Annotated in this window: 418 protein-coding genes, 5 tRNA genes, 1 other RNA gene, 7 pseudogenes and 3 riboswitches (2 of these 434 only partly in view); of the genes and pseudogenes, 168 read left to right on the top strand and 263 right to left on the bottom strand. The window is 58.5% G+C overall.

Going from position 1 to position 461,373, the window contains the following annotated elements; all coding sequences use genetic code 11:
- Both sthA and BLQ41_RS15330 read right to left on the bottom strand, forming a co-directional pair.
- A protein-coding gene (sthA, locus tag BLQ41_RS15335; protein WP_007907752.1) for a Si-specific NAD(P)(+) transhydrogenase crosses the window boundary here: on the bottom strand, nt 1-204 show its beginning. Its footprint begins 1,191 nt before the window's first position; 204 of the gene's 1,395 nt are visible here — the first part of the coding sequence; the start codon lies at nt 202-204; the stop codon falls past the left edge of the window.
- Between the two features lie 206 nt (nt 205-410).
- Nucleotides 411-1,397, bottom strand: a complete 987-nt coding sequence (locus tag BLQ41_RS15330) for an FAD:protein FMN transferase (RefSeq protein ID WP_090182116.1) — start codon at nt 1,395-1,397, stop codon at nt 411-413.
- Between the two features lie 329 nt (nt 1,398-1,726).
- Between BLQ41_RS15330 and tcuC the strand changes: the two genes are divergently transcribed.
- Nucleotides 1,727-3,028: an MFS transporter gene (tcuC, locus tag BLQ41_RS15325; protein ID WP_090182114.1), complete on the top strand. Its 1,302-nt coding sequence runs from the start codon at nt 1,727-1,729 to the stop codon at nt 3,026-3,028.
- A gap of 192 nt (nt 3,029-3,220) precedes the next feature.
- Here the strand turns inward: tcuC and BLQ41_RS15320 are convergent, their stop codons facing one another.
- Nucleotides 3,221-4,684, bottom strand: coding sequence for a glyceraldehyde-3-phosphate dehydrogenase (locus tag BLQ41_RS15320; RefSeq protein ID WP_090182113.1), 1,464 nt, complete (start codon nt 4,682-4,684; stop codon nt 3,221-3,223).
- A 362-nt stretch (nt 4,685-5,046) separates the two neighbouring features.
- Between BLQ41_RS15320 and mfd the strand changes: the two genes are divergently transcribed.
- The 3 genes from mfd to BLQ41_RS15305 are packed head-to-tail and all read left to right on the top strand — an operon-like array spanning nt 5,047 to nt 11,790.
- On the top strand, nt 5,047-8,496 hold the full coding sequence (gene mfd / locus BLQ41_RS15315; protein ID WP_090182111.1) for a transcription-repair coupling factor: 3,450 nt from the start codon (nt 5,047-5,049) through the stop codon (nt 8,494-8,496).
- A gap of 10 nt (nt 8,497-8,506) precedes the next feature.
- On the top strand, nt 8,507-9,085 hold the full coding sequence (locus tag BLQ41_RS15310) for a CsiV family protein (RefSeq protein ID WP_090182109.1): 579 nt from the start codon (nt 8,507-8,509) through the stop codon (nt 9,083-9,085).
- An 11-nt stretch (nt 9,086-9,096) separates the two neighbouring features.
- Nucleotides 9,097-11,790, top strand: coding sequence for a DEAD/DEAH box helicase (locus BLQ41_RS15305; RefSeq protein ID WP_090182107.1), 2,694 nt, complete (start codon nt 9,097-9,099; stop codon nt 11,788-11,790).
- 114 nt (nt 11,791-11,904) lie between these two features.
- On the opposite strand, the gene BLQ41_RS15300 is transcribed toward BLQ41_RS15305, so the two are convergent.
- The 3 genes from BLQ41_RS15300 to BLQ41_RS15290 form a co-directional block, all read right to left on the bottom strand.
- Nucleotides 11,905-12,642 carry an S-methyl-5'-thioinosine phosphorylase gene (locus tag BLQ41_RS15300; RefSeq protein ID WP_090182106.1) on the bottom strand — a complete coding sequence of 246 codons (738 nt, stop codon included), beginning with the start codon at nt 12,640-12,642 and terminating at the stop codon, nt 11,905-11,907.
- A 12-nt stretch (nt 12,643-12,654) separates the two neighbouring features.
- On the bottom strand, nt 12,655-13,653 hold the full coding sequence (gene nagZ / locus BLQ41_RS15295) for a beta-N-acetylhexosaminidase (protein ID WP_197678951.1): 999 nt from the start codon (nt 13,651-13,653) through the stop codon (nt 12,655-12,657).
- A gap of 170 nt (nt 13,654-13,823) precedes the next feature.
- Nucleotides 13,824-14,531 (bottom strand): TetR/AcrR family transcriptional regulator, encoded by a 708-nt coding sequence (locus BLQ41_RS15290; protein ID WP_090182102.1) that lies wholly within the window; start codon nt 14,529-14,531, stop codon nt 13,824-13,826.
- A 229-nt stretch (nt 14,532-14,760) separates the two neighbouring features.
- Here BLQ41_RS15290 and lexA point away from each other — a divergent pair, with 229 nt between their 5' ends.
- Nucleotides 14,761-15,369 (top strand): transcriptional repressor LexA, encoded by a 609-nt coding sequence (gene lexA, locus BLQ41_RS15285; protein ID WP_090182100.1) that lies wholly within the window; start codon nt 14,761-14,763, stop codon nt 15,367-15,369.
- A 10-nt stretch (nt 15,370-15,379) separates the two neighbouring features.
- On the top strand, nt 15,380-15,853 hold the full coding sequence (gene sulA / locus BLQ41_RS15280) for an SOS-induced cell division inhibitor SulA (RefSeq protein WP_090182099.1): 474 nt from the start codon (nt 15,380-15,382) through the stop codon (nt 15,851-15,853).
- 90 nt (nt 15,854-15,943) lie between these two features.
- Here the strand turns inward: sulA and BLQ41_RS15275 are convergent, their stop codons facing one another.
- The 7 genes from BLQ41_RS15275 to BLQ41_RS15245 all read right to left on the bottom strand — a co-directional run bounded on the left by BLQ41_RS15275 (nt 15,944) and on the right by BLQ41_RS15245 (nt 24,394).
- Nucleotides 15,944-16,177, bottom strand: coding sequence for a hypothetical protein (locus BLQ41_RS15275; protein WP_090188568.1), 234 nt, complete (start codon nt 16,175-16,177; stop codon nt 15,944-15,946).
- A gap of 139 nt (nt 16,178-16,316) precedes the next feature.
- Nucleotides 16,317-16,841, bottom strand: coding sequence for a DUF6586 family protein (locus BLQ41_RS15270; RefSeq protein WP_090182097.1), 525 nt, complete (start codon nt 16,839-16,841; stop codon nt 16,317-16,319).
- Nucleotides 16,842-16,983: 142 nt separating this feature from the next.
- A complete protein-coding gene (gene topA, locus BLQ41_RS15265; protein WP_090182096.1) occupies nt 16,984-19,611 on the bottom strand; it encodes a type I DNA topoisomerase in 2,628 nt (875 codons plus the stop codon).
- Nucleotides 19,612-19,725: 114 nt separating this feature from the next.
- The gene (locus tag BLQ41_RS15260) at nt 19,726-19,962 is read right to left on the bottom strand and encodes a DUF1653 domain-containing protein (RefSeq protein ID WP_090182094.1); all 237 of its coding nucleotides are present in this window, start codon (nt 19,960-19,962) and stop codon (nt 19,726-19,728) included.
- Nucleotides 19,963-20,062: 100 nt separating this feature from the next.
- Nucleotides 20,063-21,238, bottom strand: coding sequence for an acetyl-CoA C-acyltransferase FadA (gene fadA, locus BLQ41_RS15255; protein ID WP_090182092.1), 1,176 nt, complete (start codon nt 21,236-21,238; stop codon nt 20,063-20,065).
- Between the two features lie 32 nt (nt 21,239-21,270).
- Entirely contained in the window at nt 21,271-23,418 is a 2,148-nt protein-coding gene (fadB, locus tag BLQ41_RS15250; protein ID WP_090182091.1) for a fatty acid oxidation complex subunit alpha FadB, read from the bottom strand.
- A gap of 538 nt (nt 23,419-23,956) precedes the next feature.
- The gene (locus BLQ41_RS15245) at nt 23,957-24,394 is read right to left on the bottom strand and encodes a hypothetical protein (RefSeq protein WP_090182090.1); all 438 of its coding nucleotides are present in this window, start codon (nt 24,392-24,394) and stop codon (nt 23,957-23,959) included.
- 104 nt (nt 24,395-24,498) lie between these two features.
- Between BLQ41_RS15245 and BLQ41_RS15240 the strand changes: the two genes are divergently transcribed.
- On the top strand, nt 24,499-24,936 hold the full coding sequence (locus BLQ41_RS15240; protein WP_090182088.1) for a universal stress protein: 438 nt from the start codon (nt 24,499-24,501) through the stop codon (nt 24,934-24,936).
- A 103-nt stretch (nt 24,937-25,039) separates the two neighbouring features.
- On the opposite strand, the gene BLQ41_RS15235 is transcribed toward BLQ41_RS15240, so the two are convergent.
- Nucleotides 25,040-26,959, bottom strand: coding sequence for an ATP-binding cassette domain-containing protein (locus BLQ41_RS15235; RefSeq protein WP_090182087.1), 1,920 nt, complete (start codon nt 26,957-26,959; stop codon nt 25,040-25,042).
- Nucleotides 26,960-27,173: 214 nt separating this feature from the next.
- Between BLQ41_RS15235 and BLQ41_RS15225 the strand changes: the two genes are divergently transcribed.
- A complete protein-coding gene (locus BLQ41_RS15225) occupies nt 27,174-29,102 on the top strand; it encodes a transglycosylase SLT domain-containing protein (RefSeq protein ID WP_090182083.1) in 1,929 nt (642 codons plus the stop codon).
- Between the two features lie 130 nt (nt 29,103-29,232).
- Here BLQ41_RS15225 and BLQ41_RS15220 read toward each other — a convergent pair whose 3' ends face one another.
- Nucleotides 29,233-31,032, bottom strand: coding sequence for an ABC transporter transmembrane domain-containing protein (locus BLQ41_RS15220; protein ID WP_167360487.1), 1,800 nt, complete (start codon nt 31,030-31,032; stop codon nt 29,233-29,235).
- Nucleotides 31,033-31,270: 238 nt separating this feature from the next.
- Between BLQ41_RS15220 and BLQ41_RS15215 the strand changes: the two genes are divergently transcribed.
- Entirely contained in the window at nt 31,271-31,450 is a 180-nt protein-coding gene (locus tag BLQ41_RS15215; RefSeq protein ID WP_090182080.1) for a PA1571 family protein, read from the top strand.
- A 185-nt stretch (nt 31,451-31,635) separates the two neighbouring features.
- Here BLQ41_RS15215 and pdxB read toward each other — a convergent pair whose 3' ends face one another.
- Entirely contained in the window at nt 31,636-32,778 is a 1,143-nt protein-coding gene (gene pdxB / locus BLQ41_RS15210; protein WP_090182079.1) for a 4-phosphoerythronate dehydrogenase PdxB, read from the bottom strand.
- A 175-nt stretch (nt 32,779-32,953) separates the two neighbouring features.
- On the opposite strand from pdxB, the gene BLQ41_RS15205 reads away from it, so the two are divergent.
- Complete coding sequence (locus BLQ41_RS15205) at nt 32,954-34,363, top strand: MATE family efflux transporter (RefSeq protein ID WP_090182077.1); 1,410 nt, start codon at nt 32,954-32,956, stop codon at nt 34,361-34,363.
- On the opposite strand, the gene tusA is transcribed toward BLQ41_RS15205, so the two are convergent.
- On the bottom strand, nt 34,360-34,611 hold the full coding sequence (tusA, locus tag BLQ41_RS15200) for a sulfurtransferase TusA (protein WP_007945068.1): 252 nt from the start codon (nt 34,609-34,611) through the stop codon (nt 34,360-34,362). The two genes, BLQ41_RS15205 and tusA, sit on opposite strands and share 4 nt — an antisense overlap.
- Before the next feature lie 194 nt (nt 34,612-34,805).
- A complete protein-coding gene (gene rlmM, locus BLQ41_RS15195) occupies nt 34,806-35,879 on the bottom strand; it encodes a 23S rRNA (cytidine(2498)-2'-O)-methyltransferase RlmM (protein ID WP_090182076.1) in 1,074 nt (357 codons plus the stop codon).
- A 222-nt stretch (nt 35,880-36,101) separates the two neighbouring features.
- On the opposite strand from rlmM, the gene acnA reads away from it, so the two are divergent.
- From acnA to BLQ41_RS15175, 5 genes are all read left to right on the top strand, one after another.
- Entirely contained in the window at nt 36,102-38,843 is a 2,742-nt protein-coding gene (gene acnA / locus BLQ41_RS15190) for an aconitate hydratase AcnA (RefSeq protein ID WP_090182074.1), read from the top strand.
- Between the two features lie 164 nt (nt 38,844-39,007).
- On the top strand, nt 39,008-39,799 hold the full coding sequence (locus BLQ41_RS15185; protein ID WP_090182072.1) for a CPBP family intramembrane glutamic endopeptidase: 792 nt from the start codon (nt 39,008-39,010) through the stop codon (nt 39,797-39,799).
- Between the two features lie 103 nt (nt 39,800-39,902).
- The gene (locus BLQ41_RS15180) at nt 39,903-41,468 is read left to right on the top strand and encodes a methyl-accepting chemotaxis protein (RefSeq protein WP_090182071.1); all 1,566 of its coding nucleotides are present in this window, start codon (nt 39,903-39,905) and stop codon (nt 41,466-41,468) included.
- 86 nt (nt 41,469-41,554) lie between these two features.
- Nucleotides 41,555-41,824: a hypothetical protein gene (locus BLQ41_RS30500; protein WP_157695021.1), complete on the top strand. Its 270-nt coding sequence runs from the start codon at nt 41,555-41,557 to the stop codon at nt 41,822-41,824.
- Between the two features lie 6 nt (nt 41,825-41,830).
- Nucleotides 41,831-42,250 carry a type II toxin-antitoxin system YafO family toxin gene (locus tag BLQ41_RS15175; protein WP_090182069.1) on the top strand — a complete coding sequence of 140 codons (420 nt, stop codon included), beginning with the start codon at nt 41,831-41,833 and terminating at the stop codon, nt 42,248-42,250.
- Between the two features lie 117 nt (nt 42,251-42,367).
- Here BLQ41_RS15175 and BLQ41_RS15170 read toward each other — a convergent pair whose 3' ends face one another.
- A complete protein-coding gene (locus BLQ41_RS15170; protein ID WP_090182068.1) occupies nt 42,368-42,727 on the bottom strand; it encodes a DUF6124 family protein in 360 nt (119 codons plus the stop codon).
- A gap of 1,415 nt (nt 42,728-44,142) precedes the next feature.
- Complete coding sequence (locus BLQ41_RS15165; protein ID WP_090188565.1) at nt 44,143-44,820, bottom strand: alpha/beta family hydrolase; 678 nt, start codon at nt 44,818-44,820, stop codon at nt 44,143-44,145.
- Between the two features lie 85 nt (nt 44,821-44,905).
- Between BLQ41_RS15165 and ccoN (BLQ41_RS15160) the strand changes: the two genes are divergently transcribed.
- From ccoN (BLQ41_RS15160) to ccoP (BLQ41_RS15125), 8 genes are all read left to right on the top strand, one after another.
- The gene (gene ccoN, locus BLQ41_RS15160; protein WP_090182066.1) at nt 44,906-46,330 is read left to right on the top strand and encodes a cytochrome-c oxidase, cbb3-type subunit I; all 1,425 of its coding nucleotides are present in this window, start codon (nt 44,906-44,908) and stop codon (nt 46,328-46,330) included.
- A gap of 10 nt (nt 46,331-46,340) precedes the next feature.
- Entirely contained in the window at nt 46,341-46,949 is a 609-nt protein-coding gene (gene ccoO / locus BLQ41_RS15155; protein WP_090182064.1) for a cytochrome-c oxidase, cbb3-type subunit II, read from the top strand.
- Nucleotides 46,950-46,952: 3 nt separating this feature from the next.
- Nucleotides 46,953-47,153, top strand: coding sequence for a cbb3-type cytochrome oxidase subunit 3 (locus BLQ41_RS15150; RefSeq protein WP_090182062.1), 201 nt, complete (start codon nt 46,953-46,955; stop codon nt 47,151-47,153).
- Entirely contained in the window at nt 47,150-48,103 is a 954-nt protein-coding gene (gene ccoP / locus BLQ41_RS15145) for a cytochrome-c oxidase, cbb3-type subunit III (RefSeq protein ID WP_090182061.1), read from the top strand. Before BLQ41_RS15150 ends, ccoP (BLQ41_RS15145) begins: the two co-directional genes overlap by 4 nt.
- Nucleotides 48,104-48,586: 483 nt before the next feature.
- Nucleotides 48,587-50,029, top strand: coding sequence for a cytochrome-c oxidase, cbb3-type subunit I (gene ccoN / locus BLQ41_RS15140; RefSeq protein ID WP_090182059.1), 1,443 nt, complete (start codon nt 48,587-48,589; stop codon nt 50,027-50,029).
- The gene (ccoO, locus tag BLQ41_RS15135) at nt 50,029-50,637 is read left to right on the top strand and encodes a cytochrome-c oxidase, cbb3-type subunit II (RefSeq protein WP_054054085.1); all 609 of its coding nucleotides are present in this window, start codon (nt 50,029-50,031) and stop codon (nt 50,635-50,637) included. The genes ccoN (BLQ41_RS15140) and ccoO (BLQ41_RS15135) overlap by 1 nt, the downstream gene beginning before the upstream one ends.
- A 5-nt stretch (nt 50,638-50,642) precedes the next feature.
- Nucleotides 50,643-50,828 carry a CcoQ/FixQ family Cbb3-type cytochrome c oxidase assembly chaperone gene (locus BLQ41_RS15130; RefSeq protein WP_003175465.1) on the top strand — a complete coding sequence of 62 codons (186 nt, stop codon included), beginning with the start codon at nt 50,643-50,645 and terminating at the stop codon, nt 50,826-50,828.
- Complete coding sequence (gene ccoP / locus BLQ41_RS15125) at nt 50,825-51,808, top strand: cytochrome-c oxidase, cbb3-type subunit III (RefSeq protein WP_090182057.1); 984 nt, start codon at nt 50,825-50,827, stop codon at nt 51,806-51,808. Before BLQ41_RS15130 ends, ccoP (BLQ41_RS15125) begins: the two co-directional genes overlap by 4 nt.
- Before the next feature lie 55 nt (nt 51,809-51,863).
- On the opposite strand, the gene BLQ41_RS15120 is transcribed toward ccoP (BLQ41_RS15125), so the two are convergent.
- The gene (locus tag BLQ41_RS15120; RefSeq protein ID WP_090182055.1) at nt 51,864-52,865 is read right to left on the bottom strand and encodes a metallophosphoesterase family protein; all 1,002 of its coding nucleotides are present in this window, start codon (nt 52,863-52,865) and stop codon (nt 51,864-51,866) included.
- 480 nt (nt 52,866-53,345) lie between these two features.
- Between BLQ41_RS15120 and ccoG the strand changes: the two genes are divergently transcribed.
- From ccoG to BLQ41_RS15080, 8 genes are all read left to right on the top strand, one after another.
- Entirely contained in the window at nt 53,346-54,761 is a 1,416-nt protein-coding gene (gene ccoG, locus BLQ41_RS15115; protein ID WP_090182054.1) for a cytochrome c oxidase accessory protein CcoG, read from the top strand.
- Between the two features lie 11 nt (nt 54,762-54,772).
- A complete protein-coding gene (locus BLQ41_RS15110; RefSeq protein ID WP_090182052.1) occupies nt 54,773-55,315 on the top strand; it encodes a FixH family protein in 543 nt (180 codons plus the stop codon).
- A 166-nt stretch (nt 55,316-55,481) separates the two neighbouring features.
- Nucleotides 55,482-57,932 (top strand): heavy metal translocating P-type ATPase, encoded by a 2,451-nt coding sequence (locus tag BLQ41_RS15105; protein ID WP_090182050.1) that lies wholly within the window; start codon nt 55,482-55,484, stop codon nt 57,930-57,932.
- 22 nt (nt 57,933-57,954) lie between these two features.
- Entirely contained in the window at nt 57,955-58,173 is a 219-nt protein-coding gene (ccoS, locus tag BLQ41_RS15100; protein WP_090182048.1) for a cbb3-type cytochrome oxidase assembly protein CcoS, read from the top strand.
- Nucleotides 58,166-58,849 (top strand): sulfite exporter TauE/SafE family protein, encoded by a 684-nt coding sequence (locus tag BLQ41_RS15095; RefSeq protein WP_090182047.1) that lies wholly within the window; start codon nt 58,166-58,168, stop codon nt 58,847-58,849. Before ccoS ends, BLQ41_RS15095 begins: the two co-directional genes overlap by 8 nt.
- A 202-nt stretch (nt 58,850-59,051) precedes the next feature.
- Complete coding sequence (gene hemN, locus BLQ41_RS15090; RefSeq protein WP_090188562.1) at nt 59,052-60,434, top strand: oxygen-independent coproporphyrinogen III oxidase; 1,383 nt, start codon at nt 59,052-59,054, stop codon at nt 60,432-60,434.
- A gap of 139 nt (nt 60,435-60,573) precedes the next feature.
- Nucleotides 60,574-61,308, top strand: coding sequence for a fumarate/nitrate reduction transcriptional regulator Fnr (gene fnr, locus BLQ41_RS15085; protein WP_090182045.1), 735 nt, complete (start codon nt 60,574-60,576; stop codon nt 61,306-61,308).
- Between the two features lie 79 nt (nt 61,309-61,387).
- A complete protein-coding gene (locus BLQ41_RS15080) occupies nt 61,388-61,936 on the top strand; it encodes an adenine phosphoribosyltransferase (protein ID WP_090182043.1) in 549 nt (182 codons plus the stop codon).
- 134 nt (nt 61,937-62,070) lie between these two features.
- Here BLQ41_RS15080 and BLQ41_RS15075 read toward each other — a convergent pair whose 3' ends face one another.
- The 5 genes from BLQ41_RS15075 to dnaX form a co-directional block, all read right to left on the bottom strand.
- The gene (locus tag BLQ41_RS15075) at nt 62,071-63,219 is read right to left on the bottom strand and encodes an acyl-CoA dehydrogenase family protein (RefSeq protein WP_090182041.1); all 1,149 of its coding nucleotides are present in this window, start codon (nt 63,217-63,219) and stop codon (nt 62,071-62,073) included.
- A gap of 182 nt (nt 63,220-63,401) precedes the next feature.
- Complete coding sequence (gene recR, locus BLQ41_RS15070) at nt 63,402-64,004, bottom strand: recombination mediator RecR (protein ID WP_090182040.1); 603 nt, start codon at nt 64,002-64,004, stop codon at nt 63,402-63,404.
- A gap of 65 nt (nt 64,005-64,069) precedes the next feature.
- Nucleotides 64,070-65,104, bottom strand: coding sequence for an NADP-dependent oxidoreductase (locus BLQ41_RS15065; RefSeq protein WP_090182038.1), 1,035 nt, complete (start codon nt 65,102-65,104; stop codon nt 64,070-64,072).
- A gap of 261 nt (nt 65,105-65,365) precedes the next feature.
- On the bottom strand, nt 65,366-65,704 hold the full coding sequence (locus BLQ41_RS15060; protein ID WP_007933349.1) for a YbaB/EbfC family nucleoid-associated protein: 339 nt from the start codon (nt 65,702-65,704) through the stop codon (nt 65,366-65,368).
- A gap of 67 nt (nt 65,705-65,771) precedes the next feature.
- Complete coding sequence (gene dnaX, locus BLQ41_RS15055; RefSeq protein WP_090182036.1) at nt 65,772-67,853, bottom strand: DNA polymerase III subunit gamma/tau; 2,082 nt, start codon at nt 67,851-67,853, stop codon at nt 65,772-65,774.
- Nucleotides 67,854-67,996: 143 nt separating this feature from the next.
- On the opposite strand from dnaX, the gene BLQ41_RS15050 reads away from it, so the two are divergent.
- Complete coding sequence (locus tag BLQ41_RS15050) at nt 67,997-68,731, top strand: substrate-binding periplasmic protein (protein ID WP_090182035.1); 735 nt, start codon at nt 67,997-67,999, stop codon at nt 68,729-68,731.
- A 72-nt stretch (nt 68,732-68,803) separates the two neighbouring features.
- Here the strand turns inward: BLQ41_RS15050 and BLQ41_RS15045 are convergent, their stop codons facing one another.
- Nucleotides 68,804-70,504, bottom strand: a complete 1,701-nt coding sequence (locus BLQ41_RS15045; RefSeq protein ID WP_090182033.1) for a putative bifunctional diguanylate cyclase/phosphodiesterase — start codon at nt 70,502-70,504, stop codon at nt 68,804-68,806.
- A 301-nt stretch (nt 70,505-70,805) separates the two neighbouring features.
- Between BLQ41_RS15045 and BLQ41_RS15040 the strand changes: the two genes are divergently transcribed.
- Nucleotides 70,806-71,120, top strand: a complete 315-nt coding sequence (locus tag BLQ41_RS15040) for a helix-turn-helix domain-containing protein (protein WP_090182031.1) — start codon at nt 70,806-70,808, stop codon at nt 71,118-71,120.
- 187 nt (nt 71,121-71,307) lie between these two features.
- On the opposite strand, the gene ffs is transcribed toward BLQ41_RS15040, so the two are convergent.
- The 6 genes from ffs to BLQ41_RS15010 form a co-directional block, all read right to left on the bottom strand.
- An RNA gene (ffs, locus tag BLQ41_RS15035) (signal recognition particle sRNA small type) lies at nt 71,308-71,404 on the bottom strand.
- A gap of 150 nt (nt 71,405-71,554) precedes the next feature.
- Nucleotides 71,555-72,721 carry a zinc-binding metallopeptidase family protein gene (locus tag BLQ41_RS15030; RefSeq protein ID WP_090182029.1) on the bottom strand — a complete coding sequence of 389 codons (1,167 nt, stop codon included), beginning with the start codon at nt 72,719-72,721 and terminating at the stop codon, nt 71,555-71,557.
- Nucleotides 72,722-72,898: 177 nt separating this feature from the next.
- Nucleotides 72,899-75,256, bottom strand: a complete 2,358-nt coding sequence (ligA, locus tag BLQ41_RS15025; protein WP_090182027.1) for an NAD-dependent DNA ligase LigA — start codon at nt 75,254-75,256, stop codon at nt 72,899-72,901.
- A 158-nt stretch (nt 75,257-75,414) separates the two neighbouring features.
- Complete coding sequence (gene zipA / locus BLQ41_RS15020; RefSeq protein WP_090182026.1) at nt 75,415-76,269, bottom strand: cell division protein ZipA; 855 nt, start codon at nt 76,267-76,269, stop codon at nt 75,415-75,417.
- 315 nt (nt 76,270-76,584) lie between these two features.
- Nucleotides 76,585-80,073 (bottom strand): chromosome segregation protein SMC, encoded by a 3,489-nt coding sequence (gene smc / locus BLQ41_RS15015; RefSeq protein WP_090182025.1) that lies wholly within the window; start codon nt 80,071-80,073, stop codon nt 76,585-76,587.
- A 2-nt stretch (nt 80,074-80,075) separates the two neighbouring features.
- Nucleotides 80,076-80,735, bottom strand: coding sequence for a GntR family transcriptional regulator (locus BLQ41_RS15010; RefSeq protein WP_090182024.1), 660 nt, complete (start codon nt 80,733-80,735; stop codon nt 80,076-80,078).
- Nucleotides 80,736-81,001: 266 nt separating this feature from the next.
- Here BLQ41_RS15010 and xdhA point away from each other — a divergent pair, with 266 nt between their 5' ends.
- From xdhA to guaD, 4 genes are all read left to right on the top strand, one after another.
- Entirely contained in the window at nt 81,002-82,456 is a 1,455-nt protein-coding gene (gene xdhA, locus BLQ41_RS15005) for a xanthine dehydrogenase small subunit (RefSeq protein WP_090182022.1), read from the top strand.
- The gene (gene xdhB / locus BLQ41_RS15000) at nt 82,449-84,848 is read left to right on the top strand and encodes a xanthine dehydrogenase molybdopterin binding subunit (protein WP_090182020.1); all 2,400 of its coding nucleotides are present in this window, start codon (nt 82,449-82,451) and stop codon (nt 84,846-84,848) included. The genes xdhA and xdhB overlap by 8 nt, the downstream gene beginning before the upstream one ends.
- Nucleotides 84,849-84,990: 142 nt before the next feature.
- Entirely contained in the window at nt 84,991-85,836 is an 846-nt protein-coding gene (gene xdhC / locus BLQ41_RS14995) for a xanthine dehydrogenase accessory protein XdhC (protein WP_090182019.1), read from the top strand.
- Nucleotides 85,837-85,844: 8 nt separating this feature from the next.
- The gene (guaD, locus tag BLQ41_RS14990; RefSeq protein ID WP_090182017.1) at nt 85,845-87,149 is read left to right on the top strand and encodes a guanine deaminase; all 1,305 of its coding nucleotides are present in this window, start codon (nt 85,845-85,847) and stop codon (nt 87,147-87,149) included.
- 169 nt (nt 87,150-87,318) lie between these two features.
- On the opposite strand, the gene BLQ41_RS14985 is transcribed toward guaD, so the two are convergent.
- Entirely contained in the window at nt 87,319-88,083 is a 765-nt protein-coding gene (locus BLQ41_RS14985) for a GntR family transcriptional regulator (RefSeq protein ID WP_090182016.1), read from the bottom strand.
- Between the two features lie 374 nt (nt 88,084-88,457).
- On the opposite strand from BLQ41_RS14985, the gene BLQ41_RS14980 reads away from it, so the two are divergent.
- The gene (locus tag BLQ41_RS14980; RefSeq protein ID WP_090182014.1) at nt 88,458-89,648 is read left to right on the top strand and encodes a benzoate/H(+) symporter BenE family transporter; all 1,191 of its coding nucleotides are present in this window, start codon (nt 88,458-88,460) and stop codon (nt 89,646-89,648) included.
- Nucleotides 89,649-89,889: 241 nt separating this feature from the next.
- On the opposite strand, the gene BLQ41_RS14975 is transcribed toward BLQ41_RS14980, so the two are convergent.
- On the bottom strand, nt 89,890-90,192 hold the full coding sequence (locus tag BLQ41_RS14975) for a 50S ribosome-binding protein YggL (RefSeq protein ID WP_090182012.1): 303 nt from the start codon (nt 90,190-90,192) through the stop codon (nt 89,890-89,892).
- A 58-nt stretch (nt 90,193-90,250) separates the two neighbouring features.
- Between BLQ41_RS14975 and BLQ41_RS14970 the strand changes: the two genes are divergently transcribed.
- Genes BLQ41_RS14970 through BLQ41_RS14955 form a run of 4 tightly spaced genes read left to right on the top strand, consistent with a single transcriptional unit; the run spans nt 90,251 to nt 96,686 of the window.
- Nucleotides 90,251-92,560 carry a hypothetical protein gene (locus BLQ41_RS14970; RefSeq protein WP_157695020.1) on the top strand — a complete coding sequence of 770 codons (2,310 nt, stop codon included), beginning with the start codon at nt 90,251-90,253 and terminating at the stop codon, nt 92,558-92,560.
- Nucleotides 92,550-94,658 (top strand): hypothetical protein, encoded by a 2,109-nt coding sequence (locus BLQ41_RS30495; RefSeq protein WP_157695019.1) that lies wholly within the window; start codon nt 92,550-92,552, stop codon nt 94,656-94,658. The genes BLQ41_RS14970 and BLQ41_RS30495 overlap by 11 nt, the downstream gene beginning before the upstream one ends.
- A gap of 1 nt (nt 94,659) precedes the next feature.
- Nucleotides 94,660-95,268, top strand: coding sequence for a hypothetical protein (locus BLQ41_RS14960; RefSeq protein WP_090182008.1), 609 nt, complete (start codon nt 94,660-94,662; stop codon nt 95,266-95,268).
- A complete protein-coding gene (locus BLQ41_RS14955) occupies nt 95,265-96,686 on the top strand; it encodes a tyrosine-type recombinase/integrase (RefSeq protein WP_090182007.1) in 1,422 nt (473 codons plus the stop codon). Before BLQ41_RS14960 ends, BLQ41_RS14955 begins: the two co-directional genes overlap by 4 nt.
- Nucleotides 96,687-96,832: 146 nt before the next feature.
- Here the strand turns inward: BLQ41_RS14955 and BLQ41_RS14950 are convergent, their stop codons facing one another.
- On the bottom strand, nt 96,833-98,023 hold the full coding sequence (locus BLQ41_RS14950) for a tetratricopeptide repeat protein (RefSeq protein WP_090182005.1): 1,191 nt from the start codon (nt 98,021-98,023) through the stop codon (nt 96,833-96,835).
- A gap of 241 nt (nt 98,024-98,264) precedes the next feature.
- On the opposite strand from BLQ41_RS14950, the gene BLQ41_RS14945 reads away from it, so the two are divergent.
- From BLQ41_RS14945 to BLQ41_RS14910, 8 genes and pseudogenes are all read left to right on the top strand, one after another.
- The gene (locus BLQ41_RS14945; protein WP_090182003.1) at nt 98,265-98,414 is read left to right on the top strand and encodes a TIGR02391 family protein; all 150 of its coding nucleotides are present in this window, start codon (nt 98,265-98,267) and stop codon (nt 98,412-98,414) included.
- Between the two features lie 168 nt (nt 98,415-98,582).
- Complete coding sequence (locus tag BLQ41_RS14940; RefSeq protein ID WP_090182001.1) at nt 98,583-99,047, top strand: hypothetical protein; 465 nt, start codon at nt 98,583-98,585, stop codon at nt 99,045-99,047.
- 88 nt (nt 99,048-99,135) lie between these two features.
- Nucleotides 99,136-99,327: an MbcA/ParS/Xre antitoxin family protein gene (locus BLQ41_RS14935; RefSeq protein WP_090181999.1), complete on the top strand. Its 192-nt coding sequence runs from the start codon at nt 99,136-99,138 to the stop codon at nt 99,325-99,327.
- A 35-nt stretch (nt 99,328-99,362) separates the two neighbouring features.
- Nucleotides 99,363-99,557 (top strand): hypothetical protein, encoded by a 195-nt coding sequence (locus BLQ41_RS14930; RefSeq protein WP_090181998.1) that lies wholly within the window; start codon nt 99,363-99,365, stop codon nt 99,555-99,557.
- Between the two features lie 165 nt (nt 99,558-99,722).
- A pseudogene (locus BLQ41_RS14925) lies at nt 99,723-99,977 on the top strand (LysR substrate-binding domain-containing protein); the annotation flags it as partial.
- Between the two features lie 291 nt (nt 99,978-100,268).
- Complete coding sequence (locus BLQ41_RS14920; RefSeq protein WP_090181996.1) at nt 100,269-101,756, top strand: SulP family inorganic anion transporter; 1,488 nt, start codon at nt 100,269-100,271, stop codon at nt 101,754-101,756.
- 11 nt (nt 101,757-101,767) lie between these two features.
- On the top strand, nt 101,768-102,619 hold the full coding sequence (locus BLQ41_RS14915; RefSeq protein ID WP_090181994.1) for a universal stress protein: 852 nt from the start codon (nt 101,768-101,770) through the stop codon (nt 102,617-102,619).
- A 473-nt stretch (nt 102,620-103,092) separates the two neighbouring features.
- Nucleotides 103,093-103,638 carry a hypothetical protein gene (locus BLQ41_RS14910; protein WP_090181992.1) on the top strand — a complete coding sequence of 182 codons (546 nt, stop codon included), beginning with the start codon at nt 103,093-103,095 and terminating at the stop codon, nt 103,636-103,638.
- Between the two features lie 57 nt (nt 103,639-103,695).
- Here the strand turns inward: BLQ41_RS14910 and BLQ41_RS14905 are convergent, their stop codons facing one another.
- From BLQ41_RS14905 to crcB, 9 genes are all read right to left on the bottom strand, one after another.
- On the bottom strand, nt 103,696-103,920 hold the full coding sequence (locus tag BLQ41_RS14905) for a hypothetical protein (RefSeq protein WP_231997105.1): 225 nt from the start codon (nt 103,918-103,920) through the stop codon (nt 103,696-103,698).
- A 158-nt stretch (nt 103,921-104,078) separates the two neighbouring features.
- Complete coding sequence (locus BLQ41_RS14900) at nt 104,079-104,894, bottom strand: class II glutamine amidotransferase (protein ID WP_090181991.1); 816 nt, start codon at nt 104,892-104,894, stop codon at nt 104,079-104,081.
- A 405-nt stretch (nt 104,895-105,299) separates the two neighbouring features.
- Nucleotides 105,300-106,496 carry a Na+/H+ antiporter NhaA gene (gene nhaA / locus BLQ41_RS14895; protein ID WP_090181989.1) on the bottom strand — a complete coding sequence of 399 codons (1,197 nt, stop codon included), beginning with the start codon at nt 106,494-106,496 and terminating at the stop codon, nt 105,300-105,302.
- 202 nt (nt 106,497-106,698) lie between these two features.
- On the bottom strand, nt 106,699-106,950 hold the full coding sequence (locus BLQ41_RS30880) for an EamA family transporter (RefSeq protein ID WP_231997104.1): 252 nt from the start codon (nt 106,948-106,950) through the stop codon (nt 106,699-106,701).
- Between the two features lie 284 nt (nt 106,951-107,234).
- On the bottom strand, nt 107,235-107,765 hold the full coding sequence (ppa, locus tag BLQ41_RS14885; protein WP_090181988.1) for an inorganic diphosphatase: 531 nt from the start codon (nt 107,763-107,765) through the stop codon (nt 107,235-107,237).
- 357 nt (nt 107,766-108,122) lie between these two features.
- Nucleotides 108,123-109,406, bottom strand: coding sequence for a phosphopyruvate hydratase (gene eno, locus BLQ41_RS14875; RefSeq protein ID WP_090181984.1), 1,284 nt, complete (start codon nt 109,404-109,406; stop codon nt 108,123-108,125).
- Nucleotides 109,403-110,281 carry a chloride channel protein gene (locus BLQ41_RS14870; RefSeq protein ID WP_231997103.1) on the bottom strand — a complete coding sequence of 293 codons (879 nt, stop codon included), beginning with the start codon at nt 110,279-110,281 and terminating at the stop codon, nt 109,403-109,405. The genes eno and BLQ41_RS14870 overlap by 4 nt, the downstream gene beginning before the upstream one ends.
- A gap of 79 nt (nt 110,282-110,360) precedes the next feature.
- Nucleotides 110,361-110,433, bottom strand: a riboswitch (Fluoride riboswitch).
- 96 nt (nt 110,434-110,529) lie between these two features.
- A complete protein-coding gene (locus tag BLQ41_RS14865) occupies nt 110,530-110,853 on the bottom strand; it encodes a DUF190 domain-containing protein (protein ID WP_090181982.1) in 324 nt (107 codons plus the stop codon).
- A gap of 10 nt (nt 110,854-110,863) precedes the next feature.
- Nucleotides 110,864-111,247, bottom strand: coding sequence for a fluoride efflux transporter CrcB (gene crcB, locus BLQ41_RS14860; RefSeq protein WP_090181980.1), 384 nt, complete (start codon nt 111,245-111,247; stop codon nt 110,864-110,866).
- Between the two features lie 138 nt (nt 111,248-111,385).
- A riboswitch (Fluoride riboswitch) is annotated at nt 111,386-111,447 on the bottom strand.
- A gap of 274 nt (nt 111,448-111,721) precedes the next feature.
- On the opposite strand from crcB, the gene chrA reads away from it, so the two are divergent.
- Nucleotides 111,722-112,927: a chromate efflux transporter gene (gene chrA, locus BLQ41_RS14855; protein WP_090188559.1), complete on the top strand. Its 1,206-nt coding sequence runs from the start codon at nt 111,722-111,724 to the stop codon at nt 112,925-112,927.
- 31 nt (nt 112,928-112,958) lie between these two features.
- On the opposite strand, the gene BLQ41_RS14850 is transcribed toward chrA, so the two are convergent.
- The gene (locus tag BLQ41_RS14850) at nt 112,959-113,495 is read right to left on the bottom strand and encodes an aspartate carbamoyltransferase (protein ID WP_090181978.1); all 537 of its coding nucleotides are present in this window, start codon (nt 113,493-113,495) and stop codon (nt 112,959-112,961) included.
- Between the two features lie 71 nt (nt 113,496-113,566).
- On the opposite strand from BLQ41_RS14850, the gene BLQ41_RS14845 reads away from it, so the two are divergent.
- From BLQ41_RS14845 to BLQ41_RS14825, 5 genes are all read left to right on the top strand, one after another.
- Nucleotides 113,567-114,199 carry a Crp/Fnr family transcriptional regulator gene (locus BLQ41_RS14845; protein ID WP_090181976.1) on the top strand — a complete coding sequence of 211 codons (633 nt, stop codon included), beginning with the start codon at nt 113,567-113,569 and terminating at the stop codon, nt 114,197-114,199.
- A gap of 139 nt (nt 114,200-114,338) precedes the next feature.
- Nucleotides 114,339-115,418 carry an ArsO family NAD(P)H-dependent flavin-containing monooxygenase gene (locus BLQ41_RS14840; RefSeq protein WP_090181975.1) on the top strand — a complete coding sequence of 360 codons (1,080 nt, stop codon included), beginning with the start codon at nt 114,339-114,341 and terminating at the stop codon, nt 115,416-115,418.
- Nucleotides 115,419-115,445: 27 nt separating this feature from the next.
- On the top strand, nt 115,446-116,483 hold the full coding sequence (locus BLQ41_RS14835) for a permease (protein WP_090181974.1): 1,038 nt from the start codon (nt 115,446-115,448) through the stop codon (nt 116,481-116,483).
- Between the two features lie 19 nt (nt 116,484-116,502).
- Nucleotides 116,503-116,739 (top strand): thioredoxin family protein, encoded by a 237-nt coding sequence (locus tag BLQ41_RS14830; protein ID WP_090181972.1) that lies wholly within the window; start codon nt 116,503-116,505, stop codon nt 116,737-116,739.
- A gap of 127 nt (nt 116,740-116,866) precedes the next feature.
- Entirely contained in the window at nt 116,867-118,219 is a 1,353-nt protein-coding gene (locus BLQ41_RS14825) for an ATP-grasp domain-containing protein (protein WP_231997102.1), read from the top strand.
- A 50-nt stretch (nt 118,220-118,269) separates the two neighbouring features.
- On the opposite strand, the gene BLQ41_RS14820 is transcribed toward BLQ41_RS14825, so the two are convergent.
- The 9 genes from BLQ41_RS14820 to BLQ41_RS14780 form a co-directional block, all read right to left on the bottom strand.
- Nucleotides 118,270-119,169: a cation diffusion facilitator family transporter gene (locus BLQ41_RS14820; protein ID WP_090181971.1), complete on the bottom strand. Its 900-nt coding sequence runs from the start codon at nt 119,167-119,169 to the stop codon at nt 118,270-118,272.
- A gap of 160 nt (nt 119,170-119,329) precedes the next feature.
- Nucleotides 119,330-120,550, bottom strand: coding sequence for an organoarsenical effux MFS transporter ArsJ (gene arsJ, locus BLQ41_RS14815; RefSeq protein WP_090181969.1), 1,221 nt, complete (start codon nt 120,548-120,550; stop codon nt 119,330-119,332).
- A gap of 12 nt (nt 120,551-120,562) precedes the next feature.
- Complete coding sequence (locus BLQ41_RS14810) at nt 120,563-121,567, bottom strand: ArsJ-associated glyceraldehyde-3-phosphate dehydrogenase (RefSeq protein ID WP_090181968.1); 1,005 nt, start codon at nt 121,565-121,567, stop codon at nt 120,563-120,565.
- A gap of 23 nt (nt 121,568-121,590) precedes the next feature.
- The gene (locus BLQ41_RS14805) at nt 121,591-122,103 is read right to left on the bottom strand and encodes a cyclin-dependent kinase inhibitor 3 family protein (protein ID WP_090181966.1); all 513 of its coding nucleotides are present in this window, start codon (nt 122,101-122,103) and stop codon (nt 121,591-121,593) included.
- A gap of 12 nt (nt 122,104-122,115) precedes the next feature.
- A complete protein-coding gene (gene arsH, locus BLQ41_RS14800; protein WP_090181965.1) occupies nt 122,116-122,832 on the bottom strand; it encodes an arsenical resistance protein ArsH in 717 nt (238 codons plus the stop codon).
- Nucleotides 122,833-122,836: 4 nt separating this feature from the next.
- Nucleotides 122,837-123,898 carry an ACR3 family arsenite efflux transporter gene (gene arsB, locus BLQ41_RS14795; protein ID WP_090181963.1) on the bottom strand — a complete coding sequence of 354 codons (1,062 nt, stop codon included), beginning with the start codon at nt 123,896-123,898 and terminating at the stop codon, nt 122,837-122,839.
- A 16-nt stretch (nt 123,899-123,914) separates the two neighbouring features.
- Complete coding sequence (locus BLQ41_RS14790; RefSeq protein ID WP_090181962.1) at nt 123,915-124,385, bottom strand: arsenate reductase ArsC; 471 nt, start codon at nt 124,383-124,385, stop codon at nt 123,915-123,917.
- A 45-nt stretch (nt 124,386-124,430) separates the two neighbouring features.
- Nucleotides 124,431-124,787 (bottom strand): metalloregulator ArsR/SmtB family transcription factor, encoded by a 357-nt coding sequence (locus BLQ41_RS14785; protein WP_028621210.1) that lies wholly within the window; start codon nt 124,785-124,787, stop codon nt 124,431-124,433.
- Nucleotides 124,788-124,794: 7 nt separating this feature from the next.
- Nucleotides 124,795-125,208 (bottom strand): arsenate reductase ArsC, encoded by a 414-nt coding sequence (locus tag BLQ41_RS14780; protein WP_090181960.1) that lies wholly within the window; start codon nt 125,206-125,208, stop codon nt 124,795-124,797.
- A gap of 265 nt (nt 125,209-125,473) precedes the next feature.
- On the opposite strand from BLQ41_RS14780, the gene BLQ41_RS14775 reads away from it, so the two are divergent.
- The 5 genes from BLQ41_RS14775 (at nt 125,474) to BLQ41_RS14755 (ending at nt 130,489) form a co-directional block, all read left to right on the top strand.
- A complete protein-coding gene (locus BLQ41_RS14775) occupies nt 125,474-125,740 on the top strand; it encodes a hypothetical protein (protein WP_090181959.1) in 267 nt (88 codons plus the stop codon).
- Between the two features lie 96 nt (nt 125,741-125,836).
- Complete coding sequence (locus BLQ41_RS14770; protein WP_090181957.1) at nt 125,837-126,184, top strand: ArsR/SmtB family transcription factor; 348 nt, start codon at nt 125,837-125,839, stop codon at nt 126,182-126,184.
- Between the two features lie 37 nt (nt 126,185-126,221).
- Complete coding sequence (locus BLQ41_RS14765) at nt 126,222-127,307, top strand: flavin-containing monooxygenase (protein ID WP_090181956.1); 1,086 nt, start codon at nt 126,222-126,224, stop codon at nt 127,305-127,307.
- A gap of 165 nt (nt 127,308-127,472) precedes the next feature.
- Nucleotides 127,473-127,991, top strand: coding sequence for an arsenate reductase (azurin) small subunit (locus tag BLQ41_RS14760; protein WP_090181954.1), 519 nt, complete (start codon nt 127,473-127,475; stop codon nt 127,989-127,991).
- A gap of 14 nt (nt 127,992-128,005) precedes the next feature.
- Nucleotides 128,006-130,489, top strand: a complete 2,484-nt coding sequence (locus BLQ41_RS14755) for an arsenate reductase (azurin) large subunit (RefSeq protein ID WP_090181953.1) — start codon at nt 128,006-128,008, stop codon at nt 130,487-130,489.
- 153 nt (nt 130,490-130,642) lie between these two features.
- Here BLQ41_RS14755 and BLQ41_RS14750 read toward each other — a convergent pair whose 3' ends face one another.
- From BLQ41_RS14750 to BLQ41_RS14740, 3 genes are read right to left on the bottom strand one after another with little or no spacing between them, the layout of a single operon-like run.
- The gene (locus tag BLQ41_RS14750) at nt 130,643-131,986 is read right to left on the bottom strand and encodes an FAD-dependent oxidoreductase (RefSeq protein ID WP_090181951.1); all 1,344 of its coding nucleotides are present in this window, start codon (nt 131,984-131,986) and stop codon (nt 130,643-130,645) included.
- Nucleotides 131,987-132,001: 15 nt separating this feature from the next.
- Nucleotides 132,002-132,505, bottom strand: coding sequence for an arsinothricin resistance N-acetyltransferase ArsN1 family A (locus BLQ41_RS14745; protein WP_090181950.1), 504 nt, complete (start codon nt 132,503-132,505; stop codon nt 132,002-132,004).
- Nucleotides 132,506-132,562: 57 nt separating this feature from the next.
- Nucleotides 132,563-133,060, bottom strand: coding sequence for a MarR family winged helix-turn-helix transcriptional regulator (locus BLQ41_RS14740; protein ID WP_090188554.1), 498 nt, complete (start codon nt 133,058-133,060; stop codon nt 132,563-132,565).
- A gap of 138 nt (nt 133,061-133,198) precedes the next feature.
- Here BLQ41_RS14740 and BLQ41_RS14735 point away from each other — a divergent pair, with 138 nt between their 5' ends.
- Nucleotides 133,199-134,395, top strand: a complete 1,197-nt coding sequence (locus BLQ41_RS14735; RefSeq protein ID WP_231997101.1) for an MFS transporter — start codon at nt 133,199-133,201, stop codon at nt 134,393-134,395.
- Between the two features lie 141 nt (nt 134,396-134,536).
- Here the strand turns inward: BLQ41_RS14735 and BLQ41_RS14730 are convergent, their stop codons facing one another.
- Nucleotides 134,537-134,965 (bottom strand): hypothetical protein, encoded by a 429-nt coding sequence (locus BLQ41_RS14730; protein ID WP_231997100.1) that lies wholly within the window; start codon nt 134,963-134,965, stop codon nt 134,537-134,539.
- A gap of 636 nt (nt 134,966-135,601) precedes the next feature.
- Here BLQ41_RS14730 and BLQ41_RS14725 point away from each other — a divergent pair.
- Nucleotides 135,602-136,088, top strand: a pseudogene (locus BLQ41_RS14725) (DUF6130 family protein).
- A gap of 83 nt (nt 136,089-136,171) precedes the next feature.
- On the opposite strand, the gene BLQ41_RS14720 reads toward BLQ41_RS14725, so the two are convergent.
- Nucleotides 136,172-138,703, bottom strand: coding sequence for an arylsulfatase (locus tag BLQ41_RS14720; protein WP_090181947.1), 2,532 nt, complete (start codon nt 138,701-138,703; stop codon nt 136,172-136,174).
- Nucleotide 138,704: 1 nt separating this feature from the next.
- On the opposite strand from BLQ41_RS14720, the gene BLQ41_RS14715 reads away from it, so the two are divergent.
- From BLQ41_RS14715 to BLQ41_RS14700, 3 genes are all read left to right on the top strand, one after another.
- Complete coding sequence (locus BLQ41_RS14715) at nt 138,705-139,007, top strand: hypothetical protein (RefSeq protein WP_090181945.1); 303 nt, start codon at nt 138,705-138,707, stop codon at nt 139,005-139,007.
- Nucleotides 139,008-139,022: 15 nt separating this feature from the next.
- A complete protein-coding gene (locus BLQ41_RS14710; RefSeq protein ID WP_090181944.1) occupies nt 139,023-140,138 on the top strand; it encodes a formylglycine-generating enzyme family protein in 1,116 nt (371 codons plus the stop codon).
- A 252-nt stretch (nt 140,139-140,390) separates the two neighbouring features.
- Nucleotides 140,391-140,813, top strand: a complete 423-nt coding sequence (locus BLQ41_RS14700) for a hypothetical protein (protein ID WP_090181940.1) — start codon at nt 140,391-140,393, stop codon at nt 140,811-140,813.
- Between the two features lie 199 nt (nt 140,814-141,012).
- On the opposite strand, the gene BLQ41_RS30490 is transcribed toward BLQ41_RS14700, so the two are convergent.
- The 4 genes and pseudogenes from BLQ41_RS30490 to BLQ41_RS14685 form a co-directional block, all read right to left on the bottom strand.
- Nucleotides 141,013-141,192 (bottom strand): type II toxin-antitoxin system PrlF family antitoxin, encoded by a 180-nt coding sequence (locus BLQ41_RS30490; RefSeq protein WP_197678929.1) that lies wholly within the window; start codon nt 141,190-141,192, stop codon nt 141,013-141,015.
- Between the two features lie 43 nt (nt 141,193-141,235).
- The gene (locus BLQ41_RS14695; RefSeq protein ID WP_090181937.1) at nt 141,236-141,631 is read right to left on the bottom strand and encodes an antitoxin Xre/MbcA/ParS toxin-binding domain-containing protein; all 396 of its coding nucleotides are present in this window, start codon (nt 141,629-141,631) and stop codon (nt 141,236-141,238) included.
- Nucleotides 141,628-142,905: a serine--tRNA ligase gene (gene serS, locus BLQ41_RS14690; protein WP_090181935.1), complete on the bottom strand. Its 1,278-nt coding sequence runs from the start codon at nt 142,903-142,905 to the stop codon at nt 141,628-141,630. The genes BLQ41_RS14695 and serS overlap by 4 nt, the downstream gene beginning before the upstream one ends.
- A gap of 406 nt (nt 142,906-143,311) precedes the next feature.
- Nucleotides 143,312-143,836 (bottom strand): annotated as a pseudogene (locus BLQ41_RS14685) (metallophosphoesterase family protein); the annotation flags it as partial.
- A gap of 302 nt (nt 143,837-144,138) precedes the next feature.
- On the opposite strand from BLQ41_RS14685, the gene BLQ41_RS14680 reads away from it, so the two are divergent.
- Both BLQ41_RS14680 and BLQ41_RS14675 read left to right on the top strand, forming a co-directional pair.
- Nucleotides 144,139-144,600 (top strand): helix-turn-helix domain-containing protein, encoded by a 462-nt coding sequence (locus tag BLQ41_RS14680; RefSeq protein WP_090181933.1) that lies wholly within the window; start codon nt 144,139-144,141, stop codon nt 144,598-144,600.
- An 11-nt stretch (nt 144,601-144,611) separates the two neighbouring features.
- Complete coding sequence (locus BLQ41_RS14675) at nt 144,612-145,760, top strand: hypothetical protein (RefSeq protein ID WP_231997099.1); 1,149 nt, start codon at nt 144,612-144,614, stop codon at nt 145,758-145,760.
- Between the two features lie 189 nt (nt 145,761-145,949).
- Here BLQ41_RS14675 and BLQ41_RS14670 read toward each other — a convergent pair whose 3' ends face one another.
- Genes BLQ41_RS14670 through BLQ41_RS14655 form a run of 4 tightly spaced genes read right to left on the bottom strand, consistent with a single transcriptional unit; the run spans nt 145,950 to nt 149,608 of the window.
- Entirely contained in the window at nt 145,950-147,767 is a 1,818-nt protein-coding gene (locus tag BLQ41_RS14670) for an ATP-binding protein (RefSeq protein WP_090181931.1), read from the bottom strand.
- A complete protein-coding gene (locus BLQ41_RS14665; RefSeq protein WP_090181928.1) occupies nt 147,767-148,201 on the bottom strand; it encodes an ABC-three component system middle component 2 in 435 nt (144 codons plus the stop codon). The genes BLQ41_RS14670 and BLQ41_RS14665 overlap by 1 nt, the downstream gene beginning before the upstream one ends.
- A complete protein-coding gene (locus BLQ41_RS14660) occupies nt 148,202-149,272 on the bottom strand; it encodes an ABC-three component system protein (RefSeq protein ID WP_090181926.1) in 1,071 nt (356 codons plus the stop codon).
- A 54-nt stretch (nt 149,273-149,326) separates the two neighbouring features.
- The gene (locus tag BLQ41_RS14655) at nt 149,327-149,608 is read right to left on the bottom strand and encodes a hypothetical protein (protein WP_090181924.1); all 282 of its coding nucleotides are present in this window, start codon (nt 149,606-149,608) and stop codon (nt 149,327-149,329) included.
- Between the two features lie 960 nt (nt 149,609-150,568).
- On the opposite strand from BLQ41_RS14655, the gene BLQ41_RS14650 reads away from it, so the two are divergent.
- The 3 genes and pseudogenes from BLQ41_RS14650 (at nt 150,569) to dacB (ending at nt 154,519) form a co-directional block, all read left to right on the top strand.
- On the top strand, nt 150,569-150,913 hold the full coding sequence (locus BLQ41_RS14650) for a YggL family protein (protein ID WP_090181922.1): 345 nt from the start codon (nt 150,569-150,571) through the stop codon (nt 150,911-150,913).
- 135 nt (nt 150,914-151,048) lie between these two features.
- A pseudogene (locus tag BLQ41_RS14645) lies at nt 151,049-152,254 on the top strand (ISL3 family transposase).
- Between the two features lie 804 nt (nt 152,255-153,058).
- Nucleotides 153,059-154,519: a D-alanyl-D-alanine carboxypeptidase/D-alanyl-D-alanine endopeptidase gene (gene dacB / locus BLQ41_RS14640; RefSeq protein WP_090181920.1), complete on the top strand. Its 1,461-nt coding sequence runs from the start codon at nt 153,059-153,061 to the stop codon at nt 154,517-154,519.
- Nucleotides 154,520-154,651: 132 nt separating this feature from the next.
- On the opposite strand, the gene BLQ41_RS14635 is transcribed toward dacB, so the two are convergent.
- Both BLQ41_RS14635 and rlmKL read right to left on the bottom strand, forming a co-directional pair.
- Nucleotides 154,652-157,042: a sensor domain-containing diguanylate cyclase gene (locus BLQ41_RS14635; RefSeq protein WP_090181918.1), complete on the bottom strand. Its 2,391-nt coding sequence runs from the start codon at nt 157,040-157,042 to the stop codon at nt 154,652-154,654.
- A 142-nt stretch (nt 157,043-157,184) separates the two neighbouring features.
- The gene (gene rlmKL / locus BLQ41_RS14630) at nt 157,185-159,455 is read right to left on the bottom strand and encodes a bifunctional 23S rRNA (guanine(2069)-N(7))-methyltransferase RlmK/23S rRNA (guanine(2445)-N(2))-methyltransferase RlmL (protein WP_090181917.1); all 2,271 of its coding nucleotides are present in this window, start codon (nt 159,453-159,455) and stop codon (nt 157,185-157,187) included.
- A 530-nt stretch (nt 159,456-159,985) separates the two neighbouring features.
- On the opposite strand from rlmKL, the gene rmf reads away from it, so the two are divergent.
- Nucleotides 159,986-160,201, top strand: coding sequence for a ribosome modulation factor (rmf, locus tag BLQ41_RS14625; RefSeq protein ID WP_003223300.1), 216 nt, complete (start codon nt 159,986-159,988; stop codon nt 160,199-160,201).
- A 151-nt stretch (nt 160,202-160,352) separates the two neighbouring features.
- Here the strand turns inward: rmf and BLQ41_RS14620 are convergent, their stop codons facing one another.
- Nucleotides 160,353-161,372 (bottom strand): quinone-dependent dihydroorotate dehydrogenase, encoded by a 1,020-nt coding sequence (locus BLQ41_RS14620; RefSeq protein WP_090188549.1) that lies wholly within the window; start codon nt 161,370-161,372, stop codon nt 160,353-160,355.
- A 231-nt stretch (nt 161,373-161,603) separates the two neighbouring features.
- Between BLQ41_RS14620 and BLQ41_RS14615 the strand changes: the two genes are divergently transcribed.
- The 8 genes from BLQ41_RS14615 (at nt 161,604) to cobA (ending at nt 173,311) form a co-directional block, all read left to right on the top strand.
- On the top strand, nt 161,604-162,815 hold the full coding sequence (locus BLQ41_RS14615; protein ID WP_090181915.1) for a CmpA/NrtA family ABC transporter substrate-binding protein: 1,212 nt from the start codon (nt 161,604-161,606) through the stop codon (nt 162,813-162,815).
- Nucleotides 162,816-162,830: 15 nt separating this feature from the next.
- Nucleotides 162,831-163,406: an ANTAR domain-containing response regulator gene (locus BLQ41_RS14610; RefSeq protein WP_090181914.1), complete on the top strand. Its 576-nt coding sequence runs from the start codon at nt 162,831-162,833 to the stop codon at nt 163,404-163,406.
- A gap of 362 nt (nt 163,407-163,768) precedes the next feature.
- Nucleotides 163,769-164,980 carry a nitrate/nitrite transporter gene (locus tag BLQ41_RS14605; protein ID WP_090181912.1) on the top strand — a complete coding sequence of 404 codons (1,212 nt, stop codon included), beginning with the start codon at nt 163,769-163,771 and terminating at the stop codon, nt 164,978-164,980.
- A 7-nt stretch (nt 164,981-164,987) separates the two neighbouring features.
- The gene (locus BLQ41_RS14600; protein ID WP_090181911.1) at nt 164,988-166,658 is read left to right on the top strand and encodes a bifunctional protein-serine/threonine kinase/phosphatase; all 1,671 of its coding nucleotides are present in this window, start codon (nt 164,988-164,990) and stop codon (nt 166,656-166,658) included.
- Nucleotides 166,659-167,051: 393 nt separating this feature from the next.
- Nucleotides 167,052-169,505 carry a nitrite reductase large subunit NirB gene (nirB, locus tag BLQ41_RS14595; RefSeq protein ID WP_090181909.1) on the top strand — a complete coding sequence of 818 codons (2,454 nt, stop codon included), beginning with the start codon at nt 167,052-167,054 and terminating at the stop codon, nt 169,503-169,505.
- The gene (nirD, locus tag BLQ41_RS14590; RefSeq protein WP_090181907.1) at nt 169,502-169,819 is read left to right on the top strand and encodes a nitrite reductase small subunit NirD; all 318 of its coding nucleotides are present in this window, start codon (nt 169,502-169,504) and stop codon (nt 169,817-169,819) included. Before nirB ends, nirD begins: the two co-directional genes overlap by 4 nt.
- Nucleotides 169,819-172,536 (top strand): nitrate reductase, encoded by a 2,718-nt coding sequence (locus BLQ41_RS14585; RefSeq protein WP_090181906.1) that lies wholly within the window; start codon nt 169,819-169,821, stop codon nt 172,534-172,536. Before nirD ends, BLQ41_RS14585 begins: the two co-directional genes overlap by 1 nt.
- 10 nt (nt 172,537-172,546) lie before the next feature.
- Entirely contained in the window at nt 172,547-173,311 is a 765-nt protein-coding gene (gene cobA, locus BLQ41_RS14580) for a uroporphyrinogen-III C-methyltransferase (RefSeq protein WP_090181904.1), read from the top strand.
- 77 nt (nt 173,312-173,388) lie between these two features.
- Here cobA and BLQ41_RS14575 read toward each other — a convergent pair whose 3' ends face one another.
- The 8 genes from BLQ41_RS14575 to ppsA form a co-directional block, all read right to left on the bottom strand.
- Nucleotides 173,389-174,438 (bottom strand): OmpA family protein, encoded by a 1,050-nt coding sequence (locus BLQ41_RS14575; protein WP_090181902.1) that lies wholly within the window; start codon nt 174,436-174,438, stop codon nt 173,389-173,391.
- 107 nt (nt 174,439-174,545) lie between these two features.
- Nucleotides 174,546-175,136: an RNA polymerase sigma factor SigX gene (sigX, locus tag BLQ41_RS14570; RefSeq protein ID WP_008146300.1), complete on the bottom strand. Its 591-nt coding sequence runs from the start codon at nt 175,134-175,136 to the stop codon at nt 174,546-174,548.
- An 87-nt stretch (nt 175,137-175,223) separates the two neighbouring features.
- A complete protein-coding gene (locus tag BLQ41_RS14565; protein WP_008048604.1) occupies nt 175,224-176,048 on the bottom strand; it encodes a mechanosensitive ion channel family protein in 825 nt (274 codons plus the stop codon).
- A gap of 2 nt (nt 176,049-176,050) precedes the next feature.
- Complete coding sequence (locus BLQ41_RS14560; RefSeq protein WP_090181900.1) at nt 176,051-176,299, bottom strand: CrfX protein; 249 nt, start codon at nt 176,297-176,299, stop codon at nt 176,051-176,053.
- 63 nt (nt 176,300-176,362) lie between these two features.
- On the bottom strand, nt 176,363-177,358 hold the full coding sequence (locus tag BLQ41_RS14555; RefSeq protein WP_090181899.1) for a zinc transporter ZntB: 996 nt from the start codon (nt 177,356-177,358) through the stop codon (nt 176,363-176,365).
- Between the two features lie 23 nt (nt 177,359-177,381).
- On the bottom strand, nt 177,382-177,873 hold the full coding sequence (gene rraA, locus BLQ41_RS14550; protein WP_090181897.1) for a ribonuclease E activity regulator RraA: 492 nt from the start codon (nt 177,871-177,873) through the stop codon (nt 177,382-177,384).
- A 121-nt stretch (nt 177,874-177,994) separates the two neighbouring features.
- Nucleotides 177,995-178,984 (bottom strand): alpha/beta fold hydrolase, encoded by a 990-nt coding sequence (locus tag BLQ41_RS14545; RefSeq protein WP_090181895.1) that lies wholly within the window; start codon nt 178,982-178,984, stop codon nt 177,995-177,997.
- 138 nt (nt 178,985-179,122) lie between these two features.
- The gene (ppsA, locus tag BLQ41_RS14540; protein ID WP_090181893.1) at nt 179,123-181,498 is read right to left on the bottom strand and encodes a phosphoenolpyruvate synthase; all 2,376 of its coding nucleotides are present in this window, start codon (nt 181,496-181,498) and stop codon (nt 179,123-179,125) included.
- A 174-nt stretch (nt 181,499-181,672) separates the two neighbouring features.
- Here ppsA and ppsR point away from each other — a divergent pair, with 174 nt between their 5' ends.
- A complete protein-coding gene (gene ppsR, locus BLQ41_RS14535; RefSeq protein WP_090181892.1) occupies nt 181,673-182,491 on the top strand; it encodes a posphoenolpyruvate synthetase regulatory kinase/phosphorylase PpsR in 819 nt (272 codons plus the stop codon).
- A gap of 124 nt (nt 182,492-182,615) precedes the next feature.
- Here ppsR and BLQ41_RS14530 read toward each other — a convergent pair whose 3' ends face one another.
- A complete protein-coding gene (locus tag BLQ41_RS14530; protein WP_090188546.1) occupies nt 182,616-184,025 on the bottom strand; it encodes an aminotransferase-like domain-containing protein in 1,410 nt (469 codons plus the stop codon).
- Between the two features lie 136 nt (nt 184,026-184,161).
- Between BLQ41_RS14530 and BLQ41_RS14525 the strand changes: the two genes are divergently transcribed.
- Nucleotides 184,162-185,049, top strand: a complete 888-nt coding sequence (locus BLQ41_RS14525) for a DMT family transporter (protein ID WP_167360539.1) — start codon at nt 184,162-184,164, stop codon at nt 185,047-185,049.
- Nucleotides 185,050-185,157: 108 nt separating this feature from the next.
- On the opposite strand, the gene prpD is transcribed toward BLQ41_RS14525, so the two are convergent.
- The 6 genes from prpD to BLQ41_RS14495 all read right to left on the bottom strand — a co-directional run bounded on the left by prpD (nt 185,158) and on the right by BLQ41_RS14495 (nt 193,813).
- A complete protein-coding gene (prpD, locus tag BLQ41_RS14520) occupies nt 185,158-186,642 on the bottom strand; it encodes a 2-methylcitrate dehydratase (protein ID WP_090181888.1) in 1,485 nt (494 codons plus the stop codon).
- 212 nt (nt 186,643-186,854) lie between these two features.
- Complete coding sequence (prpF, locus tag BLQ41_RS14515) at nt 186,855-188,045, bottom strand: 2-methylaconitate cis-trans isomerase PrpF (RefSeq protein ID WP_090181887.1); 1,191 nt, start codon at nt 188,043-188,045, stop codon at nt 186,855-186,857.
- A gap of 56 nt (nt 188,046-188,101) precedes the next feature.
- Entirely contained in the window at nt 188,102-190,699 is a 2,598-nt protein-coding gene (gene acnD, locus BLQ41_RS14510) for a Fe/S-dependent 2-methylisocitrate dehydratase AcnD (protein WP_090181885.1), read from the bottom strand.
- Between the two features lie 203 nt (nt 190,700-190,902).
- The gene (prpC, locus tag BLQ41_RS14505; RefSeq protein WP_090181884.1) at nt 190,903-192,030 is read right to left on the bottom strand and encodes a bifunctional 2-methylcitrate synthase/citrate synthase; all 1,128 of its coding nucleotides are present in this window, start codon (nt 192,028-192,030) and stop codon (nt 190,903-190,905) included.
- A gap of 176 nt (nt 192,031-192,206) precedes the next feature.
- Nucleotides 192,207-193,097, bottom strand: a complete 891-nt coding sequence (gene prpB, locus BLQ41_RS14500) for a methylisocitrate lyase (RefSeq protein WP_008146328.1) — start codon at nt 193,095-193,097, stop codon at nt 192,207-192,209.
- Nucleotides 193,094-193,813: a GntR family transcriptional regulator gene (locus BLQ41_RS14495; RefSeq protein ID WP_197678949.1), complete on the bottom strand. Its 720-nt coding sequence runs from the start codon at nt 193,811-193,813 to the stop codon at nt 193,094-193,096. The genes prpB and BLQ41_RS14495 overlap by 4 nt, the downstream gene beginning before the upstream one ends.
- A gap of 301 nt (nt 193,814-194,114) precedes the next feature.
- Between BLQ41_RS14495 and rloA the strand changes: the two genes are divergently transcribed.
- From rloA to pabB, 4 genes are all read left to right on the top strand, one after another.
- The gene (rloA, locus tag BLQ41_RS14490) at nt 194,115-194,651 is read left to right on the top strand and encodes a retropepsin-like aspartic peptidase RloA (protein WP_046047911.1); all 537 of its coding nucleotides are present in this window, start codon (nt 194,115-194,117) and stop codon (nt 194,649-194,651) included.
- 5 nt (nt 194,652-194,656) lie between these two features.
- Complete coding sequence (rloB, locus tag BLQ41_RS14485; RefSeq protein ID WP_090181881.1) at nt 194,657-196,189, top strand: osmotic stress tolerance membrane protein RloB; 1,533 nt, start codon at nt 194,657-194,659, stop codon at nt 196,187-196,189.
- The gene (locus BLQ41_RS14480; RefSeq protein WP_090181879.1) at nt 196,189-197,175 is read left to right on the top strand and encodes an alpha-L-glutamate ligase-like protein; all 987 of its coding nucleotides are present in this window, start codon (nt 196,189-196,191) and stop codon (nt 197,173-197,175) included. Before rloB ends, BLQ41_RS14480 begins: the two co-directional genes overlap by 1 nt.
- Before the next feature lie 190 nt (nt 197,176-197,365).
- Nucleotides 197,366-198,703: an aminodeoxychorismate synthase component I gene (pabB, locus tag BLQ41_RS14475; protein ID WP_090181877.1), complete on the top strand. Its 1,338-nt coding sequence runs from the start codon at nt 197,366-197,368 to the stop codon at nt 198,701-198,703.
- A 142-nt stretch (nt 198,704-198,845) separates the two neighbouring features.
- Here the strand turns inward: pabB and thrH are convergent, their stop codons facing one another.
- Nucleotides 198,846-199,463: a bifunctional phosphoserine phosphatase/homoserine phosphotransferase ThrH gene (gene thrH / locus BLQ41_RS14470; protein WP_090181876.1), complete on the bottom strand. Its 618-nt coding sequence runs from the start codon at nt 199,461-199,463 to the stop codon at nt 198,846-198,848.
- Nucleotides 199,464-199,636: 173 nt separating this feature from the next.
- Between thrH and BLQ41_RS14465 the strand changes: the two genes are divergently transcribed.
- The 3 genes from BLQ41_RS14465 (at nt 199,637) to BLQ41_RS14455 (ending at nt 203,184) form a co-directional block, all read left to right on the top strand.
- Complete coding sequence (locus tag BLQ41_RS14465) at nt 199,637-200,377, top strand: phosphoadenylyl-sulfate reductase (RefSeq protein ID WP_008042297.1); 741 nt, start codon at nt 199,637-199,639, stop codon at nt 200,375-200,377.
- Nucleotides 200,378-200,862: 485 nt separating this feature from the next.
- A complete protein-coding gene (locus BLQ41_RS14460; RefSeq protein ID WP_090181874.1) occupies nt 200,863-202,398 on the top strand; it encodes an NCS1 family nucleobase:cation symporter-1 in 1,536 nt (511 codons plus the stop codon).
- A gap of 57 nt (nt 202,399-202,455) precedes the next feature.
- On the top strand, nt 202,456-203,184 hold the full coding sequence (locus BLQ41_RS14455) for an aspartate/glutamate racemase family protein (RefSeq protein ID WP_090181872.1): 729 nt from the start codon (nt 202,456-202,458) through the stop codon (nt 203,182-203,184).
- Nucleotides 203,185-203,208: 24 nt separating this feature from the next.
- On the opposite strand, the gene BLQ41_RS14450 is transcribed toward BLQ41_RS14455, so the two are convergent.
- Nucleotides 203,209-204,132, bottom strand: a complete 924-nt coding sequence (locus BLQ41_RS14450; RefSeq protein ID WP_090181870.1) for a LysR family transcriptional regulator — start codon at nt 204,130-204,132, stop codon at nt 203,209-203,211.
- A 126-nt stretch (nt 204,133-204,258) separates the two neighbouring features.
- On the opposite strand from BLQ41_RS14450, the gene BLQ41_RS14445 reads away from it, so the two are divergent.
- A complete protein-coding gene (locus tag BLQ41_RS14445) occupies nt 204,259-205,005 on the top strand; it encodes a 3-oxoacyl-ACP reductase family protein (RefSeq protein ID WP_090181868.1) in 747 nt (248 codons plus the stop codon).
- 60 nt (nt 205,006-205,065) lie between these two features.
- On the opposite strand, the gene BLQ41_RS14440 is transcribed toward BLQ41_RS14445, so the two are convergent.
- Nucleotides 205,066-205,761, bottom strand: coding sequence for an HAD-IA family hydrolase (locus tag BLQ41_RS14440; protein WP_090181867.1), 696 nt, complete (start codon nt 205,759-205,761; stop codon nt 205,066-205,068).
- 252 nt (nt 205,762-206,013) lie between these two features.
- Between BLQ41_RS14440 and BLQ41_RS31210 the strand changes: the two genes are divergently transcribed.
- Nucleotides 206,014-210,873 (top strand): RHS repeat-associated core domain-containing protein, encoded by a 4,860-nt coding sequence (locus tag BLQ41_RS31210; protein ID WP_090181865.1) that lies wholly within the window; start codon nt 206,014-206,016, stop codon nt 210,871-210,873.
- A 2-nt stretch (nt 210,874-210,875) separates the two neighbouring features.
- Complete coding sequence (locus tag BLQ41_RS14430) at nt 210,876-211,271, top strand: hypothetical protein (protein ID WP_090181864.1); 396 nt, start codon at nt 210,876-210,878, stop codon at nt 211,269-211,271.
- A 134-nt stretch (nt 211,272-211,405) separates the two neighbouring features.
- Here BLQ41_RS14430 and BLQ41_RS14425 read toward each other — a convergent pair whose 3' ends face one another.
- The 8 genes from BLQ41_RS14425 to BLQ41_RS14390 form a co-directional block, all read right to left on the bottom strand.
- Nucleotides 211,406-211,618: a hypothetical protein gene (locus tag BLQ41_RS14425; RefSeq protein ID WP_090181862.1), complete on the bottom strand. Its 213-nt coding sequence runs from the start codon at nt 211,616-211,618 to the stop codon at nt 211,406-211,408.
- Nucleotides 211,619-211,723: 105 nt separating this feature from the next.
- Nucleotides 211,724-211,912 carry a hypothetical protein gene (locus BLQ41_RS14420; RefSeq protein WP_090181860.1) on the bottom strand — a complete coding sequence of 63 codons (189 nt, stop codon included), beginning with the start codon at nt 211,910-211,912 and terminating at the stop codon, nt 211,724-211,726.
- 127 nt (nt 211,913-212,039) lie between these two features.
- On the bottom strand, nt 212,040-212,468 hold the full coding sequence (locus tag BLQ41_RS14415; protein ID WP_090181859.1) for a hypothetical protein: 429 nt from the start codon (nt 212,466-212,468) through the stop codon (nt 212,040-212,042).
- Nucleotides 212,469-212,660: 192 nt separating this feature from the next.
- Complete coding sequence (locus BLQ41_RS14410) at nt 212,661-213,026, bottom strand: bacteriocin (protein WP_090181857.1); 366 nt, start codon at nt 213,024-213,026, stop codon at nt 212,661-212,663.
- 334 nt (nt 213,027-213,360) lie between these two features.
- On the bottom strand, nt 213,361-213,549 hold the full coding sequence (locus BLQ41_RS30860) for a hypothetical protein (RefSeq protein WP_090181855.1): 189 nt from the start codon (nt 213,547-213,549) through the stop codon (nt 213,361-213,363).
- Between the two features lie 187 nt (nt 213,550-213,736).
- On the bottom strand, nt 213,737-214,057 hold the full coding sequence (locus tag BLQ41_RS14400) for a YbjQ family protein (RefSeq protein WP_090181853.1): 321 nt from the start codon (nt 214,055-214,057) through the stop codon (nt 213,737-213,739).
- Between the two features lie 149 nt (nt 214,058-214,206).
- Entirely contained in the window at nt 214,207-214,389 is a 183-nt protein-coding gene (locus BLQ41_RS14395; RefSeq protein ID WP_090188544.1) for a hypothetical protein, read from the bottom strand.
- 332 nt (nt 214,390-214,721) lie between these two features.
- Nucleotides 214,722-214,811 (bottom strand) — tRNA-Ser (locus tag BLQ41_RS14390).
- Between the two features lie 308 nt (nt 214,812-215,119).
- Here BLQ41_RS14390 and BLQ41_RS14385 point away from each other — a divergent pair.
- The 3 genes from BLQ41_RS14385 (at nt 215,120) to BLQ41_RS14375 (ending at nt 217,880) form a co-directional block, all read left to right on the top strand.
- Nucleotides 215,120-215,809, top strand: coding sequence for a crotonase/enoyl-CoA hydratase family protein (locus tag BLQ41_RS14385; protein WP_090181851.1), 690 nt, complete (start codon nt 215,120-215,122; stop codon nt 215,807-215,809).
- A 213-nt stretch (nt 215,810-216,022) separates the two neighbouring features.
- On the top strand, nt 216,023-216,745 hold the full coding sequence (locus BLQ41_RS14380; protein WP_090181849.1) for a lysophospholipid acyltransferase family protein: 723 nt from the start codon (nt 216,023-216,025) through the stop codon (nt 216,743-216,745).
- Nucleotides 216,746-216,908: 163 nt separating this feature from the next.
- Nucleotides 216,909-217,880, top strand: coding sequence for a magnesium and cobalt transport protein CorA (locus tag BLQ41_RS14375; RefSeq protein ID WP_090181848.1), 972 nt, complete (start codon nt 216,909-216,911; stop codon nt 217,878-217,880).
- Between the two features lie 92 nt (nt 217,881-217,972).
- Here the strand turns inward: BLQ41_RS14375 and BLQ41_RS14370 are convergent, their stop codons facing one another.
- From BLQ41_RS14370 to BLQ41_RS14360, 3 genes are all read right to left on the bottom strand, one after another.
- The gene (locus tag BLQ41_RS14370; RefSeq protein ID WP_090181846.1) at nt 217,973-218,695 is read right to left on the bottom strand and encodes an amidotransferase; all 723 of its coding nucleotides are present in this window, start codon (nt 218,693-218,695) and stop codon (nt 217,973-217,975) included.
- 95 nt (nt 218,696-218,790) lie between these two features.
- Nucleotides 218,791-220,935 (bottom strand): 3-hydroxyacyl-CoA dehydrogenase NAD-binding domain-containing protein, encoded by a 2,145-nt coding sequence (locus BLQ41_RS14365; RefSeq protein WP_090181843.1) that lies wholly within the window; start codon nt 220,933-220,935, stop codon nt 218,791-218,793.
- Nucleotides 220,936-220,960: 25 nt separating this feature from the next.
- Nucleotides 220,961-222,166, bottom strand: coding sequence for an acetyl-CoA C-acetyltransferase (locus tag BLQ41_RS14360; RefSeq protein ID WP_090181841.1), 1,206 nt, complete (start codon nt 222,164-222,166; stop codon nt 220,961-220,963).
- Between the two features lie 590 nt (nt 222,167-222,756).
- Here BLQ41_RS14360 and BLQ41_RS14355 point away from each other — a divergent pair.
- Nucleotides 222,757-223,579: pseudogene (locus BLQ41_RS14355) on the top strand (c-type cytochrome).
- A 122-nt stretch (nt 223,580-223,701) separates the two neighbouring features.
- Here the strand turns inward: BLQ41_RS14355 and BLQ41_RS14350 are convergent.
- The 10 genes from BLQ41_RS14350 to BLQ41_RS14300 all read right to left on the bottom strand — a co-directional run bounded on the left by BLQ41_RS14350 (nt 223,702) and on the right by BLQ41_RS14300 (nt 232,785).
- Nucleotides 223,702-224,517, bottom strand: coding sequence for a transglutaminase family protein (locus tag BLQ41_RS14350; RefSeq protein ID WP_090181837.1), 816 nt, complete (start codon nt 224,515-224,517; stop codon nt 223,702-223,704).
- On the bottom strand, nt 224,514-225,464 hold the full coding sequence (locus BLQ41_RS14345) for an alpha-E domain-containing protein (protein WP_033055742.1): 951 nt from the start codon (nt 225,462-225,464) through the stop codon (nt 224,514-224,516). Before BLQ41_RS14345 ends, BLQ41_RS14350 begins: the two co-directional genes overlap by 4 nt.
- Before the next feature lie 12 nt (nt 225,465-225,476).
- Nucleotides 225,477-226,886 carry a circularly permuted type 2 ATP-grasp protein gene (locus BLQ41_RS14340; RefSeq protein WP_090181836.1) on the bottom strand — a complete coding sequence of 470 codons (1,410 nt, stop codon included), beginning with the start codon at nt 226,884-226,886 and terminating at the stop codon, nt 225,477-225,479.
- A 496-nt stretch (nt 226,887-227,382) separates the two neighbouring features.
- The gene (locus BLQ41_RS14330; RefSeq protein WP_090181832.1) at nt 227,383-227,724 is read right to left on the bottom strand and encodes a ribonuclease E inhibitor RraB; all 342 of its coding nucleotides are present in this window, start codon (nt 227,722-227,724) and stop codon (nt 227,383-227,385) included.
- 218 nt (nt 227,725-227,942) lie between these two features.
- The gene (locus tag BLQ41_RS14325; protein WP_090181829.1) at nt 227,943-228,176 is read right to left on the bottom strand and encodes a hypothetical protein; all 234 of its coding nucleotides are present in this window, start codon (nt 228,174-228,176) and stop codon (nt 227,943-227,945) included.
- Between the two features lie 155 nt (nt 228,177-228,331).
- Nucleotides 228,332-229,207: a polyamine aminopropyltransferase gene (gene speE, locus BLQ41_RS14320; RefSeq protein ID WP_090181826.1), complete on the bottom strand. Its 876-nt coding sequence runs from the start codon at nt 229,205-229,207 to the stop codon at nt 228,332-228,334.
- 262 nt (nt 229,208-229,469) lie between these two features.
- On the bottom strand, nt 229,470-229,661 hold the full coding sequence (locus BLQ41_RS14315; RefSeq protein ID WP_090181824.1) for a PLDc N-terminal domain-containing protein: 192 nt from the start codon (nt 229,659-229,661) through the stop codon (nt 229,470-229,472).
- 63 nt (nt 229,662-229,724) lie between these two features.
- A complete protein-coding gene (locus tag BLQ41_RS14310; RefSeq protein ID WP_090181823.1) occupies nt 229,725-230,255 on the bottom strand; it encodes a hypothetical protein in 531 nt (176 codons plus the stop codon).
- A gap of 73 nt (nt 230,256-230,328) precedes the next feature.
- Nucleotides 230,329-230,847 carry an ankyrin repeat domain-containing protein gene (locus BLQ41_RS14305; RefSeq protein ID WP_090181821.1) on the bottom strand — a complete coding sequence of 173 codons (519 nt, stop codon included), beginning with the start codon at nt 230,845-230,847 and terminating at the stop codon, nt 230,329-230,331.
- Between the two features lie 111 nt (nt 230,848-230,958).
- Nucleotides 230,959-232,785, bottom strand: a complete 1,827-nt coding sequence (locus tag BLQ41_RS14300) for a long-chain-acyl-CoA synthetase (protein ID WP_090181819.1) — start codon at nt 232,783-232,785, stop codon at nt 230,959-230,961.
- A 343-nt stretch (nt 232,786-233,128) separates the two neighbouring features.
- Here BLQ41_RS14300 and BLQ41_RS14295 point away from each other — a divergent pair, with 343 nt between their 5' ends.
- Nucleotides 233,129-233,407, top strand: a complete 279-nt coding sequence (locus tag BLQ41_RS14295; protein ID WP_090181818.1) for a DUF3509 domain-containing protein — start codon at nt 233,129-233,131, stop codon at nt 233,405-233,407.
- Between the two features lie 204 nt (nt 233,408-233,611).
- On the opposite strand, the gene mtnC is transcribed toward BLQ41_RS14295, so the two are convergent.
- The 5 genes from mtnC to aroC are packed head-to-tail and all read right to left on the bottom strand — an operon-like array spanning nt 233,612 to nt 237,759.
- Nucleotides 233,612-234,295, bottom strand: a complete 684-nt coding sequence (mtnC, locus tag BLQ41_RS14290) for an acireductone synthase (protein ID WP_090181817.1) — start codon at nt 234,293-234,295, stop codon at nt 233,612-233,614.
- A gap of 4 nt (nt 234,296-234,299) precedes the next feature.
- Complete coding sequence (locus tag BLQ41_RS14285; RefSeq protein ID WP_090181815.1) at nt 234,300-234,845, bottom strand: 1,2-dihydroxy-3-keto-5-methylthiopentene dioxygenase; 546 nt, start codon at nt 234,843-234,845, stop codon at nt 234,300-234,302.
- A 20-nt stretch (nt 234,846-234,865) separates the two neighbouring features.
- A complete protein-coding gene (locus BLQ41_RS14280; protein ID WP_090181814.1) occupies nt 234,866-235,492 on the bottom strand; it encodes a methylthioribulose 1-phosphate dehydratase in 627 nt (208 codons plus the stop codon).
- Complete coding sequence (locus BLQ41_RS14275; protein WP_167360486.1) at nt 235,489-236,655, bottom strand: MFS transporter; 1,167 nt, start codon at nt 236,653-236,655, stop codon at nt 235,489-235,491. The genes BLQ41_RS14280 and BLQ41_RS14275 overlap by 4 nt, the downstream gene beginning before the upstream one ends.
- A gap of 12 nt (nt 236,656-236,667) precedes the next feature.
- Complete coding sequence (gene aroC, locus BLQ41_RS14270) at nt 236,668-237,759, bottom strand: chorismate synthase (protein WP_090181812.1); 1,092 nt, start codon at nt 237,757-237,759, stop codon at nt 236,668-236,670.
- Nucleotides 237,760-237,888: 129 nt separating this feature from the next.
- Here aroC and BLQ41_RS14265 point away from each other — a divergent pair, with 129 nt between their 5' ends.
- Nucleotides 237,889-238,842: an alpha/beta hydrolase gene (locus tag BLQ41_RS14265; RefSeq protein WP_090181810.1), complete on the top strand. Its 954-nt coding sequence runs from the start codon at nt 237,889-237,891 to the stop codon at nt 238,840-238,842.
- A 96-nt stretch (nt 238,843-238,938) separates the two neighbouring features.
- Nucleotides 238,939-239,730 carry a hypothetical protein gene (locus BLQ41_RS14260; protein ID WP_090181808.1) on the top strand — a complete coding sequence of 264 codons (792 nt, stop codon included), beginning with the start codon at nt 238,939-238,941 and terminating at the stop codon, nt 239,728-239,730.
- A gap of 89 nt (nt 239,731-239,819) precedes the next feature.
- Here the strand turns inward: BLQ41_RS14260 and prmB are convergent, their stop codons facing one another.
- Entirely contained in the window at nt 239,820-240,728 is a 909-nt protein-coding gene (gene prmB, locus BLQ41_RS14255; RefSeq protein WP_090181807.1) for a 50S ribosomal protein L3 N(5)-glutamine methyltransferase, read from the bottom strand.
- Nucleotides 240,729-240,967: 239 nt separating this feature from the next.
- Between prmB and BLQ41_RS14250 the strand changes: the two genes are divergently transcribed.
- From BLQ41_RS14250 to BLQ41_RS14230, 5 genes are all read left to right on the top strand, one after another.
- Nucleotides 240,968-241,558, top strand: a complete 591-nt coding sequence (locus BLQ41_RS14250; protein WP_090181805.1) for a cysteine hydrolase family protein — start codon at nt 240,968-240,970, stop codon at nt 241,556-241,558.
- A gap of 130 nt (nt 241,559-241,688) precedes the next feature.
- The gene (locus BLQ41_RS14245) at nt 241,689-242,009 is read left to right on the top strand and encodes a hypothetical protein (RefSeq protein WP_090181803.1); all 321 of its coding nucleotides are present in this window, start codon (nt 241,689-241,691) and stop codon (nt 242,007-242,009) included.
- An 85-nt stretch (nt 242,010-242,094) separates the two neighbouring features.
- Nucleotides 242,095-242,652: a Smr/MutS family protein gene (locus BLQ41_RS14240; RefSeq protein WP_090181801.1), complete on the top strand. Its 558-nt coding sequence runs from the start codon at nt 242,095-242,097 to the stop codon at nt 242,650-242,652.
- Nucleotides 242,653-242,729: 77 nt separating this feature from the next.
- A complete protein-coding gene (gene folE / locus BLQ41_RS14235) occupies nt 242,730-243,275 on the top strand; it encodes a GTP cyclohydrolase I FolE (protein ID WP_003204506.1) in 546 nt (181 codons plus the stop codon).
- A 101-nt stretch (nt 243,276-243,376) separates the two neighbouring features.
- On the top strand, nt 243,377-243,748 hold the full coding sequence (locus BLQ41_RS14230; protein WP_090181799.1) for a glutathione S-transferase N-terminal domain-containing protein: 372 nt from the start codon (nt 243,377-243,379) through the stop codon (nt 243,746-243,748).
- A 197-nt stretch (nt 243,749-243,945) separates the two neighbouring features.
- Here BLQ41_RS14230 and BLQ41_RS14225 read toward each other — a convergent pair whose 3' ends face one another.
- Nucleotides 243,946-245,112: an aminotransferase-like domain-containing protein gene (locus tag BLQ41_RS14225; protein WP_090181798.1), complete on the bottom strand. Its 1,167-nt coding sequence runs from the start codon at nt 245,110-245,112 to the stop codon at nt 243,946-243,948.
- A gap of 82 nt (nt 245,113-245,194) precedes the next feature.
- Here BLQ41_RS14225 and BLQ41_RS14220 point away from each other — a divergent pair, with 82 nt between their 5' ends.
- From BLQ41_RS14220 to BLQ41_RS14210, 3 genes are all read left to right on the top strand, one after another.
- Nucleotides 245,195-245,641: a MarR family winged helix-turn-helix transcriptional regulator gene (locus tag BLQ41_RS14220; RefSeq protein WP_090181796.1), complete on the top strand. Its 447-nt coding sequence runs from the start codon at nt 245,195-245,197 to the stop codon at nt 245,639-245,641.
- Between the two features lie 250 nt (nt 245,642-245,891).
- A complete protein-coding gene (locus BLQ41_RS14215) occupies nt 245,892-247,241 on the top strand; it encodes an NCS2 family permease (RefSeq protein ID WP_090181795.1) in 1,350 nt (449 codons plus the stop codon).
- 78 nt (nt 247,242-247,319) lie between these two features.
- The gene (locus BLQ41_RS14210) at nt 247,320-247,946 is read left to right on the top strand and encodes a LysE family translocator (protein ID WP_090181793.1); all 627 of its coding nucleotides are present in this window, start codon (nt 247,320-247,322) and stop codon (nt 247,944-247,946) included.
- Nucleotides 247,947-248,143: 197 nt separating this feature from the next.
- On the opposite strand, the gene uraH is transcribed toward BLQ41_RS14210, so the two are convergent.
- Nucleotides 248,144-248,497, bottom strand: coding sequence for a hydroxyisourate hydrolase (gene uraH, locus BLQ41_RS14205; protein ID WP_090181792.1), 354 nt, complete (start codon nt 248,495-248,497; stop codon nt 248,144-248,146).
- Nucleotides 248,498-248,931: 434 nt separating this feature from the next.
- Between uraH and puuE the strand changes: the two genes are divergently transcribed.
- The 8 genes from puuE to BLQ41_RS14160 all read left to right on the top strand — a co-directional run bounded on the left by puuE (nt 248,932) and on the right by BLQ41_RS14160 (nt 256,350).
- Entirely contained in the window at nt 248,932-249,858 is a 927-nt protein-coding gene (gene puuE, locus BLQ41_RS14195) for an allantoinase PuuE (protein ID WP_090181789.1), read from the top strand.
- On the top strand, nt 249,855-250,370 hold the full coding sequence (gene uraD / locus BLQ41_RS14190) for a 2-oxo-4-hydroxy-4-carboxy-5-ureidoimidazoline decarboxylase (protein ID WP_090181787.1): 516 nt from the start codon (nt 249,855-249,857) through the stop codon (nt 250,368-250,370). The genes puuE and uraD overlap by 4 nt, the downstream gene beginning before the upstream one ends.
- A 90-nt stretch (nt 250,371-250,460) precedes the next feature.
- Nucleotides 250,461-251,456, top strand: a complete 996-nt coding sequence (alc, locus tag BLQ41_RS14185) for an allantoicase (RefSeq protein WP_090181786.1) — start codon at nt 250,461-250,463, stop codon at nt 251,454-251,456.
- Nucleotides 251,457-251,608: 152 nt separating this feature from the next.
- Nucleotides 251,609-252,112: an ureidoglycolate lyase gene (locus BLQ41_RS14180; RefSeq protein WP_090181784.1), complete on the top strand. Its 504-nt coding sequence runs from the start codon at nt 251,609-251,611 to the stop codon at nt 252,110-252,112.
- A 50-nt stretch (nt 252,113-252,162) separates the two neighbouring features.
- Nucleotides 252,163-253,464 (top strand): urate hydroxylase PuuD, encoded by a 1,302-nt coding sequence (locus tag BLQ41_RS14175; protein ID WP_090181782.1) that lies wholly within the window; start codon nt 252,163-252,165, stop codon nt 253,462-253,464.
- A 137-nt stretch (nt 253,465-253,601) separates the two neighbouring features.
- Nucleotides 253,602-254,960 (top strand): nucleobase:cation symporter-2 family protein, encoded by a 1,359-nt coding sequence (locus BLQ41_RS14170; protein ID WP_090181781.1) that lies wholly within the window; start codon nt 253,602-253,604, stop codon nt 254,958-254,960.
- A gap of 94 nt (nt 254,961-255,054) precedes the next feature.
- On the top strand, nt 255,055-255,189 hold the full coding sequence (locus BLQ41_RS31130; protein ID WP_269458087.1) for a hypothetical protein: 135 nt from the start codon (nt 255,055-255,057) through the stop codon (nt 255,187-255,189).
- Between the two features lie 375 nt (nt 255,190-255,564).
- On the top strand, nt 255,565-256,350 hold the full coding sequence (locus BLQ41_RS14160) for an outer membrane protein OmpK (RefSeq protein ID WP_090181777.1): 786 nt from the start codon (nt 255,565-255,567) through the stop codon (nt 256,348-256,350).
- Between the two features lie 129 nt (nt 256,351-256,479).
- Here BLQ41_RS14160 and BLQ41_RS14155 read toward each other — a convergent pair whose 3' ends face one another.
- A complete protein-coding gene (locus BLQ41_RS14155) occupies nt 256,480-257,652 on the bottom strand; it encodes a patatin-like phospholipase family protein (protein ID WP_090181776.1) in 1,173 nt (390 codons plus the stop codon).
- A gap of 35 nt (nt 257,653-257,687) precedes the next feature.
- Entirely contained in the window at nt 257,688-258,620 is a 933-nt protein-coding gene (locus tag BLQ41_RS14150) for a lipid A biosynthesis lauroyl acyltransferase (RefSeq protein WP_090181774.1), read from the bottom strand.
- Between the two features lie 118 nt (nt 258,621-258,738).
- Between BLQ41_RS14150 and minC the strand changes: the two genes are divergently transcribed.
- From minC to BLQ41_RS14120, 7 genes are all read left to right on the top strand, one after another.
- Nucleotides 258,739-259,476, top strand: a complete 738-nt coding sequence (gene minC / locus BLQ41_RS14145; RefSeq protein ID WP_090188538.1) for a septum site-determining protein MinC — start codon at nt 258,739-258,741, stop codon at nt 259,474-259,476.
- A 191-nt stretch (nt 259,477-259,667) separates the two neighbouring features.
- On the top strand, nt 259,668-260,480 hold the full coding sequence (gene minD, locus BLQ41_RS14140) for a septum site-determining protein MinD (protein ID WP_090181772.1): 813 nt from the start codon (nt 259,668-259,670) through the stop codon (nt 260,478-260,480).
- Nucleotides 260,480-260,734, top strand: coding sequence for a cell division topological specificity factor MinE (minE, locus tag BLQ41_RS14135; RefSeq protein ID WP_007898843.1), 255 nt, complete (start codon nt 260,480-260,482; stop codon nt 260,732-260,734). The genes minD and minE overlap by 1 nt, the downstream gene beginning before the upstream one ends.
- 90 nt (nt 260,735-260,824) lie before the next feature.
- Nucleotides 260,825-261,460 carry an RluA family pseudouridine synthase gene (locus BLQ41_RS14130; RefSeq protein WP_090181770.1) on the top strand — a complete coding sequence of 212 codons (636 nt, stop codon included), beginning with the start codon at nt 260,825-260,827 and terminating at the stop codon, nt 261,458-261,460.
- A 112-nt stretch (nt 261,461-261,572) separates the two neighbouring features.
- The gene (locus BLQ41_RS14125; RefSeq protein ID WP_090181768.1) at nt 261,573-262,862 is read left to right on the top strand and encodes a M18 family aminopeptidase; all 1,290 of its coding nucleotides are present in this window, start codon (nt 261,573-261,575) and stop codon (nt 262,860-262,862) included.
- Nucleotides 262,863-263,019: 157 nt separating this feature from the next.
- On the top strand, nt 263,020-263,196 hold the full coding sequence (locus BLQ41_RS30680; protein ID WP_167360485.1) for a hypothetical protein: 177 nt from the start codon (nt 263,020-263,022) through the stop codon (nt 263,194-263,196).
- A 77-nt stretch (nt 263,197-263,273) separates the two neighbouring features.
- On the top strand, nt 263,274-265,439 hold the full coding sequence (locus BLQ41_RS14120) for a mechanosensitive ion channel family protein (protein ID WP_090181766.1): 2,166 nt from the start codon (nt 263,274-263,276) through the stop codon (nt 265,437-265,439).
- Between the two features lie 142 nt (nt 265,440-265,581).
- On the opposite strand, the gene BLQ41_RS14115 is transcribed toward BLQ41_RS14120, so the two are convergent.
- On the bottom strand, nt 265,582-266,295 hold the full coding sequence (locus BLQ41_RS14115; protein WP_090181765.1) for a UTRA domain-containing protein: 714 nt from the start codon (nt 266,293-266,295) through the stop codon (nt 265,582-265,584).
- Between the two features lie 349 nt (nt 266,296-266,644).
- Between BLQ41_RS14115 and BLQ41_RS14110 the strand changes: the two genes are divergently transcribed.
- The 6 genes from BLQ41_RS14110 (at nt 266,645) to BLQ41_RS14085 (ending at nt 272,076) form a co-directional block, all read left to right on the top strand.
- The gene (locus BLQ41_RS14110) at nt 266,645-267,709 is read left to right on the top strand and encodes an ABC transporter substrate-binding protein (protein ID WP_090181763.1); all 1,065 of its coding nucleotides are present in this window, start codon (nt 266,645-266,647) and stop codon (nt 267,707-267,709) included.
- A 176-nt stretch (nt 267,710-267,885) separates the two neighbouring features.
- The gene (locus BLQ41_RS14105) at nt 267,886-268,692 is read left to right on the top strand and encodes an alkaline phosphatase family protein (RefSeq protein WP_090181761.1); all 807 of its coding nucleotides are present in this window, start codon (nt 267,886-267,888) and stop codon (nt 268,690-268,692) included.
- A 5-nt stretch (nt 268,693-268,697) separates the two neighbouring features.
- The gene (locus BLQ41_RS14100; RefSeq protein WP_167360538.1) at nt 268,698-269,534 is read left to right on the top strand and encodes an ABC transporter permease; all 837 of its coding nucleotides are present in this window, start codon (nt 268,698-268,700) and stop codon (nt 269,532-269,534) included.
- A complete protein-coding gene (locus tag BLQ41_RS14095) occupies nt 269,521-270,321 on the top strand; it encodes an ABC transporter permease (RefSeq protein WP_090181754.1) in 801 nt (266 codons plus the stop codon). The genes BLQ41_RS14100 and BLQ41_RS14095 overlap by 14 nt, the downstream gene beginning before the upstream one ends.
- Nucleotides 270,318-271,307 carry an ABC transporter ATP-binding protein gene (locus tag BLQ41_RS14090; protein WP_090181752.1) on the top strand — a complete coding sequence of 330 codons (990 nt, stop codon included), beginning with the start codon at nt 270,318-270,320 and terminating at the stop codon, nt 271,305-271,307. The genes BLQ41_RS14095 and BLQ41_RS14090 overlap by 4 nt, the downstream gene beginning before the upstream one ends.
- A 115-nt stretch (nt 271,308-271,422) precedes the next feature.
- On the top strand, nt 271,423-272,076 hold the full coding sequence (locus tag BLQ41_RS14085; RefSeq protein ID WP_090181750.1) for an HAD family hydrolase: 654 nt from the start codon (nt 271,423-271,425) through the stop codon (nt 272,074-272,076).
- Between the two features lie 141 nt (nt 272,077-272,217).
- On the opposite strand, the gene BLQ41_RS14080 is transcribed toward BLQ41_RS14085, so the two are convergent.
- A complete protein-coding gene (locus tag BLQ41_RS14080) occupies nt 272,218-273,180 on the bottom strand; it encodes a zinc-binding dehydrogenase (protein WP_090181749.1) in 963 nt (320 codons plus the stop codon).
- A 139-nt stretch (nt 273,181-273,319) separates the two neighbouring features.
- Here BLQ41_RS14080 and BLQ41_RS14075 point away from each other — a divergent pair, with 139 nt between their 5' ends.
- Both BLQ41_RS14075 and BLQ41_RS14070 read left to right on the top strand, forming a co-directional pair.
- Nucleotides 273,320-275,401, top strand: a complete 2,082-nt coding sequence (locus BLQ41_RS14075; protein ID WP_167360484.1) for a carboxy terminal-processing peptidase — start codon at nt 273,320-273,322, stop codon at nt 275,399-275,401.
- A 137-nt stretch (nt 275,402-275,538) separates the two neighbouring features.
- Complete coding sequence (locus tag BLQ41_RS14070; protein ID WP_090181744.1) at nt 275,539-277,329, top strand: bifunctional diguanylate cyclase/phosphodiesterase; 1,791 nt, start codon at nt 275,539-275,541, stop codon at nt 277,327-277,329.
- Between the two features lie 72 nt (nt 277,330-277,401).
- On the opposite strand, the gene BLQ41_RS14065 is transcribed toward BLQ41_RS14070, so the two are convergent.
- The 6 genes from BLQ41_RS14065 to BLQ41_RS14040 form a co-directional block, all read right to left on the bottom strand.
- Nucleotides 277,402-277,725 carry a hypothetical protein gene (locus BLQ41_RS14065; protein WP_090181742.1) on the bottom strand — a complete coding sequence of 108 codons (324 nt, stop codon included), beginning with the start codon at nt 277,723-277,725 and terminating at the stop codon, nt 277,402-277,404.
- A gap of 441 nt (nt 277,726-278,166) precedes the next feature.
- Nucleotides 278,167-278,574: an SEL1-like repeat protein gene (locus BLQ41_RS14060; RefSeq protein WP_090181741.1), complete on the bottom strand. Its 408-nt coding sequence runs from the start codon at nt 278,572-278,574 to the stop codon at nt 278,167-278,169.
- The gene (locus BLQ41_RS14055; RefSeq protein WP_003223109.1) at nt 278,575-278,946 is read right to left on the bottom strand and encodes a hypothetical protein; all 372 of its coding nucleotides are present in this window, start codon (nt 278,944-278,946) and stop codon (nt 278,575-278,577) included.
- Nucleotides 278,943-279,284 (bottom strand): helix-turn-helix domain-containing protein, encoded by a 342-nt coding sequence (locus BLQ41_RS14050; RefSeq protein ID WP_090181739.1) that lies wholly within the window; start codon nt 279,282-279,284, stop codon nt 278,943-278,945. Before BLQ41_RS14050 ends, BLQ41_RS14055 begins: the two co-directional genes overlap by 4 nt.
- A 114-nt stretch (nt 279,285-279,398) precedes the next feature.
- On the bottom strand, nt 279,399-279,854 hold the full coding sequence (locus BLQ41_RS14045; RefSeq protein ID WP_090181738.1) for a YkvA family protein: 456 nt from the start codon (nt 279,852-279,854) through the stop codon (nt 279,399-279,401).
- Between the two features lie 293 nt (nt 279,855-280,147).
- Nucleotides 280,148-280,861 (bottom strand): FKBP-type peptidyl-prolyl cis-trans isomerase, encoded by a 714-nt coding sequence (locus tag BLQ41_RS14040; RefSeq protein ID WP_090181737.1) that lies wholly within the window; start codon nt 280,859-280,861, stop codon nt 280,148-280,150.
- 267 nt (nt 280,862-281,128) lie between these two features.
- Between BLQ41_RS14040 and BLQ41_RS14035 the strand changes: the two genes are divergently transcribed.
- Nucleotides 281,129-282,937, top strand: a complete 1,809-nt coding sequence (locus BLQ41_RS14035) for a di-heme-cytochrome C peroxidase (protein WP_090181735.1) — start codon at nt 281,129-281,131, stop codon at nt 282,935-282,937.
- A complete protein-coding gene (locus BLQ41_RS14030; RefSeq protein ID WP_090181733.1) occupies nt 282,934-284,067 on the top strand; it encodes a catalase family protein in 1,134 nt (377 codons plus the stop codon). The genes BLQ41_RS14035 and BLQ41_RS14030 overlap by 4 nt, the downstream gene beginning before the upstream one ends.
- 86 nt (nt 284,068-284,153) lie before the next feature.
- Here the strand turns inward: BLQ41_RS14030 and BLQ41_RS14025 are convergent.
- From BLQ41_RS14025 to BLQ41_RS14010, 4 genes are all read right to left on the bottom strand, one after another.
- A tRNA-Asp gene (locus tag BLQ41_RS14025) sits at nt 284,154-284,230 on the bottom strand.
- 18 nt (nt 284,231-284,248) lie between these two features.
- Nucleotides 284,249-284,324: transfer RNA gene (locus tag BLQ41_RS14020), tRNA-Val, on the bottom strand.
- 189 nt (nt 284,325-284,513) lie between these two features.
- Nucleotides 284,514-284,590, bottom strand: a tRNA-Asp gene (locus BLQ41_RS14015).
- A gap of 19 nt (nt 284,591-284,609) precedes the next feature.
- A tRNA-Val gene (locus BLQ41_RS14010) sits at nt 284,610-284,685 on the bottom strand.
- Between the two features lie 161 nt (nt 284,686-284,846).
- Between BLQ41_RS14010 and rdgC the strand changes: the two genes are divergently transcribed.
- The 3 genes from rdgC (at nt 284,847) to sugE (ending at nt 287,332) form a co-directional block, all read left to right on the top strand.
- Entirely contained in the window at nt 284,847-285,767 is a 921-nt protein-coding gene (gene rdgC, locus BLQ41_RS14005; protein WP_045061665.1) for a recombination-associated protein RdgC, read from the top strand.
- A gap of 164 nt (nt 285,768-285,931) precedes the next feature.
- A complete protein-coding gene (locus BLQ41_RS14000) occupies nt 285,932-286,897 on the top strand; it encodes a bile acid:sodium symporter family protein (RefSeq protein WP_090181731.1) in 966 nt (321 codons plus the stop codon).
- Nucleotides 286,898-287,017: 120 nt separating this feature from the next.
- The gene (gene sugE, locus BLQ41_RS13995; protein WP_090181729.1) at nt 287,018-287,332 is read left to right on the top strand and encodes a quaternary ammonium compound efflux SMR transporter SugE; all 315 of its coding nucleotides are present in this window, start codon (nt 287,018-287,020) and stop codon (nt 287,330-287,332) included.
- A gap of 126 nt (nt 287,333-287,458) precedes the next feature.
- On the opposite strand, the gene BLQ41_RS13990 is transcribed toward sugE, so the two are convergent.
- From BLQ41_RS13990 to BLQ41_RS13975, 4 genes are all read right to left on the bottom strand, one after another.
- Nucleotides 287,459-289,333 (bottom strand): MFS transporter, encoded by a 1,875-nt coding sequence (locus tag BLQ41_RS13990; protein WP_090181727.1) that lies wholly within the window; start codon nt 289,331-289,333, stop codon nt 287,459-287,461.
- Between the two features lie 98 nt (nt 289,334-289,431).
- Entirely contained in the window at nt 289,432-290,583 is a 1,152-nt protein-coding gene (locus BLQ41_RS13985) for a TDT family transporter (RefSeq protein WP_090181724.1), read from the bottom strand.
- 104 nt (nt 290,584-290,687) lie between these two features.
- Nucleotides 290,688-290,999 carry a cupin domain-containing protein gene (locus BLQ41_RS13980; protein WP_090181722.1) on the bottom strand — a complete coding sequence of 104 codons (312 nt, stop codon included), beginning with the start codon at nt 290,997-290,999 and terminating at the stop codon, nt 290,688-290,690.
- A gap of 35 nt (nt 291,000-291,034) precedes the next feature.
- Complete coding sequence (locus BLQ41_RS13975) at nt 291,035-291,934, bottom strand: LysR family transcriptional regulator (RefSeq protein ID WP_090181721.1); 900 nt, start codon at nt 291,932-291,934, stop codon at nt 291,035-291,037.
- Nucleotides 291,935-292,093: 159 nt separating this feature from the next.
- Between BLQ41_RS13975 and BLQ41_RS13970 the strand changes: the two genes are divergently transcribed.
- A complete protein-coding gene (locus tag BLQ41_RS13970; protein WP_090181719.1) occupies nt 292,094-292,843 on the top strand; it encodes an SDR family NAD(P)-dependent oxidoreductase in 750 nt (249 codons plus the stop codon).
- Between the two features lie 44 nt (nt 292,844-292,887).
- Here the strand turns inward: BLQ41_RS13970 and BLQ41_RS13965 are convergent, their stop codons facing one another.
- The gene (locus BLQ41_RS13965; protein WP_090181717.1) at nt 292,888-294,084 is read right to left on the bottom strand and encodes an MFS transporter; all 1,197 of its coding nucleotides are present in this window, start codon (nt 294,082-294,084) and stop codon (nt 292,888-292,890) included.
- Between the two features lie 91 nt (nt 294,085-294,175).
- Between BLQ41_RS13965 and BLQ41_RS13960 the strand changes: the two genes are divergently transcribed.
- Together BLQ41_RS13960 and BLQ41_RS13955 are read left to right on the top strand one after the other, a co-directional pair.
- Nucleotides 294,176-294,715, top strand: a complete 540-nt coding sequence (locus BLQ41_RS13960; RefSeq protein ID WP_090181716.1) for a TetR/AcrR family transcriptional regulator — start codon at nt 294,176-294,178, stop codon at nt 294,713-294,715.
- A gap of 247 nt (nt 294,716-294,962) precedes the next feature.
- On the top strand, nt 294,963-298,430 hold the full coding sequence (locus BLQ41_RS13955) for a hybrid sensor histidine kinase/response regulator (RefSeq protein ID WP_090181714.1): 3,468 nt from the start codon (nt 294,963-294,965) through the stop codon (nt 298,428-298,430).
- A gap of 56 nt (nt 298,431-298,486) precedes the next feature.
- Here BLQ41_RS13955 and rmuC read toward each other — a convergent pair whose 3' ends face one another.
- Both rmuC and BLQ41_RS13945 read right to left on the bottom strand, forming a co-directional pair.
- The gene (gene rmuC, locus BLQ41_RS13950; RefSeq protein ID WP_167360537.1) at nt 298,487-299,851 is read right to left on the bottom strand and encodes a DNA recombination protein RmuC; all 1,365 of its coding nucleotides are present in this window, start codon (nt 299,849-299,851) and stop codon (nt 298,487-298,489) included.
- A gap of 175 nt (nt 299,852-300,026) precedes the next feature.
- A complete protein-coding gene (locus BLQ41_RS13945; RefSeq protein ID WP_090181711.1) occupies nt 300,027-300,350 on the bottom strand; it encodes an SEL1-like repeat protein in 324 nt (107 codons plus the stop codon).
- A gap of 943 nt (nt 300,351-301,293) precedes the next feature.
- On the opposite strand from BLQ41_RS13945, the gene BLQ41_RS13935 reads away from it, so the two are divergent.
- From BLQ41_RS13935 to BLQ41_RS13925, 3 genes are all read left to right on the top strand, one after another.
- Nucleotides 301,294-301,518: a hypothetical protein gene (locus BLQ41_RS13935; protein WP_008031832.1), complete on the top strand. Its 225-nt coding sequence runs from the start codon at nt 301,294-301,296 to the stop codon at nt 301,516-301,518.
- Nucleotides 301,519-301,794: 276 nt separating this feature from the next.
- The gene (locus tag BLQ41_RS13930; RefSeq protein WP_090181709.1) at nt 301,795-302,277 is read left to right on the top strand and encodes a hypothetical protein; all 483 of its coding nucleotides are present in this window, start codon (nt 301,795-301,797) and stop codon (nt 302,275-302,277) included.
- 146 nt (nt 302,278-302,423) lie between these two features.
- Complete coding sequence (locus BLQ41_RS13925; protein WP_090181707.1) at nt 302,424-303,695, top strand: OmpP1/FadL family transporter; 1,272 nt, start codon at nt 302,424-302,426, stop codon at nt 303,693-303,695.
- Between the two features lie 89 nt (nt 303,696-303,784).
- On the opposite strand, the gene BLQ41_RS13920 is transcribed toward BLQ41_RS13925, so the two are convergent.
- The 14 genes from BLQ41_RS13920 to cobO form a co-directional block, all read right to left on the bottom strand.
- Nucleotides 303,785-304,336, bottom strand: a complete 552-nt coding sequence (locus BLQ41_RS13920) for a glutathione peroxidase (RefSeq protein WP_090181705.1) — start codon at nt 304,334-304,336, stop codon at nt 303,785-303,787.
- Between the two features lie 55 nt (nt 304,337-304,391).
- Nucleotides 304,392-304,514, bottom strand: coding sequence for a hypothetical protein (locus tag BLQ41_RS31125; RefSeq protein ID WP_261985254.1), 123 nt, complete (start codon nt 304,512-304,514; stop codon nt 304,392-304,394).
- Nucleotides 304,511-305,719: an MFS transporter gene (locus tag BLQ41_RS13915; RefSeq protein ID WP_090181703.1), complete on the bottom strand. Its 1,209-nt coding sequence runs from the start codon at nt 305,717-305,719 to the stop codon at nt 304,511-304,513. The genes BLQ41_RS31125 and BLQ41_RS13915 overlap by 4 nt, the downstream gene beginning before the upstream one ends.
- Before the next feature lie 53 nt (nt 305,720-305,772).
- On the bottom strand, nt 305,773-306,177 hold the full coding sequence (locus BLQ41_RS13910) for a MarR family winged helix-turn-helix transcriptional regulator (protein ID WP_090181701.1): 405 nt from the start codon (nt 306,175-306,177) through the stop codon (nt 305,773-305,775).
- Nucleotides 306,178-306,295: 118 nt separating this feature from the next.
- The gene (locus BLQ41_RS13905; protein ID WP_090181699.1) at nt 306,296-307,027 is read right to left on the bottom strand and encodes an adenosylcobinamide-GDP ribazoletransferase; all 732 of its coding nucleotides are present in this window, start codon (nt 307,025-307,027) and stop codon (nt 306,296-306,298) included.
- Between the two features lie 2 nt (nt 307,028-307,029).
- Nucleotides 307,030-307,605 carry an alpha-ribazole phosphatase family protein gene (gene cobC / locus BLQ41_RS13900; RefSeq protein ID WP_090181697.1) on the bottom strand — a complete coding sequence of 192 codons (576 nt, stop codon included), beginning with the start codon at nt 307,603-307,605 and terminating at the stop codon, nt 307,030-307,032.
- Nucleotides 307,602-308,657 carry a nicotinate-nucleotide--dimethylbenzimidazole phosphoribosyltransferase gene (cobT, locus tag BLQ41_RS13895; protein ID WP_090181695.1) on the bottom strand — a complete coding sequence of 352 codons (1,056 nt, stop codon included), beginning with the start codon at nt 308,655-308,657 and terminating at the stop codon, nt 307,602-307,604. The genes cobC and cobT overlap by 4 nt, the downstream gene beginning before the upstream one ends.
- Entirely contained in the window at nt 308,654-309,175 is a 522-nt protein-coding gene (gene cobU / locus BLQ41_RS13890; RefSeq protein ID WP_090181693.1) for a bifunctional adenosylcobinamide kinase/adenosylcobinamide-phosphate guanylyltransferase, read from the bottom strand. The genes cobT and cobU overlap by 4 nt, the downstream gene beginning before the upstream one ends.
- A 147-nt stretch (nt 309,176-309,322) precedes the next feature.
- Nucleotides 309,323-310,774, bottom strand: coding sequence for a cobyric acid synthase (locus BLQ41_RS13885; RefSeq protein WP_090181692.1), 1,452 nt, complete (start codon nt 310,772-310,774; stop codon nt 309,323-309,325).
- Entirely contained in the window at nt 310,771-311,763 is a 993-nt protein-coding gene (cobD, locus tag BLQ41_RS13880) for a threonine-phosphate decarboxylase CobD (protein ID WP_090181689.1), read from the bottom strand. Before cobD ends, BLQ41_RS13885 begins: the two co-directional genes overlap by 4 nt.
- Nucleotides 311,756-312,664, bottom strand: coding sequence for an adenosylcobinamide-phosphate synthase CbiB (cbiB, locus tag BLQ41_RS13875; protein ID WP_090181687.1), 909 nt, complete (start codon nt 312,662-312,664; stop codon nt 311,756-311,758). The genes cobD and cbiB overlap by 8 nt, the downstream gene beginning before the upstream one ends.
- The gene (bluB, locus tag BLQ41_RS13870) at nt 312,661-313,311 is read right to left on the bottom strand and encodes a 5,6-dimethylbenzimidazole synthase (RefSeq protein WP_090181685.1); all 651 of its coding nucleotides are present in this window, start codon (nt 313,309-313,311) and stop codon (nt 312,661-312,663) included. The genes cbiB and bluB overlap by 4 nt, the downstream gene beginning before the upstream one ends.
- Nucleotides 313,308-314,708, bottom strand: coding sequence for a cobyrinate a,c-diamide synthase (locus BLQ41_RS13865; protein ID WP_090181684.1), 1,401 nt, complete (start codon nt 314,706-314,708; stop codon nt 313,308-313,310). Before BLQ41_RS13865 ends, bluB begins: the two co-directional genes overlap by 4 nt.
- A 10-nt stretch (nt 314,709-314,718) precedes the next feature.
- A complete protein-coding gene (gene cobO, locus BLQ41_RS13860; protein ID WP_090181682.1) occupies nt 314,719-315,330 on the bottom strand; it encodes a cob(I)yrinic acid a,c-diamide adenosyltransferase in 612 nt (203 codons plus the stop codon).
- A gap of 81 nt (nt 315,331-315,411) precedes the next feature.
- Nucleotides 315,412-315,642, bottom strand: a riboswitch (cobalamin riboswitch).
- A 154-nt stretch (nt 315,643-315,796) separates the two neighbouring features.
- Here cobO and BLQ41_RS13855 point away from each other — a divergent pair.
- Together BLQ41_RS13855 and BLQ41_RS13850 are read left to right on the top strand one after the other, a co-directional pair.
- Complete coding sequence (locus tag BLQ41_RS13855; protein WP_090181680.1) at nt 315,797-316,381, top strand: hypothetical protein; 585 nt, start codon at nt 315,797-315,799, stop codon at nt 316,379-316,381.
- A 67-nt stretch (nt 316,382-316,448) separates the two neighbouring features.
- Nucleotides 316,449-317,762 carry a PQQ-dependent sugar dehydrogenase gene (locus BLQ41_RS13850; protein WP_090181678.1) on the top strand — a complete coding sequence of 438 codons (1,314 nt, stop codon included), beginning with the start codon at nt 316,449-316,451 and terminating at the stop codon, nt 317,760-317,762.
- 116 nt (nt 317,763-317,878) lie between these two features.
- Here BLQ41_RS13850 and BLQ41_RS13845 read toward each other — a convergent pair whose 3' ends face one another.
- The 6 genes from BLQ41_RS13845 to BLQ41_RS13820 all read right to left on the bottom strand — a co-directional run bounded on the left by BLQ41_RS13845 (nt 317,879) and on the right by BLQ41_RS13820 (nt 323,278).
- Nucleotides 317,879-318,532 carry an O-methyltransferase gene (locus BLQ41_RS13845; RefSeq protein ID WP_090181676.1) on the bottom strand — a complete coding sequence of 218 codons (654 nt, stop codon included), beginning with the start codon at nt 318,530-318,532 and terminating at the stop codon, nt 317,879-317,881.
- Nucleotides 318,533-318,554: 22 nt separating this feature from the next.
- A complete protein-coding gene (locus BLQ41_RS13840) occupies nt 318,555-319,091 on the bottom strand; it encodes a C40 family peptidase (protein WP_090181674.1) in 537 nt (178 codons plus the stop codon).
- 222 nt (nt 319,092-319,313) lie between these two features.
- Nucleotides 319,314-319,955, bottom strand: a complete 642-nt coding sequence (locus BLQ41_RS13835; protein WP_090181672.1) for a C40 family peptidase — start codon at nt 319,953-319,955, stop codon at nt 319,314-319,316.
- Between the two features lie 214 nt (nt 319,956-320,169).
- Nucleotides 320,170-320,874 (bottom strand): DnaA regulatory inactivator Hda, encoded by a 705-nt coding sequence (gene hda, locus BLQ41_RS13830; protein WP_010456804.1) that lies wholly within the window; start codon nt 320,872-320,874, stop codon nt 320,170-320,172.
- Nucleotides 320,875-321,104: 230 nt separating this feature from the next.
- Nucleotides 321,105-322,178 carry an AI-2E family transporter gene (locus BLQ41_RS13825; RefSeq protein ID WP_090181670.1) on the bottom strand — a complete coding sequence of 358 codons (1,074 nt, stop codon included), beginning with the start codon at nt 322,176-322,178 and terminating at the stop codon, nt 321,105-321,107.
- Between the two features lie 38 nt (nt 322,179-322,216).
- Nucleotides 322,217-323,278, bottom strand: a complete 1,062-nt coding sequence (locus BLQ41_RS13820) for a DUF2066 domain-containing protein (protein WP_090181668.1) — start codon at nt 323,276-323,278, stop codon at nt 322,217-322,219.
- 383 nt (nt 323,279-323,661) lie between these two features.
- Between BLQ41_RS13820 and purM the strand changes: the two genes are divergently transcribed.
- Genes purM through BLQ41_RS13805 form a run of 3 tightly spaced genes read left to right on the top strand, consistent with a single transcriptional unit; the run spans nt 323,662 to nt 326,092 of the window.
- Nucleotides 323,662-324,720, top strand: a complete 1,059-nt coding sequence (gene purM, locus BLQ41_RS13815; protein ID WP_010456810.1) for a phosphoribosylformylglycinamidine cyclo-ligase — start codon at nt 323,662-323,664, stop codon at nt 324,718-324,720.
- Nucleotides 324,720-325,370, top strand: a complete 651-nt coding sequence (gene purN, locus BLQ41_RS13810; RefSeq protein ID WP_090181666.1) for a phosphoribosylglycinamide formyltransferase — start codon at nt 324,720-324,722, stop codon at nt 325,368-325,370. Before purM ends, purN begins: the two co-directional genes overlap by 1 nt.
- Before the next feature lie 8 nt (nt 325,371-325,378).
- Complete coding sequence (locus tag BLQ41_RS13805; RefSeq protein WP_090181663.1) at nt 325,379-326,092, top strand: DUF3108 domain-containing protein; 714 nt, start codon at nt 325,379-325,381, stop codon at nt 326,090-326,092.
- A gap of 63 nt (nt 326,093-326,155) precedes the next feature.
- On the opposite strand, the gene BLQ41_RS13800 is transcribed toward BLQ41_RS13805, so the two are convergent.
- Both BLQ41_RS13800 and BLQ41_RS13795 read right to left on the bottom strand, forming a co-directional pair.
- Nucleotides 326,156-327,334, bottom strand: coding sequence for a cystathionine gamma-synthase (locus BLQ41_RS13800; RefSeq protein ID WP_090181661.1), 1,179 nt, complete (start codon nt 327,332-327,334; stop codon nt 326,156-326,158).
- The gene (locus BLQ41_RS13795; protein ID WP_090181659.1) at nt 327,331-328,707 is read right to left on the bottom strand and encodes a pyridoxal-phosphate dependent enzyme; all 1,377 of its coding nucleotides are present in this window, start codon (nt 328,705-328,707) and stop codon (nt 327,331-327,333) included. The genes BLQ41_RS13800 and BLQ41_RS13795 overlap by 4 nt, the downstream gene beginning before the upstream one ends.
- A gap of 251 nt (nt 328,708-328,958) precedes the next feature.
- Here BLQ41_RS13795 and BLQ41_RS13790 point away from each other — a divergent pair, with 251 nt between their 5' ends.
- Nucleotides 328,959-329,375, top strand: coding sequence for an OsmC family protein (locus tag BLQ41_RS13790; RefSeq protein WP_090181657.1), 417 nt, complete (start codon nt 328,959-328,961; stop codon nt 329,373-329,375).
- A gap of 61 nt (nt 329,376-329,436) precedes the next feature.
- Nucleotides 329,437-330,312, top strand: coding sequence for a pirin family protein (locus BLQ41_RS13785; protein WP_090181655.1), 876 nt, complete (start codon nt 329,437-329,439; stop codon nt 330,310-330,312).
- 118 nt (nt 330,313-330,430) lie between these two features.
- Here BLQ41_RS13785 and BLQ41_RS13780 read toward each other — a convergent pair whose 3' ends face one another.
- The 4 genes from BLQ41_RS13780 to BLQ41_RS13765 form a co-directional block, all read right to left on the bottom strand.
- On the bottom strand, nt 330,431-331,159 hold the full coding sequence (locus BLQ41_RS13780; protein WP_090181653.1) for a dienelactone hydrolase family protein: 729 nt from the start codon (nt 331,157-331,159) through the stop codon (nt 330,431-330,433).
- A gap of 67 nt (nt 331,160-331,226) precedes the next feature.
- Nucleotides 331,227-333,131 carry a molecular chaperone HtpG gene (htpG, locus tag BLQ41_RS13775; protein WP_090188535.1) on the bottom strand — a complete coding sequence of 635 codons (1,905 nt, stop codon included), beginning with the start codon at nt 333,129-333,131 and terminating at the stop codon, nt 331,227-331,229.
- Nucleotides 333,132-333,212: 81 nt separating this feature from the next.
- Nucleotides 333,213-333,665: a PaaI family thioesterase gene (locus BLQ41_RS13770; RefSeq protein WP_090181651.1), complete on the bottom strand. Its 453-nt coding sequence runs from the start codon at nt 333,663-333,665 to the stop codon at nt 333,213-333,215.
- The gene (locus BLQ41_RS13765; RefSeq protein WP_090181649.1) at nt 333,662-334,138 is read right to left on the bottom strand and encodes a PaaI family thioesterase; all 477 of its coding nucleotides are present in this window, start codon (nt 334,136-334,138) and stop codon (nt 333,662-333,664) included. The genes BLQ41_RS13770 and BLQ41_RS13765 overlap by 4 nt, the downstream gene beginning before the upstream one ends.
- Nucleotides 334,139-334,297: 159 nt before the next feature.
- Between BLQ41_RS13765 and BLQ41_RS13760 the strand changes: the two genes are divergently transcribed.
- Entirely contained in the window at nt 334,298-334,531 is a 234-nt protein-coding gene (locus BLQ41_RS13760; protein ID WP_090181648.1) for a hypothetical protein, read from the top strand.
- Between the two features lie 67 nt (nt 334,532-334,598).
- Here the strand turns inward: BLQ41_RS13760 and BLQ41_RS13755 are convergent, their stop codons facing one another.
- The 12 genes from BLQ41_RS13755 to sdhC form a co-directional block, all read right to left on the bottom strand.
- Nucleotides 334,599-335,000 (bottom strand): MAPEG family protein, encoded by a 402-nt coding sequence (locus BLQ41_RS13755; RefSeq protein ID WP_090181646.1) that lies wholly within the window; start codon nt 334,998-335,000, stop codon nt 334,599-334,601.
- Nucleotides 335,000-335,737, bottom strand: a complete 738-nt coding sequence (locus tag BLQ41_RS13750) for a DUF599 domain-containing protein (RefSeq protein ID WP_090181643.1) — start codon at nt 335,735-335,737, stop codon at nt 335,000-335,002. Before BLQ41_RS13750 ends, BLQ41_RS13755 begins: the two co-directional genes overlap by 1 nt.
- Before the next feature lie 203 nt (nt 335,738-335,940).
- On the bottom strand, nt 335,941-337,254 hold the full coding sequence (brnQ, locus tag BLQ41_RS13745) for a branched-chain amino acid transport system II carrier protein (RefSeq protein WP_090181641.1): 1,314 nt from the start codon (nt 337,252-337,254) through the stop codon (nt 335,941-335,943).
- Between the two features lie 382 nt (nt 337,255-337,636).
- Entirely contained in the window at nt 337,637-338,518 is an 882-nt protein-coding gene (gene sucD, locus BLQ41_RS13740) for a succinate--CoA ligase subunit alpha (RefSeq protein WP_090181640.1), read from the bottom strand.
- Nucleotides 338,518-339,684, bottom strand: coding sequence for an ADP-forming succinate--CoA ligase subunit beta (sucC, locus tag BLQ41_RS13735; RefSeq protein ID WP_007898980.1), 1,167 nt, complete (start codon nt 339,682-339,684; stop codon nt 338,518-338,520). Before sucC ends, sucD begins: the two co-directional genes overlap by 1 nt.
- 179 nt (nt 339,685-339,863) lie before the next feature.
- Nucleotides 339,864-341,300 carry a dihydrolipoyl dehydrogenase gene (lpdA, locus tag BLQ41_RS13730; RefSeq protein ID WP_090181638.1) on the bottom strand — a complete coding sequence of 479 codons (1,437 nt, stop codon included), beginning with the start codon at nt 341,298-341,300 and terminating at the stop codon, nt 339,864-339,866.
- Between the two features lie 98 nt (nt 341,301-341,398).
- Nucleotides 341,399-342,619 carry a 2-oxoglutarate dehydrogenase complex dihydrolipoyllysine-residue succinyltransferase gene (odhB, locus tag BLQ41_RS13725; protein WP_090181636.1) on the bottom strand — a complete coding sequence of 407 codons (1,221 nt, stop codon included), beginning with the start codon at nt 342,617-342,619 and terminating at the stop codon, nt 341,399-341,401.
- A gap of 42 nt (nt 342,620-342,661) precedes the next feature.
- Nucleotides 342,662-345,493, bottom strand: a complete 2,832-nt coding sequence (locus BLQ41_RS13720; RefSeq protein ID WP_090181634.1) for a 2-oxoglutarate dehydrogenase E1 component — start codon at nt 345,491-345,493, stop codon at nt 342,662-342,664.
- Nucleotides 345,494-345,752: 259 nt separating this feature from the next.
- On the bottom strand, nt 345,753-346,457 hold the full coding sequence (locus BLQ41_RS13715; protein ID WP_010456852.1) for a succinate dehydrogenase iron-sulfur subunit: 705 nt from the start codon (nt 346,455-346,457) through the stop codon (nt 345,753-345,755).
- Between the two features lie 11 nt (nt 346,458-346,468).
- Nucleotides 346,469-348,244 carry a succinate dehydrogenase flavoprotein subunit gene (gene sdhA / locus BLQ41_RS13710; protein WP_090181632.1) on the bottom strand — a complete coding sequence of 592 codons (1,776 nt, stop codon included), beginning with the start codon at nt 348,242-348,244 and terminating at the stop codon, nt 346,469-346,471.
- Nucleotides 348,245-348,247: 3 nt separating this feature from the next.
- Entirely contained in the window at nt 348,248-348,616 is a 369-nt protein-coding gene (gene sdhD / locus BLQ41_RS13705) for a succinate dehydrogenase, hydrophobic membrane anchor protein (RefSeq protein ID WP_027922414.1), read from the bottom strand.
- Nucleotides 348,610-348,984 (bottom strand): succinate dehydrogenase, cytochrome b556 subunit, encoded by a 375-nt coding sequence (gene sdhC, locus BLQ41_RS13700; protein ID WP_027922413.1) that lies wholly within the window; start codon nt 348,982-348,984, stop codon nt 348,610-348,612. Before sdhC ends, sdhD begins: the two co-directional genes overlap by 7 nt.
- Nucleotides 348,985-349,347: 363 nt before the next feature.
- Between sdhC and gltA the strand changes: the two genes are divergently transcribed.
- A complete protein-coding gene (gene gltA / locus BLQ41_RS13695) occupies nt 349,348-350,637 on the top strand; it encodes a citrate synthase (protein ID WP_003222994.1) in 1,290 nt (429 codons plus the stop codon).
- 992 nt (nt 350,638-351,629) lie between these two features.
- Here the strand turns inward: gltA and BLQ41_RS13690 are convergent.
- The 3 genes from BLQ41_RS13690 to BLQ41_RS13680 form a co-directional block, all read right to left on the bottom strand.
- Nucleotides 351,630-353,288: a cation acetate symporter gene (locus tag BLQ41_RS13690; protein WP_090181630.1), complete on the bottom strand. Its 1,659-nt coding sequence runs from the start codon at nt 353,286-353,288 to the stop codon at nt 351,630-351,632.
- Complete coding sequence (locus BLQ41_RS13685) at nt 353,285-353,596, bottom strand: DUF485 domain-containing protein (protein ID WP_017337238.1); 312 nt, start codon at nt 353,594-353,596, stop codon at nt 353,285-353,287. Before BLQ41_RS13685 ends, BLQ41_RS13690 begins: the two co-directional genes overlap by 4 nt.
- 227 nt (nt 353,597-353,823) lie before the next feature.
- On the bottom strand, nt 353,824-354,675 hold the full coding sequence (locus tag BLQ41_RS13680; RefSeq protein WP_090181628.1) for a glycine betaine ABC transporter substrate-binding protein: 852 nt from the start codon (nt 354,673-354,675) through the stop codon (nt 353,824-353,826).
- A gap of 286 nt (nt 354,676-354,961) precedes the next feature.
- Here BLQ41_RS13680 and BLQ41_RS13670 point away from each other — a divergent pair, with 286 nt between their 5' ends.
- Complete coding sequence (locus BLQ41_RS13670; protein WP_090181627.1) at nt 354,962-356,557, top strand: glycoside hydrolase family 17 protein; 1,596 nt, start codon at nt 354,962-354,964, stop codon at nt 356,555-356,557.
- Between the two features lie 122 nt (nt 356,558-356,679).
- Here the strand turns inward: BLQ41_RS13670 and BLQ41_RS13665 are convergent, their stop codons facing one another.
- Nucleotides 356,680-359,391 (bottom strand): RHS repeat-associated core domain-containing protein, encoded by a 2,712-nt coding sequence (locus BLQ41_RS13665; protein ID WP_090181626.1) that lies wholly within the window; start codon nt 359,389-359,391, stop codon nt 356,680-356,682.
- 106 nt (nt 359,392-359,497) lie between these two features.
- Entirely contained in the window at nt 359,498-359,866 is a 369-nt protein-coding gene (locus BLQ41_RS13660) for a hypothetical protein (protein WP_090181624.1), read from the bottom strand.
- A 224-nt stretch (nt 359,867-360,090) separates the two neighbouring features.
- Between BLQ41_RS13660 and BLQ41_RS13655 the strand changes: the two genes are divergently transcribed.
- Both BLQ41_RS13655 and BLQ41_RS13650 read left to right on the top strand, forming a co-directional pair.
- Nucleotides 360,091-361,389: a serine/threonine protein kinase gene (locus BLQ41_RS13655; protein ID WP_090181623.1), complete on the top strand. Its 1,299-nt coding sequence runs from the start codon at nt 360,091-360,093 to the stop codon at nt 361,387-361,389.
- Nucleotides 361,382-362,170: an MlaA family lipoprotein gene (locus BLQ41_RS13650; RefSeq protein WP_090181622.1), complete on the top strand. Its 789-nt coding sequence runs from the start codon at nt 361,382-361,384 to the stop codon at nt 362,168-362,170. Before BLQ41_RS13655 ends, BLQ41_RS13650 begins: the two co-directional genes overlap by 8 nt.
- Before the next feature lie 92 nt (nt 362,171-362,262).
- Here BLQ41_RS13650 and BLQ41_RS13645 read toward each other — a convergent pair whose 3' ends face one another.
- A complete protein-coding gene (locus BLQ41_RS13645; protein ID WP_090181620.1) occupies nt 362,263-363,177 on the bottom strand; it encodes a DUF808 domain-containing protein in 915 nt (304 codons plus the stop codon).
- Between the two features lie 134 nt (nt 363,178-363,311).
- On the opposite strand from BLQ41_RS13645, the gene BLQ41_RS13640 reads away from it, so the two are divergent.
- A complete protein-coding gene (locus tag BLQ41_RS13640; protein WP_090181619.1) occupies nt 363,312-363,917 on the top strand; it encodes a TetR/AcrR family transcriptional regulator in 606 nt (201 codons plus the stop codon).
- 124 nt (nt 363,918-364,041) lie between these two features.
- On the opposite strand, the gene BLQ41_RS13635 is transcribed toward BLQ41_RS13640, so the two are convergent.
- Together BLQ41_RS13635 and BLQ41_RS13630 are read right to left on the bottom strand one after the other, a co-directional pair.
- Entirely contained in the window at nt 364,042-364,506 is a 465-nt protein-coding gene (locus BLQ41_RS13635; protein WP_090181617.1) for an REP-associated tyrosine transposase, read from the bottom strand.
- A gap of 195 nt (nt 364,507-364,701) precedes the next feature.
- A complete protein-coding gene (locus BLQ41_RS13630) occupies nt 364,702-365,142 on the bottom strand; it encodes a GlcG/HbpS family heme-binding protein (protein WP_090181615.1) in 441 nt (146 codons plus the stop codon).
- A gap of 267 nt (nt 365,143-365,409) precedes the next feature.
- Between BLQ41_RS13630 and gcl the strand changes: the two genes are divergently transcribed.
- The 8 genes from gcl to BLQ41_RS13590 all read left to right on the top strand — a co-directional run bounded on the left by gcl (nt 365,410) and on the right by BLQ41_RS13590 (nt 374,905).
- A complete protein-coding gene (gene gcl, locus BLQ41_RS13625; protein ID WP_090181614.1) occupies nt 365,410-367,185 on the top strand; it encodes a glyoxylate carboligase in 1,776 nt (591 codons plus the stop codon).
- Nucleotides 367,186-367,255: 70 nt separating this feature from the next.
- Nucleotides 367,256-368,038, top strand: coding sequence for a hydroxypyruvate isomerase (hyi, locus tag BLQ41_RS13620; protein ID WP_090181611.1), 783 nt, complete (start codon nt 367,256-367,258; stop codon nt 368,036-368,038).
- Nucleotides 368,039-368,184: 146 nt separating this feature from the next.
- Entirely contained in the window at nt 368,185-369,078 is an 894-nt protein-coding gene (locus BLQ41_RS13615) for a 2-hydroxy-3-oxopropionate reductase (RefSeq protein ID WP_090181609.1), read from the top strand.
- A gap of 150 nt (nt 369,079-369,228) precedes the next feature.
- Nucleotides 369,229-370,509: a glycerate kinase type-2 family protein gene (locus BLQ41_RS13610; protein ID WP_090181607.1), complete on the top strand. Its 1,281-nt coding sequence runs from the start codon at nt 369,229-369,231 to the stop codon at nt 370,507-370,509.
- Complete coding sequence (pyk, locus tag BLQ41_RS13605) at nt 370,499-371,914, top strand: pyruvate kinase (protein ID WP_090181605.1); 1,416 nt, start codon at nt 370,499-370,501, stop codon at nt 371,912-371,914. Before BLQ41_RS13610 ends, pyk begins: the two co-directional genes overlap by 11 nt.
- Nucleotides 371,915-372,052: 138 nt before the next feature.
- Entirely contained in the window at nt 372,053-372,967 is a 915-nt protein-coding gene (locus tag BLQ41_RS13600) for an urea transporter (RefSeq protein ID WP_090181603.1), read from the top strand.
- Nucleotides 372,968-372,988: 21 nt separating this feature from the next.
- On the top strand, nt 372,989-373,813 hold the full coding sequence (locus tag BLQ41_RS13595; protein ID WP_090181601.1) for an ion transporter: 825 nt from the start codon (nt 372,989-372,991) through the stop codon (nt 373,811-373,813).
- Nucleotides 373,814-373,906: 93 nt separating this feature from the next.
- Complete coding sequence (locus BLQ41_RS13590) at nt 373,907-374,905, top strand: sulfate ABC transporter substrate-binding protein (protein ID WP_090181599.1); 999 nt, start codon at nt 373,907-373,909, stop codon at nt 374,903-374,905.
- Between the two features lie 157 nt (nt 374,906-375,062).
- Here the strand turns inward: BLQ41_RS13590 and BLQ41_RS13585 are convergent.
- Nucleotides 375,063-375,693, bottom strand: a pseudogene (locus tag BLQ41_RS13585) (hypothetical protein).
- 234 nt (nt 375,694-375,927) lie between these two features.
- On the opposite strand from BLQ41_RS13585, the gene BLQ41_RS13580 reads away from it, so the two are divergent.
- The 4 genes and pseudogenes from BLQ41_RS13580 to BLQ41_RS13565 all read left to right on the top strand — a co-directional run bounded on the left by BLQ41_RS13580 (nt 375,928) and on the right by BLQ41_RS13565 (nt 379,188).
- The gene (locus tag BLQ41_RS13580; protein WP_090181597.1) at nt 375,928-377,133 is read left to right on the top strand and encodes an MFS transporter; all 1,206 of its coding nucleotides are present in this window, start codon (nt 375,928-375,930) and stop codon (nt 377,131-377,133) included.
- A 169-nt stretch (nt 377,134-377,302) separates the two neighbouring features.
- A complete protein-coding gene (locus BLQ41_RS13575) occupies nt 377,303-378,022 on the top strand; it encodes an SDR family oxidoreductase (protein ID WP_090181595.1) in 720 nt (239 codons plus the stop codon).
- A gap of 126 nt (nt 378,023-378,148) precedes the next feature.
- Nucleotides 378,149-378,616 carry a helix-turn-helix domain-containing protein gene (locus BLQ41_RS13570; protein WP_090181594.1) on the top strand — a complete coding sequence of 156 codons (468 nt, stop codon included), beginning with the start codon at nt 378,149-378,151 and terminating at the stop codon, nt 378,614-378,616.
- A pseudogene (locus BLQ41_RS13565) lies at nt 378,613-379,188 on the top strand (PIN domain-containing protein). Before BLQ41_RS13570 ends, BLQ41_RS13565 begins: the two are co-directional and overlap by 4 nt.
- A gap of 54 nt (nt 379,189-379,242) precedes the next feature.
- Here the strand turns inward: BLQ41_RS13565 and BLQ41_RS13560 are convergent.
- The 10 genes from BLQ41_RS13560 to ccmA all read right to left on the bottom strand — a co-directional run bounded on the left by BLQ41_RS13560 (nt 379,243) and on the right by ccmA (nt 386,629).
- Nucleotides 379,243-379,647, bottom strand: coding sequence for a hypothetical protein (locus BLQ41_RS13560; protein WP_090181593.1), 405 nt, complete (start codon nt 379,645-379,647; stop codon nt 379,243-379,245).
- 31 nt (nt 379,648-379,678) lie between these two features.
- Nucleotides 379,679-380,881, bottom strand: a complete 1,203-nt coding sequence (gene ccmI / locus BLQ41_RS13555; RefSeq protein ID WP_090181591.1) for a c-type cytochrome biogenesis protein CcmI — start codon at nt 380,879-380,881, stop codon at nt 379,679-379,681.
- Complete coding sequence (locus BLQ41_RS13550; RefSeq protein ID WP_090181589.1) at nt 380,878-381,348, bottom strand: cytochrome c-type biogenesis protein; 471 nt, start codon at nt 381,346-381,348, stop codon at nt 380,878-380,880. Before BLQ41_RS13550 ends, ccmI begins: the two co-directional genes overlap by 4 nt.
- A complete protein-coding gene (locus BLQ41_RS13545; protein ID WP_090181588.1) occupies nt 381,345-381,881 on the bottom strand; it encodes a DsbE family thiol:disulfide interchange protein in 537 nt (178 codons plus the stop codon). The genes BLQ41_RS13550 and BLQ41_RS13545 overlap by 4 nt, the downstream gene beginning before the upstream one ends.
- Nucleotides 381,878-383,866, bottom strand: a complete 1,989-nt coding sequence (locus BLQ41_RS13540; RefSeq protein WP_090181586.1) for a heme lyase CcmF/NrfE family subunit — start codon at nt 383,864-383,866, stop codon at nt 381,878-381,880. Before BLQ41_RS13540 ends, BLQ41_RS13545 begins: the two co-directional genes overlap by 4 nt.
- 3 nt (nt 383,867-383,869) lie before the next feature.
- Nucleotides 383,870-384,325, bottom strand: coding sequence for a cytochrome c maturation protein CcmE (gene ccmE, locus BLQ41_RS13535; RefSeq protein WP_008026817.1), 456 nt, complete (start codon nt 384,323-384,325; stop codon nt 383,870-383,872).
- Nucleotides 384,322-384,498 carry a heme exporter protein CcmD gene (ccmD, locus tag BLQ41_RS13530; protein WP_027922383.1) on the bottom strand — a complete coding sequence of 59 codons (177 nt, stop codon included), beginning with the start codon at nt 384,496-384,498 and terminating at the stop codon, nt 384,322-384,324. The genes ccmE and ccmD overlap by 4 nt, the downstream gene beginning before the upstream one ends.
- The gene (locus tag BLQ41_RS13525) at nt 384,495-385,250 is read right to left on the bottom strand and encodes a heme ABC transporter permease (RefSeq protein ID WP_090181584.1); all 756 of its coding nucleotides are present in this window, start codon (nt 385,248-385,250) and stop codon (nt 384,495-384,497) included. Before BLQ41_RS13525 ends, ccmD begins: the two co-directional genes overlap by 4 nt.
- A gap of 78 nt (nt 385,251-385,328) precedes the next feature.
- Nucleotides 385,329-385,997 carry a heme exporter protein CcmB gene (gene ccmB, locus BLQ41_RS13520; protein WP_090188533.1) on the bottom strand — a complete coding sequence of 223 codons (669 nt, stop codon included), beginning with the start codon at nt 385,995-385,997 and terminating at the stop codon, nt 385,329-385,331.
- Nucleotides 385,994-386,629: a cytochrome c biogenesis heme-transporting ATPase CcmA gene (gene ccmA / locus BLQ41_RS13515; RefSeq protein ID WP_090181582.1), complete on the bottom strand. Its 636-nt coding sequence runs from the start codon at nt 386,627-386,629 to the stop codon at nt 385,994-385,996. Before ccmA ends, ccmB begins: the two co-directional genes overlap by 4 nt.
- A gap of 197 nt (nt 386,630-386,826) precedes the next feature.
- Here ccmA and fliK point away from each other — a divergent pair, with 197 nt between their 5' ends.
- Nucleotides 386,827-388,401, top strand: a complete 1,575-nt coding sequence (gene fliK, locus BLQ41_RS13510) for a flagellar hook-length control protein FliK (RefSeq protein ID WP_090181581.1) — start codon at nt 386,827-386,829, stop codon at nt 388,399-388,401.
- Nucleotides 388,398-388,727 (top strand): EscU/YscU/HrcU family type III secretion system export apparatus switch protein, encoded by a 330-nt coding sequence (locus BLQ41_RS13505; protein ID WP_090181579.1) that lies wholly within the window; start codon nt 388,398-388,400, stop codon nt 388,725-388,727. The genes fliK and BLQ41_RS13505 overlap by 4 nt, the downstream gene beginning before the upstream one ends.
- 116 nt (nt 388,728-388,843) lie before the next feature.
- Here the strand turns inward: BLQ41_RS13505 and BLQ41_RS13500 are convergent, their stop codons facing one another.
- The 67 genes from BLQ41_RS13500 to BLQ41_RS13170 all read right to left on the bottom strand — a co-directional run.
- Nucleotides 388,844-389,236: a DUF2802 domain-containing protein gene (locus tag BLQ41_RS13500; protein WP_090181577.1), complete on the bottom strand. Its 393-nt coding sequence runs from the start codon at nt 389,234-389,236 to the stop codon at nt 388,844-388,846.
- On the bottom strand, nt 389,237-389,722 hold the full coding sequence (locus BLQ41_RS13495; protein WP_008155806.1) for a chemotaxis protein CheW: 486 nt from the start codon (nt 389,720-389,722) through the stop codon (nt 389,237-389,239).
- Between the two features lie 89 nt (nt 389,723-389,811).
- Entirely contained in the window at nt 389,812-390,696 is an 885-nt protein-coding gene (locus tag BLQ41_RS13490; RefSeq protein WP_090181575.1) for a CheW domain-containing protein, read from the bottom strand.
- A 1-nt stretch (nt 390,697) separates the two neighbouring features.
- Nucleotides 390,698-391,486 carry a ParA family protein gene (locus tag BLQ41_RS13485; RefSeq protein ID WP_090181574.1) on the bottom strand — a complete coding sequence of 263 codons (789 nt, stop codon included), beginning with the start codon at nt 391,484-391,486 and terminating at the stop codon, nt 390,698-390,700.
- Between the two features lie 43 nt (nt 391,487-391,529).
- Complete coding sequence (gene motD / locus BLQ41_RS13480) at nt 391,530-392,420, bottom strand: flagellar motor protein MotD (RefSeq protein ID WP_090181573.1); 891 nt, start codon at nt 392,418-392,420, stop codon at nt 391,530-391,532.
- Nucleotides 392,421-392,435: 15 nt separating this feature from the next.
- Complete coding sequence (locus BLQ41_RS13475; RefSeq protein ID WP_090181572.1) at nt 392,436-393,176, bottom strand: flagellar motor protein; 741 nt, start codon at nt 393,174-393,176, stop codon at nt 392,436-392,438.
- Nucleotides 393,176-394,321 (bottom strand): protein-glutamate methylesterase/protein-glutamine glutaminase, encoded by a 1,146-nt coding sequence (locus BLQ41_RS13470; RefSeq protein ID WP_090181570.1) that lies wholly within the window; start codon nt 394,319-394,321, stop codon nt 393,176-393,178. Before BLQ41_RS13470 ends, BLQ41_RS13475 begins: the two co-directional genes overlap by 1 nt.
- A 49-nt stretch (nt 394,322-394,370) precedes the next feature.
- Complete coding sequence (locus tag BLQ41_RS13465; protein ID WP_090181568.1) at nt 394,371-396,602, bottom strand: chemotaxis protein CheA; 2,232 nt, start codon at nt 396,600-396,602, stop codon at nt 394,371-394,373.
- Nucleotides 396,603-396,656: 54 nt separating this feature from the next.
- On the bottom strand, nt 396,657-397,445 hold the full coding sequence (locus BLQ41_RS13460; RefSeq protein WP_090181566.1) for a protein phosphatase CheZ: 789 nt from the start codon (nt 397,443-397,445) through the stop codon (nt 396,657-396,659).
- 23 nt (nt 397,446-397,468) lie between these two features.
- Entirely contained in the window at nt 397,469-397,840 is a 372-nt protein-coding gene (locus BLQ41_RS13455) for a chemotaxis response regulator CheY (protein ID WP_024012118.1), read from the bottom strand.
- Nucleotides 397,841-398,006: 166 nt separating this feature from the next.
- Nucleotides 398,007-398,747, bottom strand: a complete 741-nt coding sequence (gene fliA / locus BLQ41_RS13450) for an RNA polymerase sigma factor FliA (RefSeq protein ID WP_007894214.1) — start codon at nt 398,745-398,747, stop codon at nt 398,007-398,009.
- Nucleotides 398,744-399,574, bottom strand: coding sequence for a flagellar synthesis regulator FleN (gene fleN, locus BLQ41_RS13445; RefSeq protein ID WP_090181564.1), 831 nt, complete (start codon nt 399,572-399,574; stop codon nt 398,744-398,746). Before fleN ends, fliA begins: the two co-directional genes overlap by 4 nt.
- Nucleotides 399,575-399,690: 116 nt before the next feature.
- Nucleotides 399,691-401,025, bottom strand: coding sequence for a flagellar biosynthesis protein FlhF (gene flhF, locus BLQ41_RS13440; protein WP_090181562.1), 1,335 nt, complete (start codon nt 401,023-401,025; stop codon nt 399,691-399,693).
- An 11-nt stretch (nt 401,026-401,036) separates the two neighbouring features.
- On the bottom strand, nt 401,037-403,166 hold the full coding sequence (flhA, locus tag BLQ41_RS13435; protein ID WP_090181561.1) for a flagellar biosynthesis protein FlhA: 2,130 nt from the start codon (nt 403,164-403,166) through the stop codon (nt 401,037-401,039).
- Between the two features lie 247 nt (nt 403,167-403,413).
- A complete protein-coding gene (gene flhB / locus BLQ41_RS13430; protein ID WP_090181559.1) occupies nt 403,414-404,553 on the bottom strand; it encodes a flagellar biosynthesis protein FlhB in 1,140 nt (379 codons plus the stop codon).
- Nucleotides 404,554-404,556: 3 nt separating this feature from the next.
- A complete protein-coding gene (gene fliR / locus BLQ41_RS13425; protein WP_090181557.1) occupies nt 404,557-405,342 on the bottom strand; it encodes a flagellar biosynthetic protein FliR in 786 nt (261 codons plus the stop codon).
- A gap of 3 nt (nt 405,343-405,345) precedes the next feature.
- Nucleotides 405,346-405,615: a flagellar biosynthesis protein FliQ gene (gene fliQ / locus BLQ41_RS13420; RefSeq protein ID WP_090181555.1), complete on the bottom strand. Its 270-nt coding sequence runs from the start codon at nt 405,613-405,615 to the stop codon at nt 405,346-405,348.
- Nucleotides 405,612-406,370 carry a flagellar type III secretion system pore protein FliP gene (gene fliP / locus BLQ41_RS13415; RefSeq protein ID WP_027922366.1) on the bottom strand — a complete coding sequence of 253 codons (759 nt, stop codon included), beginning with the start codon at nt 406,368-406,370 and terminating at the stop codon, nt 405,612-405,614. Before fliP ends, fliQ begins: the two co-directional genes overlap by 4 nt.
- On the bottom strand, nt 406,370-406,831 hold the full coding sequence (gene fliO / locus BLQ41_RS13410) for a flagellar biosynthetic protein FliO (protein WP_090181553.1): 462 nt from the start codon (nt 406,829-406,831) through the stop codon (nt 406,370-406,372). The genes fliP and fliO overlap by 1 nt, the downstream gene beginning before the upstream one ends.
- Nucleotides 406,832-407,290, bottom strand: coding sequence for a flagellar motor switch protein FliN (fliN, locus tag BLQ41_RS13405; RefSeq protein WP_090188530.1), 459 nt, complete (start codon nt 407,288-407,290; stop codon nt 406,832-406,834).
- A 65-nt stretch (nt 407,291-407,355) separates the two neighbouring features.
- Nucleotides 407,356-408,324, bottom strand: a complete 969-nt coding sequence (gene fliM / locus BLQ41_RS13400) for a flagellar motor switch protein FliM (protein WP_090181552.1) — start codon at nt 408,322-408,324, stop codon at nt 407,356-407,358.
- A 9-nt stretch (nt 408,325-408,333) separates the two neighbouring features.
- The gene (gene fliL, locus BLQ41_RS13395; RefSeq protein WP_090181550.1) at nt 408,334-408,831 is read right to left on the bottom strand and encodes a flagellar basal body-associated protein FliL; all 498 of its coding nucleotides are present in this window, start codon (nt 408,829-408,831) and stop codon (nt 408,334-408,336) included.
- Nucleotides 408,832-408,993: 162 nt separating this feature from the next.
- Nucleotides 408,994-410,358, bottom strand: coding sequence for a flagellar hook-length control protein FliK (locus tag BLQ41_RS13390; RefSeq protein ID WP_090181548.1), 1,365 nt, complete (start codon nt 410,356-410,358; stop codon nt 408,994-408,996).
- Nucleotides 410,359-410,463: 105 nt separating this feature from the next.
- Nucleotides 410,464-410,811, bottom strand: a complete 348-nt coding sequence (locus BLQ41_RS13385; protein WP_090181546.1) for an Hpt domain-containing protein — start codon at nt 410,809-410,811, stop codon at nt 410,464-410,466.
- A 30-nt stretch (nt 410,812-410,841) separates the two neighbouring features.
- Nucleotides 410,842-412,548 (bottom strand): ATP-binding SpoIIE family protein phosphatase, encoded by a 1,707-nt coding sequence (locus tag BLQ41_RS13380; protein WP_090188528.1) that lies wholly within the window; start codon nt 412,546-412,548, stop codon nt 410,842-410,844.
- 5 nt (nt 412,549-412,553) lie between these two features.
- A complete protein-coding gene (locus tag BLQ41_RS13375; RefSeq protein WP_090181544.1) occupies nt 412,554-412,859 on the bottom strand; it encodes an STAS domain-containing protein in 306 nt (101 codons plus the stop codon).
- Nucleotides 412,860-412,936: 77 nt separating this feature from the next.
- Nucleotides 412,937-413,386 (bottom strand): flagellar export protein FliJ, encoded by a 450-nt coding sequence (fliJ, locus tag BLQ41_RS13370; RefSeq protein ID WP_090181542.1) that lies wholly within the window; start codon nt 413,384-413,386, stop codon nt 412,937-412,939.
- Nucleotides 413,387-413,392: 6 nt separating this feature from the next.
- Nucleotides 413,393-414,751 (bottom strand): flagellar protein export ATPase FliI, encoded by a 1,359-nt coding sequence (fliI, locus tag BLQ41_RS13365; RefSeq protein ID WP_090181541.1) that lies wholly within the window; start codon nt 414,749-414,751, stop codon nt 413,393-413,395.
- Complete coding sequence (fliH, locus tag BLQ41_RS13360) at nt 414,741-415,550, bottom strand: flagellar assembly protein FliH (protein WP_090181540.1); 810 nt, start codon at nt 415,548-415,550, stop codon at nt 414,741-414,743. Before fliH ends, fliI begins: the two co-directional genes overlap by 11 nt.
- Nucleotides 415,551-415,557: 7 nt before the next feature.
- Nucleotides 415,558-416,577, bottom strand: a complete 1,020-nt coding sequence (fliG, locus tag BLQ41_RS13355) for a flagellar motor switch protein FliG (RefSeq protein ID WP_007894195.1) — start codon at nt 416,575-416,577, stop codon at nt 415,558-415,560.
- On the bottom strand, nt 416,570-418,357 hold the full coding sequence (fliF, locus tag BLQ41_RS13350) for a flagellar basal-body MS-ring/collar protein FliF (RefSeq protein ID WP_090181538.1): 1,788 nt from the start codon (nt 418,355-418,357) through the stop codon (nt 416,570-416,572). The genes fliG and fliF overlap by 8 nt, the downstream gene beginning before the upstream one ends.
- A 14-nt stretch (nt 418,358-418,371) precedes the next feature.
- Nucleotides 418,372-418,701 carry a flagellar hook-basal body complex protein FliE gene (gene fliE, locus BLQ41_RS13345; protein ID WP_090181537.1) on the bottom strand — a complete coding sequence of 110 codons (330 nt, stop codon included), beginning with the start codon at nt 418,699-418,701 and terminating at the stop codon, nt 418,372-418,374.
- Between the two features lie 145 nt (nt 418,702-418,846).
- Nucleotides 418,847-420,232, bottom strand: a complete 1,386-nt coding sequence (gene fleR, locus BLQ41_RS13340; RefSeq protein ID WP_090181535.1) for a sigma-54-dependent response regulator transcription factor FleR — start codon at nt 420,230-420,232, stop codon at nt 418,847-418,849.
- Nucleotides 420,233-420,237: 5 nt separating this feature from the next.
- Complete coding sequence (locus BLQ41_RS13335) at nt 420,238-421,443, bottom strand: sensor histidine kinase (RefSeq protein WP_167360536.1); 1,206 nt, start codon at nt 421,441-421,443, stop codon at nt 420,238-420,240.
- 128 nt (nt 421,444-421,571) lie between these two features.
- Nucleotides 421,572-423,047 (bottom strand): sigma-54 dependent transcriptional regulator, encoded by a 1,476-nt coding sequence (locus tag BLQ41_RS13330; protein ID WP_090181532.1) that lies wholly within the window; start codon nt 423,045-423,047, stop codon nt 421,572-421,574.
- Nucleotides 423,048-423,216: 169 nt separating this feature from the next.
- The gene (locus tag BLQ41_RS13325; protein WP_090181530.1) at nt 423,217-423,513 is read right to left on the bottom strand and encodes a flagellar protein FliT; all 297 of its coding nucleotides are present in this window, start codon (nt 423,511-423,513) and stop codon (nt 423,217-423,219) included.
- Between the two features lie 10 nt (nt 423,514-423,523).
- Nucleotides 423,524-423,919 (bottom strand): flagellar export chaperone FliS, encoded by a 396-nt coding sequence (gene fliS, locus BLQ41_RS13320; protein WP_090181528.1) that lies wholly within the window; start codon nt 423,917-423,919, stop codon nt 423,524-423,526.
- Between the two features lie 131 nt (nt 423,920-424,050).
- Nucleotides 424,051-425,472: a flagellar filament capping protein FliD gene (fliD, locus tag BLQ41_RS13315; RefSeq protein ID WP_090181526.1), complete on the bottom strand. Its 1,422-nt coding sequence runs from the start codon at nt 425,470-425,472 to the stop codon at nt 424,051-424,053.
- An 82-nt stretch (nt 425,473-425,554) separates the two neighbouring features.
- Nucleotides 425,555-425,917, bottom strand: a complete 363-nt coding sequence (locus BLQ41_RS13310) for a flagellar protein FlaG (protein ID WP_090181525.1) — start codon at nt 425,915-425,917, stop codon at nt 425,555-425,557.
- Nucleotides 425,918-425,989: 72 nt separating this feature from the next.
- Nucleotides 425,990-426,841 carry a flagellin domain-containing protein gene (locus tag BLQ41_RS13305; protein ID WP_090181524.1) on the bottom strand — a complete coding sequence of 284 codons (852 nt, stop codon included), beginning with the start codon at nt 426,839-426,841 and terminating at the stop codon, nt 425,990-425,992.
- Nucleotides 426,842-427,087: 246 nt separating this feature from the next.
- On the bottom strand, nt 427,088-427,354 hold the full coding sequence (locus tag BLQ41_RS13300; protein ID WP_090181522.1) for a hypothetical protein: 267 nt from the start codon (nt 427,352-427,354) through the stop codon (nt 427,088-427,090).
- Nucleotides 427,351-428,643: a motility associated factor glycosyltransferase family protein gene (locus BLQ41_RS13295; RefSeq protein WP_090181520.1), complete on the bottom strand. Its 1,293-nt coding sequence runs from the start codon at nt 428,641-428,643 to the stop codon at nt 427,351-427,353. The genes BLQ41_RS13300 and BLQ41_RS13295 overlap by 4 nt, the downstream gene beginning before the upstream one ends.
- Before the next feature lie 86 nt (nt 428,644-428,729).
- On the bottom strand, nt 428,730-429,656 hold the full coding sequence (locus BLQ41_RS13290) for a ketoacyl-ACP synthase III (protein WP_090181518.1): 927 nt from the start codon (nt 429,654-429,656) through the stop codon (nt 428,730-428,732).
- A 229-nt stretch (nt 429,657-429,885) separates the two neighbouring features.
- A complete protein-coding gene (gene pseI / locus BLQ41_RS13285) occupies nt 429,886-430,938 on the bottom strand; it encodes a pseudaminic acid synthase (protein WP_090181517.1) in 1,053 nt (350 codons plus the stop codon).
- A complete protein-coding gene (gene pseG, locus BLQ41_RS13280; RefSeq protein ID WP_090181515.1) occupies nt 430,931-432,436 on the bottom strand; it encodes a UDP-2,4-diacetamido-2,4,6-trideoxy-beta-L-altropyranose hydrolase in 1,506 nt (501 codons plus the stop codon). Before pseG ends, pseI begins: the two co-directional genes overlap by 8 nt.
- Nucleotides 432,433-433,140 (bottom strand): pseudaminic acid cytidylyltransferase, encoded by a 708-nt coding sequence (pseF, locus tag BLQ41_RS13275; RefSeq protein WP_090181514.1) that lies wholly within the window; start codon nt 433,138-433,140, stop codon nt 432,433-432,435. Before pseF ends, pseG begins: the two co-directional genes overlap by 4 nt.
- Nucleotides 433,137-433,757, bottom strand: a complete 621-nt coding sequence (locus tag BLQ41_RS13270; RefSeq protein WP_090181512.1) for a pseudaminic acid biosynthesis-associated methylase — start codon at nt 433,755-433,757, stop codon at nt 433,137-433,139. Before BLQ41_RS13270 ends, pseF begins: the two co-directional genes overlap by 4 nt.
- Before the next feature lie 59 nt (nt 433,758-433,816).
- Complete coding sequence (gene pseC / locus BLQ41_RS13265; RefSeq protein WP_090181509.1) at nt 433,817-434,974, bottom strand: UDP-4-amino-4,6-dideoxy-N-acetyl-beta-L-altrosamine transaminase; 1,158 nt, start codon at nt 434,972-434,974, stop codon at nt 433,817-433,819.
- Nucleotides 434,971-435,972, bottom strand: a complete 1,002-nt coding sequence (pseB, locus tag BLQ41_RS13260; protein ID WP_090181507.1) for a UDP-N-acetylglucosamine 4,6-dehydratase (inverting) — start codon at nt 435,970-435,972, stop codon at nt 434,971-434,973. The genes pseC and pseB overlap by 4 nt, the downstream gene beginning before the upstream one ends.
- Nucleotides 435,973-436,002: 30 nt before the next feature.
- Nucleotides 436,003-438,921, bottom strand: coding sequence for a TIGR00180 family glycosyltransferase (locus BLQ41_RS13255; protein ID WP_090181505.1), 2,919 nt, complete (start codon nt 438,919-438,921; stop codon nt 436,003-436,005).
- A 55-nt stretch (nt 438,922-438,976) separates the two neighbouring features.
- Nucleotides 438,977-439,714, bottom strand: a complete 738-nt coding sequence (locus tag BLQ41_RS13250) for a cephalosporin hydroxylase family protein (protein WP_090181503.1) — start codon at nt 439,712-439,714, stop codon at nt 438,977-438,979.
- A 17-nt stretch (nt 439,715-439,731) separates the two neighbouring features.
- Nucleotides 439,732-440,802 carry a class I SAM-dependent methyltransferase gene (locus BLQ41_RS13245; protein WP_090181501.1) on the bottom strand — a complete coding sequence of 357 codons (1,071 nt, stop codon included), beginning with the start codon at nt 440,800-440,802 and terminating at the stop codon, nt 439,732-439,734.
- On the bottom strand, nt 440,792-441,649 hold the full coding sequence (locus tag BLQ41_RS13240; RefSeq protein WP_090181499.1) for an NAD-dependent epimerase/dehydratase family protein: 858 nt from the start codon (nt 441,647-441,649) through the stop codon (nt 440,792-440,794). Before BLQ41_RS13240 ends, BLQ41_RS13245 begins: the two co-directional genes overlap by 11 nt.
- A complete protein-coding gene (locus BLQ41_RS13235) occupies nt 441,646-442,872 on the bottom strand; it encodes a class I SAM-dependent methyltransferase (protein WP_090181497.1) in 1,227 nt (408 codons plus the stop codon). Before BLQ41_RS13235 ends, BLQ41_RS13240 begins: the two co-directional genes overlap by 4 nt.
- A complete protein-coding gene (locus tag BLQ41_RS13230; protein ID WP_090181495.1) occupies nt 442,869-443,429 on the bottom strand; it encodes a dTDP-4-dehydrorhamnose 3,5-epimerase family protein in 561 nt (186 codons plus the stop codon). The genes BLQ41_RS13235 and BLQ41_RS13230 overlap by 4 nt, the downstream gene beginning before the upstream one ends.
- Entirely contained in the window at nt 443,426-444,508 is a 1,083-nt protein-coding gene (gene rfbG / locus BLQ41_RS13225) for a CDP-glucose 4,6-dehydratase (RefSeq protein ID WP_090181493.1), read from the bottom strand. The genes BLQ41_RS13230 and rfbG overlap by 4 nt, the downstream gene beginning before the upstream one ends.
- Nucleotides 444,490-445,263 (bottom strand): glucose-1-phosphate cytidylyltransferase, encoded by a 774-nt coding sequence (rfbF, locus tag BLQ41_RS13220; protein WP_090181490.1) that lies wholly within the window; start codon nt 445,261-445,263, stop codon nt 444,490-444,492. Before rfbF ends, rfbG begins: the two co-directional genes overlap by 19 nt.
- A gap of 334 nt (nt 445,264-445,597) precedes the next feature.
- The gene (locus BLQ41_RS13215) at nt 445,598-448,192 is read right to left on the bottom strand and encodes a beta strand repeat-containing protein (RefSeq protein WP_090181489.1); all 2,595 of its coding nucleotides are present in this window, start codon (nt 448,190-448,192) and stop codon (nt 445,598-445,600) included.
- 166 nt (nt 448,193-448,358) lie between these two features.
- Entirely contained in the window at nt 448,359-451,955 is a 3,597-nt protein-coding gene (locus BLQ41_RS13210; protein WP_090181487.1) for a glycosyltransferase, read from the bottom strand.
- A 116-nt stretch (nt 451,956-452,071) separates the two neighbouring features.
- Nucleotides 452,072-453,649: a flagellar hook-associated protein 3 gene (locus tag BLQ41_RS13205; RefSeq protein WP_090181485.1), complete on the bottom strand. Its 1,578-nt coding sequence runs from the start codon at nt 453,647-453,649 to the stop codon at nt 452,072-452,074.
- A 13-nt stretch (nt 453,650-453,662) separates the two neighbouring features.
- Nucleotides 453,663-455,702, bottom strand: coding sequence for a flagellar hook-associated protein FlgK (gene flgK, locus BLQ41_RS13200; RefSeq protein WP_090181483.1), 2,040 nt, complete (start codon nt 455,700-455,702; stop codon nt 453,663-453,665).
- Between the two features lie 23 nt (nt 455,703-455,725).
- On the bottom strand, nt 455,726-457,018 hold the full coding sequence (gene flgJ / locus BLQ41_RS13195) for a flagellar assembly peptidoglycan hydrolase FlgJ (protein ID WP_090181482.1): 1,293 nt from the start codon (nt 457,016-457,018) through the stop codon (nt 455,726-455,728).
- Between the two features lie 11 nt (nt 457,019-457,029).
- Entirely contained in the window at nt 457,030-458,118 is a 1,089-nt protein-coding gene (locus BLQ41_RS13190) for a flagellar basal body P-ring protein FlgI (RefSeq protein ID WP_167360535.1), read from the bottom strand.
- 27 nt (nt 458,119-458,145) lie between these two features.
- On the bottom strand, nt 458,146-458,841 hold the full coding sequence (gene flgH / locus BLQ41_RS13185; protein ID WP_090181477.1) for a flagellar basal body L-ring protein FlgH: 696 nt from the start codon (nt 458,839-458,841) through the stop codon (nt 458,146-458,148).
- Between the two features lie 51 nt (nt 458,842-458,892).
- Nucleotides 458,893-459,678, bottom strand: coding sequence for a flagellar basal-body rod protein FlgG (gene flgG, locus BLQ41_RS13180; protein WP_090181476.1), 786 nt, complete (start codon nt 459,676-459,678; stop codon nt 458,893-458,895).
- A gap of 46 nt (nt 459,679-459,724) precedes the next feature.
- Nucleotides 459,725-460,465 (bottom strand): flagellar basal body rod protein FlgF, encoded by a 741-nt coding sequence (locus BLQ41_RS13175; protein WP_090181474.1) that lies wholly within the window; start codon nt 460,463-460,465, stop codon nt 459,725-459,727.
- 321 nt (nt 460,466-460,786) lie between these two features.
- Nucleotides 460,787-461,373: the 3' end of a sigma-54-dependent transcriptional regulator gene (locus BLQ41_RS13170; protein WP_090181473.1), read on the bottom strand. It continues 976 nt past the right edge of the window; only the last 587 of its 1,563 coding nucleotides appear in the window; the start codon falls outside the window, past its right edge — the gene reads right to left on this strand; its stop codon occupies nt 460,787-460,789.

The following is a 461,373-nucleotide window of genomic DNA, read 5'->3' as shown; positions in this document are numbered from 1 at the left end:
GTTGGTGTTGAACTGCATGATCTGCCGGACCGAGTGACGCAGTGCCTTTGACGGAATGGTGCCCAAGTGGGTGCAGTTACCGCCGACCTGGCGACGGCTATCGACCATCGCCACCTTGCGCCCTGCTTTAGCGGCGTTCATTGCCGCGCCTTCTCCCGCCGGGCCGGAACCCAGCACCACCACGTCGTAGTTGTAGACAGCCATGCGTACTCCTCAGAACAGGCCGCGGCGCCCTCGGCACCTGCGGCTAAATCACGCCATCTGCGGCGTGAAGGAACAATTTGGGGCCAATGCAGAACCCGGACACAGTCTATAGAAGCGTCAACGCCGGGCACATTAACCCTTGGTCGCGTCGTAGGCTAGTTTTGCCTGCACTACAACGCCAGTCTTCAATGCGCGAATCGCCGTGATCATTCGGTTTTGCCGGCACTGAGCCGCTCAAAAGCCTGATTGGCTCGTGTGACAAAACCTGTATCGGCACGAATCACAAAAAATGCGCCGATATCGTGTTTTTCTGCGTAGTCCCAGCCCCGTTCGGGGCCGAGAATCAGCAACAGCGTCGATAAGCCATCGGCCATCAACGCGGAAGGATTAATCACCGTGACGGATGCCAGGGTGTGCGAGACCGGCGCGCCGGTGCGAGCATCGAAGGTGTGGGAATAGCGCCGGCCATCCTGCTGAAAATAATTGCGGTAGTCGCCGGAGGTGGACAAACCGTAGCCGTCGACTGCGATGATTTTTTGCGCGACCTGCTGATCGTCACGGGGCTCTTCCAGCGCGATCTTCCAGGGCGAGCCATCGAGCTTCTTGCCCGACGCCTTGAGCTCCCCGGTGGCTTCGGCGAGGTAATCGTGGATGCCCATCGCTTCCAGTTTTGCGGCAATCGTGTCGACGGCGTAACCGGCGGCGATGCTGTTGAAGTCGACTTCGACGGCGGCGTCCTTGCACAGTTGATCGCGGTCGATGCGCAGGTGCTGATAACCGACTCGCTGCCTGACATCGGCCAGCGCCTGGACGGTGGGGACTTTTTCCTCACGAGCCTGCGGGCCGAAACCCCAGAGATTGAGCAGCGGCTCCACCGTCAGGTCGTAGGCGCCTTCGCTTTGTTCCGAGAGTTGCTCACCGACGCGGATCAGTTTGAGGACCGGCGCAGGCATTTTCTGACAGCGATTGGCGGGCAAATCGTTGAAGCGTTCGATGTCGGAATCGCTGCGGTAGGTCGACAGTTGCTGATCGACCTCGGCGAGGATTTTTTCGACTTGAGCCTGGACTGCGTTCGGAGCAGGAAGACCGGCGTGACGTACGTATTTGATCGAATAGGTACTGCCCATGGTCGGGCCACCGAAGCTTTCCATGGAATCGCCGCTGCCGCAGCCAGATAACGCGGTGATCGACATTAAGCATCCGCACAGCCGCCATTTCGACAAATCCTGCATCCCCCTGAAGATTTCCCTGGCACACCGCCAGGGCCAGCCATTATGCGACAGAAAGGCTCGTTCACATTTGGTCTGCGTCGTTCACAAGCTGTAATTCACTCCAGTCCTCAATTCATACCGGCTAATGGCTATATCGTTTAAGCAGCAACCTAACTAGTTGTTGCCTATCCATCTTCATACACATATCGTTACAAAGTTGTTCGCCGAAGGAGACCTGCCTTCATGGCGGCGGCGAGGACGCGTCTAGACCAGGGATTTACAACAAGACAACTAAAAGTGAGTACGTACACATGTCCTCGAATACGGGCAAAGGCAAAGCGATATTTCGCGTTGTCAGCGGTAACTTTCTCGAAATGTTCGACTTTATGGTCTACGGCTTCTACGCCACGGCCATCGCCAAGACTTTCTTCCCTGCCGACAGCGCCTTCGCTTCCCTGATGTTGTCACTGGCCACCTTTGGTGCCGGCTTCCTGATGCGTCCGTTGGGGGCGATATTTCTCGGCGCCTACATTGACCGTCATGGCCGTCGCAAAGGACTGATCATCACCCTGGCATTGATGGCTGCCGGTACGGTGTTGATTGCCTGCGTGCCAGGTTATGCCACGCTGGGTGTCGCGGCGCCGCTGATCGTGCTGTTTGGTCGATTGCTGCAAGGCTTCTCGGCCGGCGTGGAGTTGGGCGGCGTGTCGGTGTACCTCGCTGAAATCTCCACCCCGGGCCGCAAAGGCTTCTTCGTCAGTTGGCAGTCTGCCAGCCAACAAGCCGCCGTGGTGTTCGCCGGTCTGCTGGGTGTGGGTTTGAACCACTGGCTGAGTCCGGAACAAATGGGTGACTGGGGCTGGCGCGTGCCATTCCTGATCGGCTGCATGATCGTGCCGGTGATCTTCGTGATTCGCCGCTCGTTGGAAGAAACCCCGGAGTTCCAGGCGCGCAAACATCGCCCTACCCTGCGGGACATCATGCGTTCGATCAGCCAGAACTTCGGCATCGTTATCGCAGGCATGGCGCTGGTGGTGATGACCACCGTGTCGTTCTACCTGATCACCGCCTATACGCCGACTTTCGGCAAAGCCGAGCTGCATTTGTCGGATCTGGATGCGTTGCTGGTAACGGTGTGCATCGGGCTGTCGAACTTCTTCTGGCTGCCGGTGATGGGCGCGCTGTCCGACAAGATTGGCCGTAAACCGCTGCTGTTGGCGGCGACAATCCTGGCAATTCTCACGGCTTACCCTGCCCTGTCGTGGCTGGTGGCGAACCCGAGTTTCAGCCATTTGCTGATCGTCGAGTTGTGGCTGTCGTTCCTGTATGGCTCGTACAACGGCGCCATGGTGGTGGCCCTGACCGAAATCATGCCGGTGGAAGTTCGTACGACCGGTTTCTCATTGGCCTACAGCCTGGCGACCGCGACCTTTGGTGGTTTTACACCGGCAGCATGTACCTATCTGATCCATGTGCTGGACAACAAGGCAGCGCCGGGGATCTGGCTCAGTGGCGCAGCGGTGTTGGGCTTGATTGCCACGCTGGTGTTGTTCCGCGGCAATCGGCATGAGTTGCGGACCGCGCAGGCAGCGGTGGTCGGCGGCACTCGATAGATCGCCATCGCGGGCAAGCCCGCTCCCACAGGGTTCGGTTCGCGAATGCTATCGAGTGAACACCATTGAACCTGTGGGAGCGGGCTTGCCCGCGAAGAGCCCCGCCCAGGTAACACACCTGCAACTGACAAACCGCACAAACAAAAACGCCCCGACCTAGGTCGGGGCGTTTTCATGTGCAGCTATTGAAGCTTAGCGCGGGAACGCTGGCGGGTTTACACCGGCCATGTCTTCCATCACGCGAACCACCTGGCAGCTGTAACCGAATTCGTTGTCGTACCAAACGTACAGAACAACGCGGTTGTCTTGGGTGATGGTCGCTTCAGCGTCCACAACGCCTGCGTGGCGCGAGCCAACGAAGTCGGTGGAAACCACTTCCTGCGAGTTGACGTAGTCGATTTGCTTATGCAGATCGGAGTGCAACGCCATGTAGCGCAGGTAATCGTTCATCTCTTCACGGGTGGCGGCTTTCTCAAGGTTCAGGTTGAGAATGGCCATCGACACGTTTGGCGTCGGAACGCGGATCGCGTTACCGGTCAGCTTGCCAGCCAGCTCAGGCAATGCCTTGGCAGCAGCGGTGGCAGCACCGGTCTCGGTGATTACCATGTTCAGCGCGGCGCTACGACCACGGCGATCGCCTTTGTGGAAGTTGTCGATCAGGTTCTGGTCGTTGGTGTACGAGTGAACGGTTTCGACGTGGCCATTGATGATGCCGAACTTGTCGTTGACAGCCTTCAGTATCGGCACGATGGCGTTGGTGGTGCAGGAAGCGGCCGAAACGATCTTGTCATCAGCGGTGATTTCACCGTGGTTGATGCCGTGAACGATGTTCTTCAGCTTGCCTTTGCCAGGCGCAGTCAGCACGACGCGGTCGATACCCGGGCAGGACAGATGCTGGCCCAGGCCCTCGGCGTCACGCCATACGCCGGTGTTGTCCACCAGCAATGCGTCTTTGATGCCGTACTGGGTGTAATCCACCTCAGTCGGGTTTTTCGCGTAGATCACCTGGATCAGGTTGCCGTTGGCGGTGATGGTGTTGTTGGCTTCATCAATGGTGATGGTGCCATCGAACGGGCCATGAACCGAATCACGACGCAGCAGGCTTGCACGCTTGACCAGATCGTTCTCGGCGCCCTTGCGGACAACGATGGCGCGCAGACGCAGGCCGTCGCCACCACCGGTTTTCTCGATCAGGATGCGCGCCAGCAGACGGCCGATACGACCGAAGCCGTAGAGAACCACGTCAGTACCTTTGCGAGGGGCAACGTTCTGCTGGCCAACCACGTCAGCCAGTTCTTCACGGACGAACTGCTCGGCAGTACGGCCATTGCCTTCGGCCTTGAACTTGACCGCAAGCTTGCCCAGGTCGACCGAAGCGGCGCCGAGCTTGAGCTCGCTCATCGCTTTGAGCAGTGGGAATGTTTCGTGGACGGACAGTTCGCTGTCATCGGACTGGCGGTGACGAGCAAAGCGGTGAGCTTTGAGAATCGCAATGACTGAACGGTTGATCAGGCTGCGGCCATAGATCGAGCTCACCACGTTGTTATTGCGGTAGAGCTGACCGATAAGCGGAATCATCGCTTCTGCGAGTGCTTCACGGTCGATCCATTCACCAAGACACTGGTCGGGCTTCTGAGTCACGGGAACCTTCCACATGTAGGGGCAGAAAAAAGGGGCTACATTATGCCGCCGAGTGCCTCCCGTAGCAATGCGCGCCTGTCGTGCGATCCGTAACAAATTTCTGTTCAAAAAAATCACGCATCGCTAAAGCCCAGTAAATACGCGGCTTTCAGCGCAGTCAATTTTTTGGAGATACCGCTGTCTTATCCGTAACCCTCCGTAACACTCGGTCGATTTGCCACTACATAATCATCAATTTTCAGTAAAAACCGGCCGGATTTTGTCTTTACCACTACATTTCGCCAAACCTGCGTAATAGACACACTAGCAACTGACAGGCGGCACCCGGGGCCGCTACAATTACCGACTTTGTCGCAACGCTTGGAGCTCAACCTTCCGTGCCCGTTCTGCGTCTACCGCTTCTCCCTGCTGCGGCAGGTAAACAGCACTGGGGCAACTTGCCCGGTGCCGCCCTGAGCCTGGCCATCGCCGAGGCCGCTAGCGCTGCCAAGCGCTTTACCCTGCTTCTGACCGCCGATAGCCAAAGTGCCGAACGGCTGGAGCAGGAGCTGAGTTTCTTCGCCCCGGATTTGCCGGTGCTGCACTTCCCGGACTGGGAAACCCTGCCCTACGATTTGTTTTCGCCACACCAGGACATCATTTCCCAGCGTATCGCCGCCCTTTACCGATTGCCGGAACTGAGCCACGGCGTGCTGGTGGTGCCGATCACCACGGCCCTGCATCGCCTGGCGCCGACCAAATTCCTGCTCGGCAGCAGCCTCGTTCTGGATGTCGGCCAGAAGCTCGATGTCGAGCAAATGCGTACCCGACTGGAAGCCAGCGGCTATCGCTATGTCGATACAGTTTACGAACACGGTGAATTCACCGTACGCGGCTCGCTGATCGATCTGTTCCCGATGGGCAGCAAACTGCCCTTCCGGATTGATCTGTTCGACGATGAAATCGAGACGCTTCGGACATTCGATCCGGAAAACCAGCGCTCCATCGACAAAGTGGACACCGTTCGCCTGCTGCCCGCGCGGGAATTCCCGCTGCAGAAAGATGCGGTCACGCGCTTCAAGGCACGCTTTCGTGAACGCTTCGATGTCGACTTCCGCCGCTGCCCGATCTTTCAGGACTTAAGCAGCGGGATCACCCCGGCCGGTATCGAGTATTACCTGCCGCTGTTTTTCGATGACACCTCGACGCTGTTCGATTACCTGCCTCAGGACACACAAGTGTTCTCCTTGCCGGGCATCGAGCAGGCGGCGGAGAACTTCTGGAACGACGTGCGCAATCGCTACGAAGAGCGCCGCGTCGATCCGTCCCGTCCTTTATTGCCACCGGCCGAGCTGTTCCTGCCAGTGGAAGATTGCTTTGCCCGCCTGAAAAACTGGCCACGGGTGGTGGCCAGTCAACAGGACGTGGAAACCGGAGTCGGCCGCGAACGCTTCCCCGCGCGCGAATTGCCGAACCTGGCCATCGAAGCCAAGGCCACCCAGCCATTGGCGGCGCTGGCCGGTTTCCTCGACGAGTTCCCCGGACGCGTGCTGTTCACCGCCGAGTCCGCGGGTCGTCGCGAAGTGCTGCTGGAATTGCTCGAACGCCTGAAGCTACGACCGAAGACCGTCGACAGCTGGCCAGACTTCGTCGCGAGCAAGGAGCGCCTGGCAATCACCATTGCGCCGCTCGACGAAGGCCTGTTGCTGGACGATCCGGCCCTGGCGCTGGTCGCCGAAAGCCCGCTGTTCGGGCAGCGCGTGATGCAACGCCGTCGCCGCGAAAAACGCGCCGACGCCAACAATGATGCGGTCATCAAGAACCTCACCGAGCTGCGCGAAGGCGCACCGGTGGTTCATATCGATCACGGCGTCGGTCGTTACCTGGGACTTGCGACCCTCGAAATAGACAATCAGGCGGCCGAGTTCCTGACTCTGCAATACGCCGAAGGCGCCAAGCTGTACGTGCCGGTGGCCAACCTGCACCTGATCGCGCGTTACACCGGCAGCGACGATGCCCTGGCCCCACTGCATAGACTTGGCTCCGAAACCTGGCAGAAAGCCAAGCGCAAAGCCGCCGAACAGGTGCGTGATGTGGCCGCCGAGTTGCTCGACATCTATGCCCGTCGCGCCGCTCGCGAAGGTTATGCCTTCGAAGACCCGAAAGCCGATTACGCGACGTTCAGCGCTGGCTTCCCGTTCGAAGAAACGCCAGATCAACAAACCACCATCGATGCCGTACGCGCCGACATGCTCGCGCCGAAGCCGATGGATCGACTGGTCTGCGGCGACGTCGGTTTCGGCAAGACCGAAGTGGCGATGCGCGCCGCGTTCATCGCCGTGCATGGCGGTCGCCAGGTGGCGATCCTGGTGCCGACCACCCTGCTCGCCCAGCAGCATTACAACAGCTTCCGCGATCGCTTCGCCGACTGGCCAGTGACCGTGGAAGTCATGAGCCGCTTCAAGTCGGCCAAGGAAGTGAATGCGGCGGTCGCAGACCTTGCCGAAGGCAAGATCGACATCGTCATCGGCACGCACAAGCTGCTGCAGGACGACGTGAAAATCAAAAACCTGGGGCTGGTGATCATCGACGAAGAACACCGTTTTGGTGTCCGTCAAAAAGAACAGCTCAAAGCCCTGCGCAGCGAAGTCGATATCCTGACCCTGACCGCCACGCCGATTCCGCGCACGCTGAACATGGCGGTGTCAGGCATGCGTGACCTGTCGATCATCGCCACGCCACCGGCCCGTCGCCTCTCGGTGCGCACCTTCGTCATGGAACAGAACAAGAGCACGGTCAAAGAAGCCCTGCTGCGTGAGCTGTTGCGTGGCGGCCAGGTCTATTACCTGCACAACGACGTGAAGACCATCGAGAAATGCGCCGCCGACCTCGCCGAGCTGGTGCCGGAAGCACGGATCGGCATCGGCCACGGACAGATGCGCGAGCGTGATCTCGAACAGGTGATGAGCGACTTCTATCACAAGCGCTTCAACGTGCTCATCGCCTCGACCATCATCGAGACCGGTATCGACGTGCCGAGCGCCAACACCATCATCATCGAGCGCGCCGACAAGTTCGGCCTGGCGCAGTTGCACCAGTTGCGCGGCCGGGTCGGTCGCAGCCACCACCAGGCTTACGCGTATCTACTGACACCGCCGCGCCAGCAAATCACCCCGGATGCGGAAAAACGTCTGGAAGCGATCGCCAACACCCAGGACCTCGGCGCGGGCTTCGTCCTGGCGACCAACGACCTGGAAATCCGCGGCGCGGGCGAACTGCTGGGCGACGGTCAGAGCGGTCAGATCCAGGCCGTCGGTTTCACGCTGTACATGGAGATGCTTGAGCGCGCGGTGAAGTCGATCCGCAAGGGCGAGCAACCGAATCTCGATCAACCGCTAGGCGGTGGCCCCGAAGTCAACCTGCGAGTCCCGGCGTTGATTCCCGAAGCCTATTTGCCCGACGTGCATGCCCGATTGATTCTCTACAAACGCATCGCCTCGGCCACTGACGAGGAAGGCCTCAAGGACCTGCAGGTGGAGATGATCGATCGTTTCGGCCTGTTGCCAGAGCCCACCAAGAACCTGATGCGCATCACGGCGCTGAAACTGCAGGCCGAACTGCTGGGCATCAAGAAAGTCGACGGCGGCCCGCAAGGTGGTCGAATCGAGTTTGCGGCGCAAACACCGGTTGATCCGCTGACGCTGATCAAACTGATTCAGGGCCAGCCCAAACGCTACAAATTCGAAGGCGCCACGATGTTTAAATTCATGGTCCCGATGGAAAGCCCGCAAGAGCGCTTTAATACTGTAGAGGCGCTGCTTGAATGCCTCATCCCGAAAACTGCTTGAAGGACGCCGCATGCGCCTGTTTCGTTTACTGACCTTGCTGACAACGTTGTTGATAACGTCGTTCGCCTCGACGGCGTTTGCCGATGACCTGTATCAGATTGAAATGATTCTGATCCGGCAAAACGCCGTGCCCGCCATTGTCAGCAAAGCCGCACCGGAAGACTGGGCGGCCGGCGCCCAACGCATCAGCCCCGACAGCTTGCGCACGCCAAGCCTCAACAGCGAAGTGGCAAAACTCACCGCCAGCACGGATTACACGGTGTTGCTGCACAAGGCCTGGCAACAGACCCTGGGCGAAGAAGCCACTAAAGTTGCGATCACCGACGGCAAGGAACAGTTCGGCCAGTTCCCGATCGAAGGCACCCTGACCCTGAAACTGGGGCGTTTCACCGACGTCGACGCCGACTTCTGGGTCAACCGGATTGACGCCAACGGCCTGGTCACTGCCAGCGAACGCATGAAGCAGAACAGTCACACCAAGAACGGCCAGCTGAATTTCCTCGACAACGGCCACCTGGCCCTGCTGATCAAAATCACCTCGCTGACCGTCCCTGCGCCTCGGCCAGTCCCCGATGAAATTCCGGACTGATTGAAGTCCTTATGGCCCCGACCCTGAGCAAACCCCTGGCACCTTCCTGGGTCAGCCGATTCAAGGAACAAAGCCTGGAGCGCGGCCGCCGCTACGCGCTGGAGAATCGCGTCAGGATCGTCGAGGCCGGCGACTCAACGATCCTCGCTGCGTGCGAAGGCTCTGGCGGTAACGTCTACCGTCAGACCATTCGCCTACGCGAGTCAGCCAAATCCACGCTGCTGATGGTCGATGCGACGTGTACGTGCCCGGTGCACAGCAACTGCAAACATTGCGCGGCGGTGTTGCTGAAAGTTCAGGAAACCTTGGCCTACCCCGCCGCCGCACAAGATGCCGATCTGCTGGAAAAACTTCAGGCGGTGCTGGAAAACCGTAGCCCCAAGGCGCCGCCACAAGTGCTGGTGGATAACGTGCAACCGGTGCCGCGCCTGTGGCTGGCGAGCATCGAGTTCAGTGCCTTCGAACCGCGCAACGGCAAAATGCAGCGCTACATCCAGCATCGCGCGGCGCTGTCATTCAACTATCTGGATGAATACGTCAGCGGGCAGAAGAATGCCGACATCCTGATCCGTCAGGAAACCCAGACACTACGGATAAAGCGCCACCCCGAAGTCGAACAGACCTACAGGGAACAGCTGCGAATCCTCGGTTTCAAAGTCGCCACTCGGCAAAGCAAAGCCTTGCCGGAAAGTGCCGGCGAACTCTATGAGATGGTCAACGACAGTGCCTGGCTGACCTTCACCCTCAATGAGCTGCCGAAGCTGCGCACCCAAGGCTGGGAGCTGCAGATCGACGAGGATTTCGGTTTCGACCTGACGGCGGTAGAAGATTGGTACGCCACCGTCGAACAGGCGCCGGACCGCGACTGGTTTGATCTGGAGCTGGGGATCATCGTCAACGGCGAGCGACTGAGCCTGCTGCCGATCCTGCTGAACCTGATGCGCTCCCACACCGAAATCCTCAACCCGGAACGCCTCGCCCGCCGTCGTGATGACGAGCTGATTTTGGTGAACATCCCCAATCGCCCGAATTCCGAGCACGGCCCCTTGCAGGTCGCCCTGCCCTTCGGTCGATTGAAACCGGTGCTGGCGACTCTCGGCGAGTTTTATCTGCAGGAACCCGGCGAAACCACATTGCGCCTGAGCAAGGCCGATGCGATACGCCTGAATCCACTGGAAGGCATGCCGCTGCTATGGGAAGGCGGCGAGCAGATCCGCACCTTCGCCCAGCGCCTGCGCGACATCAAAGACTACACCGCTGCCGCGCCGGAAGGCTTGAATGCGACCTTGCGTCCGTATCAGCTCGAAGGCCTGAGCTGGATGCAGTCGTTGCGGCAACTGGAAGTCGGCGGAATTCTCGCGGACGACATGGGCCTGGGCAAAACCCTGCAAACCCTGGCGCACATTCTCAGCGAGAAGATCGCCGGACGCCTCGACCGGCCGTGCATGGTGGTGATGCCCACCAGTCTGATCCCGAACTGGCTGGATGAAGCGGCGCACTTTACGCCGCAGCTCAACGTGCTGGCGCTGTACGGTGCCAGTCGCAAAAAGCATTTCGATAAGCTGGCCGATTACGACCTGATCCTGACCACCTACGCATTGCTGCCCAAAGACATCGAACGCCTGGCCGCGCAGCCGCTACACGTACTGGTTCTGGACGAAGCGCAATACATCAAAAACCCCAACAGCAAGGCCGCCCAAGCAGCCCGCGAGTTGAACGCGCGCCAGCGCCTGTGCCTGAGTGGCACGCCGCTGGAAAACCACTTGGGCGAACTGTGGTCGCTGTTTCACTTCCTCTTGCCTGGCTGGCTCGGCGACGTCAAAAGCTTCAACCGCGATTACCGCGTGCCGATCGAAAAGCGTGCCAGCGAAATCAGGCTTCAGCATTTGAACGGCCGGATCAAACCGTTCCTGTTGCGCAGGACCAAGGAACAAGTCGCAACGGAATTGCCGCCCAAGACCGAAATCATCCATTGGGTCGAACTCAATGAAGCGCAGCGCGATGTGTACGAAACCATGCGCCTGGCGATGGACAAGAAAGTCCGCGACGAGATCACCCGCAAAGGCGTGGCGCGCAGTCAGATCATCATTCTTGAGGCGCTGCTGAAGCTGCGTCAGGTGTGCTGCGACTTGCGCCTGGTCAACGATGCCGTATTGCCCACTCGCGGCAGCACGTCGGGCAAGCTCGACAGCTTGATGGAAATGCTTGAAGAACTGTTTGAGGAAGGTCGGCGGATTCTGCTGTTTTCGCAGTTCACCTCGATGCTGGCGCTCATCGAAGTGGAGCTGACTAAACGCGGCGTTGAATATGCACTGCTGACTGGACAGACCCGAGACCGGCGGGCGCCAGTGAAAGACTTCCAGAGCGGCAAGCGTCAGATCTTTCTGATCAGTTTGAAGGCCGGTGGTGTTGGCTTGAACCTGACCGAAGCGGATACGGTGATTCACTACGACCCGTGGTGGAACCCGGCGACGGAAAACCAGGCGACTGACCGGGCGTATCGCATCGGTCAGGAGAAGCCGGTATTCGTCTACAAGATGATTGCCCGCGGGACGGTGGAAGAGAAGATCCAGCACCTGCAAAAGGAAAAATCCGACCTGGCGGCCGGCGTGCTGGACGGACGCCAGACCGGGGACTGGAAGTTGCAGAGCGATGATATTGAAGCGTTGTTTGCGCCGTTGCCGGACAAACTCGAAAAGCGCTGAGGTGTGCGTTGCCAGTTACATTTCCATCGCGAGCAGGCTCGCTTCCACAGGCTAAGCGCTGAACCTGTGGGAGCGAGCCTGCTCGCGATTGGGTCGACTCGATCTAATGGCTAGTCAGCCCTTAAGCACCCGCGCCAACGTCGACTTCACCTTGCCCATCCCGTCATGCAACGCCTGCTCGATCTCGGCCATGGTGATCACCGCCGAGGACTTGCCCGCTGCCGGGTTTACCACCAGCGCCAGACAGGCGTAATCCAGTTCAAGTTCTCGCGCCAACGCCGCTTCCGGCATCCCGGTCATGCCGACGATGTCGCAGCCGTCACGCTCCAGTTTCGTGATTTCAGCAACGGTTTCCAGGCGAGGACCTTGAGTGCAGGCATACACGCCTTGATCGCTGTAGCCCACGCCTTCAGCCGCCAGCGCCGCAATCAATTGCTGACGCAGTGATTCGCTGTAGGGGTAGCTGAAATCGATGTGAGTGACGTGTTCCAGGTTATCGGCGAAATAGGTGTGTTCGCGGCCGCTGGTGTAGTCGATCAGTTGGTGCGGCACGCAGAAGTGGCCGGTGCCCATCGCCGCGTGAATCCCGCCTACGGCATTGACTGCCAGGATCGCTTCGGCGCCAGCCTGCTTCAGTGCCCAGAGATTGGCGCGGTAGTTCACCTGATGCGGCGGGAACCGGTGCGGGTGACCGTGACGCGCGAGGAACAGCACTTCCTTGCCCGCGTACTCACCGATCTGCACCTCAGCCGAAGGGGCTCCATAAGGGGTGTCCACCGCCAGTGACTGACGAATGTTCAGGCCTTCGAGCTGAGTCAGGCCGGTGCCACCGATAATCGCGTAAACCGTCATAACAAAAAGTCCTTAATCAATCAGTTGAGCTTCTTTGAGCGCGCCAACAGCGGCGAGCCAGCGCGGGTCCTGACGGTATTCGGTGCCGGCGAACGACTGCCCGCGCATCCGCGCAATACGCGGCGACGGCTTGACCTTCATGCGCTGGGCGGCGCTCAGCGCCAACTCTGCGGCAGCACGGTCATTGCAGACCAAGCCCATGTCGCAACCGGCAGTCAGCGCAGCTTCGATTCGGCTGGCCGCATCGCCGACCACGTGGGCGCCAGCCATGGAAAGATCATCACTGAAGATAACCCCGTCGAACTGCAACTCGCCACGCAGGATGTCCTGCAACCAGCGCCGGGAGAAACCGGCAGGCTGGGAATCGACCTGTGGATAAATCACATGGGCCGGCATAACGGCAGCCAACTGCTTGCTCAGTCGAGCAAACGGCACCAGGTCTTTGCTGCGAATCTCGTCGAGGCTGCGCTCGTCGGTCGGAATGGCGACGTGGGAGTCCGCCTCGGCCCAGCCGTGACCCGGGAAGTGCTTGCCGGTGGCGGCCATGCCGGCGCTGTTCATCCCGCGGATGAAGGCACCGGCCAGAAGCGCGGCGCGCTCCGGGTCACCTTCAAAGGAACGGGTGCCGACAACGGCGCTGCGCTGATAATCCAGGTCGAGCACCGGGGCGAAGCTCAAGTCCAGACCAACGGCCAATACTTCGGTCGCCATGATCCAGCCACATTGCTCGGCCAGGTATTCGGCGTTCGGGTTGTCGGCGATGGCACGCATGGCCGGCAGCCGGACGAAGCCCTGACGCAGACGCTGAACCCGCCCGCCCTCCTGGTCTACCGCCAACAGCAGATCGGGGCGAATGGCGCGGATCGCGGCGCTCAACTCGCGCACCTGGCGCGGGTGCTCTATGTTGCGCGCAAAAATGATCAGGCCACCCACTTCGGGATGACGCAACAATTGGCGATCTTCGGCCGTCAGCCAGGTACCGGCGACGTCCACCATCAACGAGCCTTGCAGGCCAGCAGTCATAGAGATTCCTTGAAAACGATGAATCCGGCTCGCACGGGTTCGCCGCCGTGGGCGGTGCCCGGCAGGACGGCGATATCAATCGGGAGCGGGTTCAGAACGAGAGTCGGCATGGGCGGCTAGCTTAGCGGATGTCAGCTGCCCCGCCCACCCGTGTGCGGTTAAACCTTGGCGGCAACCGGGGCTGATTTGCTGCGCGGGCGCAACTGCGCAGTGGCCATCGCCGAATCGGTGACGCCGGTTTCGGCGCGCATGCCAGCGGCCAGGAACGGCACCATCAGGCGCATGACCTGCTCGATGGAGGTGTTGACGCCGAAATCGGTTTCGGCAATCGCACGCAACGCCTTGATCCCCGACATGCTGAATGCAGCGGCACCGAGCATGAAGTGCACGCGCCAGAACAACTCGATCGGAGGGATACGGGGTGCAGCTTCGTTGACCAGCATCATGTAGCGGCGGAACACCTTGCCGTACATGTCTTCCAGATAGCGCCGCAAGTGGCCCTGGCTCTGACTGAAGGCCAGGCCCAGTAACCGCATGAAGATAGACAGATCGTTGCCACTGCGTGGCTGCACGACGAGCGCCTGCTCGACAAGAATTTCGAGCAACTCTTCAAGCGTCGGCTTGTTTTCAGGCTTGGCCTGACGGCGTTCGAGCTCTTTATCGAGGCTCAGGCAGAACGGGCCGAGAAAACGCGAGAAGACGGCCTGAATTAGCGCCTTTTTCGATCCGAAGTGATAATTCACCGCCGCCAGATTGACACCGGCCTTGCTGGTGATCAGACGCAAAGAGGTTTCCGCGAAACCTTTTTCCGCGAACAACTGCTCGGCAGCATCAAGAATGCGTTCAACGGTTTCCGACTGGGCCATGGCTACTCCGCCTGACAAACACTTGTTTGAAACATACGTTTCAGCCTGTGCGTTGTCAAGCCTGCCGGTTCGTTTTGGGAATGGTCGGTCAGCTATTTAACCATACATCGTCGACGCTTTAATAAGCCGCCTGATTGACCGTCCAGCGGCCAGTAAAAAAAGGGGCATTGCCAAGACCGATCCACTGTATATAATCCCAGTCACTGTATAAAAAGACAGAGCGATCAATATGCTAAAGCTGACGCCACGCCAAGCAGAGATTCTGGCCTTCATCAAACGCTGCCTAGAAGACAACGGTTACCCGCCGACACGTGCGGAAATCGCTCAGGAATTGGGTTTCAAATCGCCCAACGCGGCGGAAGAACACCTGAAGGCACTGGCCCGAAAAGGTGCTATCGAGATGACCCCGGGCGCCTCCCGCGGCATTCGCATCCCTGGCTTCGAAGCCAAGGCCGACGAGTCCACACTGCCGATCATTGGCCGAGTGGCCGCCGGTGCGCCGATCCTGGCCCAGCAACACATCGAAGAGTCCTGCAACATCAACCCTGCCTTCTTCCATCCGCGTGCCGACTATCTGCTGCGCGTTCATGGCATGAGCATGAAAGACGTCGGCATTTTCGACGGCGACTTGCTGGCCGTCCACACCACCCGTGAAGCCCGCAACGGCCAGATCGTCGTGGCACGGATCGGTGATGAAGTGACCGTCAAGCGTTTCAAGCGCGATGGCAGCAAAGTCTGGTTACTTGCCGAAAACCCTGAATTCGCCCCTATCGAAGTGAACCTGAAAGATCAGGAACTGGTGATCGAAGGCTTGAGTGTTGGCGTCATTCGCCGCTAAAGGAGGCTCTATGCAGTTCCCACACACACCACAACAAGCCCAACTGCCGTTGTTCGAGGCATTTCTGGCACAGCCATTGGCACCGATCCTGAAAGACGTGGTCGAGGCGCCTTGGGGCGCAGAACCCGAAGTCTTCAGCGAGCTGTCATTGCGTGGTGCGGCGGGGAACTGCCTGAATCTTCTGGCGCCCATTCTTCGGGAGCTGAGTCAGGATCAGGACGCACGCTGGCTGACATTGATTGCTCCGCCCGCCAGCCTGACTCAAGTGTGGCTGCGCGAAGCTGGCCTCAACCGCGAACGCATCCTGTTGCTGCAACCACGCGGCACTCAGAGTGCCCAGCAGCTGACTTGCGAAGCCTTGCGCCTGGGCCGCAGTCACACGGTTGTCAGCTGGCTTAACCCGCTGAACACAAACTCACGGCAACAACTGATCAGCGCAGCCCGTATCGGGGATGCTCAAAGCCTGAATATTCGACTGGGTTAACGTGCAACAAAGCGCCATTAATAGCGCAGGGCTTCTCAACGGACAGAGAAGCCGGACTGGAGCGGTATCAGCAGAAAGCGACGAACGGGATCAATGAAGGACCCGCGAGCTCTCATCCGTATTGAATTCACCTTCAACCAGGCGCCCTGCCATCTGCACGCCGACGCTCAACATCGCCTTGGCGACTTCCACGTGCTGGCCTTGCAAGAACACTTTGGCATCCTCGGAGAAATCCAAAGTAACCAGAGAACCTTCGTCCTCGGCCCTGCGCAGCTCGATTCGGCCGTCTGGTAACTCGACAATTTCTAGAAAGGACGTTGGCATAAAGGTCTGTTCTCCACGAAAGGCGGGGATTATATAGGCATCGGCCAGGCTTCGCTCAGTAACTTGACCAGATGTCATCACGAAGCAACATCTACCAGCGCTCATCCCTGAGCAGACGACACATCGGGTCATCCTTCCCTTAACACTCGTTCAAACCTTCGCGAAACCGAATCGCCAACCCTTTCAGGTTCTGACGCCAGCTCTCCAGCTCTTCCCGACTCAGCTCCTCTGGCGCCTCTTCATCATCCAGGTTAACCGCCAGGATGAGGGGTTGCGTCACATCGCCTTTAGGCTTGTGCGGAGCGCGAGGTGGTTGAAACAACGCTGCGTGGGCCGCCAACAGTTTGGCCAGCCAGGTTTCAGGGTTTTGCGCCAACTCGACCATCTCGGCCATTTCGGGAATGGCGATGGTGTCCAGCACCTCGCGAGTCAGCAGTAACTCGGCCCGAGGCGCGTTGGCCTGAGGCAGGCGATAGAAGCCGGCGATTTCATGACACAAGCCCAGCAGCGCACCGTACAGGTGGAACAGCGCCGATTCACGTCCTGCCTGAATCAACGCCAGGGAGTTCATTGCCCGCCCCTCTTCGGCTTTGGCCAGCGCTTCCAGCGACAAGCCGGCGAAATAAATCTTCTGGTTGGTGCGGGTATAGAGTTCGTGGGCCATGACGGCAGTCTCCACAACGAAATAATTGCTTCACGCAGGTCAGACAGTGTCGTGGATCACCTCCGCCTCCCGCAAGCACAAAACAAAAAGGCCGCATGAAAACCCGAGGGTTTGCATGCGGCCTTTTGCATACAGCGTCTGTTTAAGCCTTGGCTGCCGGACGCTTGTCTTCAACGGTCCACTTACCGCCGTCGTAATACGCCTTCCAGCCAGTCGGCTTACCGTCGACTTCAGTCTGCACGTATTGCTCTTTGGTCTTGCGGCTGTAACGGATCACGGCAGGCAGGCCGTCCGGATCCTTTTTCGGTGCTTCGCAGAGGAAATGATACTTCGGATCGATCTCATCCTTGTGCGGCACAATTTCCATGACCAGCGGAGCACGCGTCTCGCGGTTTTTCGGGAATTGGCTGGCGGCCAGGAACAGACCAGAAGCACCGTCACGCAAGATGTAGGTGTCGTTGACCTTCTCGCATTTCAGCTCAGGCATCTTCACCGGGTCCATCTTCGGCGGCGCCGCGTCACCGCTTTTCAGCAGTTTGCGGGTGTTCTTGCACGTTGCGTTGGTGCAACCGAAGAACTTGCCGAAACGGCCAGTCTTGAGCTGCATCTCACTGCCGCACTTGTCACATTCCAGGCTCGGACCTTCATAGCCCTTGATGCGGTAGTTGCCCTCTTCGACTTCGTAGCCGTCGCAATCCGGATTGTTACCACAGATGTGCAGCTTGCGCTTTTCATCCAGAAGGTAAGCATCCATCGCAGTGCTGCAAATCGGGCAACGGTGTTTGCCGCGCAGGACCAGCGATTCCGATTCACCCTCGTCGTCCGCAGCAATTTCATCGCCTGGCACCAGGTTGACGGTGGCCTTGCAGCGTTCTTTCGGCGGCAGGCTGTAGCCCGAGCAACCCAGGAACACGCCAGTGGACGCTGTACGAATCTGCATTGGACGACCGCACACCACACACGGAATGTCAGTCATTACCGGTTGGTTGGCGCGCATGCCGCCTTCGGCGCTCTCGGCTACTTCGAGCTTCTTCTTGAAGTCGCCGTAGAACTCGTCGAGCACGTTTTTCCAGTCGCGTTCGCCTTGGGCCACGTCATCGAGGTTCTCTTCCATGCCGGCGGTGAAGCCGTAGTCCATGAGATTGGAGAAACTCTCGGCCAGACGTTCAGTGACGATATCGCCCATCTTTTCCGAGTAGAAACGACGGTTGTGCAGCGCGACGTAGCCACGGTCCTGGATGGTCGAAATGATCGCTGCGTAGGTCGAAGGACGACCGATGCCGCGTTTTTCCATTTCTTTGACCAGGCTCGCTTCCGAGTAACGCGCCGGCGGCTTGGTGAAGTGCTGGGTCGGATCAAGCTTGATCAGCTTCATCGCGTCGCCCTGGGCCATGTCCGGCAGCACGTCGTCATCGCCTGGCTTGGCGATTTGCGGCATGACGCGGGTGTAACCGTCGAACTTCAGGATACGGCCCTTGGCGCGCAGCTCGAAATCACCGGCGCCGACAGTAACAGTGGTCGACAGGTATTGAGCCGGCAGCATCTGGCAAGCGAGGAACTGGCGCCAGATCAGCTCGTAGAGCCGCTCTGCGTCACGCTCCATGCCCGACAGCTTGCTTGGCTCGGTATTGGCGTCGGACGGACGAATCGCTTCGTGAGCCTCTTGTGCGCCTTCCTTGCTGCTGTAGACGTTCGGGGTTTCCGGCAGGTACTTCTTGCCGAACTCGCCTTCGATATAAGTGCGCGCCATCGTCACGGCATCGGCCGAGAGGTTGGTGGAGTCGGTACGCATATAAGTGATGTAGCCCGCTTCGTACAAACGCTGGGCCATCATCATGGTTTTCTTCACGCCGAAGCCCAGGCGGTTACTCGCCGCCTGTTGCAGGGTGGACGTGATGAACGGTGCCGACGGCTTGCTGCTGGTCGGTTTGTCTTCGCGCTTGACGATGCTATAGCTGGAAGCCTTGAGCTTCTCCAGCGCCGCCATGGCCTGGGCTTCGTTGAGCGGCTTGAAGGCCTCGCCTTTCTCGCGAGCTACGTCAAAGCGCACGGTCGCGCCCTTGGCGGTGCCCAGGTCGGCGTGGACTTCCCAGTACTCTTCCGGGTTGAACGCGCGAATTTCACGCTCACGCTCAACGACCAGCTTCACCGCCACCGACTGCACACGACCGGCAGACAGGCCACGGGCAACTTTGGCCCACAGCAGCGGAGAAACCATGTAACCCACGACACGGTCGAGGAAACGACGTGCTTGTTGTGCGTTTACACGATCGATGTCCAGCTCGCCCGGTTTGGAGAAGGCTTCCTGGATCGCTTTCTTGGTGATTTCGTTGAACACCACGCGCTTGTAGCGGCTGTCGTCACCACCGATGGCTTCGCGCAGGTGCCAGGCAATGGCTTCCCCCTCGCGATCCAAGTCGGTTGCGAGATAGATGGTGTCAGCATCCTTGGCGAGCCGGCGCAGCTCTTCGATGACCTTTTCCTTGCCCGGGAGGATCTCGTACTTGGCTTTCCAGCCATGATCGGGATCGACACCCATGCGCGAGACCAGCTGCTTGCGCGCTTTCTCTTTCGGCGTGAGCACCGGACCTTCACCCGCGGCGGCCTTGCCGCGCTTGGCGGCTGGCTCTTTGCTGGCGCTAGCCGAACCGCTGGTGGGCAGGTCTCGGATATGGCCGATACTCGACTTCACCACGTATTGGTTACCCAGATACTTGTTGATGGTCTTGGCCTTAGCCGGGGATTCCACAATGACCAGCGATTTGCCCATGGATCAGAAAATTCCTGAATTCTAGAAGTGAAAGGCGGTTGGCGCCTGACGCGGCACCGCTATATATAGTGGCTACAAGGTGAGGTCAAGCGCAGGGTTTTGCGCGCACTCAGCTTATGGCTTCGAAAAAAGGCTCGGTTCGGCTTGCACCAAAGCAAAGCGTGGCACCTGTTCGCCGTCAACTTCGACCGACTCCAGGAACATGTTCAAGGGACGCACCCAAAAGCCGTAATCGCCATACAGGGCTTGATAGAAGACCACTTCTTCTTCGGTTTCCGAGTGCCGCGCAATGCTGAATACGCGGTACTGTGGACCTTTGTAATGCTGGTAGAGCCCAGGTTGTATCGGCATGGCTTGGCCCTCACTCAAATCTTTTAAAAATAAAAACAAAAAATAAATTCAGAAAAACAAAAACCGGGGCACTTGGCCCCGGCTTCCGTCAACGGAACGCTTAAACGCGTTCGAAGACGGTGGAGATGCCTTGGCCGAGACCAATGCACATGGTGGCTACCCCGAAGGTGCCGCCATTTTGCTTCATCACGTTCAGCAGAGTGCCGGAGATACGAGCACCGGAGCAACCGAACGGGTGACCCAAGGCGATTGCGCCGCCGTGCAGGTTAACCTTCTCGTTCATCTTGTCGAGCACTTTCAGATCTTTCAGCACTGGCAAGGCCTGTGCAGCGAAAGCTTCGTTGAGCTCGAAGAAGTCGATATCGTTAATACCAAGGCCCGCACGCTTCAAGGCTTTTTGGGTGGCCGGTACTGGACCATAGCCCATGATTGCCGGGTCCACACCTGCCACTGCCATCGAGCGGATCACCGCCATAGGCTGGATGCCCAGGTCTTGTGCACGCTGCGCCGACATCACGATCATGCACGAAGCACCGTCGGTGATCTGCGACGAAGTACCTGCTGTCACGGTGCCGCCCTTCGGGTTGAAAGCAGGCTTGAGAGCCGCCAGGCTTTCCAGGGTGGTTTCCGGACGAATGGTTTCGTCGTAGTCGAACAGTTTCAGGAAACCGTTCTCGTCATAGCCCTGCATCGGGATGATTTCGTCTTTGAACTTGCCTTCCACAGTCGCCTTGTGAGCGAGCTGGTGGGAACGCACGCCGAAAGCATCCTGTTGTTCGCGAGTGATGCCGTGCATTTTACCCAGCATTTCAGCGGTCAGGCCCATCATGCCCGAAGCTTTTGCCGCGTACAGCGACATGTGCGGGTTCGGATCGACACCGTGCATCATGCTCACGTGGCCCATGTGCTCGACGCCGCCGACCACGAACACGTCACCGTTGCCGGTCATGATCGCTTGTGCGGCAGTGTGCAGAGCGCTCATCGACGAACCACACAGACGGCTGACGGTCTGGCCGGCGGCAGTGTGCGGGATCTGAGTCATCAGGGACGCCATGCGGGCGATGTTCCAGCCCTGCTCCAGGGTCTGGTTTACGCAGCCCCAGATGACGTCTTCGACTTCATTCGGGTCGACCTTGACGTTGCGTTCCAGCAATTTGCTGATCAAGTGCGCCGACATGTCTTCGGCGCGGGTGTTGCGGTGCATGCCGCCCTTGGAGCGGCCCATCGGAGTACGACCGAAGTCGACAATCACGACGTCTCTTGGATTCAAGCTCATAAAATTTCACTCTCGCTCAAAAGTTGGGACGCTTAACCGAAGAACCGTTGGCCGGTTTTGGCCATTTCACGCAGTTTTGCGGTCGGGTGGTACAGCGCGCCCAAATCAGCGTACTGGTCAGCCAGGGCAACGAACTCGGCAACACCGATCGAATCGATGTAGCGCAGCGCACCGCCACGGAATGGAGGGAAACCAATACCGTAGACCAGACCCATGTCGGCTTCGGCAGCAGTTTCGACGATGCCGTCTTCCAGGCAACGCACGGTTTCCAGGCACAACGGGATCATCATCCAGTTGATGATGTCTTCGTCGGTGACTTCGCGCTGCTCGTAAACGATTGGCTTGAGCACTTCCAGCACCGACGGATCGGCCACCTTCTTCTGCTTGCCTTTCTTGTCGGTCTCGTAGGCGTAGAAGCCTTTGCCATTCTTCTGGCCCAGGCGCTTGGCTTCGTAGAGGACGTCGATAGCCGAACGGCGATCGTCTTTCATGCGGTCCGGGAAGCCTTCAGCCATAACGTCACGACCGTGGTGACCGGTGTCGATGCCGACCACGTCCATCAGGTAGGCCGGGCCCATTGGCCAGCCGAATTTTTCCATGACCTTGTCGATACGGACGAAGTCCACACCAGCGCTGACCAGCTTGGCGAAACCGCCGAAGTACGGGAACAGCACGCGGTTGACCAGGAAGCCCGGGCAGTCGTTGACGACGATCGGGTTCTTGCCCATTTTCTTGGCGTAGGCAACGGTGGTGGCAACCGCCAGCTCACTGGACTTCTCGCCACGAATCACTTCAACCAGCGGCATCATGTGCACCGGGTTGAAGAAGTGCATGCCGACGAAGTTTTCCGGACGCTTGAGGGCCTTGGCCAGCAAGGTGATGGAAATGGTCGAGGTGTTGGACGCGAGGATGGTGTCCTCTTTGACCTTGTCTTCGACTTCAGCCAGCACGGCTTGTTTGACCTTTGGATTCTCGACGACCGCTTCGACAACCAGATCCACGTGACCGAAATCACCGTAGGACAGGGTCGGACGAATGCCGTTGAGCACTTCAGCCATTTTCGCCGGGGTCATGCGACCTTTATCAACGCGACCCACCAGCAGCTTGGCGGCTTCAGCCAGACCTTGCTCGATGCCGTGCTCGTTGATGTCTTTCATCAGGATCGGCGTGCCTTTGGACGCCGACTGATAAGCGATACCGCCACCCATGATGCCAGCGCCCAATACGGCAGCCTGCTTCACGTCCTTGGCGATTTCGTCGTAGGCCTTGGCCTTTTTCTTCAGCTCCTGATCGTTCAGGAACAGACCGATCAAGCTCTGCGCGGCAGAGGTCTTGGCCAGTTTGACGAAACCGGCCGCTTCGACTTCCAGCGCCTTGTCACGACCGAAGTTCGCGGCTTTCTGGATGGTCTTGATCGCTTCAACCGGCGCCGGGTAGTTCGGGCCAGCTTGACCAGCCACGAAACCTTTGGCGGTTTCGAAAGCCATCATTTGCTCGATGGCGTTCAGCTTGAGCTTTTCCAGCTTCGGCTGACGCTTGGCCTTGTAGTCGAACTCGCCGGAGATGGCGCGCTTGATCAGTTCAAGAGCCGCTTCCTGCAGTTTCTCAGGAGCAACCACCGCATCGACGGCGCTGACTTTCAGTGCGTCTTCAGGACGGTTTTCCTTGCCGGAGGCAATCCACTCGATGGCGTTGTCGGCACCGATCAGGCGCGGCAGACGCACGGTACCGCCGAAACCAGGGTAGATGCCCAGCTTCACTTCCGGCAGACCGATCTTGGCCTTGGTCGACATGACGCGGTAGTCCGCCGCCAGGCACATTTCCAGACCGCCGCCTAGGGCGATACCGTTGATCGCGGCGACAGTCGGGACGTTGAGGTCTTCGAAATCGCTGAAAATCTTGTTGGCTTCCAGATTGCCAGCAACAAGCTCGGCATCAGGCAGCTTGAAGTTCTCGACAAATTCGGTGATGTCGGCGCCGACGATGAAGACGTCCTTGCCACTGCTGACGATCACACCCTTGATCGAAGCATCTGCCTTGATGGTGTCTACGGCCTGACGCAGTTCGTTCAGGGTTAGACGGTTGAACTTGTTGACGGACTCACCCTTGAGGTCGAATTTCAATTCGACGATGCCACTTTCAAGAGCCTTAACCGTGATGGCTTTACCTTCGTAAATCATCAACTGATCTCCACGATATGGAAGCTGAACAGTACACGTCGGACGCAGGCGAATGGCTTGGCAGGACGTTTAACGTCGATGCTACGCCAATCCACCCGGCACACCCGCCAACGCGATAGTCGGGATTCTGTAGGAGCATTCTGAAAACAAACGCTCAATTCATACGCCCGTTTGATTTGGGTACGCCACCTTCACGGAATTTCCGACAATTGTCAATCGCCCAAAATACGGGTTGAAACGCGACTTTGCGGTCACTTCCGTACTGCGAAGATCTTCAACACGCGGATGCATGTGTAGCCATTCATAGAATCAATAGTTAGAAAAGTCGCCCTAATTCGCTGCAGCCTTTGTTTAACAAGCTACGCTGGCGGGAACCTGAGGAAAAAAAATCAACGCCGCTGGCGAATGCCCGCCGTAAAATCAGCGACATAAAGAATTACCGGCCTGCCTGGCCAACCCCAGCCCGATGATGATGTCGGGCTTTTTATTGCCTGTCTGTCGGAGGTTTCGCGCCATTGCAGCGCGAAATGTCCACGGGTCATGCCAGCGCTTTCAGCACCGCATCAATGTCCTGCAATACTGTCGCTTCTCCTTTCTCGCCCCAATACAAGGTAATCATTTGCTTGTCCGCCTCGACCTTGTAGACATTGGCTGGCAATTTTTCGAAATGATTGAGCAGCGCTTGATCCTCGCAGACCTCCTGCCACTGATTTACCCACACGCCCGGCGACTTTTGCCAGTAACTCCAGCATGCGGGCTGGTTGCCGCGACGCGGTCGGTGGTACTGGGCACAAGGGCTCGGCGGCTCCTGACTCAGCCAGTGCGGCCACTCTTGCGGCGCCAGTTGCATGGACAGCCCGATGCGCCGCGCCTCCATCCGCAATGCCATTCGTCCACTCTGCCCGCGAGACGGGCGCAACCATGCCAACGGGCTCAGTACCACCAGCAGGATTGACACCACTATCCAGACCGTCATATCTGTACTCCCGATTCTTGATGGGCGCTTTGAGTCACTTTGGAACCAATGCGCTTGAAACCAGCCATACTTACCAATATTGCAATCCTCAGGAGGAGCACCTCATGCCCTACACCCACATTCTGGTCGCTGTAGACCTAACCGAAGAGTGCGACCCTGTCATCCACCGTGCTCGCGAGCTGTCGGTGAGCAGCGGTGCGAAATTATCCCTGGTTCACATCGTCGAACCCATGGCCATGGCCTTTGGCGGCGATGTCCCCATGGACCTGTCACAACTGCAACAACAACAGTTTGATCAGGCCAAGGAGCGCCTGGACCGGTTGATCGTGAAATACCCTGAACTCTCCAAGGAATACAGCCACCTGACCTACGGCCAGCCACGCCAGGAGATCCACCATCTGGCCAAGGAACAAACCTGTGACCTGATCGTGGTGGGCAGCCATGGCCGACACGGCCTGGCACTGCTGCTGGGCTCGACCGCCAATGACGTGCTTCACGGTGCGCCTTGCGATGTGCTCGCGGTGCGCCTGATCAAAAGCTAACCGCTCGCTCCCACAGGGCATCTACCGCAACCTGTAGATCGCAATCCATACAAAAAGCCCGGCGTTCATCACTGAACGCCGGGCTTTTTTATCGCAGGGTCAATCAGGCATCCAGCTCGGCCCAACGCTCGACCATCACGTCCAGTTCAGCCTGCAACTGTTCCAGCTGAGCGATCACCGCTGCTGTTTCCGTGGCCGGACGCTGATAGAAAGCCGTATCTGCCATCTGAGCTTCAACGGTAGCGATCTGCTTTTCCATGACTTCAATCTGGCCCGGCAGCATTTCCAGCTCACGCTGCAATTTGTAGCTGAGCTTTTTCTTAGCCACCGGTGCTTCGACCGCAGCTGCCACCGGCGCTGCTTCGGCAGTCACGACCGCGGAGGTCAGGTCAGCCTTGCCGGATTTGCTCTCGGTCACGCCCAACAGACGCGGCGAACCGCCCTGACGCAACCAGTCCTGATAACCACCGACGTATTCGCGAACCTTGCCTTCACCTTCGAAGACCAGGGTACTGGTCACCACGTTGTCGAGGAATGCCCGGTCGTGGCTGACCATCAGCACGGTGCCGTTGAAGGTCAGCAAGACCTCTTCCAGCAGTTCGAGGGTTTCCACGTCGAGGTCGTTGGTCGGTTCGTCGAGGACCAGCAGGTTGGCCGGCTTGCTGAACAGTTTCGCCAGCAGTAGACGCGCACGCTCACCACCCGACAGCGCCTTGACCGGCGTGCGGGCACGCTGCGGGCTGAACAGGAAGTCGCCAAGGTAGCTCAGCACGTGACGGCTCTGACCATCGATATCGATGAAGTCGCGACCTTCGGCGACGTTGTCGATCACGGTCTTTTCCAGGTCCAGCTGATGGCGCAACTGGTCGAAGTAGGCCACGTCGATGCGCGTCCCCTCTTCCACTGTGCCGCTGGTCGGTTGCAGACCGCTGAGCATCAGCTTCAGCAGTGTGGTCTTGCCGGTACCGTTGGCGCCGAGCAGACCGATACGGTCGCCGCGCGTCAGGACCATCGAGAAGTCCTTGATCAGGAACGGGCCACCCGGGTGAGCGAAGCTCACGTTCTCAAGGACCATCACCTGCTTGCCGGATTTGTCAGCGGTGTCCAACTGAATGTTGGCCTTGCCGGTACGTTCACGACGCTCGCTACGCTCGACGCGCAGGGCTTTCAAGGCACGTACGCGGCCTTCGTTACGGGTGCGGCGCGCCTTGATGCCCTGGCGGATCCAGACTTCTTCCTGGGCCAGTTTCTTGTCGAACAGCGCGTTGGCGGTTTCTTCCGCCGCCAGCGAGGCTTCTTTGTGCACGAGGAAACTGGCGTAGTCGCCGTTCCAGTCGATCAGGCCGCCGCGATCCAGTTCCAGAATGCGGGTGGCAAGGTTCTGCAGGAATGAACGGTCGTGCGTGATGAACAGCACGGCGCCCTGGAAATCCTTTAGCGCTTCTTCGAGCCAGGCAATCGCACCGATATCCAGGTGGTTGGTCGGTTCGTCGAGCAGCAGCAGGTCCGGTTCGGAAACCAGGGCCTGAGCCAACAGGACGCGACGACGCCAGCCGCCAGACAATTGGGCGAGGGTTTTGTCGGCTGGCAATTGCAGACGGCTCAAGGTGCTGTCGACCAGTTGCTGCAGACGCCAGCCATCACGGGCTTCGAGGTCGTGCTGGACATGCATCAGCTTGTCCAGGTCGGCATCGGTGACGATGTTCTGGCTCAGGTGGTGATACTGCGCGAGCAGCTCGCCGACACCGTCCAGGCCTTCGGCAACCACGTCGAACACGGTCCGCTCGTCGGCTACCGGCAATTCCTGCGGCAATTCGCCAATCTTGAGGCCAGGCGCACGCCAAACGGAGCCCTCATCGGGCTTCTGGTCGCCCTTGACGAGCTTCATCATGCTGGACTTGCCAGTGCCGTTGCGGCCGATGATGCACACCCGCTCTCCACGGGCGATCTGCCAGGACACCTTGTCCAACAACGGCATAGCGCCGAAAGCAAGGGACACATCGCTGAATTTGAGCAGGGTCATGAGCTTCTCCAAAAACCGGGCGCGTATTCTACCTGACTTGAGGCTTCAGAAGGCCGGCAATTTCACCTTCGTATCACTCTGCATGACAATTGTTGCGAACTTGTGCCGCAAGGCCGGCAAAGCTTTCGCCCATTGCTGGCAAAAGGCTAAGCTACAGATTATCCAGTGCGACTTACGTCAGCACTTGTCATGATTTTCTCTGCCCGGACGTCTCATGCGCAGTCGCCTTTTCAGTCTTTTATCTTGTTTGATTCTCTCTGCCGCTGCCGTTCAGACCGCCCAGGCGGTGGACCTGTCTACCCAACGACAATATTACGATGAGGCCAAGCGTGCCCTGGCCAAGGGCGATACCGGCCCTTATTTCCGCTACAGCCAGGCCCTCAGCGATTATCCGCTGGAACCGTACCTGGCTTACGATGAACTGACCGCTCGGCTGAAAACCGCCAGTAATGCCGAGATCGAAAAATTCCTCGCCGAACACGGCGACCTGCCGCAGGCCAACTGGATGAAACTGCGCTGGTTGCGCTGGCTGGCCGAGCGCGGTGACTGGGCGACCTTCGTCAAGTACTACGATCCCAAGCTCAACTTCACGGAGCTGGACTGCCTGAACGCGCAATATCAGATCGGTCACAACCAGAAAACCGAAGGCTACGCCAACGCGAATAAACTCTGGCTGACCGGCAAATCCCAGCCCGCTGCCTGCGATGCACTGTTTGGGCAATGGGCCGCCGAAGGCCAGTTGACCGAACAGAAACGCTGGGAGCGCGCCAAGCTTGCCGCCCAGGCGCGCAACTATCCGTTGGCCAACAGTCTGGTCAGCGGCCTGACCACCCTGGCCCCTCGAGGCCGCCTTCTGGTTGATGTGGCGCAAAAACCCGAGCTGCTCAACCAGCCTTCGCGCTTCACCCCGGCCGACGAGCCGATGTCTGACGTGGTCAGCCTCGGCCTGCGCCGCCTGGCCCGCCAGGATCCCGACAAGGCGATGGACTTGCTCGATGGCTATGCCAGCAGCATGCACTTCTCCCGTGATGAGAAAGTGGCCATCGCCCGTGAAATCGGCTTGACCCTCGCCCGTCGGTTCGACCCGCGTGCGCTGGACGTCATGACCAAATACGATCCCGAGCTGCGCGACAACACCGTGTCGGAATGGCGCCTGCGTCTGTTGCTGCGTCTGGCCCGCTGGGACGATGCGTATCAACTGACCCGCCGCTTGCCTCAGGATCTGGCGATCACCAATCGCTGGCGCTACTGGCAGGCTCGCAGCCTGGAACTGGCGCAGCCGCAGAACCCGGAAGCGCAAACGCTCTACAAGAATCTTGCTCGTGAGCGCGACTTCTACGGCTTCCTTGCCGCCGACCGTTCGCAGTCTCCGTATTCGCTGGCGAACAAGCCGCTGGTGCTGAGCCAGGCATTGATGAACAAGGTGCGCAACACCCCAGGCGTTCGTCGCGCCCTGGAGTTCCACGCTCGCGGGCAGATCGTCGATGGGCGCCGTGAGTGGTATCACGTCAGCCGACACTTCAATCGAGATGAAATGGTCGCCCAGGCAAAACTGGCCTACGACCTGAAATGGTATTTCCCGGCGATCCGCACCATCAGCCAGGCGCAATACTGGGACGATCTGGACATCCGCTTCCCGATGGCCCACCGCGAAACCATGGTGCGTGAAGCCAAGGTCCGCGGCCTGCACTCGAGCTGGGTGTTTGCCATCACTCGCCAGGAAAGCGCCTTCATGGACGACGCCCGCTCCGGCGTCGGCGCCAGCGGCCTGATGCAACTGATGCCGGGCACCGCCAAGGAAACCGCGCGCAAATTCAGCATCCCCCTGGCCTCGCCGCAACAAGTGCTCGACCCGGACAAAAACATCCAGCTCGGCGCCGCCTACCTGAGCCAGGTTCACAGTCAGTTCAACGGCAACCGCGTCCTCGCCTCCGCCGCCTACAACGCCGGCCCTGGCCGCGTTCGTCAGTGGTTGCGTGGCGCCGATCACCTGAGCTTCGACGTGTGGGTGGAGAGCATCCCGTTCGACGAAACCCGCCAGTACGTGCAAAACGTGTTGTCGTACTCGGTGATCTACGGCCAGAAACTCAACTCGCCACAACCACTGGTGGATTGGCACGAGCGGTATTTTGACGATCAATAACCGGGTTTTGTAGGATCCATGTAGGAGCTGTCGAGAGAAACGAGGCTGCGATCTTTTGATCTTTTGATCTTTTTCGGCACCGCTGAAGATCAAGATCAAAAGATCGCAGCCTCGTTTCTCTCGACAGCTCCTACAAGGGCAGGCCGAGTTCGGCCTTGCCATCGCTGAACTGCAACGCCGCCAGCCGCGCATACAGCGCATTGCTCGCAATCAGTTCCTGATGCGTTCCCACCGCCACCAGTTTTCCCTGGTCCATCACCGCGATCCGGTCGGCGTTTTTCACCGTAGCCAAACGATGGGCGATGACCAGTGTGGTGCGGTTTTTCATCAGGCTCGGCAGGGCTTGCTGGATCAGGTGTTCGCTCTGCGCGTCGAGGGCACTGGTGGCTTCGTCCAGCAGCAGGATGGGGGCATCCACCAGCAGCGCCCGGGCGATGGCCAGGCGCTGACGCTGACCGCCGGACAATCCGAGACCGCCGTCCCCCAGATGAGTCTGGTAACCATTGGGCATTTGCTCGATGAACTCATGGGCGTAGGCGATTTTTGCGGCTTCCTGGACCTGGGCCAGAGTCGCCGTCGGATTACCGTAGCGGATGTTCTCTTCGATACTGCCGAAAAACAGCGCCGGGTTTTGCGAGACCAGGGCGAAACAGCGGCGCAGATCGAGGGGATCGAGTTGGGTCAGCGGCACACCATCCAAAAGAATCTGCCCTGACGCCGGATCGTAGAAACGCAGCAGCAGGTCATACACCGTTGACTTGCCGGCACCGGAGGGACCGACCAAGGCGAGGGTTTCCCCGGCATTGATGGTCAGGCTCAAGCCATCGACGGCATAGCTCTGCGGTCGCGAAGGATAGGAAAAACGCACGTCTTGCAGCGCCAGATTGCCTTTCACCCGATCAGGCAGGGTCACCAAGCCAGTGGTTGGCGGCTGGATGATGTTTTCCGAACGCAGCAACTCGGCAATACGTTCCGCCGCCCCTGCCGCGCGCTGCAGCTCGCCGATCACTTCGCTCAACGTGCCGAAGGCGCTGCCGACAATCAGGCTGTAGAAGACAAATGCCGCCAGCTCACCCGCCGAGATGCGCCCGGCGATCACGTCCATGCCGCCGACCCAAAGCATCACGCCGACGGCGCCCAGCACCAGCACGATCACCAGCGTAATCAGCCAGGCCCGCTGGAAGATGCGTTTGCGAGCGGTGTTGAACGCCTCTTCAACGGTCACGGCGAATCGTTGCTCGTCCTGGACCTGGTGGTTGTAGGCTTGCACGGTTTTGATCTGGCCAAGGGTTTCGGAAACATAGCTGCCGATGTCGGCAATCCGGTCCTGACTCAAACGCGACAAACTGCGCACCCGGCGGCCGAAGATCAGGATCGGCGCGATCACCAGGGGCAACGCCACCACCACGATGCTGGTGAGTTTGGGGTTGGTGATGAACAGCAAGACGATCCCGCCGATCACCATCAGCAAATTGCGCAGAAACAGCGACAACGAAGAGCCGATTACCGATTGCAGTAACGTCGTGTCGGCAGTCAGGCGCGACTGAATTTCGGAGCTGCGATTGTCTTCGTAAAAACCGGGATGCAGATAAACCAGGTGATTGAACACTTGCCGGCGGATGTCCGCGACAACGCGCTCGCCGATCCAGGACACCAGATAAAACCGCGCAAAGGTGCCGATCGCCAGCCCCACCACCAACACCATGAACAGGCCGATGGACTGGTTGAGCAGGTGCGGCGACTGGGTCATGAAACCCTGATCCACCAACAACCGAATCCCCTGCCCCATGGACAAGGTGATGCCGGCGGTGACGATCAATGCGAGCAAAGCACCGAAGGCTTGCCAGCGATAGGGTGCCAGAAAACCCAGGGTAAGGCGCAGCGCGCGGCGGTGACGGGCAGAGAGCATCGAGGTTTTCCAGGTACGCATTGGATGGCTCAGCCTACACCGCTCAACGTGGGCTGAAACGCTGTAAATCACAATGAGTCACTTTAATTATGTCCGCAGAGACTAGGCGCTAGACGCTATTGGTCTAAAGTGCGGCTGGCAACGTTCGGGAATTTCTGGTGGAGTGGGGTTGCCGATCTGGAAAGACCGTAGGGAGTTGTCACAGCCCGGTCACCTGGCGGTTTTAAAGTAGGCACACAACCTGAAGAGGAGACAGGCCATGTCCTTGCAACACAGCAGCGAAGACAAGATTCAAGTGATCCGCACACAGCCCGACCAGTCTTTGGGTTGCTCGATTATTGATGAGAATGGGCGCGAAGTACCGATCACTGAAGACATGATCCAGGACGCTTGCCGCGAACTGGAAAAGCGATTGGTCAAGCCTGCCGAACAAGAGTGATATAGCCACCGTCTTCTTGACCCGGCACTGATGGCCGGGTTTTTTATGGGCGCTTTTCCTGAAATTGCGGCGCGGCCATCGCGAGCAGGCTCGCTCCCACAAGAGATCTCCAGCGAATACAGCTTTTGCATACGACAAAATCAATGTGGGAGCGAGCCTGCTCGCGATGGCGCCAACCCGACTCTTCAGACAGTCAAGGCACCCAAAGCCGACACAATCTTCAGCAACTCAGGCGAATCCCCCTCGATCCGTACCTTGAGCCCATCGATCTCGCGCCGCTGCGGGTAATGCTTGCGCAACGCATCAAACGCCGCACGCTGTTCGCTCACATTGCCGACAAGGCTACGACGGAAGTCCGCATCATCGCGGCGCGGGTCGTACACGCCGCGGCACAGCATCGCCAGCGCCCAGGCCGGATCGCTTTCGGCGCTCAGGGTGACCTGCGACAACCACGGCGCCGGCAGCAAATCGTTCAAGCTGACCTGCGGCGCTTGCCCGATAAATTCGCAATAGGCCTGGTAGATCTGCGCCGTCCCGCGCTGTTTGCCGTCAAGGCTGTAACCGGCAATGTGCGGCGTCGCTAAAACACAGAGCTCGGCCAGCGCCACATCGACTTCGGGTTCGCCTTCCCAAACGTCGAGCACCGCTTGCAGGTCTTCACGCTGCATCAACACCTGGCGCAGGGCGGCGTTGTCCACCACCGGGCCTCGACTGGCATTGATCAGCCAGGCGCCGGATTTGAGCTGGTTCAGGCGGTTTCTGTCGAACAGATGCCAGGTCGACTGGGCGCCGTGTTTTTTCAAAGGGGTGTGCAGGCTGATGACGTCGCATTGTTCGATGATGTGTTCGAGACTGACGTAATCGCCGCCTTCAGCGGCTTGCCTTGGTGGATCGCACACCAGCACGTTCCAGCCCAGGCCGCGCAGTACCTTGACCAGGCGACCACCGACTTCACCGGCACCGACCACACCGTAAGTGCGCTGGTTCAGGTCGACGCCCTCGATCTCGGCCAGGGTCAACAGACTGCCGAGCACGTAGTCGACCACGCCGCGGGCATTGCAGCCGGGTGCGCTGGACCAAGTGATACCGGCCTGCTGAAAGTAGTCCAGGTCCAAGTGATCGGTACCAATGGTGCAGGTGCCGACAAAACGCACCTTGCTGCCTTCGAGCAACGCGCGGTTGACGTTGGTCACCGAACGCACCAGCAGCACATCGGCCTGCTCGACCGTGGCGCGGTCGATGGAGCGTCCCGGCACTCGGCGGATTTCACCGAAACGTTCGAAGAAGGCATCGAGCAGCGGGATATTTTCGTCGGCAACAATCAGCATGGCAGGCTCCTTTGGGGGATCGGCAGTTTAGGCGTAGATGAAGGTGATGGGCCACCCAGGATGCATAAACATCCGCAAACCGCTTACAAATCCCTAACACAGGACTTTTCCTGACCGCTGCGTCAACGCGTAGAATGCGCCGCCTCGCGCCTCAAAATCTTTGGACGTTTCGCCCTTGAATTCCGTAACTGACCGCCCCGCCGCTACTTCCCTCACCCGTCCGGCCCGGGTTCGCCTGGAGCTCAAAACCCTGCTCGCGCTCGCGCTGCCGATCATGATCGCGCAGCTGGCAACCACCGCCATGGGCTTCGTCGATGCGGTGATGGCCGGTCGGGTCGGACCGCGCGACCTGGCGGCGGTGGCGCTCGGCAACTCGATCTGGGTGCCGGTGTTCCTGTTGATGACCGGCACGCTGCTGGCCACTACCCCGAAAGTCGCCCAGCGTTTCGGCGCCGGCACCCACAGCGAGATCGGTCCGATCGTGCGTCAGGCGCTGTGGCTGGCATTGGTCGTGGGCCTGATCGCGACGACCATGCTGTTCAGCGCCGAACCGATCCTGCACATGATGAAGGTCGATCCGGAGCTGATCGGCCCGTGCATGCAGTACCTGCACGGCATCGCCAGCGGCCTGCCTGCCGTTGCCATCTACCATGTGTTGCGCTGCTTCAGTGACGGTCTGGGCCGCACACGCCCGGCGATGGTCCTTGGCCTGTGCGGCCTGGCGCTGAACATTCCGCTGAACTACATCTTCATCTACGGCCACTTCGGTGTGCCCGCCATGGGCGGTGTCGGCTGTGGCTGGGCCACGGCGATCGTGATGTGGGTGATGGCGCTGGGGATGGCCGGCTGGGAGCGCTGGGCACCGGCCTACCAGTCAAGTCAGTTGTTCAGCCGTTTCGACTGGCCGCAATGGTCGGTGATCAAACGCCTGCTGGGCATCGGCTTGCCCATCGGCATTGCGGTGTTCGCCGAGTCGAGCATTTTCGCGGTGATCGCCCTGCTGATCGGCAGCCTCGGCGCCACAGTGGTTGCCGGACATCAGATCGCGCTGAACTTCAGCTCGCTGGTGTTCATGATCCCCTACTCCCTGGGCATGGCGGTGACGGTTCGGGTCGGCCAGGCACTCGGGCGCCAGGAGCCGCGCGAGGCGCGCTTCGCCGCCGGGGTCGGCATGGGCACGGCGCTGGCTTACGCCTGTATTTCGGCGAGCATGATGCTGTTGCTGCGCGAACACATCGCAACGATCTACACCGCCGACCCGACGGTGATTCGCGTGGCATCGATGCTGATTGTGTATTCGGCGCTGTTCCAGTTTTCCGACGCGATCCAGGTGACCGCGGCCGGGGCGTTGCGCGGTTATCAGGACACGCGGGTGACGATGATCCTGACCCTGTTCGCCTATTGGGGGATCGGTTTGCCGGTGGGTTACGCCCTGGGCCTGACCGACTGGTTCGGCACACCGAGCGGCCCGAGCGGGCTGTGGCAGGGTTTGATCGTGGGCTTGAGCTGCGCGGCGCTGATGCTGTCGATCCGCCTCACGCGTAGCGCACGCAAGCGGATCCGCATCAGCTCTTCGGCGGGTTAAGCGAGTTTCTTGCGGATCCAGTACAGGTAGGTGCCCGCCTCTTCGTGCTGCGCGACCAGTTCGTGGTCGAGAAACACGCAGAATTTGGGAATGTCGCGACGGGTCGAGGGATCGGTCGCGATTACCTTGAGCAGGCCGCCAGGCACCAGGTCACGGATGTGCTGGTGCAGCATCATCACCGGTTCCGGGCAGTTGAGGCCGGTGGCGTCGAGGGTGCCGTCTACCGGCGTATCAAGCATTTCACTCATGATTAACTCCTGAAACTGGCCGGCATTGTCGCGCATTGCCGGGGGTTCGGTCATCTTTTGCGTTACGCGTTGATCGTTCCCACGCTCCGCGTGGGAATGCCGCCGGGGACGCTCTGCGTTCCGCCTTTGGATGTGACGCAGAGCGTCACGGGATGCATTCCCACGCGGAGCGTGGGAACGATCAGTGCACAACTTCAGCGGGACTTGGGTTTCTTTGTGTCGAGTCGGCGCAAATGGCAGGTCACTTCTTCGCGGTCGTGATAGAGCTGCTTGCAGCCGATCTCGACGCGAATGCCACGGGCCTTGAAGCCATCGGCAATCCGCTCCAGCAAACGCTTCACTTCGGCGTAACGCTGTTTCATTGGCAACTTGAGATTGACCACCGCTTCGCGGCAATGCCCCTCGCCAATCCACTCTTCGAGCATCGCGGCGTTGCGCGCCGGCTTCTCGACGATGTCGCAGACCATCCAGTCCACCGGCTGCTTGGGCTTGAAGGTGAAACCGTCGGCCATCAAGTGTTGCACCAGGCCGGTGTCCATCAGGCTTTCGGCCATCGGCCCGTTGTCGATGGCGGTCACCAGCATGCCACGATTGACCAGCTGCCAGGTCCAACCGCCCGGCGCGGCGCCGAGGTCGACGCCGGTCATGTCGCTGTGCAAGCGCTCATCCCACTGATCGCGTGGGATGAAGTGGTGCCAGGCCTCTTCCAGTTTCAGCGTCGAACGGCTCGGCGCTTCACGCGGGAACTTCAGGCGTGGAATGCCCATCGGCCACATCGCCGAGTTGTTCGACTCGGCCAGGCCCATGAATACTTCGCGGCCACTTTTGAACGTCAGCAGCAAACGCGGCTTGTGGGCGTCTTCGACCAACTTGCCCGCCGCCATCAGCGCCTTGCGCAGGTGACCTTCGAATTTCTTGCAGAAGTTTGAAAGCTCTTTGCCATCATTGGTGTCGACCATTTCCAGCCACAGGCTCCCGCACAGCGGGAAATCGGCCATGTGCGCGAGGATCACGCTGATGCGGTCGGTTTCCGGCAGGTCGATGAAGATCCCGCGCGCCCATTGGCGTGGAAAGATCAGCTCGGCGAACCGTTGGCCGCGCATCAGGCGCTCGGCGCCGTCTTCTTCGGTGCAGATGAACTCGGCGCAGGCGCTGGCGGTCTTGGCCTTGGCATAACCGGCCACGTTCAGCCGTGCGGCGTGTTCGGAGATCTCGGAACAGACTTCGCCTTCGAAGCCCGGCCGGCAATGCATAAAGAGGGTGTTCATTCTTACTCCTGGGCAGATGGCGAGGAATTCAGCCACTGCGCGATGCCCAGACTTGCGTTGAAGCAAAGCCTGTCACGAAAACCGGCGCATGATAGCCGAGATCGGAACCTTGGACTTGTCCATAGAGTCCAGTTATTAGCTTTAACGTCCAAACAGGGCTAGGTTGAAAGCTCTGTCCGTCCCCTCAGTCCGTAGCCCTACGGACTCAAAGGAGTGATCGCAATGCCGTCCCTCGATAGCCTTAAATCCCTTAAAACCCTGCAAGTCGACGACAAGACCTACCATTATTTCAGTCTGCCCGACGCTGCCAAGAGCCTCGGTGATCTCGACAAATTACCGATGTCGTTGAAAGTGCTGTTGGAAAACCTGCTGCGCTGGGAGGACGAAAAAACCGTCACCGGCGCCGACCTGCGGGCGATTGCCGCCTGGCTCAAGGAGCGACGCTCCGATCGCGAAATCCAGTACCGCCCCGCGCGAGTGCTGATGCAGGACTTTACCGGCGTGCCCGCCGTGGTCGACCTGGCCGCCATGCGCGCCGCCATGGCCAAGGCCGGCGGCGATCCGCAGCGGATCAACCCGTTGTCGCCGGTCGACCTGGTGATCGACCACTCGGTGATGGTCGACAAGTTCGCCAGCGCCAGCGCCTTCGAGCAGAACGTCGACATCGAAATGCAGCGCAACGGTGAACGTTACGCCTTCCTACGCTGGGGCCAGAGCGCTTTCGACAACTTCAGCGTGGTGCCGCCGGGCACCGGCATTTGCCACCAGGTGAACCTTGAATACCTGGGCCGGACCGTCTGGACCAAGGAAGAGGACGGCCGCACCTATGCCTTCCCCGACACCTTGGTCGGCACCGATTCCCATACCACCATGATCAACGGCCTCGGCGTGCTCGGCTGGGGCGTCGGCGGGATCGAAGCGGAAGCGGCGATGCTCGGGCAACCGGTGTCGATGCTGATTCCGGAAGTGATCGGCTTCAAACTCACCGGCAAGCTCAAGGAAGGCATCACCGCCACCGACCTGGTGTTGACCGTCACGCAGATGCTGCGCAAGAAAGGCGTGGTCGGCAAATTCGTCGAATTCTACGGTGACGGCCTCGCCGACCTGCCGCTGGCCGACCGCGCGACCATCGCCAACATGGCTCCGGAATACGGCGCCACCTGCGGCTTCTTCCCGGTGGACGACATCACTCTGGAATACTTGCGCCTGTCGGGTCGCCCACTGGAAACCGTGAAACTGGTCGAGGCCTACAGCAAAGCACAGGGCCTGTGGCGGTTGCCGGGCCAGGAGCCGGTGTTCACCGACACCCTGGCGCTGGACATGGCCAGCGTCGAAGCCAGTCTCGCCGGGCCAAAACGCCCACAAGACCGCGTCTCGCTGCCGAATGTCGCGCAGGCGTTCAGCGACTTTATCGAGCTGCAATTCAAACCCACCAGCAAGGAAGTCGGTCGCCTCGAAAGTGAAGGCGGTGGTGGCGTTGCGGTGGGCAATGCCGATATGGCCGGTGAAGCCGACTACGAATACGACGGCCAGGTCTACCGGCTGAAGAACGGCGCGGTGGTGATCGCGGCGATCACCTCGTGCACTAACACGTCCAACCCGAGCGTGATGATGGCCGCTGGCCTGGTGGCCAAGAAAGCCGTGGAGAAAGGCCTCAAGCGCAAACCGTGGGTCAAGAGTTCGCTGGCCCCAGGCTCCAAAGTGGTCACCGACTACTACAAGGCTGCAGGCCTCACTCAATACCTGGATGAGCTGGGTTTTGCCCTGGTCGGCTACGGCTGCACCACCTGCATCGGCAACTCCGGGCCTTTGCCGGAGCCGATTGAAAAAGCCATTCAGGCTGCCGACCTGACCGTTGCCTCGGTGCTGTCGGGCAATCGCAACTTCGAAGGGCGCGTGCACCCGCTGGTGAAAACCAACTGGCTGGCCTCCCCACCGCTGGTCGTTGCCTACGCGCTGGCCGGCACGGTACGCATCGATATCAGCAGCGAGCCTTTGGGCACTGACAAGGATGGCAACCTGGTTTACCTGCGGGACATCTGGCCGAGCACCAAGGAAATCGCCGACGCGGTGAATCAGGTCAACACCGCCATGTTCCACAAGGAATACGCCGAAGTGTTTGCCGGTGACGAGCAGTGGCAGGCCATTGAAGTGCCGCAAGCAGCGACCTATGTCTGGCAGGACGATTCGACCTACATCCAGCATCCACCGTTCTTCGATGACATCGGCGGGCCACCACCGGTGGTCAAGGATGTCGCTGCGGCGAAGATTCTCGCGCTGCTTGGCGATTCGGTGACCACCGACCACATTTCCCCCGCGGGCAACATCAAGGCTGACAGTCCCGCCGGCCATTACCTGCGCGAAAAAGGCGTGGAGCCGCGGGACTTCAACTCCTACGGCTCGCGTCGCGGCAACCACGAAGTGATGATGCGCGGCACTTTCGCCAACATCCGTATACGCAACGAAATGCTCGGCGGCGAAGAAGGCGGCAACACGATCTACATCCCCACCGGGGAAAGGATGCCGATTTACGATGCCGCCATGCGCTATCAAGCGTCGGGCACGCCGCTGGTGGTGATTGCCGGTCAGGAATACGGCACGGGTTCAAGCCGCGACTGGGCCGCCAAGGGCACCAATCTGCTGGGCGTGAAAGCGGTCATTGCCGAAAGCTTCGAGCGCATCCACCGTTCCAACCTGGTGGGCATGGGCGTGCTGCCGCTGCAGTTCAAGCTGGATCAGAACCGCAAGAGCCTCAACCTCACCGGCAAGGAAACCCTGGATATCCTGGGTTTGACCGGCGTCGAGCTGACGCCGCGAATGAACCTGACCCTGGTGATCACCCGCGAAGATGGCCAGCGCGAGAAAGTCGAGGTGCTGTGCCGGATCGATACCCTCAATGAAGTGGAGTACTTCAAGTCGGGAGGGATTTTGCATTACGTGTTACGGCAGTTGATTGCGTCGTGATCCACCGCTGACAAAGACACCGCCTTCGGGCGGTGTTTTTTGTTGTGGGGATATTTCGTCTCTATAATCGCCGCGCTGTTGTGCGCCGGTCACCCCATCCCCCTGAACAACACCTCCCACGGGGAAACGCGGTGCCCGCAAATTTCTGGACTCAAGGACTTGTAATGATTGCCCTGCCATGGATGTATCTGGCCCTCCTCTCCCTCGGCTACGCTCTTGCACTGACCTACGGCCACCTCACCTGGCTCGCCGGCATTTCCTTTGCTTTGCTGCTGATCGCCGGTTTCGCCGTTCGCCAACGACAGGTTGTCGTCGCGCGCTACCTGGGCCACGGGGTGTTCATTGTCCTGGCCCTTTCACTGGCGACCCACTGGCTGCCGGGTTTCTACAACGGTCGCGCCATCGCCCCGCAACGCTTCACCGATGATGCCGTGCAGTTCGCCATGTACCTGAATCTGGACAAACCCCTGATCGGTTTCTGGCTACTGCTGGCTTGCCCGTGGATTGTCGGCGCTCGCTCGCTGCGCCTGTCCCTCGGTGCCATTGCACTCGCCCTGCCCATTAGCGCCGTGCTCGCTCTGGGTGGTGCGCTATTGCTGGGCGTAATCCATTGGGCACCGAAATGGCCGGACCAAGCCGGATTGTGGGTGCTGAACAACCTGTTGCTGGTGACGCTGGTGGAGGAAGCGTTGTTTCGCGGTTATATCCAGGGCAGCCTGAGCCGGTTTTTGAAAGACCGGCCCTACGGCGAACACCTGGCGTTACTGCTGGCCTCGTTGTTGTTCGGCCTGGTGCATGCAGGTGCGGGCGCGCAATGGGTGCTCCTGGCGAGCCTGGCAGGTGTCGGCTATGGTCTGGCCTACCGTTTTGGCGGTTTGGGCGCGGCCATCGCCACCCATTTCGGCCTGAACGTGCTGCATTTCGCACTGTTCACGTACCCGATGCTCGCTGGCTGATGCAATGGCTGTTTTGCGACGCGCTGCTGATTATCGAAAAATAATTTCAATAAATACCTGACACCGCCGACAACCTCTCAAAGCCTTGCGGATTGAAAAAGCCATGCGTAATAACCAGCCCACCACACAACGCGAACGGACCTTCCCGGCTCAGCAACGGTTGATATCCACCACCGATGCCAAGGGCGTGATCACCTACTGCAACGACGCCTTCGTCGAAATCAGCGGGTTTTCTCGTGAGGAGCTGATCCGCGCGCCGCACAACCTGGTTCGTCACCCCGACGTCCCGGCGGCGGTGTTCGCGCACATGTGGGCCACACTGAAACAAGGCTTGCCATGGATGGGCATTGTCAAGAATCGCTGCAAGAGCGGGGATCATTACTGGGTTAACGCCTACGTGACGCCCGTTTTCGAAGGCAATCAGGTGATCGGTTACGAGTCGGTGCGGATCAAACCCACCGCCGAACAGATCCGCCGTGCCGAAGCGCTCTACCAACGCATCAACCAGGGCAAGTCGCCGATTCCTTCAAGGGACAAATGGCTGCCGGTGCTTCAGGACTGGCTGCCGTTCATTCTGGTCAGCCAGCTGAGCTTCATGATCGGTGCCACGCTGACGTCGCAATGGGGCTTTGCCCTGGCCGCCGGCCTCTCCGTGCCGTTGGGGCTGATGGGCTTGAGCTGGCAACAGCGCGGCCTCAAGCGTCTGCTGGTCCTGGCCGGGCAAACCACTTCCGACCCGCTGATCGCGCAGATGTACACCGACAGCCGCGGTGCTCAAGCGCGCCTGGAGATGTCGATCCTCAGCCAGGAAGCACGCCTGAAAACCTGCCTGACCCGTCTGCAGGACACCGCCGAGCACCTCACCGAGCAAGCGAAGCAATCCGACGCCCTGGCGCATAACAGCTCCACAGGCCTGGAACGTCAACGCGTTGAAACCGAGCAAGTGGCCACTGCCGTCAACCAGATGGCCGCCACCACTCAAGAAGTTGCCAGCCATGTGCAGCGCACCGCCGATGCGACTCAGGAAGCCAATCGCCTGACCGGTCGCGGTCGCGACATTGCCGGGGAAACCCGCGACGCCATTCAGCGCTTGTCGGTGGTGGTCGGCGAAACCGGCCAGACCGTGACCCAACTGGCCAAGGACAGCGACGAAATCGGCGGCGTGGTCGATGTGATCAAGGGCATCGCCGACCAGACCAACCTGCTGGCCTTGAACGCCGCCATCGAAGCAGCCCGTGCCGGCGAGATGGGCCGTGGTTTTGCGGTGGTGGCCGACGAAGTGCGCCAACTGGCGCAACGCACCAGCGAATCCACCGGGCAGATCCATGCCCTGATCGCCAAGCTGCAACAGACCGCCAGCACCGCAGTACAAACCATGGAAGCCGGGCATCGCCAGGCTGAAGAAGGCGTGGCGCGGGTACTGGAAGCGGATCAGGCGCTGGTGGGAATCAGTGAAGCGGTGGCCAACATCACCGACATGACCACGCAGATTGCCGCAGCGACCGAAGAGCAAAGTGCGGTGGCCGAAGAAATCAGCCGCAACATCAGCAACATCTCGCACCTGGCTGACCAGACCTCGGAACAGGCGCAGAACTCGGCGTTGTTGAGTGAAGAGCTGACCAAAACCGCGAATACCCAGTATTCGTTGGTGGAGCGGTTTAACCGCTGATTGTTCTGGCAATACAAAAAACCCGGATAGCGAGAGCTTCCGGGTTTTTTATTGTCGCTCACCGCGTGACTACACATAGGGGCGCCATGCCCTACAACCACGCCAGAATCCGCCGACTGGTGCACTTTTTGGGTCGGCTCTATCGTTTGCCGGTAGAAACCCAATCCCTTAAGCTGGTCAGTATGAATACATCTCCTTTGGAGGCTCCGATGGCCACCACCAGAAAGATCGACAAGCCGGTCAAAAAAGTCGTTCGCGATGAACTGACTTTTCTTGATGTAAGGCAAGCCGCGCGTGATGGGCAGAAAGCGTTCGATAAATATGTGATCACTGGCAAGCTACCCATAACAAAGTAGCCATAGATGCCAGCCGTCCAAATCTCTGCGCTTTTTGAACAAATCAGCAACTGGAAAAACTTCGCCGCTCATTTTTATAACTACAAAGTGTGCGGTGAACTGCCCGCTATTTTCGGGCGAGACGAACGACTCGACCTCACCGACATGCACCACATCCACTTGGCCAGCACTCAAGCGATCCAGGCACGATGGGCAAAAATAGACCGCCAGTATTATCGAACCGCCCTGGTTGACGATCCTGACAACGACTTCTGGCTTATCTACGCCTATGACGCTTTCCGGGATGTATACCTTTTGCTGACGATCACTGGTCCGGATGCCCATAACCGGAGTGAGTGGGGTTCATTCCTGCGCACGGTGCATTGCGAGATTGTTGAGCCATGGGTCGTGGGAAAAGTCATCTATCCCGACCTCGATGACTTTTGATCAACTGGCTGGCCAGCTCTCGGAACACGCATTGAATGGGTGACAACAAAAAACCGGATAGTGAGAGCTATCCGGTTATTTTGTTTCTTATTTGGCGCTATTCACGGCTATCCGCTACTACTGCGGCAAACGAAGCCTGTCCAGCAGTCGATTGACCAGCAGCTCGTTCAACATGATCAGCTGTTGCAGCGCCAGCAGCGGTTTGCGCTCCGGGCCTCTCACCGAGTTGGCGATATTGCCGGCCATGGCATTGGCCGACGACAGCGATTCACTGGCTTCGACGAGCAGCGTTTCGTCATCCAGCGTGGGGTCGACCTGGTAGATGGGGCGGGTCTTGGGTGGGAAGTACTTCGGGATTTCGGGGCAGAGATAATAGTCGAGTGCGCGGTCGGCGGCTTCTTTTGTCTTTTGAGACTCGAGCGCTGGGTCGTGAGAAATCGGATCGTTGTCCGGTGGGTTTGGTGTGGCTTTGAACATAGGTGTAACTCCTATTGCAGACTTCAAGGAGCCATCACCCACGCTACCAAACGATGGGTGGCGGCCATACGCGGGTTGGTAGACCGGCTGCAATAGGAACCCGGCGCTCACGAATGAGCCCCACGCATGACCACCATAATACCGAGCCCCAAGAAAAGGGACTGCATACGGTGTTGCCATACAGCTATTACAGACGGGCTACCAAACCCGATCACTGTTTTCCAGTGACAAGGAAACGATATATCCCCCTCCAAGCTGCGTAAGCCGGCGGATTCTGGCGTACGCGTAGGCAACGACGCAAGGTGTTGTAGCCCTTATGGCGTAACGGTTCGTGTACTTTAAACGCGCTCACAGAATTACGTTTATGCACAGAAAGCGACCGGATATTTCCCTGCCCCTTTGATGTGATCTGGTAGACCGCTTTAGTCGGATCGCCGCCCGGAGCAAGCCAGCTCCCACATTTTTGATTTGAGTGCATTCAGGTAGAGTTTGGTTGGTTGGCTGGCAGGCCAGCTCCCACAGTTGGGTTGAGTGCATTCAATTAGAAATTGGTTGGCTGGCAAGCCGCCATCGCTGGCAAGCCAGCTCCCACATTTTTGATTTGAGTGCATTCAGTTAGAGATTGGTTGGCTGGCCGGCCGCCATCGCTGGCAGGCCAGCTCCCACAGTTTTGAATTGAGTGCATTCAGCTAGAGATTGGTTGGCTGGCCGGCCGCCATCGCTGGCAGGCCAGCTCCCACAGTTTTGAATTGAGTGCATTCAGCTAGAGTTTGGTTGGCTGGCCGGCCGCCATCGCTGGCAGGCCAGCTCCCACAGTTTTGATTGGAGTGCATTCAGTTAGAGATTGGTCGGCTGGCCGGCCGCCATCGCGAGCTGGCTCACTCCTACAGTTGGGCCCGGTACACCAGCAAGAGATTGGTCGGCTCGTAGTCCGCCATCGCTGGCAGGCCAGCTCCCACAGTTTTGATTGGAGTGCATTCAGTTAGAGAATGGTCGTCTGTCAGGCCGCCATCGCCAGCAGGCCAGCTCCCACAGAAGAGCAAGAGCAGAACGCGTACCGCTTCTGCTCCTCACCACTCAACAGGATGAGCGTTAGCTCGGCTGCAGCTCTTGATCTTGATCCACGGGCGACATCGGAAGGCTGAGTGGAGGGATTCATCCGGGGGTGGGAGCGCAGCGACCGTTCGACGAAGTCGAACACATCGAGAGGAGGTGCAGCGAAGCAAACCGGAGGCGATGCCCCCGGATGGACCCCGGAGCGAAGGAACCCCGAGCCTCAGCGAGCGGGCCGAACGTAGGAGCAAGCGTTTTTTTGCTTACTTTTTTTAGGCGCTTGTAAAAAAAGTGAGTCGCCGTAAGGGCGAAACCCTAAGTGGCCGTTACCGCAGCAACGGATATGCCCCCCACCCCAAATCTCACCGAAGAAACTCGGCCACCTTCTGCGCGGCACTGGCCAAATGCTGCTCATGCGTAAACCCGGAAACCTTGAGCGGCTTCAAATCATGATCCCCCGCCCCCAACCAAAACACCTCAATCCCCGGCGATAACGAATACCCCTCAACCGCCTCCCGATTACCCAAAGCATCCCGCTCCCCCTGCACAATCAACGTCCGAGTCTGCAAACAAGCCAAATGTTCGACCCGAGGCTTCTCCGGCTTCCCCACCGCATAAAACGGATAACCCAGGCACACCAGCGCATCCGCCCCAAGTTCATCAGCCAACAGACTGGCCATCCGCCCGCCCATGGACTTGCCGCCAATGGCCAGACGCCCAGTGACATGGCGTCGCACCACGGCATACACCTCACGCCAGCATTCCAGCAGTTTTGGCGCCGGATTCGGAGGACGCTTGCCACCATCGACACGCCTTTGCGCCATGTAGGGAAACTCGAAGCGCACTACGTTGACGCCTTGAGCCGCAAGGCGTGCAGCCATATCGTTCATCCAGGCACTGTCCATCGGCGCACCGGCTCCGTGAGCGAGAATCAGTGTCGCCGATGCCGGCGCTGACGCGGCATTCCACAACCATCCATGATCCCGCACACATTGCGCCCATTGATCCCCGTCAATACTGGCCTTGTGCTCTTTGTCCATGCTTGCCTCGCTTTTAGTCTGCCTATAACTCCAGGCGAAGCGGCGCTGCTGGCGCTCACTTCGGCTGAACCGTGGATGGGGAACCATGAACACTTCTATCAGTACCGCCTACAACTACAAGGTGGTCCGCCAATTCGCCATTATGACGGTGGTGTGGGGCATCGTCGGCATGGGTCTCGGGGTTTTTCTCGCGGCTCAATTGGTCTGGCCCGAACTCAACTTCAATCTACCGTGGACCAGTTTCGGGCGGTTGCGCCCATTGCACACCAACGCGGTGATCTTCGCTTTCGGCGGTTGCGCCCTGTTCGCCAGCTCGTTTTATTCGGTGCAACGCACCTGCCAGACTCAATTGTTCGCGCCGAAAATCGCCGCGTTCTGCTTCTGGGGCTGGCAACTGGTGATCCTGCTGGCAGCCATCAGCCTGCCGCTGGGTTACACCAGTTCCAAGGAATACGCCGAGCTGGAATGGCCGATCGACATTCTGATCACCATCGTCTGGGTCGCTTACGCCATCGTGTTCTTCGGCACGCTGGCCAAGCGCAAGACCAAGCACATCTACGTCGGCAACTGGTTCTTCGGTGCGTTCATCATCACCGTGGCGATCCTGCACATCGTCAACAACCTCGAATTGCCGGTGAGTTTCACCAAGTCCTACTCGGTGTACGCCGGTGCGACCGATGCGATGGTCCAGTGGTGGTACGGGCACAACGCCGTGGGCTTTTTCCTCACCGCCGGTTTCCTGGGGATGATGTATTACTTCGTGCCCAAACAGGCCGAGCGCCCGGTGTATTCCTATCGCTTGTCCATCGTGCACTTCTGGGCGCTGATCACCCTGTACATCTGGGCCGGTCCGCACCACCTGCACTATACCGCACTGCCGGACTGGGCGCAGTCGCTGGGCATGGTGATGTCGCTGATCCTGCTGGCGCCAAGCTGGGGCGGGATGATCAACGGCATGATGACGCTCTCGGGCGCCTGGCATAAGTTGCGCAGCGACCCGATCCTGCGCTTCCTCGTGGTCTCGCTGGCGTTCTACGGCATGTCGACCTTCGAAGGGCCGATGATGGCGATCAAGACGGTCAACGCCCTCTCCCACTACACCGACTGGACCATCGGCCACGTTCATGCCGGTGCGCTCGGCTGGGTGGCGATGATCTCCATCGGTGCGCTGTATCACATGATCCCGAAAATCTTCGGTCGCGCGCAGATGCACAGCATCGGCCTGATCAATGCGCACTTCTGGCTCGCGACCATCGGCACCGTGCTGTACATCGCCTCGATGTGGGTCAACGGCATCGCCCAGGGCCTGATGTGGCGCGCCGTCAACGAGGACGGCACGCTGACCTACTCCTTCGTCGAAACCCTGGTGGCCAGCCACCCAGGCTTCGTCGTGCGACTGGTCGGCGGTGCGATCTTCCTCAGTGGCATGTTCCTGATGGCTTACAACACCTGGCGCACCGTACGGGCCTCGCAGCCTGCCGAAGTCGCCGCTGCCGCGCAGATGGCCTGAGGAGTCCGCCATGAAACACGAAACAATCGAGAAAAACGTCGGCCTGCTGATGTTGCTGATGGTCCTGGCCGTGAGCATCGGCGGTCTGACCCAGATCGTCCCGCTGTTCTTTCAGGACGTGACCAACAAACCGGTGGAAGGCATGAAGCCCTACACCGCGCTGCAACTGGAAGGACGTGACATCTACATCCGCGAAGGCTGCGTCGGTTGCCACTCGCAGATGATCCGGCCGTTCCGCGCCGAGACCGAACGCTACGGCCACTACTCGGTGGCTGGCGAGAGCGTCTGGGATCACCCGTTCCTGTGGGGTTCGAAACGCACCGGGCCGGACCTTGCACGGGTCGGCGGCCGTTACTCCGAAGACTGGCACCGCGCGCACTTGTACAACCCGCGCAACGTCGTGCCGGAATCGAAGATGCCGGCCTATCCGTGGCTGGTGGCCAATCAACTCGACAGCAGCCACACCGAAACCAAGATCAAGACCATGCGCACCCTGGGCGTGCCCTACACCGACGACGACATCGCCGGTGCAACGGCCTCACTCAAGGGCAAGACCGAAATGGACGCACTGGTCGCCTACCTGCAAGTGCTCGGCACTGCCATCAAGAGCAAGAGGTGAACCATGGTCCTTGAAATGAGCAGTGGAATGATTCGCGGCCTGGGCACGGTCGTGGTGTTCGTGGCCTTCGTCGGCCTGTCGTTGTGGGTGTTCAACAGCAAGCGCAGCCCGGCATTCGCCGAAGCGCGCCTGCTGCCATTCGCCGACGAACCACAACCCGATAGCCCTCAAGAACCCGCAACAACAAGGAGTACCCGGCCATGACCACCTTCTGGAGTACGTGGATCTGCGTACTGACCATCGGCAGCCTGATCGGCCTGACCTGGCTGCTGATCGGCACCCGCAAGGGCGAAACCAAGGGCAGCGTCGACCAGACCATGGGCCATAGCTTCGACGGCATCGAGGAGTATGACAATCCGCTGCCGCAGTGGTGGTTCATGCTGTTCGCCGGCACGCTGGTGTTTGCCGTGGGCTATCTGATCCTCTATCCCGGCCTGGGCAACTGGAAAGGCGTCCTGCCGGGTTACGAGGACGGCTGGACCGGCGTCCACGAATGGGAAAAGGAAATGAACAAGGCTGACGCGAAGTTCGGGCCGATCTTCGCCAAATTCGCTGCCATGCCGGTGGAAGAAGTGGCCAAGGACCCGCAAGCGCTGAAAATGGGCGGTCGCCTGTTCGCCTCCAACTGCTCGGTCTGCCACGGCTCGGATGCCAAGGGCGCTTTCGGCTTCCCGAACCTGACCGACGCCGACTGGCGCTGGGGCGGTGCTGCCGACACCATCAAGACCACCATCATGGGCGGTCGCATGGCGGCGATGCCGGCCTGGGGTGAAATCCTCGGTGAAACCGGCGTAAAAAACGTCGCCGCCTATGTGCGTCACGAACTGGCCGGCCTGCCATTGCCAGCCGACAGTGGTGCCGACGTACAAGCCGGACAGCAACTGTTCAGCACCACCTGCGTAGCCTGTCATGGGGCAAACGGCCAAGGCACTGAAGCCATGGGGGCGCCGAATCTGACGCACCCGGCCGGATTTATCTACGGTTCAAGCCTGGCGCAACTGCAACAAACCATTCGTCATGGCCGCCAGGGCCACATGCCGGCGCAGAACGAATTGCTCGGCAACGACAAGGTGCAACTGCTGGCTGCGTATGTTTACAGCCTGTCTCACGGTCTGAGCACCGAGCGCTTGCAAGCCGAAGGCAAACGCGAATAAATCTCGACCGCTCTACTGCCGCATTCTCCCGGATGCGGCAGTTCCCTGCCTTTTTGCGACCAAGTGTCGCACCCCTCCTTGGGTCCCTCCTTTCGGTTCACCAGATTCGGGTCTAAGCTTCTGCGATGCGGACTGGCATGAGCCGGTTCCAGGTCGACCCAACCCGATGCGTTCGACGAATTCGTTCGATGACAGGCCGCAAAGGCTGGTAGATACCGGCTGTCGTGCCAATCGCCGTCTGTCACCCGATCGTTGCGTTTGAACACACCCCGTTACAACTGACCTGACCCCCTCACCCATTTGGTTCGCTGCGACATTTTGTCCGGGGGCAATTTTGTCCTTACGCGGCGCATGGAAAGGCCGCAGAATCAGCTTTTGAAAGCATTGATCCAGGTCATGGCGCGTTGCAATGACCCCCTGCTTTCTCCATACTTGCGACCGATTTTTACTCCTAATAAAACACCCAAACCGTGGAACCTTAGAATGAGCACAGCAATCAGTCCGACTGCTTATAACTATAAGGTAGTCCGCCAGTTCGCCATCATGACGGTGGTCTGGGGGATCCTTGGCATGGGGCTTGGTGTCTTCATCGCCTCACAGCTCGTATGGCCGGAATTGAACTTCGGTCTGCCGTGGACGACTTTTGGACGCTTACGCCCGTTGCACACCAACCTGGTGATTTTCGCCTTCGGTGGTTGTGCACTGTTTGCCACTTCTTATTACGTCGTGCAGCGAACCTGCCAAACGCGACTGATTTCCGACAGTCTCGCCGCCTTCCACTTCTGGGGATGGCAAGCGGTGATCATCGGCGCCATCGTTACCTTGCCGCTGGGTTACACCACCACCAAGGAATACGCTGAGCTGGAATGGCCACTGGCTATTCTGCTGGCCATTGTCTGGGTCGTTTACGGTCTGGTGTTCTTCGGGACCATCGTCAAGCGCAAAACCAAGCACATCTATGTGGGTAACTGGTTCTACGGCGCGTTCATCGTCGTGACCGCGATGCTGCACATCGTCAACCACATGTCGCTGCCGGTCAGCCTGTTCAAGTCCTACTCCGCCTATGCGGGTGCGACGGACGCGATGATCCAGTGGTGGTACGGCCATAACGCGGTCGGTTTCTTCCTGACCACCGGCTTCCTGGGGATGATGTACTACTTCGTTCCGAAGCAGGCCGAGCGTCCGATCTACTCCTATCGCCTGTCGATCGTGCACTTCTGGGCGCTGATCACCCTGTACATCTGGGCCGGTCCGCACCACTTGCACTACACCGCACTGCCGGACTGGGCTCAGTCCCTGGGCATGGCGATGTCGATCATTCTGCTGGCTCCGAGCTGGGGCGGCATGATCAACGGCATGATGACCCTGTCGGGCGCCTGGCATAAGCTGCGCACCGACCCGATCCTGCGGTTCCTGGTGGTATCGCTGGCGTTCTACGGCATGTCGACCTTCGAAGGCCCGATGATGGCCATCAAGACCGTGAACTCGCTGTCGCACTATACCGACTGGACCATCGGCCACGTACACGCCGGCGCTCTCGGCTGGGTAGCGATGATCTCGATCGGCGCGATCTACCACATGATCCCGAAACTGTTCGGTCGTGCGCAGATGCACAGCATCGGCCTGATCAACACCCACTTCTGGCTCGCAACCATCGGTACCGTTCTGTACATCGCTTCGATGTGGGTCAACGGCATCACCCAGGGCCTGATGTGGCGTGCAATCAACGACGACGGCACCCTCACCTACTCGTTCGTCGAAGCGCTGCAAGCCAGCCACCCTGGCTACATCGTTCGCGCCCTGGGCGGTGCGTTCTTCGCCAGCGGCATGCTGTTCATGGCCTACAACGTATGGCGTACCGTACGTGCCTCGAACCCGGCAGAAGCCAAAGCCGCTGAACAGATTGCTGTAGTTGGAGCTCACTGATGAAGCATGAAGCAGTCGAGAAGAACATTGGCCTGCTGGCCTTCTTCATGGTTATCGCCGTCAGCATCGGCGGCCTGACCCAGATCGTTCCGCTGTTTTTCCAGGACGTCACCAACAAGCCGGTCGAAGGCATGAAGCCTCGCCCTGCGCTTGAAGTCGAAGGACGCGACGTCTTCATCGCCAACGGTTGTGTCGGCTGCCACTCGCAGATGATCCGCCCGTTCCGTGCTGAAACCGAACGTTACGGCCACTACTCGGTCGCCGGTGAAAGCGTCTGGGACCACCCGTTCCTGTGGGGTTCCAAGCGTACCGGTCCGGACCTGGCCCGCGTCGGCGGTCGTTACTCCGATGACTGGCAGCGTGCGCACTTGTACAACCCGCGCAACGTAGTGCCTGAGTCGAAAATGCCGGCCTACCCGTTCCTCGTGGAAAACAAGCTCGACGGCAAAGACACCGCCAAGAAACTGGAAGTCTTGCGCACGCTCGGCGTCCCTTACACCGACGAAGACATCGCCGGCGCCAAGGATGCTGTGAAGGGCAAAACCGAAATGGACGCGCTGGTGGCCTATCTGCAAGGCCTGGGCACCATCATCAAAAGCAAACGGTGATTTAGATGGATATCGGGATGATTCGTGGCCTGGGCACCGTTGTTGTGATGGTGGCCTTCATCGGTCTGGCGTTGTGGGTATTCAGCCCCAAGCGCAAGTCGGAGTTTGAAGACGCGACCTTGCTGCCTTTCGCGGATGATCCCGAAGCCATCAAGCACGTCGAGCAAGCTTCTAGGAGTAACAAAGAATGACTACGTTCTGGAGTCTGTACGTCACAGTCCTCAGTCTCGGCACCATCTTCGCCCTGACCTGGCTGCTGCTGTCTACCCGCAAGGGCCAGCGCGCCGAGCAGACGGAAGAAACGGTTGGCCACTCCTTCGACGGGATCGAGGAGTACGACAACCCACTGCCAAAATGGTGGTTCATGCTGTTCGTGGGCACCATCATCTTCGCCCTGGGCTACCTGGTGCTGTACCCGGGCCTGGGCAACTGGAAAGGCCTGCTGCCAGGTTACAACTATCTGGATAACGAGAAGCAGACCGCGTTCGCCAACGGCCAGACCGGCTGGACCGGCGTTCACGAGTGGGAAAAGGAAATGGCCAAGTCGGACGCCAGGTTCGGTCCGATCTTCGCCAAGTTCGCTTCCATGCCAATCGAAGAAGTGGCCAAGGACCCGCAAGCCCTGAAGATGGGTGGCCGTCTGTTCGCCTCCAACTGCTCGGTCTGCCACGGCTCCGACGCCAAGGGCGCTTATGGCTTCCCGAACCTGACCGACGCCGACTGGCGCTGGGGCGGCGAGCCGCAAACCATCAAGACCACCATCATGGGTGGCCGTCACGCGGTCATGCCAGCGTGGGCTGACGTGATCGGCGAGCAAGGCGTTGCGGACGTTGCTTCGTTCGTGCTGACCAACCTCGATGGCCGCAAGCTGCCGGAAGGCACCAAGGCTGACCCGGTTGCCGGCCAGAAGCTGTTCGCCGCCAACTGCGCGGTGTGCCACGGTCCGGAAGGCAAAGGTACGCCAGCGATGGGCGCGCCTAACCTGACCCACCCGGCAGCGTTCATCTACGGTTCGAGCTTCGCTCAACTGCAGCAGACCATCCGTTACGGCCGTCAGGGCCAGATGCCTGCGCAAGAACTGCTGCAAGGCAACGACAAGGTTCACCTGCTGGCCGCTTACGTCTACAGCCTCTCTCACGGTGAGAAAGCGCCGGCGGAAGACGCTCAGTAAGGCAAATGCTTGATGCAACAAAAAGGGCCCCGCCAGTGATCTGACGGGGCCTTTTTTATGGGCGACTGGCCCAGATCGATTTCACCGGTACCGTATCCAGCAGCTTTCGGTTCTGCCACTGGTTGTTCGTCACAAAGTTGATGTGCAATTGCTTGCGATCATCCGAGAAGCTGGCAATCAGGTAGGTTTGTTGGGAACTGGCGCCGCTGAGGTACATTGGCACACCATTCATATCGTAGGCATCGCCACCATTTTGATGGTAATGGCCGGCAAAAATGGCAGTGACCTCATACTTCCTGATCATTTGGTGGAAACGCCTCACCTGCTCACTGCTCCCCATCATTTCCTCTGGCTTGTGCATGTTGATAATGATGGCGTAGCCCTGAATCCGAGCGTGTCTCAAATCGATTTCAAGCCAATCCAGGGTACTGGTGATATCGAACGTCGTCGGGTTTAACGCATGAGAAACTCTGGTCGCATAGGTCGGCTCATTATTGAGTTGCACCATATGGACGTCACCGATGTTCTTGGAATAGGCGAGGCTCCCCGTATACTGCCGACTAATGAAACTGCCCGTAATGTTCAGATCAAAACTATCAACCTTGCCCTCATGGTGTTCTTTAAACTCCACGATACTGCCGGCCGCGCAACTATTGCTAAAGCAATCATCCACGTTATTCTCATAATCGTGATTACCCAACCCATACAGATAATCGTCCTTGAAGTATTTTTTCAATGCCGAGTTCATGTAAGAGCGCTGCCAGCCGTGACCGAAAGCGGTGATATCGCCGTTGATCATCAGCGGCACATGGGATTGCGCATTGTTTTTCCGAAAGTCGGCAATACTCGCAAACTGGGTTTCTACCAGCCATTTTGAACGGCTATTGAAATCCGCTTCTGACTCAGGCTCTCTGCGGTCGAGCTTATCGGTCCACGGGTATTGAGTATCCGAAGCGAAGATCATGTGACGTGGAGCACCCTCCACTGAATAGGCCAAAGGCATCGTAGACAACAGGCACAAGCCCAACACAAACTGCGTAACTTTTTTGGCAATCATGAAATTCCGTTTCCATTAGTATTAAATAAAGTGCAATTAAAACCGCACGCAACCAACTTAATGAAAACGAACAAAAACCTCAAACAACCAATCGAAACCAATTAAATAAATATATTTCCACCACCCCAACTAATACAAAAGAACAACGCCCCCAACTTACACCTGATTTGCTTTTTGCATTTGATATTCAGAGTGCGGCGAGCCCCACCAGGAAGCCGCTTTGGCAATCCCTTTGGTGATCGGCATGCCGGGCGGCCACGAATCGCGTCACCTCCCAATCTGAATCCTGAAAAACCGTCCATAATTCATAAGTCAATTGATTCAAGTCATTACACTGTCAGTTGATTTCTACCAACGTGACCAAAGGTCGCACCCTTGAGGTAGAGCTACAGGCGTATCATTGCGCCACTGCTACACCCCTTTTGACCGCGGTCGGCATGCACTGACCGAGGCATTTTTCCACTGCCGTGGGATGCAATGATGAGCAATCAGATTCCGGTACACGACGTCACACCGCCTGCCAAAAACGCGAACAACAGCGTCGACCTCTACGCCTCCCGAGAAAAGATCTACACCCGCGCCTTCACCGGCCTGTTCCGCAATTTGCGAATGATGGGTGGGGCCTTTTTGTTCCTGTTGTATTTCGGCACGGTCTGGCTGAACTGGGGCGGCCATCAAGCCGTGTGGTGGAACCTGCCGGAGCGTAAATTCTTCATCTTTGGCGCCACCTTCTGGCCTCAGGACTTCATCCTGCTTTCCGGCATCTTGATTGTCAGCGCCTTTGGCCTGTTCTTCATTACCGTGTACGCCGGCCGGGTCTGGTGCGGCTATACCTGTCCGCAAAGCGTCTGGACGTGGATTTTCATGTGGTGCGAAAAGGTCACCGAAGGCGACCGCAACCAGCGTATCAAACTCGACAAGGCGCCGATGAGCGCCAACAAATTCCTGCGCAAACTCAGCAAACACTCGATGTGGCTGTTGATCGGCTTCGTGACCGGCATGACCTTCGTCGGTTACTTCTCGCCCATTCGCGAACTGACCATCGATTTCTTCACCGGCGAAGCGGATGGCTGGTCGTATTTCTGGGTCGCGTTCTTCACCCTCGCCACCTACGGCAACGCCGGCTGGTTGCGCGAGCAAGTGTGCATTTACATGTGCCCGTATGCGCGCTTCCAGAGTGTGATGTTCGACAAGGACACGCTGATCGTCTCCTACGATCCGCGTCGCGGTGAAAGCCGTGGCCCGCGCAAGAAAGGCATCGACTACAAGGCCCAAGGCCTGGGCGACTGCATCGATTGCACCATGTGCGTGCAGGTTTGCCCGACCGGGATCGACATCCGCGATGGCCTGCAGATCGAATGCATTGGCTGCGCCGCGTGCATCGATGCCTGCGACAGCATCATGGACAAAATGGACTACCCCCGTGGTTTGATCAGCTACACCACCGAACACAACCTCTCCGGGCAAAAAACCCATAAACTGCGCCCGCGCCTGATCGGCTATGCCGTGGTGCTGCTGACCATGATGGGCTTGCTGGCCGGCGCGTTCTTCATGCGTTCGCTGGTCGGTTTCGACGTCAGCAAGGACCGCGTGCTGTACCGCGAGAACGCCGAAGGCAGGATCGAAAACGTCTACAGCCTGAAGATCATGAACAAAGACCAGCGTGACCACACCTACGTGCTGGAAGCCTCTGGTTTGCCGGACCTGAAGCTGCAAGGCAAGCGTGAAATCAAAGTCGCCGCCGGAGAGATTTTCAGTCAGCCCGTGGAATTGTCCATGGCACCGGAGAAACTGCCGTCGAGCACCAACGAGGTCAAATTCACCCTCAAGGATGCCGACGACAACAGTGTCCACGTTGAAGCCAAGAGCCGATTCATCGGCCCACAAATTCGTTGAGAGAAGTGATCATGCCCGCAGCAAATGCCGCAAGCCCTTGGTACAAGCATCTTTGGCCATGGATCATCATCGCCATTCTGGCGTGTTCCGTGACGCTGACCTTGTCCATGGTGACCATCGCGGTGAACAACCCCGACAATCTGGTCAATGACAACTACTACGAGGCCGGCAAAGGCATTAACCGCTCCCTGGACCGCGAGCTGCTGGCCCAGACCCTGTTGCTGCGTGCCAGCGTGCATCTGGACGACGTGACCGGCGAAGTCGACTTGCGCCTGAGCGGTAACAGTCAACCCCAAACCCTTCAACTGAACCTGATCTCACCGACCCAACCGGAGAAGGATCGCAAGATCACCCTCGCCCGCAGCGAAACCGAACAAGGCCGCTACATCGGCCAGCTGAGTGACAAGATTGAAGGCCGTCGCTTTGTCGAATTGCTGGGTGTGCAGGACGACAAGACCTGGCGTCTGTTCGAGGAAGAACAGGTCAGCCATGACAAGGACCTGATGCTCGGCGATGAGCCGCTGCAAGGCGCCGAAGACCTGAAAAAACCGTAAACCGCAGCACCTGTGACACCTGTAGGAGCTGTCGAGTGAAACGAGGCTGCGAACTTTTGATCTTGTTTTTAAAAATCAAAGTCAAAAGATCGCAGCCTCGTTTCACTCGACAGCTCCTACAGGTTGTGCAGGGATGAGGCCGTCCCGGACGATATAGAATCACCCCATGACCACCCAACTTTCCTGCTACCACTGCGCCCTGCCCGTCCCGGCCGGCAGCCGCTTCACCGCCGCAGTCCTCGGTGAAACCCGCGAGTTCTGCTGCCCGGGGTGCCAGGCCGTGGCTGAAGCCATCGTCGCCGGTGGCCTGGAAAGCTATTACCAGCATCGCAGCGAATCCTCCGCCAACCCCGAAGCCTTGCCCGTGCAGTTGGTGGATGAACTGGCGCTGTACGACCGCGCCGACGTGCAGCAACCGTTCGTGCGCCACGACGGCGAACTCGCCGAAACCACCTTGCTGATGGAAGGCATCAGTTGCGCCGCCTGCGGCTGGCTGATCGAGAAACACCTGCGTGGCTTGCCGGCGGTAGTCGAGGCGCGGTTGAACCTGTCCAATCATCGCCTGCATGTACGCTGGGCTGATGCCCAATTGCCATTGAGCCAAGTGCTCAGCGAATTGCGCCACATCGGCTACGCCGCCCACCCCTATCAAGCCGACCGCGCCAGCGAACAACTGGCCGCCGAAAATCGCCTGGCCCTGCGCCAACTCGGCGTGGCCGGCCTGTTGTGGTTCCAGGCGATGATGGCGACCATGGCGACATGGCCCGAATTCAACATCGACTTGAGCCCCGAGCTGCACACCATCCTGCGCTGGGTTGCGCTATTCCTGACCACACCGATCGTGTTCTACAGCTGCGCGCCTTTTTTCAAAGGCGCCCTGCGCGACCTCCGCACCCGCCACCTGACCATGGATGTTTCGGTGTCACTGGCGATCGGCAGCGCCTACATCGCCGGGATCTGGACCTCGATCAGCGGTGTCGGCGAGTTGTATTTCGATGCGGTGGGCATGTTCGCGCTGTTCCTGCTGGCCGGCCGTTACCTGGAACGTCGCGCCCGGGAACGCACCGCCGCCGCCACCGCGCAACTGGTAAACCTGTTGCCTGCCTCGTGCCTGCGCTTGAGTGCTGACGGCCAGAGCGAACGAATCCTGCTCAGCGAATTGCGCGTCGGCGATCAGGTGCTGGTTCACCCCGGCGCAATTCTGCCGGCGGACGGCAAGATCCTCGATGGCCAGTCAAGCATCGACGAATCGCTGCTGACCGGCGAATACCTGCCGCAACCGCGAACGCTCGGCGATGCCGTCACCGCCGGTACGCTCAATGTCGAAGGCGCACTGACGGTACAAGTCCTCGCGCTCGGCCAGGACACGCGATTGTCGGCCATCGTCCGCCTGCTGGACCGCGCCCAGGCCGAGAAGCCGCGCCTGGCGGAAATCGCCGACCGTGCCGCGCAATGGTTTTTGCTGCTGACCCTGATTGCCGTCGTGGCCATCGGCTTGCTCTGGTGGGAACTGGATTCATCCCGCGCCTTCTGGATTGTCCTGGCGATGCTGGTTGCCACGTGCCCGTGCGCCTTGTCGCTGGCCACACCGACCGCCCTCACCGCCGCCACCGGCACACTGCATAAACTCGGTTTACTGCTGACGCGCGGTCATGTGCTCGAAGGCCTGAACCAGATCGACACGGTAATTTTCGACAAGACCGGCACGCTGACTGAAGGACGCCTGGCGTTGCGCTCGATCCGCCCGCTCGGCGACCTCGGCAGCGATCAATGCCTGAGCCTGGCCGCCGCGCTGGAAAACCGCTCCGAACACCCGATTGCCCGCGCCTTTGGCCGGGCGCCACAGGCCGCCGAAGAAGTCCACAGCACACCGGGGCTGGGCCTTGAAGGGTTGGTCGGCGCGCAACGCTTGCGCATCGGTCAACCGGGTTTCGTCTGTGAGCTCAGTGGCGCGTGCGTGCCGTCGATGCCGCAGGAAGCGGGCCAATGGCTGCTGCTCGGCGACAGCCAGGGACCGCTGGCCTGGTTTGTGCTCGACGACCGCCTGCGCGTCGATGCGCAAACGCTGGTGGACGCCTGCAAGGCCCGTGGCTGGCGCACGCTGCTGCTGTCGGGCGACACCTCGCCGATGGTCGCCAGCGTCGCCGCCGAACTGGGCATCGACGAAGCCCGGGGCGGCTTGCGTCCGGATGACAAATTGCAGGTTCTGCAACAGCTGCACAAGGAAGGCCGCAAGGTGTTGATGCTCGGTGACGGCGTCAATGACGTGCCGGTGCTGGCCGCCGCCGATATCAGCGTGGCGATGGGCTCGGCCACCGACCTGGCGAAAACCAGTGCCGATGCGGTCCTGCTCTCGAACCGCCTCGAGGCGTTGGTGCAAGCCTTCAGCCTGGCCCGGCGCACCCGCCGGGTAATCATCGAGAACCTGTTGTGGGCCGGGCTGTACAATGGCCTCATGTTGCCGTTCGCCGCCCTCGGCTGGATCACGCCGATATGGGCCGCGGTCGGCATGTCCATCAGTTCGTTGACCGTGGTGCTCAATGCCCTGCGCCTGACTCGCCTGCCGAGCGCGCCTGCCAGCCGTACCACGCCAGAAACCCGTCCGCTGCCGGCTTGAGCCGGGCGGGCATGGAGTCCAGATGCCAGCTCTCTACGTGATGATCCCGGCCGCGCTGCTGATCGTGGCCATCGCCGTTTACATCTTCTTCTGGGCGGTCGACAGCGGTCAGTACGACGACCTCGACGGCCCCGCCCACAGCATTCTGTTCGACGACCAGGACCCGAACCACAAGGCTGGGGTCGAGGAAGCCAGCGGTCATCCGGTCAAACCGGACGACAAGGCCCCTCCGCATGCTTGAGTTGGCGCCGCTGTTAGTGTCTGCGGTGATTCTCGGCCTGCTCGGTGGCGGGCACTGCCTGGGAATGTGCGGCGGCTTGATGGGCGCGCTGACCCTGGCGATTCCCAAGGAACAACGCAGCCGCCGCTTTCGGCTGCTGCTGGCCTATAACCTGGGACGAATTCTCAGCTATGCCACCGCAGGACTCTTGATCGGCCTGGCAGGCTGGGCCGTGGCCAACAGCCCGGCGGCCATGTTCATGCGGGTAATCGCCGGCTTGCTGCTGATCGCCATGGGCTTGTACCTCGCAGGATGGTGGAGCGGCCTGACCCGCATCGAAAGCCTCGGTCGCGGCCTGTGGCGGCATATCCAGCCGGTCGCCAACAAATTGCTGCCCGTGTCGAGCCTGCCCCGCGCTTTGCTGCTGGGCGCGCTGTGGGGCTGGCTGCCGTGCGGACTGGTTTACAGCACCTTGCTGTGGTCGGCGAGTCAGGGCAATGCGCTGGACAGTGCGCTGTTGATGCTGGCCTTCGGCCTGGGCACCTGGCCGGTGCTACTCGCCACAGGCCTGGCGGCTGAACGGGTCACGGCGTTGTTGCGCAAACGCAGTGTGCGCATGACGGGCGGGTTGCTGGTGATCCTGTTCGGCCTGTGGACCTTGCCGGGGCCGCATCAGCATTGGTTGATGGGCCATTAGATCGGCGCCACGCCCATCGCGGGCAAGCCCGCTCCCACAGATTTTTGTGAACACCCACAATCCAATGTGGGAGCGGGCTTGCCCGCGATGGGGCCCGCAGAGACAACACAAATCCTGACCTTTGATGCAAATCAAGATGCCCCACCGCCCCGCGCCCTAGACTCGCTGACACTGCCAGCCTATCCGGGGGAACGCCCGCATGATGCTCGACGCCATTCGTTGGGATACTGATCTGATCCGCCGTTACGACCTGGCGGGACCGCGCTACACCTCTTATCCGACCGCCATGCAATTCGACGGGCAGGTCGGCACCTTTGACCTGTTTCACGCCCTGCGTGACAGCCGCAAGGCGCTGCGCCCGTTGTCGCTGTATGTGCATGTGCCGTTCTGCGCGAACATTTGCTACTACTGCGCCTGCAACAAAGTCATCACCAAGGACCGCGGCCGCGCCCTGCCTTACTTGCAGCGCCTGGAGCAGGAAATCCAGCTGATCGCCTGCCACCTCGACCCCACGCAAAAGGTCGAGCAACTGCACTTCGGCGGCGGCACCCCGACCTTTCTCAGCCACGATGAACTGCGCCAATTGATGGCCCAGTTACGCAAACACTTCAACTTGCTGGACGACGACTCCGGCGACTACGGCATCGAGATCGACCCACGCGAAGCCGACTGGTCGACCATGGGCCTGCTCCGCGAGCTGGGCTTCAACCGGGTCAGCATTGGCCTGCAAGACCTCGACCCGGCAGTGCAACGGGCAGTGAATCGCTTGCAAAGCCTGGAAGAAACCCGCGCGGTGATCGATGCCGCCCGAACCCTGCAATTTCGCTCGATCAACATTGACCTGATCTACGGCTTGCCGAAACAGACCCCGGAGAACTTCGCGCGCACCGTCGACGAAGTCATCGCGCTGCAACCGGACCGTCTCTCGGTGTTCAACTACGCGCACCTGCCGGAACGCTTCTTGCCGCAACGGCGGATCAACAGTAACGAGCTGCCGACACCGGCGCAGAAACTGGAAATGCTCCAGCGCACCATCGAACAGCTCACCGCCGCCGGTTACCGCTACATCGGCATGGACCACTTTGCGTTACCCGACGATGAGTTGGCGATTGCCCAGGAAGAATCGACCCTGCAGCGCAATTTCCAGGGCTACACCACCCACGGCCATTGCGATCTGATCGGGCTGGGCGTCTCGGCCATCAGTCAGATCGGCGACCTTTACTGCCAGAACAATAGTGACCTGAGCCAGTACCAGAACGCCCTCGCCAGCGCTCAACTGGCGACCAGCCGTGGCCTGGTGTGCAACGCCGATGATCGCGTGCGGCGGGCAGTGATTCAGCAGCTGATCTGCACGTTCAACCTAGAGTTTTCGGCGATAGAGCAGGCTTTCAATATCGATTTTCGTGGCTACTTCGGGGAGCTGTGGCCGCAGCTCCAGACCATGGCCGATGACGGTTTGATTACACTCGACAACGAGCGGATCACGGTACTGCCCGCCGGGCGTCTTCTGGTGCGGTCGGTGTGCATGGTGTTCGACGCCTATCTGCAACAGCACAATAACCAGCGTTTTTCCCGGGTGATCTAGCGCTCCATGGGGTCAGCAGTCATCAGGCCGGCATTGAGTGCCGTCATCGACAAGCGACAAAACGGCGCAGGCTGGCTTGAACGTCCTCCCGTGAGTTACCCTTACGGCTTATGTGTGTTTTCTCACAAGGATTGAAGAAATGTCCGAGCCAGTAAAATTGCGTGCTCACAGTCAGGCCCATTGCAAGGACTGCAGTCTGGCCCCGCTTTGTCTGCCGCTTTCTTTGAATCTAGAGGACATGGATGCGCTGGACGAAATCGTAAAACGTGGCCGACCGCTGAAAAAAGGCGAATTCCTGTTCCGTCAGGGCGACACGTTCGATTCCGTTTATGCCGTTCGCTCCGGTGCCCTCAAGACCTTCAGCCTGAGCGATGGCGGTGAAGAACAGCTCACCGGTTTCCACCTGCCGAGCGAACTGGTCGGCCTGTCGGGCATGGACACCGAAAAGCACCCGGTGTCGGCGCAAGCCCTGGAAACCACGTCAGTGTGCGAAATCCCTTTCGAACGTCTCGATGAATTGGCCCTGCAACTGCCGCAACTGCGCCGGCAACTGATGCGTGTGATGAGCCGCGAGATTCGTGACGATCAACAGATGATGTTACTGCTGTCGAAGAAAACCGCCGACGAGCGCATCGCTACGTTCCTGGTCAACCTCTCGGCACGTTTCCGCGCCCGGGGCTTCTCGGCCAACCAGTTCCGCTTGAGCATGTCGCGCAACGAGATCGGTAATTACCTGGGCCTGGCCGTGGAGACCGTATCCCGCGTGTTCACGCGCTTCCAGCAGAACGAACTGATCGCCGCCGAAGGCAAGGAAATCCATATCCTCGACCCGATCCAGCTTTGTGCGCTGGCCGGTGGCTCGCTCGAAGGCTGACGGTAACGAATGCGGCTGAGCGAAACGGTTCAGCCGCCGTTATACTGCGACGTTTGCAGCCTGCCAGGATTCTTCGACTATGGCCTTCGACGCCTTCGACATCAAATCCCTCATCCGCCCGGTGATCGACTTCCCGAAGCCGGGGGTGATCTTTCGCGACATCACACCTTTGTTCCAGTCCCCTACGGCCCTGCGCGTGGTGATGGACAGCTTCGCCCACCGTTATGTCGAGGCGGACTTCACGCATATCGGCGCGATGGATGCTCGCGGATTTTTGATCGGTTCGGTGCTGGCCTATCAACTGAACAAGCCGCTGGTGCTGTTTCGCAAGCAGGGCAAACTGCCGGCCGACGTGCTGGCTGAAGGTTATGCCACCGAATACGGCGAAGCGTTCCTCGAAGTGCATGCCGACAGCTTGTGTGAAGGTGATTCGGTGGTGATGTTCGATGACCTGATCGCCACCGGTGGCACGCTGATCGCCGCGACGAACCTGATTCGACGCATGGGCGCACGGGTTCATGAAGCGGCGGCGATTATCGATTTGCCGGAGCTGGGTGGGTCGAAGCGGCTGCAAGAGATGGGGATACCGACGTTCTGCCTGACGCAGTTTGCGTTGAGCGAGAAGTAAGGCTGCGTTATCACTAACGCCTTCGCGGGCAAGCCCGCTCCCACAGTGATTTACGCCGTACACAAGATGTGTGTCTGACGATAATCCTGTGGGAGTGGGCTTGCCCGCGATAGCGTCAGCCGCCACACCAAGGATTAGAGCCCCATCTGCTTGCTGATGATCTCGTTCATCACTTCCCTCGTCCCGCCGCCAATCGACAAAATCCGGTTATCCCGGTACAGCCGCTCTACCAGGCTCTCGCGCATATAACCCAGGCCCCCGAGGATCTGCACCGCATCCGTGGTAATCCGGTCAGCCGTGTCGGTCGCAAAGTTCTTGGCCATCGAAATCTCCTTGATCACGCTCTGCCCCGCCGCCATTTTCGCCGCCTGACGATAAGTGAACTCCCGCGACACCTCCAATGCCGTGGCCATTTCCGCGAGGCGGTGTTTAAGCACCTGGAACTTGCCGATTGGCTTACCAAACGCTTCGCGCTGACGCGCCCATTTCAGGCTTTCTTCCAGGGCCAACTGCGCGGTCATGTTGGCCATGAGCGCCAGTGCCAGGCGTTCGCTCTGGAAGTTGCCCATGATGCAGGCGAACCCCATGTTCTCGGCACCGATCAGATGGCCCGCCGGCACCCGGCAATCATTGAAGAACAGTTCGGCGGTGTCCGATGCCCACCACCCCATCTTCTTCAAATGGCGACCGACCGTGAAACCGGGCGTGCCCTTTTCGATCAGCAGCAGGCTGATGCCACCGAAACCCGGCTCACCCGTACGCACCGCAACCGTGTAGAAATCGGCGCGGACACCGCTGGTGATAAAGGTTTTGCTGCCGCTGACCCGATAGAAATCGCCATCACGCACGGCACGGGTTTGCAGGTTGGCGACGTCGGAGCCGCCGCTGGGTTCGGTGACTGCCAGGGCGCTGATTTTCTCACCGGACAGAACCCGAGGCACCACGCGGTCGCGGACTTCGGGTCTGGCCCACTTGAGGATGGGTGGCAAGCCGATGTCCAGTGAACCGAGGCCCGCCACCAGACCACCAGAGCCACAACGCATCAACTCTTCACTGGCCGCGATCTTGGCGAACAGGTCGCCTTCGTGACTGCCGCCCAGGGATTCGGGGTACCCGATCCCCAAAATGCCTGCCGCACCGGCCTTGAGGTAGAGCTCGCGGGGAAAGCTTTCAGCTTCTTCCCACTGGTCGATGTCCGGAAGGATCTCGCGCTCGACGAAACGTCTGACGCTGTCGCGGACCAATTGGTGGCTGGGGTCGAAGTATTCCTCAAAGGCAGGCATCGGCAAGCTCCACTGAAGGTTCAGCGAAGTTAACCGAGCGCTTGCTTGGTTTTCAAGAGGATTGTGTGAATCAGGTAGACCGAGTTGTCCGCATCGCGGGCAAGCCCGCTCCCACAGGGATTTCGCATGCACTGTAAATCCAGTGTGGGAACGAGCTTGCTCGCGATAGCGTCAGCTGAACACTAAAGAGCAATCGGCTTGCGCCCGGCAAACGAATGCGCCAACGTCCCGCCATCCACCAACTCCAGCTCGCCGCCCAACGGCACGCCATGGGCGATGCGCGAGGCAATCAAACCTTTGTTGCTCAGCAACTGCGCGATGTAATGCGCCGTCGCCTCACCTTCCACGGTCGGGTTGGTGGCGAGGATGACTTCGGTGAACGTGCCCGCTTCTTCGATGCGCGTCAGCAGTTGCGGAATACCGATGGCCTCAGGTCCCAGACCATCAAGTGGCGACAGATGGCCCTTGAGCACAAAGTAGCGACCACGGAAACCGGTCTGCTCCACCGCGTAGACATCCATCGGTCCTTCCACCACGCACAGCAAGGTGTCGTCGCGACGGTTGTCTGCGCATTGCGGGCAGAGGTCATCTTCGGTCAGCGTGCGGCACAGTCGGCAATGGCCCACCCCTTCCATGGCCTGGCTCAAGGCCTGGGCCAATCGCGAACCACCGCTGCGATCACGCTCAAGCAGTTGCAGCGCCATGCGCTGGGCGGTTTTCTGACCCACACCCGGCAAAATTCGCAGGGCGTCGATCAGTTGGCGAATCAAAGGGCTGAAGCTCATGGGGAAACGTCCGACATAACAACGAGACGCGGTTTATACCCGCGCCTCTCTTTAGCGTCAAATACTCAGTCTTGCGCGACCCGCACCACTAGTTTGCCGAAGTTGCGTCCCTCCAGCAGTCCGATGAACGCTTGCGGTGCCTGCTCGAGGCCATCGACCACGTCTTCGCGGAATTTCACCTTGCCATCACGCACCCACGGTGCCATCGCACTGACGAATTCCGGCTGACGATCGCCGTAGTCGTCGAACACGATGAAGCCTTGAATACGCACGCGTTTGGTCAAAATCGTTCGTTGCAATTGCGGCATGCGGTCCGGTCCGGTCGGTGCTTCGTGGGCGTTGTAGGAAGCGATAAGGCCACAAAGCGGAATCCGGGCCTTGGCATTGAGCAGCGGCACTACTGCATCGAATACTTTGCCGCCCACGTTTTCGTAATAAATATCGATGCCTTCGGGGCACGCCTGGGCCAGTTCTTCGGCGAAGTTCGGGCTCTTGTGGTCGATGCAGGCGTCAAAGCCCAATTCCTCGACCACATAACGGCACTTGTCCGCGCCACCCGCCACGCCAACCACACGCAGCCCTTTGATCTTGGCCACCTGGCCGACCACCGAGCCTACTGCACCCGACGCTGCCGCAACCACTAGGGTTTCACCGGCTTTCGGCTGACCGATGTCCATCAGGCCCATATACGCCGTCATGCCCGGCATGCCCAACACCCCCAGGGCCATCGACGGGCTCGGCAGCCCGGAGGGCACGGGAATGATGTTGCGACCGTCGCTGATGCTGTGGCTCTGCCAGCCAGTGGAGCCGACCACCAAGTCACCTTCCTGAAATTTCGGATTCAGCGAGCGCTCGACGCGGCTGACAGCCCCACCGGTCATCACTTCGCCGATTTGTACCGGAGCGGCGTAGGACGGTGCGTCACTCATACGACCGCGCATGTAGGGATCCAGCGACAAGTACAGAGTCTTGAGCAAGACCTGACCGTCGGCCAGGTCCGGCAGCGCTTCGCGCTCCAGGCGGAAATTTTCCGGCGTCGGTGCGCCTACTGGCCGGGACGCCAGGACGATGCGTTGGTTGAGGGTCAGTGGGTCAGACATGGCAGCGTCTCCTTGAATGTTGAATTCGATGGTATAGGGAGCAGACCGTTGTGGCGGTGGCGGGTTCGATGTTTCGTCAGTTGCACCGAGGCGACTTCATCGCGAGCAGGCTCGCTCCCACATTGGAACGCGCTCACCTGTGGGAGCGAGCCTGCTCGCGAAAGCGCCCTTATGTGCACTACATCTTCAACAGCCAGAAACAAAAATGCCAGGCGCGATGCCTGGCATTTTTTTGTAGCTCATCCGACGCGCCTTGGCGAATCAGAATGGCAGTTTCATGCCCGGCGGCAGTTGCATGCCTGCGGTCATGCTGCCCATTTTGTCCTGGCTGTTGGCTTCGATCTTGCGCACGGCGTCGTTGACGGCGGCGGCGAACACGGCCTCCAGCATCTCCTTGTCGTCTTCGCTCAGGCCTTCGACCAGGCTTGGGTCGATGGTCACGCGCTTGACGTCGTGACGACCGGTCATCACCACGGTGACCATGTCGCCGCCGGCTTTACCGGTGACTTCAGCGTTGGCCAGTTCTTCCTGCATCTTGGCCATTTTTTCCTGCATCTGCTGCGCCTGCTTCATCAGGCCGGCCATGCCACCTTTCATCATGGGAATCACCTCAAAAGTACTTGGATTAAAACAGCGCCCGGCCCTTGAGGCCGAACGCCTTCAGTTATTAGCCCTGACTGACCAGGGCTTCGACAGGTTCAATAGTATCGTTGCGGACCACCGCACCGAACTGCTGCATCATTTGCTGGATGAACGGATCACCGTGGATCGATTCCTCCGCCTCGCGCTGACGGTTCGCACGGCGACGGGACGCGGCCTGGGCCGGCGTCTCCTGCTCGGGCTTGATCAGCTCCATGGTCAGGGTCAGCGTGCGCCCGTGAAACTGATTCAACGCGTCGTTGAGTCGGCGTTGCTGGGTCGCGTTGAACAAGGCGCTGTGGGCCGGATCCAGGTGCATCAGCCAGTGGTCGCCCTCGACTGAAATCAACGTGCAGTTGGCGGCGATGCTGCCCGTCATGCCGGAGATCGGCAATTTCGGGAACAGCTCCAGCCATTGCAGGGCCAGACCGGTGGCCGGCATGGCCGCGGGTTCGGGCTCAGGCTCTGGCGCCGGTTCAGCGGAGTGTTCGCTGGCCAGCTCATCAAGGTAACTGTAGGCCGAATCCAGGTCTGGCTCGATGTAATCCTCGTCCAGCGGCGGCTCGTCGTCCAGATCAATGCCCGGCGTGGCGGCATCGACTTCGGCTACCGACGGCTCCGGTATCGGCGCAGCGGCCCATTCCGGCGCGTCCGGCACCACGCTGTCAGGCGTCGGCAACGGCATCGGCGGCAAATCAGGTTGCTCGCCGGCCGTTTCCAGAACCGGCTCGACGGCCGGTTGCTGGACGACTTCAGGCTCTACCGGATCGTTCCACGGCAGGTCGACAACCGCTACGGGCTCAACGACGGGTTCAGGCACGACCACGGGTGCAACAGGCTCGGGTTCAGGCACCGGGGCTGGGACTGGAGCAACAACCGCAGCAACGGGCGCAGGCGAGACCGGTGCAACTGCCGCAGGGACTACCGGCGCAACAACAGGCGCGGCAGCCACTGAATTTGCGGAATCAACTGTGGCTTGGCTGATCCCCACTGGCTTTAGCGGTTGCCTCGGCGCATCCGCGGTGTCTGCCGGTCTGAACGCGAGCATGCGCAGCAGGACCATTTCGAAGCCACCACGCGGGTCTGGCGCCAGCGGCAGGTCGCGGCGGCCGATCAGGCCCATTTGGTAATAGAACTGCACGTCTTCGGCCGGCAGTGCCTGAGCGAGTGCCAGCACCCGATCGCGGTCGCCGTGGCCGTTGTCGACACCTTCAGGCAAGGCCTGGGCGATGGCAACGCGGTGCAGCACGTTGAGAATTTCCGAGAGCACACCGTTCCAGTCCGGGCCTTGTTCGGCCAGGTGCCGGACGGCTTCTAGCAACGCCTTGGCGTCGCCTTCGATCAACGAATGCAGAACATCGTAGACCTGACCGTGATCGAGGGTGCCCAGCATCGCCCGCACGTCAGCGGCCATGACCTTGCCTTCACCGAAGGCGATGGCCTGGTCGGTCAGGCTCATGGCGTCGCGCATCGAACCGTCGGCGGCGCGCCCCAGCAGCCAGAGCGCGTCATCCTCGAACGGCACGTTCTCGGCACTCAACACATGGGTCAAATGCTCGACCACGCGTTCCGGGGTCATGTTTTTCAGGGAGAACTGCAAACACCGCGAAAGAATGGTTGCAGGAAGTTTCTGCGGGTCGGTCGTCGCCAGGATGAACTTGACGTAGGGCGGCGGCTCTTCAAGTGTTTTCAACAGCGCATTGAAGGAATGGCTGGAGAGCATGTGCACTTCGTCGATCAGGTAGACCTTGAAGCGCCCACGGCTCGGCGCGTATTGCACATTGTCGAGCAGCTCGCGGGTGTCCTCGACCTTGGTCCGGCTCGCGGCGTCGATCTCGATCAGGTCGACGAAGCGGCCTTCATCGATTTCGCGGCACACCGAGCACTCGCCGCAGGGTGTCGAAGTGATACCTGTTTCACAGTTCAGGCATTTGGCAATGATGCGCGCGATGGTGGTCTTGCCGACCCCGCGCGTACCGGTAAACAGGTAGGCGTGATGCAGCCGCTGGCTGTCCAAGGCATTGATCAGAGCCTTGAGCACATGGGTCTGGCCGACCATTTCGCGGAACGAGCGCGGACGCCATTTACGTGCAAGAACCTGATAACTCATCGAAAACCGTCGCCACGAAGGAACACAAGCGGCTAATGCTAGCGGAGCAAGGCCAAAATTGCATCCGGCGCGCTCGTCTAATCTGGCTAAGATGCACTTTGGGGGCTTTTATCCTCTCAGGTTTTCGTCGTACCGGAGCGTTTATGCGTTTTGCCTTGGGGGCACTGCTGTGGATAAGTCTGAACGTAGCCGCCGCCGAGGCGCCGTTGCGTTTTGTAATACCCGACAGCTGGGCAATGCCGATGGTCCAGCTGGACCACGGTCGTCCGACCCAGGGCATTCTGTATGACATGATGCTCAGCCTCGCGACCCAGGTCGGCGTCCCGGCCGAATTTCATGTCCTGCCCCGGACACGTGTGCAAAACGCCATGGAACACGGCGAAGTCGATGTCCGCTGCTATGCCGCGCAGTCCTGGCAGCCCAGTCAGTCCGGCGATTATATCTGGAGCATTCCGCTCTGGACTCAGCCCGACGTGCTGATCACCCGGCAGACCCCACCGAGCGCCGTAATCGCGGCGAATCTGCCGCGGCAATCCATCGGCACGGTGCTTGGCTACAGCTACCCGACCCTGCAACCGCTGTTCGACGCAGACCAATTGCAGCGCGAGGACGCGCGCAATCAGGAACAAGTGCTGGAAAAACTCCACGCCGGACGCTATCGCTATGCCGTGAGCAATCAATGGACGCTGGACTGGTTCAATCAGCGGTTGTTGCCCGAGCAGCAACTCAAACGCGTGGCGGTGCTGCAGGAGCAGCGTGTCGGCTGTTATGTGCGCAACGACCCCAAGGTGCCGGTGCAGCGGATCCTGCGCACATTGCTGCGGATGAAAATGTCGGGGGAGATTGATGACATCATCCGGCTTTATATAGGCGGCTAGCTCGGCGCGCCTTGAGCAATGCCTCTGAACGACACTGAACCCCATGCGGGGCTCAGCTTCAGTGACAACGCTTCAGACCGCCTGATTCAGCACTTGCCATCGCGCGGGCGCAACGAACTTCGCGACCCAATCCGGCACATCGGCGGGTGGCATTGGCCGGGCAATGAAATAGCCTTGTGCAACGTCACACCCCAGCCGCAGCAGCAGCTCACCGTGCTCAATACTTTGCAGCCCTTCAGCAATCACCTGCCGGCCAAACGCCCGTGCCAGACCGATCACCGCCGTGGTCAGGGCCAGGTCGTCGCGATCCTCAAGAATGTCGCGCACAAACGATTTATCGATCTTGATGGTTTGGGTGCGCAAGCGCTTGAGGTAGCTCAGCGACGAATATCCAGTGCCAAAATCACCCAGTGAAAACTGCACACCGAGTGCCTGGCAGGCCTGCAAACAGGCGCTGACATGCTGGATGTTCTCGATCGCAACCGACTCGACGATTTCCAGGTCCAGCATCTGCGGAGCTACGTCAGCATGCCGGGCGAGTACGTGCCGGAGCCGATCGACAAAGTCCGCACGCTGAAAATGCCGCGCCGCGATATTGATGCTGATCGGCCAGCACTGCCCCGCCTGCTGCCATCGGTGGAGCTGCGACAGCACCTGATCCATCACCCATTCGCCGATGTCGATGATCAGGTCCGTCTCTTCCACCAACGGCAAAAAATCCCGGGCCGGCACCATGCCGTGCTGGGGATGCTGCCAGCGCAACAACGCCTCGAACCCTACCACCACACCCAGACGCATATTGACCTTGGGTTGAAAATGCAGGCACAGCTCATCGGCGGCCAGCGCCTGGCGCACCTGCTCGACTGTCTGGTGAGTGGCCTTGACCTCCAGATCCCTGGACACATCGAACAGATGAAAACGGTTGCGACCGCGCTGCTTGGCCACGTACATGGCCTGATCGGCGTGACGCAACAAAGTCTCGGCATCTTCGTTATCGAGTGGGAATAGCGTAACGCCGATGCTGGCGTACACATTGATGTCCTTGCCATGCAGCGTGTACGGCGCCGAGATCGCCCCCAGCACCCGGTTCAGCGCCGCACGCAACTCCGGCAGATCACGCACGTAGCGCAGCACCAACACGAACTCGTCACCGGCCAACCGCGCCACCACATCTTCGCCACGCACAATCTGGCGCAGACGCTTGGCCACTTCCACCAGCAATTGATCGCCACTGGCGTGACCGTAGCCGTCGTTGACTGCCTTGAACCCATCGAGGTCGAGCATGCACACGGCCAACGGGATGTTTTCCTGTCGGGAAAACTCCAGCGCCTGGTCCAGCAGGTCCGAAAGAAACGCGCGATTGGGCAGTCCGGTCAGCACGTCGTGCCCGACCCGCCATTGCAGGGTATGCAGCAACTGACGTTTTTCGCTGACGTCGAAACGAATCGACAGGTATCGCTCAATGCGCCCCGTGGCATCGTCGAGTACCGGCACCATGGTACTGTCGACCCAGTACAGGCTGCCGTCCTTTGCCCGATTGCAGATCTCGCCCTTCCAGACATTGCCCAGCGCGATGGTGCGCCACATAGTCGCGAAGAAGTCGGTGCCGTGCAGACCGGAGTTGAGAAGGCGGTGATTCTGACCGATCAATTCTTCACGGCTATAGCCGGATACGGCGCAAAACTGATCGTTGACGTAGGTGATCCGGCCGCTCAGGTCCGTCTCGGAAAATATGGCGGCGGCATCCACGGCCCTGCGGTATTTCTCATCCATGAATCAGGCTCGCTGTCACTAGCGGTGGGACTGCGCAGACACGTTATAACTCCATGATCAGCACTTGATGGCCCGCAGAACCTTGATCAGCCAGGCTCAAAGACCTCATGCAAAGCTGACAAGGAAGCGCAATACCGGCCGTTTCACATTGCCGATTTTCTGGAAACAGGTCACCAAATGCCGCTTAATGGCGGCGATTCTACGAAATGCATCACATTTTGCAAAGCAAGGTGATGGATCATGCAGTTGTCTAATGCAAAAATCTATCGTTAAGTTCTTGATTCTAAATGGGAATTGAGCGATGCACATTTCAAGTTTGGGTCCGGCCATCCGACGTTACCGCAAGGGCGCGGGGCTTACTCAGGCTGAACTCGGCGAAAAAACCGGTTTTGACCCCAAAACCATCAGCCGCTTTGAAACCGGAACCTACACCCCCAGCGTTGAAGCCTTGTTCCGGCTTGCTGATGCGCTGGACGTAAAGCTCAAAGTCTTTTTTGCCGATTCAGGCGATGAAGATGAACAGCGGGCGTATTTGTTCGGCGTCATACACAAAGCAACCCCCAAGGATCTGGGAAAGCTGATCGCAGCGGTTGACCAGGCCTTGTCCAAGCCTTAGCGGCAAAAAAGTGCCGCTCATGAAAAAGGAGGCTGCCGTGTCTGATATGACAGGCTGGCCTCCTTTGTGTGCTCATATGGAAAATCGGAAACGACGAAAAACCGCACCGAACAAGGTCCGTGGCAGCAAAGAAGTATTTTTTTAAAAGATAACGCGAGAGAAGGCTCGCGGTGCGTTATGGAGGCAACCCCACCAGCCACACCCCGGCACACAATGTTCCCGCTGTGGCTGCTTCCTTCCGGATCTGACCAGGTTCACGGGTAATCGTTGCGGGGGGACCGATGGGGTCACCATAACGACGCTCACCTGACGGCGAGCCGCGCCATTGTACCTGTCTGAGAAGAACTTACAACCGTTCGAGCGGATTAAAAAATCTGTGCTGCTTCAAGGACATGCAATACCTGCGCAACATCTCTGATTGAAGCCGCGTACAGCTACAGATCCTGCAACACCTCATCCACCCTGCCGCCCTCTTCCTGGATCACCAGGTGAATGAAGTGCAGCTTGGCAATCACCGCTGGCGGCAGGACAAATGGATAGAAATCCGGCTGCCCCATGCTGCGCGACAGCTCGTTGAGCATGCCAGCCAGTTCGATCCACGCGTTGACGAACGACAGGAACGCCGCGCCGCCGGGATGCTGTGGATCGTAGAGGACGCTGGACGGAAACGGCTGGTAATCGAAGTCCATTTCCCGCGCGCTCATGCCAAACCCCAGCGCCGTATCCACCGCGTCCATCATGTGCAGGTAGTGAGCCCAGGTTTCGGCCCAGTCTTCCCACGGATGCATGGTGGCGTAGGCGCTGACGGCATGTTGCTGCCAGTCGAGCGGCGCACCTTGCTGATAATGCCTTTCGAGGGCCTCGGCGTAGCTCGCCCGCTCATCGCCGAACAAGCCGCGGAACGGTTCCAGCCAGTGGCTGTTGGCGATCAGCCGGTCCCAGTAATAATGCCCGACCTCATGCCGAAAATGCCCCAGCAGCGTGCGATAGGGCTCGTGCATTTGCACGCGGACCTGCTCACGGTGAGCGTCGTCGGCTTCCTTGATATCGAGAGTGATCAGGCCGTTGGCGTGACCGGTGGTCGGCGCGTTGCCTTCAAGATCGACACCGATGAAATCGAACGCCAGGCCGGTGTCTTCGTCGAGGGTTTTGGGGATTACCTGCAAACCAAGACTGATCAACTGCGCGACCAGACGACGCTTGGCGGTTTCCACCTTGCGCCAGCGCTCATGGTTTTCGGCAATCGACAGATCAGGGATGGTCCGATTCAGGCTACAGGCGATGCACAACGCATCGTGATCATTGGCCGGCAGCAGCCAGTTGCACGCTGCCGGGGAATCGAGGTTGGCACAGCGACGGAACACTCCCACCTCGGGATCGGCATCGAGCAACCATGTATCGGCTTGCAAGCCTGGTTGCAGCGAGGACAAACGACTCTGCTCCGGCTGATAACCCAACGCTGCCGAACAGGCCAGGCACTGACTGTTGCGAAAGAACAGCGACTGGCCGCAGCGGCAGTGCCAGATTTTGCTGTTACGCGAACTTTCGCCGATGAAAGGCGCGGCAATGCGTGTACTGAGCTGTTCGAAGAAGCGGTACATGACGATCTCTCCCTGGGGCTTGCCAAGACTAGATCATTCACGCGCCATGATCGTTCCGATGTTTTGCGTTGGGAAAATCAAAAGATCGCAGCCTCGTTTCACTCGACAGCTCCTACAAAGAGCACGCATTCCAATGTAGGAGCTGTCGAGTGAAACGAGGCTGCGATCTTGGCGAGCTTAAACGTTGATGCCGTGCGTCTTCAGAAACGCGACAAACGCCTCTTCATCCAGAACCTTCAACCCCAGCTCATTGGCCTTGGCCAGCTTGGAGCCAGCCCCCGGCCCGGCCACCACGCAATGGGTCTTGGCCGATACCGAACCGGCCACTTTGGCACCCAGGCTCTCGAGCTTGTCCTTGGCGATGTCGCGACTCATCAACTCCAGCGAACCGGTCAGCACCCAGGTCTGCCCGGCCAGCGGCAGTCCTTCGACAACTTTTTTCTCGCTCTGCCAGTGCATGCCGAACTCGCGCAGCTGTTTTTCAGCGGCTTCAGCGAGCTGACGATTTTGCGCCACCGCAAAAAACTCGCGAACCGAATTCGCCTGCTTCTCGGGCAACGCCTGACGCATGTCCAGCCAATCCGCGTTGAAAACACCTTCGAGCGAACCAAACCTGTCGGCCAACTTCTGCGCCCCACCCGGTCCGACCGAAGGAATGTTCAACTTGTCGAGGAAGCCGCCCAGCGTAGTGCTCGCGGCAAACTCGGCGCCCAGCTCACCCTGATCCTGAATCTGCAGGCCATGCTTGAGCAGATCGGCAATCACCTGGCGGTTATGCGCGTCTTCAAAGAAACTGTGAATCTCGTGCGCCACTTCCAGGCCGACATCCGGCAAATACGTGAGCACCTGCGGCAATGCCTGCTGAACCCGCTCCAGCGAACCGAGAGAGCGCGCCAGCACCTTGGCCGTCTCTTCGCCGACATCGGGAATCCCGAGGGCGTAGATAAACCGTGCAAGGCTCGGGCGCTTGCTGTCTTCGATAGCGCTGAGCAGGTTCTTGCTCGACAGCTCGGCAAAGCCTTCCAGGTCGACAATCTGCTCAAACGTCAGGGCATACAGATCGGCCGGCGAATTCACCAGGCCTTCATCGACCAACTGCTCGACGCTCTTCTCGCCCAGGCCTTCGATGTCCATCGCACGGCGCGACACGAAGTGAATGATCGCCTGCTTGAGTTGTGCTCCACAGGCCAGTCGACCGACGCAGCGATAGACCGCGCCTTCGCTGACGGTCTCGCGACCCTTGCTGCGCTTGACCAGTTGCGTGCGCTCGACGTGCGAGCCGCAGACCGGACATTCTTGCGGAATCTGTACCGGCCGCGCGGTTTCCGGGCGACGTTCCATGACTACTTGCACCACTTGCGGGATCACGTCGCCCGCACGGCGGATGATCACGGTGTCGCCGATCATCAAGCCCAGACGCGCCACTTCATCCATGTTGTGCAACGTTGCATTGGCCACGGTGACACCGGCCACTTTCACCGGCTTCAAGCGCGCCACCGGCGTCACGGCACCGGTGCGGCCAACCTGGAACTCCACATCGAGCAGCTCGGTAAGCTCTTCCATCGCCGGGAATTTGTGCGCGATGGCCCAGCGCGGTTCGCGAGCACGGAAACCCAGTTCACGCTGGGAGGCGATGCTGTTGACCTTGAACACCACGCCGTCGATTTCATACGCCAGCCCGTTACGGCGCTCGCCGATGTCGCGGTAGTAATCCAGGCATTCATCGATACCGTGGGCCAGTTTCAACTCACGACTGATCGGCAGGCCCCATGCCTGAAGCTGTTTGAGATTACCAATGTGCGTGTCGGCAATGTCCGCCGAAATCTGGCCGATGCCGTAGCAGCAGAACTCCAGAGGACGATTGGCGGTGATCTTCGAATCCAGCTGCCGCAAGCTGCCCGCCGCGGCGTTGCGCGGGTTGGCGAAGGTCTTGCCGCCGACCTCCAGTTGCGTGGCATTCAGGCGTTCGAAACCGGCCTTGGACATGAACACTTCGCCGCGCACTTCGAGGGTCGCGGGCCAGCCGGTGCCTTGCAGCTTGAGGGGAATATTGCGCACGGTGCGCACATTGACGCTGATGTCTTCGCCGGTAGTGCCATCGCCGCGCGTGGCGCCGCGAACCAGCACACCGTCCTGATACAACAGGCTGACCGCCAAGCCATCGAGCTTCGGTTCGCAGCTGTATTCCACCGCCGCGCCACCACCAAACAAGTCGCCGGCCGGCAGATCCAGGCCTTCCGTCACGCGGCGATCGAATTCGCGCATGTCGGTTTCTTCAAAGGCGTTGCCGAGGCTGAGCATCGGCACTTCGTGACGCACTTGCGTGAACGCCGACAGCGCCGCGCTGCCCACACGCTGGGTCGGCGAGTCGCTGGTGATCAGTTCGGGATGTGCCGCTTCAAGGGCCTTGAGTTCGTGGAACAACCGATCGTATTCGGCGTCCGGAATACTCGGCTCATCCAGCACGTGATAGCGATAGTTGTGCTGATCAAGCTCGGCACGCAGCTCTAGAATGCGGGTTTTGGCGGCGGTCATGGGTGTTCTCTCATAAAGCAAAAGAGCAGCCGTGGCTGCTCAATCTCATCTCATCAAGATCAAGAGATCGCAGCCTCGTTTCACTCGACAGCTCCTACATTGGAATGCGTTCATCCTGTAGGAGCTGTCGAGTGAAACGAGGCTGCGATCTTTTGCCTTTATCGTTTCTGGGTCAGAGCGCGGCGTTCGAATTCAACGATACGCTGACGGTAGTGTTCGATGGTCTGGGCGGTCAGCACGCTGCGCTGATCGTCCTTGAGTTCACCGTTCAGCTCCTGGGACAGCTTGCGTGCAGCGGCAACCATCACGTCGAAAGCCTGTTTCGGATGACGCGGACCTGGCAGACCGAGGAAAAAGCTCACCGCAGGCGTGCTGAAATGGTCGATGTCGTCCAGATCGAACACGCCCGGCTTGACCGCATTGGCCATGGAGAACAGGACTTCGCCATTGCCGGCCATGCTTTCGTGGCGGTGGAAAATATCCATTTCGCCGAAACGCAGACCGCTTTCCAGAATGTTCTGCAACAACGCCGGGCCCTTGAAGCCTGCCGCATCACGGCAGATGACGCTGATCACCAGCACTTCTTCGGCTTGCGGTTGTTCCTTGTCGCTGACCGAAGGCGCGGATTTGCTGTCATCCGGGAAGTCATCGTCACGGCTGCTGAAGCTCGGGCCGCCATCGAGGTCCAGGCTGAGGTTCATGTCACCCTGCGACGGCTCGCCATGGCCACGCTTGCCGCGCTTGGAACCCGATTCGCGGGGTTCCCGGGCCGGCATGCTTACCGACGGCAGATCATGCTCGTCCAGCTGCGGTTCTTTATGCGTATCCAGCACACGAGGCGGGCCCAACAGCTCGGCGCTGGTGTCCTCGTCCGGCAGGTTGGACAAACTTCGGTCAAGACGGAATTTCAGTTTTCCCTTGCCGCCGCGCATGCGACGCCAGCCATCGAAAAGAATACCGGCAATGACAATAATGCCGATGACGATCAGCCACTCGCGCAGACCGATTTCCATTTAATCCCGTGCCTCTATAAAAAATGCTGAAAAATAAGGGGTTTACAACTCGTAAACCGCTTTAAAACGTGGCGCCAACTCTATGTTCTGACAGGCGTTTTGCCCACGTATACGAAAAATTGACATTAAACTAGCACGACCAAAGGTAACTTTACACCGTCTGTCAAAATCGCTGCGCAAATTGTGTCGATTTGCCATCTTCATTCAACAACCCGCACAGACGCATGGCATGCGCAGCTCAAGCTAAAAGTCGCAAGCTTCAAGCCTCAAGTCACTCCTCTTGAAGCTTGAGGCTTTTGGCTTCTAACTGCGCCGCTAGGCGTCCACCATCGCCATTGCCTCTTCGACATCCACTGCCACCAGACGCGAGCAACCCGGTTCGTGCATCGTCACCCCCATCAGTTGATCGGCCATTTCCATGGCGATCTTGTTGTGGGTGATGTAGATGAATTGCACCGTTTCCGACATCTCTTTAACCAACCGTGCGTAGCGTCCCACGTTAGCGTCGTCCAGTGGTGCGTCAACTTCATCAAGCATGCAGAACGGCGCCGGATTCAACTTGAAGATGGCAAACACCAGGGCCAATGCCGTCAGGGCTTTTTCGCCACCGGAGAGCAAATGGATGGTGCTGTTCTTCTTTCCTGGCGGCTGCGCCATGATCGTTACCCCTGTATCGAGTAGATCTTCGCCCGTCAGTTCCAAATACGCGCGTCCTCCACCGAAAACTTTCGGGAAAAGAGCCTGTAAACCGCCATTGATCTGATCAAAGGTATCTTTGAAGCGGTTGCGGGTTTCCTTGTCGATCTTGCGGATCACGTTCTCGAGGGTGTCCAGTGCTTCCACCAGATCGTCGTTCTGCGCGTCCAGATAACGTTTGCGCTCGGATTGTTGCGTGTATTCGTCGATGGCCGCCAGGTTGATCGCACCGAGGCGCTGAATGCGTGCGGCAATGCGTTCAAGTTCTTCCTCGGCGTCCGTCTCGTTGGCCTCGGTCGTCAGCGTGGCGAGTACACCGTGAAGGTCGTAGCCGTCTTCCAGCAATTGATCTTCGAGGGTCTTGCGGCGCACGGTCAGGGCTTGCCATTCCATGCGCTGGGTTTCCATCTGCCCCCGAATCAACTGCGACTGCTGTTCGGCCTGGTGACGGCGTTTCTCGGCGTCGCGCAGCTCGCGGTCGGCGTCTTCCAGCGCGATTTGCGCGGTCTTGAGTTCTTCGTCAACGGTCATGCGCTTGTCGAGCAACTCTTCGAGTTTCAAGCGCAACTCTTCCAGTGGTGCCTCGCCCTCCTCCAGATTGAGACTCAGTTGTTCGCGCTTTTCGGTCAGGCGCTCGGACTGCATTTCCAGTCGCTCCAACGCCTGGCGCGTGGAGTCGTGTTGCGCCTTGAGCGAGCCCAGACGCACAGCCAATTGATGAGCGTGATCCTTGTGCTGCCGGGCTTCCTGACGCACGCGATCAAGTCGCTCGCGCAGGCTGTCGCGCTGGGCCAGCAGCAACTCGCGTTGCTCGGTGTCCAGCGCCATGGCATCGAGGGCTTCCTGCAATTGCAGGCGCGCTTCACCGATGTTTTCGTGTTCCAGCGCGCGCTGCTCGGCCAGTTCGGTGAGCTCTTCGTCCAACCGTGTGCGGCGCAAGGTCAGTTGTTCGGCCTTGGCTTTGCCGGCGGATAACTGAGCCTTCAGCTCGCCCTGCTGACGCGCTTCGTCTTGCAGCAGACGACGCAAATGCTCACGACCGTTTTCCTGCTGACGTTGTTGCGCCCGCAGGTTTTGCAATTTCGTTTCGAGGGTCTCGACCGTGGCTTCGCGCTCTTCGCGCTCTTGGGTCAGACGCTGGATTTCCTGGCCACGGGCGAGCACGCCGCTTTCCGCTTCACTGGCCCGGCGCACGCGTAAAAAGTGCCGGCCGACCCAGTAGCCATCGCGGCTGATCAGGCTCTCACCGGCGGCCAATTGACCGCGCAAGGCCAAGGCCTGCTCAAGGGTGTCGACCGGTTTGACCTGGCCCAACCAGGGCGACAGATCAACAGATGCTTCAACTTTATCGAGCAGGCTGCCCGGCACCCGCACGCCATCACTGGCCGGGCTGAGCAAGCGCAAATCGCCTTGGGCAAAACCGGCCAGATCGAAGTCGCCGAAATCGTCCACCAGCACCGCTTGCAGGTCGGCGCCCAGCACGGTTTCCACCGCCAGCTCCCAACCCGCTTCGACTTTCAGGCCCTCGGCCAGGCGCGGACGGTCGGCCAAGTGCTGATCGCGCAGCCATTCAGCGGTGCCGGTGCCCGGATCGAGTGCCGCTTGCTGCAACGCTTCAAGCGATGCGAGACGACCGTTGAGGCGTTGCAAATCGCCCTGGGCCTGTTGCTGGTTTTGCAGGGCAAGCTGCAATTCCTGCCGCAGTTGCTCAAGACGTTCGACCTGCGCTTCTTCGCTGGCCTGCAAATCTTCCAGCGTGGCCTCGGACGCGGCCAACTGCTCGCTGAGCTCCATGATCGCCGCGTCTTCCGGGTCCGCCGAGAGCAACGCACGCTCTTCGCCAAGGCGCTTCTGCCGGTCGGCCAAACGCTCCATGCTGGTTTCCAGCTGCTGGATGCGTGATTGCTGCACTTCAGACTGGCGACGCGGTTCGGCGGCGGTGAGGTTGAACGTATCCCACTGCTCCTGCCAGGCGTGCATGGTGGTTTCGGATTCTTCCAGCGCGGCGGCGGCTTCTTCGGCGGCGGCGCTGGTGACTTCCTGCTCGGGGGTGAGCATGTCCAGCTCTTCGCCGAGGGTCAGCAGCAAGGTGCGGTCATGGCCCAAGTGGGATTCGGTTTCCAGACGCGCGCGCTCGGCTTCTTTGAGATCGTCCTGCAACTGCCGCAAACGCTGCTGGCCGTGCTGGATGCTCTGTTCGACCCGAGCGATATCGCCACCGACCGAATAGAAACGCCCCTGCACCAGATTGAAGCGCTCGGACAGGTCATGGTGCCCGTCGCGCAAGCGCTCGATGGCCGCATCGGCGTTGCGTTGCTCGGCGACCAACGCTTCGAACGTGACTTCCTGATTACCGATGATCGCTTCGCGCTGGCCGACCTGTTCGTTCAATGCCTGCCAGCGCAGGGCCGACAGCTGGGCCTTGAGCTGACGCTCCTCGCCCTTGTATTCCTGATACTTCCTGGCGGCCTCGGCCTGGCGGTGCAAGCGTTCGAGCTGGCGTTCAAGTTCTTCACGCAGGTCGGTCAGGCGGGCCAGGTTTTCGTGGGTGCGACGGATACGGTTTTCAGTCTCGCGCCGACGCTCCTTGTATTTGGAGATGCCCGCGGCTTCTTCAATAAAGTTGCGCAGGTCTTCGGGCTTCGACTCGATCAGCTTGGAGATCATCCCCTGCTCGATAATCGAATAGCTGCGCGGGCCCAGGCCGGTGCCGAGGAAGATATCGGTGATATCGCGACGCCGGCATTTGGTGCCGTTGAGGTAGTAGGTGGTCTGACTGTCGCGGGTCACTTTGCGGCGAATGGAAATTTCCGCATAGGCGGCGTATTCGCCGAGCAACGTGCCGTCGGAGTTATCGAACACCAGCTCGATGCTGGCCTGACTCACCGGTTTTCGGCTGGTCGAACCATTGAAGATGACGTCGGTCATCGACTCGCCACGCAAGTTCTTGGCCGAGCTCTCGCCCATCACCCAACGTACGGCGTCGATGATGTTCGACTTGCCGCAGCCATTGGGCCCGACGACGGCCGCCATGTTGCTGGGGAAGTTCACCGTGGTCGGGTCGACGAAGGATTTGAACCCCGCCAGCTTGATGCACTTTAGCCGCACGCTTAAGCGTCCGTCAGGGCGGAAACCACCAGATCGCAGCTGCGCTGGGCATACGCCGTCAGCACTTCGCGAATCTGCGCAAAGTCCCGGGCCAGCACTGCCGCCAGCAGGCGTTCGAACAGCTCAAGAAATTCGCTCATCGACGCTTTGCGCTGGTCCAGGGCGAGAAAATACGCGCGGCTCATGGCCGGCTGCAGATTCTCGACGGTTTCCTGCAAATAAGGGTTGTTGGCAAACGGATACGCAGCACGCATCACGTTGAAGCTGTCGTCAACGAAGGTGCGGATGTCCTGTCGCTCATAGCTGGCGGCCAGGCGCTGCTGGATCTGGACGAACGGCGCCATGTCGGCCTGGACTTTCCAGCCGCTGGCCACGGCATTGCCGAGCAGAATGTAAAGTTCGCTCATCAGCGTGCACAGGCTTTGGACCTTGTGGGCCGTGAGCTCGGTGACATGTGCGCCCCGTCGCGGCAGGATCGCGATCAAGTGGCGGCGTTCGAGGATCAGCAAAGCCTCACGGACTGATCCGCGGCTGACATTGAGGGCCTGCGTGACCTTCTGTTCCTGGATGCGCTCTCCCGGCTTCATTTCGCCGCGAATGATGCGTTCGGCGAGGTGGTGGGCGATTTGCTCGGCGAGGCTGTCCGGCGCCTTGAACGTCATGGGTGTCCTTCAAATTCTTCGATCTGTACAAGCGGCGCAGTGTAGCGCACATGAAGGGTCATGGCGGAGTGCCCACTCAGCGGTTTTTGGCACGAATCACGCAAAAGGCAAGCTATCCCGCGAGGGTCAATAATGAAGGAACGAGTCGTTGATCGACAAAATGCTATTTCCTGACCTTTAAGTCAGAAAATCATTGACCGCAAAGTCAGACCTGATAAATTCGGTTCAAGTCGGTTAACAACAATAATGAGTCTGCGAGGCCTTCCGTGATCCAGTTTTTACTTAACCAGGAACTCCGTAGCGAGCACGCCCTGGACCCAAACCTGACCGTGCTCAATTATCTGCGCGACCATGTGGGCAAGCCCGGCACCAAAGAAGGCTGCGCCAGCGGTGACTGTGGTGCCTGCACCGTGGTGGTCGGCGAGCTGCAAACGGATGACGATGGGCGCGAACACATTCGCTATCGCAGCCTCAACTCGTGCCTGACGTTCGTGTCGTCATTGCACGGCAAACAATTGATCAGCGTCGAAGACCTCAAGCACCAGGGCGAGCTGCACAGCGTGCAGAAAGCCATGGTCGAGTGTCACGGCTCGCAATGCGGCTTCTGCACCCCGGGCTTCGTGATGTCGCTGTTCGCGCTGCAAAAGAACAGCGATCAACCCGACTCGCACAAGGCACACGAAGCACTGGCCGGCAACCTCTGCCGCTGCACCGGCTATAGGCCGATCCTGCAAGCCGCCGAGCAATCCTGCTGCGCCAAACAGCCAGACCAGTTCGATGCCCGTGAAGCCGAGACCATCGCGCGCCTGAAGGCCATCGCCCCCACCGACATCGGCGAACTCAACAGCGGCGACAAGCGTTGCCTGGTGCCGCTGACCGTGGCCGATCTGGCTGACCTCTACGACGCTTATCCACAGGCGCGCCTGCTGGCCGGCGGGACGGATCTGGCGCTGGAAGTCACTCAGTTCCACCGCACGCTGCCGGTGATAATTTACGTGGGCAATGTCGCCGAAATGAAGCGCATCGAGCGTTTCGACGACCGCCTGGAAATCGGCGCCGCGACCGCCCTCTCCGATTGCTACGACGCCTTGAAAGCCGAATACCCGGACTTCGGCGAACTGCTGCAACGCTTCGCGTCCTTGCAGATCCGCAACCAGGGCACCCTCGGCGGCAACATCGGCAACGCCTCGCCCATCGGTGATTCGCCACCGCTGCTGATCGCCCTCGGCGCGCAGATCGTTTTGTGCAAAGGCGAAACCCGCCGCACGATGGCGCTGGAAGACTACTTCATCGATTACCGGGTCACCGCGCGCCAGGAAAGCGAGTTCATCGAAAAGATCATCGTGCCGCGTGCCAGCGCCGAACAATTGTTCCGCGCCTACAAAGTATCCAAACGTCTGGACGATGACATTTCCGCCGTCTGCGCCGCGTTCAACCTGCGCATCGACAACGGCGTGGTCGCTGACGCCCGTGTCGCCTTCGGCGGCATGGCCGCGATTCCGAAACGCGCCAGTAACTGCGAAGCCGTGTTGCTCGGCTCGCCGTTCAACAACGCCACCGTCGAACGCGCCTGCGCAGCACTGGCCGAAGATTTCACGCCGCTCTCTGACTTCCGCGCCAGCAAGGAATACCGCCTGCTCAGCGCGCAGAACCTGCTGCGTAAATACTTCATCGAACTGCAAACACCGCACATCGAGACTCGGGTGACCGCTTATGTCTAATCATCACGCTGTAGAGAAGACCCAAGCCGAACTGGCTGAACTGTTCGCCAAGGACCTGACCACCGGCGTCGGTCGCAGCGTCAAGCACGACAGCGCCGCCAAGCACGTGTCCGGTGAAGCGCAGTACATCGACGACCGCCTGGAGTTTCCGAACCAGCTGCACGTTTACGCACGCCTGTCGGACCGCGCCCACGCGAAAATCATCAGCATCGACACCAAGCCCTGCTACGCCTTTGAAGGTGTGCGTATTGCCATCACCCACGAAGACGTACCGGGCCTGAAAGACATCGGCCCGTTGTTGCCGGGCGATCCATTGCTGGCCATCGATACGGTGCAATTCGTCGGGCAGCCCGTGGTGGCCGTCGCCGCCAAAGACCTGGAAACCGCACGCAAAGCCGCGATGGCCGCGATCATCGAATACGAAGATCTCGAGCCAGTGCTGGACGTGGTTGAAGCCCTGCGCAAACGCCATTTCGTGCTCGACAGCCACACCCATCAGCGCGGCGACTCGGCCGGCGCCTTGGCAACCGCCGAACATCGCATCCAGGGCACGCTGCACATCGGCGGCCAGGAACACTTCTACCTCGAAACCCAGATCTCTTCGGTGATGCCGACCGAAGACGGCGGCATGATCGTTTACTGCTCGACCCAGAACCCCACCGAAGTGCAAAAACTCGTGGCCGAAGTGCTCGACGTGTCGATGAACAAAATCGTCGTCGACATGCGCCGCATGGGCGGTGGTTTCGGCGGCAAGGAAACCCAGGCGGCGAGCCCGGCATGCCTGTGCGCGGTGATTGCGCACCTGACGGGGCAGCCGACCAAAATGCGTCTGCCGCGGGTCGAAGACATGCTGATGACCGGCAAGCGTCACCCGTTCTACGTCGAGTACGATGTGGGCTTTGACAGCACCGGCCGCCTGCACGGCATCGCCCTGGAACTGGCCGGCAACTGCGGTTGCTCGCCCGACCTGTCGGCATCGATTGTCGACCGTGCGATGTTCCACGCCGACAACTCGTACTACCTGGGCGATGCGACCATCAACGGTCACCGCTGCAAGACCAACACCGCGTCGAACACGGCGTATCGTGGTTTCGGCGGCCCGCAAGGCATGGTCGCAATTGAAGAGGTGATGGACGCCATCGCCCGTCATCTTGGCCTCGACCCGCTGGCCGTGCGCAAGGCCAACTACTACGGCAAGACCGAGCGCAACGTCACCCATTACTACCAGACCGTCGAGCACAACATGCTCGAGGAAATGACCGCCGAACTGGAAGAAAGCAGCCAGTACCTTGAGCGCCGCGAAGCGATCCGTCGCTACAACGCCAACAGCCCGATCCTGAAAAAAGGCCTGGCGCTGACCCCGGTCAAATTTGGTATTTCCTTCACCGCCAGCTTCCTCAACCAGGCCGGCGCGCTGATCCACGTCTACACCGACGGCAGCATCCACCTGAACCATGGCGGCACCGAAATGGGCCAGGGTTTGAACACCAAAGTCGCGCAAGTTGTGGCCGAGGTGTTCCAGGTGGAAATGGACCGCGTGCAGATCACTGCGACCAACACCGACAAGGTGCCGAACACCTCGCCGACCGCAGCTTCCAGCGGCGCCGACCTGAACGGTAAAGCGGCACAGAACGCCGCCGAGATCATCAAGAAACGTCTGGTCGAATTTGCTGCACGGCAATACAAGGTCAGCGAAGAAGACGTCGAATTCCACAACGGTCACGTGCGGATTCGCGATCACATCCTGACGTTTGAAGCGCTGATCCAGCAGGCGTATTTCGCTCAGGTGTCGCTGTCGAGCACCGGGTTTTACAAGACCCCGAAAATCTTCTACGACCGTAGCCAGGCGCGGGGTCGGCCGTTCTACTACTACGCCTTCGGCGCGGCCTGTTGCGAGGTGATCGTCGACACCCTGACCGGCGAATACAAGATGCTGCGTACCGACATCCTCCACGACGTCGGCGCCTCGCTGAACCCGGCCATCGACATCGGTCAGGTCGAGGGCGGTTTCATTCAGGGCATGGGCTGGCTGACCATGGAAGAGCTGGTCTGGAATGCCAAGGGCAAATTGATGACCAACGGCCCGGCCAGCTACAAGATCCCGGCGGTGGCCGACATGCCGCTGGACCTGCGGGTGAAGCTGGTGGAAAACCGCAAGAACCCGGAAGACACGGTGTTCCATTCCAAGGCTGTGGGTGAGCCGCCGTTCATGCTTGGCATCGCCTCGTGGTGTGCGATCAAGGACGCCGTGGCGAGCTTGGGCGACTACAGGCATCAACCGAAGATCGACGCGCCGGCGACGCCGGAGCGGGTGTTGTGGGGTTGTGAGCAGATGCGGCAGTTGAAGGCGGCGAAGGCTGTCGAGACTGAAGTTGAGTTGGCTTCGCTCTAAGACCTAGGCGCGGCCAATCGCTAGCAGGCTAGCTCCCACAGGATTCGTAGTGAATCCAAAATGTGCGGACACCACAAAACAATGTGGGAGCTAGCCTGCTAGCGATGAGGCCCGAACAGACAACAGAGATGTTGAGGTGAATATGTACAACTGGATCGACGCCCTCGCCGACCTGCAATCCCGGGGTGAACCCTGTGTGTTGGTGACCATCATCGAAGAGCTCGGCTCGACGCCGCGCAATGCCGGCTCGAAGATAGTCATCAGCGCCACCCAGACCTTCGACACCATCGGTGGCGGGCACCTGGAATACAAAGCCATGCAAATCGCCCGCGAGATGCTCGCCAGCGGCAAGCAGGACACCCATCTGGAGCGCTTCAGCCTCGGCGCCAGCCTTGGCCAGTGCTGCGGCGGCGTGACCGTTTTGCTGTTCGAACCCATGGGTCAGGTCCAGGCGCAGATCGCCGTATTCGGCGCCGGCCATGTCGGCCGCGCCTTGGTGCCACTGCTCGCCAGCCTGCCCTGCCGGGTGCGCTGGATCGATTCCCGGGAAGACGAATTCCCTGAACACATCCCTTACGGCGTTCGCAAGATTGTCAGCGAAGAACCGGTGGACGAAGTCGACGACCTGCCCGCCGGCAGCTACTGCATCGTCATGACCCACAACCACCAGCTCGACCTCGAACTCACCGCCGCGATCCTCAAGCGCAACGACTTCGCCTACTTCGGCCTGATCGGTTCGAAGACCAAACGGGTGAAGTTCGAGCATCGCCTGCGCGAGCGCGGTTTTGACAGCAGCGTGTTGCAACGCATGCGCTGCCCGATGGGCATCGGCGAAGTCAAAGGCAAGTTGCCTGTGGAAATCGCCATCTCCATCGCCGGCGAAATCATCGCCACCTATAACGCGGATTTCGGCCAGCACACTGCCAGCGCCGGATCATCAATTGCCAAACTGCTGCCTGCTTCACGCCGCAGCCAAGCCACACGTTGAGAAACCACATGCCTTTCACTCGTAAAGCCTACCGCGCCGCCATTCTGCACAGCATCGCCGACCCCGCCGAAGTGGGCATCGAAGCCTCCTATGAGTATTTCGAAGACGGCCTGCTGGTGGTCGAAAACGGCCAGATCAGCGCCCTCGGTCACGCCAGCGAATTGCTGCCGAGCCTGCCGGCCGATATCGAGATCACTCATTATCAGGACGCGTTGATCACCCCCGGCTTGATCGACACCCACATTCACCTGCCGCAAACCGGCATGGTCGGTGCCTATGGCGAGCAACTGCTCGACTGGCTCAACACTTACACCTTCCCGTGCGAAAGCCAGTTCGCCGACAAGGCGCACGCCGATGAAGTCGCGGACATTTTCATCAAGGAACTGCTGCGCAACGGCACCACCACCGCGCTGGTGTTTGGCAGCGTGCACCCGCAATCGGTGAATTCGTTTTTCGAAGCCGCCGAACAGCTGGACCTGCGGATGATCGCCGGCAAGGTGATGATGGACCGCAACGCGCCGGACTACCTGACCGACACCGCCGAATCGAGCTACGTGGAAAGCAAGGCGCTGATCGAGCGCTGGCACGGCAAGGGCCGCCTGCATTACGCGGTCACCCCGCGCTTCGCGCCGACCAGCACCCCGGAACAACTGACCCTCGCCGGTCAGCTGCTCAGTGAATACCCAGACCTGTACATGCAGACCCACATCAGCGAAAACCTCAAGGAAGTTGAATGGGTCAAGGAACTGTTCCCGGAGCGCAAGGGTTACCTCGACGTCTACGACCACTACAAACTGCTCGGCGAACGCTCGGTATTTGCCCACGGCGTGCACCTGTGTGACGACGAATGCGCGCGACTGGCGCAGACCGGCTCGGCCATCGCCTTCTGCCCGACTTCCAACTTCTTCCTCGGCAGCGGCCTGTTCAACCTGCCGATGGCCGAGAAGCACAAACTGAATGTCGGTTTGGGCACGGACGTGGGTGGCGGCACCAGTTTTTCGCTGCTGCAAACCCTGAACGAAGCCTACAAAGTCATGCAACTGCAAGGTGCGCGGCTGAGCCCGTTCAAATCGCTGTACCTGGCGACGCTGGGCGGCGCGCGCGCGTTGCGCCTGGAAGACAAGATCGGCACCCTGCAACCGGGCACCGACGCCGACTTCCTGGTCCTGGACTACAACGCCACGCCGCTGCTGAGCTATCGCTTGAAGCAGGCCAATAACATCGCCGAAACGTTGTTTGTGTTGATGACGCTGGGGGATGACCGGACGGTGCTGCAGACGTATGCGGCGGGGAATCAGGTGCATCAGCGCTAGGTTTTTCGGGCATAAAAAAATCCCCCGAACTCTACAGTCCCGGGGGATTTTTGTTGTCTGTCGGAAGATCAAAAGATCGCAGCCTCGTTGCACTCGACAGCTCCTACAGGGGGCGCATTCCAATGTAGGAGCTGTCGAGTGCAACGAGGCTGCGATCTTTGCCCAACAATCAGAGTTTGGCGGCTGGCCGCCCTGGCTTCTTGGTCTGCAACAAATGCGAGAACACCGCATGCAAGTCATCCGACGCGCTTTCTTCGTCGAGGTTGAGTTTGCTGTCGATGTGATCCATGTGATGCATCATCAGATTCACTGCCAACTCACCGTTGCGCGCTTCGATCGCGTCGATCAGCTGGGTGTGCTCGTCGTAGGAACAGTGCGAGCGATTGCCGCTTTCATACTGGGCAATGATCAACGATGTCTGGGACACCAGGCTGCGCTGGAAGCTGATCAGTGGCGCGTTTTTCGCCGCTTCTGCCAGTTTCAGGTGGAACTCGCCCGACAAACGGATACCGGCACCGCGATCGCCACGGGAGAAGCTGTCGCGTTCGTCGTTGACCATCTGCCGCAACTCGGCAATCTGTTCGGCGGTTGCGTGTTGCACGGCCAGTTCAGTGATCGCCCGCTCCACCAGACGTCGCGCGAGGAACACCTGACGGGCCTCTTCGACACTTGGGCTGGCAACGACGGCGCCACGGTTTGGACGCAGCAGCACGACGCCTTCATGGGCCAGGCGCGACAGCGCACGGCGAATGATGGTGCGACTGACCCCGAAAATTTCCCCCAGCGCTTCTTCGCTCAACTTGGTGCCGGGCGCCAGACGCTGTTCGAGGATGGCCTCGAAGATATGCGCGTAGACAATATCGTCCTGGGTACCGCTGCGGCCGGCTTTGCCTGCTCGCGGTTGTTTCTTTAGGGGTTGCAACTGTTCGTTCATGGGCACTCGAGTCGGGAGAACTGCGGCGAATTGACCGTGACTGTAATACGGCACAGTGGGTCGCTGGCAAGTATCGCGTAAAAAACACCGCGATTGTACACAATGGATGGTGGCAACACGACTGTACGGCTGTTTGTCACTTCCGCTGTATTGCAACGACTGGTTACTTTTGAGTTTAGGCTTGAACACAGAATCCTGTATGCGCTGCATTCGTCCTGTAGGAGCTGTCGAGTGAAACGAGGCTGCGATCTTTTGATCTTGTTTTTAAAAAATCAAAGTCAAAAGATCGCAGCCTCGTTGCACTCGACAGCTCCTACACAGCTCCTACACAGCTTCTACGGGACATTTTCATACGTAAAAGGAACACCGCTGTCATGAACGACGCCACGCACACGCAGCTCCGCCCCCTGGCCGACACGTCACCGTCGGCCATCGTCGCCGGCTTTATCGCGATGATGACCGGTTACACCAGCTCCCTGGTCCTGATGTTCCAGGCCGGACAAGCGGCAGGTTTGACCAGCGGGCAGATTTCCTCGTGGATCTGGGCGATCTCGATCGGCATGGCGGTGTGCTCCATCGGTCTGTCCTTGCGTTATCGCACGCCGATCACCATCGCCTGGTCGACGCCCGGCGCAGCGTTGCTGATCACCAGCCTGGGCGGCGTCAGTTACGGCGAAGCCATCGGCGCCTATATTACCTGCGCGGTACTGGTGACGATTTGTGGTTTGACCGGCAGCTTCGAACGCCTGGTGAAAAGAATTCCGGCTTCATTGGCTGCGGCATTGCTGGCGGGGATCCTGTTCAAGATCGGCAGCGAAATCTTCGTCGCCGCCCAGCATCGCACTGGGCTGGTATTGGGAATGTTCTTCACTTACCTGGTGATCAAGCGCCTGTCGCCACGGTATGCGGTGCTTGCAGCATTGCTGATTGGCACGGCACTGTCGGGGTTCATGGGGCTGCTGGATTTCAGCGGCTTCCATCTGGAAGTGGCAACGCCGGTCTGGACCACGCCCCATTTCTCTCTGGCCGCGACCATCAGCATCGGCATCCCGCTGTTCGTGGTGGCAATGACGTCGCAGAACATGCCCGGCATTGCCGTGCTGCGCGCCGACGGCTACACCGTGCCGGCCTCGCCGCTGATCACCACCACCGGGATCGCTTCGTTGCTGCTGGCGCCGTTCGGCTCCCACGGGATCAACCTGGCGGCCATCAGCGCGGCGATCTGCACCGGGCCGCATGCCCATGAAGATCGTAACAAGCGCTACACGGCGGCGGTGTGGTGCGGGATTTTCTACGGGATCGCCGGGGTGTTCGGCGCAACACTGGCGGCGTTGTTTGCCGCGTTGCCTAAAGAGTTGGTGCTGTCGATTGCCGCGCTGGCGCTGTTCGGTTCGATCATCAATGGCTTGAGCATCGCCATGAGCGAAGTGAAGGAGCGTGAAGCGGCGCTGATCACCTTCATGGTCACGGCGTCGGGGCTGACGCTGTTTTCCATCGGGTCGGCGTTCTGGGGGATTGTGGCGGGGGTGTTGACGCTGCTGATCCTGAACTGGCGCAAGGCCTGAAAAAGCAAAAGATCGCAGCCTCGTTTCACTCGACAGCTCCTACTTTGGAATGCGGTCGGGTGTTGACGCTGCTGATCCTGAACTGGCGCAAGGTCTGAAAAGCAAAAGATCGCAGCCTCGTTTCACTCGACAGCTCCTACAGGATGAATGCATTCCAATGTAGGAGCTGTCGAGTGAAACGAGGCTGCGATCTTTGGGGCATAAAAAAACGGCGACCCTTGGGTCGCCGTTTTTTATGACATCAAGCTACCGGATTGATCGGCTTTTCCGGGTACCAGACGTCGATCAGCGGGCTGACGGTTGCTTCGGTCAGTTCGCTGCGGCCTTTGAGCCAGGCTTCAACAGCGGCACGCTGCTCTTCGGATACCGAGCCACGTTTCTGCAGGCAAACCAGACCGAAGTCGTCGCCGCCAACATAGCCCAGACCGTTGGCTTCCATGGCTTCTTTCAGGAACGCGTCGAGGAAAGCATCAATGGCTTCATCAGCCAAATCTTCTTTGAAATCCAGGTTCAGTTCGAAACCCAGCTCTTGATTTTGACTAATTACATTTTTCTACCATTCTTGATGTAGCAGCTGTAGTACGCGCGTTTGGCGCACAAAAATGGATAAAACCAAAATGGCAATTGTCAAAAAAGGTCAGCCCCTGCACCCATACCCCATCATGGCGATCCAACCGGACGCTTTGCAAATCCTGACTAAGGACAACAAAAGCAAACGACTCCCAATTCCTTTGAAGCTTTTCGACTCGTTCTGTCACCTTGCTGGCTACGAGATCTCCTGCAACACCCTGATCAGCCCTGCCATGCAGGCGATCTTCGATCACTTCTGCGGTGCACTAGCCACCACTGACTTTTATGGAGGTATCGATAAAGCTCGTGAGGCCGCCTGTCGTGAAATGCATACTCTCTTAGAAGCAGCAAGGCACGAACTGAACGAGCTTCCTTCCTTGCTGTGGTGGCCCCAGAAACGACACCATGAGCGTCATTTATGGGATGAAATAAATCAAAAAATCTCTTCTCATAAACGCCGATACTGGGAGGGGTGGCCGGTGGAAAACAGACTGGGCATAGTCCAATATCTACCATTAGCCCCTATGTACTTAACTCACGGCAGAGAATTTACCGAGACCTTCTATGAACAACTGAGATTGCGCGCAGAAGGATTTATCGAACATTATCATCATCATTTTAACAAACTCATCACTTATATCACTTCACACTCGATGCTGTACCCAGAAAAAACATTTCAAGACCCTATCGGACTCTACAACCTATTCAAAGATTTTATAAAGCACGATTTCAAGGACAGTAAGTCTACAGATAGAAATCTCCCTTCCAGAAAAAAATGCTACAACAAGTTTATTAGTCAAGTAGAACGTTGCTTTATTGAATCAGGCATATGGTCTATACCTATCCGCCCTCTTCCAAATACCGATGCGAAAGCTGTACCCGGAAACTCCAGCCACATCAAAGAGTCCGGTGGCTTGACTGTACGAGAAAAGCTTATAACCACCATTCCTCTTGAGGTAAGCCACAGTCAAGCAATTGAAATTCTTTTCTTTCAAATAAAAGAAGACCTTAGAGTAATTAAAACATGGGCAGAAATTCAAATGAGCAAATTCATGGAAAATTTTGCTCAACGAAAAGGACTAGCCAAACTCGGAGTGCCGATCACGAAGGGTTATGGATGGACAAAGCAAGCAAATTTAGAAAACGTCTGTGCAACTTTTGAAAAATATACCTACGACTGCAATTTCCCAGAAATCGTCCGCCACTATAACCGTAAAAACAACACCACTTACAGCGCTCGCGACATGTCATTAATGCTGGGAATCCCTAATACAAGCGACCTATACCCTTTTCAACTCGGGTTGATAATTGAACACCCGAAAATCACCACCACATTCCTGACGGGATTCCAACTAAAGGACAAAAACGGAAACCAGACCGGGTATTTTCCAGAAGGTGGCCATAACTATATATTTTCAGGAGAAATTATAAATTTAATTTCTGGAAAAAAATCCAGAAAAGGCCGAAAGTACGCCAGACAAAAATTTCCAGTATCGGCAAAAGCTGCCTTGATTATGGAGAATGTGATTTCTATTACTGAGCAAGCTCGCCAGCATTTTAAGAAAAACAATAATGAAAACAGTCGGAAATTATTTTTGGCAAGCCCCATTGCTGCATCACTACCAATAATTGCTACGATACCTCAGTGGAACCGATCGACACTTTCAAAGCCCTGCATGACACCTCTCATAAATCAATTCAGATCAATCACAAATAAAAGCGAGCAACAAACAAAAGAGTATCTTAGAAAAATTTCCCCCTCCACCGTTCGTGCCTCGCGAGCAATGGAAGCCTACATCGACGATGGTGATTCAAGCTTATTATCTGAAATACTTGGACACCAGAAAGAAATTAGCGAATTGCTCTCACATTACATACCAGATGCATTTCTAGATTATTTTGAATCAAGAGACGTTCGCCTCTTTCATAAAGCAGTTATTTGCCATGCACTAAAAGATAGCCCATATCTCATGAAAGCTTCGAACTTCGAAAGTATGGAACAACTCAGCGAGTTTCTAAAAAATCACGCACTGAACGAGCTGTCTTCAGACCTCATTGAGCCTAACAAAAGCATTGAACAGCAGATAATGGAGGAAGGCAATGAGATTCTAATTCGCTTAGGTATAGGATGCTTGAGCGCCCTACTATCATTAGAAAAATCCGTGAAAGAGTCTGACGGAAAGAGGCCTTTAGACGAAGATGCTTACTATTGGTCTAATGTTGCCAGACTAGTTAGAAAAGAAATTGAGGACGGCTACGACCCTGAACTAAAACGCAAACTAGCCATAGCTGTGCAAGAAATCGACACCACTCAATTGGACGACTTGATTTATGCGACCTGAAAACCCTCTTGGTTTTCTTGATAATTTTGATCTCGACCTTGCACATGAATTCCGCAAGGCTGGGTGGCTGCTTAATTCATTTGATGACCCTGTTTGGGAAATTTCTCTTGGCTACGATAAACCCAAAACTTTGGACTGGCGAATAGAGCTAGCCAGTGGGATTATGCTCACAGATCCCAGTCAATCCAGGTTACTAGAGAGCCTGCGGATTTTTTTGATCGTCGCTGTCCACGGAACCAGCGAGCATGCGGGCGAAATGGCCGCAACAAAAACCCAAAGGCGCTACCTTTCAAATGCAATCTACATTGTTGATATCCTATTATTAAATTCCGAACGTTTTAATCTAAGTACTTTGGGACTTCGCGGCCTAGGCGAAAATGACTTAACTGGTATTCTACATCAGTTTAGCACCTCAACTTTTGTTTCAGAGTCGATATATGAATACGGCACAAATCTTTCTAAATTTTGTTTATCCCTAGTAGATCAAACTCCGACCAAACAGCTTAAAAAGCTAATAAAAGAAATTCCCAGCCTGGCAGACATTTCCTCTAGTGATCTTGAGTTAAATGAACTAGAAATCCACCCTCACCAAATCCCTTATGTTAGAGCAGCCCTGTATTACCACGGTTACTACAGCGGCAATCTCGCTGCAGGCTTTCATGTGAACAGCAAATTAGTCACTCAAAAAATTTACAAAAATACACTAGGAGGCACAACAACAAAACCAAGAGTCTACATACTTTCATACTATCCCGCTGAAAAACGTTACCGCCGAGAACTAGACGCTGTTCCCGTTCGACGCGTCGACAAAGAAGGCATTACAAAAGGAAATTATTTTGCATTTAGATCCAGATTGAATTGCTTGAGACTTTTACCAGCCATAGGCGTGGATGCTCCAAATCTTTTGAGCCTTCAAAAAATTTCCAACTTCATGATCGACCTCACCCCTTATGGGTACTTTAACTCTGTTCCTTCCCCTGTGATATTTAATATTTTTGCACAGGCGACTGAGTTTCACTATCGCTATGGCAGAACGATCCTCAATGCATTTTGCAAAGCTGCAAAATATTGTGTCACTCACAAAGTTCAAATGACCAGCCTGACCAAAGCGCAATTTAGAAATATCATTGGCCCAGAAGCAGAATCCATAGGAATTAAGCAGTTGGGGTTGGCTTGTAGAAATACCAGTCGAGCAGATACAACGGGCAGAGCCCCACGAAAAAATGACAAAAAATCATTTTATTCAAGACTTAGAGCTAATGAAGGCCTTATTGAGCTTATACAAACCTATACTGGGTGTGCGCAATACATAATCGGCACATTGATGGCAAGAAGAGCAATGGAATTAGTTGAGCTTCCTCTGCATTGCCTTGACAAAACTCGCGAATGGCTCATTTTCCGACCTGAGAAAACATCTCGTTTCCTTTTTGGTGAAAGAGACATACAAGCTCGCCCGATAGACCAGTTAGCTGTAGATATGATCTACGAGTTGGAGCGAATGCAACGATATTTAAAGAAAATTGAGTACATCTCTAATTACTTGCCCTTATTTTCTTCCCCACCCCAATCCGGCGCTAACGAACTTAGCCCTGCGTCGATGTTCACTTTATTGAGAAATTTTGACTTACTTTGCGATTACTTCCAAACAGCGACAAATGCAACAGGCCAGAGATATTATGTGCGACAGCACCAACTCCGTCGTTTTTTTGCCCTTGTATTTTTCAACATGTTCGGCCTTGGTGGAATTAATACGATACGTTGGATGCTCGCACATGCGAACCTAGAACAAGTTTGGAACTATATCAATCAGAATATTGATGAGACATCCCTCCGTGGTGCTAGATCTCAATATATCATTGAGGAAATGAATAAAGGCCGCTTGGAAAATTATGAAAGTCTAGCTGATCTCATGAGGGAAAAATATGGAATTGATGATTTCATGCTCGCAAATGAAATCGAAGCTGATCGCTATATACAACAATGCCTAAAAGAAGGTGATGTGACAGTAGAGCCTGTATTTTTCAATGACAAGCATGGCCAGCAAATGAAAATCATCGTCAAAATACTCCGACACCATAGCCACAGCCGGAGAAAATAGAATGAGAAGTTCAAATAAGAACAAATCCCAAACAATAAAAAACTCCATAATGTCACTAGTAGCCTTACTCAATGACATATTGAAACATCCAGAAAAATACGTTGAGAACCATTACATTAGACAATCCCTCAATAGTCAGGGTGGTATGGCATCCATTGATCATGACTCTAATATTGACGACATTGTTATCCAAATCAGACCAATGAGCCTTACAACTCTAAAGTCAAAAATCTCGACCTACAACCAAGACGTATCATTTGAATTTATTGACAGTTTACGACTAGATGCCTGTGATGCAATCGACAGAGTCAAACAGCAAGATCGAGCACAAAAAAAGCCCACTAAACTCGGACTGCAAGAACAAATAGTCATACTAAAGTCTGATCTTGAGTCACAACGCGAAGCTAATTTCCATCTTCTGCAGGCATTGAGCCTTTCCATGAGCAGCATTAGCAACATTCAAAATGAGCAAGATCAAAACATCAGAAAAAAACTTGGCAAAGATGCAACTGATTCTATATTAAGAATCCTAACCCTAAAACCCCGACAAATTACCCCCCCCCCGAATACCTCTAACATCGTCACACTTAAAAATGATGACAAAAAATGAAACTAAAATTAGCTGGCGACTTAAAACTATTTTACCCATTGCCTAACCTTAAACTGTACAGTCATCATATCGATAACAGAATTTTTACCAAGGACGGTTCAAATCTCCCATTTTTGGTGTGGCCTGACCATACACCTTGTACCGCAATAAATTTGTACATGCTCACTCTTCGCGACCAACGAGGGCGGGCCGGACAGCCGCTGTCAAGACGTGGCAGCAAAGGTGGAACAATAGGTGACTATGCCGGCAAGCTCAGTCAATTGATTAGATATTGTAGTAATGAACATCTTGATTTCTTAGAGCTTACTGATTTGCACTTTACGCGTTTTATATCAAAACTACGCAAACAACGATACAAAGATCGATTGATTCAACGCCAAAAAAATGAAAACACTCTAACCTCTACCGGCCAAGTATGCCTAAACTTTCTTCGTTTTCTAGGAAACTTCAGCGGCAAGCCAAACTTTGTCGCCGAAAATGGAGTCATCAAGACAACAACTCGTGAGTACAGCATTGTTGGGCATAATGGTCAGGTTATTAAAAAGACGTCTATATGGCATCACAGCTTCACTCTTGGCGAGACAGGGGACACCAGAAACCCAATTTCCCCGAAAAGCGTTAAAAGCCTTAGACAGGCTGCAGACGACGCTAACACCTCCTCATTTATTAACTCAAGAAGGCATTTGCATATTTCATTTCTTGAATATCTGGGGCCTCGCCGAGGCGAGCTTGCAGATATTAAAGTCGAGGCAATAAACCGGGCATGGCATATGAAATTCCCCGTATTAGACTTACTGACACTCAAGCAAGGAGAGCCTGTTATTCGCCAAATTCCTGTTTCTAGAGTATTACTTCAGCAGGCTCGTACATACATGAAACTTCATCGCCCCAGCGCTATAAAGATATTCACTAAGGGCGGGAGGCCAGATCATGGAAAGTTGTTCGTGTCCGAACGTACCGGAAAACCGCTTGCCGACACAACTATCACAAATGAAATACATACTCTTAGAAAAGCTGCGGGGATTTCAGAGCAAGCTTGCGCCCATATGTTTAGACACGCCTTCTGCACCAACTTATTTGTTATATTATTCCAAAGAAACAAATTCAAAAATAGCAAGGAATTTGAGATAAGGTTAATCAGCGACAGTTTTTTTCTCCATACAGTTAAGCAGTTGAGTGGCCATAAAACCTTGGAAGGTCTTATGCCCTACATCCACCTTGCCTATCGTCGCCTTAATAATATAGAGGAGACTGTCAGCATTGCTAACCTTATTCTACTGCAAGATGAGTTCGACTCTCATCTTAGACTATTATGCCACGAACTCAAAAAAGGTCTTGGCACTTTTCAATTTATAGACAGAGTAGAGGAGCTTATTTCACTCAAATACCAAGACAGAGATGATATCCTTAATAAATAACCTAATCAAAGTGTTTGCATTTAGAGGCCGACGAAAGAAACTCGTCGGCGTCAGCACGATCATATTGCTCAGGAAGTTGATCCATTTTACAAAAAACTCAACTCACCTTGCTCCTTTCAAAAGTAGAAAAGCCACCTCTTTTTCGCCTAACCAATTCCCTCCTCACCATAACACTCGTCATAAGCATCCCTCGCATGCTGCATCATAACCTCCGCACCAATGATGCCTAGTGCGGCTGCAGCCTCATAGTGCAGCTGTGCAATACCAAAATCTCGCATTCTGAAAGAGATGCGACCTAGGTACATGTAGGCCCACCCACGCACATCTGGATTGTTCTGGTCTGTAGTTACCCTGTAGTACCACTCGATGGCTTCCTGGATGTCCTCAGCTAACGGAAGACCAGCAACATCACTCCCGTCGAGTATCTGCCCCAGCTTCAATTGGGCGGTTGAATTTCCAGCCATTGCAGCACGGCGGTACAGCGAGACGGCCAGCCATGGCTCTCGAATGAGCTGCCTGCCGCGCTCATAAAGCTGTGCCAACAACAACATGGCTTCGTCGCATCCCATATCAATAGCCTGAGTGAGCAAATGAATCGGAGACTCTGGGATCGAAAATACATCTCCGTGCTCTATGAGCATTTCGACCATGCGAACGGTTGCCGGTGGGTAGAAATCTTTAGATGAGCATTTGTAGAGGTCAAAAGCCATGTGCAGATCTTCAGGGCTTCCAACAAAACCATGCTCGGCGAACTGCCCAAGCTGGTAACAGCACACGGCACAACCTCGCTGATGCCCCATTTGATAAAAACAGAACGCTTCCTCCAAACAGCCCTTTTCAACGTAGTAATCCCCCAGGGTATAGGCAGCGTTGGGGTGACCATTACCCTGAGCGTGCAGAATTTCCTCTAAGCCCCGCTTCTGGGCTTGGCCGCCTGGCTCAAAGTATTCCCCAATTGAGAGATACAGCAGTCCAATCCGCATCTGGGCATCAAGGCACCCGTGCTCGACAAGCGCACTCAATGTACCAATGATGTCTTGGAAAACCGGACGCAGCGTCTCAGGGGATTGCCCATCAGTGAGCAGCGCTTCCAAAGCGGGCAAACGCTTTTCAATGCCACGCAATCTCTCTGAAAGACTACGTTCAATTTCGAGTATTACTTCAAACCAGGAACGCTGAAAATGTGAGTTGCAATAGGCGTCCAGATCAGGCCCTGCGCGTCCAATACCGCAGAGAATCTGCCCATTTGGCAATACAAATTTGTCGTGCTGATAAGCCGTGGTCACGGTCGGAGCACGGTACTTTGCAGGGGAAGCAGAGAGAATATTTGAGGTCATGGCTGCTCTCCAGACAATAGAAAACGAACTGCTCACCGGATTGGGCTGGGGGTCGGATTGAATTGTCTGGCCGTGAAATCACGGTTTGATGAGGTGCTTACACCCTCAGCCGTTGAATTTCGCAGCTGCTTCTAGCCTAGATCCGTCACAAGAGAAGTCAATGCCTCATCTCTTGTTATCCATAGCGACGGCACGGATGGCGCTGATCTGCTGACGAAGGCATTTCTTGGGGCAAAGCCAGATGCTGGCCTTAGGGCCTCTAACCACTGAGTCTGAGAAAAGTGATCCAAAAGGATTCGCGAACCTGCTACTTGGATTGTCGGGGGCAGTCCGAAATGCTCTCGCCCATACGACGAAGTTAAATCGGCCTATGTCCGAGCAGGACGCTTAGGACACCCTCAAGGTGGTGTCGCTGATGCATCACAAGCTCGATGTCACCCGAAAGGTATCCCCATGAAGCTGATTAGCACTCCAGCAGATCTAGTTGATCGCCATAACGACGCACCGCTGTGCTGTAATCAGTGGTGATAGAGATGCTCGTTGGCTTAGCGAGGTGCAGATGGACGATTCCCCTTACAGGCAACATCGGGAAATGCTGCTCACCGGGCGCTCCCCGACCGATTGCAGTTTGCAGGAATTTGCGATTTCCATGTTCGCAAGCTACCGCTTCAAATTCAGCTCTGGCTGTCTTCGTGCATTCACAGTCGAACAGCTAGGAGTCTTCGCGGAAATGGCCGCTTCGTTCCAACGACACGGTCACAACGACCCAGACTTCGTTGACGTCTGCCAGAAAATAATTAAAAAAAGGACGAAGGCGGCACAGGACAATCTCGCGCTGCTGATGAGTTATCAGGCTTTACAAAAAAGCGGCATACCATTAGGTGATTACCTGATATCGCTGAAAACTCACGAAATGCAGCACAGGGTGAATCGAGAGAAGGGCTACATCGATACAGATCATCTTATGCATCCAACTGTGCTTCCCGGCGCTGATCTAGGCAGTTGGTACTTCGAAGCGCTGTAGACCGGGATGCTTGGCACACGCATGCACCACCTCTGCTGTCATACCCCTTTCGACAGGTAAGAGCCCTGCAAAACTACCGAGAGCAAAAATGAACCCCATTGAGCTGATCCTGCTCCAAGCCGAGCAAGTCTTTGGCAACAAAGCAAAAGCAGATGCGTGGCTGAACCAACCCAAAGCCTCTCTGGGCAATCAATCACCGATCGAGCTCGCCCGCAATGAAGTTGGGTATCTGATGGTCAAGGATGCGCTTGAGCGAATCGACCATGGATACGCCGGCTAATCATCACAACGTCCGGCCATGCACAAGGATTCAACATGATTGTGTTTGATCTCAACCGAAATGATGCCGATGCGTTGCTTCAGCACGCTAAAGAGTTCACGCCTCAGACAGGTGATGCACGCGAAGACGCCCGGTTGCGCGATGCGTTGCTTGAACTGCGTGTCGCATTGGTGTCGCACCTCGAAGAGCCTGACTCCTCATCCAACTCGAAATCTGGTCGGCAAATGTAGATCGAGGTTACTGCTGCATGTTCGGAACACCCTTTCCGCAGTCTTGCACTGCAGGCACCGGTAAGCGCATATAGCTCTTCGGCGTTCTAGAGCCGGAGTGACCAGACAACACCGTCCGCTAGTGAAGTCTTTGCTTGAGCCAGCTCGACTTAAACGTTTGACTCCAAGGTAGACTACCTTCACCTCAAGCCTCTTTTCAGCAGCCACCTTGCAGCAGTGCTGATGTCCATGGCATTGGAAAGCAAGGGGGTAGCGTGGTTACCGAAAAGCCTGACGGAACAGGAAATGGCTGATGGACGCCTTGTCAGGGCCCTCGATGAAAGCTGGGATATCCCTTTAGAAATTCATCTCACGCGACCGACAGCCCCAATCAGCCCTTCTCCAGAAGAGTTCTGGGCCAAGCTGCCCAACGCGAGATAACAGGTCGCAAGCGACGATAGTTTCGCTATATACTTCCGAATCCATACCCCTTGAGCTACAGGAACACCAGCATGACTGTACTCCAAACGATCTACTGGCAGCCTACGCCGCCTTAGCGCTACGCCCCCTCGCAACACCTCGCACCCGCCTGTTTCGCTCGCGGTGCGTACTGCTGTATGCCCGGTTCTTACACCCAAAGCACACAGCAAATTTATCCTCACAATTTGAATTCGTATCGACGCGCTCGCCATTAGCCTGGAGTGCGTGTGATGCATTGCCTTGGATATTCTGATGCTGCAATCACTTAAACAAACGTGGTTATCCAACGTCCGTGGAGACGTGCTCGCGGGTCTCGTAGTCGCTCTGGCGCTGATCCCGGAAGCTATCGCCTTTTCCATCATTGCTGGTGTAGACCCTAAGGTCGGTCTTTACGCCTCCTTCTGTATCTGCGCCGTTATCGCCTTCGTCGGCGGTCGCCCTGGCATGATCTCGGCGGCTACCGGTGCCATGGCACTGCTCATGGTCACTCTGGTTAAAGAGCACGGGCTACAGTATCTGCTGGCAGCCACCCTACTCTGTGGGGTGCTCCAGATTCTTGCCGGTTACTTGAAGCTGGGGTCGCTGATGCGATTTGTTTCACGCTCAGTGGTCACCGGCTTCGTAAACGCATTGGCGATTCTGATCTTCATGGCGCAACTGCCTGAACTCACCAATGTCACGTGGCATGTCTACGCCATGACCGCAGCGGGTCTCGGGATCATCTACCTGTTCCCGTATGTACCGAAGATCGGCAAGCTGATTCCCTCACCGCTGGTTTGCATCCTCACGCTGACTGCTATCGCGATTTATCTGGCGTTGGATATCCGCACCGTGGGAGACATGGGTCAGCTACCGGACACACTGCCGATTTTTCTGTGGCCTGAAGTCCCGCTGAACTTTGAAACCCTTCGCATCATCTTCCCGTACTCAGCAGCGCTGGCAGTTGTAGGCCTGCTGGAGTCCATGATGACAGCGACCATCGTCGACGATCTGACAGATACCACCAGTAACAAAAACCGCGAGTGCAAGGGCCAAGGCGTTGCCAACATCGCAGCGGGGATGCTCGGTGGTATGGCCGGCTGCGCCATGATTGGCCAGTCGATCATCAACGTGAAGTCTGGCGGTCGTACTCGCCTTTCAACTTTATGCGCAGGAATCTTCTTGCTGCTGATGGTCGTGTTCCTGGGCGAATGGCTCTCCAAGATCCCGATGGCGGCATTGGTTGCCGTGATGATCATGGTGTCCATTGGCACTTTCAGCTGGGACTCCCTGCGTAATCTAAAAGAGCACCCGTTGTCGACCAATCTCGTCATGGTCGCGACCGTCGTGGTCGTCGTGGCAACGCATAACCTGGCCTACGGTGTATTGGTAGGGGTGCTGCTGGCTTCGCTGTTCTTTGCGAACAAAATCGGCCACTACCTCGACATCCAGTCCAGCCTGGATGCCAAGGATTCACACCGGACGTACACCGTGGTGGGTCAGGTATTTTTCAATTCGGCTGAAAAATTCACCAATGTTTTCGACTTCAAAGAAGCAGTCAAGAAAGTCACCATCGACCTGACCCGAGCGCACTTCTGGGATATCACTGCCGTAGCGGCGCTGGATAAAGTGGTGATCAAGTTCCGCCGTGAAGGCGCTGAAGCTGTGGTGCTGGGTCTGAACGAAGCCAGCACCACCATCGTTGACCGCTTTGGCGTGCATGACAAACCTGACGCCATCGACAAGCTCATGAGCCACTAAGGAGATCGACAATGACCCGCGTAATGGCATGCATTGATAACTCACAATCCTCACTAGCGGTCTGCGACTACGCAGCATGGGCTTCGCATCAGTTAGATGCGCCACTGACCTTGCTGCATGTATTGGATGAAGAGAAATACCCTGCAGCAGCTGACCTGAGTGGAAACATTGGCCTCGGCAGTCGAGAACACCTGCTGGAGGAACTGGCTACGTTGGATGCCCAGCGTGCCAGGCTCGCTCTGGAGCAGGGTCAGCACATGCTTGAAAAAGCCAGGGAGCGAACTGTCATCTCCGGTGCTGGTTTTCCTGAGTTGAAGCAGCGCCACGGCCACTTGGTAGAAAGTCTGAGCGACCTTCAGGAGGATATTCGGCTATTGGTGATCGGAAGAGTGGGAGAAGACAGCGCACGCAGTACGCGTACCCTTGGTAGCCAGATAGAAGCTGTCGTGCGAACAATTCACCGGCCCATCTTGATCACAGCCAATAGCTATAAAAAGCCCGAAAAAGTGATGCTCGCATTTGACGGCAGCCCTACGGCCTACAAAACCATTCAGATACTTGCCGCCAGCCAGCTTTGCGAAGGCCTGCCCATTCATCTCGTTATGGTAGGAGCAGACTCGGAAGATAATCGTGATGCTCTGGCGAAGGCTGTAGGCATGTTCCTCTCTGCCGGCTTTGAAGTACAGGCCCAGATCCGGCAAGGAGAAGTGGAGGCGGCTTTGCACGTTTATCAAGCGGAGCACGGAATTGATCTGCTGGTCATGGGTGCCTTCGGGCACTCACGCATCAGACAATTTCTGGTAGGCAGCACAACTACGACGATGCTTCGAACGGCCACCATGCCTGTGTTGTTACTTCGCTGAGGCAAGCCTCTAAACCACAGTATTTCCAGGCTTCGAGAAATACTGTGGTCACTCCAAGTAGGGGTATCTGGCTCGCGCGGTTCCGGCGCAAGACAGGGACATCAACTGGACGCGCCCAGCTCGAATACCTGCGGCCCCTGAATGGAGCATGAAGCGTGAGCTGCTGAGTCCTAGCTATAGTCGTTATGCCGAGATAAAGGAAAATCAGGACATCTGCGTCGCAAGCAGTTGTTCCATTGAGGTTTAAGTACATCTCACCTCAATTTTTCGTTCATGGATGTCCTACTCGGACAATCCGCGCACGCCAATCACGTCCTCTCTAGCCCGTCGTTCACCGGCAGGCTGTAGGGTAAATTGAAGTTGGAATTTGAGGGTGATGCCAGCGGCGGTCAGTGCGCTTTGCAAGGACAGAGTCGCAGTGCAAGCGAGTCGTGCGAATCGAAACTGCCAATGCATGATAATCGAGTAGTGCCATGAAAAAAAAACATCACCATGAGCATCACCTTCAACTCCGGGTAAGCGAACTTGCACAGTTGTTTAACTCGATGGATCCAACACCTTTTCTTAACAAGGATCTTGATCGCGAAGCTGAAGCGTTCATCGAGACCTGGGCAGCAGCGTTTCCGTCGGACAGCCTGCTTCGTATCACAATCCACCTTGAGCACCTGCCAGAAGAAGGCGATCCAAGTGCGATCATGGTCGAGGCAATCCACAACTACTTTGATCATAAAGCAGGTCTCGTGCGCAGTGAGTTGAAACGCCTCCTTCGAGAGGGCCGCATTAGCCTGTTGATCGGCATCGGCTTTGTTACCCTTTGCCTGATCGCAGTCGATGTCATCGGCCAACTTAGTGCTAGCGCCGTAGTCGGCATAGCGCGCGAAAGTCTGATGATCGTTGGCTGGGTGGCAATGTGGCGACCGCTGCAGATTTTTCTATATGACTGGTGGCCGCTTTTAAGATCGATTCGCGTCTACAAAGCTATAAGCCATGCACATGTTCGAGTAGTGCAGGGCAAATAATGCCTACCACAAGCCGCAATAGGTGTGGGCCCTATGGGGCGTTCTCAATTGAGCCAATTAGGCGGTATAGGCACTGGCGTCTGCAAGCGCTGGAGAGACTCCCAGCCGAGCGAGCCCATGGCCACCAGCAAAATTACGGCATTGATAAAGCTGGCGAGGATCGAGCCGCGCCGCCAGCCGTCGGTAGTAGCCGGGTAGCTGCCAGTGCAGCCAGGCCAGAATCAGCCAACCGACATCACTGAGGTTATGCCTGGCATCCGCTAGCAAGGCCAGGGAATTCACTTGCCAACCATAGACCCCCTCGACCAATACAAACCCCAGGTTCAGGCAAATGCTAATGGCAAAGGCGGGGCGAATAGCTTGGGGCTGTGTGCATGCTGCGCGTGATCGAGGGAAATCTGCGGCTGTACCTCGGCGTTTGATCTGCGCTTGCTGACGTTTTACAAATCGTTCTTGCCCTTGCCGAGCAATAACGTCTCGACGACTGCACCGTCGTGCAGCGCGATCACTTCGCCTTCCGCCATTGGCCGCCAGTCGTCTTCGCTGAGCGGCACGCTTGCGATGAAGCTCACCCGCTGTTCGCCGCTTGCCTCATCCTGCAACAAGGTATGGGGGACAGGGCAATGCCAGTGGTACAGGGCTGGCGCCTCTACCTTGCCGCTCAGCGCGTTGAAACGTCGATCAGCGTGAGCGAATAGCGCATCACCATCGCTATAAAGAAAATTGGCCGGGCCAAGCCGACGCAAATCAGCAGCAAAACGGCCAATCAAGAACAGGCGCTCATGCAGGGAGGGCAGTTCCGGGTACTGCATCTCCATCAGTTGCAGGCGTGCCAGCAACGCACAAAAAGCCTGTTCGGAATCGCTTTCCCCTATGGCCTGATAACAGCCACCGTCGAACTCGGCGGATAGACCGAGGCCACGCAGATTTCCATTATGGGCAAATATACGCATACGCCCCCTGAGTTCACGGGCAAATGGCCCCGTATTGGCCAAGTTGACCGCCCCCTGAGTAGCATGCCTCAGATGCGCAACGATTAACTTGGTGCTGGGCCCTTGGTTCTGTAAGAGTTTTACCAACTCGCTGTCACTGGCGGCAGTAGGCTCCCTGAACAGGGCAACATCGCGTCCCCGGTAAAACCCCACACCCCAGCCATCACGATTGTGACTTTCGCCACCGGCATGCGCTGCCAGAGCGGCGAGCGAGTGCGTCAGTTGCGTAGGCAACAGGCTGCTCATGGCCAGCAATTCACACATCGGTTGCAACTCGCGTCACTTGCATGCAGGCCTCACCTTCAATGAGTCGTTTCATGATAGCCCCAGATACCAGTTCGACGACTAGAAGGGTAGACAACTGCAAGCGATTTCACACAGTCTGGGTTGGTTTTGGCCGGTCGTGCCCATTAGGAGGTCTGTTCAAATCCGATGCAAAACACTGGTCAGTGTCGAATGCAAATGGGTGGTCAAATTCATGCGATTACGCACCCAGAGCAGCCATATTTCGCTTTCCACTCACTAACACGAAGCATGCTTCTCTTTTCAGGCTTCACAGTCCAAGCTGAAGTCCGACAAGGTTAAGTGGAGATGACTAGAACACGCCATTGATCTACTGGTCATCGGTGCCGCCCCTGCAAGAAACTCTGTGGTCATCCCAAACGAGCTTTATCTGGCTAGAGCGGCAGTGGCAGGGACACTGCTGCGGCGCAAAATCAGGACACCGCCAATTGCAGCCAGAATCGATCCGATCAATACACCGACTTTGACTTCATCAATCAAAAGAGCTGATCCGGCGAACGCCAGATTGCCAATGAATAGACTCATGGTGAAGCCAATGCCGCACAACAGTGCTACGCCGTAGAGCTGTATCCAGGTACTCCCTTCCGGCAGCTTGGCCAAGCCCATGCGAATGGCCAGAGCAGCCAATAGGAAAATACCGACCTGCTTGCCCACCAACAGACCCAGAGCTACGCCCAGCGGAACCGGATCGACCAGGTTCTCCATCGAAATACCAGCCAATGAAACACCCGCGTTGGCGAAGCCAAAAATTGGCACCACAGCGAACGCCACCCATAAGTGCAGTTTCTCTTCGAGAAAGAGCAGTGGAGATCGGGCTTCTTCCTCGGGCCTGCCCATGGGAATGCACAGTGCCACAGCGACACCCGCCAGCGTGGCGTGTACGCCCGATTGCAGTACGAAGAACCACAACACGCCCCCGACCAGGAGATACGGGAACAACCGTCTTACGCCCAGTCGATTCATTGCGATCAGAATAACCAGGGTCGCAAGCGAGGCCAGCAACATCGGCATGGAAAGGCCAGTGGTGTAGAAAAAGGCGATGATGACCACAGCACCCAGGTCGTCAATGATCGCCAAGGCGGCGAGGAATACCTTCAGCGAAGTCGGGACTCGCTTACCCAGCAGCGATAGGACGCCCAAAGCGAATGCGATATCGGTTGCGGCTGGGATAGCCCACCCTTTCAGGGTCTCAGAATTACCCCAATTGATTGCAATGTAGATCAGCGCAGGAACAACCATGCCGCCCAAAGCACCAAACCCCGGCAAGGCGCGCTGGCCCCAAGTGGAAAGCCCACCGGCCAGCACCTCTCGTTTGATTTCGAGGCCGACCATCAGGAAGAAGATCGCCATCAGGCCATCATTGACCCAATGCTCGACAGACATCCCCAACCAGACACTGTGCAAGGCTGCAAAATAACCTTGCGAGAGAGGCGCATTGGCGACAATTAGGGCCGCGAGTGCTGCGCCCATCAGTACAAGACCGCCAGCGGATTCCGACGATAAGAAGCGAGCCAGAATCGCGGCTGCTCTAGGGGTTTCTGCGGGAGTTCTACTGTGAGTCATCAGTGTCCTTGTGCTTTGATCTAAAGCAATTATTTTAACATCCGAGGTTTATCAATATGGCTGGGCAAATAGCCTGTAACAGTTATTGTCCCAGGCTAAGATCAGCCTCAACCATGTCCCACTATGGCTCTGGCACGAGCCGTACGAAGTTTTACTCACGAGGTTCATCCGTCCCCTTCGAGCTGATCGACGTTCAACCGTGTCATGGCTTTTTGGCTATGACCAGCAGCCCTGCCACGATCAGGCCTGCACCGGCGATCATGCGTAACGTGATGACCTCTCGAAGCACCAGACCGGCGAGCAGCATGGCAACGACCACGCTGCCTTTATCGATCAGTGCCACCGTGGCGACATCCCCTACCTTCAGTGCCTTGTAGTAGAAGATCCACGACAAGGCAGTGGTAACGCCAGACAGTCCTAGCCAATACAGATTTCGGCTTGTGATGTTGGCCACTTCCTGTGTCGGAACAGCTCAGGCCGCGAATACGAGTACAAAGGCACACACGAACAGGGTGGGAGCTGTTAGACCAAGCTCAGCTGTAATGCCTGCGAGTCTCATCTTGGCGATCACAGAAGTGAACCCGGCAAAAAAACATTGAGATGAAGGCATAAGCCACCCATTTTTCCATGCGTGTGTTTCCCTGAACATTTGATGTTCCAAGCGACTGAGAGGCCAATCACAAATCACTAGCCCCTCAGTACCTAATCCCGGCTGACGCAGTCAATCTGGCCGAAGAGCTATTTGGGGATATACGCCGCTACCGACTTACGAATCTCTTCCCGCGCCTCTTCCGCGCTCCCCCAACGCCCCATCTTCACCCACTTACCCGGCTCCAGTGCCTTGTAGTTTTCGAAGAAGTGCTGGATCTGTGCGAGGAGTAACGCAGGGAGGTCTGAGCACTCCTTTACGTCGCTGTACATCGAGTTGAGTTTTTCATGAGGCACTGCGATCACCTTGGCATCCGCTCCGGCTTCGTCGGTCATGTACATCACACCAACTGGGCGACTACGAATGACAACGCCTGGCGATACCGGATAAGGGCAAATCACCAGAACGTCCAAGGGGTCGCCATCATCGCTCAACGTATTTGGAATGAACCCGTAGTTGGCCGGGTAGAACATCGGTGTGCTGAGGAAGCGGTCGACGAAGATCTGCCCACTTGGCTTATCCACCTCGTACTTGATCGGCGAGTGGTTTGCAGGAATCTCGATAACGGTAAAAAAGTCATCGGGAATCGCGTTACCAGCTGGAATGTCCGTGTAGCTCATGCTCATATCTCCAAGCTTCTATGAAAGGCTAAGGCCGCTGACGTTTTTGCCTACGGATAAACGTGATTCGATTATTTACGCTGACCAAACCAACAGATTTACCGGCTATAAGACGAATGACTTTCTGATCGCATCCAAGTCAGTCCAAGGTTGCGAAAATTGCGAGCTGACCTCCCCACAGCCAGAGCCGTGGGCGAACGGTTGATTACTCAATGTCTCGGGCTGCTGCGCCGCGCACTTTCTACAAATGACAATGCCGCTCTGGATTCTCCATTTCCTGTTCCAGTCGACTAGCTTCTCGGACGGGGTCATTACGTCTCTCTCGTTTCAATCTGGTTGACAGCAAATCGGTGGCTATCACCGCATAAACGCATCATGTCCTGCATAAATGGCACGGCTTCCCAGATGCTCTTCTATTCGCAGAAACTGATTGTATTTCTCGACCCGCTCCCCCCGGCATGGAGCTCCTGTCTTGAGATGGCCAGTCCCCATGGCGACAGTCAGGTCAGCGATGAAGCTGTCAACCGTATCCCCGCTACGATGAGAAACCATCGCTCCCCAATTTGCCCCGTAGGCCATTTCGATGGCGGCTTTGGTCTCAGTCAGGGTTCCGATTTGATTGGGTTTGATCAGTACGGCATTGGCGACGTTTTCTGCGATTCCTCGCTGAATCCGTTCGACGTTGGTGACAAATAGGTCATCTCCAACCAACTCTATACGGTCACCCAGCGCAGCATTCAATTGCTTCCAGCCCGACCAATCATCTTCCGCGAGTCCATCTTCCAGTACCGCAATTGGGTACTTATCGACCCATGAGGAATAGAGGCTAATCAGCTCTTCGGCATCGACTTTGCGACCTTCCGAGCGTAGATGGTAAAGACCGTTTTCATAAAAACCGCTGGATGCTGGATCGATAGCGATCTCGATCTGAGATCCAGGGGTGTAACCAGCCCTTTCAATTGCCTGAATGATCAGCTCAATGGCGTCTGAGTTTTTCTTGAGTGCCGGCGCAAAGCCGCCCTCATCTCCGACCGCTGTTGAATAGCCGGCGTCCTTAAGCACCTTTTTCAGCTCGTGGTACACCTCAGCGCCCCATCGCAAGGCTTCCTTGAAACTGCCAGCCCCTGTAGGTGCAATCATGAATTCCTGAAAGTCAGGGCCTTGCCAGTTGGCATGAACACCGCCATTGAGAATATTGAACATCGGAACGGGCATTCTTGCTGCCTGGTCACCGCCGAGGTATTGGAACAACGGCACGTTCATGGCAGAAGCCGCTGCCCTTGCAACGGCGAGGCTGACGCCCAAGATAGCGTTTCCTCCAAGCCTGGATTTATCAGATGTTCCATCCAACTTAATCATCAGATGATCTACCTGTTCCTGATCAGTTGCATCCTGGTCTCTCAGAGACTCAAGTATCTCGGTATTCACATTGCTAACGGCCTTCAACACTCCTTTGCCGGAATACCGCTGTGTATCTTCGTCACGCAACTCAACTGCTTCGTGAACGCCTGTAGACGCACCGGATGGAACCGATGCCCGGCCCCGAGCTCCGGACTCCAAGGTGACGTCGACTTCAACGGTAGGGTTACCGCGTGAATCGAGAATTTCACGTGCGTGAATAGCCTGGATTTGCGTTTTCATTGATCTTCTCCAAGGAGCGATTCGGGAACGTCATTAACCATGTGAATACTACCGAGCGCCCACACCGCGACTGCGATCAGAAGGCCGCCAGCGAAGGGTCGTAATGGCGAATAGGAGATAAGTCGTTTAACGAAAGCTCCGAGCTTATGGGTGGCCGTCGCAAATAGCAGGCCCGTAAGGCCAAAGACAATCCCAGCTGCCACCAAAGCCATGACGCTCCACAGCTGCACCGGAACCACTTCGCCAATGACGTAATGCGTATGAACCACTCCCCAGGCTTGCCCAACCTGGTCAGCAACGATTGCCGCAACCACGCAAGGGAAAAGCGCGTCGTAACGCATACGTCCGATGGCCAGCACTTCAAGTCCGAACAAAGCTCCAGCGAGGGGGGTGCCAAAGGCGGACGCAAAACCAGCGCTGATGCCGGCCATGAGAATCACTCGACGATCTTCGCGACGTAGCCGGAAGACATGCGTCAGTTGATCGGCAAGAGCGCCGCCCATTTGCACCGCCGCACCCTCACGTCCCACAGATGCACCGAAGAGGTGGGAAACCACGGTTCCGATCAGCACCATCGGCACCATGCGCAAAGGCACGATCTTCTTAGGATCGTGGATCTCATTGATGATCAGGTTGTTTCCGGCATCAACGGGTTTGCCTATCAAGTGATACGCAAGTCCCACGGCAAAGCCAGCCACTGGCAGGAGCCAGATCACCCAGGGATGGGTTTCTCGCCACTGGGTGGCGTGATCCAAAGAAAGGAGGAATAACGCAGAGGCAGAGCCTGCCAAAAGAGCTACAAGACCTGCAAGCGCAAGCCATTTCGCTATATAGGGCAGTAAGTCGAGTTGTTCCGGTCGTCGAAATTTAGACATTTGGCCAGCCACGAAAAGTAAGTGGGCCTGACCAAAAAAGGATTTTGAGCGCGATCGCCTACAGACCTGGTTTGATCAGGTTTCTGTAGGCATCATCAGCTGCTACGGGCACAGCGGTTGGTTAATGGAGGAATGCCATCTCCAGTCGGTCGATCTTAGCTAGCCGTGGCCAAAATGTAAAATCGTGTTACAGGATCAGCGCCCATTGCAAGGATGCCTGAAGCTTTAGCTTATGAAAGGAGACCGAACTAGGTGGTTTTTTTGCCGACGACGCCCATCTCAATTGGTGTCTTTATGTAAAACACCGAGATTTCCTCAAGCTCCAATCGCTTGAACAACCTTTCGGACTCGTCCTCGGTGATAGCCATGCGAATCTCGGTAGGCTGATCCGCCAGCTCAAAAAAGTGCGAGGAGTGCAGCCGACCAGTGTGCCCAAAACCCTCAATGCCCGTAGACAGGGTCGCACCACGCAACCCCATGTCCTTCGCCAAATCAACAATCCAGTCGCCAAGCATCTTTCCCTGATAACGACGGTTCTGTTGGGTAAAGAAAATCACTAGAAAACCTTTCATTTTCATCTCCTCAGCGCGTGCCGATCATTTGATAGGACAGAAGCCCGGCAGCCGTCATCACTAGCGAACCCACAACGTGTAATGAAACTGAGCCGAGCGCCCAGAGCAGTCTGCCTTCCTGAATCAGGGCAACTGTTTCTGCCGAAAATGTAGAAAAGGTGGTAAGTCCGCCACAGAAACCCGTGATGATCAGTAGACGCCACTCAGGACTCAGAGTGGGGGATGCGGCCAAAAACGCGATAGCTAAGCCGATGATGTAGCCCCCAATCATGTTCGCAACCACAGTGCCAGGGGGGATTGTTGGGAACAGGGCGTTTAGCTTCATGCCCAAGAGCCAGCGCAACCAGGCACCAAGTGACGCGCCAACAGCGATAACTACAAGTGATTTCAGCATGGTGGGCTCACCCCGTCAGACCTAGACCAAACAGGTAGCAGGTAAGCACAACAAGGAAGTGGCGACTGGGGTAGTAGGATCATAATCCTGTCCTAGATTGGGGACAGGAAGCGGATACACCTACGCACCCTGTCGAGGGTTCACGTAGGCATCATCAGCACAAAGGCGGTTAAAGGAGGAATGCCATCTCCTTTTTTCATCCTATAGCACTGACTGTAAGACTTTCAAGGTACAACGAGTTCGTATGGACTGGCTTATTGAGTTTTGACACCGCAATCGAGCGCTATGATGGCGCCCAGATTCGAGGTGTATCTCAACCGAGCCCTAGTCTACGCGGCGCAAATCGCGAGGGAATACCATGACATGACGATTCGCGACCTTTTTTCCGCCCTCGGCTTTCGTAGACGCAGATCCGTTTGCAGTCTTCTTTTCCTCATCGTCATAAATGTCTAATTAAATGCGGAACGCATGTGCATGAACATAAACAGCAAGGGTGACCGTCGACCGTTTTTTATATTCCTCATCTTTTTGCGCCTGGGACTGACTTCATTTGGCGGCCCCATCGCACACTTGGGGTATTTCCGCGATGAGTTCGTCACGCGCCGGCAATGGCTCACTGAGCGTAGCTATGCTGACTTGGTTGCGCTTTGCCAGTTCTTGCCGGGCCCCGCGAGTAGTCAGGTTGGTATGGCGCTGGGACTCTCTCGTTCGGGCTACTCTGGGGCGCTGGCCGCCTGGGCGGGTTTCACGTTGCCCTCGGCCATCCTTCTGATCCTGTTTGCGTTAGGTATTTCCAACTATGGCGATATCATCGCGCCTGGCGTACTGCACGGCCTGAAAGTCGTGGCCGTTGCGGTGGTCGCTCAAGCCGTATGGGGAATGGCACGGAATCTATGCCCAGATGCGTTGCGTATCACGATCATGGCGATTACGACGTGTGTGGTGCTGTTGGTTCCGTCTGCATGGGGGCAGATCGGCTCAATTGCTATAGCTGCTTTTGCCGGCTTGCTTTTATTCAAACCAGCTCGCGCCGCCGAACATGATCCACTGCCCATAAAGGTCGGTTACCGAGCAGGTTTGTTCTGGTTATCACTGTTTTTCGCTTTGCTGGTCGGCTTACCGATAATGAGCCAGATGCTACTCAATCAGACGCTCTCCATGGTAGATGCATTTTATCGCGCCGGGTCTCTGGTATTTGGTGGAGGTCATGTGGTGTTGCCATTGTTGCAGGCAGAAGTAGTGCCCTCAGGCTGGGTCAGCAATGAAACCTTTCTTGCCGGGTATGGTGCGACACAGGCTGTTCCTGGGCCGCTTTTGACGTTCTCTGCATTTCTTGGTGCTTCGATGAGCGCCGAGCCCTCTGGCTGGGTCGGCGGGTTGATTTGTTTGCTAGCCATTTTTCTGCCGTCGTTTCTGTTGATCGTTGGTACCTTACCGTTTTGGGAGCAGCTGCGACGCAGCGTACACATCCAAGCTGCGTTGCTTGGGATCAATGCGTCGGTGGTTGGTTTGCTTCTGGCAGCGCTTTATCAGCCTGTATGGACGAGCGCGATCCTTAAGCCACAGGACTTCGGTTTGGCATTGGTGTGCCTAATCGGTCTGATGTTTTGGAAGCAACCGCCATGGTTAGTGGTGATCGGTGGTGGTGCAGCCGGATGGTTGCTGAGTGTCGTGCTTTGACAGTCTTTGAAATTCCGTAGGGCTTTCTCGTCTACTTGGAATGCCCTTCCATAGCATCCTTACCATGGTCGGAGAGTTGGGCGTCAAACCACTTGTGCAAGGCCGTCACCAAGCTGGCATCCGACGTGTTGTAGATCAGCTCTGCGCCGCCCTCAACATCCTGGTAAACGATAGAGATTTGTCCTGGTTTGGCGGTTTTTAGATCGGCGAGACCTGGCATGTCGTCGCCATGGATGCGGGAAGGGCCTGAGAAGTCGCCATTCAGAAACTGCTTGCGGATCTCTTGCAGGTGCTCGCGAACTAACTTCACTTGGTCGGCGTCAGTGGATTTCTTGACCACAACCTGCTGCATCCCGCCTTCGGCGTTTTTCGTAAAAATGTGGGTCGTTGCTGCTAGGCTAAATGGCATTACCTCTTCGCCGCGTTGGGATACTTCTGCTTCGCGCTGCGCGTCGGCTATCGTCGTCATATGAGCGGCTTGGTTCATTTTAGAGTGATCCATAGTTTGGGCAAAAGCGCTTCCGGCGAAAGCAACGATGACGCCCAAAGTAATAGCGATTTTGCGCATGATTTTTCTCCGAATTGACGTTAAATCGATCCTATGATGTGACGACCGTCCATGGGTATGATCCGAATCATATGAAGAAAGTAAATGACGCATTGGACTGGCCGGCTTTGATCGCCGCCCAACCATCAGTTGCTCTCATCCCAGAGACACTGCGTGTGTCGGCCAAGCAGGTGGATACCGATACTCGCGAGACGCTTTTTCTGATTGGAGATCCGATTCGTCATGTTTATCTTGTGATCTCTGGCGATGCACGCCTGGTTCGACTAGGCCGCAATGGCCTCGAAGTGGTCTTGCAACGCTCATGCGGAGGCTTCATTGCGGAGGCCAGTCTCGACAGCCGCGCTTACCACTGTGACGCTATAGCTACCGAGTCCACCACTTTGCTGCTGTTTCCAGTCGTAGCGTTTCGCGCGGCCTTGGAAGATGTGCCTGCATTTCGCAAAGCCTGGCAGTCAGAACTAACCAAGGAAATCCAAAAGCTACGCGCTCAATGCGAAAGGCTGTGCCTGCATAGCGCGACTGACCGTATCACCCATTACATTGAAACCGAAGGTTCCGACGGCGTCGTGACGCTCAGTCAGTCGCGCAAGTCTTGGGCAAAAGATCTGGGCTTGACTCACGAAGCTCTATATAGGGCGTTGAGACGCATGCAGAACGAAGGTCGTCTTAAAGTCGAAGGCAATCATTTGACTATCAAACCTTGACCTGCGAAGACCAATTGAGGACATGGAGAGCGAGGCAATAGACGGTGATAGTCATCCCCTCTTAATCTGAGCTAGATCAGTTGAAGTCATAACTGAATCGCTACAATGACCCTCTTGCATCGATCCAGGGTTCATTCCGATGACTCATTCGCTCAGTGGCCAGCTAGACGTAGTCATTATCGGTGGGGGCCAGTCAGCCTTGGCGGTAGCGTATTTCCTACGCCGAACTCAACTTTCATTCGTTATCCTCGATGCGGAGGAAGAACCCGGTGGTGCCTGGCGACACGGCTGGAATTCGCTACGTCTATTCTCCCCGGCGACTTGGAGTTCGATCCCTGGCTGGATGATGCCCCCCACGCAAGAGGGTTACCCTTCGCGCAACCATGTGATCGGTTATCTCAACCAGTACGAGCAGCGCTATCAATTTCCTGTCGAGCGCCCGGTTCGGGTCACTTCTGTGGAGCATATGGCGTCTGGTTTACGGGTTCGTTCTGACGACAGGCATTGGGATGCCAGGGTTGTGGTCAGCGCTACAGGCACCTGGAGCAATCCCTACATCCCTCACTACTCAGGTGCCGATTTATTCGCCGGTCGGCAGTTGCACTCCGCGCACTATGTCGACGCCCAACCGTTCGAGGGCAAGAAGGTGTTGGTGGTGGGTGGCGGTAATTCAGGGGCACAGATTTTGGCCGAGGTTTCCAAGGTCGCCGAGACCACCTGGGTGACCCCCGTCGAACCATTGTTTTTACCGGACGAAGTGGATGGGCGGGTACTGTTCGAGCGCGCAACCGAGCGCTGGAAAGCCCAACTGGAGGGGCGCGTCATTGAGCAGCCTGTTGGTGGACTGGGTGACATTGTCATGGTGCCGCCAGTTGTCGAAGCCCGTGAGCGCGACGCCCTCAAGTCTGTACGCCCTTTTGAACGTTTCACTCGCAACGGCTTGATTTGGCTCGACAGTTCCGAATCTGCGGTGGATGTGGTGATTTGGTGCACCGGATTCAGACCAGCCCTACAGCATCTGGATACGCTAGGGGTGATCAATACCGAGGGCCGCGTTGAAGTCGAAGGTACCCACTCGACCCAAGAACCAAGGCTATGGCTGGTAGGCTATGGCGAGTGGACAGGTGCAGCTTCTGCCACCTTGATCGGCGTAACACGCACAGCACGCAGCACAGTCAATGAGATCGCAGCCTTTCTCGCCGAGCAGTCCGTTGCCTAGTGCGTCTACACCTTAGGAGTAGTGGACATGAACGAAATGATTATGCGTTGGCCTGAGCGCAATCCCCGCCTCTTCTTAGCAGTAGCCGCACTGGTTTGGTTTGGTTTGTATGAGGCCCTGATTCCCATTTCGGAGGCTATCGTCGCAACGATTCCGGTTAATCGGGATAGCCATCTTGGAGGCGCCTTACAGTTTTTTTTCTATGACACACCCAAAGTGCTGATGCTTTTGACCGGCATCGTGTTCTTGATGGGCATGCTCAACTCCCACTTCACGCCTGAGCGCACCCGCGCACTGTTGGCGGGGCGAAGCGAGGGGATGGCCAATGTCATGGCGGCGTCACTCGGTGTGTTTACTCCATTTTGCTCCTGCTCAGCCGTTCCTCTATTCATAGGCTTTGTTCAAGCGGGAGTGCCACTAGGGGTGACGTTCTCTTTCCTCATTTCTGCGCCCATGGTGAATGAGGTAGCGCTGACACTACTGCTTGGCCTGTTCGGCTGGAAAGTTGCCTTGCTGTACCTCAGCTTGGGGTTGTTTATTGCGATTGTTGCTGGCTGGGTCATTGGGCGCCTGAAAATGGAGGCCTATTTGGAAGACTGGGTTCGTAATATGCCCAAGATCCAGGCAACCGCTGGAGACACGAGTATGCCGCTGTATGAGCGGATAAATGCCGGGTTCAGCAGCGTGCGTGAAATCGTCGGAAAAGTATGGCCATACATTCTTGCCGGTATTGCCATTGGCGCAGGCATTCACGGGTATGTGCCTGAGGATTTCATGGCCAGTTTCATGGGTAAAGAAGCATGGTGGTCAGTTCCGCTCGCGGTTCTTATAGGCATCCCCATGTATACCAATGCGGCAGGCATTATTCCCATTGTGCAGGCACTGCTCGCAAAGGGCGCGGCACTGGGCACTGTGCTGGCCTTCATGATGAGTGTCATCGCTCTATCCCTTCCTGAGATGGTGATCTTGCGCAAGGTGCTGAAAGTTCGCCTGATAGCCACCTTTATTGGGGTCGTAGCCGTCGGCATTCTGATCGTTGGTTACGTCTTCAACTTCACTTTGTAATCCACCTACCGAGGTTTTTATGAAAGACATCAAGGTTCTGGGCTCCGGTTGTGCAAAATGTAAATCGACAGTAGCCATCATCGAACAGGTGGCGAGTGCGAAAGGCGTCCCCGTAAAACTGGAAAAAATCGAAGACATGCAACAGATCGTCAGCTACGGGGTAATGTCCACGCCCAGTGTCGTGATTGATGGAAAGGTTGTTCACTCAGGGGGCATCCCGACCCGTGACAAGGTCGAACAGTGGCTCAGTGCTTGAGGTAGGAGGCTTCTGGACGTCCAGACACACTCGGTGTTGAGAGGCCCAACTGTACCCGCCTCAAACCATCACAGATTCGGGCTAGGGACTCGGCCCGACAAGTCTCAGAGCCCTAGGGGAGACAGCGATGCCTAAGTTGGTTATGCCCTTGTCCAACAATGACGCAGCGTTTCTTTCGACGGCAGCCGCTGCAGCGGCTCTGGCAGGAGTGCCTATCGAAACCCTCAACAGTCAGTGCTTTTGCATCAGCCTGGATAAAGACGCCCTGCGCGAGACCCTGGAGTCGACACTCGGTCAGCCTGGTCTGTTTGAGCTTGTGCAGCAACGCTGCCCTCACCTATTCGCAGCCCATCCGGTTTTTATCGCTCCTGCCCACTTGGATCGAATGGCGCAGGTCGTGCGCGCGGTCGAATCAGTCGTTGCACTCCCGGCTTACCGAGAGGAAGTGCTAGCTCACTCTCCTGCTATCGCACGACATGACCCAAGTGGAGTCAAGGGAGTCTTCTTTGGGTATGACTTTCATGTCACTGAGAACAATTTCGGCCTGATCGAGATCAACACCAATGCTGGTGGGGCAATGCTCAATGCCGTGTTGTCACGAGCGCAGCACGCCTGCTGCCCGGCGATAGAACAGCTGCTACCACCATCGACAAAGGCCGAAGCGTTTGAGAGCAGGATCATTGCAATGTTTCGTCAGGAGTGGTCACAGTACGGCCTGGATAAACCGTTGCGCAGTATTGCCATTGTCGATGAGGCCCCCGAACAGCAGTACCTGTACCCAGAGTTCCTATTGTTCCAACAGCTTTTCCAGCGTCATGGACTAGAAGCGGTGATAATCGATCCCTCTGAGCTCAGCCTGAGGGATGGTCTGCTTTGGCATAACCGGTTGGCTATTGACATGGTCTACAACCGTTTGACCGACTTTTCCCTTAAGGCCGTTGGCAACGCCACGCTACGCCAGGCCTACCTTGAACGTGCAACGCTACTCACACCACACCCGCAAGCCCACGCGTTGTACGCAGACAAGCGCAATCTGGCCTTACTCTGCGATGCCCAGCGATTGAAAGCATGGGGGGTGCCACAAGCTACCCAGGATCTATTACTGACCAGCATTCCATATACCGAAATAGTGACGGCAGAAAATGCCGAACGCCTGTGGCAGGAGCGCCGGGGGCTGTTCTTCAAACCTTGCGCCGGATTTGGCAGCCGGGCTGCCTACCGTGGTGACAAGCTCACCCAACGGGTCTGGCAGGAGATTCTTGCCGGTGAGTATGTGGCCCAAGCCTTGATCCTGCCTGGCCAAAGAACCCTATCAGCCGAAACTACAGCCTCAGTGCTGAAATTCGACGTTCGTAACTACGCCTATGCTGGCGAGGTTCTGTCGGTGGCCGCACGGTTATACCAAGGCCAGACGACCAATTTCCGTACATTGGGTGGCGGTTTCGCACCCGTGTATCCAGGCCCAAAAACGGCAGGTTGACGATTAGACAGATCATTCATTCAGGTAGAACGTAAATAACACCACAGCTTCTATAGCCCGTTACAACCTGACGAACAGCCTAGATCGCGTTCCAGTTGCAGAGTGCAATGAGTGATCTCGAAGTGCTCACGTAATTCTTCAGCTACATCCTGCAAGAACTGATCGCTTTCCGGCAATGACGCCATAACCAAATGTGCAGTCAGCGCAACCTCCGTCGTGCTCATAGCCCACACATGCAAATCGTGGATATCGATGATGCCTGGCTGACTCAGGAGATATTGACGTATCGAAGGTAAATTGACCTGATCGGGAACACCGTCAAACAGCAAATGTAGGGATTTACGAAACAATGACCAAGTAGTAACGACGATAATAACGGCAATCACCAAACTAATTGCCGGGTCAATCCAGTACCAACCTTTCCATTGATACATCGCCCCTGCCAGCAATACGCCTACCGATACCAGAGCATCGGCTGACATATGAAGGAAAGCTCCGCGCAAATTTAGATCGTTTCGGCTTCCAGAAATGAACAGCCAAGCGGTAATGGTATTGACCAAAATACCGATACCAGCAACGAACATCACTGTTACGCCAGCTATCGCCACCGGAGCCTGAAGACGTTGAAACGCCTCCCATCCAAGCGATCCCATCGCAATCAGCAAAACAAACGCATTGATAAAGCTAGCGAGAATCGAGCCCCGTCGCCAACCAAAGGTATGCCGATCATTTGGCTGTAAGCGTGTAGCGGCCAACGCCGCCCAAGCCAGAATCAATCCTCCCACATCGCTAAGGTTATGGCCCGCATCCGCCAAGAGAGCCAGTGAGTCAATTTTCCAGCCATAGAAGGCTTCGATTAACACAAAACCGGAATTCAGCGCTATACCAAGACAGAAAGCCTTGTCGTATCTCTTGGGTACGTCAGCATGACCATCATGCGAATGAGTCATTCTATGAACCTTCCGGCTAGGGTATGAGCAATGCCATATGCCTTAGAAAATTGTTGTGCCTACAATCTCTCCAGCGGAAATGGCGACTGACCCTCCCTCAGTTAACTACTCGTAATTTGCAGGTCGAATTTTTACATAGCGATTTTTTCCGAATACTTCTTCATATCACCTCAACATGCCTGGGTAAGGCGATAGAAATCAGGGCAGCCAGCAACACGAAGGCCGAAGAAACCCACAAGCAGGCCTCCAGTCCGTAACCCTGATAAATCCAGCCGGACAGCACGGTGCCGAGCAGTCGGCCCAGGGCGTTGGACATGTAGTAGAAGCCCACGTCCAGCGACACCCCGTCCTCTTTGGCATACGAGACAATGAGATAGCTGTGAAGAGAAGAGTTCACCGCGAATAGTGCGCCGAATACCATCAATCCACCCAGCAACACAACGTGAGGCGACCAACCCGCCGAGAGACCGAGGGCTATTGCGGCAGGCAGACCCGCCAGCAATGCTGCCCAAACGAAGGCAGCCCGCCCATCCGGGACATGGCCATGCTTCTTTCCAGTGATGTTCGGGGCCAACGACTGGACGATGCCGTAGCCGATGACCCAGGCCGCCAAGAAGCCGCCAACCAACCAGAAGTCCCAGCCGAACACCGTGCTCAGATAGACTGGCAACGCCACCACGAACCAAACATCGCGGGCACCAAAGAGGAACATTCGCGCCGCCGAGAGGATATTGATCGCCCGGCTCTTGGAAAGGATCTCGCGAAATTTCGGTTTGGCCTTGGCTTTACCCAGATCCTTCTTCAACAGGAACAGGCTGGCTATCCATATCAGTGCCAGAGCCGTGGCCATCGCCAGCACCGCACTCTTGAAGCCCATCAGCGCGAGCAAAGCACCACCGAGGAAGAAGCCCACGCCTTTGAGCGCGTTCTTCGAACCGGTGAGAATTGCCACCCATTTGTAAAGGGTGCCTTGCTGGTTGTCGGGCACCAGCAGCTTGATAGAGCTCTTCGCGCTCATCTTGTTGAGGTCTTTGGCAATACCCGACAGCGCCTGGGCTCCCATCACCCAAGGGATGGTCAGCCAGGCGGCGGGCACAGTCAGCATCAACAAGGCTGCCACCTGTAAACCCAAACCAATGTTCATGGTGCGATTCAGGCCTAGACGGGCACCCAGGTAACCGCCGACTAGATTGGTAATGACACCGAAGATTTCGTAGAACAGAAACAGGAACGCAATCTGCAACGGGCTGTAGCCCAACGCATGGAAGTGCAACACCACCAACATGCGTAGCGCACCGTCGGTGAGGGTAAAGGCCCAGTAATTGCCGGTCACCAACAGGTACTGGCGCACTTGCGGGGAAAGGGCTGACAACGCGTTCATGATCTCTCCCTGTTAATCGGCCAAACCGACGAGTTTGGCCAACTCAACAGCGCGGTTCGCGTAACCCCATTCGTTGTCGTACCAAGCGTAGATCTTCACTTGAGTGCCATTGATCACCATCGTCGACAGCGCATCGATGATCGATGAGCGCGGGTCAGTGCGGTAGTCGATGGACACCAGTGGGCGTACTTCATAGCCGAGGATATTTTTCAGCGGGCCTTCTGCTGCTGCTTTGAGCAACGCATTAACTTCATCCACCGAGGTGGCGCGCTCCACTTCGAACACACAGTCTGTGAGCGAGGCGTTGGCCAGCGGTACGCGCACCGCGTGACCATTCAGACGGCCACGCAGTTCGGGGAAAATTTCCGCAATGGCGGTGGCCGAACCGGTACTGGTCGGGATGAGACTCATGCCTGAAGCGCGGGCGCGGCGCAGATCCTTGTGCGGCTGATCGAGGATGCTCTGGGTGTTGGTCAGGTCATGGATGGTGGTGATCGAGCCGTGACGAATGCCCAGGTTCTCGTGGATCACTTTGACCACTGGTGCCAGACAGTTGGTGGTGCAGGAGGCCGCCGTGACAATACGGTGCTGCGCCGGGTCGAACAGGTGCTGGTTAACACCCATCACCACGTTCAAGGCGCCTTGCTCCTTGACCGGTGCACAGACCACCACACGCTTAACGCCCTGATCCAGGTAGGCCTGCAACACCGCCACAGTCTTCATCTTGCCGCTGGCTTCGATCACCAGATCGCAACCCGACCAGTCGGTTTCGGCAATCGTTTTGTTTGCGGTGACCTTGATGCGCTTACCGCCAATCACTACATGATCGCCTTCGGCGCTTGCTTCGTTGTTCCAACGACCATGCACGGAGTCGAAGTTGATCAGATGCGCATGGGTTGCTGCATCGCCTGCAGGATCGTTGATCTGCACGAATTCGAACTCTGGCCAGCTCCAGGCTGCTCGCAGCGCGAGGCGACCGATCCGACCGAAACCATTGATGCCAACTTTGATAGTCATGTTGTTTTGCTCTGTCTCTGTTGTCAGTGGGCGTTCGACTGATTGTCGAACTGGCCGATGTATTCGATATGGGCAGGATGCTGAATGGCGCGTGGACGCAACGACTGAACATCGCGGATGGCATCGCTGAATGGAACACCGCTTTCGATCAACAGTTGAGCGGCGACCAAGCCGGTGCGGCCCGAACCGCCCTTGCAATGAATGGCGATGGTTTTCCCTTCGTTCAGCAGTTGCTTAAGTCGTGGATGGTGCTGTTCCCATGCGTTTTTGAATGCTTCGCCAGGCGCTTGATCATCGTCCACTGGCAGGTGAAACCATTCGATGCCGAGCATTTGGCACTCTTGCGGCAGCATGTCGATTTCGTTCTGAAGCAACTCCTCTGCCGGCATCAGCGTCAGCAACGCCGCTGCTCCTGCATCCTTGAGGGTTTGCAACGCCTCGAAAGGTCGTGTGCCCTTCGTGCCTGGGCACGGGGTGAAGATCAATTGGCCATTGAACTGTGCCAGGGGCAGTACGGAATAAGGGTGTTGTTGCACGGTGAATAATCCTCAGATGGAGCGCTGATTGACACGTTTCATGAGTTCTTCCGCCGACTCTTTTCGCTCGGAATAACGATCCACCAGATAGTCCTGCCGTTCACGCAGCAGCAATGTGAACTTCACCAGCTCTTCCATTACGTCCACGACACGGTCGTAGAATGCGGAGGGTTTCATCCGCCCGGCTTCATCGAACTCCAGGTAGGCCTTCGGCACCGAAGACTGGTTGGGAATGGTGAACATACGCATCCAACGACCCAGCACACGCAGCTGGTTAACCACGTTGAAGGATTGCGAGCCACCACAGACCTGCATCACCGCCAGCGTCTTACCCTGGGTTGGGCGCACAGCGCCCATGGTCAACGGAATCCAGTCGATCTGCGCCTTGAACACCGCGCTCATTGAGCCGTGGCGCTCGGGGGAGCACCAGACCTGACCTTCTGACCAGAGCACCAGTTCACGGAGCTCTTGCACTTTGGGATGGCTGTCCGGCACGTCATCCGGCAACGGCAGCTCAGATGGGTTGAAGATGCGTGTTTCTGCGCCCAAGTGCTGCAACAAACGCGCAGCTTCCTCGGTCAGCAGGCGGCTGAACGAACGCTCGCGGGTCGAGCCGTAGAGCAGCAGGATGCGCGGCTTGTGCGTGGCCGACAGGGTACTGCCGAGCTTATCAAGGGTCGGCAGATCGACCAGTTCGGCATCGAGGTTGGGGATCATTTCTTTAGTCATACATTTACTCCTGAGCTAGGGCGCCCTTCGGGTGATCGAACCAGCGGCGCTTGAGCCAGAGGGCCACGCCAACCAGGGAGATCAGCACCGGCACTTCCACCAGCGGGCCAATCACCGTGGCGAAGGCCACCGGCGAGGCGAGGCCGAAAGTCGCAATGGCCACGGCTATGGCCAGCTCGAAGTTATTGCTGGCAGCGGTAAAGGCCAGTGCGGTGGTGCGTGGATAGTCAGCGTGGAGCAGCTTACCCATCCAAAAGCTGATGAAGAACATCACCACGAAGTAGATGGTCAGCGGGATAGCGATGCGCAGCACATCCAGCGGCAGCTGCAACACCATGTCGCCCTTGAGGCTGAACATCGCCACGATGGTCAGCAGCAGCGCGACCAACGTCAGAGGGCTGATGCGCGGAATGAAGCGTTGGCTGTACCAGCTCTCGCCTTTGCGACTGATGAGTATCTTGCGCGTAAGAAAACCAGCCAGAAATGGGATGCCCAGGTAGATCAGCACGGACTCGGCGATGCTGACAAAGTTGGTGTCAATCACGCTGCCCTGCAGGCCGAACAATGGCGGCAGCAGACCGAGGAAGATCCATGCATACACACTGAAGAAAAGGATCTGGAAGATGCTGTTGAAGGCCACCAGCCCGGCGACGTATTGATTGTTGCCGCCTGCGATCTGATTCCACACCAGCACCATGGCAATGCAGCGCGCCAGGCCGATGAGGATCAGGCCGGTCATGTACTCGGGCTTGTCAGCGAGAAACACGATGGCCAATACGAACATCAGCACTGGGCCAATCACCCAGTTCTGGATCAGCGATAGCGCCAAGATGCGCTTGTCCTTGAACACCTCCGGCAGCTCTTCGTACCTGACCTTGGCCAACGGCGGATACATCATCACGATCAGGCCGATGGCAATCGGGATGTTGGTCGAACCCACCGAAAGGCTGTTAAGCCAGGCTGGCAGTCCCTCGAATAGACTGCCCAAGCTGACACCAATCGCCATAGCGAGAAAGATCCAGACCGTCAGATAGCGATCCAAAAAAGAAAGACGGCTTTTACTCATCGTCATGTCTCCGGTGTCAGAGGGTGCCGATCAGGGCCAGCTCGGCCTTGAGTTGTTCGGCACTTAACTGCTTGAGCGGTAAAGCCAGGAAGGCTTCGATACGGGTTCTGATCTGTTCCAGAGTGGCTTCGAAGGCCGCCTCGATTCCTTCTTGAGTCCCTTGATATTCCGATGGGTCAGCCAGCCCCCAGTGTGCCTTAGTGGCCGGCCCGAAAAATACCGGGCAGGCGTCACCGGCAGCCTTGTCGCACACCGTGATGACGAAATCAGGTGCCAGGTTCTCGTGGACTTCACTGGATTTGCTGTAGAGCCCTGCAGTCGAGACTCCAGCCTTATTCAGCGTTTTCAGGCTCAACGGATGCACTTCACCCTTCGGCTGGCTGCCGGCGCTGTAGGCGTGCATCTCAGCCGGAGCCAAGTGATTAAACATGGCCTCACAAAGAATGCTGCGGCAGCTGTTGGCGGTGCAGAGAAACAGAATCTTCATCGGGCTATCTCGTAAAGGCCGAGCGATGCTCAGGCAAGCGTTAACTCAGCAGCAAGCGGCTAGGCGCTGAGGGCGATCACCCATTACGTCGAGGCGTTTGGCGTCGGGACTGAGCCAATGCTGGTTGGCGTCAAGCGTGGTTTTCAGTACGGCGATCACCCAGTCCGGCAGACTGGGATGCAAGCGGTAATACACCCATTGGCCTTGTCGACGATCCTCCAGCAAACCGCAATTACGCAGTTGCGCCAGGTGGCGGGAAATCTTCGGCTGGCTCTCATCGAGTGCGCAGGTCAATTCGCAAACGCACAGATCGTCCTCACGGGTGATAAGCAACATAAGGCGAATGCGGGTTTCGTCGGCCAGGCACTTGAATACTGTGGTCGGTGTCAGATGGTCAGCCATAGGGGTCTCAACGTTTAGATTTCACCAACACGAACATCTTGATGCGTTCATGGATCTCGTGAAGGGTGTGACGGAATGCGTCGTGCTTGGTGCTAGTCACCGGATCTTCAAAGCTCCAGGCCAGTACCTCTCCTACTCCTGGCAGGGCATGACACTCCAGAGACGATTTATCGCACAGCGTGATGACGTAATCGAAACGCTCTGCCGCAAACTCATCGATGGACTTGCTGTACAACCCTTCGGTACTCACACCTAGATGCTGAAGTGCTCCCAAGGTGCGGGGATCGATCTCGCTGGGCAGGCTGCCTGCACTAAAGGCCTCGAAATGCTCTGAATCAGTGTGCCGCAGCAGCGCCTCAGCCAGCTGCGAGCGGGCAGCGTTAGCGACACAAACGAACAGCACGCGGATCTTATCGGTCATTGCCAAGTCTCGAAGAGGTATGGTTTAACGAATATATGGTTTTACGAATATCTAGTAAAGCATTAACGCCAGTTTCTGATTAAGAAGCAGTTTCACCAAGAGTGAAATTGGCAACAAATTAGGTGCGTAAGCGCAAGCACCGGTCGTTTTCTAGCAAGCTCCGCCCTGTAACATCTGGTTACTCGCATATACGTATTTTGTAATTAACCTGTCATCGCAGTGGCTTTAGGCTCCCCGCACCTCAACTCAAAGCAGGAACCTTGCGATGAACAAACTGCCCCTGACCGCGATGCTACTCACCAGCCTGTTCGCCAGCGCTACCTTCGCCAGTCAATACGCCAAACCAGGCTTCATTACCGAGGTGGAAGATGGTCGACTTTGGGTATTCCGCGAAGGCTCCAAGGAGCTGGTAGATTTCAAAAAAACCGGTGAGCCTGCTAAACAGTTCTCCGACATCGGTGCTGGCCCGAACGGAATGACGGTGAAATCGGCTGATGAAAAAACCCTGAAAGACTATCTACAGACCCTTTAGAAATAAGCTGCAGCGGCCTGTTCTCTACTGAAGGAGGCAGTGCCATCCTCCAAACGGGACTTTACATGTGCATCAACATGCACATATATTCTCGGTATGAACGTCACCCCTAACCGCTCTCAAGCCATTGAGGCTGCCATTGAGTCTCTCGATGGTGCATTTTTCAAAGCCCTCTGCGAGCCGCCAAGAGTTGCTGTGCTGAAGCGCGTGATGCAATTAGGTCGAGCAGATGTAACCGCGATTGCGGCTGATCTACCCCAGGAGCGTTCGGTGGTATCTCGTCATCTTCAGGTGCTGCTGGACGCCGCGATCGTGCGCGCCACGAAGGTGGGTCGCCAGGTGTTCTATGAGGTGGACGGCCCAGCCATCGTCAAGCGACTGGAGGACATCCTCTATCACACCAAGAGCATTGCTTCATTGTGCTGCCCAGGCGGATCTCCTTGATTTTTTCTTACCTCAATATGTGTATAGATGCGCATACATGAACGTAATAGATCACCCATTCGATGTTGTCATAATTGGCGCAGGGCAGGCAGGACTGGCCTGTGGCTGGCATTTGAAACAGCAGGGACTCGATTTCCTGATCCTGGATGAGCAGCAGCAACCGGGTGGTAACTGGCGTAACTACTACGACAGCCTCGAACTGTTCTCGCCGGCAGCCTACTCGTCACTACCGGGGCTGCCGTTTCCTGGAGAACCGGGGCACTACCCCTCACGCGATGAGGTCGTGCGCTACCTGGAGCAATACGCCAGCTTCTTCCAGTTGCCGATTCTTCCGGGGATAAAGGTCATAAAGGTGAATCAGGAAGCTGGTGGGTTCCAGGTAGTGACTGCCAGTGGGCAGCGCTTCTTTACCAGGGCGCTGATCGTGGCATCGGGGGCATTCAGTCGCCGCTATACCCCTGAAGTTCCTGGGCTCGAAGGCTTCCAAGGTGTTCGCCTTCACAGTGCCGAGTATCGGAATGTGGAGATGTTCAGTGGCAAACGCATCGTAGTGATTGGAGCGGCGAACTCGGCAGTACAGATTGCTTACGAGCTAGCCAAAGTGGCCAAGGTCACGCTTGCCACGCGAGAGGCGATTCGATTCTTTCCGCAGAAGCTACTCGGTGCGGACTTCCATGGCTGGCTGAAATGGACGGGCCTGGAAAGAACCCGCTGGCTCAATGATCAGAGCACGCCGGTACTGGATGACGGTACTTACAGAAAGGCACTGAAGTCAGGCCTTTTCAACCAGCGGTCGATGTTCGGGCAAGTAACCCCAACCGGAGTTGTTTGGGCGGATGGTCACCACGAAGCAGTTGATTGCCTTGTCTTCGCCACTGGGTTCCGCCCAAATATTTCCTTTCTTGAAGACCACGCGGTGACGGATGATCGAGGGCGATTGATACAGCGCGACGGACGATCACTGCACATCCCAGGCCTGTATTTTATGGGATTACCAAAGCAGCGCAATTTTGCCTCAGCAACCCTCAGAGGCGTAGGGCCTGACGCAGAAGTCATCCTTCCACATTTACTACGCCATCTGAGTTCCACAGGCACAGAACAGGTGATAGCCGCGCAGCGATGAGATCTTTGCATTGCCACTAACAGGCCCTGTGAACTCACCCGACATCTAATAAGCCATTTTGGCCACAAAAAAGGGCTTTCTATCCTATGCTGAATAGGTTGAAGTAAAAGTCGCTAACGACCCCGGCGGGGCCGACTGCATCGCAAGCGTAATGCGGAGGCGGAGATGGCATCGATATCCAGAAGACTCTTCTTGAAAGTTGGAGGCGGGGTTGCTGCAAGCGTGGCGATAGGGCTGCCCGAGCTAACACAAGCCACGACACCAAAGCCAACGGCAGAAGGGCGAGTCAATCTCCCCTACCCAATGAAGGCGCTCACCAAAGCACAGAAATTGCTGGTCAATACGCCAGTCCTGTTTTCCTATCCCGACGCGGCCTCACCTTGCGCATTGATCAAGATGGGCGCTCCCGCTCCAGGTGGCGTCGGCCCGGAGCGCGACATCGTCGCCTACAGCACACTATGTACGCACATGGGCTGTCCGGTTGCCTATGACCCAGGGCAAAAGGTCTTCAAATGTCCCTGCCATTTCAGCATTTTCGACCCTGAGAATATTGGCCAAATGGTTTCCGGCCAAGCCACAGAGAACCTGCCGAGCATAGTGCTTGAGTACAACCCCAATGACGATTCGGTACGTGCAGTTGCCGTTGAAGGGTTGATCTACGGACGTCAGTCCAACCTCCTTTGATAAGGAGATTAAAAATGGCAACCAACAAAGATCGTGTGGCACTGCCTCCGACAGATGCCCAAAAGACCAACCTGACATGCCACTTCTGCATCGTGGGTTGTGGCTATCACGTGTACAAATGGCCGGAAAATCAGGAAGGGGGACGAGCACCCGATGAGAACGCACTGGGGCTCGACTTCCGCAAACAGTTACCCCCGCTGGCTGTCATCATGACACCGGCAATGCAGAACACGATCACTGACAAGGACGGCAAGCGCTACAACATCATGATCGTGCCGGACAAACAGTGCGACGTTAATAAAGGACTCTCGTCTACACGAGGCGGACAACTGGCCAAGGTCATGTACAGCCCCGACGGGGTAGGCAGGGAGCGCTTACGCAGCCCGCGCGTTTATGTGGCTGATCAGTGGGTGGACACCAGTTGGGATGATGCGCTGGCGCTCTACGCTGGGGTGACCAAGAAGATTCTTGATAATGACGGGCCTGCCCCGCTCGCCTTTGACTGCTTTGATCACGGAGGCGCCGGGGGCGGATTTGAGAATACCTGGGGCACCGGCAAGCTGATGTTCACCGCACTGCAAACCCCATTGGTGCGAATCCACAACCGCCCAGCCTATAACTCCGAGTGCCACGCCACCCGCGAGATGGGCATTGGCGAACTCAACAACAGCTATGAAGACGCCGAGTTGGCCGACGTCATTATTGCCATCGGCTGCAACTCCTACGAAACCCAAACCAACTACTTCCTGGCCCACTGGCTACCCAACTTGCAGGGGCAGACAGTCGACAAACGTAAGCAGCGTTTTCCAGGAGAGGCCGTTGTCCCAGCCAAGGTGATTTTTGTCGACCCTCGCAGGACACCGACCATCGCTATAGCGGAGCAAGCAGCAGGTAAAGACAACGTGCTTCACCTGGATATCGAACCGGGAACGGATATCGCTCTGTTCAATGGTCTGCTGACCTACGTGGTCGACCAAAAATGGCATGACCAGGAATTTATCGCGGCCCATACCAAAGCGTTTGAGCAGGCACTTCAAGCCAATCGAATGTCGCTGGAGGAAACCAGTCGCGTTACCGGGGTATCGGTGGACAAGCTCAAGCAAGCAGCCGAATGGGCTTACAAACCCAAAACCTCTGGCCACCGTCCCCACACCATGCACGCCTACGAAAAAGGAATCATCTGGGGCAATGACAACTACCTCATCCAGTCGGCATTGGTCGACTTGGTGCTGGCCACTCACAACGTCGGACGACGAGGTACGGGCGTGGTGCGGATGGGTGGGCACCAAGAGGGGTACACACGCCCCCCTTATCCAGGCAATACCAAGATCTATGTGGATCAGGAGATCATCAACGGCAAGGGCATGATGTACACGGCATGGGGGGCCAATCCCTTCCAGACCACACTCAATGCTGAGCAACATCGTGCGGTCATTCTAAAACGCGCGAACATTGTCAGGGAGGCCATGGCCAATGTTCGCGGCGGTACAACTGCGCAGATGGTGGACGCAATCTACGACGCGGTGAAAAACAAAGGCGGTCTCTTTTTCGCCAACATCAACCTCTACCCTACCAAGCTGGCAGAAGCCGCCCATGTGATGCTGCCGGCGACCCATCCAGGCGAAATGAACCTCACCTCAATGAATGGCGAGCGCCGAATGCGCCTTTCACAAAAATTCATGGATCCCCCAGGTTCGGCGAAAGCCGATTGCCTCATCGCAGCGGCTATCGCTAACACCCTTCGGCAGATGTATACGGACGAAGGGAAACAGGACATGGCGGCGCGTTTTGCAGGGTTCGACTGGAAAAGCGAGGAGGACGCCTTCAATGACGGCTTCCGTATGGCTGGCCAACCCGGTGCTGGCCCAATCGACAGTCAGGGCGGTACCACGGGCAATCTTGTTACCTACGAGCGACTAAAAGCCATGGGCAACAATGGAGTCCAGTTACCCGCCAAAGAATACCGAGATGGCAAACTGATCGGCACAGAGATGCTCTACACCGATTACAAGTTCGACACTCCAGACGGCAAGGCTGAGTTCAAGGCCTCGACCTGGCCAGGGTTACCAAAGCCGGTGGCAGAGCAGAAGGAGAAATACCAGTTCTGGGTCAACAACGGGCGCATCAACGAGGCGTGGCAAACGCTCTACCACGATCAATACAACGATTTCGTGAAGCGGCGTGTGCCGATGGCTTATCTGGAAATCAACCCTGACGATGCCCAAGCGTTGGCTATCGCATCCGGGGATGTGGTCGAGGTCTTCAACGACTACGGTTCATCCTACGCGCTGGCCTACCTGGAGCCGGATATCAAGCGTAACCAGACGTTTATGCAGTTCGGCCATTTCAATGGCGTGATGGGCGATCTGACCACACCATGGACAGACCGAAACGTAATTCCATATTACAAAGGGACTTGGGCGAACATTCGCCGCATCGGGAAAGTGGAGGAATTCAAGGAGAAGATCAGCTTCAAGTCGCGAAGGTTTAACGTGTAATCACGATTCTTTAGCTATCGCCGGGCTTTTCTTACAGAGGCGGTCAAGCTAACGCACAGCCCCCCATGCCTACTTAAATTGTATGGGGGGGCGTCAGGCATTCTTCTCAGCCAGGAAGAGGTCTGGGCAAATGCCTAGCTACTTCCCATACAGCTACGAGCAGCCGGAGCGGGTCGATGTCGATGTCGATGTCGGCACAGCTTCAGCAGCCTTAGCCGCATCGGTGCAACAACTTGGCTCGCGGCAGTCAGAATCATCGAACTGCGGGCTGCACACACCTGTTTCTGGCAAGACCAATTCAACTCGCTTGGCCGCATCCCAATCACCAGCTAGCGCCGCTACTACCGAACGCACCTGCTCATAGCCTGTCAGTAGCAGGAAGGTCGGGGCGCGGCCATAGCTCTTCATTCCTACGATGAAGATCCCTTCATCAGGATGAGCCAGCTCGACGGCACCATGTGGGCGAACAGTGCCGCAACTATGCTCATTCGGATCAATCAGCGGAGCAAGATGAATGGGGCTCTGGGTCACCGAATCCAGCGCCAAACGCAGTTCGGAAAGCAGCTCCAATTTAGGTCGGAAGCCCGTTGCGACCACCACCTCATCCACCACGGGGAGAGCTTGATCCCCCGCCTCAACAACGACGCCATTGTCGGTTGCAACAATCCTGTCGATGGCGATGTTGGTGAACAACTCAATACCCCCATCGCTCAACAGCTGGCGAATCCTCTGTCCCAGTTTCCCCCGTTCCTCCAGTTCGTCGTTGGCCCCTCCGCCCAATATGCGATCTAAGGAGGCGCCGCGAATCACCCAGAAAATCTTCGTGCCAGGCTCCTGGAGGGCAAGCCGAGTCAAATCTAGCAAGACATTGAACGCCGAGTGACCGCTACCAACCACCATAACTCGCCGATTTGCATAGCGTTGCCGTTCACTACGAAGCACCTCTGGAATGCCGTAAGTGATGCGCTCAGCCAAATCTTTCTCGCCCAAGGCAGGAATACCATGTGCCCCCATCCAATTTGGTGAGCGGAACGTGCCGGATGCATCTATGACGGCGCTAGCGAGCACATCCTTTTCGCCTTCTGGAGTCCTGACCCGTAGCAGAAATGATGCAGTTGCACGGTTCTTCGTCTTCATGACGTCCTGGCCGAACCGAGTCACCGCCAGGACTTCGGTGTTCAGGCACAGATACCTATTCACGGATGGCAGTGCTGCAAGTGGATATACATATTCATCCAGCAATTCACGCCCGGTGGGATAATCGTCTCCAGCGGGCGCCACCCATCCTTGGGCGGTGAGCAACGAGGCAGCCTGCTTGTCGATGTTGAACCCCCATGGAGAGAACATCCGCACGTGCGCCCAGTTTTCGATGCTAGCCCCGGCACTCGGCCCCGCCTCGAAGATCAAGGGAGTGAGTCCTCTCGCGATGAGATGGCAGGCAGCCGCTAGCCCCACAGGGCCGGCACCGATGATGGCAATAGGAAGTTTAATGTCCATGACTGACACCTCGCTTCAGCGCGGCTGATTAGCAGGAATTAGGCGCTCGACGATCACACAATCAAGCCACTGACCTTCAAGGCAAGCATGCTTTTCGTACACACCCACCTCCCGAAATCCACACGACCGGCACAACGCCAAGCTGGCCGCATTGAAGGTGAAGATGCGTGATAACACCTTCCAAAAACCTCGGGCTTGGGCCTCGCTCAATAACGCTTGAAGCAAAACTTTTCCTAGCCCCTGGCCTCGAATGCTCCGATCCAGGTAGATCGAAAAATCTGCGATACCGTCGTAGCAGGCGCGAGGACGGTAACTACTCAAACCTGCCCAAGCGACCATCTCATCTGCATCGTTGACCATAACCATGGTCGGATAGCGCTCCATCAAAGCAATGCGCTCAAGCATGTCATTTGGCCTGCGCAACGTGGTTTCGAATGTAGAGCTTCTCTCCTCAATACCCTGGTTGTAGATGTCGGCCATCGACGCAGCGTCCCTGACTTCAGCAAATCGAATGTGCATGCTTGAACCCATCCAGTTGGTAGTAACAACATTTCAAATAAAAAAAGGGCTCGCCCCTCATTTCACATCTGGCAGCGTTGGACAGCAGCCGCTGACCAGGCCACAGCGAATCTCAGTCGCTCGTGAGATCTGTTTCAGCAAGCTCAATGCGCCTTGCCGCGCTTCGGGTGACAACTGTTCGATCATTGCCCGCTCTTCAGCGATCAGGTCAGCGCGGATCTTTTGGTAAAGCTCATGACCAGATTCAGTAACCTCAACCTGCACTGCGCGACGATCCTCGCTGTCTTCCACCCGCGACACATAACCCTTGCGCTCAAGCGTATCGACCACCCGGCTCGCGGTGCTTTTATCCAGAAACATCTCTTCTGCCAGCGCTTGCAGGCGGAGTCGGCCCTTTTTGACCAGAGTCTCGATGGCATAGCATTGCGTGACCGAAACGTCGTAGCAGCAGATGCGATCCCGGTCGCGGAACTGATACACCCGAACAAGCTGGTTCAAGGCTTCGTACAGATCTTCGGAGTCCTGAGTCAGCTGGTCTTTTTTTCGCTTTGCCATGGTCATCACAAATTAGTTGTTAGATGCAACAGTAATCCCGACTTCAGGAAACGGTCAACCACTCCTTCATTTCGATTGACCACGCTGTACCGGCATCGCTAATTTGTTGCACCTAACAACTAAAATAGGGTGGTGCCCTTGAGTTACCCAATCAGCAGTCAGCGCACAATCAACCGAGTTGGACTCGTCTGGGCGATGGGCATCGCACAGATACTCGCGTGGAGTACAACGTACTACTTGCCCGCAGTCCTCGCGACGCCGATTGCACGAGAGACCGAATGGTCGATTACCAGCACCGTAGCGGGACTTTCATGGGGTTTGTTGGTTGCAGGGGCTTGTTCTCCCTTGGTCGGGAGGCAGATAGATCTGCATGGTGGTCGTCCCGTCCTGGCAACCAGTTCGATATTGATGGCACTGGGGCTGCTGCTGATGGGTGTGGCTGGCAACCTGGTCATCTATTACCTGGCCTGGACATTTATTGGTGTCGCCATGGCTGCCGGCCTGTATGACGCCGCCTTCTCGACTCTTGGACGCCTATTTGGGGACAGCGCACGCACTTCGATGACCGGCCTCACTCTGCTGGGTGGGTTCGCCAGCACTTTGGGCTGGCCACTGATCGCCGGCCTAGAACATCAGATTGGCTGGAGATATAGCTGCGTCACGTTAGCCGCAGCTCATCTGGTCATAGGATTACCGATTCATCTCTTGTTGATTCCAAAGAGTGAGAGCATTCCTAACAGTGACACAGCTCCTACAGACGACTCTGCCGCCGCCACCGCCCATCACACAAAATCAGGTAATCGCCTCTTTCTGCTGTTGGCAGCGCTACTGACACTCCAGTCGCTGGTGATCTCTTCAGTTTCTGTCCATCTACTTAATGTACTGAAACTGCTCGGTATCGCTACGGCCACAGCACTGGCCATCGGCATGATGATAGGGCCATCTCAAGTCGTAGCTCGGCTTGCAGAGTTTTCCTTTGGGCGAAACTTGCATCCGACCACATCCGCAAAGGCCGCGATATTGCTAAGCGGGATAGGAATCGGGCTACTGGTACCGGCTATTCCATGGCTGGCATTCATTGCGATGGCGCTATACGGCGCTGGAAATGGGATTCTGACCATTGCACGAGGGACACTACCATTGGCTCTTTTTGGGCAAGACGGCTACGGTGCTCGCATGGGCTTATTGGCCCGTTCAATGATGATCGCACAGGCCGTAGGCCCAGTGGCAGCTGCTGTTATTCTGGACAAACTCGGCTCAACACCTTTGCTCGTTGTGATGTGTGTTCTAGCGACGGCAAGCCTCATCGCCAGCTTTGGTCTGCCTTCGAAATAAACTGTTGATTGATGGAAATAAGCGCTTTATGTCCGACTAGGGTCGAAAGCTCTGTGTCTGCCATTTTTGGCCGTGTGATTAGCGAGTTTGCTCAGGTTTTTGGTGCTGGCAATACGGACGAGCGCAACAATGCGGAGCCTTCTACAGCCCCAGATCTCGACCCAACTGATCATCTTTCATTGCATCGGTGGCATGACCACTCTTCATAAGGTGCAGTTGTAAGTGGTCGCGCAAATGCATTTTCAGACGAGATCTTAGCTCGACGTAGTCTGCAGACGGGCCTGCATAGATATCATGACGTTTCATCACGTCACGCAGCACCCTGATGTTCTCCACGCCAATCCCTGATGCGAACAACCGCACGGTAGGATCAAGCCCAGGCTCTCTCTTGAAACTGCCGACCGCCCTTTCAAGCAGTCGCACAAAAGCTGCCGTGTCACATGTCTGCTGGGCGAAGCGCCAAACATCCCATTCAAGTTCTTGTTGCATCTGCTCTCCCAGTTCCTGTGGCGGATTTGCTCTAATGTGAACGTTGTCCGACATGGGTATTTTTTTCAAAAAATGACTCATTGTTTGAAATCAAACTGGAAAGCAGCGGCTTTCGCCGCACAGGGGGCGATTTTGCTATCCCACAGGGCGGCTATACGTCAGCGTCAGCTGGATACATCGTAAGAAAGGGCCAGAAGCAGGAGCACTGCAAAAGCAAAAGCAAAAGCAAAAGCAAAAAACCTACATCATTTCCCCAGCAAGAGCTGCGGAAGGTGAAGCGCCGAGATCGCTGTTTTTTTGTTGGTCTCAAATAAAGAGATCCGTCGCTGGAAAAAAATCTCAAGGGGCCCTCTGAAAAAATATTTTTGTTGACACGACTGCGCAGAAAAATACGCTGGCATCGAGGATCTAGAAAAACCACCTTCGAAACCTTATCCGCGCTTCATCCAGTAGAATGCTATGCGGCCTGACTGATCTGAAGCTCCTAGCGTACATGGTGCGAAATTGCACTCCACTTGACCACCCGTTTGCATTCGAGCTGACCAGTCATTTGCATTCGTTCTGCCCAATGATTGCATCGAATTTAACCAGCATCCTTTGTAACCATGATCGGCAGAGAGCGGCCAGGAGCGGACGTTATGCGACACATTCACTTCGACATAGACAACGAGTTGGATTGATCTAGCCTTAAATAAAATCTCGCGGGAGAAAAACTTCATGTCCCTCGCTCTCAGAAATCTGATCGTCTTTGCCTTGTGCGGCTTTTCTTGCACAGCAGCCTTCTCCCAAGGGGAAGCAGACATCGATCGCCCCCCCAGCAATACTCCCCTTGGAATCTGAGACGCTACCAAAACTCATCGCCTATCCGCCACTGGCCGAGCCGCTCGCCCGCGGAGTGGTCATCATCCAGTACCGAACAGAGCACGTCAGGATCATGCCAGTATTTGGAAAAACTGCTGGTGATGTATCACCACGTCTTGGCCACCTCCACGTGACCGTCGATGACTGGAAAGGTACATGGGCTCATACCAGTGAAGACCCGATTATCTTGGTTGGACTGACGCCTGGCACTCACAAGGTTTTACTGGAAGTCGCCGACCCGACTCACAAAATCCTCACCAGTACGACAGTGAGCTTTAAGGTTCCTGAGAAGAAACCAGCGGACGGCCCAGCTATGAACGATGGTCACGCCGTAAAACAATGATCGTTGAGTACCCATAGCCAAGTGATCCATGAAGTACCAACGAAAAGCGTGGGGCGCTAACGCCCCGCTTTCGACCTGAGACCTTACTCTTTGCCACTTTCGATGGCTTGCTGGGCCTGCTCCAGTTTCTCGATATCGGCCTTGCTTAGCTGGGGCCGATCGATCTTTAAGGTAACCTTGTTCAGTTTGCCGGTGAAGGTGAACGGCGGTAGGTAATCAGCGTCGTTGACCCCGGTGAGGGTGTCAGAACCGATGTCCAGACTTTCATCCCATGCCAGGGTGAAAGGCAAACTGTGCTCCATCTTGTGCTGATCTACCAGCTTGCCATCCACCTTGAGGGTACCCAGACCGCCACGACCAACGCCGGAGAAATTGTTGTACCCCAGCGTCTCCGCACCCACACCGTCGTACTTGAAGTCAAATTCCAGCACGTGTTTGCCCGGCGTGAGTGCGTCGGAGCCTTCCCAACGCATACGCTCCAGATCGAGCAGGTTCCACAGGAACACCGGCTTATTCTTCAGCACATAGAAGCCGTAGCCGGCAAAGCGTCCGCCTTGGGTGATCAGCATGCCTTCGGCGCCGTCCTGCGCAATCTCCACCTCAGCGGTGAAGGTGTAGGAAGTATTCAGCACGCTCGGCGCATCACCATTGGGTGTACCAATCAGCGGATGGTTCCAAGTGAACACATTGCGTCCGGCTGTAATGCTCGGCCTAGGGGCGATCATCCGAGGAAGCACCGAAGTATCGAGCGGCAGTACCTGATACTTGCGTGCCTCTTCCATGAACATGGCCTGGAGTTGCTTGAGCTTTTCAGGATGTTGCGTCGCTAGATCGGTGGACTGCGAATAGTCCTCGTTCAAGTTGAACAGCTCCCATTGCATTTTCATCGGATCAGTTGCCTTGGCGGTCATGTTCCACGGTGCCCGCACCACTTTGGTACTGGCCATCCAACCGTCGTGATAGAGAGCATGGTCACCCATCATTTCGAAGTACTGGGTCTTGTGGGTGGATGGCGCCTGGGTGTTGGCTTTGTCGAAGGTGTACAGCAGGCTGGTGCCCTCTATCGGTTTCTGAGGAATACCACTCACCACCTTTGGCGCACTGATTCCCGCTGCTTCCAGAATGGTCGGTACGATGTCAATGATGTGGTGGAACTGGGGACGGATACCGCCCCTGTCAATGATCCGTGCAGGCCAGGAGATAGCCATGCCCTGGCGCACGCCCCCCAGGTGGGAGGCCACCTGCTTGACCCATGTGAAGGGTGTATCGAAGGCCCAGGCCCAGCCAGCGGCCATGTGGTTGTAGGTCTGGTCGGTACCCCAGACGTCATAGAATTTTTTCAGCTGCACCTCGACCGGTATTTGCACACCATTGAACATGGCAACCTCGTTGGGTGTACCAAACATCTGGCCTTCGGAGCTGGTGCCGTTGTCGCCGGTGATATAGATGACCAGAGTGTTGTCGAGCTGGCCCATGTCCTCAACGGCCTGGATCACCCGGCCAATTTCGTGATCGGTGTAGCTCTCATAAGCAGCAAACACCTCAGCCTGGCGAATATACAGCTTCTTCTGGTCGGCGCTCAGGCTATCCCATTCGGGCAGCAGGTCTTTTGGCCAAGGGGTTAGCTTGGTGTCCGGCGGGATCACGCCGAGCTTCTTCTGGTTGGCGAAAATGGTTTCGCGCAGTTGGTTCCAGCCGCCGTCGAAGAGGTGCATATCGCTGATCTTCTTGATCCATTCCGGTGTCGGATGGTGCGGCGCGTGGGTGCCGCCGGGCGCGTAGTAGACGAAGAAGGGACGATCCGGAGTCAGCGTGTTCATGCGTTGCATGTAGTCAATCGCATCGTCGGCCATCGCCGTGGTCAGGTTCCACCCGGGCTTACCCTCGAACGGATAGATCTGTGTGGTGTTGCGGAACAGGTTGGGCTGCCATTGATTGGTGTCACCACCGACAAAGCCATAGAAGTACTCAAAACCCATACCGGTTGGCCACTGATCGAAGGGCCCGGCCTGACTGGCCTGAAAAGCTGGAGTGTTGTGATCCTTGCCGAACCATGAGGTGTGGTAGCCATTGTCCTGCAATATTCGGCCAACTGTGGCCGAGTCCTTTTCAATGATGCTGTCATAGCCGGGATAGCCGGTGGCAGCTTCGGAAATAGTCCCGAAACCGACCGAATGGTGGTTGCGTCCGGTAATCAGAGCTGCACGGGTCGGCGAGCAGAGTGCGGTGGAGTTAAAGTTGGTGAAGCGCAGACCGTTGGCAGCAATACGATCCATGTTTGGGGTCGGGATCACTCCGCCAAATGTGCTGGACACGCCATAGCCGGCGTCATCGGTGATGATCAGCAACACATTCGGCGCGCCCCTGGGCGGCACGATGGTCGCCGGCCAGTAGGGTTTAGAGTTTTGCGCAATGTCAGTGATCGTGCCCCCGAACGGCAGATCGGGCGCTGGTAGCTGCTCGCCGGAAATGACTCGGGTGGTGCTGGTCGCGCCGGGGGGGCCATTGAGTTGATCGGCTTGTGCGCAGCCGACGAACACGCCGAGGCCAAGGGCAAGGCATCGTAGCAACGGTTGGATAGGTTGCCGTGCTGAGGTTGAACGAGGGACGCTCATCATGTGCTCCAGCGCGGGGATGTTCCGCTGCGAGTCAGTGACTGGTCGGCTTAATGATAGCTTTCGATTCAAAGCCCGCCTTGGTTGTTCTGCGTTAATTGACAAATATCAACTTAATCAATTTCGCCGGGCGCATTCGTCCAACGATCTGCAGCACAACCAGCGCGCCAGATATATCAGCTGGCGCGGTGTCAGCGGGATCGTGGTGTCGTTTGTGAACGGTATGGCCGTTGACAACAAAGGCACTGCGTCTATAAATGATCTTGACGCCAGAGAGGCTGAGGAAAAGCTTCAGCCAGAGTAACTATGGGAAGCGCAAATGCTTGTCAGGAAACGGCGCTGGGGCATTGCCATAGTCTTAGTCGGGGTAGTGTCTGCCGGCGTGACTTTTGCGGTGTATCAGTACATTCGTCATCCGTCACCTTTGATTTTGGGTGATGGAAAAAGTGGCCCCCTGGATATGGTCTGGCTTCCTCCTGGCGAATTTTTGATGGGGAGCGATCATAAGCAGGCTCGGCCAAACGAAGGGCCGGCGCACAAGGTTCGACTCGATGGGTTTTGGATTGACCGCTACGACGTCACCAATGCCGATTTCGCCCGTTTCATTTCTGAAACGCATTACGTCACCACCGCCGAACGCAAACCCAAATGGGAAGATCTGAAAGTCCAACTGCCGGTGGGTACACCTGAGCCGGATGACAGCCTCATGGTACCTGGCGCAATGGTTTTTGTGGGTACAGACAGGCCGATCCCGCTCAATGATTTCAGCCAGTGGTGGGCATTTGTCCCCGGGGCTGACTGGCGTCACCCGCTGGGGCCTGACAGTACAATCGAGGGCAAGGAAAACCATCCAGTTGTTCAGGTTTCAAGTGAAGATGTGCAGGCGTACGCTGCATGGGCGCACAAGCGCCTACTCACCGAGGCCGAATGGGAGTACGCGGCAAGAGGGGGACTGGAACAAGCGAACTATGCGTGGGGGAATGAGTTCACGCCCAGTGGCGAAAAGATGGCCAATACCTGGGATGAAGTTCAGCCTTTTCCTGTTGCCAGGTCGAGCAATAAATACAAAATCGGAACAAAACCGGTAGGTAGTTACAGACCCAACGCCTACGGATTATACGATATGTCCGGAAACGTCTGGCAGTGGGTCGCCGATTGGTATCGTACTGATGCCTTTAACCTTGAACTCAAACGTCAGTCGGCTGGCGGAGTCTCGTTTAACCCTCTGGGCCCATCCGAGAGCTATGATCCAAGTCTGGGAGTAACAGCGAATGCACCGCAACGCGTGATTCGAGGTGGTTCTTTTCTTTGTAGTGACAGCTACTGTACGAGCTTTCGAGTCAGTGCTAGGCAGGGTGCGGATCCTATGAATTCCATGTCACATCTCGGGTTCCGCCTTGCGATGAGCAATGATCAGTGGGAAAAGAACCGTTGAATACAATATGCACGCGCGGCCATACGTGAAAATGCGAATGGCTGCTCCTGGCCGATTGTGTTGAAAAAGTCGATTCTTCCAAACTGCCCAGATACTGACTGCTGAAAACGCCTTTTTTGCGCGCAGCTATGCGAAATCTGAGCCCGGAGTCCTCTGCTCAAAGTAAAGATTTCAATCTCAAGAGAGGACTTTTCCTACCCACAACGCGCTACTCGCCAACTGACCTACGTATACCGAGGTAATGAAACATTGATGGGCACAGACCTAAAAACCTTATGGCAACGCGAGCGCAAAAGACGTGAGCTGTTGTGGAATTTAGAGTGCATACAACCTGGTTCTGAAGAAGCGAAACCTCTCCTTGCCAAGCTTGAAGACATCGATCATCAGGATCTCGAAAACCCAATCGGTGATGCCTGTTCAATGTCGATTGATGAGTTGCATGAACGTGTTCCAGAAACCCCTTTCAAGGGAAGCGATGGCCACCATTTCGTGATCGTACTCGACCAGCACATTCCCCAACCTTGGCACACGCGATTTGAAGCGGCGAGTGTCCTATCATCACGATTGCCCGAGGGTAGCTACGCACGTGACTGGCGTCGTTTTCTCCGGGGTTGGGTGCGCGAAATGCAGCATCTCGCAGCCCACCGAGAGAAGCTTAAAATTGATTCAGTTTGATTTGAACACAAACGACTGTGAGGCATTGCTGAGGCACTGCCAAAGCGATGTGCTGACGGATGATGACCCAAGGGAGACAAGGGAGAGACGGCGTTTGCAAGAGGCGCTGTTTGAGGCGCTGGCGAATCATCTGAATGATTGCAGTTGACTGTCAGGCCATGCAAACACGGATCGTTTAGTGGACTGCGGCCAGCCTTTTTTATTCGTCATCTCGGCAGAGCGGCTCAGTGAGATCAATCTGCACATCACCGACTAGCGAGTTGATGCGGGCGAGCAATTCTGAGTCAACAGCCTTCAATCGTCCCGGATGCTCGTCGATGTCTGCGGCCAGCAAGCCCAAAATCCTGAGCACCATCGAATCACTTTCCGACGATTCCAAGCACTTCTCAATGCAGTGCAATTCACTTGGCAGAGGGCGGCTCTCAGGTGGGAATGCCGTGTTCAAGGCGACCGATGAGGTCGGTGACGGCAATGACGCCGCGATCAGTACTAAGCACCTCCATTGGGGTCTTTGAATTCAAACCGTATGATGGTGAAGTCAGAAATAGCCTCGCTGCCTGGACATCGCCTTCGAAGAGTTCATTGGCCTCGATTAGGACGCGGATCAACGCCACCAAGTTCCGGCTTTCGCTCATAGAAAAATGCCCCGCACCTGCCGCCCTCGATAGCGTGCACTTTGGTATAGCCAGGTACTTACCTAATATTTCGCCGTCCAAAGGCAACACTCCGGCCAGTTGCTCGAACAAACTGAATGACAGACAGTGCTCTTCAAAATCGTTGACCTCTGCATCTGCCAAAAGAAGGTTTAAGGCCTTCATCGAATGATGTCGTTGCCCATGTACTGCTTCAGTACGTCCGGTACACGGATCGAACCGTCAGCCTGCTGATAGTTCTCCAGTACCGCCACCAGCGTACGACCGACCGCCAGGCCGGAGCCGTTCAGGGTGTGCACCAGCTCCGGCTTGCCGGTTTCCGGGTTGCGGAAACGCGCCTGCATGCGACGGGCCTGGAAGTCGCCACAGTTGGAGCACGACGAGATTTCGCGGTATTTGTCCTGGCTCGGAATCCACACTTCCAGGTCATAGGTCTTGACGGCGCTGAAGCTCATGTCGCCGGTGCAGAGTGCCAGGGTGCGGTAAGGCAGGCCCAGCAGCTGCAGGGTTCGCTCGGCGTTCGCGGTCAGGCTTTCCAGCGCTTCCATCGACTTCGACGGCTCGACGATCTGTACCATCTCGACCTTGTCGAACTGGTGCTGACGAATCAAGCCGCGAGCGTCACGACCCGACGCGCCGGCTTCACTACGAAAACATGGGCTATGGGCGACAAACTTGAGGGGCAATCGTTTTGCATCGAGAATCTGCCCTGCCACCAAATTGGTCAGTGGGACTTCGGCAGTCGGGATTAGATACAGATCGGCCTCTCCTTCACGAGCGATCTTGAACAGGTCTTCCTCGAACTTCGGCAACTGGCCGGTGCCTTGCAGCGCCGGGGCCTGAACCAGATACGGCGTGTAGGCTTCTTCGTAGCCGTGCTCGCTGGTGTGCAGGTTGATCATGAACTGCGCCAGAGCGCGGTGCAGGCGAGCGATTGGGCCGCGCAACACTGAAAATCGGGCGCCGGACAGACTAGCTGCCGACTCAAAGTCCAGACCTCCGCTAAATTCACCCAACGCGACATGGTCTTTGATCTCGAAATCGTACACTCGCGGAGTGCCCCAGCGGCGCACTTCTACGTTGTCGTTCTCATTCGAGCCGATGGGTACGCTGGCATCCGGTAGGTTGGGAACGGTCAGAGCGATATCGTCCAGTTCTGTCTGAATGCTGTCGAGCTCGTTTTTGGCAGAGTCAAGTTCGCTGGCCATGCGCTGGACGTCAGCCATCAAAGGAGCAATGTCTTCACCCTTGGCCTTTGCCTGCCCAATTGATTTTGAGCGGGCATTACGTTCAGCCTGCAATTGTTCAGTGCGGATCTGCACCGTCTTTCGGCGCTCTTCCAGCGCTTCGATGCGCGCAACATCCAGTACAAAGCCACGGTACACCAGGCGATCCGCCACTTCCTGAAGGTTGCTACGTAACAGTTTGGGATCGAGCATTTAGGTTTCTCGCAGTGCTAAGGTGGCTTTGCAGTTCAATCGTGAGTGAGCCCAGCGAACTGAAAGACGGTTTAGGAGAGAGTGATAAACATCGGTGCAAAAAGGAAGGTTTCAGGAAGACAGCTACGCACCACTACCTGTAATTCCGTACTCATTGAACGCTTGAAAAGCAGGCAAGTTCACAGGCTTTCAAGCCCCTCGGCCAGCCAGGATGTACAGCAGGTCTTTTCTTTCAAAAATACAGCCATCTAACTCGCGCTCGACCAATTGATGTGATCAACACATCGAACACTGAGCCAACACTCCCCTCCCAAAACACCGATCTGCCCGCACACTTCGCAAGTCGACAGTGACCGCTCCTGGGCAAGGTCTACTGCGTCTCGACAAACTGCATCGCCGCCAGAACGACTTCCGGGATCGGACAATGATGTGTGACAACGATGGTTTTCCCGTCGAACGGCTTGTTGAGTTCACTCACCAAAAAGTCAAAAGCATCGCGATTTTTCTCAATCACGTCTGCGGGTCGTAGCCGTCGAAAGCTCTCCTCGGCTCTGATCACATGGAAGTCATTCATCCACATTCCGCATGTCACCATCGCTGCCACCGCATCACCGGTGGAGGAAAAATCCGTCCAAGCCGTTGTGACCAAAAAACGGGTCTGGTTGCAAACCCAAACCTGATTTTCCAAAACGTGCACGTGCGGTGCCGCTGCCTCTCGCATTTTGCGAAGCGTGTGATCGAGGTGGCCTTTGTAAAATTCGTGATTCCCGCATACGTAAATCACGGGGCAGTTGAAGGTCTCGTTTGCCCATTTCACACCTCTCGCCTGGACGTCGATGTCGCCGGCCAACACGACGATGTCTGCGTCAGTTGTGGGAGGTTCGAACGGGGCGAACTCGTTGTGCAGATCCGAGAAAATCTGGATTTTCATGTTCCGCCCATTTCCAAAAAGTAGGTCGACAACTGGAAAGCGCCATCCATTATCGGCGCCACAAATCAGGGAGATACAACCAAGGCCCTGACTCGATTTAGCTCTATATTGAAAGGTGCATTTCTCTCGAAAGGAACGTTTCGATGCTGACGCCTGCGAGCACCGCAATAGGGAGCTTGCCCAAAGGCCTATCCCACTCGTCTGTCTCAGACATAGCGACCTTGTCAGACCATTATGCCAATACGCATTTGCGTCTGACAACACAAATTCGACATATCGTTCTATTTGACGGGAACGTTTGAATGTCGCTTCGCACCGCCTATGCCGCAACACTGCAATTTCTGCGAGCCCACAAAAAGCTCTCGCAGCAGAAAATTGCAAAGCAGATCAACCAATCTCAAATCAGCCGCTTGGAGGCAGCTGAGAGATCGGTGTCACTGGAGGTAAGTGAGCAGCTTGCTGAGTCCTTTCAACTTGATCCGCTGTCTCTGCTGACAGTCGTTTACGCGGCACATCGTGGGCAATCACCACGCGAGATTCTCCGTCGCCTCCATGACGACCTCGATTCATCGAACTTGCTGGACGTCTCGCTTACCAACAAACTGGACAAAACCGCACACCCTGTCACCGCGAAAGCGACCAAACTGAAGAGCGACATCTTCGAGTTGATGGATGAAGGACATTCACAGGCCGAAGTTGCCCGTCGGCTTGGCGTATCAAGGCAAACCGTCAGCAAGCATGTACGCGAGCGAGAAAACGATTGATTTAGGGGTGAGTGCGTTACGTGAAGGGTGAAGGCGTCACCAACCAGGGACGAGTCAGAAGTGACAATATCGCGTCCCGGGAGCATCAGGGGCTGCTGTTTCGCTCGAAAGCCGAGGTCACGCTCTTCATTGCCCTGACGCGTGCACAGCTGCCTGTAGCTCCCCTCCCCGTCTTCGTTCGTATCGGCAAATTCTACAACCGTTTGGAGCCTGACTTCGTTGTTATCTACAAGGGGCTCACCTTCATAATCGAGGTCGATGGCGATACCTATCATCGAGAGTCGCCTGCTGAGGCCGATAAGCGCTTGGTTCCACTGACCTGGGAGGGAGTGGAGGTCAGGAGGATAGTCGTCCGACCAAACGACCCAAACGCGTTGCCTATCGCCTTGCAGGATATGCGACAGGCCTTTGGACATGCACGTGAGCAATTTGGCGCAGATGTGGGAAATGCAAATGGCCGACTTGATCAAGGAAACTTGGATCTGCCCCCAGAATCCTTTCTGCTTGATCTGTGTCTTCAAGGCCCTGAGCAGCTACGCGAGACCCTGCAGAGGCAAACACTCACAGGACAGGAGGTCTGGCCTTTTGTTGCCACCGCACTAAGCCAGCAGGGCACAGAGCGTCCATACTGGTTCCTTGTATCGATGGTCGACGACATCGGCCAGCTAATTGGCCAGCTCCGCAGGGCTGTGGCGGTGTCCCGTCAGGATCAGTTCAAAGAGCGCTGTAACGCGGCCATAAGAGCCCTTGAAGCCAAAAGACAGGAGCGCACACTTGCGCCCGCTACTGAGATTGCGACCTTCACTGTCGCACAAACTGCTGCAGCTGAAGCCGCACGAGAAAACATACCCGACTCGATGGATCGCAACGAAGGCACTATTCGTGAAGCATCTTTGGAGGCAGCCCCGCCACTAGCGGCGGTATACGCCGGCGAATTCACTGCCGGCCAGGCTTTTCCTGCGGTGTATGCGTCTGATAACCCAGACTCGAAAAAGTACTGGACTCGCCAGTTGCTCATAGCTGCAACAGATGCCGGTGATCGCTCAATGCTCATTACCGTCCTGCGCGAACCGCAGTTCGTCAACCTAAAAACGGATGCACGGAAAGCGCTGCGCCTGGTGGATATCCTAACGTATGGGCCGAATATTGAACTCGGGTGACCCAAGATTAGTTCGACGTGCACGCTACATCTCAAGCAATTTTAAGAAATTTGACTTAATCTACTCTAGTTCAAAGGTGTCCAGTATCAATAAATCAAAAGGAGAGAGTCTGCCTGACTAGGTAGCCAGAATTCAGTTAGTCGATCAGCCCGCCACGTGACGGGTGACCGACAACATCACAGTATTGAATCAGCCTCTTAGTGGGAAAAAACCATATCGCCCATTCTTTCTGCTCTTCGTAAAGTGCTGATAATTCATCTGAGGGATGAGCACCATATCAGGCTCCTTGTTCTCAAATATAATAACCTGAGAATCTTTGAAGTTATCTGCAATATCCTGATAGAACGCATAAATCACGTCCGCTGCCACTTCCTCATCATCGTCCTCAGGCTCCGGATCCCCTTCCTTGTACGTGGTCAGTGGCGAGTCAAGCACTACAAAGCCAGGATGGCGTCCAGAAGGCTTCAGCAAATTCATAAGCCCCAGAGCAAATGCAGAGGAAGCGATCGCTCGATATCCCTTGCCGAAATTGCCTCTAGCACTCCCGCCAATCGTGATGTCCCGTGCCGTGAAGTCGAACTCTACCGGGAAATAATTCGGGAAGCTCCAGCGCTGCAAGATATCCTGAATCTCTTTCACCAGGGGCTTGGTAGACTCCTCAAAGCTTTCAGGGGTGTACTTGTTTTGTTCCTCAAGCAGCAGAACACCCAGTCGTTTCAGCTCCTCCCTCAGCTTGGCCTTATCGGCAACGAGCTTATCCAGCGTCGAGAGATCATACTTGAGGCACGAGGCAAGCTCCCTCAGGTCGCTCACTGCCTCTACCGAGTCCTGGATCTCCGAGGTGATCAGCTTCTCCAGTGCGGCGATGGAGGTTTTAGTGGTCTCAGCGCTGGAGGTGTTCCGTTCAATCGCTGCCACCAGGGATCCCTGAGCTTCCCCGAGCTCATGGAGGTTCTTCGAAATTCGCTCCAATTCGAAGGAAACACCCTTCTTGATGTCATCAACATCCGTCGTGCATGACTCGGAGTCGAAATGATTGCCACAGGTTGGACAAAGCACCGTGTCTGAATCATTGAGCAGGACTGCCGCCTGCTCAATGCCCTGTAGGCGCTGGCGGTCTGATTCGTACTTCTGGCCAAGCATGTCAAACCGACCAAGGAGAGCTTTGTCTTCAGCAATTTTGCCTGCGACCGCGTCCAGTTCAGAGATATGGTTGGCCTTCCGGGTGAATAAGTCTTCACTCGAATGGAACGCGCCTTCCAGTTCAGTTTCAGCCAACTTCAGCCGAAACGCGACCTGGGTGGTAAACGAATTGAGCCTCTGGAGTTCAAGAGCCTCAGCAGCGTCGTCACCCGGATAAAACTGCTTGATGATGCCTTCGACGGCAGTGACCCGGTGCTTCAACGCCCCCTTTGACGCCAGCTCCTTCTTGGCTTGTTTAACCCCTGCGTCGTCTTTCCCCGTAAGCAACAGCTTCAGGATAGATGTTTCTTTAGTGCTCTCATCATTCTGACCAGTCCCCAGAGGAGAGTAATCAGCTACAATTCGCATTTCATCCATCAAAAAGACTTTTTCGAAATCGCGAAGTGAGAACGAGGCATTATTTAGCGAAGCTGTGCCTTTCAGCAAAAGCTTTCTATTCAATCCCAACCTGTCCAAAAACTGATTGGAGACCGAGTTCATCTTACTAGGGTTGTGCTTCACCCCCAGGGTTAGAACCTTTCCCTCTTCATCGTAAAAGGTCGGCTTGGAGCTTGCTGTAAGACCCCTCTCGATGGTGAAGGAGCTCTCATCATCGTGTACAAACTTAACCTTGACGTTGGTATACCCTCGCGACTCCTTGATGGGCTTCGGAGGTTTGGTCGCACCAAGGGCAAACTTTATGCACTGAACAATGTATGACTTACCGGTATTGGAGCCGCCTTGGACAACGTTCGCACCCTTTTCAAAATAAACAGCGGCATCTGCAAGTTCAGGGCCACTCACAACAACACTTTCAATAAACATCAGACCACCCTGTCAACCTTATAAATAGTGCGACGTTGAGCAGTGAGGTAATCAATATTTTCCTCAACCCAAGAAACGCGCCGCCTGAAATCTGCGTGATACTCAGCGCTCAACTTGGCGGTAAACATATTGCCTGCACTGGTGATAGAATATCGAACGCCACGCTCATCAACCTGAGAAGTCATCAACCCCTTCGCGGTAAATAATTTAATCGCGCTAGGGAAGATCTCTCGCCTACGAACCAGCTCGGCAAGTCGATTCAGCAGAACTGGGTGCAGGCTTGGTTCCCCTTGAAAGTCACTGCTATAAATAGACGCATAGTCAAGGAAGATAAGCTCATCTAGGTCAAGCTCCCGGGCCAAGCCCGCAAGCAACAGAGCGATGCGTGCCCCTATTTCCACAGGGCTGTTGTACAAATCCTTTGAGTTCATCATCTATTTCTTGATCCATTTAAACTTCAGGTCATTCACCAACTGATGGCACAGGCCCTTTCGATCGGATGTCTGCAAAAAATGACGTAGTGGATGGGAGTCATATGGGATTTTTACGCAGTGGGTGCTCACTTCGAGAAACCGTTGATATCCATCGTCGAACTTTTTACGCACAACACTGTGCACACCTTCGTGGCACTCGCCTTTGAGTTTTTCATAGCACCCTGTAGGAAACGCATCGCGCGAAAACATCTCCAACGACTCGGCGCTGAAGAAATTGATTCTCGCTCGCTCAAAGTCATCCTTGTATTCAGTATCCATGACGCTATCAAATGAATACTCTGCCCCATCGGCATCAGAGAACGCGTCCAAGAGAGCATCAATGTAGACTTTCTCGTTATCACCAACAGCACTAGATTCGGGCTTCCGAACCTGTGGTCGCTTTAAGTGGTAACTCCCGAACCGAGTCGTGTGATACGGTGTCAATGCATGCTTCTCAATCAACTCATGGGAGGACATCTCATCAACAAAAGAAAAATCGAGGGCATTGAGATAGTCCAATAGAGTTCCCTCAAGAGGAATGGACTCTGTCTTCGTGATCTTATCCTTACAGGCCTTATCCCAGCGTTTAATGATCTCAGCCTTGATGCGAGACTTCTTGGCCAGCATGTCAATGCAATCAGAACTACAGCCTTTCGGCGACACAAAGCGATACTCACGCGGCAGGGTGTAATCGCCCCTCCACGTGTAGTAAACCAGTTTACCCAGTTCCGCCACTACGTTTGCAACGCTCAACTTATCTTTGTAGTGCTTGCACTGATAGTTGTCCCACCCCATTGCGTACTTGGCGATGACATCGCGCCCTTTGTCTCCCGCACCAGCACAGCGGGTTACTGACTCGTAACCTTTGCCTAGGTATGAAACGAATTCCAGCGTAAAGACCTCCCAAGCATCCGCTGACATGATCTGCAGGCGATCCAGGGGATGAACTGGCTCACCTTTTTCTACATCCAGAGCCGTGAGCATGAACTCCGGGGCTGGAGGGATTGTGATGGCGCTCTCACCAATAGACATTAGTTACACCTCTCCGGACAGGTGCGCCAGCCCCAAAATAATATTTGACGGAATTCATAGTCCGAGATCGCGCTCAAACTGAAGACCCTGGATACGATTTGGCATATCACCAATAATTTTATTGGGATCCTTCCGCAAGGCGCCGGTGAGCTTCTTCAGGAAACGCTGATTCAACTCCATGTTCCCCGACAGCTCAGCAATGATGATATCGGGGTAAACGTCAGCGTCTTCCAGCCCAATTGTCAGCGCCGCGCGGGCTGCGCCAATTGGCTTATCCATCGCATATTCGACTAGATCAGCGGGATGAAAAACGTATTCCTGTTCCTGCTCACTCATGCATGATCCCCTTGGTTATTGAAGAGTTTTTCGTATGGGTGATTCGTCTGGGTTGTTGAGTTGTCGAGATTTTTAGTTGTTGAATTTTTAATCGGTCGCTCTTCAAATCTCAGGCGCGACGAAGACTCCCAAGTAACCGCCTCGGGATGTGATGGTTGTCTGTCTGCGTTCCTGTGGCGTAGCTGATCCATGCCGAGTTCCTACCGCCCTCCGCACTCGCTAATCGAGAAGCGCTGGGCATCCGGGTGTCCCTGGGTAATAGCACAATACTATCGCCATTGCGCTGTGCTGGGGAACCCGGTGGTGCGCCTCTGGGGCTACTTGGATGGATCTCGGGGGGCTCGCTTGGTAGGGCGGAGGGTTATGGGGCAGCGGGCTTTGCGGGGTGGTGGGGTGTCCATCGGTTTGGGGAAATATGGACAATGGACAGAAAATTTCAACCTACTGATGTATTGATGTCGAACATCCCTAAGCCTCACGAAAACTCGTGCCCGACGGGGAGTGACACTGTTTGGCCGAGTCAGTAGGCGCCGACTCAGCGAAGAGGTGAGTGCCAAAGCCTGCCGGTGTTTCTTGCTTCGACCGGGGCTGGGAAGAGGTCGCGTCGTGCCCTGCCGCCGTTCAGAGACTCAAGGCGAGCATTTTGCTCCCTACCTCGATGAGAAATCCAATCGCGAGGCTGAGGGGATCGAACCTCTTTAGAAATACCAACGAAGGGAGTCCGTTCTAATTGAATATTCGCGTAGGTACCAATACGCATCTGGATGCGTATTGGTAGTGCCGGAGTGTGACCTTCCCCCAAGCGCCAACCTAGGGGAGCTGGGTTTGTAGTCGACATACACACCTACACACATTTTGAGTGGCTACCCCCCCGATTAGGGGTTCAACTTCACTCAGTCAGGCAGGCATCTCGCTTAGCTGGTAAGATGCGCGGCGTTATTACTTAAGAGGATTGTTTCAATGGCCACTAACCGCTCCCAGCGTCTGCGCAAAAAGCTCTGTGTAGACGAGTTCCAGGAATTGGGCTTCGAGCTGAACCTGGACTTCAAGGAAGATTTGGCTGACGAGGCAATCGATGCATTCCTCGACGCGTTCCTGAAAGAAGCCATGGAAGCCAACGGTCTGGGCTATGTCGGCGGCGACGACTTCGGTCTGGTTTGCCTGATCAAGCGTGGTTCGGTCAGCGAAGAACAGCGCGCTGCCGTTGAAGCCTGGCTCAAAGGCCGCACCGAGCTGACCACCGCTGAAGTCAGCCCGCTGCTGGACGTGTGGTACCCGGAAAAGCCGATCAATCCGGTAGCTTGATGTTCAAAGGGCCATCCGTCGTGATTGGCCCTTTTTTTTGGTTCCTCACGGAATCCCGGGAAACACAGAAACAAGAACGCCGATTTGATTGATGATGTTCGTGCGAGCAAACACATCTAACAAACCGGCGTTCTTATGCGCGATATTAATACTTTCCTTCCTTTTTGGGAGGGCTTTTCTGTTGCCACGATCAAGCCTGATGGTGACACCCTCCTGATCGATCTGACACTCCACGCTACCCGATTCCCGTCCTGTGGCGGATGCCAAAAACCCTGTTCAACCACACATGAGTATTGCGAGCGAGTCATTCGTGATTTGCCCATTCTTGGTCGTGCGGTACGTCTCAGCGTTTTGCTCCGGCGCGTTGGTTGCCGCGACTGTGGCAAACGCATGGAGGCCGTCAGTTGGCTGGATCGCTATGCCCGCATGACGCGCCGTTTGGCTGAGGCGGTCATTCAGGCTTGCGAGCGTCTTCCCACGCTGCACGTGGCGCAGATGTTTGGGCTGCATTGGGAGACCGTGCGGTTGCGGGAGCGTCGAGCCTTGCAGGCAGCATTGAGCGTTTTGCCAAAGGCGCAACCGCGACGCTTGGTGATGGACGAGTTCGCACTGTTCAAAGGTCATCGTTATGCCAGCGTTGTCCTGGATGCGGATACGCGACGGGGGTTGTGGATCGGCGAAGGCCGTAGCCGGGCGGCGGTCAGACCCTTTTTCGAAGAGCTGGGGCCAGAGGGTTGCGCTCGAATCGAAGCAGTGGCGATGGACATGAACACCGCTTTTGACCTGGAGGTTCGTCAGCACTGCCCCAAAGCGCGAGTGGTGTACGACCTTTTCCATGTGGTGGCCAAATATGGGCGAGAGGTGATTGATCGAGTCCGCGTCGACGAAGCCAATCGACTGCGTCATGACAAACCGGCCCGAAAGGTCATCAAGCAAGCGCGATGGCTGTTGCTGCGCAACCCGCAGAACCTGAAAACGCCGGAGCAACAGGTGCGTTTGGAGGATCTGCTGGCGGCCAACCAAGCGTTGATGACGGTCTATTTGATGAAGGCTGAACTTAAAGCGCTTTGGGCGCCAGGCACCGCCTGGGGCTGGCGATCCGCATGAAAACAATGGCTGCGCCATGCTCATAAAAGCGAAATACCAGCGCTGATCCAGTTCGCTAAACGACTAAAGGCTTACTGGTGGGGCATCGTGAGTCGGGTTCGCTGGCCGATGCACACGGGGCAGCTGGAAGGCATAAACAATCGAATAAAGGTCATCAAGCGGATGGCGTACGGTTACCGGGACAGTGAGTTCTTTTTCATGAAGATCAAGAGCGTCTTTCCCGGTAATCCGTGAAGAACCTTTTTTCTTGGGGTGCAATACGAAGTCTGCCTTGCTCTCTTCCTTTCCACTACGACCAATACAGCATCGTATTAAAGACCTGGTCTAGATAGGGATCTACAAAACAACTCTCTTGCCTTCTCTTAGCTTTTTCCTGCAGGCGAAATCAGTGCCCCGTGACAATTAACTTACTGATTTCAAAAGTACTTATCTTCATAACCTTCTGACCTCACTCCCAAATCGCCTGCAGACTGCACGCTCTTCATTAGCTGCTGATGATATGAAAGGCCTAGAACCGGGTAGTCATTGAGAGAGTCGAGGAGATCGAGTGCAGTGCTAAGCAGCGAGCTAGCTTCCGCAGGGCTTCGCAGTTTGGCCGCCAGCATGGCACCAATGGAGAGTGAAGTTACATATACGGGCGAGGAATTTTAAGCGGGAAGACCGTCCGCTGAAGGATCAAAAAGCGATGCGGAAGGCTGGGTACATTTTTGGCAAGATTTTGAGGATTACGCGCAAATTAGCAAAACTTGAAATTCATCGACGCACAGTTTTTTGCGCAGACGCTGGGAACGGTTAGTCGCCATTGGAACAATCCTCATAAGTAATAACGGGCGGCACTTTAGCAGTTTCAGCCGCTGATTGCCCGACTCTCGGCGGCGTGACGCCTACCGCCGGTAAAAAAATAGCAAATCAGAGAGGTCTGGCACGGCACAAGCGGTTACACCTTGGGGCATAATGCCGACACTTTCATGACCACTGAGGGATTTTTGTCTCCATGCCCTCGTCTTTTTTCCCCTCGGCTGTAGGGTTTTATTTCACATGATCAAGTCTTTGCGTCCATTGCTGCTGGCCGGTTTCCTTCTTCCCCTGGCCTTCTCCGTTTCCGCCGCTTCCATCAACACCGGCCTGTCGCCCAACGTCGAAAAAGCCCTCAAGGCCAGCAAACTGCCGGACACCGCCCTGTCGCTGGTGATGATTCCGCTGAACGGTCCCGGCACTCCAACCATTTTCAACGCTGACGTTTCGGTCAACCCGGCGTCGACCATGAAGCTGGTCACCACCTACGCCGCGCTGGAAATGCTCGGCCCGAACCATCAGTGGAAAACCGAGTTCTACACCGACGGCACCTTGAGCGGTGGCATCCTCAACGGCAACCTCTACCTCAAGGGTGGCGGCGATCCGAAACTGAACATGGAAAAACTCTGGTTGCTGATGCGTGACCTGCGCGCCAACGGCGTGACGCAAATCACCGGCGACCTGGTGCTGGACCGCAGCTTCTTCGTCCAACCGCAATTGCCCGAATTCAACGATGACGGCAATGACGAGAACAAGCCGTTCCTGGTCAAGCCAGACTCGTTGATGGTCAACCTCAAGGCCCTGCGCTTCGTGGCACGCAACGACAATGGCCGGGTGCTGATATCAGTGGAACCGCCGATCGCCACCATCAACATTGAAAACCAGGTCAAAGCCGTCAATTCCAAGCAATGCACCGGTGGCGTGCGCTACAACCCGGTGACCCAGGCCGATGGCAGCGTGACCGTGACGGTCGGCGGTCAGTTGGGCGATGGCTGCAGTTCGCAGACTTACCTGTCGCTGCTCGACCACGCCACGTATACCGCTGGCGCGGTGCGTGCGATCTGGAAAGAACTGGGCGGCAGCATCCAGGGCAAGGATCGCCTGGCCCCGACGCCAAGCAACGCCAAGGTACTGGCGCGGGCTTACTCGCCGGACCTGGCGGAAATCATTCGCGACATCAATAAATACAGCAACAACACCATGGCCCAGCAGTTGTTCCTGAGCCTGGGCCAGAAATTCCGCACCGATGCTGACGGCGACGACGCCAAGGCTGCCCAGCGTGTGGTGCGTCAGTGGCTGGCGAAGAAAGGCATCACCGCGCCGCACCTGGTGATGGAGAACGGTTCCGGCCTGTCCCGTGCCGAACGGGTGAGCGCGCGTGAAATGGCGGCAATGCTGCAAGCCGCATGGCGCAGCCCGTACGCCGCCGAGTTCATCAGTTCGATGCCGATTGCCGGCACTGACGGCACCATGCGCAAACGCCTGAAGACCACCGCCATGCGCGGCGAAGCCCACGTCAAGACTGGCACCCTGAACACGGTACGCGCGATCTCCGGCTTCAGCCGCGACGTCAACGGCAATACCTGGGCGGTAGTGGCGATTCTCAACGACAAGGCGCCGTTTGGTGCTTCGTCGGTGTTGGATCAGGTGTTGCTGGACCTGTATCGCCAGCCGAAAGTGCCGGAAACGGCTTCGGTGCTCTGACCTGTTCCACCAAACACTTGAGATCCATGTGGGAGCGGGCTTGCCCGCGATGAGGGAGTGTCAGTCGAAATCATATTGACTGATCCACCGCTATCGCGGGCAAGCCCGCTCCCACAGGGTCAGCATAAATGCTTACTTAATCTCTTCCTGTACCCGATCCCTTCCCGCCTGCTTCGCCGCATAAACACCCGAATCCGCCCGCAACAACAGCGCATCCGCGCCCTCCCCGACGCGCCAACTGGCAATCCCGAAACTCGCGGTCACGATGCCGACGCCTGCGATCGGTGAACTGCGCAACCCTTGCCATAGCTGCAAGGCCAGGAAATGCGCGTGCTCGCCATCAATGTCCGGGCAGAGCACCATGAACTCCTCGCCGCCCAGGCGACAGAACACATCAGTGCGACGCAGGCGATGACCGATGCGTTCGCACACCACCTGCAACACCCGATCGCCCACCGCGTGGCCATGCTGGTCATTGATGCGTTTGAAGTGGTCAATATCGAGCATGATCACCGACAACTCGCCGCCACCGCGTTCGACCCGGGACATTTCGTTGGTCAGGCGTTCTTGGAAGTAGCGGCGGTTGTGGATCCCGGTCAGGGAGTCAGTGATCGACAGCGCCCGCAACTCTTCCTCCACCCGCTTCAGGTCGGAAATGTCCGAGATGTAGCCATGCCAGAGCACGCCGCCTCCGGGCAGTTCTTCCGGAGTCGCCTCGCCACGCACCCAACGCAGCCCACGCTTGGGTAATAGCACACGGTATTCCTCGCGCCATGGGCTAAGGGTGTCCGCCGACGCCCGGATAGAGGCGCGCACGCGGGTCGTGTCCTGAGGATGAATCCGCGTGAAGATCGCTTCGGCGTCGAACAACAGCACGTCCGGTTCGAGTTCGTAGATGTCGCGAATACCGTCGCTGGCGTAAATCACGCTGAAGCGCCCGTCGAATTCCATCTTGAATTGATAAATGCCACCGGGCACATGGGCGCTGAGTTTTTTCAGCAGCAGGTCCCGCGCGGCCAATGCCTCATGCACGCGCTTGCGTTCGGTGATATCGATGCAAATAGCCAGATGACCGACCCACAGGCCTTGTTCGTCGAGCACAGGGGTCGCGAGCATGTTGACCGTCAAATGGCTGCCATCCTGGCGGACTAACGTCCACTCCCGCGCCTCGTGGCCACCTTCTTCGCCCCCTTCGACCAGCATTGCCTGGCAGGTCGGAATCGGCTTGCCATAGCACGCACTCAATTCGGCCGCGCGTGCCACCAGCTCGCGGGGGAAATGCAGGTTTTCCAGGGTCATGCGCCCCACCACTTCGGCACTGGAGTAGCCGAGCATTTGCTCGGCCCCGGCGTTGAAGGTGCTGATGACACCACGCAAGTCGGTGGCGATGATCGCCACCTGAGTCGCCGCATTCAACACACCGCGCAACTGGCCATGGGTGCCGCGCAACTCCTGCTCACGGGCGTGCAACTCCTGGGTGCGCTGCTCGACCATTCTCAGCGCACGTTGACGTTGACTGACCAACACATAGAGCAACGCACTGAGCAATAGACTGAGCAAACCGCCGAGCACCACCAGGCTGCTCACCGAGGAATGGTTGGCTTGCAGAAAGGCTTCGCTGGGCAAGATGTCGACTTGATAGTCATGGTCGGCCATGCGCAGCAAGCGTGTCGCGGACAATTCGCTGGTGGCTGGCGTGTTGGAGGACTCATAAAGCACTTCATGCTGATCATCGGTGGACAAATCGAGGATCCGCACCGAAAGGTAGTCATGGCTGGCCTCGGGCAACCCATCCGCCAGCAGTTGACGCATGCTGATCACCGCCATGACATAACCGGAGGGTTTCCCGGCCGGGTCATTGGCCTGCTTCACCGGCGCCACCAACAGCACGCCACGTGCGTAAGCCGGTTCGATGCTGACCAGATGCATCGGCTTCGACACCGCCATGGACCCCAGTTGGTTGGCCCGCTCCAACGTATCGCGGCGCAAGGGCTGGGCCCACAAGTCGTAACCCAGCGGCGAACCGAGCCGGCTTTGCGTCTGACTGTAAAGCACGGCCACGTACTCATCCCGTTCGGCCGCCAATTGCAGTTGGCCGTCGCCATTGAGTTCGCGGATGGTGAAGTTACTCACCCCCTCGTCGCGCACCCGGCGTTCGAAGTCGGGCCGTTCGGCGCGAGTGACCCGTGCGGCGAACGAGTACGCCTGCGTGCGCTGCAAGAGTGGATGGGTGTAGCCGTCGAACTCCTCGCGGGAGACCGACTCGGAATTGGCGAAGAACCGGCGCAACCCGTCAAGGCGTTGCTCCTGATCTTCGAAACGTTCTTCGATGCGGCTGTAACGTTCGCTGGCGAGCAGTTGGAAACGTTGCCGCAATTGATGCTGAAACAGATTGAGCGTCGACCAGGCCAGCAAACCGGTGAGAATCCCGCCAACGAGCAATACCAGCAGCCCGACCAGCCAGGCCGAGACATCTTCGCTGATAAAACCCAGGATCTTGGGGCGCACGGCGTGCAACGACATAGACGCAACTCAAAACGCCATGTGCGGGAAAGCCCATTGGCCATGCGTTGAGTTATAGCTATTAGCCACTAATTTGACCAGCACTGAAAGAACCAAAGAGCCTTTAAAAATCAAGGCTCTGTGGATCCAATCGGCTTAACCGTCAACGGGCCGTGATTTTCCAGGCACGGTGGATCTTGCCGTTACGGGCGAAATCCGGATCGATGGTCTGGGCGGTGATTTCTTCGACGGCATAACGCTCGGTGAGATTCTCCTCAAGCGTGAATTTGCGGAAGTTGTTGGAGAAGTACAACACGCCGCCTGGCGCCAGGCGCGCCATGGCCAGGTCGATCAATTGCACCTGGTCACGCTGCACGTCGAAGATGCCTTCCATGCGCTTGGAGTTGGAGAACGTCGGCGGATCGATAAAGATCAGGTCGTACTCGTCACGACAAGCCTCAAGCCAGGCCATCACGTCACCCTGCTCCAGACGGTTCTTGTCGGAGAAACCGTTCAGCGACAGGTTGCGACGCGCCCAGTCGAGGTAGGTTTTCGACAGGTCGACGCTGGTGGTGCTGCGAGCGCCGCCCTTGGCCGCGTGAACACTGGCGGTCGCGGTGTAGCAATACAGGTTGAGGAAGCGCTTGCCGGCCGCCTCTTTCTGAATCCGCATGCGCATTGGGCGGTGGTCGAGGAACAGTCCGGTGTCGAGGTAGTCGGTCAGGTTGACCAGCAACTTCACACCGCCTTCGTTGACCTCGACGAATTTGCCCTGCGCCGCTTGGCGTTCGTACTGCTTGGTGCCGCTTTGGCGCTCGCGGCGCTTGACCACTACCCGGCTCTTGTCGATGTTCAAGGCCTGCGGAATGGCCGCCAGGGCATCGAACATGCGCGCCGAGGCTTTTTCCGGGTCGATGGATTTCGGCGCGGCGTATTCCTGGACGTGGACCCAATCCTGATAGAGGTCGATGGCCATGGAATATTCCGGCATGTCGGCATCGTAGACGCGATAGCAGTCGATGCCTTCGCGCTTGACCCACTTGCCCAGCGCCTTGAGATTCTTTTGCAGGCGGTTGGCAAACATCTGCCCGCCTTCGCTCAAGCGCGGCTGCTCGATCACCACCGGGGCCGGTTTGATCGGGTTGCCGTTCTTGTTGTACTTCTCGTACTTGCCCGGTGCCACGTCGTTGTCGGCGACTTCGACTTCAGCTTGCTCGCGCTCGACCTGACGTTGTTCCGGGGTGCGACGCTCGCCGGTGACGAACTGGTCCGGGGTGACCTTGATCAGCAACAGTTTGCACGGCAAGGCGCCGTTCCAGAACGAATACTGCTTGAAGCTGCGGATGCCCATGCGCTTGCCCAGTTCCGGGGCGCCGGTGAAGACGGCCGCTTCCCAGTTCAGGCAAGCCTGACGCAGGCGCTCGCCGAGGTTCTGGTAGAGATAAAGCAGACTTGCTTCGTCGCCCAGACGCTCGCCGTATGGAGGGTTGCAGATCACCAGGCCTTTCTGGTTCTGGTCCGGACGTGGCTCGAACGTGGCGACTTCGCCCTGGTAGATCTTGATCCACTCGCTCAGGCCCGCACGCTCAACGTTGTTGCGGCCCGGCTGAATCAGCCGCGGGTCAGCTTCGTAACCGCGAATCCACAGCGGTGGCTTGGCCAGGCCGGCGGCGGCGCGTTCGGTGGCCTCTTCGTGGAGTTTTTTCCACAGTGCCGGTACGTGACCGAGCCAAGCGGTAAAACCCCACTGCTCGCGACGCAGGTTCGGCGCCATGTCGGCAGCGATCATGGCCGCTTCGACCAGGAACGTACCCACACCGCACATCGGGTCAGCCAGTGCGCCGCCTTCGGCCGCAATGCGTGGCCAGCCGGAGCGGATCAGGATCGCGGCCGCAAGGTTTTCCTTAAGCGGCGCCGCGCCTTGCTGCAAGCGATAACCGCGCTGGTGCAGGCTGTGGCCGGACAGGTCGAGCGAGAGAATGGCTTCGCCACGGTCCAGGCGCAGGTGAATGCGCAGGTCCGGGTTGAGCTTGTCGATGGACGGACGATCGCCTTGCGGGGTGCGCAGTTTGTCGACGATGGCGTCTTTGACTTTCAAGGCACCGAAGTGGGTGTTGTCGATGCCCGAGCCATGGCCGCTGAACTCGACGGCCAGGGTGCCGTCGTTGAGCATGTGGTCTTGCCACTCGATGTCGAGCACGCCGTGATACAGGTCTTCAGCGTCCTTCATCGGGAAACGCTTGAGCACCAGCAGCACCCGGTTCGCCAGACGCGACCACAGGCACAGGCGATAAGCGGTTTCCATGGTGGCCATGCCGCGCACAGCCGAGGTGTGCTCACGCGCGTCTTCAAGGCCAAGCCCGACGGCTTCCTCGATGAGCAGGCCTTCAAGGCCTTTGGGGCAAGTGAGGAAGATTTCGAATTGATCGGACATTGGAATTTCAAAGCCTTTAGCTAAGTGAACCGGCAACGCATTGCCGGCCCGGTTTTCAATCAGGCGCTTTTCTAAAAGAGCGCCCGCGTGGCACGAAGGTGTGCCGTCCCACCCCTGCAAGCCCGGGTTAAAAGAGCTTAGATGCAAAGGCAGATAAAAAAGTTGATGCAACAAAATGTCATAAACCGACCCTTCGTCGAATAATGCCTCCGGGCAACGCGAGACATTCTCAGCAAGGGATTGGCGCCATCATCCAGCGCGGGGCTGATCATACCGGGGTTTGGTCAATAAACACGGGCAAACATCGTGTTACTTATGGCCATACCACCTTAATGGTTACGTCCTTATGACAAAACGATCATTCCATCGGTGTGACGCATTGGTTAGAACTCAATACAGGTTGACGCCGCAACGACGTCAATACCTTGGCTCGCGACGCCGGCAGCGAGCCCCAACGGCAGGATTTTTTCTGCCAGACCTCAATTGAGGTCGACGCGATAAATACAGTCAACAAGTGAGGGCAACACCCTATGAGAAGACTTAAGCGTGATCCGTTGGAAAGAGCATTTTTGCGCGGATATCAATATGGCGTTGGTGGAAAATCCCGTGAGCTTTGCCCATTTACTCTACCGTCGGTACGCCAAGCCTGGATTAACGGCTGGCGAGAAGGACGCGGCGACAACTGGGACGGTATGACCGGCACTGCGGGAATCCACAGACTCAACGAACTTCACGCCGTCGGCTAATTTACAGGGCCAAACACTCCGACACGACAATCTGATTACTGCATGACTTAACCACGCACGCCCCATCCGGGCGGCGGGCTCCGGCCCAGGGGCACCTTCGAGGTGCCCTTTTTTATGCCTGCTCACCTATCCCTGTAGGAGCTGTGTAAGGTCAGCGTAGCGCTGCGATGGCGTCGACGGACTCGCGAATCAGCGCCGGGCCTTTGTAGATGAAACCGGAATACAGCTGCACCAGGCTCGCGCCCGCGGCGATTTTCTCAGCCGCGTGCTTGCCTTCGGTGATGCCGCCCACGGCGATGATCGGCAAGCGACCGGCGAGTTCCGATGCCAGTACCTTAACGGTGTGGGTGCTTTTTTCGCGAACCGGCGCGCCAGACAGACCGCCCGCCTCCTCGCCATGCTCCAGGCCTTCGACGCCCACGCGGCTCAGGGTGGTATTGGTGGCGATCACCGCGTCCATCCCGGTTTCGATCAATGCTTGCGCGACCTGCGCGGTTTCTTCATCGGTCATGTCCGGTGCGATCTTGATCGCCAGCGGCACGTGTTTACCGTGGCGCAATGCAAGTTCCGCGCGACGGGTCGCCAGGTCTGCCAGCAACTGCTTGAGCGAGTCGCCGAACTGCAAGCTGCGCAGGCCCGGGGTGTTCGGCGAGCTGACGTTGACCGTCACGTAGCTGGCGTGGGCGTAGACCTTGTCCAGGCAGATCAGGTAGTCGTCGACCGCTCGCTCAACCGGCGTGTCGAAGTTCTTGCCGATGTTGATGCCCAGCACGCCCTTGTACTTGGCGGCTGCCACACGGGCCAACAGGTGATCGACACCGAGGTTGTTGAAACCCATGCGGTTGATGATCGCCTCGGCCTCCGGCAGACGGAAAATCCGTGGTTTCGGGTTGCCCGGCTGCGGGCGCGGGGTAATGGTGCCGATTTCAACGAACCCGAAACCCAGTTGCGCGAAGCCGTCGATGGCCGCGCCATTCTTGTCCAGGCCGGCCGCCAGACCGACCGGGTTCGGGAAGTCCAGGCCCATGACCTTCACCGGCATTCTCGCCGGAGCCTTGCACAGCAAGCCGTTGAGGCCCAAACGCCCGCCCGCGCCGATCAGGTCCAGGGACAGATCGTGGGAGGTTTCCGGGGAAAGTTTGAACAACAGCTGACGGGCCAGGGTGTACATGGGCGGCTTTGACTCGAATGGCGGCGAAATGAGGCGGCGATTATAGCCGGGCATCGGGGTCGCAAGCGAGGCACGCGGCAAAATCAAGGGGCGATGGCATATGCCTTGCACCGACATAGGCATCAGCACTCATGCCAACGGCGGGATGAGTGCAAGGACAATGGCGTCGTCACAAGGCTTTGCTCGCGCAAGGGTCTCGGGCGACGTTTTTTTTTGGAAGGTGTTTTAGTCATGAATGAAACCACAGCGGGCCCACTCGCCTGGGTCAACGGTAGCGATGCCCCGGAAAAGACCGAAATCAACCTCGGCTTCATGGCCCTGACAGACTGCGCCTCCGTGGTGGTCGCGGCTACGCAGGGTTTCGCCCAGCCTTACGGCCTGACCCTGAACCTCAAGCGCCAATCGTCCTGGGCCAACCTGCGGGACAAACTGGTCAGCGGCGAACTCGATGCCGCGCATAGCCTGTATGGCCTGATCTACGCCGTACACCTGGGCATCGGCGGTGTAGCCGCCACCGATATGGCGGTGTTGATGGGGCTGAATCAGAACGGTCAGAGCATCAACCTCTCCCATGGCTTGCAAGCGTTGGGCGTGACCAGTCCTGAAGCATTGGATCGGCACGTGCACCAAAGTCGCCCAAAACTGACCTTCGCCCAGACTTTCCCGACAAGCACCCACGCCATGTGGCTGTATTACTGGCTCGCGAGCCAGGGCATTCATCCGTTGCAAGACGTCGACAGTGTGGTGGTGCCGCCACCACAAATGGTCGCGCACCTGCAGGCGGGCCGCATCGATGGTTTCTGTGTCGGCGAGCCCTGGTCCGCCAGTGCGGTGAAGCAGAACCTGGGCTTTACCCTGGCGACGACCCAGACGATCTGGCCCGATCACCCGGAAAAAGTCCTCGGTTGCACCCGCGCCTTTGTCGAGCAATACCCGAACACGGCGCGGGCACTGGTGATGGCGATTCTGGAGGCCAGCCGCTTCATTGAAGAAAGCACCGAGAACCGACGCAGCACCGCCAAGCTGTTGAGCGCTCCGGAATACCTCGATGCGCCGCTCGATTGCATCGAGCCACGGTTGCTGGGTGATTACGCCGATGGGCTGGGCAATCGCTGGCAGGACCCGCACGCCCTGCGTTTCCATGGGGATGGCGAGGTCAACCTGCCGTACTTGTCCGACGGCATGTGGTTCATGACTCAATTTCGCCGCTGGGGCTTGTTGCGTGACGACCCGGATTACCTCGGCGTGGCCCGTCAGGTCCAACAACTGGACTTGTACCGTGAGGCGGCCGCGGCGGTCGGTGTTGCCGCCGAGGGTCAGGCCATGCGTGCCAGCCAACTGATCGACGGCAAAATCTGGGACGGCAGCGACCCGGCCGGTTACGCCCGCAGTTTCAAGTTGCACGCCATGAGCGACAGCTCGCACCGATTTGCCACCCGCTGACAGGAGACTGCGAACATGTTGCGTATCCTGCTGATCAACGACACGGCGAAGAAAGTCGGTCGCCTGAAAGCCGCCCTCACCGAAGCCGGTTTTGAAGTCATCGATGAATCCGGCCTGACCATTGACCTGCCCGCACGCGTCGAAACGGTGCGTCCGGACGTGATCCTGATCGATACCGAGTCACCGAGCCGCGATGTGATGGAGCAAGTGGTGCTGGTCTCGCGCGACCAACCGCGGCCAATCGTGATGTTTACCGACGAACACGACCCCGACGTGATGCGTCAGGCGATCAAGTCCGGCGTCAGTGCCTACATCGTCGAAGGCATTCACGCACAACGCTTGCAGCCGATTCTCGACGTGGCGATGGCGCGCTTTGAAAGCGACCAGGCCTTGCGCGCCCAGCTCAACGCCCGGGATCAGCAACTGGCCGAGCGCAAGCGCATCGAGCTGGCTAAAGGGCTGCTGATGAAAATGAAGGAGTGCAACGAGGAAGAGGCCTACACCCTCATGCGCCGCCAGGCCATGAGCCGGCAGCAGAAGCTGATTCAGGTGGCGGAGCAGATCATTGCCATGAGTGAGTTGCTGGGCTAACCGATCGTTCCTACGCTCCGCGTGGGAATGCCGCCATGGACGCTCTGCGTCCGCTTCGAGCTGTGACGCAGAGCGTCACGAGATGCATTCCCACGCGGAGCGTGGGAACGATCAGATGCTGCGCGTGGAAACGATCATCCTGAACATGGCACAAATCTCGCTAAGTAATCACTACAGGTAACCAACGGCGGTTGCCCCACCTACGACAAAGACGTCGCTCACCTTATTTGCCCATGGCGAATCAGGTGGCGGCGTTTTTTAGTTTTTGGCCCCAGAGACCGGGGCCGGTGGTGCGGCCGATGCGGCGCCCCACCTGCAAGCTCATGACTCTTTCTCGAGACTCCCTACAGCTGAGGTGCGCGATGAATTCAAGCTTCTGGAAATCCGGCCATACCCCGACATTGTTCTCGGCCTTCCTCTATTTCGACCTGAGCTTCATGGTCTGGTACCTGCTCGGCCCGCTGGCGGTGCAGATCGCCGCCGACCTGCACCTGACCACCCAACAGCGCGGGATGGTGGTGGCCACGCCGATTCTGGCCGGTGCCGTGCTGCGTTTCATCATGGGCATGCTGGCTGATCGCCTGTCGCCAAAAACCGCCGGGCTGATCGGCCAGGTGATTGTTATCTGCGCCCTGTTCGGTGCCTGGAAACTCGGCATTCACAGCTACGAGCAAGCGCTGGTGCTGGGCCTGTTCCTCGGCATGGCCGGCGCGTCCTTCGCCGTCGCCCTGCCGTTGGCGTCGCAATGGTATCCACCGCAGCACCAAGGCAAAGCCATGGGCATCGCCGGTGCCGGTAACTCGGGCACTGTGCTGGCGGCATTGATTGCCCCAGTGCTGGCGGCGGCCTTCGGCTGGAGCAATGTGTTCGGTTTCGCCCTGATCCCGTTGATCCTGACCCTCATCGTCTTCGCCTGGCTGGCGAAAAACGCGCCTGAACGGCCAAAAGCCAAGTCCGTGTCCGACTACTTCAAAGCCCTGGGCGACCGCGACAGCTGGTGGTTCATGTTTTTCTACAGCGTGACCTTCGGCGGCTTCATTGGCCTGGCCAGCGCCCTGCCCGGCTACTTCAACGACCAATATGGCCTGAGCCCCGTGACCGCCGGTTACTACACCGCTGCCTGCGTATTCGGTGGCAGCCTGATGCGTCCATTGGGCGGCGCGCTGGCTGACCGTTTTGGTGGTATCCGCACATTGCTGGGCATGTACACGGTCGCGGCGGTCTGTATCGCGGCGGTGGGTTTCAACCTGCCAAGTTCCTACGCGGCACTGGCACTTTTCGTCTGCACCATGCTCGGTCTGGGCGCGGGTAACGGCGCGGTTTTCCAACTGGTGCCCCAGCGTTTTCGTCGTGAGATCGGCGTAATGACCGGTTTGATCGGCATGGCCGGCGGCATTGGCGGATTCGCCCTGGCGGCGGGCATGGGCGCGATCAAGCAAAGCACCGGCAGCTATCAATTGGCCTTGTGGCTGTTCGCCAGCCTCGGTGTCCTCGCCTGGTTCGGTCTGCACGGCGTGAAGCGTCGCTGGAGAACCACTTGGGGTTCGGCGGCAGTGACCGCTGCACGGGTCTGAGACGTTAATGAGCCTGCAACTGAGCTTTGCCGAAGCGAGCGCCATCGGTCCTCGCGCGGAAAACCAGGACGCCCTGCGCCTGGTCACGCCGGCCCCGGCGCTGGCGGCGAGCAAGGGTTACCTGTTCGCCATCGCCGACGGGGTCAGCCAATGCGCCGACGGCGGTCTCGCCGCACGCTCGACCTTGCAGGCCCTGGCGCTGGACTATTACGCCACCCCGGAAACCTGGGGTGTCGCGCAGGCACTGGATCGCCTGCTATTGGCGCAAAATCGCTGGTTGCAGGCCAATGGCGGCGGGCAACCGTTGCTCACCACCGTCAGTGCCCTGGTCATGCGTGGCCGGCGCTTTACCCTGGCCCACGTCGGCGATTGCCGGGTTTATCGCTGGCACGCCGACACCTTGCAACGGGTCAGCGAGGACCACGTCTGGGACCAGCCAGGCATGCAACATGTGCTCAAGCGTGCGCTGGGTCTCGATCAGCATCTGGTGCTGGATTTTCTCGACGGTGAACTGCGCCTCGATGAGAGCTTTGTGCTGCTCAGCGATGGCGTGTGGGCCGTCCTCGGCGACACCGCCATTGCCGCGATTCTGCGTGATCAGCCGGACCTTAACAGCGCGGCGCAGACCTTGGTCAACGCCGCGCACCTGGCCGGCAGTCAGGACAATGCCAGCGCCCTGCTGGTGCGGGTCGATGCCCTCGGTGAGACCAGCATTGGCGATGCGCTGATTCATTTGCAGCAATGGCCGCTGCCTCCGGCACTGAAACCGGGTCAGATGTTCGAGGGTTGGCAGGTCGACGGGATTCTCGGCCAGAGCCAGCAATCGCTGCTCTATCGGGTTCGCGACAGTCAGCAACAACCGTGGCTGCTGAAAACCTTGCCCGTTGCGTTGCGCGACGATCATCTGGCCGGGCAAGCGTTGCTGTCGGAAGAATGGTTTCTCAAACGTGTCGCCGGACGGCATTTTCCTGAAGTGCATGCCGCCAGTCAGCGTCAGCATTTGTACTACGTGATGCGCGAATATTCCGGGTCTACCCTCGCCGCCCTTCATGAGCGCGTGGAGCAGCTACCGTTGGCCCAGTGGCAAGATTTGGCTGAACGGCTGCTGCGGGCCGTCGGCATGCTCCATCGACGGCAAATCCTGCACCGCGACATCAAACCGGAAAACCTGTGGCTGGGGGACGACGGCGAATTGCGCCTGCTCGATTTCGGTCTCGCCTACTGCCCTGGCCTGTCTGAAGATCAACCGTCTGCTTTGCCCGGAACACCCAGCTATATCGCGCCGGAAGCCTTTCGCGGTGACCCGCCGTCCCAGCAACAGGATCTGTATGCAGTCGGTGTGACCTTATATTTCCTGCTGACCGGGCATTATCCCTATGGCGAGATCGAAGCCTTCCAGCGCCCACGGTTTGGTATCCCGATCAGCGCCAGTCGCTACCGCCCCGACCTGCCGGAATGGATCGCGCAAAGCATGGATCGTGCGGTTGCGGTGCAACCGGCCCAGCGCTTTGAAACCGCAGAGGAATGGCTGCTGGTGCTGGAACAGGGTGAACGACGCAGCTTGAGCGTGCGCCCCAGACCGCTGCTGGAGCGAGAGCCGCTGAAAGTCTGGCGGACGTTGGCGCTGGGGTCGTTGCTGGTCAATCTGGTGCTGCTGTACTTGATGTTTCATGGCTGAGTTTTTCACTGAATTCAAAAGATCGCAGCCTGCGGCAGCGCCTAAAGGTGCCCACGATCTCCTGCAAGACCTGCCGCAGGCTGCGATCTTTTGAATTTCTGCTTCAAAACCGAGCGTCGCGCCTTGAACCGGTGCACAAAAACACCCTCCTCCCCTGTCGTGAACCCATAAATCGGGCCTTTGCGAGACTTGGCACAACCGCTGCATTATCTTTTTCAACTTACATAAAGCCCAGCCTTCAACGACGAAGGATGCGCTTCCCGAGAGAACGGGACCAGGACAAAGGCGTCCTCGCTAGTTAGCTAGCGGGACGCCTTTTTTTGTTTGCGCAAAATTTGTCGAGCACGACCTGTACGCCCTGATAAGGCGGGTCCGAGCTCCCGGAGAACCTGAATGAAAAAACTAAAACTGGTGATGATCGGCAACGGCATGGCCGGGGTTCGCACCCTGGAGGAATTGCTCAAGCTGAGCAATGAGCTGTACGACATCACCGTCTTCGGCGCCGAACCCCATACCAATTACAACCGTATCCTGCTCTCGCCCGTCCTGGCCGGCGAACAAACCTTCGAAGAGATCGTGCTCAACGATCTGGACTGGTACCTGGAAAACAACATCAAGCTGCTGCTCAACCGCAAGGTGGTGGAGATCGACCGGGTCAAGCGCCGGGTCATCGCCGAAGACGGCACCGAGGCCGACTACGATCGCCTGCTGATCGCGACCGGATCAACCCCGTTCATCCTGCCGATTCCCGGCAACACCTTGCAGGGCGTGATCGGCTACCGCGACATCGCCGACACCCAGGCCATGATCGACACCGCCAAGACCCACAAACACGCCGTGGTCATCGGTGGCGGCCTGCTCGGCCTGGAAGCCGCCAACGGCCTGATGCTGCGCGGCATGCACGTCACCGTGGTGCACATCGGCGAATGGTTGCTGGAGCGGCAACTGGACAAAACCAGCGGCCAGCTCCTGCAAACCGCGCTTGAAGGCCGTGGCCTGCACTTTCGCCTGTGCGAACAGACCCAGGCGCTGCACGATGCCGGCAATGGCCGGGTCGGCTCGGTGCAGTTCAAGAACGGCGACATCATCCCCGCTGACCTGGTGGTCATGGCCGCCGGCATTCGCCCGAGCACCGAACTGGCGGAAAAATCCGGCATCCCCTGCAACCGCGGGATTCTGGTCAACGACACCATGCAAACCTACGACCCACGGGTCTACGCCATCGGTGAGTGCGCCAGTCACCGGGGCATCGCCTACGGTCTGGTCGCGCCATTGTTCGAGCAAGCCAAGGTCTGCGCCAATCACCTCGCCCAACTGGGCTTCGCCACCTACAAGGGCTCGGTGACCTCGACGAAATTGAAAGTCACCGGCATCGACCTGTTTTCCGCCGGCGACTTCATGGGCGGCGAAGGCACCGAGACCATCACCCTTTCCGACCCGATCGGCGGGGTCTACAAAAAGCTGGTGATCAAGGATGACGTGCTGGTCGGTGCCTGTCTGTACGGCGATACGGCAGATGGCGGTTGGTATTTCCGACAAATCCGTGAGAATCACGCCATCGGCGAGATCCGCGACCACCTGATGTTCGGCGAAAACGCCTTGGGCGATGTAGGACACCAAGGCCAGGACAAAGCCATGAGCATGGCCGACACCGCCGAAGTCTGCGGCTGCAACGGCGTGTGCAAAGGCACCATCGTCAAGGCGATTCAGGAACACGGTCTGTTCAGCGTCGACGACGTAAAGAAACACACCAAGGCCGCCAGTTCCTGCGGCTCCTGTGCGGGGCTGGTCGAGCAGATCCTGATCAACACCGTGGGCGGTGCCGCCGACGTCAAACCGAAAAGCGAAAAAGCCATCTGCGGGTGCAGCGACCTCAATCATGGGCAAATCCGCCAGGCCATCCGCGAACAGCATCTGTTGACCATCGCCGGCACCCTGAGTTACCTGAACTGGCGCACCCCGAATGGCTGCGCCACCTGCCGCCCCGCGCTCAACTACTACTTGATCTCGACCTGGCCGGGCGAAGCCAGGGACGATCCACAATCGCGCCTGATCAACGAACGGGCCCACGCCAACATTCAGAAAGACGGCACTTATTCTGTGGTCCCGCGGATGTGGGGCGGTGTGACCAATCCTTCAGAACTGCGACGCATCGCCGATGTGGCCGACAAGTACAACGTGCCGATGGTCAAGGTGACTGGCGGGCAGCGCATCGACTTGCTGGGCATCAAGAAACAGGACCTGCCGGGTGTCTGGAAAGACCTGGACATGCCTTCTGGCCACGCCTACGGCAAATCCATCCGCACGGTAAAAACCTGCGTTGGCAGCGAGTTCTGCCGCTTCGGCACGCAGAACTCCACGCAACTGGGGATCGAGCTGGAACATGACCTGTTCAACATGTGGTCGCCGCACAAAGTGAAACTCGCCGTCTCCGGCTGCCCACGCAACTGTTCGGAAGCGGGCATCAAGGATGTGGGAATTATCGGTGTGGACTCGGGCTGGGAGATGTACATCGGCGGCAACGGCGGGATCAAAACCGAAGTCGCGGAATTTTTCGTCAAGCTCAAAACCGCCGAAGAAGTGCGCGAATACAACGGCGCATTCCTGCAGCTGTACCGCGAAGAAGCCTTCTACCTCGAACGCACCGTGCACTACTTGCAACGGGTCGGCATGGAACACATCAAAAAAGCCGTGCTGGAAGACCCGCAGCGTCGCAAAGCGTTGAATGAGCGCCTGCAATTCTCCCTGTCGTTCGAACAGGACCCGTGGAAAGAACGCTTGGAGCAACCTCTGCTGAAGAAAGAGTTCGAGGTCATCCCCGTGAAGAACCTGGAGGTGCAGGCATGAACTGGCTGGATATCTGCGCACTGGAAGAGATCAATGCCCTCGGCTCCCGGATCATTGCAGGCCCGAAAGGCGACATCGCGATTTTTCGTACAAGCGACGACGAAGTGTTCGCCCTCGACGACCGCTGCCCGCACAAGGGCGGACCGCTGTCCCAAGGCCTGATCTACGGCAAACGCGTTGCCTGCCCGCTGCACAACTGGCAGATCGACCTGGAAACCGGCGAGGCCCAGGCCCCGGATATCGGCTGCGCCCACCATCATTCGGCACGGGTCGAGAACGGCCGTGTGTTGCTGGCCCTGCGGGAAGCACGCTGATGAACAGCCAGATCACCGCCTCCACTTGCTGCTACTGCGGGGTTGGCTGCGGCGTGCTGATCGAGCATGACGGCGAGCGCATCCTCGGCGTCAGCGGCGATCCGGCCCACCCGGCCAACTTCGGCAAATTGTGCAGCAAGGGTTCGACCTTGCACCTGACCGGCGACCTGACCGCGCGCGCCTTGTACCCCGAGTTGCGCCTTGGCAAGGGCCTGGCCCGCAGCCGCACCGACTGGGACACCGCCCTCGATCACGCCGCCAATGTCTTCGCGCAAACCATCGCCGAACACGGCCCGGACAGCGTGGCGTTCTACATTTCCGGGCAGTTGCTGACGGAGGATTACTACGCCTTCAACAAACTAGCGCGAGCGCTGGTAGGCACCAACAACATCGACAGCAATTCACGCCTGTGCATGTCGTCGGCAGTGGTTGGCTACAAGCGCAGTCTTGGCGCCGATGCACCTCCCTGCAACTACGAAGACCTGGAGTTGAGCGACTGCGTGATGATCGTCGGCAGCAACATGGCCTACGCCCACCCGGTGCTGTTTCGTCGCCTGGAAGAAGCCAAGTCCCGCCGTCCACAGATGAAAGTCATGGTCATCGACCCACGTCGTACCGACACCTGCGATTTGGCTGACCTGCACCTGGCGATTCTTCCCGGGACCGATGTCGCTTTGTTTCATGGGATTTTGCACCTGCTGCTGTGGGAAGACTGGATCGACCGCGACTTCATCACGGCGCACACCGAGGGCCTGGGCGAGCTGAAAAACCTGGTGCGCGATTACACGCCGCAAATGGTGTCGCAACTGTGCGGTATCAGCGTCGAGCAATTGCAGCAATGCGCTGAGTGGGTCGGCACCTCGAAGAGCTTTCTATCGTTGTGGTGCATGGGGCTGAACCAGTCCACCGCCGGCAGCGCGAAGAACAGCGCACTGATCAATCTCCACCTGGCCACCGGGCAAATCGGCCGTCCGGGTGCAGGACCGTTCTCCCTGACCGGTCAGCCGAATGCCATGGGCGGACGAGAAACCGGCAGCCTGTCGAACCTGCTGCCGGGACACCGCGAAGCGGCCAATGCCGAACATCGCGCGCAAGTGGCGTCCTACTGGGGGGTTGATGAGCTGCCGGTAAACACCGGGCTGACCGCGATTGAATTGTTTGAGCAGGTCCGTAGCGGAAAAATCAAAGCCCTGTGGATCGCTTGTACTAACCCTGCGCAATCGCTGCCGGACCAGACTGCCGTGCGCGCCGCACTGGAGGCCTGCCCGTTCGTGGTATTGCAGGAGGCTTTTCGCACCACCGAAACCGCCGCCTTCGCCGACCTGCTGTTGCCCGCCGCCAGCTGGGGTGAAAAGGACGGTATGGTGACCAACTCCGAACGGCGCATTTCCCACGTTCGCCAGGCCATCGTCGCACCGGGTGAAGCCCGTCCCGACTGGTCGATTACGGTAGATTTCGCACAACGCCTGGAAAAGCACCTGCGCCCTGGGCAGAACAGCCTGTTTGCCTTTGAATCGCCTGCACAGGTGTTCGACGAATACAAACAACTGACTCACGGGCGCGACCTGGACCTGTCCGGTATCAGCCATGCGCTGATCGACCGTCTCGGCCCGCAACAATGGCCTTTCCCCACGGGCGCCAGCGAAGGCACCGCTCGCCTGTACCTCGACGGCGTTTTCCCGACCGCCAGTGGGCGCGCGCAGTTTGTGGCCGACCCGTATCGCGCCGCCAAGGAACAACGCGACGCACGCTTCCCGCTGACCCTCATCACTGGCCGTCTGCGTGACCAATGGCATGGCATGAGCCGCACCGGCACTGCCGCGCAGCTCTTCGGTCATGTCAGTGAAGCCGTGTTGAGCTTGCACCCGGATGAACTGCGCCGGCATCGCCTGCAGCCTGGTGACCTGATCAACGTCAAAAGCCGCCGCGGCTCGGTGATTGTGCCGGTCAGCAGCGATGACAGTGTGCGGCCTGGCCAGGCGTTTCTGCCGATGCATTTTGGTGACCGCTTTCTCAAGGGCGGCGTGAACACCCTCACCCTTCCTGCATTCGATCCGCTGTCGAAACAACCGGAACTCAAACACAGCGGCGTGCGGCTCGAGCCGGTGCAGTTGCCGTGGCAGCTATTCGCCCTGATCGAAGGCAATGTTCAACAGCATATCGAGACGCTACGACCGCTCTGTGAGGCGTTTTCCTACGCTAGCCTCAGCCTGATCGGCCGCGAGCGCCCGGCGCTGCTGATACGCGCTGCCAGCGCCGCCGCGCCTGATCCACAACTGCTGCGTGATATCGATCAATGCCTGGCGCTCAACGATGGCCCGGTTTTGGCCTATGACGATCCGCGGCGCGCCATCGGCAAACGGGTACGAATCGAAAACGGCCGAATTACCGCCCTGCGCCTGGCCGGCGAAACGCTCGCCCAACACTGGCTGCAAAACCTCTGGCTTGAAGGCCGCGCCGACGAACAACTGCGGCGCTGGCTGCTGGCACCGCTGAGCGCGCCACCGGGCAACGCGGGCGCCGCGTCACTTGGCACAAAAACCCTGTGCAACTGCAAAAACGTCAGTCAAAGCGCCATCTGCGCCGGAATCAGTCGTGGCCTGGACTTGCAGGGCCTGAAACAGACATTGGGCTGTGGCACGCAATGCGGCTCCTGCGTACCGGAAATCAAGCGCCTGCTGGCTGCCACTGCGCAGCCGATCGCCGTCATCTCTTGAGGAAAACACTATGAGCGCAAAAGTCTGGCTGGTGGGCGCGGGTCCCGGTGACCCCGAATTACTGACCCTCAAGGCTGTTCGGGCGTTGAGAGAAGCGGATGTGGTGCTGATCGACGATCTGGTTAATGACGCGGTGCTGGAACATTGCCCTGGCGCACGGATTATTCCTGTGGGTAAACGCGGCGGATGTAGATCCACGCCCCAAGCGTTCATTCATCGCCTGATGCTGCGTTATGCCCGGCAGGGCAAGTGCGTGGTGCGGCTCAAGGGAGGCGATCCGTGCATCTTCGGTCGCGGCGGTGAGGAAGCGGAGTGGTTGCGCGAGCACGGTGTCGACGTTGAGCTGGTCAACGGCATCACCGCCGGACTGGCCGGTGCGACGCAATGCGATATTTCATTGACTCTGCGCGGCGTGGCTAGGGGTGTGACGCTGGTCACCGCCCACACGCAGGATGGCAGCAGCCTGAACTGGCAAGCTCTGGCCCAAGGCGGCACGACGCTGGTGATCTACATGGGTGTGGCGAAGTTGAGCGAGATCCGGGAGCAACTGCTGGCGGGGGGAATGGCGGCTGATACGCCGGTGGCAATGATTGAAAACGCGTCCCTGCCACATCAACGGGTATGTCGCAGCGATCTGACAGCCATGGAACAGGCGGCCAGCGATTTTCAGCTCAAGAGCCCCGCCATTCTGGTGATCGGAGCAGTGGCGGCCCGCGCAACGTCGACTCTGTGGGCGCACGGCTTGCCGGCGGTAACCGCCGATCAATCCGCCTGATTCACCCCCTCCTTCACCAAATCGCAGACAAAGAAAAGCCCGGCCTAAGCCGGGCTTTTCTCAGAGCTGCGAGCTAATTACTTAGCTTGAGCTTCAACCTTCGCTTCTACGCGACGGTTTACAGCGCGACCAGCTTCAGTGGCGTTGTCAGCAACTGGGCGGGATTCGCCGTAGCCAACAGACTGAACGCGGGACGGCGAAACACCGTACTGGTTGGTCAGAACTTGTTTAACGGCGTTTGCACGACGCTCGGACAGTTTCTGGTTGTAAGCGTCAGGACCGACGGAGTCAGTGTGACCTTCAACAACAGTAGTGGTGGATGGGTACTGCTTCATGAAGTCAGCCAGGTTTTTGATGTCGCCGTAGCTGTTAGGCTTGACTACCGACTTGTTGAAGTCGAACTTCACGTCCAGCTCAACACGAACAACTTCAGCAACTGCCGGGCAGCCATCAGCGTCAACAGTTACGTTGGCTGGGGTGTTCGGGCACTTGTCAACGTTGTCGCACACGCCGTCGTTGTCGCTGTCGGTGCAGACTTCAGCTGGAGCTGCAACTGGAGCAGCAGCAGGCTTGTTGCCGCCACCGAAGTTAACACCCAGACCTACGGACGGGATGTAGTCCCAACGGCCGTTGTCCAGCTTGTAGTCAGCTTCTACGCCAGCACGAGCGTAAACGTTCTCGAGGAAGTAGTACTTCAGGCCAGCGCCTGCAGTCAGGAAAGTCGACTGGTCACGACCGGTGTGGCCATCAGCGGCTACGTTGGTCATGCTGCCGTGCTTAACACCACCTTGAACGTAAGGACGCAGAGCGTCGCCAGCGTTGTTGAAGTGGTACTGAGCGTTCAGACCGAACTGGTCGCCCTTGATTTTCTGATTACCGGTACCGTTGTTCGAACGGGTGTAGTCATCAGCGTTGTAGGTAGCGTTCAACGACACGTCGTCGGTCAAGAAGTAACCGATGGAAGCGCCAGGAGTGTAGCCATCTTCAACATTGTTAATGCTGTCGTTGTACTTTTTCCCGTAGTTGAGCTCGCCTTCAACTGCGCCTTGGCCTTGTGCCAGAGCGCCGAACGAAGTAGCGGCAATAAGAGTACCAATGGCCAAGCCCAAGGTGTTTTTCAGTTTCATCCGTTAAATCCCCATCTGGTGATTGTGAAGCAGTCCCGCAAACCGGGGGACAACTCGGCGGCAAGTCTATCAGAACTTGCCTACACGTAAGAGATATTTGCGCTGAACTAAGTTTCAGCAATGCCTGCAAATTTCTCACGCAATTTATCTAGAGCACGTTTGTAACGCATTTTTGTCGCACTCAAACCCATATGCATGATATCCGCGATCTCTTGAAATTCCAGCTCTGCGACAAAACGTAGCACCAGGATTTCACGGTCAATCGGGTTCACATACACCAGCCAGCGATCAAGTCCACCCTTATCCTCGGGTTTCGGCGCCTTTTCTTCAGACGCTTCCTCGAGGGGGTCCAGACTCAAAGCGTCCATCAAGCGACGCTTCCGCCTTTCCTTCCGATACTGTGTGATGCATTCGTTGTACGTGATGCTGTAGAGCCAGGTCTTGAACTTCGATTTCCCCTCAAAGTTCTTCAGGCCATACAGCACCTTCAACATCACTTCCTGACAGACATCGTCTGCGTCGCGATCGTTCCCTAGATATCGTGCGCAGACGTTAAATAATGTTCGCTGGTAACGCCGCATCAGCTCTTCATAGGCGCGGGTTACGTGAAACAGCTCGGTATGCGAGCGCGCGACCAACTCCTCATCAGAGAGCTCGCGGGGGTCGTAGCGCGTAGAGAGCGATTGAGCTTTATTCAAAACAAGTCGGGCCGACAGTCAGGTCAATGTCCGCCGCAGCCCTTACCGGGCACTTTGCGGCGGCATACATTAGCAGGGTTTGCCGGATTAGCGGCTACTCACGTGCTGTTCCAGCAGAATCCGATTGGAGAGAGAGACCAGCTCGCCCTCATCGGTCAGCAGCGTGGTTTTAACCGTGCCGATCTCCTCAATCTGACCTTCGACCTCGCCAACACGCACTTGTTGCCCAACCTGGTACAACTCCCGCACATAGATTCCCGCAAGAATCTGACCGGCAATTTCCCGGCTTCCCAACCCCATGGCCAGCGCAACGGCCAGACCAACGGTAATCAAAACGATCACAATCACATGGTTGAGCAGGTCAGTTTTGACCTCCAACTGGCTGATTGCAACTGAAATACTGATGATGATCACAAGGCCTTGGGCAATTCGTCCCAAGCCCGAAGCGTAATCGAGCCCTACGCCTTCCGCTGCCCCGCGAACCAGGCCATTGGCCAGTTGCGCCAGTAGAACCCCTACCAGCAGCACCAGCGCGGCACCGAATACCTTTGGCAAATATAGCGCAAGCATATCCAGCGTAGCTGAAACTCGCTCAAGTCCAAGGGATTCTGCGGCAGAAACCAGGAAAATAAGCAAAACGAACCAATAAACGATCTTGCCAATCAGGGTCGAGATCGGCACTTGCAGGCCGGCCCGGGACAGCAATTTGGTCAGACCGGTACCGCCCATCAGGCGATCAAGGCCCAGCTTGGCAAGCAGCTTGGACAGCAACGTGTCCAATAGCTTCGCTACGACGAAACCCAACAGCAGCACGACCAGTGCGCCGAACAGGTTCGGAATGAAGTTGGCAACCTTGGTCCATAACGCAGTCATTGCAGTGACGAGGCTCTGAGTCCAGAGATCAAGTTCCATATTCAATCAGCCTTATCAGCAGTGCGAGCGGTAGGTTTACGGTGACGGGAAACCGGCGAGATGTGCGCCGAGCCGTTGTTGAGGGCAATCATCAGCGCGGGCAACCAGCGGCCCAGCAGGCTGAACAGATCACCAGCGCCGACCTGCCGGTTGGCGGTTTTCAGGACACGCCCCAGACACGCATCGTCGTCACGGGTGGACGGCGAAGCGTTCAGCATGTCACGCAAAGACTGTTCAAACGGATCGTGCATACGCACCTCTCGTAATGTCTGTGAAAGACGCGGCCAAATTTGCCCGGGTCACATGACTCATCCTCAGACCCAGCGCAAACGTCGGAATAACCACCACTGTCCGAGCGCCACCGTGATCATCATCAGGCAAGCGATCAGGAAGCCATAAGGGTTGGACGAGAACGGAATCCCACCGACGTTTATGCCCAGCAGACCGGTCAGAAAACTCATCGGCAAAAAGATCCCGGTGATGATCCCGAAACGATACATCGTGCGATTCATGCGCACGCTCAAACGCCGATCTTCAGCCTCGAGGACCAGCCCCACCCGCTCCCGGGTCAATTCCAGCTCCTCAAGGTAGCGGGTCAGGCTGTTGTTCAATTCGTTCCAGTAATCGCCATCATCGTCGACAAACCAGGGCAATTTTATCCGCGTCAGTTGCCCGAAAATATCGCGCTGCGGCGCAAGGAAACGTTTCAGTCCCGCAGCCCTGCGACGGATCTGCAGAACAGCGCCATGCTCGGGTGTATACCGTTCGTCGGCATCCAGTTTTTCTTCTTCCTCATCGACCACTTCCGAGAGGCAACTGACCAGATCCTGCACCTTGTTGGTCAAGTACTGAGCCATATAAAGGATGAGTTCAGAGGCAGTTTTCGGCCCTTTGCCGTCAGCGAGCTGCACCAGCAGTTCATCAGTTGCGCGCAATGGACGCAGGCGCAGAGAAATCACCCGCTGGGCGGATGCGAAAATCCGCACGGAGACCATGTCTTCCGGTTCCGCGCCAGGGTTCAGGTTGACCCCTCGCAGAAACAGCAACAACTCGGAGTCCGGCAGTGGCAAAAGACGTGGCCGGGTGTTCTCTTCAAGCAGCAGGTCACAACTGAACTCACTCAAACCGCTGGATTTGCGCAGCCACGTCTGGGTTTGCGGGTGACTCCGATCCCAGTGCAACCAAAGGCTTTCATGGGCCAGCAGCTGCAAATCGTCGAGTTCAGTCCGGGCTATCGAACGCGCACCGCCTTTACCGTCCAGCACCAGGGCATGCACCAGCCCCCACTGCGCGTTTTCTTCCTCGAACATCCTCACCCCTGGGTTGGAAAGCTTTATTCAGGCATTTTCAGCGGACTGGGCGAGATGATCACGCCGTTGTTGTCCGCATAAATGTAATGGCCTGGATGAAACGTCACGCCAGCGAAGGTCACGGCCACGTTGAGATCGCCGATGCCGCGCTTGTCGGTTTTCATCGGGTGGCTGGCGAGGGCCTGAACCCCCAGGTCGGTTTGCGCGATGACGTCGACGTCGCGGATGCAACCGTAGATCACCAGCCCTTCCCAACCGTTCTGCGCAGCTTTCTCGGCAATCATGTCACCAAGCAGCGCGCGGCGCAGCGAACCGCCACCATCCACCACCAGCACCTTGCCATTGCCCTTGAGCTCGGCTTGCTCCTTGACCAGAGAGTTGTCTTCGAAGCACTTGATGGTCACGATTTCGCCGCCGAACGAATCGCGGCCGCCAAAATTGCTGAACATCGGTTCCAGCACCTGCACCAGCTCTGGATAGGCATCGCACAGGTCAGGCGTGAGGAAATGGTTCATCGAGAAACTCCTGTAAAAAGGAAGACAATCGAGTGTGTCGCAAAGTGACCGGAACAGCTTAATGCGTCATATCTTAGCCGCAAGCCGATCAGAGCGAAATGCCCTTGTTAGAGCATCAGGCTCAGCTTGCTGTCGCCAGATCCGGCTTTTCACCCAACAACGGCGTCTGGTGATCGGTCAGCCAGCGGGCCACCAATGGCCACACCTCGACCTGAGCGGCTTTGCTGACGAGCATCTCGACATGGCCGAAGTTATCGCCAAAGCCCTGCTCGCGCCCCAGGTTGATGAATTGCTTGTGCTCGGAACCGATCTGGTCGAACAGCTTGCGGCAAGCCCACATCGGGTCCTGATGGTCGCCAGCGGCACTGACAGCCAGTACCGGCAACCGAACCTCGGCCAGTCCCGCCCACCAATCCTTGTCGGCATCGCCAAAGCGCCCGAACAGGCCATACCAGCGCATGCTTTCCAGGGCCAGGCCAATGGGCTCGTCCTCCGGGCCGCGCTTGAGCCGTGAACCCGACAGTTGTGCAAAACGCTTGAGAATAAAGCGCCCGCTCCACTCCACCGGTGGAATTTTCAGTGGCCAGTAGGTGCGGCTGACTTGCGTTCCAAAAAACGCCGCCGAGGCGACCACAGGCTCGCCGATGTACTCGCCACCCAGCGCTGCCGCCAGAGTAATGCCACCCAACGAGTGACCGATCCAGTGCGGCACCTGGCCGCTTTGCTCGCGGACGAACGCACCAATGGCCGGCAAATCGTAACGGGCGTAGTCGCTGACACGGTTCTTGCGGTAGTTCTGGTTGCGCTGAGACAGGCCGTGGCCGCGCATTTCGGGAATCCACACATCGAATCCCAGGCGTGTCAGATAGGCGCCCAGCCCAAGACCTTTTGGGGAGAACCAGAACCGGCGATTGGAGAAGCTGCCGTGCAACAGGATGACCGGCACGCCACGCACAGCCGGTTCATCGGCCATGCCCAGACGCGTCACCGCCAGCTCGACGGTGCCGTCAGGGCTGTTGCCCGGTTTCAAACGATAGACGTCTTCGCTCAGATCGCCGCGCCGCTCGGCGCTGATCAGGGCGACAGGAAATAGGTTGCTGCTGCTTTGCATAATGCTCTTGCACAAAAAAGGGCGGCTTCCAGAGGAGCCCGCCCATGAGTCCTAACTCGACAATGACTGTTGCCGAGACAGGACACAGAATCTCTAAAAGGGCCGCTCCCACAGAGAGCAGCCCTTTCACTCACGCCATCAAGCCGACGCTTGACCTTCAGCCAGGAAGAACCAGGTTTCCAGTACGGAATCGGGGTTCAACGAAACGCTTTCGATGCCCTGCTCCATCAACCATTTGGCCAGATCAGGGTGGTCCGAAGGACCCTGACCGCAAATGCCGATGTACTTGCCAGCCTTGTTGCAGGCCTGAATCGCGTTGGCCAGCAGCTTCTTGACCGCCGGATTACGCTCATCGAACAGGTGCGCGATGATCCCGGAGTCACGGTCCAGGCCCAGCGTCAGCTGAGTCAGGTCGTTGGAACCGATGGAGAAACCATCGAAGAACTCGAGGAATTCTTCCGCCAGGATCGCGTTGGACGGCAGTTCACACATCATGATGATGCGCAGGCCGTTTTCGCCGCGCTTCAGACCATTTTCTGCCAACAGGTCGATGACCTGGCTGGCTTCGCCCAGAGTACGGACGAATGGCACCATGATTTCAACGTTGGTCAGACCCATCTCGTTGCGCACGCGCTTGAGGGCACGGCATTCGAGTTCGAAGCAGTCACGGAACGATTCGCTGATGTAACGCGAGGCGCCACGGAAGCCCAGCATCGGGTTTTCTTCTTCCGGCTCGTAGAGCTTGCCACCGATCAGGTTCGCGTATTCATTGGACTTGAAGTCCGACAGACGCACGATGACCTTTTTCGGGGTGAACGCAGCGGCCAGGGTGCTGATGCCTTCAACCAGCTTCTCGACATAGAAACCGACCGGATCGTCGTAGCCGGCAATGCGCTTGTCGACGCTGTCCTTGATGTCCTGTGGCAGCCCGTCATAGTTCAACAGCGCTTTAGGGTGAACACCGATCATGCGGTTGATGATGAACTCCAGGCGGGCCAGGCCCACACCGGCGTTCGGCAGCTGCGCGAAGTCGAAGGCGCGGTCCGGGTTGCCGACGTTCATCATGATCTTGAACGGCAGGTCCGGCATGGCATCAACGGAGTTTTTCTTGATGTCGAAGCCCAGTTCGCCTTCGAAGATGTAGCCGGTGTCGCCTTCTGCACAGGAAACGGTCACGCCCTGGCCGTCTTGCAACAGCTGGGTGGCGTTGCCGCAACCGACCACGGCCGGGATGCCCAGTTCGCGAGCGATGATCGCCGCGTGGCAGGTACGACCGCCACGGTTGGTGACGATGGCGCTGGCGCGCTTCATGACCGGTTCCCAATCCGGGTCCGTCATGTCGGAAACCAGTACGTCGCCTGGCTGGACCTTGTCCATCTCGGACACGTCCTTGATGATGCGGACCTTGCCGGCGCCGATGCGCTGGCCGATGGCACGACCTTCCACCAGCACAGTGCCGGTTTCTTTCAACAGGTAACGTTCCATGACGTTGGCCTGGGTGCGGCTCTTCACGGTTTCAGGACGGGCCTGAACGATGTAGAGCTTGCCGTCGTCGCCGTCTTTGGCCCATTCGATGTCCATCGGGCACTTGTAGTGCTTCTCGATGATCATCGCTTGCTTGGCCAGCTCGCTGACTTCGGCGTCGGTCAGGCAGAAACGTGCGCGATCAGCCTTGTCCACGTCGATAGTCTTGACCGATTTGCCGGCCGTGGCGACTTCGCCGTAGATCATCTTGATGGCTTTGCTGCCCAGGTTGCGACGCAGGATGGCCGGACGACCGGCTGCCAGCGTGCCTTTGTGGACGTAGAACTCATCCGGGTTCACCGCGCCTTGTACGACGGTTTCACCCAGGCCGTAGGCGCCGGTGATGAACACGACGTCACGGAAGCCCGATTCGGTATCGAGGGTGAACATCACGCCGGCGGTGCCGGTTTCGGAGCGGACCATGCGCTGCACGCCGGCCGACAGGGCTACCAGCTTGTGGTCGAAGCCCTGGTGGACGCGGTAGGAAATGGCGCGATCGTTAAACAGAGAGGCGAACACCTCTTTGGCGGCGCGAATGACGTTTTCGACGCCACGGATGTTCAGGAAGGTTTCCTGCTGACCGGCGAAGGAAGCGTCCGGCAAATCTTCGGCGGTAGCGGAAGAGCGCACGGCCACGGCCATGTCAGGGTTGCCGGCCGACAGCGTGGCGAACGCGGTGCGGATCTCGGCGTTGAGCTTCTCGGGGAATTCGGCTTCCATGATCCATTGACGGATCTGGGCACCGGTCTTGGCCAGGGCATTGACATCATCGACGTCCAGGGCGTCGAGGGCGGCGTGGATCTGATCGTTCAGGCCGCTCAGTTCCAGAAAATCACGATAAGCCTGAGCTGTCGTGGCGAAGCCACCGGGCACCGATACACCGGCGCCTGCAAGGTTACTGATCATCTCGCCCAGGGATGCGTTCTTGCCCCCTACGTGCTCTACATCATGGACGCCGAGCTTATCGAGGGAAACTACGTACTCTACCAAGGTGATCTCTCCACTAACTGTGTTGGAAAAGCTCAGAAGCCGGCTGCTCGGGGGAGCGTTTGCCAGCTATATGGCCTGGACCTGGAAAATAAGTGAGAATGCGGGCCACTGGCGGCCGGCAAATCGCGCCTATCATATCCAAGATTCGTTATTAGCTTAAGGCCCAAGGTGCAAATGAAACGATCTGCTTTCTTTATTTCCGACGGCACCGGCATTACGGCCGAAACCCTCGGCCAAAGCCTCCTGGCGCAGTTCGAAAACATTACCTTCAGCAAATTCACGCGCCCGTACATCGACAACGTCGATAAAGCGCGGGCCATGGTACAACAAATCAACAAAGCCGCCGAAACCGACGGCTTTCGGCCGATCATCTTCGACACCATCGTCAATCAGGACATCCGTGAGATCCTTGCGACGTCCAATGGTTTCATGATCGACATTTTCTCGACCTTCCTGGCCCCTCTGGAACAGGAACTGACCGAACATTCTTCCTACACCGTCGGCAAATCCCACTCCATTGGCACCAACTCCAATTACATGGAGCGCATCGAGGCGGTGAACTTCGCCCTCGACAACGACGACGGTGCTCGCACGCATTATTACGACAAGGCCGACCTGATCCTAGTGGGCGTGTCGCGGTGTGGTAAGACACCGACGTGCCTGTACATGGCCATGCAATTTGGCATCCGCGCGGCCAACTATCCGCTGACCGAAGACGACATGGAACGCCTGCAACTGCCGGCCGCCCTGCGCGCCCACCAGCACAAGCTGTTCGGCCTGACCATCGACCCTGACCGCCTCACCGCGATCCGCAACGAGCGCAAGCCCAACAGCCGTTATTCGAGCTACGCCCAGTGCGAATTCGAAGTGCGCGAGGTGGAAAACCTGTTCCGCCGCGAGAACATTCCGAACATCAACTCGACGCATTTTTCCGTTGAAGAGATATCGGCGAAGATTCTGGTGGAGAAAGGGGTTGAGCGGCGGTTCAAGTAGGTTTTTCGGCGACAGTTACACCGCTGTCGCGAGCAAGCTCATTCCCACAGAAGATCTGCGTCGGACACAAATACTGTGTTCACTGAAGATCTAATGTGGGAGTGAGCACGCTCACGACGGACGATCACACAGTCTCGATCAATGCCCCCGCCAAAGCTTCAAACCCCTGCAGCAGCAACCCGTCATCCCCCGCCGAATTACACACACTCGCCCGAATAAACTGCGGCACCGCTGCATGCCCGACCGCAAACGCTTCGACGGTGGCCACCAGATAATTTTTCTCCTTCAACTCCGCCGCAATCTGCGATGCCCGCCACGGCTCGGGCACTTCGATCCAGAAGTGTGGGCTATTGAGATGGGTCTTGTAGCTGACCTCTTTTAACGCCCCACTGACCAACTGCTTGCGGCGACTGATTTCGGTAATCTGCTGCCCCAGTAACTGCCGGGCGCTACCGTTTTCGATCCACATGGCCGCCAATTCCATCGACAGCGGGTTGGCCATCCAGCACGTCCCGCGCACCGCTGCGCTCAAGCGTCCGATCAACGGTTGCGGTGCGTGGAGATAACCGGCGCGCAAACCAGCAGAAACGGCTTTGCTCAGGCTGCCGATCAACACCGAGCGCTCCGGGGCAAAGTGGCTCAAGGGCAAGGGCCGTTGTTGCGCCAGCACGGCGTGGGCTTCGTCTTCAATAATCAGCAAATTGTTCTGGCGACAGACCTCGGCAATCGCCTCACGCCGCATGACTGACATCACCGCCGCCGTAGGATTCTGGATCGTCGGTGTGCAATACAGCGCTGATACCCGGTGATGCTGGCAAATGTCCGACAGCGCTTGGGGCAACAGTCCTTCGTCATCCATCCCGACACCGATGAGTTTTATCCCGAGCATGCGTGCGACGCTGATCAGTCCCGGGTAAGTCAAATGCTCAGTCACCAGGGTGTCGCCGGGCTTGAGCAACGCCATCAACACGCAGAGCAGCCCGTGCTGGCCGCCATTCACGCAAATCACCTGCTCGGCGCTCGGCGTAAAGGCCTGATGCTGCAGCCACTGGGCCCCGGCCTCACGATGGCGCGGTAATCCGCCGTCGGCGGTATAGCCGCTGAGCAACTGCAAGGTCTGCGGACCGCTGGCCAAGGCTTGCAGACCCTGACTGAGAAACGCCGCCTCCTGCCCCGGAATCGGCTGGTTCCGACTCATGTCGAAGTACGCCTGTGGCTCATCGCTGACATTGCGAAAGCCAACGTCCCGCATGCGCTCCATCCCGCGCTGACGCACATAAGTGCCATCTCCAACACGAGCCACCACCAATCCGACTCGCTCCAGCTCGCCATACGCGCGGCTGATGGTTCCGACGGTCACGCCGAGGCTGTCCGCCAGGAGGCGATGGGGCGGCAGTTTGCTACCGGGTTCAATCAGTCCTTCACCGATGCTTTTTTCGAGAGCCTCGGCCAGACGCTTGTACTTCACGCCGCGCCCATGCGCCAAGCCCTCGCGCAGGATTGACACCGTGGCAATACTTACTTTGACAGTCATTTGCATCCCGAATAGCGTGCTGAAAACAGGTTCAATCAGGGATAGACCTAATCAGCGATCAGGTCAATTCCGACGACAAGGGAGCTCGATCATGACCATGGCTATCAGCAGCGCTTCAACCTCGCGTAAACCCTGGCTGGCGGGACTGGTCACCAGCGCGCTGTTCCTGATCGTTTGCCTGAGTTGGGGCACGACGTGGCTGGGGATCAAGATCGCCGTGGAAAGTGTGCCGCCCCTGACCGCCGCCGGGTTGCGTTTCCTGATTGCCTTTCCGCTGTTCCTCAGCTTCGCCCTGATGCGTCGCGAGCCGCTGTTGTTTCCACGGCAAAGTCGCTGGTTTTTCGTGTTCGTCACGCTGTCGTATTTCAGCCTGCCGTATTACCTGCTCAACTACGGCGAGATGCATGTGTCATCCGGCCTGACGGCGCTGCTGTTCAGCTGTATGCCGGTGTTCATCCTGATATTTTCCGCGGTGCTCCTGCGGGAGAAAATCTACCCCTCACAAGTGCTCGGCATCACCATCGGCTTTGGCAGTTTGTTCATGATTATCCGCAGCCAGGGTCTGCACCTGGACCATGCGGAGTTCTTCGGGGTGTTGGCGATTCTGGCCGCAGCATTGATGCATGCGCTGTGTTACGTGATCACCAAGAAACAAGGCAGTGCGATCAGCGTGATTACTTACAACACATTGCCCATCGGCCTGGCCGGGTTGATGCTGTTTGTGGCGGGGTTGAGCTTTGAAGCTCCGGTGTTCGACGACATTACTGCGCGGTCGTGGAGCGCCCTGCTCTATCTGGGACTGGTGGCGTCGGTAGGCGGATTTATCGTCTACTTTTTGCTGCTCAAACGACTGAGCCCAATCATCTTGTCGTTTGTGTTCATCATTTTTCCGGTGTTCGCGGTGGTAATTGGTGCGTGGTACGAAGGCCAGGCCTTGTCCCGAGAACTGATGATGTACTCGGCGATTTTGCTGACGGGGTTTGCCATCACCAAATTGCCAATAGAAAAATGGCTTAAAGCCTGAACACTCGATGTAGGAGCTGCCGAAGGCTGCGATCTTTTGATCTTAAAAAACCGAGGATGAAAAGATCGCAGCCTTCGGCAGCTCCTACGAGGGATCGCGTTTATCCGATCAAATGACGAACAAGTCCACAAACCGATTCACCGGGGCGGCCTCAAGCGCAGCCTGATCCTTGCACAACGCAAAAATCTCGGCACTGCGCTGACCGGTGAACCGCGTCGCCAGGTTCGCCTTGAACTTGTCCTCCAACAGCGGAATCCCGTCGGTGCGACGACGGCGATGACCGATCGGGTATTCGACCACCACGTTCTCGGTGCTTGAACCGTCCTTGAAGAACACCTGAATCGCGTTGGCGATGGAGCGCTTGTCGGCTTCCAGGTATTCGCGGGTGAAGCGCGGCTCTTCGACGATGACCATTTTCTCGCGCAGCACGTCGATGATCGGGTGCGCGGCATGGAAATCATCTTCGTACTGTTCGGCCACCAGATTGCCGAAAGCCAACGGCACGGCGGTCATGTATTGCAGGCAGTGGTCGCGGTCCGCGGCATTCGCCAATGGACCGACCTTGGAGATGATGCGAATCGCCGACTCGTGGGTGGTGATGACGATTTTGTCGATTTCATGCAGACGATTTCTAACCTGTGGATGCAAGGTCACTGCCGCTTCGCACGCGGTTTGCGCATGGAATTCAGCCGGAAAACTGATCTTGAACAGCACGTTTTCCATCACGTAACTGCCGTACTGGCGGGAGAAGCTGAACGCGCGTTTGTCTTCAGGCTTGAGCCCCAGGTCGTTGTTGGTGTGGCTGAACAGCACGTCGTAGAAGCCCCACTGCCTGGCGGTCAGCACGCCGGGAATGCCCATTTCGCCGCGCATGGCGATGTCCGCCAGACGCACACCACGGCTGGACGCATCGCCTGCCGCCCAGGATTTGCGCGACCCGGCATTCGGCGCATGGCGATAAGTGCGCAGCGCCTGACCATCGGCAAAGGCGTGGGACAGCGCCGACAGCAATTGCTCACGATTGGCGCCCATGAGTTTGGCGGTGACCGCCGTCGAGGCGACTTTCACCAGCAACACGTGATCAAGGCCTACACGATTGAAGGAGTTTTCCAGGGCAATCACGCCTTGAATCTCGTGGGCCATGATCATCGCTTCGAGCACTGCGCGCATCGTCAGCGGCGCATCGCCATTGGCCAGGCGTTTTTGCGACAGGTGATCCGCCACGGCGAGAATGCCACCGAGGTTATCCGATGGATGGCCCCACTCGGCGGCGAGCCAGGTGTCGTTGTAATCGAGCCAGCGGACGATGCAGCCGATGTCCCACGCGGCCTTGACGGGATCGAGACGGTAACTGGTGCCAGGAACCCGGGCGCCGAACGGAACGACGGTGCCTTCGACAATCGGGCCAAGGTGTTTGGTGCATTCGGGGAAGCGCAGGGCCAGCAGGCCACAGCCGAGGGTGTCCATCAGGCAGTTGCGGGCAGTATTCAGGGCTTCGCTGGATTCGATGTTGTAGCTGAGGACGTAGTCCGCGATGTCCTGCAGGACCGTGTCGTAGTCGGGGCGGTTGTTCAGGTCGACGTTGGCGCTCATGTTCGATTCACTCTTGAAGTGGTTCGTTAATGGGACCTCGGTTCAGGGATCAATCTCGGTTAGTTACAACATTCTTATTGTTGAAATACCGTCCTGTGGGAGCGGGCTTGCCCGCGATGGCGGTGTATCAGCCAACTTGGATGCCGAATATGAAGGCCTCATCGCGGGCAAGCCCGCTCCCACAGGGTTTTGTATATACGTCTGGAATGGGTTTAGAAGGAATCTCCAGGGATACGAACATAACCTTCCATCAACACCCGCGCACTGCGGCTCATGATGGCTTTGTTCACGGTCCATTCGCCGTTCACCTGGCTGGCCTCGGCGCCGACGCGCAATGTGCCGGACGGATGCCCGAAGCGCACCGCGTTGCGTTCGATGCCGCCCGCCGCGAGGTTGACCAGGGTGCCGGAAATCGCTGCCGCCGTGCCGATGGCCACGGCAGCGGTGCCCATCATCGCGTGGTGCAATTTGCCCATCGACAGCGCACGCACCAGCAGGTCGACATCACCCGCCGCAATTGCTTTGCCGCTCGACGCCACGTAATCCGCTGGCTTGGCCACAAAGGCGACCTTGGGTGTGTGCTGACGCTTGGCCGCTTCGTCCAGGTCCTTGATCAGACCCATGCGCAAAGCGCCATAAGCGCGAATGGTCTCGAACATCGCCAGGGCTTTCGGATCGCTGTTGATCGCGCCCTGCAACTCGGTGCCCTTGTAGCCGATGTCCTCGGCATTGACGAAAATCGTCGGAATACCAGCGTTGATCATGGTCGCCTTGAAGGTCCCGACGCCGGGCACTTCCAGGTCGTCCACCAGGTTGCCGGTGGGGAACATCGAACCACCGCCGCCCTCTTCTTCCGCCGCCGGGTCCATGAATTCGACTTGCACTTCGGCGGCCGGAAAGGTCACGCCGTCGAGTTCGAAATCGCCGGTTTCCTGCACTTCACCGTTGGTGATCGGTACGTGGGCGATGATGGTCTTGCCGATGTTGGCCTGCCACACGCGCACCACGGCAATGCCGTTGTGCGGAATGCGGCTAGCGTCCACCAGACCATTGCTGATGGCGAACGAACCGACTGCCGCCGAAAGGTTGCCGCAGTTGCCGCTCCAGTCGACGAAAGGTTTATCGATGGAGACCTGACCGAACAGGTAATCAACGTCGTGATCAGCCTTGATGCTTTTCGACAGGATCACGGTTTTGCTGGTGCTGGACGTCGCGCCGCCCATGCCGTCGATTTGCTTGTCGTAGGGGTCAGGGCTGCCGATCACGCGCAGTAACAGCGCATCGCGGGCCGGGCCGGGAATCTGTGCGGCTTCGGGCAGGTCTTTGAGGCTGAAAAACACGCCTTTACTGGTGCCGCCACGCATGTAGGTGGCGGGGATTTTGATCTGAGGTGCGTGAGCCATTTGTGCTCCTTCAAAGCGGGCAAGGGACGTGTAATCCCCTGCCCGCACAGCCTGTTTTAGACGGCGACCGCCGATTCTTCGAGGAAGTCCTGAGCAAAGCGTTGCAACACGCCGCCGGCCTCATAGATCGACACTTCTTCGGCGGTATCGAGGCGGCAAGTCACCGGCACATCAACGCGCTCGCCGTTCTTGCGATGGATCACCAGCGTCAGGTCGGCGCGCGGTGTGCGTTCGCCGATCACGTCGTAGGTTTCGCTGCCGTCGATGGCCAGGGTGTGACGGTCGGTGCCCGGTTTGAACTCCAGCGGCAACACGCCCATGCCCACCAGGTTGGTGCGGTGAATGCGCTCGAAACCTTCCGCGGCAATCGCTTCCACACCAGCCAGGCGTACGCCCTTGGCCGCCCAGTCGCGGGACGAACCCTGACCGTAGTCGGCGCCAGCGATAATGATCAGCGGCTGCTTGCGTTCCATGTAGGTTTCGATGGCTTCCCACATGCGCATCACTTGGCCTTCCGGCTCGACGCGGGCCAGCGAACCCTGCTTGACCTTGCCGTTTTCCTTGACCATTTCGTTGAACAGTTTCGGGTTGGCGAAGGTTGCGCGCTGCGCGGTCAAATGGTCACCGCGGTGGGTCGCGTAAGAGTTGAAGTCCTCTTCCGGCAGGCCCATTTTCGCCAGGTATTCGCCGGCGGCGCTGTCGAGCATGATCGCGTTCGACGGAGACAGGTGATCGGTGGTGATGTTGTCCGGCAGCACCGCCAGCGGGCGCATGCCCTTGAGCGGACGCGCCCCGGCCAGCGCGCCTTCCCAATACGGCGGACGGCGGATGTAGGTGCTCATCTCGCGCCACTCGTACAGCGGCGTGACTTTCGGGCCGGTGTCTTCGTGGATGGCGAACATCGGGATGTAGACCTGGCGGAACTGCTCCGGCTTGACCGAGGCTTTTACCACCGCGTCGATTTCTTCGTCGCTCGGCCAGATGTCTTTCAGACGGATTTCCTTGCCGTCGGCGTCCAGGCCCAGCACGTCTTTTTCGATGTCGAAACGGATGGTCCCGGCGATGGCGTAAGCGACCACCAACGGCGGCGATGCCAGGAATGCATTCTTGGCGTACGGGTGAATCCGTCCGTCGAAGTTGCGGTTACCGGACAGCACAGCCGTGGCGTACAGGTCGCGGTCGATGATTTCTTGCTGGATCACCGGATCCAGCGCACCGGACATGCCGTTGCAAGTGGTGCAGGCGAAAGCCACGACGCCGAAGCCCAGTTGCTCGAGCTCAGTGGTCAGGCCGGCTTCGTCCAGGTACAGCGCCACGGTTTTCGAGCCCGGTGCCAGGGACGATTTGACCCACGGCTTGCGGGTCAGCCCGAGCTTGTTGGCATTGCGCGCCAGCAGGCCGGCGGCGATCACGTTGCGCGGGTTGCTGGTGTTAGTGCAACTGGTGATGGCGGCGATGATCACCGCGCCGTCCGGCATTTGGCCCGGCACGTCATCCCACTGGCCGGAAATGCCTTTGGCGGCCAGATCCGATACCGCAACGCGGGCGTGCGGATTGCTCGGGCCGGCCATGTTGCGCACCACCGAGGACAGATTGAAGGTCAAGCCGCGCTCGTATTGCGCGCCTTTCAGGCTGTCGGCCCACAGGCCGGTGGTCTTGGCGTAATTCTCGACCAACTGCACCTGCTCATCTTCACGACCGGTGAGTTTGAGATAGTCGATGGTCTGCTGGTCGATGTAGAACATCGCTGCAGTGGCGCCGTATTCCGGGGCCATGTTGGAAATGGTCGCGCGGTCGCCGAGGGTCAACGCGGAAGCGCCTTCGCCGAAGAACTCCAGCCATGCACCGACGACTTTTTGCTGACGCAGGAATTCGGTCAGTGCCAGCACCATGTCGGTGGCTGTGATGCCAGGTTGCAGCTTGCCGGTCAGTTCGACGCCGACGCTTTCCGGCAGACGCATCCACGAAGCGCGGCCGAGCATCACGCTTTCCGCTTCCAGACCACCGACGCCGATGGCAATCACCCCCAGCGCATCGACGTGCGGGGTGTGGCTGTCAGTGCCGACGCAGGTGTCGGGGAATGCCACGCCGTCACGCACCTGGATCACCGGAGACATTTTCTCCAGGTTGATCTGGTGCATGATCCCGTTGCCTGGCGGAATCACGTCAACGTTCTTGAACGCCTTCTTGGTCCAGTTGATGAAGTGGAAACGGTCTTCGTTGCGACGGTCTTCGATGGCGCGGTTCTTCTCGAACGCCTCCGGATCAAAGCCACCGCGCTCGACGGCCAGGGAGTGGTCGACGATCAGTTGCGTCGGCACTACCGGGTTCACTTGCGCCGGATCGCCACCTTGCAGGGCAATCGCGTCACGCAGGCCGGCGAGGTCGACCAGCGCGGTCTGGCCGAGGATGTCGTGGCAGACAACACGCGCCGGGAACCACGGGAAGTCGAGGTCGCGTTTGCGCTCGATGAATTGCTTCAGGGATTCGGTGAGCGTGGCCGGATCGCAGCGACGCACCAGGTTTTCCGCCAGCACGCGGGAGGTGTACGGCAGAGTTTCGTAGGCGCCGGGCTGGATGGCTTCGACAGCCGCACGGACGTCGAAGTAATCCAGATGGCTGCCGGGCAGCGGTTTACGGAATTCAGTGTTCATCGTCAGGACTCGGTCACGGTGATTACAAAAGGTGGGGCCCGGCACCGGGCTTGAAGTTCCCACCTCCGCTTGTGGGAGCAGGCTTGCCCGCGATGACTGAGTCACATCCAACATACATGTCGACGGACCCACCGCTATCGCGGGCAAGCCCGCTCCCACAGGGATTTCGGTGAACTTCAATATCAGTGCCTGGCCTTCCCCTGTCAGCGCTGTTCGATTGGCACGAACTTGCGCTGTTCGACGCCGACGTACTCGGCGCTCGGGCGGATGATGCGGTTGTTGGCACGCTGTTCGAACACATGCGCTGCCCAGCCGGTCAGGCGCGAGCAGACGAAAATCGGCGTGAACAACTTGGTCGGGATGCCCATGAAGTGGTACGTCGACGCATGGTAGAAGTCAGCGTTCGGGAACAGTTTCTTCTGCTCCCACATGGTCTTGTCGATGGCTTCCGACACAGGAAACAACACGGTGTCGCCCACTTCTTCAGCGAGTTTTTTCGACCAGCCCTTGATCACCTCGTTGCGCGGATCGTTGTCCTTATAGATCGCGTGGCCGAAACCCATGATCTTGTCTTTGCGCTCGAGCATGCCGAGCGTGCCTTTGATCGCCTCTTCCGGCGACTTGAAGCGCTCGATCATTTCCATCGCCGCTTCGTTGGCGCCGCCGTGCAGCGGGCCCCGCAGCGAACCAATGGCCGCCGTGATGCAGGAGAACATGTCCGACAGGGTCGAGGCACATACCCGCGCGGTGAAGGTCGAGGCGTTGAACTCGTGTTCCGCGTAGAGGATCAGCGAAACGTTCATGACCTTGACGTGCAACTCGCTCGGTTTCTTGTCGTGCAGCAAGTGCAGGAAGTGACCGCCGATGGACTGTTCGTCGCTCACGCAGCTGATGCGCTTGCCGTCGTGGCTGAAGCGATACCAGTAGCACATGATCGCCGGGAATGCGGCCAGCAGGCGGTCGGTCACGTCGTGCTGCTCGGAGAAATCTTTCTCCGGCTCGATGTTGCCCAGGAACGAGCAACCGGTGCGCATCACGTCCATCGGGTGCGCGTCGGCAGGGATGCGTTCCAGCACTTCCTTGAGCGCTTGCGGCAGATCGCGCAGTTTGCCCAGCTTGTTGATATAGGCGGCGAGTTGCGCTTTGGTCGGCAGTTCGCCGTACAGAAGCAGGTAGGCCACTTCTTCGAATTGCGCGTCAGCCGCCAGTTCGCGAACGTCGTAACCGCGATAGGTCAGGCCTGCGCCCGACTGGCCCACGGTGGACAGGGCGGTTTGCCCGGCAACCTGGCCACGGAGCCCGGCGCCACTGAGTACTTTTGCTTCGGCCATTGCTGTCTCCAGTTTTTGAATTTGTTAGGGAATCGGCAAGTTGTGATTCATCAGGTCTTTTGGGTGTTGCCGAACAGATCGCAGCCTCGTTTCACTCGACAGCTCCTACATCGACCTCGTTCGGCAACAACCCTGTAGGAGCTGTCGAGCGGAGCGAGGCTGCGATCTCTTGATCTTTACTTCTTCGCCGCAAACAACGCATCGAGCTTCTGCTCGAAGGTGTGATAGTCGATGCGATCGTAAAGCTCCATGCGAGTCTGCATGGTGTCGATGACGTTCTGTTGCGTGCCGTCGCGGCGGATCGCGGTGTAGACATTTTCCGCGGCTTTGTTCATCGCGCGGAAGGCCGACAGCGGGTACAGCACCAGCGACACGTCGGCAGCGGCGAGTTGCTCGGTGGTGTACAGCGGGGTCGCGCCGAATTCGGTGATGTTGGCCAGGATCGGCGCTTTCACGCGGCTGGCGAACAGCTTGTACATGTCCAGCTCGGTGATGGCTTCCGGGAAGATCATGTCGGCACCGGCCTCGATGCACGCGGCGGCGCGATCCAGGGCGGACTCCAGGCCTTCCACCGCCAGGGCGTCGGTACGGGCCATGATCACGAAGCTGTCATCGGTACGCGCATCGACGGCAGCCTTGATGCGGTCGACCATTTCCTGCAGGGACACGATTTCTTTATTAGGGCGGTGACCGCAGCGCTTGGCGCCGACCTGGTCTTCGATGTGAATCGCCGCCGCGCCGAACTTGATCATCGACTTGACGGTGCGCGCGACGTTGAACGCCGAGGAACCGAAACCGGTGTCCACATCCACCAGCAGCGGCAGGTCGCAAACGTCGGTGATGCGACGCACGTCGGTCAGCACGTCATCCAGGCCGGTGATGCCCAGGTCCGGCACGCCGAGGGAGCCGGCAGCCACCCCGCCACCCGACAGGTAAATCGCCTTGAAACCGGCGCGCTTGGCCAGCAGTGCGTGGTTGGCGTTGATCGCGCCGACCACTTGCAGCGGATGTTCGCTGGCGACCGCATCGCGGAAACGCTGGCCTGGAGTGCTCTTGTTGGAACTCATGACTCACCTCGTTCTGTGGCTGTCTGGTGCGCGCCGTCCTGGTAATGACGGGCGATATTGCGTTTGGAGGCGCCGATGTGACGGCGCATCAACAACTCGGCCAACTCACCGTCACGGTCGGCGATGGCGTCGAGAATTCGATGGTGTTCGGCAAAGGCCTGATGCGGGCGATTGGGCGTGGTGGAAAACTGGATGCGGTACATGCGCACCAGTTGATAGAGCTCGCCGCAGAGCATTTGCGTCAGGGTGCGGTTGCCGCTGCCCTGGATGATCCGGTAATGGAAGTCGAAGTCGCCCTCCTGCTGGTAGTAGCCACGACCCGCCTGAAACGCCTCATCGCGCTCGTGGGTTTCGAGGACCCGACGCAGCTCGTCGATTTCTTCGAGGGTCATGCGCTCGGCCGCCAGTCGGCAAGCCATGCCTTCGAGGGATTCGCGAATTTCGTAGAGTTCCAGCAGCTCGGCATGGCTCAGCGAAACCACCCGCGCCCCGACATGCGGCACCCGCACCAGAAGGCGCTGGCCTTCGAGACGGTGGATCGCCTCGCGTAGCGGCCCACGGCTGATGCCGTAAGTGCGCGCCAGTTCCGGCTCGGAGATCTTGCTGCCCGGGGCGATCTCGCCTTTGACGATGGCCGCCTGGATGCGGCGGAAGACGTTTTCGGAAAGCGTCTCCGAATCGTCTTGGGCAATGACCGGGGGATCGAGTTGATCCAGCATATTGTCGACACCTTGAAAGCTAGTGACGCAAAAACTAGCGAAAACAGGCACCACAGTCAAAGGATAAATAGATATTGTCGACAATCGTCTAATAACCGACTGCACCATAACGAAGCAGCACCACTGTTTATAGCCGTCCGCCAGCGCTGGCGCCATAAAACGACCGTGCTAGAATGCCGGCCGCATTTGTCTGTGACATCTGCACGGCTTGTCATAAATAGCTGATAGGCATACGAGGGAGCTTGCGCAGCAATGCCAGGGCCTTGATCGATACACGGACCGCTGCGCACCAGGATTTATGAGACTCAAGCCCTTCCCCACATTCCTTTATCTTCTTTGCCTGCCCGGTTTCGCCGCGGCGGGGGAAAAGACCGTGTACGGCCTCAATGAGTACGCTTCCCTCGATGGCATCGACCTGGAAGTCGCCGCCAAACTCGACACCGGGGCGAAAACCGCGTCCCTGAGTGCCCGCGATATCAAACGTTTCAAGCGTAACGGCGAGTCCTGGGTGCGTTTCTACCTGGCCATCGACGCCGCCCATTCGCACCCGATCGAACGGCCACTGGCCCGGGTCAGCAAAATCAAGCGCCGGGCTGGCGACTACGACCCGGAGGAAGGCAAGAAGTACACGGCCCGCCCCGTGATCGAGCTGGATATCTGCATGGGTTCGGCTTTGCGCAGCATCGAAGTGAACTTGACCGACAGAAGCGCCTTCCAATACCCGCTCCTGATCGGCTCCGAAGCACTCAAGCGCTTCGATGCGCTGGTCGACCCCAGTCTTAAATACGCTGCTGGCAAACCCGCCTGCGCCACCGACGCTCATACCGCAGAGTAATTCCAATGCGCTCTCTTACCCTCCATCTGAAATTGCTGATCGCCATCCTGGTGGTCCTGGGCATTTCAGTTACGGCCTATCAGATCTTCGTGCTCGGCATTCCCGTGACCGAAGACGCCACCGACGACTTGTGGAACATCGACGCCAAGGTCGAGTTCGTCGCCAGTGCCAAAGACCCGGTCAAGATCCAGATGTTCGTGCCACCGCTGAGCCGCGATTACGTCAGCCTTAATGAGAGCTTCATTTCCAATAACTACGGCGTAGCCGTAAACCGTGTCGACGGCAACCGCAAGGTCACCTGGTCGGCGCGTCGGGCCAAGGGCAACCAGACCCTTTATTACCGGCTGGTGCTGACCAAGCGCTACACCGGCGAAAAATCCAAAGTCAAAGGCCCGACCTTCCGCGACAGCATTGCCGTCGAAGGCGCGGAAAAAGTCGCCGCCGAAGCCCTGCTCGCACCAATCCGCCAACACTCGGCCGACGTTGAAACCTTCATTGGCGAAGCGATCAAGCGTGTCAACAATCTCAGCGACGACAACGTCAAGCTGCTGCTGGGCGGCGATACGTCCACCGCCAACAAAGCCAAAATCGTCGAGCTGGTACTGTCCATCGCCCACGTGCCGGTGGAAAAAGTCCACACCATCCGCCTGGTGGCCGATCAGCCGCAAGTGCCTGAACTCTGGCTGCGCAGCTTCAACGGCACCGACTGGCTGTACTTCAACCCGGAAACCGGCGAACAAGGCCTGCCGACCGACCGCCTGCTGTGGTGGACCGGCGACGAAAACCTGATCACCGTCGATGGCGGCAAAAAAGCCAACGTGACGTTCAGCCTGAACAACAGCGAAATGAACGCAATTCGCCTGGCCAAGCTGACCGACGAGAACACCGACGCCAACTTCCTCGAATACTCGTTGTACGGTCTGCCGCTGCAGACCCAGCAGACCTTCATGATCATGGTGATGATCCCGATCGGCGTGCTGGTGATCCTGATCCTGCGCAACCTGATCGGCCTGCAGACCCTCGGCACGTTCACCCCGGTGCTGATCGCCCTCGCCTTCCGCGAAACCCAGCTCGGCTTCGGTATCGTGCTGTTTACGATCATTACGGCGCTGGGCCTGTCGCTGCGCTCCTACCTTGAACACCTGAAGTTGCAAATGCTGCCCAGGCTTTCGGTGGTACTGACGTTCGTGGTGGTGCTGATCGCGGCGATCAGCCTGTTCAGCCACAAACTCGGGCTGGAACGCGGGCTGTCGGTGGCGCTGTTCCCGATGGTGATTCTGACCATGACCATCGAACGCCTGTCGATCACCTGGGAAGAGCGCGGTTCCGGGCATGCCATGAAAGTGGCCATCGGCACGCTGTTCGCCGCTTCCCTGGCTCACCTGATCATGAGTGTGCCGGAGCTGATCTACTTCGTGTTCACCTTCCCGGCCGTGTTGTTGATCCTGGTGGGCTTCATGCTGGCAATGGGTCGTTATCGCGGTTACCGCCTGACCGAACTGGTGCGTTTCAAGGCTTTCCTGAAGGCTGACGCCTGATGTTCGGCTTCTGGAAGACCTGGAAGGCCCTGGAAGCCCGGGGCATCATGGGGATCAATCGGCGCAACGCGGACTACGTGCTCAAGTACAACAAGCGCAGCCTGTACCCGATTGTCGATGACAAGATCATCACCAAGGAACGCGCAATCGCCGCCGGCATTCATGTGCCAGAGATGTACGGCATCATCTCCACCGAAAAAGAGATCGATAACCTCGACAAGATCATCGGCGGGCGCAACGACTTCGTGATCAAGCCGGCCCAGGGCGCCGGCGGTGACGGCATCATTGTGATTGCCGACCGTTTCGAGGGCCGCTATCGCACGGTGTCCGGCAAGATCCTCAGCCATGAGGAACTCGAGCACCATGTCTCCAGCATCCTCACCGGTTTGTATTCCCTGGGCGGTCACCGCGACCGTGCGCTGATCGAATACCGGGTGATCCCCGACCAGATCTTCAAAAGCATCAGCTACGAAGGCGTGCCGGACATCCGCATCATCGTGCTGATGGGCTACCCGGTGATGGCGATGCTGCGCTTGCCGACGCGCCAGTCCGGCGGCAAGGCCAACCTGCACCAGGGCGCAATCGGCGTTGGCGTCGACCTCGCGACCGGACAGACATTGCGCGGCACCTGGCTGAACAACATCATCACCAAACACCCGGACACCACCAACGCGGTGGATGGCGTGCAACTGCCCTACTGGGACGGTTTCATGAAACTCGCCGCCGGCTGCTATGAGCTGTGCGGACTGGGTTACATCGGTGTCGACATGGTGCTCGATCAGGAAAAGGGACCGCTGATCCTGGAGCTCAATGCCCGGCCTGGTTTGAACATTCAGATTGCCAATGATTGCGGCCTGACATTGCGCACCCATGCGGTGGAAGCGCGGCTCGAAGAGCTGAAGGCCCGCGGGATGACCGAGACGGTACGCGAGCGGGTGGAATTTGTGCAGGAGATGTTTGGGCATATTCCGGCGGTTGAGGGTTGATCCCCTCACACTGATCGTTCCCACGCTCTGCGTGGTAACGCCGCCACGGACGCTCTGCGTCCACCTGTGACGCGGAGCGTCACGGGATGCATTCCCACGCAGAGCGTGGGAACGATCAATCCCCTCTAGGAGCAATTCCTGCAGAGGACTACAATCGCCACCCCGCCTCGATGGCTGATCTGCCCCGCCCATGTTGACCTGTTCCGTACATCCGCTGCCTTATCGCGCCAACCCCGCCGAGTACTTCGCGGTGATTCGTCATGCCCCCGGCGCCGTGCTGCTCGACAGCGGCCGGCCCACTGCTGATCGCGGGCGTTATGACCTGCTCAGTGCCTGGCCGCTGGAGCAGTTGGCAGTGCTGCCCGCTGAGCAAGGCAGCGCGTTCCTGCAACGTCTTCGCGACAAGCTGACACAACTGGGCGAAGCGGACGTCCCGTTTGACCTGCCCTTCGCGGGCGGCCTGATCGGCTACTTGAGCTACGATTTCGGTCGGCACCTGGAGCATTTGCCGAGTCAGGCGCAGGACGACCTGCAATTGCCCGACGCGCGGTTCGGCCTGTACGACTGGGCGCTGATCAGCGATCACCAGCTGAGCACCAGTCAGTTGGTGTTCCACCCCTCGCTGATCGACAGCGAACGTCAGCGCCTGATCGCGTTGTTCAGCCAGCCTGCGGTTGCAGCGGTCGAGCCTTTCAAGCTGAAAGCCCCGATGCAGCCCGACCTGAGTGCGGACGAGTATCGCAGCGCGCTGGAGCGTATTCAGCAGTACATCCAGGCCGGCGACTGCTATCAGGTCAACTTCGCCCAGCGTTTTCGGGCTCAATGCCACGGTGATCCGTGGGCCGCGTATGTCGCGCTGCGGGCGGCGTGCCCTACACCGTTTTCCGGCTTCCAGAGCCTGCCCGACGGCGGTGCGGTGTTGAGTCTGTCGCCGGAGCGCTTCGTTAAAGTCAGCGAGCGCCACGTCGAAACCCGCCCGATCAAAGGCACCCGTCCTCGCGGACTGACCGCAGCCGAAGACGCAGCGAACGCCGCCGAATTGCTGGCCAGTCCCAAGGATCGCGCGGAAAACCTGATGATCGTCGACCTGCTGCGCAACGACCTGGGCCGTACCTGCCGCATCGGCTCGGTGCGGGTGCCGGAGTTGTTCAGCCTGGAAAGCTACCCGAACGTGCATCACCTGGTCAGCAGCGTGACCGGCGAACTGGCGGAGGATCGCGACGCGTTGGACCTGATTGCCGGCAGTTTCCCGGGCGGCTCGATTACCGGCGCGCCGAAGATTCGAGCCATGCAGATTATTGATGAGCTGGAGCCGACCCGGCGCGGGTTGTACTGCGGTTCGTTGCTGTATCTGGACGTGCGCGGCGAGATGGACAGCTCCATCGCGATTCGCAGTTTGTTGGTCAAGGATGGGCAGGTGTGCTGCTGGGGCGGCGGCGGGATCGTCGCGGATTCGCAGTGGCAGGCCGAGTATCAGGAATCGATTACCAAGGTGAAAGTCCTGCTCGACACCCTGCAAAACCTTTGATTCCGGGCTTGATCGTTCCCACGCTCTGCGTGGGAATGCAGCCCGGGACGCTCCGCGTCCCAGAGCGGACGCAAAGCGTCCATTGAGGCATTCCCACGCAGACGGTTCGACGCCTCGACGTGGGAACGATCATCTGCGGCAATTACAGGCTCAACGCCCGATTCGAAGCCTTGATGAACTCCTGCTTCAAATCCGCAAAGGTGTGCACCGCCGGGAACTGCGGAAATTCGCGAATCACGTTGTCCGGCGCATGAAACAGAATCCCCGCATCCGCCTCACCCAGCATCGTGGTGTCGTTGTAGGAGTCTCCCGCAGCAATCACGCGGTAGTAGAGGCTCTTGAACGAAAGGACTGACTGGCGCTTGGGATCTTTCTGACGCAGCTGATAGCTTGTCACCCGCCCCGAGTCATCGGTAATCAGGCGATGGCACAGTAACGTCGGGAACCCCAGTTGACGCATCAGCGGCTGGGAGAACTCGTAGAACGTGTCCGACAGAATCACCACCTGAAACCGCTCACGCAGCCAGTTGACGAACTCGACGGCGCCGTCCAGCGGCTTGAGCGTGGCGATCACTTCCTGAATATCGGTGAGTTTCAAGCCGTGCTCATCGAGAATCCGCAGGCGCTGCTTCATCAACACGTCGTAGTCAGGAATGTCCCGGGTGGTGGCCCTGAGGGATTCGATTCCGGTTTTTTCGGCAAAGGCGATCCAGATTTCCGGGACCAGCACACCTTCAAGATCCAGACAGGCTATTTCCACAAGACACTCCCATTTGTATTGATTATTGAGTCGAGCGAGCAAAAGGACTGCCGAACTCTAGCGACTCAAGCAAGCGCGCGCAACGCAGAGGGCGCGCCAGCGATTGCAGGATTTTGTTACCATCACGTCCATATAGAGCGCCCAGCGCCACCGACCTGTAGGAAGCCGCCCTGATGAGCCCATCGTTCGATGTTGTGGAACTCGCCACGACCTATGCCAACAAATCCGCCCAAGACATCCTGAAACTCGCGTTTGCCGAGTTTGGCGATGACCTGTGGATATCTTTCAGCGGCGCCGAGGACGTGGTGCTGGTGGACATGGCCTGGAAGCTGAACAAGAACGTCAAAGTGTTCAGCCTCGACACTGGCCGCTTGCACCCCGAGACCTACCGTTTCATCGATCAGGTGCGCGAGCACTACAAGATCGACATCGAACTGGTGTCCCCGGACTACACGAAGCTGGAACCGTTCGTGAAGGAAAAGGGCCTGTTCAGTTTCTACAAGGACGGCCATGGCGAATGCTGCGGCATCCGCAAGATCGAGCCGCTGCGTCGCAAGCTGTCTGGCGTGACCGCCTGGGCTACCGGCCAGCGCCGCGACCAGAGCCCGGGCACCCGCAGCGCGGTCGCCGTGCTGGAAATCGACACCGCTTTCTCTACCCCGGAACGTACCCTGTACAAATTCAACCCGCTGGCGCAAATGACCAGCGAAGAGATCTGGGGTTACATCCGCATGCTCGAACTGCCGTACAACAGCCTGCATGAACGCGGTTTCATCAGCATCGGCTGCGAGCCCTGCACACGCCCGGTACTGCCGAACCAGCACGAACGTGAAGGCCGCTGGTGGTGGGAAGAAGCGACGCAGAAAGAATGCGGCTTGCATGCGGGGAATATCATCAGTAAATCCAAGGCATAAACTCCCGCTTTGTGAAGCTCCCAGAGGGTCAGTGTGATCCTCTCATAAATGTGTACACACGAATGTCACCGTAAGTGCCATTTGTGTGTGCACTTTTTGTTTCTGCGCCCCAAAAAGTTACAGCCCCTCTTCCTGACTCCGCCAGTCGCGCTTTCCCACCCACTTCGCCGAAAAATAAATAGCTGTTCAATCGGTCAATTTATATCGCCTTTTTTTCAACTACTTATCCGCCCCCGATAACAAATCGAAATGAGCGCTGTGTTTGATAGATTCAGAGCTGGCATGGATCTGGCTTAAGTGCATACATGTTTTGTATACAATCGTATAAAAACATACACACACTTTAGATCCGCAAGCCTGAAGCGCCCTATCCCGTACAGGCTGCAGATGCCCCGTAACCAATGATGCTTGCCGCCAGCGACGAAGATTTGTCGAGCTCACGCTCATGCACAGTCATCGCGACGCCAAGCTCGGAGCCTGCCGGAATGCGTACTAGCCTCTCCAATAACAACATCGCGCTGGATCTGCCCTCCTTCCCACCCACCGCTCAGGATCAAACCTTTCAAGCCCCCGTGGTGCTCAGCCCGCGCCTGCACAACAAAGACCTGGCGCCGACCAAAGCCGAAGGTCGACGCTGGGGCCGATACAGCATCTTTGCCCTGTGGACCAATGACGTGCACAACATCGCCAACTACTCCTTCGCCATCGGCCTGTATGCGCTGGGCCTCGGTGGCTGGCAGATTCTGCTGTCACTGGGGATTGGCGCGGCGCTGGTGTATTGCTTCATGAACCTCTCGGGCTACATGGGCCAAAAGACCGGCGTGCCGTTTCCGGTGATCAGCCGGATCAGTTTCGGCATTCACGGGGCACAAATTCCTGCATTGATCCGCGCCGTTATCGCCATCGCCTGGTTCGGCATTCAGACGTACCTGGCGTCGGTGGTCTTTCGGGTGCTGCTGACGGCGGTGCATCCCGGCTTCGCCGAGTACGACCACGACTCAATCCTCGGTCTGTCGACCCTTGGCTGGGTGTGTTTCGTGGCCATCTGGCTGGTGCAACTGGGCATTCTTGCCTATGGCATGGAAATGGTCCGGCGCTACGAAGCGTTCGCCGGACCGGTGATTCTGTTGACCGTCGCCGCCCTCGCCGGTTGGATGTACACCCAGGCCAACGCCACCATCGCCTGGTCGATCCGCGAACCGCTGACCGGCGGCGAGATGTGGCGCAACATCTTTGCCGGTGGCGCGTTGTGGCTGGCGATCTACGGCACGCTGATCCTCAATTTCTGCGACTTCGCCCGTTCTTCGCCGTGCCGCAAAACCATCAAGGTCGGAAATTTCTGGGGCCTGCCGGTGAATATCCTGGTGTTCGCGGCCATCACCGTCTTGCTCTGCGGTGCGCAATTTCAGATCAATGGCCGGATCATCGAAAGCCCGACCGAGATCATCGCCTTGATCCCCAACACCTTCTTCCTGGTGCTTGGCTGCCTGGCCTTCCTGATCGTCACGGTGGCTGTGAATATCATGGCCAACTTCGTCGCCCCGGCGTTTGTGCTGAGCAACCTGGCCCCGAAATACCTGACCTTCCGCCGTGCCGGGTTAATCAGCGCGACCATCGCCGTGCTGATCCTGCCATGGAACCTCTACAACAGTCCGCTGGTGATCGTGTATTTCCTGTCCGGCCTCGGTGCCCTGCTCGGGCCGTTGTACGGCGTGATCATGGTCGATTACTGGCTTGTCCGAAAAGGTCAGGTCAACGTGCCGCAGTTGTACAGCGAAGATCCCAATGGCGCCTATTACTACAGCCGCGGGGTCAATTTACGTGCGGTGGCGGCGTTTATTCCTGCAGCGTTGATCGCCATCGTCCTGGCACTGGTGCCGGGTTTCCACTACGTGTCGCCGTTTTCCTGGCTGATTGGCGCCGCGATTGCAGGGATGCTCTACCTGATCATTGCCAAAAGGCAGCCGCATTACGCCGACGTCAGCGGTGAAAGCATCGCGGTCGACAACGTCAGTCATTAATCCCATGACAGCCCGGCGATGTCGGGCTGCAGAACCTTTGCGCTATAAGGATTTTCCATGCGAATTCTCGTGGTCAACGTCAACACCACCGAATCCATCACCCAGGCCATCGCTCGTTCGGCTCAAGCGGTGGCGGCGCCAGGGACGGAAATCATCGGCCTGACGCCCTACTTCGGCGCCGACTCCATCGAAGGCAATTTTGAAAGCTACCTGGCGGCCATTGCGGTGATGGACCGGGTAATGACCTACGACCAGCCATTCGACGCGGTGATTCAGGCCGGTTACGGCGAACACGGTCGCGAAGGTCTGCAGGAACTGCTCAACGTACCGGTGGTGGACATCACCGACGCCGCCGCCAGCACCGCGATGTTCCTGGGCCATGCCTATTCGGTGGTCACCACACTGGACCGCACCGTGCCGCTGATCGAGGATCGGCTGAAACTGTCCGGACTGTGGGACCGTTGCGCGTCGGTACGAGCCAGTGGATTAGCGGTGCTGGAACTGGAGTCTGATCCGCAGCGGGCGCTGGAAGCGATTGTGCGCCAGGCGGAACTGGCCGTGCTTGAGGACAAGGCCGAGGTGATTTGCCTGGGTTGTGGCGGGATGGCCGGGCTGGACGAGCAGATTCGCCAGCGCACAGGGGTTCCCGTGGTGGATGGCGTGACAGCGGCGGTGACGATTGCCGAGTCGTTGGTGCGACTGGGGTTGTCGACATCGAAAGTGCGCACGTATGCGACACCACGGCCCAAGACCATTATTGGTTGGCCGGGGCGGTTCGGGCGGTAGACCGAGGTGCGGTCTCAAGCTAACTCAAACCGCACTGAACCGCTGCACCAACCCCTGTTGCGCAAACTGCTCAATGATGAAATCCACAAACGCCCGGGTCTTGCCTGGCATCAGTTTGTGTTCCGCGTAATAGATAGAAATGTTGCCATCGTCGACATACCAGTCCGGCAACACCCGCTGCAACGTCCCGGCCTCCAGATAAACGGACGCAAACGGCATGCTCACCAATGCAATGCCCAGCCCCTGGGCCGCCGTCGCACAAGCAGCCTCCGAATCGCTCATGGTCATCCGCGCCTTGAGCGTCAGCGGGCTGTTTTGCCGGGTACGACTGGTCAACTGCCAGGAACGCACTCGCCCTGTCTGCGGCGAGCGAATCAGGATGCCATCGTGATCCGTGAGATCTTCAGGCTCAAGGATCGCCTGCCGCCCCTCCAGATAATCAGTCGACGCCACCAACACCCGATGCGCCGGCGTCAGCTTGCGCGCAACCACGCCTTGCGGCAGTTCAAAACCGCCGCCAATCGCCGCATCGAACCCTTGCGCAATCAAATCCACCTGGCGGTTATCGAAATGCCAATCCGGGCTGATCGCCGGAAACCGTCGTAGAAACTCGCCCAGCAACGGCACCACATACAAACGCCCGAACACCGTGCCCATACTGACCTTCAGCGTTCCCGCCGGCCGCCCTTCAGCGCTCGCCAGATTGGCCACGGCATTCTGAATCGTGAGCAGGCTGGAACTGACTTCGCCGAGAAACAGCTGCCCGGCCTCGGTTAGCGTCAGGCTGCGAGTGCTGCGCTGGAACAGGCGCACGCCGAGGCGAGCCTCAAGCTTTGCAACACTTTTACCCACCGCTGCCGGGGTCAGGCTCAGGCGCCGTGCGGCTTCGGCAAAGCTGCCGACTTCGGCGCTGCGCACGAAGCATTCGATACTGCTGAAGGTTTCCATAAGCTTCACTATAAACTTTTGGTTTACACAGACTATCGCAATAACCGTCTACTCAGCAGGTAATCCTGAATCGATACTAGGCTCCATCAACCGAGACAATCTCGCCTCGGGACTCTGGAGATCGATATGACTACTCATAACCTCAGCGGCAAAGTGGCTTTGATTCAAGGCGGGTCCCGCGGAATCGGCGCCGCCATCGTCAAACGTCTGGCCGCTGAAGGCGCGACCGTTGCCTTCACCTACGTCAGCTCCACCGCCAAAGCCGAAGAATTGCAAAACAGCCTCACCGCCAATGGCGGTAAAGCCCTGGCCATCAAGGCTGACAGCGCCGACGCCGAGGCCATTCGCAATGCCGTCAGCGCCACCGTCAAAGCCTTCGGTCGCCTGGATATCCTGGTCAACAACGCCGGCGTGCTGGCCGTTGCGCCGCTGGAAGATTTCAAACTCGAAGACTTCGACCAGACCTTGGCCATCAACGTGCGCAGCGTGTTCGTCGCCACCCAGGCCGCCGCGAAACACATGACGGAAGGCGGCCGCATCATCAACATCGGCAGCACCAACGCCGACCGCATGCCCTTCGCCGGTGGCGGCCCGTACGCCATGAGCAAGTCGGCACTGGTCGGTCTGACCAAAGGCCTGGCGCGCGACCTGGGCCCGCGCGGGATCACCATCAACAACGTACAACCGGGCCCGGTCGACACCGACATGAACCCGGCCAGCGGTGACTTCGCCGAGAGCCTGATCCCGTTGATGGCAGTGGGTCGCTATGGCAAAGCTGAAGAAATCGCCAGTTTTGTCGCCTACCTGGTGGGTCCGGAAGCCGGCTACATCACCGGCGCCAGCCTGACCATCGACGGTGGTTTTGGCGCCTAATGCTTTAAACCGCGCAAAAAAAACGCCGGCAAATTTGCCGGCGTTTTTGTGCCTGCTGCTTTATGCCCACTCAAGCGCCGGCAAACCGCAAGCGCTCGGTATGAACGCTTTCAGCGTGCGAAGAATGCCGTCGGCGTGTGCGTACTTTTCGTCAGCCATCGCTGCGTCCGGAATCGCAATCGCGGTCATCCCCGCCGCTTTCGCCGCCGTGACACCGAAGGGCGAATCTTCAAACACCAGACAATCTTCAGGCGCAACGCCCAGGCGCCGTGCTGCCGTCAGGAAGATGTCCGGCGCCGGTTTGGCCGCGCCCACTTCCGGGTCGTCAGCCGTCACGACGAAGTCGAATAGCGCGAACCAGTCGCGGTGCAACGTGGTTTTCTGGCCGAACGACTGACGCGAAGAACTGGTGCCGACCGCAATGGGAATGTTGTGGGCCTTCAAGTGCCGGACCAGTTCCTCGGCGCCGGGCATCGCCAACGCGGTCGGAAAAAGCTCACGCATCAGAGGCTCGCGGATCACCAGAAACTCTTCGGCAGTAATCGGCAGGTCCAGGGCCTCGACCACATAACGCGCCAGATCACCCGCGCCACGACCGATGATGTTCTGCTTGACGCTCCAGTCGAAGACCCGGCCATACCGCGCGGCAATCTGCGCGGTCACTTGGGTATAAATGCCCTCGGTGTCCAGCAACAAGCCATCCATGTCGAAAATCACGGCCTTGATCGGGCCGAACTCATTGAGCGTTGCATTCATCGCATCGGATCCGTTTTTTACTGACATCCCAGAGGCGGCGCAGGTACGGCCGGGTCCGTGATCGATTAAAGGATTCAGCAGCATAACGAGCGTCGCTGGCATTGGGCAACGGGCAATACCTCACGGAAACAAAAAGCGCTCGTCGTCATTTAGCGATTTTCCCTACATAAAACGCCTCCTTTCCCGACTTCTTTAGCCGCTGATCCCAAGCAAAGTCTCGCGCTCAAATTTGATCTGCGCGAGGGACTGCGAATGTTCGTACCGGACAAGGTACTGGCCTTGAATAACGCCATCGGCCTTCTGGTGGTCGCCGCGATGGACCCAGAGAAGCCGGACGTCGAAGCGCTGCTCGCTGATTTTCGGCTGTGCCTCAATGACTACGATGCCTGGGCGGAAAGTTTCTGGACCGGCAAGGCACTGGATATCGAGCAGGTGTTCAAGGTCGGTAACGAAGTCCTCCTGGTCGTACCAAAAGCCGTCACTACACCCGTCAGCTCCACCGTCGCCGCGTGCCCGGCCGCCGGTCCCCTGACCTTGGTGCACATGTTCGACGCGGCGCGGTTCGTGCCGATCGGCAATATGCCGGTGATGCTCGAGCCGTTGAGCTCTGACGGTACGTTTGGCGAGCCGGTCCATCACGAGATCGGCCCCAGCGGCGTCCTCGAAATCCCCGAGTGCGACCGCAGCCTGCGCTATCGGATCACCTTCTTTCCGAACGTTTCCGCAGCGCATGTCAAAGCGCTCTATGCCTCCTATCAAGACGTCATCGACGATCTGGAAGGCTGGTTGCGCAACGAGTGGACCACCGAGTTTGAATCTTCGTGGGCCGAGTTCGCCGAGGCCGGATTCATCAAACGCTACGGTCAGCTGCAACAGGCCGATTGGCGCGGTTTCGAGAATTCGTTGAACGGCTTGTGGGATGACGTGAAGCAGATCTACGCGCTGATCACGGACCTGCAAGCCAACAGCCAAAAGCTCCTTGAGTACCTGACCGAGACCGAACTTGAAACACTGCTGAACGCTTCAGCTGAATCGATTGCCAACCTGTTGCTGCTGTTGAGTGACGAGCCGTTGATGTTCATTCATCTCGCCGCCATCACCAGTTGGTTGCGGATGCTACCGCCGCAGTTCATCGCTGAAGTCGTGGCGCAAATTCGCGCCGGAATACTGATTGGATTGCTGCTGGCGCGCTTCAGCGGTAGCGCAGGACTGACGCTCGGCATCAGCGCCAAGGTCCTGGACAAGGTCAAATCGGACCGTGCGCGAAACTGGCTGGCCGCCGCGAGCCTGAGACTGGCGGCGCTCGGCACCCGATCCGACCTGACTGACCACGCCGGCGTTCTCAAACCTCTCGCAGTCCACGCTCGAAAAGCATCGGTGAACCCCGCGCCCACTGTGCCGTTGCAGATAAGCGCGGGCGGCACGCCGGTGTTGCTGGTGAACAACCCGGTCGCCATTGCTCGCGACAAGTCCGCAGCCATGACCCGATTGACCCGGCAGGAACACCGGGATGACGCCCCCGAGCAGGCGAAAAACCCCAATGGCGACAGCGCCGATTGTGGGCCGCTGACCTGCACCAACGGTTGCCCGGTGTCGATGGTCACCGGCGAAGAGTTGCTAACTCTTGATGACGGCTCGCTTATCGGTTTGCTGCCATTCGCGTTTACCCGCCTCTACCGCACCAGCGCCGTGGAAGTTGATTGCGGGCTGGGCTGGGGCTGGAGTCATTCGCTGGCGCATCGGCTGGAGCTGGACGCAGAACACGTCGTCTGGATCGACCATGAAAATCGTCGCACGAGGTTTCCGCTGCCAAGCGCCGAGCGCCCGGCCATTCACAACAGCCTGTCGCGCGCCGCGATTTATCTGGGGGACCAGCCTGAAGAATGGGTGCTCGCGCTGGCTGGCGAAGCCGCGCGGTTCTACCACTTTCGAAGCGGTTGCCTGACCGAGATCAGTGACGCCTACAACAACCGACTGCGCATCACCCGTGACGGTCAGGCGCGCATTCAGCGGATCGACAACGGTGCTGGCCGTTCACTGCTGTTGCGTTACGAACGCCGGCACATCGTCGCGGTCGAGTATCAGTCTTTCAGTTCCGACGCACCTGAAAACGCCTGGCGTACCGAGCAAACGCTGGCTACTTACCGCTACGACGCCCGTCAGCGACTGATCGAAGCGACCAACGCTGCCGGCGAAAGCGAACGCTACGACTACGACGATCACCACGTGATTCTGCAGCGGCAACTGGCCGGTGGGGCGAGTTTCTTCTGGGAGTGGGAACGGTCCGGCAAGGCGGCGCGATGTGTCCGCCACTGGGCCTCGTTTGCACAGAAGGATACGCGTTATGCCTGGGATGACGACGGCGCGGTGTTGGTTAAAAACGTCGATGGCAGCGAAGAGGTTTATGTCCATGACGATAAGGCGCGGCTGGTGCGTCGGGTTGAACTGGACGGCGGTGAACACCTCAAGGCCTACGACGACCAGGGCCGGTTGATTGCCGAACTGGACCCGCTCGGCGCGGTGACCGAATACCGCTACGACGAAGTCGGACGGCTGGTGGCGCTGATTCCACCGGAAGACGAGCCAACGTCCTACGAGTATCGCAACGGCTTCCTGCATGCGCGTTATCGCGGTGAAGCGGTGTGGAAGTATCGGCGCAATGCTCAGGGTGATGTCACCGAAGCGACCGATCCTGACGGACATATCACCCACTATCACTACGACGAAAAAGGTCAGTTGCTGTCGATCCGCTACCCGGATAGCAGCCGTCATGTGTTTGTCTGGAATGGCTTGGGCCAGTTGGTGGAGGAAACGCTGCCCGACGGCAGTGTGCGGCGCTTTTCCTACGATGCGCTGGGCCGGCAGCTTACCCGTCAGGACGAGCATGGCGCTGTTACGAAATACCAGTGGGATGCCGTCGGCCGACTGATTCAGACGACTTTGCCCAACGGTGCCAGCCGTGCCTTCAGCTACAACGCCTACGGCAAGATCACCGCCGAACGCGACGAGTTGGGTCGAGTCACGCGCTACGAATACCTCGATGATCTGCACTTGGTCAGCCGCCGCCTCAACGCCGACGGCACCGAGCTGAAATATCGCTACGACAACGCCCGGCTGTTGCTCACGGAAATCGAGAACGAATCCGGCGAAAAGTACCGACTGGACTACACCGCCGGCGGCTTGATCCGGCAGGAAACCGGATTCGACGGCCAACGCACCGCATACGTTTACGACCTCAACGGCCATCTGCTGGAGAAAACCGAGTTCGGTGATGACGGCTCGCAGCTTCTAACAACTTATCAACGGGATAGTGCTGGGCGCCTGCTGGTTAAAAAACTGCCCGATGGCGTCAAGGTCCAATACCGCTATGACAGCCTCGGCCGATTGGTCAGCGTCGACGACGGCCACGACCATCCGCTGGAATTCGCGTACGACCAACAGGATCGCCTGATCACCGAGCATCAGGGCTGGGGCACGTTGCGTTACGCCTATGACGCCTGCGGCCAGCTCAACCATCTGCGTCTGCCGGACGGCAGCAAGCTTGATTATCACCACGCCAAGGGTGGCGCGCTGACCGCCATCGACCTCAACGGCGCGCGGCTCACGACCCACCAGTTCGTCTTCGGTCGCGAACGGCAACGCCAGCAAGGCCAGTTGCTCAGCGACTATGCCTACGACGATCAGGGCCGTCTGAAAGCTCATGCCGTCAGCCAACAGGTGCAACCGCTGTATCGCCGCGATTATGCCTACAGCGCCAACGGCAATATCGACAGCATCGCCGACACCCGTCACGGCCAGCGCAATTACCAATACGATCCGCTCAACCGCCTGATCCGCGTTCGTCACTTGCGCGACCAGTTGCCCGAGAGCTTCGCCCACGACCCGGCGGGCAACCTGCTGATGCAGGACCGCCCCGGCGCCGCGACCGTGCGGGGCAATCGGTTGCTGATGCAGGCCGATCGGCACTACGACTACGACGCCTTCGGCAACCTGATCCTCGAACGCCGTGGCACCGGGCAAAAACTCGTCACCGAATACCGCTACGACTGCCAGCATCGACTGGTCGGCGTCACGACACCGGATGGGCGTTTCGCGAATTATCGCTACGACGCCTTCGGCCGCCGCATCAGCAAAACCGTCGACGGCAAAACCACCGAATTCTTCTGGCAAGGCGACCACCTCGTCGCCGAAAGCAGTCGCGAACACCACCGCAGCTACGTCTACGAACCCGGAACCTTCCGCCCGCTGGCCATGCTCGACGGCAAAGGCCCGCGCCAGGCATGCCCCTTCTACTACCAACTCGACCACCTCGGCACGCCGCAAGAACTGACCGACTACAGCGGCGACATCATCTGGGCCGCGCAATACACCGCGTATGGCCGCCTGACCCGACTTAACCGCGACACCCATCAGGTGTTGGATCAGCCGTTGCGGTTTCAGGGGCAGTACTTCGACGCGGAGACGGGGCTGCATTACAACCGGCATAGGTATTACAACCCGGATGTGGGGCGGTATCTGACGCCGGATCCGAGTGGATTGGCGGGTGGGATTAACGGGTATCAGTACACAAGGAACCCGACGGGGTGGGTTGATCCGTTGGGGTTGAATGAGTGTCCTGGGGGGGATGGGTGTCGCAAGCCTTCGATTGGGGATGAGGATCCGGTTGGGAAGGTGAAGGTTGATGAGGGGGAGACAATCACTCCTGCTCCATCCCCCAAACCAAAAAACCGTTACTTATATCGCGGAGATTCACGGGAGTCGTGGGAGATATTTGACGCGGGATTTGAGCCCTTGGGAGACAGCATGGACCTCTACTTACACGCTTTGGACAACCGAAGCCCTCCCAGCTTCTTTGTCAGCGCTTCGACCTCAGAAAAGGAAGCTATAAAATTTGCAACGGGCTACGGATATGAAGACGGCTTCCTCTATGTAATAAAAAATATTCGCGGAATAGATGTGAATAAAAAGCTCGGCATGATGTCGCCTCATAGGCGAGAGATTGAAATAGCGTTACCTGGAGGCGTAGACAGTCGGGACATTCTCGGTGTTACCCCAGTCAATGCCGATGGCAGCTATAAGGGCTACTCAACTCCAAACCCACGCAGGATGTGATCATGAAAAAAACAATAGAAATATCCATAAACACCTGCGGAGTTACCCAAAAAGCCTCAATTGAATGCGACCGAAAAAATTTGACGTTAGCATTCAGAACTAAAAACGGCTTGAGTAAAACATACTCGGCTCAAGATCTTTTCGAATGCTTTGGGTTGTTGCGAGCCGACTTCCGTGAAGTAAATTTTCTGTGCAAAGGCGCCAAAGTCAATGTCTACCCGTCGCGCATGGCATCGCAAATGGCTGGCGGCATAGTGGCGTATGAACTTCAGCTAGGACGGCCTTCAGAGAGTGAAGACATGGTGAATATCTTCGACTTTGATGACACAGGCATCACAAATGACATTCAGCAGCAAAGGGACTTCTATAAGCGTTGGCTCGAATCGTTAATCCACTAGCCTTGGACTTATGAGGTGATAACAACCAACACATGCAAGAAATTACTACTATGTCAGAACCATCAGATTGGCTCGGATCATGGTGCAGCACCCTTAAAAAGCTTTAAAAGTGCCGCACAATCAACAAGCAGCTTTCAACTCGGCTCACCCGAAGCGTCATTACCCGCTATATCCGGATCTTCCGGGGTGGCTTCTACATCGCCACGTTTTACATCATTCGTGCGCAATTGCTCCTCTGCGGTGTCGTCATCCGGCGGACGTTGATCGCGACTCAAGGAATCGGTGGGCGAAGGCAGCGGGTATTCAGGGGTTTCGTCGATGTCAGTGTCTTTCGGGTCAGCGTTCATTAAGCACCTCTCAAAGGACCTGAAAATCAGGCCCTGAAATTTCGAGGTCGGGTTCAGGCTAGCGTTCGATCAGAGAGACGATCGGTCGATCCGCGCTAATGCGGGTCAATCTTCGTCTTCGTCGTCTTCCTCTTCTTCATACTCGGTGTTACCCACATCACCGGCATCATCGGAATCGTTGAGCGGCACCGTTGCGTCATCCATTAATGAACCTGGATCTTCGTTGCCGGGATCATTGATGAATGGCAGCCCGCTCGGGCCTTTTTCTTCCTTGCCTTCGGTTTCAGGAGTCATGACGTGCCTCGTAGGATTCAGGGATCTATTAGTTCGAGGCGGCCTGCGGCCAAACGTTCCGATGCCCAACAGTCAGACACGAAAAACCCGGCACCAGGCCGGGTTTTTTCTGTCACTCGCTGACGAATCAGTGATTTTTGTTTCTGTGTTTGTTCTTATGCTTGTGGCCGTTTCCAGAATGAGAACCGCCACCGCCACTGTCAGTGCCCAGGTTGTTGCCGAGGGCACCGCCTGCTGCGCCGCCAAGGCCTGCGCCAATGGTCGAACCGGTGGACCCGCCGAGGCGATTGCCGACCAGCGAACCGCCGGCAGAGCCCAGACCACCGCCAATGGCTGCTTCTGTGCGGCTACCCTTGGGAGCGCCGACGGCACTGCCTGCCGCGCCACCCACACCAGCGCCAATTGCCGCGCCTGTGCTGCCGCCCATGCTCTGGCCGACCACATTGCCCAATACACCGCCTAAACCACCGCCAACTGCCGCAGTGCCGTCACCGGCAGCCATTGCACCTTGAGCGACCAAAAGTCCCAGAAACAACGTGGACAATGTCAAACGCATGATATGAACCTCAAATTCCGCATCGGGGGTAAGAGTACGCTCTGCGGATGGGCGCGAGTCTAACACCTGCACTCACTGAATCCGGTCAGCGATGAAGGTTGGACAGCTTTAAATTGGAAGTTAGTGCAAAAGAAATATTCAGAAACGAAAAGCCCGGCATAAAGCCGGGCTTTTCAGCAAATCAACTCACAATCAGTGACGCTTGTGACCCAGGTTGCTACCTACACCGCCACCCAATGCACCACCCAAGCCGGCGCCGATGGTAGAACCGTTCTTGCCGCCCAGGCTGTTACCGATCACCGAACCGCCCGCAGCGCCGACACCGCCACCAATGGCTGCTTTGGTGCGGCTGCCTTTGCGTGCGGCAACAGCACTACCGGCTGCGCCCGCAACGCCAGCACCAATCGCCGCGCCGGTGCTGCCGCCCATGTTCTGGCCGATCACGTTGCCCAATGCACCACCCAGACCGCCACCGATCGCCGCAGTGCCATCACCGGCAGCCATTGCACCTTGAGTCACCAGAAGTCCCAGAACCAGAGCAGGCAGTGTTAAACGCATGACGAAAAACCTCAAAAATAGGGGAAACCGAAAAGCCGGGGATTGAATGCTTTTGAGGAGGTAACGTCCACACAAAAACCACCGTACCTCGCAATTAGCGACGGTTGGACAGTTTTTATGGAAAAGGTTTTATGACAGGCAAAAAAAAGCCCGCTGGGGAACGGGCAGGTACTGCTTTCTAACGGATGAGCTGAGACTACGTAGGACGGTGTGAAAAGTTTGTGAAATTAAATCAATAGGAAAATGATCATTTTTCTGTAGGCCATTTCGCGGAAAATCAGTCTTGGAAAAATGAAAAACCCCGCTCTATTGGCGGGGCGTGAACGGTTGATTGTTACTTCCTGGAAGGCGTCGCCACCCTGGGCAAGAACTTCGCCTTGGCCCCTCGGGGCGCCTTGGATTTCAATTTTTGGGTATGGACCGGGTCTTCGCCAAACCCCGCCACATACTCTGTCTGGCCACATTGCACGCAATTGTTGATTGGTAACTCTGCCCCGTCGTCTTCGATATACGGATCAGCCATAGCTCTTCCCCTCTCAAAGCGGGATCGATACCGGCAAGCCCTATTGCCTGAAAAATACCGACCACCAAGGCTTTTGAGACTAGTCGGTCATTACCGGACTTGTAATTCAGATTTTGCCATGCCCGACGAATGGACCGCGTCGCTTCCTACAAATCAACCCGGCGGATAAACAAGATCGCCGCCCCACTCACCTCAGCTTGACGGCCGTCCCGGTCACAAACACCACCACCATCCCGCCGTTGCCGGACGGCATGCTGATCTCAAAATCGAGTCCCACCACCGCATCCGCCTGAAGAGCCCGCGCCCTCTCCTTGATCTCGTCGGTCGCCTGAATCCGCGCTTCCTTCAACGCCCGCTCCAACGTCTGAGAACGACCACCGAAAAAATCCCGCATGCCAGCGAATATGTCACGGATAACGTTGACGCCCTGTACCGACTCAGCGCTGACGATGTCCAGGTAGGCGGTGATTTGTCGGCCTTCAATGGTTTGGGTTGTGGTGATGATCATCGGAATTCCTTCTTCACGGGGGGCAGGCATTATTCGCCGATAGCCAACGGATGAAAACAAAAAAGCCCAGCATCGGCTGGGCTTTGGAATTCAGATTTCGCTCAAATATCGGAAAATGTATCGGGAGTCGGGCAGCGGCCTCAACAAGGTCATAGAAGCTTGATCAACACCGTCGTAATGGTTGCCACCGTTCCAATCAATCCCGTCGCAACAGCCACCGGATACCAAAAAGTTTCACGGGTCATCTTGCCAGCTTCGGCATTCAGTTTGCGTTGTTCAGAGAGCAACTTGACGATCTCTACGTGAACCATTTCCAGCTCGGCCTGCTTCATGGTCATTTCCTGCATATCTTGCGTACGTCCATCTCGGATAAGGGAGAGCGCCACTTGCGCTGCTCTTTGATTCATTTTGTACCTTTGAGGTGCAAAACAAATACCCCCTCCCCAAATCAGCTCATGAGAGGTGCAAGCCCCATGGAAGCACCGAAGCAACTGGCTTTCCAGCATGACTTCCGACACCACAATGACTTCTCCTACATCATTTCAGGACGTGTCTTCGCCTATTCAGCTGCTTCCAAATCGGCGCCATGACTATTATTCAGCCATCCAGAAACCACAAAACCCCTGATTTCTCTCGAAATCAGGGGTTCTGGTTACATCGAATTTGGCGGTGAAGGAGAGATTCGAACTCTCGATACAATTTCTTGTATACACACTTTCCAGGCGTGCTCCTTAAGCCACTCGGACACTTCACCGTATCTCGTCAAACATGTTCTGTCTGTCGAGGCGCGCTAATGTAGTCGAAAGCTTTTGCGATGGCAAACTTTTTTTGCAGAATTTTCATGTGCTTAGCGTTTCGGTCGTTCCAGCAGATTCCGGGCCATGGCAAACCTGCCAATCTCCGGCTTCGCGCCCTCTTCTATAGAGAGGGGAATGCGTTGTGGGTGCGGCGGGCTACGCTTGCCGGGCGGGGAAAGGGTGACTGGCGGGTCAGTCACGGCGCTTTACCTGGCCTGTCGCGGTGGGTAACGTCTGCCCCAACTTTCATATAAGGAATAGCGTCATGAGTGAGTTGATTTCCTACCATCTCGAAGACGGTATCGCGACCCTGACCTTGAGCAATGGCAAGGTCAATGCCATCTCGCCAGACGTGATTGCGGCGTTCAACGCTGCGCTGGATCAGGCAGTGACTGATCGTGCGGTGGTGATTATTACCGGTACGCCCGGGATTCTGTCCGGTGGTTATGACTTGAAGGTCATGACATCCGGCCCTAAAGAAGCAGTGGCATTGGTCACCGCCGGCTCGACGTTGGCCCGTCGCCTGTTGTCGCACCCGTTCCCGGTCATCGTGGCGTGCCCTGGGCATGCGGTGGCCAAAGGTGCCTTCCTGCTGTTGTCGGCTGACTACCGCATCGGTGTCGACGGCCCGTTCAGCATTGGCCTGAACGAAGTACAAATCGGCATGACCATGCACCACGCCGGTATCGAGATCGCACGTGATCGTCTGCGCAAGTCGGCATTCCATCGCTCTGTGATCAACGGTGAGATGTTTAATCCGCAAAGCGCTGTGGATGCCGGTTTCCTCGACGTGGTGGTGTCGGCCGAGGAGCTGCAAGGCGCGGCGCTGGCGGCGGCCCGTCAGTTGAAGAAGATCAACATGACCGCGCACAAGAACACCAAGTTGAAAGTGCGCAAGGCGCTGCTGGAGACGCTGGACAACGCAATTATCCTGGATCAGGAACACTTGGGTTAAGTCCACACGCGTTACACCGAAAAGCCCGACCCGCGTGTCGGGCTTTTTCTTACGTCCATTGTTGAAAACTCAACAACCGCTCTAGAACGCGTCTGACCCCCAAGTCGGAAACATGCGCACAAACATCGCCTATCTCCTTCCTCTATAGGGGCAATTGCCGAAAACAGTGCACATCCGTACACTGCGCCACCTTTCGTCCCGGTGAGCCTGCAAATGCTGTTTGTGTTGCGTATGTTATTGATGGGCCTGCACTTTGTTCTGGCGGGCGTGCTGGGAGTGATACTCGGGCTGTGCCGACCGTTCAACCCGGACAACAGCCGTCTGTGCGCGCGCCTGTATGCATGGCCGGCGATGTGTATTTTACGTTTGCGCGTGAAGGCTGACGTCGGGCCGTTGATGAATAAACCCGAGAGTTGCGTAATCATCGCCAACCACCAGTCCAACTACGATCTGTTTGTGTTCGGCAACGTGGTGCCCCGCCGCACCGTGTGCATCGGCAAGAAAAGTCTGAAGTGGGTGCCGCTGTTCGGTCAGTTGTTCTGGCTGGCCGGCAATGTATTGATCGACCGCGGCAATGCGCACAAGGCGCGTCAGTCGATGCTGACCACCACGCACACCTTGCAGCATGAGGACACCTCGATCTGGGTCTTTCCGGAAGGCACGCGCAACCTCGGTGAAGAACTGCTGCCCTTCAAGAAAGGTGCGTTCCAGATGGCGATTGCCGCCGGGGTGCCCATCGTGCCGGTGTGCGTCAGCAGTTACGTCAAACACATGCGATTGAACCGCTGGCGCAGTGGGAAAATTCTGATTCGCTCGCTGCCGGCGATTCCAACCGCAGGATTGAGCATGGACGACATGCCTCTGCTGATTGCCCAGTGCCGTGAACAAATGCGCGAGTGCATCGAGTCGATGGACCGGCAACTGCAAGCCGCGTAAAAAGAAAACCCGCCTTGTGCGGGTTTTCTTTTGCCCGCGAGCTTTGGCCCACGAACTCTGCGGTGTTTGCTGACTCTCAAGCAGCAGACACGGCTAAGCTAGATAGTGCTTGCCACTGAGTTTTCGCTGATAAAAAGCACTGAATAAGAAGTGAACCAACATCATGGGTAGAGTTGTTGCTGCAGCGGTGTATAGCGCCGGTAAGAAAGTCTCCAATATCACCCTCGACGAAGGCGCTGCCTGGGCTGCAAAGCCTGGCCACTTTGTCTGGATCGGCCTTGAAGAGCCGAATGCGCACGAGTTGGCCAATCTGCAACGCCAGTTCAATCTGCACGAACTGGCCATTGAAGACGCCCTGGAAAAACACAGCCGACCGAAGCTCGAAACCTTCGGCGATGCGCTGTTCATCGTTACGTATTCGCCGATTCGCCACGAAGGCAAACTGGAGTTCATCGAGACTCATATCTTTGCCGGCAACGGTTACATCATTACCGCACGCAATGGTCATTCGGCGTCCTACGCCCTTGTCCGACAACGTTGTGAGGCGCGTCCGATTCTGCTGGAGCACGGGGAGGATTTCGTCCTCTATGCCATCCTCGATTTCGTCATTGAAAACTACCAGCCAATGGGCGAAGCGATCCATGCCGAGATCGATGAACTGGAGCGCAACGTGCTATGCAGCGAGTTGAAGGAACATGACATCCAGAAACTCCACAGCCTGCGCCGGGATGTATTGCGCCTGCGTCGTTACGCGGGGCCGATGGTGGAAATCGGTGAGGAACTGCAGAAGCTAAGCTTTCCCTTCATCGACAAGAACATGCGCCCCTACTTTCGCGACGTGCAGATTCACGTAACGCGGCAACTGGAGGATCTGACGACGCTGGCGGACATTGCCAGCCAGACGATTGAAGTTGGCGTTTTGCTCGAGGCGGCACGCCAAAGCGTGGTGCAACGCAAGTTTGCGGCGTGGGCGGCCATTCTGGCATTCCCGACGGCAGTGGCCGGGATTTATGGGATGAACTTCCAGAACATGCCCGAGCTGGCGTGGCATTACGGGTATTTTGCGGTGTTGGGGTTTATTACGTTGGGATGCGTGGGTTTGTGGGCGAGCTTCAAGAAGTCGGGGTGGTTGTAGCCAACACCGAGTCGCCTGGAATAATCGCGAGCAGGCTCGCTCCCACATTGGATCTGCACAACACCGCAGATCCAATTTGAGAGCTCTTAACGTCAAACAGCTTCGGGCTTGTGCGCGACAAACCGCATCATCCATTCCGCCACGGTCGTGCCGTGGTGTTCATGCTCAAGACTCGCCATGCCCTGGGAATAAACCTTCTCGCCCAGCGCTTCCTGACGGATATCCAGTAACGCTCGCGAATAATCGTGAATGAATTCCGGATGGCCCTGGAAACACAGCACCTGGTCGTTGATGTGGTACGCGGCGAACGGACAGAAATCGCTCGAGGCGATGACCGTGGCGTTTTCCGGCAGCGACGTCACCTGATCCTGGTGGCTTATCAACAAGGTCAGTTCTTCGCGCAGCGGGCTCATCCACGGCGCTTTCGCAGCCAGTTTGTATTTGTGCGTGCCGACGCCCCAGCCTTGGGTCGCGCGCTCGCTCTTGCCGCCCAACAGCAGCGCCAGCAACTGGTGGCCAAAGCACACGCCCAGCAGTTTGTCGCCGCGCTCGTAACGCTTGAGCAAGTAGGCGCGCAGGGTTTCAATCCACGGATCGGTGCCGAAGGAGTCAGCCTTGCTGCCCGTGATGAGGTAGGCGTCGAACGTCAGATCATCGCTTGGGTACTCACCCTGCATCACGTTGTAGACGCTGAACTCGGCCTCGATAGGTTGCTGCGAAAACAGACGCTGGAACATCTGCCCGTAACCCTGATATTGATCGACCAGTTCTGGACGCAGGATGTCGGTTTCCAGAATGCAGATGCGTAACGACATAAAAAATACCTGACACGTGATGGGAATAATGCACACCCCAGAGCCTGCCTTGAAACACGGTGGCAAGGCAAGCCCCGGAGTGCGTCATACGTCCCTTAGAAGGCCTCCCCTTTGGCGGCTTTCTCCAGCAGCAGCGCGGGCGGCGCGAAACGCTCGCCATATTGCCGGGCCAGGTACTGGGCACGGGCGACGAAGTCTTTCACGCCGTACTGGTTGATGAACTGCAGCGCGCCGCCGGTCCAGGCCGCGAAGCCGATGCCGAAGATCGAGCCGACGTTGGCGTCCGCCGTCGAGGTCAGCACACCCTCCTCCACGCAACGCACAGTTTCGATGGCTTGCACGAACAGCAAGCGATCACGCACGTCCTTGGGCGAAATCTGCCCATCGGCTTTCTCGAAACGGGTTTTCAGTCCGGGCCACAGAAGTTTCTGGCCTCCGGCCGGATACTCGTAGAAACCGCCTCCTGCCGCTTTCCCAGGCCGTTTGTATTCGTTGAGCAGCAAGTCGATCACGGCGAACGCCGGGTGCTCAGTCAGCGGTTTCCCTTCGGTTTGCAGGTCTTTGGCGGTTTGCTGGCGGATATGGCTCATCAGGCTGAGAGACACTTCGTCGGAGATTGCCAGAGGCCCGATCGGCATGCCGGCCTTGCGCGCCTCGGTCTCGATCATCGGCGCGCTCACGCCTTCGCCGAGCATGGCGATGCCCTCGTTGGTGAAGGTGCCGAACACCCGCGAGGTGAAGAAACCGCGACTGTCGTTGACCACAATCGGGGTTTTCTTGATTTGCAGGACGAAATCGAACCCACGCGCCAGGGTTTCGTCGCTGGTGTGGGTGCCCTTGATGATCTCCACCAAGGGCATTTTTTCCACAGGGCTGAAGAAATGCAGGCCGATGAACTTGGTTGGGTCCGGTACGGCGGTGGCCAGGCCGCTGATCGGCAAGGTCGAGGTATTGGAGGCGATCACTGCGTCAGGGCCAACGACCTTCTGCGCGGCTGATGAGACTTTGGCTTTCAATTCACGGTCTTCGAACACCGCTTCGATGATCAGATCGCAACCGGCGAGATCCGCATCGCTCTCGGTGGTGTGAATCCGCGCCAGAATCGCCTCGCGCTGCTCGGCAATCATCTGACCGCGGGCGACTTTCTTGTCCAGCAGCGCGGCCGAATGAGCCTTGCCCTTCTCTGCTGCCGCGAGAGTGACGTCCTTGAGCACCACGTCAACACCGGCCGATGCGCTGACGAACGCAATACCGGCGCCCATCATCCCGGCACCGAGCACGCCGACTTTCTGCGTCACGCAAGGGGCAAAACCTTGAGGACGCGAGCCGCCAGCGTTGATCTCATTGAGTTGAAACCAGAACGTACCGATCAGGTTTTTCGAGATTTGGCCGGTGGTCAATTCTGTGAAGTAGCGGGTTTCGATCAGGTGCGCCGTGTCGAAATCCACTTGGGCACTTTCCACTGCCGCACACAGGATCTTCTCCGGCGCGGGCAGGCAGCCCTGGGTTTTACTGCGCAGGATCGATGGCGCGATGGCCAGCATTTGCGCGACTTTCGGGTTCGACGGCGTGCCACCCGGAATCTGATACCCCTTCACGTCCCAACGCTGCACGGCCGACGGATTGGCCACAATCCAGGCCCGCGCCTTGCTCAGCAACTCATCGTGATCCTTCGCCAACTCGTCAATCAACCCCGCCTGCAACGCTTGTTGTGGCCGGACTTTTTTACCCTCGAGCAAGTAAGGCAGAGCCTTTTCAATCCCCAGCATGCGCACCATGCGCACCACCCCGCCGCCGCCCGGCAACAAGCCGAGGGTCACTTCCGGCAAGCCAAGTTGCACCGATGGAGTGTCCAGCGCCACGCGGTGATGACACGCCAGGCAGATTTCCCAACCGCCGCCCAACGCCGCGCCGTTGATCGCGGCGACCACCGGTTTTCCGAGTGTTTCCAGCGTACGCAATTGGCCCTTGAGGGTCAGCACCATGTCGTAGAAGGCTTTGGCTTCGGGTTTGCCGACCTTGATCAATTCATTGAGGTCGCCACCGGCAAAAAAGGTTTTCTTGGCCGAGGTGATGATGACGCCGACAAGGCTGTCCTTTTCGGCCACCAATCTGGCAACGCAGCCGGCCATGGCCTCGCGATAGACCGCGTTCATGGTGTTGGCGCTCTGGCCCGGCATGTCAATGGTCAGGACGACGATCTGGTCCTGACCTTTTTCGTAACGAATGGCTTCGGTCATGTCATTTGTTCCTTAAGGTCGGGGCTCAGAGGCGTTCGATGATGGTGGCAATGCCCATGCCGCCGCCGACACACAGGGTCGCGAGGCCGTAGCGCAGGCGCCGGGTTTCCAGTTCATCGAGTAAGGTGCCGAGAATCGCGCAGCCAGTGGCGCCCAACGGGTGCCCCATGGCGATGGAGCCGCCGTTGACGTTGACCTTTTCCGGGTCGATGGCCATGTCCTTGATGAATTTGAGCACCACCGAGGCGAAAGCTTCGTTGACCTCGAACAGGTCGATGTCTTCGACTCGCAACCCGGCCTTGGCCAATGCCTTGCGCGTAGCCGGTGCGGGGCCGGTGAGCATGATGGTCGGATCGGTGCTGGTCACCGCAGTGGCAACGATCCGCGCCCGTGGCTGCAACCCCAGTGCCCGGCCCTTGGCCTCGGAGCCGATCAGCATCAGCGCCGCGCCATCGACGATCCCGGAGCTGTTGCCCGGAGTGTGCACGTGGTTGATCCGCTCGACATGGCTGTACACGCGCAATGCGGTGGCGTCGAAACCCATATGCCCCATCATCTCGAAACTCGGCTTGAGTTTGGCCAGGCCTTCAAGGGTGGATTCGGCGCGGATGAATTCATCATGATCGAGCAGGATGATGCCGTTCTGGTCCTGCACCGGCACCAGCGACTTGTTGAACGAACCATCGGCGCGGGCCCGGGCCGCTTTCTGCTGGGAGTACAACGCGTAGGCATCGACGTCTTGGCGGCTGAAACCTTCAATCGTGGCAATCAGGTCGGCGCCCACGCCTTGCGGGGTGAAATGGCTATGCAGATTGGTTTCCGGGTCCAGCGCCCAAGGGCCGCCGTCGCTGCCCATGGGCACGCGAGACATGGACTCGACGCCACCGACCACCACCAGGTCTTCGAATCCGGAACGGACTTTCATCGCGCCCAGGTTCACGGCTTCCAGTCCCGAAGCGCAAAAGCGGTTGATCTGCACGCCTGACACGCTGACGTCCCAATCGGCCACTTGTGCTGCGGTTTTGGCGATATCGGAGCCTTGATCGCCGATTGGCGTGACACAGCCGAGCACCACGTCATCCACTTGGCTGGTGTCCAGAGACATGCGCTGTTGCAATGCCGTAAGCAGCCCCGCCACCAGATTCACCGGCTTGACACTGTGCAGGGAGCCCTCAGGCTTCCCTTTGCCACGGGGCGTGCGTAACGCATCGAAAATCAAAGCTTGAGTCATGACATCCTCGAACCTGGCGGTGAGTAAACACTGAGCCTCCACCTTATTCCGAGCCCGCGCCGATTCAATGACCGCAATGCTCACTGGCGTTGACGGACACGCTCAGACGGACGGTCGCCAAGCCGTGGATTAACCGATTCACGTCACCAAGCTGTCTAGCAAAAGGGCGCCCAAGAAGCTGGCAATAGGCCTCATGCCTTTTTAATAGCCTGTAGCACGCAAACCATATGAAATGGATCTAAACCAAGCGTGACGCGGGCTCTAAGGTGAACATGTACTAAGTTGTCGTCGGGTTTTGCCGAGGCGCTCGTCTTACAGGAAGTGCAACGCTCGCCGTCATGGAGATATGCAGGCAGGCATCAGGAAATAACAAAAAAGGCGGTCAAGCCATGTTCAAACATTCGAAAGTACGTCAAGCCGGGCTCATTTTATTCGCCACTACGCTGTTGTTGATTTTGCCGAACCTGACGAAGGTGATCGGCTAGTCGATCATTTAACGGCGCCAGGTTTTCTATCGCCCTCTTAAAAATGTGACTGGCTCGCTACCCGGGCCAGCGTGGGTGTGCCAACATTTATGGCACTCTCACGACATGGACGGCGATCATTTTGAAAACGCTTATTTTGTTCGGGGCCTTGCTGCTCGGCTCGCCCCTGTATGCCGCACAGCTGAATCTGGAGCTGGGCGCGAACAGTCGCACCTGGCAGACCGAGGAGTTGCTCAAGCACCCTCAAGCCCAGACCATCACCATCAGTAACGACGTTTCCTACAAACGGGACATGAGCTATCGCGCTGTTCCGTTGAGCGCGTTATTGACCGGCATCAAGCCTGACGATCATCTGCAAGCCGTGGCGCTGGACGGGTTTGCCGCGGAGTTGTCGGCGGCGCCATTACTCAATACCAAGGGCGCCCGCGCATGGTTGGCGATTGAGGACCCGGCCAAGCCGTGGCCACCACTGTCCGAAGGCAAGCACAGCGCCGGACCGTTTTATCTGGTGTGGACCAATCCACAAGCCGGCAATATCAGCCCCGAGCAATGGCCGTTCGAAGTGGCGAGCATCAAGCGCATGGCGCCCGTGGCCGAGCGCTTCCCTGCCCTGCTGCCTGATCCTGCGTTGAAGGCGGATGATCCGGTGAATAAAGGCTTTGCGCTGTTTCAGAAGAATTGCCTGGCCTGCCATCGACTCAATGGTGCGGGGGACGCGCAGTTTGGGCCGGACTTGAATATTCCGTTCAGCCCGACCGAATACTTCGGGGCGGATTTTCTCAAGCGCTACATTCGTGATCCGCAGAGTTTGCGCCAGTGGCCGCAGGCGAAGATGCCGGGGTTTGCGCAGTCGGTGTTGCCGGATGGCGATCTGGAGATGTTGGTGGGGTATCTGAAACACATGGCGGGACGCAAGGTTAAGCCCTGACATCAATCCCATTGTGGGAGCGGGCTTGCCCGCGATGGCGGACTTTCAGTCAATAAATGTGTGACTGACAAGCCGCCATCGCGGGCAAGCCCGCTCCCACAGGAGGTTTGTGGTGTTGCGGATTATTGTTGCTGGACGGAGATTACCGGCGCAGGCATCGGCGTTGGCGATACAAACACCTTCGCGTGCATCTGCTCACACCCACCACCGCGCCGCATGCCGCGCACCGGGCAGGCGTCCAGATAATCCAGGCCCACGGCCAGTTTCAAATGGCGCTCCGGCCGGGCCAGTTCGTTGGTCACATCGAAGCTGTACCAGGCGTCATCCAGCCAGGCTTCAGCCCAGGCGTGACTGGCCAGGTGCTCGCTGTTCTCGCTGTACAAATAACCCGACACATAACGCGATGGAATGCCCAGGCTGCGCGCGCAGGCGAGGAACGCATGGGTGTGGTCCTGGCAGACGCCTGCACGCCCGGCGAAAGCCTGGGCGGCGCTGGTGTCGACTTCGGTGGAGCCCGGCGTGTAAGTCATGTGCGAGTTCAAGCCATGCATCAAGTCGATCAGCGCGGTGCGATCCCGACGTTTCTTGCATTCTTTTTCCGCAAACGCACGTAGGGCTTCGTCCGCTTCGGTCAGTCGGGTGAAGCGCAGGAACGGCAGCGCCGATTGGCTTTCGTGTTCGGCTTCGCGCAGTTCGTCGATGTCGACCTGGCCACGGGCGCCGATGATGATCGCTTCATGCGGCTCGTCCATGGTCAGCACGTGCAGGATATTGCCGAACGGGTCCAGTTGCGCGCGCACCGGGCGCGGCAGGTCGAGCTGCCAACTCAGAACATGCTGGCGCTCGCTGTCGTGGGGAGTCAGTCGCAAATACTGGATGCTCGCCCGCACCTGATCTTCGTAGTGATAGGTGGTCTCGTGGCTAATGGAAAGTCTCATGCAGCCTCCAGGTAGGAACTGTGAATGGCGTTACCCAACTGGCGCACCAGCGGGATGAACTCGGTCAGCCAGGCATGCAGGCCTTCGTCGAGAATTTCGGTGATGCCGGTGTAGCGCAGGCGCGCGTCCATCTCCGCCGCCAGACGTTGCGCGGGACGGCCATTGGCCCCCGGCAACTGGGCGAGGATCTGGTCGATTTCTTCGGTGCAGGCGCGCAGGGAACGCGGAACGTCAGCTCGCAGCAACAGCAGCTCGGCGACATGGCGGGCGCCGGGAGCATCGCGATAGATCTCGGTGTACGCCTCGAACGATGACAATGCCCGCAGCAACGCGCTCCACTGGTAATAGGCGTGAGCGGTACCATCGCTGACCGCCTCGGCCTGATCGCCGGCCATTTCATAGCGGGCGTCGAGCAGGCGCAACGTGTTGTCGGCCCGTTCGATAAACGTCCCCAGGCGAATGAAGCGGAACGCATCGTTGCGCATGATCGTGCCGTAGGACGCGCCCCTGAACAGGTGGGAACGCTCCTTGATCCACTCGCAGAAACGGCTCATGCCGTACCGGCTCAAGCCCTGATCGGCAATCCCGCGAATTTCCAGCCAGGTGGCGTTGATGTTTTCCCACATGTCGGCGGTGATTCGCCCACGCACCGCATGGGCACTGGCCCGTGCAGCGCCCAGACAGCTGTAGATGCTGGCCGGGTTGGCGGCGTCCAGGGCGAAGAAATGCAGCAGCCGTTCGGCGTGCAAATCGCCGTGGCGCTCCAGGTAATCGTCCAGGGTTCCGGTGATCAGCAATGGCATGGCCAATTCGTGCAGACCGTCGCCGCGACCATCCTGTGGCATCAGCGACAGCGAATAACTGATGTCGAGCATCCGTGCGAGGTTTTCCGCCCGCTCCAGGTAACGCGACATCCAATACAAATCCGAGGCAGTTCTACTTAACATGGCAAGCTTCCTTCAATCCTCGACTACCCAGGTGTCCTTGGTTCCGCCGCCCTGGGAGGAATTCACCACCAGGGAGCCTTCGCGCAGGGCGACACGGGTCAAACCGCCGGGCACAACCCGGGTTTCGCGGCCAGACAATACGAACGGCCGCAGGTCGATGTGCCGTGGAGCGATGCCGTTTTCGACAAAGGTCGGACACGTCGACAACGACAGCGTCGGTTGCGCGATGTACGCATGGGGTTTGGCTTTGATCCGCGCGCGGAACGACTCGATCTCCGCCGCCGTCGCCGCCGGCCCCACCAGCATTCCGTAACCGCCGGAGCCTTGGGTTTCCTTGACCACCAGGTCTGGAAGGTTGGCCAGCACGTGGGACAGTTCAGAGGGATTACGGCACTGGAACGTCGGCACGTTTTTCAGGATCGGTTCTTCATCGAGGTAGAAACGGATCATGTCCGTGACAAACGGATACACCGACTTGTCGTCCGCGACCCCGGTGCCGATGGCATTCGCCAGCACTACGTTGCCGGAGCGGTATGACGACAAGAGCCCCGGCACGCCGAGCATCGAATCAGGGTTGAACGCCAGGGGATCGAGAAAAGCATCGTCGAGACGACGATAGATCACGTCGACGGCTTTCGGCCCGTCCGTGGTGCGCATGAACACTTTGTCATCGCGCACGAACAGGTCAGCGCCCTCCACCAGTTCAACGCCCATTTCCCGCGCCAGGAAGGCATGTTCGAAAAACGCGCTGTTGAAGCGGCCCGGCGTCAACACCACCACGCTCGGGTTATCGATCGGGCTGGAGCTTTTCAGGGTGTCGAGCAACAGATTCGGGTAGTGGTCGATGGGCGCGATGCGCTGGGCCGCGAACAACTCGGGGAACAGGCGCATCATCATCTTGCGGTCTTCGAGCATGTAGCTCACGCCGCTCGGTGTGCGCAGGTTGTCTTCGAGCACGTAGTACGTGCCGTCGCCATCACGCACCAAGTCGACGCCGGAGATGTGCGAATAGATATCGCGGTGCAGGTCCAACCCCTGCATCGCCAACTGGTACTGCTCGTTGGCCAGCACTTGTTCGGCCGGGATGATGCCGGCCTTGATGATGCGTTGCTCGTGATACAGGTCGGCGAGGAACATGTTTAGCGCCTTGACCCGCTGGATACAGCCGCGTTCGACAATCCGCCATTCGCTGGCGGGGATGCTGCGGGGGATGGTGTCGAAGGGAATCAGGCGCTCTGTCCCCTGCTCATCACCGTAAAGCGTGAACGTAATCCCGGCGCGATGAAACAACAGATCGGCCTCGCGTCGCCGTTGTGCCAATAGCTCGTCAGGCGTCTCGGCCAGCCAACGGGCAAACTCCCGATAATGCGGGCGGACCTGGCCGCCGGCATCGTACATCTCATCAAAATAGGTGCGGATCATGCCGTACTCCTTGTCACCCGGACATCTAGGCTTCGCAAGGCCCGTGCCATCGGCAGAAACGCTTTGATATCAATCAGTTGGATAATGCCTGCGTTAGTACCGCACCAATCCTGTGCAGCAAACGCCCCAAGCTGACAGCCCCCGCTTCATTGCAAGGCGAAGTTCTCGCCTATCACCAGCATAGTCAGAGTTGATTTCACTGCCCGGGAGTCGATACGGATAATCCACGCATCCGCTGCAAAATCTGACCGAAACTTCCCTTTAGCCGCCTGCTCAGGCGGTTTTTTTTGATTCCTTGAAACGTTATGAAGCAAATTGAAGATCAAAAGATCGCAGCCTCGTTGCACTCGACAGCTCCTACAAAGAACGCATTCCAATGTAGGAGCTGTCGAGTGCAACGAGGCTGCGATCTTTTGATCTTGATCTTCAAACCCCACAAACGAAAACGGCCAACCCGAAGGTCAGCCGTTGCTGAGCGTTGTCACTGTTCATAGCGTTATGCGAGTAGCCCTCGTACCTCCTGTTTGACGCCCCACCCTTCGATGATGCCGCCCAGAGGCTCGACCACCGCTTCGAAATCCTGCTCAAAGTCGCCAATCCCGTCATAGGTGGCGTACATCACTTTGCTCAGTTCCAGCGCCCATGCGCCGTCATCGCGCACGCTGATTTGTGCATTCAAGGATTCACCACAGTAATGCCCTGCCGCCCTGCGTGCCCGTTCCTCATCCGGGAAAATGGCGTAGAACTCGATGGGATGGAATCGTGAAAAGTCAAAACCGCCTTCTTTCATGCGGCGCAGCACGCTGCTGCTGATGTCTTCTTGATAGGCTGTGCTCATGAAACGTCCCCCTCAAATTGATGGATAGACTTTCCGTATTCCCGGCACTCGCAACCGATGGGTGCGAGCGATGCGGCAACGATGTTGCCGGTGGGAAGCAAGCATGTAGCTGACAAGACCAGACCTTAGCGATCCGTTCGCTGATCTCGATTGCAGAGTAGCGCCAAGATAGAGCCGTTGCCAAGGCCTGGTGTTTCAAGAATGTGCCAGAAGTTGTATCAGACGGGAGTAATGCCGAGGATTTGTATGCTGTTTTGGGCTTTAAGACTTTTGACACTCGCGTCAGCCGTTCGCCCTTCCAGATCATTCAGATCCAGTTCGGCAGCGACAGGAAAAAGTCTTTCCTTGAGGAGTTTGGCGGCTTGCTCGTTATCCGGGCACTCGTCGCGCTCGAAGACTTCGTCGACTGTTTCACCGTGATCATCCACGAAAGTGATTTTCCACTTTTGCATCAGTGCCTCCTCGAACAAACCCGCAAATGGGCTTACCTCTATCTGGACTTTTGGCCTGACTGATCGTTCAACGAAATACACCGTAAAGGCATGAAAAATATAACCTGTTGGAGCGAACACGCTCGCTCCAACAGGGTTATGCGTACATCTTCAGTTTAGTCGTTGCTTGGCTTGTTCACTGCTTGCAGCACGTATTGCGGCAAGGCGAAGGCGCCGATGTGGATTTCCGGGTTGTAGTAGCGGGTGATAATGCCGCTGCCGGCGAAACGCTGTTGCAGGGTTTCACGGGACAATTTGCGATACGCAGTATTGGTCGCGCCCCAGGCAAAGGTCATCGAGCCACCGATGTAGGTCGGCACGGCGGCCTGATAGAAGTGCCAGTCCGGGAACAGGCTGCGCAGGCGGCCGGCGGTGGTTTTGACTTCTTCGATCTGCATGAACGGCGTGCCGTTCTGCGTGACCAGAATGCCGCCTTCGTTGAGGCAGCGACGGCAAGCCTGGTAGAAGTTTTCCGAGAACAGCACTTCACCTGGACCGATCGGGTCGGTGGAGTCGGAAATGATCACGTCGAATTTTTCAGTGGTGGTGGCGACGAAACGCATGCCGTCGTCGATCACCAGGTTCAGGCGTGGATCATCGAACGCACCTTTGGAGTGGTTCGGCAGAAACTCCTTGCACATGTCGACCACGGTGCCGTCGATCTCGACCATGGTGATGTGCTCGACGCCGCCGTGTTTGGCCACTTCACGCAACATGCCGCCGTCGCCGCCACCGATGATCAGTACGCGCTTGGCGCTGCCGTGGGCCAGGATCGGCACATGGGTGAGCATTTCGTGGTAGATGAATTCATCGGCTTCGGTGGTCTGGATCACGCCGTCCAGCGCCATCACCCGGCCCATGCGCGGGTTTTCGAAGATCACCAGGTGCTGGTGTTCGGTGCGCACTTCGTGCAGCAGTTTTTCCATGCGAAAACGCTGGCCGTAGCCTTCGTAGAGGGTTTCCAGGTATTCGCTGGTTGGGGTAGTGCTCATGGGAAGTGCTCCGATGAATGCGGGTGGCAACGGACGGTTACCCGCCCATGATGGCCAATCGATCGGTTCGATTGACCGGGAAAGGCGCGCATTCTACGTCGCGGAAGATGACAGGTCGAACCTCACTTGATGAGTCGACACAATCCTTTGTGGGAGCGGGCTTGCCCGCGATGAAATCGCTGCGGTCTATCAGCTGCACCGCGGTGATTCCATCGCGGGCAAGCCCGCTCCCACAGGTAAGGCGTCGACCTTCAGAGAGAGATCAGATCCGAACATTACCCCGTGGCCCGGCGATGGCCCAGATGATCAGGCCCAGGACCGGCAGCAGCAGGATCAGCAGCACCCAGATGATTTTCATCCCTGTTTCAGCGCCACTTTTGAGCACGTTGATGATTGCCCAGATATCCAGGGCAAGAATGATCAGGCCAATCAGACCGTTGAACGTGGAACCCATGGTGTCGCTCCTAAGAGTGGTATGCACTCTTAGGATAGCCGGGCCTTGCGAGGGTTCCGTTTTTTAAACGTGAATCGCGACTTTGAGGGCTTCGAGCGAAGGCGCGGCAGCGATGCCGACTTCGGCGCACAGTTCCAGCACGCGAGGCACGTCGTTGCCGTAGACCAGCACCACTTGCAACTCGTCATCGAGCAACTGACTGAAGTTCATCAGCGTGTAACCGCCGTTTTCCTTGTTCATGCTGCCCATCTGCACCTGAATGCGGTTGAGCGCGGTCAGGGCTTCGGTTTTCGCCAGCTGCTTGGGCTTGATGTTGAAATCCACCCCGGGGCCGAACGAGGCGACGATCTGCGCGAACAGATCCATGTAGGTGTCGGCCTGGAACAGCACGGTCTCCGGCAGACTGCCGACGACCACCCACTCGCCCAGCGGAATCGGGAAGGTGTCGTCGTAGTTGATATCCGGATTGGCCGTCAGAAAAGCTTCGGGATCGGCGTAGGCCTGGGCCGCTTCCCCAGCGACTTTCAGGATTTCGTCATCGCTCATGCACCCGGAGCTGATTTTGCTGATGAGTTCGACGAGTGCGGCTTTCATGGGGCGGATCCTGTAGCGAGTGAATTTTGAGGGCGCGAAGGATAGCGCATTACGCCCCCTAATCCGTAGCCGATCAGCCGAGCAGTTTCTGCAATTGCGCAGTGGTATCGACGGCACCCATCGTTTTCGCAGCATCCAGCGCGGACACGCCATTGGCGTCCTTGGCTTTCGGGTCGGCGCCTTTGCTGATCAGGTAGTCGACGATTTCGACGCGGTTGAACATCGCCGCCATCATCAGCGCAGTACGACCGTCAAAGGACGAGCCTTCGACTTGTGCGCCACCTTCCACCAGCGCCTGGACCACCGCCAGGTCGCCTTTGAACGCAGCACCGGCAATCGGGCTCTGGCCGTTGTCGTTGCGGATTTCCGGGTCGGCCTTGTGCTCCAGCAGTACTTTTACCGTTTCCACATGACCGTGGTAAGCGGCGAGCATCAGCAAGGTGTCGCCCTTGTGGTTGCGCAGGTTCGGCGGCAGGCCTTTGGTCAGCAGCGCAGCCATCATGGCCGCATCGCCCTCGCGTGCTTTGTTGAAGACCTGCTCGGCAAATTCGGCGGCTTCTTCGGGGGTCATCTGGCGGCTTTGGTCAGACATCGGGCACTCCACGTTCGGTTATTCGCAAAGCCGACAGTTTCCAGAGCAGCCCCGAAGCTGTCACTTCTTTTTTCTCAAGGTCCGCCATAGCCACATTCAATAGCGCTGCTTTCAATAACGAAAAGCGCCGCCGTGAATATCCGCCAGCACCTGATCGGTGACTTGCACATAAGTCTGGGTGCCGGGCAGCCAGGCATAGATCGGGTCGTCGCCAGTTTTAGCGGGGTCGAAGGCTTCGTCCTTGAGCCGGGTCTTCTGGTATTTGAAGGTGCCGGTGGTCTCCATTTTCACTTTCACCCGCAGGAACAGCGGCACCGCATACGCGGGCATTCGCTCGCGGGCAAATGCCAACAGCTCGCTGAAATCCAGGGTCGCCAAGGACTCCGCCGGTGTGATTGCGGCCATGCCGGCTCGTCCGTTGGTGTTGCGGATTTCGACGCCATAGGCCACGGCTTCGCAAATATTCGGGTGTTGCAGGAGGATGTTCTCGACCTCGGTGGTCGAGACGTTTTCACCCTTCCAGCGGTAGGTGTCCCCCAGCCGGTCGACGAATTGCGCGTGACCAAAACCGATGTTGCGCAGCAGATCGCCGGTGTTGAAGTAACGGTCGCCTTTCACGAACACGTCGTGAAGGACAACTTTCTCGGTCTTCTGCGGATCGGTGTAGCCGTCCAGTGGCGCCTTCTCGTCGATCCGCGCCAGCAACAGGCCCTGCTCGCCTTTGCCGACCTTGCGCATGAAGCCCTTGGCATTACGCGTCGGCATGCCGCTGTCATGGTCGTAGGCCACCAGCTCCCAGGCCATCAGGGAGAAACCGATGGTGTTGTCAAAGTTGAGAATGTTGCTGAACCCGATGTTGCCGTCGCTGGCGGCATACAGCTCACAGATGTGCCCGACGCCAAAGCGCGTCTTGAACTCGCGCCAGGCACCGGGACGCAGGCCGTTGCCGATCATCTTCGTCACTGGGTGCTGGTTGTCATCGGCGCTGGGTGGTTGATCCACCAGGTAGCGGCACAATTCACCGACATACCCCAGGGTGGTCGCCCGATACTTGCGCACGTCCTGCCAGAATTGGCTGGCGCTGAATTTGCGGCGGATGGCAAATCCTGAGGCACCGTTGATTGCCGAACCCCAACACACGCACAGCCCGGTGGCGTGATACAGCGGCAAGGTGCAATAGACCACATCCTGAGGCTGCATATTCAGGGCGATCAGGCCAAAGCTCACCGAGCTGCGCATCCAGCGACCGTGCTTGAAGACGCCCGCCTTGGGCAACCCGGTGGTGCCGGAGGTGTAGATATAGAAACAGGGATCGTCGAAAAAGACCTGCTGGCTGCTGACGGGGTTCTCGCTGGACGCGGTGGCGGCGTCAGTCATCAGATTGATGAAACCGGCGGGCGCGACACCGGGATGGCTGTAGGTGTCTTGATCGGCAACGAACCAGGTGCGCGTCGTATCGATCGACACCCTTTCACGGACCGCGCTGAAGGCCGGGACCAGTTCTTCGCCGACGATGATCGCCACGGGCGTTACCAGGTTCAGGCTGTGAGCCAGTGTGTCGCGGGTTTGTGAGGTGTTGAGCAAGGCACTGATCGCACCGACTTTGGCCACGGCCAATATCGTCACCAGCAGTTCCGGGCGGTTCTCGAGAAAAACCGCCACCACATCGCCCTTGCCGATGCCTTGGGCAATCAGGTGATGGGCGATGCGATTGGCCCACTGGTTGACCTGTGCATAACTCAGCGCCACATCGTTTTGCATCAACGCGGGGCCATCAGGGTTGCGCAAGGTGGCTTGCTCGAACGTCCAGCCGAGGCCACACGGTTGGGTCGGGTCCTTGACGTTAGCGACTTTCATGCCTTTCACCACTCGGGGAATGGTTTTGGCAATGGAAGGCAGCTTGCGGAGCATCATGCCCCAGGTAATCGTGTCGCTCATGCGTGCTCCCGTTAGATCTTTTTATTGTCGGGCGGCGTTCTATGAAACCGAAAATACGTCAGCGGTTCTTCAGCTGTACACGCAGTTTTTGAAATGTTTTGTATCTGCACCAGCGGGGTGAAAACCGTGAACCTCAGTGCGGGCAAATGGTTCCATTGAATCGTGCCCGACCACGCAAAATGCAGGATGCACGATGGCCTTTCATGCAGTTTGCACGAAACCCAAAAATCACTAAAAAATTAACCTATTGATTTATAACGATTTTTAAAAAATCAGGTGCTGGCACAATCACTGCAACTACCTCTCCATGCTTGCTAATCAAGTGCTAACGGAGCTGATAGACATGAGCCTGATCCAAGAAAAATTTACCTCCCTGTTCTCCAACTTCGATGTGACCACCCAGCCGCGTCCTGACGGTGGCATTCTGCTGACCCTGCGCAGCACCGAAGGCAAAGTGTTCAAGCGTTCGATTTCCTACCAGCAATTGCATGCTGGCGATCAGTTGTCCTGGGTAATCAGTGCGATCCGTCGTGACTTGGCCGAACAAGCCAGCGAACTGCCGCAGATCTCCATGCTGCAAAGCCAGCAACGGTTTGCCCTGCCGACGTATCACTCGGCGTAAAACCTGCGGTTGTATAAATAAGTACGCTGCAAACAAACAGGCCGTGAGAGCTTTCGCTCCACGGCCTGTTTTGTGTAAGACGGTACTCCGATCCCCTGTGGGAGCGAGCCTGCTCGCGATGGCGGTGTATCAGTCGACACATGTATTAACTGATACACCGCTTTCGCGGGCAAGCCCGCTCCCACAGGTTATGTGCGTCGAGGCTTAGAAATCGGAAGGGTCGATCCGCGCGAAACTGTCCACGGTCGTATGCCCCGCCAGTTCCCCGCCCTCACGGGCCAGCCCGCAAGTCGCCATGCCGGCCGTGCGCGCCGCGTCGAGTTCCTCGACGATGTCGGACAAAAACAGAATCTGCGACGGCTCGACGCCGATGGCCTGGGTGATGCGCGCATAAGACGACGCTTCACGCTTGGGCCCCGAAGTGGTGTCGAAATAGCCGCTGAACAATGGCGACAGATCCCCCGCCTCCGAGCAGCCGAAAATCAGCTTTTGCGCCTGAATCGAGCCCGAGGAATACACAAACAGTTTGAAACCTTCCTGATGCCAGCGCTTGAGCGCTTCAACGGCGTCCGGATAAACGTGGCCTTTCAACTGCCCGGCCTGATAACCCTGCGCCCAGACCATTCCCTGCAACGCCTTGAGCGGCGTGGCCTTGCGGTCTTCGGCGATCCAGCCCAGCAGAATGTCGATGACTCGCTCGACGTCAGCCTCAGGTTCATTGCTGTCCCGGCGCACGGCCGTCAGTTGCTCGGCCACATCGGCGCGTTCGGCGTGTTGGCGAACGAAGTCCGGCAAGTGCTTGGCGGCGTAGGGAAACAGCACGTCGAACACAAAACTCACCGCGCTGGTGGTGCCTTCGATGTCGGTGAGAATCGCTTTGATCGGCATCAGCTCAGTCCTCAAGACGCGGGAAGCGGCTGGCGATGTCTTCGCCGGTGAAGTTGGCCACCCAGCCTTCAGGGTTGTTGAACAGGCGAATTGCCACAAAATGCGGATGCTCGCCCATGTCGAACCAGTGAGGCGTGCCGGCGGGCACCGAGATCAAGTCGTTCTTCTCGCAGAGCACCGCATAGACATAATCGTCGATGTGCAGGGTAAACAGCCCACGGCCAGCGACGAAAAATCGTACTTCGTCTTCGCCATGGCGGTGTTCGTCGAGGAACTTGGCGCGCAATTCAGCTTTTTGCGGGTGATCGCTGTTCAGGCTGATCACATCGACCGTGACGTAACTGCGTTCGGTCATCAGCTTGTCGATCTGCTCCTGGTACGCGCCAATCACTTCTTCCTGGCTGGCGCCGGGCTGGATTTTCGCCGTGGCTTGCCAGCGGTCGAAACGCACGCCCTGCTCGGCCAGGGTCGAGGCGATGTCTTCGAAATGGGTCAACACCTTGTTCGGAATGTCAGGGCTTGAGACGTGGTAAACGGACAGGCTGCTCATCAGGGCAACTCCTTAACGGTTCATGCATTACGGTTAAAGAGCGAGCGCGTCTTCAACTCGCACTCGAACAAAAATTCAAAGGCTTCGATCTGTCGCAGCGCATCGCTCATGCGCGCGCCCCAGGTGTAGAGGCCGTGGCCGCGAATCAGGTAGCCGACACAATCCGCATGAGCCTCAAGCCAAGGCTGCACCTTGGCGGCGAGGCGCGCAATGTCCTGATCGTTGTCGAAAATCGGCACGCGCACCCGGGATTCATGGGTCGAGATACCACTGAAAGCTTTTTGCAGTTCGTAGTCTTCGAACTCGATGTACTCACCCGGGGTCAGGCGTGACAGCACAGTGGCGTTCACCGAATGGGTATGCAGCACCGCGCCGATCTCCGGGCGCCAGTTGTAAAGCTGGGTGTGCAGCAGGGTTTCGGCGGACGGCTTTTTGCCTGGTTCCAGGCTATTGCCCGACAGGTCGGTGGCCAACACATCATCCACACCGAGCTGGCCTTTGTGCTTGCCGGACACTGTCAGCAGCGCTTCGGTCGCCGACAGGCGGGTCGAATAGTTGCTGCTGGTAGCCGGCGACCAGCCGCGGCCATACAGAAAACGCCCGGCGTCGATGATTTCCTGGGCGAGGTGTTCACGGGTAAGGCTCATGGCCTGTCCTCTTGCAGTCGTGTGGCAATGATAACGGCAGCCGCCAGGGCTGCGAGGCTTGCAATACTAAAGGTCAATGTGGCGCCAAGGGCGTTCCAGCTGTAGCCGGCATATAACGCGCCCAGTGCGCCACCGGTGCCGGCCAGCGCGGCATACAACGCCTGGCCCTGCCCTTGCTGGCGCGCGCCGAAGCTACGTTGCACGAACTGGATGGCAGCGGCGTGAAAGCTGCCGAATGTCGCGGCGTGCAGCACTTGGGCAAACAGCAGCACCCACAGAAGCTCGGCGAACGAACCCAGCAACAACCAGCGCAACGCCGCCAGCAGAAAACTCGCCAGCAGCACCCGACGCACCGAGAACCGCGCGAGGATCTTGCTCATGACCAGAAACATCAGGACTTCGGCAACCACGCCGACCGCCCAGAGCATCCCGATCACGCCACGGCTATAACCGAGTCGCTCAAGGTGCAACGTCAGAAAGGTGTAATACGGACCGTGACTCATCTGCATCAGCGCCACGCACCCGTAAAACGCCAGAACCCCGGAGCTGCGCAGTTGTTTGAGAAACCCGTCCGCCGCCGGTCGTTCTCCGTGAACGGGTTCGGCGTTGGGCACCCACAAGCTGCTCACGACGATCCCGGCCATGATCAGCACCAGCGCCACCGGATAAATGTCCAGGCTCAGCCATTCGAACAACCGGCCGAGCGCGACCACGGTGATGATGAATCCGATGGAACCCCAGAGGCGGATCTGGCTGTAGCGCGACGTCTGCCCTTTCAAGTGGGCCAGGGTGATGACTTCGAACTGCGGCAATACCGCGTGCCAGAAGAACGCGTGCAAGGCTATGACCATCGCCAGCCAGGCGTAGGTCTTGCTGACGAAAATCAGCGAGAACGTCAGCAGCGTGCACACCGCACCGAAGCGCACGATGGCCAGGCGTCTGCCGGTGTAGTCGCCGAGCCAGCCCCAGATGTTCGGCGCCACGCAGCGCATCAGCATCGGGATCGCCACCAGTTCGCCGATGCGCGCGCTGGAAAAACCCAGGTGATCGAAGTACAGCGCCAGAAACGGCGCTGTCGACCCGAGCAAGGCGAAATAGAACAGATAGAAACTGGAAAGCCGCCAGTACGGGAGCGCCGCCACGTCGTCAGACCGCAGCGGCATTAAGGTCAGCCATTAAAGCTGACCCAGCACCGGCGTGCTCACACGCACGTCGGCATTCTGCCCGCGATGACGCAACAGGTGATCCATCAGCACAATGGCCATCATCGCTTCGGCGATTGGCGTTGCGCGGATGCCGACGCAAGGGTCGTGACGACCTTTGGTGATGACTTCCGCCGTGTTGCCGTGGATATCGATGGAACGGCCGGGCGTGGTGATGCTTGAGGTTGGCTTGAGTGCCAGGTGCGCAACGATCGGCTGACCCGACGAGATCCCGCCCAAAATGCCGCCCGCGTTGTTGCTGAGGAAACCTTGCGGGGTCATTTCATCGCGGTGTTCGGTGCCACGCTGGGCGACGCTGGCGAAACCGGCGCCGATTTCCACGCCTTTGACCGCGTTGATGCTCATCAGCGCATGGGCCAGTTCGGCATCGAGACGGTCGAAGATCGGCTCGCCGAGGCCCGGCATCACGCCTTCGGCGACCACGGTGATTTTCGCGCCGACCGAATCCTGGTCGCGGCGCAACTGGTCCATGTAGGTTTCCAGCTCCGGCACCTTGTCCGGGTCAGGGCAGAAAAACGCGTTTTCTTCTACCGAATCCCAGGTCTTGAACGGGATTTCGATCGGACCGAGCTGGCTCATGTAGCCGCGAATGACGATGCCTTGGGTGGCCAGGTATTTCTTGGCGATTGCACCAGCCGCCACGCGCATCGCGGTTTCACGCGCCGAGCTGCGACCGCCGCCGCGGTAATCGCGTTCGCCGTATTTGTGGTGGTAGGTGTAATCGGCGTGGGCCGGGCGGAACAGATCCTTGATCGCCGAGTAGTCCTTGGACTTCTGGTCGGTGTTGCGGATCAGCAGGCCGATGGAGCAACCGGTGGTACGCCCCTCGAACACGCCCGAGAGGATTTCGACTTCGTCGGCTTCCTGGCGCTGAGTGGTGTGGCGGCTGGTGCCGGGCTTGCGGCGATCCAGATCGCGCTGCAAATCCTCAAGGGAGATCTCCAGCCCCGGCGGGCAGCCGTCGACAATGGCGACCAACGCCGGACCATGGCTTTCGCCCGCGGTGGTGACAGTGAACAGCTTGCCGTAGGTATTGCCGGACATGCAGGACGCTCCGTGAAATGAACCTGAATACGTTATGCGCGCCAGTATACGCAGGCTACCCAAGTAGTTCATCCTCGAACCTTATGGGTGCCTGCGAGTCCAACCGGCACCTTTGTGAATGATGGCGTGATGATGCTGCGAGTTCTAGTCTTGACTCTTACCCTGTTTACCGGCTTTGCCCAGGCCACTGTCCTGCAACGCCCGATCACTCTGGATACCGGTAGCGGAGAGCTTTTCGGCTCGCTGTTGCTGCCAAAGTCCGACACTCCGGTGCCGGTTGTCCTGATCATTTCCGGCTCCGGCCCTACGGATCGCGACGGTAATAACACCGAGGGCGGACGCAACGACAGCCTCAAACGGCTGGCCTGGGTGTTGGCCAAACACAACATCGCCAGCGTGCGTTTCGACAAACGCGGGGTTGCAGCGAGCCTCGCGGCGGCGCCAGACGAGCGCAATCTGTCAGTGGAAGCCTATGTGTCCGACGCCGAGGCCTGGGCCCGCAAGCTCAAAACCGATCCACGCTTCGGCCAACTGATTTTGCTGGGCCACAGCGAGGGCGCGTTGATTGCCACCCTTGCCGCACCGAGCGTCGATGCCGCTGCGGTGATTTCCTTGTCCGGCAGCGCCCGGCCGATCGACGAGGTTATACGCCAGCAATTGAGCAATCGCCTGCCGCCGCCGTTGATGCAGCGCAGCAATGAGTTGCTCGACAGCCTCAAGGCCGGCCACACCGACGATAACGTGCCGCCACAACTGCAGGCGATTTTCCGCCCGAGTGTGCAGCCGTACATGATTTCACTGTTCCGCCAGGATCCGGCCGTGGCGTTCGCGAAGTTGAAGATGCCTGCGTTGATCATCCAGGGCAGCAATGACATCCAGGTCGGCGTGGGTGACGCCAGGATGCTCAAGGCCGCCAAACCGGATGCCGAACTGGCGGTGATCGAAGGCATGAACCACGTCATGCGCATCGTGCCCAACGATGTAAAACGGCAACTGGCGTCCTACAAGGATCCACAATTGCCACTGGCCGCCGAACTCGGCACGCGAATCCTCGGGTTTATCGACGGACTTCACACCAGTTAAACGGCTAGCCCTCCAGTCCTGAAAAAAACGGCCGATAAGCCTTTGTCGCCAGCGCTATGGCAGGCGACAAGCAGAGCTTGGACAGGACTCGCCGCGATGACAGATACCCAGACTTCACCCGACACCACCGCTGAAAAAGACGTACCGCCAGCGGTCGAGCTGCCGTGGGCGGACGTCCACGTCGAGCACCACAAGATGCTCCGCCTGGCGCCGCTGCAAACCGACCGCAACACCGGTGGCAGGCCACTGCGCTTTGTCGAGTTCGGTTACGCCGAGCGCACCAGCAAGGAATACAGCCTGATGCGCATGAGCATCACACTGCCCGGCCAGCGTGTGCGCAAAGAGCAGAATCATCTGGATGTGTGGGTCGATCACACCACCAAGTGTGTGCATTTCGGACCGGACAGCGGTCTGCAGGTCGAACCGGTCAACCGTGGCATCGGTCGGTTCATGGCCGCGCAAGGCATCACCTGGGCGAAGAAAAGATGGCCCGGCTACACCGTTGACGGCACTGACCTGAACAATAAAGATGCGCTGAACGAAGACACGCGCCTGCGCCGCGATAGCTTTCTCAAAGCGCACGGCTTTGAGGTGGTGTACGCCGACGCCCAGCATCTGAAAGGCAGCGTCAAAGAGGTTCAGGTCGGCGACCTGAAGGCTGACTGGAACAGCGAAAAGCTGCAGGTGGTGGAAATCATCGAGGCGGCGCAGATGCTTCAGCAGGCTGAGCAGAATCTGGCCGAGCAGGAAGTGAAGCTCAAGAAACACGAAGAGAAAGTCAGCAAGTACAAACGTGAAGACGCCGGGCTGCGCTTCACCATTTCGTGCCTGGTGGCGTTTGCGGTGTTTCAGGCGGGGTTGTTGATCTGGATCGCCACGCACCGTTAGATCAAGAGATCGCAGCCTCGTTGCACTCGACAGCTCCTACAGAGACTGTGTAAATCCTGTAGGAGCTTGCGATCTTTTGCTTTTAAGGGTCAGACGCGGGAAGCGAACAACGCTTGATGATCGCGGCACTGCTCTGCGGTCAACATGAACACGCCATGCCCGCCACGTTCGAAATCGAGCCAGGCGAAGTCGACTTCCGGGTACAGCGCCTCGACATGCACCTGGCTGTTGCCCACTTCAACAATCAGCAAGCCCTTCTCGGTCAAATGATCCGCCGCTTCGGCGAGCATCCGTCGCACCAGGTTCAAACCATCATCGCCACAGGCCAGGCCCAATTCCGGTTCATGCTGGTATTCGTCCGGCATGTCAGCAAAATCTTCCGCATCGACATAGGGTGGGTTCGACACGATCAGGTCGAAACGCTGACCCGGCAAACCGTCAAAACCATCACCTTGAACGGTGTACACCCGCTCATCCACGCCGTGACGCTCGATGTTCTGGTTGGCCACCTCCAGCGCTTCGAACGACAGGTCGGCCAGCACCACTTCGGCCTTCTGGAACTCATAGGCACAGGCGATGCCGATGCAACCGGAACCGGTGCACAAGTCGAGAATGCGTGCAGGTTCGGCGCCCAACCAAGGCTCGAAACGTTTTTCGATCAGTTCGCCAATCGGTGAACGCGGGATCAGTACGCGCTCGTCGACGATGAACGACATGCCACAGAACCAGGCCTCGCCCAGCAAGTAAGCGGTGGGAATGCGCTGTTCGATACGACGCTTGAGCAAGCGTTGCAGATTGACCACCTCGTCCTCTTCCAGATTGCAGTCCAGGTAGCTGTCGGCGATTTCCCACGGCAAGTGCAAGGCACCGAGCACCAGTTGACGGGCTTCGTCCCAAGCGTTGTCGGTCCCATGGCCGAAAAACAGATCCTCCCCATGGAAGCGGCTGACGGCCCAACGGATATGGTCACGCAGGGTACGAAGGCGGGAAGTGATCACGGGGGTAGACTCCAGAAAAAACGACTGGCGATTCTAACAGCCAAAACGCGCCACGACGACGCGGGAAAAATACCGGATCAGATGTAGGACATATCCATTTTTGCCGGTGGCTATTGAACAAAATGTGCATCTTGACAAGGCTGCACGCCAGCAACGACGGCGTTTGCGATAGTAGCGATTCACAGAACCGCTCAGCCAGAGGACAATGTCGCAAAAGCCCCACTCCAAGGAGCCCCAGAATGTCCGTTCCAAAAACGATGTTTCAACTCAGCGGCCGCGGTTACGCAGCAGCCAATCTGGGTCACGCGACCCTAGTCATCATCGATGCCCAGAAAGAATACCTCAGTGGTCCGTTGGCCCTGAGCGGCATGGATGCTGCCGTCGCGAACATCAAGCAACTGGTCGCCGCTGCCCGCGCGGCGGGTCGGCCGATTGTGCATGTGCGTCACTTGGGTACCGTGGGTGGTCTGTTCGATCCACAAGGCGAACGCGGTGAGTTCATCCCGGGGCTTGAGCCGCAGGGCGATGAAACCATTATCGGCAAGCTGTTGCCGAGCGCGTTTCACGGCACCCAATTGTACGATCGACTGCAAGAACTGGGCTCCCTGGACCTGATCGTTTGTGGCTTCATGAGTCATTCCAGCGTGAGCACCACCGTGCGCGCGGCGAAAAACCTGGGCTTTCGCTGCACGTTGGTGGAAGACGCCTGCGCGACCCGCGATTTGCCCTACAAGGGTGGCGTACTCACGGCCGAGCATGTGCAGCACACGGAAATGGCGATCATGGCGGATAACTTCGCCACCCTCGCGCTGACTCACGACCTGATCTGATCGGCCTCGGTGAGCGGTCGATACCGCCGCTCATCCACAAAAGCCTCTCATTTGCTGCAATTGACTTAGCCTCAGGAACATCCCGGACAACTCCCGGTCGAAGGGCCGATACCCATTGAGGAAGGTCGGAATGAAGTTATCCGATGGTTTTGATGCACGCCGCCTGCGGCCCAAAGGGCAACGCAACTGGCGTTTTCGATTCGGCGCCGCGTTTGCGGCCTTGCTGGCAACCTGCGGTGTGTTGCTAGCCATGGCTGGCGCCGCCAGCCTGCTGGGTCGCCCACCGGCCCTTGGCGAGCTGAATGCCAGCCCGCTGGGCTCGGCGATCATTCTGGCCGTCGGCCTGTTTGTGCTCTATATCGGTGTGTGGTTGTGGCGCCGCTGCCGTCGCCGTTCGCGCCAGTCGCGAGAGCTGAACATATCCCCGCACCTGATGAAAAAACACGACTGAATCCAGGCCCGCCCTTTGGTGGGTCTCAATTGTTATGGATAGCGCCCCGACTTGGGTAAACTGGCCGCCCTTCGCGGAGGCTGACATGCAAGACGACGATTTTTCCCTGTTCAAAAGTGCGATCCAAGGCGTCAAGCCGATCAAGCACGATCGCGCCGACACCGGCAAACCCAAGGCCGACCGCGCGCAAATCGCCAAGTTGCGCCAGGCCGCGACCGTTCGCACCGACGCCACCACGGTTGATGGCTTGTCCGATCAGTTCGTCATCGACGTCGGCCCGGAAGACGAGTTGATGTGGGCGCGCGACGGCGTTCAGGAAAGCCAGATGCGCAAGCTCAAGATCGGACAGATTCCGTTCGAAGGCAGCCTGGACCTGCATGGCATGACCGTGGAAAAGGCCCGGGAAACCCTCTGGGCGTTTCTGGCCGAAGCGACCAAATTCGAAATCCGCTGTGTGCGCGTCACCCACGGTAAAGCCGTGCGCCTGGACGGCAAGCGGCCGATGATCAAAAGTCACGTCAACACCTGGCTGCGCCAGCATTCCCAAGTGCTCGGTTTCACCTCGTGCCAACCCAAGCACGGTGGCGCCGGCGCCGTTTATGTGATGCTCAAACGAACCATGATGGAAGGCCGCGACGAGTAAAGCTGTCGCTTCACGCTTGCAGCGCCGTGTCCGCCACCGTACCCTTGCCCTTTGCGAAAATCCCCACAGGTAGTTTCATGTCCCTGGAACAGAATTACACCGCGATTCTCGGCCAATTGGGCGAGGACGTCTCCCGCGAGGGCCTGCTCGACACGCCAAAGCGTGCCGCCAAAGCCATGCAGTACCTCTGCCGCGGCTATGAACAGACACTGGAAGAAGTCACCAACGGTGCCTTGTTCAGCTCCGATAACAGCGAAATGGTGCTGGTCAAGGACATCGAGCTCTACTCGTTGTGCGAACACCACCTGTTGCCGTTCATCGGCAAGGCTCACGTCGCCTACATTCCGAGCGGCAAAGTGCTGGGCCTGTCGAAAGTCGCGCGGATCGTCGATATGTACGCCCGCCGCCTGCAGATCCAGGAAAACCTCAGCCGCCAGATCGCCGATGCGGTCCAGCAAGTCACCGGCGCCTTGGGCGTTGCGGTGGTGATCGAGGCCAAGCACATGTGCATGATGATGCGCGGTGTGGAGAAACAGAACTCGTCGATGATCACCTCGGTGATGCTGGGTGAGTTCCGCGAAAACGCGGCGACCCGCAGCGAGTTTCTCAGCCTGATCAAGTAACCCGCAGCGCGAAGAAAACCGGCATTCATCGCCGGTTTTTTTTCGCCCGTGAAAATCAGGTAAGCTGCGCGCCTTCTGCTTGCCCCTGTGAGGCTTATACCGTGTTCGTAAAAGCGCTTCGTGTCGGCCTTGGCCAACTGATCATCTTCATCGACTTCATCACCCGTCCAGGCAAGAAACAACGTCCTGCCGAGGTTCAGGCCCAGGTCAACACGGCGGCCAAGACCCTGACGCTGTATCAGTTTCACGCCTGCCCGTTCTGCGTGAAAACCCGCCGCACCTTGCGCCGCCTGAACGTGCCGGTGGCGTTGCGTGATGCGAAAAACAATGAACAGGATCGCCAGACCTTGCTGCAACAAGGCGGCAAGATCAAAGTGCCGTGCCTGCGCATTGAAGAGAATGGGCAGACCACCTGGATGTATGAGTCCAAGGTGATTATTGATTATCTGGATAAGCGATTTGCTGCGGCCTGATTTATTGGGGTTGTTTGAACTGACGCCATCGCGGGCAAGCCCGCTCCCACAGTGGATTTGTGGGGTGTGGGAAATCGATATTCAACACTGATCCCTGTGGGAGCGGGCTTGCCCGCGATGAGGCCCGCACAGACACCGCAAGTCCCAGACAAAAATAAACCGGCCCATGGGCCGGTTTATTTGTTTCTACCCTCCCCTCATGCCGCTTTCGCCGCGTAGGCCTGGCGTATCACCGCTGCCAATCGACTGAGCCCTTCGTCCAGCCGCGCCGGGTCGATGTGGCTGAAGTTGAGCCGCAGGTGCCCAGGATTGTTGTCCGGATCGGGAAAGAACGGTTCGCCCGGCATGAACGCGACATCCGCCGCCAGCGCAGGCTTGAGCAATGTCCGGGTGTCCATCGGTTGTTTGAGCGTCAGCCAGAAAAACAGCCCGCCCTGCGGCACGTTCCAGTCCGCCAGATCAGCAAAATGCGTTTCCAGCGAACACTGGAAAGCATCCCGACGCACCCGATAGAAATCTCGCAACTCGCGCAAATGGTGGTCGAATTTCTCAGTGCCAATCCATTGCAACGCTTGCCACTGCCCCACGCGATTGGTGTGCAGATCCGCCGACTGCTTGAGTTTCAACAAGTGCGGGAACAGGTCCGGGCTGGCAATCAGGTAACCGACTCGCAAGCCTGGCAATAGGGTCTTCGACACCGTGCCGGTGTATATCCAGCTGCTCTTTTTCAGGCGACTGACAATCGGCATCGCACTGCCGCCATCGAAGGTCAACTCACGGTATGGCTCGTCTTCGATCAAGGTCACGCCGAATTCATCCAGCAACGCCGCCACCGCATCACGCTTGGCTTCGCTGTAGCGCACCGCCGACGGATTCTGGAACGTCGGGATCAGATAGATAAACGCCGGACGATGTTTTTCCAGACGGGCACGCAATTGCTCCAGGTCAGGGCCATCCGCCTCCAGGGGCACGGTGATGCAGTCCGCGCCGAACAACTGGAAAATCTGCAACGCCGCCAGATAGGTCGGCGCTTCCAGCAAGATTTCGGTGCCTTTATCGATGTACAACTTGGCCGCCAGATCGAGGGTTTGCTGGGATCCGCTGACCACCAGGACCTGACTCGCTAAGCACGGTACGCCCAGCGCCCGCGCCTCGGCCGCCAAGGCTTCACGCAGCGCCGGCTCGCCCTCACTCATGCCGTATTGGCCCATCGACAGCGGCATGTCGGCCCACTCGACTTTTGGCAGCATGGCTTCGGCCGGCAAACCGCCAGCGAACGACATCACTTCCGGGCGCTGGGCGGCGGCGAGGATTTCTCGGATCAAAGAACTTTTAAGGCGCGAGATACGTTCGGAAAAAGCCATGGGAGTCACCGGTAGCGAGGCCTGAGGAAAATGAGTCAAACTGGTTGACCGAAATTACGACAACTCCAACGGAAACGTCAACATGCTTGACCTTAAAAACCCCGGCGCCCAGCAACAAGCCATGGAAGCGTTTTTCTTCGGCTACCAGGCGTTCACTGCAAAGGCTGACGAAATGCTTGAGCGCCGCGGCTTGAGCCGGGTGCACCAACGCATTGTGTTTTTTATCGCCCGCTACCCGAACCTGAGCGTCAAGGAGTTGCTGGCCTTGCTCGGAGTGACCAAGCAGGCGCTGAACATGCCACTGCGTCAGTTGGTGGAAATGCATCTGGTGAACAGCGTCTCGTCCGAGACCGACAAGCGTAAGCGGCTGCTCGAATTGACCGAGGATGGCGCGCGATTCGAACAGTCGCTGCGACGCGAGCAGGTGAAATTGCTCGAGCGGGTGTTTGCCGAGACCGGGGAAGCGGCGGTGGACGGTTGGTTGGCGGTGAACCTGGCGTTGGGGCAAACCCAAGCGCTCGCGGACTGAGCTGACTGCCTGCAGGATTTGCATCAACTGCTCGCGAAGGCCTCCTTTCAGGCGATATATCCCTATCGCCAAACTTTTCGTCTACAAGATCAAAAACATTATTTGCTTTATTTGTATACAAAAGCATAATCCACTTCGTGCGAGTTCCTGACCAACCGGTCAACAAATTCGCAAGTGCCTCAAAGGGCCGCCGCCACCCTCATGGGTCCGGCCCTGGAAATAACAATAAAACTCTTGAGGAGTACTCGCTGTGGAAAGCCGCAAATCCGAAGCCCCGACGCTGGAACTCTCGCCGCCGTTACGCAATGGCTGGCTGGAGCGCATCTTCAAACTCACCTTGCATGGCACCACGGTGAAGACCGAGCTGATTGCCGGTCTGACAACCTTCATCACCATGGCCTACATCATCTTCGTCAACCCCAACATCATGGCTGACGCGGGGATCGATCATGGCGCCGCGTTCGTCGCGACTTGCATCGCCGCGGCATTGGGCTGCCTGCTGATGGGCCTGTACGCCAACTGGCCCGTCGGCCTGGCGCCGGGCATGGGCTTGAACGCTTTCTTCACCTACACCGTTGTCGGCACCATGGGCTACAACTGGGAAACCGCCCTCGGTGCGGTGTTCGTTTCCGGTGTGTTGTTCATGATCCTGACCTTTTCGCGGATTCGCGAATGGCTGCTCAACAGCATCCCGGTGAGCCTGCGCTTCGCCATGGGTGCCGGCGTGGGTCTGTTTCTCGGGTTGATCGGCCTGAAAACCTCCGGCATCGTCGTCGATAGCCCGGCTACCTTGATCAAGCTCGGCTCCCTGCGCGAACCCGGCCCGCTGCTCGCCGCCATCTGCTTTCTGATGATCGCCGTGCTCAGCTACCACAAAGTCTTCGGTGCGATCCTCATCAGCATCATCACTGTGACCCTCGCGGGCTGGGGCCTGGGCCTCGTCCACTACGAAGGCATCATGTCGGCGCCGCCGAGCCTGGCGCCCACCTGGATGGCCATGAACATTGCCGGCGTGTTCAACGTCAGCATGATCAGTGTGGTGCTGGCGTTCCTCTTCGTGCACATGTTCGACACCGCCGGCACCTTGATGGGCGTCGCCCAGCGCGCCAACCTGGTGAACGCTGACGGCCGGATCGAAAACCTCTCCCGCGCCATGAAAGCCGACAGCGCGTCCAGTGTTTTCGGGGCAATGGTCGGTGTGCCGCCAGTCACCAGCTACGTGGAAAGTGCCGCTGGTGTAGCCGCTGGTGGTCGGACTGGTCTTACCGCAGTGACCGTAGGTGTGCTATTTATTGCGGCGATGTTTTTCGCACCGCTGGCTGGCATGATTCCCGCTTACGCAACCGCCGGTGCGCTGATTTATGTGGCGATGCTGATGATGGGCGGCATGAAGCACATCGAATGGGACGAAGCGACGGACAGCATTCCGGCGATCGTCACCGCGATCATGATGCCGCTGACCTTCTCGGTCGCCGACGGTATCGCACTGGGCTTTATCACTTACGTGGTGCTCAAGGCGTTCACCGGTAAGCACAAGGAAATTTCCGTCAGTCTGTGGGTGCTGTGCGCGATCTTCATCGCCAAGTTCGTTTTCTTGTAAGCCGCATACGATTCAAAAACAGGATTCAAAACAGCCTCACCCCGTCGGGTGGGGCTTTTGCACAAATGGAGGAAAGTGATGAGTCTGGAAACCTGGCTGCTGTTCAGTGGCGCTGCGCTGGTGGTGATCCTGATCCCGGGTCCCCTGTCCTTGCTGATGATCAGCAACAGCCTGAATTACGGCTTGCGTCGTTCATATCCGGCGTTTCTGGGGGGCGTGATTGCCTCGATCTGCTTGCTCAGTGCTTCGGCGTTGGGGCTGGGCGCGCTGTTGTTGGCGTCGGAACAGTTGTTCAGCGCCCTGAAAATCGTCGGCGCGTTGTACCTGTTCTACCTCGCCTGGCAGAGCTGGCAGCAATCGCGCCAGCCATCGGTGGGCGCTCAAGTGCCCCAGGCTGCGCCACTGCCACGCTTTCGCGCACTGTTCGGGCGCGCGTTCGTGCTAGGCGCGAGCAACCCGAAAGACATCCTGTTCTTCGCCGCTTTCCTTCCACAGTTTTTGAATGCCGGGCAGCCGTTCCTGCCGCAGTTGCTGGTGATGATTGCGACCTGGACCGTGCTCGATCTGCTGTGCAAATTGGCTTACGGACTAGGCGCTCATGGTGCGGCTCGGTATCTGCGCAGTGGCAAGGGCCAGAGCTGGTTCAACCGGGTCAGTGCCGGGTTGTTCAGTGGTGCGGGGGCTGCGTCGTTGTTGAGTCGATAAGAGCAAAAGATCGCAGCCTCGTTGCACTCGACAGCTCCTACACGCAGACGCATGCCCTTGTAGGAGCTGTCGAGTGCAACGAGGCTGCGATCTTTTGACTTTCCAACAGGCAAAAAAAAGCCCGCAGTGTGAGCGGGCGAAAGACCAAAGAAGCTATATGCGCAGTCGCTTCCAGGTTGAGGCAGCTGCTTGGGGGATCAGCTGCCGCGGTACGTGGAATAGCTGTACGGCGAAATCAGCAGCGGTACGTGGTAGTGATCCTGTTCGGCAGAGATGCCAAAACGCAGCACCACCACATCCAGGAACGCCGGCTCCGGGAGCTGAACGCCACGGGCGCGGTAGTAATCGCCCGCATGAAACTGAACCTGATAGACCCCGGAACGGTAGTCATCGCCTTGCAGCAACGGTGCATCGACACGGCCGTCTCTGTTGGTGATTGCGCTGGCAACCAATTCCAGCTGCGAGCCTTCAACGCGGTACAACTCGACCTTGATCGAGCTGCCCGGGCAACCGTGTGCAGCGTCCAAAACGTGTGTAGTCAAACGTCCCATTGATTCTGCGCGCCCGTCTGCAAAGAGCAGTCAGGCCTCGCGCCTCCCGAAGTCAGTTGAAAAGGAGACCGCACCGATTCGGAGCACGAAACGTTGCGGCGAGCGACTGATTAAGACACTTTTCAAAAAAATTGTACACAATAAAAACGACATTTTTGCAGCCAGTCCCGCCATTGGCGATTTCAAAGTGAATCTGAAGCAAAACCATGCTCTCAGCGGACCTCCCATCCATTACCTGACCAACTGGGCAAGTTTCTTGCAGTAGCATGAGAAGATGACAGTTCATCAAAAATGCAAAAAATCAGGCTTACAAAGTGAATATAAAGTTGTATACAATCAGTCCATCGCTGTGACGCCAGCCTGTCATCTCATCGCCAGGCCGCCACACCACCCTGACCTTGAACACGTCGTCACGAATAAGAAGGAAGACTGCAGTGAGCGCTGACTACCCACGCGACCTGATCGGTTACGGCAGTAACCCTCCTCACCCCCACTGGCCGGGCAATGCCCGCATCGCCTTGTCGTTCGTACTCAATTACGAGGAAGGCGGCGAGCGCAACATCCTGCACGGCGACAAAGAGTCTGAAGCCTTCCTCTCGGAAATGGTTTCGGCCCAGCCGCTGCAAGGCGCGCGCAACATGAGCATGGAATCCTTGTACGAGTATGGCAGCCGTGCCGGCGTCTGGCGGATTCTGAAACTGTTCAAGGAATTCGACATTCCGATGACCATCTTCGCCGTGGCCATGGCCGCCCAGCGCCACCCGGAGGTGATCCGCGCGATGGTCGATGCCGGCCACGAGATCTGCAGCCACGGCTATCGCTGGATCGACTACCAATACATGGACGAAGCGCAGGAACGCGAGCACATGCTCGAAGCGATCCGCATCCTCACCGAACTCACCGGCGAGCGGCCGCTGGGCTGGTACACCGGCCGCACCGGTCCGAACACTCGTCGACTGGTGATGGAAGAAGGCGGTTTCCTCTACGACTGCGACACCTACGACGACGACCTGCCCTACTGGGAACCCAACAACCCGACCGGCAAGCCGCACCTGGTGATCCCGTACACCCTGGACACCAACGACATGCGCTTCACCCAGGTCCAGGGTTTCAATAAGGGCGACGATTTCTTTGAATACCTCAAAGACGCGTTCGACGTGCTGTACGCCGAAGGCGCCGAAGCGCCGAAGATGTTGTCGATCGGCCTGCACTGCCGCCTGATCGGCCGTCCGGCGCGCCTGGCGTCGCTCAAGCGCTTTATCGAATACGCTAAAAGTCATGAACAGGTGTGGTTCAGCCGCCGTGTCGACATCGCGCGCCACTGGCACGAAACCCACCCGTACCAAGGGGCTGCCCAATGAGCACCTTTCAAACACTGAAACCCTCGACCCTGAGCCGCGACGCGTTCGTCAAAGCCTTCGCCGACATCTACGAACATTCGCCATGGGTGGCCGAAAAGGCTTTCGACCTGGGCCAGGACGCCTCGATCGACGAGATCGAAACCCTGCACCAGCGCATGAGCGACATCCTGTTGAGCGCCGATCACGAAAGCCAACTGGCCCTGATCAACGCTCACCCGGACCTGGCCGGCAAAGCCGCCGTCCAGGGCCAACTGACCGAAGCCAGCACCAATGAACAGGCCGGCGCCGGTATTCACCAATGCACGGCCGAAGAGTTTTCTCGCTTCACCGAGCTGAACGACGCCTACAAGGCCAAGTTCAAGTTTCCCTTCATCATGGCGGTAAAAGGCAGCAACCGGCATCAGATCCTCGCGGCGTTCGAAACGCGCATTCACAACTCGGCAGATACCGAATTCAAATGTGCGCTGGCTGAGATCAACAAGATCGCCCTGTTCCGATTACTGACCCTATAAGCGAGCCTGGTCCGAGTGTTCTTAAACGCGAAGAAACACCCAGGGCCTCGCAAGCATCCCAAGCCAACTTATTAAAGGCAGACAAGAAGAATGAAAGCTTACGCCGTACCTTTCGAGAAGTTCGTCAACCTGGCCGACGCCCGCCTGGGCACCAAAATCATTTCGGTCACCGATGACTGGTTCGCTGATGCCAACCGCCTGTTCCAGCCGACTCCGGCTGTGTGGAAAGAAGGCGTGTTCGATGACAACGGCAAGTGGATGGACGGCTGGGAATCGCGCCGCAAGCGCTTTGAAGGCTACGACAGCGCCGTGATCCGCCTGGGCGTACCAGGTTCGATCAAAGGCGTGGACATCGACACTTCATTCTTCACCGGCAACTTCCCGCCGTCGGCCTCCCTGGAAGCGTGCTTCCTGGCCTCGGGCGAACCGGACGACAACACCCAGTGGACTGAAGTGCTTTCCGCTGTCGAGCTGCAAGGCAACAGCCACCACTACCACGAAATCAGCAATGACCAGGCCTTCAGCCACTTGCGCTTCAACATCTACCCGGATGGTGGCGTGGCCCGTCTGCGTGTCTACGGCATTCCGTTCCGCGACTGGTCTTCTGTCGGCGACAACGAACAAGTCGACCTCGCCGCTGCCCTCAACGGTGGCCGCGCCCTCGCCTGCTCCGACGAACACTTCGGTCGCATGAGCAACATCCTCAACCCGGGCCGTGGCATCAACATGGGCGACGGCTGGGAAACTGCACGTCGTCGCACCCCGGGCAATGACTGGGTGATCGTCGCACTGGGTCATGCCGGCGAGATCGAAAAAGTCATCGTCGACACCTTGCACTTCAAAGGCAACTACCCGGACACCTGCTCGATCCAGGGCGCGTTCGTGAAGGGCGGCACCGACAGCCAGATCGAAACCCAATCGCTGTTCTGGCGCGAATTGCTGCCGGCGCAGAAACTGGAAATGCACGCCGAACACACCTTCGCCGAGCAGATCAAAGCCCTGGGCCCGATCACCCACATCCGCCTGAACGTGTTCCCGGACGGTGGTGTGAGTCGCCTGCGTGTATTGGGCAAGGTCGCTAAATAACGACCGAACGCCAACCCCTGTAGGAGCTGGCGAAGCCTGCGATCTTTTGATCTTCAAAAGCAAAAGATCGCAGCCTGCGGCAGCTCCTACAGGGATCGCGCAAGACGCGCGAGCGATGTGAACCGAAAACGAATTTGGAAAAGAAGACCAGCATGCGCACACTGACGATTGAACCGCTGACCAAAGAAGCCTTCGCCCCTTTCGGTGACGTGATCGAAACCGACGGCAGCGATCACTTCATGATCAACAACGGTTCGACCATGCGCTTTCACAAACTGGCGACGGTGGAAACCGCCACGCCAGACGATAAGGCGATCATCAGCATCTTCCGCGCCGACGCGCAGGACATGCCGCTGACCGTCAGCATGCTGGAGCGTCACCCGCTGGGCAGCCAGGCCTTCATTCCGCTGCTCGGCAACCCCTTTCTGATCGTGGTCGCGCCACTTGGCGATGAACCTGTATCAGGCTTGGTCCGCGCCTTCGTCACCAACGGCAGGCAGGGCATTAATTACCATCGCGGCGTTTGGCACCATCCGGTGCTGACGATCGAAAAGCGGGATGACTTCCTGGTGGTTGATCGCAGTGGCACAGGCAATAACTGCGATGAGCATTTTTTCAAAGAGGATGAGCGTTTGATCCTTGCCCCCCACCAATAAGAGAAGGTCCGAACACTCGACAACAGAGTGACGGGCGAGAGGTAAAGACTGTGGAAGCACATCTGTTGGAATGGCTGAACCTGAGCGTGCGCTGGGTTCACATGATTACTGGCGTGGCCTGGATCGGTGCGTCGTTCTATTTCGTCTGGCTGGAAAACAACCTCAATCGGGTCAACCCGAAAAGCGGTCTGGCCGGTGATTTGTGGGCGATCCACGGCGGCGGTATCTATCACCTGGAAAAATACAAACTGGCCCCACCGACCATGCCGGACAACCTGCACTGGTTCAAATGGGAAGCCTACTTCACCTGGATGTCAGGCATCGCGCTGCTGTGTGTGGTGTTCTACTCCAACCCGACGCTATACCTGCTGGCACCCGGCAGCACCCTGAGCGGTCCTGAAGGCGTGGCCATTGGTATTGGCTCGCTGTTCATCGGCTGGTTCAGCTACTCCTTCCTCTGCGACTCGGCCCTGGGCAAACGCCCTGCCCTGCTCGGTGCAATCCTGTTCGTGCTGATCATTGGCGCCGCTTACGGCTTCAGCAAAGTGTTCAGCGGTCGTGGTGCTTATCTGCACGTCGGCGCGATCATCGGCACCATCATGGTCGGCAACGTGTTCCGGATCATCATGCCGGCGCAACGCGCACTGGTGGCAGCGATTGCCGAGAACCGCACGCCCGATCCGGCGCTGCCGGCCAAAGGCCTGTTGCGTTCGCGGCACAACAACTACTTCACCTTGCCCGTGCTGTTCATCATGATCAGCAACCACTTCCCGAGCACTTACGGCAGCCAATACAACTGGCTGATCCTGGCCGGGATCGCGGTGCTGGCGGTGTTGGTGCGTCACTACTTCAACACCCGTCATGACAGCCACAAGTTTGCCTGGACGTTGCCGGTGGCAGCGGTCGGCATGATCTGCCTGGCTTACGTGACAGGCCCGGCGCCGATGTCCAGCGCTCCTGAAGTGGCCAAGGCGCCTGGCACCATCGAGTACCAGCCGCTGCCGGAAACCGCCCTCGGTGGTGGTGCCAAACCTGAAGCCGCGAAACCTGCAGCTCCGGCTGCCGCACCGGCCCAGGCGTCGAACCAGGGTCCTGCGTTCGACAAGGTGCACAGCGTGATTCAGGAACGTTGCGCGGTATGCCACTCGGCCAAACCGACCAGCCCGCTGTTCAGTGCCGCACCGGCCGGCGTGATGTTCGACACCCCCGAGCAGATCCGCCAGAACGCAGCACGCATCCAGGCGCAAGCCGTTACCAGCCAGATCATGCCACTGGGCAACATCACCCAGATGACCCAGCAGGAACGTGACCTCATCGGTGCGTGGATTGTTCAGGGAGCTTCAACCAACTAACCGTTGAAAAGCATCGCAGGCAAGCCAGCTCACACAGGATTCAGGTGATCCCTGTGGGAGCGGGCTTGCCCGCGATTGGCCGCGCTGCGGTCTACCTGATGCACAAATCACAAGAATAAAAAGATCCGAGGTGTTGCATGTCCGAGCTATCCGAAGCGCGCATCCCCGACGCACCCGCTATTCAGCGATTGCCCCTTTTGCAACTGATTCTGGTTGGCCTGCAACACGTTCTGCTGATGTACGGCGGCGCCATCGCAGTGCCTCTGATCATCGGACAGGCCGCCGGCCTGAACCGTGAAGAAATCGCCTTCCTGATCAACGCCGACCTGCTGGTAGCCGGGATCGCCACCATCGTGCAGTCGCTGGGCATCGGCCCGATGGGCATTCGCATGCCGGTGATGATGGGCGCCAGTTTCGCCGCGGTGGGCAGCATGGTTGCCATGGCCGGCATGCCGGGCATCGGTCTGCAAGGGATCTTCGGAGCGACCATCGCCGCCGGTTTCTTCGGCATGATCATCGCGCCCTTCATGTCCAAAGTCGTGCGTTTCTTCCCGCCCCTGGTGACGGGCACCGTGATCACCTCGATCGGTTTGTCGCTGTTCCCCGTGGCCGTTAACTGGGCCGGTGGCGGCGCTGGCGCGGCTCAATTCGGCTCACCGGTTTACCTGGCCATTGCCGCGTTGGTGCTGGCCACCATTTTGTTGGTACACCGCTTCATGCGCGGATTCTGGGTCAACATTTCCGTGCTGATCGGCATGTGCCTCGGCTACGTGATATGCGGGCTGATCGGCATGGTCGACCTGAGTGGCATGGCCCAGGCGCCATGGCTGCAGATCGTCACCCCGTTGCACTTCGGCATGCCAAAATTTGAACTCGCACCGATCCTGTCCATGTGCCTGGTGGTCGTGATCATCTTCGTCGAGTCCACCGGGATGTTCCTTGCGCTGGGCAAGATCACCGGCCAGGAAGTTTGCCCACGCATGCTGCGGCGCGGCTTGCTGTGCGATGCCGGCGCCTCGTTCTTCGCCGGTTTCTTCAACACCTTCACCCACTCCTCTTTCGCGCAGAACATTGGCCTGGTGCAGATGACCGGCGTGCGCTGCCGCTCGGTGACCATCGTTGCCGGTGGCTTGCTGGTGGTGTTGAGCCTGCTGCCCAAAGCGGCGTTTCTGGTGGCGTCGATTCCGCCAGCGGTGTTGGGCGGCGCAGCGATTGCGATGTTCGGCATGGTCGCCGCCACCGGCATCAAGATCCTTCAGGAAGCCGACATCGGTGACCGTCGCAACCAGTTGCTGGTGGCGGTGAGCATCGGCATGGGACTGATTCCGGTGGTGCGACCGGAATTCTTCGCCCACCTGCCGTTGTGGATGAGTCCGATCACGCACAGCGGAATCGCCATGGCGACCTTGAGTGCGCTGTCGCTGAACCTGCTGTTCAACATCCTCGGTGGCAAAGAACGCGCGGCCATCAACGACTGCGCCGCTCACCCGCATTAACCGGAAAACACGAAACCCTGTGGCAGCGAGCCTGCTCGCTCCCACAGGGGTGACTGCCTGCGCCTCAAACAATAAAAACAAGAGGAAGCAACAGATGATTCGGACACAGACAAACATCTTGCTGGGCGGCGACCTTCTCGTCGTCAGTCAGGCCATTGCCGTCGACAACAGCACGAACCTGAGCACCCGCGAAAACACCACCAGCCTGCTGGTGAAGGTGCACTTTTAAGATGGCCCGCTACCGTGCGCCAAACCTGTCGTCGGTGCGCTGTTGCGGGGCACTTGAGACCTGGCCAAGGAGTCAGTATTCTCCGCGGCCGCCTGAATCCGCGTTAAAAAAAAGCCCGGATTTAATTCCTGACCAGAACGCCAACTTATCCCGGCTCTGGACGGTACCAAGGCCCTCCAAAACCCTCTCAATCGACTGTTCCTGAGCAGCCGAGCGGGAGTTTTTTTGCTTATTGAAAGCCTTGGCGCAGCTCTTGCTAACAGCACTAAAGCTGACCGTATGGATAATTTTTTACAGCGACAGAAAAAGGCGCCACACCAGAGCGCCGACCTTAGAAAAATAACGTGGAACCACCTACTTTTTGGGAGCAACCGAATGAAACGTACGTGCACCAGCCTGATGCTCGCGGGCTCGTTACTGGCCGGGGGCCAGGCAATGGCCGGCGGCTTGCTGCAATGGCAGAACAACAGCCTGACCTACTTGTATGGCAAGGACTTCAAGGTCAACCCGGCCATTCAGCAAACCGTCACCTTCGAGCATGCCGACGCGTGGAAATACGGGGATAACTTCTTCTTCGTCGACAAGATCTTCTACAACGGTGCCGCGGACCACAACGTCGGCTCGAATACCTACTACGGTGAATTCCAGCCACGTATTTCCCTGGGTAAAGTACTCGACCAGAAGATCGAATTCGGCCCGATCAAAGACGTATTGCTGGCCATGACGTACGAGTTCGGTGAAGGCGATGTCGAGTCTTACCTGATCGGCCCAGGTTTCGACCTGGCGATTCCCGGGTTCGACTACTTCCAGCTGAACTTCTACCAGCGCCACACCGACGGTTCGCGCCCGGGCGACAACGTCTGGCAGGTCACGCCCGTGTGGTCCTACACCATTCCGGTCGGCGATTCGAGCATCCTGATCGATGGTTACATGGACTGGGTGGTGGACAACGACGTCAATAACAAAGGCGAATACCACGCCAACCTGCACTTCAACCCACAGGTCAAATACGACTTGGGCAAAGCGCTGAATTTCGGTGCGAAGCAGTTGTATGTCGGTGTTGAGTACGACTACTGGAAAGACAAGTACGGGATCGACGATAGCCGTGCATTCACCACCAATCAGAACGTGACGAGCTTCCTGGTGAAGTTCCACTTCTGATCCGGCTGCGTCCGCAAGGACGCCATCGCGGGCAAGCCTCGCTCCCACAGGTTTTGTGTCGACCCATCATCGGAGAACGACACCAAACCTGTGGGAGCGAGCTTGCTCGCGATAGCCGCACCGCCAATCTCAAGCCGAAACCACAGGCTCCGCCAACCCGAGAAACCGGCACAGCTCCTCGCGCTTGGCCAACGCATCCCGGCGCCCCAGGTCGATCAATTCGCTGCAATACCCCGCCTCGAACAGCAAATAACTCAACACCCCCGCCCCGCTGGTCTTGGTTGCCCCCGGACCGCGCAGAAACAGACGTAACGCCGCCGGCAGCTCCTGCCGATGCCGCGCTGCAATCTCGTCGATTGGCTGACTCGGCGAAATCACCAACACATCCACCGGCGCTACACCCAACGCACGGGTCGGCGTGCCATCGGGCATCAGGTGACTGAACTGATTCAGACGCTGCAGCAACTCGATGTCACTTTCCAGGCTGTCAATGAACGTACTGTTGAGCATGTGCGCACCGATTTGCGCCAGGGACGGCTGCTGTCCCGTGTAAGCCCGTTGCAGCGGCTGCTGCGGGTCAACACCGCGAGGGTTGCCGCTGACGCCCACCACCAGCACTCGGCTCGCGCCCAGGTGCAGCGCTGGACTGATCGGTGCGGATTGGCGAACCGCACCATCGCCGAAATACTCTTCGCCGATTTTTACTGGCGCGAACAACAGCGGAATCGCTGAGCTGGCCAGCAAGTGTTCGACGCTGAGTTGGGTTGGAATGCCGATGCGCCGATGACGCAACCAGGCGTCGATGGTCCCGCCGCCCTGATAGAACGTGACGGCCTGTCCGGACTCGTAACCGAACGCCGTGACTGCGACCGCGTGCAACTGCTTTTGCGCGATGGACTCGGCGATGCCGCTCATGTGCAGTTTGTCGTTGAGCAAACGACGCAGCGGCGAACTGTTGAGCAACGCCACCGGCACCGGCGCCCCGAGCCCCAGCAAACTGTGGCTGACAAACCGGGTGGCCTGGCTGATCACGCCGGGCCAGTCACTGCGCAGCACCAGATGACTGCGAAAGCCCTGCCAGAAAGCGGTCAGGCGCTCGATCGCCCCCCGAAAATCCATCGCCCCGCTGGCCAGGCTGACCGCATTGATCGCCCCGGCCGAGGTGCCGACGATCACCGGAAACGGATTCGCCGCACCCATCGGCAGTATCTCGGCAATCGCCGCCAGCACGCCCACCTGATAAGCCGCCCGAGCCCCACCGCCGGAAAGAATCAACCCTGTAACCGGTTCAGCAGGACTCATCGCAACACTCCATGGCGCTTAAAGGAATCGGTGACTCAACCGCGTTTTTTATACAGCTTCGGTTCGCCCGGCGGACGGCTCTTGAAGCGCCGATGGGCCCAGAGATATTGCTCCGGACATTCGCGCAACGCACCTTCGACCCACTGGTTGATACGAATGCAATCGGCCTCTTCGGTCTCGCCGGGAAACCCTTCGAGCGGTGCATGGATCACCAGTCGATAACCGCTGCCATCGGCCAGGCGGCGCTGGGTGAACGGCACGACAAGTGCCTTGCCCAATCGCGCAAATTTGCTGGTGGCGGTGACGGTCGCCGCCTGGATCCCGAAGAACGGTACGAAAATGCTTTGCTTGGCGCCATAGTCCTGGTCCGGTGCGTACCAGATCGCCCGACCCGACCGCAGCAGCTTGAGCATGCCACGCACGTCGTCGCGTTCCACCGCCAGCGAATCAAGGTTGTGGCGCTCGCGGCCACGGCGCTGGATGTAGTCGAACAGCGGATTCTTGTGTTCGCGGTACATGCCGTCGATGGTGTGCTGCTGCCCCAGCAGCGCCGCGCCGATTTCCAGCGTGGTGAAATGCACCGCCATCAGGATCACGCCCTTGCCTTCACTGTGTGCCTTTGTCAGATGCTCCAGCCCTTCGACATGGGCCAGCTTCGCCAGACGCTGGCGCGACCACCACCAGCTCATGGCCATCTCAAAGAAGGCGATGCCGGTGGAGGCAAAGTTTTCCTTGAGCAGGCGCTTGCGCTCGGCAGCGGACTTTTCAGGAAAACACAGCTCCAGATTGCGTTTGGCAATGCGCCGTCGGTCGCCCGCCACCCGATACATCAATGCACCGAGAAGGCGACCGATAAATAACAATACCGGATACGGCAACTGATCAATCAGCCACAACAGCCCCAAGCCACACCACAGCGGCCAGAAACGCGGCATAAGAAATGTTTTTCGAAAACGCGGGCGATCCATTAAAGGTTCCGGAAAGACAATGGCCGCGCATTCTACATCGTTCGACCCGGCTTGCGGCTTGCGGGCGTTCTCGTTATAAGTCTCGGCACTTTTAGTGACAAGCCGTTGTATGCCGACCATGAGCCAAACCGAACCGCTAGACCAAGATCCCGTGTTCCAGCTGAAGGGCAGCATGCTCGCCATTACGGTGCTGGAACTGGCCCGCAACGATCTCGAGAACCTTGATCGGCAACTGGCCGCCAAGGTTGCGCAAGCGCCGAATTTCTTCAGCAACGCGCCGTTGGTGCTGGCCCTGGACAAACTCCCGGCCAGCGAAGGCGCGGTCGATCTGCCGGGGCTGATGCGCGTTTGCCGTCAGCATGGCCTGCGCACCCTGGCGATCCGCGCCAGCCGCATCGAGGACATCGCGGCCGCCATTGCCGTCGATTTGCCGGTGCTGCCGCCGTCCGGAGCCCGTGAGCGTCCACTGGACCCACTGGAAGGCCAGGTGAAGAAAAAACCGGAAAAGCCGCCTGAGCCGACGATCAAACCGACAAAAGTCATCACGTCGCCAGTACGTGGTGGCCAGCAGATTTATGCCCAGGGCTGCGATCTGGTGGTGATTTCGTCGGTCAGCCCGGGTGCGGAACTTCTCGCCGATGGCAACATCCATGTATACGGCCCGATGCGCGGTCGCGTGTTGGCCGGAGTCAAAGGTGACACCAAGGCCAGGATTTTCTGTCAGCAAATGAGCGCTGAACTGGTCTCCATCGCCGGGCACTACAAGGTTTCCGAAGATTTGCGCCGCGACCCTTTATGGGGTTCGGGCGTGCAAGTCAGCCTGTCAGGCGATGTGTTGAACATCATTCGGCTTTAACGGATACTGCCGCATTTTCCAAGCATCTCTAAAACGTAGCGAAAACGGCTCAAACGAAGTAGGAAAAAGGCCAAAAGCAGTGTTTATCGCTGTTCTGGACCGGATTCCAGCCAAGGCTGTCCGACTGCAGTAGTTTTTCAAGAGATGTTTTTCAGGGGCTAAATGTCCTTTTTCCTTAGGGGTGAAACACCTTGGCCAAGATTCTAGTGGTTACATCCGGCAAGGGTGGTGTGGGTAAGACCACCACCAGCGCCGCTATCGGTACCGGCCTCGCTCTGCGCGGTCACAAAACAGTTATCGTCGACTTCGACGTCGGTCTGCGTAACCTCGACCTGATCATGGGTTGCGAGCGTCGCGTGGTGTATGACTTCGTCAACGTGGTCAACGGCGAAGCCAACCTGCAGCAAGCCCTGATCAAAGACAAACGCCTGGAAAACCTCTACGTGCTGGCCGCCAGTCAGACTCGCGACAAAGACGCGCTGACCGTCGAAGGCGTGGAAAAAGTCCTGATGGCGCTCAAGGAAGACTTCGAATACGTGGTCTGCGACTCCCCGGCCGGTATCGAGAAAGGCGCCCACTTGGCCATGTACTTCGCTGATGAAGCGATTATCGTGACCAACCCGGAAGTGTCCTCGGTACGTGACTCGGACCGCATGCTGGGCCTGCTGGCCAGCAAATCCCGTCGCGCCGAAAACGGCGAAGAGCCGATCAAGGAACACTTGCTGCTGACCCGCTACAACCCGCAACGCGTCAGCGATGGCGAAATGCTGGGCGTCGAGGACGTCAAGGAAATCCTGGCGGTCGCCCTGCTGGGTGTCATTCCGGAGTCCCAAGCGGTACTCAAAGCTTCCAACTCGGGCGTGCCCGTGATTCTCGACGACCAGAGCGACGCCGGTCAGGCGTACAGCGATGCGGTCGATCGTCTGCTGGGCAAAACCGTGGAGCATCGTTTCCTCGATGTGACGAAGAAGGGCTTCTTCGAGCGCCTGTTTGGAGGTAGATAATGAATCTTTTTGACTTCTTTCGTGCCAGCAAAAAGGTCAGCACCGCGTCGGTAGCGAAAGAGCGTCTACAGATCATCGTGGCGCATGAACGCGGCCAACGCAGTACGCCGGACTACCTGCCAGCCTTGCAGAAGGAACTGGTGGAAGTGATCCGCAAGTACGTCAATATCGGGTCCGATGACGTGCACGTCGCTCTGGAAAACCAGGGCAGCTGCTCGATCCTGGAACTCAATATCACCCTGCCTGATCGCTAGTCGATCCAGCGGGAGCCACGGCGGCTCAGGGCCCTTCTGTGACAAGAAGGGGCCTGAGTCGCCGTTGGCGTTTGTTACGAGGCTGTTTTAATGCCGTTGTCCAACATTCGCATCATCCATCAGGACACCGCCGTACTGGTGGTGGATAAACCGACCCTGTTGCTCTCTGTCCCTGGCCGGGCCGATGACAACAAGGACTGCCTGATTACCCGCCTGCAAGAAAACGGCTACCCGGAAGCACGAATCGTCCATCGCCTGGACTGGGAAACGTCGGGCATCATTTTGTTGGCCCGTGACCCGGACACTCATCGCGAGCTGTCTCGGCAGTTTCACGACCGCGAAACCGAAAAGGCCTACACCGCCCTGTGCTGGGGCCAGCCGGAACTGGACAGCGGCAGCATCGACCTGCCCTTGCGCTACGATCCGCCGACCAAGCCCCGCCATGTCGTCGACCACGAGTTCGGCAAACACGCCCTGACGTTCTGGCGCGTTCTGGAGCGTTGTGGCGACTGGTGCCGCGTCGAGTTGACGCCGATCACCGGCCGGTCGCACCAGTTGCGCGTGCACATGCTCTCCATCGGTCACCCGCTGCTCGGCGACGGCCTCTATGCCCACGAACAAGCCCTGGCTGCCTGGCCAAGACTGTGCCTGCACGCCAGCATGCTCAGCTTCACCCATCCCCAGACCGGTGAACGCTTGCGCTTCGAGTGCCCGGCACCGTTTTAAGCACAAGCAATAACCCTGTGGGAGCGGGCAAGCCCGCTCCCACAAGTTCTGCGTCGCCGCACTTTGCGCTTTCAATACGGTAAACTTGCGCCACTGCTGTCTGGAGCTTCTTATGCGCGAAGAGTTGAACCAAGGCCTGATCGACTTCCTCAAGGCCTCCCCTACCCCGTTCCACGCCACCGCCAGCCTCGCCCAGCGCTTGGAAGCGGCGGGTTTTGTGCGTCTGGACGAGCGTGAACCGTGGACCACCGAAGCCAACGGTCGTTATTACGTCACCCGTAACGACTCCTCGATCGTCGCGTTCAAGATGGGACGCCATTCGCCCCTGCATGGCGGAATTCGCCTGGTGGGCGCCCACACCGACAGTCCATGCCTGCGGGTCAAACCTCAGCCGGAGCTGCAGCGCCAGGGTTTCTGGCAGCTGGGTGTCGAAGTCTATGGCGGTGCGCTGCTGGCGCCGTGGTTTGACCGCGACCTGTCCCTGGCTGGCCGCGTGACGTTCCGCCGCGACGGCAAGGTTGAAAGCCAGCTGATCGATTTCAAGGCGCCGATCGCCACGATCCCGAACCTGGCGATCCACCTCAATCGTGAAGCCAACATGGGCTGGGCGATCAACGCACAGAACGAACTGCCGCCGATCCTCGCGCAATTTGCCGGTGACGAGCGGGTGGACTTCCGCGCAGTGCTGACCAATCAGCTTGCGCTGGAGCACGGTTTGAATGCCGACGTGGTGCTCGACTACGAGCTGAGCTTCTACGACACCCAAAGCGCAGCCGTCATCGGCCTGCATGGCGACTTTATCGCCGGCGCGCGCCTGGACAACCTGCTGTCGTGCTATGCCGGCCTGCAAGCCTTGCTGACCGCCGAGACCGATGAAACCTGCGTACTGGTGTGCAACGATCACGAAGAAGTCGGCTCCTGCTCGGCGTGCGGTGCCGATGGCCCGATGCTCGAGCAAACCCTGCGTCGCCTGCTGCCCGAAGGTGACGAGTTCGTACGCACCATTCAGAAATCCCTGCTGGTCTCGGCCGACAATGCCCACGGCGTGCACCCCAACTACGCCGACAAGCACGACGCCAACCACGGCCCGAAACTCAACGCCGGCCCAGTGATCAAGGTCAACAGCAACCAGCGCTATGCCACCAACAGCGAAACCGCCGGGTTCTTCCGCCATCTGTGCATGGCCGAAGAAGTGCCGGTGCAGAGCTTCGTGGTGCGCAGCGATATGGGCTGCGGCTCGACCATCGGCCCGATCACCGCCAGCCACCTGGGCGTACGCACTGTGGACATCGGCCTGCCGACGTTCGCCATGCACTCGATCCGCGAACTGTGCGGCAGCCACGACCTGGCGCACCTGGTCAAAGTGCTGAGCGCGTTCTACGCCTGCCAAGAGCTGCCGTAACCCAGTAGGAGCCTGTAGGAGCTGTCGAGTGAAACGAGGCTGCGATCTTTTGACTTTGTTTTTTAACATCAAGATCAAAAGATCGCAGCCTCGTTTCACTCGACAGCTCCTACAAGCTCCTACACTTAAATTATCTTGCACGACAAGGCAGTCACCCATGATCACGTTGTCTTCGTTTCACGCCATGCTGATCCCCATCCTTGCCGGGATGATCCTGTTGGCAATCGGCTTCAACTTTCGCGATAAAAACGCCGGCGTATTCGCCATGTGGATCGGCATGCTGACGATCCTCGCCACTGTGGTGTTCAAGATCCTCGCCAAACTCAACGAATAAATCCTCCCCCTGACTCGCATTGATTTTGACGGGCTCGTACACTCGGTCGATCCGTTCATCCCGAGGTTGACTGCCTAGTGCTCGCTCGTCTTTTCGCCCTGCCGTGTTTTTTCCTTGTCTGCCTGATGACGCTGCTGCCGATGGCACCTGCCCAGGCGGTTGGCTTGCCGAGCCTGCTCAGTGGCTCAACCAAGGCCCAGCCAGAGGCACAGGCCCCGCTGGGACAATCGCTGGACGAAGTCATCAAGTCGCTGGAGAACGATCAGCAACGCACAAAGTTGCTGGCCGACCTGAAGAAACTGCGCGATGTCACCAAGAAAGCCCAGCCGGCTGCCGAGGAAGGCGTTCTCGGCCTGATCGGCGGCACGCTGGCCTCGTTCGAAAAGCAGTTTTCCGGGGCCGACAGCCCGCTCACGCGTTGGTCCGAGGAGTTTGGCCTGGCCGAGGATGAGCTGATGGCCTTGATGCTGCCAGCCAATGAATGGCTACCAATCATCTTCGCTTTCGCCATGATCCTGATGGTCTGGAGCCTGCTGGCTGCCGCACTGATCTGGGTCGGTCACCGGGTGCGCATGCGCTTCGGCCTGACCGAAGAACTGCCGCAACACCCCAAGGCCCTGGACATGTTGCGCTTCGCCCTGCGCAAACTCGGGCCGTGGCTGATTGCCTTGGTCATCACGGTCTACATGAGCTACGCCCTGCCCTCGTCTCTGGGCAAAAGCCTGGCTATGGTGCTGGCGTATGCACTGGTGGTCGGCACCTGTTTCTCGGCCATCTGTGTCATCGCTTTCTCCGTGCTCGACGGCCCGCACCGCCATCGCGCCTTGTACATTCTGCGGCATCAAGCGTTTCGGCCGTTGTGGCTGATCGGCAGTTTCGCGGCCTTCGGTGAAGCGCTGAGCGATCCGCGCCTGGTCACCAGCCTCGGCGCTCACCTGGCTCATACCGCGGCCACCGTGGCCAACATCCTGGCAGCGCTGTCCACCGGGCTGTTCATCCTGCGTTTTCGTCGACCCATCGCGCACCTGATCCGCAACCAGCCGTTGTCCCGACGCCTGACCCGCCGCGCACTGAGCGACACCATCGATATTCTCGGCACCTTCTGGTACGTGCCGGCCCTGGTGTTGGTGGCCATCTCGCTGTTCGCTACGTTTGTCTCGGCCGGCGACACCAGCACCGCATTGCGTCAGTCGCTGATCTGCACCGTGCTGCTAGTGTTGTGCATGGTCATCAACGGCCTGGTACGGCGCCATTCGCTGAAACCGCAACGCGGGGTGAAACGCCATGCGCTGTATTCGGAGCGCCTGAAAAGCTTCTTCTACACCCTCGCCCATCTCGTGGTGTGGCTAGCGTTCATCGAGCTGGGCCTGCGCGTCTGGGGCATGTCGCTGATCGGCTTCACCGAGGGCGAAGGCCATGAAGTCAGCGTCAAACTGTTCAGCCTCGCCGGCACGCTGATCTTTGCCTGGCTGATCTGGATCCTCAGTGATACAGCCGTGCACCACGCCCTCACCCGCTCACGCAAAGGCCTGGCCAACGCGCGCGCACAAACCATGATGCCGCTGATCCGCAACGTACTGTTCGTGGCGATTTTCATCATCGCGCTGATCGTCGCGCTGGCGAACATGGGCATGAACGTCACGCCACTGCTGGCCGGTGCCGGTGTGATCGGCCTGGCCATCGGTTTCGGTGCGCAGTCGCTGGTCGCGGACTTGATCACTGGCCTGTTCATCATCATCGAAGACTCCTTGGCGATCGACGACTACGTGGACGTCGGCGGCCACCTGGGTACCGTCGAAGGCCTGACCATCCGCACCGTGCGGCTGCGGGACATCGACGGCATCGTCCATACCATTCCGTTCAGCGAAATCAAAAGCATCAAGAACTATTCGCGGGAATTCGGCTACGCGATCTTCCGGGTCGCGGTGCCCTCCAGCATGGACATCGACGAGGCGATCAAACTGATGCGCGAAGTCGGGCAGAAGATGCGCACCGACCCGCTGCAACGCCGCAACATCTGGTCGCCACTGGAGATTCAGGGTGTCGAGAGTTTCGAGTCCGGCAACGCGATTCTTCGCGCCCGGTTCAAGACCGCGCCGATCAAGCAGTGGGAAGTTTCACGGGCGTTCAATTTGTCGCTGAAGCGGCATCTGGATGAAGCGGGAATGGATCTGGCGACACCGCGGATGAGTGTGCAGGTGATCACGGCGGGTGGTGGGCCGCAGAAGGATGTGTCCGCTTGATATCTGAAGTGGCTGTTCTGTAGCCATCGCGGGCAAGCCCGCTCCCACGGGGGACGGTGCTATATCTACAAACGCATATCCTTGTGGGAGCGGGCTTGCCCGCGATGGGAGTCGACACGGTCGTGCAGACAAACCACGCCCGTCAAACCACATCAACACCGACATGAATCGCGTCATGCCGCCAGAACTCCAGGTCACAGTCGATCAGCCGCTCATGCTGGTCATAATTGACCCGGGCAATCCGCAGCCCCGGACTTCCCACCGACACCCGTAACGCCGCCGCCGCATCCACCGACAACGCCGTCGGCACGATCTCGAAACGTACCCGCCCGTAGTGCAAGTCGTAATGCCTGGCGTACAGCTCGGTAATCGACTGATTCAAATCAAACTCCAGAATCCCCGGAAAATACTGCGGATTGAGGTAGTGCTCCACGTACAACACCAGCCGCTCATCGATACGCCGCGCCCGGCAGATCTGGATCACGCTCGACAACGCCGGCAACTGCAACCACGCACACACCGCCGCCGACGCCGGCTGCAAGCGCGCCGATATCACCTCTGTGGACGGCACACGCCCCTGGGCGCTGACCATCGCGTGAAAGTGACTGCGCTGCATCAGGTTGTAAGCCAGGCGCGGCGGCGAGACGAACCAGCCACGGCGCTCCTCGCGATAAATCTGCCCTTGGGCCTCCAACTGCAACAATGCTTCACGCACGGTGATTCGCGTGGTCCCGAACAACTCACTGAGTTTGCGCTCGGACGGCAGCTTGCTCCCGGACGCCAACAGGCCGTGGTCGAGCTGTTCCTGCAGAACCTGACCGATGGCTGTCACCGCTTTGGTGGTCTCGATGCGCATCAACGTTACCTATCTGGACTAGACCAGCACTGTTTCGGGGCGGAACCGTCACTCAAACCGGCTCCATCAACTCCCTGCAAGCCTAGGCACTGCTTGTGACTGGCAGATGACAAAGCCGCCGAACGGTTGAGTCAGACACGTGCAAAATCACGGCCAAGTCCTTTCGTATCAGCCCTTTAGCCATGGTCTACGCTTAGTCCGAAGCCTGAGCTGTACTGTTTGAAAAATAGTGGCAGACCGATCATCGACATCAAAATGTCATCAGCGGCGCCTAAATTGGCTCAGGTATTGCTGACCTAGACCAACACAACCGCAATCGCAGCGTTGAAAACGCCCAAAGGAGCTTCGGATGAAAAAGCTTTTCCTGGCATCACTGTTAGGCTCGACCATTGCCATGTGCACCGCCGCAATGGCCGCTGATGATTTGAAAACCCTGGAAGCCGCTGCGAAAGCGGAAGGCGCGGTCAATAGCGTCGGCATGCCCGATGACTGGGCCAACTGGAAAGGCACCTGGGAAGACCTGGCCAAGAATTACGGCCTGAAACACATCGACACCGACATGAGCTCGGCGCAGGAAATCGCCAAGTTCGCCGCTGAAAAAGACAACGCCAGTGCCGACATCGGCGACGTCGGCGCCGCTTTCGGCCCGATCGCGGTCAAACAGGGCGTGGTGCAACCTTACAAGCCAAGCACTTGGGATCAAGTTCCAGAGTGGGCCAAAGACAAGGATGGAAACTGGGCTCTGGCTTACACCGGCACCATCGCCTTCATCGTCAACAAAAAGCTGTTGCACGGTTCCGATGCGCCTACCAAATGGGCTGATCTGAAAACCGGTAAATACAAGGTGTCCATCGGTGACGTGAGCACCGCGGCCCAGGCGGCCAACGGTGTACTGGCCGCTGCGCTGGCCAACGGTGGCGACGAGAAGAACCTGCAACCAGCACTGCTGTTGTTTGCCGACATTGCCAAGCAGGGCCGCCTGTCCATGGCCAACCCGACCATCGCCACGATGGAAAAGGGTGAAATCGAAGTCGGCGTGGTCTGGGATTTCAACGGCCTGAGCTACAAGGCCAAGATGGCCAACCCGGATGACTACGTGGTGCTGATCCCTTCCGATGGCTCGGTGATTTCCGGTTACACCACCATCATCAACAAATACGCGAAGAACCCGAACGCCGCCAAGCTGACCCGCGAATACATCTTCAGCGATGCCGGTCAGATCAACCTGGCGAAAGGCAACGCCCGTCCGATCCGCGCCGAGCACATCAAGCTGCCGGCAGACGTGCAGGCCAAGCTGCTGCCTAACGAGCAGTACAAAAATGTCACGCCGATCAAAGACGCGGATGCATGGGAGAAGACCTCCAAGGCCCTGCCGCAGAAGTGGAACGAAGAAGTCATCGTCGAAATGAAGTAATCCTGCAGCCCGCCATCTGACGGGCTAATGGAGATCCCTGTGGGAGCGAGCCTGCTCGCGATTGCGGTGTGTCATTCAGCATCCATGTCGAATGTTCAGCCGCCATCGCGAGCAGGCTCGCTCCCACAGTGGACCGAGTGAATTCCGAATATCTGTTTTACGGAGTCATCGCCCCTATGAAGCACAACGTCATCCTTGTCGTGCTCGACGGCCTCAACTACGAGGTCGCGCGCCACGCCATGGGGCACCTGCAGGCTTATGTCGGCGCAGGACGCGCGGCGCTCTACAAACTGGAGTGCGAACTGCCGGCCCTGTCCCGCCCCCTGTACGAATGCATACTCACCGGCGTTGCGCCCATCGAGAGCGGCATTGTCCACAACAACGTCTCGCGCCTGTCCAACCAGCGCAGCATTTATCACTACGCCCGCGATGCCGGCCTGACGACAGCCGCGGCGGCCTACCACTGGGTCAGCGAGCTGTATAACCGTTCGCCGTTCGTGGCGGCACGGGATCGTCACACCGACGCCCCCGACCTGCCGATCCAGCACGGTCACTTCTACTGGACCGATCACTACCCCGATTCACACCTGTTCGCCGACGCCGAAAACCTGCGCCTGCGTCATGACCCAGCCTTTTTACTGATTCACCCCATGAACATCGACGACGCCGGGCACAAGCACGGCCTCGACACCGCGCAATACCGCAACAGCGCCCGCTCGGCCGACATCATCCTCGCCGACTACCTGCAAGGCTGGCTCGACAGCGGCTATCAGGTGCTAGTGACCGCCGACCACGGCATGAACAACGACCGCTCCCACAACGGCCTGTTGCCGGAAGAGCGCGAAGTGCCGCTGTTCGTCCTCGGCGACGCCTTCAGCTTTAACGCCAGCGCCACGCCGAAACAGACTGAAATATGCGGCACCGTCTGCGAACTGCTGGGTGCGCCCCATGACAAACCCATGTGTCGGGAGCTGCTCAAGTGAATGCAATGACTCGCGGCAAATGGCTGGCAGCGTTGTGCCTGGTGCCCTTCGCACTGTTCTTTATCGTGTTCGAAATCGCGCCGCTGGTCTGGGTGATGATCAACAGCCTGCAATCGGAAGAGTTCGGCTGGGGGATCGCCAACTTCACCAAGATCTTCAACTCGAAGTTCTATTTGCAGGCGATCCAGTACAGCCTCGAGATCAGTTTCTGGTCCAGCGTATTCGGGATCATCATCGCGGTGCTCGGCGCCTATTCCCTGCGCCGGGTCGACTCGAAACTGCGTAACTTCGTGAATGCCTTCGCCAACATGACCAGCAACTTCGCCGGCGTGCCCCTGGCCTTCGCGTTCATCATTCTGCTGGGCTTCAACGGCAGCTTCACGATCATGCTCAAACAGGCCGGGATCATTCAGGATTTCAACCTGTACTCGAAAACCGGGCTGATCATTCTCTACACCTACTTCCAGATTCCATTGGGCGTATTGCTGCTCTACCCGGCCTTCGATGCCTTGCGCGAAGACTGGCGTGAGTCCGCCGAACTGCTCGGGGCGAACGGCTGGCAGTTCTGGCGGCATATCGGCTTGCCCGTGCTGACCCCGGCACTGCTCGGCACTTTCGTGATCCTGCTGGCCAACGCCCTCGGCGCCTATGCCACGGTTTATGCGTTAACGACTGGCAACTTCAACGTGCTGCCGATCCGTATCGCGGCGATGGTCTCCGGCGACATCTCCCTGGACCCGAACCTGGCCAGTGCACTCGCCGTGGTGCTGGTGGCGTTGATGACCCTGGTGACCATCGTGCATCAGCTGCTGTTGAAGAGGAGCTACCATGTCTCGCGTTGAACTGGGCCCTGTCGGTGTCTATCACCGCGTCGTGGTTTACCTGTTGTTTGCCATTTTGTTGCTGCCGCTGCTCGGGACGCTGATCTACTCGATCGCCAGCAGTTGGTCGGCGACCATTCTGCCCAGCGGCTTTACCTTCAAGTGGTACATCCAGCTGTGGAGCGATCCGCGTTTTCTGCATGCGTTCGGGCAGTCGTTGCTGGTGTGTGTCGGCGCGCTGATCCTGTCGGTGGTGCTGATTCTGCCGCTGCTGTTCGTGGTGCATTACCACTTCCCAAAACTCGATGCGCTGATGAACATCCTGATCCTGCTGCCCTTCGCGGTGCCGCCGGTGGTGTCGTCGGTGGGGCTGCTGCAGCTCTATGGTTCCGGGCCGTTTGCGATGGTGGGTACGCCGTGGATTCTGATTGGTTGCTACTTCACCATCGCGCTGCCGTTCATGTACCGGGCGATCACCAACAACCTGCAAGCGATCAACCTGCGCGACCTGATGGACGCCGCCCAACTGCTCGGCGCCAGCACCTTTCAAGCGGCGTTCCTGGTGGTGTTGCCCAATCTGCGCAAGGGTTTGATGGTGGCGTTGCTGCTGTCGTTCTCATTCCTGTTCGGAGAGTTCGTGTTCGCCAACATCCTCGTCGGCACGCGCTACGAAACCCTGCAGGTCTACCTCAACAACATGCGTAACAGCAGCGGCCACTTCACCAGTGCGCTGGTGATCTCCTACTTCTTCTTTGTGCTGGTTCTGACCTGGGCGGCCAATATCTTGAACAAGGACAAAAGCGAATGAGCTATGTCAGCGTCCAACACCTACAGAAAAACTACGCAGGCACCACGGTGTTCAGCGACATCAACTGCGAGATCCAGAAAGGTGAATTCGTCACCCTGCTCGGCCCGTCCGGTTGCGGCAAATCCACACTGCTGCGCTGCATCGCCGGCCTGACCTCGGTGGATGGCGGCAAGATTCTGCTGGAGGGGGTTGATCTGGTGCCGATGAGCCCGCAAAAACGCGGAATCGGCATGGTGTTCCAGAGTTATGCGCTGTTCCCCAACATGACTGTGGAACAGAACGTCGCCTTCGGTTTGCGCATGCAAAAGGTCAACGCCAACGACAGCCAAAAGCGTGTTGCCGAAGTGCTGAGTCTCGTAGAGCTCAACGACTTCGCCGCCCGCTATCCGCACCAACTGTCGGGCGGCCAGTGCCAACGTGTGGCCCTCGCCCGCTCGTTGGTCACGCGGCCTCGGCTGTTGTTGCTGGATGAGCCGTTGTCGGCCCTGGATGCGCGGATTCGCAAGCACCTGCGCGAACAGATCCGTCAGATTCAGCGTGAATTGGGCCTGACCACGATCTTCGTCACACATGACCAGGAAGAAGCGCTGACCATGTCTGACCGGATTTTCCTGATGAATCAGGGAAAAATCGTACAGAGCGGCGACGCCGAAACCCTTTACACCGCCCCGGTGGATGTTTTTGCCGCCGGCTTCATCGGCAACTACAACCTGCTGGACCCTGACAGCGCAACCAAGCTGCTGCAACGGCCGATCAACCACCGCATTGCGATCCGCCCTGAAGCCATCGAACTGAGCCTCAATGGCGAGCTTGACGCGCTAGTGCGCAGCCACAGCCTGCTGGGCAACGTGATTCGCTACCGGATTGAAGCCCGGGGCGTGGAATTGGTGGTGGATGTGCTGAACCGCTCGGCGGCCGATTTGCATCCCGATGGTCAGCGCCTGGCACTTTCCATCGATCCGACGGCCTTGTGTGAGGTAGCTTGAAAGCAGCGGCAAGCTGCAAGCTACTAGCTACAAGTTGTAAACTGCTGACCACCTTAATCACTTCTTGCGGCTTGAAACTTGCCGCTTGAAGCTGTTCTCGGAGAGAACCGCACTAATGGCCCTGGCAATTTTTGATCTGGACGAAACCCTGATCCACGGCGACTGCGCCACCCTCTGGAGCGAGCAAATGGGCCGCCTGGGCTGGGTCGACCCGGAGTCGTTCATGCGGCAGAACAATGAACTGATGGACGCCTACAGCCACGGCAAGCTGCGGATGGAGGAGTACATGACCTTCAGCCTGGAGCCGATGATCGGGCGCACACCGGAAGAAGTGGACCATTTGGTCGGACCCTGGGTGGAAGATTTCATCGAGCCGATCATTTTCAGCGACGCCACCAAGGCCATCGCCGCCCACCGCAAGGCTGGCGACCGGATTCTGGTGATTTCGGCCTCGGGCACGCACCTGGTCCGACCGATTGCCGACCGCTTGGGCATCGACGAGATTCTCGGTATCGAACTGGAAGTCGCGCACGGGGTTTATAGCGGCCACACCGTCGGCACCCTGACCTACCGCGAAGGCAAGATCACCCGGTTGCTGGAGTGGCTGGATGCGGAAGAGGAAAACCTCGAAGGCGCGAGCTTCTATTCCGACTCGCGCAATGATTTGCCGCTGCTGCTAAAGGTCGATTTCCCACACGTGGTGAATCCGGATCCGGTGTTGCTTGAACACGCCGAAAAAGCCGGCTGGCCGATCCATCTCTGGAAATAACCGATCGCTCCCACAAGGATTACGCCGAACCGGTGGGAGCGTGGCTTGCCCGCGATGAACGATAACGCGGTGTACCTGAAACACCGCGGCGCTTGAATCGCGGGCAAGCCCGCTCCCACAGGAATTGCGATGCAGCCAGCCTCAGGTCAGGCTTGCGTCGATTATCAGAACCAACTTCCCCGCCACCTTGTTGCTCGCCAACTGCGCAAACGCCGCCTCGGCATCCTTGATCGCAAAGGTCTTCGCCAACTGCGGACTCAACCGCCCTTCGGCAAACAGCGGCCAGACATGCTGACTGAGGTCACTGAACAAATCCGCCTTGAACTGATCGTCGCGACTGCGCAACGTCGAACCCAGCAGTTGCACCCGTTTGGCCAGCACCTGCGCCAGATCCAGCTTCGCCTCACGACCGCCCATCAGGCCGATCAGCACCCAACGGCCATCCAGGGCCAGCATTTTCAGATTAAGCGCCGCGTAGTCACCGCCGACCGGGTCGAGGATTACATTGAACGGGCCCAGATCCCTCAAGCTGTCCAGATCCGTCGTACGCACTGCACCACCCTGGGCGCCCAGTGCTTCGCAATAGGCCAAACGTTCGGCGGAACCGACGCTGACCCAGCACGGGTTGCCAAAGGCCTTGCACAGCTGAATGGCGGCTGAACCAATTCCACTTGCTCCGGCGTGCAGGAGAACTTTCTCACCCGGTTTGAGCGCGGCCAGTTGAAACAAATTCAGCCAAACGGTCGCGTACACTTCCGGCAACGCGGCAGCCTCGGCCAGGGACATTCCGTCGGGAACTGGCAGCACGTGCCGTCCGTCGACAACTACCTCTTCGGCCATCCCACCCCCGGCCAGCAAGGCGCAGACTCGATCACCGACCTGCCAGGACGAGCCCGGACCGACCTCGCTGATCACCCCTGAACACTCAAGACCCAGTGCCTGACTGGCTCCCGGCGGTGGCGGATAAAGGCCGGCTTTCTGTAACAAATCGGCTCGATTGAGTCCCGCAGCCGCCACTCGAATCCGAACTTGTCCTACATCACATGTAGGACTGGGCTCTTCAACCCACTCCACTTGACCTTCCACGCCTTGCAATGCTTTCACAGTGCCTCCATAGTGAGTCTGGACTGAGCCCGTAGCTGTAGCGCCGGGCTTTCTTGCATTATGCGACCGGCTCTCGTAGAACCGGCGACTTCAAAGACGGCCTAATATGCGTGATCAATTGTCCCCGCGTCGAATCAGCATGAAGCACTTTTTCCCAAGCACCGCCCTAGCCCTGTTCATTGGTATCGGTCTGTTGCCGATGTCGAGCAATTCGTTTGCCGCCAATAGCTGGGACAAGCTTCAGCCTGATCGTGACGAAGTAATCGCCAGTCTGAACGTCGTCGAATTGCTCAAGCGTCACCATTACAGCAAGCCGCCGCTCGATGACGCGCGCTCGGCGATTATCTATGACAGCTACCTCAAGCTGCTGGATCCGTCGCGCAGCTACTTCATGGCCAGCGACATTGCCGAATTCGACAAGTGGAAAACCCAGTTCGACGACTTCCTCAAAAGCGGCGACCTGAACGCCGGGTTCACCATCTACAAGCGCTATCTGGACCGCGTCAAGTCGCGTCTGGACTTTGCCCTTGCCGAGCTGGACAAAGGCGTCGACAAGATGGACTTCACCACCAAGGAGACCTTGCTGATCGATCGCAAGGACGCCCCTTGGCTCAAGTCCACCGCAGAACTTGACGACCTGTGGCGCAAACGCGTCAAGGACGAAGTCCTGCGGCAGAAGATTGCGGGCAAGGACTCCAAGCAGATCCAGGAGACCCTGACCAAGCGCTACAAGAACCAATTGACGCGTCTGGACCAGACCCGCGCGGAAGACATCTTCCAGGCGTACATCAACACCTTCGCCATGTCCTACGACCCGCACACCAACTATCTGTCGCCGGATAACGCGGAAAACTTCGACATCAACATGAGCCTGTCCCTTGAGGGCATCGGTGCCGTGTTGCAGAGCGATAACGATCAAGTGAAGGTCGTGCGTCTGGTGCCTGCAGGCCCGGCGGACAAGACCAAGCAAGTCGCTCCGGCTGACAAGATCATCGGCGTTGCCCAAGGCAACAAAGAGATGGTCGATGTGGTCGGCTGGCGCCTGGACGAAGTGGTCAAGCTGATCCGTGGTCCGAAAGGCACCGTGGTGCGCCTGGAAGTCATTCCGGCCAGCAATGCGCCAAACGACCAGACCAGCAAGATCGTGCCGATCACCCGCGAAGCGGTGAAGCTTGAAGACCAGGCTGTGAAGAAATCGGTCCTCAACCTGAAACAGGATGGCAAGGACTACAAGCTCGGCATCATCGAGATTCCGGCCTTCTACCTCGACTTCAAGGCGTTCCGTGCCGGCGATCCGGATTACAAGAGCACCACCCGCGACGTCAAGAAGCTGTTGACCGAATTGCAGAAAGACAAAGTCGACGGCGTGGTCATCGACCTGCGCAACAACGGCGGCGGTTCCTTGCAGGAAGCCACCGAGCTGACCAGCCTGTTCATCGACAAAGGTCCGACCGTACTGGTGCGTAATGCCGATGGCCGGGTCGATGTGCTGGAAGATGAAAACCCGGGCGCGTTCTACAAAGGCCCAATGGCGTTGCTGGTCAACCGCTTGTCCGCCTCGGCTTCGGAGATTTTTGCCGGCGCCATGCAGGACTACCACCGCGCACTGATCATCGGCGGCCAGACCTTCGGCAAAGGCACCGTGCAGACCATTCAGCCGCTGAACCATGGCGAACTGAAACTGACCCTGGCCAAGTTCTACCGGGTTTCCGGCCAGAGCACCCAGCACCAGGGCGTCCTGCCGGACATCGATTACCCGTCGATCATCGACACCAAGGAAATCGGTGAAAGTGCCCTGCCGGAAGCCATGCCGTGGGACACCATCAAAGCCGCGATCAAGCCAGCGGTCGACCCCTTCAAACCGTACATCACGCAGCTCAAGTCCGAGCATGACGTGCGCTCGGCCAAGGACGCGGAGTTCGTGTTCATCCGTGACAAGCTGGCCTTGGCCCAGAAGCTGATGGCCGAAAAAACCGTCAGCCTCAATGAAGCCGATCGCCGTGCACAACACGCCGATATCGAAGCCAAGCAACTGGCGATGGAAAACATCCGTCGCAAGGCCAAGGGCGAAGAGCCGCTCAAAGAGCTGAAGAAAGAAGACGAAGACGCGATCGCGGCCGAGCCTGACAAGACCAAGCCAGAAGACGATGCCTACCTGAGCGAGACCGGGCGGATTCTGCTGGATTACTTGAAACTCAACACGGCGGTTGCCAAGCACTAAGGGGCTGATGGCAATTTAATGCTGACGCTCCCCGGAGCGTCATCAAATAGTCATCATTCTGTCGTGAAATAAAGGGCTGGGAGCACCTCTTAAACAGAGAGCAGCTCCCAGTCCTTTTTTTATCGCCAGAGAACGCCATGACCACGACCGAACAGCTGAGTGCGTTGAGTTCAATACTGGCTCAAAGCGGTTTGCACAGCCTGTTCCAGCCGATCATTTCCCTCTCTGAGCGGCGCATTGTCGGCTATGAAGCCCTCACTCGTGGCCCGTCAAACAGTCCGCTGCACTCCCCCATCGCATTGTTCGCCGTAGCGCGCCAGGCCGGTCGCTTGAGCGAGCTGGAAATCGCTTGCCGGGAAAGTGCCTGCCGGCGCTTCAACGACCAACAACTGCCGGGCAAACTGTTCCTCAACGTGTCGCCCGAATCGCTGCTCGAAGCCGCTCACCAGCCCGGTCGTACCCTGCAATTGCTCCAGGATTTCGGTATTCCGCCAGATCAGGTGGTGATCGAACTCACCGAACAAACCCCAACCGATGATTTTCAATTGCTGCAAAACGCCCTGCATCACTATCGGGCGATGGGGTTTTCCATTGCGCTGGATGACTTGGGCGCGGGTTACTCGAGTTTGCGCCTGTGGTCCGAGTTGCGTCCGGACTACGTGAAGATCGACCGGCACTTCATCGACGGCATCCACCAGGACGCGCTCAAGCGCGAATTCGTCGGTTCGATCCTGCAAATCGCCAAGGCCTCGCGGGCAAAAGTGATCGCCGAAGGCATCGAGCTGCCCGAAGAGCTTGCGGTGTTGACCGAGATGGGCGTGGATCTGGTCCAGGGCTATTTGCTGTGTCGCCCTCAGGAGCATCCACCTCGCGATGCCCGTGCCTTGATGCCCAAACACGACAGCACCGCCGTGGCGCTGAACGACGAAGGCAGCGACCTCAGCGCCTTGCTCAACGAGCAACCGGCCGTAACCCGCGATACGCCGACGGCCACCGTGCTGGAAGCCTTTCGCCGCCAGGCCAACCTGAACTCGCTGGCGGTGCTCGACGCGCAAGGCCATCCCTGTGGCATCGTCCACCGGCATTCGCTCTCGGACGCGCTGCTCAAGCCCTTTGCCACCGACCTGTTCGCCCGCAAGCCGATCAGCCGTTTGATGAACGATGATTTTCTCGCCGTGGAAATGAGCCAGTCGCTGCAACAGGTCAGCCGCCTGATAACCAGTCGCGCCCGACAGCGTATCGAAGAGGATTTCATCATCACCCTCGACGGCGGTTATCTGGGATTGGGTCGGGTGATCGATGTGCTCAAGCTGATTACCGAACTGAAAATCCAGCAAGCCCGCTACGCCAACCCGCTGACCTTGCTGCCGGGTAACGTGCCCATCCAGCAGTGCCTGACCCGGCTGCTGCAACAGCAGCGCGAATCGGTGATCTGCTACGTCGACATCGACAGTTTCAAACCCTTCAACGACATCTACGGCTACGGTCGTGGCGATGAAGTCCTCCTGTGCCTGGCGCAATGCCTGAACGACCGCGTCGACCCGTCCCGCGACTTCGTCGGCCATATCGGTGGTGACGACTTTTTGATGGTGCTTGGCCCGCAAGACTGGCGTAAGCGCCTGAATCAACTGCTCGACGACTTCCAGAGCCAGTGCCGGCGCTTCTACCGCAGCGAACACCTGGAAGCCGGCTGCTTTATCGCCCCAAACCGTCAGGGCCTGCGTCAGGAGTTTCCACTGCTGTCACTGTCAATCGGCGTGGTGCATTTGCATCCACAGGCCTGTGGACAACTCGATGCGAGCCAGTTGGCGGAGATGGCCTCGCAGGCCAAACATCACGCGAAGAATGTGCCGGGGTATAGCGTGCATGTGATTGATAGTTTGGTGGCGCCCGGGCAGTACGAGGAGTTGTGCATGGGGCAGCGGTGATTGGGCTGACGCTTTCGCGATCCGACTAGTCCCGCGAAAGCGTCTGTTCAGGCTTCTAAAATTGCTTACCTGCTACCCCGCCGACTGCGCCCCCAACCGCCGCCCAACCACATCCAGCACATCACAGCCATCGCGCAATGGAATGGCGCAGAGCAGCGCGAAGTCGCTGAGAATCATGGAGTCGCACTCAACCGAACCGCGCATGGAAAGGTTCTCCAGCACTTGGGTGACGGCTCGGATTCGGTAGCGGGCAGCGTCGGTCAAGATATCGAGCGGCGCGTGGGTGTCGACGAACAGGGTGGGCATGTCGCTGCAGTTGCTGGTTAGCGCCATGAAGCGGCTTTTGGGGTGAGCAATTGGTTTTTCGTAGGGTGGATCAGGATGAAGTGTTGGCATTTGCGACCTTCCGATGACAATGAGAGCTGCCAAAAGCCTTCCTACAGGCTTGGGTGGCAGCTATACGCGGGGTAGGAATACCGAGCATCGGAGACTCGACCACGCCGAAGCGTGCCCGCGCACAGCCGCCGCAACAGATTTTACGGACGCACATGGACAGCCGCAAATCAGGTTTCGACGCTTACGCGATACCGATGCTGAAAGGGTTCCTACACCCCACCACTGAGTTCTCAGTGACCATCAAAGGCTATCGGGTGAACTGACTTCGCACCAGTTCATGAAAGCCGCTACAACTCGAAGGAAATCTCCGACAGGCTTACACAGAAATAAACACGCAGGACTTTGCGGGGGATGAATTCGGAAAGAAGTCAGGAATGGACGATCTTGGCGTAGGGCAATTCTCTAATACGTCACGAACGGTCAGAAACGCAAACGATCGGGTTATTTCGCAGCATCCCGAGACGCAAGCTCTTTCAATTTAAGCTCAGCCAACGGGTGCCCGGCCTTCGCCGCCATGTTCCAAAACCGCGCCGCTTCCACCGGGTCCGGCGCCTTGCTCGGCGTTCCCGCCAAACTGATCACGCCTACTTGATACGCAGCCTTGCCATCCCCCGCCAACGCCGCCAGGCGCAGCAATCGCACGCCTTCCTCACGAGCGCCAAGGCCGACGCCGCGAAAGGTCAGGATGTGGCCATAGAAGCTTTGCGCGCCGACGTCGCCCAGGTTGGCCATGCGCGCGAACTGGCCTTCGAGCCAGCTCCAGCCCCGTGGCTGTCGCACGAACCATGACCAGTGAAACAGCCGGCGGGCCAGCCAGTAGGAGGCCCGTGCCTTGAGATTTAAAAACACTCAGGCCTCCGCTGATTCGGGGTATTCGTATTCGAAGACTCGCACCACTTCCGAGGCGTGCCACGAGGCGGCAGCAACGCCGTCGGACGGCCCGGAGAATCGCCCCAGACGTTCGACGCACTCGAAAAAGCCGGTACGTGGCAGGCGACTGGCGCCCTGGCTGATCACCAGCGAGCTGCGCAGCGGCTGCTCGGCCTTGGCGTCCAGCGCTGCCAGATGCTCGAGCGCTGCGGTCAGGGTTTGCATGGCCGGCGTGGGCAATTGCAAACGTTCCAGCAAGGCTCGGTAAGTCAAAAGATGTCGCTGGCGGCGCGCCTGATCCAGCTCACCCAGCAACCCGTCCCAATGTTGACGACTGATGCGTACGCTCACGATTCGTCCCTCCACCCTGGCACCGTCAATTCCCAGGCCAGGCTGCGGCGAATCGCAGCGTCGGGTTGACGCTCGCCACTTTCGATCAAGGCCAGATAAGACGGGCTGATGCCTACCGTGCGGGCCAGCGCCTCGATGGCGATGCCCTTCCCTTCGCGCAAACTGCGTAGTTGATCCAGACCGGGCAAAATCTGGTCTGGTGATACTGCCTGACGTACCGGTGCGTCGGGCACCGGTTGTTCGTTAATGCCTGCTGCTTTCAGTAGAGCCTGATACTGAGCCCACGGCAAAACCGCATATTCGGGCTCGCCTTCGCGTGTGATTATCTGGATATCCATGACTTCCCCGTAGGACAACGACACTTAGCGAGTCGGCACTTTTCCCTAGAAGTGTAATCCTAACAGCGGCCAAGGTCGCGCGGGGGCATGAAATAGGGGCGATGTCCCTTAAAATCAGGCTTTTTTCGGTCCCTGGAGCTGAAGTTGCTCAGGGGTGTCAGGGAGGCGTTCGACCACCGCGAGCTTCTCCGGCTGCTGACGATTGCGCCAGGCGCGGAACCCGTTGAGTTCATCGTCGAGAACTTTCATCAGCCAGGCCAGCACGGCGATGTCATCGAGCATGCCAAATACCGGGATGAAATCGGGGATCGCATCCACCGGACTGAGGAAGTACATCAGGCCGGCCACCACCGAGATCATCGCCTTCGGGCTGATGGCGCGGTACTCGCCGCGCCAGTAGGCCAGGCAGAGGGCCTGCAACAAGCGCAGATCGTCTTTGAGCTTACCCAGTCGGTTGCCTTGACTTGCGCCTTTGCTGGCGACGGCAAACAACAGGGTCGGTAAACGGCCCCGGGCGAGCAGGCGTCCGGCGAGGGGCAGGAAACGATCGAAATTCCAAGGTGCTTTCATCATTCCTCCCACTGAAATGTTATCCACACAAATTGTGGATAACCTTGTGAACAGAGCTATATTTCACGGCTGAAAGCCCCGTTTCATAAGGCCTCAACTCAGATCGGGCGTTTTTTACTCACATAAAAAAACCCAAGATTTCATTGACTTGGCGCTCCAGCGCGGATAGCGATGGCGTCTCAATGGCTATGACTGCAATGTCTGGCATCCGTTCGCTTTGTTTACCCTTGCTGAACGCCAGATGCAACAACGCCCCGCATATAGCGAGGCGTTGTTTTTGGAGCCGACGCGTATTACTTGGCAGCGTCTTCTTTTGCTGGATCTTTGATCCCCAGCAGTTCCAGGTCGAATACCAGCACCGAGTTGGCTGGAATCGCCGGGCTTGGGCTTTGAGCGCCGTAAGCCAGTTCGCTAGGGATGTACAGCTTGTACTTCTCGCCAACGTGCATCAGTTGCAGGCCTTCGACCCAACCCGGGATCACACCGCTGACCGGCAGATCAATCGGGCTGCCACGCTCGACGGAGCTGTCGAAAACGGTGCCGTTGGTCAGCTTGCCGGTGTAGTGAACAGTCACTACGTCAGTCGGCTTAGGCTGTGGGCCATCGGCTTTCTTGACCACTTCGTATTGCAGGCCCGAAGCAGTGGTGGTGACACCCGCTTTCTTGGCGTTGTCTTCGAGGAATTTCTTGCCGGCAGCAGCCGACTCTTCGCTCATTTTGGCCATGCGCTCTTCAGCACGCTTTTGCAGCGCTGCGAAGGCTTCAACCAGTTCGTCATCTTTCAGTTTCTGTTCTTTCTTGCCGACGGCATCTTCGATGCCTTGGGCTACGGCTTTGGAATCCAGGTCATCCATGCCTTCCTGAGCCAGGCTCTTGCCCATGTTCAGGCCAATCCCGTAGGAAGCTTTTTGCGCCGGGGTTTTCAGCTCTACGCTGGTCTGCGAATCACAACCCGCAAGTACCAGGCTAACCAGGGCCACCGCCGCCGCCAACCGATGCTGTTTCATGCTATTTCCTTGTTCATGCGCCTAAAGGGCAATCGAGTAAAGCCGCGAGCTTATCAGGCGGCCACGACCAATGGCTACCGGCATGAGAGCAGGAAACGTCCGATAAGTTCAGGTGTTTCAACGCATTTCGCCAGTGGGATGATGAAGCTTCTGTCATCTGCCGCCCACCGGACGATGCCGGATCCCCCAGCATCTGGCGTAATGGCCACTTGCCGCCCCCTGGGTGCTGAGGCATAAGAGAGCGATAAATCGACAAGGATGTTTATCTTGCGCCTCTTATTCCGTTTGCTGGCCGTGCTTGCAGTGTTGCTGGGGCTGGGCCTGGCGGTGGTGCTGTATTTCGTCGCCAACCCGAAATTGCCGACAGGATCACCCACGCAGCAGGTGCATTACCTGGACCAGTGGAGCGACGCTGACCGTCAGGTTTTCTACTTCACACCTCAGGGCACAGAGGTAAAAGGGTTGCGTTATGACTGGTTCAGGGCCCTTGAACTGCCCTTCTCGTCACAACGATTTGCCGCCCCCGAATACCTCGCACGTTTTGGCTTTCTGATCGACCCTGCGCAGAAAGCCACGCCAGACAACCCCGGCAACTTGCCGGTGGGGTTTGCCCGGCATAAAAAACCTGGCAGTCAGGACGAGTATCTGGACATCACCTGCGCCGCCTGCCACACCGGGGAATTGCGTTTCAACGGCCAGGCTGTGCGCATCGACGGTGGCTCGGCGCAGCATGTCTTGCCTTCCAGTGTTCCGACATTGCGCGGAGGCAGTTTCGGACAGGCGTTGGTGGCAAGCCTGACCTCGACTTACTTCAGCCCATGGAAATTCGAACGTTTCGCACGCAACGTGCTGGGCGACGACTACGACACCCGGCGCCAACAACTGCGCAAGGATTTCAAAGCCTCGCTCGACACCTTCGTGAAGGTGGCCTGGAACGACACCCATCGCGGGCTTTATCCAACCGAGGAAGGCCCTGGCCGCACCGACGCCTTCGGTCGCATCGCCAATGCCAGCTTCGGTGACGCGATTTCGCCCAGCAATTACCGTGTGGCCAACGCCCCGGTGGACTATCCGCAACTGTGGGACATGTGGACTTTCGACTGGGTGCAATGGAACGGTTCGGCGCAGCAACCAATGGCCCGCAACATCGGCGAGGCACTGGGGGTCGGCGCCACGCTGAACCTCTTCGACGCCAACGGCCAACCGCTCAAAGGAGATGATCGCTACCCCTCCAGTGTCCGGCTGTACGACTTGCACCTGATCGAACAAACCCTGCAACGACTCAAGCCGCCGGCCTGGCCTGAAGCGCTGTTGGGTGCGGTCGATAAGCCTCTGGCGGCCCAAGGGCGCGAATTGTTCAGTGAAAACTGCGCCGGTTGCCACGTACCGCGATCGGTGCAAAGTGTCGGGCGCTGGGTGCAGCATCTGAAAATGCTGCCGGTGGACTACATCGGCACAGATCCGAGCGCGGCCAACAACATTGCCGACCATCGCTTCGACCTCAGCGCGTTGCAATGGGACCCGGCGGAACTGGCGAAACTGGATGTCCAGTTGCAGCCAACGCCCACTGAACCGCTGGACTTGAGCAAGCTCTCGTCAGCCAGAGGATTGGCCTACATCACCGCCTTCGTCGGCAACCGGGCCTACCTCGACGCGAACATCCCCCTCGCCCAGCAACCGGCCATGAATGGCTTCGGCCTGCCCATCGGTGTGCGTGAAATGCGTGCCTACAAGGCCCGGCCATTAGCCGGTATCTGGGCAACGGCGCCGTTTCTGCACAACGGTTCGGTACCAAGCCTTTATCAGCTGCTCTCGCCCCAGGATGAACGCGCGACAACCTTCTATAAAGGCACGTTCGAGTACGACCCCAAGCACCTGGGGTATCGCACCGAGGCTTTCAGCAACGGTTTCGTTTTCGACACGCGCATCACCGGCAATCACAACAGCGGCCACGAATTCCGTGCCGGCAAGCGTGGCAATGGCGTGATTGGGCGTCTGCTGCAACCGCAGGAGCGCTGGGCGCTGCTGGAGTATCTGAAAGTGTTGGGCGGCCCGCTGGAGGCACAATTGCCATGAGCAGACTCTGGGTGCGCCTTGGCGCCTTTCTCGGCAAATCCCTGCTGTGTTTGCTGGGCCTTGGATTGCTCGGCTGGGCACTGGCCACGGCATGGTTCGCCTGGCAGCACAGAGGACCGGTCTCGGCCGATGAATTGATACCGGACGGCGAAGTGGCGATGACTCAGGACATCATTCAGACCGCCGTGCGCATTGTCGATCAGCACCGTGAAAGCACTCGCTACCTGCGCGATGCGCATGCCAAGGCCCATGGCTGCGTGAACGCCGACGTTCAGGTGTTGCCGGATCTGGCGAGTGAGCTGCGTCAAGGCGTGTTCAGCGAACCCGGGAAAACCTGGCAAGCGACGGTGCGGCTGTCCAACGGTAATGCGTATCCGCAGTTCGACAGCATCCGCGATGCCCGTGGCATGGCAATCAAGCTGATGGATGTGCCAGGCAAACAATTGCTGGACGATCAGCAGAGTCGGCATGAGCAGGATTTCGTGATGTTCAGCCATCCGAATTTCTTCGTCAGCGATGTCGCCGAATACCGGCAGAATGTGGCCGCCCAGGCTGACGGCAAGACGTTTAAGGCGTTCTTCCCCGGCTGGGATCCGCGCACCTGGCAAGTCCGGCATCTGTTTATCGCCTTAGCGACACTTTCCCCCGCCCCGCAAAGCCCGACGCAGACGATTTACTTTTCGGTTTCGCCCTACAAGTTCGGTGAAGCCAATGCCAAGTTCCGTGTAGCGCCTGATCCTGACAGCTGCCCGACTTACGCCCTGCCCGCTCAAAACCAGAAGCTGCCGAACTTCCTGCGCGCGGCGCTGAATCAGCAATTGTCGACGGATCGGGTGCCGGCGTGTTTCGTATTGCAGATCCAGCGACAGGATCCCCGCCAGTACATGCCGATTGAAGACACGAGTATTGAGTGGCAGGAAAACGAAGCACCATTCCAGACCGTGGCGCGAATCAAGCTGCCTGCCCAGGACTTCGACACCCCGGCGCTGAACCTGCAATGCGACAATCAGTCGTTCAATCCGTGGTTCGGGCTGGAGGCGCATCGACCGATTGGCGGCATCAACCGCCTGCGCAAAGCGGTGTATGAAGCTGTGAGTGATTACCGCCACAGCCGTAACGCCGAACAATAAAACCCAAACGCCAGACAGCAAAAAGCCCGCATAAAGCGGGCTTTTTCCGTGGTGACCTGGCGTTCAGCGTTCCAGATTACCGAATATGGCGCAGCGGACGGGACTCGAACCCGCGACCCCCGGCGTGACAGGCCGGTATTCTAACCGACTGAACTACCGCTGCGCGTAACATTGAAAGTAGTGGTGGGTGATGACGGGATCGAACCGCCGACCCTCTGCTTGTAAGGCAGATGCTCTCCCAGCTGAGCTAATCACCCTTTACCTTCGTTGCGGGGCGCATTGTGCCACAGATTTTCATAAAGTGTTGATTTAATTAATAAATTTATTAAAAAAATCTGAAAACCAATGAAACGACACACACCGCAGGAACAACAGGCAGAAAAAAGCCCGCGTTAAGCGGGCTCTTCCGTGGTGACCTGGCGTTCAGCGTTCCAGGTTACCGAATATGGCGCAGCGGACGGGACTCGAACCCGCGACCCCCGGCGTGACAGGCCGGTATTCTAACCGACTGAACTACCGCTGCGCGTAACACTTGAAGCGAATGGTGGGTGATGACGGGATCGAACCGCCGACATTCTGCTTGTAAGGCAGACGCTCTCCCAGCTGAGCTAATCACCCTTCACTTTCGGTGTGGCGCGCATTCTACGGAGCGACCACACCGGTGGCAAGCACTTTTTTAAATAATTTTCTCAGGCCTTCCAAAGGCTTAGCGAAGGGTTGGCCTATGGCTTCGCTAAGAGAATAATGCCCCCCTTTGTATATAAGGAGAGACTCACCCCATGTGGTTCAAAAACCTGCTTATCTATCGCCTGACCCAAGATCTGCCTTTTGATGCCGAGGCGTTGGAAACTGCACTGGCCACCAAACAGGCGCGTCCATGTGCAAGCCAGGAGTTGACCACCTACGGTTTCGTCGCGCCATTCGGCAAAGGCGAAGATGCTCCGCTGGTGCACGTCAGCGGCGATTTCCTGCTGATCTCCGCCCGCAAGGAAGAGCGCATCCTGCCGGGCAGCGTCGTACGTGACGCGGTGAAGGAAAAGGTCGAAGAGATCGAGGCCGAGCAAATGCGCAAGGTCTACAAAAAAGAACGCGACCAGATCAAGGATGAAATCATCCAGGCGTTCCTGCCGCGCGCCTTTATCCGACGCTCGTCGACCTTCGCAGCCATTGCGCCGAAACAGGGCCTGATCCTGGTCAACTCGGCCAGCCCGAAACGTGCCGAAGACCTGCTCTCCACCCTGCGCGAAGTGATCGGCACACTGCCGGTACGTCCGTTGACCGTGAAAATGTCGCCGACCGCCACCATGACGGAATGGGTCACCACCCAGAAAGCCGCGGACGACTTCTTTGTACTGGACGAGTGCGAGCTGCGCGACACCCACGAAGACGGCGGCATTGTGCGTTGCAAGCGTCAGGACCTGACCAGCGAAGAGATCCAGCTGCACCTGAGCACCGGCAAAGTGGTCACTCAGCTGTCGCTGGCCTGGCAAGACAAGCTGTCTTTCGTCCTCGACGACAAGATGGTGGTCAAGCGCCTGAAGTTCGAAGACTTGCTGCAAGACCAGGCGGAACAGGACGGCGGCGAAGAAGCCCTCGGCCAACTGGACGCCAGTTTCACCCTGATGATGCTGACGTTCGGCGACTTCCTGCCGGCGCTGGTTGAAGCATTGGGCGGTGAAGAGACCCCGCAGGGGATCTGAAGACAACCGGTTTCCCCTGAAGAAACCGGGTCAAGTGTGGGAGCCGGGCTTGCCCGCGATGGCGGTGTGTCAGTCTGCATTTCAGCCGTCTGATACACCGCCATCGCAGGCAAGCCAGCTCCCACAGTTGTTTTGTGGTGCTACTTAATAAAAAGGATCAGACCATGCGTGCACTGGCTGCATTGAGTCGTTTTGTCGGCAACACCTTCGCTTACTGGGTTCTGATTTTCGCGGTCGTGGCCTTTCTGCAGCCGACCTGGTTCATCGGCCTGAAAGGCGCAATCGTGCCGCTGCTGGGCCTGGTGATGTTCGGCATGGGCCTGACCCTCAAACTCGAAGACTTCGCCGAAGTCGCTCGCCACCCGTGGCGCGTGGCCCTGGGCGTGGTTGCACATTTCGTGATCATGCCCGGTGTGGCGTGGTTGCTCTGCCAGGCATTTCACCTGCCGCCGGAAATTGCGGTCGGCGTGATTCTGGTCGGCTGCTGCCCAAGCGGTACTTCCTCGAACGTCATGACCTGGCTGGCTCGCGGCGACCTGGCGTTGTCGGTCGCCATCGCGGCGGTCACCACCCTCCTCGCTCCGCTGCTGACGCCGGCGCTGATCTGGTTGCTGGCCTCAGCATGGTTGCCGGTGTCCTTCATGGAACTGTTCTGGTCGATCCTGCAAGTGGTGCTGTTCCCGATCGTGCTCGGTGTGGTTGCCCAGCGCTTGCTCGGCAGCCGGGTTCGTCATGCGGTGGAAGTATTGCCGCTGATTTCGGTGGTGAGTATCGTGATCATCGTCACCGCCGTGGTGGCCGCCAGCCAGGCGAAGATCGCCGAGTCCGGCCTGTTGATCATGGCCGTGGTGATGCTGCACAACAGCTTCGGTTACCTGCTGGGCTACTTCACTGGCCGCCTGTTCAAACTGCCGCTGGCACAGCGTAAATCACTGGCGCTGGAAGTTGGCATGCAGAACTCCGGCCTGGGTGCTGCGCTGGCCAGTGCGCACTTCTCGCCACTGGCGGCGGTTCCTAGCGCGTTGTTCAGCGTCTGGCACAACATCTCAGGCGCGCTGCTCTCGACGTATTTCCGTCGCATGAGCGAAAAAGAAGACCGTAGAATCGCTGCTGAGCAAGCCGCGGACTAAATCCGAAAACTTGATCCCCGGGTTAATGATTGGCACTCTATCGCCCAACGCGAGGACGACCTCGCGGCTCGATCGAGTCATTAATCTGGGGACGACCCCGTCAATCGATGGAGGTCTCTCATGTCCTGGATCATTCTGTTTTTCGCCGGCCTGTTCGAAGTGGGCTGGGCCGTCGGCCTGAAATACACCGACGGTTTCAGCCGCCCTCTCCCTACCGCACTCACCGTCGCCGCCATGGTCATCAGTCTCGGCTTGCTGGGCCTTGCCATGAAGGAATTGCCGCTGGGCACGGCCTATGCGATCTGGACTGGAGTGGGCGCCGTGGGCACGGTGATCGCCGGGATCATTCTGTTTGGCGAATCCATGGCGCTGTTCAGGCTGGCCAGCGTGGCGTTGATCGTTGCCGGGCTGGTTGGGCTCAAGGTCAGCGCGTAGGCCACTACCGCTATCGCGGGCAAGCCCGCTCCCACATTGGATCTGTGTTGTGTCGCAAATAGTCGACACACCATCAATCCCTGTGGGAGCCGGGCTTGCCCGCGATGAGGCCCTGACAGTCACCGACTATCGAACTGTGCCGCGCAACTCGCCAACCATCGTCTGCAACTTCGCCGGCTCCGCCGCTTCAACCGCCACCGCCGGCCCCGCCACCAACGTCACCCGCGACCACAGCCGACGAAACAATCCCTTGCCCGGATCGCGGCTGAAAAAACTCCCCCACAACCCTTGCAACGCCAGCGGAATCACCGGCACCGGTGTCTCTTCAAGTATCCGCGTCAGCCCGCCCTTGAACTCGTCGATCTCGCCCGTGGCGGTCAACTTGCCTTCAGGAAAGATGCACACCAGCTCGCCGTCCTTCAGATATTCAGCGATCCGCTTGAAGGCTTTTTCGTAGATTTGAATGTCTTCCTGACGTCCCGCGATCGGAATCGTCCCGGCGGTGCGAAAGATAAAGTTCAGTACCGGCAAGTTGTAGATCTTGTAATACATCACAAAGCGAATCGGCCGACGCACCGCGCCGCCAATCAGCAACGCATCGACAAACGACACATGGTTACAGACCAGCAATGCTGCGCCTTCATCGGGAATCAGTTCCAGGTTGCGATGCTCCACGCGGTACATGGAATGACTGAGCAGCCAGATCATGAAACGCATGCTGAACTCGGGAACGATGCTGAATATGTAGGCGTTGACGCCGATGTTCAGCAGCGACACCACCAGAAACAGCTGTGGGATCGACAGCTTGGCCACGCTCAGCAGGACAATCGAGACAATCGCCGAGACCACCATGAACAGTGCATTGAGAATGTTGTTGGCGGCAATCACCCGCGCGCGCTCGTTCTCGGGAGTGCGCGACTGGATCAGCGCATACAGCGGCACAATGTAGAACCCGCCGAAAATCCCCAGTCCCAGGATGTCGATCAGCACCAGCCAGGCGTGGCCAAAACCGAGGACTTCGATCCAGCCGTGGCCATTGACGCTGTCCGGGATACCGCCGGAATGCCACCACAGCAGCAAGCCGAACACCGTCAGTCCGAACGAACCGAACGGCACCAGGCCGATCTCGACTTTGCGCCCGGAGAGTTTCTCGCAGAGCATCGAGCCCAATGCGATGCCCACCGAGAACACCGTCAGGATCAGTGTCACCACGGTTTCGTCGCCGTGCATCCATTCCTTGGCATACGCCGGGATCTGCGTCAGATAAATCGCTCCGACAAACCAGAACCACGAGTTGCCGACGATGGACCGCGACACGGCGGGCGTTTGCCCCAGCCCCAGTTTCAACGTGGCCCAGGACTGGCTGAAGATGTTCCAGTTCAGGCGCAATTGCGGCGATGAGGCCGCCGCCCGCGGAATGCTGCGACTGGCCAGGTAACCCAGCACCGCGACACCGACGATCGCCGTGGAAACAACAGGCGCGTAATGACTGGACGACATCATGATCCCGGCGCCGATGGTCCCGGCGAGGATCGCCAGAAAAGTGCCCATTTCCACCAGCCCGTTGCCCCCCACCAACTCTTCGTCACGCAGGGCTTGAGGCAGGATCGAATACTTCACCGGCCCGAACAGTGCCGAGTGCGTGCCCATGGCGAACAGCGCCACCAGCATCAGCGACAGGTGATCGAACAGGAAGCCGACGGCGCCGACCGCCATGATGGCGATTTCCCCAAGCTTGATCAGGCGAATCAGTGCGTCCTTGGCGAACTTTTCCCCGAACTGGCCGGCCAGCGCCGAGAACAGAAAGAACGGCAAGATGAACAGCAGCGCACAGAGGTTGACCCAGATCGAGCGGTCACCCTCGATGGTCAGCTTGTACAGAATGGCGAGGATCAACGACTGCTTGAAGATGTTGTCGTTGAATGCCCCGAGGGACTGTGTCACGAAGAACGGCAGGAAGCGCCGGGTGCGAAGCAAAGTGAACTGTGAGGGGTGGCTCATCTTCCATGTGTCCCTGATGTTAGGTGAAGCGTGGCGTGGAATTTGTTATTGGAATGTCGTACGTCGATCCAGGCCACACATTACCTAATCTTGGCAGGTTATTTGTTTAATCCTGCAATGCACGGCGAGACAAACAACTCGCCGCGCCACGCGCCCTGTATGGTCCGTTTCGAGACGATCAGCCACATCACCGCCAGCATCGCCACCAGCACGCAGCCAAAGACACTGAAAAACGTCAGGTTCAAAGTGCTGCCCAGTTTCAACGTCGCCAGAGAATAGACGCCCAGCGGAAAGGTGAAGCCCCACCAGCCGAGGTTGAAAGGAATGCCGGCGCGCAAGTAACGCACGGTGATCAGCACCGCCATCAGCATCCACCACAAGCCGAAGCCCCACAGTGTGATGCCGGCCACCAGCCCCAACCCGGCAGCGATTTCACCCATGCCCGGCAGGCCATTGGCGGCAAAGATGGCCGGCGCATCGGCACCCAGCAGCAACATGCCCAATGCCCCGGTGCCGATCGGCCCGAGCGCCAGCCAGCTCGAGGCGGCCATGTTTTCGTGAGGCAATTTGTGCAGCGCCATGCGTAGCAACAGGATGGTCAGAATGCTGAATGCCACCGGCAGGGAAAACGCCCAGAGCACGTAGCTGGTCACCAGCATCACCAGTTGCGAATGGGCATCGGCCAGGTGCGGCGCCAGCAGACCACCGCTGGCGGCGGCCACCTCTGCGGCGACCACCGGCAACAGCCAGACGGCGGTCATCTGGTCGATGCTATGTTCCTGGCGAGTGAACATCATGTAGGGAATCAGCACGCCGCAGGCCAACGACATGGCCACATCAAGCCACCACAGCACTTCAGCGATATGGATCACGCCGTCACCCCAGCGCGGCAACCCGAACACCAGAAAGCCGTTGATGATCGTCGCCAACCCCATGGGAATGGTGCCGAAAAACATCGATACCGTGGAGTGACCGAAAATCCGCCGGGCCTCATCAAAGAACAGCACCCAGCGTGCCGTATAGGCTGCGGTAAACAGGGCAAACAGCAGGATGTTGAATAACCACAAACCCTCGGCTACCGCGTGCAGGCCGGGCATGGCAATGGGCAGTTGCGCCAGCGCCAATGCGAGCACGCCCGTGCCCATGGTTGCGGCGAACCAGTTAGGGGTGAATTGGCGGATGGCCTCGAGCGGGTGCTGCAAGTGGCTGAGCGGTTTAAAACCGAGGGTGTTGCTATTGGGGCAGGTCATGGCGAATTCCTCTCCTCTTGTGAGGTGGAATTCATGGTAGATCCGAATCGAATATCTATATAACGGGTAATATCTCTAACTGTTATCTGTTTTGTAGATATACGTCAGACGCTGCCTTCGGATTCGATCACCAGGATTCTCGCGGCGCCCAATGGATGAGCGACGTGTTCGGTACCGACAGATGCGTAGAAAATATCGCCAACCTCCAGCAGCGCCTGCTTTTCCACGCCCTCTTCGCGATAACGCATCTGCACTTGCCCATCCAGCACCACGAACACTTCCTGACCGTCATTGACGTGCCATTTGTAGGGCTGATCGGTCCAGTGCAAACGCGTGGTGATGCCGTTCATGTTGGCGATATCCAACGCGCCCCAGGCACGGTCAGCGGTGAAGGATTTGCTGCGTATGATCTTCATGGGACATTCCGTTGATATGAGTCGCGGCGCCAAGACTAATCCATATCGGCGAACAGCTGCGCCAGCCAGTCGATAAATACCCGCACCCGATTGCTCTGATGCCGGTTGGGCGGGTACAGAACGTGGAATGGATACCGCGGTGGCCGCCAGTCCTGAAGTATCGGCACCAGTTCGCCACGCTGCAGGTGCGCCCGCACGGTATAGGTAAATGTATGAATGACCCCCAGCCCCGCCACCCCGGCCGCCAGTTGGGCATTGCTCTCGTTGACCGTGAAAATTCCCGGTCCGCGGACCTCCAGCTTTTCTCCGTTACGCTCGAATCGCGCCGGCATCACCCGTCCGGTGCTGGCTGAGTGGTAACTGACGATGTGATGATTTTTCTCGAGGTCTCGCGGATCGGTCGGGAGGCCGAAACGCTGCAGATACTGCGGCGATGCACAGGTGGTCCATGACGACATCCCCAACGGTCGCGCAGCCAGGGACAGTTCGGTCAACGGCCCACCACGAATAACGCAGTCGACGTTTTCGCTGATCAGGTCCACCGGCCGGTCGCTGACGCCCATGTCGATCTGAATATCCGGATAGCGCGCGTAGAAATCCGGCAACGCGGGAATGATCAGAAGGGTCGCCACCGAGCCTCCGACGTCGACGCGGATCTTGCCGCGCGGATGACCTTGGGCGCTGGCGAAACTGTTGTCCAGATCATCCAGTTCCACCAGCAGTTGCATGGCGCGTTCGTAGTAAGTCATCCCGTCCGCTGTCACGGTGAGCCGGCGGGTGGTGCGTTGCAGCAGCCGCGTACCGAGGTGCTCTTCCAGTTCGGCCACCAGTTTACTGACCGAGGTTTTCGGCAGGTTCAAAGAGTCGGCGGCTTTGGTAAACGAGCCGGCCTGCACGACTCGGGCAAAGACACGCATGGCCAATAATTGATTCATCACAACCCCCAAGGCGACTAGCCCTGAGTATTGTCCACAACCATGTACAAACAAACCCGATTCAGATGATTTTTCGACCGAATCTTTGGGCATAGAGTTTGTTCAACGGCGCACAACCTGGCCAGCAAATTCCTATACGACTCACCGGAGATTCACACCATGAGCAGCACACTGAAAGGCAAAATTGCACTGATCACAGGCGGCACCACCGGCATCGGCCTGGCGTCGGCTCAAGCCTTCGTCGATCAGGGCGCCACCGTGTTTATCACCGGTCGCCGTCAAGCCGAACTGGATGCGGCAGTCGAGAGCATCGGCCACCACATCACCGGGATTCAGGGCGACGTGGCGAACCTTGCCGACCTGGACCGGATTTTCGAAGTGATCAAGGAAAAGGCCGGACATCTGGACGTCGTGTTTGCCAACGCTGGCGGCGGAGACATGCTGCCGCTCGGTGCTATCACCGAGGAGCATTTCGACCGGATTTTCGGAGTCAACGTCAAAGGCCTGCTGTTCACCGTGCAGAAATCCCTGCCACTGCTCAAGGACGGCGGTTCGGTGATCCTCACCGCATCGACCACCGCCACCAAAGGCACGGAAAATTTCAGCGTTTACAGCGCTAGTAAAGCCGCGGTGCGTAACTTCGCCCGCTCATGGCTGCTGGATCTTAAAGCCCGCAGGATTCGCGTGAACGTCATCAGCCCCGGCCCGATTCACACCCCGGGCCTGACTGAACTGGCACCGCCGGATCAGCGGCAGGGCTTGCTGGATTTCCTGACCAGCCAAGTGCCGATTGGCCGCCTCGGAACACCATCGGAAGTGGGGAAAGCGGCGGTATTCCTGGCCTCGGATGACAGCAGCTTTATCAACGGGATCGAGCTGTTTGTGGATGGCGGGTTCGCGCAGATCTGATCGCCGGCAACAAAAAACGCGGCGCCTTCAGGGCGCCGCTTTTTTTATGGCTGGCCGGTGACGCTGCGGGCCTGGCTGGCGCGCTGTCGAATCATTGACGACAAGGCGACGACGGCCAGGACGATCAGCGTGGCGCCGTATGCATCGGTCGCTGCCACCAAGCCAAAGGCCCGCGTCAGACTCCCCGCCAGCAACGACGGCAGGCAGAACGCCAGATAACTGAGCACGTAATACGCCGACATCAACCCGGCGCGCTCGTGGGGCAAAGCCAACGGCACCACACTGCGCAACGACCCGAGAAAACTGGCGCCGAACCCGCAACCGGCCACCAGCGTGCCGATAAAAAACAGTGGCAGGCTGGCGCTGTGCACCGCCAGTAAAATCAACGCCACACCCACCGGCAGAATACTTGTACCGATCCACAAAACCTTGTCGGCCGCACGACTGCGCAAGGTGTAGATCATCAACGCGCCAGTGACGGTCAGGACGGCCACTGTTGCACCGCCAATCAGGTTCGAGGTCGATCCGGTGGCCGTGCGAACCAGGGACGGCGCGAGGGAGGCGTAAAAACCACCGAGCGCCCATGCCGCAGTGTTGATTGGCAGCACCCGCCACAGCGCGCGCCGTGCCTGGACCGGCACATGCAAGGTCGGACGCAGCGAAGCCAATGCTCCGGATTGCGCACTGACGCTCTCCGGCAGACGCCAGACGTACAACGCCTGCAACCCGAACAACGCGAGCAGCACCCAAAAGGTCAGTTGCAACGGCAACGGCGCAAACTCGGCCAGCAAGCCGCACCCCATCGCGCCCATCGCCATGCCCAACAGTGGCGCAACACTGTTAACCAGTGGACCCTGCTGGCGATCAGTGTCCAACAGCGCCGCCCCTAACGCAGCCGTGGCCATGCCGGTCGCAAAGCCCTGAAGCACCCGCGCGCTGATCAACCAGGCGACGCTATCGGCATTGATAAACAGCAACATCGCCAGCATGTTGAGCAGGACGGCGGTGAAAATCACCGGTTTGCGTCCCAGGTAATCCGAAAGCGATCCCACGGTGAGCAATGCCGCCAGCAGACTGAGGGCATACACGCCGAAAATCAGGGTCAGGGTCGCCGCCGAGAATTGCAGGTGGTCCTGATACAGGTGATACAACGGCGTCGGTGCCGTGGATGCGGCCAGAAAACTGAGTAAAGTGATCGCCAAAAACCACAGGCTGGAACGTTTGGATACTGAACTGGACATGCGCACACTCCGCAAAAGCTAACTTTTTGCTTTTGCGGAGTGTGCTACTGGACAGCGCTTAAAGCAAATTCTTTGTGTTAAGGTCCGATGCATGGCTATTAAAGAAGGTTTACGCCCCGGCGGCCGTAGCGCCCGGGTGCAAGAGTCGGTTCATTGCGCCGTTCGCCAGCTCCTCGAAGAGCAGGACCGCACCACCGTGACCGTCCCGCAGATCGCTGCGCGCGCGGGCGTTACGCCGTCCACCATTTACCGGCGCTGGGGCGATTTATCGGTGTTGCTGGCCGACGTCGCCCTCGCCCGCCTGCGCCCCGAAAGCGAACCGGCCAACACCGGCAGCCTGCGCAACGATGTGCGGGCCTGGGCGGAGCAATACCTCGACGAAATGAGTTCCGAGCCCGGCCGCAACATGCTGCGCGATGTGCAATGCAGCACCACACCGGCCTATTGCGCGACGATCATTGGCGGGCAGTTGCAGACGATTCTCGACCGTTACCCTGATGAACCGAAACCGAGTGTCGATCGATTGATCAACCTGGTGGCGGCACCGACAGTGTTTCGCATCCTGTTTTCGGCGGCGGCACTGGAGGTCGAGGAGTTGCATCGGTTGATCGATATTGCGTTGCAGCCTTGATGCCGCCAATCGCGGGCAAGCCCGCTCCCACAGGTTTCGTGTTGACTTGGTGATTCGGATACGAGGCGAAACTTGTGGGAGCGGGCTTGCCCGCGAAGAGGCCTTCTTGAACGCCGAAGATCCATCCAGCAAACACCCTGCGACAGCCCGCCACGCCACGACCTTGGTCGACACTGACTAACCCCTGCCATCGTGCGAGACTGTCTCACCGGGCTGCAATCCGGGGTGTCTTTTGTCTGGAGTTACCATGTCGCTGTCCAGCGGGCTGATCGCCGCCGTCGCCCTGGCCTATATGGCCATCATGTTTGCCATCGCCTTTTACGGCGACCGTCGCAGCGCTCCGTTGCCGCCGCGAGTGCGTGCGTGGGTGTACAGCTTGTCGCTGGCGGTCTATTGCACCAGCTGGACGTTCTTTGGCGCCGTGGGCCAGGCTGCCGAACAACTCTGGTCATTCCTGCCGATCTACCTCGGGCCGATCCTGCTGCTGGTCTGCGCGCCGTGGGTCCTGCAAAAAATGGTGATGATCAGCAAGCAGGAGAACATCACCTCCATCGCCGACTTCATCGCCGCCCGCTACGGTAAATCGCAGTCGCTGGCGGTCGTGGTGGCGCTGATCTGCCTGGTGGGCGTATTGCCTTACATCGCCTTGCAGCTCAAGGGCATCGTGCTCGGGGTGAACTTGCTGATCGGCGCCGGCGCTGACGCGATGGGCACCCGCGCTCAGGACACGGCACTGATCGTGTCGCTGGTGCTGGCGTTGTTCACCATCGTCTTCGGGACCCGCAACCTGGATGCCACGGAACACCACCGTGGGATGGTGCTGGCGATTGCCTTCGAGTCGTTGGTCAAACTGTTCGCGTTCCTCGCCGTCGGCGCGTTCGTCACCTATGGCTTGTACGACGGCTTCGACGACCTGTTCAACCAGGCCATGCTCGCGCCACGCCTTGAGGAATATTGGAAAGAAACCATCAACTGGCCATCGATGGTGGTGCAAACCGGCGTCGCAATGATGGCAATCATCTGCCTGCCCCGGCAGTTCCACGTCACCGTGGTGGAAAACATCGATCCCCAGGATTTGCGCCTGGCCAAATGGGTCTTCCCGGCCTATCTGGCATTGGCGGCGTTGTTTGTAGTCCCGATCGCCCTCGCCGGTCAGATGATGCTGCCCAGCTCCGTGCTGCCGGACTCGTTCGTCATCAGCCTGCCACTGGCCCAATCCCACCCCGCCTTGGCGATGCTGGCCTTTATCGGCGGCGCCTCGGCGGCAACCGGCATGGTGATCGTCGCCAGCGTTGCGCTGTCGACCATGGTCTCCAACGACATGTTGCTGCCATGGTTGCTGCGCCGAAACAACGCCGAGCGACCGTTCGAAGTGTTCCGCCAGTGGATGCTCTCGGTGCGCCGCGTCAGCATCGTGGTGATTCTACTGCTGGCCTACGTCAGCTATCGTTTGCTGGGCTCAACCGCCAGCCTGGCGACCATCGGCCAGATCGCGTTCGCCGCCGTGACCCAATTGGCCCCGGCGATGCTCGGCGCGCTGTACTGGAAACAGGCCAACCGCCGGGGCGTATTCGCCGGTCTCGCCACCGGGACATTCCTGTGGTTCTACACCTTGATCCTGCCCATTGCCGCCAACAGTCTCGGCTGGTCCTTGAGCAGTTTCCCCGGTCTGGCCTGGCTCCACAGTAATCCGCTGCACCTGCCAATCACCCCGCTGACCCAAGGCGTGGTGCTGTCGCTGGCCGGCAACTTCACGTTGTTCGCCTGGGTCTCGGTGCTCTCGCGCACCAGGGTCTCGGAACACTGGCAGGCGGGCCGGTTTATCGGCCAGGAAATCAGCGCTCGCCCCAGCGCGCGCTCGATGCTCGCGGTGCAGATCGAGGACTTGCTGCAACTGGCCGCCCGGTTCGTCGGTGAAGAACGCGCGCGGCAGAGCTTCATCCGTTTTGCCTACCGCCAAGGCAAAGGTTTCAACCCGAATCAGAACGCCGACGGCGAATGGATCGCACATACCGAACGCTTGCTGGCCGGTGTACTCGGCGCCTCGTCGACGCGCGCGGTGGTGAAAGCCGCCATTGAAGGTCGGGAAATGCAGCTGGAGGACGTCGTGCGGATCGCCGATGAAGCCTCGGAAGTGCTGCAATTCAACCGCGCCCTGTTGCAAGGCGCGATCGAAAACATCACGCAAGGCATCAGCGTGGTCGACCAATCGCTGAAACTGGTGGCCTGGAACCGGCGTTATCTGGAACTGTTCAACTATCCCGACGGTTTGATCAGCGTCGGCCGGCCGATTGCCGACATCATTCGCTACAACGCCGAACGCGGCCTGTGCGGCCCCGGCGAAGCCGAAGTGCACGTCGCCCGCCGCCTGCACTGGATGCGTCAGGGCCGCGCCCATACCTCTGAACGACTGTTCCCCAACGGACGGGTGATCGAGCTGATCGGCAACCCAATGCCTGGCGGTGGTTTCGTCATGAGTTTCACTGACATCACCGCGTTCCGTGAAGCCGAGCAAGCGCTGACCGAAGCCAATGAAGGCCTGGAACAGCGAGTCATCGCGCGGACCCATGAACTGTCACAGCTCAACGTTGCCTTGACCGAAGCCAAGGGCACCGCGGAAGCGGCGAACCAATCGAAGACCCGGTTTCTGGCGGCGGTCAGCCATGACTTGATGCAGCCCTTGAATGCCGCGCGGCTGTTCTCCGCAGCCCTCTCCCACCAAGATGGCCTGTCCAGCGAGGCGCAGAAACTGGTGCATCACCTCGACAGCTCACTGCGCTCGGCCGAGGACTTGATCAGCGACCTGTTGGACATTTCGCGTCTGGAAAACGGCAAGATCAACGCGGATCCCAAGCCTTTCGTGCTCAACGAGCTGTTCGATGCCCTCGGTGCCGAATTCAAGGCGCTGGCCCAGGAACAAGGGCTGAAATTCCGCGTTCGGGGCAGCAAATTGCGGGTCGACAGCGATATCAAACTGCTGCGACGGATCCTGCAGAACTTCCTAACGAACGCTTTCCGCTACGCCAAAGGGCCGGTGCTGCTCGGCGTTCGACGGCACAAGGGCGAATTGAGCCTGGAAGTCTGGGATCGCGGACCGGGGATCGCGGAAGATAAACAGCAGGTGATTTTCGAAGAATTCAAACGCCTCGACAGCCACCAGACCCGTGCCGAGAAAGGCCTGGGGCTGGGCCTGGCGATTGCCGATGGTTTGTGTCGCGTGCTGGGTCATACCTTGCGCGTACGCTCCTGGCCGGGGCGCGGCAGCGTGTTCAGTGTCAGCGTGCCGCTGGCCCGGACGCAAACGGTGGCACCGGCCAAGGTTCACGAGCTCAATGGCCATGCGTTAAACGGCGCGCAGGTGCTGTGTATCGATAACGAAGACAGCATCCTGATCGGCATGAACAGCCTGCTGACGCGCTGGGGTTGCCAGGTCTGGACCGCGCGTAACCGTGACGAATGCGCGGCCCTGCTCAACGACGGCATGCGCCCACACTTGGCGCTGGTGGATTACCACCTGGACCATGGCGAGACCGGGACGCAATTGATGGCGTGGTTGCGCACTCAGCTGGGGGAACCGGTGCCGGGCGTGGTCATCAGCGCCGATGGCCGGCCGGAGACAGTGGCCCAAGTGCATGCGGCGGGCCTGGATTACCTGGCCAAACCGGTGAAACCTGCGGCGTTGCGCGCGTTGTTGAGTCGGCATTTGCCGTTGTGATGCGTCAGGCTTCAGCGCTGCGGTTTCTGGGCTGAACCTGCTCGCGTGCTTTGCAGTTATTCGGGCAGCTCAGCCAATCCATCGACATCGGTCATCGCCCGTTCCAGCAAGTCCGCGGGCAAGCTCTTGCTTGCCCGCGCACCCAGCAACTTCAGCTGCTCACTGCGACTGACCAGATTGCCGCGCCCTTCTGTCAGTTTGTTGCGCGCAGAGCTGTAAGCCTTGTCCAGTTGCTGCAAGCGATTGCCGACTTCGTCCAGATCCTGAATGAACAACACGAACTTGTCGTACAGCCATCCGGCGCGTTCGGCGATTTCCCGGGCGTTCTGGCTCTGGCGTTCCTGCTTCCACAGACTGTCGATGACTCGCAGCGTAGCCAGTAAGGTGGTCGGGCTGACGATGACGATATTGCGGTCGAATGCTTCCTGGAACAGCGTTGGCTCGGCCTGCAACGCCGCCGAGAACGCCGCTTCAATCGGCACGAAGAGCAAAACGAAATCCAGACTGTGCAAGCCGTCGAGTCGCTTGTAATCCTTGCCGGCCAGGCCTTTGACGTGAGTGCGCAACGACAGCACGTGTTGCTTGATGGCGAGTTGGCTGACGGCATCGTCTTCGGCCGCAACGTATTGCTGATAGGCCGTGAGGCTGACCTTGGAGTCGACCACCACCTGCTTGTCGCCCGGCAGATAAATGATCACGTCGGGCTGGAATCGCTCACCGTCCGGCCCCTTGAGGTTGACTTGGGTCTGGTACTCGCGGCCCTTCTCCAGCCCGGCATGCTCGAGCACGCGCTCGAGAATCAGCTCGCCCCAATTGCCTTGGGTTTTCTGCCCTTTCAAGGCGCGAGTGAGGTTGGTGGCTTCGTCGCTCAAACGCAGGTTCAGCTGTTGCAGGCGTTCCAGCTCTTTGGCCAGGGAAAAGCGCTCTCGGGCTTCGGCCTGATAGCTTTCCTCGACACGTTTTTCAAAAGACTGGATACGTTCTTTCAATGGGTCGAGCAACTGGCCCAAGCGTTGCTGGCTGGTTTCGGCGAAGCGCTGCTCACGCTCGTCAAAAATCTTCCCCGCCAGCTCGGCGAACTGCGCTCGCAGCTCATCTCGCGAGCCTTGCAGGTCATTGAGGCGCTGCTGATGACTTTCCTGCTGCTCACGCAGCTCGGCATTGAGCGAGGCCGCCTGGGCGTCGAGGCGCCGCAGTTCAGCCTCTTTGCCGGCGCGCTCGATGTTCCAGGCGTGAGCCGCATCGCGGGCGTCGTCGCGTTCGATCTGCAGCAGTTCAATTTCACGGCGCATGGCGGCCAGGTCTGCCTGCTTGGCGGCGTTGGCCTGGCCCAGATCACCGATTTCATCGCGACAGGCTTCGAGCTGAGCGTTCAAGCCGTCCTGCGCCAATTGCGACATGGTCAGGCGCTCTTCCAGCAGGGCCAGCTCGGCTTGTCCTTCGCTCGCCCGCCGCTGAAGGCGCCAGGCAAGCACCAGCAATGGCAGTGAAGCGCCCGCCAGACCGAGCAAAATGCTGGTCAAGTCCATAGCCATAGCGACTCCTGCCGATGAGATAAAGCTTGAAGGTTAACCAAGGCGTCAGAACTTGGACAGCTCAGTCTGCGATCAGCCCCAGTTCCTGTTGAGCACGCCGATCTCCTGCGCGCGCAGCCTGGCGCAGCAAGTCCTGGCCAATGCGACGATCGCGGGCGTTCCCGCATTCGCGGCACATCAACTGGCCGAGACGACTTTGTGCGGCCACGACACCTTCACGCGCCGGCTGTTTGAGCAACCGCCCGGCGAGGTGTTTGATGTTGGCGTTTTCACCCAGGCGCGGGCTGTCCAGCAACCATTCGGCCACGCGCATTGAAAAACGCTTGGGCGGGGTAACACGGGGAGGTGTGGAAGTGGCAGAAACTGATACTGAGCGAAACTTCATAAAGCACTGTGGGACAGATCGGAGGGCGCGCCACTCTACTCTTTTTTTCTTACAGGTAAAGCCTAAAAAAACCGTGCACGCCCGTGCTAGAGCAAGCGCTCGGGACAATCCACAGAAGCTGTGGATAACTCAGTGGACAACCGCCCTTGAACTCGCGCAAAGCCCTGTGGAATGGGGCTCGCAGTCAAACTGACGATTTTTTCACCAGTAAAAAAAAGCGATGTTTTTCATTGACTTAAATTTTCAATACAGGCACCCACTAGGGTCGAGGCGTGGATGACACTCCGGTTACAGTCTGCGCAACTTATGTGCACAACTGCCTTCGTGTCAGTTATATCGATGTGCTTTTTCGGAGCGTTTTGTCGGACGTTTCTGGGGATAACCTTGGCAAACCCTTGTCCCCAGGCGCGTGCCGAAGCGACCACCAACGGTCGGAAACTGCTCCATGGCGTGATCTAATTTGCCAGGCACTGAAATTAATTTGCAGGCGTGCTTCACATCTCCAACTCAATCCGTTACTATCCGCGGCGTTAGTACCAAGCTGAAAGTCAATTCTGGTCGAACAAATCCTCCCGGTCAGCCTTCCCAACGGAAGCCTCTACCGAATAAGCGGGATCGACCACCTCGATGGTTTCCAGGTAAACCTTGCGTCAACACAGCCTTTGAATCGAAAGCAAAGGGTGTTGCGAAGCTCACTTACTCTGACCGAACCAGCCTGCAAATTGATCAGGATCTTCACCCCGGGCCCAGAACCTTTGCCCTTGATGTGTTGCCTGCCCTCCTAAGTACCTACCTGCCAGCCCAAGCGCGCCAATTATCAGCGCTTCAAACTGGCTGCTTTGTTCCAGTCGGGTTCTTCGTTCGACCAACGGTGGTCGACGTCACTGGAACGTTTAAATTTTGCACGGCTCTTATCCGTGTCGCTTGTAGGAACACCCAGAACATGACTACTCAAATCCATACCCAGGATGCTATCCGTACCCTGACCAACGCTTTTGCACCAATGAATTGCCTGATCATGGCCGCTCGCAAAGGCTGCTTCAGCTTCACTCTGGTCAACGAACACGGCATCGCTCGTCACAGCGAACGCCTGTACCCCGATCAGTACTCCAGCGCTGAGCCGCTGCAGGCAGTGATCGAGCGTACCCGTCAGGCACTGGTTGCCTGATACGCCAGAAAGGCTGAAACCTCAAAAGCCCTGCTTGAATAGCGGGGCTTTTTATTGCCCGAAATTCCTCATCGGACGGCCTCGGGCTAAGCACTAACCGATATAACGGTTATAACTCGAAGCCGGAAATATTTTAAAAACAGTCCTTTACAGCGCGAATATGACACTACACTTCAACTCAAGCGACGTGAGCCGCTTCCGGCGAGCCTGATTCGATTCACCAGCTGCCAACGCTTATTTCAGGTATCGCCGACCACTTCATGTTTCGAGGGCTTTATGGGTATCGCTGCCAGCGAACTGTGCCGTTATGTGATCCGTCCGACCTTGATCTACCTCGGACGCCATAGCGCGACTGCCGAATCCCTGCTGCTGGGCATCGCTGCCAGCCAGTCGGCCCTTGGTTCCGCCCTGCATGACCGCCGTGGACACGGCCTGTACCGAATCGCCGAACCCCGCCACCAGGCACTCTGGGATCACTACCTGGCACTGGACCCGGAACGCGCCAGCCTGGTTCGCGGCCTGGCCAGCCAGCATGCCTTTCTCAGCGGGCCGCACCTTGAGTTGACCGTCAACCTGCGTTACGCCACTGCCATCGCCTGGCTGCTGGTAGAACAACAGAATACCCCCCTCCCCGCTGCCGATGACTTGATGGGAATGGCGCGAATCTGGCGCCAGACTTTTCAACCTCAAGGCCGCCTGCGTGACTTCACCTACGCCTGGCAAACCTGTGTTTCACCGCTGAATCAGGTCGCCTGCTGAGCCTCCAGTTCCACAAGATCTTGCAACGGGTCGCGAACCCGGTCGGATTGTCCTACAAAACCGCTCTAAATCAAGCGATACAGGCTATAGCGCTGGGACGAAAATGTTGGTAATTTTCGCCCCGGTGATCACCAGGAGTTCTAATAATGAAAAAAGTAATGCTCAAAACCACCCTTAGCCTCGCTGTTACCTTGGCATCCACCCAGATCTTCGCAAGTGGCTTTGCCATCAACGAACAAAGCATCAGCGGGATGGGTACAGGTTTTGCCGGGCGATCTTCCTCTGCCGATGATGCAAGCACAATTTTTGGCAACCCTGCCGGCATGTCCCGCCTCAAGCGTGAACAAGTCTCCGGCGGTGCTGCATTTCTAGACGCGCACACTGACATCAGCCACGCTTCTTCCAGCCCGAACCGCGGCAGCAATGACGGCGACATGGTTCCGTTCATCGCCGTGCCGATGGGCTACTACGTCAAGCCGATCGACGATCATTGGGCATTCGGTATCGGCATGTACGCGCCGTTCGGCCTGGTGACCGATTACGAGAGCGGCTTTGCCGGTCGTTACTTCGGCAGCAAAAGCGAAGTTAAAATCGTCACCCTGCAACCGACTGTGAGCTACGCCTTCAACGACAAGGTGTCCATCGGTTTCGGCCCGACCATCAACCGCATCGACGGCACCCTGGAATCGAACCTGTCGATCACCCAGGCTGCACCGGACGGCAACGTCAAGATCAAAGGTGACGATACGGCGCTGGGCTACAACATCGGCATCCTGGCTCAGGTGACTGACAGCACTCGTGTCGGCCTGACCTACCACTCGAAAGTGAAGTACAAGCTCGACGGCAACACCAAGGTCAACTACAACGTCCTGGGTCTGATCGGTCAGAACCCAAGCCAGAAGTACGACGCCTCGCTGGACCTGACCACCCCTGAATCGGTGGACTTCTCGGTCACTCACCAGCTCGACGACAAGTGGACTCTTTACGCAGGTAGCACCTGGACTCGCTGGAGCCGCCTGAAAGAAATCACCGTCGAAAACAAAGGTGTTCCAGCGGCCCTCAACGGCCAATTCGGTACCATCACCGAAGAACAGAACTGGCACGACACTTGGGCTCACGCCATTGGCGCGTCCTACCAGTTGAACAAGGAATGGGTACTGCGCACCGGCCTGTCCTTCGACCAGGCGCCGACCAACAACGTCGACCGCTCCCCACGCATCCCGACTGGCGATCGCAAGATTTTCAGCCTGGGCGCCGGCTGGAGCCCGACCAACGACCTGACCATCGACGTGGCGTACTCGTACCTGCGTGAAGAATCGGTCAAGGTCAACAACACCAACGACCGTGGCCAGACTTACGACGCCAAGTATCAAAACTGGGCGAACGGTTTTGGCGTTGGCGCGACCTACCGCTTCTGATGATTCACGGCGAGCCTGAAACGCTCGCCACCTGAATCAAAAAAGCCCCGCTCTCTTGTACAGAGGCGGGGCTTTTTAATGAGCGTCGATCAGGGTTTCGAAGCCAGGGCCTTTTCCACGGCGGCGATGAATTCAGGATCATCGGGCTTGGTCAGACTGGAAAAATTGGCAATGACCTTACCCTTGCGATCAACCACGTATTTGTAGAAATTCCACTTCGGCGCGCTGGTCTGTTCGGCGAGGACCTTGAACAGATGAGTGGCGTCGTCGCCGCGTACTTTCTGCGGCTCGGTCATGGTAAACGTCACGCCATAGTTCACGTAACAGACCTTGGCCGTTTCGGCGCCATCCTTGGACTCCTGCTTGAAGTCATTGGACGGCACGCCAATCACCTCCAACCCCTGATCCTTGTAACGCTGATTCAGCGCCTCAAGGCTTTTGAATTGCGGGGCAAAGCCACAGAAACTCGCCGTATTGACCACCACCAGCGGTTTACCCTCGTACCGCTGGCACAGGTCGATGGATTCCTTGGCGCGCAGCTTGGGTAACGAGCCCTGCAACAGCTCCGGGCACTCGGCCGCTTGAGCCAACCCGGTAAATGCCATCAGCAACGCGGGGACTGCAATCCAGCGCATCAGCATGTCAGTGCATCCTTGTTCAGTTGTCCAAAACGAAGTTACTCGCCCTCGTCTGCTCCTAGCAAGCGCCCATTCCCAACTGCATCAGCGCCAGACCGCCCTGATGCCAGCCCCACCACGCGAGCGCCAGCAGCAAGGCGCCGCCAGCGACTACGGCGATCCGCGGCCAGAGACTGTTCATATCGCGCTCATCTGGGTTTGCAGACGCGCAACTGGTCGCTCACGCACCGGCCAGTTCAGGGCCGCCGCCATCAGACTCAAGAGAATCGCCACTTGCCAGATCAAGTCATAGCTCCCGGTTCGGTCATACACCACCCCGCCCAACCACCCGCCGAGGAACGAGCCGAGCTGGTGGAAGAGGAAAACGATCCCGCCGAGCATGGACAGGTTTCGCACCCCGAACAAGGTGGCCACGGTGCCATTGGTCAACGGCACAGTCGACAGCCACAGGAAGCCCATCGCCATGCCGAACAGGTACGCGCTGGTCGTGGTGACCGGTGCCCACAGAAATAGCGCAATCACCACCGCTCGCAGCAGGTACAGCCCCGTCAGCAAACGTGGCTTGGACATGCGTCCGCCGAGCCAGCCCGCGGTGTACGTGCCAAAGATATTGAACAAGCCGATCAGTGCCAGCACCGTAGTGCCCACCGTGGCCGGAAGGTGCTGATCCACCAGATAGGCCGGTAAATGCACGCCGATGAACACCACCTGGAAGCCGCAGACAAAAAAGCCGAACGCCAACAACCAGAAACCCGAATGGGAACAGGCTTCGCGCAACGCTTCGGGCAGGGTTTGCTCATGGCCAAGCACCGGCAACGGTTTGTCCTTGAGCATGCTCACCAGCGGAATGATCAACGCCACGAGCAGGCCCAGCACCAGCAAGGCGGCGGACCAGCCGAGCCAGCCGATCAACCCCAGCGTACCGGGTAACATGGCGAACTGGCCGAAAGAACCGGCGGCGCTGGCAATGCCCATGCCCATGCTGCGTTTCTCCGGCGGAACTGCTCGACCGACCACGCCGAGGATCACCGAGAACGAAGTGCCGGACAGACCGATGCCGATCAACAGGCCGGCACTCAGGGACAAGGTTACCGCCGAGTCGGACAGGCCCATGAACACCAGGCCCATGGCGTATATCACGCCGCCGATCAACACCACTTTCGCCGCGCCAAAGCGGTCGGCCAATGCCCCCGTGAAGGGCTGCGCCAGACCCCAGATCAGATTCTGCAAGGCAATGGCAAACGCAAACGTCTCACGCCCCCAGCCAAATTCGGCGCTCATTGGCGCCAGAAACAGCCCGAAACCGTGCCTAACCCCCAAAGACAACGCCAGAATCAGCGCACTCCCCACCAAAACCCAACCACACGTACGCCACATCGATGTCATTTCTTATTCTCCGGTCGCGGGTATATACCCGCTTAAGATCGGAAAAACCGGCATCAGGCCAGTTCGTCCAGCAATCGCAGCAAGGTTTCGCGTTTCTCGGCGCCCAAACGGTCGATCAACCGCTGTTGCGCCGCCTCCCAGGCCGGCAAGGCTGCAGCCAGGCGTTGTGCACCCGCCTCGGTCAGCCGGACGATGCGATTACGCATGTCCTCGCCTTCGACCAATGCCACCAGGCCTTCTCCCTCCAGCACCCGAAGATTGCGCCCCAGGGTGCTGCGGTCCAGCCCCATGGCTTCGGCCAGGGTGGAAATACTCGGTTCATTCAGTCGCTGCAGATTACACAGCAAAGAATACTGGGCGACGTTGATCCCGAAGCCGTCGAGAGCGCCGTCGTAATGCCTGCTGACGCCACGGGCGGCGCGACGCAGGTTGATGCATAAACATTGGGAGTCGAGCATGGTGCGTGTATATACCCGCGAGTGTGTTAAATCAAGTTACAGATGGATTCAATCAGAAGAATGGGAGCGTCAGCCAGACCGCCTTCGCGAGCAAGCCAACACCTCAATCACATAAACATCAGGCCAACGCCAGTCCCACCAGCACCGCCATCTCCAGCAACTCCAGCAATGCGCCTGCGGTGTCCCCGGTTGTCCCACCCAATCGCCGCAGCATCACCTGCCGCAACCAGACGAACATCCCGCCCGCCAGCACCAGCGCCCAGACGCCGCTGAAACCGGCAATCAGCACACACGCCAGCGCGCTGACCGCCAACACCTGTTTACCCGCCAAGCGCGGCAGATGATCGGCCAGCGCCTGACCCAGGCCGCCGGCACGCACGTACGGCGTGGTCAGGAACAAGCCCAGCATCGCGCTGCGGCCAATCAATGGAACAATGATCAGCCAAACGCTGTGCTGCTGCTCGATCAACGCCAACAACGCTGTGAACTTGAGCAGCAACACCAGCACCAGCGTCACCACCGCGATAGGTCCGCTGCGAGGGTCTTTCATGATCGTCAGCGTGCGTTCACGGTCGCCGAAACCACCGAGCCACGCATCGGCGCTGTCGGCCAGTCCGTCCAGGTGCAACGCGCCGCTGAGCAATACCCAAACCGTCAGCACTAACGCGGTGTGAAGCAACAACGGCGCGCCCAGCAACAGCGCGTTCAGCGCCCATAAAATGACGCCGAACAGCAGCCCGACCAGCGGATAAAACAGCAACGAACGTCCGAGCTCTTGAGGCGCAGGCATGCCCGGAAGACGAATCGGCAAACTGCTGAGAAATTGCAGGGCGATCCAGAACGGCAACATGGTCAGAGGGCTTCCTTGAGGGTCACGCCCGCCTCGACGCTCAGCGAGAACAGCGCACCGTGGCCGACTTCAACGTTGAGCAATTGCTCACGCGGCAACCCCCGCGCTTGAGCAAGCAGCAGACGCATGACGCCACCATGGCTGATCAGCAAGATCCGTTCGCCCGCATACGCAGCGTGCAGCCGCTCGACAGCGGCCAATACGCGCTTGGAAAAATCCGCCACCGGTTCACCGTCAGGCGGAGTGAACGCATAAGGATCAGCCCAAAACAGACCCAACGCCTCGGCATCGGTCTCCATCAATGCCGCTGCACTTTGCCCTTCCCAGGCGCCGAAGTGCAGTTCTTGCAGATCTTTATCCAGCACCACCGGCAAACCCGATTTCACCCCCAGCTCTTCAGCGAACCGCGCGCAGCGCTGCAACGGCGAACTGATCAGTCGATCCCACGGCCCCTGCTCGACCACTACCGCGCGCATTTGCTCCCAGCCCTCGCTGGTCAGCGCATCATCGAGGCTGCCGCGCAAACCGCCGCCCAGTTCGGTTTCACCGTGGCGCAGCAAGTCCAGGCGCAGCGTCATGCCGGACGATCCGCCACTGCCGCTTCGGCAAAGGTTGCCATCTGCCCGTGAAGATCGCAGGCCAGGCGCAACAGCGGCACGGCCAATGCTGCCCCACTGCCCTCGCCCAGGCGCAGGCCAAGGTCCAGCAGGGGTTCGGCTTTCAGGGTTTCCAGCACATGACGGTGGCCCGGCTCAGCACCACGATGACCGAACAACAGCCATTCACGGCATTCAGGATTCAAGCGCACGGCCACCAATGCGGCGACGCTGCAAATAAAGCCGTCCACCAGCACCGCGATGCCTTCCTGGGCACACGCCAGGTACGCGCCAACCAGTGCCGCAATTTCAAAACCACCGAGGTTGAACAGCGTCTGCAAGGCATCACCGCGCTGAGCGCCGTGCAAGGCCAAGGCACGCTCGATGACCTGAGCTTTATGGCTGACACCCGCCGCGTTCAATCCGGTGCCGGGGCCGGCCAGATGCACCACTGGGCAATCGAGCAAGGCACACGCCAGCGCGCTGGCCGCCGTGGTGTTGCCGATGCCCATTTCGCCGCCGATAAACAACTGCGCACCCGCCGCGAGCGCACGCCGCACGCTATCACGGCCAGCCTGCAAGGCGAGTTCGCCCTGGGCCGGCGTCATGGCCGGGCCTGCGACGAAATTGGCAGTGCCCGGGCCGATGTTGAGATGACGCACGCCCGGCAAACTCAACGACGGCGTCACCGTGCCAAGGTCGACCACTTCCAGGGAAGCCCCGAGCTGGCGCGCCAGCACGCTGATTGCTGCACCGCCACTGACGAAGTTGTGCAGCATCTGCCCGGTGACTTCCTGGGGAAACGCCGACACGCCTTCGGCGACCACGCCATGATCGCCGGCAAAAATGGCAATCCACAGGTGATCGAGACTTGGCTTGACCTGACCTTGCAGCCCGGCCAATTGCACCGCCACCGACTCGAGCCGGCCGAGGGAACCGGCGGGCTTGGTCAGTTGCTGTTGGCGCGCCTGCGCCTGTTCAACAGCGTGCGCATCGATCGGTTTGCACGGGTTCAGCCACCAGGATTGAGTCATAACGCAGTTCCTTTCAAAGTCAGGGGCAGGCCGGCGACGGTCAGGACGACACGTTGGCAGCGCTCGGCCAGGGCTTGATGCAGCCAACCGGCTTCATCGACGTAGCGGCGAGTCAATTCGCCCAGCGGCACGACACCCATTCCTGTCTCGTTGCTGACAAAAATGATTTCACCCGGCAATGACGCCAGGCAGTCCAGCAAAGCGTCGCGTTCGGCTATCAGACGCTGATTGTCTTCGAGCATCAGCAGATTGGTCATCCACAGGGTCAGGCAATCGACCAACAGGCAACGGTCGGCCCGGGCGCTGTCGCGCAACACGCGGGCGAGTTCGATCGGTTCTTCGATCAACGCCCATTCGGCCGGGCGACGGGCGCGGTGATGAGCGACCCGTTCGTTCATTTCACCGTCCAGTGGCTGGCTGGTGGCGATGTAGGTGACGGCCAGCGCGCTGTCGCAGGCGAGTTTTTCGGCCAGACGACTTTTGCCGGAGCGGGCGCCGCCGAGGATCAGTTGCAGCATGGTTCATTCCTTAAAATCATCGGTGAGGCGAAGGCCTCATCGCGGGCAAGCCCGCTCCCACAAGGATTGAGGTTGTTCACAGATTTTTTGTCCGTCCACAGAACCTGTGGGAGCGGGCTTGCCCGCGATGAAGCCAGCAAAGCCACCTCAAATCCCGCAGAGTTCTCGCAGCAGCGAGGTATCCAGATGCTTTTCCACCAGATCCGCCAACCGTTCGATATCGCGCTCACGCAACCCGTGGTAATCCACGTCCTGCACATCCTGCAAACCCGCCCAGCGCAGCAACGCGCTACACGCCGCCGGGGATTCAAACAGACCATGCAGGTACGTGCCCATAATCTGCCCGTCAGCACTTTGCGCACCGTCGCAGCGACCGTCGTCCAGTTGCACGACGGCGTTTTCCAGCGCCGATCCGGTGGTCACGCCGGCATGAATCTCATAGCCGCTGACTTCGGCATCCTCCAGCACCAGACGACCGCGCACATTGCGCAATTGCTTCTCTTCTTCGAGCTGCGTTTCGAACGCCAGCAACCCCAGGCCGGCACTGGAACCCGGCGCGCCTTCGAGGCCCAGCGGATCATGGACGTGCTCGCCGAGCATTTGCAGACCGCCACAAATCCCCAGCACTTTTCCGCCGTAACGCAAATGACGACTGATCGCTGCATCCCAGCCATTGGCTCGCAGATAAGCGAGGTCGCTGCGCACGCTTTTTGAACCGGGGAGGATGATCAGGTCAGCCGAAGGAATCGCCTCACCGGGCCCGATGAATTGCAGGTTCACTTGCGGGTGCAGGCGCAGCGGATCGAAATCAGTGTGGTTGCTGATGCGCGGCAGCACCGGCACCACCACGTTCAACACCTGGTCTGCCTTGTCGGTCTGGCGCTGATCGATGCCGTCCTCGGCTTCCAGGTGCAAATCCATCACATACGGCAGCACGCCGATCACCGGTTTGCCGGTGCGCGCTTCCAGCCAGTCGAGGCCCGGTTGCAGCAGCGCAATATCGCCGCGAAACCTGTTGATGATGAAGCCTTTGACCCGCGCCTGCTCCGTCGGCGACAACAGTTCCAGCGTGCCTACAAGATGCGCGAAAACCCCGCCACGATTGATGTCGGCAATCAACACCACCGGGCAATCCACCGCTTCGGCAAAGCCCATGTTGGCGATATCGCCGGCACGCAGATTGATCTCGGCGGGCGAACCCGCGCCCTCGACCATCACCACCGGATAGGCCGCACTCAATCGTGCATGGGAGGCCAGCACCGCTTGCATGGCGATGGCTTTGTAGTCGTGATAGGCGACGGCGTTCATCGTCGTGACCGCGCGACCATGGATGATCACTTGGGCGCCGGTGTCGCTGTTGGGTTTGAGCAGCACCGGGTTCATGTCGGTGTGCGGCTCCAGGTTAGCCGCCTGAGCCTGCACCGCTTGGGCGCGGCCGATTTCGCCACCGTCGGCGGTCACGGCACTGTTGAGCGCCATATTCTGCGGTTTGAACGGCACGACACGCACGCCCTGACGCGTGACCCAACGACACAGCGCCGTCACCAGCGTGCTTTTGCCGGCATCGGACGTGGTGCCCTGCACCATCAACGTAGTCATTGGATTTCCTTGTCGTAGGCCGCAAGTGCTTGCTCGAGACGCTGCCAATCCGCTTCATCGCCGGGCAAGCCGAAACGCAGGCTGCTGTTGTGGGCGAACAAGCGCAGCAAGATGCCGCGCCGCGCCATGAAATCGTGAAGGACTTCGGCGCGCTCGGTGATCAGCCATTGAAACAAGGCGCAGCCGCCCTGAGGCTGGAGGCCATGCCGTTCGAGCAACAGCGCCAGGCGCTCGCTCGCCGCTTCGCTGCGCAGGCGTTGTCGGGCGTGGCCTTCGATGTCCAGCAGACACGCTTGGCCCACCACACGGGTCGGCCCGCTGACCGCCCAGGGCCCGACCTGCTCGGCGAGCAATTTGAGCAACTTGCGCTCCGCCAGCACAAAGCCCAGCCGCACACCGGCCAGACCAAAAAACTTGCCGAAGGAGCGCAACACGATCAAGCCGACATGGTGAGTAAAAGGCGCCAGGCTCAACATCGGTGTGTTGTCCATGAACGCCTCGTCCACCACCAGCCAGCCACCGCGTGACGCCAGTCGGGCATGCCAGTCGAGCAGACGACTAGGTGTCAGGCTCAGGCCCGTCGGGTTGTTGGGATTGACCACCACCAGCACGTCGAGACTGTCGAGATAGAAGTCGACCTCCTGCTCCAGCACTTCACGCACGATATAGCCGTTGCGCCGCCACGCCTCGGCATGTTCGGCGTAACTGGGCGACAGCACGCCGACCTTGCCGGCGCGGCGCAAACGCGGCAGCAACTGGATGGCCATCTGTGAACCGGCGACCGGCAGCACCTGGGTTGTGCCGTAATAGTCGCAAGCGGCCTGCTCCAGACCGTCATCGGTTTCCGGCAATCGCGCCCAGGCTCGCAACGGGATTTCCGGGATCGGGAACGGCCAGGGCGCGAGGCCACTGGACAGGTCCAGCCAGTCGGCTTCTGCAATACCGTATTCGAGCGCTGCCTTGCGCAAGCGGCCACCGTGCTCAAGCATAGAATTCAGCCCCCACGCAGAGGATCAGCAACCATAACCATACCCCGCGCTGGACCAATTGCCAGCCACGGTCGATGGAGTCGGCATCCGCCGGCACGCCCTCGCCCAATTGCGGCCGTTGATGCAGTTCCCCGTGATAGATCGCCGCCCCGCCCAGCTCGACGCCGAGCGCGCCGGCACCGGCCGCCATCACCGGGCCGGCATTCGGGCTGTCCCAGGTCGGGCCCTGGTTGCGCCAGCATTTCAACGCCAGTCGGGTTTTGCCCAGCAGCGCGTAGGTCAACGCCACCAGGCGCGCAGGAATGTAGTTGAGCACGTCGTCGATCTTCGCCGCAGCCCAGCCGAAACGTTCGAAGCGTTCGTTGCGATAACCCCACATCGCGTCCAGGGTGTTGCTCAAACGGTAGAGCACCACACCGGGCGCGCCAGCCACGGCAAACCAGAACAGCGCCGCGAACACCGCATCGCTGCCATTCTCCAGGACGGATTCAGTGGCGGCGCGGGCGACTTCGGTTTTATCCAGTTCGCTGGTTTGACGGCTGACCAGATAGCCGACCCGTGTGCGCGCTTCAACCAGATCATCACTGCGCAGGGCCTTGGCCACCGGCTCGACGTGTTCACCGAGGCTGCGCATGCCGAGCGCGCAATAAAGCGCGAGGATCTCGACGATCCAGCCCACGTAAGGCGCCCAGGACAATGCCGTGGCCAGCAATGTCAGTGGCAGGACGGCGATCACCCAGGCGGTGACGCCGTGGCTGCGCCAGCCGCGCCCTTCATTGTTGAAACGTTGTTCGATGCGATCGGCAAAACGGCCGAACGCCACCAGCGGATGCCAGCGTTTGGGCTCACCCAGCAGCGCGTCCAGCGCCACTGCGGCGACACTCAATAACGCCACACTCATTGACTCACTCCCCAATAATTTTCATACAGCAACTCACTGAGCGGACGCGCCTGCGCCCACCCTTCGAGCACCAGCATCGGCGCTGGATAGAATTCCTTGACCGGTCCCAGGCAAAGCACCGCCAACGGCTTGGCCCCGGCCGGCAACCCCAGCAAATCCGCCAGCGCTTGCGGCTCGAACAGTGACACCCAGCCCATGCCCAGCCCTTCGGCGCGAGAGGCCAGCCAGAGGTTCTGGATCGCGCAGGACAACGAGGCCATGTCCATTTCCGGCAAGGTGCGACGACCGAAGATATGCCGTTCGCGATCGTCCATGAGCGCAGCGACCAGCACCTCGGCGCAGTCGTTGATGCCTTCGACCTTGAGCTTCATGAACTCGTCGGTGCGCTCGCCCAGGGCTTCGGCGGTGCGGATGCGCTCCTCTTCCACCAGAGCCTGAATCTTGCCGCGCAGGGCCCGGTCGCTGATGCGGATGAAACGCCAGGGCTGCATCAGGCCGACGCTTGGCGCTTGGTGCGCGGCTTCGAGCAAGCGCCGCAGCAGCTCGGGGTCGACCGTGCCGCCGCTGAAGTGGCGCATGTCGCGGCGTTCGGCGATGGCTCGGTAGATTGCATCGCGTTCGGACTGACTGAATGCGTTGTCAGTCATGGCCTCTTCGCGGGCAAGCCCGCTCCCACATTAGATGGAGTGCAACCTGACGAAACCCGGTCAACTGTGGGAGCGGGCTTGCCCGCGATAGCGTCCTTATGGTCCGGTACAAACAATGCAGCTATCGCCGAAGGATTCGACGGAAAATAGAAGTGCACATAAGAGGCCGTCATCCGCCCCTCACGATAAACCGCCTCCGCCCCGCGCCCGCCATTCGGGCTCTGGCCCCGAGCGATCGGCTCAAGCTCTGTGCTGGTCAGCGAATGGTGATAGGTGTGGCCACGCAGCGAGCCTTCCGGCAGTTCCACGGCTTGCAACGCCAATGCCGCCAGACGCTTTTGCATCACCGCGTCACCTTTGAGCAAGCCGACCAGCTCAGCGCGCGTGCCTTCGACGTCGGTCAACGAGTCCAGCAGATACAACATCCCGCCACACTCGGCCAACAACGGTTTGCCAGCGGCATGATGCGCGCGGATTGCGTCGAGCATCGAGGTGTTCTGCGACAACGCCACATGGTGCAATTCCGGATAACCACCCGGCAGATAAAGGCTGTCGGCCTCGGGCAATTGGCTGTCGCGGATTGGCGAGAAGAACGACAGCTCGGCGCCCATGGCCCGCAGCAAATCCAGGCTCGCGCCATAGGTGAAAGCAAACGCTTCGTCACGGGCCACGGCGATTCGCACGCCGGCCAGCAAAGGCTCGGCAACGATTATTTCAGGTACCGCGAATTCCACGGGCGGTGGCAGCGCCACGTCGCAACTGCTGGCCAGTGATTCGGCGGCCGCATCGAGGCGCAGATCGAGGTCATTCAACTCACTGGCCTGAACCAGACCGAGATGACGACTCGGCAATTCGATCCCGGTTTCCCGCGACAAGGCGCCGTACCAACGCAAGCCTTCGGTCAGGCTGCCTTCGAGCAATTGCGCGTGACGCAACGTGCCGACGCGGTTGGCCAGCACCCCGGCAAACGGCAAGTCCGGTTGATACCTGGCCAATCCCAATGCCAGCGCACCAAAGGTCTGCGCCATGGCGGTGCCGTCAATAACTCCGAGCACCGGCACACCAAAGTGCCGCGCCAGGTCAGCGCTGGACGGCGTGCCGTCGAACAGTCCCATGACACCTTCGATGAGAATCAGGTCGGCTTCACCGGCGGCTTCCCACAACAGCCGACGACTTTCCTGCTCGCCGACCATCCACATGTCCAGCTGATACACCGGCGCACCGCTGGCACGTTCAAGAATCATCGGGTCGAGAAAGTCCGGGCCGCATTTGAACACACGAACCTTGCGCCCCTGATTGCGATGCAAACGGGCCAGCGCGGCGGTGACGGTGGTCTTGCCCTGACCCGAGGCCGGAGCGGCAATCAGTACTGCCGGGCAATGACGGATGTTTTTCATAAAGTTGTATTCACAGCTCGACGCCTTTTTGCGCTTTGATCCCGGCCTGGAACGCATGCTTGATCACGCCCATTTCGGTAACGGTGTCGGCCAGTTCAATCATTTCAGGCTTGGCGCCGCGACCGGTGACCACCACGTGCTGCATCGGCGGACGTGCCTGCAAGTCAGTGAGCACCTGATCGAGGTCGAGGTAACCGTGCTTGAGGGCGATGTTCAGTTCATCCAGCACCACCAGGCCGATGGACGGATCGCGCAACAATTCACGGGACACCGCCCAAGCCGCTTCAGCGGCAGCGATGTCGCGCTGGCGGTCCTGGGTTTCCCAGGTGAAGCCCTCGCCCATCACATGAAAACGCACCTGCTCAGGAAAGCGGCGGAAGAACAGTTCTTCACCCGTGCTGTTGCGGCCCTTGATGAACTGCACCACACCGCATTGCATGCCATGGCCCATGGAGCGGGCGAGCATGCCGAAGGCCGAGCTGCTTTTGCCTTTGCCGTTGCCGGTCAGTACCAGCAGCAGGCCGCACTCGTTCGGGGAGTTGGCGATGCGTTCGTCGATCACGGCTTTTTTGCGCTGCATGCGCGCCAGATGGCGTTCGTCACGATCGGGGGAATCAGTCATGGGGGAGCTCTCCGTTGAGGCTGGATAACGGCGGGCAGGCACAAGAATAGACGGCAAGAAGCCTGGCATCGCCCACCGTGATGCCGCTGGATGAATCAGGCCGGTCTCCGGGCTCATGAGCGGCGTTCGCCTGACTGCGCGCCTTCCCATGTCAGTCGACACAGTGGCTCAAAGCGCAGCTTTTCACTCATTTACCGTTGCGGGGGCAGCGCCGGGATCGTGCTGTTCATGAGTCGAACCAAAGCACTCACCGGCTTCCCTGTTTCACTCTGTCGACCAAGGCCACAGAGCACCTGAAACAAGCCGCGAAGGTTAGAGGGTTGGGGGTGGAGCGTCAATTAAAGCCGGGGCGCCGCCCGGCGAATAACGGCCGCCGATCAAAAATATGACGCCAATCTTGTGCCATGCGCGCCGCAGTGATATCAAAGAGCCACAATCCCACATCACAATAACAAGGGTAAGCCACATGCAAGGCATGATCATCAGCAATCCGAAGCTGGAATTCCTGCGCCCTGTCCTGGAACGCTGGTTTGACTGTATCGACCGCTACAACGCGGTGCGCGGTGATAACGACACACCTTATTGGTACGACGAAAAAGCCAACCTTGGCCTGCTCGCTGCCGCGGCGTGGATGGCGGAAATGGTCACGCTGCAACAGTCCCCGACGCGCAAGCAAACCGAGGAAGGCGAACGCAATGGTCGCGCCGATCTGTTTGTCGCAACCCCCGAGGAGCGCGCCTACCTCCAGGCCACTCAACGCTGGCCACGGGTCAATAGCCTGAATTTGACGCAGGCATTGCAGGACATTACCTGCGATGCCAAACGGATCAGCTACGCCAGCGACCTGAAACTGGGCTGCCTGTTCGTGGCGCCACAAAAAGCCCAGCAGAGCGCGACACCGGAAGAACTTCAGGACATGGTCGACGACCTGCAAAAGGAACACTGCTGCGCCGTGGCTTGGTACTTCCCGTACGCCTACCGCAAGTTGCGCAGCGAAGCCGGCAACTATCATCCCGGAATCGCCCTGCTGCTCAAGGAAGCCCGCGGCTGATGGGTTGAACCATCGCACCACTGATCTTCTCTATGATTAAGTCACTGCATTCATAGGGAAGATCAGTATGCGCAAGCCCCAGCTCGTTCTCGTTATCGCGCTCGCCGGAGGGCTCGCCGCGTGTGGTGAAACCTCCAGCCTGCAAGTCACCGACGGCACCGGCCCGTCACCCAAGCTGCCCGAACCGAACAAAACCCTGATTCCGACGGTGAATATCGCCCCGGCGATCGGCTGGCCGGCCGGTGCAAAACCCACCGCCGCGGCGGGCACTCAAGTGGCCGCGTTCGCCGAAGGACTCGATCACCCGCGCTGGCTCTATGTGCTGCCCAATGGCGATGTGCTGGTGGCTGAAACCAACGCGCCACCCAAACCCGATGACAGCAAAGGCATTAAAGGCTGGGTCATGAAGAAAGTCATGGGCCGCGCCGGTGCTGGCGTCCCCAGCGCTAATCGCATCACCTTGCTGCGAGACAAGGACCACGATGGCATCGCCGAAACCCGCACGGTGTTCCTGGAGAACCTCAACTCGCCCTTCGGCATGACCCTGGTCGGCAATGACCTGTATGTCGCCGACACCGACCGCTTGCTGCGTTTTCACTATGAAAATGGCGACACGGCAATCAAGTCGCCGCCCATCAAAGTGGTCGATCTGCCGGGTGGCACGCTGAATCACCACTGGACCAAAAACGTCATCGCCAGCAAGGATGGCAGCAAGCTGTATGTCACCGTGGGTTCCAACAGCAACGTCGGTGAAAATGGCCTGGACAAGGAAGAAGGTCGCGCGGCGATCTGGGAAGTCGATCGGGCCACCGGCAATCACCGGATCTTCGCTTCGGGGATTCGCAATCCCAATGGCCTGGCCTGGGAGCCACACACCGGCGCCCTGTGGACGGCAGTCAATGAACGCGACGAAATCGGCAGCGATCTGGTGCCGGACTACATCACCTCAGTCAAGGACGGCGCGTTTTACGGCTGGCCTTTCAGCTATTACGGCCAGCACGTCGATGTGCGCGTCGAACCGCAAAACCCGGACCTGGTGGCCAAGGCGATCGCACCGGATTACGCGGTTGGCCCGCACACCGCGTCGCTGGGATTGTCTTTCGCCGAAGGCAATAAACTGCCTGCGCAATTCAAGGAAGGCGCCTTCATCGGCCAGCACGGCTCATGGAACCGCAAGCCGCACAGTGGTTATAAAGTGATTTTTGTTCCGTTCGCAGGAGGCAAACCGAACGGGCAACCGGTGGACGTGCTGACCGGTTTCCTTAACAACGATGAGAAAGCCATGGGTCGGCCAGTGGGCGTGGTGATCGATCAGCAAGGGGATTTGCTGGTGGCCGATGATGTGGGGAACAAGGTGTGGCGGGTTTCGACCGCAAAGTAACTGCAACACACACCTTGTGGGAGTGAGCCTGCTCGCGATTGCGTCAGCAAAGCCAGCAATGATGTTGCCTGACGCACCGCCATCGCGAGCAGGCTCGCTCCCACAGGGCTTCGCGCCTAGCGTTTACGACATAGGGTGAGCCCATCACCCAACGGCAACAACGACAGATCCACCCGCAAGTCATCCTTCAAGGCACGATTGAGCGCCTGGATGGCTCGTGTGTCCGCACTCTCGGGATTGCTCTCCAGCACTCGCCCGCTCCATAGCGTGTTGTCGAACACCGCCAATCCGCCGACTCGCAACAGACGCAATGCATGCTCGAGATAATTCGGGTAGTTGGCTTTGTCAGCATCAATGAAGATCAAATCGAACTGCCCCGGCTCATCCAGCCTGGCGAGCGTTTCCAGCGCCGGCGCCAGACGCAGATCGATTCGCGAGTCCAAACCCGCCTCCTGCCAGTAGCGCAGCGCGATAGCGTTGTAGTCGCCGGGCACATCACAGCAGATCAGCGAGCCGTCCTGCGGCAACGCAGCGGCCATGCACAAGGCGCTGTAACCGGTGAACGTACCGACTTCCAGCACGCGCCTGGCACCCATGAGCTTGACCAGCAAAGCGAGGAACTGCCCCTGCTCCGGCGCCACCTGCCAGCGAGCCATCGGCATCGCCTGGGTTTCATCACGCAGGCGTTTGAGCAGAGGCGTTTCCCTCAGGGAGACATCGAGCAGGTATTGATACAGGGAATCATCGAGATTGAGTGTGCGAGCGGTCATGACACCCTCCTCGGACAGAACGTTATGGATTGCGCGCCAAGTGCTCAGGCTGCAGAACGCGTTTGGCGCTCAGATAAGCCTTCTGCCAGTAAGCCTTGGACAAGCTGTCGAGCTTCACCGTGCCGCCGGTGGCCGGCGCATGGACGAAACGACCTTCGCCGACGTAAATCCCGGCGTGGCTGACCTGGGAACCGCCGTTGGTGGCGAAGAAAATCAAATCACCGGTTTGCAGGCCTTCCTTGCCAACGTTGGCCGCCTGCATGGTGATCAACTCGCGAGTGGTGCGCGGCAGGGAAATGCCGGTGACATCACGGTAGACGTAGCCGATCAGGCCGCTGCAATCAAAACCCGAATCCGGCGTATTGCCGCCCCAGCGATACGGCGTACCCACCAGGCCGAGCGCGCGGAACAGCACGTCTTCCGCCTCGGGCGAAAAGGGTTGCGGATTGCCGAAGACAATGGGCGCCCGGACCACCGGAGCAGGCGGCGGAGTATGGCTGGCGCAGGCGCTGAGCAGCGCTGCGAAGAACATGAGTGCGAGGCGGGCCGACATTGTCATAAACAGAACATCCTGATCTGGCGGCGGCTTTTTTCTGCCGAAAAGGCAGAAAAGAAAACCGCCTGCGCAGGACGCAGGCGGTTTGCCATCAATAATAGAAGAGGATTCTAGCGGCTATGGGCCAAACTTCAAGTAAGACTTTAAGTTCGCCTTACAAGTTGTCCGCCTACTCCCTTGCAGAGAGGCGTTTTGTCGCCACCGAGGTGGCGACAGACTGAATATTTACTTGCGCGCGGTGACCATGGTCGGGGCCATCGCGAGGGCGCGCTTGGCTTCGATGAAGGTCTTGCTCCAGTAGCTGTCGCCCAGGCTATCGACCCGGACACCACCGCTTTTGCGGCTGCTGGAGTGGATGAACTGGTTATCGCCGAGATAAATCCCGGCATGACTGACGCGACCGCGACGACCGTTGGTGGCGAAGAACAGCAGGTCACCCGGCTTCAACGCACTGCGAGCTACCAGCGGCGCATCTACGTTGATCATTTCGCGAGTGGAACGCGGCAGATTCATGCCGGCCTCTTCACGAAACAGATAGCCGATGAAACCGCTGCAATCGAAGCCAGCCTCGGAGGTGCCGCCGAAACGGTAACGGGTACCGATCAGGGACATGCCACGTTCGAGGATGCTGTCGGCCAGAACCGGAAGCTGGTATGACTTGCCATCGGCGAAGTTTGCCAGTTCTTTATCGGTGGCCACGCCGTCTTGGTAAAGCTCTTCCTGGAAAAGAACGGAAGAAGACTGGGCGGTCATTGAATTCTTGAACTGTTGTTGTTGCTCTTGCTGGGACACTGGAGAGTGGGCAGCGCAACCGAACAACAGGGTGACGAGTGCGAGAGGCACGAGGGGTGCGAAGCGCTTTAGCATGGGCACGACCGTGGCTGATTAGTTATAAAGAAGCCGCGACTATGCCCGCTATCATCCTCATTTGCAAATTCAATCGAACTTTATGTGACTTCCCGGTTTCGCGTAAACATCTAAGCGCTTAAGCCCCTTTTAGACGCCTGCGCAGCCTGAAACCCACAGGAAAGCGGATTTTCTGGCGCCTGAAATATGCCGAAGCCCCAGCCAGGCTTGGGTTTTACCAGCCTAAAGTTTCTTTCAGGAACGGAATGGTCAGCTTGCGCTGAGCTTGAAGAGAGGCCTGATCGAGGCGCTCAAGCAGCTCGAAAAGCGCACTCATGCTGCGGGTGCCGCGAGTCAGAATAAAATGCCCGACTTCGTCGGTCAGGTGCAGGCCGCGACGGGATGCACGCAGTTGCAAGGCGCGCAATTTGTCTTCGTCCGAGAGCGGACGCATCTGGAAGATAAGGGCCAGGGTCAGGCGCGATTTCAGGTCGGCCAGCTTGACCGGCAATTCGCGAGGCGAGGTCGAGGCCGCAATCAGCAGACGTCGACCGCTGTCGCGCAGACGATTGAACAGATGGAACAGCGCCTCTTCCCAATCCGCACGGCCGGCGACCGCCTGCAGATCATCCAGGCAGACCAGTTCGTATTGTTCAAGGTTGTCGAGGATCGAGATGCCGCGATCCAGCAGTTCGGCCAACGGCAGATACACCGCCGGCTCCCCCAGTTGTTCGAAGCGCAGGCAAGCCGCCTGCAACAAATGCGTACGCCCTACCCCGTCCTTGCCCCAGAGATAAATCAGGCTTTCGGTCCAGCCGGCATCGGCTTCGCATAGCCGCTCGACATAGCCGAGTGCAGCGGCATTGGCGCCTGGGTAGTAATTGATAAAGGTAGCGTCGTCACGCAGACGCACACCTAGGGGCAGCTGAATCGGTTTCATGCTGACTGAACAGTTCCAAAGGAACCGTTAGTGGCCTCTGTGTAAAGTTTGCGAAGTTTATACCCGTGAGGCGGGTCGCACAATGCGACAGACCATAAGCAAAATCAAAGGTTTGCGTTAGCACCCGGGTTTTATGACAGTTTCTTTGGCGGGGGATGTGACAGCGGCGCAAGGGAAGCAGGTCAGCCCGGCATGAAACCGGGCCGCCCGCGACAGGTCATCAACGCACCTTATAGCTCAGGTTCGTCGACCCCACTGTACATATCGGAATCCTTATACAAATCATGCACATGGCGCACCAGCACCATGATCACCGCAGCCACCGGCAATGCCAGCAACACCCCGGTAAAACCGAACAGCTCGCCACCCGCCAGAATGGCGAAGATTACCGCTACCGGGTGCAGACCGATCCGGTCACCCACCAACAGCGGCGTCAGCACCATCCCTTCCAGCGCCTGACCGACCATGAATACCGCGACGATGCCCAGCATGGGGTAGAGGTCACCACCGAACTGGAACAGCCCGGCAATCAATGCCGCGCCGATCCCGATGACAAAGCCCATGTACGGCACGATCGCCGCCAGGCCTGCAATCAGTCCGATCAACAACCCCAACTCCAGCCCTAGCAGCATCAGCCCGGTAGCGTAAATCACGCCCAACGCCAGCATCACCAGCAATTGCCCGCGAACAAACGCCCCAAGCACCTCGTGGCACTCGCCCGCGAGAATGACGACGCGCTCTTCGCGATCGCGAGGCAGCAGGCCGCGGATCTTGCCCACCATCACGTCCCAATCGCGCAGCAAGTAGAAACTCACCACCGGAATCAACACCAGATTGGCCAGCCAGCCGATCAACGCCAGGCCTGAAGCTGTCGCCTGACTCAGCACCACCCCGACAATGTCGGTGGTCTGGCCCATGTGTTCGCTGATCGCCGCCTTGAGCTTATCGAACTTCCAGAAGTTATCCGACAGCCCGAATTTCGATTGAGCCCACGGCAGTGCCGTGTGCTGTAACCAGTCGAGCATTTGCGGTGCCAATTCATACAAGCGAAACAACTGCTTGGCGAGCATCGGCACCAACACCAGCAGCAGCGTCGTGAAGATCAGGGTGAACAGAGCGAACACTGCCACCACGCCCCAGGTGCGTGACAGACCGGCCTTCTCCAGCCGATCAACCAGCGGATCGAACAGATAGGCCAGCAGCAACGCAACCAGAAATGGCGTGAGGATCGGATGCAACAACCAGACAAACACGCAGAGCAGAACCACTCCACCCAACCAGAACCAACGCCGCGTATCGGCCATGTACCACTCCATATGCATCTATATAAAGAAAGAAAACCTTACCAACGGAATCGCAACTGCGGCACCGGTGCCGGGGTTGGCGCGACCGCAGGCGCCGAACCATCGGCCAGCGGCTGCACAGGCGTCGCCGGTGCGGGTGCCTGACCGGCCGGAACCTCTTGCAACTTCGCCAGAGACAGCTGCGAACGCAACTGCTCAACGCTGCCACTGACCCGATAAAGAATGCGCTCTCCGTCAACGCTTTGCAGATGCGCACCAAAGGGCTCCAGCAAGCGTCCGAGCGCGGCGTATCGCTCCAGGTTCATGCCCTGAACTTCCAGCAATTGTTCTCCCGAAGCACCCGGCTTGACGACAAACCGCGGCGCCAGTCGCTCACTGACTGCCAGCATCACCGCATCGGCTACAGCGGCCTGATCCGCGCCCTGCACGCTGCCCGCCTCTTTCTTGTCACCCAGCCACAAATTCCACTTGGCCTGCCACTGGCCGCCCTCTTCACGGGCATGCACCGCGAGCAAGGCGTCAGCGTTGTAACGGTCCGATGCAGCGCGCAGTGGCGTCGCATCCGTACCTTCAAGATTTGGCGCAGTGGCGACCAATTGCTCGCTCAGGTCCGCCAACGGCAATCGCAGCGGCAGACCACGGTGTTGAGCAGCGCGACGCAGCGGCGCAGCGCTGGCCTGGCCATCGCCCACCAGGCTGGAACCCTCCGCGGAGTCGGTCAGCCACCAGCCCAGAATCGACGGCCGATTCGCTCCCCACAACGACAGTCCGGCCCGGCGCAGCGCCTGCTCGGTGGTGGCCGGGTCGAAATCGACCTTCAGCACTTGCGGCGGACCGGCGTCAAAACCGTACTGACTGATGATCTGCTGCGGGTCCTTGCGCAGCGGGGCCAGCCCCGGGCTTTGTACCGCCTTCGGATCGCCTGTCAGGCGCAGTACCAGAGTGTCCAGCGCGCGCTGGGTCGCCTGGTCACGCTCCTCGGTCGATTGACTGCTGACAGGCTCGCGCACCTGATAAAGGCCTTTGACGGTATCGGCATGACTCGCCAGGCTGACCAGTGATAAACAGCCTGCAAACACATATCTGGAAATAAAACGCATGGAAGATTCCTGACGACAAGAGCGGCTGGAACAGACCGCATGAAGACGATCGAGCAAGGCTGTGACCACGGCCCTGCGCAAAACATTCACCACGATCTGACGAAGTTTTCGCACTGTCATAACGATAGACGGTTAATCGCGATACCTTATACAGCCATCAAGGTTGCGACCAACATGGGCAATAACGGTTTTTTTCAACCGATATGCCCCTGCCGTCGGCCTGAGGATGGCCGCTGCCCCTCAAGCCTGATAAAATCGCGCGCCTTCGCAGACCGGCAACAGCCGGGCACCCTGAAATTCGCGGACGGCACTCGCCTTCGTTTGTTTCGGCGGTCCCACTGGACTCGGTCGTTACCCCTGAATCCCCCCTAAAGGCCTGGATCATGAGCAAGCAACCCTCCCTGAGCTACAAGGACGCCGGTGTAGACATCGACGCCGGTGAAGCATTGGTCGAACGCATCAAGAGCGTCGCCAAGCGCACTGCGCGCCCGGAAGTCATGGGCGGCCTGGGCGGTTTCGGCGCCCTCTGCGAAATCCCGGCCGGCTACAAGCAGCCCGTGCTGGTTTCCGGCACCGACGGTGTGGGCACCAAGCTGCGCCTGGCACTGAACCTGAACAAGCACGACAGCATCGGCATCGATCTGGTGGCCATGTGCGTTAACGACCTGGTGGTCTGCGGCGCCGAGCCGTTGTTCTTCCTCGATTACTACGCCACCGGCAAACTCAACGTCGAAACCGCGACCCAGGTCGTGACCGGCATCGGTGCAGGCTGCGAATTGTCCGGCTGCTCCCTGGTTGGCGGCGAAACCGCTGAAATGCCAGGCATGTATGAAGGCGAAGACTACGACCTGGCCGGCTTCTGCGTCGGCGTCGTGGAAAAATCCGAAATCATCGACGGTTCCAAAGTTGCTGCCGGCGATGCCCTGCTGGCCCTGCCATCTTCCGGTCCGCACTCCAACGGTTACTCGCTGATCCGCAAGATCATCGAAGTGTCCGGTGCCGACATCGAAAACATCCAGCTCGACGGCAAACCGCTGACCGACCTGCTGATGGCCCCGACCCGCATCTACGTGAAGCCGCTGCTCAAGCTGATCAAGGACACCGGCGCGGTCAAGGCCATGGCCCACATCACCGGTGGTGGCCTGCTGGACAACATCCCGCGCGTGCTGCCAAAAGGCGCCCAAGCGGTGGTTGACGTTGCGAGCTGGACCCGTCCTGCCGTGTTCGACTGGCTGCAAGAGAAAGGCAACGTCGACGAAAACGAAATGCACCGCGTACTGAACTGCGGCGTGGGCATGGTCATCTGCGTCGCTCAAGAGCACGTTGAAACCGCGCTGAACGTGCTGCGTGAAGCCGGCGAGCAGCCTTGGGTCATCGGTCAGATCGCCACCGCTGCCGAAGGCGCAGCCCAGGTTGAACTGAAGAACCTCAAGGCTCATTGATGTCCCAGACCTGTGATGTGGTGGTGCTGTTGTCCGGCACCGGCAGTAACTTGCAGGCCTTGATCGACAGCACGCGGACCGGCGACAGCCCGGTCCGCATCGCTGCGGTGATTTCCAACCGCGCCGACGCCTACGGCCTGCAACGCGCCAGGGACGCGGGTATCGAAACCCGCTTCCTGGATCACAAGGCTTACGAAGGCCGCGAGGCCTTCGATGCCGCGCTGATCGAACTGATCGACGCCTTCAACCCCAAACTCGTTGTACTGGCCGGTTTCATGCGCATTCTCAGCGCTGACTTCGTGCGCCACTACGCGGGTCGCCTGCTCAATATCCATCCCTCGCTGCTGCCCAAATACAAAGGGTTACACACTCATCAGCGTGCGCTGGAGGCCGGCGACACCGAGCACGGCTGCTCGGTTCACTTCGTCACCGAGGAACTCGATGGCGGACCACTGGTCGTACAGGCAGTAATACCGGTAGAGTTGCATGACTCGCCGCAAAGTCTGGCGCAGCGGGTCCATGCTCAGGAACACCTGATCTACCCAATGGCCGTACGCTGGTTTGCCGAAGGGCGTTTAGCGCTCGGAGAGCAAGGTGCTTTACTGGATGGAAAGTTACTCGCGGCCAGCGGCCACTTGATTCGAACCTAGGAGATTTTATGCGTCGCGCCCTGCTCTTCGCTTGCGCTCTGCTCGCCCTGCCGTTTGCGCAGGCTGCAGAACTTCAACCCTTCTCCGCCAGCTACACTGCCGACTGGAAACAGCTGCCCATGAGCGGCACCGCTGAACGCAGCCTGACCAAGCAAGCCAACGGGGCCTGGAAGCTCAGCTTCAAGGCGTCGATGATGATCGCCAGCCTGACCGAAGAAAGCACCCTGACCCTGGACAAGGGCACTCTGCTGCCTCAGTCCTACAACTTTGAACGCAGCGGCCTGGGCAAAGCCAAGAAGTCGAATCTGGATTTCGACTGGACCACCAAGATGGTCACTGGCACGGATCGCGGCGACCCGGTCAAGGTCCCGCTAAACACTGGCATGGTCGACAAATCCACTTATCAGCTGGCGTTGCAGCACGACGTCGCCGCCGGCAAAAAAAGCATGAGCTACCAGGTCGTTGACGGCAACGACGTCGACACCTACGATTTCCGCGTGCTGGGCTCGGAAAAGGTCGAGACCAAGGCTGGCAACATCGATGCGATCAAGGTCGAGCGTGTGCGCGACCCGACACAAAACAAGCGCACCACTGTCCTGTGGTTCGCCAAGGACTGGGATTACCTGCTGGTCCGCCTGCAACAGGTTGAAACCGACGGCAAGGAGTACAACATCATGCTCCTGGACGGTACGGTCAACGGCAAGGCTGTCAAAGGCAGCTGATCCGGTTCGACACAAGAATCCGGAATCCACCAAGGATTCCGGATTTTTTATGCCTGCTGTTTTTCAGATCTTCGCCAACGCCTGGGCCAGATCGGCGCGCAGGTCTTCGACATCCTCGACCCCCACGGACAAACGCACCAGCGCATCGCCAATGCCAAGCTGCGCGCGGGTCTCCACCGGGATGGTGGCGTGGGTCATGATCGCCGGGTGCTCGATCAGGCTTTCGACCCCGCCCAGGCTCTCGGCCAAAGCGAATATCTGCACGTTTTCAAGGAAGCGCCGGGCCCCAGCCAGGTCGCTGTTCAGATCAAGGGAAATCATCCCGCCGAATCCGCGCATCTGCTGCCGGGCCAGTTCGTGCTGCGGGTGCGAGGGCAAACCCGGATAGTAGACGCGCGCCACCTGCGGCTGACGCTCCAGCCATTGCGCCAGCTCCAGCGCGTTGCTGCAATGGCGCTCCATGCGCAGCGCCAGGGTTTTCACCCCACGCAAGGTCAGGAACGCATCGAACGGCCCGGCGATTGCGCCAACCGAGTTCTGCAGGAAACCCAGGCGCTCGGCCAGTTCCGGGTTCTGCCCGACTACCGCGATGCCGCCGATCACGTCGGAGTGACCATTGAGGTACTTGGTGGTCGAGTGCAGCACGATGTCGAAGCCCAGCTCCAGCGGACGCTGTATCCAAGGGCTGGCAAACGTGTTGTCAGCAACACAGATGATGCCCCGCTGGCGGCAGATACGCGCGACAGCGGCAAGGTCCGTAAGGCTCAGCAACGGATTACTGGGTGTCTCGACCCAGACCATTTTCGTCTCGGGCTGCAGTGCCGCTTCGAATCCCGCCAGGTCCGTCAGATCGACGAAACTGAACCGATGCCCGGCACTGCGTTTGCGTACCTTGTCGAATAGTCGAAAAGTGCCGCCATACAAATCATTGCCGGAAACAATGTGCGAGCCCGCGTCGAGCAACTCCAGCACCGTGGAAATCGCCGCCAGCCCGGAGGCGAACGCGAACGCCTGGGTGCCGCTTTCAAGGTCCGCCACACAACGTTCCAGTGCAAAGCGCGTCGGGTTGTGCGAACGCCCGTAATCGAAGCCCTTGTGCACGCCGGGACTCTGCTGCAAATAAGTGGAGTTGGCGTATATCGGCGGCATTAACGCGCCGGTGGTAGGGTCCGGGGTCTGCCCGGCATGGATCACACGGGTGCCGAAGGCACGTGGCGCAGCGGTTTCATCGTGTTGACTCATTTAAGGGATCTCCGTAAGTGATTGAGCATGTCGACTCGGGTAATCAAACCGTGGAACCCCGAGGCATCGGCGATGATCGCCACCAGCCCGCGATCAAGCTCCGCTTGCAGTTCGGCGAGACTGGCGGCGGCAGGCAGGGTTTGCAACGTCTCGGTCATGGCGCTGGCCACAGGCATGCGCAAGTGCGAAGCGTCTTCGTGTACGCCCAGCAGAATGTCGGACTCATCGATCACGCCGACCAAACGCTTTCCGTCCGCCAACACTGGCAGTTGCGACACATCCGCCAGGCGCATGCGCTGGAAAGCCGTCAGCAGCGTGTCGTCCGGGCCGACGCTGATCACCCGGCCATCCTCGAAACGCCGCGCGATCAGGTCGCGCAAGTCGCCGTAGCGCTTGTACTGCAACAGGCCTTGATCGTTCATCCACTGATCGTTGTAGACCTTCGACAGGTAGCGGGTGCCGGTGTCGCAGACGAAGCTGACCACGCGCTTGGGCTCGGTTTGCTCGCGGCAATAACGCAGCGCTGCCGCCAACAATGTGCCTGTCGACGAGCCACCGAGAATGCCTTCGGCGCGCAGCAATTGACGGGCGTGATCGAAGCTTTCCTCATCGCTGATCGAATAGGCGTGGCGCACGCTGGACAGGTCGGCAATCGACGGAATGAAGTCTTCACCGATGCCCTCCACCGCCCACGAGCCGGCCTTGCCGAGGGTGCCACTGCGACTGTATTCGGCCATCACCGAACCGACCGGATCGGCCAACACCATCTCAAGGTTCGGTTGCACGCGCTGAAAGAAACGGGTCAAGCCGGTCAACGTGCCGGCCGAACCGACACCGACCACAATGGTATCGAGGTCATGCTGGGTCTGCGCCCAGATTTCCGGCGCGGTGCTGCACTCGTGGGCCAGCGGGTTGGCCGGGTTGTTGAATTGATCGGCGAAGAACGCATCGGGAATTTCCTGCGCCAGTCGCGCCGCCACGTCCTGGTAATAATCGGGATGGCCCTTGCCGACATCCGAGCGGGTAATGTGCACTTCGGCGCCCATCGCCTTGAGGTGCAAGACCTTCTCGGTGGACATCTTGTCCGGCACGACCAGCACCACCCGATAACCCTTGGCGCGACCGACCAGAGCCAGACCCAGTCCGGTGTTGCCGGCGGTGGCCTCGACGATGGTGCCACCGGGTTTCAGACGGCCATCACGCTCGGCGGCGTCGATCATCGCCAGGCCGATACGGTCCTTGATCGAGCCGCCGGGATTCTGTGATTCGAGTTTGAGGAACAGGGTGCAAGGACCGGTATCGAAGCGGCTGACGCGCACCAGCGGCGTATTGCCGATCAGTTCGAGCACGGCAGGGCGGGAGTCGTTTGGCATGTCGTAACCTCACTGCGAAAATCCGCATTGGATGGACAGCAACAGGCGACGATTTCAGCGCCCGTCGCCGGTAATGCCTCGCATGGAACATAGGCACGGATTGCCTCATTCGCAACCTTGCGCGGCCAGCCGGTCACATGGCCGGCGCATTGCAACGTGCAAGAAAGTGGAACGCGCAAGCGCTGCAATGCTCTATACCTTCAAGGTCTTTTTTGATCGAATGTCCTTTCCTGATGCCTGCGAGGTTTCCCATGACCGTTACCGTCAATACCGTTTCCGCCGATGGTTTTCGCCACAGTGTCCAGATCGATGACCACGAACTGTTTGCCGATGCGCCGGTCTCGGCGGGCGGCGAAGGCTCGGCACCTGAGCCACACGATTATTTCGATGCCGCTCTGGGTGCCTGCAAGGCCCTGACGCTGAAGATGTACGCGAAGAAGAAAGACATTCCCCTGACCGGCGTGACGGTCGAGGTCAAGCGTGACAACAGCGAAGAGCAGAAAGGCAAATACGCCTTGCACGTCAAACTGACCCTCAAGGGCGTGCTCACCGATGCTCAGCGCGAAGAGCTGCACCGCGTGGCGGATCGTTGCCCGGTGCATAAACTGATGACCAGCACTGAAGTCAGCATCGAAACCCATCTGTCAGAAGGTGCCTTCAGCCAATAGCGGCAACGGCTGCGCAAGCGGGTTATGCTCCGTGCGTCACCCGCTCAGTCTGGAATGCACCATGAACACGCCACTCGTGATCCGCCCTCGCGCCGAAGATGTCGAAGGCCAGCCGATTCTGCGCCCGCTGCCGTCCGCCCAGTGCCGCAGCGTCGGGCCTTTCGTGTTTTTCGATCACATGCTCCAAACCCGTTATGCACCGGGTAAAGGCATGAACATCCGCCAGCATCCGCATATCGGCCTGTCCACCCTCACCTATTTGTTCGAAGGGAAAATCCAGCACAAGGACAGTCTCGGCTCCGACCAGGTGGTGGAAGCCGGTGATGTCAGCTGGATGACGGCGGGCAGCGCTATAGCGCATGTCGAACGTACGCCTGAAGCCTTGAAGGCAAGCGGCTTCACGATGCACGGTTTGCAGATCTGGCTCGCCTCCCCCAAGAAACATGAACAGGGGCCGGGGCACTACAGCCATCATCCGGCGGCAACGCTGCCGGTCAGCGATAACCTTGGGGTGAAGATCCGGATGATTGCCGGGTCAGGCTTCTGCCTGGAATCGCCGGTCCCGGTGCTTTCTCCTACGCTGTATGCGGAATTGAACCTGCAAACGGCGACCACCTTGCTGATTCCCACCGAGCATGAAGAACGGGCGCTGTATGTGTTGAGTGGAGAAGTGCAGCTGGAGGGCGAGCAGCTGGAACCGCACTCGCTGGTGGTCTTGCCTGCCGGGGAGGAAATGACGTTGTTTGCCGAGAGTGACAGTCATGCCGTGCTGTTCGGTGGGGCGCCGCTGGATGGCCCACGGCGGATCAACTGGAATTTTGTGGCCAGCGATCCGGCAGCGATCGATGAAGCGCGCCGACGCTGGGCTGCCGGGGATTGGCCGACGGTGCCGGGGGAAACCGAGCGGATCGAATTGCCTCAGGACCCTCGGCGTTAGTTACACCGCCTTCGCGGGCAAGCCCGCTCCCACAAGGATCACCGCGAACCTGTGGGAGCGGGCTTGCCCGCGAAGAGGCCGGCACTCACACCGACAGCATCAGGGCCGAAAGCAGCTATCAGGCTTTAAACACTTCATCCAACAGATTGTGCATCGAGGTAAACGCCCGAGCGGCTGTCTTCGCGTCATACATCATCTTGCCCGGCACATTCGCGTGCGGATCGGTAAACGAATGCACCGCGCCACCGTAGCTCAGCAATTGCCAATCCACCCCCGCCGCATTCATTTCCTCTTCGAATGCCGGTAGCTGTTCTTTTGGCACCAATGGATCGGACGCGCCATGCAACACCAGCACCGAGCCCTTGATGTTTTTCGCATCGTTGACGTTCGGCGTATCCAGGGAGCCATGGAACGAAACGGCGGCTTTTACCGGCGCGCCCGTGCGGGCCAGTTCCAGCGCACAGCAACCGCCGAAGCAGAAACCGAACGTCGCCAGTTTAGAAGTATCGATGGCTGCCTCGCCCTGCCCTTGCAACTGCTCGAACGCCGCCTGCATGCGCTTACGTAGCAACGCACGGTCATTCTTCAGCGGCATCATCGCTGCGCCCGCCTCGTCGCCGTTCTGCGGACGCACCGCTTGACCGTACAGGTCAGCGATCAACACCACATAACCCTTGGACGCCACGGACTTGGCAATGGCCTCGGCACCGGCGCTGACGCCCATCCAGTTCGGCGCCATCAACAGACCCGGGCGCGAGCCCTTATGGTCAGCGTCAAAGGCCAGACGGCTTTCATACGACTGGCCATCAATCTGATAAACGACGGAACGAATAGTGATTTGGCTCATGACAAACTCCCAGTTAATGACCCCAGAATGAAAAAACCCGCCGAAGCGGGTTTTTTGTACAGCGCAGTTAAACCGACAGTTCAACCAACAGCTTGTTGAGGCGGCGCACATACGCGGCCGGGTCCTTCAAGCTATCGCCGGCTGCCAACGCGGCCTGATCGAAGAGGATGTGCGACAGATCGCCGAAGCGCTCGTCGCTCTGCTCGTTGTCGAGCTTCTCGATCAGCGGGTGAGCCGGGTTGAATTCGAAGATCGGCTTCGAATCCGGAACCTTCTGGCCGCTGGCTTCGAGGATCTGACGCATCTGCATGCCCAGGTCCTGCTCGCCGATGGCCAGAATCGCCGGGGAGTCGGTCAGACGGTGGGAAACCCGTACTTCAGCGACGGAATCGCCCAGTGCGGTTTTCAGACGTTCAACCAGACCTTCTTTGGACTTGGCGACTTCTTCCGCGGCTTTCTTGTCCTCTTCCGAGTCAAGGTTGCCCAGGTCCAGGTCACCGCGCGCCACGTCGACAAAGCTCTTGCCGTCGAAATCGCTGAGGTAGCTCATCAGCCACTCGTCGATACGGTCGGTCAGCAGCAGCACTTCGATGCCTTTCTTGCGGAAGACTTCCAGGTGCGGGCTGTTTTTGACTTGCGCGTAGGTTTCGCCGGTCAGGTAGTAGATCTTGTCCTGACCTTCCTTGGCGCGAGCCAGGTATTCGGTCAGGCCTACAACCTGTTCGCCGTCATCACCGCTGGTCGATGCGAAACGCAGCAGGCCGGCGATTTTCTCTTTGTTGGCGAAGTCTTCTGCCGGGCCTTCTTTCATGACCTGACCGAAGTTCTTCCAGAAGCCCTTGTATTGCTCAGGCTCGTTCTTCGCCAGTTTTTCCAGCATGTCCAGAACGCGCTTGGTCAGCGCCGACTTCATGGAATCGATGATCGGATCTTTCTGCAGGATTTCCCGCGATACGTTCAGCGACAAGTCGTTGGAATCGACCACGCCTTTGATGAAGCGCAGGTACAGCGGCAGGAACGACTCCGCCTGGTCCATGACGAACACGCGCTGCACGTACAGCTTCAGGCCTTTAGGCGCCTCACGCTGGTACAGATCGAACGGAGCACGGGTCGGCACGTACAGCAGCGAGCTGTATTCGAGCTTGCCTTCGACCTTGTTGTGGCTCCAGCTCAGCGGATTTTCGAAATCGTGAGCGATGTGTTTGTAGAACTCCTGGTATTCCTCGTCCTTGATTTCAGTGCGAGGACGGGTCCACAGAGCGCTGGCGCGGTTGACGGTTTCCCACTCAACGGCCGGCTTCTCTTCGCCTTCGACAGCAGCCACTTCTTTGGGCAACTCGATTGGCAAAGCGATGTGGTCGGAGTACTTCTTGATGATGTTGCGCAGACGCCAGCCATCGGCGAACTCGTCTTCACCGGACTTCAGGTGCAGGACAATACGAGTGCCGCGCTCGGCTTTCTCAACGGTGGCAACTTCAAAATCGCCTTCGCCCTTGGACGACCAGTGCACGCCTTCGCTGGCTTCAGCACCGGCACGACGGCTGAACACGTCTACTTTGTCGGCAACGATGAAAGCCGAGTAGAAACCCACACCAAACTGACCGATCAGGTGCGAATCTTTCTTCTGATCGCCGGACAGGTGTTTCATGAAGTCGGCTGTGCCGGATTTGGCGATGGTGCCCAGATGGGTGATCGCATCTTCGCGGCTCATGCCGATGCCGTTGTCTTCGAGGGTGACGGTTTTCGCGTCCTTGTCGAAGCTCACACGGATTTTCAGTTCGGCGCCACCTTCCAGCAACTCAGGCTTGGACAGGGCTTCGAAACGTAATTTGTCGACAGCGTCAGAGGCGTTCGAGATCAATTCGCGAAGGAAAATTTCCTTGTTGGAATACAGCGAATGGATCATGAGGTGCAGCAGTTGCTTCACCTCGGTCTGGAAGCCCAGGGTTTCCTTTTGAGTTTCCACACTCATGGTCATCAAACTCCAATCAGATGGCAGTGGCCACGACCATCAGGGTCGGCGGCGGGTTGTCATCAGAGTTTGGGGCTGAGTTCAGGATTTCAAGGGCTCTTCAATTTTGAAATGGGCGCGGGCCGTGGCAATCGGCTCGGCCTGGGTGGTTTGCCAGGCGGTAATCGCTACGTTGGCGACGCGCCGGCCCTGGCGGCACACCTGACAGCGGGCCCACGTATCGCGAAACTGCCCGGCGCGCAGATAGTCCAGGGAGAAGTCGATAATTTTCGGCACACCGGGCGAACCGGTGAAAATCAACAGGTGCAGCGCAGCACTAAGCTCCATGAACCCGGCGATCACCCCGCCATGTATTGCAGGCAATAAAGGGTTACCAATGTTGTCCTTGTTGGCCGGCAGGCGAAAAAGCAATTCATCGCCGACACGCGAACACTCAACGCCGATCAGCTTGGCGTAGGGAAGCAGGTGTAGCAGCGAGGCATAGTCCCCTCGCTCATGGGCCTGCTGAAGTTGTTCCTTGAAGGTGTCAGTCATTTCGCCTCTCCGGCGATCACGCCGCCAAAACCCTTGGTGCCTTTGACGGCCTTGCCCATGCGCATAAACGTACCGACGACATGCGCGATGGGCTGCTCGGGGTCATCCTGATAAGCGAAGCCCCGAGCAAAGATTACGTCGGTGGTTACCCGGTAGCATTGGGCGAAACCGTAGACATCCTTATGCGGCTCGGCGGCATGCATGTAGTCGATGCGCAAATCGAGGGTCGGACAAACTTCAAATTCGGGCAGTACGCAGAGGGTCGACATGCCGCACGCGGTGTCCATCAACGTTGTCAACGCCCCGCCATGGATGACGCCGGTTTGTGGGTTACCGACGATTTGCGGACTGTAGGGCAGGACGACCGTCAGTCCCTCGCTGCTGGCGCTGTGAACGCGCAGCCCGAGTACCTGACAATGCCGCAGCGCCGACAGGAATCGCGTCGCACGCTCAAAAACGGGGTTTTCGGCCATTAGATAAAAACTCTTGTTAGTCTTCGGACGTCGCACTTGGCGTGTTCGGTAAAAGTTCCCGTGGGAATTATCTTATATATCTGAACGAATTGAGGAACTTAACGCTGAGGGCTGTGCTCGAAAGGGCAAGTAGATATTTTCCATAAGGAGAAACACCCCATGCGTAAGACTTTAGCTATTGCCTTGATGTTGACCGCTTCCCTCGGTCTCGCTGCCTGCGATAAAAAATCCGAGGACAAAGCTCAAGATGCAGCCAAACACTCTGAGCAAGCTCAGCAAGATATGAACAAAGCGCAGGATAAAGTGAACGACGCTGCGAAAGAAAACGCCGAAGCTGCCAAAGCTCAGGCTGAATCGAACGCAGCAGCTGCAAAAGAAGCACCTAAAAACTAAATCAGTTTTTAGCGTGATAAAGAAAACCCGCCAAGCGCGGGTTTTCTTTTGCCTGCCTTTTAACCGGTTAGAGCAAAATGGTTCTAAAAGTCGGACTAATCATTAGCAGCAAAGAACACACAAATCCGACAATCCACACCAGACTCCGCTGCCAGGCCAGATCAGCCCAATAACACAGTAAATAAATAATTCGGGTAATCACAAAGATGATTGCCAGCATATCGATCAGCCATCCCGCCGTCTGGGTGGTATGCGCCATCAGCACGCCGACCGCAAACAGGATGAACGCCTCGAAGCAATTCTGATGCGCCGCCACTGCGCGAGCGCCGAAGCCCGTGAGGTGCGCCTGTTGCTCGCGCGGCAGGTGATTGTTGTAACCGCCCTGCTCTTTCATGGCCTTGGCCACCGGCATACGCGCCACGTAAATCAGCAATGCACTGATAAACACACACCAGAACGGAATACTCATCAAGCAGCCTCTTTGTTCAACTCGGGCAATGGCGCCTCTGTAGGGGTATAGACCATCACCTCGAGAACGTCGGAATGAAACTCCCGGCGATACAACACCAGCACTACCCCGGCACTCATCAACATGAACAGCCACGGGCTGACGAACCAGGCCAGCATGGTCATGCCGAAGTAATAGGAACGCAGGCCGAAGTTGAACTGGTTCGCGGCCATGGAAATGACCCGCGCCGCTCGGGAAGCGAAAGCTTTACGCTCCTGCTCGGACACATGCCGCTCACCGATCATCGGTGCCGAGCCAACCAGGATTGCCGCAAAGTTGTACTGGCGCATGCACCAGCTGAACGTGAAGAACGCATAGACAAACACCAGCGCCAGGCAGAGCAACTTGATCTCTGACATGCCTTGCGACGCCTGCTGCACCATCGGGATATCCGCCAGCAACGACACAGCCCTTTCCGAGGCTCCCAGCACGGTGAGAATGCCAGCCAGGATAATGAGCGTACTGGAGGCGAAGAAGGAGGCGTTGCGCTCCAGATTGCCAATCACGCTGGCGTCGGCGATACGATTGTCGCGCAGCAGCATGCGGCGCATCCAGTCTTCGCGATACAGGTGCAGCACGCTGGCCAGACACGCGGTGTCGCGGCCCTTCCACGAGGCATAACGGGTGTAGCCACCCCAGCAGATGACGAACCAGAGCGCGGCGAGAAGGTGGATGATGTTGGCGTGGATGAACGACATGCAGGTCCTTGTGATGTAGAGGTGGAACACCGAAATTTTGTGGGAACAAGTCTGTTTGCTCCCACGAGGAGTTCGCACTGCTTCGACGTTAGCTCAAGGAAAAAGACACTGCATCGCGCACATAAAAAATGCCCCGTATCGATTGATACGGGGCATTTCTGTTTCTGCTTGCCAGGCCCGCTTATGGCGGGCCCTGAAGCGGCTTAGGCCAGCGCTTCTTCGCGCTTGCCCAGCAGACGATCACAAACCACGGCGACCACCAATGTCATCACCGACGGCACCAGCCAGGCCAGGCCCTGCGCACTCAGCGGCAGGTGGGACAGCTGAGTTGGCATCCAGTCCGCCAGGCCTGCGCCCTTGAGCGCATCGATCGTGCCGAAAACGAACGAGACCAACATCACCGGCCCCACGATGCGTCCTTGCTCATGCCAGAAGTCCTTGCAGAAGCTCAGCGCTACCAGGGCGATGCACGGCGGGTAAATCGCGGTCAGTACCGGGATCGAGAACGCAATCAGCTTGGTGAGGCCCAGGTTGGACACCACCAGGGAGAACGCGGCCAGGATGATCACCAGAGTCTTGTAGGACAGCGGCAGCACACGGCTGAAGTATTCGGCGCAGGCGCAGGTCAGACCGACAGCCGTGACCAGGCAGGCCAGGGAGATCAGCACGGCAAGGAAACCGCTGCCCAACGAACCGAAGGTGTGTTGAACATAGGCGTGCAACACCGCCGCGCCGTTGGTGGCGCCCGCCGCGACTTCATGGCTGCCCGAACCGAGGCGGAACAGACTGACGTATACCAGCGCCAGGCCAACGCCGGCAATCAGCCCGGCAATGATTGCGTAACGGGTGATCAGCGCGGGCGATTCAACGCCGCGCGAGCGGATCGCGTTGACGATGACGATGCCGAACACCAGCGCGCCCAAGGTATCCATGGTCAGATAACCATTGATGAAGCCTTGGGAGAATGGCGCCGCAACATATTCCGGCGTTGCCACACCGATATCACCGGCAGGCAAGGCGAACGCAGCAATGCCGAGGGCCGCCAGGGCGATGATCTTCAGCGGGGCGAGGAAACGTCCGACGGTGTCCAGCAAACGGCCCGGGTAGAGCGAGATGAAGAACACCAGCAGGAAATACACCGAACTGTAGAGGAACAACGCTAACGGGCTCTCGCCGGTCAGCGGCGCCAGGCCGACTTCGAACGATACGGTCGCCGTGCGTGGCGTGGCGAACAGTGGTCCCACGACCAGGTAGCACGAGGCCGCCAGCAAGCCACCGGCGACTTTGCCGATCGGGCTGCTCAGGGCGTCCATCCCACCACCGACCTTGGCCAGCGCAACGACCGTGATCACCGGCAAACCGACGGCGGTGATCAAAAAGCCCAGCGCCGCCATCCAGACATGAGGCCCGGACTGCAAACCGACGATAGGCGGGAAGATGATATTGCCGGCCCCGACAAACAGGGCAAACGTCATAAAACCAAGTGCCAGGATGTCCTGGCCTTTCAACACTTTCATTAAGGAAATACCACACTACTGAATCGGAATTTAGAGAGGGATTTCCCTATGGGTGAGGGAAATGCTGTCGGTCCGTATAAGACTGACCCGTTTAGCGTGACGCTTCCTTATGGGATGCAAACGCAAAATGGCGGCTAGCCTAACGAATTTGCCCGGCAAACGCACTGTTAGGGTGCGATCATTCCGATACGCGACATTTCCGTGTCGCGTTTACATATATAAAGGTCAAAAGATCGCAGCCTCGTTGCACTCGACAGCTCCTACTACGAAATCTTGTAGGAGCTGTCGAGTGCAACGAGGCTGCGATCTTTTGATCTTCGCAAACAACAAAGGCCACCCGAAGGTGGCCTTTGTTTGGTGAAGCGTCAGTTAAGCGCGAGGCTTACTTCATCGCCCAACCGGTCAGCTCGGACAAAGCCTTGCCGATGTCTGCCAGCGAACGCACGGTTTTCACGCCTGCGTCTTCCAGGGCAGCAAACTTCTCGTCTGCTGTGCCTTTGCCGCCAGAGATGATTGCGCCAGCATGGCCCATGCGCTTGCCTGCAGGGGCAGTCACACCAGCGATGTAGGAAACAACCGGCTTGGTCACGTTTGCCTTGATGTAGGCAGCCGCTTCTTCTTCAGCCGAACCGCCGATCTCACCGATCATCACGATCGCTTCGGTCTTCGGGTCTTCCTGGAACAGCTTCAGGATGTCGATGAAGTTCGAACCAGGAATCGGGTCACCGCCGATGCCGACGCAAGTCGACTGACCGAAACCGGCGTCAGTGGTTTGCTTCACAGCTTCGTAGGTCAAGGTGCCGGAACGGGAAACGATACCGACCTTGCCTGGCAAGTGAATGTGACCTGGCATGATGCCGATCTTGCATTCGCCTGGAGTGATCACGCCTGGGCAGTTAGGACCGATCAGGACTACGCCCAGCTCGTCGCACTTGACCTTGGCATCCAGCATGTCCAGGGTAGGAATGCCTTCAGTGATGCAAACGATCAGCTTGATGCCGCCGAAAGCTGCTTCCAGGATGGAGTCCTTGCAGAAAGGAGCTGGAACGTAGATCACGCTGGCGGTGGCGCCAGTGGCAGCTACAGCGTCTTTCACGGTGTTGAACACTGGCAGGCCCAGGTGCTCGGTGCCGCCTTTGCCCGGAGTTACGCCGCCAACCATCTTGGTGCCGTATTCCAGAGCTTGCTGGGTGTGGAAACTACCTTGCGAACCGGTAATACCCTGGCAGATAACTTTGGTGTCTTTATTGATCAGGACGCTCATTATTTGCCCTCCGCAGCTTTAACGACTTGTTGAGCAGCGTCGGTCAGGCTGGTAGCAGCGATGATGTTCAAACCGCTTTCTGCCAGTACTTTAGCGCCCAGCTCAGCGTTGTTGCCTTCAAGGCGAACAACAACCGGGATTTTCACGCCGACTTCTTTCACTGCACCGATGATGCCTTCGGCAATCATGTCGCAACGAACGATGCCGCCGAAGATGTTGACCAGTACTGCAGCGACGTTAGTGTCGGACAGGATGATCTTGAACGCTTCGGTAACGCGTTCTTTGGTAGCACCGCCGCCCACGTCGAGGAAGTTGGCTGGTTTGCCGCCATGCAGGTTGACGATGTCCATGGTACCCATGGCCAGGCCAGCACCGTTGACCATGCAACCGATGTTGCCTTCCAGCGCTACGTAGTTCAGTTCGAACTTGGCAGCGTGCGCTTCGCGCGGATCGTCTTGCGACGGATCGTGGAAAGTCTTCAGCTTAGGCTGACGGTACATGGCGTTGGCGTCGATGTTGATCTTGGCGTCGAGGCAATGCAGATCGCCGTCAGCCTTGATCACCAGCGGGTTCACTTCCAGCAGGGCCAGGTCGTGATCCTTGAACAGCTTGGCCAGACCTACGAAGATCTTGGCGAACTGAGCAACTTGCTTGCCTTCCAGACCCAGCTGGAATGCCAGCTCGCGACCCTGGAATGGCTGTGCGCCAACCAGTGGATCGATAGTGGCTTTCAGAATTTTTTCTGGAGTGTCGTGAGCGATTTTCTCGATGTCCACGCCACCTTCGGTGGAAGCCATGAACACGATGCGACGGCTCGAACGGTCAACGACAGCGCCCAGGTACAGCTCTTTAGCGATATCAGTGCACGATTCAACCAGGATCTTGGTGACTGGCTGACCATTGGCATCAGTCTGGTAAGTCACCAGACGCTTGCCCAACCACTGTTGAGCGAATGCCTTGGCGTCTTCTTTGCTGCGAACCAGCTTAACGCCGCCCGCTTTACCGCGACCACCAGCGTGGACCTGGGCTTTGACAACCCACTCGGTGCCGCCGATTTTGTCGCAAGCTTCTGCTGCTGCTTCCGGGGTGTCTACTGCGTAGCCGGTGGAAACTGGCAGGCCGTATTCAGCGAACAGCTGCTTACCCTGATACTCGTGAAGATTCATGCTTATTACCGTCTTCGTTAGGTACTGCGCATTCGGTGCTGCACTTGTTCAAGTGCCGCACCACCTGTGACTGCTGCTTGCGTAGCGGGGCTACGCAAGACTGCGTCCAGCGGACATTCCGCGGTGAGTCTTGCATGCAAGGCTCACGACGGGCCGTACCGCCGTGGTTTCTTATTGTCTTAACGCTTCTTGCGGTTGGCGATGTGGATGGCGCCGCCATTCACAGCCAGGGCTGCTTCGTGCAGTGCTTCGGACAGGGTCGGATGGGAGAAAACCATCATGCCCAGGTCTTCAGCGCTGGTGCCGAATTCCATACCGATCGCGCCCTGCTGAACCAATTCTGCAGCGCTCGGGCCAATCACGTGGACGCCCAATACGCGGTCAGTCTTGGCATCGGCAATGACTTTCACGAAACCGCCGGTATCGTTGGCTGCCATGGCACGGCCACTGGCTGCGAACGGGAAGGTGCCGACGTTAACTTCAACGCCTTCAGCTTTCAAGGCCTGCTCGGTTTTACCAACCCACGCGATTTCCGGGTGAGTATAAATAACCGAAGGGATCAAATCATAGTTCATCTGGGCTTTGTGGCCCTTGATGCGTTCTACAACCATGATGCCCTCTTCCGAGGCTTTGTGAGCCAGCATCATGCCGCGAACCACGTCGCCGATCGCGTAAACGCCCGGTACGGTGGTGGCGCAGTGATCGTCAACGTGCACGAAACCGCGCTCGTCGAGGGTCACGCCGCAATCGGCAGCCAGCAGATCAGTGGTCACCGGACGGCGACCAACGGCTACGATCAGCTTGTCGAAAGTGATGTTCTGTTCGCCGTTGGCATCGGTGTAGTTCACAACGACTTCGTCGCCGTTCACTTTGGAACCGGTAACGCGAGCGCCCAGCTTGATGTCCAGACCTTGTTTGGTCAGGGTTTTCAGCGCTTCCTTGGAAACGGCAGCATCAGCGGCCATCAGGAAGGTGTCCAGCGCTTCAAGAACGGTTACTTCTGCGCCCAGACGGGACCAGACCGAACCCAGTTCCAGACCGATGACACCAGCGCCGATCACACCGAGGCGTTTTGGCACGGATTGGAATTCCAGAGCGCCAGTCGAATCGACGATCACTTTCTGGTCGACCGGAGCCGGTGGAATGTCGATCGGACGCGAGCCCGGAGCCAGAATCACGTTCTCGGCTTCAATGATTTCTACCGAACCGTCAGGCTTGGTCACTTCGACTTTCTTGCCGGCCAGCAGTTTGCCGTGGCCCTGGATCGAAGTGACGCCGTTCGCTTTGAACAGGGTCGCAACACCGGAGGTCAGGCCTTTGACGATGTTGGCTTTACGGCCAACCATCGCTGCCACGTCCATGGTCACGCCAGCGTGATTGATACCGTGGATCGCGAAGCCTTCTTTGGCTTCCTTGTATTTCCAGGAGCTGTCCAGCAGCGCCTTGGATGGAATGCAGCCGACGTTCAGGCAAGTACCACCGAGGGCAAGTTTGCCTTCATTGTCGGTGTATTTCTCGATGCAGGCAGTGGAGAGGCCCAGTTGCGCTGCTTTGATGGCAGCCACGTAGCCGCCAGGGCCCGCGCCAATCACTACTACGTCAAATTTCTGCGACATTCAAAAAATCCTCTTTTGGCAACAAGCTTGAAGCCGCAAGCCTCAAGCCAAGCTGCAATTGCTTGCAGCTTGAAGCTTGAAACCTGCAGCTGCTTCTATCAGATATCCAGCAGCAAACGAGCCGGGTCTTCCAGCAGGTTCTTGATGGTAACCAGGAAGGTCACAGCTTCTTTGCCATCGATCAGACGGTGATCGTAGGACAATGCCAGGTACATCATCGGACGGATAACGACCTGACCGTTGATCGCCATAGGACGCTGCAGAATGTTGTGCATGCCCAGGATAGCTGCTTGCGGCGGGTTGACGATCGGGGTCGACATCATCGAACCGAAGGTACCACCGTTGGTGATGGTGAACGTACCGCCGGTCATTTCGTCCATCGACAGTTTGCCGTCACGCGCCTTCTTGCCGAAGGTGGCGATGCCGCCTTCGATTTCAGCCAGGCTCATCAGTTCGGCGTTACGCAGAACCGGTACAACCAGGCCACGGTCGCTGGATACGGCAACACCGACGTCGGCGTAGCCGTGGTAAACGATGTCCGCACCGTCGATCGACGCGTTGACTGCCGGGAAGCGTTTCAGCGCTTCGGTGGCGGCCTTGACGAAGAACGACATGAAGCCCAGGCGTACGCCGTTGTGGGACTTCTCGAACAGGTCCTTGTACTTCGAACGCAGGGCCATGACTTCGGTCATGTCGACTTCGTTGAACGTGGTCAGCATCGCCATGTTCGACTGAGCTTCAACCAGACGCTCGGCAACCTTGGCGCGCAGACGGGTCATTGGAACGCGTTTTTCAACACGATCGCCGGCCGCGAACACTGGAGCCGAAGCAGCCGGTGCAGGAGCCTTGGCAGGCGCTGCAGCCGGAGCGGCTTTCTTGGCAGCAACAGCTGCTACCACGTCTTCCTTGGTCACACGACCGCCTTTGCCGGTGCCGGCAACGGAAGCGATGTTGATGCCGTTTTCTTCAGCCAGCTTGCGAGCAGCCGGTGCAGCAACAGGATCGTCTTCGCCTTCAGCAGCAGGAGCAGCAGCTTGGGCAGCAGCCGGAGCAGCAGCAGGAGCTGGAGCGGCAGCAGCGCCGCCGGCTTCGATGGAGCCCAGGACTTCGTCGGACAGAACGGTGTCGCCTTCGTTCTTGACGATAGCGCCCAGTACGCCGTCAGCAGTGGCCAACACTTCCAGGACAACCTTGTCGGTTTCGATGTCGACGATCAGGTCATCACGCTTGACGGCGTCGCCCGGCTTTTTGTGCCAGGTGGCAACGGTGCCATCGGCAACCGATTCCGGGAAGGTGGGGGCTTTGATTTCGATAGCCATTATCTGTGGGTCCTTAAATTCGGTTTCAGGTGCGCGAAGGCGTTAAACAGTAAAGGCGTCTTGCAGCAGTTTTTCCTGCTGCTCAGCGTGCATCGATGCATAACCACAAGCAGGTGCAGCAGAAGCATCACGGCCCGCGTACTCGAGTACGAGAGACTTGTTGTGATTGCCAACGATGCGGCGCATGTGGTGCTGGCTGCAGTACCAGGCACCCTGGTTCATCGGCTCTTCCTGACACCAAACGATATGTTTGAGGTTGGTGTACGGAGCCAGGACTTCGTTCAAGTCGTCCTCAGGGAATGGGTACAGCTGCTCGATACGCACGATGGCGATGTCATCACGACCTTCGGCACGGCGTTTTTCCAGCAGGTCGTAGTAGACCTTGCCGCTACACAGAACAACGCGCTCGACCTTTTTCGGGTCCAGTGCATCGATTTCCGGGATAACGGTCTGGAACGAACCTTCTGCCAGATCTTCCAGGGTCGATACGGCCAACTTGTGACGCAGCAGCGACTTCGGAGTCAGAACGATCAACGGCTTGCGCAGCGGACGAATGACCTGACGACGCAGCAAGTGGTAGATCTGGGCCGGTGTAGTCGGTACGGCAACCTGAATGTTGTGCTCGGCGCACAGTTGCAGGTAACGCTCCAGACGAGCCGACGAGTGCTCCGGACCCTGACCTTCATAACCGTGCGGCAGCAGCATGGTCAGACCGCAGAGACGGCCCCACTTGTGCTCGCCACTGGTGATGAACTGGTCGATAACCACTTGGGCACCGTTGGCGAAGTCGCCGAACTGGGCTTCCCAGATCACCAGCGCCTCAGGCGTGGTGGTCGAGTAACCGTATTCGAACGCCAGAACCGCTTCTTCGGACAGGAACGAATCGTACAGGTCGAAACGTGGCTGGCCTTTGTACAGGTTCTGCAACGGAATGTAGGTACCCGCGTCTTTCTGGTTGTGCAAGACAGCGTGACGGTGCGAGAACGTACCGCGACCGATGTCCTGACCCGTCATGCGAATCGGGTGACCTTCGAACGCCAGGGTTGCGTACGCCATGGTTTCGGCGTAACCCCAGTTGATCGGCAGGCCGCCGACTTGCATCTTCTGACGGTCTTCGTAGATTTTCGAAACCTGGCGCTGAACCACGAAGCCTTCTGGAATTTCCAGCAGCTTGGCGGACAGTTCCTGCAAGGTTTTCAGATCGAAACGCGTGTCGTGACGCGCGGTCCAGGCGTGGCCCAGATACGGACGCCAGTCCACGAACAACTCTTTGTTCGGCTCTTTGACCAGGCTTTTTACAACATGCAGACCATTGTCCAGCGCATTGCGGTATTCATCGACTTTCGCCTGAACACGCTCTACGTCCAGCACGCCGGCCTGAGTCAGACGATCGGCATACAGTTCACGGGTAGTGCGCTGTTTGGTGATCTGCTGATACATCAGAGGCTGGGTGCCGCTTGGCTCGTCGGCCTCGTTGTGGCCGCGACGGCGGTAGCAGACCAGGTCGATTACCACGTCACGCTTGAATTGCATGCGGTAGTCGATGGCCAGCTGAGTAACGAACAATACAGCTTCCGGATCATCACCATTCACATGGAGGATCGGCGCCTGGATCATTTTCGCCACGTCGGTCGCGTACTCGGTGGAGCGCGAGTCCAGCGGGTTGCTGATGGTGAAACCGACCTGGTTGTTGATCACGATGTGCACGGTGCCGCCGGTTTTGAAACCGCGGGTTTGCGACATCTGGAAGGTTTCCATAACCACGCCTTGACCGGCGAAAGCCGCGTCACCGTGGATGGAGATTGGAAGAACCTTCTCACCGGTTGGGTCGTTGCGACGATCCTGACGGGCGCGAACCGAACCCTCGACCACTGGAGATACGATTTCCAGGTGGGACGGGTTGAACGCCATGGCCAGGTGAACTTCACCGCCGGTGGTCATCACGTTGGAGGAGAAGCCCTGGTGATATTTAACGTCACCGGAACCCAGCTCGACCTTCTTCTTGCCTTCGAACTCGTCGAACAGCTCGCGCGGGTTCTTGCCGAAGGTGTTGACCAGCACGTTCAGACGACCACGGTGGGCCATGCCGATGACGATTTCCTTGGTGCCGTAGGAACCGGAACGCTGGATCAGCTCGTCGAGCATCGGAATCAGGCTTTCGCCGCCTTCCAGACCGAAACGCTTGGTGCCCGGGTATTTGGTACCCAGGTATTTTTCCAGGCCTTCACCGGCAGTGACGCGCTCGAGCAGGTGGCTCTTGATGTCTGCGGAGTACGTCGGACGGCCACGCACGCTTTCCAGACGCTGCTGGAACCACTGGCGCTGCTCCGAATCGGTGATGTGCGTAAATTCAGCGCCGATGGTGCGGCAATATGTCTGCTGCAACGCTTCGTGAATTTCGCGTAGGCTCGCCTCCTCTTTGCCGATGAACAGGTCGCCGGCACGGAAGGTCGTATCAAGATCGGCATTGGTCAAGCCGTAATGATTGATCGACAGGTCTGCAGGTGCAGGACGCTGCCACAGCCCCAGCGGGTCAAGCTGGGCTGCCTGGTGGCCACGCATACGGTAGGCCTGGATCAGTCGCAGCACTTCAACTTGCTTCTTCTCGTGCTCACTGCTCACGCTGCCGGCGGAAACCGGTTGGGCGCGGCGCTGGTTCTTTGCCAGCAAGACGAAATGATCGCGAATTGTGGAGTGCGAAACATCGGTGGCAGGGTTGCCGTCAGCAGGCAACTTCTGGAAGTAGGTGCGCCACTCTTCTGGCACAGCGTTAGGGTCGTGCAGGTAGAGCTCGTAGAGCTCTTCCACATAGGCAGCGTTACTACCGGATAGGTAGGCGCTGTTCCACATGCGCTGCATCACGCTTTCTTGCATGCTTGGTCACCCTCGGTTAGGGGAACACCACCGGCGTCGACACCGAGCAAACTTGCAGAAGTCCAAATGCAGCGACCAAAACAAGCCACTTAGGATCACGCTGATAGTCCGGGTACCAGCCCGGATGCCCCTGCTTGTCTCATTTCTTCAAAATAAGAGCCGCAGCTTTATGGGCTGCTGCTCAGGTTAAAACTACGGCGCCGGTTGAAGCCTGCGCCGTAGCATCTACGGGTACAGCGGTCCTGCATTTACTGCTGAATCACACACCGCTTTGCAGCAGCATGTTACGTACGTGTCCGATGGCCTTAGTCGGGTTCAGGCCTTTCGGGCAGACGTTGACGCAGTTCATGATCCCGCGGCAGCGGAATACGCTGAACGGGTCATCCAGCGAAGCCAGACGCTCGGCAGTCTTGGTGTCACGGCTGTCTGCCAGGAAGCGGTACGCTTGCAGCAGGGCAGCTGGACCCAGGAACTTGTCGGGGTTCCACCAGAAGGACGGGCAAGAGGTCGAGCAGCAAGCGCACAGGATGCACTCGTACAGACCGTCGAGCTTTTCACGCTCTTCCGGAGTCTGCAGACGCTCGATGGCCGGAGCCGGCGTGTCGTTCTGCAGGTAAGGCTTCACCTTTTCGTATTGCTTGTAGAAGATGCTCATATCGACGACCAGGTCACGGATTACCGGCAAACCTGGCAGCGGACGAACGATCAGCTTGTTACCTTTTACGACAGAAGACAGCGGCGTGACGCACGCCAGACCGTTTTTGCCGTTGATGTTCATGCCGTCGGAACCGCAAACGCCTTCGCGGCAAGAGCGACGATAGGAGAAACCCTCGTCCTGCTCTTTGATCAGGGCCAGCACGTCCAGCACCATCAGGTCTTTACCACCGGTGTCGACCTGGAATTCCTGCATGAACGGCGCAGCGTCCTGATCAGGGTTGTAGCGATAAACACTGACTTGCAACATGGCGGCCACCCTTAATAAGTCCGAATCTTAGGTTCAAAAGTCGGAACAGTCTTCGGCGAGAAGTTCACGGCCCGCTTGGTTACGCGCTTGTCACCCGGGAAGTACAGGGTGTGGCACAGCCAGTTTTCATCGTCGCGATCTTCGTAGTCTTCACGGGCGTGAGCGCCGCGGGACTCTTTGCGGATTTCAGCAGCGATGGCGGTGGCTTCGGCCACTTCCAGCAGGTTCTGCAGTTCCAGGGCTTCGATTCGAGCGGTGTTGAACGCCTGGCTCTTGTCGTTGATCTTGACGTTGGCGATACGGCCACGCAGGTCAGCGAGCTGGGCAATACCCTTCTGCATGTATTCGCCGGTACGGAATACGCCGAAGTAGTTCTGCATGCAGCTTTGCAGCTCTTTACGCAGGGTAGCGACGTCTTCACCTTCGGTACGCGAGTTCAGGCCATCGAGACGTGCCAGGGCAGCGTCGATGTCGGACTGGCGAGGGCGAGCGTAGTCGACGCCTTCTTTCAGGGTCTGTTCCAGGAACAGGCCGGCGGCACGACCGAAAACCACCAGGTCGAGCAGCGAGTTACCGCCCAGGCGGTTTGCACCGTGAACCGATACGCACGCCACTTCACCCACTGCGAACAGACCAGGAATGATCTGGTCGACGCCGTCGGCGTCCTGGGTGATTGCCTGGCCATGAATGTTGGTGGGGACGCCGCCCATCATATAGTGGCAGGTTGGAACGACCGGAATCGGCGCCACGGCTGGATCGACGTGAGCGAAGGTCTTGGACAGTTCCATGATGCCTGGCAGACGGCTGTGCAGAACTTCTTCACCGAGGTGATCGAGTTTCAGCATTACGTGGTCGCCATCCGGACCGCAACCGTTGCCGGCGATGATTTCTTTAACCATCGAGCGAGCAACCACGTCACGACCAGCCAGGTCTTTGGCGTTCGGAGCATAACGCTCCATGAAACGCTCGCCGTGCTTGTTGATCAGGTAGCCGCCTTCACCGCGGCAACCTTCAGTCACCAGTACACCGGCGCCGGCGATGCCGGTCGGGTGGAACTGCCACATTTCGATGTCTTGTACCGGCACGCCAGCACGCAGAGCCATGCCGACGCCATCACCGGTGTTGATCAGGGCGTTGGTGGTGGAAGAGTAGATACGACCTGCACCGCCGGTCGCCAATACGGTGGCGTTAGCGCGAACGTAGGAAGTTTCGCCGGTTTCGATGCAGATGACGATCATGCCGACAAAGGCACCATCTTCGTTCTTCACCAGGTCGACGCCATAGTATTCGTTGAGGAATACGGTGCCGGCCTTCAGGTTGGCCTGGTACAGGGTGTGCAGCAGGGCGTGACCGGTACGGTCGGCAGCGGCGCACGTACGGGCAGCCTGGCCACCTTTACCGAAGTCTTTCGACTGACCGCCGAACGGCCGCTGATAGATGCGACCCTGTTCAGTACGGGAGAACGGCAAGCCCATGTGCTCGAGTTCGAAAACTGCTTCCGGGCCTACGGAACACATGTATTCGATAGCGTCCTGGTCACCGATATAGTCGGAACCCTTGACGGTATCGTACATGTGCCAGCGCCAGTCATCGTTCGGATCTGCCGAAGCGATGGCGCAGGTGATGCCACCCTGGGCCGATACAGTGTGCGAACGAGTCGGGAAAACCTTGGTAACTACGGCAGTCTTGTGACCACCTTGTGCCAATTGCAGCGCAGCGCGCATGCCAGCACCGCCGCCGCCAATGATGATGGCGTCGAACGAAAGCGTATTAACTGTAGTAGACATGAATCAGATACCCCAAAGAATCTGCACACCCCAGACGAAGTAGGCGAACATCGCGACGCCGCATACTGCCTGGAAGAGGAAACGTATCGCAGTCGCGGACTTGCCGAACGCCATTGGCGTCAGGTAGTCGGTCGCGATGGTCCACATGCCGACCCAGGCGTGAGCGCCGAGGGCAACGAGGGCCAGGAGACTGAAAATACGCATCCAGTTGCTTGCGAACAGTTCATGCCATTGGGCGTAGCCGATGCCGGGATGGGCAACGACGTATCCGATCAGGAAAATGAAATAAGCCGCGAGAACGACCGCAGACACACGTTGTGCCATCCAGTCATAGAGGCCCGAACGCGACAGGTTCGTGACGTTAGTTACCATATCCAAACTCCTGCCAGAACGATTACCACCACGGAAACGGCGATAACGATTTTCGAGCCCAGTTTGCCGCCTTCAAGCGACTCGCCGATGCCCATGTCCATGATCAAGTGGCGCACACCGGCAACCAGGTGATACAGCAAGGCGGACAGGATGCCCCAAATCACTAGCTTGGCTAGCGGACTGGTCAGACACGCTTTCACCTGACCGAAGCCTTCTTCTGAGCTCAGCGATTTGTCCAATGCATAAAGCATGATGGCCAGGCTGACAAAGAGGATGACACCGGAGATTCGGTGAAGAATGGACGTGTAAGCAGTGACTGGGAGTTTGATGGTCCTTAGGTCTAGGTTTACAGGTCGTTGGCTATTCACGGCTTTTTTTCACACTGAAGAGCCCCTAACAATCAGGGCAAAGTTGTTGGGGAGTGCACTGGTCAGGTACCCACCACCCAGGGAGTGCGACCCCCAATAAAGCAGGCCCAAAAGCCCCTGGCGGTCGGAGGCCGAGTATAGACAGTTAGGCTACTAATGACAACGCGTTCACCTTCCCCTAATAGCGCATTGCACAAGTTGGATAAAAGGCGTAAATGGCAGTCAATTTCGAGGAAAAAGTCCGGTTAAAGCCTTCTGGAGCAAGACTTTAGGCAAATTGACATTCGAATTTATCTCACTATAGTGGTGCGGGCCCTGCGTGGGGGGTCTGTCTGATGATTTCAAGCATAAATAGGAGGCCACATGGCTGACAAAAAAGCGCAGTTGATCATCGAGGGCGCAGCCCCCGTCGAGCTGCCCATTTTAACCGGCACCGTTGGTCCCGATGTTATCGATGTTCGGGGCCTGACGGCCACGGGCCGTTTCACCTTTGACCCTGGTTTCATGTCGACAGCTTCCTGCGAGTCGAAGATCACCTATATCGACGGCGACAACGGCATTCTGCTGCACCGCGGCTATCCGATCGAACAGCTGGCTGAAAAGTCGGACTACCTGGAAACCTGCTATCTGCTGCTCAACGGCGAATTGCCGACCGCAGAACAGAAGGCCCAGTTCGTCAGCACCGTGAAGAACCACACCATGGTTCACGAGCAGTTGAAGACTTTCTTCAACGGCTTCCGTCGCGACGCCCACCCAATGGCCGTCATGTGCGGTGTAGTCGGCGCCCTCTCGGCCTTCTATCACGACTCCCTCGACATCAATAACCCGCAGCATCGCGAAATCTCCGCGATCCGCCTGGTTGCCAAGATGCCGACCCTGGCAGCGATGGTTTACAAGTACTCCATGGGTCAACCCATGATGTACCCGCGCAACGACCTGACGTACGCGGAAAACTTCCTGCACATGATGTTCAACACTCCGTGCGAGATCAAACCGATCAGCCCGGTACTCGCCAAGGCCATGGACCGGATCTTCATCCTCCATGCCGACCACGAGCAAAACGCATCGACTTCTACCGTACGTCTGGCCGGCTCGTCGGGTGCCAACCCGTTCGCCTGTATCGCCGCCGGTATCGCTGCACTGTGGGGCCCTGCCCACGGCGGCGCGAACGAAGCTGTTCTGACCATGCTTGACGAAATTGGCGATGTGTCGAACATCGATAAGTTCATCGCCAAGGCCAAGGACAAGAACGATCCGTTCAAACTGATGGGCTTCGGTCACCGGGTTTACAAAAACCGCGACCCACGCGCCACGGTCATGAAGCAGACTTGCGACGAAGTGCTGAAGGAACTTGGGATCAACAACGATCCGCAACTCGAACTGGCCATGCGCCTGGAAGAGATCGCCCTGACCGACCCGTACTTCATCGAGCGCTCGCTGTACCCGAACGTCGACTTCTACTCGGGGATCATCCTCAAGGCGATCGGCATTCCAACCAGCATGTTCACTGTGATCTTCGCTCTGGCGCGGACCGTTGGCTGGATCTCCCACTGGAAAGAAATGCTCTCCAGCCCGTACAAGATTGGCCGTCCTCGCCAGCTGTACACCGGCTACGAGTCGCGTGACATTACCAAGCTGGAAGACCGCAAATAAGACCTGTCTTGCGATAACGTCTTGAGTTGTACGCTGTACCGGGAACGGCCTCTATTTATATAGAGGCCGTTTTTGTTTGTGCGGCGGTGGTGTGGTGTGGTGTGGTGTGGTGTGGGATTGGGGGCATATCCGTTGCTGCGGTAACGGCTGCTTATGGTTTCGCTTTTACAGCGACTCACTTTTCCAAACGCCGAAAAGTAAGCAAAAGGCTTCGCCCCGGCGTACGGCGCCTCGCTAGGGCTCCGCGTCCCCTCGCTACGGTGTCCATCAGGGGGCATCGCCTCCGGTCTGCTTCGCGACGACCTCCTCTCGATGTGTGCGGCTTCGCCGCACGGCGCTACGCGCCTAATCCCCTGATGGACACCTACGCTCGGCCTGCCGAAGGGGCGAAAGATCAAAAGCAGATCAAGATCAAGATCAAGATCTAAAGCCACAGCCACAGCAAGATCAAAAGATCGCAGCCTCGTTTCACTCGACAGCTCCTACAGAGGATGGGTGTGCATCCGCTTCTCACCACTCAACAGGCCGAGCGGTAGCTCGCCTGCAGCTTTTGATTTTGATCTACCCGCCCCTTCGGGAGGCTGAGTGGAGGCGTTCATCTGGGGGGCAGGCGCGTAGCGCCGTTCGACGAAGTCGAACACATCGAAAGGAGGTCGTCGCGAAGCAGACCGGAGGCGATGCCCCCAGATGAATGCCGGAACGAAGGAACGCCGAGCCCTAGCGAGGGGCCGGACGCTCGGGGCGAGCCTTTTTTTGCTTACTTTTTTTTGGCGTTTGAAAAAAAAGTGAGTCGCCGTAAGGGCGAAACCGTCAGCCGCCCTCACAAAAAAAACGGATATGTACCCAACCAACCCACAACATGGTCGGCCCAAAGGCCGCCACGACAAACAACCCCACCCACAAACAATCCGATAACCGCCCACAAAAAAATGCCCCGATCTCTCGACCGGGGCATTTGCATTTAACGCAATGACACAGACAAACCTGAAGCCTTAGTGAGCAACCGCCCCACTCGCCCCCAACCCAGTCTGCGAACGAACAAACTGCGGGAAGAACAGCGCGCGCTCATTAACACCAGCCGCGGACTTGTCAGTAATCGAGAAGAACCAGATCCCGACAAACGCAATCGCCATCGAGAACAGCGCAGGGTACTCATACGGGAAGATAGCCTTCTCGTGATGCAGAATCTGCACCCAAATGGTTGGCCCCAGCACCATCAAACCAACAGCACTCACCAGACCCAACCAGCCACCGATCATCGCACCGCGAGTCGTCAGCTTCTTCCAGTACATGGAAAGCAACAGCACTGGGAAGTTACAGCTCGCCGCGATGGAGAACGCCAGGCCCACCATGAACGCGATGTTCTGGCTTTCGAACAGAATGCCCAGGCCAATCGCCAACACGCCCAGACAGATGGTGGTGATTTTCGAAACGCGAATCTCATCCTTGTCGTTAGCCTTGCCCTTCTTGATCACACTGGCATAAAGGTCATGAGACACAGCCGTAGCACCGGCCAAGGTCAAACCGGCCACAACAGCCAGAATGGTCGCGAACGCCACCGCCGAGATGAAACCGAGGAAAATACTGCCACCCACCGCGTTGGCCAAGTGCACCGCCGCCATGTTGTTGCCGCCCAACAGCGCGCCAGCCGCATCTTTAAAGGCAGGGTTAGTACTGACCAGCAAGATCGCGCCGAAGCCGATGATGAATGTCAGGATGTAGAAGTAGCCGATGAAGCCAGTGGCATACAGCACGCTCTTGCGAGCTTCCTTCGCGTCACTCACGGTGAAGAAGCGCATCAGGATGTGCGGCAGGCCCGCGGTACCGAACATCAGCGCCAGGCCAAGGGAGAACGCCGAGACCGGATCTTTCACCAGACCGCCCGGGCTCATGATCGCCTCACCTTTAGGGTGAACCTTGATCGCCTCGGAAAACAGCATGCTGAAGTCGAAGTTGACATGCTTCATGACCATCAGCGCCATGAACGAGGCACCGGACAGCAGCAACACCGCCTTGATGATCTGCACCCAAGTGGTCGCCAGCATGCCGCCGAACAACACGTACATGCACATCAGAATACCGACCAGGATCACCGCAACGTAGTAGTCCAGACCGAACAGCAGCTGGATCAGCTTGCCGGCACCGACCATTTGCGCGATCAGGTAGAACGCCACCACCACCAGCGAACCGCAAGCAGACAGCGTGCGGATCTGGGTTTGCCCGAGGCGATAGGACGCCACGTCGGCAAAGGTGTATTTACCCAGGTTACGCAGACGCTCGGCGATCAGGAACAGAATGATCGGCCAGCCCACCAGGAAGCCGATCGAGTAGATCAGGCCATCGTAGCCAGAGGTGAACACCAGGGCGGAAATACCCAGGAAAGACGCTGCCGACATATAGTCACCGGCGATGGCCAGACCGTTCTGGAGGCCGGTGATCTTGCCACCAGCCGCATAGTAGTCAGCCGCCGAGTTGTTACGCTTGGAAGCCCAGTAGGTAATGCACAGAGTCAAGCCGACAAACGCCACGAACATCAGAATCGCGGAAACGTTGAGCGGTTGTTTATGCACTTCGCCAGTCAGGGCTTCAGACGCCCAGGCGCCAGGTGCAAAGGCTGCGATGCTCAATAGAGCCATTAAACGCCGGATCATTGCTGAGCCTCCTTGAGAATCGCATTGTTCAGGTCGTCGAATTCGCCATTGGCGCGTCGTACGTAGATTGCAGTCAGGATAAAGGCCGAGAGAATCAGCCCGACACCAATCGGTATCCCCCAGGTAATCGAAGATTCAGGGCTGATCTTCGCCCCTAGAATATGCGGCCCGTAAGCAATCAGAAGAATGAATCCGGAGTAAAGCCCAAGCATGATCGCTGAAAGTATCCAGGCGAACCTTTCTCGTTTGCTAACCAGCTCCTTGAAGCGCGGGCTATTTTGAATCGAGAGGTAAATGCTGTCGTTCATTGTTTTTATCCTCGCAGCACAGATTAAAGTTGGAACGTTATCCACTCTATGCGGCTGCGGAAGAGGTTCCAGACGACCTTAGTATTAGAACGACATGACAGTCTGGCCATTTTCCAGCAAATATTAATTAGCCTGCTGTACACCCCTGATCCGAAAAAATGAAAAAGGCCCCTTGGCATTACTGCCGAGGGGCCCTGGAAGGCGCTGAACAGACGCGTCAGCTCAAATTATTTGGTCCAGTCTGCAACGCGCTCTGGGTGTTTGGCCACCCAATCCTTTGCCGCGGCTTCAGGCTTGGCACCATCTTGAATCGCCAACATGACTTCGCCGATTTCGTCTTTCGACGCCCACTGGAAGTTCTTCATGAACTTGGCGACTTCCGGAGCCTTGGTTGCCAGTTCTTTGCTGCCGATGTTGTTCACAGTTTCAGCCGCGCCGTAAACGCCTTTCGGGTCGTCCAGGAAGCGCAGTTTCCACTTGGCGAACATCCAGTGCGGCACCCAACCGGTAACAGCAATGGATTCGTTTTTCTTCTCGGCACGGGTCAGCTCGGCAATCATGCCGGCGCCGGAACTGGCCTTGAGTTGATACCCGGTCAGGTCGTAATCCTTGATTGCCTGTTCGGTCTTGATCATCACGCCCGAGCCGGCGTCGATGCCAACGATGCGTTTTTTGAAGCTGTCGTCGGTTTTAAGGTCTTCAATGGATTTGGCTTTGACGTACTCCGGCACGATCAGGCCAATTCTCGCGTCCTTGAAGTTCGGACCGTAATCGACAACCTGGTCCTTGTTCTTGGTCCAGTATTCACCATGGGTCACAGGCAGCCACGCAGACATCATGGCATCGAGTTTGCCAGTGGCCACGCCCTGCCACATGATCCCGGTGGCGACTGCTTGCAGTTTCACGTCATAACCGAGTTTCTGCCTGATCACTTCAGCAGCCACGTTGGTCGTGGCAACACTGTCCGACCAGCCGTCGACATAACCAATAGTCACTTCTTTGGCTTCGGCGCTGGCTATAGTAGAACTGATCGCCAGGACCAAAGCGGCGCCTGCGCCCAAGAGTCGTCGCATCTTCATCGTTACTTCCCCGAAAGTGCTGCGCTCGACGGATGCCGAGTCGCGTCAACGTATTGTTATGGTGCACAGCGCCCCCATCACGCCCACCGCAAACTCGCTCGAACATCAGTGGAGTACTGACGCCTCGATAATCAACCTGACGACAACGACGACCTGCTCTGTCAGCGACCTCAAGCCATCGAGAAACGACATCAGATAGCCATTAATCTAGAGCACAGAAAGCGTACCGGCCAATCCGCCCGAACTTTGCATGTCAAAATCATGCAGGGCACCAAGCGCAGGGCAAATGCAGGTAACATGCGCGGCTTTGTTCCCAGACGGCCTGATCATGCCCGCGACATCCCGCTTTCCTTTCCTCGCCTATCTATTTGCTTGTCTGCTGGGGCTGTTTGCCCTCGGCGGCTTCTGGTACGGCCTCGGCAAACCGGTCATCTTGCCGGACGTGGCCAGCGCGACGCACAAGCTGCAATGCGCCTCCTACACCCCGTTCGACAAGGACCAGTCGCCCTTCGATCAGCCGTTCAAATTGCGCCCCGAGCGCATGGACGCCGACCTCGCGCTGCTGGCCAAAAGCTTCGAATGCATCCGCACCTATTCCATGACCGGTCTTGAGGCCCTGCCCGACCTGGCGCGCAAGCATGGACTGAAGTTGATGATCGGCGCCTGGGTCAACAGCAACCCGGTGGATACCGAGAAAGAAGTCGACCTGCTGATCGCCTCGGCCAATGCCAACGCGGACGTGGTGACCTCGGTCATCGTCGGCAACGAAACCTTGCTGCGTAAGGAAGTCACTGGGGCGCAACTGGCCAAGCTGATCAACAAGGTCAAGAGTCAGGTCAAGCAACCGGTCACTTATGCGGACGTCTGGGAATTCTGGCTCAAGCACCCGGAAGTCGCCCCGGCGGTGGATTTCCTGACCATCCATCTGTTGCCGTACTGGGAAGATGATCCTTCGAACATCGACGCTGCGCTACAGCATGTGGCCGAAGTCCGCCAGGTGTTCGGTAACAAATTTGCGCCCAAGGACGTGATGATTGGCGAAACCGGCTGGCCGAGCGAAGGCCGTCAGCGCGAAACCGCCCTGCCGAGCCGGGTCAATGAAGCCAAGTTCATTCGCAACTTTGTGATCATGGCCGAGCAGCAAGGCTGGCATTACAACCTCATCGAAGCCTTTGACCAGCCATGGAAACGCGCAAGCGAAGGTGCTGTCGGCGGCTATTGGGGTCTGTTCGATGCCGATCGTCAGGACAAGGGCGTGCTGGCCGGTCCGGTGTCGAACGTGCCGTACTGGTCGCAGTGGCTGGCAGTCGGCGGCTTGATCTTTCTCGCCACGCTGATGCTGGGCGGGCGCGTACGCAGCACTCGCGCCGCGCTGGTATTGCCACTGTTCGGTGCCCTGGCTGCCTGTTCGATTGGCGCCTGGGGTGATCTGGCCCGTGTCACCACGCGCTTCGCCAGTGAATGGTTATGGGTGGCGTTGCTGACCGGTTTGAACCTGCTCGTGCTGGCCCATGCCGCGCTGACCCTGAGTGCCCGCACTGGCTGGCGTGAGCGCGCGTTCAATGCGCTGGAGCGTCGCGCTGGATGGCTGGTCGCTGCCGCAGGGTTTGCGGCGGCGGTGATGATGCTGGAGTTGGTGTTCGATCCGCGTTATCGCAGCTTCCCTAGTGTTGCCTTCATCCTTCCGGCACTGGTTTACCTGTGCCGCCCGGTGAGCGTGCCGCGTCGTGAAATCGCGCTACTGACCTTCATTGTCGGTGCAGGCATCGCGCCGCAGCTGTTCCGTGAAGGCCTGCAGAACCAGCAGGCCTGGGGTTGGGCGCTGGTGAGCGTGTTGATGGTGGCAGCGTTGTGGCGCTGCTTGCGGGTTCGCAAAGGCTGATCTGCAGTAAACCGACAAACGCCTTCGTACAAACCTGCTCTCCGTCATTACTGGACGGAGAGCAGGAACCGAGCGAGATTGCTAAAAGGATTGGAGACCGCCCCGAAAGCAGATGACCACCCTTAATGCCTGCTCGCTTGTGAACGACGCGGAACAACGATCTTGCTGAACGTTTGGTGGGGACGGTAATTCTTCCAAGCTGGCAGGTTGAAAAACTCATCTTGTGGCACTTCTCGATTCGCCACAAAAAATTTCACATTATTTTTAACTTCAGGCGTATCTTTGCGCCTGTACACATACCTGATTTCTGAAGCAGTAACACTGGTACCAGCACCCGGCTTTTTCGAGACAATATCGTCCAGAGTATCAATCAAACCATCAATAGCGAATAGGACCTTCTTGTCGCGTTCAAAAATTTGAAACTCCAACCCAGCCTTACTCGAACGGCGCCACATCGGAACGTTTATCTCGAAGAAATTACCGACCCCTTTCTCATCTTTTTGAAAATACCTATTAGTCATTGCGAACTCCTTGTAAGCAACCCCACGTTCAGCATCCACTAGCTCCGCTTTTATTTGCTCATTAGAATTGTACACACCTGCCGTTACAGTCGGACCAAACGCCGCATCGGTCAAATCATTTTGTTTCAATACATTCCGTTTTTTTTGCCATAACAACCAAGGGATACCTTCCTTCCAAAGTGGCAACCTTGAAAACTCTTTGAATCCTGCTTTTTCCAACTCTTTCAGCGCAAGATCCCGAGGATCACGTAACCCAAACAAAATATCCCCCTGTTCAAAGGTAGAAACCAACTCGGCGTAATTATCCTTGCCTCCAGCATTAACATTCGTATTATTAAGCCCGGCCTTATCAAAGAAGGTGACAGGACTATTACCCGCCATACAATATAAATTCAAGCCATCTACCACACCCGCAGGGTCTGGACTCAGCCATCGATTCCACCAAGGTACATAATACCTAAAACCGTAATAATACAATCCGGTCGCATCTAACTCCTTACCGGAATAGCGCCTCGTCTTATCATTCGCCTTAACTTTATCGCTTCCCGCCCACCACGCCGTACAGCCGTAAGAATAAAAGACCTCTTCACTTACAACTTCCCCGAGATCATCCATTTCCAAGCAGCATGAACCGATTTGATCGGTCAACGTATAGCGGTAACTAATAGTATTGATTTTTTGCCGTCGATCCATCCGGTGCAGCACACGAACATTGCATAACTCTGAATTCATATTGATAACATGCAGTTCTTCCTCATTATCGGTGCGAATTTCCAGCCCTCGCAAATAGCGGACCTCATGGCTACGGACCAAACGACCGACCAAATTTGTGCGAATTTTTCGTTGTCTTTTTCCGACATAGTCATAAATATAGATCTCGGCATCGTTCGGCATGCCTGGGCGTACGACTTGATCGACTCGCTGCAGAAGATTTCGCTCATCCCAAAATAGGTCCTGTCCGGACAACAGCAACCGCTTATTACCGTTCAGGTCATACCCCGCAGCAATTTCAGCTTCCGTAGGCAATTCACCGTTGCTCTTTTGCACGAGGGCACGATTACTGTATTTCGACACTTTCATGCGCTGGGTACGGCTACCAAGCGCGGAGCAATGAATTTGGGTAATGAGATTTCCACTACAATCGTAGCCAAAGGTCTCAGTATAATTTTCCAGCTGACCTGGGTCCGCCGGTGATTGAAACTCTGGCAAATACGGCCCGACTCTTCCTCCGACTACTTGCCAGCCAGTGGCATAAATCAACTGATAAAGAGTGTCGTAATGAAAAGTCCTTACCGGCTCTATCTTTTGGTTGCGAAAATAACGAACAGGCAAAGCCTTATCCTCAATTGACACAATATTGCCAACAGGGTCATAGCAGTAAATCAAATGCTGCAGAAGTGGTTTCCCCGAAAACTGCACCTTTAACTCCTCCAGTCTTTCATCGACAGAAGAGTGCACAGCAGAACACACAAGCCCATTAGCGAATGTTTGCCGTTCAACTTTATTGAAGGCATTGTAACGAACATCTACTAACAGATCTTTTTCTTGCCCATCCATTCCTATTTTTACTTTTATCCCGGCAAGCTGTGCGTCAACCGTATATTCAAATGATTGAGTATTATGTTCAGCATCGATCTGGTAGAGCAATCGTGATACCGCATTATAACGATAACACGTAGTGGCACAATCGCCCTCTTCATGTAGAAGATCACGATCAGCCTCTTTATGGGGCCAATCCGGCGCTCCCGTTTTATCAAGAAATTTCCGGGTACATTCAAGCAGCTCCCCCTTCAAGGAGAACGCCCTAAACATCATGGTCCCAGCGCTGTCATCGTGACGAATTAATTGCCCGCACTGATTTCGCTCGACAAACGCAGAGTCATTCCCAGCATAGGAAAAATACGCACTGACCCTTTCGCTCTCACCCCAGATTCGCACTGACTCCGTGACAGGACGAATGAGATCATCGTATTCAACATGAGTGTGCGTAAACTTACTGTCCCAACTGTCGCAGTTCTGGCCGGCAGGACCTGGCAAATGCAAGCGATAACCGGCGTCAACGCTAGCGGTGAGCAATTCCTTTCCTGAGAGACTGAATACTGTTTTGATGTTTGCCGAAATAGTGGGCTCTGTTTCGAGAAGCTTAAACAGACGAGGGTCAAACAGGTCTGTTTTGCGCCCAGAACTGTCATACACTTGATAAGTGACACGCTTATCGAGAGGAGCCAGTGCAGTCTCGCGGTGATAGTCTACGGTGCGTACCGTGAGCGCCCGCGGGTCAATCACCGACAACCTGGGAGTGCGGGTGTGCATGTTAGTCTCTCCTGACAGGATCAACGCTATACAGCAGCGGCCCGGCCATTTAGATCCGAGCTCTGGAGAACGTCAACTGTCAGAAATAACAGGTAATGCAAGAAACCTAACGAGCGGTAGTTTTTCTCACCAACCGCAGTGCAGCAATCACCACCGCAAAAACAGCCAACGTCGTGTTGTACAGCGCCAATGCCGGAAACCCTAACACCAGCGCCAGCACCGCCAACCACCACCCTGCCCGGCCCGGCACTGCAAAACCGATGATCGCTGCGGCCAATGCGGCAAAGCCCAACACTTTGAAGTGAATCATCAACCCCAGGCTCGAACGAACCTGGCATTCCCAGCGGCTTGCCTCGTCCACGCACAAGCCGACCCACTGCGCATCCTCCATGAAGCCATAACGCGCGCCATAACTGGCGGCCAGCCATAAAGGCAGTAAAACGAGCAGCAGAATCACAGGCAGACGGCGGGACATGAAGCACTCCAATAAACGAAAACGGCGGCCAGCTTAATCGCCCCACAGCGGTAAGCAAACGCGCCGAGCAGATAATTGGTCACGAAATCTCTGCAAAGTGTATCGTCTAGCTACTATTACCCCCAAATTAGACCTGATTGGTGCCGAAGCATGGCACTTTGGCGCAACCGCGGTGGTCATAGCCTGCGAACTTCATTCGGCACCTTTCCCTAAGGGATTCAGTCATGCTCCGTTCCTTGCGCTTCGCCGCCCTGTTTGGCGGCCTGATATTAAGTGCGTCCGCATTGGCGGTCGACATCGACGCTGCCAGTTATGGCTATCCCCTGACCAACCCGTTCGAGGCGACTATCGCCACGACGCCGCCGGACCTGCGTCCGGAGTTACCGCTGGACGACGACATCGATCAGAAGACACGCAGCGTGACATTGCGCCCGGAGCGGGAATTCCAACTGCCGGACAACTTCTGGCCGGTCAAAAAACTGACCTACCGCATCGCCACCCAGGAAAAAGCCGCACCGCTGATCTTCCTGATCGCCGGTACCGGTGCGCGCTATGACAGCAGCATTAACGAATACCTGAAAAAGCTCTATTACAAGGCCGGCTACCACGTGGTGCAACTGTCGTCGCCCACTAGCTTCGACTTCATGAGCGCAGCCTCACGCTTTGCCACACCCGGTATCACCAAGGAAGACGCCGAAGACATGTATCGCGTGATGCAGGCCGTGCGGGCACAAAACCCGAACGTCCCCGTTACCGATTACTACCTGAGTGGCTACAGCCTGGGCGCACTGGATGCGGCATTCGTCGCGCATCTGGACGAAACCCGCCGCAGCTTCAACTTCAAGAAAGTCTTGCTGCTCAACCCGCCGGTCAACCTCTACACCTCGATCACCAACCTGGACAAACTGGTCCAGACCGAGGTCAAGGGCATCAACAGCAGCACCACCTTCTATGAACTGGTGCTGAACAAATTGACCCGCTACTTCCAGCAGAAGGGCTATATCGACCTCAACGACGCCCTGCTCTACGACTTTCAGCAGTCCAAGCAGCACCTGACCAACGAACAGATGGCTATGCTGATCGGCACCTCGTTCCGCTTTTCGGCGGCCGACATTGCCTTCACCTCGGACCTGATCAACCGTCGCGGCCTGATCACCCCGCCTAAATACCCGATCACTGAAGGCACCAGCCTCACGCCGTTCCTCAAGCGTGCGCTGCAATGCGACTTCGATTGCTACATCACCGAGCAAGTCATCCCGATGTGGCGTGCCCGCACCGACGGCGGCAGCCTGCTGCAACTGATCGACCAGGTCAGCCTGTACGCCCTCAAGGATTACCTGCACGACAGCCCGAAGATCGCCGTCATGCACAACGCTGACGATGTGATTCTCGGCCCTGGCGATCTTGGCTTCCTGCGCAAGACCTTCGGCGATCGCTTGACCGTTTATCCATTGGGCGGCCATTGCGGCAACCTTAACTACCGCGTCAACAGCGACGCCATGCTGGAGTTTTTCCGTGGCTAAATATCTCCTGCTTATCGCAGCGTTACTCTGTGCAGGCGTCGCCAATGCCGACAACAGCAAAGCCAACGCACCTGTCGTGGTCGGCACTGACGGCTTCAAAGAGCCGTTGAGCAAACTCAAATTCAACCCGGGGCTGGATCAGCGCGAGTTCGAGCGCTCGACACTCAACGCGCTGGCTGTCTATGACCCGCTGGAAGAGTGGAACCGTCGGGTTTATCACTTCAACTACCGTTTCGACCAGTGGGTGTTCCTGCCGGTAGTCGATGGTTACCGCTACATCACACCGGGTTTCCTGCGCACCGGCGTCAGCAACTTCTTCAATAACCTGGGCGATGTGCCGAACCTGGTGAACAGCTTGCTGCAGTTCAAGGGCAAGCGCTCGCTGGATACCACCGCGCGCCTGCTGCTCAACACCACCGTCGGCATCGCCGGCCTCTGGGATCCGGCTACCGCCATGGGCCTGCCGCGTCAGAACGAAGACTTCGGCCAGACCCTGGGCTTCTACGGTGTACCGGGCGGCGCGTACTTCGTACTGCCGATCCTCGGCCCTTCTAACATCCGCGACACGGGTGGCCTGGCCGTGGACTTCACTACCGAGTCTGCGATCAACTTCCTGAACGTCGCGCAAGTCAGCGAAAACCACCCGGAAATCTGGGTCCTGCGCAGTATCGACAAGCGCTATCAGACCAGCTTCCGTTATGGCCAACTGAACTCGCCGTTCGAGTACGAGAAAGTGCGTTACGTCTACACCGAGTCGCGCAAGTTGCAGATCGCCGAGTAAATCCGGCGGCAACAAAAAAGGCCATTCGATTCGCATCGAATGGCCTTTTTCATGAACGCTAAAATGTAGTGCCTTCGGAAAATATCCAGGCTTCAGCCTTTCAGCGCTTTCCAGATTTTGCTGGCAACCATCACACCCGCCAACACCACCGCCCCCGCCACAATCCCCGCCACCGCATTCAGCAACGTCGGCACGATAAACCCGGCACCGCCCGCACCGGCACTGACGCTTTCAATCCAGTGATGAACCACCGGCACGCCATGGGTCAGAATCCCGCCGCCGACCAGGAACATCGCCGCGGTGCCGATCACCGACAGGCTTTTCATCATGTACGGCGCTGCGCGCAGAATTCCACCACCGATGCTTTTGGCCATCTGCCCGGGTTTCTGGGTCAGCCACAGGCCCAGGTCGTCAAGTTTGACGATACCCGCCACCAGTCCGTAAACGCCGATGGTCATGATGATGGCAATACCCGACAGCACGATGACCTGTTGGGTCAACGACGCATCTGCCACAGTGCCCAGGGTGATCGCGATGATTTCCGCCGACAGAATGAAATCCGTACGGACGGCGCCTTTGATCTTGTCCTGCTCAAACGCCACCAGATCGACCGCCGGATCAGCCACCGCCTCGACCAGTTCTGCATGTTCAGCCTGATCTTCAGCTTTGCTGTGCAGAAACTTGTGGGCGAGTTTCTCGAAACCTTCGAAACACAGGTACGCGCCACCGACCATCAACAGCGGCGTGACCAGCCAGGGAATGAAGGCGCTGATGGCCAACGCCGACGGCACCAGGATCAATTTATTGCGAAAGGAGCCTTTGGCGACCGCCCAAACCACCGGAATTTCCCGTTCGGCGCGCACACCGCTGACCTGCTGGGCATTGAGCGCCAGATCATCGCCGAGTACACCAGCGGTTTTCTTGGCGGCCATTTTGGTCATCAACGCCACATCGTCGAGTACTGCTGCGATGTCGTCGATCAACACCAGCAAACTGCTTCCTGCCATGAATCAGGTTTCCTTCTTGAATGAATGCCGCGCAGCATAGCGCGGCCAAGCGCCACACGGGGCATTCTTGAGCGCCGCGCGAGGCCGGTGCTACCATGCGCAACCGCCAGAACAGGCAAGGAACCCCCTGGTTTATGAGCACTATCCGCGAGCGCAACAAAGAACTGATCCTGCGTGCCGCCAGTGAAGAATTTGCCGACAAGGGCTTTGCTGCGACCAAAACCAGCGACATCGCAGCCAAGGCGGGATTGCCCAAGCCCAACGTCTATTACTACTTCAAATCCAAGGAAAACCTCTACCGCGAGGTCCTGGAAAGCATCATCGAGCCGATTCTGCAGGCCTCGACGCCTTTCAATGCCGATGGGGTGCCAAGTGAAGTGCTCAGTGGCTACATTCGCTCGAAGATCCGCATTTCCCGCGACCTGCCCTTCGCCTCGAAGGTGTTCGCCAGCGAAATCATGCACGGCGCCCCGCACCTGAGCGCCGACCTGGTTGAGCAACTCAATGGCCAGGCCAAGCACAACATCGACTGCATCCAGACCTGGATCGACCGCGGGCAAATCGCCCCGATCGACCCCAACCACTTGATGTTCAGCATCTGGGCCGCCACCCAGACTTATGCCGACTTTGACTGGCAAATTTCTGCGGTGACCGGCAAGGCCAAACTGGATGAGGCGGACTATGAAGCGGCGGCGCAGACGATTATTCGGCTGGTGTTGAAGGGGTGTGAGCCAGACTGAAAAAACATCTTTGACCCCATCGCGGGCAAGCCCGCTCTCACAAGGATCAAGGGTGTTCACGAATTTTGTGTCCACCCACAAACACTGTGGGAGCGGGCTTGCCCGCGATGGGGGCGACTCATTTTCAAGTATTAAGCCAGATCGCATCCCACAACGGATAGTCGCCAAACCGCTCGCATATTCCCGCCCGCAATGGATTTGCCACAACATAACGAGCAAGCTTTACCAAATCATCCTCTCGCCGCAAAGCCCTGTCGTGATACCCATGCTGCCAGAGCCTCCCTCTTCGCCCTGTTGATTGGTTGAGTGCTCGCGTACTCAACGATTTTGTTTTGCCCATCAGCTCGCTTAATGAGCACTTCTGTAGCTCGATCAGCCAATGAAAGTGATCGGGCATGACAACCCAAGCCAATGAGTTAACCCACCCCTGATTCTGTGCACTTCGAAATTCACTGACAACCAACCTGCCCAAGTTGAAATCATTGAAAACGGGTTTTCTGTCGAGTGTGTTGGTAGTCAGAAGGTAAATCTGGTTCGTTTCGGAATAGCGGCCAATGCGCAAGCGATGTGAAGCAGGTAAATCAAGCATTCCTTTGCCTCTTTCATGCTGATGTCCTGAATAGGCTAGACCTGTAAATGCCAGAGGATGCGGCAGACTTTTAGCTGAATGTGTCTGATAAATAGTCATCGCGGGCAAGCCCGCTCCCACAGTGGATCGTTGGCGTTGCTCAGATCCGCGTGGGAGCGGGCTTGCCCGCGATAGCGATCGCTCAGGCACACAAAATCAGGCAGTAACCCCAGCATCCGCCCTCAACCCAACCGCCTCGATCGCACTGATTGCACACTGTTCATCAACATCCGACAGATCCCCGCTGATCCCCACCGCTCCCAGCACATTCCCGTCCTGATCCCGAATCAACACGCCACCCGGTGCCGGCACGACGCTGCCCTGCCCCAGGCTATTCAACGCGGCGAAGAAGGCCGGGCGTTGCTGGGCGTCCAGTGCCAGCAGGCGCGAGCCTTTGCCGAGGGCGATGGCGCCCCAGGCTTTGCCGATGGCGACCTGCGGGCGTAGCAGGCTGGCGCCGTCTTCGCGTTGCAGGGTGATCAGATGCCCGCCGGCGTCCAGCACTGCGATGGTTAACGGGGCTGCCGAGATTGCACGCGCAGCGGAGATGGCCTGAGTGGTCAGGTTGACTGCGACTTTCAAGGTTAAAGCGCTCATGGTGCCGTCCTCATTTTGTTTTTCGGAAAGCCGTTGGACTGCGCCGTTGTGCCGCAGTCCGATGCAACAAATAGAACACAATGAATTATTTTTTTGTATACAATAATTATCGAAAAGCGCGACATGCGACGAAAAGCCACAGCAGAACGGCCTTCCGACGAATGAAACAGTCGCTTGAGAAAATGGATTGACCTGCGCCGTCCGCCATGAATACACTCTGCGCAAAGCCACTTGTATACAATTACAAAACGTAAGAGGCACAAAACCATGAGCAAAATGAGAGCAATCGAAGCCGCCGTTCTGGTGATGCGCCGTGAAGGGGTTGATACCGCTTTTGGCATCCCCGGCGCCGCGATCAACCCGCTGTACTCCGCCTTGCAGAAGGTCGGTGGCATCGATCACGTCCTCGCTCGCCACGTTGAAGGCGCCTCGCACATGGCCGAGGGCTACACCCGCACCAAGGCCGGCAATATCGGCGTGTGCATCGGGACTTCGGGACCTGCCGGTACCGACATGGTCACCGGGCTGTACAGCGCCTCGGCCGACTCGATCCCGATCTTGTGCATCACCGGTCAGGCACCGCGGGCGCGCATGCATAAGGAAGACTTCCAGGCGGTCGACATCACCACCATCGTCAAGCCAGTGACCAAGTGGGCGACCACCGTCATGGAGCCGGGCCAGGTGCCCTACGCGTTCCAGAAAGCCTTCTACGAAATGCGTTCCGGCCGTCCAGGCCCGGTGCTGATCGACCTGCCGTTCGACGTGCAGATGGCTGAAATCGAATTCGACATCGACGCCTACGAACCACTGCCGCTGGCCAAGCCAACCGCCAACCGCGTGCAAATCGAGAAGGCCCTGGCCATGCTCGATCAGGCCGAGCGTCCATTGCTGGTCGCCGGTGGCGGCATCATCAATGCCGACGCCAGCGAGTTGCTGGTGGAGTTCGCCGAGCTGACCGGTATCCCGGTCATTCCGACCCTGATGGGCTGGGGCACGATCCCGGACGATCACCCGTTGATGGTCGGCATGGTCGGTCTGCAGACGTCGCACCGCTACGGCAACGCCACCCTGCTCAAGTCCGACGTGGTGTTGGGCGTCGGTAACCGTTGGGCCAACCGTCACACTGGCTCGATCGACGTGTACACCGAAGGCCGCAAGTTCATCCACGTTGACATCGAACCGACCCAAATCGGCCGCGTGTTCAACCCGGACCTGGGCATCGTCTCCGACGCCGCTGCCGCGCTGACCGTGTTCATCGAAGTCGCTCGCGAGTGGCAAGCCGCCGGCAAGCTGAAAAACCGCAGCGCCTGGCTGCAAGACTGCCAGCAGCGCAAGGCCAGCCTGCAACGCAAGACTCACTTCGACAACGTGCCGGTCAAGCCGCAGCGCGTTTACGAAGAAATGAACCAGGTGTTCGGCAAAGACACTTGCTACGTCAGCACCATCGGTCTGTCGCAGATTGCCGGCGCGCAGTTCCTGCACGTCTACAAGCCGCGTCACTGGATCAACTGCGGTCAGGCCGGTCCATTGGGCTGGACCATTCCGGCAGCATTGGGCGTGGTCAAGGCTGATCCGAGCCGCAAGGTCGTGGCACTGTCGGGCGACTACGACTTCCAGTTCATGATCGAAGAATTGGCAGTGGGCGCGCAGTTCAAGCTGCCGTACATCCACGTTGTGGTAAACAACTCGTACCTGGGGCTGATTCGTCAGGCTCAGCGCGGTTTCGACATGGACTATTGCGTACAGCTGTCCTTCGATAACCTGAACGCTCCGGAACTCAATGGTTACGGTGTCGACCACGTTGCGGTCGCCGAAGGCCTCGGTTGCAAAGCACTGCGCGTGTTTGAACCGGGTCAGATCCAGCCTGCCCTGCGCAAGGCTCAGGAACTGATCGAAGAGTTCAAGGTGCCCGTGATCGTCGAGATTATTCTGGAGCGCGTGACCAACATTTCGATGGGCACCGAGATCAACGCCGTCAACGAATTCGAAGACCTGGCGCTGGTCGGCAACGATGCGCCAACCGCGATTTCGCTGCTTGATTAACTGCTGATGATGATCGTTCCCACGCTCTGCGTGGGAACGATCAGTCCTCATAAATTTACGGGAGACCACCATGCCGCGTTTCGCAGCCAACCTGTCCATGCTGTTCACCGAACAGGATTTCCTCGCCCGTTTCGAAGCGGCCGCCAAGGCCGGCTTCAGTGGTGTCGAATACCTGTTCCCTTACGACTTCAGCTCTGCCGAGATCAAGGCCAAGCTCGATGCCAACGGCCTGACCCAGGTGCTGTTCAACCTGCCGGCCGGTGACTGGGCCAAGGGTGAGCGCGGTATCGCGTGCCTGCCGGACCGTGTTGAAGAGTTCCGCGCCGGTGTCGACCTGGCCATCGCCTACGCACAAGTGCTGGGCAACACCCAGGTCAACTGCCTGGCCGGTATTCGTCCACAAGGCATCGACGATGCCACCGTGGAAAAAACCTTCGTCGCCAACCTCAAGTACGCCGCCGACAAGCTGCAAGCGGCCGGCATCAAGCTGGTGATGGAAGCGATCAACACCCGCGACATTCCGGGTTTCTACCTGAACAACACCGCGCAAGCCTTGTCGATTCGCGAACAGGTCGGCAGCGCCAACCTGTTCCTGCAATACGACATCTACCACATGCAAATCATGGAGGGCGACCTGGCCCGCACCATGGCCGCGCACCTGGGCGAGATCAACCACATCCAGTTGGCCGACAACCCAGGGCGCAACGAACCGGGCACCGGTGAAATCAACTACCGCTTCCTGTTCGAACACCTGGACCGCATCGGTTATCAGGGGTGGATCGGCTGTGAATACAAGCCGCTGACCACCACTGAAGCGGGTCTGGGCTGGCTGAAAACCCATAACGCGATCTAATCGAACATGACACCCGTGTAGGAGCTGTCGAGTGAAACGAGGCTGCGATCTTTTGATCTTGCCTTTCAAGATCAAGATCAAAAAATCGCAGCCTCGTTTCACTCGACAGCTCCTACAGGGGCACACAAAAACAAGAGGAATTTCTCATGGCTAAAATCGGATTTATCGGCACCGGCATCATGGGCCACCCAATGGCGTTGAACCTGCAGAAAGCCGGTCATAGCCTGTTCCTGTCGGCGCACCACGACCCCGCGCCTGCCGACCTGGTTGCCGCTGGCGCCGTCGCCCTGGCGAACCCGAAAGAAGTGGCGCAGGAAGCTGAAATCATCATCATCATGGTGCCGGATACCCCACAGGTAGATGACGTACTGTTCCGCGAAGACGGCGTTGCGGCCGGTGTCGGCAAAGGCAAAATCGTCATCGACATGAGCTCGATCTCGCCGACCGCCACCAAGGCATTCGCAGCCAAGATCAACGAAAAAGGCGCGCAATACCTCGACGCGCCAGTGTCTGGCGGTGAAGTCGGCGCCAAGGCTGCGACCTTGAGCATCATGGTCGGCGGCGATGCCGATGCCTTCGAACGCGCCCTGCCGCTGTTCCAGGCGATGGGCAAGAACATCACCCTGGTCGGCGGCAACGGTGACGGTCAAACCGCGAAAGTGGCAAACCAGATCATCGTCGCGCTGAACATCCAGGCCGTGGCCGAAGCGCTGCTGTTCGCCTCGAAAAACGGTGCTGATCCGGCCAAGGTGCGTGAAGCACTGATGGGCGGCTTCGCGTCGTCGAAGATCCTCGAAGTGCACGGCGAGCGCATGATCAAAGGCACCTTCGACCCGGGCTTCCGCATCAGCCTGCACCAGAAGGACCTGAACCTGGCCCTGCAAGGCGCCAAGGAGCTGAACATCAATCTGCCGAATACCGCCAACACCCAGCAAGTGTTCAGCACCTGCGCGGCCATCGGTGGCAGCAATTGGGACCACTCGGCACTGATCAAGGGCCTGGAACACATGGCGAATTTTTCGATTCGAGATAAGAAGTAAGCCCTGCCTGACCTGTGGGAGCCAGCCTGCTGGCGATGAAATCGGCGCGATGTGTCTGATAGACCTCGGCGCCTGAATCGCCAGCAGGCTGGCTCCCACAAGGATCCGGGTTGCTCCACCCTCCAATAACAAGAATTCCGGGAGCCCGCCATGTCGGTCGATCCGCAACAATTGCTGCGCGAGCTGTTTGCCACAGCCATCGACGCGGCCCATCCGCAACACGTCCTCGAAGCCCATTTACCCAAGGATCGCAGCGGTCGGGTGATCGTCATCGGCGCCGGTAAAGCCGCCGCCGCGATGGCCCAGGTGGTCGAGCGCTGCTGGCAGGGTGAAGTCTCAGGTCTGGTGGTGACGCGTTACGGTCACGGCGCCCCGTGCGAAAAAATCGAAGTCGTCGAAGCCGCTCACCCGGTGCCAGACGCCGCCGGCCAAGCCGTCGCCAAACGCGTATTGGAACTGGTCAGCAACCTGACCGAAGAAGACCGCGTGATCTTCCTGCTCTCGGGCGGTGGATCGGCGTTGCTCGCCCTTCCGGCCAAAGGCATCACCCTGGCCGACAAGCAAGCGATCAACAAAGCCCTGCTCAAATCCGGCGCCACCATCGGCGAGATGAACTGCGTGCGCAAGCACCTCTCGGCGATCAAGGGCGGCCGTCTCGGCAAAGCCTGTTGGCCTGCCACTGTTTATACCTACGCGATTTCCGATGTGCCGGGCGACCTCGCCACGGTCATCGCCTCCGGCCCGACCGTGACCGACCCAAGCACGTCGGCCGAAGCCCTGGCGATCCTCAAACGCTATGGCATTGATGTACCGGCCTCGGTGCGCACCTGGCTGCAAAGCCCGGAATCGGAAACCGTCAAACCTGGCGATCCGAGCCTGGCGCGCAGTCATTTCCAATTGATCGCCCGTCCGCAGCAATCCCTGGAAGCGGCAGCGGTGAAATGCCGTCAGGCCGGTTTCAGCCCGCTGATCCTCGGTGACCTGGAAGGCGAGTCCCGGGAAGTGGCGAAGGTCCACGCCGGCATCGCCCGGCAGATCGTCCTGCATGGCCAGCCCCTGGCGGCGCCTTGCGTGATTCTGTCCGGTGGCGAAACCACCGTCACCGTGCGCGGCAATGGTCGTGGCGGACGCAACGCCGAATTCCTCCTGAGCCTGACCGACAGCCTCAAAGGCCTGCCTGGCGTCTACGCGTTGGCTGGGGACACCGATGGCATCGACGGCTCCGAAGACAACGCCGGCGCAATCATGACCCCGGACAGCTACGCCCGCGCCGCCGCCCTCGGTTTGAGCGCCAGCGACGAGTTGGACAACAACAATGGCTACGGCTATTTCGAGGCGCTGGACGCACTGATCGTCACCGAGCCGACCCGCACCAACGTCAATGACTTCCGCGCCATCCTGATCCTCGAGAGCCCTAAACATGACGCCTGATAAAAAGGTCAAAATCCTCGCCACCCTCGGCCCGGCCACCGACGGGATCGACGACATCCGTGAATTGGTGCAGGCCGGGGTCAACATTTTTCGCCTGAACTTCAGCCACGGCGATCACGCCGACCACGCCCAGCGCTATCAATGGATTCGTGAGGTCGAGCGCCAGTTGAATTACCCCCTGGGCATTCTGATGGACCTGCAAGGCCCGAAACTGCGGGTCGGCAAGTTCGCCGAGGGCAAGGTGCAGTTGCATCGCGGCCAAGCCTTGCGCCTGGACCTCGACCCGACACCGGGCGATCAGCGCCGCGTTAACTTGCCTCACCCGGAAATCATAGCCGCGCTGGAACCGGGCATGGACCTGCTGCTCGACGACGGCAAATTGCGCCTCCGCGTCGTCACCAAGTACGCCGACGCCATCGACACCACCGTGCTCAACGGCGGCGAATTGTCCGACCGCAAAGGGGTGAACGTGCCGCAAGCGGTGCTGGACCTGAGCCCGTTGACCGCCAAGGACCGTCGCGACTTGAGCTTCGGCCTGGAGCTGGGCGTGGACTGGGTCGCGCTGTCGTTTGTGCAACGCCCGGAAGACATCCGCGAAGCCCGCGAACTGATCGGCGACAAGGCGTTCCTGATGGCCAAGATCGAGAAGCCATCAGCCGTGACACAGCTGCGCGAGATCGCTGAATTGAGCGACGCGATCATGGTCGCTCGTGGTGACCTTGGCGTGGAAGTGCCGGCCGAAAGCGTGCCGCAGATTCAGAAAAACATCATCACAATCTGCCGTCAGCTCGGCAAACCGGTGGTGGTGGCGACACAAATGCTGGAGTCGATGCGCTTCTCCCCCGCGCCGACCCGCGCCGAGGTCACTGACGTGGCCAACGCCGTGGCCGAAGGTGCCGACGCGGTAATGCTGTCGGCGGAAACCGCGTCCGGCGAATACCCGCTGGAAGCCGTGCAGATGATGAGCAAGATCATCCGCCAGGTAGAAAACGGCCCGGACTACCAGACGCAGCTGGATGTCAGTCGGCCGAAAGCTGAGGCGACGGTTTCCGATGCGATCAGCTGCGCGATTCGGCGCATCAGCAACGTGCTGCCGGTGGCGGTGCTGGTCAATTACAGCGAGTCGGGCACTTCGAGTCTGCGTGCGGCGCGGGAACGGCCGACGGTGCCGATCCTCAACCTGACACCGAACCTGCAGACGGCGCGCCGTTTGACGGTGGCGTGGGGGGTGCATTCAGTGGTCAATGATCGGCTGCGGCAGGTGGACGAAGTGTGCTCGACGGCGCTGGAGATCGCACAGGCCCAGGGCATGGCGCAGCGCGGGGACACCTTATTGATCACCGCGGGTGTGCCGTTTGGGCAGCCGGGATCGACTAACTCACTGCGTATCGAGACGTTGATTTAAACCCCTAAACGAGATCGTTCCTACGCTCTGCGTGGGAATGCAGCCCGGGACGCTCTGCGTCCCAAGAGCAGACGCAGAGCGTCCATTGAGGCATTCCCACGCAGAGCGTGGGAACGATCTGTACCCATAGACTTGATCATGCCTGCCAACCACTTCAACACCCACTGCCCCGATTGGGCGACTGCCCTGCTCAACGGTTTCAGCCAGATCTTCCTCCAGCGCCATCCGCTGTGCGGTCTGCTGTGCCTGTTGGCGATTCTTTTTACCGCACCGGCGTTGCTCGGCGGTGCGCTGCTCGGTGGCGTCGCCGGGCTGCTCACCGCGCAGCGTCGTGGCTATGCCAAGGCCGACCGTCAGGCCGGGCTCTTCAGCTATAACGGCGTTTTGCTTGGCCTGCTGCTGAGTCTGTATTTCCCCTGGTCAGCGATGTTGCCCCTGGTGATCATTGCTTGCGGCGGTCTGAGCGCGATGATTACCCAACAGTGGCTCAAACGCGCGCGGATCAGCCAATACCTGCCTGCCTATACCGCACCTTTTGTGGGGATCAGCTGGTTTGTGTTGTGTTTCGCCACTCCCTCGACAACGGCGCACTTGATCGAAATCAACACGCTAAACATGCTCGCCGCCCCGCTCAAGGGCCTCGGCCAGGTGATGTTCCTGGGTCATCCGCTGGCTGGTGCGATGATTGCCGCCGGTTTGTTGATCGCTGATCGCCGCGCATTCTGTTGGGCGTTGCTGGCGTCTGTCGCGGGCATGGGCTGGAGTCTGTTGAACCACGACTTCTACACCGCCCTGCTCGGCCTCGGTGGCTACAACGCCGTGCTTGCCGCCCTCGCCTTCAGCTCGCAGCGCCAGCCGTCGTGGCGGCCTGTGGTCGGTATTGCCTTGGCGCTGCTGCTGACGCCGATGTTTGCCGCTGTCGGTATGCCCACGCTGACCGCGCCATTCATCGTCGCCTGCTGGCTGCTCCGTGCAGCCACTCAAAAGCCCGACAAAGCCACGATCGCCCGTGAGCCTTGCGCTACTGGGGAGAATCAACCTAGGCTTCGCTGATCATTGGTTCAGGCGGTATTCATGGACAGCAGCAAAGACTGGCGTAAAGACCTTTACGTCATGGTTTTCCAAAGCGACACCACGGCAGGACGGCGCTTCGACGGCATCCTGCTGTTGATCATCCTCGCCAGCATCATCATCGTGATGCTCGACAGCATCGACGCGATCCACCAGAACTACGCCAATGTGCTGGCGTACATCGAGTGGGGCTTCACGATCATCTTCGCCATCGAATACGGTCTGCGGCTTTACTGCTCACCCAAGCCGTTGCGCTATGCGTTCAGCTTTTACGGGCTGGTGGATTTGCTGGCGATCGTGCCCGGCATCCTTGCGCTGTATTACGCCGATGCGCAGTACCTGCTGATTATCCGGATCATCCGGATGTTGCGGATTTTCCGCGTGCTCAAGCTCAGCCCGTACCTCAAGCAAGCCAACTATTTGATGTCGGCGCTGCGCGGCAGCAAGCAAAAGATCGTGGTGTTCCTCGTCAGCGTCTGCACCTTGGTGACGGTGTTCGGCACATTGATGTATGTGATCGAAGGCCCGGAACACGGCTTCACCAGCATTCCCAAAGGCATCTACTGGGCGATTGTCACGCTGACTACCGTGGGCTTCGGTGACATCGTGCCCAAGACGCCGTTGGGCCAAGTGATTTCATCGCTGGTGATGATCACTGGTTACTCGATCATCGCGGTGCCGACCGGGATTTTCACTGCCGAACTGGCCAACGCCATGCGCGGTGAACAGCTGCAACACGACTGCCCGGTGTGCAAGAAAAGCAGCCATGAACATGGCGCCGCATTCTGCTCACGCTGTGGCAATGCACTGTTCAAAAAACTGGAATAAGCAAAGTGCTTTTTAATCTTTAAGGGACTATGCGAGCGCAGTTATAGTCGCTGGCAAATTGCCTCAAATTTAAATTAGAACAAGGAATGCGCAGTGAAAAAACTCTTTGGCGCCTCACTTCTGGCCGCTAGCCTGGCACTGACCAGCGTGGCTCAGGCCGCACCGACTCTGCTCAACGTTTCCTACGACGTGATGCGCGATTTCTACAAGGACTACAACACTGCGTTCCAGAAACACTGGCAAGCCGAGCACAACGAAAACATCACCCTGCAAATGTCCTTCGGCGGTTCCAGCAAACAGGCGCGCTCGGTGATCGACGGCCTGCCGGCTGACGTCATCACCATGAACATGGCCACTGACATCAACGCTTTGGCGGACAACGGCAAACTGGTCCCGGACAACTGGGTCACCCGCCTGCCGAACAACAGCGCACCGTTTACCTCGGCCACCGTGTTCATCGTCCGCAAAGGCAACCCGAAAGCCCTGAAAGACTGGCCCGACCTGCTCAAGGACGGCGTGCAAGTAATCGTGCCGAATCCGAAAACGTCGGGTAACGGCCGCTACACCTACCTCTCGGCCTGGGGTTACGTGCTGAAGAATGGCGGCGACGAAAACAAGGCCAAAGACTTCGTCGGCAAGCTGTTCAAGCAAGCGCCTGTACTGGATACCGGTGGCCGCGCAGCGACCACAACCTTCATGACCAACCAGATCGGCGACGTGCTGGTGACCTTCGAAAACGAAGCGGAAATGATTGCCCGTGAGTTTGGCCGTGACCAGTTTGAAGTGATCTACCCAAGTGTTTCCGCCGAAGCCGAGCCACCGGTGTCCGTGGTCGACAAAACCGTCGACAAAAAAGGCACCCGTGCAGCGGCCGAGGAATACCTGAAGTACCTGTGGTCGCCGGAAGGCCAGGAGATTGCGGCGGCGAACTACCTGCGTCCGCGTGATCCGGCCGTGCTGGCCAAGTACACTGATCGCTTCCCGAAAGTGGATTTCCTGTCGGTAGAGAAGACTTTCGGCGACTGGCGCACCGTGCAGAAGACCCACTTCAATGATGGCGGGATCTTTGATCAGATCTACAACGGTCAGTAATTCCTGAGCCCGCCGCTGACTGATCGTTCCCACGCTCTGCGTGGGAATGCAGCCCGGGACGCTCCGCGTCCCAACAGCGGACGCAAAGCGTCCAATGAGGCATTCCCACGCAGAGCATGGGAATGCCTCATTGGTGAGTTCATTCCTCGATGCACCGTTACATCGGTGGCGTAACACCATCCTTGCCCGCCGAGATCGATTGCGCGGTCAGCGTCCCGTCCGCACTTTGGGTGACAAACGTGACGATCTTCACCCCCGACTTTCAGCAAACTGCGATCACCTGGCACCAGGTTCACGATCGGCACATCTTCCGGCACCAGAATCTTCTGCTGCCCGCCCTTGTAGTTGACGGTCAGGATCCGGCCGTTGCTGACCACCAGATCCCCCACACTGCCATTGGTCATGCTGCTGCCCTTGACCAGATCGAACGGCCGATGCCCATCGCCACTGCCGGCCAGCTCCGGCGGGAAAACGTGGACTTCCAGCGCCTTGAGCGTGCCATCGTCTTGCGGTATCGCCGCCGTACCAATGTAGCTGCCGGGCTTGATGTCTTCGATATTGGCCAGGGTGACGGCGCGGACCTTGGTATCCGGGTTCAGATTGATGACCACGTTTTCACCACTGTTGACGTGGACTTTCAAGGCATCCGGGCTCACCCCGGTGATCTCGCCCCGCACGCCGATGCGCATGCCCGGTGCATCGGCAGCCTGTGCCACGCCCGCCGTGAACAAGCCGATCAAGGTTAGAGCTGAAACGCCGCGAACAAGGTGACGAAACATCGAATTCATGGAAGTGCCTTCCGGTTATGAAACGTGAGAGAGAACATAAGCACGCTATCGAACAGGATGTAAGTGAATGTATCATCAGACCTCGATGTTTTGACGCAAGGCTCATCGATGGACATCACACGCGTCCGTCACTCATTCCGCAAAGGAATGATTGCTATCACTTCAAACCCTCTTCTGCCGAATCCGTGACCTCTTTAGCCTGCGCGCATCCCCTTCTGTTCAGTGAGACCCGTTATGAACCCAGCAACTCAGGCACCCCACGGCACCGCGACAATGACCAAAGGCATGGTGATGCTGTTCGCCTTTTGCTGCGGCGCCATTGTGGCCAACATCTACTACGCCCAGCCGATCATCGGCCTGATTGCGCCAGACATCGGCCTGACCAGCACGATGGCCAGCCTGATTGTTTCGCTAACCCAGATCGGTTACGCGCTGGGTCTGTTCTTCCTCGTGCCGCTGGGCGATCTGCTGGAAAACCGCCGCCTGATGATCATCACCACCGTGGTGGCGATTGCCAGTCTGTTGGGCGCTGCATTCACCGAGCAGCCGAACGTGTTTTTGCTGATATCGCTGCTGGTGGGTTTCAGTTCGGTGTCGGTACAGATCCTGATTCCGCTGGCTGCGCACCTGGCGCCTGAAGAGTCGCGCGGCCGTGTGGTCGGCGGGATCATGGGCGGTTTGCTGCTGGGCATTTTGTTGGCGCGGCCAGTGTCCAGCGTCGTGGCAGACCACTTCGGCTGGCGTGCGATGTTCGTGATTGCGGCGGTGTTGATGGCCGCGATCAGCATCGTGCTGGCGCTGACCATTCCCAAGCGCCAGCCTGATCACAGCGCATCCTATAGTCAGTTGCTCGGCTCTTTGTGGACGTTGTTGCGCCAACAACCGGTGTTGCGTCAACGCGCGTTCTACCAGGGCTGCATGTTCGCCACGTTCAGCCTGTTCTGGACCGCTGTTCCACTGGAGCTGGCGCGCAATCATGGCCTGTCGCAAACCCAGATCGCGATCTTCGCCCTGGTCGGTGCCATTGGCGCCATCGCCGCGCCCATCGCCGGTCGACTGGCCGACGCTGGCCACACGCGCATCGCATCATTGCTGGCCCTGCTGTTCGCCAGCCTGAGCTTTCTGCCGGCCTTCATCCATCCGGTCTACAGCGTCATCGGCCTCGCGGTCACCGGCGTGGTCCTCGACTTCTGCGTGCAAATGAACATGGTCCTCGGCCAACGCGCGGTCTACGCCCTCGACGCCAAAAGCCGCAGCCGCTTGAATGCGCTGTACATGACCAGCATCTTCATCGGTGGCGCGTTTGGTTCCTCGGTGGCCAGCGCGGTGTATGAGCATGGCGGCTGGTTATGGATCGTGATCGTGGGCAGCGCATTTCCGTTGTTGGCGTTGATGCGGTTCTTGAGTGTTTCGCACAAAGGCCAATTGGCCACGGCGTAAAACGTCAAAAGTTTCGCAGGTCAGATTCCGCCCCTACAGATCCTTGTAAGACCTGGGTCAACCCGGATTACACTCAGCACCCAAAGCCTGAAGCGATGCTGGATGCGATTCGCGGCCGACCCTTCAAACGCGGCCTGACCCGGCGGCATGTTCTTTCAAGGAGCGTGAAATGACTCGACGTACCTTTCTCATTACCGGCGCCAGCAAAGGCATTGGTCGGGCAGTGGCCGAGCATCTGGACCGCGCCGGGCATCGGGTGGTCGGCATTGCCCGAACGCCTGACCTGAGCTTTCCCGGCATTCTGTTTCCACTGGACCTGGGCGACAGAACGCTGACCCAGGAAGTATTGGCGGACCTGGCCAGGACTTACGAGTTCGACGGACTGGTGAACAACGTCGGGCTGGTACGCCCGCAAGTGCTGGGTGAAATCGACCTCGACACCTTCGATGACGTGATGCGGGTCAACCTGCATTCGGCGTTGCAGGCCACTCAGGCGCTGCTGCCGAACATGCGCGCCAAGGGTTGGGGTCGGGTGGTGAACATCTCCAGTTTGACGGTGCTTGGCATCACCCAGCGCACTGCATATGCGGCGGCCAAAGCGGCGCTGATCAGCTTCACCCGGTCGTGGGCACTGGAACTGGCACAAACCGGTGTGACGGTGAACGCGGTGGCGCCGGGGCCAACTGAAACGGAACTGTTTCGGGCAAACAATCCCCCAGGTAGTGAAGGCGAAGCGCGGTATCTGGCGGGTGTGCCGATGGGGCGTTTGGGGCAGCCGCAGGAGATCGCCGCGGCGATTGCGTTCTTGTTGTCGGAGCAGAGCGGGTTTATCACCGGACAAACGTTGTTCGTCGACGGCGGATCCTCGATAGGCAAAGCCGCGTTCTGACTGACTGAGCCCGTCCGGGGGGCGTTGTTAAAAACGATCTGACGTTTCGATTATTTCGTTTATTTCGATTTTCGATTAATTCGAATAGCCTGCGTGCTTCGATTATTCAGAATATTGGAAACCGCTATGCCACCTGTCATCCACCCGCCGATCACCTTGCCTATGGAGCGCGAAGTCCAGGCAGCCGTCGAGGGGCAGCGTGCCTTGGCGGCCTATCTCGCCACTCAATTCGACACACAACGCATCCAGATTTTCGACGAGCAGAACGAAGCCCACAGTGTCGAACTCCCGACCTCGGCACTCCGGCTGCTTGTCGACATTCTGGCTGAGCTCGCTGCAGGCAACGCGGTCAAAGTGGTCCCGATTCACGCTGAACTGACTACCCAGGAAGCGGCTGACTTGCTCAACGTCTCACGCCCGCACCTGATCAAACTGCTCGAATCCGGCGACTTGTCCTACCACAAAACCGGCAAGCACCGACGTGTACGCTTTGCCGATTTGATGGACTATAAAAACCGGCGCGACACTGCCAGCGAGCAAGCAATGATGCTTCTTGCCGAGCAGGCACAAGCGTTAAGGACAGGATACGAGTGAGGCAATCTTCTTTTACCGCTGTATATGACGCCTGTGTGCTGTACCCAGCGCCCTTGAGAGATTTTCTGATGTGGCTGGCACTCTCCGGTCGTTTCAGAGCGAAATGGTCTTTGGAGATACACAATGAGTGAAAACGTAATCTGCTCAAGAACCGTCCGGACCTGACGGCAAAACAAACTGATCGCACGTCCGAACTGATGGATCAGGCTTTACCCGATGCTTGCGTAACAGGTTACGAAAACCTGATCGAAGGATTATCGCTGCCTGACATCGATGATCGACACGTGCTGGCGGCCGCCATTCGTTGTCATGCCAGCGTCATCGTCACGTTTAATCAAAAAGACTTTCCCTGTGCTGTGCTGGACTCTTTCGATATCGAAGCTCAGCATCCTGACGAGTTCGTCGGCAACCTATTTAGCCTCGATCCGGCAGCAGTCATCGCGGCGGCGCAGCGCCAACGACAGCAGTTGAAGATGCCGCCGATGGATGTCGAAACCTATCTTGATCTTCTGCTACGCCAAGGCCTGATTAAGTCGGTCAACGCGTTGATTCCTTATCAGTCCATTCTCTGAATCTTTCTCAGACTCCAAACAGCAAAACGGCGATCCTGAGATCGCCGTTTTCATTTATTGCCCGAATTGTCTGCCCAACCCACCCGGTACGCCATGGATGTCTGTTTCTTCCCATGGCCCGTCCGGGCTGACCGAGCGACTCCAGCCGTTGTTCCAGCGGTAGTAGGTGCGCTGGCGGTAGAAGGTGTTGGGTTGATCGTCGAGCACGTACACACCCATCTTGGCATCCCAGTGGCTGTTGCCGCCCGGAGGCGGCGCGAAGCTGGCGGAGGTGCGTGGCAGTGGTTTGGCCGGTTTGCTCGGGGTGGTCGATTTGCCTGGTACCGTCGATGGCGCCGGTTTGGTACCGGGCTGCGAGGGCGGGATCGGCGGCAGCCGCGTCGGCTCGGGCCGTTGGACCGCACAGGCGCTCAGCCCCAGGACCAGACTGAGCAGGGTGATACGAGCGATGGCGGTCATGGCGGTGCTTCCTGTTAATTGTCCCGGACGGCTATTTATCCGGGCTGTCGATGGTCAGTTTTTGCGGCGCGGTGGTGCTGCTGGCCAGGGGCTGGCTACGACCGATCCATTCACCGGCAGTCGGTTGGCCGGCGCGGGAAATGCGCGCAACCAGTTGGACTTCAGGGAAGTTCGACAGTTTCAACTGCGGCATCATTGCGTCGGCATCGCCCAGTTCGACGGTTGCCGGCAAGTCGGCCACGGTCAGGCGTTTGGCGGCCAGTGGCGCCGGTGGCCCTGAAGTGGCGCGGGCGAAAATGAACACGCTGTCGCCGGGCTGGACCTTGGCCTTCAGTTCTGGCGCCAGATCGACGGTGACTTTCAGCAGCGCAGCTGCCTTGGCCGCTGGCGCCTGGGCGACTTTTCCGCCGCCGGCTTCGAGCTTCTCGGTGGCCCGGGCGATGCCGCCTTGCAGCGCGGCACGGGAATTGTCCTCAGGTGGCAGCTGCGCCAGCAGACGATTCCAGTAGTCGATGGCGTCCTGATAACGCTGGCTTTCAAACGCATCGATTCCGAGCAGGCCAAGGCTGGTGACCTCTTTCGGATCGGCTTTGAGCGCTTCGTCGGTCAATGCCTGAACCTTGTCCGACCATTTTTTACCATCGGCGAAATACTGGGCTTGCGCCCATTGACCGAGCAGTTCCGGCTGACGACCGGCCAGGTTCACCGTGCGCTCGAAGATCTTGGCAGCATCACCCGGACGGTCCTGAGCCATGTAAGTGCGACCGAGGAAGTACAAGCCTTCGGCCGAGTCCGGCTGAGCCGCGACCGCGCGTTCCAGACGCCGGGTCATCTCTTCCATCGACTGCGGCGCCTGGGCGAATTCGCGAGTCAGTTCGACCTTGTCGCTGGCACCAAAATGCAGGTACAGACCAAGGCCCAGGACCGGCACCAGAATCGCCGCCAGCAAAGGCAATGGCTTGCCCAGACGCGACACCCGCGGTGCCTCGACGCCTTCAGTGTCGGCGAGCAACTCACGGGCGGCTTCAGCGCGCCCGGTGTCCATCTGCCCGGCGTCCAGAACGCCCTCTTCCTGCTGAGTCTGCAACTCAGCCACACGCTCTTGATACAGCGCAACGTTCAGGGCAGTACGATCCTCTTCAAGCTGGGCGCGACGGCCACGCAGAACGGGGATCAACAGAAAACTCAGGGCAACCAGAAGTAGCAGACCTGCAGCGAGCCAGAAATCAATCATTCTTGGTTTTTATCCAACAGGTGGTCGAGGCGCTCACGCTCCTCGGCAGAGAGCTCATCCTTGGTGTCAGCGCGTTGCACGCGACGACGGCGGACGATCACGGCGATGATCACGAAACCGCCTAGCAGCAGGCCGGCCGGGCCGAACCAGAGCAAGGCTGTCTTGGCGTTCAGAGCGGGTTTGTAGCGGACGAAATCACCGTAGCGATCGACCATGAAATCAATGATCTGCTGATTGTCCTTGCCCTCGCCCAACATGCGGAAAATCTCTTTGCGCAGGTCGGCGGCGATCGGTGCGTTGGAATCGGCGATGTCCTGATTCTGGCACTTGGGGCAACGCAGTTCTTTGGTCAGTTCGCGAAAACGCTCGCGATCCGCTTCTTTGGCGAACTCGTAGGTGTCGATGGCCGCGTGGGCGACGCCAGCCATGCTCAAGCCCAATACGGCTGCGGCGATCCAGCGCTTCATGGCTTGGCCTCGTCGACCAGTGCCTGATACTTGGCCGCCAGTTTTTCGCGCCAGACCTGCTCGTCGATCACCCCGACAAACTTGTCGCGGATGATGCCTTTGGCGTCGATGAAGAAAGTTTCCGGAGCGCCGTACACGCCAAGGTTCAGCCCGAGGGAGCCGGCGTCGTCACGAATGTCCAACTGATACGGGTTGTGGAATTCGGTCAGCCACTTCAAGGCGTCGGCGTTGACGTCCTTGTAGTTGATCCCATAAATCACCACGCCCTTCTCGGCCAGTTTGTTCAGCACCGGGTGCTCGACCCGGCAGGAAATGCACCAGGTGCCCCAGACGTTGACCAAGGCCGGTTTGCCGAGAATATCGGCCTTGGTCAGGGTCTTCTCGCCCTGCACCGCTGGCAGGGAGAACTCAGGGAACGGCTTGCCGATCATTGCCGAGGGCAACTCGGCCGGGTCCAGATAGAGCCCGCGATAAAGGAAAACAGCCACCACCAGAAAAATCGCCAGTGGCAACAGCATCAACCAACGTCTCATGCAGTGGCTCCAGTCATGCCAAGCGCTTCACGCACGCGGCTTTTCACCTTGACCCGATAACGCCGGTCCAGCGCCGCCAGCAACCCGCCGAAACCTGTGAGCAGGCCACCGAACCAGATCCAGCGTACGAACGGTTTGACGTGAACGCGCACCGCCCAGGCGCCATCGCCCAGCGGTTCGCCCAGTGCAACGTAGAGGTCACGGGTGAAACCGGCGTCGATCCCGGCTTCGGTCATCACCGAGTTCTGCACGGTGTAGAGGCGTTTTTCCGGGTGCAGCACGCTGACTTCCTTGCCGCCCTTGATCACCCGGATGGTGCCTTTGTCGGAGGTGAAGTTGGGGCCTTCGAAGTGCTTGGCGCCTTCGAACACAAAGTGATAACCGGCCAGGTCCATCGACTCGCCCGGCGCCAGGCGCAAGTCGCGCTCGGCACTGTTCTGGCTCGACAGCACGACGCCGAGGGCGCAGACGGCGATGCCCAAGTGCGCGATTTGCATGCCCCAATAACTGCGGGTCAGGGTCGGCAGGCCTTTGATCAGGCCTTTGTGGCGAGTCTTGTCGAGGATGTCGCGCACACCGGCCAGCAATACCCAGGCTGCGAGCATGAACGTCGCAATCACCGCCCAGTTGAAATCGCCATAAGCGACACCGGCCACCACCGCCAACGCGGCGCTGCCGAGCAACACCGGGGTCAGCATGCTCATCAGCCATTTGACCGGGGTGTCTTTCCAGCGCACCAGCATGCCGATCGCCATCACCACCATCAGCAGCGCCATCAACGGCACGAACAGCGCGTTGAAGTACGGCGGACCGACCGACAGCTTGGCGCCGGTCATTGCATCGAGAATCAGCGGATACAAGGTGCCGAGCAGGATCATCGACGCCGCCACCACCAGCACCAGGTTGTTGCCCAGCAGCAGGGTTTCCCGGGACCAGAGATTGAAGCCCACATGGCTCTTGACCACCGGAGCGCGCAGGGCGAACAGGGTCAACGAACCACCGACCACAAACAGCAGGAAGATCAGGATGAACACGCCACGCTCAGGGTCGGAGGCAAACGCGTGAACCGAGGTCAGCACGCCGGAACGCACCAGGAACGTACCGAGCAAGCTCAGCGAAAAGGCGGCAATGGCCAGCAACACCGTCCAGCTCTTGAACACGCCACGCTTTTCCGTGACCGCCAGGGAGTGAATCAACGCGGTGCCCACCAGCCAAGGCATAAAGGAGGCGTTTTCCACCGGGTCCCAGAACCACCAGCCGCCCCAGCCGAGTTCGTAATAGGCCCACCACGAACCGAGGGTGATGCCGATGCCTAGGAAGGCCCACGCGACGATGGTCCACGGACGGGACCAGCGTGCCCACGCCGCGTCCAGACGACCGCCGAGCAACGCGGCGATGGCGAACGCGAAGGCTACGGAGAAACCGACGTAGCCCATGTAGAGCATCGGCGGGTGAACGATCAGGCCGATGTCTTGCAGCAATGGGTTGAGGTCGCGACCGTCCGCCGGAATCTGCGGCAGGATCCGTGCGAACGGGTTGGAAGTGAGGATCAGGAACAGCAGGAAACCGGTGCTGATCATGCCCATCACCGCCAGCACCCGGGCCAGCATCACTTGCGGCAATTGCCGGGAGAACACCGACACCGCGAAGGTCCAGCCGCCGAGGATCAAGGCCCAGAGCAACAACGAACCTTCGTGAGCGCCCCACACCGCGCTGAACTTGTAATACCAAGGCAAGGCACTGTTGGAGTTGCTGGCGACATAGGCGACGGAGAAATCGTCGGTCATGAAGGCGTAGGTCAGGCAACCGAAGGCGAACACCAGAAAGGTGAATTGCCCCCAGGCAGCAGGCTGCGCCAGGCTCATCCACAAACGGTCACCGCGCCAGGCGCCGAGCAACGGCACGACGGCTTGAACCAGCGCGAAACACAGCGCCAGGATCATGGCCAACTGGCCCAGTTCAGGGATAAAGAGTGCGGAAGTCATCAATTAACCCTCTTTCGCAGGTGTCGGCGCCGACTGACCGCTGTCTTTCAACGCTTTGGTCACTTCGGGCGGCATGTACTTCTCGTCGTGCTTGGCCAGCACCTCATCAGCGACTACCACGCCGTCAGCGTTGAGCTTGCCGAGGGCCACGATACCCTGCCCTTCGCGGAACAGGTCCGGCAGGATGCCGCGATAGCTGATGGTCACGGATTTGTTGAAGTCGGTGACGATGAATTTGACGTCCAGCGAGTCGCCGGAACGTTGCAGCGAGCCCTTCTCGACCATGCCGCCTGCACGGATGCGCGTGTCTTGCGGGGCTTCGCCGTTGGCGATCTGGGTCGGGGTGTAAAACAGATTGATGTTCTGCTGCAGGGCGCTCAGGGCCAGGCCGACCGCAGCGCCGACACCGACCAGGATCGCGAGAATGATGATAAGACGCTTTTTGCGCAGCGGATTCACTTGCCGTTCTCCCGGCGCAAACGACGCGCCTCTTGTTGCAGATAACGCTTGCGGGCCAGGATCGGCGCCGCCACGTTGAGGACCAGCACCGCCAGGCAGATGCCGTAGGCTGACCAGACATACAGGGCATGATGGCCCATGGCGAGAAAATCGCCGAATGAAGCAAAACTCATCGAACGGCCTCCAGACTGTTCTGCACTTCAGCCTTTACCCAGCTCGCCCGGGCTTCGCGCTTGAGCACTTCAAGGCGCATGCGCAGCAGCAAGACCGCGCCGAAGAAACAGTAGAAACCCAGCACCGTCAGCAGCAACGGCAGCCACATCTCGGCGGGCATGGCCGGTTTTTCGGTGAGGGTAAAGGTCGCGCCCTGGTGCAGGGTATTCCACCACTCCACCGAGTACTTGATGATCGGGATGTTGATCACGCCGACAATCGCCAATACCGCGCACGCCTTGGCGGCGCTGTCACGATTGCTGATGGCGTTGCCCAGCGCAATGAGACCGAAGTACAGAAACAGCAGAATAAGCATGGACGTTAGTCGCGCGTCCCAGACCCACCACGAACCCCAGGTCGGTTTGCCCCAGATCGCGCCGGTGACCAGCGCCACCGCGGTCATCCAGGCACCGATGGGCGCCGCGCATTGCAAGGCGACATCGGCCAGTTTCATCTTCCACACCAGCCCGACCACGCCGCACACGGCCAGCATGACATAGCAGGACTGGGCCAGCATGGCGGCCGGAACATGGATATAGATGATGCGGAAGCTGTTGCCTTGCTGGTAATCCGGCGGCGCGAAGGCCAGGCCCCAGACGACTCCGACGCCAATCAGCAGCAACGCGGCGATGCTCAGCCACGGCAGCAGTTTGCCACTGATGCCGTAAAACCATTTGGGCGAGCCGAGCTTATGAAACCAGGTCCAGTTCATTACTGTTTCCATCACGGTGGCCGCTCGTTGTTACAAGCAGCCCAGGGTCTTTACTGATCAAATTTTGACCAGACCTCATTATTCGCCGACGCTGATCTTCAGGCCAGCAGCTATTGCAAAAGGTGTCAGGGTTATCGCCAGGGCGGTCAGGCTACCAAGCCACAAGAGATAACCGGTCGCCGGCATGCCCTGCAAGGCTGCCTGCAAGGCGCCACTGCCGAGAATCAACACCGGGATGTACAGCGGCAGAATCAGCAGGGCCAGCAATAGGCCGCCGCGCTTCAATCCTACCGTCAGGGCTGCGCCCACCGCACCGAGCAGGCTCAGCACCGGTGTACCGAGCAATAAGGAAAGCAGCAACACCGGCAGACAAGCGGTTGGCAAACCGAGCATCAACGCCAGCAGTGGAGCGAGCAAAACCAGTGCCAGGCCAGAGAAGGCCCAGTGTGCCAGTACCTTGGCCAAAACCAGAAGAGGCAGGGGGTGCGACGAAAGGACCCACTGTTCCAGGGAACCGTCCTCGAAATCACTGCGGAAAAGCCCGTCCAGCGAGAGCAAGACCGATAAAAGGGCCGCCACCCAGACCAGCCCCGGAGACAAGGTTTGCAACAATTGAGACTCAGGTCCGACGGCCAGCGGGAACAGCGACACCACGATCGCAAAGAATACTAGCGGATTGGCCAGCTCCGCCGGACGGCGAAACAGCAGACGGGCCTCACGGGCGACCAACAGGCCGAAAACACTCATACGGCCCATTTCCCCAAATCAATGTCGCGATAAGTGGCCGGCATCCGGCTCAGCGTATGGTGAGTGGTCAGCACTACCATGCCGCCACGCTCACAGTGGATGGCCAGGTGTTCCTCAAGCTGCGCCACGCCTTGTTTGTCGAGCGCGGTAAACGGTTCATCGAGGATCCACAGCGGCGGGCTGTCCAGGTACAGACGCGCCAGCGCCACGCGGCGTTGCTGCCCGGCGGACAGCGTGTGGCAGGGCACATCCTCGAAACCGCGCAGGCCGACAGCTCCCAGCGCCTGCCAGATCGCGTCATGAGACGCGGGTTGATGCAAGGCGCAAAGCCAGCTCAGGTTCTCTTCCGGCGTCAGCAGATCCTTGATCCCGGCGGCATGGCCGATCCACAGCAGGTTGCGCGCCAGCTCAAGACGCTGATCGTTCAGCGGCTGGCCATTGAGCAGGACCTGACCGGCGGTCGGCTGCATCAAGCCGGACAGCAAGCGCAAGAGGCTGGTTTTGCCACTGCCGTTGGGACCGCTGATTTGTACCATTTCGCCACTGGCCAGTCTCAAATCGAGATTTTCGAAGAGCAGCCGAAGGTCTCGCTCACAAGCGAGGGCAACGGTTTGCAGGACTGGACTGGTCAAGAGATCACGGGCCTTTTGCGGTTCAAGTCGGCGGCACAGCGGCCGCTAAAGAGATGCAGCATAGATGCATTGGCGGCCTGTTCTAGAGAGCTGTGTCAAACAATTGCAATGTTTTCGCCACTCCCCGAAAGACGGGCGGCATTATACATGCCATGCCCTACTCTAAAGAGTGCATTTTCCTCAGGTTGTGACCGCGTATGACAGGCGAAATGAACATCCTCCCGCTACCGCAAACCACGCCCGCGACGTCGCGGCCCTTGGTAGCGAGTGGCGACCTGCTCAAGCTGTTGCAGCCGATGGAGGGCCTGATCAGCGCTGGCCAGACGGCCCAGGCCGAAGTGCTGTCGCTCAAGCAGGCGGATCAGAGCTTTCAATTGTTGCTCAAAGTCACCCTCGACAGTGGCCGCCAGACCACGGTTCAGGCAACCAGCACCCAACCGCTGCCCCAAGGCACCAGCCTGGCGATTACCCAACCGTCGGCGAGCAACCTGGCGATTACCGTACAACAGGCCATTGCGTCCAGCGTCGCCACCCTCACCCGCATCGACACGGCGCAACTGCCGGTCGGCACCTTGCTGCAAGGCAAAGTGCTGACCTCGCAAGTGCTGCCGCAAGTGCCGGGCCAGCCCAAGGTGTTTCGCTCGATGGTGAGCCTGCTCAACACCGCATTGAGTGGCAGCACGCTGAGCATCGATAGCCCGACCCCTTTGCGCATCGGCACACTGTTGAGCGCCTTGGTGCAAGACACGCAAACACTGAAATTCGTACCGTTGAGCAACCGTCAAGAGCAACTGGCGGTCACCCAGCAATTGGTCAGTCAGCAGAGCCGCCAAGGGTCACTGGATGGATTGATCAACGCATTGCAAAACCTTACACCGTCGGACCAGACGTCCAGCGACCTGCGCAGCGCCGTGGAAAAACTGCTGGCCGGTTTGCCGGACGTTCAACAACTCAGTACCCCCAAAGGCCTCGCTCAAGCGCTGGCCAATAGCGGTCTGTTCCTTGAAGCGAAATTGCTCACCGGGCAGAACCCGACGCTGGCGCCAGACATGAAAGGTGACCTGCTCAAGCTGATCGCACAACTGACGCCAGGGCTGCCGGCCAATACCACTCTCAACGCGATCATCGCCGCCAATACGCTGGTCCAGACCATGCCAAGCTTCGTGCGCAGCGCCCTCGGCATGCTCGGCCAGGTCAGCGCCAAACCACAACCGAGCAGTTTCCCGCTCCCCGAACGCCTGCTGCAAAGCCAGGACGGTGAAAACGATCTGGAGCATTTGTTGCGCCTGGCAGCGGCGGCGGTTTCGCGCCTGCAAAGCCATCAACTGTCGAGCCTGGAACAGACTGGCGTGACGGATGATGGTCGACTGCTCAGCACCTGGCAGCTGGAAATTCCGATGCGCAACCTGCAGGACATCGTGCCGCTGCAGGTCAAGTTCCAGCGCGAAGAAGCCCCCGAAAAGGAACCACCGCACGAACGCCGCGACGAACGCGAGCCGAAACAGCAACTGTGGCGCGTAGATCTGGCGTTTGACATGGAGCCCTTGGGTCCATTGCAGATTCAGGCACAGTTGATCAAGGGCAGCCTGTCCAGCCAGCTCTGGGCAGAACGGCCATATACCGCGAGCCTGATCGAAAGCAATCTGGCCGCGTTGCGCCAGCGCCTGCTGGATTGCGGGCTGAACGTCGGCGATCTCGACTGCCACCTCGGTGCACCGCCACAAGGCACCCAAACCCGCCTCGAACAACGTTGGGTCGACGAAACCGCATGAGAAATACAGACACCCCGCGCCAGGCCATCGCCCTCAAGTACGACGGCACCCACGCCCCGACCCTCACGGCCAAGGGCGATGAAGAACTGGCCGAAGCCATTCTTCAGATTGCCCGCGATTACGAGGTGCCGATCTATGAAAACGCCGAGCTGGTGAAGCTGCTGGCGCGGATGGAGTTGGGGGACAGCATCCCGGAGGAGCTGTACCGCACGATTGCCGAAATCATTGCGTTCGCCTGGAATCTGAAGGGCAAGTTTCCAGAGGGGCGTGATCCGAATGCGCCGAAGGTGGAAAAAGATGTTACCGAGCGCGGGGATGACTATTGATTCCGTGTTGAATGCAAAAGATCGCAGCCTCGTTTCACTCGACAGCTCCTACATTGGGATCGCGTAGCCCTGTAGGAGCTGTCGAGTGAAACGAGGCTGCGATCTTTTGATCTTTCTCAGTTCTTGTGCAGCTTACGCATCAACTCCGCCTCGGCCTGGGTCAACCCGCAAGACTGAGTCAGCTCATCAACGGTAGCGCCCATCCCCACCAACCGCGCCGCTTGGGCGAACGAAAGGCTCGACGGGTCACGCTGCTCCAGCTGGGCCAGTTTGTCCGGCAGAGGGCTGACCACGGCGCGCAGTTCGTGCAGGGCTTCACCCATGCGCACGCTGCCGCTTTGATAGTCGTCAACGCGCTTGGCCAGGTCCTTGATGCGCTGATCGCGCAGCGCATCACCCTGGGCCTGTTGCGCGGCTACCTGACGTTGAGCGCGAATGTACGCCAGAAACATTGCCAGCGTGCCTGCCCAGAAAAGGAACAGGACAATGACCGCTACCTCAAGAATCAATCAGATGTTCTCCAGATCCGACCATTCTTCTTCGCTCATCATCTTGTCCAGCTCGACCAGGATCAGCAGTTCGTTGTTCTTGTTGCACACGCCTTGAATGAACTTGGCGGACTCTTCGTTACCGACGTTTGGCGCGGTTTCGATTTCCGACTGACGCAGGTAAACCACTTCGGCCACGCTGTCGACCATGATCCCGACCACTTGCTTGTCGGCTTCAATGATGACGATACGGGTGTTGTCGCTGATTTCGGCGTTCATCAGGCCGAAGCGCTGACGGGTGTCGATCACGGTGACCACGTTACCGCGCAGGTTGATAATGCCCAGCACGTAGCTCGGGGCACCCGGGACCGGGGCGATTTCGGTGTAACGCAGGACTTCCTGAACGCGCATCACGTTGATGCCGTAGGTTTCGTTGTCCAGTTTGAAGGTTACCCATTGCAGGATCGGATCTTCAGAACCTTTTGCATTCGTCGCTTGATTACTCATACCCTGACCCCTCGAAAAACCGCTTCTGGCGGCGTGTGTTCTGTGTGGCGGCATTCAACAATGCCGTCGCATACTTGTTATGTCGGCTGTTATGTCGGTTTATGTAGCGGCTTGCTGCCACCCATGTGCTTTGCCCCGCCGCTGGCGATCAACTCGGCCAGTTCGGAGACGTCCAGCAGCGCACACATGTGCTCAATCACCGTGCCGGCGAGCCACGGCCGCTGACCTCGATGACTTCTCCATTTGATTTCGTTCGGGTCCAGGCGCAACGAGCGGCTGACCTGATGCACCGCCAGCCCCCATTCGTAGCCCTGAACCGAAATGACGTATTGCAGGCCCTGGCGGAAGTCGTCGCGGTAGCGGTCGGGCATGACCCAGCGCGCGGTGTCCAGGACTTTCAGGTTGCCGGCTTGGCTCGGCAGGATCCCGAGAAACCATTCCGGTTGGCCAAACAGTGGCGTCAGCTCGTGGCCTGCCAGGGAATAAATGGAACCCAGGCACACCAGCGGCACCGCCAGGGTCAACCCGGCGACATCGAACAGCAAACATTCGAACGGTTCGGCGGCCCATGACGGACGACCGTCGGTCTCCACCGGCGGAGGCGTGTTGCTCGGCGGCAGATGGACTTCGACCACCGGCGGCACCAGGGTTTGCAGCAGCGGTGCGAGCGTCGAGACCGGTGCCAGAATCGGTGCCGGCGCTTCGATCACCGCGACCGGCGCTGTCTCAACGACAGGGGCAACCGGGGCCGTGACGACAGCAGGCTGGTGCGCATCGCGGGCCTGCTCTTCGAGCACCGCCGCCTGGAACTCGTCCAGCGCCGCTTCGACCTCGACCGTTTCAACGACCTCGATGACTTGAGCAACTGCTTCGACTTCCAACGGCAATTCTTCGGTCGCCTCCATCAGCAAGCTGTCCAGGTAAGACTGGAGCGCGAGTTGCGGACGCGACGTGATTTTCACCGGGCGATTCATCTCACGCCACCTGCGGGACAAGTTGTGCGGCCAGCAAATGCTTGAGCAATGCGCGATACGCGAGAACGCCACGGCTCTTGCCATCGAATTGCGAAGGCGTCAGCCCCGCCCGGCTTGCGTCACGCAGACGGGTATCGACCGGGATATAGCCTTGCCAGATTTCTTCCGGATATTTGTCGCGCAGCACGCGAAGCGTCCCGAGGGAAGCCTGGGTGCGGCGGTCGAACAGGGTCGGAATGATGGTGAACGGCAACGCCACTTTGCGTGAGCGGTTGATCATCGCAAGCGTGTTGACCATGCGTTCCAGGCCTTTGACGGCCAGGTGCTCGGTCTGTACCGGGATCACTAATTGCTGGCTCGCCGCCAACGCATTGACCATCAGCACACCAAGTAACGGTGGGCTGTCGATGACGGCGTAATCGAAGTCCTGCCACAGCTGCGCCAGGCTCTTGGCGATCACCAGGCCCAAGCCGCTCTGGCCCGGCGACTGACGTTCAAGCGTGGCCAGCGCGGTGCTCGATGGCAACAGCGAAATGTGTTCATGACTGGTCGGCAGCAGCAATTGACCGGGCAAGCCTTGCGGCACGCTGCCCTTGTGCAGGAACAGGTCGTAGCTGCTGTGTTCCAGAGTGTCGGGGTCGTATCCGAAGTAGCTGGTCATCGAGCCGTGCGGATCGAGATCGACCACGACCACGCGCTTGCCCGCCTCCGCCAGTAACCCGGCTAAAGCGATAGAGGAAGTGGTTTTACCAACACCACCCTTTTGATTGGCAACGGCCCAGACTCTCATTCGGATTGTTCCTCCCGGTCGACAAGGTCGACCGAGAAATAGCTCAACGTGTTAATGCAGGTGACGGAGAATTGACGGCGCTCTCTCGTCCCGGCGACTTGACCGGGGTCGGTGCAGTTTGTGTGCCAGCACGCTTCAACGCGGCGTCCGGTTTTGCATTAGCGGTTCCGGTGCCCGTGAGGCTGCGGCGTACATCGAGATTTCGCGACACGACCAGCACAACGCGACGGTTGCGTGCCCGGCCCTCGGCGGTGGCGTTATTGGCCACCGGCTGGAATTCGCCGTAACCCACTGACGCCAGGCGACCCGGGTTGACGCCCTGCATGGCCAGCATGCGCACGATGCTCGCCGAACGGGCCGAGGAAAGCTCCCAGTTGGTCGGGTATTGCGCGGTACGGATCGGCTGATCGTCGGTAAAGCCTTCGACGTGAATCGGGTTGTCGAACGGCTTCAGAATATGCGCGACCTTGTCGATGATGTTGAACGCCATGTCGCTGGGCATGGCGTCGCCACTGCCGAACAACAGGCTGGAGTTCAGTTCGATCTCAACCCACAACTCGTTGCCGCGCACGGTCATCTGGTTGGACTTGATCAAGTCACCGAACGCCGCGCTGATGTCATCGGCGATGCTTTTCAGCGGATCGCTGGCTCCGGCTATACCTGCGTCAACCTGCTCGGCGTCTTTGACCAGCGGTTTGGCCGGGGTCACCGTCTGCGGTCGCTCTTCACCGATCGGAATCGGCTTGAGGGCGCGGTCGGAGTCGGTAAAGACCCCGATCAACGCTTCGGAAATGACCTTGTACTTGCCTTCGTTGATCGACGAAATCGAGTACATAACCACGAAGAACGCGAACAGCAACGTGATGAAGTCGGCGTAGGAAACCAGCCAGCGCTCATGGTTTACATGTTCTTCAGGTTGCCGACGACGCGCCATGATCCATATCCCCCATCAATCCATGAAGCCCTGAAGCTTCAACTCAATAGAGCGAGGGTTTTCACCTTCGGCGATCGACAGGATCCCTTCCAGCAACATTTCGCGATAACGCGACTGGCGCAACGCGACGGACTTGAGCTTGGCGGCAACCGGCAGCAACACCAGGTTGGCACTGGCCACGCCGTAGATGGTCGCGACGAAGGCCACGGCAATGCCGCTGCCCAGTTGCGAAGGATCGCCCAGGTTGCCCATGACATGAATCAGGCCCATCACCGCACCGATGATGCCGATGGTCGGCGCGTAGCCGCCCATGCTTTCAAAGACTTTGGCGGCCTCGATGTCGCGGCTTTCCTGGGTGTAGAAATCCACTTCCAGAATGCTGCGAATCGCTTCCGGCTCCGCGCCATCCACCAACAGTTGCAGGCCTTTGCGCGAGTAGCTGTCGGGTTCGGCATCGGCCACGCCTTCCAGACCGAGCAAACCTTCCTTGCGAGCCGTCAGGCTCCAGTTCACTACGCGATCAACCCCACCGGCCAGATCGACACGAGGCGGAAACAGAATCCAGCCAAGGATTTGCATGGCGCGTTTGAAAGCGCTCATCGGCGATTGCAACAACGCTGCGCCAATGGTCCCGCCGATGACGATCAGCGCGGCCGGGCCGTTGGCCAGCGCCCCGAGGTGACCGCCTTCCAGGTAGTTGCCGCCAACGATGGCGACGAACGCCATGATGATCCCGATAAGGCTTAAAACATCCATCAGATGCACGCCTCGGCCAGATGCCTGCCAATATCGTCCAGGCTGTAGATCGCGTCAGCGAGGTCGGCTTTGACGATGGCCATCGGCATGCCATAGATCACGCAGCTCGCCTCATCCTGAGCCCAGATCGCACTGCCACCCTGCTTGAGCAGACGCGCACCTTCACGACCATCTGCGCCCATGCCGGTCAGTACGACCGCCAGAACTTTGTCGCCGTAGGACTTGGCTGCCGAACCGAAGGTGATGTCCACGCAAGGTTTGTAATTCAGACGCTCGTCGCCCGGCAGGATTTTCACCGCGCCACGGCCGTCGATCATCATTTGCTTGCCACCCGGTGCCAGCAGCGCCAGGCCCGGACGCAGAATGTCTCCATCCTCGGCTTCCTTGACGCTGATGCGACACAGCTTGTCCAGACGCTCGGCGAACGCCTTGGTGAAGGCGGCCGGCATGTGCTGGATTAGCACGATCGGAGCCGGGAAATTGGCCGGTAGCTGGGTCAACACCCGCTGCAAGGCAACCGGACCGCCCGTGGACGTGCCGATGGCCACCAGCTTGTAGGCTTTGCGTTTCGGCGCTGGCGAGGACGGGCCCGTCGATGTCGAGGACGATGTCGGGGCGTAGCTACGCGCCGGAATCGGTGCCGCTGCCGGACGCGCAGGCACGCTGCTGCCGTAGCTGCTGACGCTTGAAGGCGCAGGGGTTGGCGCGGCGACCGGGGCCGGCGCACTGTAGGTGTTGGCACGACGATTACTGCGCGAGATGCTGAGAATCTTCTCGCACAGCAGTTGCTTGACCTTCTCCGGGTTACGGGAGATGTCTTCGAAATTCTTCGGCAGGAAATCCACTGCACCGGCGTCCAGCGCATCGAGGGTAACGCGAGCGCCTTCGTGGGTCAGCGAGGAGAACATCAACACCGGGGTCGGGCAGCGCTGCATGATGTGCCGCACCGCTGTGATGCCGTCCATCATCGGCATCTCGTAGTCCATGGTGATCACGTCTGGCTTGAGGGCCAGCGCTTGATCGATCGCCTCTTTTCCGTTGGTCGCCGTACCGACGACCTGGATATTCGGATCCGCTGAAAGAATTTCCGAGACGCGGCGGCGGAAAAACCCCGAATCGTCCACCACCAGGACTTTGACTGCCATAAACACTCCGTTAGATGGAGCGAGGCTTGGTCGCCCCGCTCCACCAGAATCAAATACGCCGCGTGGCGTAACGCTTGAGCATGCTCGGAACATCGAGAATCAACGCGATGCGACCGTCACCCGTGATGGTGGCGCCCGACATGCCCGGGGTTCCCTGGAGCATTTTGCCCAATGGCTTGATGACCACTTCTTCCTGGCCCACCAGTTGATCGACGACGAAGCCGATCCGCTGAGTGCCCACCGAAAGGATCACCACATGGCCTTCACGCTGCTCTTCGTGAGCGGCGGAGCTGACCAGCCAGCGCTTGAGGTAGAACAACGGCAGCGCCTTGTCCCGCACAATCACCACTTCCTGGCCGTCCACCACGTTGGTGGTCGAGAGGTCGAGGTGGAAAATCTCGTTGACGTTCACCAGTGGGAACGCAAACGCCTGGTTGCCGAGCATGACCATCAGCGTCGGCATGATCGCCAGGGTCAACGGGACCTTGATGACGATCTTCGAGCCCTGGCCCTTGGTCGAGTAGATGTTGATCGAACCGTTGAGCTGGGAAATCTTGGTTTTCACCACGTCCATGCCCACGCCACGACCCGACACGTCGGAGATCTCGGTCTTGGTCGAGAACCCGGGTGCGAAAATCAGGTTGTAGCACTCGGTGTCGCTCAAGCGATCGGCCGCGTCCTTGTCCATCACACCGCGCTTTACCGCGATGGAACGCAGGACGTTCGGGTCCATGCCTTTGCCGTCATCGGAGATCGACAGCAGGATGTGGTCGCCTTCCTGTTCGGCCGCGAGGATCACTTTGCCGCCGCGGGACTTGCCCGAGGCTTCGCGCTCTTCCGGCGACTCGATGCCGTGGTCGACCGCGTTGCGCACCAAGTGGACCAGCGGGTCGGCCAGGGCCTCCACAAGGTTCTTGTCGAGGTCGGTTTCTTCGCCGACCAGCTCCAGGATGATCTCTTTCTTGAGCTGGCGAGCCAGATCGCGAACCAGACGCGGGAAGCGTCCGAAGACCTTCTTGATCGGTTGCATCCGGGTCTTCATCACCGCGGTCTGCAGATCGGCGGTGACCACGTCGAGGTTCGACACGGCCTTGGACATGGCTTCGTCGCCGCTGTTGAGGCCCAGACGGACCAAGCGGTTACGCACCAATACCAGTTCGCCCACCATGTTCATGATTTCGTCGAGACGCGCGGTATCAACCCGCACAGTGGTCTCGGCTTCACTGGCCGGTTTTTCCGGTGGCGGCGCGGACGGCGCGGCGCGAGCCGGTGCCGGTGCAGCGGCGGCAGCCGGTTTCGGCGCTTCAGCTTTAGGTTCTGGTTTCGGTGCAGCAGCAGGTGCCTTGGCAGCAGGAGCGGTCACCACGGTGCCGGTGCCTACTTCGGTGAACTTGCCTTTGCCATGCAATTCGTCGAGCAGTGATTCGAACTCGTGATCGGAGATCAGATCACCGCCGGCCGCTTTAGCGGTCGGCGCAGCCGGAGCGGGTACGGAAGCAATGGCCGATTCCAGCGCATCAACGGCGAAGTTGCCCTTGCCGTGCAACTGGTCGAGCAATGCCTCGAATTCGTCGTCGGTGATGTCGGAGCTGTCGCCTGCCGCTTTCGGGGCAGCCGGTGCCGCAGGCGCAGGCGCTGCCACCGCATCGACAGCGAACTGGCCTTTGCCGTGCAGTTGATCGAGCAACGACTCGAACTCGGCATCGGTGATTTCGTCACTTGCCGCCGCTTGTGCCGATTGCACAGGCGCAGCCGCCGGCGCTTCAGCCTGAGCCTTGACGGCGTTCAGCGAGTCCAGCAGTTGTTCAAATTCGTTATCGGTGATGTCGCCCGACTCTTCAGCGGCCGGAGCCTGGACCACTTCAGCCACCGGCGCTGCTTCATCAGCGATTTGCGGCTCGGCCAGGCGGGCCAGTGCCGCAAGCAATTCTGGAGTCGCAGCCGTGATCGGGCTGCGTTCGCGGACTTCGGTGAACATGCCGTTCACCGCATCCAGCGCTTCGAGAACCACGTCCATCAGTTCCGAGTCGACGCGACGCTCACCCTTGCGCAGGATGTCGAACACGTTCTCGGCGATGTGACAGCACTCCACCAGCTCGTTGAGCTGGAGGAAGCCGGCGCCCCCTTTTACAGTGTGAAAACCGCGAAAAATTGCATTGAGCAGATCCGCATCATCCGGTCGGCTTTCAAGCTCGACCAGCTGTTCGGACAGTTGCTCTAGAATCTCGCCGGCCTCAACCAGGAAATCCTGAAGGATCTCTTCATCGGCGCCGAAGCTCATTAAGGGGGGTGCTCCTAAAGGTCTAAAAACCTAAAAAACCTAGAATCTAAAACTCTAAAATCCTAGGCTGGATAACAAATCGTCCACATCGTCCTGACCGGACACAACGTCTTCTCTTTTATCGGCATGAATCTGCGGACCTTCACCCTGAGAGAGATGTTTTTGTGGATCTTTTTCAGCCAGCATCGCTTCACGGTCATGTTCAATACCCGCAAAGCGGTCTACCTGGCTGGCCATGAGCACGAGCTTGAGCAGGTTGCTTTCAACTTCGGTGACCAATTGGGTCACGCGCTTGATCACCTGACCGGTGAGGTCCTGGTAATCCTGAGCCAGTAGGATGTCGTTGAGGTTGCTTGACACCACGCGATTGTCTTCGCTGCTGCGTGTCAGGAAACCGTCGACCCGCCGCGCCAACTCGCGGAACTCTTCAGCCCCGACTTCACGACGCATGAACCGTCCCCAATCCGTGCTCAACGCCTGAGCTTCATTGCTCAGGCCGTTGACCAGCGGCGTGGCGTTTTCCACCAAGTCCATGGTGCGGTTGGCAGCGGCCTCGGTCAGCTTGACCACATACCCCAGACGCTCGGTGGCATCGGTGATCTGGGACACTTCCTCGGCTTGCGGCATGTTCGGGTCAATCTGGAAATTGACGATCGCGCTATGCAGCTCGCGAGTGAGCTTGCCCACCTCCTGATACAGGCCGCGGTCACGGGTCTGATTGAGCTCATGGATCAGTTGCACAGCATCGCCGAACTTGCCCTTTTCAAGGCTGTTGACCAATTCGACCGCGTGTTTTTTCAGGGTCGATTCAAAATCGCCCTGTGAAGATTCGTTATTGTCCATAGCTCCCCCGGTGACGCAGTGTCTCAACCGATGCGTTCGAAAATCTTTTCGATTTTGTCTTTCAACGCCTGGGCCGTGAAGGGTTTGACCACATAGCCGTTTACACCGGCCTGGGCCGCTTCGATGATCTGCTCGCGCTTGGCTTCAGCGGTGACCATCAGCACTGGCAGGTGCTTGAGCTTTTCATCGGCGCGCACGTGGCGCAGCAGATCGATGCCGGTCATGCCAGGCATGTTCCAGTCCGTTACCAGAAAGTCGATGCTGCCGCTGTTGAGAACCGGAATGGCGGTAGTGCCATCGTCAGCCTCGACCGTGTTGGTGAACCCAAGGTCACGCAACAGGTTTTTTATGATCCGCCGCATCGTTGAGAAGTCATCAACGATGAGGATTTTCATGTTCTTGTCCAATTCGACCTCCAAGCAGTCTTAAACGCGCCCAGCACCTGGACACGCCATTTCAATCAATCCGGCAATGCACTCGATGACTGTCTGGAGCACAACAGATCGCGACCGGTGCAGTAAATCCCGCACCGGTCCCGCTCGCAGTGTCCCCACACTGCCTTCAGCGCGCTCGCCACTCCCCCAAACGCCCCCGCAAGCGGGCCGCGCACTGGCTGTGTAACTGGCTGACCCGGGATTCGCTGACCCCAAGGACCTCACCGATTTCCTTGAGGTTCAGCTCTTCGTCGTAGTACAGCGCCAACACCAGTCGCTCACGCTCCGGCAAATTGGCAATCGCGTCCGCCAGCGCCGCCTGGAAGCGTTCATCTTCCAGATCGCGTGACGGTTCCAGATGAGCACTGGCGCCGTCCTCATGCAGCCCTTCGTGTTCACCGTCCTGTAACAGGTCGTCGAAACTGAAGAGGCGGCTGCCCAAGGTGTCGTTCAAAATCCCGTAATAATCGTCGAGACTCAATTGGAGTTCGGCCGCAACCTCGTGATCTTTAGCGTCACGACCGGTTTTAGCTTCAATCGAGCGAATTGCGTCACTGACCATGCGGGTATTGCGGTGGACCGAACGTGGCGCCCAGTCCCCTTTGCGAACTTCATCGAGCATCGCGCCGCGGATTCGAATGCCCGCGTACGTCTCGAAACTCGCGCCCTTGCTGGCGTCATATTTGGTCGACACTTCAAGCAGGCCGATCATTCCGGCCTGGATCAGATCTTCAACCTGAACACTGGCTGGCAGACGTGCCAGCAGGTGGTAAGCAATGCGTTTGACCAGTGGCGCGTAACGCTCGATCAGCTCGTACTGCGCGTCACGTGCCGACTTCTTGTAGAGGTTGTAGCCACTGGCTGTCATAGGACGGGTCCTGCGGTCTGTTGCACGAGACGCTCAACGAAAAACTCCAGGTGCCCACGCGGGTTGGCAGGCAACGGCCAGGTATCGACCTTCTGCGCAATCGCCTTGAACGCCAGGGCGCATTTGGAGCGCGGGAAGGCTTCATAGACGGCGCGTTGCTTCTGCACAGCCTTGCATACGCTTTCGTCGTAAGGCACAGCGCCAACGTATTGTAGGGCGACGTCGAGGAAGCGGTCCGTGACCTTGGTCAACTTGGCGAACAGGTTGCGACCTTCCTGCGGGCTTTGTGCCATGTTGGCCAGCACGCGGAAGCGGTTCATGCCGTAATCGCGGTTCAGCAACTTGATCAGTGCGTAGGCGTCTGTGATCGAGGTCGGCTCGTCGCATACCACCAGCAAGACTTCTTGCGCTGCGCGAACAAAACTGACTACCGAGTCACCAATACCTGCAGCCGTATCGATCACCAGGACGTCGAGGTTGTCGCCGATATCGCTGAAGGCCTGGATCAGGCCGGCGTGTTGAGCCGGGCTCAGATGAACCATGCTCTGGGTGCCGGACGCGGCCGGGACGATGCGGATTCCGCCGGGGCCTTGCAACAGAACGTCGCGCAGCTCACAGCGGCCTTCGATGACGTCGGCCAGGGTACGTTTGGGTGTCAGTCCCAGGAGGACGTCGACGTTCGCCAACCCCAGGTCGGCGTCCAACAGCATGACGCGACGGCCGAGCTCAGCCAGGGCCAGTGACAAATTCACTGACACGTTAGTCTTGCCGACGCCACCCTTGCCGCCGGTCACCGCGATCACCTGTACGGGATGCATGCTGCCCATGTTATTTCTTTACCTTGTCTTGCATAGACGGAGGCCACATTACTGGCTGCGCGTTCTCAAACGGAACAATGCATGGCAGACCATCGATGTAGGTACGAAAACTGTTCATTACTACCTCAGCCAACCTGCTTGGTCGGACTGTGGTAAATATCAGCGAACATGTCAGCCATGGCTTCTTCGCTGGGTTCTTCCTGCATTTGCACGCTAACGGCGCGACTGACCAACTGATGACGACGCGGCAGATGCAAATCATCCGGAATCCGCGGGCCATCCGTCAGGTAGGCCACCGGCAATTCATGACTGATTGCCAGGCTTAACACCTCTCCCAGACTTGCCGTTTCATCCAGTTTAGTCAGGATGCAGCCAGCGAGCCCGCAGCGCTTGTAACTATGATAAGCGGCCGTTAGAACCTGTTTCTGGCTGGTGGTTGCCAACACCAGGTAATTTTTTGATTTGATGCCACGTCCGGCCAGGCTTTCCAGCTGCATGCGCAGTGCCGGATCGCTGGCCTGCAGGCCGGCGGTATCGATCAGCACCACGCGTTTGCGCAGCAATGGTTCCAGTGCCTGGACCAGCGACTGGCCCGGATCAACGTGCGTTACCGACACATTGAGGATCCGGCCCAGCGTCTTGAGTTGTTCCTGAGCACCGATACGGTAGCTGTCCATGCTCACCAGCGCGATGTTTTGCGCGCCGTACTTGAGCACATAACGGGCCGCGAGCTTGGCCAGGGTGGTGGTCTTGCCCATGCCGGCGGGGCCGACCATGGCAATCACGCCGCCCTCTTCCAGAGGCTCGACTTCAGGTGTGGCGATCATCCGCGCCAGGTGCGCCAGCAGCATGCGCCAGGCCTGACGAGGCTCTTCAATATCGGTAATCATTGCCAGCAGATCGCGCGACAACGGGCCGGACAAGCCGATGCGTTGCAGGCGACGCCAGAGGTTGGCCTGGGCCGGGCGGCTGCCTTGCAGCTGATTCCAGGCCAGGGAGCCGAGTTGTACTTCCATCAGTTCGCGCAGGCTGTTGAGCTCGAAACGCATCGAGTCGAACGCCCGTGGGTCAACGCCACCTGCCGCTGGCGCAGGGGCCGGCGCAGCACGACGGGGCTGGGTGTAAGTAGGTTCGATCAGCGGTTCGGCGGCGGTCAATGGCAGGCCGGCGAACAACTGCCGATTGGTGGTTTTGTCGCCGTCGGTCTCGCCTTCGCCACGCAGGCTCAATTCGGCCTGGGCGGTAACGATCCGCGACTGGGTCTTGCGCAGCTCATCCTCGAGTTCCATGTTCGGAACGCGCGGGGCCAGCGCCGACAATTTGTAATCGAGGGCAGCCGTCAGTTCGACACCGCCAGCGATCCGGCGATTGCCGATAATCGCGGCATCAGCGCCCAGCTCATCACGAACCAGTTTCATGGCCTGACGCATATCGGCGGCGAAAAAACGCTTAACTTGCATAAACCACTACCTCAGCCGTTGGGCCCTACTGTCGCAACGATGGTCACTTGCTTGTTGTCAGGAATTTCCTGGTAAGCCAACACATGCAAACCCGGGACTGCCAGTCGGCCGAATCGCGAGAGCATCGCGCGAACCGGACCGGCCACCAGCAGAATCACCGGCTGACCTTGCATTTCTTGACGCTGCGCCGCTTCGATCAACGAGCGTTGCAGCTTCTCAGCCATGCTTGGCTCCAACAGAACGCCCTCTTCCGAGCCTTGTCCTGCCTTCTGAAGACTATTGAGCAATATCTGTTCCAACCTTGGCTCAAGAGTGATAACTGGCAGCTCGGAGTCAGTCCCCACAATGCTTTGGACGATTGCACGGGAAACGCCGACGCGCACCGCGGCGACCAGCGCGGCGGTATCTTGACTCTTGGCCGCATTGTTGGCGATGGCCTCGGCGATGCTGCGAATGTCGCGCACCGGCACTTGTTCGGCCAACAACGCCTGCAACACCTTGAGCAGTTGCGACAGCGAGACCACACCCGGCACCAGCTCTTCGGCCAGCTTGGGTGAGCTTTTGGCCAGCAATTGCATGAGTTGCTGGACTTCTTCGTGACCAATCAGTTCGCTGGAGTGCTTGTACAGAATCTGGTTCAAGTGGGTCGCCACGACCGTGCTGGCATCGACTACGGTGTAACCGAGCGATTGTGCCTGGGCGCGCTGGCTGATTTCGATCCAGACCGCCTCCAGACCAAAAGCCGGATCTTTGGCGGTTATGCCATTGAGCGTGCCGTAGACCTGCCCCGGGTTGATCGCCAGTTCGCGATCCGGGTAAATCTCCGCTTCCGCCAGGATCACCCCCATCAACGTGAGGCGATAGGCACTCGGCGCGAGGTCGAGGTTGTCACGGATGTGCACAGTCGGCATCAGGAAGCCCAGGTCCTGGGAGAGCTTCTTGCGCACGCCCTTGATCCGCGCCAGCAACTGACCACCCTGATTGCGATCCACCAGCGGGATCAGGCGATAGCCGACTTCCAGCCCGATCATGTCGATCGGCGTCACGTCGTCCCAGCCAAGTTCCTTGGTTTCCATGGCACGGGCCGGCGATGGCAGCAGCTCCTGCTGGCGCTTGACCTCTTGCAAGGCCTGAACCTTGACCACGTTCTGTTTCTTCCAGAACAGGTACGCGCCGCCGGCCGCCAGGGCCGCCATGCTGAGAAAGGAGAAGTGCGGCATACCGGGCACCAACCCCATCACCGCCATCAAACCTGCCGCCACGGCCAACGCTTTTGGCGAGGCGAACATCTGGCGACCGATCTGCTTGCCCATGTCTTCCGAACCGGAAGCACGGGTCACCATGATCGCGGCCGCTGTCGATAACAACAGTGATGGCAATTGCGCCACCAAACCGTCACCGATGGTCAACAGCGCGTAAACCTTGCCGGCGTCGCCGAAGCTCATGCCGTGCTGGAAGATCCCGACCGCCATGCCGCCGATCAGGTTGATGAACAGAATCAGCAGGCCGGCGATGGCGTCACCGCGCACGAATTTGCTGGCACCGTCCATGGAACCGTAGAACTCGGCTTCCTGGGCGACTTCCATGCGGCGCAGCTTGGCTTGGTTCTGATCGATCAGGCCGGCGTTGAGGTCGGCGTCGATGGCCATCTGTTTGCCGGGCATCGCATCGAGGGTGAAGCGTGCGCTCACCTCGGAAATCCGCCCGGCACCCTTGGTCACCACGACGAAGTTGATGATCATCAAGATCGCGAAGACCACGATACCGACCACGTAGTTACCGCCGATCACCACCTCACCGAAGGCCTGGATCACCTTACCCGCGGCGGCATGTCCTTCCTGACCGTGGAGCATTACCACCCGCGTGGAGGCCACGTTCAGCGCCAGGCGCATCAGCGTCGCCACCAGCAGGATGGTCGGGAAAACGGCGAAATCCAGCGGCCGCAAGGCGTACACGCAGACCAGAAGCACGACGATCGACAGCGCAATGTTGAACGTGAAGAACACGTCCAGCAGGAACGGCGGCACCGGCAACATCATCATCGCCAGCATGACCAGCAGCAACAACGGCACACCCAGGTTGCCCCGACTTAAATCGGCAACGTTTGTGCGGGCAGTGTTGAGTAACTGAGAGCGATCCACCGGTTTTCCCCGTTCCTTTAAAGCAAACTTTTGACGCCCAAAGCAGGCGCAGAGCAGCTATTGCAAGAAGCCTTCCAACTTTTGCAGGCGCTTGAAATAGAGGGTTTACCCGGGGGAATTGCGGTGACTGGACTGACCTCATCGCGGGCAAGCCCGCCCCACAGGTGACCGAGTTCTTCCTGAGGAAATGCGATCAAATGTGGGAGCGGGCTTGCCCGCGATGGAGCCGGCACTACTAGCGAATCTTTCAGGAATCGCGACGCAGATCCGGCGGAATCGGCAAGTCGTCCTTGAGCGGGTCCGGGCGTTTGCCCTTGCCCGCGCGGTGCTGGCGGATCTGGTAGACGTAGGCCAGTACCTGGGCAACCGCCAGGTACAGCCCACCGGGAATTTCCTGCTCCAGCTCGGTTGAGTAATAGATCGAGCGCGCCAGGGCCGGCGATTCGAGCAACAGCACATTGTTGGCCACGGCGATCTCACGAATCTTCAATGCCAGGAAGTCGCTGCCCTTGGCCAGCAGCATCGGCGCCCCGCCCTTCTCCGGGTCGTACTTGAGGGCGACGGCGTAGTGGGTCGGGTTGGTGATGACCACGTCGGCCTCCGGGATCGCCGCCATCATCCGGCGCTGGGACATCTCGCGCTGTAGCTGACGAATTCGCTGCTTGACCTCCGGCCGCCCTTCCTGATCCTTGTGCTCATCGCGCACTTCCTGCTTGGTCATCAGCAGTTTTTTGTGGCTTTCCCACAGCTGCACCGGCACATCGACGGCGGCGATGATGATCAGCCCGCAGGCCATCCACAAGGTGCTCCAGCCCACCACTTGCAGGCTGTGAATGATCGCCATTTCCAACGGTTCGTGGGCGATGCGCTGCAAGTCATCGATGTCCGACGACAATACTGCGAGCGCCACGAACAGGACGATGATGAACTTGGCAAACGCCTTGATCAGCTCCACCAATGCCTTGGTGGAAAACATCCGCTTGAGGCCACTGAGCGGGTTCATCCGACTGAACTTCGGCGCCATGGAGCTGAACGCAAACAGCCAGCCGCCTAGGGAAATCGGGCCGATGATCGCCGCCAGCACCAGCGAGATCATGATTGGCTGAATCGCCCACAAGCCGATCTGCCCCGAGTGCAGCAAGTAATTGGCCATGGACTTCTGGTCCATGATCACTTCCCGTGGCAGCGAGAAGTTGATGCGCATCAGCTCCATCATGTCTTGCGCCAGGGCACCGCCGAAAATCAGCAGCGCACTGGCGCCGACGAGCATGATCGCCAGGGTGTTGAGTTCCTTGGATCGCGCCACCTCGCCTTTATCGCGGGAGTCTTTCTTGCGCTTGTCCGTGGGGTCTTCTGTTTTGTCTTGACCGCTTTCGCTCTCAGCCATGACTCAGCGCGCCTGTGCCAGTTCGCGCAACAACTGCAAGGCCTCGACGGCCATGGGTTGGTACTGGTTGAGAATGTCCCCCAGGCTGACCCAGAGAATGAACATCCCGAGCACCAGGGTCAGCGGAAAACCGATGGAGAAAATGTTCAGCTGCGGCGCCGCCCGGGTCATCACGCCAAACGCGATATTGACCACCAGCAACGCGGTGATAGCCGGTAGCACCAGCACCAACGCGGCACCCAGGACCCAGCCAAGCTTTCCGGCCATTTCCCAATAATGATTGACCATGAACCCGCTACCGACCGGCAGCGTGGTAAAGCTTTCAGTGAGCACCTCGAAGACCACCAGGTGACCATTCATCCCCAGGAACATCAACGTCACCAACATGGTGAAGAACTGCCCGATCACCGCCACCGACACGCCGTTGGTAGGGTCGACCATGGACGCGAAGCCCATGCCCATCTGAATCGCGACAATCTGCCCGGCCACCACAAATGCCTGGAAGAACAACTGAAGGGAGAAACCCAGCACCGCGCCTATAAGGATCTGCTCGCCAATCAGCAGCAGCCCACTGAGGTCCAGCGGATTGACCGGCGGCATCGGTGGCAGCGCCGGGGTGATCACGACCGTAATCGCCAGGGCCAGATAGGCTCGTACGCGCCGGGGGACCAGGGTCGTGCCGAAAATCGGCATCACCATCAGCATCGTGCCGACGCGAAACAGCGGCAACATGAACGTCGCCACCCAGGTGCTGATCTGGGTATCGGTCAGTTGCAGCAGCGACGACATGGATTAGCCGATGACCATGGGAATACTGCCGTACAACCGCAGGATGTAATCCATGAAGGTCTGCACCAGCCACGGGCCGGCGACGATCAGAGTCACCAGCATCACCAGCAGACGTGGCAAGAAGCTCAGGGTCTGTTCGTTGATCTGGGTCGCCGCCTGGAACATCGCCACCAACAAGCCGACCAGCAGACTCGGAATTACCAGCACCGCGACCATCATGGTCGTCAGCCACAGGGCGTCGCGAAAGATGTCTACGGCGACTTCTGGCGTCATGGCGAAACACCTCCAAAACTGCTGGCCAACGTACCGATAATCAACGCCCAACCATCCACCAGCACAAACAGCATGATCTTGAACGGCAGGGAAATGATCAGCGGCGAAAGCATCATCATACCCATCGCCATCAGCACACTGGCCACGACCAGGTCGATGATCAGGAACGGGATGAAGATCATGAAGCCAATCTGGAACGCGGTTTTAAGCTCGGACGTGACGAACGCCGGGACCAGAATGGTCAGCGGCGCCTGATCCGGCGAAGCGATGTCGGTGCGCTTGGACAGGCGCATGAACAGCTCGAGATCGCTGCTGCGCGTCTGGGCCAGCATGAAGTCCTTGATCGGCACCTGGGCCTTGGCCACGGCATCCTGGGCGGTGAGTTTTTCCGCCAGGTAGGGCTGCAAGGCGTCCTGATTCACCCGGTCGAATACTGGCGCCATGATGAACAGCGTCAGGAACAGCGCCATGCCGGTGAGGATCTGGTTCGACGGCGTCTGCTGCAAGCCCAGGGCCTGACGCAGGATCGAGAAGACGATGATGATCCGGGTGAAACTGGTCATCAGCATGACAAACGCCGGGATAAAACTCAGCGCCGTCATGATCAGCAGGATTTGCAGACTGACCGAGTATTCCTGGGCACCATTGGCATTGGTGCCCAATGTGATCGCCGGAATCGACAACGGATCGGCGGCGAACGCCAGCGGCGCGGCCAGCATCAGGGCCAGCGTCAAGACGATGCGTAACGCACCCATTACTTCTTATCCTTCTGATCCTTGCCGAGCATCCTTAACAGATGCTGGGCAAACTCCGGAGTCGCTTTCTCGGTACCGCCAGGCACTTGCACCGGCTCCTTGAGCACGTGCAGCGCGGTGATGGAGCCGGGGCTCAAGCCGAGCAGGATCTGCTCGTTGCCGACTTGCACCAGCATCAAACGGTCACGCGGGCCCAGCGCGCGCGAGCCGATCAGCTCGATCACCTGCCCTTTGCCCGCCGGCCCGGCCTGCTGGACCCGGCGCAACAACCAGGCGAGGAAGAAAATCAACCCCAGCACCAGCAGCAAACCGAACACCAGCTGCGTCAATTGACCAGCCACACCACTGTTGACCACCGGCGCAGCAGCGGCCGTCGCGGCGCTCGCCACCGGCTCGGCAGCCAGAACACTGAACGGCACCGCCAACAGCAATCCCGGCAAAGCACCCAGAACCTTTTTCACTTAGCGCAGCTTCTTGATGCGTTCGCTTGGGCTGATCACGTCCGTCAGGCGAATGCCGAACTTCTCGTTGACCACAACCACTTCGCCGTGAGCGATAAGGGTGCCGTTGACCAGTACGTCCAGCGGCTCACCGGCCAGGCGATCCAGCTCGATCACCGAACCCTGGTTGAGTTGCAGCAGGTTACGGATGTTGATGTCGGTGCTGCCCACTTCCATGGAAATCGACACCGGGATGTCGAGGATCACATCCAGGTTCGGACCGTCCAGGGTGACCGGCTCGTGGTTCTTCGGCACGCTGCCGAACTCTTCCATCGGCAGACGGTTGGAGCCCGACGAACCGCTATCGGCCGCCAGCAGCGCATCGATATCGGCCTGCCCGGCGTCTCCGGTTTCTTCCAGGGCCGCGGCCCATTCATCAGCCAGTGCCTGGTCGTCCTGGGCGTTCATATCGTTGTTCATCATGTGTCCTCGGCGGGCAACTGCTCAATCAAGAGCAGCGAATTAAAGGGGGATTGGAGCGCCGGTCAGCGGCGCTCGATCGGCTCGATCACCTGCAACGCGAGGTTGCCTTTGTGCGAGCCCATCTTGACCTTGAAGGCCGGCACGCCGTTGGCGCGCATGATCATTTCTTCCGGCATATCGACCGGGATCACGTCCCCCGGCTGCATGTGCAGAATGTCGCGCAAACGCAACTGGCGACGGGCAACCGTGGCGCCGATCGGTACGTCGACATCCAGCACGTCCTGGCGCAAGGCATTGATCCAGCGCTCGTCCTGATCGTCCAGGTCCGACTGGAAGCCGGCATCGAGCATCTCGCGCACCGGCTCGATCATCGAGTACGGCATGGTCACGTGCAGGTCGCCGCCACCGCCATCGAGCTCGATGTGGAAGGTCGACACGACGACGGCCTCGCTCGGGCCGACGATGTTGGCCATGGCCGGGTTCACTTCCGAGTTGATGTACTCGAAGTTCACTTCCATGATCGCCTGCCAGGCTTCCTTCAAATCGACGAAGGCCTGCTCCAGCACCATGCGCACGACGCGCAGTTCAGTGGGAGTGAATTCACGTCCTTCGATCTTGGCGTGACGACCGTCGCCACCAAAAAAGTTGTCCACCAGCTTGAACACCAGCTTGGCGTCGAGGATGAACAGGGCGGTGCCGCGCAACGGCTTGATCTTGACCAGGTTGAGACTGGTCGGCACGTACAGCGAGTGCACGTATTCGCCAAACTTCATCACCTGCACGCCACCGACGGCAACGTCTGCCGAGCGGCGCAGCATGTTGAACATGCTGATGCGGGTGTAGCGGGCGAAACGCTCGTTGATCATTTCCAGGGTCGGCATGCGTCCGCGGACGATGCGATCCTGGCTGGTCAGGTCGTAGCTTTTGACGCTGCCGGGTTCAGCAACGTTATCGGTCTGTACCAGACCATCGTCGACGCCATGCAACAGCGCATCGATCTCATCCTGGGACAGCAGGTCTTGCACGGCCATGTCGTGTTCCTACTGCAGTACGAAATTAGTGAAAAGCAGCTGTTCAATCACCACTTTGCCGAGTTCTTTCTGCGCCACTTCCTGGACGCTGGCCGTGGCCTTCTGACGCAACATCTCCTGGCCGACCGGGGTCGCCAGCGTGGCGAAATCCTGGCCGGAGAACAGCATGACCAGGTTGTTGCGGATCACCGGCATGTGCACTTTGAGCGCTTCAAGGTCGGCCTGATTGCGACCTTGCAGGGTGATGCTCACTTGCATGTAGCGCTGGCGACCGTTCACGTTGTAGTTGGCCACGAAGGCCGGCGCCATCGGCTCGAAGATCGCCGGCTGCTTGCCGACCACGGCCGGTTGCGCCTCAGCAGGTTTGCTCTGGGCGCTGTGCATGAAAAACCAGGTCGCCCCCACAGACACGCCAATCGCCAGCAGCAGAGCCACCACGATCACAATGATCAGCTTGATCTTGCCTTTGGTTGCGGGGTCTTTTACTGCTGCGTCGCTCTTCGCCATGCCAATAATCCGTCACTATTCGGGTTTTCACAGTCGCACGGCAAGGCAAGAGCAAGTGTTATGCCAGAAGTGTCAGGCAGGTGCTGGGCGGGGAGTTATGGACACCACAAAAAAATGTGGGAGCGAGCCTGCTCGCTCCCACAGGAGGGCTATTGCGTTTGATCAGGCGTAGTAGTCGACGGCGCTGGAGCCGATGACACTGGTGGTGGCGGTGGCGGCCACCTCGGCGACGGTCGGGGTGATTTCGTCATCCATCCCGTCGAGGCGACCACCACTGGCATTGGTACGGCCACCCTGCCCCTGCTGCGCCTGTTCCTGGCCCTGCCCCTGACCTTGCCAGCCACGCGACTGGTCGGACACGTTGACGTCAACCTGACCCATCCCCTGTTGCGCGAACATGTCACGCAGGCGGTGCATTTGCCCGTCCAGCGCCTCGCGCACGCTTGGATGGGCGCTCATGAAGGTGATCTGGGTCTGCTGATCGGGAATCATGTTCACCCGAATGTCGAGACGCCCCAGTTCAGCCGGTTGCAACTGAATGTCCGCTGCCTTCAGATTGGCGCTGGAGAGGTACATGACCCGGTTGACCACTTCTTCGGTCCAGCCGCTCTGGTGCATGGCGATTGGCTGGTTCACCGGCAAGGCATTGGCAGTCTTGGGGGTGGCCGCCTGGGTCAATGCCGCAAGACGGTTAGCGAAATCATCGACACGGGTATCGCTGCTGGCGTTCTTCAGGTCCTTGAGGCCGTCATCAATCAGACCGCTGAAGGCTTTCTCGCCACCCTGGCTGGTGCTGTCCTTGTCGGCTTGCACATTGAGCATGCTGGCCATGCCAGCGGTAAAATTCTGCGCCGAGGTCAGTTCCCCGTCGGCCTGGGTCTGTGCGGGCGTCGCCTTAGGCTGAGCCTGGCTGCTGGCGGAGACGTGACCACTCTGTTCCATGGCCATGCGTACGGCTGGCAGCGCATCGAGCGGGTCAGCTGCCGGATCGAAATCGCTATCGGCAGCAGCGGCCGCTGCTGCTGGTGCGGCAATGGCAGAGGCCACTGACGCTTCAACCTGCGGCTGAGGACTCTGGGCGACCGGCGGGGCCGATGGCGCGACCGGCGCAGTCACCAGCGGCAGCGGCACCACCCCCGGCATCAAGGCAGGGTCCACAGGCGTCGTATCGGCCACAGGTGTGGCAGTGACGTCAGTCTTGTTATCGCTGGTGGTTGTATCGTTAGCCTGCGCCGGTTTATCGGCAGGCAAGGAATTGCCGCTATCGGCAACCGCCGGTTCCGGGGCGGCAGGCTTATCGTTGCTCACATCCTTTTTGCCCGAGCCCTTAGGGCCGCTGTCAGCAACAGGTTTGGCAGGTTTGTCCGCTACCACAGAAGGCTTGTTCTGGGCTTGATGGGCGTAAACATCAGCGAAGCTGGACGCCTTGCTCCCTGGCTCAGCGGCCGGTGCCGGGGTATTGGCGCTGGCGGCTTGAGTCTTGGCCGTGGCGACAGCCTGAAGAAGCGAATGTGGGGTAACGGGCATAAAACAGTCTCCGCTGCACTGAGATCGTAGGTACAGTTGAGGGAGTTGATAGCAAAGGTCGAGCCAGGTTTGCCCGACCGATATCAAAAGTGCCGAATGGTCGCCTTAGCCAGTGAGAGAGCGTTGGCGCTCCGCCTCGTACAGCGGTCGGATAAAGGCGAATTCATCGTCGATTTCCCCGACCAGCTTTTCAATGCCAGCGAGGTTTTTTTGTTTGGCGCGCAACTCAAGCTCACTGCACAGCTCAGTGAGGCGAGTAGCCCCCATGTTGCTGCTGCTCCCCTTGAAACTATGGGCGGCGTCCATCAGCGTGACGGGATCTTCAGCCTTTCGCAGCAGCAGCAATCGCTCTTCGGAGTCTGCCAGGAAGGTATCCAATAACATCGGATACTCATCTTCCATCACTTCCCGCAACGTGCTCAGCACATCGCGATTCAGGTGTGTGTCAGCCACTTGCTCACTCCTTGATCAAGAATGGGTGAATTATGCCAGAGCCTCCCAGAAAAACTCCACGCGCGCACTACGACCATTGTCGGACCAGCTCGCGTTGCGGCTCAACTGGCGGATCAGACTGACGCCGCGCCCCGACAGACGACCGCCATCGACGGGACGCTCCATCACCCGGGCCACGTCAAAACCCGCGCCACTGTCTTCAACCCGGATAATCAGATGACCGCCCTCGCCGTGCGGCGCGATCTGCAGATGCACCCGCACGTAACCGTCTCGCAACTCATCCAGCCGCTCATTGCGCTGCTGGTAATAGCGGGCGAAACCCGCCGCATCGCGCTTGAGACTGGAATCCAGACCGAGCACGCCATGCTCCAGGGCATTCGAATAAAGCTCTGCCAGTACACTGTAAAGAGCACCACTCTGAGCCCGCAGGCCATGCACCTCAAGCAGTAATTGCAACAGGTACGGCAACGGGTTGTATCGTTTGAGGGTATCGGCACGAAACTCGAAACTCACCGACCAGTCCAGCGGGCATGACTGGCCGCTGTCGGAATACACCAGCGCTGGCGGGCTCAGTTGCGCCGCTTCCAGCAGACTGATCTCGACCATGCTCACGTCATCGCGCGCCTCGCCACGGAAATCCCGCAACGCCTGCTCGATCTCCTCGAACAGCGCATCGGGCTCTCGATTGGCCGCAAACACCCGCTGCAAGCGTTCCACGCCAAACAACTGTTCGTTGGCATCGCAGGTGTCGATGACCCCGTCGGACAACAGGAATACACGATCGCCAACGGCCATCGGAAACACTTCGGTGCTGTCATTGAAGGTTTGCGGGCTAAGCACCCCCAGCGGCAAATGTCGCGCCGACAGCGGCGTGCGCTCACCACTGGCGATGCGGTGCAGATAACCGTCCGGCATCCCGCCGTTCCAAACCTCCACCGAACGTCGCTGAAAGCTCAGGCACAGCAGCGTGGCGCAACAGAACATATCCACCGGCAGGATGCGTTTGAGCTTGGCGTTCATCTCGCGCAGGGTTTCTGCCAGGCCGTAGCCCTTGGCCGTCATGCCGTAGAAGACTTCAGCCAGAGGCATGGCGCCGACGGCAGCGGGCAGACCATGACCGGTGAAATCGCCCAGCAGCACGTGCATGTCGCCGGCCGGGGTGAACGCCGCGAGCAGCAGATCGCCGTTGAACAGCGCATAAGGCGATTGCAGGTAGCGGATGTTCGGTGCGTTCAAACAGCCCGAATGCGCCACCTTGTCGAACACGGCTTTGGCCACCCGCTGCTCATTGAGCAAGTAGTCGTTATGCCTGGAAATCAGGTCGCGCTGCTGCAGCACCGTGGCCTGCAATCGTCGCAAGCGGTCCATTGCCTTGATTTTGGCGGCGAGGATCACCTGGTTATAGGGTTTTGCCAGAAAATCGTCGCCACCGGCCTCCAGACAACGGGCCAGGGCTTCGCTTTCGGTCAGCGAGGTCAGGAAGATGATCGGCACCAGGGTTTCCCCGGCCAAATCCTTGATCTGCCGCGCCGCTTCGAATCCGTCCATGACCGGCATCATGGCGTCCATCAGCACCAGGTGCGGCCGTTGCAGACGAAAAGTCTCGACGGCCTCGGCACCGTTGGCAGCCGTGAGCACGGCATGCCCCTGGCGACGGACGATGCTCGACAGCAGCATGCGATCGGCCGCGCTGTCTTCAGCGATGAGGATTGTCAGCGGTTCAAGCGACGGCTGCAGGGCAGTCATGCAACGTCGAAGATTTGTTCGAAGTTGGAGATCGCGAGAATCTTGCGCACATCGGCGTTGGCGTGGCTCAACGTGATTTCGGCACTCTCGCCACCGGCGTGATCACGCAACAGAAGGAGCATTCCGAGCGCCGAACTGTCGAGGTACGTGGCGTCCTTCAAATTCACTTCGAAGGATTCCGGTTTTGGCTCAAGATTTTCGTAGGACTCACGAAATTCCGAATGCTTGGCGAAATCGAAGCGTCCCTTGATCAAAATCGTCAGCTTGGTCCCGTCCTGGGAGGTTTCTGTAGTAACTGACATCTAACGGCTTCCTTGTCATGGGTGAGCGTACGTGTACAAGGTTTAGCACTTGCTTGGTAAGGCGGCAAGAACAACTCTTAATAAGGATCATGCCGGGGCAACCGCTGGGACAATTCATCCAGCAGCTTCTGTTCGCGTTTGTCTTCGAGCTTGCGCGCTTCGTCCATGTAACGCTGTACAAGTTTTCGCAACCCTTCAACCCGTGCAAACGCCTGCTGCCAGGACTCGCGCGCCTTGTTGAGGTTGTTCTGGTGCCAGTTCAAGCTCTGGCGCTGCTGATCGATGGCCGTGCCCAGTTGTGCAAGAAAGCCTTGATAGCCGAGCAACCATTGACCGGAAACGCCGCTGCTGCCGCGTACGATCCATTGTTCCTGATAATCGAGGCGGAAGCTTTCGAGGTCGGCGAGCTTGCTTTCCGCCAGACGTACCTGGCCCTGGAAGTGCCCAAGGCGCATGACCGCGGTTTTTTCGGCCTTTTCAGCCATTTCCACCACGGGTGCCAGGCGTGCCGCACGGCTCTGGGCCATGACCGGTTAGCCGCCCGCTGCCGGGGCGAAGATGGTAGCGAGATGGTTCTCGCTGGCCGCCATGCCAATGTTGTCGTTCAAACCCTGTCGCAGATAGGTGGTCATGGCCGGTTGCAGTGAAATCGCAATGTCGGTTTCTCGATCACCGCCCGGCACGTAGGCACCGACGCTGATCAGGTCGCGACTTTGCTGATAACGCGACCAGTACTGTTTGAACATCTGCGCGCGCGTCATGTGCTCCGGACTGACCACCGATGGCATGACCCGGCTGATGGACGCTTCGATATCGATGGCCGGGTAGTGGCCTTCTTCAGCCAGACGCCGGGACAGCACGATGTGCCCGTCAAGCACGCCCCGAGCCGAGTCGGCAATCGGGTCCTGCTGGTCATCGCCTTCGGACAATACGGTGTAGAACGCGGTGATCGAACCACCGCCCTTCTCGGCATTGCCGGCCCGCTCCACCAGTTTCGGTAACTTGGCGAAAACCGACGGCGGATAGCCTTTGGTAGCCGGTGGCTCGCCGATGGCCAGGGCGATTTCCCGCTGGGCCTGGGCGAAACGGGTCAGGGAATCCATGAGCAACAGGACATTCTTGCCCTTGTCGCGAAAATACTCGGCGATGCGCGTGCAATACATCGCGGCGCGCAGACGCATCAGCGGTGCATCGTCCGCCGGCGACGCGACGACCACCGAACGCTTGAGTCCTTCTTCACCGAGGATGTGCTCGATGAACTCTTTAACTTCACGACCCCGCTCACCGATCAGCCCGACGACAATAATGTCGGCCTCGGTGAAGCGCGTCATCATGCCCAGCAGCACGGATTTACCTACACCGGTACCGGCGAACAGGCCGAGACGCTGACCACGGCCGACCGTCAACAATCCGTTGATGGTGCGGATACCTACGTCCAGCGGCTCGCTGATCGGTTCGCGCTTGAGCGGGTTGATGGTCGGGCCATCCATCGGCACCCAGTCTTCGGCTTTCATGCCACCCTTGCCGTCCAGCGCACGACCGGCACCATCGAGCACCCGCCCGAGCATGCTCATGCCCATCGGCAAGCGACCGGTATCGGCCAACGGCACGACGCGGGCACCCGGCGCAATACCGGCGACGCTGCCGACCGGCATCAGGAAAACCTTGCTGCCGGAGAAGCCCATGACTTCGGCTTCGACCTGCACCGGCTGATAACTGTCGTCGTTGATGACCATGCAGCGAGCGCCCATGGCGGCGCGCAAGCCCTCGGCTTCGAGGGTCAGGCCGACCATGCGCAACAAGCGTCCTTCAAGGATCGGCGCCCCGGCAAGCTCGGTGACCTCGGCGTAGCTGCCCAGGCGCTTGGCGAAGCTGGTGCGGTCAAGGCGCATCGGGATCGTCCGGCAGCCCTTCTACCGGCGCCTCTGCCGGCTTGTCGTCGATGGGCAATTCCAGGCTCAGATCCGGCTCCGCCGGGTGCAAGGCCTGGTCATGCAACTGATCGAACAGTTTGACCATGACTTGCGCCACGCGGGTTTCGACGGTGGCGTCGATGCGACTGTGTTCAGTTTCGACCCGGCAACCGCCGGGCAACAGGGACACGTCCTCGACGATGCGCCAGGTTTCTTCATGGCGCTCGCGCAGGGCTTTGACCTGTTCGAAATCTTGCGGGTTGATGTACAGGCGCACATTGCTCGCGCCCAACGGCAACAGCTTGAGGGCCTCGCGCATGACGTTTTCGATCTGCGTCGAGTCGATGGCCAGTTCGCGCTGAATCACCTGCTTGGTGATGTGCTGCACGAGGTCGATCAGGGACTTTTCGATCTGGGTGTCCTGCTCGGCGATAGGCTCGAACAGACTGACCATCATCTGTTCCAGGCCTGCCACTTTCGACGCCAGGATCACTTCGGCTTCCTGACGGACCTTGAGCGTGGCACTGTGGAAACCTTCTCTCTCACCCACCGCGAAGCCTTCGTTGTAGGCCTCCTGGCGAATGCTTTCGAGCTCTTCGAGGGTCAGTGGCTGGACTTCGTCCAGCGGCACCTCTTCCATTTCCGGCGGCTCGGGCTCGGGTTCCGGCTCGGGCTCTGGCACAAAAGGATCGAAACTGGGCAACGCCCAGACGTCAAAACCGGCGACGGCCTTGCCACGGATCAGGTCGGTCTGGGACTCATCATGTTTGGACGACATAGTGACCTTAGATCATCTCTTCGCCGCCCTTCCCGCCGAGAACGATTTCTCCGGCTTCGGCCATACGGCGGGCAATGGTGAGGATTTCTTTCTGCGCAGTTTCCACGTCGCTGACGCGCACCGGGCCCTTGGCCTCGAGGTCGTCGCGCAACAGTTCGGCCGCACGCTTGGACATGTTCTTGAAGATCTTCTCCTTGACGCCTTCGTCCGACCCCTTGAGGGCCAGCACCAGCACGTCGGAGGACACTTCGCGCAGCAATGCCTGAATCCCGCGGTCGTCGACATCGGACAGGTTGTTGAACACGAACATGAGGTCTTCGATCTGACCGGACAGGTCTTCGTCGACTTCGCGAATCGAGTCCATCAACTGGCCTTCGATCGAGCTGTCGAGGAAGTTCATGATATCGGCCGCGCGCTTGATGCCACCCAGGGTGGTGCGCGAGGCATTCGAGTTGCCGGAGAACTGCTTCTCGAGAATCTGGTTAAGTTCTTTCAGGGCCGCCGGCTGCACCGTGTTCAACGAGGACACCCGCAGAATGATGTCCAGGCGCACCTTGTGGTCAAAGTTGCCCAGCACTTCACCGGCCTGGTCCGGGTCGAGGTACGCCACGACGATCGCCTGGATCTGTGGGTGCTCGTAACGGATCACGTCGGCGACGGCGCGTGGCTCCATCCACTTAAGGCTGTCGAGGCCACTGGTGTTGCCGCCCAGCAAGATGCGGTCGATCAGGCCGTTGGCCTTGTCTTCGCCCAGTGCCTGGGTAAGCATTTTGCGCACGTAGTCATCGGAACCGACGCCCAGGCTGGTCTGGTCGCCGACGATGTCGACGAACTCGCTCATGACCTGTTCGACCTGTTCGCGGTGCACGTTGCCCATCTGGGCCATCGCCACACCCACACGCTGGACCTCCTTGGGCCCCATGTGGCGCAGCACTTGTGCAGCATCGGTGGAACCGAGGGACAGCAGCAGAATCGCGGCTTTGTCGACCTTGGTCAGTTTGGCGGCAACGGCTCGGTTATCACTCATCTGCGTTAATCCACTCTTTCACGACCTGGGCCACACGGCCCGGATCTTCTGCCACCAAACTCTTGATTGCATTCAACTGCGCGTCATAGCCTTCGCTCGGGCTCGGCAGCAGGATGCTGGTCGGGCCACCGAGGCTGACGCGGTCGTTGGCCAGTTCGCCGTCCAGGCCGCCCATGCCACCGAGTTCCACGTCGCTGCCCAGACCTGCAAGTTGCTTGCCTTTGCCGCCACCGGTGATGTTGTTGAGCACCGGGCGCAGCACGCCGAACACCAGCACCAGGATGAACAAGACACCCAGCACTTGCTTGACGATGTCCCAGAACCACGGCTGGGAGTAGAACGGAATATCGGCAATCACTTCACCGCGCTCGGCGGAGAACGGCATGTTGATCACGCTCACGCTGTCGCCACGGCTGGCGTCGAAACCGACGGCGTCCTGGACCAGGCGAGTGAAGCGCGCCAATTCGTCGGCGCTCCACGGTGCACGGGTGGTTTCGCCATTGGCTGCGTTGACCTTGACCTGATCGTCCACCACCACCGACACCGACAGGCGATTCAAACGCCCCTGCTGCTGCTTGGTGTGGCTGATGGAACGGTCGAGCTCGAAGTTCTTGGTGGACTGTTGACGCTTGTCCGCCGGGTACGGCGCCAGCATCGGCTGACCGGTAGCCGGGTCCATGATTTGCTGACCGTTGGCATCGATCAATGGCTGGCCTGGCTGAACCATGCCGGCCGCTGCGGTGCTGCCACCGGTGGTTTGCGGCGCAGAGGCTGGCGATGGCGGCTGGTTGCTCAAGGCACCCGGCACACCTTGCGGGCCATTGCTGGCGGTGCGTTGTTCGTTGACCGACTGCTCGCTGCGCAACGCCGGTTGATCCGGGTTGAACTGCTCGGAGGTCGACTCGACGGCGCTGAAGTCCACATCGGCGGAGACTTCAGCTTTGTAGCGATCGTTGCCAAGCACCGGTTGCAGGATATTGTGCACGCGCTGGGTCAGCATGCTTTCCATGCGACGGCTGTAATCGAATTGCTTGCCGGCCATGGTCAGTTCAGAATTTTCCGCCTGATCCGACAGCAGGTTGCCCTTCTGGTCGACCACGGTGATCTGCGATTTGCTCAGTTCAGGAACACTGGTTGCCACCAGATTGATGATCGCCAGTACCTGACCCGGCTCCAGCGAGCGGCCGGAATACAGCTCAACCAGGATCGAAGCGCTTGGCTTGCGCTCGTCACGCACGAACACCGAGCTTTTCGGAATCGCCAGGTGCACGCGGGCACCCTTGACGTTGTTCAGGCTGGAAATGGTGCGCGCCAGTTCGCCTTCCAGGCCGCGACGATAACGGGTCGCTTCCATGAACTGGCTGGTCCCCAGGCCCTGGTCCTTGTCGAGGATTTCAAAGCCGATGTTGCCGTCGCTGGGAGTGACACCAGCAGCCGCGAGCTTGAGCCGCGCACGGGACAGGTCATCGGCCTTGACCAGCAAGGCTCCGGAGTTCGGTTCAACGGTATAGGGAATGTCGGCTGCGGCCAGGGTTTCCATGACCTGCTTGGCATCCATGCCGGCAAGACTGCCGTACAGAGGCCGGTAATCCGGCTGCTGGGACCACAACACCACGGCAAAGCCAATCGCCACGCTCGCAGCCAGGCCGACCAACAGGCCCACCTGACGCAACATGGTCATCTCGGAGAGGTTTTCCAGGAAGGACAACCCGAACAGCGGCGGTTTGCCGTCTACCGGAGTGGCCTTGGCCGGAACGTTATCGGCGATTGCTTCTGCCATGACTCAATACGTCCTTAAACCGGCATCTGCATGATGTCTTGATAAGCCTGAACCAACTTGTTGCGCACCTGGGTCAACGCCTGGAAAGACACGCTGGCCTTCTGCGAGGAAATCATCACGTCCGTCAGGTCGACGCCGCTCTTGCCGATCTCGAAGGCGCTGGCCAACTGATTGGATGCTTGCTGCGTATCGTTCACTTTATTGACAGCCTGGCCGAGCATGTCGGAAAAGCTGCTGCCACCCAGTGCTGGAACGGCGGCAGTCGATTTCGACGCAGACATCGCATCCATTTGCATGGAACGCATGTCCAGCATCAACCGATTGAATTCAATACCTTGGCTCATGGCTTCTCTCTTTGACGAGCTGACGTCGTTGGCGACCCGCAATTTTTTGACACTCACTCGGCGGGTAGTGAGGTGTTAGCAACAAGGGTGCCAGCTCCGTGGCCGTTCTGAACAAAAGCCCTTCCCAAGCGTTGTCCCTGACGAATCAGGTGGCGAACAAGTAGGCTTCGACGTCCATTCCGGCGTCGCGCATCTGCGCCAGCTTGTAGCGCAAGGTGCGCGGGCTGATACCCAGTCGCTCGGCCGCTTCCTTGCGACGACCACGTTCGGCACGCAAGGTGTCGATGATCATCTGAAACTCACGGCGTCGCAGGTCATCGCCCAGCGCTCCAGCCGACTCCGTTTCAACCTCGACAGCGCGCACCGGTGCCGCCGCCAACACTGGCAAAGGCGCGCAGGCCACCGGCCCGGACAGGCAAAAGTCCTGCGGCTGGATCAAGCCGCCCTGCTGCAGAATCAGCGCGCGCTGGATGGCGTTATCCAGTTCACGCACGTTGCCTGGCCACCGATAAGCAATCAGGCACGCTTGCGCCTCGGGCGAGAGTGTTGCCGTCGCATGCTTCATTTTATTGACGTGCTTGGCCAGCAGGCGCTCGGCCAGCGGCAGGATGTCGGCGGTACGCTCGCGCAACGGACGCCAGGCCAGCGGAAACACCGACAGCCGATAATAAAGGTCTTCACGAAACCGCCCCGCCGCTACTTCACCGGCCAGATCGCGGTTGGTGGTGGCCACGACCCGAATATCCAGGGTGATCGGTTTGCGCGCGCCGACGCGCTCGACTTCGCGCTCCTGCAAGACGCGCAGTAACTTGGCCTGCAGTCCGAGGGGCATTTCAGAAATTTCGTCGAGCAGGATGGTGCCGCCATCGGCCTGTTCGAATTTGCCGGCCTGTGCCGCTATCGCGCCGGTGAACGAACCTTTTTCATGACCGAACAATGTGGCTTCGAGCATGTTGTCCGGGATCGCGGCGCAATTGATCGCAATGAATGGCTGAGTGGCGCGATGGGAATGCTGGTGGATATAGCGCGCCAGCACCTCTTTGCCGGTACCGGACTCGCCGGAGATCAACACGGTGGAGTCACTGCGCGCGACCCGCGCCGCCAACTCCAGCAGTTGCGCACTGGCGGGCTCGAACGCAATCGGCCCTTCGCTTTCGCTCGCGCCGAGATTACCCAGCGCGTGTCGCGCCACCAGATCGAGCAAGGCCTTGGGCTCGAACGGCTTGACCAGGTAATCCGCCGCACCCTGACGCATCGCGTCGACCGCACGCTCGACAGCGCCGTGAGCGGTCATCAGCAACACCGGCAACTGTGGCTGCCGCACTCGCAGCAGACCGAGTAATTGATGCCCGTCCATGCCCGGCATATTGACGTCGCTGATGACCAGGTTGAACGCCTCGACACCCACCGTCGCCAGCGCCTCCTCGGCCGAACCGACTGCTGTGTAATTGTGCCCCGCGAGCAGCAGCGTATCGGCCAGCGCTTCGCGAAGCGCGCGGTCGTCCTCGACCAGTAAAACCTTGATTGCCATGTCCTTCACTCGGCTCCCTGAACGCTGGTTTGTTCACCCGAAAAAAGCGGCAGGATGACCTGCGCACACGTGCCGCGACCCGGCCGCGAACGCAACTGCAATTCTCCTTGATGAGCGCGGGCCACCGCCTTGACCACGGTCAGGCCCAGGCCAGTGCCGGTGGTCTTGGTGGTGAAAAACGGCTCGCCCAGACGCGCCAGGACACTTGCCTCGATACCACTGCCGCTGTCACTGACGCACACGCGCAGGGTGTTTTCACGGGTATAGAGATGAACCTTCAGACGCACATTGCCGGCACTGGCCTGAATCGCGTTCTCGATCAGGTTGAGGATCGCCCCGATCAGGGTGTCGCGATTGCACAGCAATTCGCCGGCATGACTGTCGCACTGCCAACGGATCGGTAACTCCTGAACATGGGTCAGCGCCGCCGATTGCAGCGACTGCATCAACACCTTGGGCGTGACGCGATCCGTCAGCGGCAACTCGCCGCGAGCGAACACCAGCATGTCGCGCACCTGATGTTCGAGTTCATGCAAACGCTCTTTCAGGCGTCCGGCAAATCGCTGCTGCGTGGCCACCGGCAGTTCCTGCTCGGTCAAGTGACTGGCATAGAGCAACGCGGCCGACAATGGCGTACGAATCTGATGAGCCAAGGAGGCGACCATCCGGCCGAGAGACGACAGGCGCTCATGACGAGCCAGTTGGCCTTGCAGTTGACGGGTTTCAGTCAGGTCGTTGAGCAACACCAACTGACCTGGCTCGGCATCCAGCGAACGGGTGGCAATCGATAGACGCCGACCGTCCCTGAGAGAAATTTCGTGACCGTCGTCTTCGCGCGGCGCGAAGCAGCGCGCAATGACATGGCGCCAGAGTTCGCCTTCGAGGGGCAGACCGAGCAGCTCGCACGCCGCCGGATTGGCTTCGCGCACGATGCCTTGGGCGTCGATGACGATAACGCCGCCGGGCAACAGATCGAGGAGGTTTTGCAGGCGGTTGGCCAGGCGTTCTTTTTCCGCCAGCTCCTGCATGCGCTGGGCACTGACCACCGCCAGCTCACCCTTGAGTTCGGTGACCCGGGCTTCGAGCATGCTGTAGGAATCGGTCAACTGGCTCGACATCTGGTTGAACAGCGCGAACGCCTGCTCAAGGCCAAGCCGGCTTGCCTGCTCTACGGACGACGGTTGTCCCGAAGCGTCAGGGACAGGAGACATCTGGGCGGCTTGGGGCATCGTGCTCTCTCGCTTGGCTGACCGTCAGTTAAACGGAACGTTGCGAGGGATGTAGCAATACCCGTGCCTAAAAAAAACCGCCCATAAATGAACGACTTGAAAAACAGGCGTCAATCATCCGCCTGTTCATCTCCATCGCGACGGCTCATACCGTACTTGCGCATCTTCTCCACCAGCGTGGTGCGGCGAATGCGCAGACGCTCAGCGGCACGGGCGACGATACCATTGGCATCATCCAGCGCCTGCTGAATCAGACCCTGCTCCAGACCACCAAGGTAGTCTTTCAGGTCCAGGCCTTCAGGCGGCAGCATGGCGTTGGCGGTGAAGTCCGGGGTATGCCCGTTGATGGCCACCCGCTCTTCCAGATCGCTGCGCAGGCTGTCGACCATCTGCTCGTCTTCGTCATCGACGTAACGGAATTTCTTCGGCAACTCAACCACGCCGATCACCCCGTACGGATGCATGATCGCCATGCGCTCCACCAGGTTGGCCAGTTCGCGAACGTTGCCCGGCCAGCCGTGGCGACACAGCGACATGATCGCCGCCGAGTTGAAACGGATAGAACCGCGTTTCTCGTGCTCCATGCGCGAGATCAATTCGTTCATCAGCAGCGGAATGTCTTCGACACGCTCGCGCAGTGGCGCCATCTCGATCGGGAACACGTTCAGGCGATAGTACAAGTCTTCGCGGAAGGTGCCGATCTCGATCATGCTTTCGAGATTCTTGTGGGTCGCCGCGATGATGCGCACGTCGACGCTCTGAGTCTTGTTGCTACCCACGCGCTCGAAGGTGCGCTCCTGCAACACGCGCAGCAACTTGACCTGCATCGGCAGCGGCATGTCGCCGATTTCGTCGAGAAACAGGGTGCCGCCATTGGCCAGCTCGAAACGCCCGGCGCGGCTGGTGATTGCGCCGGTGAAGGCCCCCTTCTCGTGACCGAACAGTTCGCTTTCCAGCAACTCGGCAGGGATCGCCCCGCAGTTGACCGGCACGAACGGCGCATCACGACGCTTTGAGTGATAGTGCAGATTACGCGCGACCACTTCCTTGCCGGTCCCGGACTCGCCGAGGATCAGCACGCTGGCGTCGGTGTCGGCCACTTGCTGCATCATCTGACGGACGTGTTGAATCGCCCGGCTGGTGCCGACAAGACTACGGAAAAGATTGGGTTCGCGATGACGACCGCGCTCACGGGCCTGATCATACATCTCGCGATAGACCTGGGCACGGTGCAGCGAGTCGAGCAATTTGCTGTAGCTGGGTGGCATTTCGAGGGTCGAAAGCACTCGGCGACGCTGGTCTTCCGGCAATTCAACGGAAGAATTATCGCCCATCAGCAAAACCGGAAGGAACTCATCCCAGGTTGCGAGTGTCTTTAACAGGCCTGGAAGTGCGCCAGGAGCATTGACCGTACCGATCAGGACACAGATCACTTCACGACTTGATGACAAAGAGCCGACAGCCTGCTGCCAGTCATGGCTCCCGCAGGGTAAATTTTCTTCACCGAGAAAATTTAAAATCACCGCCAGGTCGCGGCGACGGACGCTATCGTCATCAATCAGCAGAATTTTGGTTTCACGCCACATGCAATAGCAACTTCCCTAGTCAACTCAATGCCCGAAATGAGGGGGCAAGCTAGACGCTTGCAGACACGTTATGCCTGTAGACGCCTGAAATCTGGAACCAGCCACTAGTTAAGTCAAAAAACCGTGCACAGTCAAATTTATGGCGCACTATGTTTGGATTAACTGCGGATTAACCAAACAGATGGTAAACCTTTGCCGCGTTCTGTGCTTGGTGGATCTGAGACATCTCGTCGACAATCGCCTGTCTCTCCCCCATCGCCGCCTCGAGAAGTTCCTTGTAGACCCTCAGCAACTCCTCCAGGTTGGCACGCAACGCCACCTCGTCCAACGAATCTTCACTCATGACGTCTTCCATGCAGGAACGGCAATCAAGGTCCAATTGACCGATAGCTTCCCAGTTGCGCTCGGCCAATGCACCGACCAACGCTTCACGGGTATGTTCGATTCGCTGCAATACAAGACTCATGATGATCTCCTTAAAACTGCGGACCTGGCGCGGCGATGGCGTCCCAGCCTTCTTTGACCGTGCGCAGCAAACCAGCGACTTCATCGAGAATACGCGGGTCGCTCTTGATGTTCGCCTCGGCCAGGCGCTTCATCATGTAAGCGTAGAGACGGTCGAGCTCGCCGACAGTTTCCGCAGCCTTTTCAAGATCCAGGCCTTCACGCAAGCCACCAATGATCCCAATGGCCTTGCTGATAGACACACCCTTGCCAGGAATGTCCTTGCGCTCCATCGCGCCTTTGGCCTGAGCGATGCGATCCAGACCACCTTCCATCAGCATTTGCACCAAGCGATGCGGACTGGCTTCTGACGTCTGGGCCTGCGCCCCGACCTTCTGGTATTGCCGAAGGGCTAACCTCGGATTCATGTTCTACCTCACTGCCACTCAATGACTCGTATGATCAGTGTATCGTCTTCGAGACTGAAAACTTTAGACCAGAAGACAAAAACCCGGCACACGCCGAAAAGCGTAGCCGGGTTTTTGTCGTCAGCCCATATCTACTTGCTGGACTGCTGAGCGTTCAACGTCTGGAAGAAGCCGGTGATGTTGCTGGCAGTGGCCTTCATCTGGCCGACCAACAGATCCATCGCGTTGTACTTGGCAGTCAGGGAGGCGGTGAGGTTGGTCACTCGTATATCCAGCGCCGTCTGCTGGCTGCTCAGATCCTTCTGGACCTTGCCCAGGTTGCTGCTTCGCTGATCCAGAATCCCGCCAGTCTGGGAGTACGGCGTGATCGCTGCCGACATACGCGCCAACAGGCCATTTTTTGCGTCAGTACCCGTGAACAGATTCTGCACCGAACTGCTCATCCCGGGAGTTGCCATGGCCTTGGCGTACTTGGTTGCGTCGATGCTCAGCGCACCGGTCTTCTGATCGGTCTGAATACCCAACTGCGACAGTACCGACAATTGACCGCCCGCCCCAGGCGCTACCAGCTCATTGCGCACGGCAGTGATCAAGTTACGCGGCAACGAGTCACCGGTCATTGCAGCGCCGATGGTTGGATTGCCTGCATCGTCCAGGCTTGGCTTGGTCAGAGCGGTCAGGGTGTTGATGACGTTGTTATAGGCATCGACGAACGACTGCAGCGAGGTCTTCATGCCATCGGTGTTAGTGCCGACAGTGACTTTGACCGGCGTCTTACTTTCCGCCAGCAAGGTCATGTTGATGCCACCCACCGCCTGGCTGATCGTGTTGCTTTTACTGGTGACGGTTAGGCCATCGATGGTGACCGACGCATCCGCAGCCAAACCACCGATGTTGCCAGAAGCGCCAGCGGCCGGAGTGGCCCCCAAGCTATTGGTTCCGTCGATTTCCAGCCCGGCAATACCGCTGACCGTAAGATCGGAGCCTGCGCCTGTCACCGTCGAACCAATGACCAATCGAGAACCATTGCCGTCGGTGACGATGTTGGCGCTGATGCCTTTGCCTTGAAGCGTGGTGTTGATCGCGTCACGGGTCGACTGCAACGTCGCGCCGCTCGCGATGGTCACCGGGTAATCAATACCATTTTGACTGATTTTCAACGTACCAGTCGGAATGGCACTGCTGGCACCGCCGGCAAACGCCGCGCTTGCCACTTTGGAGCCGGTCGCCAGGTTGTTCACTACAACGCTATAGCTACCATTTACCGCCGTGTTATCAGACGTGACGGTCAACGTGGTCGGCGTACCCGACGTCGCGGTAAAACCGGAAAACGCAGGCGCGTCTTTCTTACCGAGGTTGGTCATGGCCGTCTGGAACGCTGCGAGAGCCGATTTCAACGAGCCGGTAGCAGAAATCTTGGCCGTGTTGATGGACGTCTGTTTGGTGATCAGCGTCTGCTTGGCCGATTTGTCGGAGTTGACCAGCGCGGTCACGATCGCACCGATGTCGAGACCGGACCCTAGACCCGAACCCGGTAGAATTGGACTTGCCATGTGCATCTCCTTATCTATGCGCTGCCGGTCTATTGACCACTAGACGCGGTCAATGATCGTACAAACACGTTTCATGCCAGTATCAGGCTTTGGCATCGAACAATACGTTTCTGGCGTTGTGCAGGCTTTCAGCCAGCTTCATGGCTTCGGCAGATGGAATCTGTCGGATGACTTCACCGGATTCGCTGGCAATCACTTTGACGATGACCTTGCCTGTCGACTCATCGATGGAAAACTCCAGGTTACGCTTGACCGACTGAACGAACTTTTCGATCTCCTGAACGGCCATTTTCAACTTATCCGAGTTGTCCGAATCTGAGCTTTTACCCGTTGCAAGAACAGGCTGGGTACTTTCAGCGCTAGGCTTTTCTGTCGGCTTATCAGTAGTGCTGACCGCCGACTTCACGGCCGGGTAAGACAAGTTCAGCTTAACGCTCATGTCCATGACCATCACCTCTTAAACGGAAAAAGCGAGAGAGCACGCAAGCGCACTCCCCCGCTAAAACTCAATCCGATATTACTGAAGCAGTTTCAGTACAGCGGATGGCAGCTGGTTAGCCTGGGCCAGAACAGCGGTGGAAGCTTGTTGCAGAGTTTGCTGTTTGGTCAGGTTAGCGGTTTCTGCGGCGAAGTCGGTATCTTGTACGCGACCTTGTGCAGCAGTAACGTTTTCAGTGATGTTTTGCAGGTTGGAGATGGTGCTGGTCAGACGGTTTTGCGAAGCACCCAGGTTTGCACGGGTTGCACCGATGGCAGCGATTGCAGCGTCGATCGCGGTGATCGCGTTGTCGATGTTCGAAGCGGCAGCAGCGCTGGTAGCACCGGTCAGAACAACAGTACCGCTACCTACGGACAGGCTGACGGCGTCGAACTTGGAGCTCAGAACCAGGTCGATGTGGTTGGCAGAACCGGTGTTGGAACCCACTTGCAGGGTCATGGTGCCAGCCGAACCGTCCAGCAGTTGCTTGCCGTTCAGGTTGGTCGAAGCCGCGATACGAGTCAATTCGTCAGACATCTGACCGAATTCGGCGTTGGTTGCGGTCTGGTCAGCAGTACCGTTGGTGCCGTTGCGAGCTTGTACAGCCAGTTCACGCATACGTTGCAGAATGTTGGTCGATTCCTGCAGAGCGCCTTCAGCGGTCTGAGCCATCGAGATACCGTCGTTGGCGTTTTTAACCGCAACGTTCTGGCCGCGAATCTGGCTGGACATACGGTTGGAGATCTGCAGGCCAGCAGCATCGTCTTTAGCGCTGTTGATTTTCAGGCCGGAAGAAAGACGAGACATCGAAGTCGACAGAGCGTCGGCGGCACGGTTCAGGTTTTTCTGAACGTTCAACGACGTGGTGTTGGTGTTTACTGTTAAAGCCATGACGAATTCCTCGTTGGTTGGGTACTGCGGCTTCCGGCCCTGGCAACCGCCGGGTATGGCCTAGAGAACCTTCGTAATAGTTATCGTCGGGATTGCAGGTTGCTTGAGGGCTTTTTAAAAAAATATTGCCATCACACTGCCACCCCCTAGAAAACAAGGGCTTAGCCAACCCTCACCATCCGAAAAATGACGCCATAAAACCGTCCAACACCCAAACCTCCCAACCAGAGCTGTCCGTCCGGCTTTTTAAACCTGAACGCTGTCCAGCAAATCCACCAATTCGTACTCCATGAAATCAGCAAGCCCGAGCCAATCCTGACGCTTCTGACAGGCCAGCATTTGCATGAGAACCTGCGTCCACTTCAGTTGCACGTCTTGTGGCGCCGCAAGCAAAAGCCGTTGAGCCTCGTCGAACAGATCAACCATGGTCAACGCCGCTTCGACATCCCGCCCCAGGCGAAATAACCCTGCGCATTGACGGCATTCGTTTATGCATTGCGAAAGTGCGCTCACTGCACGAACTCCCGATTGAACTGTGTGCCGGCAATCATCGCGCCCGCCCGACTGCTGTTAAGGAAACGTACCTTGGGGTGCCCGGCGATGTATCGCTCCAGCTCGCACAGGTAGCTGCGGAAATTCAGCTGCGTGCGGACCCTTTCGCCATACCCGTCGCGCACCCAGTGTCGGGCCAGATTCACCCCGGGGCCCAAATCCCCGTCGCGCCAGCCGGCATGGGTCTTGTTCATCGGAAAGGCAAAGTCGGCACCAAACAACGTAATGCTCTCGGCGCCCATTTTGACGGCCAGGTCCACGGCCGGATGAATCACGCTGCCGCCCACGTACAGTTCCGCCCTGGGGTGCTGGCGACGCAAGGTCGCGTAGATCGGGCTGGCGGAATAACCGCCATAGCGCTTGCCCTTCCACGCTTTCAATACCTCAGGATCGCTCATCGGCAGGTATACCAGAGGAATGCCGTCGGAGTCCTCGAAGGGCAAGTGCCGAAAGCTGATGCGCTGGTCAATGCTCACCACCAGATCGGGCTTGATCCCGTGCTCTCGCAGCGGTCGGTAGGCGGTATCGACGCAAATGAACAGAGGCCGCTGCACCTGCTCACGTATCTCCGCCAATTGCTCGAAATGGCTTTCAAGGCTTGGCCCGGTGGCGATCACATAGACTTCCTGGCCGGCGCATGTATTGAACAACTGCGCAACATCGTCGTCGGCGAGCAGCACGTCGAGGCTGTCCTGCAAGCGCTGGAGAATAATCGGAGATTGCGGATCGAATTCGCGATTGTTGAAACTCAGGTGGACTTCGCTGACCAGGCGATCGCGAATCTTTGCATTGAAGTCATCCGCCAGCACCATCTCGGAAGGCAGTGCAAAAAATGGCGTGTAGATATCCGCTTGATCACCGGCATACAACAGCTCTACCCGAGGATCGTCGAGCCATTGCCGCTGATCAAGCAGCTGCAGCACCAAGGCAAAAAGGGCACCGTTGAGGATGTGCACATACAGTCGCTCAAGCTCGTCGCGCTCCAGCAGGACCGTCGGCAAGTCGCCCAGCCCCGTGCCGTAGACATGCAACTGTGCCTTGCCGGTCGGCAGGCTGGCCGCCTGCACTCGGGCTTCGTGGACGCGATCATGACGACTGGTGAGTTGAATGCCATCGATGCTCAGCGTCGAACCCAACCCTTCGGACAATTCAGCTGGGATCGCCGTACTGTCTTCCAGCATCAGTCTGGCGTAAAGCATCGGCCAGCGCCGTTCTAGCACCCGTGCATTGTCGTCAAAGCTGTCGCTCATGCTGCCTCACTGTTTTCGCAGGCAAAAAAATAGCGTTCAAAATGTACACCTTGAACGCTATTTTTTGTATTGGGGGGGATTGTGGATCAAGGACGATAGATGATCGCCGAGCCCCACGACAGTCCCACACCAAAACCGCTCAGCGCAACGCGCTTCCAGTCGGAATCCAGGACGTGCTTCTCAAGTAGCAAAGGAATGCTCGACGACACCGTGTTGCCAGTCTCGACCATATCCTTGATGAACTTCTCGGGATCGCCTTCAAAGCGTCGCGCCACCGCATCGACAATCGCCGCACTGCCCTGATGGATGCAGAAGGCATCGATATCGGCAGGCGTCAGTTGCGAGTCGGCCAGCAACTCATGCAAGTGCGCCGGGACTTTGAGCAACGCAAAGTTGAACACCTGGCGACCGTTCATGAAGAACACGCCATCGGTCACTTTCAGGTGCGGCGCGCCGGAACCGTCGGTGCCGAACTTGGCTTTGCCCAACTGCCATGGAGCGTTTTCACCCATCCAGGTCGCGGTGGCGGCGTCACCAAACAGCATGGTGGTGTTGCGGTCTTCCGGGTCGACGATCTTGGAGTACGGATCGGCGGTGATCAGCAGGCCATTCTTCAAGCCGGCGGCTTCCATGAAGCCCTTGATCGCGTAGATGCCGTAGACGTAGCCGGAACAGCCCAGGGAAATATCGAACGCGGCAACAGTGGTCGGTAGACCGAGTTTGTCCTGAACGATGGCAGCGGTGTGCGGGAGGCCTTCTTCGTCACCGTTCTGGGTGACGACGATCAGCACGTCGATGGCGTCGCGTTTCAGATCAGGATTGTTGGCAAACAGCGCATTGGCTGCTTCTACACACAGGTCGGAGGTTTCCTGCCCGGCGTCTTTGCGCGGCAGAAAGGCCGAACCGATTTTGCCCAGGATGAATTCTTCATCCTTTTCGAATTTTGCACCTTGTGCGTAATTGTCCACGCCGGCTACAGGAACGTAGCTCGCAATGCTTTTTATGCCAATCATTACGGCTTCCCAATAATAAACAGCCCAATACCACCGCTCGTAATTGATTCGAGGGGCGCCGACAAACAGAGAAAAATGTCGCCCTGCAGGGGCGACAGCAGGAAGAATAAAAGGCTATCACCGGTCTGAAAACAGGCCGGGCACCACCTTCCCGATTTATACAATACAGTGAAGATGCGCGTTATGACTCGCAGGTCACGCTATTTTGCCGAATCAGGCCGATAAGGCGTTATTCGACCAACGACCAGTCCAGCGGCGTTCCGCGCTTGATGGCGTGGCGGGCACGACGACCCAGAAGGGTTTCAGCGTGTTTGGGAGGCAGGCCCAGCCCCGGTCGGATGGCACGCAGGTTCGCGGCCGTGAAAGGCTCTCCGGCAGCCATGTCCTGAGTGACGTACAACGAGCGCCGGTACACCAGGGACTTGCGCTCCGCGTCGGTCGCGCCGTAATGCACCTGGCCCATGGCCTGCCAGGCCCGCTCGGTCTCGATCACCAGGCTTTGGAGTTCGTCCGGCTCCAGCGAGAAACTGGCGTCCACGCCACCGGCAGCGCGATCAAGGGTGAAATGCTTCTCTACCACCGTCGCTCCCAGCGCCACCGCCGCTACGGACACGCCCACCCCCATGGAGTGATCGGACAGCCCGACCTCGCAGCCAAATAACTCACGCAGGTGTGGAATGGTGCGCACATTGCTGTTGGCGGGCGTTGCCGGGTACGTGCTGGTGCATTTGAGCAGCACCAGGTCCTTGCACCCTGCCTCACGGGCCGCGCGTACAGTTTCATCCAGCTCGGCGATGCTGGCCATGCCGGTGGAGATGATCAACGGTTTGCCGGTGGCGGCGACCCGTCGAATCAACGGCAAGTCGGTATTTTCGAAACTGGCGATCTTGTAGGCCGGTACGTCGAGGCTTTCGAGGAAGTCCACCGCGCTGTCATCGAACGGCGTGGAGAACGCCAGCATGCCCAGCTCCCTCGCACGGGCGAAGATCGGTGCGTGCCACTCCCACGGCGTGTGGGCCTTCTCATACAACGCGTACAACGAAGAACCGGCCCAGAGGCTGTTGGGGTCCTTGATGAAGAACTCGCCCTCGGACAGGTCCAGGGTCATGGTCTCGGCGGTGTAGGTTTGCAGCTTCAAGGCGTGGGCTCCGGCCTTGGCAGCGGCCTCGACGATTTGCAACGCCACGTCCAGCGACTGGTTATGGTTGCCACTCATCTCGGCAATGATGAACGGCGGCGCATCGGCACCGATCACGCGCTCGCCAATCTTGAAGCTAGTCATTGCCTTGATCCTTTAAAACGCGGGTGAACGCGCAAGCTTGCTGAGAGAAACCCGCGTCGCGAAATACTTGCAACGACGGCTGGTTGGCTGGCAACACTTGCGCAGTGATGGCGGTCAGTTGGGGCCAATGGGCGGTCACGAACGCCTCGCCCCGGGTCAGCAGCGCCCTGCCCCAACCCAAGCCGATGCGATCTTCGAACAGGTAGATCGAGACTTCAGCTTCAAACCCGCGCCGGTCATAACGCAACACACCCACCGGCCCGTCGTCGGCCTCGGCGATCAACAGCAAGCGCTGCGGATTACTCAAACTGGCGGTCAGCCAGTTCTGATGCGCCGACCACTCAATCACGCCCGTCTCCAGCGACCAGCGCCGTACCGCCTCAGCATTGCGCCCCTCAAACAACAACTGCGCATCGTTGGCGGTGGCCGGGCGGACCTGCAACACCGCACCGGCCAACGCTGCCGCCACGCGCTGCGCGCCACGACCATCGACCAACTGCCGGGACCGTTCAGCCATGCTCTGACGCAAACCCTGGTTGCCCACGACAAAACCGACGGCCTGGCGCAGTTGCTCGACGCTGACCTGTTCACGCGCCCCAAGGAACACATGAGCGCCAGAACTCGCCATGACCTCGCCGTTGGCCTGCTGATTATTCGACACCGCGATACAAATGGTCGGCAGCCCCAAGGCTGCCCGCTCCCAACTGGTGCCGCCACCGGCGCCGACAAACAGGTCGGCCTCGGTCATCAGCCGGTAGAAGTCGCTGACAAAACTGTGCAAGCGCCAGTTCGGACGATACGCCGCCAGTGCCTGCATCTCGTCCCAGGCCGGGTTGTCGGCACCGGCGACGAAATCGACGTTCAAGTCATGGAAATCCGCCAGCGCCCGCATCGCGTGATGGGTTTGTCTTGCGGCATCAAAGCCGCCGAAATTAACCAGCACACGCTTGGCCCGGGGCTTGATGGCAATCGCCGGGCAGCAGAACTCATCACGCAGCATCGCGAAGCGTGGACCGAACAAGGTCCGGCAATCGGCGGCAAGCAGTCCGGCATAAGCCTCAGGCGTACCCGAAAGATTCTGGTTCAGCAGCAAATCGACGCTGTAGGTGCGCGTCGCCAGATCATCCACCGCCGCGATCCGTGGCGCCCATCGCCGGGCCGCGGTCTGCCAGAGATGGTCGAGGCCGTAGTGGTCGACGATGATCCAGTCGAAGCCCGGAACGTGTTCCAGCGCTTGCGCCAGTGCAGCGATGTCCGCCTGCCACGGCAGCATGCCCTCGATCGGCTGTTGCGGGTCCTCGTCGGGATAGCGATCCGGTAACGCGAAGGTTTCAAAACCCTCGGCAGCGAGGTTGGTGAGCCGATGGCCCGGCAACTGGCGACAGGCAAACGCCACGTGTGCGCCCTGCCGGCGCAGCACCCTGGCCAGCGTCAGGCAGCGGGCAATGTGACCGCTGCCGATGGTCGGCGAGGCGTCGGCGCGGATCAGAACTCTCATTGCAACTCCCCTCCTGCCTTCAGCGCCGCGTAAAGGTATTCGGCGCGCTTCCAGTCTTCGGGGGTATCGATGTCCTGAACGAGGTAACGCGGCAGGATCACCGGCAGGCTTTGCGGTGAATACAACGCCTCGCCCTGGCGCCAGGCACTGCTGCGGCCCCAGTAGAACTGCCCGGCATCCTGATAGGCCGGCGGCAAGTCCTGAGAGCGGGTTTGACTGAACTGCGGGTACAACGCGGTCAACGCGCCTTGACTATCAACGGTCAGGGCGCGCTGCACCGGAAAGCCGAAATCGCAGACCGAGAAGGCGAAGGATTTATCCGGATGCTGCTCCAGCAGATTCAAGCCCTGCTGTAAAAATCGGGTTTGCAGCAACGGTGCCGTGGCATAGACACAACAGGCGAAATCAAAATCCTGACCCTGTCGATGCAGCTCCTCCAGCGCATGCGCAATCACTGCCGCCGTACCGGTGAAATCGTCCGCCAATGCCGCAGGCCGCATAAACGGCACTTGCGCACCACTGGCTCGAGCCACCTCGGCGATTTCTTCATCGTCGGTACTGACCACCACCTGGGCGAACAACCCGGAATCAAGGGCGGTTTGAATCGAACGGGCAATCATCGGCACGCCGTCGAACGGCTTGAGGTTCTTGCGCGGTATGCGTTTGCTGCCACCGCGAGCCGGGATGATTGCTACGTTGTTCAAGGGCGTTTTTCCAACAGAAACCAAGTGATGTCGTCCACCGGAAATTGCGGGTCACGGTGGTAACCGAAGCCGTAATCCAGCAGTTGCAGATCATCGTAACGATCAAGCATTTCACCGGCAAAATCACGTTTGAACAACTTGCCGCTGTTACCGCGATAGGACACTTCGACCGGTGCCGGGTTGTAGTACTCGGCGATCAGAATGTAACGCTGGCTCAGTTCATACAACTGCGCATAAGCCGCCGGCAACAACTCCGGCGCCAGATGGATCAGCACGCCTTTGCTCAGGGTCAGGTCAAAGCTGCGCTCGCGGGGGAAATCAAACAGCGAACCGTGCCAGATCTGCGCGATATCCAGCGCCTGGGCTTGGGCGCAGGCGCTGGCATTGATCTCCACACCGAACAGTTCGCACCGAGGCAACAGGTGATGCAGCGCCTGCAAATTGTTGCCGGCGTTGGTCCCCAGCTCCACCAGGCTTTCAATCCGCCCGGCCCGGGTCAGCGCCTTGGCAAACAATGCCAGGTTGGCCGCCACCAATGGCTGCCCGACGTTGCGATCAACGTATTGGTTACCGAAGTCGCCCTGCCAGAATTTTTCCTGCTCGCTCAGTTCACGCATCGTTCTCTCTCATTTGAAGCACAGCGCCTGGGGGACCGCGCCTAACCGACTGGCTGTATTTATTCAGTCAAACGCCGCAGTTGTTCGACCACGCAGTCCTGCTGCTCGTCGCTGAGCAACGGAAACAACGGTAGGCTGATGGCTTCTGCGTAGTAACGCTCAGCTTGTGGAAAATCGCCTTCAGCAAACCCCAAGTCACGGTAGTAAGGCTGCAAATGCACCGGAATGTAATGCAGATTCACACCGACCCCGGCAGCCCGCAACCCTTCGAACACCTGGCGATGACTAAGGCTGATGCGATCAAGCTGCAAGCGCACCACATACAGATGCCACGCCGAATCGGCTTCAGGCTGAGGGCTGGGCAAGGTCAGCGGCAAGTAAGTGAGCAAACGGTCATACCGTGCTGCCAGCTCACGGCGGCGTTCGATGAAGTCATCCAGTTTGTTCAACTGTGACAGCCCGAGGGCAGCTTGCAGATCGGTGATCCGATAATTGAAGCCCAGCTCAATCTGCTGGTAATACCAGGGGCCATGGCTGGATTCGGTCATTTGCGCCGGATCGCGGGTCATGCCGTGGCTGCGCAAGCGTTGCAGACGCTCGGCCAGATCCCGGCGATTGGTCAGGACCATGCCACCTTCGCCGCTGGTGATGATTTTCACCGGATGAAAGCTGAATACCGTCATCGCCGCAAAATCGCCACAGCCCACCGGGCGCCCGGCATAGGATGCGCCGACTGCGTGGGAGGCATCCTCGATGACCGTGAAACCATAACGCTCGGCCAATTCGGCGATCATCCGCATATCGCAGCTCTGCCCGGAGAACGCCACCGCCACCAGCACTTTAGGCAGCGTGCCGGCATCCTCCGCCGCTTCCAGCTTGGCTTTCAGGGCGTAGGCGTCGAGGTTCCAGGTCAGCGGATCGATGTCGACGAAGTCCACCTCGGCACCGCAGTAACGACCGCAATTAGCCGAGGCCAGAAAGGTATTGGGCGTTGTCCATAAACGATCACCCGGCCCGAGCCCGGCCGCCAGGCAAGCAATGTGCAATGCCGCCGTGGCGTTACACACCGCCACCGCGAAATCGGCCTGGCAACGTTCAGCCAAGGCCTGTTCGAAGCGCTCGATGGTCGGTCCCTGGGTCAGCCAGTCGGACTGCAAGACGGCGACGACCGCGTCGACGTCGGCCTGATCGAGACTCTGTCGACCGTAGGGAATCATGCCGACAAGTCCGCGTGCAGATCGGCGATCTGCCCGACTGACAAGAACTGCGGATTGGTGTCGGAGCGGTACTCGAAGTCCTCACTCACTGGCTTGCCCTGCTCGCCCAGCTTGTCCACGGCAAAATCCACGTCGACGCTGGTGAAGCGGATCGACGGCTGGATCGTGTAGTGATCGGAAAATTCCAGAGTCATCCGTGCATCGTCCAGCGGCACCATCAACTCGTGGAGCTTTTCCCCGGGGCGTATCCCCACGTGCTTGTGCGGCAAGTGCTCGGCCATGCCCAGCGCCAGATCGACAATGCGGATCGACGGGATCTTGGGCACGAACACTTCACCACCGTGCATCCGCGCAAAGCTGTCGAGCACGAATTGCACGCCGTGATCGAGGGTGATCCAGAAGCGCGTCATGCGTTCGTCAGTGATCGGCAGTTCGGTGGCGCCTTCGTTGATCAGCTTGCTGAAGAACGGCACCACCGAGCCCCGCGAACCGGCGACGTTGCCGTAGCGCACCACGGCAAAGCGGGTTTGCTGTTCGCCGGCAATGTTGTTGGCGGCCACGAACAGTTTGTCCGACAGCAGCTTGGTCGCGCCGTACAGGTTGATCGGGCTGGCCGCCTTGTCGGTGGACAACGCGACGACTTGTTTGACGCCATTGTCGATGGCCGCGGCGATGATGTTTTCCGCGCCGTTGACGTTAGTCCGAATGCATTCGGTCGGGTTGTACTCGGCGGCTGGCACTTGCTTGAGGGCCGCGGCATGCACCACGTAATCGATGCCGCGCATGGCCTGGCGCAAACGCTCGGCATCGCGCACATCACCCAGGAAATAGCGCATGCATGGGGCATTGAACGTCTGCTGCATCTCGTACTGCTTGAGCTCATCACGAGAGAACACCACCACGCGCTTGGGCTGGTATTGCTCCAGCAAGCGACGGATGAAATTGCGCCCGAACGAGCCGGTGCCGCCGGAGATGAAAATCGATTTGCCGTTGAACATGCCTTGAGTCCTTGTGCCTGTCAGCCAGGTTTATGCGAGCAACTGCGCCCAGTTGATCGGAGCGCTGTCACCCAGGGCAAAACCCTTGCCGGTCAACGCCAGATTGGCGTTGTAGGCCTGGTCCTGTGCGAAGGCGGCCGCCCATTTTTCCCGCAGGGCGTCGAGCACCTGAGGAGCCTGCGCCACCTCGCCCGGATGAATCACCTGAACCCGCGGCGTCCACACGGTGAGATAACCCGCCTGCCCGGCCTTGAGGCACAGATCGACGTCGCTCAAGCCTTCAGCGAATGTCTGGCCATCCAGGCCACCCAAAGCCTCGAACAATTCTTTGCGCACCATCAGGCAAGCCTGCGACACCGCCGAATAGTTCTGATCCAGTGCCAAGCGCTGCAGGTAGCTGTTGCTGGCGTCATACCGGTCGCCGATAAACGCGGAACCGACTCCGCCACGCATCCCCAGAATCAGACCGGCTTGCGTGACCTTGCCTTCACGATCGACAAGCGTGGCGCCGACAATCCCCACTTCAGGACGCTGGGCATGGTTGAGCAGCGACTCGATCCAGTTCGGATTGACCACTTCACCGTCAGCAGCCAGCAGCACCAGGTATTCACCCTGCGCTTGCTGACTCGCGGCGTTGTACAACGCTACGTTGCTCAGCGTCTGCTCTGCATACAGGACGCGCACCTTGGCGTTCTGTAGCGTGCCCAGCCAATCGTTGACCTCGGCCGACTGGGTCGGATTCGCCGCAATCAGCACTTCGTAGCGGGTGTAGCGGGTACGCAGCAACACGCCTTGCACACACTGCTGCAGCAGGGCTAGGTCATCCCCGGCCGGAACGATGATCGAGACCAGTGGACGCTCGGTGTGACGGTAGTCGACCTGATAGGTGCCAGGGGTCGCCGAGGTGATTTTGGCCTTGTAGCCACGGTTGCCCAGATGACGCAGCAACGCGAGGCGTTCGTCGGCGTTTTCTTCCAGCACCGGTGCCTGTGCAATCAGCAATGGCTCGTCGAGGTGCGCCAGACCGCTCAGGCCGCCCGCCTCGATGATGCGCAGCAGCAAATCGAATTCCAGGGCCTTTCTGAAATCGGGCTGGTAACCACCCGCCTCGATCAACACGTCGCGGCGGATCAACCAGTGTCGAGCCATCAAGGCAGGCAGGCTTTGCAGCAGGTCCAGGTTGAAGCCCGGCCGAAACACATCCACCAGTGCGCCGTTGTCGGTACGCTGAATTTCATCGGTCGCTACCGCACGGATGTCACTGGCGGACAACAGCTCCAGGCTGGCACGCAACAGACCTCCCGGGGTGAACTCATCGCCGGCCTCGGCCAGCAGCAGCCAGTCACATGGCGACTGACGAGCGCTCTGATTCAGTTTTTCGACAAAGTTGCCTGGCGTCACACGGACAAAGTGCAGGGTGTTCTGTGCCGTGGTGGCCGCAGGCGCTTCGCCGGTGGTGAAGACCACAACTTTGAAGGCCTTGCAGTGGCCTTCCAGCAAGCTGTCGAGGGTGACCTGCAATTTCTCGACATCGTTATCCAGGTCCAGCAAAAGGATGCCGAAGTGTGGCCCCCCACCATTCATTGCCAAGTGTCGGGCAATCGCCTCGGCCTGTTCGGCATCAGGCGACCGGGCCTCCAGCCACTTGAGCAGGCGACCCGAACGCATGTTTTCAAACGTCAAGTGATGATCCACGACCGACAACGCATCAAGGCGTGCGACCCAGTCGCGCATCGATTCAGCTTCTTCGTCCTCGCCCAGCAGTTCCAGTTGCGCCACCAGGCGCTTGACCACCGTACGGTTGAACGCATTGGCGTCGTAGGCCTGCCACAAACGGTCGACCACGCTTTCCGACGTATCGTTGTTGCGCGGGCTCAGCAAGTGCTCCTGGCGAGTCCACACGCCTTCAAGCTGTTCGAGCTGAAGACGACCGGCCGGCATCGCATGAAGCATGAATTCGAACTGGGTCAACTTGTCGAAGAACGCCTGATTGTAGAACGGCATTTCGACGTACTGTTTTGGCCCGAAAAGACGATCGGGTGCCTTGAGGGTATTGTTCCAGATGGACTGGAAAACCAACTCCGCGGTCAGGGCACGTCCGGTTTGCAGGCTGTCGATCATGGCGTCGAAACTTTCCATGACGAAGGCTTTGGCCTGTACCGGGTCGAGCTCCTTGATCCCGGTTGGCAACGAGGCCAGGAATTCGGCAAAGGCGTCACGCTCGGCCACCGATTTGGCGTCGGTATACGTCAGCGAGTGATACACCTCGGTGTTGTGTTCGGAGTTGCCGTAGTTGATCTCACGCACCACATAAGGGGTTGGCAGGATCCGCGCCTTGGCGCACGCCAGCATGTAGTAGACGTGACCGATCTCCTGCCACTGGAAACTGGTGCCCGGCGGCAGCAGCGAATACCAGGATTTCATCAGCGAAGTACGGGTCACCGCGTAAAACGGCGGCAAGTATTGGTGCATGTACTCGACGACCCGATCCTGAGGTCGCTCGGAGCAATAGTCCTCGCACACTTTCTTGTCGCGCCGGTAGTAGCTCACGCTGTTGGCGAAGGTCAGGTACATCAGGCAATAGCCGTGGCACATGCCGTAGTCGCGGTTCGCTTGCAGGAAGTCCACCGACTCGGCCAGCGCGTCGTGCACGATGAAGTCATCGTCGGCCGCCAGCACCATGTACGGGGTGGTCACTTGCTCCACGCCATAGGCAATCTTGGCCTGGAAGCCGCTGTAGGCGAATTGCGGCACATGCCGGTATTCGACGTCAGGCAGTTCGCCCTTGAAAGGTTCAGTGGCGGAATCGAGCACCAGTACTTTGCAAGGCAAGTCACCGTAATACTTCACTGCCCTGCGCAAAAAAGCCGGACGGTTGTGGGAAATCAACACCACCGTCAGCAGCTCATTCAACGGCAACATGTGCTCAGAAACGGACTTGCCTTGCATAACTTCTCCCACTGCCGGCGAAACGCCTGACTAACACTTTAATGATGTGCCGAAATTAACGAACGCGACGCAGGTAGCCGTCCGGTGCAACGGTGAGCAGCAGTTTGTTTTGCATCTGCTGGTCAATCTCGAAATCCTTGTTCTCTTCAAGGTATTTCCACACCGCGGTTTTCGGGTTGTCGCCCGGGCCCCATGGACGGTCCGGGAAGAAGTCGGCCGGCATGTCTTCGACCACGGTGTCCATGACCACGCAGTAGCTGTCCACCGACACCAGTGGCGCGTAGAGGCGCAGCTCTTCCAGCACGTGGTCGTGGGTGTGGTTGGAGTCGAGCACCAGAATGACTTTCTTGCCTTCGGCCGCAGCACGAACCTGGGCAGCGATCGCCGGGTCGATGCTCGAACCCTCGATCATCTTGATGCGCTTGCTCATCGGGTGGCTTTCGATGGCTTCGCGGTTGTGCGGGCGAATGTCCAGGTCGATGCCCAGCACTTCACCGTGGCCTTGCAGCTCCAGCAAGGAGGCGTAGTAGATGATCGAACCGCCATGGGCGATGCCGCATTCGATCACCAGGTCTGGCTTGACCTGCCAGATGATCTCTTGCATCGCCATCATGTCTTGCGGCAACTGGATGATCGGACGGCCCATCCACGAGAAGTGGTAGCTGTACTTGTGCTTGGCCGATTCGTTGAAGAAATCCCGGGCCAGGCCGGTCAGTTTCTGATCATCGCCCTGACGCGCGATTTCTGCCTGGCACTCGGCTTCGAAGGCTTTATTGATGGTGTTGTCGGTCATTTTTCTAATCTCAATAGTCACTGGAACGAAGCGCTGTCGACGGCGTGATAGACGTAACGTCCACCGGTCATCCGCTTGATTTCTTCGAGGTAGTTGGAGTTCATCACAAACAGGTTGGCGCCTTCGGGCAACGCATCCATGGCCTCTTGCGGCGAGGACACCCGCACGCCGCTCAAGGGCAGATACCGCCCCTGTTTGGCCGGGTTGATGTCCACCACGCGATCCACCGCCACACCGGCCCGTTGCAGGAACAGCGAATAGATCACGCCTTTGGACGAGGCACCCCAGATCGCCGAACCTTGTTTGGGGGCGTCCTGGATAATCTGCACCGCGCGCTCAAGGCTGCTGGTGAAGCCCTGCGGCAACTCAAGGCGCGGCACCGGTTGTTCCGGGGTCAGGCGCAGGGTCGACAGGTCCGCCACGATGTACAGGTATTGGCTACCAAACAGGTGACCGGCCTCGAGCACCGTGCCGAACATCCGGCGCAGGTCATCGAGGCGGAAATAATTGACGTGCTCATAGAACAGGTCGAACCAGGCGCGGTGCTCCAGAATCCAGTCGAAGCACGGCACTTCGATGTAGATCTGTCCGCCCTGATTGGCCTCGGCCATCTCGGCGAGAAAACTCACCGGGTCCTGGATATGTTCCAGAACATGGCGCAGCACGATGGCGTCCGCCGCCAGGCCGAGGCCGCGCGTGAACGGCGCCTTGATCACGTCGGCGTTGCTGCCTTCATAGGCCGGGTCGATGCCGGTGATGGCGTAGCCCAGGCCCTTCAACAGTTCGAGAAAGTAGCCTTTGCCGCAGCCGACTTCGATCAGTTCCTGACCCTTGAAATGGCGGGCAATGATGCCTTCGACATCGCTCAAGTGCTTCTGGAACTGCCCCGAATGCGCTTGCTCATTCTGGTAGTCGGCGTCGTAGCTGAGCTTGTCGGCATCGAAGGCCTGGTTGAAGATCAACCCGCTCTGTTCGTCCTGCACCAGGACCATATCGGCGCTGGCAGAAGCCCGGGCCGAATCCGGGTCGGCGAAGGTGCGGTTTTGCAGCACCGGCAGGTCAGCGACCCGATACAACTCATGCTTCATGATTGCCTCCCAGCAGTTGTTGCAAACGGTCCGCCACGCCCCAGAACGCCATCGGTTCGTGGGTCGGGTAAGGGTAATGACCGAGGTTCAAACGGATCGATGCGCCACGTGCGCGCAATCGCTGCTCGACCAGCGCCCGCACCGACACCGGCTGGCCGCTGGAACAATTGATCAGCCCATTGAATTCCCGCTGCTGCAGGATCGCTGCCAGGTAATCGGCGGCGATGTCGATGGCCAGGTAATCGCGCAACTGCTCGCCCGCCGACATGTTGAACGTGTCGTCGCCAGCATCGATTGCCCGATCCAGTGCTGCCAGCAAACTGTTGGGGTTCTGGCCTTCGCCGTGTAGGTAGAACAGCCGCGCCCATTGCAGGGTGAACGGCTGGACCCGCTGCAAATTTTCCAGAAACAGCCGCAGGGTGTTTTTGGCCAACCCATAAGGATTGCTCGGCTGCGGCGTGGCCTGCTCGCTGAGCGGCCCGCTTTGCATGCCGTATTCGAAACAGGTTCCAGTCACCAGTACTTGCGACACGCCCGCCTCGACCGCGCCCTTGATGAACCGGTAATCGGCCATCAGGTTGTGCTCGAAATGGAACAGCGCCTGATAGTTCGGCAGCCCTGGCCACGCCAGATGCGCCAGGGCATCGATGTCCGCGATCAGCGCGGCAATGTCCAGATCGTCGGTGTGAATGTCCGCCGCAATGAACTCCACGGCATCGATCCACGGCATCGTCGCGGCGGTCTCGGCGTTGCGCGCCACTGCCCGGACTTCGCAGCCACGGGCGAGCAAGGCGGCGACCAAATGACGGCCGACGAAGCCGGTGGCCCCGGTCACAAGCACTTTCACAGGACGGTCAACTCGGGCACGGCGATCACGAAGCGAGCGCCCCACTGACGTACCTGCGCCAGTTGCTGACTGACTTCGTGCAGCAAGTTCCAGGGCAGGACCAGCACGTAGTCCGGTTTCTCGATATCGATCTGCGCAGGCGACACGATTGGAATACGACTGCCCGGCAAGTACTTGCCCTGCTTGTGCGGATTGGCGTCGGCCACCCACGCCAGCAGGTCGGGCTTGACCCCGGCATAGTTGAGCAAGGTGTTGCCCTTGGCCGCGGCGCCGTAACCGACCACCCGCTTGCCATCGGCCTTGGCCTGCAACAGGAAACGTAGCAGTTCGTGCTTGATGCGTTCGGCGGCCGGCGCGAGGGTCGCGTAATATTCGGGGGTTTTCACTCCGGCTTCGAGTTCGGCTTGCAGCTGTTGAGCAACCGCCGGCTGCACGTCGCGGCGAATACCATCAATGCGCTGGACGAACACACGCAGCGAGCCACCGTGGGTCGACAACTGACTGACGTCGAACACTTCCAGGCCGTTGCGCTCGCACAAGGTCTGCACGGCGGTCAGCGACAGGTAGGAATAGTGCTCATGATAGAGCGTGTCGAACTGCTGCCCGGCCATCAGCGTCAGCAGCTGCGGAAATTCGAACGTGGCCACGCCGGTCGGCTTGAGCAAGGTCGCAAAACCGCCGAGGAAATCATTGATGTCCGGCACGTGGGCCAACACGTTGTTGGCGGCCATCAGGTCTGCCGACCAGCCTTCGCTGACCAATTGCGCAGCGGTGTCACGGCCAAAGAACAGTTCACGAATTTGCAGGCCTTTTTCCCGGGCCGCTTGCGCGGTGCTGCGAGTCGGCTCGACACCCAGGCAAGGGATGCCACGCCCGGCGACGTACTGCAACAGGTAGCCGTCATTGGCGGCGATTTCCACCACGCGACTGTCAGCGTCCAGGCCGAAGCGCTCGACCATCTCGGCCACATACCGCTCGGCATGGGCCAGCCAGGTGCTGGAGAACGAACTGAAATACGCATACTCGGCATCGAACAGGCTGTCGGCGCTGGTGTAATCCTCGGTCTGCACCAGCCAGCACTGCTGACATACCGCAACCTTCAGCGGCACCCATTGTTCGGCTTGCTCCAGCTGATCGGCACGCACATAAGCGTTAGACGGCGGCGACGTGCCGAGGTCAATCAGCGGCAAAGCCAGAGGAGTACCGCAACCACGGCAATTCATACACGCACTCCAGCGAAGTGGTCATCGAGCAAGGGATGGCTGGAATCCCGCGCCGACAGATTATTGACAGGCAACGGCCAGGCAATCGCCAGCCGCGGATCGTTCACGCTCAAACCACCCTCGTGCACCGGCGTGTAGTCCGCGCTGTGCAGGTAAAGCAACTCGGCGTCGTCGGTCAGGGTCTGGAAACCGTGGGCGAACCCGGCCGGGATCAGCAGGCTGCGACCGTCGCCGGCACGCAGGTGTTCGGCGTGCCAGTGCAGGAAGGTTTCGGAGCCGGGGCGCAAATCAACTGCCACGTCCCAGACTTCACCGCGCAGGCAGGTGATCAACTTGGCTTCCGGCGCGCTGGCATTCTGGTAATGCAGGCCACGCACGCTGCCGCGCTCGCGGGTGCAAGAGTGGTTGATCTGGCGGATATGAAACGGCTCGCCAAACGCACTCAGGCTGCCTTCGCAGAACAGCCGCGCGAAATGCCCGCGCTCATCTTCAAAGCGTTTGTGCTGCACGCTGAACAGTCCGGCCAGGGGCAACGGCTGCAACAGAAACTCACTCACAGCGCGCCTCGGTACTGGTTCAACTGGCCCAGCGTTACGGCGCGCATGTCATTGCCGTTCTGCCACGCCAAGTGCCAGTCGAGCGTGTGGGTCAGGCACTCTTGCAACGACCAGCGCGGCTGCCACGCCAACAGTTGACGGGCGCGGCTGCTGTCCAGGCGCAGCAGGCCGGCTTCATGCAAATCACTCGGCTCGATGCGCAAACCACGGGCCTGCGGCCAGCGGCTGGCGAGCAATTCGACGACTTCGCCGACGCTGCACATGTCCGCTTCGCTCGGGCCGAAGTTCCACGCACCGGCAAACGCCGGACCTTGTTCATAGAGGCCGGCGGCCAGTTGCAGGTAACCGGCCAGCGGTTCCAGCGCGTGTTGCCACGGGCGCACGGCTTGCGGGTAACGCAGGGTCACCGGTTCGTCGGCGGACCACGCCTTGAGCACATCGGGAATCAGTCGCTCCGGTGCAAAATCACCACCGCCCAGCACGTTACCGGCGCGCGCCGTGGCCAATGCCAGACCGTGCTCGGCATGCTTCTCGGCCGGGAAGAACGAGGCGGCGTAAGACTGCGCCAACAATTCGCAGCAGGCTTTGCTGCTGCTGTAAGGATCGTGTCCACCGAGGGCTTCGTCTTCGCGGTACGGCCACAGCCATTCCTGATTGGCGTAGACCTTGTCGGTGGTCACCAGCACGCAGGCACGCACGCAGCCGACCTGACGAATCGCTTCAAGCAGATTCAGGGTGCCCATGACGTTGCTGGAATAGGTGCCCAGCGGGTCGCGATAACCTTCACGCACCAGCGGCTGGGCCGCCAGGTGCAAGACAATCTCTGGCTCGGTCTCGGCGATGATTTCAAGCAGCGTCCCCAAGTCACGCAGGTCACCGCGCTGATCGTTGATGCCTTCGTGCACCCGTGCCAATTCGAACAGGCTCGGTTCGGTGGACGGGTCAAGGGAGAACCCAACGACCTCGGCTCCCAGGCTTTGCAGCCACAGCGTCAACCAACTGCCCTTGAAACCGGTGTGCCCGGTGACCAGAACCCGCTTGCCGCGCCAGAACTCCGGACTCAGTCCCATTGCTTCCATGGGGCCTCCCCGCTCTGCCACAACGCTTCGAGGTGATTCTTGTCACGCAGGGTGTCCATCGGATGCCAGAAACCGTCGTGCTGGAACGCCTGCAGCTGGCTTTCACTGGCCAATGCCGCCAGGGGCTCTGCTTCCCAGGAAGTCTGGTCGTCGCCGATGTACGGCAACACCTTGGGCGACAGGACGAAGAAGCCGCCATTGATCCAGCCGCCGTCGCCCCGTGGTTTTTCGATGAAGCCTTTGACACTGTCACCGTCGCGTTCCAGGGCGCCGTAACGTCCCGGCGGTTGCACGGCGGTGACGGTAGCGAGCTTGCCGTGGGCCAGGTGAAAGTCCACCAATGCGCCGATATTAAGGTCCGAGACACCGTCTCCGTAGGTAAAGCAGAAGGCTTTTTCGCCCTCCAGATAACGCGCGGCGCGGCGCAGACGGCCACCGGTCATGGTGTCTTCGCCGGTGTCGATCAATGTGACGCGCCACGGTTCGCTGTAGTTCTGGTGAACGTCCATGCGGTTGTTGCACATGTCGAAGGTGACGTCGGAGGTGTGCAGGAAGTAGTTGGCGAAGAAGTCCTTGATCGCGTAGCCCTTATAGCCAAGGCAGATCACGAAATCGTGGATTCCGTGCGCGGAGTACTGCTTCATGATGTGCCAGAGAATTGGCTTGCCGCCGATCTCGATCATCGGCTTGGGCTTGAGGTGCGACTCTTCGCTGATTCGCGTGCCCAGGCCACCCGCCAAAATAACTGCCTTCATCCTCTACCCTCTCTTGTTCGTCACAGGGCTCAGCCAAGCTGTATCAAGCTTTTGCAGGCCTTCTGGATAAAACGCTCAACGCCGCTGTATGTACTGCCCGCTACGCTGCAAGTGCTCGTTTTATGGCGATATAAAGGGGACTTGCAGGAAACGCGCCAGCTCCAGGCGTCCAGCGGGCGACGCCGCTGCAAGGCAAACGCATGACAAGAAACAGCCAAGCGCTGAGGCCAGAACGAAAAAGGGGAACCCGGATCAGTCACGACCGGATTCCCCCTTGTTACGGCTCAAATACCTTCAATGGCACAAAACATTCGAAGGCGAGTGGCCGAGGATGTCATCCAAACATACTGAACGCATCCGCACTAACCGGGAGGACGTCTCCATTGGCAGCCTTGAAACTTTCGATGGTGTTGGCGCCTGCGTACCAATCCTGCAGTTTCACACCATGGTCGGGCACCACAGCCTGCTGATCAGCGCGACTGAAGAGATAAAGATCATCGCCCACCCGCATGAGATTCAGGTCAGCAGCGCTGGCAACGTTGTTCAGTATCAGCGTGTCATTGCCGAACATGCCCTGACCGTCATCACGGATCGTCACCAGGTTACTGGTGTTGACGGTATAGGTATCGTCGCCCTCTCCTCCGTTGGCGAAACCACCGGCGTTCAAGAACAACTGATCATTACCCTCTGCGCCCAGCAACACGTATTGATTGCCCGTGCCCGTCAATACATCTTCGCCTGCACCGCCATCGGCCGTTCCGCTGGCCACTGTGATGTTGTCATTGCCACCTTCGCCATAGGCGAAGCTTCCCCGATCATCGACCGCGGTGACAATAACGTCGTCGCCCTCGCCGCCGTACAGCATGTCGGCCTGGGGAGCACTGCCCGTATCAACCTCGGCAGAAGGCCCGTTCGCAGGCCCCAATCCGCCATACAGGTGATCGGCGACCCAGCCACCGTGAATGACGTCATTGCCCAGACCGCCCTCAAAGTAATTGCTGGAGATAAGGTTGCCTGTCAGCGTGTCGTTGAAGTGACTGCCACGCAGGATCTCGATATCAATGTATTGGTCACCCGAGGCGATTCCAGTCTGCTCTCGCGTCATCAGGTCGAGGTTGACGCCGACACTGCTGTCGCCGTAACTGACGACATCCACGCCTTCGCCACCGATGAAAATGTCTGCACCGTCACCGCCGAACAGCAGATCGTTACCCTGGCCACCCTGAATGGTGTTCTCAAGATCGTTGCCATAACCGGTGAAGTCGCCGGTGCCGGTGTATGTCAGTTTCTCGATGAATGAGTCCAGCGTCGTCACCGCCAGGCTTGTGCGCACCTCATCGTTGCCACCGAGGAAGTCTTGCTCAATGATTTTCACGCCCTCGGCGTTGATGTTGTAGACGTCGTCGCCTCGGCCACCTTCGAACGTAACGCCGCCGATGGAACTGGTGAAGGAATCGCCCGCGTACGAACCGATGACCTTTTCAATGTTGGTCAAAGTGTCACCTTCAGCACTGCCACCCACGCCAGGCTTGCCGACGCCGTCTCTGATATCGACCGTGACTGCACCATCGGACCAGGAGTAATCGACGGTATCAAAACCGTCCCCGCCATCGAAGCCGACCGGCGCGTCATTCGCTACAAAATGGTCGTCGTAGTTCGAGCCACGGATGAGCTCGATGCTCGTGTACGTATCGCCCAGCGCCGCACCGGTGCTTTGCTGCCCCGACACCAAATCAACCGTCACACCCACCGCACTGTCGGCATAGCTCGCCGTGTCCAGGCCCGCACCACCGATCAAATGGTCCGCGCCTTCGCCACCGATCAGCACATCGTTACCCGCACCGCCAGTGATGGTGTTGTCGCCAGCATTACCGTAACCGGTGAACGAGGCTTTCCCGGTGTAAGTCAGCGCTTCGATGTTGGCGTCCATGGTGTAGGAAGCCAGGCTGGTACGGATTTCGTCGTTGCTCGCGGAGATGTCGCGCTCGGAGATCGTGATACCGCGAGTGTTGATGACGTAGACGTCATCCCAGATCGTGCCAACGACGTGCTCGATGTTTTTCAGCGTAACGCCTTCGGCATCGCCGCCAATGCCAGGCTTGCCCATGCCATTGCGGATATCGAGGGTGATGCCCTGTTCCGACATCGAGTAATCCACCGTGTCAAAACCATCGGCACCGTCCAGAGACTTGAACCCCGCAACGTTCATAAACACGTCGTCATGGTTCGAGCCACGGATCGCTTCGATATCGGTATAGGTGTCGCCGACTGCGATACCGGAAGTGTTAGAGCCGTACTTGAGATCGAAAACCAGGCCCTCGGTGCTGTCGGTGTAGCTTGCCGTGTCCCAACCTGCGCCACCGATCAAATGATCGGCACCGCCACCGCCTAGCAGCACATCATTGCCGGCACCGCCGGTGATCACGTTATCGCTGGCATTGCCGTAACCGGTGAATTTGCCGGCCCCGGTATAGGTCAGGCGCTCGATGTTGTCGTCCATGGTGTAGTGAGACAGACTGGTGAGAATCTGGTCGTTTAACCCTCCCCCCCAACCCTGCTCGATGATTTTGGTGCCGCCAGCGTTAACGATATAGGTGTCATCACCTCTGCCGCCTTCAAGTGTCCGGCCTGCCAGCGTGCTGGTGAAGGTATCGTCATAGTCGCTTCCAATGACCTTCTCGATATTTTTCAGCGTATCGCCTTCGGCATCGCCGCCGATACCGGGCAGGCTGATGCCGCTACGCAGGTCGATGTTAATGCCGGCCGAGGACCAGGAATAATCCGCCGTATCGAACCCTGCACCGCCGTCGAGCTTGTCCGCGCCAGCGCCGCCGATCAGCACGTCGTCGCCGCGCAGTCCATTGATGACGTCATCTCCATTACTGCCTATCAGCGTATCCGTGCCGTTTGTTCCGTTAATAACTGCCATGTCTTCTTCCTTGCCTTGTTGTGAAAAAACCAAATCCCTGGACAGATATCGACAGTGCCAACCAGAAGCTTGAGCCACACCGAAAAATCATCGGCAATCAGTCAACCCGCACGCAAAAAAAAGGCGACTCAAGGTCGCCTTTTTTTTGGGGGGAGGCGGCAGATGATCAGTCCGCCAACCAGCCATTTTCCCAGTAGCGCAGATTGTCGCCGCGCAACACGTAGTCGCGCAGAACCACCTCGCGCAACTCATCGCCCATACGGTAACTCGCGTCCGGGTCGGCCAGGTGCATGCGGATCGCTTGCAGCCATTCATCGGTGGAGTTGGTTTTGATCCGGGTACATGGCAGATACCCGCGATAAGCCTCAGTGTCGGTGCAGATCACCGGGTAGCCGCAGGCCCCGTACTCCAGAAGACGCAGGTTGCTCTTGCAGTCGTTGAAGATGTGGAATTCCAACGGTGCCAGCGCCAGGTCCAGGTTCAGACTGGCGAGCTTCGCCGGGTAGACGTCCAGCCCGATCACCCCATGGAACTCATGCATGTAGGGACGCAAATCATCCGGGCACATGCCGAAGAACACCCAGTCGACTTCGTTGGCCAATTCGCGAACCACGTCGGCAATCACTGCCAGGTCGCCGTGGTGACTGGTACCGCCGCCCCAGCCGACCCGAGGTTTTTTTGAAGTGCGGCGCTGGCTGCGCATGTCGCTCCACAAGTGCTTGGCCAGCATGTTTGGCACGACACGAATGTCGTCATGCATGTCCGACAATGCGTTGCCCAGCGCGTCGGTGGAAACCACCACGCGGTCGCACATGCCGATCGCGCGCCGTACCAATTTCTCCATCTCGTCCTTGCCCGGCATGTTGCGGATATGCGCATTGCGATGGGGGACGTTGATGACATAGTCATCCAGCTCGTAAATCCGTCGAGCACTGGAATAGGTTATCAGGCCCGGAATCTCGTTGATCGGTCCTTCGGAGTAACGACCCTGCAGGATGATCACGTCAGGTGACTGACGCTCGACCTCAATGATCGACGGCAAGTTGTAGTGAATACGTCCGTGAGCCCTGCCCGCCGCTTCCAGTTCGATCAAGGGCTGCGTCACGCGGTAGTGACCAATGGCCGAGGCATTGACCGGCAGTGCAAGAATTGTCGGCAACTGAGATTTCGAGAACGGGCTCCAGCCGGCACGCAGGCCCGGCTCAAGGCTGAAGCTCGAGCCGCCCAACCCGTGCAACGACAAATTGACGTTGTAGGCCGGATCGCGAGCAACGATGGGCAGCCAGCGTTTATAAAACACTTCCTGTTCCTGGCTGCGCGAGGCCTGTTCGGCCTCTGACAACGTTACTGCTGGCTGGGCGCCCAGGGCCAGTTTGGCAAAGGGTGTCCAAACCACCAGATAACCGTCCTGACCCACACGCAGGCACAGGTCCACTTCGTTGAGGCTCTGGCCCAGGTTCTGCTCGTCAAGGCCACCGACCGCGTCAAATACGGCTTTGCGGATCATCAGGCAATCAGCGCCGACGGCACTCAAGTCATGGACCACCTGCAGGCGATACATATAACCCGCAGCGTTCAGCGATTCGCCGTAAAACGGCACGCCTGCCGGCCCTTGCAAACCAAGAATCAGGCCCGCGTGCAGGACCCGTCCATCCGGGTTGAACACCTTCGCCCCCACCACGCCGACTTCCGGTCGTTGTGCGTGATTGAGCAATTCATCCAGCCAGTCGCTCTGAGTGATCACGGTGTATGGGTTAAGCATCAGCACGTAGTCGCCAACAGCCTGCTTCACGGCGAAGTTGCGCACCGCCGCGCCATTGCCTTGCTGTGGATACGTCAACACACGAATCCGCTCGCTGCCCAACTGCGCCATACCCGTCAGCCACGCGTGGGCCTCGGCGCTTTCGCTACCGTTGTCGACAAGCAGCAACTCATATTCGCTGTAGGCGGTTTTTTCCAGCAGGCTCTCCACACAGCGCTGCATGGCGATGGTCTGATCCTTGCCAACGATGACGATCGACACTAACGGACGACCCTCATGGTGATAGTCAACCCGGTTAAGCAACGTCGAACCCGCGTCGCGAATAACATGTGCGATGCCCATGCGGTCCAGGTGCGCTTGCAGCAACAGCGGGTTGTTATTGACCACTTCAGACTGGGACAGCCACTTGGCAAGGTCGAACGGCGACTCCAGGAGGATTTCGGCAACGTGTCCGATCACTTGCGGGCCGTCATTCTCGACCAGACGCCAGAGCACATCGTGAGGGGCCAGTTCGCCAAAGACGGAATCAAAACCGCCCAACGCCAGGAACGCTTCACGGTCAAACGCCAGCGCTCGTCCCACATAGGGGTAGCTGCGCATCAAGTCCAGGTTAAAGTCTGGCTTGAACGCCGGCTCGGCCGACTCGCCCTGCCGCAGGCCACCTTCATCGCTGTACAGGCATTTCAGCGTGCGCGAAAGGGCAATCCGCTCAGCCATTACCAGCAAGGCCGGCGCCACCAAGCGATCGCCGGCACGCAGCAGGTAGAACCAGTCGGCCCCGTCCAGTTGTGGCAACAGATCATTGATTTGCTGCTGCCAGTCATCTTGCAGCGGCAAACGGAAAATCCGCTCATCCAGTTCGGCTTCCATGCACGCCGAGGACAACACCAGTGTCAGTTCAGGTGGATAGTCTTGCGCGGCCAGGGTTTGCAACGTTTGGTCCAGCGCTGAGCGGCTGCCCTGCTCATCAATAATGATCGGGACGATTTTTGGCGTGCGCGGCCAGCTCACCAATGTTTCGGGCAACAATGTGCGCTGACCGTCCGTGAGGCAGCGGCACGCCAGCCACTGGGCGTACAGCTCGGAGAAACTGACACTGGCGATGCCGACATGCCAGTCCTGGGTGGTCTGTTTGGTACCCAGGGTTCGGCTCAGCGGTAACTCTTCCCAAACCCGAGGCAACTCGTCGGCCTTGGTCAACGGCAGGTAGCGAACCCAACCCGGCGCTGGCGCGGATTCGCCGCTGCGGGCCTTGAGCATCTGCAACAGCCATTGCCGCTCGGCCTCGACCGAATCCTTCATCGATTGTTGACCGCTCAAACGCTCCGGGTACAGGCGCTCGACACTCAACACATGATTGGACACCACCAGATTGCCGCGCCGCAGCAGGCACATGTACAAGGCGAAATCCAGGGTCGCGACAAAACAATGACCGGGTTGAGTCAAGGCCGGCAACAACTCCAGCACATCGGCACGACGGAACATGGCATTGCTGAAACCGCCGAGGATATTGACCGGGAAATTCTCGAAGATCGCCAGCAGGTCTTCACCCTTGAACAGCCCGCACACCGGGGAAAGCGGTGTGTTTTCAAGCCGCGAAGGCAAAGGCAAATCATCGGCATCCCAGAACAACCGCTGGGCCAGTACCAGATTCACATCTTCACGATCGATGAGCACTTGTGCCTGACGCTCAAGGCACGTAGCGAACAATTGGTCATCATCGCAAAGAAACTTGATGAACTCGCCTTGCGCTTCTTCCAGGCAGACTTGCAGGTTTCCCACCAGTCCGAGCGTGCGGGGATTGCGCACATAGCGCACGACGACATCCGTCTGCCCGCTCAACGAATCGACCATCTCTTCGATTTCAGTGCCACGGCTATCGTCGCAAACAATGACCTCGAGATTGCCATAGCCCTGGCTCACGGCACTGTGCAACGCCCGACCAAAAAAGCGCGGATTGAAGGCAGGAATGACAAGGCTGACAAGAGGGAGTGAATTCACGGCGGACTCGCAGGCGGCGAGAGCTCGCCCGGAAAAGCGAGCCCTTGGAACCGCGGAAAAAGACAGTAGATATGGGAGGGTCAGCGGTCACCGGACGCTTGCGCGCCCGGCTGCCGTCAGATTTTGTTGAACAGCCCCAGCGAAGTGATCTTGCTGAACGCCAGTTGCGCGGCTTGCAGCATGGTCTGCTGCAGAGTCAGGCGCGTCATGACTTCGGCAGGGTCGGAATCACGAATCGACGACTGGGTCGACGTGTTCGCCAGACCCAGGCTCTGGTTAGTGGTGGACTGATCGTCCAGCGACTGACCGCGCGCACCGATCGACGTGATGGCCGAACCCAATTGGTTGCTGGCGCTCTCCAGATTCGCGAGGCCCGAATCCATAGCCGCCTGGAATTGCTGCTTGGCGTTCGTGTTGCCATCGACCGGCGCGCTCATGGCGCTGATCATCTTGCCCAACGTGTCGAGCACGTTCTGGGTCTGGTGATCGTTGGACTGGACCGCGAACTGATCGTTGGCGGCAGGTGCACCACCGCCCAGGGTGAATGTCACGCCCGCAGCAGTGGCCGTCGACGGAGGACCGGCCACCACGGCGCCCGAAGACACGGGGCGACTGTCGGCGGTCACCGGTGCAGCGTACAGATCGAAGGCCGTGGCGCTGGTGAACTTGAGGACCGCCCCACCCGTCGGGAACGCAGCGTTGTAGGCCGCAGGGTTGGTGATGGCGGAACCTGTGATGACCGTTGTGGACGCGTTGCCGGCGCTGCGCGTGGCGTTGAACGAGTCCGGCGAGGCCGACAACTGGAAGGTGTGACCGGCAATCACGGTGTCCGGCACATCGCCCGACTTGAGGTTGATGTTCAAGTTCAGGTCGACACCCCGAAAGTTGACCACCTGGTTGGCGCCGTTGCTGTTGCTGAACGCGCCGTTCTGGCTGGCCTCGGTCGTTACGTCGTTGCCCAACCCATCGGTGATCTTCAGCTGGGTGCTGCTCAGGAAGGTAACCGTGTACGGCTGGCCGCTGGCGAACTTGGCGTCGTAGGTTGCGCTGTTGCTGACCTGACCATTGGACAGGACCACCCGACCATCATCCACCGCCGGAGCGGTCATGGTGGCCTGGGTGCGGCTGGTATTGATGGTCTGCTGGAACGCATCCCAGCCAGTGGTGTTGGTCGCCACCGACAAACCATCGCCGATGCCCAGATTGATGCTGGTCTGGTCACCGTTGTAGGTGTAGGTGCCGTCGGAATTCTGTGAATAAGGCGGGGTGTCGGTTTTCGAACCGGAGAACAGGAAGTTGCCGGAGGCATCCTTGGAGTTCATCAGGCCGAGCACCTGTTGCTGGATCTGGCCCAATTCCGAGGCGTACGCTTTACGGTCGTTGTCAGTGGCGATGCCGTTGTTGGCACTGAGGGCGATTTCCTTGGCGCGCTGCAAGGCGGTGCCAATGGAATCCAGGGTGGTTTCCTGCAGGCTCAATGAACTCTTGGTCGAACTGATGTTGCCGTTGTACTGATCCAGCATTGCGCTCTGCTGACCGAGCTGCAGCAAACGACCGGCACCGACCGGATCATCAGCGGCGGTGTTGACGCGCGTCAGGCTGCTGGCTTCATTGCTGGTCGCGATCGCCTTGTTGAAGTTGCGCTGATAGTTGGCAGCGGTTGTCTCGTAATACTGGGCGGTAGAAATGCGCATGAATTACGACTCCTTAAAGGCTGTTGATCAGCGTGCTGAAAATTTCCTGCGCAGCCTTGATGATCTGCGAAGACGCGGTGTAGTACTGCTGGTATTTGACGAGGTTGCCGGTTTCCTCATCCAGGTCGACCCCGGACAGGGAATCACGGGCGCCCTTGGCCTGGGCCAGGATCGCTGTGGTGGCGGCACTGTCAGACTTGCCTTGAGCGGCTTTGGTCCCGACGTTGGTCACCAGCGTGTTGTAGGCGTCGGTCAGGCTGATGCCCTTGCTCGCCGAACCGGTGTCCACGGTCTGTTTGGTTTGCAAACCGACCAGCGCTTGAGCGTTGCGGTTGTCCGAGGATGCCGCACCGGTCAGGGAGATCGAGAAGCTTTCGCCGTTGGCTGGCGAACCACCCACCGTGGTTTGCACGGTGAAGGTTTTCTGCACCGGCGGAGCGCCGCCCATGATCGGGTTGCCGCTGGCATCGATCATGGGCACGGTCAGGTTCAAGGTGTTGTTCTGACCCGGAACAATGGTGCCGCTACCCAACGGGTTGCCTTGGGCGTCACTCAGGTTGTAAGTCTGGCTGCCACCGCTCGGGGAACCGAACGTCACCTTCACTGGCGTCGAGTACTTGAGCCCCGTCTGCATGTCGGCCTGAGCCGCCGGGCTGTAGATGTCCAGCGTGCTGGTCAGCGTCGGCTGGGTGTAAGTGCCCGAGGCTTTGGAGCTGGCCACACCGCTCAATGGCGCTGCCGCCGCGATCTTTTTCGGGTCAGTCAGGACCGTCTGGATGCTGGCTGCGGCACCGCGAGTCGGGGTCACCTTGAAGCTGTCGCCAGCGCTCAGGGCTCCGCCGTTCAGTGACAGGCTGAAACCATCGATCACCGGAGGCGGCGTGGTCAAGGTGCTGAAGGCGCCCATGGCGGTGCCGTCAGAACGCTTGACGGTGTAGTCGGTTGCGGTGGTGAACGTCACCTGATAATCGCTGGTGGTCAGCTTGCCGGTGTCCTTGATGGTGACATCGAGGTTGCCCGAGCCTGCGCTGTTACCCGCCTGACCAATGCTGCGCTGGCTGATCAGTGCGGCGCTGTTGATGTTGTTGAAAATCGCCGCGCCGAATTCACCGTTCTTGTCGATGCCCTGCGCCTGCTGACTGTTGATCTGGTCAGCCATCACCAGGGCCACACGCCCCAGCTCGTTGAGCGACGGGTCGAGCACTTCCTTGCGATAGGTGAGCAGGCCGCCGATTTCGCCACCACTGACCACCGACGTGATGTCGATGGTGCTGGAGCCGCGATCCATTTGCAGCGCCATGCGCGACGGATCGTCTTTGCTCGGCACGGTGCCCAGGGTGTTGGTGGTGTTGCCGATCACCAACGGCTGGCCGCTGCCGACGTATATGTCGTAGCTGGTGCCGCGCTCGACCACTTGGGCGCCGACCAGCTCGGACAGCTGACGTACCGCTTCGTTACGGCTGTCGAGCAAGTCGTTCGGCTGACCGCCGCTGGTGGAAACCTCACCAATTTTCTGGTTGAGCGATGCAATCGACGTGGCCAGCTTGTTCACCTTGGTCGCCATGTCGGACAGGCTGCCATTGAGGGTGGTGTTCTGGTCGTTCAATTGCTTGGCGACGGTGTTGAAGCGATTGCTCAACGCCTGGGCGCCGGTCAACACCGACTGGCGCGACGTATCGTCGGTTGCCGATGACGAAACACCCTGCAGGGAGGTGAAGAATTTTTGCAGAACGCCGGTCAACCCGGTGTTGGTATCCGACAGCGTGGCGTCCAGCGGAGTGGCCTGAGCCTGGTACGACGAGGCTTCACTGTTGAGTGAAGTGGCGGTGCGCAACTGAGCATCGAGGTAGGAGTTGTATACCCGGCGAACGTCCGCCAGGGTCGTCCCGGTGCCGATAAACACATTACCGAACTGCTGCGAAGCCTTGGTGCTCTGCACGGTTTGCTGACGCGAATAACCGGCGGTGTCGACGTTGGCAATGTTGTTGCCTGTCACAGACAAGGAGGATTGGCTAGCCGCCAGACCCGACATCCCGATATTGAGCAAACTCATGGTTCAGACCTTATGCCTTGTGCCTATAAAGGCGTGGTGGTAGCGCCCGCCGCAGCGTAGTTTTGGTAACTCGTCATCTGCTTGGCTATCTGCGAAATCTTGCTCGCGTAGGCCGGGTCGGTTGCATACCCGGCTTTCTGCAACTCGCGTACAAACTGTTCTGGGTTATCGGCAGACTTCACCACATCTTGATAGCGATTATTGGTCTGCAGCAAAGTCACCAGGTCATGGAAGCTGTCTTTGTACGAATCGTAGGAACGGAACTCGGCCGTCTCCTTGACCATCTCGCCATTGCGGAATTCGCTGGTGATCGCTCGCGCCGAATCCCCCTTCCAGCTGGTGCCGGCCTTGATGCCGAACAGGTTGTGGCTGCTGCTGCCATCCTGGGCGCGCATGACCGATTTGCCCCAGCCGGTTTCCAGTGCGGCCTGAGCCACCAGGTAACGTGGATCGACGCCAATGCGGTCGGCGGCTTCCTTGGCCAGCGGCAACATGGTGTTGACGAATTCGTCGGCGGAGCTGAAGGCTTTTTTCGCGGGAGCCAAAGGAATCTGCGCCATGGCGCGACCATAAATCTGCATCTGCCCCTTTGACGATGTGTCCGTCTGCGAGGCCAGCCAATCGCCGTTGAACAGCGGGCCGGCGCCAGTCTTGGCGTTCTGCGGCAACTGGATCCGGGTCTGCGCGGTCACGGCAGTGGCCGCAGTGTTCGTGACCGACGGCACCAGCCCGGCGAGCAAACGGTCCGCCAGTTTCGGCGGCAGCGCCAGGCGCCGCTGATTGAGCATCGCCACATCATTAGTGTGATCGGCGGTGTGCATCGGCACCCTGCCCGAGCGCGACGCCCACAACGGACGCTGACCATTGAGGCGCGACAACGGACCATTGGTGCCCGTCGTGCCTGCGTCTATCGGGGTTTGGACGGCCGCTTTCGCCGCCGCCTGTTTCGCCGCAGATGCAGCCTCAGCCTCACCTGGCGCCAGCGGTTTGTTCTTCGACATCTGCCGCATCAGCACATCCGCCAGACCAATACCCCCGCCTTCGCGGGACATGGAAACCGCTAATTGCTGGTCGTACATTTCCTGGTATTGCTTGGCGGCCGGCGTGTTGAGCGGGTTGTCCTTGCCCAGCGCTTCGGTGGCCGAACGCATGGACTTGAGCATTTCACCGAGAAACAGCGATTCGAACTCCTGCGCGACCTTACGCATATTGCCGTCGCTGTTCTTGTCGCCGACCTTGAGCTGGTTCAGGCGATTGAGGTCCGAGTAAGACCCCGAATCACTGGTGCTGAGTGTGCCGGCCTTGCGCATGTCCATGGTCGCTGTCCTCAGATCACGATCAGGTCGGCTTGCAGCGCGCCGGCCTGTTTCAGTGCTTCGAGGATGGCCATCAAATCACCCGGCGCCGCGCCGACCTGGTTCACCGCACGCACGATTTCGTCGAGGGTGGTGCCCGGGCCGAACTTGAACATCGGCTTGGCTTCCTGCTGGGCGTTGACCCGCGAGCGCGGCACGACGGCTGTCTGTCCGTTGGACAAAGGGCCAGGCTGGCTGACGATCGGGTCTTCGGTAATGGTCACGGTCAGGCTGCCGTGGGTCACGGCGGCCGGGGACACTTTCACGTTCTGGCCAATGACGATGGTGCCGGTACGGGAGTTGATGATGACTTTCGCCACCGCCTGGCCCGGATCGACTTCAAGGTTTTCAAGAATCGACAGATAGTCGACCCGCTGACTCGGGTCCAAAGGCGCCGTGACGCGAATTGAGCCGCCGTCGATGGCCTGGGCAACGCCAGGGCCGAGCATATCGTTGATCTTGTCGACCACGCGCTTGGCGGTGGTGAAGTCCGAACGGTTGAGGTTCAGGGTCAGGCTGTTGCCCTGGTTGAAACCGCTTGGAACTGAACGCTCGACCGACGCACCACCCGGGATACGACCCGCCGACGGAACGTTGACGGTGATCTTCGAACCGTCACGACCTTCCGCATCGAAACCGCCGACCACCAGGTTGCCCTGGGCGATGGCGTAGACGTTGCCATCGATACCCTTGAGCGGTGTCAGCAGCAAGGTGCCACCGCGCAGGCTTTTGGAGTTACCGATGGAAGAAACGGTGATGTCGACCTGTTGACCCGGCTTGGCAAACGCCGGCAATTCAGCACTGATCGACACCGCTGCGACGTTCTTCAGTTGTACGTTGCCCGAACCTGGCGGCACCTTGATGCCGAACTGCGAGAGCATGTTGTTGAAGGTCTGCAGGGTGAACGGGGTCTGGGTCGTCTGGTCGCCGGTGCCGTTAAGCCCGACCACCAGGCCGTAACCGATCAATTGGTTGGTCCGCACGCCGGAAATGCTGGCGATATCCTTCAGACGCTCAGCTTGAGCGTTGAAGGCTGCGGACAGCAACAGAGCGGCCACCATGAGACTTTTGAAGTTCAACGTAGCCACCTAGAAAGGGAACAGCGGGCTGAGGAAGAAACGGTCGAACCAGCCTGGCTGACTCGCATCGGCAAACGAACCGGTGCCCGAGTAGGTGATACGCGCATCGGCAATGCGCGTCGACGAAACCGTGTTATCGGTGGCGATGTCATCGGCGCGAACCAGGCCGGCAATCCGCACCAGCTCATCACCGGTATTGAGGGTCATCCACTTCTCGCCGCGCACCGCAATGATCCCGTTGGGCAACACGTCGGCGACGGTCACGGTGATCGAACCGGTGAGGCTGTTGCCCTGCCCGGCCTTGCTATCGCCCTTGGTTGCGCGGTCGCCGTTGTAGCTGGCATCCAGACTCAGATCGCCGCTGCCGAGCGGGTTATTCGTGTTGGGCGTACTGCCAAACAATGAGGACAGGCCAATGCTGGTCTTGCTGGTCTTGCCGACCTGGGAGTTGGCGTTCTTGCTGGCCTGGGTCTTCTCGTTCAGGGTGATGGTGATGATGTCACCGACCCGGAACGCCTTGCGGTCGCTGTACAGGTTTTGTTCGAAACCGGCCTGATAGATCGAGCCATTGTTGGCGGCAGCCGGCAACGGCGTGCGCGGCAACACCGGGGCGTAATAAGGGTCATTGGGCTTGGGCGTCGGCGCGACGCAGCCTGCAAGCGAGACCACCCCACTCAGTGCCAGAACAGATACAAAGCGATTCATGACCCTACCTCACGGTGCTGCAGGCGGCTTCATGCCGCCTCATAGACTTGATTACAGATTCTGCGTTACGAACGAGAGCATCTGGTCGGCGGTGGAGATCACCTTGGAGTTCATCTCGTAAGCGCGCTGAGTGGTGATCATGTTGACCATCTCTTCAACGGTGCTGACGTTGGAACCTTCCAGGGTGTTCTGCAGCGTGGTACCGAAACCGTTCAGGCCCGGGGTGCCGACTTGTGGTGCGCCGCTGGCCGCGGTTTCCAGGAACAGGTTGTTACCGACCGCTTGCAGACCGGCCGGGTTGATGAAGTCGGCGGTTTGCAGGTTGCCGATCACCTGAGAGGCCGCGTTGCCGGGAACGGTGATGGACACCGTGCCGTCCGTACCGACCGTAAAACTCTGGGCGTTGTTCGGGACCACGATCGCCGGTTCCAGAGCGAAACCGCTGGCATTCACGACCTGACCATTGGAATCGAGGTGGAACGTGCCGTCACGGGTGTAGGACGTGGTGCCATCCGGCTGCAGGATCTGGAAGAAACCGCGACCATTGACCGCCAGGTCGAGTGGCTGCTCAGTGGTCTGCAGGCTGCCGGCGGTGAAGTTTTTCTGGGTGCCGACAATGCGCACACCGGTACCCACTTGCAGACCGGTCGGCAGTGCGCTGTCCTGGGTCGACTGGGCGCCAGGCTGACGTTTGATCTGGTACAGCAAGTCCTGGAACTCGGCGCGATCACGTTTGAAACCCGTGGTCGATACGTTCGCCAGGTTGTTGGAAATGGTGGTCAGGTTGGTGTCCTGGGCGGACAGACCTGTTTTGGCAACCCATAGAGCCGGAAGCATTTCGATTCTCCTCGTGCGCCTGTTTTACGGCGCGACGTTCTGGTAATTAGCTGATCTGCAAGACCCGAGCCATGGCCTGGTCATCGTCTTTGGCGGTGTTCATCATCTTGATGTGCAGCTCGAACTGCTTCGACAAGGCCAGCACCGAAGTCATTTCTTCCACGGCATTGACGTTGCTCGACTGAAGGAACCCAGACACCAGCTTGACGCCCGCATCGGCTTGCGCCGGCTTGCCGTCCTTGGTGTGGATTGAACCATCCAGGCCTTTGGTCATGTTCTTCGGGTCGGGGTTGACCAGCTTGATACGGTCGACTTGAGCGATTACCCGCGGGCCCTCACCCATCGAACGAATACTGATCGTGCCGTCTTCGCCCACTTCGATTTTCTGCTCGGGCGGCACGGCGATCGGCCCGCCATTGCCCATCACCGGCATACCGTTGCCGGCCCGCAGCACGCCCAAGGCGTCAACGTTCAGGCTACCGGTGCGCACGTAACTTTCGCTGCCGTCAGGGCTTTGCACGGCAATCCAGCCGTCGCCGGTCACTGCGACATCCAGATCACGGCCGGTTTCTACCATCGAACCTGACGAGAAGTCGGTGGCCGGACGCTCGGTCATGGCAAAGGCACGCGCCGGAAAGCTGTCACCAAACACCGGCATCGAACGAGCCTGTTCCAGGTCTTTCTGAAAACCGTTGGTGGAGATGTTTGCCAGGTTGTTGGCATGAGCCTTCTGCGCCAGTGCATTCTGGCTGGCGCCGGTCATTGCCACATAAAGGTACTTATCCACAGTCTTTCCTCTGCATGCCGGACGTTTGCCGCCCACTGCTGTACTGCTGAGCGACAAGCAATTAGCAGACCAACTTTTTTCTGACGGTGCCGGGCCCGGCAAACAAAGGACTTGAGGGGTTTTCAGGGGATTGGGGGAAATGTATCGAAGACGAAAAACCGGCGGTGTTATGCCGCTTCGCGGCAATCTTAAATGCCGTTGTCCATATGATCGTTCCCACGCTCTGCGTGGGAATGCAGCCCGGGACGCTCCGCGTCCCATCAAGAGCCGAACGCGGAGCGTCCGTTGAGGCGTTCCCACGCAGAGCGTGGGAACGATCAGTCAAATGCCGTTGTCCTTACCGACTTCGTACTCACGCAATTTATTGGCAATGGTGGTGTGCGAAACCCCCAACCGCTTGCCCAGTTGACGACTGCTCGGATGCTCGGAATACAGGCGCTCCAGCACTGCTTTCTCAAAACGCCCGACAATCTCATCCAGCCCGCCCTCAAGCGAAAAATCGCCGAGCGGCTGACGCACACCGTAGTCCGGCAGACGAATATGTTCGGCCTTGACCGTCCCGCCCTCACACAACGAAACCGCCTGGAACAACACGTTTTCCAATTGCCGGACATTGCCCGGCCAGTGGTAATGACTAAGCCGCTCCATCGCCGCCGGCGCCAGTTTTGGCAGCGGACAACCAATCTGCCGGCTGGCCTGATCGAGGAAGTGTTCCACCAGCGGCGTCAGTCCATCGAGGCATTCACGCAGCGGCGGGATGTGCAACGAGAGCACGTTCAAACGGTGATACAAATCCTGGCGAAACTCGCCGCGCGAGCACAACTCGGACAAGTCGACCTGCGTCGCGCAGATCACCCGCACATCCAGATAAACCTCTTCATCGCTGCCCACACGACGGAAGCAACCGT

The organism is Pseudomonas arsenicoxydans (assembly GCF_900103875.1).
GTDB classification, from domain to species: Bacteria; Pseudomonadota; Gammaproteobacteria; order Pseudomonadales; family Pseudomonadaceae; genus Aquipseudomonas; species Aquipseudomonas arsenicoxydans.
The sequence above is the reverse complement of the archived record's forward strand: the minus strand, read 5'-3'. Positions and strand labels throughout refer to the sequence as shown.

Excerpts from the sequence above, each read along its gene's own strand:
- BLQ41_RS15330 (WP_090182116.1), bottom strand. The coding sequence starts at position 1,397 with ATGTCGATCACCGCGTTATCTGGCTGCGGCAGCGGCGATTCCATGGAA.
- tcuC (WP_090182114.1), top strand. The coding sequence starts at position 1,727 with ATGTCCTCGAATACGGGCAAAGGCAAAGCGATATTTCGCGTTGTCAGC.
- BLQ41_RS15320 (WP_090182113.1), bottom strand. The coding sequence starts at position 4,684 with ATGTGGAAGGTTCCCGTGACTCAGAAGCCCGACCAGTGTCTTGGTGAA.
- BLQ41_RS15310 (WP_090182109.1), top strand. The coding sequence starts at position 8,507 with ATGCGCCTGTTTCGTTTACTGACCTTGCTGACAACGTTGTTGATAACG.
- BLQ41_RS15305 (WP_090182107.1), top strand. The coding sequence starts at position 9,097 with ATGGCCCCGACCCTGAGCAAACCCCTGGCACCTTCCTGGGTCAGCCGA.
- BLQ41_RS15300 (WP_090182106.1), bottom strand. The coding sequence starts at position 12,642 with ATGACGGTTTACGCGATTATCGGTGGCACCGGCCTGACTCAGCTCGAA.
- BLQ41_RS15290 (WP_090182102.1), bottom strand. The coding sequence starts at position 14,531 with ATGGCCCAGTCGGAAACCGTTGAACGCATTCTTGATGCTGCCGAGCAG.
- lexA (WP_090182100.1), top strand. The coding sequence starts at position 14,761 with ATGCTAAAGCTGACGCCACGCCAAGCAGAGATTCTGGCCTTCATCAAA.
- sulA (WP_090182099.1), top strand. The coding sequence starts at position 15,380 with ATGCAGTTCCCACACACACCACAACAAGCCCAACTGCCGTTGTTCGAG.
- BLQ41_RS15275 (WP_090188568.1), bottom strand. The coding sequence starts at position 16,177 with ATGCCAACGTCCTTTCTAGAAATTGTCGAGTTACCAGACGGCCGAATC.
- BLQ41_RS15270 (WP_090182097.1), bottom strand. The coding sequence starts at position 16,841 with ATGGCCCACGAACTCTATACCCGCACCAACCAGAAGATTTATTTCGCC.
- topA (WP_090182096.1), bottom strand. The coding sequence starts at position 19,611 with ATGGGCAAATCGCTGGTCATTGTGGAATCCCCGGCTAAGGCCAAGACC.
- BLQ41_RS15260 (WP_090182094.1), bottom strand. The coding sequence starts at position 19,962 with ATGCCGATACAACCTGGGCTCTACCAGCATTACAAAGGTCCACAGTAC.
- fadA (WP_090182092.1), bottom strand. The coding sequence starts at position 21,238 with ATGAGCTTGAATCCAAGAGACGTCGTGATTGTCGACTTCGGTCGTACT.
- fadB (WP_090182091.1), bottom strand. The coding sequence starts at position 23,418 with ATGATTTACGAAGGTAAAGCCATCACGGTTAAGGCTCTTGAAAGTGGC.
- BLQ41_RS15245 (WP_090182090.1), bottom strand. The coding sequence starts at position 24,394 with ATGACGGTCTGGATAGTGGTGTCAATCCTGCTGGTGGTACTGAGCCCG.
- BLQ41_RS15240 (WP_090182088.1), top strand. The coding sequence starts at position 24,499 with ATGCCCTACACCCACATTCTGGTCGCTGTAGACCTAACCGAAGAGTGC.
- BLQ41_RS15235 (WP_090182087.1), bottom strand. The coding sequence starts at position 26,959 with ATGACCCTGCTCAAATTCAGCGATGTGTCCCTTGCTTTCGGCGCTATG.
- BLQ41_RS15225 (WP_090182083.1), top strand. The coding sequence starts at position 27,174 with ATGCGCAGTCGCCTTTTCAGTCTTTTATCTTGTTTGATTCTCTCTGCC.
- BLQ41_RS15220 (WP_167360487.1), bottom strand. The coding sequence starts at position 31,032 with ATGCGTACCTGGAAAACCTCGATGCTCTCTGCCCGTCACCGCCGCGCG.
- BLQ41_RS15215 (WP_090182080.1), top strand. The coding sequence starts at position 31,271 with ATGTCCTTGCAACACAGCAGCGAAGACAAGATTCAAGTGATCCGCACA.
- pdxB (WP_090182079.1), bottom strand. The coding sequence starts at position 32,778 with ATGCTGATTGTTGCCGACGAAAATATCCCGCTGCTCGATGCCTTCTTC.
- tusA (WP_007945068.1), bottom strand. The coding sequence starts at position 34,611 with ATGAGTGAAATGCTTGATACGCCGGTAGACGGCACCCTCGACGCCACC.
- rlmM (WP_090182076.1), bottom strand. The coding sequence starts at position 35,879 with ATGAACACCCTCTTTATGCATTGCCGGCCGGGCTTCGAAGGCGAAGTC.
- acnA (WP_090182074.1), top strand. The coding sequence starts at position 36,102 with ATGCCGTCCCTCGATAGCCTTAAATCCCTTAAAACCCTGCAAGTCGAC.
- BLQ41_RS15185 (WP_090182072.1), top strand. The coding sequence starts at position 39,008 with ATGATTGCCCTGCCATGGATGTATCTGGCCCTCCTCTCCCTCGGCTAC.
- BLQ41_RS15180 (WP_090182071.1), top strand. The coding sequence starts at position 39,903 with ATGCGTAATAACCAGCCCACCACACAACGCGAACGGACCTTCCCGGCT.
- BLQ41_RS30500 (WP_157695021.1), top strand. The coding sequence starts at position 41,555 with ATGCCCTACAACCACGCCAGAATCCGCCGACTGGTGCACTTTTTGGGT.
- BLQ41_RS15175 (WP_090182069.1), top strand. The coding sequence starts at position 41,831 with ATGCCAGCCGTCCAAATCTCTGCGCTTTTTGAACAAATCAGCAACTGG.
- BLQ41_RS15170 (WP_090182068.1), bottom strand. The coding sequence starts at position 42,727 with ATGTTCAAAGCCACACCAAACCCACCGGACAACGATCCGATTTCTCAC.
- BLQ41_RS15165 (WP_090188565.1), bottom strand. The coding sequence starts at position 44,820 with ATGGACAAAGAGCACAAGGCCAGTATTGACGGGGATCAATGGGCGCAA.
- ccoN (WP_090182066.1), top strand. The coding sequence starts at position 44,906 with ATGAACACTTCTATCAGTACCGCCTACAACTACAAGGTGGTCCGCCAA.
- ccoO (WP_090182064.1), top strand. The coding sequence starts at position 46,341 with ATGAAACACGAAACAATCGAGAAAAACGTCGGCCTGCTGATGTTGCTG.
- BLQ41_RS15150 (WP_090182062.1), top strand. The coding sequence starts at position 46,953 with ATGGTCCTTGAAATGAGCAGTGGAATGATTCGCGGCCTGGGCACGGTC.
- ccoP (WP_090182061.1), top strand. The coding sequence starts at position 47,150 with ATGACCACCTTCTGGAGTACGTGGATCTGCGTACTGACCATCGGCAGC.
- ccoN (WP_090182059.1), top strand. The coding sequence starts at position 48,587 with ATGAGCACAGCAATCAGTCCGACTGCTTATAACTATAAGGTAGTCCGC.
- ccoO (WP_054054085.1), top strand. The coding sequence starts at position 50,029 with ATGAAGCATGAAGCAGTCGAGAAGAACATTGGCCTGCTGGCCTTCTTC.
- BLQ41_RS15130 (WP_003175465.1), top strand. The coding sequence starts at position 50,643 with ATGGATATCGGGATGATTCGTGGCCTGGGCACCGTTGTTGTGATGGTG.
- ccoP (WP_090182057.1), top strand. The coding sequence starts at position 50,825 with ATGACTACGTTCTGGAGTCTGTACGTCACAGTCCTCAGTCTCGGCACC.
- BLQ41_RS15120 (WP_090182055.1), bottom strand. The coding sequence starts at position 52,865 with ATGATTGCCAAAAAAGTTACGCAGTTTGTGTTGGGCTTGTGCCTGTTG.
- ccoG (WP_090182054.1), top strand. The coding sequence starts at position 53,346 with ATGAGCAATCAGATTCCGGTACACGACGTCACACCGCCTGCCAAAAAC.
- BLQ41_RS15110 (WP_090182052.1), top strand. The coding sequence starts at position 54,773 with ATGCCCGCAGCAAATGCCGCAAGCCCTTGGTACAAGCATCTTTGGCCA.
- BLQ41_RS15105 (WP_090182050.1), top strand. The coding sequence starts at position 55,482 with ATGACCACCCAACTTTCCTGCTACCACTGCGCCCTGCCCGTCCCGGCC.
- ccoS (WP_090182048.1), top strand. The coding sequence starts at position 57,955 with ATGCCAGCTCTCTACGTGATGATCCCGGCCGCGCTGCTGATCGTGGCC.
- BLQ41_RS15095 (WP_090182047.1), top strand. The coding sequence starts at position 58,166 with ATGCTTGAGTTGGCGCCGCTGTTAGTGTCTGCGGTGATTCTCGGCCTG.
- hemN (WP_090188562.1), top strand. The coding sequence starts at position 59,052 with ATGCTCGACGCCATTCGTTGGGATACTGATCTGATCCGCCGTTACGAC.
- fnr (WP_090182045.1), top strand. The coding sequence starts at position 60,574 with ATGTCCGAGCCAGTAAAATTGCGTGCTCACAGTCAGGCCCATTGCAAG.
- BLQ41_RS15080 (WP_090182043.1), top strand. The coding sequence starts at position 61,388 with ATGGCCTTCGACGCCTTCGACATCAAATCCCTCATCCGCCCGGTGATC.
- BLQ41_RS15075 (WP_090182041.1), bottom strand. The coding sequence starts at position 63,219 with ATGCCTGCCTTTGAGGAATACTTCGACCCCAGCCACCAATTGGTCCGC.
- recR (WP_090182040.1), bottom strand. The coding sequence starts at position 64,004 with ATGAGCTTCAGCCCTTTGATTCGCCAACTGATCGACGCCCTGCGAATT.
- BLQ41_RS15065 (WP_090182038.1), bottom strand. The coding sequence starts at position 65,104 with ATGTCTGACCCACTGACCCTCAACCAACGCATCGTCCTGGCGTCCCGG.
- BLQ41_RS15060 (WP_007933349.1), bottom strand. The coding sequence starts at position 65,704 with ATGATGAAAGGTGGCATGGCCGGCCTGATGAAGCAGGCGCAGCAGATG.
- dnaX (WP_090182036.1), bottom strand. The coding sequence starts at position 67,853 with ATGAGTTATCAGGTTCTTGCACGTAAATGGCGTCCGCGCTCGTTCCGC.
- BLQ41_RS15050 (WP_090182035.1), top strand. The coding sequence starts at position 67,997 with ATGCGTTTTGCCTTGGGGGCACTGCTGTGGATAAGTCTGAACGTAGCC.
- BLQ41_RS15045 (WP_090182033.1), bottom strand. The coding sequence starts at position 70,504 with ATGGATGAGAAATACCGCAGGGCCGTGGATGCCGCCGCCATATTTTCC.
- BLQ41_RS15040 (WP_090182031.1), top strand. The coding sequence starts at position 70,806 with ATGCACATTTCAAGTTTGGGTCCGGCCATCCGACGTTACCGCAAGGGC.
- BLQ41_RS15030 (WP_090182029.1), bottom strand. The coding sequence starts at position 72,721 with ATGTACCGCTTCTTCGAACAGCTCAGTACACGCATTGCCGCGCCTTTC.
- ligA (WP_090182027.1), bottom strand. The coding sequence starts at position 75,256 with ATGACCGCCGCCAAAACCCGCATTCTAGAGCTGCGTGCCGAGCTTGAT.
- zipA (WP_090182026.1), bottom strand. The coding sequence starts at position 76,269 with ATGGAAATCGGTCTGCGCGAGTGGCTGATCGTCATCGGCATTATTGTC.
- BLQ41_RS15010 (WP_090182024.1), bottom strand. The coding sequence starts at position 80,735 with ATGACGTTCAAGGCGCCGGACAGCCTCGCCGAGCAAATCGCCCACCAC.
- xdhB (WP_090182020.1), top strand. The coding sequence starts at position 82,449 with ATGTCTAATCATCACGCTGTAGAGAAGACCCAAGCCGAACTGGCTGAA.
- xdhC (WP_090182019.1), top strand. The coding sequence starts at position 84,991 with ATGTACAACTGGATCGACGCCCTCGCCGACCTGCAATCCCGGGGTGAA.
- guaD (WP_090182017.1), top strand. The coding sequence starts at position 85,845 with ATGCCTTTCACTCGTAAAGCCTACCGCGCCGCCATTCTGCACAGCATC.
- BLQ41_RS14985 (WP_090182016.1), bottom strand. The coding sequence starts at position 88,083 with ATGAACGAACAGTTGCAACCCCTAAAGAAACAACCGCGAGCAGGCAAA.
- BLQ41_RS14980 (WP_090182014.1), top strand. The coding sequence starts at position 88,458 with ATGAACGACGCCACGCACACGCAGCTCCGCCCCCTGGCCGACACGTCA.
- BLQ41_RS14970 (WP_157695020.1), top strand. The coding sequence starts at position 90,251 with ATGGATAAAACCAAAATGGCAATTGTCAAAAAAGGTCAGCCCCTGCAC.
- BLQ41_RS30495 (WP_157695019.1), top strand. The coding sequence starts at position 92,550 with ATGCGACCTGAAAACCCTCTTGGTTTTCTTGATAATTTTGATCTCGAC.
- BLQ41_RS14960 (WP_090182008.1), top strand. The coding sequence starts at position 94,660 with ATGAGAAGTTCAAATAAGAACAAATCCCAAACAATAAAAAACTCCATA.
- BLQ41_RS14955 (WP_090182007.1), top strand. The coding sequence starts at position 95,265 with ATGAAACTAAAATTAGCTGGCGACTTAAAACTATTTTACCCATTGCCT.
- BLQ41_RS14950 (WP_090182005.1), bottom strand. The coding sequence starts at position 98,023 with ATGACCTCAAATATTCTCTCTGCTTCCCCTGCAAAGTACCGTGCTCCG.
- BLQ41_RS14945 (WP_090182003.1), top strand. The coding sequence starts at position 98,265 with ATGCTGGCCTTAGGGCCTCTAACCACTGAGTCTGAGAAAAGTGATCCA.
- BLQ41_RS14940 (WP_090182001.1), top strand. The coding sequence starts at position 98,583 with ATGGACGATTCCCCTTACAGGCAACATCGGGAAATGCTGCTCACCGGG.
- BLQ41_RS14935 (WP_090181999.1), top strand. The coding sequence starts at position 99,136 with ATGAACCCCATTGAGCTGATCCTGCTCCAAGCCGAGCAAGTCTTTGGC.
- BLQ41_RS14930 (WP_090181998.1), top strand. The coding sequence starts at position 99,363 with ATGATTGTGTTTGATCTCAACCGAAATGATGCCGATGCGTTGCTTCAG.
- BLQ41_RS14920 (WP_090181996.1), top strand. The coding sequence starts at position 100,269 with ATGCTGCAATCACTTAAACAAACGTGGTTATCCAACGTCCGTGGAGAC.
- BLQ41_RS14915 (WP_090181994.1), top strand. The coding sequence starts at position 101,768 with ATGACCCGCGTAATGGCATGCATTGATAACTCACAATCCTCACTAGCG.
- BLQ41_RS14910 (WP_090181992.1), top strand. The coding sequence starts at position 103,093 with ATGAAAAAAAAACATCACCATGAGCATCACCTTCAACTCCGGGTAAGC.
- BLQ41_RS14900 (WP_090181991.1), bottom strand. The coding sequence starts at position 104,894 with ATGTGTGAATTGCTGGCCATGAGCAGCCTGTTGCCTACGCAACTGACG.
- nhaA (WP_090181989.1), bottom strand. The coding sequence starts at position 106,496 with ATGACTCACAGTAGAACTCCCGCAGAAACCCCTAGAGCAGCCGCGATT.
- ppa (WP_090181988.1), bottom strand. The coding sequence starts at position 107,765 with ATGAGCTACACGGACATTCCAGCTGGTAACGCGATTCCCGATGACTTT.
- eno (WP_090181984.1), bottom strand. The coding sequence starts at position 109,406 with ATGAAAACGCAAATCCAGGCTATTCACGCACGTGAAATTCTCGATTCA.
- BLQ41_RS14870 (WP_231997103.1), bottom strand. The coding sequence starts at position 110,281 with ATGTCTAAATTTCGACGACCGGAACAACTCGACTTACTGCCCTATATA.
- BLQ41_RS14865 (WP_090181982.1), bottom strand. The coding sequence starts at position 110,853 with ATGAAAGGTTTTCTAGTGATTTTCTTTACCCAACAGAACCGTCGTTAT.
- crcB (WP_090181980.1), bottom strand. The coding sequence starts at position 111,247 with ATGCTGAAATCACTTGTAGTTATCGCTGTTGGCGCGTCACTTGGTGCC.
- chrA (WP_090188559.1), top strand. The coding sequence starts at position 111,722 with ATGAACATAAACAGCAAGGGTGACCGTCGACCGTTTTTTATATTCCTC.
- BLQ41_RS14850 (WP_090181978.1), bottom strand. The coding sequence starts at position 113,495 with ATGCGCAAAATCGCTATTACTTTGGGCGTCATCGTTGCTTTCGCCGGA.
- BLQ41_RS14845 (WP_090181976.1), top strand. The coding sequence starts at position 113,567 with ATGAAGAAAGTAAATGACGCATTGGACTGGCCGGCTTTGATCGCCGCC.
- BLQ41_RS14840 (WP_090181975.1), top strand. The coding sequence starts at position 114,339 with ATGACTCATTCGCTCAGTGGCCAGCTAGACGTAGTCATTATCGGTGGG.
- BLQ41_RS14835 (WP_090181974.1), top strand. The coding sequence starts at position 115,446 with ATGAACGAAATGATTATGCGTTGGCCTGAGCGCAATCCCCGCCTCTTC.
- BLQ41_RS14830 (WP_090181972.1), top strand. The coding sequence starts at position 116,503 with ATGAAAGACATCAAGGTTCTGGGCTCCGGTTGTGCAAAATGTAAATCG.
- BLQ41_RS14825 (WP_231997102.1), top strand. The coding sequence starts at position 116,867 with ATGCCTAAGTTGGTTATGCCCTTGTCCAACAATGACGCAGCGTTTCTT.
- BLQ41_RS14820 (WP_090181971.1), bottom strand. The coding sequence starts at position 119,169 with ATGACTCATTCGCATGATGGTCATGCTGACGTACCCAAGAGATACGAC.
- arsJ (WP_090181969.1), bottom strand. The coding sequence starts at position 120,550 with ATGAACGCGTTGTCAGCCCTTTCCCCGCAAGTGCGCCAGTACCTGTTG.
- BLQ41_RS14810 (WP_090181968.1), bottom strand. The coding sequence starts at position 121,567 with ATGACTATCAAAGTTGGCATCAATGGTTTCGGTCGGATCGGTCGCCTC.
- arsH (WP_090181965.1), bottom strand. The coding sequence starts at position 122,832 with ATGACTAAAGAAATGATCCCCAACCTCGATGCCGAACTGGTCGATCTG.
- arsB (WP_090181963.1), bottom strand. The coding sequence starts at position 123,898 with ATGAGTAAAAGCCGTCTTTCTTTTTTGGATCGCTATCTGACGGTCTGG.
- BLQ41_RS14790 (WP_090181962.1), bottom strand. The coding sequence starts at position 124,385 with ATGAAGATTCTGTTTCTCTGCACCGCCAACAGCTGCCGCAGCATTCTT.
- BLQ41_RS14785 (WP_028621210.1), bottom strand. The coding sequence starts at position 124,787 with ATGGCTGACCATCTGACACCGACCACAGTATTCAAGTGCCTGGCCGAC.
- BLQ41_RS14780 (WP_090181960.1), bottom strand. The coding sequence starts at position 125,208 with ATGACCGATAAGATCCGCGTGCTGTTCGTTTGTGTCGCTAACGCTGCC.
- BLQ41_RS14775 (WP_090181959.1), top strand. The coding sequence starts at position 125,474 with ATGAACAAACTGCCCCTGACCGCGATGCTACTCACCAGCCTGTTCGCC.
- BLQ41_RS14770 (WP_090181957.1), top strand. The coding sequence starts at position 125,837 with ATGAACGTCACCCCTAACCGCTCTCAAGCCATTGAGGCTGCCATTGAG.
- BLQ41_RS14765 (WP_090181956.1), top strand. The coding sequence starts at position 126,222 with ATGAACGTAATAGATCACCCATTCGATGTTGTCATAATTGGCGCAGGG.
- BLQ41_RS14760 (WP_090181954.1), top strand. The coding sequence starts at position 127,473 with ATGGCATCGATATCCAGAAGACTCTTCTTGAAAGTTGGAGGCGGGGTT.
- BLQ41_RS14755 (WP_090181953.1), top strand. The coding sequence starts at position 128,006 with ATGGCAACCAACAAAGATCGTGTGGCACTGCCTCCGACAGATGCCCAA.
- BLQ41_RS14750 (WP_090181951.1), bottom strand. The coding sequence starts at position 131,986 with ATGGACATTAAACTTCCTATTGCCATCATCGGTGCCGGCCCTGTGGGG.
- BLQ41_RS14745 (WP_090181950.1), bottom strand. The coding sequence starts at position 132,505 with ATGCACATTCGATTTGCTGAAGTCAGGGACGCTGCGTCGATGGCCGAC.
- BLQ41_RS14740 (WP_090188554.1), bottom strand. The coding sequence starts at position 133,060 with ATGGCAAAGCGAAAAAAAGACCAGCTGACTCAGGACTCCGAAGATCTG.
- BLQ41_RS14730 (WP_231997100.1), bottom strand. The coding sequence starts at position 134,965 with ATGAGTCATTTTTTGAAAAAAATACCCATGTCGGACAACGTTCACATT.
- BLQ41_RS14720 (WP_090181947.1), bottom strand. The coding sequence starts at position 138,703 with ATGAGCGTCCCTCGTTCAACCTCAGCACGGCAACCTATCCAACCGTTG.
- BLQ41_RS14715 (WP_090181945.1), top strand. The coding sequence starts at position 138,705 with ATGTGCTCCAGCGCGGGGATGTTCCGCTGCGAGTCAGTGACTGGTCGG.
- BLQ41_RS14710 (WP_090181944.1), top strand. The coding sequence starts at position 139,023 with ATGCTTGTCAGGAAACGGCGCTGGGGCATTGCCATAGTCTTAGTCGGG.
- BLQ41_RS14700 (WP_090181940.1), top strand. The coding sequence starts at position 140,391 with ATGGGCACAGACCTAAAAACCTTATGGCAACGCGAGCGCAAAAGACGT.
- BLQ41_RS14695 (WP_090181937.1), bottom strand. The coding sequence starts at position 141,631 with ATGAAGGCCTTAAACCTTCTTTTGGCAGATGCAGAGGTCAACGATTTT.
- serS (WP_090181935.1), bottom strand. The coding sequence starts at position 142,905 with ATGCTCGATCCCAAACTGTTACGTAGCAACCTTCAGGAAGTGGCGGAT.
- BLQ41_RS14680 (WP_090181933.1), top strand. The coding sequence starts at position 144,139 with ATGTCGCTTCGCACCGCCTATGCCGCAACACTGCAATTTCTGCGAGCC.
- BLQ41_RS14670 (WP_090181931.1), bottom strand. The coding sequence starts at position 147,767 with ATGTTTATTGAAAGTGTTGTTGTGAGTGGCCCTGAACTTGCAGATGCC.
- BLQ41_RS14665 (WP_090181928.1), bottom strand. The coding sequence starts at position 148,201 with ATGATGAACTCAAAGGATTTGTACAACAGCCCTGTGGAAATAGGGGCA.
- BLQ41_RS14660 (WP_090181926.1), bottom strand. The coding sequence starts at position 149,272 with ATGTCTATTGGTGAGAGCGCCATCACAATCCCTCCAGCCCCGGAGTTC.
- BLQ41_RS14655 (WP_090181924.1), bottom strand. The coding sequence starts at position 149,608 with ATGAGTGAGCAGGAACAGGAATACGTTTTTCATCCCGCTGATCTAGTC.
- BLQ41_RS14650 (WP_090181922.1), top strand. The coding sequence starts at position 150,569 with ATGGCCACTAACCGCTCCCAGCGTCTGCGCAAAAAGCTCTGTGTAGAC.
- dacB (WP_090181920.1), top strand. The coding sequence starts at position 153,059 with ATGATCAAGTCTTTGCGTCCATTGCTGCTGGCCGGTTTCCTTCTTCCC.
- BLQ41_RS14635 (WP_090181918.1), bottom strand. The coding sequence starts at position 157,042 with ATGTCGTTGCACGCCGTGCGCCCCAAGATCCTGGGTTTTATCAGCGAA.
- rlmKL (WP_090181917.1), bottom strand. The coding sequence starts at position 159,455 with ATGTCCGATCAATTCGAAATCTTCCTCACTTGCCCCAAAGGCCTTGAA.
- rmf (WP_003223300.1), top strand. The coding sequence starts at position 159,986 with ATGAGAAGACTTAAGCGTGATCCGTTGGAAAGAGCATTTTTGCGCGGA.
- BLQ41_RS14620 (WP_090188549.1), bottom strand. The coding sequence starts at position 161,372 with ATGTACACCCTGGCCCGTCAGCTGTTGTTCAAACTTTCCCCGGAAACC.
- BLQ41_RS14615 (WP_090181915.1), top strand. The coding sequence starts at position 161,604 with ATGAATGAAACCACAGCGGGCCCACTCGCCTGGGTCAACGGTAGCGAT.
- BLQ41_RS14610 (WP_090181914.1), top strand. The coding sequence starts at position 162,831 with ATGTTGCGTATCCTGCTGATCAACGACACGGCGAAGAAAGTCGGTCGC.
- BLQ41_RS14605 (WP_090181912.1), top strand. The coding sequence starts at position 163,769 with ATGAATTCAAGCTTCTGGAAATCCGGCCATACCCCGACATTGTTCTCG.
- BLQ41_RS14600 (WP_090181911.1), top strand. The coding sequence starts at position 164,988 with ATGAGCCTGCAACTGAGCTTTGCCGAAGCGAGCGCCATCGGTCCTCGC.
- nirB (WP_090181909.1), top strand. The coding sequence starts at position 167,052 with ATGAAAAAACTAAAACTGGTGATGATCGGCAACGGCATGGCCGGGGTT.
- nirD (WP_090181907.1), top strand. The coding sequence starts at position 169,502 with ATGAACTGGCTGGATATCTGCGCACTGGAAGAGATCAATGCCCTCGGC.
- BLQ41_RS14585 (WP_090181906.1), top strand. The coding sequence starts at position 169,819 with ATGAACAGCCAGATCACCGCCTCCACTTGCTGCTACTGCGGGGTTGGC.
- cobA (WP_090181904.1), top strand. The coding sequence starts at position 172,547 with ATGAGCGCAAAAGTCTGGCTGGTGGGCGCGGGTCCCGGTGACCCCGAA.
- BLQ41_RS14575 (WP_090181902.1), bottom strand. The coding sequence starts at position 174,438 with ATGAAACTGAAAAACACCTTGGGCTTGGCCATTGGTACTCTTATTGCC.
- BLQ41_RS14565 (WP_008048604.1), bottom strand. The coding sequence starts at position 176,048 with ATGGAACTTGATCTCTGGACTCAGAGCCTCGTCACTGCAATGACTGCG.
- BLQ41_RS14560 (WP_090181900.1), bottom strand. The coding sequence starts at position 176,299 with ATGCACGATCCGTTTGAACAGTCTTTGCGTGACATGCTGAACGCTTCG.
- BLQ41_RS14555 (WP_090181899.1), bottom strand. The coding sequence starts at position 177,358 with ATGTTCGAGGAAGAAAACGCGCAGTGGGGGCTGGTGCATGCCCTGGTG.
- rraA (WP_090181897.1), bottom strand. The coding sequence starts at position 177,873 with ATGAACCATTTCCTCACGCCTGACCTGTGCGATGCCTATCCAGAGCTG.
- BLQ41_RS14545 (WP_090181895.1), bottom strand. The coding sequence starts at position 178,984 with ATGCAAAGCAGCAGCAACCTATTTCCTGTCGCCCTGATCAGCGCCGAG.
- ppsR (WP_090181892.1), top strand. The coding sequence starts at position 181,673 with ATGAAACGATCTGCTTTCTTTATTTCCGACGGCACCGGCATTACGGCC.
- BLQ41_RS14530 (WP_090188546.1), bottom strand. The coding sequence starts at position 184,025 with ATGACTGTCAAAGTAAGTATTGCCACGGTGTCAATCCTGCGCGAGGGC.
- prpD (WP_090181888.1), bottom strand. The coding sequence starts at position 186,642 with ATGAGCGCCAACGTCGACCTGAACAACCGCCCCGACTACGACACGGTC.
- prpF (WP_090181887.1), bottom strand. The coding sequence starts at position 188,045 with ATGGCTCACGCACCTCAGATCAAAATCCCCGCCACCTACATGCGTGGC.
- acnD (WP_090181885.1), bottom strand. The coding sequence starts at position 190,699 with ATGAACACTGAATTCCGTAAACCGCTGCCCGGCAGCCATCTGGATTAC.
- prpC (WP_090181884.1), bottom strand. The coding sequence starts at position 192,030 with ATGGCCGAAGCAAAAGTACTCAGTGGCGCCGGGCTCCGTGGCCAGGTT.
- prpB (WP_008146328.1), bottom strand. The coding sequence starts at position 193,097 with ATGAGTTCCAACAAGAGCACTCCAGGCCAGCGTTTCCGCGATGCGGTC.
- rloA (WP_046047911.1), top strand. The coding sequence starts at position 194,115 with ATGAGACTCAAGCCCTTCCCCACATTCCTTTATCTTCTTTGCCTGCCC.
- rloB (WP_090181881.1), top strand. The coding sequence starts at position 194,657 with ATGCGCTCTCTTACCCTCCATCTGAAATTGCTGATCGCCATCCTGGTG.
- BLQ41_RS14480 (WP_090181879.1), top strand. The coding sequence starts at position 196,189 with ATGTTCGGCTTCTGGAAGACCTGGAAGGCCCTGGAAGCCCGGGGCATC.
- pabB (WP_090181877.1), top strand. The coding sequence starts at position 197,366 with ATGTTGACCTGTTCCGTACATCCGCTGCCTTATCGCGCCAACCCCGCC.
- BLQ41_RS14465 (WP_008042297.1), top strand. The coding sequence starts at position 199,637 with ATGAGCCCATCGTTCGATGTTGTGGAACTCGCCACGACCTATGCCAAC.
- BLQ41_RS14460 (WP_090181874.1), top strand. The coding sequence starts at position 200,863 with ATGCGTACTAGCCTCTCCAATAACAACATCGCGCTGGATCTGCCCTCC.
- BLQ41_RS14455 (WP_090181872.1), top strand. The coding sequence starts at position 202,456 with ATGCGAATTCTCGTGGTCAACGTCAACACCACCGAATCCATCACCCAG.
- BLQ41_RS14450 (WP_090181870.1), bottom strand. The coding sequence starts at position 204,132 with ATGGAAACCTTCAGCAGTATCGAATGCTTCGTGCGCAGCGCCGAAGTC.
- BLQ41_RS14445 (WP_090181868.1), top strand. The coding sequence starts at position 204,259 with ATGACTACTCATAACCTCAGCGGCAAAGTGGCTTTGATTCAAGGCGGG.
- BLQ41_RS14440 (WP_090181867.1), bottom strand. The coding sequence starts at position 205,761 with ATGAATGCAACGCTCAATGAGTTCGGCCCGATCAAGGCCGTGATTTTC.
- BLQ41_RS31210 (WP_090181865.1), top strand. The coding sequence starts at position 206,014 with ATGTTCGTACCGGACAAGGTACTGGCCTTGAATAACGCCATCGGCCTT.
- BLQ41_RS14430 (WP_090181864.1), top strand. The coding sequence starts at position 210,876 with ATGAAAAAAACAATAGAAATATCCATAAACACCTGCGGAGTTACCCAA.
- BLQ41_RS14425 (WP_090181862.1), bottom strand. The coding sequence starts at position 211,618 with ATGAACGCTGACCCGAAAGACACTGACATCGACGAAACCCCTGAATAC.
- BLQ41_RS14420 (WP_090181860.1), bottom strand. The coding sequence starts at position 211,912 with ATGACTCCTGAAACCGAAGGCAAGGAAGAAAAAGGCCCGAGCGGGCTG.
- BLQ41_RS14415 (WP_090181859.1), bottom strand. The coding sequence starts at position 212,468 with ATGCGTTTGACATTGTCCACGTTGTTTCTGGGACTTTTGGTCGCTCAA.
- BLQ41_RS14410 (WP_090181857.1), bottom strand. The coding sequence starts at position 213,026 with ATGCGTTTAACACTGCCTGCTCTGGTTCTGGGACTTCTGGTGACTCAA.
- BLQ41_RS30860 (WP_090181855.1), bottom strand. The coding sequence starts at position 213,549 with ATGGCTGATCCGTATATCGAAGACGACGGGGCAGAGTTACCAATCAAC.
- BLQ41_RS14400 (WP_090181853.1), bottom strand. The coding sequence starts at position 214,057 with ATGATCATCACCACAACCCAAACCATTGAAGGCCGACAAATCACCGCC.
- BLQ41_RS14395 (WP_090188544.1), bottom strand. The coding sequence starts at position 214,389 with ATGAAGCAGGCCGAGCTGGAAATGGTTCACGTAGAGATCGTCAAGTTG.
- BLQ41_RS14385 (WP_090181851.1), top strand. The coding sequence starts at position 215,120 with ATGAGTGAGTTGATTTCCTACCATCTCGAAGACGGTATCGCGACCCTG.
- BLQ41_RS14380 (WP_090181849.1), top strand. The coding sequence starts at position 216,023 with ATGCTGTTTGTGTTGCGTATGTTATTGATGGGCCTGCACTTTGTTCTG.
- BLQ41_RS14375 (WP_090181848.1), top strand. The coding sequence starts at position 216,909 with ATGGGTAGAGTTGTTGCTGCAGCGGTGTATAGCGCCGGTAAGAAAGTC.
- BLQ41_RS14370 (WP_090181846.1), bottom strand. The coding sequence starts at position 218,695 with ATGTCGTTACGCATCTGCATTCTGGAAACCGACATCCTGCGTCCAGAA.
- BLQ41_RS14365 (WP_090181843.1), bottom strand. The coding sequence starts at position 220,935 with ATGACCGAAGCCATTCGTTACGAAAAAGGTCAGGACCAGATCGTCGTC.
- BLQ41_RS14360 (WP_090181841.1), bottom strand. The coding sequence starts at position 222,166 with ATGACTCAAGCTTTGATTTTCGATGCGTTACGCACGCCCCGTGGCAAA.
- BLQ41_RS14350 (WP_090181837.1), bottom strand. The coding sequence starts at position 224,517 with ATGAGACTTTCCATTAGCCACGAGACCACCTATCACTACGAAGATCAG.
- BLQ41_RS14345 (WP_033055742.1), bottom strand. The coding sequence starts at position 225,464 with ATGTTAAGTAGAACTGCCTCGGATTTGTATTGGATGTCGCGTTACCTG.
- BLQ41_RS14340 (WP_090181836.1), bottom strand. The coding sequence starts at position 226,886 with ATGATCCGCACCTATTTTGATGAGATGTACGATGCCGGCGGCCAGGTC.
- BLQ41_RS14330 (WP_090181832.1), bottom strand. The coding sequence starts at position 227,724 with ATGAGCACAGCCTATCAAGAAGACATCAGCAGCAGCGTGCTGCGCCGC.
- BLQ41_RS14325 (WP_090181829.1), bottom strand. The coding sequence starts at position 228,176 with ATGCAAAAGTGGAAAATCACTTTCGTGGATGATCACGGTGAAACAGTC.
- speE (WP_090181826.1), bottom strand. The coding sequence starts at position 229,207 with ATGAGCACTACCCCAACCAGCGAATACCTGGAAACCCTCTACGAAGGC.
- BLQ41_RS14315 (WP_090181824.1), bottom strand. The coding sequence starts at position 229,661 with ATGGGTTCCACGTTCAACGGTCTGATTGGCCTGATCATTCTTGCCCTG.
- BLQ41_RS14310 (WP_090181823.1), bottom strand. The coding sequence starts at position 230,255 with ATGAAAGCCGCACTCGTCGAACTCATCAGCAAAATCAGCTCCGGGTGC.
- BLQ41_RS14305 (WP_090181821.1), bottom strand. The coding sequence starts at position 230,847 with ATGTCTGACCAAAGCCGCCAGATGACCCCCGAAGAAGCCGCCGAATTT.
- BLQ41_RS14300 (WP_090181819.1), bottom strand. The coding sequence starts at position 232,785 with ATGAGCGACACGATTACCTGGGGCATGATGCTCCGCAAGCTGCCTTCC.
- BLQ41_RS14295 (WP_090181818.1), top strand. The coding sequence starts at position 233,129 with ATGAGCCTGATCCAAGAAAAATTTACCTCCCTGTTCTCCAACTTCGAT.
- mtnC (WP_090181817.1), bottom strand. The coding sequence starts at position 234,295 with ATGCCGATCAAAGCGATTCTCACCGACATCGAAGGCACCACCAGCGCG.
- BLQ41_RS14285 (WP_090181815.1), bottom strand. The coding sequence starts at position 234,845 with ATGAGCAGCCTGTCCGTTTACCACGTCTCAAGCCCTGACATTCCGAAC.
- BLQ41_RS14280 (WP_090181814.1), bottom strand. The coding sequence starts at position 235,492 with ATGAGCCTTACCCGTGAACACCTCGCCCAGGAAATCATCGACGCCGGG.
- BLQ41_RS14275 (WP_167360486.1), bottom strand. The coding sequence starts at position 236,655 with ATGCCGCTGCGGTCTGACGACGTGGCGGCGCTCCCGTACTGGCGGCTT.
- aroC (WP_090181812.1), bottom strand. The coding sequence starts at position 237,759 with ATGTCCGGCAATACCTACGGCAAGCTGTTCACTGTCACCACCGCGGGC.
- BLQ41_RS14265 (WP_090181810.1), top strand. The coding sequence starts at position 237,889 with ATGATGCTGCGAGTTCTAGTCTTGACTCTTACCCTGTTTACCGGCTTT.
- BLQ41_RS14260 (WP_090181808.1), top strand. The coding sequence starts at position 238,939 with ATGACAGATACCCAGACTTCACCCGACACCACCGCTGAAAAAGACGTA.
- BLQ41_RS14250 (WP_090181805.1), top strand. The coding sequence starts at position 240,968 with ATGTCCGTTCCAAAAACGATGTTTCAACTCAGCGGCCGCGGTTACGCA.
- BLQ41_RS14245 (WP_090181803.1), top strand. The coding sequence starts at position 241,689 with ATGAAGTTATCCGATGGTTTTGATGCACGCCGCCTGCGGCCCAAAGGG.
- BLQ41_RS14240 (WP_090181801.1), top strand. The coding sequence starts at position 242,095 with ATGCAAGACGACGATTTTTCCCTGTTCAAAAGTGCGATCCAAGGCGTC.
- folE (WP_003204506.1), top strand. The coding sequence starts at position 242,730 with ATGTCCCTGGAACAGAATTACACCGCGATTCTCGGCCAATTGGGCGAG.
- BLQ41_RS14225 (WP_090181798.1), bottom strand. The coding sequence starts at position 245,112 with ATGGCTTTTTCCGAACGTATCTCGCGCCTTAAAAGTTCTTTGATCCGA.
- BLQ41_RS14220 (WP_090181796.1), top strand. The coding sequence starts at position 245,195 with ATGCTTGACCTTAAAAACCCCGGCGCCCAGCAACAAGCCATGGAAGCG.
- BLQ41_RS14210 (WP_090181793.1), top strand. The coding sequence starts at position 247,320 with ATGAGTCTGGAAACCTGGCTGCTGTTCAGTGGCGCTGCGCTGGTGGTG.
- uraH (WP_090181792.1), bottom strand. The coding sequence starts at position 248,497 with ATGGGACGTTTGACTACACACGTTTTGGACGCTGCACACGGTTGCCCG.
- uraD (WP_090181787.1), top strand. The coding sequence starts at position 249,855 with ATGAGCACCTTTCAAACACTGAAACCCTCGACCCTGAGCCGCGACGCG.
- alc (WP_090181786.1), top strand. The coding sequence starts at position 250,461 with ATGAAAGCTTACGCCGTACCTTTCGAGAAGTTCGTCAACCTGGCCGAC.
- BLQ41_RS14180 (WP_090181784.1), top strand. The coding sequence starts at position 251,609 with ATGCGCACACTGACGATTGAACCGCTGACCAAAGAAGCCTTCGCCCCT.
- BLQ41_RS14170 (WP_090181781.1), top strand. The coding sequence starts at position 253,602 with ATGTCCGAGCTATCCGAAGCGCGCATCCCCGACGCACCCGCTATTCAG.
- BLQ41_RS31130 (WP_269458087.1), top strand. The coding sequence starts at position 255,055 with ATGATTCGGACACAGACAAACATCTTGCTGGGCGGCGACCTTCTCGTC.
- BLQ41_RS14160 (WP_090181777.1), top strand. The coding sequence starts at position 255,565 with ATGAAACGTACGTGCACCAGCCTGATGCTCGCGGGCTCGTTACTGGCC.
- BLQ41_RS14155 (WP_090181776.1), bottom strand. The coding sequence starts at position 257,652 with ATGAGTCCTGCTGAACCGGTTACAGGGTTGATTCTTTCCGGCGGTGGG.
- BLQ41_RS14150 (WP_090181774.1), bottom strand. The coding sequence starts at position 258,620 with ATGGATCGCCCGCGTTTTCGAAAAACATTTCTTATGCCGCGTTTCTGG.
- minC (WP_090188538.1), top strand. The coding sequence starts at position 258,739 with ATGAGCCAAACCGAACCGCTAGACCAAGATCCCGTGTTCCAGCTGAAG.
- minE (WP_007898843.1), top strand. The coding sequence starts at position 260,480 with ATGAATCTTTTTGACTTCTTTCGTGCCAGCAAAAAGGTCAGCACCGCG.
- BLQ41_RS14130 (WP_090181770.1), top strand. The coding sequence starts at position 260,825 with ATGCCGTTGTCCAACATTCGCATCATCCATCAGGACACCGCCGTACTG.
- BLQ41_RS14125 (WP_090181768.1), top strand. The coding sequence starts at position 261,573 with ATGCGCGAAGAGTTGAACCAAGGCCTGATCGACTTCCTCAAGGCCTCC.
- BLQ41_RS30680 (WP_167360485.1), top strand. The coding sequence starts at position 263,020 with ATGATCACGTTGTCTTCGTTTCACGCCATGCTGATCCCCATCCTTGCC.
- BLQ41_RS14115 (WP_090181765.1), bottom strand. The coding sequence starts at position 266,295 with ATGCGCATCGAGACCACCAAAGCGGTGACAGCCATCGGTCAGGTTCTG.
- BLQ41_RS14110 (WP_090181763.1), top strand. The coding sequence starts at position 266,645 with ATGAAAAAGCTTTTCCTGGCATCACTGTTAGGCTCGACCATTGCCATG.
- BLQ41_RS14105 (WP_090181761.1), top strand. The coding sequence starts at position 267,886 with ATGAAGCACAACGTCATCCTTGTCGTGCTCGACGGCCTCAACTACGAG.
- BLQ41_RS14100 (WP_167360538.1), top strand. The coding sequence starts at position 268,698 with ATGACTCGCGGCAAATGGCTGGCAGCGTTGTGCCTGGTGCCCTTCGCA.
- BLQ41_RS14095 (WP_090181754.1), top strand. The coding sequence starts at position 269,521 with ATGTCTCGCGTTGAACTGGGCCCTGTCGGTGTCTATCACCGCGTCGTG.
- BLQ41_RS14090 (WP_090181752.1), top strand. The coding sequence starts at position 270,318 with ATGAGCTATGTCAGCGTCCAACACCTACAGAAAAACTACGCAGGCACC.
- BLQ41_RS14085 (WP_090181750.1), top strand. The coding sequence starts at position 271,423 with ATGGCCCTGGCAATTTTTGATCTGGACGAAACCCTGATCCACGGCGAC.
- BLQ41_RS14075 (WP_167360484.1), top strand. The coding sequence starts at position 273,320 with ATGAAGCACTTTTTCCCAAGCACCGCCCTAGCCCTGTTCATTGGTATC.
- BLQ41_RS14070 (WP_090181744.1), top strand. The coding sequence starts at position 275,539 with ATGACCACGACCGAACAGCTGAGTGCGTTGAGTTCAATACTGGCTCAA.
- BLQ41_RS14065 (WP_090181742.1), bottom strand. The coding sequence starts at position 277,725 with ATGCCAACACTTCATCCTGATCCACCCTACGAAAAACCAATTGCTCAC.
- BLQ41_RS14050 (WP_090181739.1), bottom strand. The coding sequence starts at position 279,284 with ATGGATATCCAGATAATCACACGCGAAGGCGAGCCCGAATATGCGGTT.
- BLQ41_RS14045 (WP_090181738.1), bottom strand. The coding sequence starts at position 279,854 with ATGAAAGCACCTTGGAATTTCGATCGTTTCCTGCCCCTCGCCGGACGC.
- BLQ41_RS14040 (WP_090181737.1), bottom strand. The coding sequence starts at position 280,861 with ATGAAACAGCATCGGTTGGCGGCGGCGGTGGCCCTGGTTAGCCTGGTA.
- BLQ41_RS14030 (WP_090181733.1), top strand. The coding sequence starts at position 282,934 with ATGAGCAGACTCTGGGTGCGCCTTGGCGCCTTTCTCGGCAAATCCCTG.
- rdgC (WP_045061665.1), top strand. The coding sequence starts at position 284,847 with ATGTGGTTCAAAAACCTGCTTATCTATCGCCTGACCCAAGATCTGCCT.
- BLQ41_RS14000 (WP_090181731.1), top strand. The coding sequence starts at position 285,932 with ATGCGTGCACTGGCTGCATTGAGTCGTTTTGTCGGCAACACCTTCGCT.
- sugE (WP_090181729.1), top strand. The coding sequence starts at position 287,018 with ATGTCCTGGATCATTCTGTTTTTCGCCGGCCTGTTCGAAGTGGGCTGG.
- BLQ41_RS13990 (WP_090181727.1), bottom strand. The coding sequence starts at position 289,333 with ATGAGCCACCCCTCACAGTTCACTTTGCTTCGCACCCGGCGCTTCCTG.
- BLQ41_RS13985 (WP_090181724.1), bottom strand. The coding sequence starts at position 290,583 with ATGACCTGCCCCAATAGCAACACCCTCGGTTTTAAACCGCTCAGCCAC.
- BLQ41_RS13980 (WP_090181722.1), bottom strand. The coding sequence starts at position 290,999 with ATGAAGATCATACGCAGCAAATCCTTCACCGCTGACCGTGCCTGGGGC.
- BLQ41_RS13975 (WP_090181721.1), bottom strand. The coding sequence starts at position 291,934 with ATGAATCAATTATTGGCCATGCGTGTCTTTGCCCGAGTCGTGCAGGCC.
- BLQ41_RS13970 (WP_090181719.1), top strand. The coding sequence starts at position 292,094 with ATGAGCAGCACACTGAAAGGCAAAATTGCACTGATCACAGGCGGCACC.
- BLQ41_RS13965 (WP_090181717.1), bottom strand. The coding sequence starts at position 294,084 with ATGTCCAGTTCAGTATCCAAACGTTCCAGCCTGTGGTTTTTGGCGATC.
- BLQ41_RS13960 (WP_090181716.1), top strand. The coding sequence starts at position 294,176 with ATGGCTATTAAAGAAGGTTTACGCCCCGGCGGCCGTAGCGCCCGGGTG.
- BLQ41_RS13955 (WP_090181714.1), top strand. The coding sequence starts at position 294,963 with ATGTCGCTGTCCAGCGGGCTGATCGCCGCCGTCGCCCTGGCCTATATG.
- BLQ41_RS13945 (WP_090181711.1), bottom strand. The coding sequence starts at position 300,350 with ATGAAGTTTCGCTCAGTATCAGTTTCTGCCACTTCCACACCTCCCCGT.
- BLQ41_RS13935 (WP_008031832.1), top strand. The coding sequence starts at position 301,294 with ATGACTACTCAAATCCATACCCAGGATGCTATCCGTACCCTGACCAAC.
- BLQ41_RS13930 (WP_090181709.1), top strand. The coding sequence starts at position 301,795 with ATGGGTATCGCTGCCAGCGAACTGTGCCGTTATGTGATCCGTCCGACC.
- BLQ41_RS13925 (WP_090181707.1), top strand. The coding sequence starts at position 302,424 with ATGAAAAAAGTAATGCTCAAAACCACCCTTAGCCTCGCTGTTACCTTG.
- BLQ41_RS13920 (WP_090181705.1), bottom strand. The coding sequence starts at position 304,336 with ATGCTGATGCGCTGGATTGCAGTCCCCGCGTTGCTGATGGCATTTACC.
- BLQ41_RS31125 (WP_261985254.1), bottom strand. The coding sequence starts at position 304,514 with ATGAACAGTCTCTGGCCGCGGATCGCCGTAGTCGCTGGCGGCGCCTTG.
- BLQ41_RS13915 (WP_090181703.1), bottom strand. The coding sequence starts at position 305,719 with ATGACATCGATGTGGCGTACGTGTGGTTGGGTTTTGGTGGGGAGTGCG.
- BLQ41_RS13910 (WP_090181701.1), bottom strand. The coding sequence starts at position 306,177 with ATGCTCGACTCCCAATGTTTATGCATCAACCTGCGTCGCGCCGCCCGT.
- BLQ41_RS13905 (WP_090181699.1), bottom strand. The coding sequence starts at position 307,027 with ATGTTGCCGTTCTGGATCGCCCTGCAATTTCTCAGCAGTTTGCCGATT.
- cobC (WP_090181697.1), bottom strand. The coding sequence starts at position 307,605 with ATGACGCTGCGCCTGGACTTGCTGCGCCACGGTGAAACCGAACTGGGC.
- cobT (WP_090181695.1), bottom strand. The coding sequence starts at position 308,657 with ATGACTCAATCCTGGTGGCTGAACCCGTGCAAACCGATCGATGCGCAC.
- cobU (WP_090181693.1), bottom strand. The coding sequence starts at position 309,175 with ATGCTGCAACTGATCCTCGGCGGCGCCCGCTCCGGCAAAAGTCGTCTG.
- BLQ41_RS13885 (WP_090181692.1), bottom strand. The coding sequence starts at position 310,774 with ATGACTACGTTGATGGTGCAGGGCACCACGTCCGATGCCGGCAAAAGC.
- cobD (WP_090181689.1), bottom strand. The coding sequence starts at position 311,763 with ATGCTTGAGCACGGTGGCCGCTTGCGCAAGGCAGCGCTCGAATACGGT.
- cbiB (WP_090181687.1), bottom strand. The coding sequence starts at position 312,664 with ATGAGTGTGGCGTTATTGAGTGTCGCCGCAGTGGCGCTGGACGCGCTG.
- bluB (WP_090181685.1), bottom strand. The coding sequence starts at position 313,311 with ATGACTGACAACGCATTCAGTCAGTCCGAACGCGATGCAATCTACCGA.
- BLQ41_RS13865 (WP_090181684.1), bottom strand. The coding sequence starts at position 314,708 with ATGAAAAACATCCGTCATTGCCCGGCAGTACTGATTGCCGCTCCGGCC.
- cobO (WP_090181682.1), bottom strand. The coding sequence starts at position 315,330 with ATGACTGATTCCCCCGATCGTGACGAACGCCATCTGGCGCGCATGCAG.
- BLQ41_RS13855 (WP_090181680.1), top strand. The coding sequence starts at position 315,797 with ATGCAAGGCATGATCATCAGCAATCCGAAGCTGGAATTCCTGCGCCCT.
- BLQ41_RS13850 (WP_090181678.1), top strand. The coding sequence starts at position 316,449 with ATGCGCAAGCCCCAGCTCGTTCTCGTTATCGCGCTCGCCGGAGGGCTC.
- BLQ41_RS13845 (WP_090181676.1), bottom strand. The coding sequence starts at position 318,532 with ATGACCGCTCGCACACTCAATCTCGATGATTCCCTGTATCAATACCTG.
- BLQ41_RS13840 (WP_090181674.1), bottom strand. The coding sequence starts at position 319,091 with ATGACAATGTCGGCCCGCCTCGCACTCATGTTCTTCGCAGCGCTGCTC.
- BLQ41_RS13835 (WP_090181672.1), bottom strand. The coding sequence starts at position 319,955 with ATGCTAAAGCGCTTCGCACCCCTCGTGCCTCTCGCACTCGTCACCCTG.
- hda (WP_010456804.1), bottom strand. The coding sequence starts at position 320,874 with ATGAAACCGATTCAGCTGCCCCTAGGTGTGCGTCTGCGTGACGACGCT.
- BLQ41_RS13825 (WP_090181670.1), bottom strand. The coding sequence starts at position 322,178 with ATGGCCGATACGCGGCGTTGGTTCTGGTTGGGTGGAGTGGTTCTGCTC.
- BLQ41_RS13820 (WP_090181668.1), bottom strand. The coding sequence starts at position 323,278 with ATGCGTTTTATTTCCAGATATGTGTTTGCAGGCTGTTTATCACTGGTC.
- purM (WP_010456810.1), top strand. The coding sequence starts at position 323,662 with ATGAGCAAGCAACCCTCCCTGAGCTACAAGGACGCCGGTGTAGACATC.
- purN (WP_090181666.1), top strand. The coding sequence starts at position 324,720 with ATGTCCCAGACCTGTGATGTGGTGGTGCTGTTGTCCGGCACCGGCAGT.
- BLQ41_RS13805 (WP_090181663.1), top strand. The coding sequence starts at position 325,379 with ATGCGTCGCGCCCTGCTCTTCGCTTGCGCTCTGCTCGCCCTGCCGTTT.
- BLQ41_RS13800 (WP_090181661.1), bottom strand. The coding sequence starts at position 327,334 with ATGAGTCAACACGATGAAACCGCTGCGCCACGTGCCTTCGGCACCCGT.
- BLQ41_RS13795 (WP_090181659.1), bottom strand. The coding sequence starts at position 328,707 with ATGCCAAACGACTCCCGCCCTGCCGTGCTCGAACTGATCGGCAATACG.
- BLQ41_RS13790 (WP_090181657.1), top strand. The coding sequence starts at position 328,959 with ATGACCGTTACCGTCAATACCGTTTCCGCCGATGGTTTTCGCCACAGT.
- BLQ41_RS13785 (WP_090181655.1), top strand. The coding sequence starts at position 329,437 with ATGAACACGCCACTCGTGATCCGCCCTCGCGCCGAAGATGTCGAAGGC.
- BLQ41_RS13780 (WP_090181653.1), bottom strand. The coding sequence starts at position 331,159 with ATGAGCCAAATCACTATTCGTTCCGTCGTTTATCAGATTGATGGCCAG.
- htpG (WP_090188535.1), bottom strand. The coding sequence starts at position 333,131 with ATGAGTGTGGAAACTCAAAAGGAAACCCTGGGCTTCCAGACCGAGGTG.
- BLQ41_RS13770 (WP_090181651.1), bottom strand. The coding sequence starts at position 333,665 with ATGACTGACACCTTCAAGGAACAACTTCAGCAGGCCCATGAGCGAGGG.
- BLQ41_RS13765 (WP_090181649.1), bottom strand. The coding sequence starts at position 334,138 with ATGGCCGAAAACCCCGTTTTTGAGCGTGCGACGCGATTCCTGTCGGCG.
- BLQ41_RS13760 (WP_090181648.1), top strand. The coding sequence starts at position 334,298 with ATGCGTAAGACTTTAGCTATTGCCTTGATGTTGACCGCTTCCCTCGGT.
- BLQ41_RS13755 (WP_090181646.1), bottom strand. The coding sequence starts at position 335,000 with ATGAGTATTCCGTTCTGGTGTGTGTTTATCAGTGCATTGCTGATTTAC.
- BLQ41_RS13750 (WP_090181643.1), bottom strand. The coding sequence starts at position 335,737 with ATGTCGTTCATCCACGCCAACATCATCCACCTTCTCGCCGCGCTCTGG.
- brnQ (WP_090181641.1), bottom strand. The coding sequence starts at position 337,254 with ATGAAAGTGTTGAAAGGCCAGGACATCCTGGCACTTGGTTTTATGACG.
- sucD (WP_090181640.1), bottom strand. The coding sequence starts at position 338,518 with ATGAGCGTCCTGATCAATAAAGACACCAAAGTTATCTGCCAGGGTATT.
- sucC (WP_007898980.1), bottom strand. The coding sequence starts at position 339,684 with ATGAATCTTCACGAGTATCAGGGTAAGCAGCTGTTCGCTGAATACGGC.
- lpdA (WP_090181638.1), bottom strand. The coding sequence starts at position 341,300 with ATGTCGCAGAAATTTGACGTAGTAGTGATTGGCGCGGGCCCTGGCGGC.
- odhB (WP_090181636.1), bottom strand. The coding sequence starts at position 342,619 with ATGGCTATCGAAATCAAAGCCCCCACCTTCCCGGAATCGGTTGCCGAT.
- BLQ41_RS13720 (WP_090181634.1), bottom strand. The coding sequence starts at position 345,493 with ATGCAAGAAAGCGTGATGCAGCGCATGTGGAACAGCGCCTACCTATCC.
- BLQ41_RS13715 (WP_010456852.1), bottom strand. The coding sequence starts at position 346,457 with ATGTTGCAAGTCAGTGTTTATCGCTACAACCCTGATCAGGACGCTGCG.
- sdhA (WP_090181632.1), bottom strand. The coding sequence starts at position 348,244 with ATGTCTACTACAGTTAATACGCTTTCGTTCGACGCCATCATCATTGGC.
- sdhD (WP_027922414.1), bottom strand. The coding sequence starts at position 348,616 with ATGGTAACTAACGTCACGAACCTGTCGCGTTCGGGCCTCTATGACTGG.
- gltA (WP_003222994.1), top strand. The coding sequence starts at position 349,348 with ATGGCTGACAAAAAAGCGCAGTTGATCATCGAGGGCGCAGCCCCCGTC.
- BLQ41_RS13690 (WP_090181630.1), bottom strand. The coding sequence starts at position 353,288 with ATGATCCGGCGTTTAATGGCTCTATTGAGCATCGCAGCCTTTGCACCT.
- BLQ41_RS13685 (WP_017337238.1), bottom strand. The coding sequence starts at position 353,596 with ATGAACGACAGCATTTACCTCTCGATTCAAAATAGCCCGCGCTTCAAG.
- BLQ41_RS13680 (WP_090181628.1), bottom strand. The coding sequence starts at position 354,675 with ATGAAGATGCGACGACTCTTGGGCGCAGGCGCCGCTTTGGTCCTGGCG.
- BLQ41_RS13670 (WP_090181627.1), top strand. The coding sequence starts at position 354,962 with ATGCAGGTAACATGCGCGGCTTTGTTCCCAGACGGCCTGATCATGCCC.
- BLQ41_RS13665 (WP_090181626.1), bottom strand. The coding sequence starts at position 359,391 with ATGCACACCCGCACTCCCAGGTTGTCGGTGATTGACCCGCGGGCGCTC.
- BLQ41_RS13660 (WP_090181624.1), bottom strand. The coding sequence starts at position 359,866 with ATGTCCCGCCGTCTGCCTGTGATTCTGCTGCTCGTTTTACTGCCTTTA.
- BLQ41_RS13655 (WP_090181623.1), top strand. The coding sequence starts at position 360,091 with ATGCTCCGTTCCTTGCGCTTCGCCGCCCTGTTTGGCGGCCTGATATTA.
- BLQ41_RS13645 (WP_090181620.1), bottom strand. The coding sequence starts at position 363,177 with ATGGCAGGAAGCAGTTTGCTGGTGTTGATCGACGACATCGCAGCAGTA.
- BLQ41_RS13640 (WP_090181619.1), top strand. The coding sequence starts at position 363,312 with ATGAGCACTATCCGCGAGCGCAACAAAGAACTGATCCTGCGTGCCGCC.
- BLQ41_RS13635 (WP_090181617.1), bottom strand. The coding sequence starts at position 364,506 with ATGCTTGATTTACCTGCTTCACATCGCTTGCGCATTGGCCGCTATTCC.
- BLQ41_RS13630 (WP_090181615.1), bottom strand. The coding sequence starts at position 365,142 with ATGAGCGCTTTAACCTTGAAAGTCGCAGTCAACCTGACCACTCAGGCC.
- gcl (WP_090181614.1), top strand. The coding sequence starts at position 365,410 with ATGAGCAAAATGAGAGCAATCGAAGCCGCCGTTCTGGTGATGCGCCGT.
- hyi (WP_090181611.1), top strand. The coding sequence starts at position 367,256 with ATGCCGCGTTTCGCAGCCAACCTGTCCATGCTGTTCACCGAACAGGAT.
- BLQ41_RS13615 (WP_090181609.1), top strand. The coding sequence starts at position 368,185 with ATGGCTAAAATCGGATTTATCGGCACCGGCATCATGGGCCACCCAATG.
- BLQ41_RS13610 (WP_090181607.1), top strand. The coding sequence starts at position 369,229 with ATGTCGGTCGATCCGCAACAATTGCTGCGCGAGCTGTTTGCCACAGCC.
- pyk (WP_090181605.1), top strand. The coding sequence starts at position 370,499 with ATGACGCCTGATAAAAAGGTCAAAATCCTCGCCACCCTCGGCCCGGCC.
- BLQ41_RS13600 (WP_090181603.1), top strand. The coding sequence starts at position 372,053 with ATGCCTGCCAACCACTTCAACACCCACTGCCCCGATTGGGCGACTGCC.
- BLQ41_RS13595 (WP_090181601.1), top strand. The coding sequence starts at position 372,989 with ATGGACAGCAGCAAAGACTGGCGTAAAGACCTTTACGTCATGGTTTTC.
- BLQ41_RS13580 (WP_090181597.1), top strand. The coding sequence starts at position 375,928 with ATGAACCCAGCAACTCAGGCACCCCACGGCACCGCGACAATGACCAAA.
- BLQ41_RS13575 (WP_090181595.1), top strand. The coding sequence starts at position 377,303 with ATGACTCGACGTACCTTTCTCATTACCGGCGCCAGCAAAGGCATTGGT.
- BLQ41_RS13570 (WP_090181594.1), top strand. The coding sequence starts at position 378,149 with ATGCCACCTGTCATCCACCCGCCGATCACCTTGCCTATGGAGCGCGAA.
- BLQ41_RS13560 (WP_090181593.1), bottom strand. The coding sequence starts at position 379,647 with ATGACCGCCATCGCTCGTATCACCCTGCTCAGTCTGGTCCTGGGGCTG.
- ccmI (WP_090181591.1), bottom strand. The coding sequence starts at position 380,881 with ATGATTGATTTCTGGCTCGCTGCAGGTCTGCTACTTCTGGTTGCCCTG.
- BLQ41_RS13550 (WP_090181589.1), bottom strand. The coding sequence starts at position 381,348 with ATGAAGCGCTGGATCGCCGCAGCCGTATTGGGCTTGAGCATGGCTGGC.
- BLQ41_RS13545 (WP_090181588.1), bottom strand. The coding sequence starts at position 381,881 with ATGAGACGTTGGTTGATGCTGTTGCCACTGGCGATTTTTCTGGTGGTG.
- BLQ41_RS13540 (WP_090181586.1), bottom strand. The coding sequence starts at position 383,866 with ATGACTTCCGCACTCTTTATCCCTGAACTGGGCCAGTTGGCCATGATC.
- ccmD (WP_027922383.1), bottom strand. The coding sequence starts at position 384,498 with ATGAGTTTTGCTTCATTCGGCGATTTTCTCGCCATGGGCCATCATGCC.
- BLQ41_RS13525 (WP_090181584.1), bottom strand. The coding sequence starts at position 385,250 with ATGAACTGGACCTGGTTTCATAAGCTCGGCTCGCCCAAATGGTTTTAC.
- ccmB (WP_090188533.1), bottom strand. The coding sequence starts at position 385,997 with ATGAGTGTTTTCGGCCTGTTGGTCGCCCGTGAGGCCCGTCTGCTGTTT.
- fliK (WP_090181581.1), top strand. The coding sequence starts at position 386,827 with ATGACAGGCGAAATGAACATCCTCCCGCTACCGCAAACCACGCCCGCG.
- BLQ41_RS13505 (WP_090181579.1), top strand. The coding sequence starts at position 388,398 with ATGAGAAATACAGACACCCCGCGCCAGGCCATCGCCCTCAAGTACGAC.
- BLQ41_RS13495 (WP_008155806.1), bottom strand. The coding sequence starts at position 389,722 with ATGAGTAATCAAGCGACGAATGCAAAAGGTTCTGAAGATCCGATCCTG.
- BLQ41_RS13490 (WP_090181575.1), bottom strand. The coding sequence starts at position 390,696 with ATGAATCGCCCGGTGAAAATCACGTCGCGTCCGCAACTCGCGCTCCAG.
- BLQ41_RS13485 (WP_090181574.1), bottom strand. The coding sequence starts at position 391,486 with ATGAGAGTCTGGGCCGTTGCCAATCAAAAGGGTGGTGTTGGTAAAACC.
- motD (WP_090181573.1), bottom strand. The coding sequence starts at position 392,420 with ATGGCGCGTCGTCGGCAACCTGAAGAACATGTAAACCATGAGCGCTGG.
- BLQ41_RS13475 (WP_090181572.1), bottom strand. The coding sequence starts at position 393,176 with ATGGATGTTTTAAGCCTTATCGGGATCATCATGGCGTTCGTCGCCATC.
- BLQ41_RS13470 (WP_090181570.1), bottom strand. The coding sequence starts at position 394,321 with ATGGCAGTCAAAGTCCTGGTGGTGGACGATTCGGGGTTTTTCCGCCGC.
- BLQ41_RS13465 (WP_090181568.1), bottom strand. The coding sequence starts at position 396,602 with ATGAGCTTCGGCGCCGATGAAGAGATCCTTCAGGATTTCCTGGTTGAG.
- BLQ41_RS13460 (WP_090181566.1), bottom strand. The coding sequence starts at position 397,445 with ATGGACAATAACGAATCTTCACAGGGCGATTTTGAATCGACCCTGAAA.
- BLQ41_RS13455 (WP_024012118.1), bottom strand. The coding sequence starts at position 397,840 with ATGAAAATCCTCATCGTTGATGACTTCTCAACGATGCGGCGGATCATA.
- fliA (WP_007894214.1), bottom strand. The coding sequence starts at position 398,747 with ATGACAGCCAGTGGCTACAACCTCTACAAGAAGTCGGCACGTGACGCG.
- fleN (WP_090181564.1), bottom strand. The coding sequence starts at position 399,574 with ATGGGCAGCATGCATCCCGTACAGGTGATCGCGGTGACCGGCGGCAAG.
- flhF (WP_090181562.1), bottom strand. The coding sequence starts at position 401,025 with ATGCAAGTTAAGCGTTTTTTCGCCGCCGATATGCGTCAGGCCATGAAA.
- flhB (WP_090181559.1), bottom strand. The coding sequence starts at position 404,553 with ATGGCTGAGAGCGAAAGCGGTCAAGACAAAACAGAAGACCCCACGGAC.
- fliR (WP_090181557.1), bottom strand. The coding sequence starts at position 405,342 with ATGTCGTCGCTGCTGCAACTGACCGATACCCAGATCAGCACCTGGGTG.
- fliQ (WP_090181555.1), bottom strand. The coding sequence starts at position 405,615 with ATGACGCCAGAAGTCGCCGTAGACATCTTTCGCGACGCCCTGTGGCTG.
- fliP (WP_027922366.1), bottom strand. The coding sequence starts at position 406,370 with ATGGGTGCGTTACGCATCGTCTTGACGCTGGCCCTGATGCTGGCCGCG.
- fliN (WP_090188530.1), bottom strand. The coding sequence starts at position 407,290 with ATGAACAACGATATGAACGCCCAGGACGACCAGGCACTGGCTGATGAA.
- fliM (WP_090181552.1), bottom strand. The coding sequence starts at position 408,324 with ATGGCCGTGCAAGACCTGCTGTCCCAGGATGAGATCGATGCGCTGTTG.
- fliL (WP_090181550.1), bottom strand. The coding sequence starts at position 408,831 with ATGGCGAAGAGCGACGCAGCAGTAAAAGACCCCGCAACCAAAGGCAAG.
- BLQ41_RS13390 (WP_090181548.1), bottom strand. The coding sequence starts at position 410,358 with ATGCCCGTTACCCCACATTCGCTTCTTCAGGCTGTCGCCACGGCCAAG.
- BLQ41_RS13375 (WP_090181544.1), bottom strand. The coding sequence starts at position 412,859 with ATGTCAGTTACTACAGAAACCTCCCAGGACGGGACCAAGCTGACGATT.
- fliJ (WP_090181542.1), bottom strand. The coding sequence starts at position 413,386 with ATGGCCCAGAGCCGTGCGGCACGCCTGGCACCCGTGGTGGAAATGGCT.
- fliI (WP_090181541.1), bottom strand. The coding sequence starts at position 414,751 with ATGCGCCTTGACCGCACCAGCTTCGCCAAGCGCCTGGGCAGCTACGCC.
- fliH (WP_090181540.1), bottom strand. The coding sequence starts at position 415,550 with ATGTCGTCCAAACATGATGAGTCCCAGACCGACCTGATCCGTGGCAAG.
- fliG (WP_007894195.1), bottom strand. The coding sequence starts at position 416,577 with ATGAGTGATAACCGAGCCGTTGCCGCCAAACTGACCAAGGTCGACAAA.
- fliF (WP_090181538.1), bottom strand. The coding sequence starts at position 418,357 with ATGGCAGAAGCAATCGCCGATAACGTTCCGGCCAAGGCCACTCCGGTA.
- fliE (WP_090181537.1), bottom strand. The coding sequence starts at position 418,701 with ATGAGCCAAGGTATTGAATTCAATCGGTTGATGCTGGACATGCGTTCC.
- fleR (WP_090181535.1), bottom strand. The coding sequence starts at position 420,232 with ATGGCAATCAAGGTTTTACTGGTCGAGGACGACCGCGCGCTTCGCGAA.
- BLQ41_RS13335 (WP_167360536.1), bottom strand. The coding sequence starts at position 421,443 with ATGTCTCCTGTCCCTGACGCTTCGGGACAACCGTCGTCCGTAGAGCAG.
- BLQ41_RS13330 (WP_090181532.1), bottom strand. The coding sequence starts at position 423,047 with ATGTGGCGTGAAACCAAAATTCTGCTGATTGATGACGATAGCGTCCGT.
- BLQ41_RS13325 (WP_090181530.1), bottom strand. The coding sequence starts at position 423,513 with ATGAGTCTTGTATTGCAGCGAATCGAACATACCCGTGAAGCGTTGGTC.
- fliS (WP_090181528.1), bottom strand. The coding sequence starts at position 423,919 with ATGAATCCGAGGTTAGCCCTTCGGCAATACCAGAAGGTCGGGGCGCAG.
- fliD (WP_090181526.1), bottom strand. The coding sequence starts at position 425,472 with ATGGCAAGTCCAATTCTACCGGGTTCGGGTCTAGGGTCCGGTCTCGAC.
- BLQ41_RS13310 (WP_090181525.1), bottom strand. The coding sequence starts at position 425,917 with ATGGACATGAGCGTTAAGCTGAACTTGTCTTACCCGGCCGTGAAGTCG.
- BLQ41_RS13305 (WP_090181524.1), bottom strand. The coding sequence starts at position 426,841 with ATGGCTTTAACAGTAAACACCAACACCACGTCGTTGAACGTTCAGAAA.
- BLQ41_RS13295 (WP_090181520.1), bottom strand. The coding sequence starts at position 428,643 with ATGAGCGACAGCTTTGACGACAATGCACGGGTGCTAGAACGGCGCTGG.
- BLQ41_RS13290 (WP_090181518.1), bottom strand. The coding sequence starts at position 429,656 with ATGATTGGCATAAAAAGCATTGCGAGCTACGTTCCTGTAGCCGGCGTG.
- pseI (WP_090181517.1), bottom strand. The coding sequence starts at position 430,938 with ATGACTAGCTTCAAGATTGGCGAGCGCGTGATCGGTGCCGATGCGCCG.
- pseG (WP_090181515.1), bottom strand. The coding sequence starts at position 432,436 with ATGAGAGTTCTGATCCGCGCCGACGCCTCGCCGACCATCGGCAGCGGT.
- BLQ41_RS13270 (WP_090181512.1), bottom strand. The coding sequence starts at position 433,757 with ATGCGTGAACTGAGCGAGCAGGAAAAATTCTGGCAGGGCGACTTCGGT.
- pseC (WP_090181509.1), bottom strand. The coding sequence starts at position 434,974 with ATGATTCCCTACGGTCGACAGAGTCTCGATCAGGCCGACGTCGACGCG.
- pseB (WP_090181507.1), bottom strand. The coding sequence starts at position 435,972 with ATGTTCAACGGCAAATCGATTTTCATCTCCGGCGGCACCGGCTCGTTC.
- BLQ41_RS13255 (WP_090181505.1), bottom strand. The coding sequence starts at position 438,921 with ATGCAAGGCAAGTCCGTTTCTGAGCACATGTTGCCGTTGAATGAGCTG.
- BLQ41_RS13250 (WP_090181503.1), bottom strand. The coding sequence starts at position 439,714 with ATGACCGACAACACCATCAATAAAGCCTTCGAAGCCGAGTGCCAGGCA.
- BLQ41_RS13245 (WP_090181501.1), bottom strand. The coding sequence starts at position 440,802 with ATGAAGCATGAGTTGTATCGGGTCGCTGACCTGCCGGTGCTGCAAAAC.
- BLQ41_RS13235 (WP_090181497.1), bottom strand. The coding sequence starts at position 442,872 with ATGAATTGCCGTGGTTGCGGTACTCCTCTGGCTTTGCCGCTGATTGAC.
- rfbG (WP_090181493.1), bottom strand. The coding sequence starts at position 444,508 with ATGGAAGCAATGGGACTGAGTCCGGAGTTCTGGCGCGGCAAGCGGGTT.
- rfbF (WP_090181490.1), bottom strand. The coding sequence starts at position 445,263 with ATGAAGGCAGTTATTTTGGCGGGTGGCCTGGGCACGCGAATCAGCGAA.
- BLQ41_RS13215 (WP_090181489.1), bottom strand. The coding sequence starts at position 448,192 with ATGGCAGTTATTAACGGAACAAACGGCACGGATACGCTGATAGGCAGT.
- BLQ41_RS13205 (WP_090181485.1), bottom strand. The coding sequence starts at position 453,649 with ATGCGCATTTCTACCGCCCAGTATTACGAGACAACCGCTGCCAACTAT.
- flgK (WP_090181483.1), bottom strand. The coding sequence starts at position 455,702 with ATGAGTTTGCTCAATATCGGGATGTCGGGTCTGGCGGCTAGCCAATCC.
- flgJ (WP_090181482.1), bottom strand. The coding sequence starts at position 457,018 with ATGGACATGCGCAAGGCCGGCACACTCAGCACCAGTGATTCGGGGTCT.
- BLQ41_RS13190 (WP_167360535.1), bottom strand. The coding sequence starts at position 458,118 with ATGGTGGCCGCTCTGTTGCTGTCCGCAGCCTTCAACGCTCAAGCTGAG.
- flgH (WP_090181477.1), bottom strand. The coding sequence starts at position 458,841 with ATGAATCGCTTTGTATCTGTTCTGGCACTGAGTGGGGTGGTCTCGCTT.
- flgG (WP_090181476.1), bottom strand. The coding sequence starts at position 459,678 with ATGCTTCCGGCTCTATGGGTTGCCAAAACAGGTCTGTCCGCCCAGGAC.